The sequence below is a fragment of the Cognaticolwellia aestuarii genome (assembly GCF_002000025.1).
In the GTDB taxonomy this organism is placed as follows: Bacteria; Pseudomonadota; Gammaproteobacteria; order Enterobacterales; family Alteromonadaceae; genus Cognaticolwellia; species Cognaticolwellia aestuarii.
This window is the reverse complement of the sequence record NZ_MUZV01000005.1, coordinates 1-364609: the sequence shown is the minus strand read 5'-3', so window position 1 is coordinate 364609 and position 364609 is coordinate 1. Positions and strand designations below refer to the sequence as shown.

Annotated in this window: 293 protein-coding genes, 7 tRNA genes, 1 other RNA gene and 1 pseudogene; 167 read left to right on the top strand and 135 right to left on the bottom strand. The window is 38.4% G+C overall.

What is annotated here, in order from left to right:
* Positions 1 to 149: 149 nt before the first annotated feature.
* Positions 150 to 797 carry a 5-formyltetrahydrofolate cyclo-ligase gene (locus B0169_RS10180; RefSeq protein ID WP_202971821.1) on the bottom strand — a complete coding sequence of 216 codons (648 nt, stop codon included), beginning with the start codon at positions 795 to 797 and terminating at the stop codon, positions 150 to 152.
* Between the two features lie 547 nt (positions 798 to 1344).
* Positions 1345 to 2781 (bottom strand): peptide MFS transporter, encoded by a 1437-nt coding sequence (locus tag B0169_RS10175; protein ID WP_077285859.1) that lies wholly within the window; start codon positions 2779 to 2781, stop codon positions 1345 to 1347.
* A gap of 619 nt (positions 2782 to 3400) precedes the next feature.
* Here B0169_RS10175 and B0169_RS10170 point away from each other — a divergent pair.
* The 24 genes from B0169_RS10170 to galE all read left to right on the top strand — a co-directional run bounded on the left by B0169_RS10170 (position 3401) and on the right by galE (position 36822).
* Complete coding sequence (locus B0169_RS10170) at positions 3401 to 6118, top strand: SLBB domain-containing protein (protein ID WP_077285858.1); 2718 nt, start codon at positions 3401 to 3403, stop codon at positions 6116 to 6118.
* 173 nt (positions 6119 to 6291) lie between these two features.
* On the top strand, positions 6292 to 7572 hold the full coding sequence (tviB, locus tag B0169_RS10165) for a Vi polysaccharide biosynthesis UDP-N-acetylglucosamine C-6 dehydrogenase TviB (protein WP_077285857.1): 1281 nt from the start codon (positions 6292 to 6294) through the stop codon (positions 7570 to 7572).
* Between the two features lie 74 nt (positions 7573 to 7646).
* The gene (locus B0169_RS10160) at positions 7647 to 8687 is read left to right on the top strand and encodes an NAD-dependent epimerase/dehydratase family protein (protein ID WP_077285856.1); all 1041 of its coding nucleotides are present in this window, start codon (positions 7647 to 7649) and stop codon (positions 8685 to 8687) included.
* Between the two features lie 306 nt (positions 8688 to 8993).
* On the top strand, positions 8994 to 11783 hold the full coding sequence (locus B0169_RS10155) for an SLBB domain-containing protein (protein ID WP_077285855.1): 2790 nt from the start codon (positions 8994 to 8996) through the stop codon (positions 11781 to 11783).
* Positions 11784 to 12106: 323 nt separating this feature from the next.
* Positions 12107 to 13108 (top strand): Wzz/FepE/Etk N-terminal domain-containing protein, encoded by a 1002-nt coding sequence (locus tag B0169_RS10150; RefSeq protein WP_328589018.1) that lies wholly within the window; start codon positions 12107 to 12109, stop codon positions 13106 to 13108.
* Between the two features lie 5 nt (positions 13109 to 13113).
* Positions 13114 to 14142 (top strand): UDP-N-acetylglucosamine--undecaprenyl-phosphate N-acetylglucosaminephosphotransferase, encoded by a 1029-nt coding sequence (gene wecA / locus B0169_RS10145; RefSeq protein ID WP_077285854.1) that lies wholly within the window; start codon positions 13114 to 13116, stop codon positions 14140 to 14142.
* Positions 14143 to 14192: 50 nt separating this feature from the next.
* Entirely contained in the window at positions 14193 to 15332 is a 1140-nt protein-coding gene (gene wecB, locus B0169_RS10140) for a non-hydrolyzing UDP-N-acetylglucosamine 2-epimerase (RefSeq protein WP_077285853.1), read from the top strand.
* 38 nt (positions 15333 to 15370) lie between these two features.
* Complete coding sequence (locus B0169_RS10135; protein WP_143323503.1) at positions 15371 to 16582, top strand: hypothetical protein; 1212 nt, start codon at positions 15371 to 15373, stop codon at positions 16580 to 16582.
* On the top strand, positions 16569 to 17501 hold the full coding sequence (locus tag B0169_RS10130; protein WP_077285851.1) for a nitroreductase family protein: 933 nt from the start codon (positions 16569 to 16571) through the stop codon (positions 17499 to 17501). The genes B0169_RS10135 and B0169_RS10130 overlap by 14 nt, the downstream gene beginning before the upstream one ends.
* Position 17502: 1 nt before the next feature.
* A complete protein-coding gene (locus tag B0169_RS10125) occupies positions 17503 to 18747 on the top strand; it encodes a polysaccharide pyruvyl transferase family protein (RefSeq protein ID WP_077285850.1) in 1245 nt (414 codons plus the stop codon).
* Positions 18737 to 19873 (top strand): hypothetical protein, encoded by a 1137-nt coding sequence (locus tag B0169_RS10120; RefSeq protein ID WP_077285849.1) that lies wholly within the window; start codon positions 18737 to 18739, stop codon positions 19871 to 19873. The genes B0169_RS10125 and B0169_RS10120 overlap by 11 nt, the downstream gene beginning before the upstream one ends.
* The gene (locus B0169_RS19535; RefSeq protein WP_235838540.1) at positions 19873 to 22059 is read left to right on the top strand and encodes a DUF1972 domain-containing protein; all 2187 of its coding nucleotides are present in this window, start codon (positions 19873 to 19875) and stop codon (positions 22057 to 22059) included. Before B0169_RS10120 ends, B0169_RS19535 begins: the two co-directional genes overlap by 1 nt.
* 10 nt (positions 22060 to 22069) lie before the next feature.
* Positions 22070 to 22948, top strand: a complete 879-nt coding sequence (gene rfbA, locus B0169_RS10110) for a glucose-1-phosphate thymidylyltransferase RfbA (RefSeq protein WP_077285848.1) — start codon at positions 22070 to 22072, stop codon at positions 22946 to 22948.
* A complete protein-coding gene (gene rfbC / locus B0169_RS10105) occupies positions 22948 to 23493 on the top strand; it encodes a dTDP-4-dehydrorhamnose 3,5-epimerase (protein ID WP_077285847.1) in 546 nt (181 codons plus the stop codon). Before rfbA ends, rfbC begins: the two co-directional genes overlap by 1 nt.
* Positions 23494 to 23539: 46 nt before the next feature.
* On the top strand, positions 23540 to 24418 hold the full coding sequence (gene rfbD / locus B0169_RS10100) for a dTDP-4-dehydrorhamnose reductase (protein WP_077285846.1): 879 nt from the start codon (positions 23540 to 23542) through the stop codon (positions 24416 to 24418).
* 29 nt (positions 24419 to 24447) lie between these two features.
* The gene (gene rfbB, locus B0169_RS10095) at positions 24448 to 25548 is read left to right on the top strand and encodes a dTDP-glucose 4,6-dehydratase (RefSeq protein ID WP_077285845.1); all 1101 of its coding nucleotides are present in this window, start codon (positions 24448 to 24450) and stop codon (positions 25546 to 25548) included.
* Positions 25549 to 25637: 89 nt separating this feature from the next.
* On the top strand, positions 25638 to 26540 hold the full coding sequence (gene galU / locus B0169_RS10090; RefSeq protein ID WP_077285844.1) for a UTP--glucose-1-phosphate uridylyltransferase GalU: 903 nt from the start codon (positions 25638 to 25640) through the stop codon (positions 26538 to 26540).
* 327 nt (positions 26541 to 26867) lie between these two features.
* Positions 26868 to 28514 carry a glucose-6-phosphate isomerase gene (gene pgi, locus B0169_RS10085; RefSeq protein WP_077285843.1) on the top strand — a complete coding sequence of 549 codons (1647 nt, stop codon included), beginning with the start codon at positions 26868 to 26870 and terminating at the stop codon, positions 28512 to 28514.
* A 144-nt stretch (positions 28515 to 28658) separates the two neighbouring features.
* Positions 28659 to 29558, top strand: a complete 900-nt coding sequence (gene cysD / locus B0169_RS10080) for a sulfate adenylyltransferase subunit CysD (protein WP_077285842.1) — start codon at positions 28659 to 28661, stop codon at positions 29556 to 29558.
* Between the two features lie 69 nt (positions 29559 to 29627).
* On the top strand, positions 29628 to 31031 hold the full coding sequence (gene cysN, locus B0169_RS10075; protein ID WP_077285841.1) for a sulfate adenylyltransferase subunit CysN: 1404 nt from the start codon (positions 29628 to 29630) through the stop codon (positions 31029 to 31031).
* A 228-nt stretch (positions 31032 to 31259) separates the two neighbouring features.
* Positions 31260 to 32987, top strand: coding sequence for an SLC13 family permease (locus tag B0169_RS10070; protein WP_077285840.1), 1728 nt, complete (start codon positions 31260 to 31262; stop codon positions 32985 to 32987).
* Between the two features lie 369 nt (positions 32988 to 33356).
* Positions 33357 to 33980 (top strand): adenylyl-sulfate kinase, encoded by a 624-nt coding sequence (cysC, locus tag B0169_RS10065; protein WP_077285839.1) that lies wholly within the window; start codon positions 33357 to 33359, stop codon positions 33978 to 33980.
* Between the two features lie 794 nt (positions 33981 to 34774).
* Positions 34775 to 35734, top strand: coding sequence for an acetyltransferase (locus tag B0169_RS10060; protein WP_077285838.1), 960 nt, complete (start codon positions 34775 to 34777; stop codon positions 35732 to 35734).
* A gap of 77 nt (positions 35735 to 35811) precedes the next feature.
* On the top strand, positions 35812 to 36822 hold the full coding sequence (gene galE / locus B0169_RS10055) for a UDP-glucose 4-epimerase GalE (protein ID WP_077285837.1): 1011 nt from the start codon (positions 35812 to 35814) through the stop codon (positions 36820 to 36822).
* Positions 36823 to 36927: 105 nt separating this feature from the next.
* Here galE and B0169_RS10050 read toward each other — a convergent pair whose 3' ends face one another.
* Positions 36928 to 38148, bottom strand: a complete 1221-nt coding sequence (locus tag B0169_RS10050) for an EAL and HDOD domain-containing protein (protein WP_077285836.1) — start codon at positions 38146 to 38148, stop codon at positions 36928 to 36930.
* Positions 38149 to 38687: 539 nt separating this feature from the next.
* On the opposite strand from B0169_RS10050, the gene putP reads away from it, so the two are divergent.
* The gene (gene putP, locus B0169_RS10045; RefSeq protein WP_077285835.1) at positions 38688 to 40172 is read left to right on the top strand and encodes a sodium/proline symporter PutP; all 1485 of its coding nucleotides are present in this window, start codon (positions 38688 to 38690) and stop codon (positions 40170 to 40172) included.
* 384 nt (positions 40173 to 40556) lie between these two features.
* Here the strand turns inward: putP and B0169_RS10040 are convergent, their stop codons facing one another.
* The 8 genes from B0169_RS10040 to B0169_RS10005 form a co-directional block, all read right to left on the bottom strand.
* Positions 40557 to 41270, bottom strand: coding sequence for a DUF3379 family protein (locus B0169_RS10040; protein ID WP_077285834.1), 714 nt, complete (start codon positions 41268 to 41270; stop codon positions 40557 to 40559).
* Positions 41263 to 41778 carry a sigma-70 family RNA polymerase sigma factor gene (locus B0169_RS10035; protein ID WP_235838539.1) on the bottom strand — a complete coding sequence of 172 codons (516 nt, stop codon included), beginning with the start codon at positions 41776 to 41778 and terminating at the stop codon, positions 41263 to 41265. Before B0169_RS10035 ends, B0169_RS10040 begins: the two co-directional genes overlap by 8 nt.
* A gap of 284 nt (positions 41779 to 42062) precedes the next feature.
* Positions 42063 to 43736: a BatD family protein gene (locus B0169_RS10030; protein ID WP_235838538.1), complete on the bottom strand. Its 1674-nt coding sequence runs from the start codon at positions 43734 to 43736 to the stop codon at positions 42063 to 42065.
* Positions 43730 to 45655, bottom strand: a complete 1926-nt coding sequence (locus B0169_RS10025; RefSeq protein ID WP_077285832.1) for a vWA domain-containing protein — start codon at positions 45653 to 45655, stop codon at positions 43730 to 43732. The genes B0169_RS10030 and B0169_RS10025 overlap by 7 nt, the downstream gene beginning before the upstream one ends.
* Positions 45606 to 46625 carry a vWA domain-containing protein gene (locus B0169_RS10020; RefSeq protein ID WP_077285831.1) on the bottom strand — a complete coding sequence of 340 codons (1020 nt, stop codon included), beginning with the start codon at positions 46623 to 46625 and terminating at the stop codon, positions 45606 to 45608. Before B0169_RS10020 ends, B0169_RS10025 begins: the two co-directional genes overlap by 50 nt.
* A complete protein-coding gene (locus tag B0169_RS10015) occupies positions 46622 to 47191 on the bottom strand; it encodes a DUF4381 domain-containing protein (RefSeq protein ID WP_077285830.1) in 570 nt (189 codons plus the stop codon). Before B0169_RS10015 ends, B0169_RS10020 begins: the two co-directional genes overlap by 4 nt.
* Positions 47179 to 48198, bottom strand: a complete 1020-nt coding sequence (locus B0169_RS10010; RefSeq protein ID WP_077285829.1) for a DUF58 domain-containing protein — start codon at positions 48196 to 48198, stop codon at positions 47179 to 47181. The genes B0169_RS10015 and B0169_RS10010 overlap by 13 nt, the downstream gene beginning before the upstream one ends.
* Positions 48199 to 48213: 15 nt before the next feature.
* Positions 48214 to 49170: an AAA family ATPase gene (locus tag B0169_RS10005; RefSeq protein ID WP_077285828.1), complete on the bottom strand. Its 957-nt coding sequence runs from the start codon at positions 49168 to 49170 to the stop codon at positions 48214 to 48216.
* A 250-nt stretch (positions 49171 to 49420) separates the two neighbouring features.
* Here B0169_RS10005 and fadI point away from each other — a divergent pair, with 250 nt between their 5' ends.
* The 3 genes from fadI (at position 49421) to B0169_RS09990 (ending at position 53274) form a co-directional block, all read left to right on the top strand.
* The gene (gene fadI, locus B0169_RS10000; RefSeq protein ID WP_077285827.1) at positions 49421 to 50728 is read left to right on the top strand and encodes an acetyl-CoA C-acyltransferase FadI; all 1308 of its coding nucleotides are present in this window, start codon (positions 49421 to 49423) and stop codon (positions 50726 to 50728) included.
* A complete protein-coding gene (gene fadJ, locus B0169_RS09995; protein ID WP_077285826.1) occupies positions 50728 to 52881 on the top strand; it encodes a fatty acid oxidation complex subunit alpha FadJ in 2154 nt (717 codons plus the stop codon). Before fadI ends, fadJ begins: the two co-directional genes overlap by 1 nt.
* A gap of 189 nt (positions 52882 to 53070) precedes the next feature.
* Positions 53071 to 53274 (top strand): hypothetical protein, encoded by a 204-nt coding sequence (locus B0169_RS09990; RefSeq protein WP_077285825.1) that lies wholly within the window; start codon positions 53071 to 53073, stop codon positions 53272 to 53274.
* Between the two features lie 223 nt (positions 53275 to 53497).
* On the opposite strand, the gene B0169_RS09985 is transcribed toward B0169_RS09990, so the two are convergent.
* The 3 genes from B0169_RS09985 to B0169_RS09975 form a co-directional block, all read right to left on the bottom strand.
* A complete protein-coding gene (locus tag B0169_RS09985; RefSeq protein WP_085328655.1) occupies positions 53498 to 53809 on the bottom strand; it encodes a hypothetical protein in 312 nt (103 codons plus the stop codon).
* Positions 53810 to 53954: 145 nt separating this feature from the next.
* Positions 53955 to 58541 carry an EAL domain-containing protein gene (locus tag B0169_RS09980; RefSeq protein WP_077285823.1) on the bottom strand — a complete coding sequence of 1529 codons (4587 nt, stop codon included), beginning with the start codon at positions 58539 to 58541 and terminating at the stop codon, positions 53955 to 53957.
* A gap of 185 nt (positions 58542 to 58726) precedes the next feature.
* The gene (locus B0169_RS09975; protein ID WP_077285822.1) at positions 58727 to 61522 is read right to left on the bottom strand and encodes an insulinase family protein; all 2796 of its coding nucleotides are present in this window, start codon (positions 61520 to 61522) and stop codon (positions 58727 to 58729) included.
* A 294-nt stretch (positions 61523 to 61816) separates the two neighbouring features.
* Between B0169_RS09975 and sixA the strand changes: the two genes are divergently transcribed.
* On the top strand, positions 61817 to 62299 hold the full coding sequence (sixA, locus tag B0169_RS09970) for a phosphohistidine phosphatase SixA (protein ID WP_077285821.1): 483 nt from the start codon (positions 61817 to 61819) through the stop codon (positions 62297 to 62299).
* Here the strand turns inward: sixA and smrB are convergent.
* Positions 62286 to 62828, bottom strand: a complete 543-nt coding sequence (gene smrB / locus B0169_RS09965; RefSeq protein WP_077285820.1) for an endonuclease SmrB — start codon at positions 62826 to 62828, stop codon at positions 62286 to 62288. The two genes, sixA and smrB, sit on opposite strands and share 14 nt — an antisense overlap.
* 62 nt (positions 62829 to 62890) lie before the next feature.
* On the opposite strand from smrB, the gene prmB reads away from it, so the two are divergent.
* From prmB to B0169_RS09950, 3 genes are all read left to right on the top strand, one after another.
* Positions 62891 to 63847, top strand: a complete 957-nt coding sequence (gene prmB, locus B0169_RS09960; RefSeq protein WP_077285819.1) for a 50S ribosomal protein L3 N(5)-glutamine methyltransferase — start codon at positions 62891 to 62893, stop codon at positions 63845 to 63847.
* A gap of 61 nt (positions 63848 to 63908) precedes the next feature.
* On the top strand, positions 63909 to 65000 hold the full coding sequence (gene aroC, locus B0169_RS09955) for a chorismate synthase (protein ID WP_077285818.1): 1092 nt from the start codon (positions 63909 to 63911) through the stop codon (positions 64998 to 65000).
* Between the two features lie 20 nt (positions 65001 to 65020).
* Positions 65021 to 66187 (top strand): MFS transporter, encoded by a 1167-nt coding sequence (locus B0169_RS09950; RefSeq protein WP_077285817.1) that lies wholly within the window; start codon positions 65021 to 65023, stop codon positions 66185 to 66187.
* A gap of 227 nt (positions 66188 to 66414) precedes the next feature.
* On the opposite strand, the gene lipA is transcribed toward B0169_RS09950, so the two are convergent.
* The 13 genes from lipA to leuS all read right to left on the bottom strand — a co-directional run bounded on the left by lipA (position 66415) and on the right by leuS (position 80198).
* Positions 66415 to 67383 carry a lipoyl synthase gene (gene lipA, locus B0169_RS09945; protein ID WP_077285816.1) on the bottom strand — a complete coding sequence of 323 codons (969 nt, stop codon included), beginning with the start codon at positions 67381 to 67383 and terminating at the stop codon, positions 66415 to 66417.
* Entirely contained in the window at positions 67373 to 68035 is a 663-nt protein-coding gene (gene lipB / locus B0169_RS09940; protein ID WP_077285815.1) for a lipoyl(octanoyl) transferase LipB, read from the bottom strand. Before lipB ends, lipA begins: the two co-directional genes overlap by 11 nt.
* A 72-nt stretch (positions 68036 to 68107) precedes the next feature.
* Complete coding sequence (gene ybeD, locus B0169_RS09935; RefSeq protein WP_077285814.1) at positions 68108 to 68371, bottom strand: DUF493 family protein YbeD; 264 nt, start codon at positions 68369 to 68371, stop codon at positions 68108 to 68110.
* A 414-nt stretch (positions 68372 to 68785) separates the two neighbouring features.
* Entirely contained in the window at positions 68786 to 69928 is a 1143-nt protein-coding gene (locus tag B0169_RS09930) for a serine hydrolase (protein ID WP_412842127.1), read from the bottom strand.
* A 258-nt stretch (positions 69929 to 70186) separates the two neighbouring features.
* Positions 70187 to 71152 carry a septal ring lytic transglycosylase RlpA family protein gene (locus tag B0169_RS09925; protein WP_077285812.1) on the bottom strand — a complete coding sequence of 322 codons (966 nt, stop codon included), beginning with the start codon at positions 71150 to 71152 and terminating at the stop codon, positions 70187 to 70189.
* 56 nt (positions 71153 to 71208) lie between these two features.
* Entirely contained in the window at positions 71209 to 72324 is a 1116-nt protein-coding gene (rodA, locus tag B0169_RS09920) for a rod shape-determining protein RodA (protein WP_077285811.1), read from the bottom strand.
* Positions 72324 to 74303, bottom strand: a complete 1980-nt coding sequence (gene mrdA / locus B0169_RS09915) for a penicillin-binding protein 2 (protein WP_077285810.1) — start codon at positions 74301 to 74303, stop codon at positions 72324 to 72326. Before mrdA ends, rodA begins: the two co-directional genes overlap by 1 nt.
* Positions 74304 to 74306: 3 nt before the next feature.
* A complete protein-coding gene (gene rlmH, locus B0169_RS09910) occupies positions 74307 to 74777 on the bottom strand; it encodes a 23S rRNA (pseudouridine(1915)-N(3))-methyltransferase RlmH (RefSeq protein WP_077285809.1) in 471 nt (156 codons plus the stop codon).
* A gap of 11 nt (positions 74778 to 74788) precedes the next feature.
* Positions 74789 to 75148, bottom strand: coding sequence for a ribosome silencing factor (gene rsfS / locus B0169_RS09905; RefSeq protein ID WP_412842123.1), 360 nt, complete (start codon positions 75146 to 75148; stop codon positions 74789 to 74791).
* 146 nt (positions 75149 to 75294) lie between these two features.
* Positions 75295 to 75954, bottom strand: a complete 660-nt coding sequence (nadD, locus tag B0169_RS09900; protein WP_077285808.1) for a nicotinate-nucleotide adenylyltransferase — start codon at positions 75952 to 75954, stop codon at positions 75295 to 75297.
* A complete protein-coding gene (holA, locus tag B0169_RS09895; protein WP_077285807.1) occupies positions 75941 to 76984 on the bottom strand; it encodes a DNA polymerase III subunit delta in 1044 nt (347 codons plus the stop codon). The genes nadD and holA overlap by 14 nt, the downstream gene beginning before the upstream one ends.
* A 10-nt stretch (positions 76985 to 76994) precedes the next feature.
* A complete protein-coding gene (locus B0169_RS09890) occupies positions 76995 to 77501 on the bottom strand; it encodes an LPS-assembly lipoprotein LptE (protein ID WP_077285806.1) in 507 nt (168 codons plus the stop codon).
* Positions 77502 to 77606: 105 nt separating this feature from the next.
* A complete protein-coding gene (gene leuS, locus B0169_RS09885) occupies positions 77607 to 80198 on the bottom strand; it encodes a leucine--tRNA ligase (protein WP_077285805.1) in 2592 nt (863 codons plus the stop codon).
* A gap of 291 nt (positions 80199 to 80489) precedes the next feature.
* Here leuS and B0169_RS09880 point away from each other — a divergent pair, with 291 nt between their 5' ends.
* The 5 genes from B0169_RS09880 to hppD all read left to right on the top strand — a co-directional run bounded on the left by B0169_RS09880 (position 80490) and on the right by hppD (position 88165).
* Positions 80490 to 80975 (top strand): zinc ribbon-containing protein, encoded by a 486-nt coding sequence (locus B0169_RS09880; RefSeq protein ID WP_077285804.1) that lies wholly within the window; start codon positions 80490 to 80492, stop codon positions 80973 to 80975.
* A gap of 126 nt (positions 80976 to 81101) precedes the next feature.
* The gene (locus B0169_RS09875; RefSeq protein ID WP_077285803.1) at positions 81102 to 83492 is read left to right on the top strand and encodes a Lon protease family protein; all 2391 of its coding nucleotides are present in this window, start codon (positions 81102 to 81104) and stop codon (positions 83490 to 83492) included.
* A gap of 285 nt (positions 83493 to 83777) precedes the next feature.
* A complete protein-coding gene (locus B0169_RS09870; protein WP_077285802.1) occupies positions 83778 to 84596 on the top strand; it encodes a DUF4097 family beta strand repeat-containing protein in 819 nt (272 codons plus the stop codon).
* Between the two features lie 390 nt (positions 84597 to 84986).
* Complete coding sequence (locus B0169_RS09865; protein ID WP_077285801.1) at positions 84987 to 86786, top strand: DEAD/DEAH box helicase; 1800 nt, start codon at positions 84987 to 84989, stop codon at positions 86784 to 86786.
* Between the two features lie 335 nt (positions 86787 to 87121).
* Positions 87122 to 88165, top strand: a complete 1044-nt coding sequence (hppD, locus tag B0169_RS09860; RefSeq protein WP_077285874.1) for a 4-hydroxyphenylpyruvate dioxygenase — start codon at positions 87122 to 87124, stop codon at positions 88163 to 88165.
* Between the two features lie 184 nt (positions 88166 to 88349).
* Here hppD and B0169_RS09855 read toward each other — a convergent pair whose 3' ends face one another.
* Complete coding sequence (locus B0169_RS09855) at positions 88350 to 89567, bottom strand: DEAD/DEAH box helicase (protein WP_077285800.1); 1218 nt, start codon at positions 89565 to 89567, stop codon at positions 88350 to 88352.
* A 471-nt stretch (positions 89568 to 90038) separates the two neighbouring features.
* Complete coding sequence (suhB, locus tag B0169_RS09850) at positions 90039 to 90842, bottom strand: inositol-1-monophosphatase (protein ID WP_077285799.1); 804 nt, start codon at positions 90840 to 90842, stop codon at positions 90039 to 90041.
* A 407-nt stretch (positions 90843 to 91249) separates the two neighbouring features.
* On the opposite strand from suhB, the gene trmJ reads away from it, so the two are divergent.
* The 9 genes from trmJ (at position 91250) to fdx (ending at position 98462) form a co-directional block, all read left to right on the top strand.
* Positions 91250 to 92011 (top strand): tRNA (cytosine(32)/uridine(32)-2'-O)-methyltransferase TrmJ, encoded by a 762-nt coding sequence (gene trmJ / locus B0169_RS09845; protein WP_077285798.1) that lies wholly within the window; start codon positions 91250 to 91252, stop codon positions 92009 to 92011.
* 68 nt (positions 92012 to 92079) lie between these two features.
* A complete protein-coding gene (gene cysE, locus B0169_RS09840; RefSeq protein ID WP_077285797.1) occupies positions 92080 to 92889 on the top strand; it encodes a serine O-acetyltransferase in 810 nt (269 codons plus the stop codon).
* Positions 92890 to 93106: 217 nt separating this feature from the next.
* Positions 93107 to 93616, top strand: coding sequence for a Fe-S cluster assembly transcriptional regulator IscR (gene iscR, locus B0169_RS09835; protein ID WP_077285796.1), 510 nt, complete (start codon positions 93107 to 93109; stop codon positions 93614 to 93616).
* 29 nt (positions 93617 to 93645) lie between these two features.
* Complete coding sequence (locus B0169_RS09830) at positions 93646 to 94860, top strand: IscS subfamily cysteine desulfurase (RefSeq protein ID WP_077285795.1); 1215 nt, start codon at positions 93646 to 93648, stop codon at positions 94858 to 94860.
* Between the two features lie 18 nt (positions 94861 to 94878).
* Positions 94879 to 95262, top strand: a complete 384-nt coding sequence (gene iscU, locus B0169_RS09825) for a Fe-S cluster assembly scaffold IscU (protein ID WP_077285794.1) — start codon at positions 94879 to 94881, stop codon at positions 95260 to 95262.
* A gap of 14 nt (positions 95263 to 95276) precedes the next feature.
* Entirely contained in the window at positions 95277 to 95600 is a 324-nt protein-coding gene (gene iscA / locus B0169_RS09820) for an iron-sulfur cluster assembly protein IscA (RefSeq protein WP_077285793.1), read from the top strand.
* Between the two features lie 27 nt (positions 95601 to 95627).
* Positions 95628 to 96155: a co-chaperone HscB gene (hscB, locus tag B0169_RS09815; protein WP_077285792.1), complete on the top strand. Its 528-nt coding sequence runs from the start codon at positions 95628 to 95630 to the stop codon at positions 96153 to 96155.
* 101 nt (positions 96156 to 96256) lie between these two features.
* Positions 96257 to 98119: a Fe-S protein assembly chaperone HscA gene (gene hscA, locus B0169_RS09810; protein WP_077285791.1), complete on the top strand. Its 1863-nt coding sequence runs from the start codon at positions 96257 to 96259 to the stop codon at positions 98117 to 98119.
* A gap of 4 nt (positions 98120 to 98123) precedes the next feature.
* Positions 98124 to 98462 carry an ISC system 2Fe-2S type ferredoxin gene (gene fdx / locus B0169_RS09805; RefSeq protein ID WP_077285790.1) on the top strand — a complete coding sequence of 113 codons (339 nt, stop codon included), beginning with the start codon at positions 98124 to 98126 and terminating at the stop codon, positions 98460 to 98462.
* Between the two features lie 60 nt (positions 98463 to 98522).
* Here the strand turns inward: fdx and B0169_RS09800 are convergent, their stop codons facing one another.
* Positions 98523 to 99968, bottom strand: coding sequence for an ankyrin repeat domain-containing protein (locus B0169_RS09800; protein WP_077285789.1), 1446 nt, complete (start codon positions 99966 to 99968; stop codon positions 98523 to 98525).
* A gap of 244 nt (positions 99969 to 100212) precedes the next feature.
* On the opposite strand from B0169_RS09800, the gene B0169_RS09795 reads away from it, so the two are divergent.
* From B0169_RS09795 to B0169_RS09785, 3 genes are all read left to right on the top strand, one after another.
* A complete protein-coding gene (locus B0169_RS09795) occupies positions 100213 to 102315 on the top strand; it encodes a winged helix-turn-helix domain-containing protein (RefSeq protein WP_143323501.1) in 2103 nt (700 codons plus the stop codon).
* Positions 102316 to 102758: 443 nt separating this feature from the next.
* Entirely contained in the window at positions 102759 to 104894 is a 2136-nt protein-coding gene (locus tag B0169_RS09790) for a methyl-accepting chemotaxis protein (RefSeq protein ID WP_077285787.1), read from the top strand.
* Between the two features lie 373 nt (positions 104895 to 105267).
* Entirely contained in the window at positions 105268 to 107682 is a 2415-nt protein-coding gene (locus B0169_RS09785) for a bifunctional diguanylate cyclase/phosphodiesterase (protein ID WP_077285786.1), read from the top strand.
* Between the two features lie 97 nt (positions 107683 to 107779).
* On the opposite strand, the gene B0169_RS09780 is transcribed toward B0169_RS09785, so the two are convergent.
* From B0169_RS09780 to B0169_RS09765, 4 genes are read right to left on the bottom strand one after another with little or no spacing between them, the layout of a single operon-like run.
* A complete protein-coding gene (locus B0169_RS09780; protein ID WP_077285785.1) occupies positions 107780 to 108805 on the bottom strand; it encodes a zinc-binding dehydrogenase in 1026 nt (341 codons plus the stop codon).
* 10 nt (positions 108806 to 108815) lie between these two features.
* The gene (locus B0169_RS09775) at positions 108816 to 110228 is read right to left on the bottom strand and encodes a TolC family protein (RefSeq protein ID WP_077285784.1); all 1413 of its coding nucleotides are present in this window, start codon (positions 110226 to 110228) and stop codon (positions 108816 to 108818) included.
* On the bottom strand, positions 110221 to 113373 hold the full coding sequence (locus tag B0169_RS09770) for an efflux RND transporter permease subunit (protein WP_077285783.1): 3153 nt from the start codon (positions 113371 to 113373) through the stop codon (positions 110221 to 110223). The genes B0169_RS09775 and B0169_RS09770 overlap by 8 nt, the downstream gene beginning before the upstream one ends.
* Positions 113374 to 113382: 9 nt before the next feature.
* Positions 113383 to 114564 carry an efflux RND transporter periplasmic adaptor subunit gene (locus B0169_RS09765; protein WP_077285873.1) on the bottom strand — a complete coding sequence of 394 codons (1182 nt, stop codon included), beginning with the start codon at positions 114562 to 114564 and terminating at the stop codon, positions 113383 to 113385.
* A 138-nt stretch (positions 114565 to 114702) separates the two neighbouring features.
* On the opposite strand from B0169_RS09765, the gene B0169_RS09760 reads away from it, so the two are divergent.
* Positions 114703 to 115650 (top strand): LysR family transcriptional regulator, encoded by a 948-nt coding sequence (locus tag B0169_RS09760; RefSeq protein WP_077285782.1) that lies wholly within the window; start codon positions 114703 to 114705, stop codon positions 115648 to 115650.
* 47 nt (positions 115651 to 115697) lie between these two features.
* Here the strand turns inward: B0169_RS09760 and B0169_RS09755 are convergent, their stop codons facing one another.
* Positions 115698 to 116669 (bottom strand): sensor domain-containing diguanylate cyclase, encoded by a 972-nt coding sequence (locus tag B0169_RS09755; RefSeq protein WP_077285781.1) that lies wholly within the window; start codon positions 116667 to 116669, stop codon positions 115698 to 115700.
* A gap of 410 nt (positions 116670 to 117079) precedes the next feature.
* On the opposite strand from B0169_RS09755, the gene B0169_RS09750 reads away from it, so the two are divergent.
* Positions 117080 to 119572, top strand: a complete 2493-nt coding sequence (locus B0169_RS09750) for an acylase (protein ID WP_179143622.1) — start codon at positions 117080 to 117082, stop codon at positions 119570 to 119572.
* A gap of 94 nt (positions 119573 to 119666) precedes the next feature.
* On the opposite strand, the gene B0169_RS09745 is transcribed toward B0169_RS09750, so the two are convergent.
* The 6 genes from B0169_RS09745 to B0169_RS09715 all read right to left on the bottom strand — a co-directional run bounded on the left by B0169_RS09745 (position 119667) and on the right by B0169_RS09715 (position 125600).
* Entirely contained in the window at positions 119667 to 120281 is a 615-nt protein-coding gene (locus B0169_RS09745) for an MlaC/ttg2D family ABC transporter substrate-binding protein (protein ID WP_077285779.1), read from the bottom strand.
* Positions 120282 to 120431: 150 nt separating this feature from the next.
* The gene (locus B0169_RS09740) at positions 120432 to 121016 is read right to left on the bottom strand and encodes a TetR/AcrR family transcriptional regulator (RefSeq protein ID WP_077285778.1); all 585 of its coding nucleotides are present in this window, start codon (positions 121014 to 121016) and stop codon (positions 120432 to 120434) included.
* A 664-nt stretch (positions 121017 to 121680) separates the two neighbouring features.
* On the bottom strand, positions 121681 to 122496 hold the full coding sequence (locus B0169_RS09735; protein ID WP_077285777.1) for a TIR domain-containing protein: 816 nt from the start codon (positions 122494 to 122496) through the stop codon (positions 121681 to 121683).
* A 117-nt stretch (positions 122497 to 122613) separates the two neighbouring features.
* On the bottom strand, positions 122614 to 122814 hold the full coding sequence (locus tag B0169_RS09730) for a hypothetical protein (RefSeq protein ID WP_077285776.1): 201 nt from the start codon (positions 122812 to 122814) through the stop codon (positions 122614 to 122616).
* A gap of 129 nt (positions 122815 to 122943) precedes the next feature.
* Positions 122944 to 123561: a hypothetical protein gene (locus B0169_RS09725; RefSeq protein WP_077285775.1), complete on the bottom strand. Its 618-nt coding sequence runs from the start codon at positions 123559 to 123561 to the stop codon at positions 122944 to 122946.
* Between the two features lie 722 nt (positions 123562 to 124283).
* A complete protein-coding gene (locus B0169_RS09715; protein ID WP_412842126.1) occupies positions 124284 to 125600 on the bottom strand; it encodes a M24 family metallopeptidase in 1317 nt (438 codons plus the stop codon).
* Between the two features lie 71 nt (positions 125601 to 125671).
* Here B0169_RS09715 and B0169_RS09710 point away from each other — a divergent pair, with 71 nt between their 5' ends.
* On the top strand, positions 125672 to 125923 hold the full coding sequence (locus B0169_RS09710) for a hypothetical protein (protein WP_077285772.1): 252 nt from the start codon (positions 125672 to 125674) through the stop codon (positions 125921 to 125923).
* Positions 125924 to 125993: 70 nt separating this feature from the next.
* Here the strand turns inward: B0169_RS09710 and B0169_RS09705 are convergent, their stop codons facing one another.
* From B0169_RS09705 to B0169_RS09680, 6 genes are all read right to left on the bottom strand, one after another.
* Complete coding sequence (locus B0169_RS09705; RefSeq protein ID WP_077285771.1) at positions 125994 to 126392, bottom strand: hypothetical protein; 399 nt, start codon at positions 126390 to 126392, stop codon at positions 125994 to 125996.
* A gap of 451 nt (positions 126393 to 126843) precedes the next feature.
* Positions 126844 to 127095: a hypothetical protein gene (locus B0169_RS09700; RefSeq protein ID WP_077285770.1), complete on the bottom strand. Its 252-nt coding sequence runs from the start codon at positions 127093 to 127095 to the stop codon at positions 126844 to 126846.
* Positions 127096 to 127121: 26 nt separating this feature from the next.
* Positions 127122 to 127340: a hypothetical protein gene (locus B0169_RS09695; RefSeq protein ID WP_077285769.1), complete on the bottom strand. Its 219-nt coding sequence runs from the start codon at positions 127338 to 127340 to the stop codon at positions 127122 to 127124.
* Between the two features lie 337 nt (positions 127341 to 127677).
* Entirely contained in the window at positions 127678 to 128289 is a 612-nt protein-coding gene (locus B0169_RS09690; protein ID WP_077285768.1) for a PilZ domain-containing protein, read from the bottom strand.
* Positions 128290 to 128318: 29 nt separating this feature from the next.
* Complete coding sequence (locus B0169_RS09685) at positions 128319 to 128921, bottom strand: TetR/AcrR family transcriptional regulator (RefSeq protein WP_077285767.1); 603 nt, start codon at positions 128919 to 128921, stop codon at positions 128319 to 128321.
* 31 nt (positions 128922 to 128952) lie between these two features.
* Positions 128953 to 130179, bottom strand: coding sequence for a threonine/serine exporter family protein (locus tag B0169_RS09680; RefSeq protein ID WP_077285872.1), 1227 nt, complete (start codon positions 130177 to 130179; stop codon positions 128953 to 128955).
* A gap of 303 nt (positions 130180 to 130482) precedes the next feature.
* On the opposite strand from B0169_RS09680, the gene B0169_RS19230 reads away from it, so the two are divergent.
* The gene (locus tag B0169_RS19230) at positions 130483 to 130656 is read left to right on the top strand and encodes a hypothetical protein (RefSeq protein WP_158077074.1); all 174 of its coding nucleotides are present in this window, start codon (positions 130483 to 130485) and stop codon (positions 130654 to 130656) included.
* A 51-nt stretch (positions 130657 to 130707) separates the two neighbouring features.
* Here B0169_RS19230 and B0169_RS09675 read toward each other — a convergent pair whose 3' ends face one another.
* On the bottom strand, positions 130708 to 131478 hold the full coding sequence (locus B0169_RS09675; RefSeq protein ID WP_077285871.1) for an NRDE family protein: 771 nt from the start codon (positions 131476 to 131478) through the stop codon (positions 130708 to 130710).
* 648 nt (positions 131479 to 132126) lie between these two features.
* Between B0169_RS09675 and B0169_RS09670 the strand changes: the two genes are divergently transcribed.
* Together B0169_RS09670 and B0169_RS09665 are read left to right on the top strand one after the other, a co-directional pair.
* A complete protein-coding gene (locus B0169_RS09670) occupies positions 132127 to 132897 on the top strand; it encodes a class II aldolase/adducin family protein (RefSeq protein ID WP_077285766.1) in 771 nt (256 codons plus the stop codon).
* Between the two features lie 62 nt (positions 132898 to 132959).
* Complete coding sequence (locus tag B0169_RS09665; protein WP_077285765.1) at positions 132960 to 134144, top strand: mandelate racemase/muconate lactonizing enzyme family protein; 1185 nt, start codon at positions 132960 to 132962, stop codon at positions 134142 to 134144.
* A 63-nt stretch (positions 134145 to 134207) separates the two neighbouring features.
* On the opposite strand, the gene B0169_RS09660 is transcribed toward B0169_RS09665, so the two are convergent.
* The 4 genes from B0169_RS09660 to B0169_RS09645 all read right to left on the bottom strand — a co-directional run bounded on the left by B0169_RS09660 (position 134208) and on the right by B0169_RS09645 (position 137438).
* Positions 134208 to 134666, bottom strand: a complete 459-nt coding sequence (locus B0169_RS09660) for an Lrp/AsnC family transcriptional regulator (RefSeq protein ID WP_077285764.1) — start codon at positions 134664 to 134666, stop codon at positions 134208 to 134210.
* A gap of 78 nt (positions 134667 to 134744) precedes the next feature.
* Entirely contained in the window at positions 134745 to 135755 is a 1011-nt protein-coding gene (locus B0169_RS09655; RefSeq protein WP_077285763.1) for a sensor domain-containing diguanylate cyclase, read from the bottom strand.
* A 68-nt stretch (positions 135756 to 135823) separates the two neighbouring features.
* Positions 135824 to 136702 carry an amidohydrolase family protein gene (locus B0169_RS09650; RefSeq protein ID WP_077285762.1) on the bottom strand — a complete coding sequence of 293 codons (879 nt, stop codon included), beginning with the start codon at positions 136700 to 136702 and terminating at the stop codon, positions 135824 to 135826.
* Between the two features lie 10 nt (positions 136703 to 136712).
* A complete protein-coding gene (locus B0169_RS09645) occupies positions 136713 to 137438 on the bottom strand; it encodes an SDR family NAD(P)-dependent oxidoreductase (protein ID WP_077285761.1) in 726 nt (241 codons plus the stop codon).
* 291 nt (positions 137439 to 137729) lie between these two features.
* Here B0169_RS09645 and B0169_RS09640 point away from each other — a divergent pair, with 291 nt between their 5' ends.
* Positions 137730 to 138158 (top strand): hypothetical protein, encoded by a 429-nt coding sequence (locus B0169_RS09640; RefSeq protein WP_077285760.1) that lies wholly within the window; start codon positions 137730 to 137732, stop codon positions 138156 to 138158.
* A 94-nt stretch (positions 138159 to 138252) separates the two neighbouring features.
* On the opposite strand, the gene B0169_RS09635 is transcribed toward B0169_RS09640, so the two are convergent.
* The gene (locus B0169_RS09635; protein WP_158077073.1) at positions 138253 to 138711 is read right to left on the bottom strand and encodes a Fur family transcriptional regulator; all 459 of its coding nucleotides are present in this window, start codon (positions 138709 to 138711) and stop codon (positions 138253 to 138255) included.
* Positions 138712 to 138994: 283 nt separating this feature from the next.
* Here B0169_RS09635 and B0169_RS09630 point away from each other — a divergent pair, with 283 nt between their 5' ends.
* Positions 138995 to 139396 (top strand): MerC domain-containing protein, encoded by a 402-nt coding sequence (locus B0169_RS09630; protein WP_077285758.1) that lies wholly within the window; start codon positions 138995 to 138997, stop codon positions 139394 to 139396.
* 166 nt (positions 139397 to 139562) lie between these two features.
* Here B0169_RS09630 and B0169_RS09625 read toward each other — a convergent pair whose 3' ends face one another.
* The 5 genes from B0169_RS09625 to B0169_RS09605 form a co-directional block, all read right to left on the bottom strand.
* Complete coding sequence (locus tag B0169_RS09625) at positions 139563 to 141056, bottom strand: dipeptidase (RefSeq protein ID WP_412842125.1); 1494 nt, start codon at positions 141054 to 141056, stop codon at positions 139563 to 139565.
* A gap of 416 nt (positions 141057 to 141472) precedes the next feature.
* Entirely contained in the window at positions 141473 to 142279 is an 807-nt protein-coding gene (locus B0169_RS09620) for a DUF4198 domain-containing protein (RefSeq protein ID WP_077285756.1), read from the bottom strand.
* Between the two features lie 8 nt (positions 142280 to 142287).
* Entirely contained in the window at positions 142288 to 142830 is a 543-nt protein-coding gene (locus B0169_RS09615; RefSeq protein ID WP_077285755.1) for a DUF2271 domain-containing protein, read from the bottom strand.
* 19 nt (positions 142831 to 142849) lie between these two features.
* Complete coding sequence (locus tag B0169_RS09610) at positions 142850 to 143449, bottom strand: PepSY-associated TM helix domain-containing protein (RefSeq protein WP_077285754.1); 600 nt, start codon at positions 143447 to 143449, stop codon at positions 142850 to 142852.
* Between the two features lie 119 nt (positions 143450 to 143568).
* Positions 143569 to 145659, bottom strand: coding sequence for a TonB-dependent siderophore receptor (locus tag B0169_RS09605; RefSeq protein WP_077285753.1), 2091 nt, complete (start codon positions 145657 to 145659; stop codon positions 143569 to 143571).
* Positions 145660 to 146032: 373 nt separating this feature from the next.
* Between B0169_RS09605 and B0169_RS09600 the strand changes: the two genes are divergently transcribed.
* From B0169_RS09600 to fumC, 3 genes are all read left to right on the top strand, one after another.
* Entirely contained in the window at positions 146033 to 146413 is a 381-nt protein-coding gene (locus B0169_RS09600) for a VOC family protein (protein ID WP_077285752.1), read from the top strand.
* A 380-nt stretch (positions 146414 to 146793) separates the two neighbouring features.
* Positions 146794 to 148449, top strand: coding sequence for a methyl-accepting chemotaxis protein (locus tag B0169_RS09595; protein ID WP_077285751.1), 1656 nt, complete (start codon positions 146794 to 146796; stop codon positions 148447 to 148449).
* A 37-nt stretch (positions 148450 to 148486) separates the two neighbouring features.
* Positions 148487 to 149881: a class II fumarate hydratase gene (gene fumC / locus B0169_RS09590; protein ID WP_077285750.1), complete on the top strand. Its 1395-nt coding sequence runs from the start codon at positions 148487 to 148489 to the stop codon at positions 149879 to 149881.
* Positions 149882 to 150021: 140 nt separating this feature from the next.
* Here the strand turns inward: fumC and B0169_RS09585 are convergent, their stop codons facing one another.
* Together B0169_RS09585 and B0169_RS09580 are read right to left on the bottom strand one after the other, a co-directional pair.
* Entirely contained in the window at positions 150022 to 150693 is a 672-nt protein-coding gene (locus B0169_RS09585) for a response regulator transcription factor (RefSeq protein WP_235838536.1), read from the bottom strand.
* The gene (locus B0169_RS09580; protein WP_077285748.1) at positions 150683 to 152095 is read right to left on the bottom strand and encodes a cache domain-containing protein; all 1413 of its coding nucleotides are present in this window, start codon (positions 152093 to 152095) and stop codon (positions 150683 to 150685) included. The genes B0169_RS09585 and B0169_RS09580 overlap by 11 nt, the downstream gene beginning before the upstream one ends.
* Before the next feature lie 206 nt (positions 152096 to 152301).
* Between B0169_RS09580 and B0169_RS09575 the strand changes: the two genes are divergently transcribed.
* From B0169_RS09575 to B0169_RS09565, 3 genes are all read left to right on the top strand, one after another.
* On the top strand, positions 152302 to 153375 hold the full coding sequence (locus tag B0169_RS09575; protein WP_077285747.1) for a TRAP transporter substrate-binding protein: 1074 nt from the start codon (positions 152302 to 152304) through the stop codon (positions 153373 to 153375).
* Positions 153376 to 153495: 120 nt separating this feature from the next.
* Positions 153496 to 154017, top strand: coding sequence for a TRAP transporter small permease subunit (locus tag B0169_RS09570; RefSeq protein ID WP_235838535.1), 522 nt, complete (start codon positions 153496 to 153498; stop codon positions 154015 to 154017).
* The gene (locus tag B0169_RS09565) at positions 154017 to 155297 is read left to right on the top strand and encodes a TRAP transporter large permease (RefSeq protein WP_077285746.1); all 1281 of its coding nucleotides are present in this window, start codon (positions 154017 to 154019) and stop codon (positions 155295 to 155297) included. Before B0169_RS09570 ends, B0169_RS09565 begins: the two co-directional genes overlap by 1 nt.
* 136 nt (positions 155298 to 155433) lie before the next feature.
* Here B0169_RS09565 and B0169_RS09560 read toward each other — a convergent pair whose 3' ends face one another.
* The 3 genes from B0169_RS09560 to B0169_RS09550 all read right to left on the bottom strand — a co-directional run bounded on the left by B0169_RS09560 (position 155434) and on the right by B0169_RS09550 (position 159194).
* Positions 155434 to 155838, bottom strand: a complete 405-nt coding sequence (locus tag B0169_RS09560) for a BLUF domain-containing protein (protein WP_077285745.1) — start codon at positions 155836 to 155838, stop codon at positions 155434 to 155436.
* A 305-nt stretch (positions 155839 to 156143) separates the two neighbouring features.
* Complete coding sequence (locus B0169_RS09555; RefSeq protein WP_077285744.1) at positions 156144 to 156896, bottom strand: glucosaminidase domain-containing protein; 753 nt, start codon at positions 156894 to 156896, stop codon at positions 156144 to 156146.
* A gap of 270 nt (positions 156897 to 157166) precedes the next feature.
* Positions 157167 to 159194 (bottom strand): DUF5050 domain-containing protein, encoded by a 2028-nt coding sequence (locus B0169_RS09550; RefSeq protein WP_077285743.1) that lies wholly within the window; start codon positions 159192 to 159194, stop codon positions 157167 to 157169.
* 146 nt (positions 159195 to 159340) lie between these two features.
* On the opposite strand from B0169_RS09550, the gene B0169_RS09545 reads away from it, so the two are divergent.
* The gene (locus tag B0169_RS09545; RefSeq protein ID WP_085328654.1) at positions 159341 to 161146 is read left to right on the top strand and encodes an alpha/beta hydrolase; all 1806 of its coding nucleotides are present in this window, start codon (positions 159341 to 159343) and stop codon (positions 161144 to 161146) included.
* A 59-nt stretch (positions 161147 to 161205) separates the two neighbouring features.
* Here the strand turns inward: B0169_RS09545 and B0169_RS09540 are convergent, their stop codons facing one another.
* The 3 genes from B0169_RS09540 to smpB form a co-directional block, all read right to left on the bottom strand.
* The gene (locus tag B0169_RS09540; RefSeq protein ID WP_077285741.1) at positions 161206 to 161778 is read right to left on the bottom strand and encodes a hypothetical protein; all 573 of its coding nucleotides are present in this window, start codon (positions 161776 to 161778) and stop codon (positions 161206 to 161208) included.
* A 228-nt stretch (positions 161779 to 162006) separates the two neighbouring features.
* Positions 162007 to 162356, bottom strand: a transfer-messenger RNA (tmRNA) gene (gene ssrA / locus B0169_RS09535).
* A 94-nt stretch (positions 162357 to 162450) separates the two neighbouring features.
* Positions 162451 to 162936, bottom strand: a complete 486-nt coding sequence (gene smpB / locus B0169_RS09530) for an SsrA-binding protein SmpB (RefSeq protein ID WP_077285869.1) — start codon at positions 162934 to 162936, stop codon at positions 162451 to 162453.
* 151 nt (positions 162937 to 163087) lie between these two features.
* Here smpB and B0169_RS09525 point away from each other — a divergent pair, with 151 nt between their 5' ends.
* Positions 163088 to 163519, top strand: coding sequence for an SRPBCC family protein (locus B0169_RS09525; RefSeq protein WP_077285740.1), 432 nt, complete (start codon positions 163088 to 163090; stop codon positions 163517 to 163519).
* A 36-nt stretch (positions 163520 to 163555) separates the two neighbouring features.
* Positions 163556 to 163936 carry an RnfH family protein gene (locus tag B0169_RS09520; protein ID WP_077285739.1) on the top strand — a complete coding sequence of 127 codons (381 nt, stop codon included), beginning with the start codon at positions 163556 to 163558 and terminating at the stop codon, positions 163934 to 163936.
* A 153-nt stretch (positions 163937 to 164089) separates the two neighbouring features.
* Here B0169_RS09520 and B0169_RS09515 read toward each other — a convergent pair whose 3' ends face one another.
* Together B0169_RS09515 and recN are read right to left on the bottom strand one after the other, a co-directional pair.
* The gene (locus B0169_RS09515) at positions 164090 to 164437 is read right to left on the bottom strand and encodes an outer membrane protein assembly factor BamE (RefSeq protein WP_077285738.1); all 348 of its coding nucleotides are present in this window, start codon (positions 164435 to 164437) and stop codon (positions 164090 to 164092) included.
* A 104-nt stretch (positions 164438 to 164541) separates the two neighbouring features.
* Positions 164542 to 166206: a DNA repair protein RecN gene (gene recN / locus B0169_RS09510; RefSeq protein ID WP_077285737.1), complete on the bottom strand. Its 1665-nt coding sequence runs from the start codon at positions 166204 to 166206 to the stop codon at positions 164542 to 164544.
* A 551-nt stretch (positions 166207 to 166757) separates the two neighbouring features.
* Here recN and B0169_RS09505 point away from each other — a divergent pair.
* From B0169_RS09505 to B0169_RS09495, 3 genes are all read left to right on the top strand, one after another.
* Positions 166758 to 167504 carry a S1 family peptidase gene (locus tag B0169_RS09505; RefSeq protein WP_077285736.1) on the top strand — a complete coding sequence of 249 codons (747 nt, stop codon included), beginning with the start codon at positions 166758 to 166760 and terminating at the stop codon, positions 167502 to 167504.
* A 129-nt stretch (positions 167505 to 167633) separates the two neighbouring features.
* On the top strand, positions 167634 to 169463 hold the full coding sequence (locus B0169_RS09500) for a serine hydrolase domain-containing protein (protein ID WP_077285735.1): 1830 nt from the start codon (positions 167634 to 167636) through the stop codon (positions 169461 to 169463).
* 146 nt (positions 169464 to 169609) lie between these two features.
* Positions 169610 to 170521, top strand: a complete 912-nt coding sequence (locus tag B0169_RS09495) for an alpha/beta fold hydrolase (protein WP_077285734.1) — start codon at positions 169610 to 169612, stop codon at positions 170519 to 170521.
* A 333-nt stretch (positions 170522 to 170854) separates the two neighbouring features.
* Here B0169_RS09495 and nadK read toward each other — a convergent pair whose 3' ends face one another.
* On the bottom strand, positions 170855 to 171736 hold the full coding sequence (gene nadK / locus B0169_RS09490) for an NAD(+) kinase (RefSeq protein WP_077285733.1): 882 nt from the start codon (positions 171734 to 171736) through the stop codon (positions 170855 to 170857).
* Positions 171737 to 171921: 185 nt separating this feature from the next.
* Between nadK and grpE the strand changes: the two genes are divergently transcribed.
* The 4 genes from grpE to B0169_RS09470 all read left to right on the top strand — a co-directional run bounded on the left by grpE (position 171922) and on the right by B0169_RS09470 (position 177056).
* Positions 171922 to 172557, top strand: a complete 636-nt coding sequence (grpE, locus tag B0169_RS09485; protein ID WP_077285732.1) for a nucleotide exchange factor GrpE — start codon at positions 171922 to 171924, stop codon at positions 172555 to 172557.
* Positions 172558 to 172801: 244 nt separating this feature from the next.
* On the top strand, positions 172802 to 174727 hold the full coding sequence (gene dnaK, locus B0169_RS09480) for a molecular chaperone DnaK (RefSeq protein ID WP_077285731.1): 1926 nt from the start codon (positions 172802 to 172804) through the stop codon (positions 174725 to 174727).
* A gap of 310 nt (positions 174728 to 175037) precedes the next feature.
* Entirely contained in the window at positions 175038 to 176177 is a 1140-nt protein-coding gene (dnaJ, locus tag B0169_RS09475; RefSeq protein WP_077285730.1) for a molecular chaperone DnaJ, read from the top strand.
* Positions 176178 to 176387: 210 nt separating this feature from the next.
* The gene (locus B0169_RS09470) at positions 176388 to 177056 is read left to right on the top strand and encodes a hypothetical protein (protein ID WP_077285729.1); all 669 of its coding nucleotides are present in this window, start codon (positions 176388 to 176390) and stop codon (positions 177054 to 177056) included.
* Between the two features lie 28 nt (positions 177057 to 177084).
* On the opposite strand, the gene B0169_RS09465 is transcribed toward B0169_RS09470, so the two are convergent.
* Complete coding sequence (locus tag B0169_RS09465; protein ID WP_077285728.1) at positions 177085 to 177555, bottom strand: Lrp/AsnC family transcriptional regulator; 471 nt, start codon at positions 177553 to 177555, stop codon at positions 177085 to 177087.
* Positions 177556 to 177787: 232 nt separating this feature from the next.
* On the opposite strand from B0169_RS09465, the gene nhaA reads away from it, so the two are divergent.
* The 3 genes from nhaA (at position 177788) to B0169_RS09450 (ending at position 180727) form a co-directional block, all read left to right on the top strand.
* On the top strand, positions 177788 to 178984 hold the full coding sequence (gene nhaA, locus B0169_RS09460) for a Na+/H+ antiporter NhaA (protein ID WP_077285727.1): 1197 nt from the start codon (positions 177788 to 177790) through the stop codon (positions 178982 to 178984).
* 48 nt (positions 178985 to 179032) lie between these two features.
* Positions 179033 to 179902, top strand: coding sequence for a prohibitin family protein (locus B0169_RS09455; protein WP_077285726.1), 870 nt, complete (start codon positions 179033 to 179035; stop codon positions 179900 to 179902).
* A gap of 429 nt (positions 179903 to 180331) precedes the next feature.
* Positions 180332 to 180727, top strand: a complete 396-nt coding sequence (locus B0169_RS09450; protein ID WP_077285725.1) for an ACT domain-containing protein — start codon at positions 180332 to 180334, stop codon at positions 180725 to 180727.
* Positions 180728 to 180891: 164 nt separating this feature from the next.
* Here B0169_RS09450 and B0169_RS09445 read toward each other — a convergent pair whose 3' ends face one another.
* Positions 180892 to 183390: a S8 family serine peptidase gene (locus B0169_RS09445; RefSeq protein WP_077285868.1), complete on the bottom strand. Its 2499-nt coding sequence runs from the start codon at positions 183388 to 183390 to the stop codon at positions 180892 to 180894.
* 810 nt (positions 183391 to 184200) lie between these two features.
* On the opposite strand from B0169_RS09445, the gene B0169_RS09440 reads away from it, so the two are divergent.
* The 4 genes from B0169_RS09440 to B0169_RS09425 are packed head-to-tail and all read left to right on the top strand — an operon-like array spanning position 184201 to position 187339.
* A complete protein-coding gene (locus B0169_RS09440) occupies positions 184201 to 185655 on the top strand; it encodes an autotransporter outer membrane beta-barrel domain-containing protein (protein ID WP_158077072.1) in 1455 nt (484 codons plus the stop codon).
* A gap of 57 nt (positions 185656 to 185712) precedes the next feature.
* On the top strand, positions 185713 to 186105 hold the full coding sequence (locus tag B0169_RS09435; protein ID WP_077285723.1) for a CsgE family curli-type amyloid fiber assembly protein: 393 nt from the start codon (positions 185713 to 185715) through the stop codon (positions 186103 to 186105).
* Positions 186106 to 186132: 27 nt separating this feature from the next.
* On the top strand, positions 186133 to 186549 hold the full coding sequence (locus B0169_RS09430; RefSeq protein WP_077285722.1) for a curli assembly protein CsgF: 417 nt from the start codon (positions 186133 to 186135) through the stop codon (positions 186547 to 186549).
* A gap of 4 nt (positions 186550 to 186553) precedes the next feature.
* Positions 186554 to 187339, top strand: coding sequence for a CsgG/HfaB family protein (locus B0169_RS09425; protein ID WP_077285721.1), 786 nt, complete (start codon positions 186554 to 186556; stop codon positions 187337 to 187339).
* 105 nt (positions 187340 to 187444) lie between these two features.
* Here the strand turns inward: B0169_RS09425 and B0169_RS19530 are convergent, their stop codons facing one another.
* Positions 187445 to 188131, bottom strand: a complete 687-nt coding sequence (locus B0169_RS19530; RefSeq protein ID WP_235838534.1) for a helix-turn-helix transcriptional regulator — start codon at positions 188129 to 188131, stop codon at positions 187445 to 187447.
* 344 nt (positions 188132 to 188475) lie between these two features.
* On the opposite strand from B0169_RS19530, the gene B0169_RS09415 reads away from it, so the two are divergent.
* From B0169_RS09415 to B0169_RS09405, 3 genes are all read left to right on the top strand, one after another.
* A complete protein-coding gene (locus tag B0169_RS09415; RefSeq protein WP_077285719.1) occupies positions 188476 to 189000 on the top strand; it encodes an elongation factor P hydroxylase in 525 nt (174 codons plus the stop codon).
* Between the two features lie 39 nt (positions 189001 to 189039).
* The gene (locus B0169_RS09410) at positions 189040 to 190173 is read left to right on the top strand and encodes an ATP-NAD kinase family protein (protein WP_077285718.1); all 1134 of its coding nucleotides are present in this window, start codon (positions 189040 to 189042) and stop codon (positions 190171 to 190173) included.
* 86 nt (positions 190174 to 190259) lie between these two features.
* On the top strand, positions 190260 to 190532 hold the full coding sequence (locus B0169_RS09405) for a YfcL family protein (RefSeq protein WP_077285717.1): 273 nt from the start codon (positions 190260 to 190262) through the stop codon (positions 190530 to 190532).
* A gap of 66 nt (positions 190533 to 190598) precedes the next feature.
* Here the strand turns inward: B0169_RS09405 and mnmC are convergent, their stop codons facing one another.
* A complete protein-coding gene (gene mnmC / locus B0169_RS09400) occupies positions 190599 to 192614 on the bottom strand; it encodes a bifunctional tRNA (5-methylaminomethyl-2-thiouridine)(34)-methyltransferase MnmC2/FAD-dependent 5-carboxymethylaminomethyl-2-thiouridine(34) oxidoreductase MnmC1 (RefSeq protein ID WP_235838533.1) in 2016 nt (671 codons plus the stop codon).
* A 178-nt stretch (positions 192615 to 192792) separates the two neighbouring features.
* On the opposite strand from mnmC, the gene fabB reads away from it, so the two are divergent.
* From fabB to purF, 11 genes are all read left to right on the top strand, one after another.
* The gene (gene fabB / locus B0169_RS09395) at positions 192793 to 194007 is read left to right on the top strand and encodes a beta-ketoacyl-ACP synthase I (RefSeq protein ID WP_077285715.1); all 1215 of its coding nucleotides are present in this window, start codon (positions 192793 to 192795) and stop codon (positions 194005 to 194007) included.
* Positions 194008 to 194261: 254 nt separating this feature from the next.
* Positions 194262 to 194612, top strand: coding sequence for a 5-carboxymethyl-2-hydroxymuconate Delta-isomerase (locus B0169_RS09390; RefSeq protein ID WP_143323500.1), 351 nt, complete (start codon positions 194262 to 194264; stop codon positions 194610 to 194612).
* A gap of 34 nt (positions 194613 to 194646) precedes the next feature.
* Complete coding sequence (locus B0169_RS09385; RefSeq protein ID WP_077285713.1) at positions 194647 to 195774, top strand: 4-phosphoerythronate dehydrogenase; 1128 nt, start codon at positions 194647 to 194649, stop codon at positions 195772 to 195774.
* 13 nt (positions 195775 to 195787) lie between these two features.
* Positions 195788 to 196813, top strand: a complete 1026-nt coding sequence (locus B0169_RS09380; protein ID WP_077285712.1) for an aspartate-semialdehyde dehydrogenase — start codon at positions 195788 to 195790, stop codon at positions 196811 to 196813.
* Positions 196814 to 197092: 279 nt separating this feature from the next.
* Positions 197093 to 201211: a FimV/HubP family polar landmark protein gene (locus B0169_RS09375; protein WP_158077071.1), complete on the top strand. Its 4119-nt coding sequence runs from the start codon at positions 197093 to 197095 to the stop codon at positions 201209 to 201211.
* A 134-nt stretch (positions 201212 to 201345) separates the two neighbouring features.
* The gene (truA, locus tag B0169_RS09370; RefSeq protein WP_077285867.1) at positions 201346 to 202128 is read left to right on the top strand and encodes a tRNA pseudouridine(38-40) synthase TruA; all 783 of its coding nucleotides are present in this window, start codon (positions 201346 to 201348) and stop codon (positions 202126 to 202128) included.
* A gap of 157 nt (positions 202129 to 202285) precedes the next feature.
* A complete protein-coding gene (gene accD / locus B0169_RS09365) occupies positions 202286 to 203143 on the top strand; it encodes an acetyl-CoA carboxylase, carboxyltransferase subunit beta (RefSeq protein WP_077285710.1) in 858 nt (285 codons plus the stop codon).
* A gap of 10 nt (positions 203144 to 203153) precedes the next feature.
* Positions 203154 to 204431: a bifunctional tetrahydrofolate synthase/dihydrofolate synthase gene (gene folC, locus B0169_RS09360; protein ID WP_077285709.1), complete on the top strand. Its 1278-nt coding sequence runs from the start codon at positions 203154 to 203156 to the stop codon at positions 204429 to 204431.
* A 246-nt stretch (positions 204432 to 204677) separates the two neighbouring features.
* On the top strand, positions 204678 to 205310 hold the full coding sequence (locus B0169_RS09355; RefSeq protein ID WP_077285708.1) for an SPOR domain-containing protein: 633 nt from the start codon (positions 204678 to 204680) through the stop codon (positions 205308 to 205310).
* Positions 205311 to 205381: 71 nt separating this feature from the next.
* Entirely contained in the window at positions 205382 to 205864 is a 483-nt protein-coding gene (locus B0169_RS09350) for a CvpA family protein (protein WP_077285707.1), read from the top strand.
* Between the two features lie 32 nt (positions 205865 to 205896).
* Positions 205897 to 207414 (top strand): amidophosphoribosyltransferase, encoded by a 1518-nt coding sequence (purF, locus tag B0169_RS09345; protein WP_077285706.1) that lies wholly within the window; start codon positions 205897 to 205899, stop codon positions 207412 to 207414.
* Positions 207415 to 207484: 70 nt separating this feature from the next.
* Here the strand turns inward: purF and B0169_RS09340 are convergent, their stop codons facing one another.
* From B0169_RS09340 to B0169_RS09320, 5 genes are all read right to left on the bottom strand, one after another.
* On the bottom strand, positions 207485 to 208084 hold the full coding sequence (locus B0169_RS09340) for a Yip1 family protein (RefSeq protein ID WP_077285705.1): 600 nt from the start codon (positions 208082 to 208084) through the stop codon (positions 207485 to 207487).
* 213 nt (positions 208085 to 208297) lie between these two features.
* Positions 208298 to 208576 (bottom strand): hypothetical protein, encoded by a 279-nt coding sequence (locus tag B0169_RS09335; protein ID WP_077285704.1) that lies wholly within the window; start codon positions 208574 to 208576, stop codon positions 208298 to 208300.
* 280 nt (positions 208577 to 208856) lie between these two features.
* Positions 208857 to 209393 (bottom strand): hypothetical protein, encoded by a 537-nt coding sequence (locus tag B0169_RS09330; protein ID WP_077285703.1) that lies wholly within the window; start codon positions 209391 to 209393, stop codon positions 208857 to 208859.
* Complete coding sequence (locus tag B0169_RS09325) at positions 209371 to 210399, bottom strand: formylglycine-generating enzyme family protein (RefSeq protein WP_077285702.1); 1029 nt, start codon at positions 210397 to 210399, stop codon at positions 209371 to 209373. Before B0169_RS09325 ends, B0169_RS09330 begins: the two co-directional genes overlap by 23 nt.
* A gap of 159 nt (positions 210400 to 210558) precedes the next feature.
* Positions 210559 to 210900: a ssr3402 family protein gene (locus B0169_RS09320; RefSeq protein ID WP_077285701.1), complete on the bottom strand. Its 342-nt coding sequence runs from the start codon at positions 210898 to 210900 to the stop codon at positions 210559 to 210561.
* Positions 210901 to 211343: 443 nt separating this feature from the next.
* On the opposite strand from B0169_RS09320, the gene miaE reads away from it, so the two are divergent.
* Together miaE and B0169_RS09310 are read left to right on the top strand one after the other, a co-directional pair.
* Positions 211344 to 212126: a tRNA isopentenyl-2-thiomethyl-A-37 hydroxylase MiaE gene (miaE, locus tag B0169_RS09315; RefSeq protein WP_077285700.1), complete on the top strand. Its 783-nt coding sequence runs from the start codon at positions 211344 to 211346 to the stop codon at positions 212124 to 212126.
* Positions 212127 to 212327: 201 nt separating this feature from the next.
* Positions 212328 to 214208: a DUF885 domain-containing protein gene (locus B0169_RS09310; RefSeq protein ID WP_077285699.1), complete on the top strand. Its 1881-nt coding sequence runs from the start codon at positions 212328 to 212330 to the stop codon at positions 214206 to 214208.
* Between the two features lie 177 nt (positions 214209 to 214385).
* Here the strand turns inward: B0169_RS09310 and B0169_RS09305 are convergent, their stop codons facing one another.
* The gene (locus B0169_RS09305) at positions 214386 to 215153 is read right to left on the bottom strand and encodes a UDP-2,3-diacylglucosamine diphosphatase (protein ID WP_077285698.1); all 768 of its coding nucleotides are present in this window, start codon (positions 215151 to 215153) and stop codon (positions 214386 to 214388) included.
* 24 nt (positions 215154 to 215177) lie between these two features.
* Positions 215178 to 215669, bottom strand: coding sequence for a peptidylprolyl isomerase (locus B0169_RS09300; protein WP_077285697.1), 492 nt, complete (start codon positions 215667 to 215669; stop codon positions 215178 to 215180).
* Between the two features lie 201 nt (positions 215670 to 215870).
* Here B0169_RS09300 and cysS point away from each other — a divergent pair, with 201 nt between their 5' ends.
* The 4 genes from cysS (at position 215871) to B0169_RS09280 (ending at position 221368) form a co-directional block, all read left to right on the top strand.
* A complete protein-coding gene (gene cysS / locus B0169_RS09295; protein WP_077285696.1) occupies positions 215871 to 217253 on the top strand; it encodes a cysteine--tRNA ligase in 1383 nt (460 codons plus the stop codon).
* A 353-nt stretch (positions 217254 to 217606) separates the two neighbouring features.
* Entirely contained in the window at positions 217607 to 218308 is a 702-nt protein-coding gene (gene phoB, locus B0169_RS09290; RefSeq protein ID WP_077285695.1) for a phosphate regulon transcriptional regulator PhoB, read from the top strand.
* Positions 218309 to 218577: 269 nt separating this feature from the next.
* Positions 218578 to 219873, top strand: a complete 1296-nt coding sequence (gene phoR, locus B0169_RS09285; RefSeq protein ID WP_077285694.1) for a phosphate regulon sensor histidine kinase PhoR — start codon at positions 218578 to 218580, stop codon at positions 219871 to 219873.
* A gap of 529 nt (positions 219874 to 220402) precedes the next feature.
* Positions 220403 to 221368: a PstS family phosphate ABC transporter substrate-binding protein gene (locus tag B0169_RS09280; RefSeq protein WP_077285693.1), complete on the top strand. Its 966-nt coding sequence runs from the start codon at positions 220403 to 220405 to the stop codon at positions 221366 to 221368.
* 398 nt (positions 221369 to 221766) lie between these two features.
* Here the strand turns inward: B0169_RS09280 and B0169_RS09275 are convergent, their stop codons facing one another.
* From B0169_RS09275 to ettA, 3 genes are all read right to left on the bottom strand, one after another.
* Positions 221767 to 222264, bottom strand: coding sequence for a glycine cleavage system transcriptional repressor (locus B0169_RS09275; protein ID WP_077285692.1), 498 nt, complete (start codon positions 222262 to 222264; stop codon positions 221767 to 221769).
* Between the two features lie 43 nt (positions 222265 to 222307).
* Positions 222308 to 222673: a PilZ domain-containing protein gene (locus B0169_RS09270; protein ID WP_077285691.1), complete on the bottom strand. Its 366-nt coding sequence runs from the start codon at positions 222671 to 222673 to the stop codon at positions 222308 to 222310.
* A gap of 118 nt (positions 222674 to 222791) precedes the next feature.
* Entirely contained in the window at positions 222792 to 224471 is a 1680-nt protein-coding gene (gene ettA, locus B0169_RS09265; RefSeq protein ID WP_077285690.1) for an energy-dependent translational throttle protein EttA, read from the bottom strand.
* Positions 224472 to 224937: 466 nt separating this feature from the next.
* Here ettA and B0169_RS09260 point away from each other — a divergent pair, with 466 nt between their 5' ends.
* Positions 224938 to 225540, top strand: a complete 603-nt coding sequence (locus tag B0169_RS09260; protein WP_077285689.1) for a DNA-J related domain-containing protein — start codon at positions 224938 to 224940, stop codon at positions 225538 to 225540.
* 62 nt (positions 225541 to 225602) lie between these two features.
* Here B0169_RS09260 and B0169_RS09255 read toward each other — a convergent pair whose 3' ends face one another.
* On the bottom strand, positions 225603 to 226895 hold the full coding sequence (locus tag B0169_RS09255; RefSeq protein WP_077285688.1) for a sensor domain-containing diguanylate cyclase: 1293 nt from the start codon (positions 226893 to 226895) through the stop codon (positions 225603 to 225605).
* 730 nt (positions 226896 to 227625) lie between these two features.
* Positions 227626 to 228063 (bottom strand): CBS domain-containing protein, encoded by a 438-nt coding sequence (locus B0169_RS09250; RefSeq protein WP_077285687.1) that lies wholly within the window; start codon positions 228061 to 228063, stop codon positions 227626 to 227628.
* A 303-nt stretch (positions 228064 to 228366) separates the two neighbouring features.
* Here B0169_RS09250 and B0169_RS09245 point away from each other — a divergent pair, with 303 nt between their 5' ends.
* From B0169_RS09245 to B0169_RS09215, 7 genes are all read left to right on the top strand, one after another.
* Positions 228367 to 230544: an ABC transporter permease subunit gene (locus B0169_RS09245; RefSeq protein ID WP_077285866.1), complete on the top strand. Its 2178-nt coding sequence runs from the start codon at positions 228367 to 228369 to the stop codon at positions 230542 to 230544.
* Positions 230545 to 230559: 15 nt separating this feature from the next.
* On the top strand, positions 230560 to 232197 hold the full coding sequence (pstA, locus tag B0169_RS09240; protein ID WP_077285686.1) for a phosphate ABC transporter permease PstA: 1638 nt from the start codon (positions 230560 to 230562) through the stop codon (positions 232195 to 232197).
* Between the two features lie 90 nt (positions 232198 to 232287).
* Complete coding sequence (gene pstB, locus B0169_RS09235; protein WP_077285685.1) at positions 232288 to 233112, top strand: phosphate ABC transporter ATP-binding protein PstB; 825 nt, start codon at positions 232288 to 232290, stop codon at positions 233110 to 233112.
* A gap of 30 nt (positions 233113 to 233142) precedes the next feature.
* Positions 233143 to 233847 (top strand): phosphate signaling complex protein PhoU, encoded by a 705-nt coding sequence (phoU, locus tag B0169_RS09230; RefSeq protein WP_077285684.1) that lies wholly within the window; start codon positions 233143 to 233145, stop codon positions 233845 to 233847.
* A gap of 305 nt (positions 233848 to 234152) precedes the next feature.
* On the top strand, positions 234153 to 234833 hold the full coding sequence (locus tag B0169_RS09225; RefSeq protein ID WP_077285683.1) for a TIGR00153 family protein: 681 nt from the start codon (positions 234153 to 234155) through the stop codon (positions 234831 to 234833).
* Between the two features lie 9 nt (positions 234834 to 234842).
* Positions 234843 to 236138: an inorganic phosphate transporter gene (locus B0169_RS09220; protein ID WP_077285682.1), complete on the top strand. Its 1296-nt coding sequence runs from the start codon at positions 234843 to 234845 to the stop codon at positions 236136 to 236138.
* Positions 236139 to 236345: 207 nt separating this feature from the next.
* A tRNA-Phe gene (locus tag B0169_RS09215) sits at positions 236346 to 236421 on the top strand.
* A 231-nt stretch (positions 236422 to 236652) separates the two neighbouring features.
* On the opposite strand, the gene trhO is transcribed toward B0169_RS09215, so the two are convergent.
* Positions 236653 to 237630, bottom strand: coding sequence for an oxygen-dependent tRNA uridine(34) hydroxylase TrhO (gene trhO / locus B0169_RS09210; protein ID WP_077285681.1), 978 nt, complete (start codon positions 237628 to 237630; stop codon positions 236653 to 236655).
* Between the two features lie 358 nt (positions 237631 to 237988).
* On the opposite strand from trhO, the gene fahA reads away from it, so the two are divergent.
* Both fahA and B0169_RS09200 read left to right on the top strand, forming a co-directional pair.
* The gene (gene fahA / locus B0169_RS09205) at positions 237989 to 239311 is read left to right on the top strand and encodes a fumarylacetoacetase (RefSeq protein ID WP_077285680.1); all 1323 of its coding nucleotides are present in this window, start codon (positions 237989 to 237991) and stop codon (positions 239309 to 239311) included.
* Positions 239312 to 239894: 583 nt separating this feature from the next.
* On the top strand, positions 239895 to 242549 hold the full coding sequence (locus B0169_RS09200; protein ID WP_077285679.1) for a TonB-dependent receptor plug domain-containing protein: 2655 nt from the start codon (positions 239895 to 239897) through the stop codon (positions 242547 to 242549).
* A 335-nt stretch (positions 242550 to 242884) separates the two neighbouring features.
* Here the strand turns inward: B0169_RS09200 and B0169_RS09190 are convergent, their stop codons facing one another.
* Positions 242885 to 244165, bottom strand: a complete 1281-nt coding sequence (locus tag B0169_RS09190) for a multifunctional CCA addition/repair protein (protein ID WP_077285677.1) — start codon at positions 244163 to 244165, stop codon at positions 242885 to 242887.
* Positions 244166 to 244303: 138 nt separating this feature from the next.
* Between B0169_RS09190 and B0169_RS09185 the strand changes: the two genes are divergently transcribed.
* The gene (locus B0169_RS09185) at positions 244304 to 245911 is read left to right on the top strand and encodes an AAA family ATPase (RefSeq protein WP_077285676.1); all 1608 of its coding nucleotides are present in this window, start codon (positions 244304 to 244306) and stop codon (positions 245909 to 245911) included.
* 148 nt (positions 245912 to 246059) lie between these two features.
* On the opposite strand, the gene leuD is transcribed toward B0169_RS09185, so the two are convergent.
* The 8 genes from leuD to B0169_RS09145 form a co-directional block, all read right to left on the bottom strand.
* Entirely contained in the window at positions 246060 to 246656 is a 597-nt protein-coding gene (gene leuD, locus B0169_RS09180; protein WP_077285675.1) for a 3-isopropylmalate dehydratase small subunit, read from the bottom strand.
* Between the two features lies 1 nt (position 246657).
* Positions 246658 to 248076: a 3-isopropylmalate dehydratase large subunit gene (gene leuC, locus B0169_RS09175; RefSeq protein ID WP_077285674.1), complete on the bottom strand. Its 1419-nt coding sequence runs from the start codon at positions 248074 to 248076 to the stop codon at positions 246658 to 246660.
* Position 248077: 1 nt separating this feature from the next.
* Positions 248078 to 249190 (bottom strand): 3-isopropylmalate dehydrogenase, encoded by a 1113-nt coding sequence (gene leuB, locus B0169_RS09170; protein ID WP_077285673.1) that lies wholly within the window; start codon positions 249188 to 249190, stop codon positions 248078 to 248080.
* A gap of 70 nt (positions 249191 to 249260) precedes the next feature.
* Positions 249261 to 250835 (bottom strand): 2-isopropylmalate synthase, encoded by a 1575-nt coding sequence (leuA, locus tag B0169_RS09165; protein ID WP_077285672.1) that lies wholly within the window; start codon positions 250833 to 250835, stop codon positions 249261 to 249263.
* 446 nt (positions 250836 to 251281) lie between these two features.
* On the bottom strand, positions 251282 to 252808 hold the full coding sequence (locus B0169_RS09160; RefSeq protein WP_077285671.1) for a capsule assembly Wzi family protein: 1527 nt from the start codon (positions 252806 to 252808) through the stop codon (positions 251282 to 251284).
* Positions 252809 to 252836: 28 nt separating this feature from the next.
* The gene (locus B0169_RS09155) at positions 252837 to 253250 is read right to left on the bottom strand and encodes an adenylyltransferase/cytidyltransferase family protein (RefSeq protein ID WP_077285670.1); all 414 of its coding nucleotides are present in this window, start codon (positions 253248 to 253250) and stop codon (positions 252837 to 252839) included.
* Positions 253251 to 253348: 98 nt separating this feature from the next.
* Positions 253349 to 254416 (bottom strand): CDP-glycerol glycerophosphotransferase family protein, encoded by a 1068-nt coding sequence (locus tag B0169_RS09150; RefSeq protein WP_077285669.1) that lies wholly within the window; start codon positions 254414 to 254416, stop codon positions 253349 to 253351.
* Between the two features lie 41 nt (positions 254417 to 254457).
* The gene (locus tag B0169_RS09145) at positions 254458 to 255057 is read right to left on the bottom strand and encodes a TIGR04211 family SH3 domain-containing protein (RefSeq protein ID WP_158077070.1); all 600 of its coding nucleotides are present in this window, start codon (positions 255055 to 255057) and stop codon (positions 254458 to 254460) included.
* Positions 255058 to 255265: 208 nt separating this feature from the next.
* Here B0169_RS09145 and B0169_RS09140 point away from each other — a divergent pair, with 208 nt between their 5' ends.
* Positions 255266 to 256783: a CYTH and CHAD domain-containing protein gene (locus B0169_RS09140; RefSeq protein ID WP_077285667.1), complete on the top strand. Its 1518-nt coding sequence runs from the start codon at positions 255266 to 255268 to the stop codon at positions 256781 to 256783.
* A gap of 38 nt (positions 256784 to 256821) precedes the next feature.
* On the top strand, positions 256822 to 257778 hold the full coding sequence (locus B0169_RS09135; protein WP_077285666.1) for a L,D-transpeptidase family protein: 957 nt from the start codon (positions 256822 to 256824) through the stop codon (positions 257776 to 257778).
* A 73-nt stretch (positions 257779 to 257851) separates the two neighbouring features.
* Here the strand turns inward: B0169_RS09135 and B0169_RS09130 are convergent, their stop codons facing one another.
* The 9 genes from B0169_RS09130 to B0169_RS09090 form a co-directional block, all read right to left on the bottom strand.
* A complete protein-coding gene (locus tag B0169_RS09130) occupies positions 257852 to 258133 on the bottom strand; it encodes an Lpp/OprI family alanine-zipper lipoprotein (protein ID WP_077285665.1) in 282 nt (93 codons plus the stop codon).
* A 239-nt stretch (positions 258134 to 258372) separates the two neighbouring features.
* A complete protein-coding gene (locus B0169_RS09125) occupies positions 258373 to 258858 on the bottom strand; it encodes a potassium channel family protein (protein ID WP_235838532.1) in 486 nt (161 codons plus the stop codon).
* A 51-nt stretch (positions 258859 to 258909) separates the two neighbouring features.
* The gene (locus B0169_RS09120) at positions 258910 to 259239 is read right to left on the bottom strand and encodes a hypothetical protein (protein WP_077285664.1); all 330 of its coding nucleotides are present in this window, start codon (positions 259237 to 259239) and stop codon (positions 258910 to 258912) included.
* Between the two features lie 2 nt (positions 259240 to 259241).
* Positions 259242 to 259880 (bottom strand): hypothetical protein, encoded by a 639-nt coding sequence (locus B0169_RS09115; RefSeq protein WP_077285663.1) that lies wholly within the window; start codon positions 259878 to 259880, stop codon positions 259242 to 259244.
* Positions 259881 to 259976: 96 nt separating this feature from the next.
* Positions 259977 to 260666 carry a PspA/IM30 family protein gene (locus tag B0169_RS09110; RefSeq protein ID WP_077285662.1) on the bottom strand — a complete coding sequence of 230 codons (690 nt, stop codon included), beginning with the start codon at positions 260664 to 260666 and terminating at the stop codon, positions 259977 to 259979.
* 23 nt (positions 260667 to 260689) lie between these two features.
* On the bottom strand, positions 260690 to 261103 hold the full coding sequence (locus B0169_RS09105; RefSeq protein ID WP_077285661.1) for a YjfI family protein: 414 nt from the start codon (positions 261101 to 261103) through the stop codon (positions 260690 to 260692).
* A 337-nt stretch (positions 261104 to 261440) separates the two neighbouring features.
* Positions 261441 to 263147, bottom strand: a complete 1707-nt coding sequence (locus tag B0169_RS09100; protein WP_077285660.1) for a polyamine aminopropyltransferase — start codon at positions 263145 to 263147, stop codon at positions 261441 to 261443.
* Positions 263148 to 263240: 93 nt separating this feature from the next.
* The gene (locus tag B0169_RS09095) at positions 263241 to 264143 is read right to left on the bottom strand and encodes a DUF350 domain-containing protein (protein ID WP_077285659.1); all 903 of its coding nucleotides are present in this window, start codon (positions 264141 to 264143) and stop codon (positions 263241 to 263243) included.
* A gap of 8 nt (positions 264144 to 264151) precedes the next feature.
* Positions 264152 to 265162, bottom strand: coding sequence for a hypothetical protein (locus B0169_RS09090; RefSeq protein ID WP_412842122.1), 1011 nt, complete (start codon positions 265160 to 265162; stop codon positions 264152 to 264154).
* Between the two features lie 113 nt (positions 265163 to 265275).
* Between B0169_RS09090 and glnE the strand changes: the two genes are divergently transcribed.
* Positions 265276 to 268173 carry a bifunctional [glutamate--ammonia ligase]-adenylyl-L-tyrosine phosphorylase/[glutamate--ammonia-ligase] adenylyltransferase gene (gene glnE, locus B0169_RS09085; protein ID WP_235838531.1) on the top strand — a complete coding sequence of 966 codons (2898 nt, stop codon included), beginning with the start codon at positions 265276 to 265278 and terminating at the stop codon, positions 268171 to 268173.
* 30 nt (positions 268174 to 268203) lie between these two features.
* Here glnE and B0169_RS09080 read toward each other — a convergent pair whose 3' ends face one another.
* Positions 268204 to 268893: a TcpQ domain-containing protein gene (locus tag B0169_RS09080; protein ID WP_077285657.1), complete on the bottom strand. Its 690-nt coding sequence runs from the start codon at positions 268891 to 268893 to the stop codon at positions 268204 to 268206.
* A gap of 52 nt (positions 268894 to 268945) precedes the next feature.
* Entirely contained in the window at positions 268946 to 269884 is a 939-nt protein-coding gene (gene lpxL / locus B0169_RS09075; protein WP_077285656.1) for an LpxL/LpxP family Kdo(2)-lipid IV(A) lauroyl/palmitoleoyl acyltransferase, read from the bottom strand.
* 69 nt (positions 269885 to 269953) lie between these two features.
* On the opposite strand from lpxL, the gene hldE reads away from it, so the two are divergent.
* Positions 269954 to 271381, top strand: coding sequence for a bifunctional D-glycero-beta-D-manno-heptose-7-phosphate kinase/D-glycero-beta-D-manno-heptose 1-phosphate adenylyltransferase HldE (gene hldE / locus B0169_RS09070; protein ID WP_077285655.1), 1428 nt, complete (start codon positions 269954 to 269956; stop codon positions 271379 to 271381).
* A gap of 91 nt (positions 271382 to 271472) precedes the next feature.
* Here hldE and tolC read toward each other — a convergent pair whose 3' ends face one another.
* Positions 271473 to 272807, bottom strand: coding sequence for an outer membrane channel protein TolC (gene tolC / locus B0169_RS09065; protein WP_077285654.1), 1335 nt, complete (start codon positions 272805 to 272807; stop codon positions 271473 to 271475).
* Positions 272808 to 273106: 299 nt separating this feature from the next.
* Here tolC and B0169_RS09060 point away from each other — a divergent pair, with 299 nt between their 5' ends.
* The 10 genes from B0169_RS09060 to B0169_RS09015 all read left to right on the top strand — a co-directional run bounded on the left by B0169_RS09060 (position 273107) and on the right by B0169_RS09015 (position 284766).
* Positions 273107 to 273736, top strand: a complete 630-nt coding sequence (locus B0169_RS09060) for an NUDIX domain-containing protein (RefSeq protein ID WP_077285653.1) — start codon at positions 273107 to 273109, stop codon at positions 273734 to 273736.
* The gene (locus B0169_RS09055) at positions 273737 to 274195 is read left to right on the top strand and encodes a DUF1249 domain-containing protein (protein ID WP_077285652.1); all 459 of its coding nucleotides are present in this window, start codon (positions 273737 to 273739) and stop codon (positions 274193 to 274195) included.
* 4 nt (positions 274196 to 274199) lie between these two features.
* Positions 274200 to 274955: a metallophosphoesterase gene (locus B0169_RS09050; protein ID WP_077285651.1), complete on the top strand. Its 756-nt coding sequence runs from the start codon at positions 274200 to 274202 to the stop codon at positions 274953 to 274955.
* Between the two features lie 25 nt (positions 274956 to 274980).
* Positions 274981 to 275565, top strand: coding sequence for a YqiA/YcfP family alpha/beta fold hydrolase (locus tag B0169_RS09045; RefSeq protein ID WP_077285650.1), 585 nt, complete (start codon positions 274981 to 274983; stop codon positions 275563 to 275565).
* Positions 275566 to 275583: 18 nt separating this feature from the next.
* The gene (gene parE, locus B0169_RS09040; RefSeq protein WP_077285649.1) at positions 275584 to 277473 is read left to right on the top strand and encodes a DNA topoisomerase IV subunit B; all 1890 of its coding nucleotides are present in this window, start codon (positions 275584 to 275586) and stop codon (positions 277471 to 277473) included.
* Positions 277474 to 277601: 128 nt separating this feature from the next.
* Positions 277602 to 278015, top strand: a complete 414-nt coding sequence (locus tag B0169_RS09035) for a VOC family protein (RefSeq protein WP_077285648.1) — start codon at positions 277602 to 277604, stop codon at positions 278013 to 278015.
* A gap of 125 nt (positions 278016 to 278140) precedes the next feature.
* A complete protein-coding gene (locus tag B0169_RS09030; RefSeq protein WP_077285647.1) occupies positions 278141 to 280057 on the top strand; it encodes a GGDEF domain-containing protein in 1917 nt (638 codons plus the stop codon).
* Positions 280047 to 281312: a GGDEF domain-containing protein gene (locus tag B0169_RS09025; RefSeq protein ID WP_077285646.1), complete on the top strand. Its 1266-nt coding sequence runs from the start codon at positions 280047 to 280049 to the stop codon at positions 281310 to 281312. Before B0169_RS09030 ends, B0169_RS09025 begins: the two co-directional genes overlap by 11 nt.
* A 136-nt stretch (positions 281313 to 281448) precedes the next feature.
* Complete coding sequence (gene parC, locus B0169_RS09020) at positions 281449 to 283737, top strand: DNA topoisomerase IV subunit A (protein ID WP_077285645.1); 2289 nt, start codon at positions 281449 to 281451, stop codon at positions 283735 to 283737.
* 255 nt (positions 283738 to 283992) lie between these two features.
* Positions 283993 to 284766: an EAL domain-containing protein gene (locus tag B0169_RS09015; RefSeq protein WP_077285644.1), complete on the top strand. Its 774-nt coding sequence runs from the start codon at positions 283993 to 283995 to the stop codon at positions 284764 to 284766.
* A gap of 48 nt (positions 284767 to 284814) precedes the next feature.
* On the opposite strand, the gene B0169_RS09010 is transcribed toward B0169_RS09015, so the two are convergent.
* From B0169_RS09010 to tal, 3 genes are all read right to left on the bottom strand, one after another.
* On the bottom strand, positions 284815 to 285387 hold the full coding sequence (locus tag B0169_RS09010) for a DUF6942 family protein (protein WP_077285643.1): 573 nt from the start codon (positions 285385 to 285387) through the stop codon (positions 284815 to 284817).
* A gap of 110 nt (positions 285388 to 285497) precedes the next feature.
* Positions 285498 to 285650, bottom strand: coding sequence for a DUF3545 family protein (locus tag B0169_RS09005; protein WP_077285863.1), 153 nt, complete (start codon positions 285648 to 285650; stop codon positions 285498 to 285500).
* 174 nt (positions 285651 to 285824) lie between these two features.
* Positions 285825 to 286778, bottom strand: a complete 954-nt coding sequence (gene tal, locus B0169_RS09000; RefSeq protein WP_077285642.1) for a transaldolase — start codon at positions 286776 to 286778, stop codon at positions 285825 to 285827.
* 353 nt (positions 286779 to 287131) lie between these two features.
* On the opposite strand from tal, the gene yaaA reads away from it, so the two are divergent.
* Positions 287132 to 287905, top strand: coding sequence for a peroxide stress protein YaaA (gene yaaA / locus B0169_RS08995; protein WP_077285641.1), 774 nt, complete (start codon positions 287132 to 287134; stop codon positions 287903 to 287905).
* Between the two features lie 148 nt (positions 287906 to 288053).
* On the opposite strand, the gene B0169_RS08990 is transcribed toward yaaA, so the two are convergent.
* From B0169_RS08990 to fldB, 4 genes are all read right to left on the bottom strand, one after another.
* Complete coding sequence (locus tag B0169_RS08990; RefSeq protein ID WP_235838530.1) at positions 288054 to 290825, bottom strand: TonB-dependent receptor; 2772 nt, start codon at positions 290823 to 290825, stop codon at positions 288054 to 288056.
* A gap of 194 nt (positions 290826 to 291019) precedes the next feature.
* The gene (locus tag B0169_RS08985) at positions 291020 to 292126 is read right to left on the bottom strand and encodes a FecR family protein (protein ID WP_077285639.1); all 1107 of its coding nucleotides are present in this window, start codon (positions 292124 to 292126) and stop codon (positions 291020 to 291022) included.
* 310 nt (positions 292127 to 292436) lie between these two features.
* Entirely contained in the window at positions 292437 to 293672 is a 1236-nt protein-coding gene (gene srmB, locus B0169_RS08980) for an ATP-dependent RNA helicase SrmB (RefSeq protein ID WP_077285638.1), read from the bottom strand.
* 102 nt (positions 293673 to 293774) lie between these two features.
* Positions 293775 to 294299 (bottom strand): flavodoxin FldB, encoded by a 525-nt coding sequence (fldB, locus tag B0169_RS08975; RefSeq protein ID WP_077285637.1) that lies wholly within the window; start codon positions 294297 to 294299, stop codon positions 293775 to 293777.
* Positions 294300 to 294552: 253 nt separating this feature from the next.
* Between fldB and dsbC the strand changes: the two genes are divergently transcribed.
* The 4 genes from dsbC (at position 294553) to lysS (ending at position 300129) form a co-directional block, all read left to right on the top strand.
* On the top strand, positions 294553 to 295341 hold the full coding sequence (gene dsbC / locus B0169_RS08970) for a bifunctional protein-disulfide isomerase/oxidoreductase DsbC (RefSeq protein ID WP_077285636.1): 789 nt from the start codon (positions 294553 to 294555) through the stop codon (positions 295339 to 295341).
* A 179-nt stretch (positions 295342 to 295520) separates the two neighbouring features.
* Positions 295521 to 297266, top strand: coding sequence for a single-stranded-DNA-specific exonuclease RecJ (gene recJ / locus B0169_RS08965; protein WP_077285635.1), 1746 nt, complete (start codon positions 295521 to 295523; stop codon positions 297264 to 297266).
* A 181-nt stretch (positions 297267 to 297447) separates the two neighbouring features.
* Positions 297448 to 298546, top strand: a protein-coding gene (gene prfB / locus B0169_RS08960) for a peptide chain release factor 2 (RefSeq protein ID WP_162274353.1) whose coding sequence is annotated in 2 segments (ribosomal slippage) — positions 297448 to 297522 and positions 297524 to 298546 — 1098 coding nt in all. Because the reading frame shifts where the segments join, the coding sequence is not laid out codon by codon here.
* 38 nt (positions 298547 to 298584) lie between these two features.
* Positions 298585 to 300129, top strand: a complete 1545-nt coding sequence (lysS, locus tag B0169_RS08955) for a lysine--tRNA ligase (RefSeq protein ID WP_077285634.1) — start codon at positions 298585 to 298587, stop codon at positions 300127 to 300129.
* A 512-nt stretch (positions 300130 to 300641) separates the two neighbouring features.
* On the opposite strand, the gene B0169_RS08950 is transcribed toward lysS, so the two are convergent.
* Positions 300642 to 301901 (bottom strand): DUF3667 domain-containing protein, encoded by a 1260-nt coding sequence (locus B0169_RS08950; RefSeq protein WP_077285633.1) that lies wholly within the window; start codon positions 301899 to 301901, stop codon positions 300642 to 300644.
* Between the two features lie 239 nt (positions 301902 to 302140).
* On the opposite strand from B0169_RS08950, the gene B0169_RS08945 reads away from it, so the two are divergent.
* Positions 302141 to 302686: a YkvA family protein gene (locus B0169_RS08945; RefSeq protein ID WP_077285632.1), complete on the top strand. Its 546-nt coding sequence runs from the start codon at positions 302141 to 302143 to the stop codon at positions 302684 to 302686.
* 143 nt (positions 302687 to 302829) lie between these two features.
* Here B0169_RS08945 and B0169_RS19370 read toward each other — a convergent pair whose 3' ends face one another.
* From B0169_RS19370 to B0169_RS08920, 6 genes are all read right to left on the bottom strand, one after another.
* Entirely contained in the window at positions 302830 to 303000 is a 171-nt protein-coding gene (locus B0169_RS19370) for a hypothetical protein (RefSeq protein ID WP_164474800.1), read from the bottom strand.
* A 2-nt stretch (positions 303001 to 303002) separates the two neighbouring features.
* Positions 303003 to 304262, bottom strand: coding sequence for an AmpG family muropeptide MFS transporter (locus B0169_RS08940; protein WP_077285631.1), 1260 nt, complete (start codon positions 304260 to 304262; stop codon positions 303003 to 303005).
* Positions 304263 to 304409: 147 nt separating this feature from the next.
* Entirely contained in the window at positions 304410 to 304739 is a 330-nt protein-coding gene (locus B0169_RS08935) for a hypothetical protein (protein WP_077285630.1), read from the bottom strand.
* A 384-nt stretch (positions 304740 to 305123) separates the two neighbouring features.
* Positions 305124 to 305705, bottom strand: a complete 582-nt coding sequence (locus B0169_RS08930; protein WP_077285629.1) for a peptidylprolyl isomerase — start codon at positions 305703 to 305705, stop codon at positions 305124 to 305126.
* A gap of 34 nt (positions 305706 to 305739) precedes the next feature.
* Positions 305740 to 306312 (bottom strand): YajG family lipoprotein, encoded by a 573-nt coding sequence (locus tag B0169_RS08925; RefSeq protein ID WP_077285628.1) that lies wholly within the window; start codon positions 306310 to 306312, stop codon positions 305740 to 305742.
* Positions 306313 to 306331: 19 nt separating this feature from the next.
* Positions 306332 to 307471: a methyltransferase gene (locus B0169_RS08920; protein ID WP_077285627.1), complete on the bottom strand. Its 1140-nt coding sequence runs from the start codon at positions 307469 to 307471 to the stop codon at positions 306332 to 306334.
* 134 nt (positions 307472 to 307605) lie between these two features.
* Here B0169_RS08920 and B0169_RS08915 point away from each other — a divergent pair, with 134 nt between their 5' ends.
* From B0169_RS08915 to nqrM, 11 genes are all read left to right on the top strand, one after another.
* On the top strand, positions 307606 to 308187 hold the full coding sequence (locus B0169_RS08915; protein ID WP_077285626.1) for an alpha-ketoglutarate-dependent dioxygenase AlkB family protein: 582 nt from the start codon (positions 307606 to 307608) through the stop codon (positions 308185 to 308187).
* Positions 308188 to 308324: 137 nt separating this feature from the next.
* Positions 308325 to 308648, top strand: a complete 324-nt coding sequence (locus tag B0169_RS08910; RefSeq protein WP_077285625.1) for a BolA family protein — start codon at positions 308325 to 308327, stop codon at positions 308646 to 308648.
* A gap of 455 nt (positions 308649 to 309103) precedes the next feature.
* Positions 309104 to 310294: an enoyl-ACP reductase FabV gene (gene fabV / locus B0169_RS08905; RefSeq protein WP_077285624.1), complete on the top strand. Its 1191-nt coding sequence runs from the start codon at positions 309104 to 309106 to the stop codon at positions 310292 to 310294.
* Positions 310295 to 310814: 520 nt separating this feature from the next.
* Positions 310815 to 312152: a Na(+)-translocating NADH-quinone reductase subunit A gene (locus tag B0169_RS08900; RefSeq protein ID WP_077285623.1), complete on the top strand. Its 1338-nt coding sequence runs from the start codon at positions 310815 to 310817 to the stop codon at positions 312150 to 312152.
* A gap of 2 nt (positions 312153 to 312154) precedes the next feature.
* Complete coding sequence (locus tag B0169_RS08895) at positions 312155 to 313357, top strand: NADH:ubiquinone reductase (Na(+)-transporting) subunit B (RefSeq protein WP_077285622.1); 1203 nt, start codon at positions 312155 to 312157, stop codon at positions 313355 to 313357.
* Positions 313350 to 314120, top strand: coding sequence for a Na(+)-translocating NADH-quinone reductase subunit C (locus B0169_RS08890; protein WP_077285621.1), 771 nt, complete (start codon positions 313350 to 313352; stop codon positions 314118 to 314120). The genes B0169_RS08895 and B0169_RS08890 overlap by 8 nt, the downstream gene beginning before the upstream one ends.
* Entirely contained in the window at positions 314120 to 314743 is a 624-nt protein-coding gene (locus tag B0169_RS08885) for an NADH:ubiquinone reductase (Na(+)-transporting) subunit D (protein WP_077285620.1), read from the top strand. Before B0169_RS08890 ends, B0169_RS08885 begins: the two co-directional genes overlap by 1 nt.
* Before the next feature lie 6 nt (positions 314744 to 314749).
* The gene (gene nqrE / locus B0169_RS08880; protein ID WP_077285619.1) at positions 314750 to 315373 is read left to right on the top strand and encodes an NADH:ubiquinone reductase (Na(+)-transporting) subunit E; all 624 of its coding nucleotides are present in this window, start codon (positions 314750 to 314752) and stop codon (positions 315371 to 315373) included.
* An 81-nt stretch (positions 315374 to 315454) separates the two neighbouring features.
* Positions 315455 to 316681: an NADH:ubiquinone reductase (Na(+)-transporting) subunit F gene (nqrF, locus tag B0169_RS08875; RefSeq protein WP_077285618.1), complete on the top strand. Its 1227-nt coding sequence runs from the start codon at positions 315455 to 315457 to the stop codon at positions 316679 to 316681.
* A gap of 282 nt (positions 316682 to 316963) precedes the next feature.
* On the top strand, positions 316964 to 317980 hold the full coding sequence (locus tag B0169_RS08870) for an FAD:protein FMN transferase (protein WP_235838529.1): 1017 nt from the start codon (positions 316964 to 316966) through the stop codon (positions 317978 to 317980).
* Between the two features lie 96 nt (positions 317981 to 318076).
* Positions 318077 to 318298, top strand: a complete 222-nt coding sequence (gene nqrM / locus B0169_RS08865; protein WP_077285617.1) for a (Na+)-NQR maturation NqrM — start codon at positions 318077 to 318079, stop codon at positions 318296 to 318298.
* Between the two features lie 140 nt (positions 318299 to 318438).
* Here nqrM and B0169_RS08860 read toward each other — a convergent pair whose 3' ends face one another.
* Complete coding sequence (locus B0169_RS08860) at positions 318439 to 319599, bottom strand: HupE/UreJ family protein (RefSeq protein WP_202971820.1); 1161 nt, start codon at positions 319597 to 319599, stop codon at positions 318439 to 318441.
* A gap of 465 nt (positions 319600 to 320064) precedes the next feature.
* Between B0169_RS08860 and nhaD the strand changes: the two genes are divergently transcribed.
* The 4 genes from nhaD (at position 320065) to B0169_RS08840 (ending at position 324827) form a co-directional block, all read left to right on the top strand.
* Positions 320065 to 321486, top strand: a complete 1422-nt coding sequence (nhaD, locus tag B0169_RS08855) for a sodium:proton antiporter NhaD (protein WP_077285616.1) — start codon at positions 320065 to 320067, stop codon at positions 321484 to 321486.
* 434 nt (positions 321487 to 321920) lie between these two features.
* Entirely contained in the window at positions 321921 to 322994 is a 1074-nt protein-coding gene (gene dinB / locus B0169_RS08850; RefSeq protein ID WP_077285615.1) for a DNA polymerase IV, read from the top strand.
* Between the two features lie 261 nt (positions 322995 to 323255).
* Complete coding sequence (locus B0169_RS08845) at positions 323256 to 324116, top strand: MBL fold metallo-hydrolase (protein ID WP_077285614.1); 861 nt, start codon at positions 323256 to 323258, stop codon at positions 324114 to 324116.
* Positions 324117 to 324548: 432 nt separating this feature from the next.
* Complete coding sequence (locus tag B0169_RS08840) at positions 324549 to 324827, top strand: hypothetical protein (RefSeq protein ID WP_077285613.1); 279 nt, start codon at positions 324549 to 324551, stop codon at positions 324825 to 324827.
* A 172-nt stretch (positions 324828 to 324999) separates the two neighbouring features.
* Here B0169_RS08840 and B0169_RS08835 read toward each other — a convergent pair whose 3' ends face one another.
* Positions 325000 to 325437, bottom strand: coding sequence for a GNAT family N-acetyltransferase (locus tag B0169_RS08835; RefSeq protein ID WP_143323498.1), 438 nt, complete (start codon positions 325435 to 325437; stop codon positions 325000 to 325002).
* A 427-nt stretch (positions 325438 to 325864) separates the two neighbouring features.
* On the opposite strand from B0169_RS08835, the gene B0169_RS08830 reads away from it, so the two are divergent.
* Positions 325865 to 327034: a hypothetical protein gene (locus B0169_RS08830; RefSeq protein WP_077285611.1), complete on the top strand. Its 1170-nt coding sequence runs from the start codon at positions 325865 to 325867 to the stop codon at positions 327032 to 327034.
* A gap of 128 nt (positions 327035 to 327162) precedes the next feature.
* On the opposite strand, the gene B0169_RS08825 is transcribed toward B0169_RS08830, so the two are convergent.
* Positions 327163 to 327600: a hypothetical protein gene (locus tag B0169_RS08825; protein WP_164474799.1), complete on the bottom strand. Its 438-nt coding sequence runs from the start codon at positions 327598 to 327600 to the stop codon at positions 327163 to 327165.
* Positions 327601 to 327803: 203 nt separating this feature from the next.
* Complete coding sequence (locus B0169_RS08820) at positions 327804 to 330110, bottom strand: winged helix-turn-helix domain-containing protein (protein WP_077285609.1); 2307 nt, start codon at positions 330108 to 330110, stop codon at positions 327804 to 327806.
* Positions 330111 to 330493: 383 nt separating this feature from the next.
* Between B0169_RS08820 and B0169_RS08815 the strand changes: the two genes are divergently transcribed.
* Positions 330494 to 333379, top strand: a complete 2886-nt coding sequence (locus B0169_RS08815; protein ID WP_077285608.1) for an insulinase family protein — start codon at positions 330494 to 330496, stop codon at positions 333377 to 333379.
* Between the two features lie 42 nt (positions 333380 to 333421).
* Here the strand turns inward: B0169_RS08815 and B0169_RS08810 are convergent.
* Positions 333422 to 333802 (bottom strand): annotated as a pseudogene (locus tag B0169_RS08810) (transposase); the annotation flags it as partial.
* A gap of 360 nt (positions 333803 to 334162) precedes the next feature.
* Here B0169_RS08810 and B0169_RS08805 point away from each other — a divergent pair.
* Positions 334163 to 336004: a winged helix-turn-helix domain-containing protein gene (locus tag B0169_RS08805; protein ID WP_077285607.1), complete on the top strand. Its 1842-nt coding sequence runs from the start codon at positions 334163 to 334165 to the stop codon at positions 336002 to 336004.
* Positions 336005 to 336170: 166 nt separating this feature from the next.
* On the opposite strand, the gene B0169_RS08800 is transcribed toward B0169_RS08805, so the two are convergent.
* Together B0169_RS08800 and B0169_RS08795 are read right to left on the bottom strand one after the other, a co-directional pair.
* Entirely contained in the window at positions 336171 to 337853 is a 1683-nt protein-coding gene (locus tag B0169_RS08800) for an SUMF1/EgtB/PvdO family nonheme iron enzyme (RefSeq protein WP_077285606.1), read from the bottom strand.
* A 404-nt stretch (positions 337854 to 338257) separates the two neighbouring features.
* A complete protein-coding gene (locus tag B0169_RS08795; protein WP_077285605.1) occupies positions 338258 to 341764 on the bottom strand; it encodes a hypothetical protein in 3507 nt (1168 codons plus the stop codon).
* Between the two features lie 817 nt (positions 341765 to 342581).
* Here B0169_RS08795 and alaS point away from each other — a divergent pair.
* The 11 genes from alaS (at position 342582) to B0169_RS08740 (ending at position 351910) form a co-directional block, all read left to right on the top strand.
* Positions 342582 to 345206 carry an alanine--tRNA ligase gene (gene alaS / locus B0169_RS08790; protein WP_077285604.1) on the top strand — a complete coding sequence of 875 codons (2625 nt, stop codon included), beginning with the start codon at positions 342582 to 342584 and terminating at the stop codon, positions 345204 to 345206.
* Positions 345207 to 346139: 933 nt separating this feature from the next.
* Positions 346140 to 346337: a carbon storage regulator CsrA gene (csrA, locus tag B0169_RS08785; protein ID WP_077285603.1), complete on the top strand. Its 198-nt coding sequence runs from the start codon at positions 346140 to 346142 to the stop codon at positions 346335 to 346337.
* Between the two features lie 204 nt (positions 346338 to 346541).
* Positions 346542 to 346633, top strand: a tRNA-Ser gene (locus tag B0169_RS08780).
* Positions 346634 to 346777: 144 nt separating this feature from the next.
* A tRNA-Arg gene (locus B0169_RS08775) sits at positions 346778 to 346854 on the top strand.
* A 109-nt stretch (positions 346855 to 346963) separates the two neighbouring features.
* Positions 346964 to 347040: transfer RNA gene (locus B0169_RS08770), tRNA-Arg, on the top strand.
* Positions 347041 to 347379: 339 nt separating this feature from the next.
* Positions 347380 to 347456: transfer RNA gene (locus B0169_RS08765), tRNA-Arg, on the top strand.
* Between the two features lie 74 nt (positions 347457 to 347530).
* Positions 347531 to 347622 (top strand) — tRNA-Ser (locus tag B0169_RS08760).
* A gap of 437 nt (positions 347623 to 348059) precedes the next feature.
* Positions 348060 to 348136: transfer RNA gene (locus tag B0169_RS08755), tRNA-Arg, on the top strand.
* A gap of 565 nt (positions 348137 to 348701) precedes the next feature.
* On the top strand, positions 348702 to 348977 hold the full coding sequence (locus B0169_RS08750) for an OadG family transporter subunit (protein WP_077285860.1): 276 nt from the start codon (positions 348702 to 348704) through the stop codon (positions 348975 to 348977).
* Between the two features lie 9 nt (positions 348978 to 348986).
* Positions 348987 to 350771 carry a sodium-extruding oxaloacetate decarboxylase subunit alpha gene (gene oadA, locus B0169_RS08745; protein WP_077285602.1) on the top strand — a complete coding sequence of 595 codons (1785 nt, stop codon included), beginning with the start codon at positions 348987 to 348989 and terminating at the stop codon, positions 350769 to 350771.
* Positions 350772 to 350779: 8 nt separating this feature from the next.
* On the top strand, positions 350780 to 351910 hold the full coding sequence (locus B0169_RS08740) for a sodium ion-translocating decarboxylase subunit beta (RefSeq protein WP_077285601.1): 1131 nt from the start codon (positions 350780 to 350782) through the stop codon (positions 351908 to 351910).
* A 67-nt stretch (positions 351911 to 351977) separates the two neighbouring features.
* On the opposite strand, the gene B0169_RS08735 is transcribed toward B0169_RS08740, so the two are convergent.
* The 3 genes from B0169_RS08735 to B0169_RS08725 all read right to left on the bottom strand — a co-directional run bounded on the left by B0169_RS08735 (position 351978) and on the right by B0169_RS08725 (position 353819).
* Positions 351978 to 352451, bottom strand: coding sequence for a hypothetical protein (locus B0169_RS08735; protein WP_077285600.1), 474 nt, complete (start codon positions 352449 to 352451; stop codon positions 351978 to 351980).
* Positions 352452 to 352686: 235 nt separating this feature from the next.
* Positions 352687 to 353340, bottom strand: a complete 654-nt coding sequence (pdxH, locus tag B0169_RS08730; RefSeq protein WP_077285599.1) for a pyridoxamine 5'-phosphate oxidase — start codon at positions 353338 to 353340, stop codon at positions 352687 to 352689.
* 299 nt (positions 353341 to 353639) lie between these two features.
* Entirely contained in the window at positions 353640 to 353819 is a 180-nt protein-coding gene (locus tag B0169_RS08725; RefSeq protein WP_077285598.1) for a PA3496 family putative envelope integrity protein, read from the bottom strand.
* A gap of 380 nt (positions 353820 to 354199) precedes the next feature.
* Between B0169_RS08725 and B0169_RS08720 the strand changes: the two genes are divergently transcribed.
* Positions 354200 to 356425, top strand: coding sequence for a tRNA(Met) cytidine acetyltransferase TmcA (locus tag B0169_RS08720; RefSeq protein WP_077285597.1), 2226 nt, complete (start codon positions 354200 to 354202; stop codon positions 356423 to 356425).
* Between the two features lie 4 nt (positions 356426 to 356429).
* On the opposite strand, the gene B0169_RS08715 is transcribed toward B0169_RS08720, so the two are convergent.
* Together B0169_RS08715 and B0169_RS08710 are read right to left on the bottom strand one after the other, a co-directional pair.
* The gene (locus B0169_RS08715; RefSeq protein ID WP_077285596.1) at positions 356430 to 356651 is read right to left on the bottom strand and encodes a hypothetical protein; all 222 of its coding nucleotides are present in this window, start codon (positions 356649 to 356651) and stop codon (positions 356430 to 356432) included.
* A gap of 1 nt (position 356652) precedes the next feature.
* Positions 356653 to 356847 carry a hypothetical protein gene (locus B0169_RS08710; protein WP_077285595.1) on the bottom strand — a complete coding sequence of 65 codons (195 nt, stop codon included), beginning with the start codon at positions 356845 to 356847 and terminating at the stop codon, positions 356653 to 356655.
* 155 nt (positions 356848 to 357002) lie between these two features.
* On the opposite strand from B0169_RS08710, the gene B0169_RS08705 reads away from it, so the two are divergent.
* The 4 genes from B0169_RS08705 to B0169_RS08690 all read left to right on the top strand — a co-directional run bounded on the left by B0169_RS08705 (position 357003) and on the right by B0169_RS08690 (position 360292).
* Positions 357003 to 357884, top strand: coding sequence for an ABC transporter ATP-binding protein (locus B0169_RS08705; protein ID WP_077285594.1), 882 nt, complete (start codon positions 357003 to 357005; stop codon positions 357882 to 357884).
* Positions 357885 to 357888: 4 nt separating this feature from the next.
* Positions 357889 to 358893 carry an ABC transporter permease gene (locus B0169_RS08700; RefSeq protein ID WP_077285593.1) on the top strand — a complete coding sequence of 335 codons (1005 nt, stop codon included), beginning with the start codon at positions 357889 to 357891 and terminating at the stop codon, positions 358891 to 358893.
* A gap of 66 nt (positions 358894 to 358959) precedes the next feature.
* Positions 358960 to 359784 (top strand): hypothetical protein, encoded by an 825-nt coding sequence (locus B0169_RS08695; RefSeq protein WP_077285592.1) that lies wholly within the window; start codon positions 358960 to 358962, stop codon positions 359782 to 359784.
* 121 nt (positions 359785 to 359905) lie between these two features.
* On the top strand, positions 359906 to 360292 hold the full coding sequence (locus tag B0169_RS08690) for a YbaN family protein (RefSeq protein WP_077285591.1): 387 nt from the start codon (positions 359906 to 359908) through the stop codon (positions 360290 to 360292).
* Between the two features lie 30 nt (positions 360293 to 360322).
* On the opposite strand, the gene B0169_RS08685 is transcribed toward B0169_RS08690, so the two are convergent.
* Positions 360323 to 360901 (bottom strand): DUF4202 domain-containing protein, encoded by a 579-nt coding sequence (locus B0169_RS08685; RefSeq protein WP_235838528.1) that lies wholly within the window; start codon positions 360899 to 360901, stop codon positions 360323 to 360325.
* 248 nt (positions 360902 to 361149) lie between these two features.
* Here B0169_RS08685 and B0169_RS08680 point away from each other — a divergent pair, with 248 nt between their 5' ends.
* Entirely contained in the window at positions 361150 to 362787 is a 1638-nt protein-coding gene (locus B0169_RS08680; protein WP_077285589.1) for a CTP synthase, read from the top strand.
* A gap of 155 nt (positions 362788 to 362942) precedes the next feature.
* Positions 362943 to 364253 (top strand): phosphopyruvate hydratase, encoded by a 1311-nt coding sequence (eno, locus tag B0169_RS08675; RefSeq protein WP_077285588.1) that lies wholly within the window; start codon positions 362943 to 362945, stop codon positions 364251 to 364253.
* Positions 364254 to 364609 lie beyond the last annotated feature (356 nt).

Sequence of the window (364609 nt, the reverse complement as noted above, 5' to 3'; positions counted from 1 at the left end):
AGCTGTCAGTAAAACAAGCACCACACTCATGAGTTGGCTTTTGATTTTTCTGAAAGCTAATAACTGATAGCTTATAGCTAAGATCTTAGTTTACGGCTACTTTCTCTTGGTGCGCATTATAGCAAACAAAAAAGTTTAAAAACCAAGCTTTAATTAAATATATAATGCATGCTTGGAGTGATTATTTCAGGTAATGGAATATCCCAAGACTCAGAAGGTAAGGGAGCAACAAGTTGGCAGTCATGCGCTAAACCAATAGGGTAGGGTTTGACGGTACTTTGCTGTTGATGATGTTGGTGCCAACGGCTTAAGGTGCGATCGTAAAAGCCTCCGCCCATGCCTAAGCGTGCACCTAAGTGGTCAAAAGCGACTAGAGGCGTACAAATAATATCAAGTTGATGTGGCACAATAACTTTACTCACATCAAGTTTAGGCTCAGCAATACCAAAGCGATTGTTCACCAATGGAGTTCGACGCTCATAATGTAAAAAAAGCAAATGTCCTTTAGCAAAAGGGTGCAAAACAGGTAAATAAACCTGCTTACCTTGTTGCCAGCACCATTCAATCAATATTTCAGTGTCAAGTTCGCCATCATTGCTAAGGTACAGGGCAATACTATTGGCTGATAGTATTTTTTTATCAACACTAAAGCGGGCTAATAGCTGTAATGCAGCGTCGGTTTGCTGTGTGGTAGTTAAGTCTTGACGTAATTGCCTTACTTGTTGGCGGATCGTATCTCTTTGATTTTTTGATTTAATATTATCTTTTGCAGAATTTTGAGAAAGTTTAACATTCAAAGCTTTACTCCTCAGACGAAGTGCTGTTTAGGGTTAAAAGTTATGTATAAAAATCAGCTATAAAAAAACGAGTAATAACTGAATATTACTCGTTTTTAACAAAAGCTAAAAGATAGTTCAAAGTTAAAAGCTGTCAGCTATCAGACAAAAACCAGTGCCACACAGAAATGCTTTGTTCTAGTCTTTTACTGACAGCTTAAAACTTACAGCTAATATCTTTAACTGACAGCTGAAAGCTCAATACTGAAAGCTGTCAGCTATCAGCCATCAGCTATCAGACAAAACAAGTGCCACACGGATGTGTTTTGTTCTAGCCTTTTACTGACAGCTTAAAACTTAAAACTTAAAGCTTACAGCTAATATCTTTTACTGACAGCTGAAAGCTCAATACTGAAAGCTGTCAGCTATCAGCCATCAGCTATCAGACAAAAACAAGTGCCACACGGATGTGTTTTGTTCTAGCCTTTTACTGACAGCTTAAAACTTAAAGCTTACAGCTAATATCTTTAACTGACAGCTGAAAGCTCAATACTGAAAGCTGCGCTTTTTATTGCTTTTCAGAAATACCTTCATGTGTTCCTGTAACTGCAATTTCTTCTTCAATTTTATCTTCAAGGCCATGAGAGTCATCACCTTCTGCGCCATGCATCCATTGCACTAATTTACCAGCAGATAAGAAGATAATAATACCCGTCACTAAGGCTGCAGAACCAACGCCCATGAAAATGTTAGCAGCGTTGTCGACCATCTCTTGTCCTTCACCAACAAACGAGCCGATAAATGCAGCTAACCAGTTAGATAAAGCAGTAAAGAAGAACCAAATACCCATCAATAATGAAGTAAATTTAAGTGGTGCTAATTTCGTTACCATAGATAAACCAATTGGCGACAAACATAACTCACCAAGGGTATGGAAAAGGTAAGCAAACACTAAGAACAACATGCTAACTTTAACCGTTACATCGCCACCTTGAACCATAGTTGCCCAAAGCATAACAAAGAAACCTAAGGCTAGAAATACCATCGCAAGCGCAAACTTTTTAGGGGATGTAGGTTCATTCGAGCCCATTTTAACCCAAACAGAAGCCACAACAGGTGCTAGCATAATAATGAACATTGCATTCAACGATTGGAATGATGAAGCAGCCACTTCCATGCCAAAAATAGTACGGTCAGTAAAGTCAGAAGCGTAGATAGTAAATAAGCCACCCGCTTGTTCAAAACCAGCCCAGAAAATCACAGAGAACATACTCATGATTAAGATAACTTTCATACGATCGAAATCTTCAGAAGTTAATGGAGCATGCGCTTCTTGCTTGCCATCTGTACGTTTTGCTGATGGTTCAATACCGATGTCTCCGAGGTATTTCTTAGCAAAAAGTAATTGCAAAGATAAACCGATAAGCATACCACAACCCGCTAAAATAAAGCCGTAATGCCAGTTAACTTGCTCACCTAAAACACCGACAGTAATTGGTGCTAAAAATGCGCCTAAGTTGATACCCATGTAGAAAATAGTGAAAGCACCGTCACGGCGATGATCGCCATCTTCATATAAGTCACCTACTAGGCTTGATACATTAGCTTTAAATAAACCGTTACCAATAACAATTAGCGTTAAACCAATATAAAAAACAGTTTCTTCCATGCCAACTAACATGGATTTAGGAATACCTAAAGTAAAGTAACCTAATGAAAATATAATACCGCCAATGATAATCGCTTTACGTTGACCGATAAAATTATCAGCTAGCCAGCCACCAATTACCGGTGTTAAGTACACCGCCATGGTAAAGGTACCGTATAAACTTAATGCTTCAGCATTAGTCCAACCGAAGCCACCATCTTGAACACTGGCAACCAAATAAAGTACCAAAAGGGCACGCATACCGTAATAACCGAAACGTTCCCACATTTCAGTACCAAATAAAAGAAACAGTCCTTTCGGGTGACCGAAAAAAGTGCCTGTTGTAGGTTTTGTCATTTAAAAATTCCTTTAAAGAGTATGCTCGACATCATAATTATTATTATTCAGCTGGATCTGCATGCTGGTCAATGCGGCAATTTGTCGAGCAAATTTGTGTTAAATAGCTTTAGCCAGCCCGTTTTATACCTTTGCTAGCATTGAAAGGCAAGTCTGTCGGGTTAATCTCTTATTTATGAGCGGAAAGTTATGTGTTTTTTGTTATTTTTTAAACGATAATTATTTCGCCGCCTTAAAAGTTACTTTAATGACAGTAAGCTTACTGTTAAACTGAGCAATGTTTATTTTTAGCTTAAATTAATGTTAAGTGAATTAGGCTTGTTAATCGTTGTTTAATAAGTGGTGATGCTATTTTATCGCTTTATAAATAATACTATTTTTAAGAAGTTTAAATTAATTACTTATTGTTTTTAATTTAGGTGTTGTTATCAAAGCACGCTTTAAATTTACGGTTAAACTCTCTTAGTATTTGATAATAATCAAAAATTGAATGAATAAAAAACGATACGATAATTACTTTTTATGCTCATGCCGACGTAATGTAGTTATAAATACGCTACTTCATTAATTTAATCGATATAAGCTCTATTCACGTATCAACAGGAAGAAATACGTTAAAATGATTAATCTCACTCGTCAATTAACCCGCATTCTCGCTATTTATGTTTTATCTTTTAGCGCATTCTCGGCGCAAATATCGCCACAACAAATAGAACAATTTAAAAACTTGCCTAAATCTCAACAACAAGCTTTAGCACAAAGTATGGGGGTTGATTTAAATGCTGTCATGGGGCAAGTATCTTCTAATAATCAACAAACACAATTGTCTTCAACTGCAATTTCACCGAGACCTAAGGTTGAAGCAAGTACCGAAAATCAGCCACAAAGCACTGCTTTTGAAACTGACGCTGAATTATTTAAACCGCTAGAAAGATTTGGCATGGATGTTTTTGCTAACGCCCCGAATACTTTTACACCTGCTATGGATATCGCTATTCCTGAAAAATATATACTGGGTGTGGGTGATCAACTATCAATCCAAATCTACGGGAAAGAAAATGCCGAATATGTTTTACCGATAACCCGAGAAGGTACAGTCTTAGTTCCTAATATTGGTCCAGTGAAAATTGTGGGTTTAGCTTTTGCTGAAATGAAAACATTTCTTGCTGAAAAAATTAAACAAAGCATTATTGGTGTCAATGTGGTTGTTAGTTTAGCTGAGTTACGTTCTATGCGTATTTTTGTTCTTGGTGAAGCCTACAAACCCGGCCCGTATACACTAAGTTCATTATCCTCGGTTACTCATGCTATTTTTGCTGCCGGAGGCGTCAGTGATATTGGCTCATTGCGAAATATTACCGTTAAACGAGCAGGTAAAGTAGTTCAAACAGTTGACCTGTACGACTTACTTATTCATGGTGACTCATCAAGTGATATTTTATTACATTCTGGTGATGTGGTCTTTATACCGACACAAAGCAAGAGTATTTCAATACGTGGTGAGGTTAGGCGCCCTGCAATATACGAATTAAAAACAGGTGAAAATTTTGATCATGTTTTAGCTATGGCAGGTGGTTTGCTGCCATCAGCTTATCCTCAGTCAACAATTGTAGAGCGCTACAATAGCCAAAGTTTGCGAAGTATTGTTAATATTGATTTAACAGATGAGCAAGCACGTAAACAATTATTACACAGTGGTGACTATATTCGTGTTTTAGAAAGTTCAGGTGTGTACGAACAATCTATAACTGTTATTGGTGCCGTAAGTCGACCAGGTAAATATCAGTGGCAAAAAGGCATAAAAATAGCGGATTTATTACCGACTTTAAACTCTCACGTTTTACCTTACGCTGATCTAAATTATGGTTTAGTTGTTCGCCAAAAAGATAAGGCGAGAAACATTGAGTTATTACAATTTAACCTAGCTAAAGCTCTTGAAAATCCACCTCAAGACAGCGCTGATAATCTGGTTTTATTACCTAATGATAAATTATTAATATTTTCAAATGTTAGTAAACATATCGATGAAAAAATGTCATTAGATGAATTAGCTTTTACACAGGAACAATTATTTGCCAAAGAGCGAGAACAAGCGAAAAGCTACTATCAAGAAAATTCTTTTTGGAAAAAGTATGGAACGAGTGAGTTAAAATCATCAAAAATTAGCGCTGACGCAGAAGCTGAAAGTATAGCAAATCAATCGCTAGTAAAAATGACTAATGGCGTTCTAGATGAAGAGGTGAACCTTCGTGAAATGGCACTGTTTTCTCGTCAGCGTTTGCTAGCGCCAGTATTAAGAAAGTTACGACAACAAGGGGCTTCTGGTCAGCCTATTCAATTAGTTGAAGTTGATGGCCAAGTTAAGTTTCCAGGTGTTTATCCTTTGGTAAAAAATGCCAATGTTAGTGATTTAATTGCTGCAGCAGGCGGCGTCAAAGAGTCAGCATATTTAGCGCGAGCGGAAGTTACCCGAAACGATTTTAATCAAAACGGCGCAACAAAGCTGTCATTAAACGTAGATCTAGGGTTAGCGTTAAATGGCGATAAGCAGTCTAATATAGCGTTACAGAGTAAAGATCGCTTAAATGTTCATAAAATTCCCGCTTGGAGTGAAAACCATGTAGTTGAATTGCGTGGCGAATTTGTTTTCCCTGGCAAATATACCATTCGTCGTGGTGAAACATTAGCTGATTTAATTGTTAAAGCTGGTGGTTTAACGGAGTACGCCCACCCCGATGCCTCGGTATTTACTCGAAAACAATTAAAAGAATTAGAGCAGAAAAACTTAGTCAAACTTGCTGGCGACCTACGCATTGAAATGGCGTCAAAATCGTTAACCGAAAAAGGTACGTCTACATCTTATGATGATGCCCAGAAATTGCTGTCAGATATCACAGAATTAGAGCCTGTAGGGCGTTTAGTGATTAATTTACCAAATATCATGGCAGCTAAAAGTGAAGAAATATTACTAGAAGGCGGTGATGTACTTTATGTGCCGACAAAGAAAAATTCAATCAATGTTATTGGCCAAGTTCAAGTAAGTTCGTCACATTTATACGACGAAACCATGACAGCAGAAGATTACATAATACAAAGTGGCGGAGCTAAAAAACGCGCTGATGAAGAACGAATTTATGTGATATCAGCCAATGGTAGTATCAAAATGGTAGAAGAAAGTAACTGGTTTGCCGGTTCGGCAAATACTGCACTAAAACCAGGAGATACCATAGTAGTACCACTAGACGCTGAATATATGAATGATTTAACGCTATGGTCAACTGCTACGCAGATTATTTATAATGCGGCGGTAGCTGTTGCGGCAATTAATGGTATTTAAATTGAAGTTTTAAGTTTTAAGTTTTAAGCTAACAGCAGAGGAATAACAGCAGAAGTTTTTGATCTGCACTGAGAGCTTGAAACTGACAGTTTAAAGCTTAATTAACCTTTGCTTAAAGCTTGGATAGATAAAATACTAAAAATAACAGTCAAAACAAGGGATAGATTCGCATAATGATACGTGACTTAAATGATATAAAAATAGCTATTATAGGTTTAGGCTATGTTGGTTTGCCGTTGGCTGTTGAGTTTGGTAAAAAATATCAAACATTAGGTTTCGACATTAATAAAGGCCGTATTACTGAATTACAACAAGGCACTGATAGTACACTTGAAGTAAGTGATGAAGAGTTAGCCGAAACCACTAACTTAACTTATTCATGTGAAGTAGCAGACTTAAAAACTGCCAATGTTTATATTGTTACTGTTCCAACGCCAATAGATAAGCACAAACAGCCTGACTTAACACCATTGATAAAAGCCAGCGAAATGCTAGGCAAAGTTGTCAATAAAGACGATATTATCATTTATGAGTCAACCGTTTACCCAGGTGCAACTGAAGAGGCTTGTATCCCAGTAGTTGAGCGTGTTTCTGGTTTAGTCTACAACCAAGATTTTTATGCGGGTTATTCGCCAGAGCGTATTAACCCCGGCGACAAAGAGCATAGAGTCACTAATATTTTAAAAGTAACCTCAGGCTCAACACCTGAAATAGCGACATTAGTTGATGACTTATATCGTTCAATTATTACTGCTGGCACGCATAAAGCGAGTTCTATTAAAGTTGCGGAAGCTGCTAAGGTAATCGAAAATACTCAGCGTGATGTTAATATCGCTTTAATCAATGAGTTATCAATTATTTTTAATAAGCTCAATATTGACACGTTAGAAGTGCTAGAGGCAGCGGGCACCAAATGGAACTTTCTTCCATTTCGCCCCGGTTTAGTTGGCGGACACTGTATTGGTGTTGATCCTTACTATTTAACACACAAAGCACAGTCAGTAGGTTATCACCCTGAAATGATTTTAGCCGGTCGTCGATTAAACGATGGCATGGGCGCTTATGTTGTTTCACAGCTAGTAAAGCATATGCTACATAAACGTATTCAAGTTGAAGGCGCTAACGTACTTATTATGGGCCTTACCTTTAAAGAAAATTGCCCAGATTTACGCAATACTAAAATTGTTGATATTGTTAGCGAGCTTAAAGAATATAATATTAATGTTGATATTACAGACCCGTGGTGCTCATCAGAAGAAGCAGAGCATGAGTATAATTTAAGCCTAACAGAGCAACCTAATACTGATCATTACGATGCTATTATTCTTGCGGTTTCACATAACGAATTTAAAGCGATGGGAGTAGATAATATTCGCGCTTTAGGTAAAGGCAACCACGTACTCTATGATTTAAAATATGTTTTACCGAAAGAGTCGGTTGATATGCGTTTGTAAAGTAAATAAAAGCTGACAGTTTTGAGCAGTCAGCTGTCAGTAAAATAATAAAACACTATAGAACGGAAGTAATAATGTCTAAGTACGATGATGTAAAAAAGCAACTTAAGCAAACCCCTAAAGTTTGGTTAATTACTGGTGTAGCTGGGTTTATTGGCTCTAATTTACTCGAAACCCTGTTGTTATTGAATCAAAAAGTTATCGGTTTAGACAATTTTGCTACAGGCCATCAACATAATTTAGACGAAGTTCAAAGCCAAGTGAGTAATGAGCAATGGCAAAACTTTGCCTTTGTTAAAGGCGATATTCGAAATATCGAAGATTGTCAAAAAGCACTCACCCTTAATAACCAAAATGTTGATTATGTTTTACATCAAGCGGCTTTAGGTTCAGTACCGCGCTCAATTGCCGACCCTATTTTAACCAATTCAGCTAACATAACTGGCTTTGTAAATATGATCACCGCAGCTAAAGACGCTAAAGTCAGTACTTTTGTTTATGCTGCATCAAGCTCAACCTATGGCGACCACCCGGCCTTACCAAAAGTAGAAGAGCATATTGGTAAGCCCTTATCACCCTATGCAGTAACTAAATATGTTAATGAACTATACGCTGATGTATTTCATAAAACCTATGGTTTAAATGCCACAGGTTTACGTTATTTTAATGTATTTGGCAAACGTCAAGATCCCAATGGCGCATATGCAGCGGTTATTCCTAAATGGACGGCGGCAATGATTGAAAATCAAGACTTGTTTATTAATGGTGATGGTGAAACTAGCCGAGACTTTTGCTTTGTTGAAAACGCAGTGCAAGCTAATATACTAGCTGCAACAGCCAGCGAAGAAGGCAAAAACCAAGTTTATAATGTTGCCTTGGGTGATAGAACAACACTGAATGAACTATTTAATAGTTTAGCTTTAGCATTAGGTCAAAATAAAGTTTGTTATGAAAAACCGGCTGTTTACAGAGATTTCAGAGCGGGTGACGTACGTCATTCACAAGCGGATATTTCGAAAGCGAAAGAGTTATTAGGTTACCTGCCAGAATACCGTATCCAACAAGGTATAGATAAAGCCATGCCTTGGTACATAAAATTCTTAACCAATAAATGATTTTGTAGTGTCGGATTTCAATCTGACACTAATGATACAAATAAAACAAATCTATAATTGTTCTGTAGGACTTTGGATTTTGTAGGTCGGGCTTTAGCCCGACAAATAAACAAACAAGATATAAATGAAATAGGCCTTGTAATATTAAATTTTTGACAACACGTGCGAGGTAATTTACATTTTATGTGGAGTTTCAAGATATTAAGCATCACAGATAAGGAAATTTATTTGCACCCCAACTAAGTTAAATCTATATATAAAGTGTCTATATAATAAAACCATAATAATCAATGAAGTAATTTATAAATGAAACCATTCTTCAATAAAATCATTCTAAGTTCTACCCTCGTATTTGTGAGTTATTTCACAACGGCTGCTGAAATAAGCCAAGCTCAAATTGAACAATTTAAAAAAATGTCGCCAACTCAGCAACAAGCGTTAGCAAGTAGTATGGGGATTGATTTATCAACCATAAATGTTTTAGGCAACAAAACTGCAAATAATTCACGGCAAAATTCACCATCGTTAAACGAGCTTGTACCCGTTCGTGATAATGCCACCCATAGTGCTAATGAAGAACAAGCAATAGTTGAAAAACAAACGGTTGAAGCTGACAGCTTACAATTTAGTAGCAGTACCGATAGCTTTAAACTAAAACCTTTTGGTTATGATCTTTTTGCTGGCGAGCCATCAACATTTGCACCAGTATCAGACATACCAATTCCTTCAGAGTATATGGTTGGCCCTGGCGATAGCTTGTCAATTCAACTTTATGGTAAAGAAACCGTTTCATACAACTTAACGGTGAATCGTCAAGGCAATATCGATATTCCGCAACTAGGGCCTATCAATGTAGCAGGGCAAAATTTTAGCGAAGTTAAAAAACTAATAAGTAGTAATATCCAAGAACGAAAAATTGGTGTCAAAAGCAATATTTCGATGGGTGAACTGCGCTCGATCAGAGTATTTGTACTAGGTGAGGCATATCGTGCTGCTTCTTACACATTAAGCTCATTAGCAACTGTAACGCAAGCCATATATGCGGCGGGTGGTATCAATGAAATTGGTTCACTGCGTAATATTCAAGTAAAGCGTCGCGGTAAAGTTGTCGCAACGCTAGATTTATATCAACTATTACTAGCTGGTGACACGTCAGGTGATGTCAGCTTAATGGCTGGCGATGTAGTTTTTATTCCGACGGTAGGTAACACTGTTGGTGTTAAAGGTGAAGTAAGTCGCCCTGCAATTTACGAACTTAAAAATGAGCAAAACATAGGTGATGTTATAAAACTTGCGGGCGGTGTAACTGCAACCGCTTTTGAAAAAGTAGGTAAAATAGGCCGCATAAATAACAGTGGTTTACGCTCAGTTATCAGTGTTGACCTTAATACTGCGCAAAATAGCAAAGTTAGAAACGGCGATGTAATCGAAGTTGGCTCAGTATTATCAGCATTAGAGCAAAGTATAACCGTAAAAGGCCATGTGCAACGTCCCGGTATATATGGCTGGCACAAAAATAGTAAATTAAGCGACATTTTAACCAGTATTAATGATTTTAAAGAGCAACCTGATCTCGAATATATTTTAATCACCCGTAAAAACCCGATTACCGGCAAATTAACCAGTTATAGTGTTAATTATTCAGAGTACATAAAGAGTAAACAAGCAGCCGTAGACTTTGCATTACAGGCTGAAGATACAGTTTATGTCTTTAATAAACAACGCAATCGCAGTGCAAGTTTAACCCCTTTGCTTAATGTACTAAAAACGCAAACCGAACTCGCAGAAGCCGCTAAAGTAGTGACTATTAATGGCGCAATACGTAACCCTGGTGAGTACCCGTTAACGGTAAATGCTAATGTGAAAGATTTATTAAATGCGGGCATGGGCTATACGCAAAAGTCGGAATTAAAATTTGCTTTGCTAGCAAGAAAAAATACGCAGTTAAATACTGAGGTTTTTTATCTAGATCTAACAAATAGGGACGCGTTAGATAAGCGTTTAGTTGCACTAGATCGTTTATATTTATTTGAACATGACCAACCACGCACTGAATTGCTAAAAGATTTAATTGCTGAATTGCGTCAACAGGCAGATAAAACATTAGCGCAAAACGTAGTAACAATTTCTGGCGATGTACATTTTCCTGGTCAATATCCCTACGTTGTTAACATGACGAGTAGCGAGCTAATTAATTTAGCTGGGGGCTTAAAAGAGTCTAGCTATTTAGTTGATGCAGACTTAGTCCGCTTTAACCACGACGGCATAAAAAATGCTGAAATAACCCATCAAAACATTAAGCTAAACAGTGGTTTTTTACTGCAATCGTTAGATACTTTGCATGTTAAACGCATTCCTGAATGGCAAGATAATCGAGAAATAAAGCTGGTTGGCGAAGTCGTTTTTCCGGGAAATTATACACTGAAAAAAGGTGAAAAATTAAGCGACGTAATAGCCCGAGCAGGTGGGCTAACATCTGAGGCGGATGCAAAAGCCGCCATTTTCACGCGTGTGGCATTGAAAAAGCAAGAAGCCGAAAAAATAGCACAACTACAGGCCCAACTTGAAAATGAAACCGCGCAAATTAGTTTAACAAGTGATGAAAAAAATAATACTGAACTTGCAGAATCGACTGACTTATTAAGCAAACTTAATGTAGCTGAAGCTGTTGGGCGTTTGGTTATTGACTTGCCGCATATAATAGCTCATGACAGCCCTGACGATATTCGTTTAGATGATGGTGATGCGCTGTATATTCCAAAAGCTAAAGAGTCAATAAGTGTGATAGGTGAGGTGCAATATGCTACCTCTCATATTTACAAAAATGCTTTTGATTTACATGATTATATCGATAGATCGGGCGGCTTAAAAACACGAGCAGATCAAGATCGTATATACGTTATTAAAGCTGACGGCTCAGTTAGGCTGGCCAGTAACGACAATTGGTTTGCAAGCCAAGGTGAGCTATTAGCAGCAGGAGATACCATTGTTGTACCGCTAGACTTAGAATATAAAGATGGCTTAACATTATGGTCTGCGGTTACGCAAATTATTTATAACTCGGCAGTTGCTGTAGCGGCAATCGGTAGCTTATAAATTAAGTTGAAAATACTTGATGGCTGATTCAAAAAGCTAAAAACTGTATCAAATCTGCAGAAGTTACGGGAAAGAAAGAATAATGCTTTTATATTTTAATAGCTTTTTAGTGTACTTTCTTTTCCCTCTGTGTAGAAATGCCCTGAATCTGAAGTCGGTGAAGAAAGGCTTAATTTAGAGTAATTATTTAAAAAAATTACTAAAGCACTATTAAAAACGCTAAACACCTTGCTATAATGCCCAGCGCACAAATGCATTAGGTTAAAGTATCAAGCTAAATGCTCAAAGGAATAGTACAAAAATGAACTTAAACGCGAGTTATTGTGAAAAATCATAGACTGCAAGGAAGTACTTCAGAAGAAGTCAATGCAATGAATTCAAACGAATTTTATCAGCAACAACAGATCCCCGAAAGTGACGAAATTGACTTAGCAGAGCTTTGGCGTGCTATTTGGTCAGGCAAACTATTAATTATTGCTATCAGCGCTTTATTCGCTATTTCCTCAATTATATATGCGATTAATCAGCCTAACATCTACCGAGCATCAACTTTACTAGCGCCTGCTAGTGAGCAAGGCGGTGCAGGAGGCTTAGCTAAAATGGCTGGCCAGTTTGGTGGCTTAGCTAGCCTTGCTGGTATTAATTTGGGGAGCGGAGGTACTGATAAAACAGGCTTAGCGCTTGAGGTACTTAAGTCACGCCTTTTTCTTGAAAACTTCATAGCCAAACATCAATTGTTAGTGCCATTAATGGCCGCCAATAATTGGGATCCTAATAGTAATACCCTAACCATAGATGATGAAATCTATAATTCAGAGACTAACTCCTGGTTGAGAGAGGTTGAAGCGCCCAAAAAACCTGAACCATCATCATGGGAAGCGTTTAAAGCATTCAAGCAAGTGCTGTCAGTTAGCACAGATAAAGAAAATGGTATGATCACCTTAGCCATTGAACATTATTCTCCTGAAGTGGCGACTCAATGGTTGGTATGGTTAGTCGATGACATCAATTCAACTATTCGCCAACAAGATAAAGTTGAAGCCCAAAATAGCATAGACTATTTGTCAGAAAAATTACAAGAAACTCAGCTAGCAGATATGCAGACTGTCTTCTATCAGCTTATTGAAGAACAAACTAAAATTATCATGTTGGCTGAAGTGTCAAGAGAGTATGTGTTAAAAACCATTGACCCTGCTAATGCGCCTGAAGAAAAAGCAAAACCTAAGCGAGCTTTAATTGTAGTTTTAGGCACTATGCTAGGAGGGATCTTATCTTTACTAATTGTACTTATTCGTTATTTCTCTAATAAAAGTAATCAGGAGTGAATATCATGGTAATAGCTGCTATTACTGCCTTTTGTTTTGCTTTTTTAGCGATCAAATTATTTAAACCAATTGCCATTGATGTCGGGTTAGTAGACAAACCTAATGCCCGTAAACGACATCAAGGGCAAGTACCCTTGATAGGTGGTATTTCGATATTTGTTGCTGTTTTGGCAGCAAGTCTTCTTTGGCTACCAAATACTTTAGAGCTGCGCATGTATTTAATTGCATCAGCGATGATGGTTTTTATTGGGGCGCTTGATGATAAGTTCGACTTGAAGGTACGGATACGAATCGTCGGACAAATAATCATTGCCAGTTTAATGATTTACGGCGTTGGTGGCTATATATCTAACTTAGGCGATTTATTCAGTTTCGGCAATATTGAGCTCGGCCCTGTTGGAATTGTGTTTACTTATTTTGCCATTATTGTGGTGATCAATGCTTATAACATGGTTGATGGTATCGACGGATTAATTGGCAGCTTAAGTTTGAATACTTTTACTGCAATTGCAGTATTGTTCTTAATGAGTGGTAATCAAGGGTATTTATCATACCCACTCATTCTAGCAACTGCGACTTTGCCTTATCTTATGTTCAATCTTGGTTACTTTAAAATGTATAGCAAAAAAATATTCATGGGCGATGCAGGAAGTATGTTCATAGGTTTAAGCGTTATTTGGTTATTAACCATCGGGACTCAGGGCGAAAATGCATCATTTAGACCTGTAACTGCTTTATGGATATGTGCGATACCCTTAATGGATATGTTAGCTATTGTGATGCGTCGTTACCGAAAAGGCAAATCGCCTTTTAAACCTGATAGAGATCATTTACATCACATATTACAACGTGCAGGTTTGTCTTCACGCCAGACGTTAGTCGTAATAACAGTATCTTCAGTATTTATGTCTATATTTGGTGTTTTAGGTGAGTATTTTCAAGTGGCTGAAAGTTTTCAATTAATATTATTTGTGTTGATATTCGCACTATATAACAAATATGCTCGTCATTTTAGTTGGAAATATGACGAGTAGTAAAACTTAAACAATAACTTTAAAATATTAATCACTACAAAGTAACCCCTATGACTATAAAAAAACGTATTCTTACTGTATTTGGGACTAGACCAGAAGCCATAAAAATGGCGCCGTTAGTTGATGCACTATCGACAGATGAACGATTTGAAGCAAAAATCTGTGTAACAGCACAACATCGAGAGATGCTGGATCAGGTACTAGAGTTATTTGAGATAACACCGGATTATGATTTGAACTTAATGAAGCCTGGTCAAGACTTGACCGATATTACTTGCGGAATATTAACGGGGTTAAAACCGATTTTAGCTGACTTTAAACCAGACTATGTATTAGTGCATGGTGATACAGCAACTACATTATCGACAACATTAGCGGCTTATTATCAAAAAATTAAAGTCGGTCATGTAGAAGCTGGGTTAAGGACTGGCAATATCTACTCTCCTTGGCCAGAAGAAGGGAATAGAAGGTTGACGGGAACTATTGCCGATTTACATTTCGCTCCAACGGAAAGCTCAAAGCAAAATTTATTAAAAGAAAATACTGTTCCTGATAAGGTTATAGTCACTGGTAATACAGTGATAGATGCTCTACATAATGTAATAAAAAAACTAGAAACGAACTCTGATTTAAAATCAAGATTGGAAGCTAAATTTAATTACCTTGATGAAAGCAGAAGAATTGTTTTGGTTACTGGCCATAGGCGGGAAAGTTTTGGTGGTGGGTTTGAACGTATTTGTGAAGCTATTGCGCAAATAGCAAAGAAATGTCCTGATGTTGATTTAGTTTATCCAATGCATCTAAACCCTAATGTAAGAGAACCTGTTAATAGGTTGCTTGCGGACTTAAAAAATGTTTACCTCATTGAGCCCCTAGATTATTTACCTTTTGTCTATTTGATGAATAAATCATATGTACTTTTAACAGACTCTGGTGGGATACAAGAAGAAGCACCTTCATTGGGTAAACCTGTACTTGTAATGCGTGATACAACAGAGCGCCCAGAAGCCGTTAATGCTGGGACTGTTAAATTAGTAGGAACAGATGTTGAAAAAATAGTGAGCGAATTAAGCGAGTTGTTGTCAAGCAAAGTTGCGTATAATGCAATGAGTGTTGCCCATAACCCATATGGTGATGGGCAAGCATGTACACGTATAATTGAAAACTTATATACTGCATGCCAACTATGAATCTAAATTAGCTTATAATGGGGTATCTAAGTAATATATTGGTACTTGTTGTATCCAGAGGGATGGCGCTTGCAGGTTTTTTCTTACTTGCTTTTGCTGTAAATGCTTCTGATTTTCAGCAATATGCATTATATTTTGCAGTGTGGCAACTCGGAAGCCAGCTTTTATCTTTGCAGCTTGGGACAACTTTTTTTAGATGTGGTTTACGTAGTGTTTTTACTAAAAATTTGCATTCTGTTTTAAGTAGCTTTTACCCCATAATTTTTTTTGCTTTCCTAATTTTTGTTATTGCCGCAAGCTTTTCGCACATTATGACTTCTGGTTTTTTTATGTCGTTGATTGTCGCTATTTTTATTGTTGTAGCTGATTATGCTAGAGCTTCAATAAATGAAAGAATAGTTTTCATAGCTTATATGCTACCTGGTTTATTGTATTTAACTCTTTTCTTCTTTAGTAAATATCTGTATGGAGAGTTGACTTTACTTGTGCTTTTGTATTCTGAATCAACTATATATGTATTAATAACTATATATTTGTTGATAAAGTGTGATGTGAAATTTAGTGTTACTTTTGTTAAATTAAAGGCTTCGCTTAAAAAAATAAGGCCTTTTTGGTATAAAATTTCGCTCCCTTTAATACCTAATAATTTACTTTGGTATTTTTATTTTAACGCTCCAGTTATTATCGGATATAAGGCTATTTCTGACGTAGAAGAGTATAACGAAATGGCTTTGTTTTTTCGCTTTATAGTGGCAATTTCCACTGCATCATCCACGCTAGCATTGGTGTTTCAGAAAAAAATAATTAGCATTTATGAAAATGATAAAGCACGTTATTTACGTATTAAGTCATGGTTTATATCGCGATTCATTCCATTTTTTTTAATTGTATGTTTAGCTGGTTACTTTTTGATGGATTTTTTATGGACCTTATTTTATCCAGCTTTAGGTTGTGAAATCTGTAATGTTGTTATAAGTAAAAAGGGAATGCTTTTATATCTTTTTTATATTTTTTTAAATATATATTTAATGTCACACTATTTTGTAGCGGAGAAAGACTTATCGGTTATTTCCCCATCCATGGTCGTTGGATTTATTGCATATACAATAACTTTGGTTGCGGGACTGAAGTTAGGAATTAACTTTGGTATAACTTCTGTTTATTCGTTATGTATTTCACTAACAGTAACTTTTATAATTAGGTATCTTTGGTTAACTAAACAAAGAAAATTAAAAAATGAAAATATTTAAAAATATTGTAAAAAAAATATTACCTGCATCTATGTACAATCTTATTAGAATGAAGCCTAGGTTAATGATCGTTAGTGCTTCACTTAAGAGAAAAATCAGTTATATAAATAAGGCTGCATGGCAACAAGATCCTGACTATCGTGGTGACAACTCTGGGGCTTTGAGGAAGTATGGGCATATGGTTGATAAAGGTCTGCAGACCTTTGAAAGAGAACCAGGTCATAGCATAGTTATAGCGTTGCGTTTACATGAGCTTATTAATTTAAATAAAAACAATTGTGAATCAGTAGCTTGGGCAAAAGAAATACTAAGTCTACATAGAGATTTGCAGGAGGGGAGTTTAGATAGTAATTCGTATTCAGAGTTCCCTTTGATAAATAGCAAAGCGATAGGGAGCGAACAATTATTAACCTTTTTAAAGGAAAGGAGGACTCTTAGACATTTTCATCATTCAATGGCCCCAAGTATTGAAGACATATATAAGATTCTTGAGACGACTGTTTGGGCACCATCGAGTTGTAATCGGCAAACTATTGTCAACTTTTTCACTATGAATGATGCATTAGTAGCTGAGTGCACTAAACAAAATAAAGGTGCTACAGCAATATCTGGTAAACATGCATTCATCTCTGTTTGCTACGATACTCGTTCTTATCATCTACCACAAGAGTCACTTACCGGAATGATAGATGCAACACTAGGCTTTCAAAATGCACTTTTAATGGTTCATTCATTAGGCTTGGGCGCTTGCGTTCTTAATTGGTCTCACTCAGATGTTCAGGAAAACCTTCGGTTGAGGAGCCTATTGGATATTCCTGAATATTGTGAAATTGCCTTTAATGTTATTGTTGGTATACCAAACGGTGGAGCACCGACTCCAGGTAAGAAAAATAAAGTTGAATATATAATAGAGAGATAGGATGAAAATTTTTATATTAAATCATTGTTCACATAATAAAGGCGATAATAGCGTACTTTATTATTTAACTAAATGCTTAGACATGGTATCCACAAATAATGAAATTACTGTTTCTTGTAGTGATGGTAAATCGCCTTTTTGGGCAAATGAAAGTGTAAAATCAGTTTACTGGCCAGGTGGTAAAATTTTTAAAACACCTGAAGTTGGTTTTATTAAAAATGCAATTAGACGTATAAAATTTATGATGATGCGTAAAATATTTTACAAGTTGTTCTTATATTGTTATGCAAATAAATATGATAAATTTGCTAAAATTTTAGCTTCTCTTTTTTTTAATTCACAGCTTATATCTGCCTTTAAGAATGTGGATAAAGTCATTTGCACAGGCGGCCATCATATTTCAAATGTCTTAGAAAAAGATTGCATAAACCCGCAATTAGTTTCTTTGGCTCTTGCTGATTTATATGGACATCAAACAGTGATGTGGTCTCAGTCTATAGGTCCAATAGACACTGCAACTAATTACTCTAAAATAGCCATGGGGCGTGTCTTCGATTCATGTAGTCAAATTTTCGTACGTGATGATTTGAGTGAGAAGTGTGTAAAAAATACATCGGGGGCTAAAACTATAAAAGCTCCAGACAGCGTATTCCTTTCCAATAAATTAGTTTCTGATTTTGTCAAAAATATTAATAAGCCTTATGTATGTTGCGCAGTCTATACGGCTGGCATTGCGGATGAGGCATATTTAGGAAGCTATAAAAAATCTTGGATCAGTATAGCTGAAGGTCTAATCGCGAAGGGGTTTGATGTCATTTTTATCCCAATGCAATACAAAGGGTTTGGAGGTGATGAGAGGGGGTTTTTAAATGAAGTGATAAGTGAATTAGCAGGTGACTGTGTTAGTTTTATTGACGAAGACAAAAGCCCGAAAGATACACTCGAACTATTCAAAGGTGCATCATTCATTATAGGGCATAAGACTCATTCTGTTATTTATGGTTTAGCTCTAGAGATCCCAACTATTGCAATAGCCTATCATGAGAAAACTCGCTACTTCATGGGGTTGTTCGGACTTGAAGATTTTGTTTATCAAGATGTAATATCTAATGAGACGTATATTGTTGAGAAAATTTCAGCTGAAACAGCTGATTACCAAAAAAGTGTACACGCAAGCTTGGATAAGAGCGCATTATTTGCAGAGCAGCTTGTAACTAATCTTAAATATTCGATATATGACTTATAAGCTCACTTTAAGAAGGTTAATTTTTTTTGTAACTACATGGGGCTATGTAGTTACAAATGTATCTGTAGCATGGTTTTCAACTCTAAGTTTGCCACTTATGGCTGTAAGAGAGTCTTGGATGATCTTGCTACTGATATTATTGTTTATGATAAAGTCATACATAGCAATAACTTTCCTAGCTATTATAGCTTTTTACGGTGCGGCTCCTTTTACTGAAGGTTTTCAATCTGTAGAAATTTTAGGCTTTGTCTATGGGATGCGAGATATATTTTTATTAGTAATGTTGATAGAATTATGCAGATACAAGGGGAGTTTAGATGTAACAAACCGAGAAGTTTTTTGTTTTATTTACTTCATAGTTTTTATCGCTATATTTGATGCTTTAACTACCAATATCTTAGGTATGAATTTTACACAACAAGTATTCAGGACTCATGAGTACTACTCTAACAAAGGTGTTGATATTAACCTATCTAATGGTTTGCTTGGTGATAGGCTTGGAGCACCTCTATATTCACCCAATTTATTATGTACAATGTTAGCTTGTTGCTTTTTTCTTGATCATAGGATTGTTTCTTCAAAATTTATCGTTAAAATATTATCGTTTATTGTAGTTGTGTTTACAATGTCAAAAGTTATTGTTTTTTCATTAGCTTTTTACATTATTAGGAGTAAATGGAAAATACCGGTAATATTGGGGTTACTTAGTTTATTTCCCTTTTATCTTATTCTTGATTCGTATTATCTTACATTAAACTCAGGTGTTTTAAGGTATCATGTGGCCAGCACTCTAGGTCATTTCCATGCTTTTGCGATCGCTATAAAAAATGATCTTCTATCATTTATACCAGAGCCCATAGGAAGTCATAGTATTGCAATGCAGGTTATTAATGAAGGCACTGATGCTGGAGCTGGTATTGAGTCAGTAATTTTGGCTAGACTCAGTGAGCTCAAGATTTATTATTTATTTGTAATTACATACATGCTTTATTCCCTTTATAAATTAGAAAATAATAAAGAAGAGAAGTTTATCACCTTCTTTATTGTCCTATCTTTACTCACTGCAACTAGTAACCAGCCTGTTGCATTTATCCCCGCTTTATATTTATTAAAGGCAAGAAAATAGTGAAATTATTTGTATTTAGAAGTTTACCTTTACATGCAGACTCCAGAACACAGAGAAATATGGGGTTAGTGGATAACAATTTATCTTATAGTTGTACTTGGGAGAAAGATGCTTCTATTAGTAGTAATAAAAACTCTTTTAGTTTTCCATTTTACAAATCTGGTAATCCATTCCTACGGGGAGTAAAGTACATATTGTTTATTTTTTGGGTCCCTTACATAGTTATAACAAAAATTAAAAAAGATGATGTTATTATTTTTATGGACTTTGAAACAGCTTTATTAGGCTTGTGGGCTGCTAAACTGAAAGGAATCAAAAGCATCTTCGATATTGTTGACCCATTTGCCCAAACAAAACGTGGGTTACGTTTTTTTTCGAAGATCATTGATTATTTAGAATATAGGGTTGCCCTTTGTGCGGATGTTGTAATAGTGCCACACTTAAGTAGATTAAAGTACTATAAAGATACCATAGGAAAAGTACTCAAACCTAAAAAACTGTTTGTCGTAGAAAATGTACCTGACTATTCTTTATCTCCAATAAATAATTTAAAATATAAACAGAAAAAAGGTTGCCGAGTAGGTTACTTTGGTACTCTTGATTATGGCTCAAGGGGGTTAGAATTTCTTATATCCTTAGCTAAGGAAAATCCTAACTCTATTTCTGTTATCTTTGCTGGGCAAGGAGGGATGGAAGCTGAGCTTGTTGAGACCTCCTTGAAACACACTAACATAGATTTTTTTGGTAGCTTTAATGCTGAAACATTACCAGAGCTATACAATGAAGTGGACTTTACTTGGGCATACTATTGTCCATCTATACCACTGCATAAGTATGCTGCGCCGAATAAATATTATGAACACTTATACTTTAATACTCTAATCATTACTTCTAAGGTTATTCCTCAGTTTGAAGTTATAGATCAATTAAACTCAGGTATAGCTATTGATATAGACCTAGAATCGCAAGATGATGCTAAATATCGTATATTAAAATGTTTAGAGGCTAGTTTTAATACAAAAAATACAGCTTGTAATCAATATTGGAAAGAAAATTATGCTGATTATTATACAAAAAAAAGAATGGATTTTGAATGTATTTTGAACAGTATGTCGATTAAGAAAGATCTAGAATATTATAAGGATAATAAGATATCTATTATTGGTACCGTTGGCGTGCCTGCTTGTTATGGTGGTTTTGAAACACTTGTCGAAAATTTGTTGTCGGATGATGAGCAGGATAGAAATATAACGGTTTACTGCTCTTCAAAAAGTTATTTGGAAAGGCCTTCAAAGTATAGAAATGCCAAGCTACACTATATTCCATTAAATGCGAATGGTGCACAAAGTATTCCTTATGATATTTGGTCACTTTGCCATTCTGTATGGAAAGGTTCTGATAATATTTTGCTATTGGGGGTTTCAGGTGCAATTTGCTTACCCGTTATTCGACTTTTCTCTAAAGTTCGTATTATTACTAATATTGACGGTTTAGAGTGGAAAAGGGCAAAGTGGAGTGGTCTAGTCAAAAAATTTCTGAAGTACTCCGAAAAGTTAGCAGTGAAATACTCTGATGTTATAGTTGCAGATAATGCCGCTATTGCTGATTACGTTAGAAACGAGTATCAGGTTAGAGCAGAAGTTATTGCTTATGGTGGTGACCATGCAGTTATAAGTGATCTAAACCTATCTGATGAAAATTATGCTCTTGCATTATGCAGAATAGAACCCGAAAATAATGTTGAACTTATACTCAAAAGCTTCAGCCAAACAAGTAAAAAATTAAAATTTATAGGTAATTGGGATAATAGTGACTTTGGCCTTGCAATGAAAAGCCAATACCAACAATTTGATAACATTGATATAATAGACCCTATTTACGATATTAAAGTACTTTTTGATATGAGGCAAAAATGCAGTTTTTATGTACATGGTCATTCAGCGGGTGGAACTAATCCCTCTTTAGTTGAAATGATGCACTTTAATAAGAGTATTTTTGCATTTGATTGCAACTACAATCGCGCATCAACTGAAGATAAAGCAGAGTTTTTTAGTGATGATGAAGAGCTAACTCAATTAATAAATAAATCGGTAGATATAAGTAATGGTAGTCATATGCAAGACGTTGCAGAACGTCGATATACTTGGAAAATAGTTAAAGATCAGTACTTCAGTTTGTTTAAATAAAGAGAATATTATGAGAAAAGGAATTATTTTAGCCGGTGGAAGCGGAACCCGCCTTTACCCATTAACCAAAGTGGTTAGTAAGCAGCTCATGCCCGTTTATGATAAACCTATGGTTTATTACCCGCTTGCAACATTAATGCAAGCAGGGATTAAAGAAATATTAGTTATATCTACCCCTGAAGAAATTCATCGTTTTGAAAACTTACTTGGTAATGGTGATAATTTTGGTGTTTCAATCTCTTATAAAGAGCAGCCAAGCCCAGATGGTTTAGCCCAAGCTTTTATTGTAGCTGAAGAGTTTCTTGGTGGTGCGCCTGCAGCATTGGTGCTCGGCGATAATATGTTTTATGGCCATGATTTAACTAAGTCACTGCAAAGTGCCAATGCCCAAAAAACTGGTGGTACGGTTTTTGGCTATCATGTGTCAAATCCGAGATCTTATGGTGTTGTAGAGTTTGATGCCAACGGTACGGCTATTTCTATCGAAGAAAAGCCTGCTGAGCCCAAGTCTAACTACGCGGTGCCTGGCTTATACTTTTTCGACGCTCGTGTCGTTGAGTTTGCTAAAAATGTGCAGCCCTCAGCTCGTGGTGAGTTGGAAATAACCGACGTGATTGATCAGTACTTAAAAGCCGGCGAGTTAAAAGTTGAAATTATGGGCCGAGGTACTGCTTGGCTTGATACCGGTACTCATGATGACTTATTGGCTGCAGCTAATTTCATTTCAACCATTGAGAAGCGTCAGGGGCTAAAAGTGAATTGCCCTGAAGAAGTGGCTTATCGTAACGGTTGGTTAAGTGAAGAAAAGCTGCGTGAAATAGCGCAACCACTACGAAAAAGTGGTTATGGTGAATATTTGATAAAGCTGATTGAAGAGCGGGTGTTTTAATGCACTATATAGATACAGCTATTGCGGATGTTAAGATAATTGAACCACAGGTTTTTGGCGATGAACGTGGTTTTTTTATGGAAACTTTTCGCGTTGATGAATTCACAAAACACTGTGCAGAGCTCAGTTTTGTGCAAGATAACCACAGTAAATCAAGTCATGGCATTTTACGTGGCTTGCATTATCAGCTGAAAAATACTCAAGGCAAATTGGTGCGTGTAACTTCCGGCGAGGTTTATGATGTAGCCGTTGATATGCGTGAGTCATCGCCAACTTATGGCCAGCATGTTGGCGTGATACTTTCTGGTGAAAATAAACGTCAGTTGTGGGTACCAGAAGGTTTTGCACATGGCTTTTATGTCATGAGTGATTCGGCAGAGTTTGTATATAAATGTACTGATTATTATGCGCCTGAGCATGAAGTGTCATTGTTATGGAATGATCCTGCGTTAAATATTCAGTGGCCTTTAGTGAGTGGAAAAATGCCTTCACTGTCAGCAAAAGATGAAGTGGGACTGTTATTTAAAGACGCGCCTACGCTCTAATAAGCTGTTTTCTAATATTTTTAAAAATAATGATAGATAATAAAAAATGACAATAATCGTTATTGGTAAATCGGGTCAACTTGCTTGGGAATTAGCCCAGCTTTCAACACCTTCACAAGCTATCGTTTGCCTAGGGCGCGATGATGTTGACTTACAAAATGTCTCTGCATTAGTGAATATACTAAAGCAGTACGATGCTGAGGGAGTTATTAACGCCTCGGCTTATACCGCGGTAGATAAAGCTGAAAGTGATATCGAAAACGCCTACTTACTAAATACGAAAGCGGTGGGACATATAGCACAAGCATGCAAGCACTTAGATGTACCCTTTGTACATATTTCAACAGACTTTGTTTTTCATGGCGATAAGGGGTTGCCCTATTCACCGGGTGATGCGATAAATCCTTTAGGGGTTTATGGTATGAGTAAAGCACAAGGTGAACAGCTGATTGCTGATATTTATCCACAGCGTAGTGCTATTATTCGCACCTCTTGGGTGTATTCAACGCATGGCAATAATTTTGTAAAAACGATGTTGAATTTAATGGCTACTAAACCTGAATTAGGGGTTATTAGTGACCAAATTGGCACACCTACCTACGCGAAAGGCTTAGCAAAAGCTTGTATTGCTAGCATAACTCAGCAGGTTATTGGCGTTCATCATTATACGGATACGGGTGTTGCTAGTTGGTTTGATTTTGCTGTGGCTATTCAAAATATAGCTTTAGAGCTTGGCTTATTGGATAAAAAAATAGCTATTAAGCCGATAACTACTGCGCAGTATCCAACACCCGCTAAACGCCCTCATTATAGTGTGTTAGATAAAGCGAGTTTTATTAACGCTTTGCCTGAACTTTCGTTAATGCACTGGCAAGAACAGTTAACGCATATGATGACAGCGTTAAAAAATGAACGCGAAGCATAGTGAAATTATATTATTAATTCGAGATTCTTATGAAAAAATTATTAGTTACAGGTGGTGCAGGCTTTATTGGCGCTAACTTTGTACATTATTGGATGACTAAATACCCAAATGATCAAGTGTTAGTGCTTGATGCACTGACTTATGCGGGTAACATCGCTAACTTAGATTGTGTGAAAGACCAAGCTAACTTTACCTTTGTTCATGGTAATATTTGTGATCAAGCATTAATTGAAACACTATTGCTTGAACATAGCATTGATACGTTAGTGCATTTTGCAGCTGAGTCTCATGTAGACCGTTCAATTACCGGCCCAGATGCCTTTATTGAAACCAATATTATGGGCACTTACAGCTTACTTAAAGCCGCTAAGAAAGTATGGTTGGATGGTGAAAGTGTACTTGAAGGACATCGCTTTCATCACGTATCAACAGACGAAGTATACGGCACGTTATCAGCTACTGATCCTGCTTTTACTGAAGATACTGCCTATGCGCCTAACTCTCCTTATTCGGCGAGTAAAGCGGCCAGTGATCATTTAGTGCGGGCTTATCACCATACTTATGGCTTAAATGTTACTACCAGTAACTGCTCGAATAACTATGGTCCTTTCCATTTTCCAGAAAAATTGATCCCTTTAGTTATTACCAACATTTTGCATGATAAAGCCTTGCCAATATATGGCGATGGTCAGCAAATACGTGATTGGTTATATGTGGAAGATCACGCTTATGGGATTGATTTAGTGTTACAGAATGGCCGCATTGGCGAAAACTATAACATTGGTGGTGATAATGAATGGGCCAATATTGATATTGTTAACACTATTTCAAAATTGGTTGAGCAAGAGTTCGTTAAAAAACCTGACTTAGCGACTCGTTTTCCTGCGGCTAAGGCAGCGATGGCAAAAAATACAGAGTCACTTATTACTTATGTTAAGGATAGATTGGGCCATGATCGTCGTTATGCTATTGACGCGACGAAAACAAATAATGAGCTAGGCTATCAACCGAAAGAATCATTTGATAGTGGCATTGCTAAAACGGTGGCTTGGTATTTAAATAATGAAGCTTGGTGGCAAAGTGTTATGGATGGCTCTTATCAAAACTGGATTGCTGAGCAATATTCATAAGTCTTAAAACTGTAATTTGAATACAGTAATTAGTTTTTTTTTATGGTATAAAATTTAATTAACTAAAACATATTTTTAAAAGGATTAAAATGCCAAATAAAATCAATAAAGCTGTAATACCAGTAGCTGGTTTAGGTACACGGATGTTGCCAGCGACTAAAGCTATTCCAAAGGAAATGCTTCCGATTGTTGATAAACCTTTAATCCAGTATATTGTTAATGAGTGCATATCGGCGGGTATTACAGAAATTGTTTTAGTGACACACTCTTCGAAAAACGCTATCGAAAACCACTTTGATAAATCGTTTGAGCTTGAAACAACTTTAGAAAAACGTGTAAAACGCCAGTTGCTTGACGAAATTCAAGCAATTTGCCCTAAAGAAGTGACCATTTTGCATGTTCGTCAAGGTGAAGCTAAAGGTTTAGGCCATGCGGTATTAAAAGCGCGCCCTATCATTGGTAATGAGCCTTTTGTTGTGGTGTTACCTGATGTTATTTTGGATGATGCAACAGCTAACTTAAAAACCGAAAATTTAGCGGCTATGTTAAGTCGTTATAATGAGGTAGGTGGCTACAGTCAGATTATGGTTGAGCCTGTGCCTATGGAACAAGTGAGCAGCTATGGCGTTGTTGATTGTGGCGGTGTTGACTTAGCGCCTGGTGAGTCAAAAACCATGACAGCTATTGTTGAAAAACCTCCGGTTGATGAAGCGCCTTCTAATTTAGCGGTTGTTGGCCGTTATGTGTTGTCTGAAAAAATCTGGGACTTGCTAAAATTGACTCCTCCTGGTGCTGGCGATGAAATTCAATTAACCGATGCTATTGCGATGTTAATGGAAAAAGAAACCGTTGAAGCATTCCACATGACAGGTAAATCACACGATTGTGGCTCAAAACTAGGCTATATGAAAGCTAACGTTGAATATGGCTTACGTCACCCTGAAATGGCGGAAGAATTTAGCAGTTATCTAAAAGAGTTGATGAATAGCTAAGAACTTAGCTTTAAGCTTCAGTTTTGAGCTTTCAGAAAAATCAAACACCTAACCATGAGCATGGTGTCTGGTTTTACTTGTTTTAACTGACAGCTTTAAACTTAAAGCTAATAACTCAGCTGTAAGCTTTCAGAAAAGCCAAACACCTAATCATGAGTGTGGTACTTGTTTTACTGACAGCTGATAGCTTTAAACTTAAAGCTAAGAACTCAGCTGTAAGCTATCAGTTTTAAGCTTTCAGAAAAGCCAAACACCTAATCATGAGTGTGGTACTTGTTTTACTGACAGCTGATAGCTTTAAACTTATAACTTTTTTCAGAGATTTATATGGACGTAGCAAATTTATCACAATTTACTGAGCAGGCTTTAGCTCGGAGTATTTTTTCACTGTTCTCAGATAATGAACGAAGTGACAACTATTCAGTTTCTGCAGCGGGTTTATTCCTTGATTATGCCAAGCAAAATATTGTTAACGATGAATTTGAGCTGTTACTAACTCTTGCTGAAAAAGCTAAGCTTGCTGATAAAATATCTGCGCAATTCTCTGGCGTACAATTAAATAACACCGAACAGCGTGCTGTGCTGCATACGGTTTTACGTGCGCCTGATGCGGTTAAAAAATCGGTGCTAGGCACTGTAGCGCAAGAAGTTATCGATACTGAAAGCAAAATGGCGAAGATTGTAGATGATGTACAATCAGGTCATATTCGTTCAGTAACTGGCGAGAAGTTTACTGATATTTTGGCTATTGGTATTGGTGGTTCATATTACGGTGTTAAAGTCGCGCTTTCTGCGTTGGTGCCTTATCATCAGCCGGGTTTAAAAGCCCATGTATTAGCCAATGTTGATGGTGACGCTGCGCAAGAAAAATTTGCAAAACTTAATGCTAATACCACACTGGTTGTTGTAATTTCTAAAACTTTTACTACCCAAGAAACACTGCTAAACGCCACTATTGTAAAAGAATGGATGCTTAAAGCTGGTGCTGAAAATAACCTTTCATCTTGCGATATTATTGCCCAGCATTGGTATGCCGTGAGTACTAATGTTGCTGCTGCTACCGCTTTTGGTATTAAAGCTGAAAACATTTTGCCGATGTGGGATTGGGTTGGTGGTCGCTTTTCGTTATGGTCAGCGGTGGGTTTACCGCTTGCGCTCGTGATTGGTAATCAACACTTTAATGATTTGAAAACAGGTGCTTTTGAAATGGATCAGCATTTTCAACAAGCACCGTTTGCGCAAAATATGCCAGTGATTATGGCATTATTAGGCATTTGGAATCGTAACGGTTTGGGTTACCCAAGTTTAGCCATTTTACCTTACAACCATGCCCTGAGAGCCTTGCCGGGCTACTTACAGCAAACTGATATGGAAAGTAATGGTAAGTCGGTTGATAATAATGGCAACACGCTTAATTACTTAACCGCGCCGGTAGTGTTTGGCCAGGAAGGCACTAACGGGCAACACGCTTTTATGCAATTAATGCATCAAAGTGCTGATATTATTCCCACTGATTTTATTTTGTCATTGGCTCCTACCAGTGAGCATTTAGCGAATCACGATGCGTTGGTGGCTAATTGTTTTGCTCAAAGTGAAGCATTAATGCAAGGTAAAACGTTAGCTCAAGCTGAAGAAGAGCTGCGTTTATCAGGTGCAGATGATATAGAAGTTAACAGGCTCGCCAAGCATAAAACCATGAAAGGTAACACGCCTAGTAATACGTTGTTAATGCAGCAACTTGATCCTAAATCACTAGGAGCGCTATTGGCGCTTTATGAGCATAAAATATTTGTTCAAGGTGTGATATGGCAAGTAAATTCTTATGATCAGTGGGGCGTTGAGTTAGGCAAGCAATTAGGTAAAGAAGTACTAAATGTTATGGCTAAGCCGATGGCCGATATTGATAGTACAACACTCTCTGCTTCCTCATTAGCACTGATCCGTCGCTATAAACATAATTTAGGTAATTGCTAAATTAATCTCAATAGCACTTTAGTTACGCTGTATTTTTAGCTTTATATCATTTTGGTATAAACAAGCTTTTACTTATATGGATAATGCTTGGTCGCTGTGGCATGATATTGCTCATTATTATGTCAACACCTTTAGTGAACAGCGATGCCTTTAACACATTTACAAAAGCTTGAAGCCGAATCTATCCATATTATGCGTGAAGTTGCCGCAGAGTTTGATAATCCTGTAATGCTTTACTCTGTAGGTAAAGATTCTGCAGTGTTATTACACCTGGCGCGTAAAGCTTTTGCGCCTGGAAAAATCCCTTTTCCATTACTTCATGTTGATACCAACTGGAAATTCAAAGAGATGATCGCTTTTCGTGATCAAATGGCAAAAGACCATGGCTTTGATTTACTTGTGCATAAAAATCCTGAAGGTATGGCGATGAATATCAGCCCATTTGAGCATGGTAGTGCCAAACATACCGATATTATGAAAACACAAGGTTTAAAGCAGGCGTTAGACCATTACGGTTTTGACGCAGCTTTTGGTGGCGCACGTCGTGATGAAGAAAAGTCACGTGCAAAAGAGCGTGTGTATTCATTCCGTGATAAAAACCATCGCTGGGATCCTAAAAGCCAACGTCCAGAGCTATGGAACGTATACAATGGTAAAGTGAATAAAGGTGAAAGTATTCGCGTTTTCCCATTATCAAACTGGACCGAGCTTGATATTTGGCAATATATTTATTTAGAGAGTATTCCAATTGTTCCGTTATATTTAGCGGAAAAACGTCCTGTAGTTGAGCGCGATGGCACATTAATTATGGTTGATGATGATCGCATGCCAATTGGTGACGATGAAGAAATACAAATGAAAAGTGTGCGTTTTAGAACTTTAGGTTGTTATCCATTAACCGGCGCTGTTGAGTCAACAGCGACGACTTTACCTGAAATTATTCAAGAAATGCTATTAACCAAAACCTCCGAACGACAAGGGCGTGTGATTGATCACGACTCTGCTGGCTCGATGGAGAAAAAGAAAATGGAAGGTTATTTTTAAAGCCAAAGTTTTCAATTGAAAGTTTACAAATTAATAGCAGTATTAAAGAAATAAATTCTAGGAAAAATTATGACGACAACAGATTTGCTTGAAACTGACATTGAGTCTTACCTAAAGCAGCATGAAAATAAAGAAATGGTGCGTTTTTTTACTTGTGGCAGTGTTGATGACGGTAAAAGTACTTTAATTGGTCGCTTATTGCATGATTCTAAAATGATCTTTGAAGATCAATTAGCGGCGATTGAAAACGATAGTAAAAAATCAGGCACTACTGGTGAAGCGGTTGATTTAGCTTTGTTAGTTGATGGCTTACAGTCTGAGCGTGAACAGGGTATTACCATTGATGTAGCCTATCGTTATTTTGCTACAGATAAACGTAAGTTTATTATTGCCGACACGCCAGGCCATGAGCAATACACTCGCAATATGGCAACAGGTGCATCGAATTGTGATCTTGCTATTATTTTGATTGATGCTCGCCATGGCGTACAAGTGCAAACCCGTCGCCATTCTTTTATTTGTTCTTTACTCGGCATTAAGCATGTATTAGTGGCGGTGAACAAAATGGATTTGGTTGATTACAGCCAAGATCGTTATCAAGAAATTAAAAAAGAATATCGTAAATTTGCTGATGATTTAGCATTTGACGATGTACGTTTTGTGCCTATTTCAGCGCTTAATGGCGATAATGTTGTTGAAGAAAGTGTCAACATGCCTTGGTATCCTGGCGCGACAATGATGAAGCTGCTTAATACCATTAAAGTTGATGATCAAAAAGGTTTCACGCAGTTTAGATTACAAGTGCAATATGTTAATCGCCCTAATTTAGACTTTAGAGGTTTTGCTGGTACGGTTGGCTCTGGTCATATTCGTGTTGGTGATGAAGTGGTTGCCTTGCCATCTGGCAAAGAAAGCGTTGTAAAATCAATTGTTACCTTTGAAGGTGATATTGAACGAGCCGATCAAGGCATGGCGATTACACTGACATTAGAAGATGAGATCGATATCAGTCGCGGTGAAATGATTGTTAAGAAAGGCCATTTACCGTCATCAGCGAAAGAGCTAAGTGCAACCGTAGTTTGGATGCATGAAGACGAGCTTGAACCCGGTCGTGAATATTACATTAAACAAGGCAGTAAACTCACTACTGGTCATGCCTTGAGCATTAGTCATCGTATTGATGTAAATACTTTAGAAGAATCTAAGGTTGACCAATTAGCGTTAAATGAAATTGGTGTGGTGAACTTTGAAGTTGCTGAAACATTGCATTTTGATGCATACAACGACAACAAAGCTACTGGCGCATTTATCATTATTGATAGACTGAGCAATATCACGGTTGGTGCTGGTATGATCAACGGTGCATTAGCAGCACAGCAAGCGCATGAATATTCTGATTTTGAAAAAGAGTTGAATACTTTAGTGCGTAAACACTTCCCGCATTGGGGCGCTCGTGATTTGTTAAAGCTATAACCATAGGAATAGCTGTCGGTTAAGAGCAGTTTAAAGTTATTAGCTATCAGTTAAGAGCTGTCAGCTTTCAGTTAAAATCAAGAGACTAGTTCGGAGCTTGTTTTTGATTTTTCTGACAGCTTAAAACTGAAAGCTTACCGCTATAAGTTTTGTGTTTTACTGACAGCTTAAAACTGAAAGCTTATAGCTATCTGTTAAGAGCTTACAGCTGTTTTTTAGGTTGATATTATGTTGTTTATGCAGTGGTTATTTGTATTGATATTTGTATCAACACTTGTCGCGCTAGTTCGCTTTCCCAGTATTCCTGAGCGGGTATTTGGTAGTGCTACGCTCGCGTGTTTAGCCACATCTTTTGTTTCTTCGGATGACATTTTACATAACGCGGTAAACCCTGGTTTAGTGACCTTATTGTTATTAGTGCTATGTTCATTTGCTTATGAGCGTACCAGTATCTTAAGACGGATATCCGCTTTGCTACTCAGTGGTAATGAGAAGTCTGCCAGCACTAAAACCTTGTTGTTTACTGCATTCAGTTCAGCAGTAATAAGTAATACCGCGGTGGTTGCAACACTTATTTCTACGGTGAAAAAAAATACCCTGGTTAATCCTGCTAAGCTGCTTTTACCATTATCATTTGCGGCAATATTAGGCGGCACATTGACGTTAATTGGTACTTCAACCAATCTTATTGTTAACTCTTTGTGGCTTAAACAAGGGCAAGAGAGCTTTGGCTTTTTTGACTTTAGTTTGGTAGGACTTGTTGCGTTAATCGTGTGTTTAGTGGTTATTCTGGTGAGACAAAATACCCTTAAGGATATGAAAACAGATGACTTACAAGTTAAAGAGTACTTGGTAGAGGCTAGGGTAAGCGAGCAGTCTAAACTTATTGGTAAAAGTATTGAAGACAACGGTTTACGAAATTTAGACACGTTATTCCTTGTGGAACTAGTACGCTCTGGCCGCCTGATTTCTCCTGTTGCACCCGATGAAGTGATTCAGCAGCATGATAGATTAATTTTCAGTGGCGACATCAGTAAAGTGTTAGTTTTACAACAGTTTGATGGTTTAAGTTTATTTGCTGAAAAAAATGGCTTATTACGTGAGAACTTAACTGAAGTTTTAATTAAACCCGACTCTGCTATTGTTGGTAAAACGCTAAAAACTGCTGGTTTTCGCGCCCGTTTTGATGCTGCTGTTGTGGCTATTCGCCGCGAAGGTATGGCATTGTCAGGAAAGTTAGGTGAAATAAAAATTCAACCGGGTGACTTTCTGGTTTTAGCTGTTGGTAATGATTTCTCTGCCCGTACTAACTTAACGAAAAATTTCTATATACTTTCTGGCCATAAACCAGACAGCATGCTTTCAGGCTGGCGTGACTCGCTAGCTATATTTGGCTTTGTGATCGCGATTGCCTTAACGTTATTTAGCTCGATAAGTTTATTAACTAGTTTAATGTTTTACATCGCGGTGTTGATTTTAACGGGATGTTTAACGGTTAATGAGATTAAGCGTCGTTTCCCGATTGAAATTTGGTTGATTGTTCTCGGCGCTTTAACTTTAGCGCAGGCTTTTGAAAACAGTGGCGTTGCTGCTGTTTTTGCCGGTGAAATTGAGCAGGTATTAGCCGGGCAAAGTGCGATTATCGCCTTAGTGGTGATTTTCTTTATTACTTTGTTGCTGACCGAAGTTGTCACAAATAGCGCTGCTGCAGCCTTAATTTTCCCTATTGCTTACAATATAGCAATCGGCTTAGGCGTAGATCCTATGCCATTAGTGATGGCGGTAGCATTTGGTGCTAGCGGTAGCTTTATTAGCCCGTATGGCTACCAAACCAATATTATGGTGTTTAATGCTGGCAATTATAAAATATCAGATTTTGTTAAGTTCGGTTGGCCGATAACTTTCGCATACAGCGTAGTAGTATTAACGATGATACCCTTGGTTTATAAGTTTTAAACCTACTATAAGCTATAAGTTTTAAGCTGTCAGATGTCAGTTAACACAAGTAAGAGATAGTTTTGAGCTGTCAGCTATCAGTAAAAGCAAAGACTAGTTGGGAGTTTGTTTTGTGTTTTAATGAAAGCTTCGAACTGAGAGCTATGTTGTTAGCTATAAGTATTGAGCTGTCAGCTGTCAGTAAAAGATTGAAGGGATAGCTGTCAGTTTTGAGCTATCAGCTTTCAGTTAAAACAAGTGCCATACTGATGGTTTGTCTTTTGTTTTTACTGAAAGCTTAAAACTATTACTTTTGTTTTACTGAAAGCTTAAAACTGACAGCTTACAGCTATGTTTTAGCTATAATGTCTTTTTTATTTTAGGAATTTTATGAAAACTGAAAATACTGTTTGGCATGAGCAGCATATTGATAAACAACAGCGTGCTGAATTAAAGCAGCAAAAGCCATGTTTACTTTGGTATACCGGCCTTAGTGGTTCTGGCAAATCAACGATTGCAAATGCTGTTGATGCGATGTTATTTGAACGTAGCTGTCATAGCTACTTGCTTGATGGCGATAATGTCCGTCATGGCTTAAATGGTGATTTAGGCTTTAGTGATGAAGACCGTGTTGAGAACATTCGTCGAATTAGTGAAGTAGCAAAATTATTTGTAGATGCTGGTTTAATTGTTTCTACCGCGTTTATATCGCCATTTCGCGCTGATAGGGCATTAGCTGCAAGTAAATTAGCATCAACCGAGTTTATCGAAGTATTTATTGATACCCCAATTGAAATCTGCGAGCAACGTGATCCAAAAGGCTTATATAAGCTCGCTAGAGCGGGTGAGATTAAAGACTTTACCGGTATTGATTCTGCTTATGAAGCGCCTAAAAAAGCACAAATTCATATTAATACTGATGGCAAAAGTGTCGAGCAGTGTGCGCAACAGGTTGTTGATTACTTGGCAGAACACGGAATTATAGCTAAGAGCAAAGCTGTAAGCTTTCAGTAAAACCGAAAAAATAGCTGTAAGCTGTCAGTTTTGAGCTATCAGTAAAAGCAAAACCAAGCGCCTCACCAAGAGTGTGGCGCTTGGTGATAACTGACAGCTGACAGCTTTAAACTTAAAACTAAGTACTTAGCTGTAAGCTGTCAGTTTTGAGCTATCAGTAAAAGCAAAACCAAGCGTCTAACCAAGAGTGTGGTGTTTGGTTTTACTTGTTTTAGCTGATAGCTGACAGCTTTCAACTTTAAACTAAGAACTTAGCTGTAAGCTTTCAGTTTTGAGCTATCAGTAAAAGCAAAACCAAGCGCCTAACCAAGAGTGTGGTGTTTGGTTTTACTTGTTTTAACTGATAGCTTCAAACTAAGAACTTAGCTGTAAGCTGTCAGTTTTGAGCTTTCAGTAAAAACAGAACCAAGCGCCTAACCAATAGTGTGGTGTTTGGTTTTACTTGTTTTAACTGATAGCTGACAGCTTTAAACTTAAAACTAAGAACTTAGCTGTAAGCTTTCAGTTTTGAGCTATCAGTAAAAGCAAAACCAAGCGCCTAACCAAGAGTGTGGTGTTTGGTTTTACTTGTTTTAACTGACAGCTGACAGCTTTTAACTTAAAACTAAGAACTTAGCTGTAAGCTGTCAGTTTTGAGCTTTCAGTAAAAGCAAAACCAAGCGCCTAACCAAGAGTGTGGTGTTTGGTTTTACTTGTTTTAACTGACAGCTTCAAACTGATAGCTATCTTTTACTGACAGTTTCAAACTGATAGCTTTCTTTTACTGACAGCTAATAATTTATTTAGGATTTTTCATGCATTTTGATGTTTTTAATGGCGATGCCGACGGTATTATTGCGCTTTTACAGTTACGACTGGCTGATCCAAAACCTTCTACTTTAATCACCGGTGTTAAACGTGATATCGAGTTATTACAGCAAGTTGACATTAATAAAGCGACTTCGGTAACTGTGCTGGATATATCAATGGAGAAAAATCATCAAGCGCTGACAAACATACTCAATAATGACGTTGAGGTTTTTTATGTTGATCACCATCGCGCGGGTACTATCCCAAAGTCAAAACAGCTAAAAGCAATTATTGATACCGATGCTAATACTTGTACAAGTTTACTGGTTAATCAGTATTTAGCAGATCGCTTTGTTTTGTGGGCAATTGTTGCCGCATTTGGTGATAATATGAATCAGGCTGCTGAACAGTTGTCAGCGCAACAAGGCTTAGCGCTCAATGAGCAGGCAAAGCTTAAAGCCTTAGGTACTTATATCAATTACAATGGCTATGGGCGCTCAGTTGATGATTTGCACTTCGCACCAGCGCAGCTGTTTGAAAAGCTACTTAGTTACCCTAATCCATTTACGTTAATCGCTGAGCCTAACTCAATTTTCAGCCAGCTTGAACAAGCCTATAATGCTGATATGCATCAAGCCAGTAACGCCGAGATATTACACGATAGTAATGTACTGCAAATTATTGAGCTCGAAAATGCCCCTTGGTCAAGACGAGTGAGTGGTGTTTTTGGTAATGAATTAGCAAATAGAGCGCCCTACAAAGCGCATGCAGTGTTAACGTTAAATGCTGATAATAGCTATTTAGTTAGCCTGCGAGCACCTTTGAATAATAAGCAAGGTGCTGGCGATCTCTGCGTGCAATTTGAGACCGGTGGTGGCAGGGCTGCAGCGGCAGGTATAAATCAACTTCCGCCAGAAAAACTTGGCAACTTCATCGAGATAGTGTCAAAATATTATCAAGAATAATTTACCTATTTTTTCACTGTGTGCTGCATCTGAGAATAAGGTAAATTAGGTTTTTTAATATTTATAAGGATTTTTAGATGAGTTTGTTGATCACTGGCGGTACCGGGTTTATTGGTAGCCACACTGTTGTAGAATTATTGGCTTTAGATAAAGATATTATTATTGTCGACAACCTCGCAAACTCTTCCACTTTAGTACTCGATCGAATAAAACAAATTACCGGCAAAACAGTTACCTTTATTGAAGCTGATATTTGTGATCGAGTTGCGATGCAACAAGTATTCTCCGAACATGACATTGAGGCTGTAGTGCACTTCGCTGGGCTAAAAGCGGTTGGTGAGTCAAGTACTATGCCGCTAAGTTACTACCATAACAATGTTTCTGGCTCAGTCACTCTGTTACAAGTGATGGCTGAACATGGTGTAAAAAACTTAGTCTTTAGCTCATCGGCTACCGTTTATGGTGAAAACAATCCGTCACCGCTTGACGAAACTATGCCTACTTCTGCGACCAATCCTTATGGTCAAACTAAATTGATGATCGAAAATATACTGTTTGATTTAGCAAAAAGTGATGACGAATGGTCTATCGCTTGTTTGCGTTATTTCAATCCCATTGGTGCGCATGAGTCTGGCTTAATTGGCGAAAATCCTAATGGTATTCCTAATAACTTGCTGCCTTATGTTTCGCAGGTAGCTGTTGGCCGCTTAGCACAGCTACAGGTGTTTGGTGATGATTATCCTACAAGCGATGGTACTGGGGTGAGAGACTATATTCATGTTGTTGATTTAGCCCAAGGCCATGTTAAAGCACTAGAAAAACTCCATGAAATTAAAGGCTGTGTACCGATTAACTTAGGTACTGGTAATGGCACGTCAGTGTTAGAAATTGTTAATACCTTCAAAGAAATTTCAGGCCAAGATATTCCTTTTAAAATAGTGCCACGTCGTGCCGGAGATATTGCAACGGTTTTTGCTGATGCGAAAGTGGCCAATAAGCTATTAAACTGGCATGCAAAGCGTGACTTAGCCACTATGATAGCTGATACATGGCGCTGGCAATCACAAAATCCAAATGGCTTTGAATAACTCTTACGCTAGTACCTGAGCTGGATTAACTGTAAAAAAGCCTAATATAATTAATATTAGGCTTTTTTTACACATTTTTTAGTTAAGTTTTATTTGAAAGTATGATTAGTTTTTAGTGCTTGATTGCTCGTCTGCCCAGGCAATTGCTTCATTGTAGCTTTTAATAACGTCAGATTTCTCTAAGCCAAGTGTTTCTATCACTGCGCTGGTTTTTGACCATTCTGCGCGCTCTATAAACTCTAAAAGCATAATAAGTGCTGCCATGGCGCCTTTACGTGTCAGTAGGGTGTCTTTTATTTCTTGCGCTAAAGGCAGTTTAGAGAGAATACTGGTTAATTCTTCGTCGACAATGGCGTCAATTAACGATAATAAACCCGTTAAAAAGGCAATAGAGTTATCTATTGGTGGCTTAACTTCGCTCGCCATTAATTCACAAAACTTTGCTCGTACCATTGCCGCGTTAATAAGTTCTGAAGGTTTATCAGGGTTAATATTTGATGCAAACATTAAGCCTAAGAAGCGCTTTAATTCTTCTGAGCCCAAGGTTACTAATGCTTGTTTGATTGTCGATATTTCATTGCGTCTTTTAAAAATAGCTGAATTGGCGTAGCGTAATAGCTTATAAGATAAGGTGACGTCACGCTCGAAAACTGAAGTAATACTTGCTAGGTCTAAGTCCTTTTTTGAAGTCTCATAAAGTAACTCTGCCATTGCCATTTGTGATGGCGATAAGCTTTTGGTCTTTACCATTTCTGGTTTGGCGAAAAAGAAACCTTGGAAAAGCTCGAAATCTAGCTCTAATGCTTGGTTGTATTCTTCATATGTTTCGACTTTTTCTGCTAATAATTTGATATGGGGAAAGTCTTGAATAGCAACTTTTACATCTTTGATCGTTGCTATGGAGGTGTCTTGCCAGTCAATTTTAATAATACTAATAAAGGGGTAAAAGTGTTGCCAAACAGGCTGATGAATATAATCATCTAACGCTATGGTATAGCCTTTCTCATGTAAGTCTTTGCAAATAGCTAATAATTTTTTGCCAGGTTTGACGGTTTCTAAAATTTCAACCACGACTTCTTCGGTTGTGAGGGTTTCGGGGTAACCCTGGGCAAGTGTTTCTAAAGTGAAATTGATGAAAGCGGGTTTATTACCGGTAAATTCACTGATACCTAGATTAAAGTTACTGGCCTCGATCATTTTGGTGGTTGCTTCGTCAGCGTCTATATCAGGAAAAATATTATCAATACTGTCACGAAACAAGAGTTCATAGGCAAAGAGTTTTTTTTCTTTATCCAATATAGGTTGCCTAGCAGCGTAGAAGTACATACAAATTCCCGATTAATCTGATTTTATAATACATAAATTTATTATTATTGTTATTATCATCTAGCAAAATTTATTTGCTAGTTACAATCTTATTTATAACACAAATAAATAGGAATACTTATGAAAAAGCATGGTTATTAGCCATTTACTCAACATAATATTCCTGTTCATGTTTAATTGATTAGCAATGTGCTTTTTTTTTTGAACAAATTAATTGCAGACAAATAGTTTATTATTCGCAACTAACGAGAGTAGAATTTTATAGTAGAGGGTGTAAAGCTTCAATTTTAGTTTTAATTTTTCTACGATTTTTGGTTAATAAAATAGCAAAAAATACTGTTTTATATCAAACGCAGCAACACTAGCGATAAAGTTCTCAGCTCTTCTTTTATGCACCCAGTGGTTAACGGGTGGTGACGAAAATTAAATTTAGTATGAAATAACGATGTTTAACAAATTTTACTTGTTCTATGCTCGTCATTAACATGTTAGGTTGCACAATAAATGAGTCTGATTAGTCTAATTTTTTTGGAGGTTAAATGGCCGTAGGAACAATGATTTCATTGGCGCTATATTTTATTGTTATGTTAGGAATAGGTATATATGCCTATAGAAAATCTACCAGTGATGTTTCTGGCTTTATGCTAGGGGGGCGTAGTTTAGGCCCAGGGGTGACAGCGCTTTCTGCTGGTGCTTCAGACATGAGTGGTTGGATGCTTATGGGGGTGCCAGGACTAATGTATACCACAGGGCTTAGTAGCGTTTGGATTTCTCTAGGCTTAGCTTTTGGTGCCTATTTAAATTACCTTATTGTTGCCCCTAGACTAAGAACCTATACAGAAGTCGCTAATGACTCGATAACCCTGCCTGATTATTTTGAAAACCGCTTTGCAGATCACACGCGCAAACTTCGTATTGCCTCTTCAATTGTTATTATCTTATTTTTTACCTTATATACGTCTTCAGGCATAGTGGCTGGTGGTAAGCTATTTGAAAGTTCATTTGGCTTAAGTTATGAAGTTGGTTTGTACATTACCGCTGGTGTGGTGGTGCTTTATACGCTGTTTGGTGGCTTTTTAGCCGTAAGCCTTACTGACTTTGTTCAGGGCTGTATTATGTTCATTGCTTTAGTTTTAGTGCCTGTTGTTGCGATTAGTGAAATTGGCGGTACTGGTGCGATGTTCGATACGATTGAACAGCTTAACCCGCAAATGTTAGATGTATTTAATAACGTTGGTATTGTTGCGATAATTTCAGCAATGGCCTGGGGATTAGGTTATTTTGGCCAGCCACATATTATTGTGAGATTTATGGCTATTCGTTCAGTAGATGATTTACCCAAAGCGCGTAGAATTGGTATGAGCTGGATGATCGTTGCGCTAATTGGTGCTATGGCAACGGGGTTTGCTGGTGCTGCTTATGTTGCTAATACAGGGATGGAATTGGGTGATGCAGAAACAATATTTATTGTGTTATCACAATTACTATTTCACCCATTAATTGCTGGTTTCTTATTAGCAGCCATACTTGCAGCGATCATGAGTACTATTTCTTCGCAGCTGTTAGTAACCTCAAGCTCATTAACAGGCGATTTTTACCAAGCGTTTTTGAATAAAGACGCCACTGAAAAGCAATTAGTTTTTGTTGGCCGCTTATCTGTTGCTTTAGTTGCGCTTGTCGCTGTTTTTCTTGCCTATGATAGAAACAGTTCAATTCTAACTCTTGTCAGTAATGCTTGGGCAGGTTTTGGTGCAGCATTTGGCCCGTTGGTTATCCTAAGTTTATACTGGAAGAAAATGAACAGTAATGGCGCATTAGCAGGTATGTTAACAGGGGCGGTAACCGTATTAATATGGATATATGCACCAATAACCATTAATGGTCAGTCTTTAAGTTCGGTGATGTATGAAATAGTACCTGGCTTTGTTATGGCCACTATTGCTATTGTTTTGGTTAGTCGCTTAACAGCCAAAGAACAACCTGAACTAGAGGTTATTTTTGATCAAGTAGCTGGAAAGCATTAACCAATGAATATGAGTTAATAAGAGGCCAATTGAAAATATAACATTGGTTGGTTTCTTCATAAACTGCACTGCATTTTGTAAAATAAAAAGCCGTTAATGGGTTCATTAACGGCTTTTTTAGTACTTTTGATTTTCTTTTTCCATGGCTTTTTTGATATTTACAGAGAGGAAGGCAGGATAAAAGCAGGAGTTTATTACTACAACAAGGGTTGAATTATTTCTCCTGTAGTTCGCTTAGTTTTCTTCTTGTGAATTTTTGTTTTTACAGGGAGAAAGGCAGGAGTTTATTACAGCAATTCGGGGTGGTAGCCTGTTTTTAAGAATTCTCCCTGTATGAAGGTTACAGGGAGAATAACTAATGCCATTGCTTTGGTATTAATTGCTCTAAATAGACCAGGTAATATTTTGCTTAACGCGGTCCTGCCATTGCTCAATGGGTTCATTTTTATCTCCAACCACAATAACATTAGAGTGATTGAAATTGAGAGAATGACCTTGTAATTCATCATTAGCAAAGTCTTTTACGAAGGTGATGTCTTCGTCATCTGGTAAAATAAAAACATTCACTGGGCTAGATTTGCCTTGAAAAACTAGATGCAAACTTTTACTGCCATCAAAACGACAATAATCAGCGAAAATGAGTGTGCCAAATGTGCTATCAAAGCTGCCTTTAAATGCTGCCATTTTTTCATTCAATGAAGCTAAACTTACCTTTGGTTGAGCACTATTTGAAAAATGAGCGGCTTCATGGTTAACATGAGCAATGGCGTAATCACCTAAATTTTTATAGGTATGAGAAAACATCATAAAGTTAACGGTTAAACCCATAACAAATGCAACAGAAGCGGCCATCGCTAAACGTACACGTGTTTTTCTTTTTTGCTGCTGATGGCTAGCCATTGTTTGGCGTAAGATTAAGTTATCGTATAAACCATCAGGTACGGGAATATTCATTGCTTGCGCAATTTTATCATCTAATGCAGAAACATCGTGTGCAAACTTTTGTTTCGCTGCGTCGTTTTTGATTGCTTCATTTGTTGCATCATCACGACTTTTTGGATCTGCTAATATGCTACGTCTAAATTGCAAATCATCCATTGTGTAGACCTCTTAATTTTGGCTCGTCGTCTACGGCCTCTTTTAATTGATTGCGAGCACGAAATAATCGTGTCATAACGGTATTTTTATTTAATGACAAAATGTTAGCGATTTCTTCACCACTGAAACCTCCAATAACCTGTAAAACTAGCGGCTCTCGGTACTCTTCAGGCATTTGTGCTATTTTTTCGCGTAACCAATAGTTTTCAATCTCTTGTTCATTACTCGTTGCTTTTACATCGGTAATTGTTGCCTCTTCATATTCGCTCATTTCAAAACGCTTACGCTCAAATCGGCGGGCATTTTCTCTGCGAAGAATGGTAATTAACCATGACTTTGCTGCCTTTTCATCTTTCAATGAGTCAAGCGCGCGCCATGCACGTAAAAATGTTTCTTGCACTAAGTCTTCAGCAATATGCTTGTCATGGCATAGCCAGTATCCATACCGATATAAATCGGCATGTAATGCTTTAACGAGTGCTTCGTATCTAACTTGTTTTGTCGCCATGTTGTAAGAGACCTGAGGCTTTGTCATTCTATTTCACACTAATGCAAATTTTTAGATATGTTAACTATAGCGTGAATTACTAATTGATAGTTAACAGAAATTATATGCAGATTTATATTTTATTGATTTGGATTGTCGACAGGGGAGATTTAATGGCTTTGTTTAATGGTTTTGTTTAATGGCTTTTTTAAGGAGATTGCAGACCAATGATGTTCGCTGAAACGGAACATCATTTTGTCTGCTTGGTTTGATTTTATTTTCTCATTGAGTGACGATTTAATTACTTATGGGTTAATGGCCACCTTAGTGCCTGATGATTGATGGTGATGCTTTTTATGCAGTGCCTGTACTGCGTTAAGTAAGCTTTGGCCTACCCATGGGCTTGGTTGTTTACCATAGTAACTTTGTTGTAAGGCAATGATCGCCTCAGAAAGCGCTTTGTCGTTAAAATAACTGTGTAGAGAGTCTAAGGTCGTTAACGAGGCTTTGTCTTTGTTGTCTGATGATTGTGATTGTGCCCAAGGCAGTAAGTTAGCTAATGCTGCTTCACCATTATTTTGTTTACATGCCGCTAATAATGCAAGATAGGCGCTATTAACGTCTGTATTCTTATTATCAAACTTCTGTTTCGCTTTAAAAGGTCGTTTAGCTGAGATAAACCAAGCGAGCGAGGTCAGTAACCACAAAGCCAGAAATAGCCACTGCCAAAAACTGTTTTGCTGAACTATTACCGTTTGTGGTACTGGCGCTGCTGTCAATTGTGTTGCGTTATTGGTTGATGGTTTTGCTGTGATGCTCGGCGCTAAATCAGCATTAGGTAATATGGTGATTTTTTGTCCCGGGATTTTAGCCACTTCAGCTTTATTGGTAATTGTATTCCACCAGTTAATGGTTATTTCTGGTAACTGATAATCGCCAGCTTTGCTAGCGACGATAGCAAAGTTAACCACTTTTTGGCTGACTAAACGCTCATTATTAAGCGCTGTGTGTAGCTCGGCTTGATCTGGATATACTTTTAACCCTTGCGGCATAGTCATGGTGATTTCAGGTAATTGCTCTTCTGATAGACCTGCTGCGGTTAATGTAATAGTACGCGTGATTGGCTCGCCAACTTTAAATTGAGTGGGGTCGGGTTGCCATTCTTGATGCATGGCTAGTAGTTCGCTCGGTAACCATGGTCCACTGACTTGTGCAGGAATTGCTTTAATTGTTAATGGGATATCATCACCAATAACACTGACAGGCTTAGTATCAGCGAAACTTAAAAAGTTTGAACGTCTTGAGGAAGGTACAATGATCTCTCCGGAAAACACCGGTGACTTTAAGGTTACTTCGCCACTTTGTTGCGGGCTAATGGCATAAACTCGCTCGATGATGCGGTAACGTTTGCCATTAATAATGTTCTCTGATTCTTTATCTTGACCGATTTGTAAAATGTTAGCGCCAGCTAAGGTTGGCTCGGTTAAGCTACCTCTTTTTAACTCAGCGGCAAAGTGCAATTTTACTTTCAGGGTTATTTGTTGCTGAACGTAAATGTCGGTCGCTGATGCTTGTGTGGTAATAAATAAATCTTGTTGGCTGGAAGCCGGTAATTGACTGGCTTCGACTGCTTTAATCGCAATAGCTTGGGTTTTTATGCCGTCAATGGTAAATGCCGGTATAAGTAACTCACCAGGTTTTCGCGGTATTAATACGGTTGTCCAGGTTGTGGTGCGCGTGGTATTGAAATTTACCATGCTAGTTTGTGAGCTAACCGATGTTCTGCCCACAATAAAGTCACCGAGTAGGGCAGAAGTATCTAATGCGTTACTGTCAACATCGTCATCTGCGGTCACTGTTAATATGAGCGACTCGTTGACAACGACTGGGTTTTTATCAACGCTAGCACTGATTTTGGTTAACGCGTAGCTATTAAGTGATAATAAAATAGCTAACAGAGAAATTATAACTCTTACCACTTTTTCTTAACTCCTATATTTCGGCGATCTTGATGACGTTTTTGATACTCTAATTGCATTTTATTTCTTAATAACATGTAAGGATCGTCAGTGACCTTGTTAAGTAACTGCTGATGTTTTTGTTCGGTTTCTTTGGCTAATTGTTCTGCCATTGCCTGAGCTTGTGCACTTTGTTCTTCAGGTGGTTGCTCTTGTTCATTTGCTTGCTGAGCCTGTTCAGTTTGCTGCTTAGCTTGGTCTTGCTGATCATTTTGCGCTTGTTGTTGATCATTTTCAGCTTGCTGTTGCTCTTCATTGCTTTGCTCTGAAGTATCACTTTGCTGATTTTGATCTTGTTGTTCTGGGCTTTGGGATTGCTGCTGATCGCTCGGTTGACTTTCACTATCCTGATTGTCTTGCCCTGCCTGGTTTTCACCACTTTGATCATCACCATTTTGCTGCTGGTCTTGTTGTTCTTTATTTTGATCTTGCTGTTGGTCGTCGCCAGATTGTTGCTGTTGGTTTTCTTGTTGCTGCTTTAACTTTTCAAGCACTGCTTTGTTTTCTTGTGCATCGGTTAAGTTTGGATCAAGTTGTAAAGCTTGTTCGTAAGCGGCTATTGCCTCATCAAGTTTTTGTAACTTAGCGAGTGTGTTGCCTTGGTTAAATAATGCATCTGCGTTATCTGCTTGTTGAAATGCAGCTAAAGCTTGCTCGTAGTCGCCTGCCTTATAATGCGCGCTACCTTGCCAAAGCGGATTGCTAAATTTTTCGGCTGCATCTTGGTATTGCTGCTGATCAAAGTGTTCTTGTCCTTGTTGATCTTTGGTTTTCCATAAGTCTTGCCAAATATCCGCTTGGGCTTGTTGATGAGGCATGAGCAGTAAAGCAAAGGGTAAAGTCACCATAAGCGCACCGCGTCTAAAGTAACTGAGTAACATAGGTAAAACGAGTAATAACAAGTAAGGTCCAAATTCTTGCCATTGATCACCAGTATTATCACTTTCTTTAGTTTGCTCTGTGTCTTTAAGTAATGGTTTAGTGGTCAGTTTTTCAATATCGTTATTATTATGGCTTAGCGTGGTGTAGTTACCATTGCCACGTGCAGCAAGCCCTTGGAGTAACTTTTCAGTTAACTTGGGAATAATAATTGCACCGTTGTCGTCTTTCATTAATTCGCCATTACTGAGCTTAATGGGGGCACCTGCTTGGGTACCAACACCGAGGATATTCAGGCGATAAGGATGCTCACGTGACCATTGGGTGATGTCTTGAATATCAATATTATCAACACCGTCAGTAAACCAGTAGATATCACCACTATTATGGCCAGCATTGATTAGCATTTCATTGGCTAAGGCTAACGCAGATATTGGGTTACTGCCTAATGCTGGCATAAGTTCTGGGCTTAATGACGGTAACAGCAACTTAATGTTATTGGTGTCATCGGTCAGAGGACTAATACTAAAAGCATCGCCAGCGTATGCAATAAGGCCAACTTCGCCTTCGTTTATACTGTCGAGTAAGTCTATTGCCTTGTAACGAGCACGTGTTAAACGGTTGGGCGCAACGTCGGTCGCATACATTGAATATGACATATCCATGATGAGCACAGAGCCTTGTGCGACTTGGTAGACCGGTTGTGGTAGTTTCTGCCAAGTAGGCCCCGCCATTGCTATAATTGACAGTAAACCAATTAAAAACGGCAGGGTTAGTGAACTCGATTTAGCCTTACTGTTTCCCTGAACTAATACTTTCGCTAAATGTGCGGGTAAAAGTTGTTGCCAGCCTGAGTACTTAATACGCAGTTTCTTTAGCATATATATCATGATTACTAGAACGATAATCGCGAGTAGCCACAGTGGGCGAATAAAATGAAAGTCAGCCATGTTAGTGCTTTGCTCCTGACGTTTTATTGCTTGATGTGAAAAAATGACCATTGGCAACGCTTTTGCTTAGCAAGGTTACTAAACTTATCAATAGCGCTAGACCCAGAGGCCAGTAATACAGAGCGGTTAATGGTCGCATTTGTTGCTGTTCTTGCTCTACCGGTTCAAGTTCGTCCAATAATTGGTATATTTTGCTCATGTCTTCACTGGCGCGGGCGCGGAAATAATAACCGCCTGTTTCATCAGCAAGGCGCTGTAAAGACTCTTCATCAAGTTCGCTTGAAGGGTTAACACGACGAGCACCAAATAATGAGTTTTGGATCATTACATCCGCACCGATACCGATAGAGTAAATAGTGATGTTTTTTGCTACGGCCAATTCAAGTGCTTGTTCTGGGGTGATCTTTCCCGCCGTATTTTGGCCATCGGTCAATAATAGTAAAACGCGATTGGAGTCTTTCTTTTCATCAAAACGTTTAACGGCAAGCGCAATTGCATCACCAATAGCGGTTTGTTTACCGACTAAACCTAGCACGGTTTCATCTAACATTTGTTGTACGGTTTTGCGGTCAAAGGTCATGGGCGTTTGCATATAAGCATCATCCCCAAATAAGATCAAACCGAGCTTGTCGCCGTTACGTCGTTCAATGAACTCACCCAATAGCACTTTAAGCATATCAAGGCGATTGACACTGCGACCATTAAGCGTCATGTCTTCAACTTGCATACTGCCTGATAGGTCAACCGCAATCATCATTTCGCGACCTTCTGTCGGCACATTTACTGCCTCACCTAGCCATTGCGGTTGAGTGCTAGCGAATACGACTAAAAGCCAGATAATGCTTAAGATGACTAAGGATGTTTTTTTCTTTTCTGGCGCAAAATCTTGTGCTTGCACACCTTTTATCACCGTAGGCATTCTCAATGGCGCAGCTTGTATTTGTTTTTTAGCAGGTAGCCAATACACAAGTAAAGGCAAAGGCAGGGCGATTAATGCCCAAATAAAATCAAAATGAATCATGATTTTACTCCATTACGCTCAGTAAGTTGTGGTGATGAGCTAGCTGATGACGTTGTGTTATTTTTGCTGGTTAAATCGGCTTGTTCAGGCATAGGTGTTAACGTACTGAGCACATTTTTTTGCGGTGGTAAGGCATGGTTAAGCCATAGTTTTGCTGCTTGATGAAACTCTGCTGACGCTTTACTGCCGGCTTGGTGTTGATAAGCCGAGGTAAAATAATCAGCACTGAGTTTAGAAAAATCAGCTTGATACTTAGCAGGCAAGGTGCTGGTTAAAAAGCTTTTAAAGTGCTCGCCGGTTAAATTTGCCACTGTTTGGCGTGGAAAATACTGTAATGCTGCCCATTTTAGTAAGGTAACAATCGTGCCAACATCGGCATTTGTTGAGAGTTGCTTTAGTGCATTTTTTTGACTTTTACGCTTAGCGATGTACTGTCGTAATTTAATAGCAGCATAAATAGTCAAAGTTAATATAAGCGCGGCTAACAGCCACCAGCCAGGTGCAATAGGATAACTGTGTATATTTTCCGGCAGATGTATATCGTTTAACTGTGCTAACGGATCCATGATGCTACTCCGCGATTTAATTGTGTTTCAAGTGCTTCACTGGCGCAAAAATGTAGCAGTCTAGCTCCGGCTTTAGTTAACTTTTCTTCCATGGTGCTATTTAACGCCATGGCTTGTTGATGATATTGCTCAGCTATTGTTTTATCACCTAAAATAAGCTGTTGGCGATCATCACCATCATTATCTGCACCGTTAGTAATAGCAACGCTGATTTTACTTTTACTCTCAGGTAGTTGTTGCTCTAGAGGATCGCTAATCAAACACACCACTAATTCGCAGTGGCGGCTAATATTGGCTAAATGTCGCACGGCTTCATCAGTGAGGTTGTAACCATCGGTGATTAAGTACACTAAACTTCCAGGTTTAGCGAGTTGACGTAAGCGAGCACAGTTTTGTTCAAACGCGATTTTTGCTTGTTGGTGATCTAATGCCTCTGTCGATTTTATGGCAGAGCTGGCATGGCTTTCAACAAGTGCATGCAGGTAATGCAGTACGCCTTGCTGCCTGCTGCGGGGTTTTAATTCAGTGTGGGCATATTGATTGAACACGACGCCACCAATACGATCGCCACGTGACTTAGCATGCCAAGCAACTAGCGCGGCAACATGTGCAGCTTGCACTGATTTAAATAGTAAACGACTGCCGAAAAACATGCTGGTGCTTAAATCACTTGCTATAAGTACCGGACGTTCAATTTCTTCACGAAATAATTTTGTGTGAGTTTGACCGGTACGTGCAGTTACCCGCCAATCAATGGCGCGGATATCATCACCATTTTGGTAGTGACGTACTTCGTCAAATTCCATGCCTCGGCCTTTGCTACGGGCGAGGTAATTACCGGACATTTTACCATGCAAGCTTTTTGCTGCAGCTAAGTTAATCAGCGAGCTTTTAGTCTGATATCGGATCAGCTCATCAATGGTTAAGTCAATGCCATTACTATCAAGTTCATCAAGCAAAACTTGTGGATTGTTTTGCTCGGTTGATTTTTTTTGAGTAAACCACATAACGTTATTTTGCGCTTAGGCAACCGCCACTAGGCTGAGTAAATGATCAAGCAGTTGATTACTACTGATACCCTCAGCTTCTGCTTGATAGGTCATCAAAATACGATGACGTAAGACATTATGAAATACCGCTTGTACATCTTCTGGGCTAACAAAGTCGCGATTATTTAACCAAGCGCGGGCGCGGGCACAGCGATCAAGGGCAATAGTTGCACGAGGACTGGCGCCGTAAGCAAGCCACTGTTTTAACTTATCATCATATTTTTCAGGATTTCGTGTCGCCATGATGAGATCAACAATATAGTTTTCTACTGCTGGCGCCATGTGAATTTGCATTACTTGTTCACGAGCGGCGAAAATATCGGCCTGTGTGATTTCTTTTACTGCTTGTTTTTCTACTTTTAAAGCTTCGCCACGGTTAAGTTTTAAAATCTGTAATTCACTTGCTGCATCAGGGTAATCTATTTCCACGTGCATTAAAAAACGATCGAGTTGTGCTTCTGGTAATGGGTAAGTCCCTTCTTGTTCGATCGGGTTTTGTGTTGCCATCACTAAAAATAGTTCAGGCAAAGGGTAAGTATTACGACCAACGGTGATTTGGCCTTCTGCCATCGCTTCTAATAAAGCCGACTGCACTTTAGCGGGAGCACGGTTAATTTCATCTGCGAGCACTAAGTTACGAAAAAGTGGTCCTGGTTGAAATACAAACGTACCATCTTCAGGACGATAAATATCAGTGCCGGTTAAATCGGCCGGTAGTAGATCAGGCGTAAACTGAACGCGATGAAAGTCAGCTTCTAGCCCTTGAGCTAAGGCATTGACGGCGCGCGTTTTTGCTAAACCTGGAGGACCTTCTACAATAAGATGACCATTCGCTAAAAGTGCGATAAGTAAGTTTTCTACCAGCGCGTGCTGTCCGATAATTTGCGAGGATAAATGTTCTTTTAATGATGAAAAATGTTCAATAGCCATAGTTTATCGTTCTTATTGATTATAAAGTTTTAGTCAGCAGGTCTGACCCATAAATTGATATAAGGTTCATGTTTAACAAAAACAAGCATAATGACAAAATTGTCAGGGTTTTCTTTAGCTTTTTAGTACCTTGGCACTGATATGCTCAAATTTTGTTAGCTAAACATTGAATTATTTCTATATATCGTTAGAATTATCTAAAATCAAAGAGGTCAGACCTCTTGAGTATTGCCACAAAATGGAAACAAAAATGACAAAATCAAAATTAATAACAGGCAGTGGAGAGCGTATTGCGGTTGTTGCAGGATTACGTACACCGTTTGCTAAACAAGCAACAGCTTTTCATGGTGTACCTGCGGTCGATTTAGGAAAAATAGTAGTTAACGAATTACTTAAAAAACATGATGTTGATCCTAAAATTATTGATCAACTTGTTTTTGGTCAAGTTGTACAAATGCCGGAAGCGCCAAATATTGCGCGTGAAATCGTCTTAGGCACAGGTATGAATACGCATACCGACGCTTACAGTGTATCAAGAGCTTGTGCGACTAGCTTCCAATCAACCGTTAATATTGCTGAGTCGATTATGGCTGGTTTTGTTGATGTTGGTGTTGCTGGTGGTGCCGATTCAACTTCAGTTGCTCCTGTTGGCGTATCAAAGAAATTTGCTCGTACCTTGCTTGATTTAAGCAAAGCGCGTTCGTTTGGCGCTAAAATGGCGTTAATACGTCAACTTAAATTTAAAGATATATTGCCTGTTCCTCCTGCGGTTGCTGAATATTCTACAGGCCTTTCAATGGGACAAACTGCCGAGCAAATGGCGAAAACTCACGGTATTACACGTGAAGAACAAGATGCATTAGCCCATCGTTCGCACACGCTTGCAACGAAAAGTTGGCAAGAAGGTAAACTTGATGGTGAAGTCATGACCGCGCATAGCGAACCTTATAAGTCATTTATTTCTAAAGATAATTGTATTCGTGAAAATTCAGAATTAGCTAGCTACGCTAAGCTTCGTCCAGTATTTGACCGTAAACATGGTACTGTCACTGCGGCAACAAGTACGCCGTTAACTGATGGTGCGTCGGCTATCTTGATGATGCGTGAAGGTCGAGCTAAAGAACTCGGTTATAAACCATTAGGTTATATTCGCAGCTATGGTTTTGCTGCCATTGACGTTTGGGAAGATATGTTGATGGGGCCTAGTTTTGCTTCGCCAATTGCCTTAAAGCGTGCTGGCATGAGTTTAGCCGATTTAGATTTAATTGAAATGCATGAAGCATTTGCTGCGCAAGCCCTTGCCAACGTTAAAATGTTTGGTAGTAACAAGTTTGCTCAAACACATCTTGGTCAAGATAAAGCCATTGGTGAAATTGATATGGACAAGTTTAATGTTATGGGCGGCTCACTCGCTTATGGTCATCCTTTTGCTGCAACGGGCACGCGCTTAATTGTACAAACTTTAAATGAATTAAATCGTCGAGGTGGTGGAGTTGGTTTGACAACGGCTTGTGCTGCAGGTGGTTTAGGTGCTGCTATGATCGTGGAGACAGATTAATGACTGATTTAACAGAAGTAGAACAACAAGAAAATAATAGTACTTTTAGTTTAGTGCGCCAAGAAAATGGTATTGCACATTTGATCATGGATGTTAAAGGCGACACCATGAACACGCTAAAAGCTGAATTTTCAGATGAAATTGCTGAAGTATTAAAAGAGATACGTGAAGATAAAGCGATTAAAGGCTTAGTGCTAGTAAGCGGTAAAGCAGACTCGTTTGTTGCTGGCGCTGATGTCAACATGCTAGCAAAGTGCACGTCAGCTGCCGAAGCAACAGCTTTATCCCGTCAAGGGCAAATTATTTTTGACCAGTTAGAGAATTTATCAATTCCAGTGGTTGCTGCGGTGCATGGTGCATGTTTAGGTGGTGGCTTAGAATTGGCGATGGCATGTCATGCTATTGTATGTAGTGATAGCCCTAAAACGGCTTTAGGTCTACCTGAAGTACAGTTAGGTCTATTGCCTGGTGGTGGTGGCACGCAAAGGTTACCAAAGCGTGTTGGTATTCAAAAGTCTTTAGACATGATGCTAACCGGTAAGCAACTTCGTGCTAAACAAGCATTAAAAGCTGGTTTAGTAAGCGATGTAGTTCCTAACAGTGTGTTAATTGCAACGGCTGAAAAATTAGCGCTTTCAGGCAAGGTTAAACCAAAAGCTCGTAAGTTATCACTGATGGATAAAATGCTTGAAGGAAACGGTGTAGGTCGTAGTATTTTATTTAGTCAAGCAACAAAAACCGTACTAAGTAAAACAAAGGGTAACTACCCAGCACCGCTAAAAATTATTGACTGTATTCGAGCGGGTGTTGAACAGGCTCCTTCGAAAGGCTATCAAGTAGAAGCTGATCATTTTGGTCAATTAGTGATGTCTGATGTTTCAGCACAACTTCGTCAGTTATTTTTTGCCACAACTGACATGAAAAAAGAGCAGGGTGTTGAAGGTGTAGCGCCAGCAAAAATTTCAAATGCAGCTGTGCTTGGTGGTGGCCTTATGGGAGGCGGTATTGCTTTTGTTACCGCGACGAAAGCTAAATTACCAGTGAGAATTAAAGACATTTCGCATCAGGGGATTAGTTACGCCTTAAAGTATGGTTATGACTTGTTGAACAAAAAAGTAAAACGACGTTTTATGCGTCACAGTGAAATGCAAAGTCAACTTTCACTGATAACGGGTACGACGGAGTATTCTGGTTTCAATAATGTAGATATTGTTGTTGAAGCGGTTTTTGAAGATCTTACTTTAAAACAAAATATGGTGGCAGATATTGAAAGCCATTGTAAAGAAAGTACTATTTTTGCCAGTAACACCTCTAGCTTACCTATTGGGCAAATAGCAGAAAAAGCTTTACGCCCTGAAAATGTGATAGGTCTACATTACTTTTCGCCTGTAGATAAAATGCCATTAGCAGAAATTATCGCTCACGATAAAACATCGGATCAAACTATTTCAACAACCGTAGCATTTGCTAAAAAGCAAGGCAAAACGCCAATTGTTGTCAAAGATAAAGCGGGTTTCTATGTTAATCGTATCTTAGCACCATATATGAATGAAGCGGCTATTTTGCTACTTGAAGGTTGCTCTATCGAAGCGTTAGATAAATCGATGGTTAAATTTGGTTTTCCTGTTGGTCCAATGCAATTATTAGATGAAGTTGGTATTGATGTTGGCTCTAAAATTGGTCCAATTCTTCAAGCTGAATTAGGTGACCGCTTTGCACCACCTGAAGCGTTTTCAAAATTAATAGATGATGGTCGTTTAGGCAAGAAAGCTAAGAAAGGTTTCTATCAATACAATACTAAGAGCAAAAAGAAGTTAGTTGATGAAAGTGTTTATAGCCTATTAGGTTTGCAGGCGAGTAATACTGCAGTTACTGACGCCCAAGCTGAACGTTGTGTTTATATGATGTTAAACGAAGCTGCTCGCTGTTTAGATGAAGAAATCGTGCGCAATGCCCGTGACGGTGATATTGGTGCTATTTTTGGTATAGGCTTCCCACCATTTCTTGGCGGACCATTTCAATACATGGATAAAATCGGTGCAGCAACAGTTGTCAGTAAATTAACACAATGGCAAGCCGAGTTTGGTGAGCGATTTGCTCCTTGTGATGCATTAGTGAAAATGGCCGAGCAAGGCAGAAAGTATTACGCTTAATGGCACGTTACTCGCCAATTAATGGTGTTCTTAATGGAATAACATTGCCGTAAGTTGGCAAGTATTTGAGTTTAAAAGAGGCAATTCATTGCCTCTTTTTTTTGAATAAATACTCTACACTTGTTAACATACACGCAAATAGCAAGTGCTACTGTTGCATAAATTTTATTTTTCTCACTAGGTAAAGCTGTGTTTTTGTTACTGATAACCGTGTTAGGTATGGTCTTTTCTGTCTTTTTTTATTGTCAGGCGGTAAGTAGTGGCTTAGGTGCTAAGCGATGGGCAATGGCTGGCTTGATGTTTGGCCCGTTTATTTGGCCAATGTTCTGTATGAATAAACGTTTAAAAACATATCAACGGTTTGGTTTTGACTGTTTGTTATTTTCGGCATAACTTCTAGTAACTTGTTCTCCATTCGGACTTAACGATTACTCTGCAAATAAACACGCTAACTTCCTTGTAGCGAAGTGTCTATTTAATGCCTGTTAAGCGCATATTAACGCTTAATTCCACCAGGTACTGGCAGGCATCTCTTTAATTTCAATACCTGCTGCAATAGCGTTTTCTGTCGCTTTACCAGCAAATAGTGATTTGATTAAGTTGATCATAAAGCCTCCTAGATGCGAACTTGTGTACGTTTCGTACCGATGCGAACTTGTGTACGTTTTGTTCCAACTTCTTCTACAGCATTATTTTGATTGTTGATACGAACCTGAGTACGCTTTGTACCTATACGTACTTGCGTGCGTTTTGTACCCACTTCAGCAACACTTAATTCTTGAGTATTGATACGAACCTGAGTACGTTTTGTGCCAATACGAACTTGCGTGCGCTTTGTGCCAACTTCTTCAACGATAAAGGCTTCGTTTGTGATTTCAGTACTAGGTGTTGTAGACATTGCGAAAGAAAGAATGATTGAACTAAGCATGTTATTCCTTATTATTATTAAAGTTAATTGAAATTCAATAAGGTATAAGCTAGAACTGTGCCAGTAATGAGAAGCCTTTGTTTATAAGGGACTCAATGGGGGGAATTTTGAAAAATATTTAGTGCCATAAAATCGACACTAAATATTAAATAGTATTTTTGCCAAAGGATGTAGATTTATTGGTGATTTGAAAGGACAGTAAATACTTTTGAAAATCATTTTCAGGTAAAGGTTTGCTATATAGATAACCTTGCAGTTGTTCACAACGTAAACCCGACAAAAAGCTTAATTGTTGGTTGGTTTCAACTCCTTCTGCGACAACCTCCATGCCTAAGTTGTGTGCGATGGTGACTATGGTAGCTACCATATTTCGACCTTGCTCGGAGGTCTCAATATCATCAACAAAGGCTTTATCAATTTTCAGGGTATTTAAAGGGAATTTTTTTAGATACGCGAGAGAAGAGTAGCCAGTACCAAAATCGTCGAGTGATAAATGGATGCCCATTGCACGAATTTGCAACATAGTATCAATCGCTTTTTGTGGTGAATCCATTACTGTACCTTCTGTTATCTCTAACTCTAGATACTTAGCGGCTAGTTTACTTTCTTTTAAAACATTCGCGATCATGGCGACAAGATTAGGTTGAGTAAACTGAACTGCAGATAAATTTACTGCAATTCGGCCTTCAAAGAGGCCAGCATCAACCCATTTTTTGGTGGCAAAACAAGCTTTACGTAACACCACTTCACCAATGTCAATAATTTGACCTGTTTCTTCTGAGACCGGAATAAACACAATTGGACTAATAATGCCTTTGTTTGGGGTTTCAAAGCGTACCAATGCTTCCATACCGGCTATTTTTCCTGTGGCGATTTCAATTTTAGGTTGGTAGAAAACTGAAAAGAAGTCTTCTTTAAGGCCATGACGAATAAGGCTTTCAACTTGTAATCGCTTAACTGCGGCTTTGTTCATTGAGTCACTGAAAAACTGGTACTTATTACCACCAGCATTTTTCGCGTGATACATAGCGGTATCTGCATTTTTTAGTAACTCTTGCGGGCTTGTACCGTCTTCAGGGTAAAGCACAATACCTATACTGCTATAAAGTACTATTTCTTGGCTCTTTAATCTCAGTGGTAGGGCGATAGATTTTAAGACTTCTTTAGCAATAGTCGTGATGGTATGAATATCGTTAGTGTTTTCGATAATCAAGCTGAACTCATCTCCACCTAAGCGATACACTGAGTCTTGATTTCTGCCTAACCCTCTAATGCGCTCAGCAACTTTACATAAAAGTACGTCACCTGCCTCATGCCCTAAAGAGTCATTAACCTTTTTAAAGTTGTCTAAATCGAAAACTAATAATGCATGGTCGATTTTATTTTTTACTAAACGTTGCTGATTCGCTTGAAAGTAAGAACGATTAGGTAGCCCTGTGAGTGTATCTGAGTTGGCGAGCTTTCTTAATTCTGCTTCTGTTTGTTTACGTTTGGTAATATCGGAAAATACCCCAACAAAATGCGAGATATTACCGTCTTCATCACGAATAATATCAATATTGAGATCAGTTAAATAAAGTGCACCATTATCACGTAAGTTTTCTATTTCACCGTGCCAACTGCCTTTAGTGATCAAGTGCTTTTTGATGTTCTGGCTAAAACTATCAGGATATTGTTCGAATTTAAGCTGAGTACCGCGCATTTGTAGCTTATTTTTGCCGGTAATACGCTGAAAGGCTTTATTGACATCGACTATGGTAAATTTTCGATCATAAATGACAATGGCATCAGAAATGTTTTCGATACACTTAGCGAATAGCTTTAGGCGTTCATCTGCACGCTTGATTTGACTGATATCTTTTAATGTTCCGGTCATACGACTAGGAGCATCTTTTTCATCTCGCTCTACAATTTTGCCGCGATCGAGCACCCAAATCCATTTGTCATCTTTGTCTTTTACGCGATAGGTTGCTTCAAAATGTTTACTGCTATCTTCAAAGTGTTGATTTAGTGCTTCTCTAACTCTTGGAATATCTTGTTGGTGAATATTGGTTTGTTCTGCGCCTACATTACGCTTACCATCTTGCGGAAACTCCAATATACCCCAGATATTCGAGCGGTATATTTTGCCTTTTTTGATATTCCAATCCCACATTTCATCGCCGCTACCCCAAAGCGATAATTTAAGGCGCTCTTCACTTAACTTTATTTGTAGATGATAAAGGCGTTTGTGACGCATTTGTTGAAGAATGTAAGCAAAAATTAATAGTGTCAGCAGGCTATAGAGAAATATTGCAGTACGTGATAACCACCAAGGTGGTAAAATGCTAATGTTCAGCCTTTTGATGGCACTTTCTTGATTGTTTTGTAAATCGTATGCTTGAACTTCAAAAATATAATCACCTGGGCTTAGGTTAGTGTAAGTTGCCCTTTGGTTATTTTTACCTGCATCTATCCAGTTCTCTTCTAGCTCAAGAAGACGATAACGATATTTTAAGTGACCTAATAGTTTTACATTAGGCGTTATAAATTCAATACTGAATGGTGACTGACTATGGGTTAAATTCAACACTTTTAGTGTGTTAGGTGCACTGGGTAAAGTCAGTGGAAATTTAGGTTGATTTACTTTCAAGCTTGAAATGGCTAGCTCTTTATTGGCTACTAATATACTTGTGAGATAGGGTGATGATAGCTCTTGCTTTATGCTTAGTAACTCTTTCGGGATAAATGAATGGAAACCATTTATGCCTCCAAAGTAAATGGTGTCGTTTTTCGTTAAAATAGCACTATCACTGATAAATTCGTTGTTATCTAGCAACAAATCTTTATTGAATGATTTTACTACCTTTGTACTAGGGTTTACTGCATTAACCCCTCTGTTAGTTGATACCCATGCTGTTTGTTGGTTATCAATGACAATGTCAGCAATAAAATTATTACTCAGTTGATTACTTTCATTGATAATAGTCACTGTTTTAATTTTTTTATTAAAAATCGCAATGCCTTGTCCTCTAGAACCAAGCCAAATCCAATCTTTAGATAAGCCAATACTTGATATATTACCGAATTGTAAACTTGCTGGAATGCTTGTAATAATATTTGAGAATTTTTTTGAAGATATACTGTAATACAATATTTTGTTATCTGTTGTCGCTAACCATAATTTATCATTATCATCATACTTAATCGCAGTATAAATTATTTGATTGTCATCGTTAATTTGCTCTAATTTATTTGAGTTTAAATCAAACGAAGAAAATTGTTTTGCTTCATCAATAAACCACAGTTTACCTTCTGCTAATATCAAGTTACTAAAATCGTTATGTGTTGACGTAGCACGCCATGCATCATGTTCAATTAAGTTCCCTGTATTTGTTTGGTAATAATATAAACTTCCAGGTTCTGATGGTTTGCTTTGTTCTGTTTTTAACCAAAAATTATCTTTATCATCAACCAGTAAATGTGAAATGGGTTTGTTATTTTTAATTAAAGCTTGGCTTATTTTGCCATTGAGAGCTATTTTGTTTAGTTGCCCATTATCTGTTGTAAACCAAACTGTTCCGTCTGAAGTTTCAGCGAATGCATAGACTGCTTGTCCTGAGTCATCATAGCTAAATAAGCCGTGGCTAATTTTTAACTGTAGCGAATTGAAGGTATTGATGCCGCCGCCATTCGTTCCAAGCCACATTTTGCCAGAGTTATCTTTAAATAACTTTAATAGTAGGTCAAACGATAATGCATTTTTATGTGGTGAACTCTGATAAGAGGTGATCTGATCGGTAAGTACATCAATACCATTCAAACCGTTAACTGTAGCTAACCAAACTACGGAATCATTTAACTGCTCAATTGAACGTACTTTGTTAGAAAGTATATTTAGATTTTTGTCATTACTATTTGCAGTGTAGTGTTTGGTTATTTGATAATCTTGGGAAATGATAAAAAGACCGTTATCAGTGCCCAACCAGTATTGGTTATCAATAAACTTTAAATCATAAAGTGCGTTGGCATTAAGGTTAAGATCCCACTTGTTTTGCGCATTGAGAGAGACAACAGAGGTCATGGTGGTATTGGTTAAGAATATACCTTTATCATAGGTGCCTAACCAATAATTGCCTTTTTTGTCTTGAAATATGGTTTTAATTTCTTTTAATGCATTATCAAAACCGCGAATTCTTAGTTGTGAGAAGTTTTGGTTTTCAGCATCATATTTATGTAAGCCACTTTTGGTTGATATTAGGATGTTATTTTGTTGATCTTGATAAATATCCCAAATTTCATTGTCTTTTAATGAGTTACTATCGTCTGCTTGATGATAGAAGTTATCAAACCTGTCTAAAGTCTCATCGTAACGGCTTAAACCGGCATTTGTGCCGACCCAAAGTACGTTGTTATTATCAATAAAAAGCTTACGAATAAAATTATCAGCGATTGAGGCTCTGTTGGTACTATCGTGACGATAATAAACAAAGTTTTTACCGTCATAACGATTTAACCCATCTTGTGTGGCGATCCATATAAAACCGTTGTTATCTTGCACTATGTCGTAAACATAGCTCTGAGATAAGCCTTCAGCGATAGAAATGCGTTCAAACTTTAAGGGAGGCTGATTGATGCTATTGTCTGCTGAAATAGCTTTACTTGAAAAAGCGAGTAAAACAGCTATAACGAAAACGGTAAATGTTGAAGAAAATTGATAAATTATCTTATTTTTTAAAAAAAGCAATAGCACTAACTCAGCCTTTTGGTAGTGAAACTCATACCTAAATTTTTAGGTATGCCATATGTTATTATTATTTTTGGATGCTACATCCCATTACAAATGATGTGAGGTGTTAAGTCAATCTTTGGCGTTATTTGGAAGACTATTTGATGGTAATTTTGCCAATGTAACGTTTTTCATCTGTATCGGCAGCGTTAATATTTTCTTTGACATTTTTTTAATAATGCCATGATATTGTTATTACTTTTTAAGTTTTTATCCATTGATTTCAATTGTTCACTGTTCTCATAACTTAACAAAGACAAACGGTCTTTAGTTGTTGACCCATTAAAGTGTTGCTGCAGAAATTTAGCAACATCACTCATTGATGTGCTTTCGATTATCGCAATCAGTTTTTGTTTTTCTGTAAAAGAAGCCTCTTTATTGCAAAGTGCCGCCCAATAGCGTTGGCTTTTTATTCTTAGGTTAGTATCCTTTTCTTGCAATTGACTTGCTAAGCCAAATTGCAGATGTTGCCAATGCTCTTTCGGCAGTTCAGTTATATAGTCGTTTGCCTTGGCAATAAAATTATCCATTGCTGCTATTAAGGTAATAGAGTCGGTATGTGGAGATTGAATATAGAAAGCAATACCCGGATAACGATTAATAGGGATAAAGCCGACACCAACTAAATACCCATATTGTTTTTCTGTGCGCATTTCTTGGAAAAATATAGGTGATAATAGCTGATTGGTCAGCATGGTTAATGCCACTGTGTGCAAATCTTTTTTCGGCATAGGGTAATAGAGCACCGCGGCATGGTCGTGTTTGGGTAGCTCTACAGGTATAGTCAACGTTCCTTGCCCGTGAATATCAATACAAGGAATTCTCACTTGATTCTTTTGTGATAGCCTCCCTTTGAATACCGCTTTAATATTGTCAACAATATTGTCCGCCGATTGCCTTGACCAATTACCATGGATAAGTCCATCTACAGCTGTATGTTGAAATATCTTTGTTATAAAACCTTTAAACTGCTCAAACTCTACTTGTTGCAGAGCATCGATTAAAGTGTGACTGCTCGGACTTTTAGGTTGCATTGTGGCACTGAGGTTAGCAAAAAGTTGTGATATTGATTTGCTGTTTTCTGCATTATGCCAATGGCTAAGTAACTGTTGCTTAAATAATTCAAACTTTTCTGAGCAAAAGTCACACTGCATTAAGCTATTGAGTAATAGGGGTAATAGCTGTTCTTGTTTGGTACTGATACCTGATAATTGTAATGTTAGTCCACTTTGATGAGCATACAAGTGATAGTGAATACCTGCTAATTCAGCATCGTAATGTTCCTCGATAACGGCATCACTGTATAAATCAATAAATAATCGCGTCATGGCAATTGTACTAGCACTTTCTATTACCGCAGGCGAGTCTATCGATAGATAGATATAGCCTTTTGGCGTATTAAAGCTTGTGTCGTGTTTAAACCAGACATTCAAGCCACTTTCTTGACAAAATATTTGGGGTGGTGTTAACGCAGTATTCTCAGGTGAATCATCAGGAACTAATTCAGGCTTAGATACAATATAAGGATTTTTATTGGGTAGAGATAATTCCGTTAATTGTTGGGCTTGCTGCCAATGCTTAATTTGTGTTTGTTTAATATCACTGATGGAATAAGGTACTTGATACCATTTACTGGTATTTTCATGTGTTTGGTGGATTTTATTTTTAGCGATAACAATAATGCGAACATTTGTTGCTACCATATAGCCGAGTAAAGTATTAAAAACAGAATCATCTAGTCCTTGCATTACATAGTCCCCAAATATGTAATCTTGTTGTGGGTAGTGTTGCATATTGATGACAAGTTGGCTGACAGAATCAAGGGGAGACAGTTTTTCTTGGTAAGAAAATGATAACTCGGCTAAGGCGCTTTTTTCTTGATAATATTGCTCATTTAGTGGTTCTTGTTTCAGTAGGTTGAGATATGAAAATACGATATCAATAATGGAGTTTATATTTTTCTCACCAAGCTCAGAGAGTGAGATACTAATATTGAAGTCTTTAAAGTTAGAACCATTTATTCCTGAGCCTGCAGTTAGTGCTAAAGCCCATTGCTTGCTTTTTAATAAAGATAAGATGCTACCGGGCCCTTCATGCCCGATTAAATAAGCGAGGATAGACTCTGGCTTTTGACGATAAAATTTGTCGATGCTTGGCATGGCAAAACTTATGATCAATTGTCGATCATTTTTTACCGGTTGAACAGATATCCACTTTTGTTGATGTTCAGGGTGATAAAGTGGCTGACTAATCGCTGCTTTAGCAACCCCATCAGATTTTATTTTAGAGAAGTGATTGTTTGCTAACCCTTCTAATACTTCGATGGTTTGTGGCCCCTCTAAAACCAAGGTCATAAAATGAGCTTGATAATTATCTTTGAAAAAGCGGCATACTTCATCGCGTAGGTTGTAACCTGTTTTGTCCGCAAGTGTTTCGCTGCTACCAACGGAAAACTTAGCAAAAGGATGAGCTTGGTTAATCGTTTCTTTATGGACATCATATAGACGTCGAATATCATCTTTAAGCTTAAGTTTGAATTCAGCATCAATGTTTTTACGTTCTTTATTGACAAACTCTTCTGAAAGTAACGGTGCGGTAAAAAATTCGCCAAAACGCTCTATGGCTGAGTGAAAGTGCTGATGTCCAATATCAAAGAAAAAACATGTATGTTCAGTTGCTGTCCAAGCATTATTGCTACCGCCATGCTCATTGATAAATTTTTGATACTCGCTACCATCAGGAAAGTTTTTGGTACCAAGAAACAGCATATGCTCTAGAAAATGAGCAAGTCCTTGTCGGTGATTAGGATCATCGAAATGGCCAACGTTGACAGCTAGTGCTGCGGCAGACTTGTTAGATTCTGCATTGTGCACTAATAATACTCTTAAGCCATTGGCTAATGTGATCGTTTTATAAAGCTTGTTGTCATTGGGGCTTTTTTTCACTTTTGCTCCTGCTGAGTCTAGCTATAGCAAGGTCTAGCTAGGGGATAAGTGCTATTTTCATTATATTATTAAATTACCTTAAGGAATAACATGAGTCCATTTTATTCTTAACAGATGTTAAAAAAGATAAACAATTCCTTTACTATAGCCGGAATTTTTTATTTTATAGTCAAATGCGATGAAATCGCTACAAGGTTTTTGGGCTACGCCGTTAAATTGTGTAGTAATAACCCATGAATTAATGCTATTCGCTCAGTGCTGAAAGCTTATTTTTTTAATGTATTTAAGGTGTTTATGCAAATTTTTATTATGCGTCACGGACAAGCTAGTATGGTTGCGCCAACGGATGCGCTCAGACCATTGACGGCTAACGGTGTCACTGAAGCTAGCATGATAGGGCAGTGGTTATTAGCTAACGTTTCTACAATTGATGCTATTTTTATCAGCCCTTATTTACGAGCTCAGCAAACGGCTAATGCAGTGTTTGATGTGCTTGGTGATATTGCTTATAAAGAAACGGTCAATTTTATTACACCTGAAGATAGCCCTAAAGATGTGCATGACTATTTAGATACCGTTTGTAGTGAAAAGCAATTTCAAACAGTATTGCTGGTGTCACATATGCCCCTGGTGAGTTACTTGGTTGCCGAGTTAACCACTGATAACACTATGCCGATTTTTCAAACTGCCTCTGTGGCACAAATAGACTACGATACTGATAGGATGCAAGGTCAGCTCGTTGGGTTAGTATCGCCTAATGATATTAGTCACGAATAAATTTATCTTTTAATTCCACTAAAACCAGTAATGCACCATTACCACCCCATTCTAATGGTGCTTGATGAAATGCCATAACATCAGGATGCTGTACTAGCCAGTGTGGCACTTTATTTTTTAATATTCGCCCGCCTAAACCATGAACAATACAGACACATTGGGCATGCTCTTTTTCACAGGCAGCCAGTAATGCCGCTATTTCGCGTTTTGACTGTTGTTGATCAAGTCCATGCAAGTCTAAAATTAAATCAGGTGCATATTGCCCACGACGTAAATTTTTTGCTTCAAAGCTGTCTACGTCATCACGAACATATTTTACCGGTCCTTGGTTGTTTAGGTCTGGTTCAAATTCGTCGGAAAAATGAAACTCGGCAAGGGCCTTTTTATCTTTTTGTTTCGATAAAGCGGTTTTCTGCTTGCCGGTTCTTTTTACCGGGTGTACCCTGTCTTGCACCATAGGTTTTACCTTACCTATGGCATCTTTGAATAGCTTTTTTTCTTCTGCATTAAGTGCATCTTTAAATTTCATTTGCGAAGTCTAAAAACATCGACGAACAATAACAAGTGAAAGTATAATAAAAAATAATATCTATGACTGAATTTAAGCCAGAGGAAAGCGTGGAAATAATAAACTTTGTAGAGGTAAGCGAACAACTGCATACCGTTAATGATTATGTACGCTTTGGTGCTAGTCAGTTTAATCAGGCTGAATTGTATTTCGGTCACGGAACAAATAATGCGTGGGATGAAGCGCTAACTTTGGTTATGCACCAATTGGCTTTACCGCTAGACATGTCTGTTGAGTTAATGCCATGTCGCTTAGTTTCACAAGAGCGAGTGGCTATTTTGCAGTTGTTTGAACGCCGTATCGTTGAAGGGCTGCCAGCAGCTTATTTAACTAACCAAGCTATGTTTTGTGGTTTGCCGTTTTATGTTGATGAGCGTGTGTTAGTGCCACGTTCACCCATTGGCGAATTAATTGATAATCATTTTGACGGTTTAATTCCGCAGTCACCACAACGAATTCTCGACTTATGCACTGGTAGCGGTTGCATAGCTATTGCATGCGCAGTGGCTTACCCTGAAGCTGAGGTTGATGCTTTAGATCTTTCTATTGATGCACTGAATGTCGCACAAATTAATATCGAAGGTCATGGCTTATCAGCACAAGTTATTCCAATTCAATCTGATGTTTTTTCTGGGGTTGTTGGGCAAAGCTATGATTTAATAGTGACAAATCCACCTTATGTTGATCAAGAAGATGTTGATGCTTTACCACAAGAGTTTTTACATGAACCAGAAATGGGTTTAGGTAGCGGCTTTGATGGTTTAGATATTGTACGTCAAATTTTAGCGCAAGCTGCTAATCATCTAACTGAACATGGGGTATTAATTTGTGAAGTTGGTAATTCACAGGTGCATTTAACTGCTGCTTTTCCTCATGTGCCATTTCAATGGTTGGAATTTGAACGCGGTGGTCATGGCGTGTTCCGTTTAACGAAAGCACAATTAGAGCAACATCAGCAGGACTTCTCCTGCCACCAATAATTTAACTGTTGATGGAACATTTGACGGTTTAGCTAATTAATATTTACAGGTCAATATCACTATGTCAGGCAATACTTTTGGTAAGTTATTTACAGTTACTTCATTTGGTGAAAGCCATGGGTTAGGTTTAGGCGCTATTATTGATGGTTGTCCCCCTGGACTTGAACTTAGTGAAGCTGATCTACAGCATGATCTTGACCGCCGCAGACCGGGTACTTCTCGGTTTACCACCGCGCGAAGAGAAGCTGACGAAGTCAAAATAATGTCGGGCGTTTTTGAAGGTAAAACCACCGGAACACCCATTGGCTTATTGATTGAAAATACCGATCAACGCTCACAAGATTATGGTGATATTGCACAAACATTCCGTCCTGGTCATGCTGATTACACTTACTGGCAAAAATATGGGATTCGTGATTATCGTGGTGGTGGGCGCTCATCTGCTCGTGAAACGGCTATGCGAGTTGCCGCCGGCGCGGTTGCTAAAAAATACTTGCAACAAAAATTTGGTATTACTATTCAAGCTTGTGTTACGCAAATTGGTGAAGTATGTGCCGAAAATATTGATTGGGATATTGTTGAGCAAAACCCTTTCTTCTTTCCTGATGCTAATAAACTTGAACAACTCGATGAATTGCTTCGCGGTATTATGCGAGAGAAAGACTCAATTGGTGCTAAATTAATGGTGGTTGCCAATAATATCCCTGTGGGGTTAGGTGAACCGATTTTTGATCGTCTCGATGCTGATATTGCACATGCTTTAATGGGGATCAATGCCGTTAAAGCTGTGGAAGTCGGCGATGGCTTTGGCGTAGTGAATCAAAAAGGCTCTGAGCATAGAGATGAGTTAACCCCCGAAGGGTTTGCCTCTAATCATGCTGGCGGTGTTTTAGGCGGAATTTCTTCTGGCCAACCTATTGTTGCATCTATTGCCTTAAAGCCAACGTCGAGTATTGGTGTTAGTGGCAAAACTGTTGACCTTGCTGGTCAGTCTGCTGATATTGTCACGAAAGGGCGTCATGATCCGTGTGTAGGCATTCGTGCGGTACCTATTGCTGAGGCAATGTTAGCGCTGACGTTGATGGATCATTATTTACGACATCGAGCGCAAAATGCTGATGTTATTTGTCAAACGCCAGATATCGAGCGCTAACGCCAACGGATTACTAACGCGTGGTTTCAAAGCAATTTTTTCGTTTGTCGACAAATTATTTTTGGTATTTTGGTATCTTAGGTTTAGTTGTGCCTTTTCTATCGGTTTTTCTCGATGGTAGAGGTTTTACTTCACTTGAAATTGGTGAGATTTTAGCTGTCATTACTGCAACAAAAATTGTTGCACCATCATTATGGGCGCAACTTGCTGACCGTACAGGTAAACAACTAAAGATTGTTCAGGTAGGCGCATTACTGTCTTTGCTGAGCTTTAGTTTCATTATTTGGACGATGAGCTATTGGCCGTTAATATTTAGTTTAGCGATGTTTAGTTTATTCTGGACAGCTATTTTACCGCAGATAGAGGTGATGACACTTAACTCTATTCGTCGAAGTGCAAAAATATACGCTCGGATTCGGCTGTGGGGCAGTATCGGTTTTATTGTGGTGGCTATGATCAGTGGCGAGCTAATTGAGCGTTATTCATCAGAAGCATTTAGTTATATTGGCATAGCTATATTGGCAGGGCTCTTTATCTCTACTTTATTAAGTAAGCAGCCCAGAGTGGCTAATAAAGCGCTAATGAATCATATTGCGATTAAAAACCAAGTGCTTAATGGTAACTTTTTACTGTTTTTCTTTGCCGGCTTAATGCTGCAAATGAGCTTTGGCCCATATTATGTGTTTTTTGCTTTGTACTTGAAGGAGTTAGCATACTCGGGCTTTTTGATTGGTATTTTTATTGCTATCGGTGTGGTAGCTGAAGTTGCTATTTTTGTTTTTGCTGCCATTTTCTTCAAAAGCTTTTCGTTAAAAACCTTATTAAGTATTAGCATTTTGTTTACGGCGTTTCGCTGGTTTTTGGTCGGGCATTATGCCGATAATAATATTGCCTTAGCTACTTCACAGTTGATCCATGCGTTAAGCTTTGGTTTATACCATAGTGCCAGCATCGCTTTTATTCAAAAACACTTTAATGCTAACCAACAAAGTCGTGCACAAGCGATTTATATTGGGGGTGTTTATGGTGTTGGTGGTGCCGTGGGAGCTTATGTCGCAGGGATACTGTGGCAAGATGGTCTGGGCGCTGTTGCTACTTTTGACTTTGCTGCTATTACTGCTTTAATTGGCGGGATTTTAGCTTTATGTTTACGTAGCCAGACGGTTGAGCGTAAAGTCACGATTTAACTTGCTTGAACTCGTATAAGCAACGTTTACCAATGCCACGAGTTTCGAAAGATCTAGCTTAAAATCATCACTAATAGCGCATTGTTACTTTAGCTTTGGTAGAGTTTATCTGCTTGGTCTTATTTATTTAAGCTAAGGTTAAGCGAATTTTCGGTAATAAAAAAGCTAGCAGTTTACGCTGCTAGCTTAATATTGTTTACTGACCAAGCGATAATGAAAAAGTAGCGTTATTTAACTTCTTCACCGGCGGCCTGTTTGTCGGCATGGTAGCTTGAACGTACTAATGGACCACAAGCCGCATGTTCAAAACCCATTTTATCTGCTTCACGCTTAAACATATCAAAATCGTCTGGATGTACATAACGCTCAACCGGTAAATGGTGTTTACTTGGTTGTAAATATTGGCCAATAGTTAGCATAGTGACACCGTGTGCACGTAAGTCACGCATCACTTGTAGAATCTCTTCATTGGTTTCACCTAAACCAACCATAATACCTGACTTAGTTGGCACGCTAGGGTTTGCTTCACCGAATTTTTTCAATAAGTCTAACGACCATTGGTAATTAGCGCCAGGGCGAGCCTTAGTGTATAGGCGAGGTGCTGTTTCAAGGTTGTGGTTGAAAACATGTGGAGGATTTTTGTTTAATATTTCTAATGCACGGTCCATACGGCCGCGAAAATCCGGTACTAAAATTTCAACTTTAGTATGTGGAGAGTGCTCAGCAATTTCAGTAATGCAATCAGCAAACTGTTGAGCACCACCGTCACGTAAATCATCACGATCTACTGAGGTGATCACCACGTATTTCAATTTCATGTCTTTTAGCGTTAATGCTAATTTACGAGGTTCGTCTTTGTCTGCTTGTAACGGACGACCATGACCCACATCACAAAATGGGCAGCGACGAGTACAAATATCGCCTAAAATCATAAAGGTGGCTGTACCGTGGTTAAAACATTCCGATAAGTTAGGACATGATGCTTCTTCACACACTGAGTGTAAGTCATGCTTGCGTAATGCTGCTTTAATGCTATCAATACGCTCAGAACTTTTTGGTAGTTTAATGCGTAGCCAATTTGGCTTTCTCAGCATAGTTTCGCGCTCAGAAGTAACCACTTTTATAGGAATATGCGCCATTTTTTCGGCGTCACGTAATTTCGTACCTGGGGTAATGCGTGATGATTTAGTGGTCATGACCTGTTTCCAATCCCGTTTGATAAGATAAATGCTCAGTGTTTAGTAGTTTAGTTAGGTGTTCAACGAGTGACTCACCCGCTTGAACTAAAGTGGCAGGGCCTTGTAAATCTATTGTTTGCACCATTTCTAAGCCTTGATAACCGCAGGGATTAATGCGTAAAAATGGTGATAAATCCATATTGACGTTTAGCGCTAAGCCGTGAAAAGAACAGCCTTTACGTACTCGTAAACCTAAAGAGGCTACCTTTTTGTCGTCAACATAAACACCTGGCGCGTCTGGCTTGGCATTAGCTTTGATACCGAAATCTGCCAATGATGCGACGATGCCATTCTCTATTAATGTGACTAATTCTCTAACGCCCATTTTTCTACGGCGCAGATTGATCATAAAATAGATCACCTGTTGTCCAGGGCCGTGATAGGTGACTTGCCCACCACGATCAACTTTTACCACAGGAATATCACCAGGCATAAGGAGATGCTCGTCTTTGCCTGCTTGTCCTTGGGTAAATACCGGAGGGTGTTCAACCAGCCAAAGCTCGTCAGCAGTATTTTCATCTCGATTATCGGTGAAGTTTTGCATGGCATGCCAAACATCGACATAGTCGATAGTATTAAGTTGCCGAATAATCAATGTGTTTTTCAAAATATATCTCTATAAATTTCGCTTAGCTCATTGTATCCGAATAATAATTGGAATACACCATGCAAAGAGTAAGGATTAAAGTACGTAACGTACCTGCTCAATAGCATTCAGTGTTTTGTATACGGTTTCGATATGATCTTTGCTAGTAACCGTTACTGATACAGAAATTGAATGATAGTTACCCTTAGAGCTGGCTTTTACTTTGGGGGCGTAATCACCAGGCGTATGCTTTTGTAACTCGCCAACAACTAAGTCAGGTAATTCATCGCAAGCAATGCCCATAACTTTGAAATTTAAAACGGTTGGAAATTCCAATAATTCATCAAACTTAGTATTCATTTATTTTCTCTTGATTGGTAAAGCGCGAGTGTTTTGAAGGCGCTTAGTAACAGGTGCATTATTCGATTTAATCGCCAATAGACCAATCCATGTGGTAAAAATTAATGCGCTGAATGTGTAAATCGTCGATATTTTAACACTATTTACAGTAAATGTGATCAGTCGTCGTTAATTTGCTGGCCGATATGAGCTATTAAATGAGGGGAATTTATCTAATATCAATGTTTGGCGCTAACTTTATAATCATTTTATTTACTATTATGTTTGTGAAAGATGCTTGTGAAATGAAAAAACTCAGCCAAGGCTGAGTTTTTAATGAGTGGCTTTATTGGCTTTGGTTAAGAGTTATAGCAATGCCACTGCCACTGTGTTTCTTGCCACTGGGTGAAACTTAAAAGCTATAGAGGCCAAGTATTAATTAGCAAACTGCAGTTTTACGTAATCCAATAGTTTATTGAACATGCCGCCTTCTTGAACTGCTTGTAATGTTACTAGTGGGTACTGAGCAATGTCTTCACCATCAAGTTGTAAAAATAACTTACCTACCACTTCACCTTTTTGCAGTGGTGCGGTGAGTTGCTTGTCTAACTCGAAATTAGCTTGTAAGTTTTTACGTTGCCCGCGTGGGATGGTAATTGGGGTATCTACCATGATACCTAAATCAACTTCTTTAGTGTCACCCATCCAAACACGATCACTGACAAATTTTTCACCGGCTTTATAAGGAGTGTAAGTTTCAAAGAAACGGAAGCCATAATTGAGCAGTTTTTTACTTTCGACTTTACGAGCGCGCTCACTGTCTGCTCCCATAACAACACTGACTAAGCGCATATCGCCTTTAGTGGCAGAGGTTACTAAACTGAAGCCGGCTTGTGATGTATGACCTGTTTTTAAACCATCGACATTCATGCTTTTATCCCACAATAAGCTATTGCGGTTATATTGCTTAATATTGTTATAAGTAAAAGATTTTTGGCTGTAAAGTTTATACTCTTCTGGTACATCGCGGATCAGGGCAATAGCTAATGTTGCCATGTCACGTGCAGTGGTTTTGTGCTCTTGGCTATCTAAGCCATGACTGTTTTCAAAGAAACTGCTGTGCATGCCTAATTGCTCTGCATGGGCATTCATTAGTTGTGCAAAGGCATCTTCGCTACCGGCAATATGTTCTGCCATAGCAACACAAGCATCATTACCTGAGGCAACAATAATCCCTTGATTTAATAAGCGAACAGGCACTTCTGTGCCAACTTCAATATACATTAAAGATGAGCCCGGATAATTTTTCGCCCAAGCTTTTTCACTAATTTTGACTATGTCATCGTTCTTGATATTTCCTGATACTAGCTCTTTGCCTATGATATAACTTGTCATCATTTTAGTTAAGCTGGCCGGCGCAAGTAAGATATCTGCATTGCTTTCGGCAATGACCTTACCTGTTGTGTAATCAATAAGAATGTGACCTTTAGCATTTACCTCTGGCGCGGATGGGATAATTGTTTGTGCATGAGATAGCGAGCAAACACTTAATAAGACAGAGCTTAAAAAAGCGATCAGTTTTGTTGATTTTTTAGGAGATTGAATAAGCTTGATTTGGGGCATAATTGTCCTGCAGCGCATTGATTGGTGGAAATTATAAAAACGATATAAAACTTTATGCAGTATAACATTTTTCATTTTGAATTCTATTGGGCTCGATGATGAATTTGTTACTGTTAATGAATTTTGCTTATTATTGCTATTTTTATCTTGTTGCGTCGATAAAAAACCTGATTGTTCTAAGTGTCATTATGTGAAACATCATCCAATGACGGCCTATTTACGAACAAATGCATTTGGGTAACCTGTGCTTTTAATTGCAAGTAACAGCGTAGATATATCATCACTGCGTTCTATCGGACCAACGAGAACACGAAAAATTCCATTTATTTCTTCTAGTTGAGTTTTTTGTTTATATTGTTTTGATAATACGGTTGCTAGTTTAGTTGCTTGCACGTGATTACTGCTTGCAAATACCTGAATATATTCTGCTTTAGTTGAATGGTCTGATAATTGTGACGCGGTATTTACCGTGCTAGTTTTTGGCGATTTCTGCTCTGTCGGAGTGGCAACTGCAGCTTGATTAATATTAGTCGAAGCAGCAGTGGTGTTAAGCGAAGGTGCCATAGGTTTTATTAAAGGGGTAACTTTTGCTTGGCTTTGTGCTAAGTAACCATGATTTGTTTTAAGTTGCGCTAAAGCTTTTGCGCTAAAGTCGGTAATAGCGGAAATAGTGACATTGGCCGTACCCGTTTTTAACATATCTAGTTTATATGCTGCGCTATAAGATAAATCGATAATACGATTTTGATGAAATGGTCCGCGATCATTAACTCGGACAATAACAGAACGACCATTGCTATTATTGACCACTTTTAAATAAGTCGGTAAAGGCAGATTTTTATGGGCAGCACTCATGGCGTACATATCATATATTTCGCCATTAGAGGTTAAGTGACCATGAAACTTACGCCCATACCATGAGGCTATACCGGTCTGGCTAAAGTTTTCGGCACTCTCCAACACTTGGTAGTGCTTACCACGCACTTGGTAATGCTTATTACCCCCTCGGCTTGGCGTTTCTGCTCTGGGAGTTGCATCGTGCAGCTCGCTTGGACTTGGTAAGCGGCTTGGTGTGCTGTCATGTTTGTGTTGATAGCGGCCATAATTTGTACTACATGCAGAAATTAATACCATCAGTAAAACAAAGCAATGCTTACGCTGTATTTTCAATATCGCCATAAAATATCTATTATCTCTGTTAAAGTGAATTATTTTACTATTGATGCTATTGGTCGTTAAACATGGAATCTTCTATGGGTACTTATTGCCATTAAAATGCCAAATCCAGCCATTAATGTCACCATTGAGGTACCACCATAACTGACTAAAGGCAATGGCACACCAACCACAGGCAATAAGCCGGAAACCATGCCTATATTGACAAAAACATAAACAAAAAATGTTAATGTTAAACTGCCCGCTAGCAGTTTAGTAAACGCATGCTGGGCATTAACTGCAATCCATAATCCACGCATGACAATGGCTAAATATACTGTCAACAATAAGCCGACACCGATTAAGCCAAATTCTTCACTAAATACCGCAAAAATAAAATCAGTGTGGCGCTCTGGGAGAAATTCTAGTTGTGATTGGGTACCTTGTAGCCAACCTTTACCGTGAATACCGCCAGAGCCGATCGCAATTTTAGATTGAATAATATGATAGCCTGAGCCAAGCGGATCTTGCTCAGGATTTAAAAAGGTTAATACTCGTTGCTTTTGATAAGGCTTCATCAAAAACATCCATAATACTGGGGCAAATGCTGAAGCTAAACCAACACAAGTCCCAATCAATTTCCAGCTGGCACCAGCGAGGAAAATCACAAAAATACCTGAGCTAGCAATAAGTAGAGATGTACCCAAATCGGGTTGCTTAGCAATCAACAATGTTGGCATTAGTACTAAAATAAAAGCGATAATAATTTTTGATATTTTTGTTGGTAAGTCATATTGGCTTACATACCATGCGATCATTATTGGTACAACGAGCTTCATAATTTCAGAAGGTTGAAACTTTGTAAAGCCAAGGTCAAGCCAACGTTGGGCACCTTTACCAACATGACCAAAAAGCAATACCGCCGCTAATAGCATTAGCCCTAGGATAAAGACAGGTACTGCCCATTTTCGATAAGATAATGGTGGTATTTGAGCAACTAAAAACATCACAACTAATGCAAAACCAGCTCGTTTAGCATGACGTATTAACACTGCATTTTCTTGTCCACCAGCACTGTAAACCACAAATAGCCCCAGTATTAATAGAGCTAAAATACCACTTAATAAAGGTAAATCAATGTGTAAACGTTGCCATAAAGTACGCTGTTTTTGCTGATCGTGTCCGGTGTTACGCACTAGGGTTCACCTGCTGTATTGGTAATGTTCTGATGATAAATCTCTTCATGGTGAGGGTGCTTGGTTTTATCTGTACTGATAATTTCTCTGTCACCAAAATATTGATCCATGATTTGACGTGCCACGGGACCGGCATTGGTGCCACCACCACCTTTTGCAACATTTTCAATCGCTACCGCAACAACAATTTCTGGATTTTCGTAGGGCGCAAAAGCAATAAACATAGCGTTATCACGTTTATTCTCTTGTACTTTTTTGGCGTCGTATTCTTCATCTTGGGCAATGTTGGCGGTTTGGGCAGAGCCGGTTTTACCTGCAGCATCATACTTACTGCCTTTAAAAGCAGCATAACCAGTAGCGCCAAATTTTTGCACTGTATTGTGTAGGCCGTCTAAAACCATATCCCAATAACGGTCATTTGATAGTGTAATGGGGCGTTTTTCATCAACAACATATTCTGTGATGATTGGTTGCTGTGTATTAATCTTTTTATCGTTGATAACGACTTCACTGGTGGCCTTTAAAAAGTGTGGAACCTTGATCCTGCCTTTATTAACTAAAATAGAGACTGCCTGTGATAATTGTAATGGCGTTACCGACCAATAACTTTGTCCTATGCCGACAGATAAGGTTTCACCGGTATACCAAGCTTTGTTATAACGAGCTCGTTTCCATTCAATGCTTGGCATAATAGCGCGGCTTTCTTCATGGATATCGATGCCGGTATAATCACCAAAGCCAAATTTTTCCATCATTTTACTAATACGGGTTATACCCAATTTATAGGCTAAATCATAATAATAAACATTACATGACTGCTCTAATGATTTAGTTAAATTGACCTTACCGTGGCCCCATTTTTTCCAATCACGTCGTTTGGTTTCTATGCCTGGTAATTGATAAAAGCCGGGATCATAAATCTCAGTTTCTGGAGTAATTAACTCGGCTTCAAGTCCGGTAAGCGCTAATAAAGGCTTGATGGTTGATGCCGGTGGGTAACCTTGTACCGCACGATTAAGTAAGGGTTTGTTACTTGCTGGTGCTAAGAGCTTCTTATATTTTTTACTGCTGATACCATGAACAAAAAGGTTGCCGTCAAAGCTTGGGTTTGAATACATAGCAAGTACACCACCATCTCTTGGATCAATGGCGACTACCGCACCACGCTTACCTGAAAGTGCACGCTTGGCGATCATTTGTAGTTCTATATCTAAAGTTAAGGTGAGGTCTTTACCTGGGATCGGAGGAGTAAAGTCTAAAGTACGAATGACTCTACCTTGGTTGTTAATTTCAACTTCTTGATGGCCAATGGTGCCATGTAAAATGTCTTGGTAGTACTTTTCGAGACCCAACTTACCAATGTTACGTGTTGCGGCGTAGTTTTCGGCTAATCCCTGTTTTTCTAACTCTAGCGAATCTTTGCGATTGATGCGGGCAACATAACCTAAAGAGTGGGTTGTTAAATCCGCAAAAGGGTAATAGCGTTTTAAGCGTGCATCGATAAAAAAGCCGGGAAACTTATGTTGATTGACAGAAAACAATGATACTTGCTGCTCACTTAAACGTGAGTAAAGTTCAATAGGCTTAAAGCGTCGCTTACTTTTTAATTCTTTGAGTAATTTATTTTGTTTTTCCTGACTAATATCTAATAACTCACTTACTTCAGATAAGCGCTTTTTAATATCATCAACTTGTTCAGGGATCACTTCTAAACTATACACTGGCGTGTTGTCAGCTAGTAATACGCCATTTCTATCGTAAATTAAGCCTCTATTTGGTGCTACCGGTAATAGTTTAATACGATTAGAGTTAGAGCGAGTTTGGTATTTTTGGTATGAGTTAACTTCAAGGTTATAAATATTACTAAAAAGCACTAAGGAAAGTATTAGAACAGTAATAAAGGTGATGAAGGTGCGGCGAGCAAATAAATTTGCCTCAGCGCTATGGTTTCGAATGGCAACACGTTTTTTAGGCGCCATTAGTTACTCTCGATGATAAGGGTGATTGTTATTAATTGACCATGCTCGATAAAGGCTTTCGGCAACGACAATGCGCACCATTGGGTGCGGTAGGGTGAGTGGTGATAATGACCATTTTTGCTCAGATGCTTGAATACAAGCAGGTGCTAAACCTTCAGGGCCACCAACAAGCAAGGCGACATCACGGCTGTCAACATGCCAGCGCTCAAGTTGTTTGGCAAGTTCAGGGGTTGTCCAAGGCTTGCCTTCCACCTCTAAAGTCACAATGCGGTTACCTTTAGGGATAGCCGCAAGCATTTGCTCGCCTTCTTTTTCTAAAATACGGGCAATATCGGCATTTTTGCCGCGCTTTCCAGGTGAAATTTCCACTAAATGAAAACTCATATCACGAGGGAATCTACGGCAATATTCGCTAAATCCTTGACTGACCCATGCTGGCATTTTATTACCAACAGCGTATAAGGTAATGCGCATTAGACTTTATACTATTCCCATAGTTGTTCTAGCTGGTAACGATCACGAGTTTCGTCAGTCATCACATGGACAATTACATCACCTAAATCCACTAAAGACCATTCGCCAACATCGTTCCCTTCTACACCTAAGGCTTCAATGCCTGCAGCGCGACATTCAATAGTAAGTGATTGTGCAATTGAAATAACGTGACGTTTTGAGTTACCAGAGCAAACTAGCATGTAGTCAGCGAAACTCGACTTTTTAGATATCTCTAGTGTGACGATATCGCGGCCTTTCATATCTTCGATTTTTTCGGTAACAAAAGTAATTAGGTCTGAACTTTGCAAAGTGGGATCTCTATAATTAACAATAATCGGCGATAATAGCATTATTTTGTTGGTCCGTTAACTGTCTAATGCTATCAATTGCATGTTTTTTGCACAACAAGTGGTTTATTTTACTCGCATTACGGTTAAATTAAAGAAAATAGCCGTTTGAGCGTTTAGTCGTCGAAGAAAAAAGCACAAAAACAAGGTTAACGGTAAAGCTTATTTTGCTTAATATAATGGTAAACTGGCTTAGGTAAATATTCGCTATAGCTTATCGAATTTTTAATATTTGCCCTGATTTTTGTCGAAGATATATCCAGTGGCGTACTTTCATGCAATAAAATTTGCCCAACTTTTTCGCGCTGCAATTTTGTTAGGCGGTAAATAAGACGCTTAGCTAACTCTGGTTCCAGGGTCCTTTCTAGCTCGTGGTGTTGATAACCAGGGCGAATATTGACCACTAGATTACATAACGTGAGAATTTCTTGCCAATGCCGCCATTTTGTAAAGGTGAGCAGTGAATCCATACCCATAATAAAATACAAGGTAGCTTTAGGTTGCGCTTTCGTAATTTCACGTAAGGTATCGATTGTGTATGAGGGGCTATCACGATCAAGTTCTCGGCTATCGAGCAGCACGCCTTTAGCAGGTTCACACGCCAAAGCGACCATTTCGGCGCGTTGTTTTGCACTAGCATGCGTGCCTGTTTTATGAGGCGGAATATGAGCTGGAATTAAATGTAATTGCTCAGCGCCTAACCATAAGGCGGTTTCTTGAGCGGGAAGAATATGACCAAGATGAATTGGGTCGAAAGTGCCGCCGAGTAAGGCGATAGTCTTTGGATTTTCGCGTTTAGTTGTATTCATAATCTAAACTAAAGTTTTCACTTAATTTGTTATGAAATAAACTGATCAGTACGTCACTGAGTAAAATAAAAGCATTAAAGTCGCTACTGCTTTTGCTGAGTAAATCAACTTGCGCTAACCTTGCTAAAGCTTGTTCAACGTTATTTAACGTCAAATTATTCAATGCATATTGATATACGGGCTTTTTCTTATCCCAGATACGATATTGTTTAAAAATGTCGTTGCTGCTAGCTCCTTGCTCTATTTGTTCGAGCATGGCATAAAGTTGGCTGAGTTCTTTGTGAATAAACCAAATTAACTGTCCTAATGCGCTTCCGTCGTGTTGCATCTGGTCTAAAATGGCTAAGCACTTTTTTAGGTCGCCCATGAGCAAGGTATCGATAAGCTGAAAGGGATTAAACTTTGCCTGCTTAATGACAAGTTGTTCTGCTTCTTCGAAGCTAATTGTTTGTTGGCCAAACAAAATGGCTAATTTTTGTAGTTCTTGCGCTAATGCGGGTAGGTTACCTTCAAATAGTACGACCATTAAATCAATAGCATCGGTATGTAAATTCAGTTGCAGTTGCCGTGCTTGATTACTTAACCACTGTTTTAACTGTTTGCCTTCAATATCGTATAAAGGTAGAAAGCAGCCAGCAGCTTCTAACGACTTGAACCACTTGCGCTTTTGTGTGGCAGCGTCTAGTTTAGGGCCATGAAATATCAGTTGTATATCTTGATGCAACAAGGTCAATAATTGCGTTATGGCTTTTGCGCCATTGTCACCAATTTTGCCATTAATAAACTCTATTTCAATAATACGTAATGATGAAAACAAGCTCATAGATTGATATTCTTGGAAAAGTTCATGCCAATCAAATTTATCATCAATACTAAAGCGAATAACTTCGTCGAAACCTTGATTTTTAGCGGTACTTTTAATTTTTTCTAAGGCGTCATTTTTTTGCCAAGGTTCATCGCCAAATACTAACCATATGGGTTTAAAACCTTGCTTGAGTGTATTGTCGAGTTGGTTATGATAAATGCGCATTCGAATTGACTTACAGTTGAATACTAGCCATGTCGCGAAGAATTTTATTCGCTGCTTCTTGACGCATTTCACGTAGCATAAGTGACAGCTCGCGGCTTTTTGCTAGAGCAATATCTGGATCATCTTGATAATCGCGATTAAGTTCAAAACTAAAGTTTTGCACATCTTGGCCCGGAATTAAAATTTGGTAACGTACCGTATAAATCAACTCATATTCTGCAACTTGACCATTAGGAAAAACAGACAATGTTCTTCGATCTAAGTTGTCTTGCAAAATTCGCATCTGCGGTATGGATTGAGTACTTTGCTGCACTAAGGTAACGTCATTAACCGTTAAATGTTGTTTTATTAAGCGTGTAAGTTCGCCAAATTGGTCAACAGAGCTAAATTCCATTGTTTGTAGTTCAGGTGCTAATAAATAATTGCCGCGTAACTGAAAACCACAACCATTTAACATCATTACTACGATGCTAAAGGTTAATATTTTACTGATTTGGCGAATTATTAATGGCTTCATAGCGTGTTCACTTTTGTAGGTATAAATTCAATTAGTGCATCATGAATGGGGTTAAAATGTTAAGCCGCTTAATCATAATCAATGATTAAGCGGCGAATGTAATGACTAATTAGCAACGATATTTAATAGCTTACCGGGTACATAAATGACTTTACGTACGGTTTTACCATCAATAAACTTACTCACATTAACATCATTGAAACCAATTTCTTCAACGGCTTCTTTGCTGGCATCGGCTGATACGGTGATCTTAGCGCGTAATTTACCGTTAACTTGTACGATAATTAGTTTTTCATCTTCAACTAAAGCACTTTCATCAACGACAGGCCAAGCCGTGTTTTCAACTGGCTTACCATCGCCAATTAAGTTCCATAAATGGTGACTTAAATGCGGTACGATCGGCGTTAGCATTAACACTAATGCACGAATGGCTTCATGCATTACTACACGGTCTTCATTACTGTCGATGCTTGCTTTGGTTAAATGGTTCATTAACTCCATAATTGCAGCAATAGCAGTATTGAAAGTATTACGACGGCCAATGTCATCACTGACTTTAGCAATGGTTTTATGCAACTCACGACGCAATGTTTTTTGTGCTGAATTTAGTGTTAATCCTGCAATACTTGGCGCGTCTTTTGATATTTCTGTTACCTGAGTGAAATCATAAACCAGTTTCCAGACACGTTTTAAGAACCTATGTGCGCCTTCAACACCCGAGTCAGACCACTCTAATGTTTGCTCTGGTGGTGAGGTAAACATGATAAATAAACGCACAGTATCTGCGCCATAAAGCTCAATCACTTCTTGTGGGTCGATACCGTTATTTTTTGATTTCGACATTTTGCTCATACCAGCAGAAATCACGGGTTGGCCATCTAACTTGCTGATAGCTTTAGTTACTTGGCCTTTTTCGTTACGTTCAACTTCAACATCGGTTGGTGCAATCCAATCTTGTCCGCCGTTATCGGCTTCACGATAATAAGTATCGGCTAATACCATACCTTGACACAGTAAGCTCTTAAACGGTTCGTTAGATTCTACTAAACCGACATCGCGTAATAATTTATGGAAAAAACGTGCATAGAGTAAATGTAAGATAGCATGCTCAATACCACCAATATACTGATCAACCGGTAGCCAATAATTGGCTTTTTCTGGGTCAAGCATTTGCGTGTCATCATTGGGTGAACAGTAACGAGCGTAATACCATGACGATTCCATGAAGGTATCGAAAGTATCGGTTTCACGAAATGCTTCTTCGCCGTTGTAGGTGGTTTTTGCCCACTCAGGGTTGTCTTTGATTGGCGAAGTAACACCGTCCATTACGACATCTTCAGGCAACTCAACAGGGAGTTGATCTGCCGGTACAGGAACAGACTCACCATTGGCTAGGTGCATCATTGGAATTGGTGTACCCCAATAACGTTGGCGAGAAACACCCCAATCGCGTAAGCGATAATTTACGGTTATTTTCCCTTTATTTTCGCTGACTAATTTATCTGAAATAGCTTTAAAAGCATTATCAAAATTTAAACCATCGAACTCACCTGAGTTTACCAAAACATTTTTTTCAGTAATCGCAGCAAGCGTTATATCGTCATTTTCATTGCCAGCAATCACTTGTTTAATTTCTAAACCGTATTTTGTGGCGAATTCCCAATCGCGTTGGTCATGACCTGGAACTGACATGACAGCACCTGAGCCGTAATCCATTAAAACAAAATTGGCCGCCCATACAGGTACTAATTCACCGCTGATTGGATGAATGGCTTTTAAGCCAGTATCAACACCTTCTTTTTCCATCGTTGCCATATCAGCTTCGGTAGACTTATTGGTTTTACAAGCTTGGATAAATGCAGCTAAGGCTGGGTTATTTTCAGCTGCAGCTAAAGCTAACGGGTGTTGTGCTGCAAGGGCAACATAAGTTACGCCCATTAATGTATCTGGACGGGTAGTATAAATATCAAAGCTTTCAGTAGAGTCGGCTACTTGAAAAGTCATCTCGACACCTTCTGAGCGACCAATCCAGTTACGTTGCATGGTTTTAACTTGCTCAGGCCAACCGGTTAATTCGTCTAAGTCATTAATTAACTCTTCAGCATAATCAGTAATTTTAATAAACCATTGTGGTATTTCTTTACGTTCAACTAGCGCGCCTGAACGCCAACCACGACCGTCAATAACTTGTTCATTAGCTAAAACGGTTTGGTCAACCGGATCCCAGTTAACGGTAGCATTTTTCTTATACACTAAGCCTTTTTCATAAAGCTGAGTAAAGAACCACTGTTCCCAACGGTAATAATCTTTTTTACATGTCGCTAATTCTCGACTCCAGTCGTAACCAAAACCGAGTGATTTTAATTGCGTACGCATGTAGTCAATATTTTCATAAGTCCATTTAGCAGGAGCCGAATTGTTTTTTATTGCGGCATTTTCTGCTGGCAAACCAAAAGCGTCCCAACCCATAGGTTGCATAACGTTTTTACCCTGCATACGTTGGTAACGTGAGATCACATCACCCAAACTGTAATTACGAACGTGACCCATATGGAGACGGCCACTTGGGTATGGAAACATCGCCAAGCAATAAAACTTTTCTTTTCCAGGTTGCTCTTCAGCTTTGAAGGTGTTGTTATCAGTCCAAAACTTCTGAACATCGGCTTCAATTGATTGGGGATTGTAGATGGATTCCATTAAGATTTCTCAAACACGCTAAAATAGGAGCTTAAACTGACTTAAATAACGAATTTTGCATACTGAAACTTGTTATTTAAAGACTAAGTCGAAGCGATAAAAATAATCCCGATAGGATACCTTATCTGTTGCCACTGCGACAAGTTAAAGCAAGTTTATGCCGAATATTTTTATTACGAACGCTATTATCCTCGTTTACGTCAATAAATGTTCTTGTAACAGATGTTAAATGGTGGTTTTTATTACGCGATCAATTATGCTGAAGTTAATGGTATTAATTGAGGAGCTATTATGAAAAAAGAACAATCTGGCGTGCAAGGTGTTTATCAAAAGTTGCAAGATTGGTTAGAAAATACCAAAGATAATGAAGTACGCTCAGTGATAGATGTGGTTGAACAAGCCAAATCATATTTATATGCAGCAGAGCAAATTCCCGAACAACAAGTGAAGCAGTTTATTGCTAACCTCAAATATGATTTGAGTGATTTCTACCAACAATATCAAGCCGATGTTAAGCATTCTATTTACTTGGATGTATTAAATGAGCGTCTTTGGGCAAATTTAGCGCAAATTACCGATAAATCACAAGTCGAGTGGACTGAATTGATGGACGACTTTCAACATCAAGATGGTTACCACACGGGTGACTATGTTGGTTTTGGTCAGTTGCAGTGTCAAACGTGTCATCACTGTGTGACTTATAATCACGCTAATGTGGTCACTGATTGTATTGCCTGTGGAGGCTCTGACTTTCAACGTTTGAGTTTGACGCCATAAAGTATTTTTTTTTATATTGTTTTTGCGGTTCGGGGTAATGTCGCTGTACACTGTGATTAATGAAGCCTTATTTATTCTACTTGCTATTTAATCCTAATATTAAGTGGCATTCCCGAGAGATTGTCTATGACGAATGTGTCAACCGATGTACGCCTTAAGCCTTGCCAACTAACCGCAGATTTAACGGTTAAACAATTTTCCAATGCCACACCGACAGCAGAAATAGCACAAGTATTTATTGGTCATGAAAGAGCCAAAGAAGCTTTGACCTTCGGTTTGTCGATGGAAGCACCAGGTTTCAATGTTTATGCTATGGGTGAGCATGGTACAGGGCGTCAAAGTTTGATCAAACAAATGCTCGCCGAAACCGCGAGCCAAGAGCTAACACCACAAGAGTGGTGTTATATCAATAACTTCGATGATCCCAATACACCACATAATATTCACCTAAGTCCTGGTGATGGTAAGCAGTTACTTACCCGCATGAATACTTTTATTGATGAGCTCATGGACTTATTTCCTGAGATCTTTGATAACCCAGGTTATCAAAGGCAAAAAGCGGCTATCGATCGAGAGTTCAATAAAAAATATGATGAAGCGATCAGCGAAGTTGAGGCAACGGCATTAAAAAATGAAGTTGTGCTCTACGAAGATGACGGTGAAATTGGTTTTTCGCCCTTAGTGGCCGGTAAACCGCTTAATGACAAAGAGTTTGCCGATTTAAATGAGCCAAAACGTGCTGAATTTTATACGCTATTAGCCAAGTTAGAAGAGTTACTTTCTGAGAAGTTAATTGAACTGCCGCTATGGAAGCGCATTTCTTCAGATAAATTACGTAAGTTGAAGCATGAAACTGCTGCTCAAAGCATTCAACCGTTTCTACATGAATTAGAGTATGAATTTGCCAGCAACGTTGGGGTGTTAAAATACTTAGCCAAAGTAAAAGCTCATGTTGTCGACGCCGTGTTAGAGCTTTTGGTTGATGAAAGTAGCGACGCTGGCAATGATAAAGATTTACGTAAATTAATGGTAGAGCGCTTTTTGCCTAACTTATTAGTGACTCGTAAAGTTAATGAAGGCGCGCCGGTTATTTATGAGCAAAATCCGACCTTTCAAAACTTATTTGGTCATGTTGATTTTGGTAGTTTTCAAGGCAGTACTTATACCAGTTATCGTTTGATCAGACCTGGTGCTCTACATAAAGCCAATGGCGGTTACATATTACTTGAAGCTGATAAACTGCTGACTCAACCATTAGTGTGGGCACGTTTAAAGTTGGCGTTAAAATCACAACAAATCACCATCGAAAATCCGCATTCAGAATATGCTCAACCCGGTGTGTTTAGCTTGCAACCAGAAAAAATTCCATTGAAAGTTAAAGTGATTTTGTTGGGTGATCCTGAAATTTACTATACCTTGCAAGACTATGATCAAGAGTTCACAGAGTTATTTCGTGTTTTAGCCGACTTTGATCGTCATTTAGAAAAAAGTCAGAGCAACTTAAATGATTACGCTAATTTAATTCGTCAACGTGCGCATCGCAATCATTATCCTGAAGTTACCGATGAGGCAATATTGGAGTTGGTTAAATACGCACTTAGGCGTGCAGAGCATCAACATAAAATTTCAGCCAATATTGTGCAAGTAAATGACTTACTAGATGAGGCTTACTACCTATGGAAGCAATCTGATGGTAAAAATGGCTTGACGGGTGAGCATGTCACTATGGCTTTAGCGGCAAAACAACGTCGAACTGGCCGTATGAGTGAAGCTTGGTTGGAGGAAATTAAAGAACGCCAACTATTAATAGATACCGAAGGCGGACAAATCGGTAAAATTAATGGCCTGACTGTATTAGAGATTGGTGATAGTGTTTTCGGTACGCCTGCTCGAATATCAGCGACGGTATATGCGGGTAGTTTAGGTGTCACTGATATTGAACGTGAAGTCGACTTAGGTAAATCTATTCACTCAAAAGGGGTGTTGATTTTAACGGGTTATTTGGGTCATAAGTATGGGCAAAACTTTCCATTAACTATTTCTGCTAATATTGCCATTGAACAGTCGTACGGTCATATTGACGGTGACAGCGCATCAATGGCAGAACTTTGTGCGTTAATATCTGCCATTGCTAAGTTACCAATCAATCAAGGTTTTGCCATAACAGGCTCAATGAACCAGCATGGTGAAGTTCAGTCTATCGGCGGTGTTAACGAGAAAATTGAAGGTTTTTATCGTTTATGTAAAGACAAAGGCTTGACGGGGCAACAAGGGGTTATTATTCCTAAGACGAATACCATTAATTTGATGCTGGCGCCTGAGATAATACAAGCGGTAGCAGATGAAAAATTTGCTATTTATGCTGTTGATAATATTGATCAAGCAATAGAGATTTTGATGGGGCAGAGTGCAGGTGAAATTAGCCGAACGGGCCGCTATCCACGAAAATCAATTCATGGCTTAGTCTTAGATAAACTTTCTGCCTTTTCTGAGCTTATTAATGGTGTAGAAGAGTAACCTTCGATAACTTTTTATTGCTAACATGCCTCACAAAAAATAAACACGGCAAGTGTCGTGTTTATTTCTCTTCCTACTGTTATTTTTGTGTTTTAGTGAGTTATTCAACTGCTCGTTATAGTTTCGCTAAATAATTGTTATTTTAACCAAAAACTATTGCCAATAAAAATCCAACAAAAACAGAGCGCTGTAAGTTACTGATTTTGTTTTGTTTGTATTTTGGCGCGATTTTTGATTGTTGTGGAATAACAGCATTAAAATAATTGATTTACAGGGAATAGAATAATGAACTTAGCTCAATCACTAATTTTTATTACGAGTACCGCACTATTGAGTGGCTGCATTGTGGTCGCAAACCCATCACATGCTAATTACCACTCACAACAAGAACTCAGTATCGATGCACAGACACTCAGAGCACTAGATGTAGAGGCAGGTGCTGGATCATTAGTGATATCAGGCTCGGATAATGCTACTGATATCACCGTAGTCGCTGACATCTATACTGATAGAGGTCATGCTGAAAATTATCGACTTGAGCTGACCGACTCTGGTGATAGCGCATTTTTAGTGGCAACAATTAATACCAGTGGTTTTTGGCAAGGAGACTCTCCGCGCATTGATATTAAAGTGACTATGCCCAGTCATTTGATGTTGCAAGTGGACGATGGCTCTGGCCCTATCAATATTAGTCATATATATGGTGCTGTTGATGTAAAAGATGGCTCAGGCGAACTGACTATAAATGACATAAAAAATGATCTTAGCGTAAACGATGGCTCAGGTAGTCTTACCATCAGTGAAGTTATTGGAAATGTCAGCATAACCGATGGCTCGGGTGAAATAGTGATTAATGAGATTGACGGTAATATCGATATTGATGACGGCTCGGGCAGTATTTATGTTAGTGCTATTTCAGGTGAAGCTCGTTTTGAAGATGGCTCAGGTGATTTAACGGTAAGAAAAGTCGATGGTGTCATCACGATTGATGATGGCTCTGGTGATATTGATGTTGAGCAAGCGGGTGGTTTAAAGATATTAGAGAGTGGCTCAGGCGGTTTACGGGTGAAAAAGGTCAAAGGCGGCTTTGAAATAGATCAATAGCAATGATACTTTATGTCATCCGATGAGTTGCGATAAACAGTCTAAAGTGTACTTTTTAAAGGTTTTAGACTGTTTTTGTCGTTAAATTGAGTTAATTCGTTATTTTTACTTGTATAAATTAACCGCATCTGTATAATGCGCGCCTCTGTGATAGACAATCAAAAAGTTACTAAGTAAGACAAAGTAAGACAAAGTCAAACTGAGTAAACAGAAAATTGATATTGACAGAATTTTTAATGAGTGGGGTATATCCGCCCAATAGACTTGCCCAGTTAACTGTTCAACGTTAACGTAATGAATGTGCCTTAAGTCTTCCTGGTGGTTTCCTCGTATATGTACGTAGGAATTTTGGCGTTTTGCCGGTTTCTACCATGAGAAGACAAAAATTATATGACTGATCTTAACAATGCCTCAATAGGCTTTGACGCCCTTGGTTTGCCTGAAAACTTAGTATCTGCTGTAAAAGCATTAGGTTTTGAAAATTCAACGCCAATCCAAGCGCAAACAATTCCCCCTTTATTAGCGGGTAAAGATGTACTTGGTGAAGCCCAAACAGGTACCGGTAAAACGGCTGCATTTGGTTTACCTGCATTAGCAAAAATTGATGTAAATATCCGTAAGCCACAATTAATGGTGTTAGCACCTACACGTGAATTAGCGATTCAAGTTGCTGAAGCAATTGAAACATTTGCTAAAGACATGAAAGGCTTAAAGGTTGCTACTTTATATGGTGGTCAATCTTACCAGCCACAATTTCAACAGTTAGAACGTGGTGCACAGGTTGTCGTTGGTACGCCTGGTCGTTTAATGGACCACTTACGTCGCAAGAGCCTTAAGTTAGCTAACTTATCATTTTGTGTGCTTGATGAAGCTGATGAAATGTTAAACATGGGCTTTTTGGAAGATATCGAGTGGATTCTTGAACACTTACCAAAAGAAACACAAATGGCCTTGTTCTCTGCAACAATGCCAGCGCAAATTCGCAAAGTAGCGAATCGCTTCTTAAAATCACCTGAGCACATTAAAGTTGCTGCCGTGAAAAAAGAAAAAGCAAATATTACACAATACGCATGGAAAGTTAGCGGCATTAACAAAATGACAGCATTAGAACGTATTGCTGAAACAGTTGATTACGATGCAATGATTATTTTCGTTCGTACTCGTAACGATACTATCGAAGTTGCTGAAAAATTAGAGCGTGCAGGTTACGCCTCTGTTGCTTTAAACGGTGATATGAACCAAGCACAGCGTGAACGTACTGTTGATCAACTTAAATCTGGTGTGTCATCGATTCTTGTGGCGACAGATGTTGTTGCTCGTGGTCTAGATATTCCACGTATTTCTATGGTTATTAACTACGATTTACCGGGTGATAACGAAGCTTATGTACATCGTATTGGCCGTACAGGTCGTGCAGGTCGTAGCGGTACGGCAATTTCATTTGTTCGTCCACGCGAAATGTATTCATTACGTCACTATGAGCGTTTGACATCGGGTAAAGTTGAAATGTACGACTTACCAAGCATTCAAGAAATCGGTAAAGCGCGTATTGAGCGCACTCGTACAGAATTATCATCGGTTATTGCTGATAAAGAACTAACAGCAATGCGTGAAATTATTGAAACAATGGCAGCTGAGTCAGAACTTTCAATGACAGATTTGGCCGCAGCGTTACTTTATCAAAAGCAATTAAAGCAGCCTTTACAGCCGAAAGAAGATCCTAAGCCTCGCCGTGATGCGCGCGAGAGAAATGATCGTGACGGCAGAGGCCGCAATGATAGCCGTGGTGGTCGTAATGATCGTGACAGCAGAGGTCGCAATGACAGCCGTGGTGGTCGTAATGAAAACCGTGCTGAACGTGCTCCTCGTAAAGCGAAAGTTGCCCGTAGTGATGTTGATTGGCAGACTTACCGCTTAGAAGTGGGTAAAGAGCATGGTGCTCGTCCTGGTGACATTGTTGGCGCAATTGCTAATGAAATATCATTAGACAGCAGCTATATTGGTGCGATTAACTTGCACGACAAACATAGCTTTGTACAGTTACCTAAAGGTATGCCTGAGAAGTCTTTTACACAATTGAAACGTGTACAAGTTCGTCGTCAAGCACTTGCAATTACGGTTTCAGACGCACAGCCATCTGCAGTGTCAGAGCGTCCAGCTCGTGCACGCAAAGAGCAACGCACTAACTAATCACTTGCTTTATAGCAATTGAATAACGCCAATTCTCATTGAGGGGTGGCGTTTTTTTTTGCTAAATTTTTCACGACTGAATCTTATATAACGCAAGGGTAATAGTATCTTAAGCCGATAAATTAGACGATTATCTTGCTTGAAAAATAACTGTAAATAAAATATTACACCTTTGAGGTAAGCTAGCTATAGGCTTGATCAGCGTCGCTCAAATTTCATCTTGTTTCCATGTAAAAATTGATTTACGCATCGAAAAATATCAGTTTTTTCATTCACTTCCTCTAGCTTCAATTCACGGTAATAATCGCACCATTGCTAGCGTGAGAGAAACAATTATGACAGAAGTTAAAAACCCACTGAATTTACGTGGTATTGAATTTATTGAATATGCATCACCTGATTCTGACTTTATGGAAAAGGCATTTTTTGGTTTTGGTTTTTCAAAACTTAAAAAGTTCAAAGGCCGTGATATTGATTACTTCAATCAAAACGATATCCATTTTTTCTTAAATAATGAACAAGCTGGTTTTTCACGTGAGTTTGCTAAGAGCCACGGTCCTGCCATTTGTTCAATGGGCTGGCGGGTTGAAGATGCTGATTTTGCTTTTGAGCAAGCTATCGCTCGTGGCGCTAAATCAGCACAAGATGCAGAGAAAAAATTACCTTACCCTGCAATTTACGGTATTGGTGACAGTTTAATTTATTTTATTGAGAAATTTGGCGCAAAAGGCTCAATTTATCAAGATGACTGTGAAGACTTAGCTGAACCCGTAATAGTTAAAGACAAGGGCTTTAAAGCTGTTGATCATTTAACCAATAACGTTTATCAAGGCACAATGGAGCATTGGGCTAATTTTTATAAAGACGTATTTGGTTTTACTGACGTGCGTTACTTTGACATTAAAGGTGAAAAAACAGCCCTAATTTCATACGCACTTCAATCACCGTGCGGTAAGTTCAGTATTCCTATCAATGAAGGTAAAGGTAGTAAGAACAACCAAATTGACGAATATTTAGATGAATACAATGGCCCAGGTGTTCAGCATTTAGCTTTTATTTCTGATGATCTATTAGGCTCTTTAGACCAATTAGATAAAGATATTATTGATACCTTGAATATCGTGCCAGAATACTATGATGACGTATTTGACCGTATTCCATGGGTGAAAGAAGACCAACAGCGTATTCGTGATCATCAAGTATTGGTAGATAGCCAAAAAGAAAACTCTTATTTGCTGCAAATATTCACTAAAAACATTTTTGGTCCTATCTTTATTGAAATGATCCAACGTGTTGATGACCAAGGTTTTGGCGAAGGTAACTTTACCGCTTTATTTAAGTCGATTGAACTTAATCAAATGGAGCGTGGTGTGCTATAAGCTTGTAATACTATAAAGCCTTATAAAAGCCAACATTTGCTTAATGCCAGTCAGTTAACAGCTGACTGGCATTTTTGTTGTTAATCACACGAATTTACAACTAATCAACCTAGTATTAAGCATTTAAAGGTAGCAGTGAGTATAGTGAAATAAGCTGGTATTTACTTACCGCATTGAACTGATTTTACTTTCTTCTTTTTTTAACTTTGTTTTTATTCTTAACTGGTGGTTTTTTCTTTTTGTTTGGCATTGGTGCTTTTGAGAGCTCTTTATGAAAAGGTTGCTCGCTAACAACAGGGACGCTTTGCCCGATACTATTTTCGATTATCGTTAACTGCCTGATATCGTTTTCTACAACAAATGAAATTGCTGTGCCATTTTTCCCTGCTCGCGCCGTACGTCCAATGCGGTGTATGTAGTTTCTTGGGTCTTCAGGAAGGTTGTAATTAATGACTAAGGTAATGTTGTCAACATCAATACCACGCGCTGCAACATCAGTGGCAACTAACACTCTTAAAGTTGAGTCTTTAAAGCTTTGTAAAGCAGCTTCTCTTACGGCTTGTGTTTTTCCGCTATGAAGGCTAGCAGCTGTTATTGACGAATCCTCTAGTGCTTTAACAATAATGTCAGCGCCGTATTTTGTTTTACAAAAAATAAGCACTTTTTCAAATTCAGGCTTGGCTAAGATATTTAATAATAAAGGCACTTTATTAGATTTTTCAAGCTGATATATGCTTTGATTCACTAAATCGATAGTCACAGTTTCAGCAGCAATTTGCACTTTTTTAGGCGTGGTTAATATTGCTTGTGCGAGTACTTCTATTTCAGTTGGCATAGTTGCCGAAAATAGTAGTGTTTGACGCTTTTTGGGCAGTTTCGCTATGATGTTTTGCACATCATTAAAAAAGCCCATATCAAGCATGGTATCGGCTTCATCTAATACAAATACTTCTAACGCTGAAAAATTGACGTCGCCTTCTGCAATTAAATCTAACAATCGACCTGGGGTAGCAACTAAAATATCGAGCCCGTGTGCAATGGCATCTACTTGCGGCTGTCTGCCAACGCCACCATAAACAACTTTTGTTTTAAGCGCTAATCCTTCAGCGTAGTCATCAATATTTTGCGTTATTTGTGAGGCAAGTTCACGTGTTGGCGTTAGTATCAGTGAGCGCGTGCTTTTAGCGTTGATCGAAATTTTATTTCGGCCAAAATTATTGATAATAGGTAATGAGAAGGCTGCCGTTTTTCCTGTGCCTGTTTGCGCTATACCCAGCAGGTCGTTACCTTTAATAAGCACAGGAATACACGCTTGTTGAATTGGTGTTGGCTGTTTGTAGCCCTTAAGAGCAACGCGATCAATAATTGACTCTAATAGTGGGAATTCTTTAAATTCGGACATGTTGTCTCGGTATGCTTTAATCAATAGGGCGCTATTCTAACAGAGTGCTTTACTATATTTAAGGCGTATTAATTATCAGTGATAATGCTGAGCTATAGCCACTTATCTGACAAAAATTATGTCACTATTCTCGTTATTGGCCCGTTTTACTGCGTTCATTATTAGCATATTTTTAAAATTGATAAATGAGAACATTAAAACGAAGTAATGACGAAAACCCCCAAATGGATGTAGCGTCATCTTGCGTTATCAAGAATGCAGTAAGCGGTTCTGCATTGCGAGCGTGTCAGCTGTTATAACGGTAAGAAATTTACACGGCCGCTAAACGTTACTTACAGTCAATGTCATAGCTTTTATAGCGTTGAATATAGGTATTTACAGTGTTCTAAGCTTGCAGCTATTTGAGCTTTGCTTGCATTGTAGCAATAAAAAAAGCGCCAAAAGGCGCTTTTAAACGGTAAGCATTAAACTTTACTTACTTAGTGCTTCACCTAAATGAGGGCGAATATCTTTTAAAATTTCTTTTGCTAGACGTGGGCTACTTGCGACAATGTTACCTGAATTGCCATGGTTATGGCCACCAACAAAGTCAGTTACTAAACCACCAGCTTCAATTACCATGAGTTCACCAGCAGCGGTATCCCAAGGCTTTAAACCAATTTCGAAATAACCGTCAACACGACCTGAAGCAACGTAGGCTAAATCAAGTGCAGCAGAGCCAGCACGACGCATATCAGAAGTTTTGCCGAATAAAGTTTTAAACATTTCTAAATAAGCATTAGTGTGTTGCTTATGCTTGAAAGGAAAGCCAGTCGCTAGAATTGCACCTTTAAGTTCTTTAGATTGTTTTACGCGGATACGGAAACCGTTTAGTTGTGCACCTTTACCGCGACTAGCAGTAAATAGTTCACCACGGATAGGATCGTAGATCACTGATTGATCTAGTTTACCTTTAACTTTTAAGGCAATTGAAACCGCAAAATGAGGAATGCCTTTAACAAAGTTAGAGGTACCATCAAGTGGGTCAATAATCCATTGATAATCGTTATCTTTTCCTTCAATTAAGCCACACTCTTCACCAATGATAGTGTGATTAGGATAAGATTTTTGGATTGTTTCAACAATAGCAAGTTCAGCACTTATATCAACATTAGTAACGAGATCGTTAGTACCCTTAGATTCAACTTCAATCTTATCTACTTGTTCAAAAGCGCGCAGAATTACTTTGCCCGCAGCACGCGCAGAGCGCACGGCAATATTTAGCATCGGATGCATGATCGACTACCCTATAATGTTGTAAAATGTCATAAACAGCTATGTAAAAGAACGAGGTTAATGTTAAAGGTCATGCTTAGATGAACCCCTAAAATTAAGCGCGCAAATTATAGCAAACTAATTATCAATTTGCGACTACCTTATTTCCATTTAAGTATTTACTTAAATAAGTTATAGCTGATAACAGTAAAGTTAGCTTATTTTTCATAACTGTAGAAAAATTCGGTGTGTTGATATATGTAAAAGAGCTAACCCATATTGATAAACACTATAAAACTAAATCAAAGTGATGATTTTTTCTCAGTACAGGGGCATGTTCTGTGTTAACATTATCGACAATTTTAGCCATCTAGATAGGTAGCATATGAAGTTCAATTTGTTGCCATCGCATTAAGTAAGTGAAGATAATGTCTGATTCTTTATTAAATAAAGTACGTATAGTGCTCGTTAATACCTCCGATTGTCGTAATATCGGCTCAGCTGCACGTGCCATGAAAACCATGGGTTTAACGGAGCTCGTTTTAGTTGATCCTATTGAAATGCCAAATGGCCAAGCGCAAGCTCTAGCCGCTGGTGCCACGGATGTTTTAAAAAACGCAAAAGTTGTAGCAACTTTGGAAGAAGCCATCATTGATTGCGGTTTAGTTGTTGGTACCAGTGCTCGTTCGCGTACCTTACCTTGGCCAATGTTAGAGCCTCGAGGCTGTGGTGAAAAATTGATTACTGAAGCGCAAGAATATCCTGTGGCTTTAGTTTTTGGTCGTGAGAGTAGTGGTTTAACCAATGAAGAATTGCAATTATGCCACTTTCACGTACAAATTCCTGCGAATCCAGAATATAGCTCATTGAATTTAGCCATGGCAGTACAAACTTTAAGTTACGAAGTTCGCACTAGCTTCTTGGCGCATCAACAACAAGCTTTTACATTAAATGAAGCTGAAGAGTATCCGGTGGTTGATGAAACCGAGCGTTTTTATCAGCACTTTGAAGAGGCTTTAAAAGCAACAGGCTTTATTGTGCCTAGTCACCCAGGTTTGGTTATGACAAAGCTACGTCGTTTATTCAATCGTGCCCGACCTGATGTCAAAGAATTAAAAATGATGCGTGGTATTTTAGCCTCAGTTGAGCGTGTTGCCAAAGCATCGAATGCTGATAAAAATACAGATTAATTATAGTCGTTAGTAATTTATCTTATTGAATAAGCAGAGATTTAACCGCAAGAATTAAGGAACGTGGTATGTTTAGCCGCATGAAAGAAGATATCAATAGTGTATTTGATCGAGATCCAGCAGCACGCAATGTATTTGAAGTACTCACCAACTACCCTGGTTTACATGCGGTTTGGTTCCATCGTTTAAGTCATAAATTGTGGAAAAGTGACTGGAAATGGCTGGCACGCTCATTGTCAACATTTTCGCGTTGGTTGACCGGTATCGAAATTCATCCTGGCGCGACTATTGGTCGTCGATTTTTTATTGATCACGGTATGGGCGTTGTTATTGGCGGCACAGCCGAAATTGGTGACGATGTCACTTTATATCAAGGTGTTACTTTAGGTGGCACGAGCTGGAAAGAGGGCAAGCGCCATCCAACGTTAATGAATAATGTCGTCATTGGCGCCGGTGCTAAAATTTTGGGACCTATTACTATTGGCCATCATGGCAAAGTAGGCTCTAACTCTGTTGTTGTTAAAGACGTACCTGACAATGCCACAGCTGTTGGTATTCCGGGACGTATTGTTAATCCTAATAAAAATAACGATGCGGCTGAAAATCGTGAAAAAGTAGCGAAAAAATACGGCTTTGACGCTTATGCCGTTGCTACAGACAACCCCGATCCAGTCGCAAAAGCTATCGGCCGCTTGCTTGACCATATGCACTTAATGGATAACAAAGTCTCTGATTTATGCCGAGAAGTTAACCAGCTTGGTGGGCAGGTTTGTCAAGAAGCTTTACCTGAATTAAGTGTTGGTGAATTTGATGAAGACGAGAAAGCCGCAGCTAAGCGTCGCGAAAGCGCAACAGAGTCTTTTGACCCCTCAATTTAGTTGTTTTTAGCCATTTTATCTTGTGAATTAACTGGCTTGTGAAGCTGGTTAATTCGCTACAAAATATAAGTGTAAATGAGCAATAACACTTATGTTTTGCCTTTTGATTGACTAATTTATAAACCCGCGTAAAATACTTGAGTAAATCACTCGGGTATTTAGTTGACTATTTTATAAGGATATGTAAAATTGCGCAGCAAATTGATAGGGGTAATAAATGAAACTGACGTCTAAAGGCCGATATGCAGTAACAGCTATGCTTGATGTGGCAATTCATGCCGCAACTGGGCCTGTTCCTTTGGCTGATATTTCTGAACGCCAAGGTATCTCATTATCATATTTAGAGCAGCTTTTCTCACGTCTAAGAAAGTACGGTCTTGTCAATAGTGTTCGTGGACCTGGCGGTGGTTATCGTTTAGGTAAGTGTTCAGCACAAATTGCTGTAGCTGACGTGATTAACGCCGTTGATGAAAGTATCAATGCCACAAAATGTGGTGGTAAAGGTAACTGCCAAGATGGTCAGCAATGCCTAACACATTATTTATGGTCTGATCTAAGCGACAGAATAGAAGATTTTTTAAAGAGTATTTCGCTTGCCGAGCTCGTCGAGCAACGAAATGTAAAAATAGTGTCACAACGACAAGATGAAACGACAGCTAAAGCGCGTAAATCACCTTCGTTAGAGACATTAATTACCACCCGTAACATTATGAATGACTGGCACTAGTTGCCCGTTCAATTGGAGATTATTTACCAATGAAGCTTCCTATTTACTTTGACTATTCAGCGACTACACCCGTAGATAAACGTGTTGCTGAAAAAATGATGCAATATATGACCACTGATGGTATCTACGGTAATCCTGCATCACGTTCACATAAGTTCGGCTGGCAAGCGGAAGAAGCGGTTGATATCGCTCGTAATCAAATTGCAGATTTGATTAATGCCGATCCTCGTGAAATTGTTATCACCTCAGGTGCAACTGAATCTAATAACTTAGCCATTAAAGGCGCAGCTAAATTTTACAGTAAAAAAGGTAAACACATTATTACCTGTAAAACTGAACATAAAGCGGTATTAGATACTTGTCGTGAATTAGAGCGTCAAGGTTTTGAGGTTACTTATTTAGATCCTGAAACTAATGGCTTAATTGACCTTAAGAAATTAGAAGCAGCGATGCGTGATGACACCGTGCTTGTTAGCATTATGCACGTAAATAACGAAATAGGTGTTATTCAAGACATTGCCGAAATTGGTGAAATGTGTCGCGCACGTAAAATAATTTTTCATGTTGATGCTGCGCAAAGTGCCGGCAAAATTAACATCGACCTACAACACTTGAAAGTTGATTTAATGTCATTCTCGGCTCATAAGATTTATGGTCCTAAAGGCATCGGCGCACTTTATGTTAGCCGTAAACCACGTGTACGTCTTGAAGGACAAATGCACGGTGGTGGTCATGAGCGCGGTATGCGCAGTGGTACCCTAGCAACACACCAAATCGTTGGTATGGGTGAAGCTTTTAGAATTGCCAAAGAAGAATTAGCACAAGACGAAGCGCATGTAACTAAAATGCGTGATCGTTTATGGGCTGGTTTGAACGATATGGAACAAGTTTTTGTTAACGGCGATTTTGACAAACGTTACCCTGGTAACTTAAATGTTAGCTTCAACTTTGTTGAAGGCGAATCATTAATTATGGCGTTAAAAGACCTAGCTGTATCTTCAGGTTCAGCCTGTACATCTGCAAGTTTAGAGCCTTCATACGTCTTACGTGCTTTAGGCTTAAATGATGAAATGGCACATAGCTCAATTCGTTTTAGCTTTGGTCGTTTCACAACAGAAGAAGAAATTGACTATGCCATTGACCTTATTAAAAAGGCAATTGGCCATTTACGTGACATGTCACCGCTTTGGGAAATGTTCAAAGACGGTATCGATTTAGACTCAATAGAGTGGGCTGCTCACTAGAGCAACAGGAGAAATAACATGGCTTATAGCGAAAAAGTAATTGATCATTATGAAAATCCACGCAACGTTGGTTCTTTAGATAAAAACGATCCACAAGTTGCTACGGGTATGGTTGGCGCACCAGCATGTGGTGACGTGATGAAGTTGCAACTTAAAATTTCAGCTGACGGTATTATCGAAGATGCGAAATTTAAGACTTATGGTTGTGGTTCTGCAATAGCGTCAAGCTCATTGGTAACAGAGTGGGTTAAAGGTAAATCAATTGATGAAGCGGGTGAAATCAAGAACACTGCCATTGCAGAAGAGCTTGCCTTACCACCAGTGAAAATTCATTGCTCGATTTTAGCAGAAGATGCTATCAAAGCAGCAATTGAAGATTACCGCAGTAAGCACCAAGACTAAGCTGGAGGTCGGCTATGAGTGTAACGATGACGCCTGCAGCATCTGACAGGGTAAAATCGTTTATCGAAAACCGAGGCAAAGGCCTTGGTTTACGATTAGGTATTAAAACAACGGGTTGTTCTGGTTTAGCTTATGTACTTGAATTTGTCGATGAGCTAAATGAAGATGACACCATGTTTTCCATTAATGATTGTAATATTATTATTGATGGCAAGAGCTTGGTTTACCTTGATGGTATCGAACTTGATTTTGTTAAAGAAGGTTTGAACGAAGGCTTTAAATTCACCAATCCAAACGCTAAAGGCGAATGTGGTTGTGGTGAAAGCTTTAATGTTTAATGAGTGATTAGTTTCACTGGAGTGGTTGTGAATTATTTTCAATTATTTGGTTTAGAAGTTCAGTTTACTATTGACTTAACTAGGCTTTCAACACTTTATCAAACATTACAGAAAAAAGTGCATCCTGACCGTTTTGCTCATGCATCAAGCCAAGAGCAAATGTTAGCGGTAAAAAAATCTACGCTGATTAATGACGCCTACCAAACATTAAAAAATCCACTAAAACGTGCGCAATATCTTTTAGAGTTGCGCGGCGTTAATATGCCTAGTGAACAAGCCTCTTTTGGCGATGTCAGTTTTTTAATGCGTCAAATGGAATTGCGAGAAATGCTTGCCGAAGTTAAGCACGCTGATGATATTGATTCAGCAGTGTTTGAAGTTTCTCAAGTATTTGAGTCAGAATTCCAGCAGTTATTTAATCAACTGCAAAGTCAATTGGCTGATAATAGCGCTGAATCTAATCATCTGGCTTGTGATAATTTAAGAAAACTTAAGTTTTATCAGAAACTACATGTTGAGTTGGATAAACTCGAAGAACAGTTGTTAGACGATTAAGCTGAAAATTAACCCGTTTATAGCTGCATTTAATTATTCGATAACACCAATGCAGCTATTAATAAAAAATTCGTAAAACTATTACCTAACGAGCTTTTACAATGGCATTATTACAAATCGCTGAACCCGGACAAAGTACCGTTCCTCACGAACATCGACTTGCTGCTGGCATCGACCTTGGTACCACAAATTCTTTAATTGCCAGTGTCAAAAGTGGCCTAGCTGAAACAATTGCTGACGCTAATGGTATTGACATTTTGCCCTCTGTTGTTAGCTACCAACGTGATGAGATTTTGGTAGGGCATCAAGCAAAAAATTTCGCAGTAAGTGATCCTGAAAATACTATCGTATCGGCTAAGCGTCTTATAGGCCGTTCTAAAACCGATATTAGCACTAAGTATGCTTCACTACCTTATGCGTTTTCTGGTGATGAAAACCATCCTTCAATATCGACTCGTACTGGTGATGTTAACCCAGTACAAGTGTCAGCAGAAGTTCTTAAAACATTGGTTAAGCGTGCAGAGTTATCGCTTGGCGGAGAACTTACTGGCGTGGTGATCACTGTGCCGGCATACTTTGATGATGCTCAGCGTCACAGTACCAAAGATGCAGCTAAGCTAGCCGGTGTTAACGTATTACGCTTATTAAATGAACCTACTGCAGCTGCCGTTGCTTACGGTTTGGATAGTGGTCAAGAAGGGGTTGTTGCCGTTTATGATTTAGGTGGTGGTACTTTTGATATTTCAATACTGCGTTTAAATAAAGGCGTATTTGAAGTGTTAGCAACCGGTGGCGATTCTGCACTCGGTGGTGACGATTTTGACGGCGTACTTGTTGATCATCTTATTGCTAAAGCGGGGCTAGTTCGCCCGTTATCGACATCTTTGGAACGCCAATTAACTCAGCAAGCATGCTTGGCTAAAGAGCAGTTGTCAGCAAACGATAGTGTCGAAGTATCACTGACATTGTCTGAAGGAAAAGTGTGGTCTGAAAACCTCACGCGTGGTGACTTTGAACAACTGATCGCGCCACTAGTGAAGAAAACACTACGTGCTTGTCGACGCGCAGTAAAAGATGCTGAGCTAGTCATTGATGATGTTATTGAAGTTGTGATGGTAGGGGGATCAACTCGTGTTCCTTTAGTACGCCAAGAAGTTGAAGACTTTTTCAAGCAAAAGCCACTAACCTCAATTGACCCTGATAAAGTGGTTGCCATAGGTGCAGCAATTCAAGCCGATATTTTAGCGGGCAACAAGCCTGATAGTGATATGCTGCTACTTGATGTTATTCCTTTATCTTTGGGTTTGGAAACTATGGGAGGCCTAGTTGAAAAGGTGATTACCCGTAACACCACTATTCCTGTCGCAAAAGCACAAGAGTTCACCACTTTTAAAGATGGGCAAACGGCAATGGCTGTGCACGTTTTACAAGGTGAACGTGAGCTAGTTGATGATTGTCGTTCGTTAGCACGGTTTGAGCTTCGTGGTATCCCTGCAATGACTGCCGGTGCAGCCCATATTAGGGTAACCTTTAAAGTTGATGCTGATGGTTTGCTTGAAGTTTCAGCAATGGAAAAATCAACCGGTGTTGAGTCTAGTATTACCGTAAAACCTAGCTTTGGTCTAGAAGAGCAAGAAATCACTAAAATGCTGAAAGACTCGATGGAAAATGCAGAGCAAGACATGCAAGCGCGAATGTTAAAAGAGCAGCAAGTTGAAGCGTCACGCGTGATTGAATCAATTCAAGCAGCGCTTGTTGTTGATAGTGCGTTGCTTAACGAAGCTGAAATTGGCGAAATTAATCATGCCATCACAGCACTTGCACAAATAAGCCAAACAGGTAATGCCGATGAAGTTGAATCGGCAATAGAAACATTAAATAATAGCACCGCCCTATTTGCTGAACGTAGAATGGACTCCTCCATTAAAACAGCACTTTCTGGCCATTCAGTTGACGAGGTTTAGTTAAATGCCACAAATAATATTTTTACCCAATGAAGATCTTTGCCCTGACGGTGCAGTAGTACAAGCTGAAAAAGGCGAAAGCGTTTTAGATGTAGCACTTAAAAATGATATTGGTGTTGAACACGCCTGTGAAAAAGTTTGTGCATGCACGACTTGCCATATGATCATTCGTGAAGGCTTTGACTCTATCGCTGAAAGTGACGAGTTAGAAGACGACATGCTTGATAAAGCTTGGGGCTTAGAGCCCGATTCTCGCCTTGGTTGTCAAGCTTTGGTTGGCGATGAAGACCTAGTGGTAGAAATTCCTAAGTACACGGTTAATATGGTGTCTGAAAATCACTAGTTGATGGTAATGTAGTCAATTATAAAGGGTAATAACAGCGATGTTATTACCCTTTTTTAGTTAGCTTTTAGTTAGTAATGGTATTAAGACCTCTCGATTATGTTCTCTCAAGTGACCTAGCGCACTTTTCCCTGTGCTATCTTTTAAATCAATTTTTGCACCGAACTTTAAAAACAAAGCTGCTAGCTCGGTGTTCCCAACGCTAGCTATGTACATTAAAGGGGTGTAGCTTTCTAAATCACCAATGTTAGGATCCGCATTTTTTTCAAGCAATAACTGCACACGTTCTAAATTATTATCACGATTAGCTAAATAGGTGGCTAAAGCTAAGGCAGTATTTCCTCGTTCATCTCTGGCGTTAATATCTAAGTTATTTTTTAATAATTTATCGAGTAATGGAGATAATGCTAATGCTTGAGGGTATAGCATTAATAATTGCGTTAAATAGGATTCACCATAAATATTCTTCTCATGAATATTGATACCTAGATCAATTAAAGCATCAAATAACAGCCAATTTCCTTGCTCAATAACGTAACTGGGCAAGCTGATATTATTAAGTGTTAAAGTCGCTAACTCAGGTACAGCATTGATGACTTTTCGAGATCTCTCAGGAGGTAATTGATAAATAAGTTGAATAAGCAGTTCTTTGGTTAAATTGGTGTTATTTTTCCACGTGGGATGTTGAGAGAACTGTTTTTTTAGCGTGTCGACTGAGGCCGTTTTAATCGCTACTAATAATGCGTGCTGCATAGCAGGAGTCGTCTTATATTCTTGCAATACATTTTTAATCCACTGCTGTTGGGTTGACACTCTGGCATAATATTCCGTTACGCCATAAATACCCTCTATACCTTGATTCTCTTGCCAAGAGCTAACACCAGCAATATAAAGCTTGTTATCTTGTTCAATAAACGCCGGTCCGCCACTATCGTGAGGACCACTTATACCTTCTAACCTAAGAGCATGCTCTGGCTTGTCAAATGTGAAGGATAATTGGCTTGGGCTAGTCCTTGTTATGATATTTGTCGCGGCTCTGAGTATAGCTTTAGTACTTATGATCCCTTTAATACCGTTGCCAAAATTACCATTACCAACGAAAGTGACTTGCTTACCCTGTTCATCAGACAAAGGATAAAGTAGGGCTGGTCGCGAGTTATTCATTGGCCACTTTAACCGTAATAATGCCATATCATAAGCATTTGTTTCGATGTTGTTTTTTGGATGTACTTTGATCAATTCAACGGGGTATTTTTTTCCTAAGTGTTCGATAAAAAGAGGGCGTTGCTCTTTAGGAGTAACGCAGTGCGCTGCGGTGAGTACCCATGAGGGATCTATAACTGTACCAACGCAGCCATCATTATAAGTTATTGAGTCTTTATATCTTTCTGCTAGCTTTTGATAATCCTTATCGTCAATGTCGTGTCGAATCACAATCGCTTGAGCCATAGTTGCTGTTAAGTACACTATGACGAGCAGTGTTACTTTAATATGATATTTAAGCATCGTTTTTTTATAGCCTTATTGTTGTATTGGTTATCTGTATTTTTAGGTCAAATTCATTGAAAAATTAAATAGTTTTTGTACGAACTTTTACCTGATAAAATGCAAAAAATTATTGCCACTGTTTATACCTCAATAAAAAATACAGGCGATGATGAAGATGATATTTTTTTATGATTAAAACATGATGTCTAATTAAATCAATGAGATAAGTTTTATTTTTTCGCTGTAAAAAGGAAGTAAAGTGTTGGAAAAATTTAAAATTGGTGAATATCATGTTGATGTGAAACGTAATCAACTGGATATTTTGGGTCGCACAATATTATTAGAACCCAAAGTAATGGATGTTCTTCATCATTTAGCTCTACATCAAGGTGACGTCGTGAGCCAACAAGAACTATTTGAAGCTCTTTGGCCAAATAGCTTATTTAGTTCCGGTTCAGTTCTTCGTTGTATTGCGCAGCTAAGAAAAGCATTAGGCGATGATGCAAAAAAACAGTCTATTATTCATACGCACCCAAAGCGTGGTTATAGCTTAAAGCTCGAAGTCGAACAACTTACTGATCTGCCTTTAAAAAAATTGCAATCAACTGGAGCAGAAAATCGCTTAGCGGTTACAAACATCTTTTCAAAAGATAAGCGAGCTGTTAATAAAAGCGCAAAAAGCATGTTTTATCAATGCATCTATTTTATCAGCTTTGTTTTATTAGGCTGTATTTTGTGGAAAGCATACAGCCCCTCAGTTGTTAAAACGCAATTTAGTGAGTTGACTCCCATCACTTCAACACAATCTTTTGAGTATCAACCTAAGCTTTCCCCAGTGAGTGACACTGCTGTATTTATTCGAATAGAAAATGAACATCAAACACACTTGTGGATAAAGCATTTAGCCACAAAAAAGGAATATCGGTTGAGTAAGGATAGCCAAGAATTTTTATCGTTAACTTGGTCAAGCGATGGCAAAGCAATAGCATATATTAGTAAAGTCAACAGTGGTTTTGAACTGGGGTATTTTGATCTTCCGAAATCGATGTCTAAGCCATTAAGTGCAAACGTTATCTATCGTTTTCAAAGTAATAAGCATATAGGGTCAATACAATGGGGGAAGAACAATCACCTGTATTATCTGTCTTATCCAAATGAAGATTTAGTCTCAACAAAAGCTACAATACATTCTGTTGATCTGATGACAAAGACTGCTCATTTGATTTGGCAACAAAATAATAACTTTATGCCCTATGATATGAGCTTATCCCCCGATAACAATACTCTGGCATTATCAGGGTACGGAAAAAACTTTCAAACTGATATTAAGCTACTTACTCTTAAAGATAAGTCACTGATGCCCTTAATAGCTAATTTGCCCGTTTATACACAAATAAGCTGGCACCCATTAGGTGAACACCTCTTGCTTACCGATATAAGAGAGCTAAAACTTCTTAGTTTGAAAGGTGATGTACAAGTCATTGATTGGTTAAATTTTAGAGATATAGAGAGCCCAAGTTTTAATAGTCAAGGAGATAAAATAGCCCTGGTTTTATCGATGACAGATGTAGACTTGTTACTTCAGTCGGCTAATGACAATAACGAGTTAACAACAGTCGCGAACTCAAATGCAATAGACTCAAGTGCAGATATTTCGCCTGGCGGGACTGGCATTGTTTATTTATCTGAGAATGCTGGGTACCAACAAGTTTATTTCTATCACGCGGGAACAACTGAATTACTTTATGCTAATAAAAATCGCCAAAGTATAGATAGCGCACCGCTGTGGTCAAATGACGGCAAAACAGTTTTAATAAATTTAGGCACGAAATTATTGTTTATTGACCCATCAACTAAAAAAATCAGCTCCATAGAAAAATCGAAAAATCTTTCATATGTTTATGCTTGGTATCAAAAGGAAAATGCCTTGTTAACCGATTATAGGAGTGACAAAGGTATTACTGTTACTAAATATAATTTAGACACTAATAAGTTAACTCAAATAACAAGTGGGAATATCAATTATGCTCATTTAGTAGAAGACGAACTTGTTATCATTAAAGAGAATAGCATTATAAAAGTCATAAAAAATAATGAGCTTGTTCTCTATAAAGCAAGTGATGATCACAAGATTGTTGCCTCAGCCTCTACTGGTGATGGAGTGCTATTTCAACTAAATTATGAAGCTGATAACGGAACAACAAGCAAAGAGTTATGGCAGGTTGATATGAAAGGAAAGCAAGCAACATACCTCAGTACATTACCGACCATATTTGATAAAATAATTGATGTTAGTGCTGATGGTAGTCAGCGTTTATTTACGACCCCTAACCAACAAGAAAAAGATATTGTTGTATTAGAATAAATCTTTTGGTCTTAATAGGAAGATACCATTTATAAAGCCTCTAAAAAATCACGAGTTGATTCAATTTACTGATGTTATAAAAGGCTAATAATATCAATGTTATTAGTTTTTTTATGCGACATTAACAATCACTCAGTTGACTCTGAATATTTTTTGCTATTTTGGATAAACAAAGCCTAATTTATATGGCGAGAATGACTTTCTCTAACTATGGTTAGTTATGTTTATGATATATAAATATAATACTTTTTCACAAAGGGCTGATGAAAATGAGATATGAGATGCTATGGAGCTGTGCGAATTCAAATAGCACAGTGCACAGTTGTCCAGAGTAACTATGTTCCTCAATCAATACCTTATCTATATCGTTTTTTAGCTGAAATTCTACATACTGAAGTGTCATGGTGTGTTTACTAATACCTGATCTTATTTGAGGTTGTTAAATGTTATTACAAAAGAAAAGCTTATCTTTGAAGTTATTGCTAGTGGTTGGAGGCTTGTTGATTTTAATGTCATTAAGTTTCATTCTAGTGAGTTCAATATCCTTAAATGATGCAGAAAAAGACATTGTTTCTGAGGTTAGCACAGAAGTTCGAGCTCAAATTGAGCAAACAGTTGCCGCCAAGTCGAGTGCCATTGCTGCTGATATCTCTAGTGTTTTCAATGAAAACTACGTCTACCCTTACAAGTTAGCGAAACAACTCGCTGCGAGTATCGAAGGCAAGCTACCTGAGCCTTATAGTCGTGGGCAAGTTGAAGCTATGGTAAAAAATAGCTTGTCGTATAGTAAAGTTTCATCAATGTATGCACAATTTGATGCTGATCAGTTTGACGGTAAGGATGCAAGTTTCGCCACAGGTTATACACATTCAGTTGCGGGTGCTGGCAGTTTAGAAGTTTATTTTTTTCGTGAGCAAGGTAACCTGATATCGCAGCAAATTGTTGACGATTCAGCAGAAAAATATGATGAAACGTTAGATGAGTTTGGTAATCGTGCTGCACAATGGTATCTGTGCTCTAAAGAAAATTTAAAGCCCTGTATTAGTAACCCTTATAAATATGAAATCAGACCTGGTTATACGGAACTGATGACGAGTTTAGTTGTGCCTGTTATTGCTAATGGCGAGTTTAGAGGGGTGGTTGGTTCTGATCTTAATTTACCCATATTGCAAGAAAAAGCCCAGCAATTAAAAGCGTCACTATATGGCGGAAAAGCAAGTGTATTAATTGTTAGTCAGGACGGCTTTTTGGCTGCGGCAACTGAGCAAGAGGATAACTTGGCAAGGCCCATTAAAGAAGTGTTTAGCAGTAGTGCAGAGCTAATGAGTATTTCGGGGCAAAATAAATCGATTGTTATTGATGATTTATTATATGTGGTTCGGCCAATTAAAATAAATGTTGCTGGTAATGAGTGGCACTTAATTGTTGGTATTGATATTAATGTGGCTATGTCACCCGTAGCTAAAATATCGAATGGTATTACTGAAATTATTCATGAAATATTAATCAGTTTTCTTGTACTAGCTTTAGTTTCTACTATTCTCGCTCTAATTTTGGTGAATTTCTTTACTCGCAGTATTGTTAAGCCAGTAAAAGCTGTAGCAGATAAAATGGCTGAACTTGCTGGCCAAGGTGGTGACCTAACGCAAGAGCTTCAGGTGCATTCACATGCTGAGCTAATTAGCTTGAGTGTTGCCTTTAACCAGTTTAGAGAAACCGTTAGAGATTTATTAGAGCAAGCAAAAAAATCTGGGCAAATGGTACTTGAGCAAAGTGAAGAAAGTAAGCACAACGCGGAACAAACCCATGCACAAATATCACTGCAAGAAATGGAAGTTAATAGCATTGTCACGGCCATTACTGAGATGTCAGCTACGGCATCTGAAGTTGCCACAACTGCATCTAATGCCGCTACCAATGCTGATGCTGCAAGTCATTCTATTAAAGGCACTGAGTCAGATGTTTCTTTGGCAACAACTGAAATTACTACCTTGTCAAACGAGATGGCAACCGCTACAGATGCGGTAAAAGCAGTTTCAATGCGCAGCGAAGATATCAGAAAAATACTCGACGTTATTAGTGCTATTGCTGATCAAACCAACTTACTGGCTTTAAATGCAGCAATTGAAGCCGCCAGAGCCGGCGATCATGGTCGAGGTTTCAGTGTCGTTGCAGATGAAGTACGAGCTCTAGCATCAAAAACGGCAGACTCTGTTGATGAAATATCGCAAGTCATCTCTTCACTACAAGAAGAAGTTACTACGACAGTGAATCTTATTGAGCAAGGTACTGAAAAGGCGCAGGTGGCAGCATCTAAATCTAATGCCGCTTTCGTTAAAATGAAAGAAACGGTTAGTCAAATAGGCGAAGTTACTCAGCATATTATTCAAATTGCCGCTGCTGCAGAAGAACAAAGCCAAGTGTCTGAAGAGCTAAATAGAAATATGGTGATTGTTGGAGATGCCACTAAGGAAGTGTTGGTTTTATCTGAAGCTTCTAAGCAAAGTGCAATGATAATTAATACTGATATTATCGCGTTAGAGAATGTGCTTAGTAAGCTTAAAACCAGTAAAAGCTAAGGTAATTGGTGAATAATTTGCCAGGCCGTTTTTAGTTTGCTTTAGTTTAGTTTAGTTTAGTTTAGTTTAGTTTAGTTTAGTTTAGTTTAGTTTAGTTGGGTCAAGTTAGATTAGGTTAAAGGCATTAACGCTTTATGTTATTGCCTTTTTTTGTTGTATTCCAATAAAAACAGTTAAGAAATTCCCTCGTACTTTTGTTAATAACAAATTCAGAGTACTTATATTTTTACGTTAATCACCTGAAAGCCTTATCAAAATTTTATGTTAAATAGACACTGCGCTAAAAATTTGTTCTACTTAAAGTAAACGCTTCGAGTTGACCCGTTAATGTTCGAAGACCTATATTTTTGCAATAACTTTTAGGCAGTAAAATTTGTCCGAGCTATCTAAATCACAAATTATAAAAAGCTTAACGATTACGAATCAATTTGCTACCGATATTTTATTACTTAATACCCCCAATGAGGTATGGCAATATTTAGCGCAAAATATTGTTGAAAAACTTGGTTTTGATGATGCGGTTATTTACACCTTAGATACTGGAGGGGAAACCCTAAGCCGTAAGTCGGGCTTTGATAAAAAAGCGCCAAACAACACCGGCGATACAAATAACAATTCAATACGCGATACCTCAGAAAACAGCATTGTAATTCCTTTTAATCAAGGTGTTATTGGTAAAGTGGCGGCAACTAAAAAAGCTATTTTAGTAAAAGACATCCGTAAGTTTGATAGTTTTATTGTTGATGATCACCGTACGCTATCTGAATTGGCTGTGCCCATTTTATTTAAAGAGCAATTATTAGGGGTTATCGACTCGGAAAGTTCGCAAGTCAATTTTTACACCGAATTTCATCAGAAAACCTTAACAGCATTAGCTTCGATTGCCGCGATAAAAATATCTCAAATTATTAAAGTTGATGGTTTAGAGGAGATAATTGAGAATTTAGAATATTCCAATAAAATTCAAGATGCATTATTTGAAATTGCTGAACTGACTTTTAAAACTAAAACTATTGGAGAGTTTTATCGACACTTACACCAATGTATTGGTCGTTTAACTTTTGCCAAAAACTTTTTTGTCGCATTGCTTAAAGATAATGGTAAAACTATTGAATTTCCATACGCGGTTGACGAATTAGACCAAGATGCTTTTGATGAGTTTGACCAGGGACAAATATTTGAAAAGGTCGCTATTGATCCAAATAATTTAAGCATTACCGGCTATACACTGTCGAAAGACAAACCTTTTTTGTTATATGAAAAAGACATTCAAAGAATGCTTGATAACAAAGAGCTTTATATTCTTGGTAGTATTCCAAAAGCATGGCTAGGCGTGCCTTTTGGTAAAGGGAATAGCAAAGGTATTGTGGTTGTACAAAGTTACAGCACTGACTTTTTATTCCAAGAAAAAGACAAACAGCTATTATCTTTTGTTGCCAAGCACATCAATAATGCGATTGAAAGAATGGAAGCTCAGCAGAAACTGCAGTTTTTAGCCTTACATGATCCCTTAACCCATTTACCTAACCGTTCACTGTTTCAAGATCGAATCCAACATGCTTTTTTGCATTGCCAGAATAATCGCCTCGACCATATCGCTATATTATTTATTGATGTCGATAGATTTAAACAAATTAATGACAGTTATGGCCACCATGTTGGCGATAAGTTGCTGATTGAAATTGTCAAAGCTATAACCAGCACATTAAGGAACACCGACACTTTGGCGCGACTAGGTGGTGACGAATTTGCCATATTGCTCTATGGAAAAATTGACCATGAAGCTATTTGCCGTATCACTGAAAGTATTATTTCCGCGATGACGATAGCTTTTAATATTGACGGTTTAACCATTTTTAGCAGCGTAAGCATTGGTATTGCAGCTTATAGCGAAACCAGTGAAAGTGCAGAGCAGTTGTTGATTGATGCTGATCATGCAATGTATCAAGCTAAGTTAAAAGGGCGCAACCAGTATGTGTTTTTTGAAGCACTTGAAGAACAAAAAAAATCAAGCAATGTGAAACTTGAATATGACTTTGATCATGCGATCACACATCAAGAATTTATTGGTAGTTATCAACCCTTGATTGACTTTAATACTGATGCTGTTATTGGTGCTGAAGTGTTAGTGCGTTGGCAACACCCCAAATTGGGGCTGTTGTTTCCAGATGTGTTTATCCCCATTTTAGAAAAATCAGGACAAATTATTCAATTAGATTTGTATATGCTCAAGTTAGCGTTGAATAACCTCAACCAATGGGGGGCTTGGTTACCTGAACACTTTAAACTTAATGTTAATGTTTCAACATCAGGTTTTGCATCGCAAGACTTTATTACCTATTTACAAGCAGAACATCAGAAAGCGGGCGCTTTTACACGTCATTTGTGTGTTGAAATTACTGAAGAGAGCTTGATCTTGAATGTTGAGGCGGTGAAGAAGAACTTGGCCATTTTGAAAAGTATTAATATTCCTGTTGCATTAGATGATTTCGGTACAGGTTTTTCGTCGCTTAGCTATTTACATCAATTTTCTTTAGATTATTTGAAAATAGATAAAAGTTTTGTTGATGACCTAAACGAAGTCAATAATAAAGTATTGATACTTGATGCAGTCGTGAATTTAGCAAAATCATTAAAAATAAAAACCACTGCCGAGGGCATTGAAACAGAAGAGCAATATCAGAAGTTAAAAGAAATTGGCTGTAACTTGGGGCAAGGCTACCATATTGCCAGGCCGATGTTTGGTCGAGACTTTAAAGCTTTTCTTTTAAATCGAATGAAGTCATAAAACACCAAGATAAATCAAAGTAAACGCTTGGTTTATTATCAAAATATAGTGATGAATAACGCTTATCTGGCAATAGTCATTTAAAAAACACTATCTTTTAGCTGACTTTAACCACTTGCTTACCGGTAAAACCGCCCGCTAATTGTTTATTCAGTGCGGCAGAAATTTGCTCAGCATTAAAGTCAACTAAGCTAATATCAGGAACAACTAAGTCACCTTTCGCTAAGTTTTCAAGTAACAAATTACTCATAAAGCTCATGCGTTGTTGTGCACATAAGCTGTTAGCAAGCCAAGCGCCAGCAAGCGATACAATACTGATGTTAGGCGCTTTTCTAAAAAGCAGCTCTTGTTCAAAATTCGGTAAAGGTTTTAAACAGGCAATGCGGCCACAAAAGCGCATTAATTCAATATTTCGTTGCGTTGCATCGCCACCAATAGCATCAAGTATTGCGTCAAAACCTTGCGGGCCTAATTCACGGCGAATTTTTTGACAAAGATTACTATCTTGATAATCAAAAACCACGTCAGCTCCTAATGACCTAACTAGTTTATGGTTACGTTTGGCTGCGGTGGTAAAAACATCAGCACCACGTTGTTTGGCAAATTGAATGGCTATTTGACCAACGGCACCAGCGCCACCATCAATCAATAAGGTATCACCTTCAGTAATTTGTAATTTCTCGAGTGAAATGAGTGCTGTCATGCCCGGGCAGGGTAATGCCGCGGCGTGCGCTGAATTAATACTGTCAGGTATAACAGATACCGCATAGTTTGGTACTTTAGCATATTCACTGAGCACGCCTTGATCGCCCATACTAGCGTGCCACATAACTCGAGCACCAATGTTAGGGTAGATGCCTTTGGGAGCGTTAACAACAACACCAACGGCATCTAAGCCAAGTATATGTGGGTACCGCCAATGGCAAAAGCCTGTTTTAGCGTACTGTGCATCTAAAGGATTAAGGCCAACATACTCTATTTTAACCAACAATTCATTATCACAACATTGCGGTACACTCAGCTGAACTTGCTCTAATTGCATCTGTTCATTGGCGCAGGGCAAAACAATCGCTTGCATAGTTTTAGCGATAATATCATTAGGTAAAATATCAGTATCTGGCATTAATATATCTCTATCTGTTTGTTGTGCTTAACGCATAACTCCATTGCCCGTTAAATGATTGGTAAGCATTTACTTTAGCAAGCAAGGATGAAATTGTTGAATCAACAGCATTTTCTTGTGCTATTAAAACATCCTGACGCGCATCTAACAACTCTAAGTAAGGTATTTGCCCCTCTTCGTACATAGCATTTGCTTGTAAGAATGCTTTGTTAGCAAAGTGATAACGTTGCTTAGAAAACTGTTGCTGCTGCGCTTGGCTTAACAGTAGCTGTAATGCAAGTTCACTTTCATTTAATGCACTTAGTACCACTTGTTGGTAGTCGCTATAGGCTGCTTGTGTTAAAAATTGTTGTGCATCACGCTGTGCCAACAAAGCAGGGTAACTCAGCAGTGACCACTGTAATTGTGGTGCTATTTGCCACTGTTGCTGAGTATCACTAAAGCCATTGCTACCAATACTGACGACACCAGCAAAACTCGTTAAACTAATATCAGGTAATAGCGCTTTGCTAGCTGAAACACTTAAGCTGTTTGCTTGGCTAAAGTCATAAAGTGCACGGCTAATATCTGGCCTAAGGGCGATTGCTTTATTGGGCTCATTTAACGAAACACTAAATTCATGCTGTAAAATAGCCTGCTCGTTAGCCAAGGCTAAATCTTGTACTAAACGACCGGTTAATACCGCTAATGTTGATAAATCTCTGAACTTAGCGTATTCAATTACTGGCATTAAGGCTTGTTGTTGCTTTAATTGCGCTATTGTTCGATTTAAGTCGAGATCGTTAGCAACTCCTTCCTCAACACGGGCTTGTAATACCTCGATACTTTGTTTTAAGGCTGCTATTTGCAAAGCAAGAATACGTTGTTTTTCAACATTGCCTTGGTAACTTACATAGCCTTTAACCACGGATGAAACGATTTCAATTTGTAACAAGCGAACTTTTTCAGCTTGGCTCATGGCTGAGGCATTTGCAGCATCAACCAAAGCGGTAATTCGACCGAATAAATCCAGTTGCCAATTGAGCGCTAAATTAGCACTCGATTGACGACTGTTTGTCTCACCTAAACCATTGCGCTGAGCACCAATTTCAATCCCCCCTTGCGGGAGGTATTGTGCTTTTTGTTCTCCTAATCGTGCTAACGCACTTTTCAGCGTTAGTTGACTAGTTTGTAAGTTATGGTTATTAGCTAAAGCATCGTTAACTAACTGATTAAGTTGGTTTGAGTCGAGTTTTTGCCACCAGTTAATTTCACTGGGGCCACTTAACTCGTCTGCAATATTAGCTTGATTGACAAAGTCACTGACCAAGCTTTGCTCATTTGCCGTGTCAATTTTACTGGCACAGCCAGATAACAATACAGTTATCAGCATGGCACGGGCAGTTAGGCTGGTTTTCAGCTTTTTCTGTAGTAAATTAATCATCAGAAAGCTCCTGCACTTTTGCACTTTTACGGGTAACTAGCATGTAAAAAACAGGGGTGAACAATAAACCAAACACCGTGACACCAATCATGCCCGAGAATACAGCGTTACCCATGGCATGACGCATTTCTGCACCGGCACCAGTTGCCAATACTAATGGCACAACACCGGCAGTAAAGGCAATAGAGGTCATCAATATTGGACGTAAACGCATACGACAAGCTTCAAGTATTGCTGCCAAATGTGATAAACCTGAGTCGTGTCTATCTTTGGCAAATTCGACCATCAATATCGCATTTTTCGAGGCCAAGGCAACAAGCACTATTAAAGCAATTTGGGTAAATATATTATTATCTGAACCGACAAACCAAACGCCAAGTAAGGCAGAGAAAATAGTCATAGGAACAATTAAAATGATCGCCAATGGTAAGCGTAAACTCTCATATTGAGCGGCAAGTACCATAAAGACTAATAGCACCACTAGTGGGAAAATATAAACCATAGTGTTACCCGCAAGTACTTGTTGATAGGTAACTTCGGTCCATTCATATTCAATGCCGGCTGGCAGTGTTTTCGCTAATACATTCTCAATAGCTTGTTGTGCTTGGTCTGAACTGTAACCTGGTGCTGGGCTACCATTAAGTTCTGCACTTGGGTAACCGTTATAATGCATAACACGGTCTGGACCAATAGTTGGCGTTACTGTTAATACTGAACCAAGTGGCACCATGTTACCTGCACGATTACGTACTTTTAAGTTCAAAATCTGCGCAGGGTCTTGGCGATAGTCAGCATCGGCTTGGGCATTAACTTGGTATGTACGGCCAAATAAGTTGAAATCATTGACATAAACAGAGCCTAAGTAAATCTGTAAAGCGTCAAATACCTCATTCAATGGGATACCTTGGATCAATGCTTGTTCGCGATCAATATCAATATCCATTTGTGGTACTTGGATACGGAAGCTTGAGTACAGCCCCATTAAAGCAGGATCTTGTTGTGCCTTGCCAATAACCGCTTGTAGGCTATTAAATAAGGCTTCAAACCCCTTGTTTGCTCGGTCTTCAATTTGTAATTTAAAACCACCTGTTGTACCTAAGCCTTGAATCGGCGGTGGTGGAAATACCGCAACAAATGCTTCATCAATAGCGGCAAAACGTTGATTTAACTGCGCGGCAATCGCCATGGCAGATTGACTTGGATCGGTTCTATCGGCAAAAGCATCTAATGGTGTAAAAACAATACCGCTGTTAGGGCTGTTGGTAAAACCATTGACGGATAAGCCGGGAAAGGCAACCGTATGGGCTACACCTGGTACTTCTAAAGCAATTTTTTGCATTTGTGCCAGTACATCTTGCGTACGATCTAGGCTGGCGGCATCAGGTAATTGAGCAATAGCAACTAAATACTGTTTATCTTGTTGTGGAATAAAGCCACCCGGTACAGCATCAAACAACTTAATTGTACCGCCTACTAACGCGATATAAGCCACCATAACCACAACAGTCATACGGATAAGTTTTTGTACGAGTTTCTCATAACCTTTTGCACCGCGATTAAATACTCGGTTAAAAGGTTCAAATAACCAACGACCAAACAGTTTATTCAACAAACGCGTAAAGGCATCTGGTTTTGCGTCATGGGGTTTTAATAACAAAGCTGCCAACGCTGGTGATAGTGTCAGCGAGTTAAAGGCTGAAATAATGGTCGAAATCGTGATAGTTAAAGCAAATTGTTTATAAAATTGTCCTGATAAACCGGTAATAAAAGCGGTTGGAATGAATACCGCACTTAATACTAAGGCAATGGCAATAATAGGGCCGGTTACTTCGCTCATGGCAACACGCGTTGCTTCTAGTGGCGATAAGCCTTTTTCGATATTACGTTCGACATTCTCCACCACCACAATGGCATCATCGACCACGATACCAATCGCTAAAACTAAGCCAAATAGCGATAGGGTATTAATCGACACTCCTAACCATTGCATCACAGCAAAGGTACCGATCAGTGAAATAGGTACGGCAATTAATGGAATGATCGATGCGCGCCAGGTTTGTAAAAATACGATAACAACAATAACAACTAAGGCAATTGCTTCTAATAAAGTGGTAATAACCGCATCAATAGAGCCGCGAACGAAAACTGTTGGGTCGTAAACTATGTCGTATTCCACACCGGCAGGAAAGTCTTTCGCTAAACGCGCCATGGTTTCACGTACTTGATCAGAAAGCTCAATTGCGTTTGACCCCGGACGTTGGAAAATAGGCATAGCGAGTGCTGGTTGGTTATCAAGTTCAGCTCGAAGTGAATATGAGTCTTGACCTAATTCAACACGAGCAATATCAGATAAACGCGTTAATTGGCCTTGCTCTCCTACTTTGATAATGACTTGTTCAAATTCTTCGATACTGTTTAAACGACCTTTAACGTTTAACAATATTTGAAATTGGCTATCGTTAGAGATAGGTTGCGCGCCTAAACTACCTGCAGCAACTTGTTGGTTTTGAGCACGTAATGCTGTTACTACATCTGTTGCTGTTAATTCACGTGATGCCAAGGCATCTGGATTTAGCCATACACGCATAGCGTATTTACCGCCACCAAATAAACGAATATCGCCAACACCCGATAAACGAGCAATTTCATCTTTAATGTTTAGATCGGCATAGTTAGATAAGTAGGCTGTATCATGAGTTTTTTCTGGTGAATATAAATGTACCACCATGGTTAAATCCGGCGATGATTTCTCTGCTACTACACCTAAGCGTTGAACTTCTTCAGGTAAACGCGGCAAGGCACTGTTTACACGGTTTTGTACTTGTACTTGCGCTCGATCTAAATCAGTACCTAGGGCAAAGGTAACTGTTAATGTCATACGACCGTCGCTAGTTGCTTGTGAAAACATATAAAGCATGTTTTCTGTGCCATTAATTTCTTGCTCGAGCGGTGTTGCCACCGTTTGCGCAATAACCGTTGGGTTGGCACCTGGGTAACTGGCAGTAACGACTACCGTTGGTGGTACAACTTCAGGGTACTCGCTAACCGGTAATTGAAATAATGAAATACCACCACCGATCAAGATGATCAGCGACAATACCGCCGCAAAAATAGGGCGTTGAATAAAAAAGTGAGAAAAATTCATGTTCAGCTCTTAGTACTTAGCAACAAGGCTAGCATCATCAGTGGTAGATAAAGTAAATGCGATATCCGTGCTGTCAATGGTCACGGTATTCGGGTTAACAGGCATGCCTGGACCAACACGTGCTGGTCCGTTAACGGCAATAATGTCTCCTTCGCTTAAACCGGCAGTAATGGCACGCAGTTTTCCGTAACGTTCGCCAATTTCTACTAGCTTGTAGGCAAGTACATTGTTGTTATCTAAAGTCAGTACGAAACGGTTTTTTAAGTCTGTACCTATAGCACGCTCTGGCACAATAACTTGTTCAGTAATTGCGTTAGCTGCGAGTTTAATACGGGCAAAAGAACCGGCTCGTAATGGGTCATTTACTTGCTCATGCTTACCTTCAAAAATTGCTCGTACACGCAATGTTCCGGTTGACGCGTTAATGCGGTTATCAATAAAGTTAATATAGCCTTGGTGGGCAAAGTTTTGCTGACCTACTTTTTGCATAACTACTTGTTGCTTGCTAGCAGCAGTAACATCAGAAAATGAACTATTCCAAGTGCGTTCATCAATATCAAAGTAAGCATACATTTCATTATTCGACACAATTGACGTAAGCACGCTTTGGCCGGCAAGAACATTATTACCTCGAGTAATGTTAGCGCGCGAAATCACACCATCGATAGGAGAACGAACCGCAGTAAACTCCAAATCAAGTTGCGCTGAGGTTAATTGAGCTTGTAACGCCGCTAATTGCGCTTCACGTTGGTGTAACGTTGAAGTGCGAGCCTGTGCTTGCTCTGTTGAAATGGCATTACGCTCTGTTAGGCGAATAGCACGTGTTGCCTCGCTTTTAGCTTGATTTAAAGCGGCTTTAGCACTGAGTATTTGTGCTTCTAAACTCGCCACTACGGCGGTGAAAGGGCGATCATCTAATTGAAATAATAAATCACCTTGCTTTACTTCATCGCCTTCTTTAAACGTGATGTGTTCGATAACCCCTGATACGCGTGGCATAAGTGCCACTTCTTCAGGTGACTCTAAACGTGTCGTATAGGTATGCCAGCTTTGCACAGGCTTTACTAATACTTCTGCAACATCAATAGGCTGTAATGTTTTTTGTGCTGATTTTTGCGCAGACTCATCTGCACAGCCAGTGATAACTAAACTGATAGTGAGGATGGCGGCAATAATAAATGTTTTATTCATAATGGTGCTCTTTTGCTCATAAATATTACTTAAGTTCATGGCGTGCATGATACGTAACTAATACGTGCACAAAAAGCATAGATTTTTAAATTCATTAGTGCCAAAATTGCACCAATCAAAAATTTGTCGAGAGCAATTATGGATATGACAAGCCGGTTACTTATGCTGCTAGATGTTGTTGAGCACGGCTCGTTTGCTGGGGCTGCAGCAAGTCGTAATATTGATCGTTCAGTGATCTCAAAACAAATCAGCCGACTTGAAGATGACTTAGGTGTCAGGCTGTTAAATAGAACAACTCGCTCTTTTTCGCTAACGGCTGCAGGTGCGGAAATGATAAAGAAATCTCGAGAACTACGTGAATTGCTAGGACAAACAGTCAGACTGGCAGAAAATTATCACCAAGAGCCACGTGGGGTTTTAAAAGTAACGTCATCGACTATTATCGCTAAACGTTATTTACAGCCTGTGATCAATGATTTTCAAAAACGTTTTCCGCAAGTTGAAGTGGAATTACGCTTAGATGATCGGGTGATGGATATTGTTGCCGAGGGCTTTGATTTAGCGTTTCGGGTTGGTGAACCCAAAGACTCGACACTAATTGCTCGTAAGATTGCTCGTAATCGTATGATTATTCTTGCGTCTCCAGAGTTTATTGATACATATGGTATGCCAAAAACTATCGATGAATTATCATTATTACCCGTCGCAAATTATACCAGCACGTCTTTGCGTGTTACGACGATAAAGTATCTTGATGAGCACGGTGAGCGAATTGAGAAAAATATGAAAAGTGTTTTTCGAGCTAACGATGGCGAAATTTTATTATTAAAAGCACTTTCTGGTACGGCGTTCGTTGTTATGCCAGCATTTATTGTTGGCAGTGAAGTAGCCGATGGTCATTTAGTCCCCATATTACCTAATTTAAAGTTATTAGATTACAGTGCCATGTATGCGGTTTATCCTCACCGTGATTTACCGGTAAGAACACGATTATTTCTTGATGCCGTTCGTGAATACATTGGCAAAGATATCCCTATTTGGGAGTCAAATATTCCTAACTTTGAGCGTTTATATCAGGGCAGTTAGTAGATCTTTTTATCAGTTTGATCTGAAAAATCAAGTTCATGAAATGATCAATAACTATTGGGTTTATTGTGTTTTTTATTTTTAAACATTGCCATGTCAGCGGCATCTAGCAAATGTTCTATATTGATATGTTTATGCTTATCATAGGTTGCCACACCGTGGGCAAAAGATATTTCAGCAGGAAGCCTTAAAGCTTTACTGACTAAAATTAAATTATTAGCAAAACGCGTAATGGCTTGGTTGGCGGTTTCTAACTGCGTATCAGTAAGTAACACGACAAATTCGTCACCACCTATACGGGCACAAATATCTGAAACTCTGAAGGTGTTTTTAAGTTGTTCGGCAAATATTTTTAAAACCTTATCGCCAATAGTATGGCCATAATTGTCGTTAAAAAGCTTAAAGTCATTTAGATCAAAGTACGCCAAGTGACATATATTATTTTGCCTAGATGCCACTTCAAGACTGTGCTGACTTAAACGCTTAAAACCACGTCGATTGGTAATGTTTGTCAGCTCATCAATGTTAGCGAGCTGTAATGAAGAAATTTCGGTGGATACGAGTGAAGCTAGATCTGTTAAAGCGGTAACATCATCTTGGCTTAGTGTACGTTTTTTCGTATCGATAATACACAATGTACCTATGTTTTCACCACTCGGTGATGTGATGGGATGGCCGGCGTAAAAACGAATATTGGGGAAACCTGTGACTAAAGGGTTGTCAAAAAAACGCTGATCTTTAAGGGTATCCTCAATAATAAAAGCTTTATCTTGGTTGATAGCATGGCCACAAAAAGAAATATCTCGAGTGGTTTCTTTGACTGCTAAACCAACTGAAGATTTAAACCATTGACGTTCTTTATCGACTAAACTGATCAGTGCAATAGGCACATTAAAGAGTTTTTTGGCAAGGCGAGTGACTCGATCAAATCGCTCTTCTTTATCGGTATCTAATATTCTGAGGGCATATAACGATGCTAACCGGTTTTCTTCATTTTTTGGCTTAGCTGGAGCAAGCATTAGTTAGTACATAAAATTAAGACCATTGAACCAGTATAGTGCTATTTAAAAATTTAGTAGAAATATCGTTAATTTTATTTTCGGTAATTGAAAAATAGCTTTATATCGTGCTTTTTAGACCATTTTTCTTGTCACTTTATTGCTTTGAAAACGCCTAATTCAAACGCCTCTATAGCGAGTAACGCTGAGCTTTTAAGTCAATTTCTATACCTAACTAACGGATAAGTTGCTTATGAATAAAGAGACAATGTAGTAACGTTTTCCAAAAAATGAGTATTTGTGATTGGTTGATTATTGTGCAACTATTGTTGGTGTATTAGGCCTTAAGGCTATAAAAATTATAATAATAGTTAGATGAGAGGGAGTTTATTGTGAAGAATTCATTTCAATACTTACGTACACCATTAACCATGTTGAGTTTATCTTGCTTGCTTGCCGCTTGTGGTGGCGAACATACTTACATTGGCACACCAACCCCAACGACACCGGAGCCAACAACACCCCCAACTGTAGTCACTCCTGTGCCTTCATTCGATGATGACGGCATATTAACAGCAAATATACGCTGGACAGATTACGGTGTGCCTCATGTTACCGCAGATAACCTTGAAAGCATGTCATACGGTGTTGGTTATGCTTTTGCTAAAGACAATATCTGCGTACTTGCTGATCAAATATTAAAATATAATTCACAGCGAGCTAAGTATTTGGGGCCAGATATGGTGCCTGCATCTGGTGATTCTGAGCACCTGATAAATGACTTTGGTTTTTTGACCTTGGGCATAAGAGAGCATGCTGAAAAAAATATTAAGGCTTTATCTGCCAACAGTCAGGCCTTGTTATCAGGCTATGCCCAAGGTTATAACAAGTACTTAGCGGATACTGGTGTTGCTAACATTGATGTTGCATGTGCCAATATGCCATGGGTTCAACCTATTACTGATATTGATATGCTAACTTACTCCTTAGGTATCGCGTTATTACCTGGGGCTGCAAACTTTCTTGGTCCGATGTTTCTTGCAGCGCCTCCAGGCGAAAATTTTGCACCTTATCCGGCCAATGCAAGTGCTAACAATTATACGGTTAACTCTAAACCGGTCATTACGCTACCAGAGAAGAACCCGAGTGACTTAGGTTCAAATGGTTGGGGTTTAGGTAAAGACAAAACTGAAAACGGTAAAGGTATGGTCTTAGCTAATCCGCATTTTCCACATACCGGTAATTTACGTTTCTGGCAATTTCATATCACTATTCCTGAGCACTTAAATGTTATGGGGGGCTCTTTAACAGGTATGCCAGGTGTTGTTAATATTGGCTTTAATGAGAACGTTGCATGGACCCATACTTTCTCTTCTGCAGAACACTTTGTAGTATATCAACTGACATTGAACTCTAATGACCCAGCACAAATGTCGCAAGTGATTGATGGCACTAATCGCCTGATCACTCAAAAAGAATTTGTTATTGACGTTGCCGTTGCTCCAGGGCAAACCATTAAACTCGCTAAGAAAAGTTATTCAACCCATCATGGCCCTATGATTGTTGTTCCTGGCAATTTTGCGTGGGGGCCTGGTGGTAGTGCTTTTGCTATTAAAGACGCTAACTTAGGTAATGTAGATATTATCGACCATTGGCTTGCGATGAACTTAGCCGGCAATATAGAAGAGTTTAAGCAAGCATTTCAGGACTACGATGGGGTAATTTTTAACAATACCATGTCAGCAGATGCTGAAGGTAACGTATTTTATATTGATGACTCAACGGTGCCTAATTTAACCAGTACGGCCATTAATGCCATGACGACAAATCCGGCATTGATTGCTGCTAAGCAAGCCGCAGGATTTACCCTGTTACCAGGTTATCTATCAGCTTTTGATTTTGAACGGGCAGTACCTTACGCTGATGCTCCTAAATATTCAGGTACTGATTATGTGCAAAATTCAAACGACAGTTTCTGGTTAACGAACTTGAATGCCCCAATATCGGGCGTTTCACCTTTGTATGGCCCTGTTGAAAATCAACAGTCATTACGTTCTCGACTTGCACATAAATTGCTAGCAGACAGTGCGGGTAGCGATGGTTTGTTTAGCCCTGAAGAAGTTGAGCAAGCACTTTTTAGTAATCGTAGTTATCTTGCTGAAAGTATTTTGTCTCAGCTGTTAACTATATGCCAAGCGCAGGGCAGTACACCTGTCGCTCTTGGTGCTGATAACATAGATATTAGTGCGGGTTGCTCTGCATTAGCGCTATGGGATGGCACAATGAATAAAAATAGCAGCTCTGCACATTTATTTAGAGAGTTTGCGTTTTTGTTCGACCAAAACCCACAATGGCAACAAGACTTTGCTGTTGATAACGCAATAACCACACCAAAAGGTTTGGTGAGTAATACAACTACCCTTGAACAGTTTGCCCAAGCTATTGTTAATGTTGAGTCCGCTGGAGTGGCTTTAGATGCCACATTGGGCACTGTGCAATTTGTTGAGCGTAGCTTACCTGATGGTAGTGCTTCAGGCGTTAAAATTCCGTGGGCAGGTGCGCATAATATAGAAGGTGGTTTTAACGTTTTCAGTGCCCGCACCGGAAATGATGGTTCGCTATTACCGCGCCATGTCTATCCAGCGCAAAATAATGACTCAATATTGAGTGCTGAAGGTAAGGGCTATCATATTAGTTACGGTAGTAGTTGGATGACCGTAGTGAACTTTACTGAGGATGGTCCTGTTGCACGTGGTTTATTGAGTTACTCACAATCGAATGAATACGGCAGTGATCATAACTTAGACCAAACCTTGTTATATTCTCAGCAGCCTCAACTGAGACCGTTACGCTTTAGCGAAGAAGATATTGAGGCCAATAAGGTGTCAGAAATGACGATTACCTCAGCTGTTTCGAGTAACTAGCTTGTTTTGAATTATTCTATATCAAGGGCGTAAGCTCTAATACACAAAAAAGCCTGCATTATGCAGGCTTTTTCATTGAGATACTAAACAGAGGTTACTTAGTTATTGACGCAAGCTCTATAGTTACCTGATCTAAACCTAAATCGGATATTTTGCGGTTAAACTCTGATTGCTTAGTACTAATTAATGAAATTCCTTCAACAATCATGTCATAGGCTTTCCATTGGTGAGTTTTACGATCTTTGCGCATTTGAAAGGTTAGTTTGATATCGGGTTTACCGGTATCAACTATTTTTACATCCACAGACGCTGATCTCGCATTGGCTTTTAAATTAGCTTCAGGCTCAAACAAAACTTTTTGATTTTGATATTGAGTTAATGCATTGGCATATGTACGAACTAAATATGCACGCATAGCGGTAATAAACTTTACTCTTTGTTCAGCCGTTGTTTTTTTTAAGTGCTTACCCAAAATTTTAAATGCTGCATATTGGTAATCTACCGACGGCATTAACTCTTCTTCAACAATGTCTCGCATCAGCTCAGGAAACTTATTTAAAGCCTCTTGATTATTGGCAATCCTAGTAAATAGTTTATTGCCTGTTACTTCAATTACTTGGTAAGGAGAAACTGATGCCGTAGCCTCAGTTGCAACACTGTTTTGCATAAAGCCGATGAGTAATACTAAAAGTATTAGGAGCTGTTTCATGACGATCCTTGCGAGATAAAGTTAAAATGTGTTGATATTAATAATGGCGGGCATTATACATACCGACCGCACGGTCTGTAAATGGTTTTTAGGATTAAGGTAGACGATAAAGTGTTAAGAATTGTTAACCTAGAAACAATTAAAGGAAAACTAGCGTTTGAGCTGTTGCAGATAGCGGCAAAGTTCTTTAATCACTTTATCGAAAAGCTCTTTGTTTAATGAACTTTTACTTAAACTTGAAGAACCATGGAACGTTGAAACAATAAAGTAGGCGATTTGGCTAAAGTCCAAATCGGGTTTTAGTTGCTTACTAACGCGTAATAAATTGGTAGCAATTAATAAGTTCAGCTGTTGTTGCATCGCTAATATACGGATACGAAAGCCTTCATCAACTCCCGACATTTCTTGGCAGAGGTTATTAAGTGGGCAGCCACAGACAATTTCATCACAAGTCATCTCTTTCGACATTGCACTGAAAAAGTCACACAAACCTTGGATAGGATCTTCAGATTCTACCGGCGGTTGCCAAAGTGCAATAAAAGCCGGTGCGTACACCTCTTCAAATACCGCATAGCCCAGCTCCATCTTATTAGAAAAATGATAATAAAGAGCGCCTTTAGAAATCCCACAACGCGCTAAAATGCAAGATAAGCTTGTTGCAGTGAAACCCTTTTTATGAATTTCATCAGCGCTTATTTCAAGTATTTTTTTACGGGTTTGTTCAGCGTCTCTCATTAATTTTTTCTTTAAGCTGTGAAGGTGTTAATAGCGTTATTTTAACCGACCGATAGGTCGGTTGTAAAATTTTAATACGCTTGTTTTTAAATTTATTGTGATCATTCCAATATAGAACTAGAACGTTTCTAATGAAACTGGATCGGTTTTAGGTACAGATATGGAGCTGAAAGCCTTGTTTGTCACTCTATACACAGATATTCACTCTATTGTTGCTAAAAATAGCGTCTGTATTTATTCAAAGTATGGGAAGTCCAGATTATTATGCTGAGTAGTCCAAACCACTTCGCTTGATTAGACTCGCCATTGGTGCGCATTAACGTTAAAAGTTGCAATGAGCAAGCGCGTTTACACCTTAACTGAGTCTTAAACTAACTGAACTGTGCCCAAAGGCACTGAGTCATCATGCTTGAATAGTACCAGCGTAAGGTTAACCGATAAATGTCTAGTGCCCCTACTTAACCTATGGATAGACAGAGTAGGCAGTGATGAGATCACAATAAGAGAGCCTCTATATGTGTTTGCCGTAAACCGTTGTTTAATGGCTAATTGACATAGCGAAGTAGATGAACTTGTGAATTGACTGAACAATTAGCTGCCTAACGGCAGCTAAATAAACCCCTATTGCCTATTGACGGGAATAAGGCTCATATGTGTTATGCATTTATACTCGAATATCATAACCTGCACTTTTAAGTTCCTTAATGATGGCATAAGCCTGAGCATCAATAGATTCATCAACTTTTTTATATACTAAACCAGCAAGATCACTTGGAATTTCAACGTCTCCTTTATGGAGACAACACACTTTGGAACGCCCTAATTTACCAACAAAATATCCAAACTCGAAAATAACATTAGGTCTAGCTCTTAATTCTTTTACTCTATCAGCTTCATCGACTTCTAATTGATCTTTAGTCATTGCTATTTCATCAGGCGTTAAAAGTATAAATGCATATCCAACATCACTATTTTCTTCAAACTTCTCTATTACAGTATTACCTTTGTCAGCTTGACGATGTAAAACTATAGGTTCTAAGCCGATTTCGTGAATAAAGCGTTCTACATCTGTTTTTAATTGTGAGTCATGCCCATGAACGATAAATATTTTATTAGATAAAACAGGGGAATTACTTGTACTTTCTTTTTGCTTTAACTCTCCGTAAGCGTCTTCTTTGAGTGCATCCATTGTGTTTTTCAAGGCAGCAATTAATGCTGTTCTCACCTCTTCAAATTTAATAAGTTGATGGCCACTTGTCCTAGTTTTAACGGCTCTATTTGCTAATTTCACAGCTGCTGAATTTTCAGCCATAGAAGAATCAATAATATTTTGTGCTCTGGTTTTCCATTCTAACCATTTGGCTGTGTCATCACCTCCAAATTCACTTGCATCATAATCATTTGGAAAGCAAAAATTTTCTGTTGTAAATTCGTTACCAACTTCAATAAGTTTATTTATTACTTTGACTTTACTATCCATGAGAACCTTAATTTATGAAAATGCATAACGCCAAGCTAAGCGGAAAAATACAGTTAGGCTATACTGCGCGAAGCGCAAGCCAACTGTAATTTTTCCGTTTAAGCGCCTTGTTATATTTTAGAACTCATAAGTTAACGGACAAAGATCTGTCGATTTGACATTTAAAGTATAAGTGCTTCCAAGAACATCATAGATACAAATTTTATTCATCCCACTTGTTCTTTCTCCTTTTAAGAAGCCAGTTGTCGCCATAGCAACACTTGAAACGAAGAGGCCTGTAAGAACTAAAACTCGAATTGTACTTTTTGATTTTTGCATAATGTAACTCCATTTGATTAAAAATATAACGCCACCTTAAGCGGCAAAAAATTGTTTGCTAAAATGTTGAACGGAGTGAAAACAGCAAACTGTTTTTTGTCCGTTTAAAGGTCTTGTTAGGCAAACTTTCTACTTACCAAAAGTTTCTTTCATCAAGCTTTTCCCTGCGCCCTCATATTGAGAGTGAAAATAATCTTTTAGAAACTCAACTAACTCTATAAACGAATCTAGTTTTTCATCGAAAAAATGATTGGTACGAGAGAAAAATGGAACTATTGATGGTTTAAACTCTTTTTCAGGATCTTCTATAGCATAAAGTTCATGAGTAAAGTCTTCACTTACATCAATATGTGCGATTAATTTGTGCCGCAGTTCTTCAACGCTATTATGTATTTCTAATTGACTTTTATCATAGATTTTATTTGCATCGACCTTTACTGACATGCCAAAACCATGAGTAAAAAATTTAAAATATGTGACACAAGCAGAAGTAAAGTAAGCTCTAGTGTCTCTGGCAAATTTTTCAGATTCATCTGTTTTGTCGTTTAGAGAAATAGTATTGTGTGTAACTAACTCTTTTAATTCCTTTAGCCAGTAAATTGAATCATCTAGTTCTGTGCAAATGAGAGCGCACTCTTTAACGCGTCTTGCTGCTTTACTTTCAAGAATTCGACTAGTTAATTGCCTTCCTCCTTTAAGAAAGACAAGTTCATCATTTTCGTTTGTCATGATTTCTAGTTGACTCATACTGTGCCTATAGGTTTGCCTAACGCCGTTTTAAGCGGCAAATTGCAGTTGGCTAAAATAAGTGAGGCACGAACAAAAAGCCAACTGTAATTTGTCCGACTTAAAAACCCTTGTTAGGTATACAATGCCTCTACAGCTATTGCAATGAACTCTATTAAAGCAGCAGAAAGAGCTAAAGTTAAATATGATGCCCAATATGCTCTCTGATAAAATCTAACTTTTCGGGGTTCGACAAACATCTGACTTTCATGGTGCTCTTTAAGCTTACCAAATATAACCACGGGCAATGTCAGAATCCAAAGTAATAAAACCCAAACGATATCAGTCGCCCAATATGCAATTAACGGTATTAAAACTAAAAAGATATTGGATATCATAAAATATTGATACTTACTCTAAACATTAACGCGTATACCTAACAATTTAATAGGAGGCAACTTGCCTCTTTTACAGAAAAAAGTTTCCACCTTATTTATTTTACCTATTAGTAACAAATCTTTGCAGCTAATACCACTCCTTGACTAAAGATAAAAATAACAGTTTCCTATTTAGACAAAATGAGGAAACTTGCCTCATTTTGTGACTTGGGTGGAAATGAAAAGCAACACTATATAAAATATAATTTTCTTAGGGTTTATACATGGATCACGCTGCTTATAATTGCGTTAACCGCAGGTTATTTGGTTGAGCAATTTATAAAAGATCCCATCCCAAATTTTAACTTAAAGCGTTTGTAGTTGCGCCAATTTACCTATTGGATCAGCCAGTGATTCAGGCGGTACGGTAAACCATTGTGGGCCATTTTTGGTCATGTAGATACAGTCTTCTAACCTAACACCAAATTCGCCTTGAATATAAATACCGGGCTCATTCGAAAAACACATGCCGGGTTTTAATGTTGCTGTTTCGCCGTGAACAAAGTTAACGCTTTCATGCCCTTCCATGCCAATGCCATGGCCTGTTCTATGAGAAAGCCCCGGTAATTTATAGCCAGGGCCAAAGCCTTTGCTTTGATAAAATTGTCGAACGGCGTCATCTACTGAGCCTGCTTGCTGACCAATTTGTGCTTGCTCAAAAGCAATTTCTTGTCCTTGCCTAACTGTTTGCCAAATGTTTTGTTGGCGCTTACTTGGCTCACCAAAAACAAAGGTTCGGCTAATGTCTGACTGGTAACCGTGCACATTACAGCCGCAGTCCATTAATACTATTGAGCCTTCAGTGAGTATTTGTTTTTGTTTAGTGCCATGAGGATAAGCACTGGCTTGATTAAACAACGCCATATTCCAGGTGCCTTTACCGCCTAACTGTTGCTGAGCGTTGTTCATGAGTGATTTTACGTCGCTTTGGCTCATACCGGCTTTTAATTTTGACCAAACTTCAGCGTAGGCTAGTAAGGTTACTTCATTAGCTTTGTGCATTAGCTCAAGTTCATGCTGGCTTTTGTACATACGACAGCCGCGAGTAACAGGCTCTGCGCTGGTATGTTGCAGGGTTGGAAGTTCAGCCATAACACCACTGAGTACGAAGTAGCGTACTGAGTTTTCAAAAGCAATTTTACCTTTATTTAGCTTGGAATCTGTTAATATTTGTTTAATTAGGGCGAACGGACTTTCATGCTCTTGCCACACTCGTATATCGTTACCAACGGCTAAACTTTCTCGTACGCTGGGCTCTTCAAAAAATGGACAAATCACTGAAATTTCACCTTCACGAGGAATAATAACGGCAGTTAAACGCTCACTGCGCCACCATTGTATGCCAGAGAAATAATCCATAGCAGCACCGGGCTCAAGGATTAAAGCGGAAATGTCTAACTGCTGCATCAACTTTTGCGCTTGGTGAATGCGCATAAGCCTTTCGGTTGCGCTGATAGCTGATACTGTGGTGGTGATCGGTTTTAATGCTGTTGCTTGATTTTTGCTTCCGTCATGTTGATCATTAGCGGATAATGCTTGAGCAGAAGAGCTTAACGTTTGCCCTGCTATTGTTAAAGTGGCAATACTAGCACCGCTAGCTTTTAAAAAGGCTCTTTTACTGATCTTCATGTGATTTCCTGTTTAAGGTAAATGGCTAATTAAATTAATATTATCTACACAAGTAAGCAAGTTTTATGGCAAAACCCAATAAAAAAGGCCCAACAAAAACTGTTGATATTTTTTGCGTTGCTTGCAATGCATTATTATTTAAGTACCGAAAGGGCGGTAAAGGTGCTTTAGTGAAAAGTTTTAAGGAGCGTATCAGCCAAGACCATACTCATCAGCCCTGTATTTGTCCTAAGTGCGATAAATTGTTTGCGCGAGAAGTGTTGATCAGAGGGCTGCCTGCCTATAAATTTATTGGAGGAAAGGTTTGGTTTAAATAATATCAATCGATGAATGTTATGGAGAGGGAATATATTTATCAGCACAGTTATTTATTAGAAACCCCATAAACTAAGTGCATTTATTTGGGTATACGCCACGCTCTACTAACCATTGGTATGCTTGTTGAATATTTTTACAAAATTTAGTTTCTACATTGGTCAATACTTCATGGCTAGCTTCCATCAAAGCCCTTTGGATAGACATGCTACAAATTACCACTTCGTATCTTTGGTTATTGGCATTAGCCCATATGTTTAACTCGTCAATTTTTTCCCACATGTCAGGTGTCGATAACTCCCAAGCGGATAAGTCAACTAGGCAAGCCCAAGGTTTGTTATTTATTTTACTTACATGTGCTTTATATTCTGTGCAAAGCCTTTCGACTGTTTCAGCGTTCCAAGAGTCAAAACAGTGTATAACCAAGGTTTGCTCTACAACTTCCATACGAAAAGAACCATGCTCGTTCATAAAGCCTCCTGCAAAATATAAGCCTCTTATTTAAGAGAGCTATTATAGTGGACTAAAAATTAACTTAGTAAAAACATACGATTATTTTTATTTGTTGAATGATCCATTAATAATTTTTATACCATGACTCAAAGTGTTAGTGCAAGCTTGTCTAATCATTCTCGGTTGTTACTGCTTTGTTGTAAAAGGTAATTAGTTGGCTTGCTTACATTACAATGGGTGGTAGTAATAGCTGGTTATTTGAGGAGCTGAGCATTATGAGTGAGTAGTCTCACTCATAAGCTTAAACACAGACATTGGCTCGAATATGCTAACTCAGCCAGTTAGAGGTGGGGTTGTAAAAAAAACTGAGTGACTGTACTAGGTTCAAATAAGTGTACTCAAATTGAGCAACTCACTTAGTCAAATGAGCTAAATAATTTGAGTGACTTAACATTAAATAAATGTCTTATTAACCTTCTTTAGGTAAAGCAGTAATCGGCTTGTAGTAACTCACTTCTAATTCGTCATTGATACAGGTTAGTAAGTAATTGTTCATTTCTGCCGTTGTAATTTCATCTTCTGCAGCATCGTTTTTACATTGCGCTAAAAGGCTTAAGACATACTCCGGAGATGCAGCCATTAACTCTGTTTCATCTTCGTTGCAAAATGCGGCGTTTGAAGTCAATGTCAGTGCTGCCAGCATTAAAATCATTTTTTTCATAGTTAATCTCTTAAACGTATATTTAATTACATGTCCCAATAGTCACTTAACGAATTAAGCTGTCTATCAAGGGACCTTTTTTCAGTTAATGAATCTAATCGTTTTCTGACCTGGTATTTTTGTTTTGCTGTTTTTCTCATTGCTGTTTTATTGGTTGAACCATAGGCAATTTCAAAACCAGCAATACCAGTATCAAAATTTAAATCATCATCAATATCGGTGTCTGCATATGTATCAATGTTCATTTCTTTACCTTATAAAAAAATCATACTTGGATTTTCCACTAGATAATGTGCCGATATTTGAAAATAGAAAAGTGAATTATTTTGTGATTATTAATCAAAATTTTTAATTGAATTTTTTTGTCAATAAAAATGAAAAGTAAGCGAGGTTAAATTGAGCTGTAACTGACGTTGCTATAGTTGATGGTTGTTTAATAAGTACTTTATAAACAATGACTTATTTTTGTCACTTTAAGTTGAGCTGTTGAGCGTTAAGGCAACAGCTTATGTTATGATTTAGAACAGTGTGCTGATAGTGCAGGCAGTTTTAGGGTGTTTTTTAACTAAAAAAATATTTTTATTACAATTTTTTTGTTGCTTCGTTGCGTTGCTGAGCTAAGGCTTGAAGTTGTTTTGATTGTTGGTGCAAACTGTTGCGTACTAAGGCTTCTCGGTCTTCTTCACGAATATGATGAAAAATTACTTTGTAATGCGTTTGTTGTTCGCTCAAGTCTGTATTGATTATTTCGCCAATACAATACAAGGCTGTGTTTTCATCAGGAAAGAAAAGCTTTAATTCGAGAAAGTCACCAAGGTTAAATTGCTTGGTGTCATCACTTGTAAATATGATGCCGCCACCACCAAATTTACGTGCTGTAAATCGGGCATTAATGTTATCTTCTTGAGCGAGAATATAGCCTACCAGTAAGTCCATTTTTTGTGCTTGATGATTGAGATACTCCATTAACTGGCTCGCAACACCGGCAACTGTTTGTAATGGTCGTAATGCGCTTTGATCTAAAGTGTTTATTTCTGATGCTATTTTGAACGGCGCAGGCATGTCGGCTAAGAACTTTTGATAATCAGGTAGCTGAGATAGTTCAATCACCTTAGCGTTGATATTAAATGAATAATTTATGGAAAAGAACTCATCAAACTGAGCAAGTTTTGTTTGATTTTCAGCAGTTGGCATAGCTTAGTTTCCTTGTCGTTTTTACCGTTTTAATGAGAGCTAGCAAGAAATACGTTAACTGCACATTCACACATTTCATCGATTTGGCTTTCTTGTGCGTATATACCGTCAATAACTAAGCGAGCAATACCATGCAAAGTTGCCCAAGTTACTTGTGCTAACCGCAAGGTATTTTCTTCTTGAATAATAATACCTTGCTCCTGCCAGAGCTTAGTCATTTCAACTTGATAATTAAAGCTGGCATAGGCTATTTTTTTTAAGGTGTCGGTGCTGTTATTTTCTTTCCAAATAACACGACCAAACATCAATTCATAGAGTGACGGATTTTTTGTTGCAAAGCCTATATAGGCGTGAACAAAGTTACGGTACTTCTCTTCACTAGACAGTTTTTCCTCAGAAAAAATTTCACTTGAGCGCTGATGCCACTGTTCAAAACCTTGCTCGGCAATGGCACATAATAAGTCATTTTTGTCAGTAAAGTGATGATAAGCGGCAGTGCGAGACACCCCTATTTTTTCAGCTAACTTACGTAAAGATAAACCTTCTATTCCGCCTGCGGTCACCATTGCACTTGCGGTGCTAACTAAAGATTTACGCAAGTCGCCATGATGATATTTGGTTTTGTTTGCCATGAATTAATTTACCTGACGTGAGTTGTTTTTATTAAAGGACTTTTTTCGATGGTAAAGCCACATTAGCAAATATGAGTCCTGCCACTAATGACATAAAAATCAAGAACGTTTGCGAGCCAATATCGGTAGCATTGAGCATGATCTGTCCGGATACTGCATTGCTTAAGCCGATATAAACCTTACTTCCAGGTACCAATACAACTAAGCCCATTAATTTAACAATACTTGAGGGAAGGTTCATGATGCGAGAAAAAATACTACTGTATAGGCCTAAGGCAAAAGCGCCAATAAAAGCGCCAAGTGCCACGCCTAAATATTCGGCACCAATGATGCTGGCGCCAAAAGCAATATAGCCTGACAGAATTCCCCATGGAGCATCTTTTTTACGACATTTAAACAAAATAACCAAGCTGATTGATAACGTGGTCACTGCTGCCCAAGATGTCCAGTCAGGTGTACTCGGTGGCTGAATGAATAAAACTTCGCCCCACATCATTTTACCTAAAGCTATACCTAATACGCCGCCAAAGTAGATTTTAAATAAAATCATTAAGGCATCCATTAATCTTGCGGTACCTGATATTAGGTTTCTAGCGGCAAGTTCTGATAAGGCTAAGGTTAACGATAAACCGGGAATAAAAGCGATGATGCTCGATAAAATAACTAATGGAATATTGATACTGGGATCAATTAAGGCAATTGCTGTAGCTAAAATTGCGGTAGTCATGGCGGCAATTGGCTCTAACATGTCGGTAACTCGACGTGAACGTTCAGCCCAAAAAGTAAATAAGCAAACCACCAAACCGAGCAAAGTAGACCAAAAAACGTCATTCCAACTGGTGTGCATTAGCATGGCAAATGCACCGCTAGAGGCACCAAAAGCAAGGAAGGTTAAAAAGCGCCCATAGGGGTTAGGCTTGTTAGCAATTTCGTCTAATCGTTCAATAGATTCTGCTAGCGTTCGCTGACCTGAAGTAAGTTCGTCAACTAATTCATCGGCACGTGCCAATGAGCCTAAGTCTAGATCGCCAGGGGCAACTCGAAGAATGTGATTATAATCTTGATTTTCGTCATCTTCAGATAAGACAAAAGTTAATGAGGTCGGCGTAATTACAAAAGAGCCATAAACACCTAAGCTTTCGGAAACATCGGTTAAATGTGCCTCTAATCGATAAGCGGGAGTACCAAACTTATGTAAGGCTTTGCCTAAACGAATTATAAATCGACGTTTATCAGTAAAGCTATCAGTATTTGCCATAGCAAGATCATTCATATTGAAAATATTTTTATATGGTAAATGATTAATTTTAAAATGAAAGCATAGATGCTAAATCTTAATAAAAAGTTGCTTACTCAGGTGTTTAATTAAGCAGAGCTAGTAAGAATTTTTTATTGCTCTTAACAAATATTGAGTAGCACACAAAGAAAATTGGCAGCTAATAGCAATCTCGGTATGATAAGGCTAGTGCTTGAAAGTTATCAAGGCATGTTACCGCTTTTGCTTGCTTTTTGGTTAATGTAATTTATCCTCATCAGCCTCGTTATTTGGACGGTATATTTTATGACGTTATTGATTATTCTACTTTGTGTATTTGGCGCTGTTGCGTTAATGGTGGTTCTAGGGCAGCGTTTTGGTAAGCCAATGGAAGTTGAGCAACAGCAAAAGTATTCAAAAATTCTATGGGTAGTTGTGTTTATTGCTATTGTTGCCGCCATTATTAAGCAAATGTTCTAAGTTGCCATCTGAATGCGCTAAATCAACTTAGCAATTACATACATATTTTACTCAGCTTTGTTTGGCTTTCTTTATAGTAAAGTGAAATTGATTGTTGTTTATTATTTTACCTTTGTTGTTGTAATTATTCTCGTAAACACTTACCTCGCCGTGATGATTCTGTAAAATTATCGCGCTTGAGCGTGTTCCGTAGTCGGGTGAAACAATAAAAATACTACTCAGTAACATTTCTAGCTCCTGGCTCAAGCCTGTTACGGGTAAGCTTTCTTGCTCGGCGGTTACTTGATTTCTCATTACTGAAAAAAGAGCGTCTATCTCTAGGTTACTGCCTGCCACAACAGTTTTTAAGGCCTTTAATCCTAAAGCCATTTTGGGCCATGTATCATCTAATGCACCATTAGAAACACTGTGAAAGCCGGGGGCGAGTTTAACGAGTTTTTGGTTTACGCTGTCAAATGCTTGTAAATTATCTAACGGACCAAAAACTAAATTAAAGTCATTATACTTAGTGGCTTCGTCAGCCAAATATTGCTTAGTTTTTAATGCGCTATTGCTGAGCGCTTGCACAACTAACTCACCCCGTGAAAGTTTGTTTTTATCAAAGCTTTCGGGACGCCTAAAATTTGTTAAAGCAGCAAAATTACCTTCGGTGTTTAAGCCCAGCCAAGTTCCTCCCGCCTGTAGGTCTTTACCTGCGAGTATGTTGGGCTCGGTCCAGCAATGCATATTTTGTGTTGGACGTTGATGAAATTCATCACGGTTTGCACAAATAATAACGGGATAATCTGGGTGCTGTTTAACAGCAATAAATAAAATACACATAGCAGCTTCTTTCCAAAATAGAGCATTTGATAGCAAAGCGTTTGTCAGCAAAAATATTATTACTTACTTCATAAACCTTTTGCACTTTCTTTGCACTTTCAACGTTAAAGTGAATAACTATAGCGTCATAGAGCTAGTGCTAATATACCCAAACCACTTGAAAATACAGGATTGTGCAAGTCGAAAAAGGGTTAGCACCAAGGCATTAATTGAAGAGCATGGTTGTTCCATTGTCAAAATCAATAACGCCGGAGGTGGCCCTTTATCGCCTTGCCCTGCGGGAGCTAAGCTAGAAAAACAGTGCAACGTTGCATACATGGATGTATGTACTTAGCTTTTGTCTGGAGCAAAAAAGCTGTACAGCGCTTGATAAGCGAATAACCATTATCTGTGTGCTGCGACTTGCTCTGACTTCCTAGCTTAACGCTGAACCTGAATTTTCAAGTGGCTTGGGTATAAAAGCCTGACAGAATACTATAGTGACAATTATTGATAAATAGGTCATTTAGTTGATGCATTAAATCATGATAAATTGTTCTAACTAAGCATAACTTGGTGCTTTAACTCTACGCCATCATAGGATATGGTTTGTAGCATAAAAAAGCGTCATATTATTTTATTGTTTTCAAATAAAGGTCATTAAAGCTGATGTTAACACTCCCCGTTATTGATTTAAAAAATAAAGTATCAGCGCAAGAATGGCAGCTCAGAGTAGATTTAGCTGCCTGTTATCGCCTTATTGCGCTTCATGGTTGGGATGATTTAATTTATACCCATGTTTCGGTGCGCATCCCTGGTACTGAGCATGTGTTAATTAACGCTTTTGGTTTGCGCTTTGATGAAATTACCGCATCCAATTTAGTTAAAATTGATATGGCAGGCAATATTGTTGATGCAGATTGTCCATTCGAGTTTAACCCCGCAGGCTTTACTATTCATAGTGCCGTTCATGAAGTGCGTCACGATGATATATGTGCCTTGCATGTGCATTGTAATGAAACCATTGCCGTTGCTTCTTTAAAAGAAGGCCTGTTACCTCTTAGTCAATATTCAATGTTTGCTTTAGCATCGATGAGTTATCACGACTATGAAGGTTTAGCGGTTAATGAAGATGAAAAACTACGCTTGCAACAAGACTTAGGTAATAGCAATTTTATGTTATTGCGTAATCATGGCGCGTTAACTATGGGGAAAACCATTGGTGACGCTTTTATGCATATGTATGATCTAATACGTGCTTGTCAGATACAAATACAAATAATGTCTACGGGGATGCAGCCTATTTTGCTGGAACAAAGCCTTATTGACGGTATTAAAGCACAAGCAGATATTGTTCATACTGGCTTAACCGGCGGACAAAAGGCTTGGCCGGCGATGTTACGACGCGTATATAAAGTTGATGCTAGCTTTGCCTTATAACCCTTAACCTTATTGATGTCGTTATTTAATCTTGTATTGAAATGGCATGTAAAGAGAACCTAATGAAAGTAACTCACGTAGAAATTTTTGATATTGAATGTCCAAAACGCCCTGGTTGGAACCCTGTTTTTATTCGTGTACATACCGATGAAGGTATTACTGGGGTTGGTGAAGCAGGTCTTGCCTACGACTGGGGACATAGTGCCGCGGCAGCGATGCTAAAAGAGATCAGTGAAGCAATTTTGATCGGCTTTAACCCCTTTAACACTGAATTATTATGGTCACGTATGTTACGGGAAAGCTTTTGGGGCTTAGGTGGCGGGCCGGTACTTTATTCTGCAATGAGCGCCATTGATACCGCGTTATGGGATATCAAAGGTAAAGCGCTCGGGTTGCCTGTATACCAACTTCTTGGTGGTAAAACTAACGACAAACTGCGAACTTATGCCAGTCAGTTACAGTTTGATTGGGATGAAACAATTAGCAAGCTTATTGAGCCCGAGCAATACGCTGAGGCAGCGTTAAAAGCGGTTGCGCAAGGTTACGATGCAGTTAAAGTTGATCCTATTGTTTATAATCAAGACGGCAGTTCTTCATTTGATCGCACTAAACTGTTTACGCCAAAACAAATGCGCTTATTTGGCAATCGTTTACGAGCAATACGTGATGCTGTAGGGGAAGATGTCGATATTATTTTTGAGTCGCACTCATTAATGGGCGCGGCATCCGCTATTCAAATGGGAAAAGTCATTGAAGAAGTTGGTTGCATGTTTTACGAAGAGCCGGTTAATTATCTGAATTCAGCAGTGCATAAGAAAGTGGCTGATAACGTTAACGTGCCAATTGCTGGCGGCGAACGTTTATATCATCGCTGGGATGCTCGGCCTTATTTTGAAGACCAAAGCATTGACGTTTTACAACCTGATATTGGTTTATGTGGTGGCTTTACGGAAGCAAAAAAAGTTTGTGATTATGCTGATGTCTACGATATTCGCATTCAAGCTCATGTTTGTGGCGGACCGGTGGCAACAGCAGCGTCTTTACATCTTGAAACTGCGATCCCTAACTTTTTAATTCATGAGCACCATACCTATGCCATTAAAGACTGGAATCGTGAGTTATGTATACAAGACCCGCAGCCGGTTGATGGTTTCTTTCAAGTATCTGAAACACCAGGTATTGGCATTGAACTAAACGATGAAGTCGTTAAGCGCTCGCCGAATGTTACAGTTAATGCGTTGAAATAAAAAAGGGACAGAATAGTTATCTGTTTCAAGCTGTCAGCTGTCAGTTTGAAGCTGCTGTCCAGGTTAAATATAATCAATCGGCAGGGCGGTTGTGTACTTTATTTCCTCCATGGCAAAGCTTGAACTAATATCTGCAAAGTTGGCTCGAGTGATTAAACGTTGATAGAAACTATCATAGGACTTCATATCCGGCACAACCACGCGTAGTAAATAATCAACTTCACCACTCATTCGATAAAATTCAATAATTTCTGGAAAGTCTTTCGCCACCTCTCTAAATTCACTTAACCATTTAGGGTTGTGCTGGTTAGTTTTTATGGTGACAAATACCGTTAAACCTACGTTTAACTTTACAGGGTCGGCCAGAGCGACACGGCCTTTAATAATACCTGACTTTTCCATTGCTTGAATGCGACGCCAACAAGGTGTGGTTGATAAGCCAACTTGGCTGGCAACATCACTGACAGAAGCCGTGCAGTCATGTTGTAAGATTTTGAGTATTTTTTTATCGAATGAATCCATAAGGGCTGAAATAAAAATTATTTAATGCTAATAGAGGTAAATTATCTTGCAGCAAAGTGCGGATAATGGCGAGAAAAATTAATAACTTTGTAGCTTTTTTGTTTTGTTAATATACATGTCAGCGTCAGCAACCGCTAATAAAGCTTCAATATTTTCGCCATCTCTAGGGTAAGTTGCCACGCCAATGCTTGCAGAAACTGATACGCTAATATCGCCATGTAAAATAGGCTCTTGAATAATTTTTAAGAGCTTTTCTACGAGCTTATTTGAGTTTAATTCGGTATTCAACACGATAACAAACTCATCGCCTCCGATCCTTGCTAAGGTATCTGTTTTTCGAACAATAGATTTAACTTTTTTTGCAATTTCGATGAGAACATTGTCCCCACATTGATGACCATAGTTATCGTTAATTGGTTTAAAACGGTCTAAATCGAAATAAATTAGGCTAAATTGGCTGTTGTTTCTATTGGCGTTGTTTATTTGGTAACTAACACGATCAGCCAGTAAATTTCTATTCGCACATTGGGTGAGTTGATCATATAAAGCGAGTTTTTTTAATTGTTTTTCTTGGCTTATTTTCTGCGCTAATAAGGATTTGATTTTTTTAATGTTTGTGACGTGTATAAGCTCACTTTCAACAATAATTTTTAATTGTCCAAGCATTTTATTTAAAGGCTGAGAATAGTCAGTAGCTTTTGTGTCAATAACACAAAAAGAGCCAAAAATAGTGCCATTTGGCCAGTATAAAGGGTAACCCAAATATGATCTTACAGGGCCGTCACAAACGGGTGCTGCGCATGCCCATTTATCGTCGGCTAATGCATTTTTAACATAAAGTTTATCTTTGCTTTCAACAATGTGCCGACAAAAGCTTTTCATGTCCCAAGGCCAGCAGGAATTAACTTGCAGAAAATTGTTATGATTATCACTTGTCGCAACCACATTAAATGTTTGTTGCCTATATTGCACAATAACACCGCTAGCAGCATCAAAAAGCTCAGCCATCATATTGACAAGGTCTTGCCATTTAGCCATGTCTAAATTTTCTATTGGATGCTCAATGATACAGTTATTGGTATTGACCATGCGTTATCAAGCTCATTTCATGCCAGCGATACTCTAGAGTATAGGTGGCTATATCGACATAACAAAATTCAGTGGTTAAATTTATAAAACAGGTAAGCGTTTTGATAACAGAGCTGGGCAATATTTTTACTGCTTAAACAGGGTTTATAATCTTGCAGCAAGGTATATGTATTTCGCCAAGTATCTTGGTAACTGCTATGCCACAAACTTAATGGAAAATTACTGGCTAACATTACACGGCTTATGCCAAAGTTTGCTAAACATAGTGCGACAATATGGTGTTGCCAGCTAGGTAAATAGTGCCGATCTGTCATTTCATAACCAGAGCACTTGATAAAAACTGTGTTGAATTTAGCTAAACGTTTAAGATTATCTAACCAAGTGGTTTGTTGTTTATTATCTGTTGTTGGCGAGCCTGCATGATTGATACAAAACATTAAATCCGTTGTTGATTGTATTATGGTAATTAAACTATCAACTGCCGCGATGTCCGTGAGTGGCATTTGCAGCTCAAAACTGAGTCGCTTATCGGCGAGTAGGGCTAAATTAGCTTGAGTATGCTGATGATTTAGAATGACTTGTGCATCACCATCTAGAATATGACGAATACCAACGACACTTGGATAGCGCATTAACTTTTCAAGTTGCTCAGTAAATATTGGCTCAGGCAAAGTAATGTCAAGCATGGCTATGCTACGAAATGCCAGTTTACAGGTGTTTTCTAGCCAAGCTATTTCACGCCAAGGGTGTTCATTATCAAACCCTGCTTCAATATGCACAAAGCCTGATAAATATAAAGGTGAGCTTAAGGTTAGATCTTGCTCTGAAAAGTTGTTCGCTATGATGCCTTTATCCGGCCAAAAAGGCGGATTTTCAGGCTTCAACCATTGGTAGTTGCCTTTATTAAGGTCAAACAGGTGAATGTGAGAGTCTATTATTTTTATCATCAGTTATAGGTTACTGTGCTGTATAGCCACCGTCGATCATTTGCAAACTGCCAGTGATGAATTTCGCTTTGTCTGAAGCAAGAAAATAAACTAGCTCAGCCACTTCTTCTGCTTGTCCTAATCGTCCGAGTGGTTGCAAGGCAGCTTCTTCGGCATGTACATCAGCTTTGTTTGCTCCTGATTTTTCGCAGTAATTATTGATAGCTTGATGATAAAGGGGAGTTTCTATTGTACCTGGGCATACCGCATTAGCACGAATATTAAACTGTGCGTAATCGAGCGCGGTAGTTTTTGCCATCGAAGCTAGTGCCGCTTTACTCAGATTATAAGCAAAAGAATTATGTTTAGCGATCAGCGCTTGATCAGATGACATAAGAATAATTGCGCCATCTTTCTGTGTCTTCATTGCTGGCAATACGGCTTTTACTGCAGCATAGGCGCCTTTGACATTAATATTAAATACCCGATCTAGTTCCGCTTCACTGGTGTTTTCAATTGAACCTGAAAAATGTATGCCGGCGTTAGAAACGAGTACATCAATACGATGTTTTTTAGCTATATTTTCAATTACTTCATTAACTTGACGGACATCGGTAATGTCACAGTGATAAAAATTTCCGACAGTAGAAACCGTAATGTCGAGGTTAAATACTTGATAATTTTTCGCTAAAAATAGCTTAACGATACTTAAGCCAATGCCTGAACTTCCGCCGGTAACAATACAAACTTTTTTCATAGTGATAACATATTAATGATTTTATTAAATAATATCGTTTACTTACATTAATAACCAATTGAAATATGAAATTAATCACTTTTAGATAGTCTGAAGCGTTAATGAAAGTGTCACAGTCAATTCCAATTACTAGCTACATTTAGTCAGGTCCTTTTTGAAAGTTTATCGTTGCTTAATATTGATGATAAGCTTGTTGTATGTGCTACAACGGCTGCTGTATCGTATTTTCTACATTGTTTGCCGTCATAAAAATTATATATACATAGTTGTAAAAAGAAAAAGGAAGGTCAATTGAGAAAGCTAAAAGAGAAATTAAAAGTTTATTACATCATGAGTGTGTTCAGTGTGTTATTTGCCTTGTTGGGCTTTAGCTATAACACATGGCGTATGGAAGTTAGCGAAGAGAATAATAATGTTCGCACTGCCGCTTTTGAAGTGCTTTCACATTTAGGTGAATTAGAGCATGTTATTTTATCAGCACACTATGACAATGACCTGGTGGAAGGCAACCCAAGAAAGGGCTGGGTAAAAGTGGGGTTAGTGGTTGATTTAAGTGTTTTAATTACGCCTGAGGTAGCTGATAAAGCGCTAAAATTAAAAGCGCAATGGGCGGATTCATGGCACTTAATGCGTACTGAACAGGCGGTTGTTAACGATCTCGTTACTCGTATTGATGATACCCGCATGGCGATAAAACTGGTTTTAAAACAAATGAGTTAACGCGTTATTACTACTAGCGTGATGTCATGAATTATCGCCATCATAGCAAGTGAAACGCGGATGACGATATTATATTGTGAGTGTTTTAAAACGGCTAATTACTGGCTTTGCTAGCACAAGCATTACAAAGACCTAAAAGTTCAAATTGAGCGTCAATTAATTGAAAACCCACCGAAGAAACTGACTCGTTCAACTCTTTGGTTAATGTTGGGTTCATGGCTATTTCTTGGGCATCACCACAGTTTTTACAGACAACAAAATATTGATCTTTATGATTGTGTTTACAGGCAAGGTGCGAACAAACAACGTATTTATTTAATGTTGGTAATTTGTGTACTAGCTGCATTTCAATGAAAAAATCAAGAATACGATATACCGACATCGCTTGAATTTTTTGCTCGCTGCTTTGGTTATATAATTCAACTAAGTCGTAAGCAGAAAGAGGGTGTTCAGCGCGAATCAAATTTTCGAGAATATCACGGCGTTTGTTAGTGAATCGCCCACCAGCTGCTTGACACTTTTCTTCGGCGTTCTGTAATAATTTATCAATCAAGGTTAACTTCCTCATAACTTTTGGTACCTCGCATCAGATACAATATCGGGCATAGTAGCTGAAGTTGTCGCTATATGCATGCTGATAATAAAATTTCACTGGTAGCTTAGGTAATAAAATGAAAAAAACAGTTACACAATAATTTATAACGAGCTATTAAGGAGGATTATAGATGATTTTACACCTTCAATGTTATGTTGTATCATTTCTTTAATGCTGTAAGATAGCAACATTAAAGAAATGATACTTAGTGTTAACCTATTCTCAAATAAGGACACCCTGAATGATTGAACTACAACAACCTGCTGATAAAATTGCTATAAGTTTGTCAGTGCTATGTGCTATCCACTGTTTTGCTACGCCAATGCTATTAGTGTTCTTACCCTCCATGGCGGGCTTATTGATGGAACCAGAGTTGCTGCATATGTGGATGGTTATTGTGGTTTTACCCGTGAGTGCTCTTGCATTAACACTTGGCTGTAAAAAACATCGAAAATTTGGTGTGTTGGCACTTGGTACTACTGGCTTAGCGTTAATGTTAATTGCTGTTGCAAGTGGTGCATTAGGGCTAGGAGAGAGTGCTGAAAAAGGTTTGACACTTTTTGGCGCGGCTTTGATTTCAATGGCACATTTTTGGAATTACCGTTTATGTCAACAGCATCAAGCATCATGCGGCTGTCATTAGATCTTGGCATTGGCACTATCAATAACTTGAAATAAACTGACATGCATAGCGTTACTAAATATTATTTTAATAACGCTATGAGAAGCTAGAGTTAGCAACTGATGTAATCAAGTAGCTAGATTAGAAGGATGATCAAGTAGATAAGCAACTAACCAAGCTAGAAAAACTACTTCGCCAACTCAACTAAGACCGCAGTATACATTTTCAAATTTAAAACAAACTGTTCCATAGTAATAAATTCATGCTCTGAATGTCCTGTGTATTCTGTATTTGGCATAGAAGGGCCAAAGCTAACGGCGTTAGGAAATAAACGTGAATTAGTGCCGCCGCCAATCGCAATGGGTTTGGCGTCTTTTACGCCCGTGAAATGACTAAATACCGCCAATAGCGTGTCAATATGCGGCGCATCTTTTTGTACAAAAGGGTCACCAATATAATGTTCAAGCTCTGTGACATTGGCATCAAACTTATGATTCCAGCTGGTTACTGCCTGATGGATCTCTTCGGTTAACTGCTGGCCACTTTTTCCTTGTGGGCGACGTAGGTTTATATTGAGCTCAATCGTTTTATCATGTTGTTTGATAACCGTTGGTGCAAAGGTCATTGCGCCCATAAAGTCATCTTGGTAAGCAATATTGCCAAACTTCTTCCCTTCTAATCCTAAGCCGATATTGTCATTTATAAAGTTAACTAAAGTACCTGGGCCATTGTGAGCCCAGCGTGTATCTGACAATAGATCTGCTAGGTAGGGAATAGCATTAATACCATCACTTGGTTTTGATGAATGTGCTGACTTGCCTAAGGCATTAATCGTTAAGGTTGTATCTTTTAATTCAAGATCAAAGTTAACCCCTTGAGAGCTGCGTGCTTTATGCATTAATCGTTGTAGCAAAACAATATTAGCATTTTCTATGGTAACACTGGCATCTTCAGGGATTTGGCTAGCAAAAAAGCCACCCGTGAATGCGCTGATATACGGTGATATGGTTGGCATGATTTGTTTGTTAAAGGCTAACTTTACTGTTCCATAGCCTTTTTCTGCTGTCACTACGGGGTATTCCGCATCAATAGTGATATTAGTTTGAGGTAAATCATGAGTTTTTATATAGGCTTTTAGTGGCTCCCAATCTGACTCCTCAGCCATGTAAATATATAATTCAATACGCTTATTAAGGTGTATGTTTTTATCTTTAATGGCTTTCATTGCATATAAAGCTGTTGAGATTGGACCTTTATCATCTTCTGTGCCACGACCAATTAACCGCCCTGGTTCAGTAGTACTATCAAGTTCAAAAGGTGATTTTTGCCATTTTTCAGGATTAACCGGTTGAACATCTCCGTGGGTAATGATGCCCACACGCTCTTTTTGTTGGCCTAAACCAATAACAACCACATAACCGTCATCGCTATAATCAAAGCCAAGCGTTTTTGCTTGTTTTTTTAATTCGGCCTTAAAAGCAATATGAGCTGGGTTGTCATCCACTAATACGCCATCTTGAGCAACCGTATTGTGCTTAACCAGCGCTCGTAAACTTTCCACCATGTCATTTTTGTAGTGTGCTACGGCATAATCTGCAGTTGTTTGTGCGACATGACTTATTTGCGCAGCTTTTGCTTGTGCAACTTGGCTAAAGCTGAATGATATGATTGAACTGGCCACGATAGCGGCCGATAAACGGGTAATTTTTTTAAGCAAAAGGTACTCCAGTGATTAGCAAGGAAGAAATTTTCAGCGCCATATTAACGTAAGCTAAATTATAGTGATAGCGGCAAATTAGTGATTAATTAATTTATCGTTTTTATTTAAAGCTAGCTTGGTCTGTTAAGGCTTGTACATATGACCGACAGCCACTAGAAAGGTTTATTTTATATTTCAATAACGTTAATACCCACTTAATTTATGGGACTTACGCACACTGTTGTTAACACTTTAGCATTGTGGTGCTCAGTGCTATTGAACCGCTGGCTTTAGAGGCGATAGCTTTAAGGGGGAAGTAGGCAAAATAAGCGTCGTTTGAAATAAAAAAGGCCACGTTTTATCGTGACCTTTTATTTACCGGCTCTGATTAAATCGGTCTATTGTAATTGGGCTTCAAAAGTCAGAAATACGCCGCCTTGTTCTTTATCTGCTAAGGCTTTGTTTTTAGCTTCTTGCTCGTATTCGGCAATTAACAAATAACGACCGGCTTGTGCAGGTGTGAAGGTAATTTCGCCATTTTTGTCAGTAGTTAACTTCATTACGTTAGGTGTATTGCGGTAACGAGCGCCGTCAGGTGCAATTTCAACTTCAACGCCTGCTTGTGCTTTACCATGATAAGTAAAAGTAAACGTTGCTGGCTCATTTTCTACAATTTCAGCTGGATGTGTTTTTGGCAACAACTCTAAAAACTGGCCGTCAGTGCCGTAGTTTTCAGTTGGGTTATTCATAGTAATGTAAGTTTCTACACGCGTTAGGCCGTAAGTTGTTTGTAAATTCGTCGCATTGGCAGGAGCCATGGCTTTTAACTCAGCTTTGTTAACACGTGCTCGTTGTCGTTTATCAGCTACTTTATAGCTAGAGAAATAACTCGCGCTTGCGTTGTTGGTGATTTTATAAGTACCGCTATCTCCAATAAAATAATCAGCCACTGATTTTCTATGTGCTTTGTAGCTTGAAGAGGGACGTGCTTTCTTACCTGATGGCGTTAAAATACTCATACCATCAATACTCAATGCCTTATCAACATTAAACACCTCGTTTGACGCTGAAGCATCAACTGCAATCCACTCGCCTTGCTCTGAAGAAAGCGTAAAATGGCTTGGTAATAACCAACGTGAATGTGCGCTAGCTTGGCCACTAATGGCAACTGCAAGGCAAAATAATAGTGATTTTTTAATATTCATTTGAGCTCCTAAGGTGTAACAGTAAATGTGATTTCGCCAGTTTCGGCGGTTTCATTCAGGGTAAATTTATGTGTATTGTTGTCGATTTTAAATGCTTGTTTTAATAACGCTCGACCGCCTTTCTCTCTAACCACTTCGATATAAAGTGTGTAGTCACCTACGGGTAGGGATTGTTGTTGATCGTCTGTCGCTTTAAATGACAACGGAAAAGTTCCCGCGGCATGTGTTGCTGAGGTTATGGCATCAACTAATGCGGCATCTTTACGACCAACATTACGCCACCAGCGACGAATATCTTTTAGCCATTTAGGCTCTTTACGCCAGAGCAATAGGGTGCGAACTGGCTTTCTATCGCTATTTTCTAACCAAGCGGCAACATAAGGTGGGTGATATTCACCTTGCTGCTGCTTAAGTTCAAGTTTTATGGCTAGCGTAGCTGGACTGTTCTCACTCGCTTGTGCTGTAGCTGAGAGGGTAAATAACAAGCTAGCAACGGCAAATAAAACTATTTTACTGATGTTGCTTGCATAGGTTGATAGTAAATTATTCATAACAGATATAAATGTCCTTTTAAGCAAAGTAAATAATACTAATAATGGCCAATAAAGTTGTGCCAACACTGACCAGTAAAGTACGATGAAAACGTTTTTGTGGCATAGCTAAAATAAAGCCAGTAACGGCAAAAATAATAAATAATACACTTGATAGGTCAATGATCCAGCCCCAAAAGTTACTGGTATTTCGGCCCTTGTGTAAGTCATTAAGTACCGCCCACCAGCCGTAATGCGTTTGTTCATAAAATGCGTCACCGGTTTCAAGATCGAGTGCAATGCTGGCGCTTTTCCCCGCACTTTTGATGCTGTAGAATAATTCGCCAGACATAAGCTCAGGCTCGATGTTATGTAGCGAAATGGCAAAGGCTTGCTCTATTTCATGAGTAATCACTTGCTGTTGCTCAGATGATACTTGGTCAATATCAAGTACAAGGTCGGCAATTGAGTCTATTGTTAGTTCACTTTCTAGCACTTGCGCTTGATGGCTACTAAACCATTCTGGGTGATTTAAGGTGATGCCGGTTACTGAAAAAAACAGTAATAATGTTAGTAGCGCCATAGACACGTAAACGTGAATGAGTCGCGCAAGGTTTAAGGTTTTTTTAGAAGGTTTCATTACTACTGATGTTCATCGTTAATATTAATAAAAAATTCAATGTACTGGCATTTAAAATGCAGAAAGGCGACATAACTTAATAGGTCGCCTTAAGCACTAAAATGCCAATCAAAAGTTAACTAAAATGCCAATTGTGCCGCTAAGCGGAAGCTAATACCGTCAGCCGCTGTTACGCTGGTTGTGCCGCCACCAATTAAGTATTTTTTATCTAATAAGTTATTGATGTTAAAGCGTAAGTTTAACTCATGTTGATTGATGTCCATTTGATATGTCGCACCAACATCAATGCGGGTATAGCTGTCTTTTTTGATGGTGTTTTGGTTATCGGCAAAACGTTCACCTTCATAAAATGCACCGGCATTAAAGGCAAGCTTGTCGTTAAACTCATAGCGAGACCATAACGCGGCAGACCATTCAGGAACGTCTACAGGTGTATTGCCTTGGTACAATGCATCGCGTTCATATTCAGCATCAATATTGATTAACGATGACATTACAAATAGTTTATCGTTAATTGCACCTTGAGCACCCAATTCAAAACCTTTGTGGCGTTGTTCACCCGCTTGTGTGGTGCGGGATTCAAATTCAGAGTCAACCAGATCTTCTTTAATTAATTTACCGGTTTTACTGATATCAAAAATAGCACCACTTAGCATTAATCGGTCGTCAACAAGTTGCCATTTTACGCCAATTTCGCTTTGCTTTGATTCCATTGCGGTTAATTTCATACCATGGTTAATATCGGTATCATTGTCTAACTTGTCGCTACTTTGCGGCTCAAAACCTTCGCTATAACTGTAATAAATAGTGGCTTGCTCAGAAGGGTGATAAAGCACGCCAAACTTAGGTAAGAATGACTCATTATCAGCGCCTTCTTTGTTTTGTTTATCATAACGACCACCGAATGAAACTTGCCAGTTATCGTTAAAAGTTACTAAGTCTTGCAGATAAATTCCGTAATAATCGTATTCACTGCTCGATAGTGTTGGATCATTTTTGTAGTTAACATTTGGCTTTGAAACTTCATTATCACCGGCTGCATAAGTTGGGTAGGGATCTTCAGCAGTGCCTTTAACCGAATCTTTAAGTTGTCCGTAGTAATAATCTAAAGAGTTAGCGCCAATTAACAGCTGATGACTAACACCAGCAAAATCAAACTCGCCGACAAAGTCGATAAATTTAGTGGTGAACTGCCAATCATCGAAACGGTCATATGGTTTTGATGTATATGTATCGCCTTCAACAAAACCTGACGTTTTTTTGGCTGCAGATTCAAAACGTTGACGTTCGAAAGTTTGTTTATTATAGCCAACAGTAACCTGCCAAGTGTCATTGATATTATAATTTATATCCGCGCCATAGTTTTCAACATCAATGTCAGTGAAAGCCCATGACATATCACGAATAGTTTTATCATCGCCAATTAAGTCGCCTTCTTCATTTAACCAACCACCGGTGTCTAATCCTGCTTTGTCATTGGTGTAGTCGTAATGTACACGCAAAAATAAATCATCTGAAACATCATAATCAACAACAAGTGCGCCTAAGAAACGATCACGTTCGCGTTGATCGCCATTTTGGTATTCACGTTGATAAGTCACATCTTGTTTAACTAAAATACCACGATATCTTAATGACTCATCATCGTTTAATGCGCCACCCGCATCTAGAGTAAAGCGTGTAGAGCCTTCCTGATCGGTATCAGCGCCTAAGGTAAATAGGCTTCTTGCTGTAGGTTTTTTAGTGACCATATTTACTAGGCCACCAGGTCCTGATTGACCATATAAAATACTTGAAGGGCCCTTAATAACCTCTACCGCTTCTAGTGTTTCAATCGGTTGTTGGTAATGAGACCAATGTTGATGACCATCGCGTAAGTAACCATTTGAAGAGCTTAATTCAAAACCTCTTAGGTTAAACACTTCACGGTTTCGTTGTTTAGAGCCTGCAGAAAGGCTGGCATCGTTGGTAAGTACTTCACCTAAAGTTGTTGCTAGCTGTTCTTCAACAATGGTATTTGAAATTACGGTAACTGATTGCGCGGTTTCGAGTAATGAAACATCTGTACGCATAGCGCCTTTTGCTTCATCAACTTTATAATCATTAAAATAGCTACCGGTAACTTCGATTACTTCTATCGAATTACTATCAGCATATGCAGTAATTGACGTAGCCATAGATATTGCCAAAAACAGCGGTGAGTACTTCATGTTAATCTCCAAATTATCAACTAGTTTGACCGAGAAAATGCAGCGAGCATTAAATTAATGGCAATGTTAATGAGAGTGATTATTGTTTGCAATATAATTTTTGCATTAATGATAAAAAACCTAGATTAAATCAAATAATTGCTTTAAATGAGGGAATAATGAACAGTTAGGTGAAGCCTTAATACTGGCGAGCTACTTCGCTTTATTTTGGGCTTTTTGAAAAATTTAAGTAAAACAAAATTATTATTAGGCTGCTACCGGTTTATCGTGCAGTATATATTTAAGGTAGTTATTTGAGACTGTTGGTATTGCTGAAGTTATTCAGTAGGTTAGATTGTTATAAACAATTATATTATTAAAAAAAGGATAGCAAATGTTTAGTCATATCATGATCGGCGCGAACGATGTACAAGCATCAAAAGTATTTTATGATGCGATTTTAGGTGAAATGGGCCATAAGCCTGGTGTTATGGATGAGAAGGGACGTTGTTTTTACTTTACCGACAAGGGAATTTTTGCCTTAACTAAACCCATTAATGGTGAAGAATCTACCCACGGTAATGGCACTACCATTGGTTTTGCTGCCGATTCGCCTGAACAAGCTGATGCATGGCACGCTGCGGGTCTTGCAAATGGTGGCGTTGCTTGTGAAGACGCCCCCGGTGTCAGAGAGGGGGCAGTTGGGAAATTGTATCTTGCTTATCTTCGCGATCCGTCAAACAATAAAATTTGTGCGTTATACCGAGTGGCGTAATGTGTTTCTTACTATGTATCGCTATATGAACTGAAAATAAAATGACTTTGTGTGAGTTGCTCAGTCATTTTATTTCGCTGCTTCTTTTAGCTAACGAAGCTTCAACCAATCATTAATTTAAACTCATTACACATTTAGCTGCTTTTTGGTGATAGCTAAGTTGTTAGGTTTACCCAATTAACATGAAATTCAATTGCACTCGGTGGGGTCTTTATACCCTTGCACCTAAAACAGTGGTGCTTAGCGTAAACACAAGCGCTTCACTAGACTAAACGGTATTACCAAGTAATGTTATAAAAATTGGGTTTTCTATACAGAAATCTTATATGCTAATGTTTAGTAATCGTATCTCTTATTCTTTGTTATAGGCTTATTTTTATATGTTAAATTTATTTACTGGTGTAACCGTACAAACCCGCCTGTTAATTGGTTTTGGCGCGGTGATTGTGATGATGATAGCCATTACCATCATTGGCATTAATAATGTCAATGCTATTGATAAAGCCATGACGGTTATCACTGATATGAACTCAGTTAAACAGCGTTATGCCATAAACTTTCGCGGTAGCGTTCATGATAGAGCAATTGCTATACGTGATGTGGTGTTACTGAGCGAGCGCAGCGAGTTACAAAATACTTTAAGAGATATCGCTAACCTAGAAACCTTTTATAACGATTCACGTGTGCCGCTTGACCAACTGATGATGAATGGTTCGACCGCTAAAGAAACAAATATTCTTGACGCAATTAAACAAATTGAACGTAAAACGATGCCATTGGTTAAGCAGGTTATTAATGAAGTGCAGCAAGGTAATAAACAGCAAGCACAAATAATATTGTTGAGCTCTGTGAGACCTGCATTTGTTGAGTGGTTAGCGGCAATTAATCAATTTATTGACTATCAAGAAGTTGGTAATCAACAAGAAACTAAAATGGTACGAGAAACGGCTGCAGGTTTTGAGGGCATCATGTTTGCGTTGACCAGCATTGCGTTTTTGATCAGTGGCTTTATTGTTTACCGTATTGCGCATGGATTAAAAGTATCTTTGGATGGTGAACCTAGCGAAGTAGCACGTTTATTATCTCGAGTTGCTGATGGCGATTTAACGCAAAAAATTGAAGCGCGGTATGAAAATAGTGTGTTGTTTTCTTTAAAGAAAACTCAAAATCAACTTAGCTCCACGGTAACAAATATTGCAGGGGCTTCGAATGAAATTAATAGCCAAATTGATATCGTCTCTACCGGCTCTGCAGATGTACTTAGCTTAGTGCAACAACAACGAGAATACACGGTAGAAGCAACAGAAAACCTTAACGATATGCGTGACAAAACCTATACGGTTTCAGAGCTACTGGTACAAACAGAACAGAATTCGTCGCAAACATTAGAGTCGTGTACTTTAGGTAGTCAGTCGGTTAATGCTACCGCCACTGAAATTCAGAATGTTTTAACTACTGTTAGTAGTGCCCTGGATAAACTGCAAAAGCTTGAGCAACGCACTAAAGATATCAGTGGTATTATTTCTGTTATTAGTGGTATCTCAGACCAAACTAATTTACTCGCTTTAAATGCGGCAATTGAGGCAGCGAGAGCAGGGGAATCAGGTCGAGGTTTTGCGGTGGTTGCTGATGAAGTGAGAACCTTGGCGCAAAGTACAGGCTCAGCCACCTCTGAAATTGAAACAATGTTAACTGAGATCACCAAAGAAACGGCAGACTCGGTGGTTGCTATGGAATCAACGATACCAAAAATTGAGAATGGTTTAGCGCTGAGTGTTGACTCAACAGAGCTGCTCAAGGCGATTGAAAACCAAGCGAATGACTCACTACTAAATGTTCGCCAAGTCGTTGAGGCATCGAAAGCGCAAATTGTTGCTATTGATGCTTTGTATGAAGGTATGAAAAGCGTCGCTGATATGGCTGACTCTTCAACGCAGTCGTTAGAAAAGAATAATGATGTTGCTGGTAAACTTGAGGCATTAGCCAATAACCTGAATGCACAAATTGCTTACTTTCAAGTCAAGGAAAACCGTTAGGTTAAGATTAAAATAATGGCACTTTACGAGGAATGACATGGCAGGGAACGATAGAATAGAAAGCGACTCTTTTGGTGAACTTACAGTACCCAAAAATAAGCTATATGGCGCACAAACGGCTCGTTCGTTAATTAACTTTCCTATTGGTGATGAAACTATGCCTAAGCCGTTAATTCGTGCTTTAGGTATAGTAAAGCGTTCAGCTGCTCAAGTGAATATGGAACTTGGTTTGCTCGATGCTGATATTGCACATGCAATAATTGCTGCGGCAGAGGAAGTTATGGCAGGCCAGCTTGATGAGCACTTTCCACTTTCGGTTTGGCAAACGGGCTCAGGTACGCAAAGTAATATGAATTGCAATGAGGTGATATCGAATCGTGCTATTGCCATATTAGGTGGAGTTATTGGCAGTAAAGTGCCGGTTCACCCCAATGACCATTGTAATATGGGGCAATCATCTAATGATACCTTTCCAACGGCGATGCATATTGCTGCTGTAGAAGAAATAAGCAATAGTTTGTTACCAAGCTTAGTGGCCCTTCAGGCGGCATTAGCAGAGAAATCAACGGCTTTTGAATCTTTAGTTAAAATTGGCCGAACCCACCTACAAGATGCTACGCCTTTAACGCTAGGACAGGAGTTTTCAGGTTATAGTCGGCAAATTGACCATGCTATTCGTCGAGTTAAAGCTGTTTTACCGGCATTATACCCATTAGCACAAGGTGGAACTGCCGTCGGCACAGGCTTAAATACCGCAAAAGGTTTTGACGTTAAGTTTGCTCAACAAGTCGCCAATTTAACATTATTACCATTTAGCTCTGCCGATAATAAATTTGAAGCTATAGCGGCTCATGATGCCTTAGTTGAGGCGAGTGGTGCGCTAAATACAATCGCGGTAAGCGTGATGAAAATAGCAAATGATATTCGCATGTTAGGCTCTGGGCCGCGCTGCGGTATTGGCGAAATTAACTTACCCGAAAATGAACCAGGCTCTTCTATTATGCCGGGTAAAGTGAACCCAACCCAATGTGAGGCGTTAACTATGATTGCAGCACAGGTGATGGGGAATCATGTCACTATTACCGTTGCCGGTGCTAATGGGCATTTTGAGTTAAATGTATTTAAACCTGTGATGATCTATAACTTATTGCAGTCGATACGACTGTTAGCTGATGGTTGTGCCAGCTTTACTCAGCGTTGTGTGGTCGGTATTAGCGCTAATGAAGCACGTATTGCGAAATTACGTGATGAGTCGCTGATGTTAGTTACGGCATTAAATCCACATATTGGTTATGACAACGCGACAAAAATAGCTAAAAAAGCTCATCAAGACGGCTCGACTTTGTTAGCGGCAGCGATGGCTTTAGAGTTAGTAACTCCTGAACAATTTAGTGAGTGGGTGGTAGCGGAAAATATGCTTGGACCTAAATAAGCTTAGACCATAAAAAATATGGATCTAAATAATCTGGGCTGAGCTTAACTCGTCGAATTTTGCTTGATGCTCTCTTATTTTCGGTTTTGATAGCTCAAACGGCTTGCGCACTACCTAGCCTTTATTAAGCTTCTGGCTTGTTATTCTTCAATAAGACCATGGTTTACCGCATAACGTACCATTTCAGCTAAGCTTTCAATGTTAAGCTTAGCTTTGATATTTCTGCGGTGCGCATCAACAGTGCGAAAGCTAATATTTAGCGTTCGGGCGACCTCTTTACTCGATAATCCACGTGCAACATAAGATAATATAACTTGCTCGCGAGTTGTCAGCTTTTCGCTTTCTGGCTTTATTGGGTTTTCAATCAACATTTTTGCGATCGAACTACTAAAGTGTGTGTTGCCTTTGGCGATTGCTTTAATGGCATAGTAAACCTCTTCAGATGAGGTATCTTTTAGAACATACCCAGAAGCACCCGCTTGAATCGCACTGGAAACAAACTCTTGGCTATCGTGCATACTAAAAATTAAAATTTGTACATCTGGGCACTGCTCAGTAATAATTTCGGTCGCATCAATGCCGTTCATGTTTGGCATGCTGACATCCATTAAAATCACATCGGGTTTTAGCGCTTTGGCTTTTGACAATGCGTCAGCACCATCATTGCAAGTGCCAACAATGTTGATATCATCATAAAAGGCTAAGCAAGCCGTTAAACCACCTTGTACCATAGGGTGATCATCAACAAGTAATACTGAAATCTGAGTTTCTTGGTTATCAAGGTTATTATTTTCCATTAGTTTATCGCTCATTATTATTGTCGTTTTTGTCTGAGTGAATAGTAGATTCATTAAAATGATTAACGAAACTTGCCGTGGGTATTTTCACCGTAATTATCGTGCCCATTTTTGATGATTTTATGGTGAACTTTCCTCTATGATGCTCAACTCGTTCGGCTAAGTTTCTTAAACCAATGCCTTTACTCTGTGTTCTAGCAATATCAAAGCCGACCCCGTCATCTTGAATAATTAGCGTTAGCCAGTCACTTTCCACCGAAAGTGCAATTAGCACACTTTTTGCTTTGGCGTGCTTTTGTATGTTGGTGAGCGCTTCTTGTACAATACGAAATAATGTTGTGTTAATAAAGTCTGGTAACAGTTTTCTTAAGGCTGGCTTGTTCACTTGAACAGGAACTTTAGTGCGTTTGGAGAAGTCACTGGCGATAGACTCGATTGCTTCAGACAAACCCAATTCATCAAGTATTTGCGGGTGCATATGATGAGAAATTCTTCTGACTTCTTGTATGGCAACTGCAAGGTTTTCTTGTGCGGATTTAAGTGTTACGGGTTTTTCTTGCTGGTTTTTTGTTAAATACAAACCTGTGGCCTCAAGCGAATATTTAATTGAAATAAGAATTTGAGTTATACCATCATGTAATTCGCGAGAAATGTGCCGACTTTCCTCTTCTTGAACATCAATAACACGTTGACTAAGTTCACTAATTTTTGCATCAGCTTTCTTTTTATGGCTTAGATTTACCATAATGCCGAAGAGAAAAATAAAAAAGATAGACGACATCGCGACAATTAAAATAATATGTTTAGTGTAGTTAATGTGGGTGTCCATTTGAGCTTGCAGATTACTTAATTGCTGATAAACATCATCAAGATAAACGCCAGTGCCTAGCATCCAATCCCATTTATCCATATAGATGGAATAACTTATTTTTTGAACCTTTTGCCCTTCTGACGGTTTTAACCAATTATAACGGTAGAAATCGCCGCCATTTTTCGCATTCTTGATCAGCAATTGAATTATCTTTTCCCCGTTGGAATCTTCTAATTGCCACCAGTTTTTCCCAACACGATAAGGTTCTTTAGGGTGAACAATGCTGTTTCCTAATTCATCGTAGATAAAAAAGTAACCGTCGTCACCGTTATAAACTAAGCCATTAAAGGTATCAGCAACAACCTCTTGTGCGGTTTGGTGACTATTTTTTTTCGGTGAATCGTAGGCTTGGTTGACGGAAGTCAAAGCGATAGACGTGTAGTTTTTTAATGCTTGTTTTTTTTGCTCAATTAAGAAGTTTTCTAAAATAACGACATTTTTCTCTGATAGATCACGGTACTCGTCGGTGATCAAAAAGTAAGTAATGAACGATGTCAATATAACTTGTAAAACGGCTACGTAGAGCAGTCTTAATGGTAATGTCATGCGCATTCCTTCTTTTTTTGGGGGATTAGTTAAGGTGTCATTCTTGATAAAACGTTATTGTACTCTACGTTAACACCTAACTATCTAGGTATAAATACCTAGATAGTTAGGTGTTCATACGAATAGTTTTTAAGCAGTAATTGTGCAAAAGTGTTCGTACATTTATAAGCAGTAAATAAAAACTGCAGAAAATTGGGGAACAAAAGATGTCAAAATCAACATTGTTAAAAGCACTTGTTTTAGTGTCATTGGTGTTTTCAGGGCTGTCATCAGCTGCTGAGGGTAAAAGAGTTATGTGGCGCTTAGCTGAAACTTGGGGACCAAATTTTCCTGTATTTGGTGACTCATCAAAAAATATGGCGCGTTTAGTGAAGGAAATGTCGAACGGCCGCTTTATTATTCGTATTGATTCAGCCAATAAACATAAATCAGCACTAGGAATTTTCGATTTTGTAAAAAGTGGCCAGTATCAAATGGGCCATTCAGCGTCGTATTATTGGAAAGGTAAAGACTTTAATACCATGTTTTTTACTACCGTACCTTTTGGTATGACTACCGCTGAGCAAAATGCTTGGTTTTATCATGGCGGTGGTATGGAGTTGATGAAATCGGTATATGACAAATATGGCATTATGTCATTCCCAGGTGGCAATACAGGTAACCAAATGGGTGGCTGGTTCCGCAAAGAAATTAAAACAGTAGAAGACCTTCAAGGTTTAAAAATGCGCATACCAGGCTTTGCTGGCGAAGTACTAGCTAAGCTAGGTGCGAAACCGACTAATATTGCTTCAGGCGAGCTTTACACAGCACTTGAACGTAATACTATCGATGCTTTAGAGTGGGTTGGTCCATCATTAGATTTACGCATGGGCTTCCATAAAATTGCCCCTTTTTACTATACCGGCTGGCAAGAACCTGCAACTGAATTACAGTTTATGGTTAATCAAAAAGCGTATGACAAGTTACCAAAAGATTTACAAAAAATATTGAAAGCAGCAATGAAGTTAGCTGCATATGATATGTATACACAATCTACACATGAAAGTAGCAAGAACTTAGCAACTATTCAAAAAGACTTTCCTAATGTAAAAATTCGCACTTTCCCTAAGCCTGTTATGGCAGCAATTCGTAAAGCTAATGACGAATTGTTAAATGAGTTTGCAGCGAAAGATCCTAAAACAAAAGAAATTCTTGATTCAATTCACAACTATCAAAAAGATGCCCGTGCATGGACTAACTTTTCAGACAAAGCTTATCTAGACAATTTCGAAGAGAAGTAAGCTAACTCATTATTGGGCGCTGCAAAGCGCCTTTTATTTTCAGCTAGAGTTTTATGTATAAAAAATATAACGGTGAGCCATTCGCCGTTATATCTATTTTGGTTATGAAAAGGCATATTTATGAAGTTTATACTAACGCCACTAAGAAGCATTATTGATACTATTGGTAACCTATGCAGCATTGTTATGATCTTGATGATACTCAATGTTTTTTACGATGTAGTGATGCGTTATTTTTTTAATGACGTTAGCATTGCAATGCAAGAGCTTGAGTGGCACTTATTTGCGGCAATGTTTATGTTTGGTATTGGCTATACGTTAAAAGAGGATGGTCATGTGCGGGTTGACGTAATTTACGATCAACTATCAAAGAAAAAGCAAGCAATTATCAATTTGGTTGGCTCTGTGCTTTTTGCCTTACCGTTTACCTTATTAATTCTTTATTTCAGTTGGGACTATACCCTTGAAGCCTATCAGATGGGTGAGGGCAGCGCAGACCCTGGTGGTTTACCACATCGCTGGATTGTTAGAAGTATTATTCCTGCTTCTGCCATTTTCCTTATGCTTTGTATTCTTTATGTCACTTTAGAGCAAATACAAGTGCTACTCGACTCAACTGATAATCAACAGGGAGCAAAATAATGACAGGCTTAATGTTATTTTTAATTGCTTTACTGTTTCTATTTTTTGGCTACTCTGTTGCATTCACTTTTGCCGGTGTCTCTGTGATTGTTGGGGTACTAGCCTTAGGTATGGATCTGTTTGCTTTTATGCCATATCGCATTATGAGTGTTATGGAAAACACCACCTTAATGGCTATTCCAATGTTTGTATTTATGGGCATTGTGCTACAAAAAACTGGCCTAGCTGAGCGTTTACTTGAATCAGCCGCAAAATTATTTGGCAGCATGGCAGGCGGTGTTGCTATATCAACTATTATTGTTGGGGCATTGCTTGCTGCGTCTACTGGTGTAGTAGGGGCAAGTGTTGTGGCAATGGGCGTTATTTCTTTACCGGTCATGTTAAAAAATAACTATCATCAACCAACGGCAGCAGGTGTTATTTGTGCGTCGGGTACTTTAGGTCAAATAATTCCACCATCGATTATTTTAATTATCTTGGGTGATGTGATGGGGGTGCCCGTTGGAGATTTATTCAAGGCTGCCGTGTTGCCCGGTTTCTTATTAATTGTGGTGTACACGATTTATATTTTAGTGCTTGGTAAATTCAAACCACATTACTGCCCGCCGATGGAAGTTACTGAAAGTAAACGTGAGTTACTCGTGCAAGCGATGAAAGATATTGTGCCTCCGCTGTTGCTTATTGTCACTGTATTAGGTTCTATTTTTACTGGTGTTGCTACACCAACTGAGTCTGCGGCGATTGGTGCTGTTGGCTCGTTAGTGTTGGCACTATTTTATCGGTCACTGTCATTTGCAAAAATAAATGCAGTATCAAAAGAAACCGTAAAAGTGACATCAATGATTTTTGCTGTACTTATTGGTGCAACAGCGTTCTCTATGGTATTTAGCTACTCAGGTAGCGAGTATATTGTTGAAGAGTTCTTTTTAGAGTTACCTGGCGAGAAGTGGACTTTTATCTTATTGGCGATGTTGGCGATATTAATTCTTGGCTTTTTTATCGACTTTATTGAAATTGCGTTTTTGGTGGTACCTATTTTAACACCTGTCGCACTCGCATTAGATATCGACTTGATTTGGTTTGCTATTTTGATCACGATGAATTTACAAACTTCGTTTTTAACACCGCCATTTGGCTTTAGTTTGTTTTACCTCAAAGGGGTAGCACCGCCGTCATTTAAAACCACGACAATTTATAAAGGTGTGATTCCATTTATACTGATGCAGTTGTTAGTACTCGGCTTAGTGCTATTGCTGCCTGAATACCTCATTATCAGCTAATGTTATCAGCTGAAGCGGTAACGGGGGAAAAATAATACTCAGTATTATTGTGAATTAACTTGATGAAACAGGCTGTGTAAACAGCCTGTTGTCAGTGCACTAAATTAAGTTTAACTATTATTGTTTCAGCTATACATTATTTATCTTTAAAACTTAGCAGCACGATTTTTGCATTTCCAGGCTGTAAACCATTGTTTCTTTTCGACGATAAAAAATCAGAGAAACCAGTTGGTGTTGTTGGTGATAGTTTTTTGAATGCCATTGACCAGTCAGGAAATTCACGCCGTGTAATTGCTTGTTTTAAAAGTAAAATAATACCCGAATGCCTATAGTCTTCACTAATATTAGTAAATAACTGCTCTATTTTTTCTGCTTCACCTTCAATAACCTGCATAAAGTTGCCATCTTGGTAGAGTAATAAGCCCGTTATATGGTGTTTTTTATTGGCTTTCCTTGCTTGCGTTAGCATGTCGTTTAACTCTTCTTCGCAGAGCAACTTTTTTGCTGAGCTAACATAGATAAGTTGAGTTAATTGCTCCATTGCATCTCCCTTCTATTACACAGGCTGTTATGCTTGAAATAATTATCGAACAGTGAATGGCTAACGGAGCTTGCTGAGCGCTTAAAGTGTTGCTATTTCACGCTTGCTCCACTGAGCAGTAGTACGTGCTGTTAGTCATAAAGTGTATTTAGTTAACAGACTGTTATTTAGGTTTGGGTATATAAGCTTTAAACAGACTTATATTTTAGTATAGAAGTTAAAATTATTAAACTGTATGATATTCGAGCGATATTTGAGTGTTTTCTTATCGATGGCTGCGTTATGTTACCCAATGTGAAAATAGGTTATTCCATATCACCTTCGACTTCGGTAGTTTCAATATCAGCTTCTGCTTCTTCAGCAGTGATCATATCGTCGTTATCATAATCATCAAAGTGATTGAATTTAATGATAGCGCTAAGTTCTTTACCGTACACACTGCCTTTTTCAGAATAGCGATCTAACTTAGTGACAAGTACGTGGGGATCATCGGTTTTCATGGTAGCTTTTCTAAACTCTTTAAATGCATTGCCACGCGCTAAAGTGCGGTAATAATCATAAACAGACTGCTCGATAGAGTCGTACTCTCTAACCCAAATGGTTTTATCGCCGCGCTTTTTTAAAGCGGCAATACGTGGCTCGTTTTCATCGAAGGACCAAACACCAAAGATATTGTTAGCTTCTAAGAAAAACCGAGAAGTGGCCCACGAACTTTCCATTGCCGCTTGTGCAATGGCAATGCTTTTAGGATGTGGCTTTAGCGCCATTAGTAGTTCTCGATCAGTTGACGCTTTGTATTCGGTTTTTAGTTTTTCAATTTCGCTATTATTTTTGCCGCTATCAATAGTGCTTTTAACATCTTCATATTGCGACATCAGATCTTGGTAAACATGATCAACGGCAGGTACGATTAACGAGATAAATCTGGCTTTTTTCTCTTGTACCGTCATTGTTGGAAGTACTACTTTTCGCTCAGAAATATAGTAGCTAATAGCAGCAATAACAAGCAGTAAGACAATACTAATAGTGGCTTTTTTTTGCTTTGAAGATAATTGCATTATGGTCATTCCTGTTAGATTTTATTGAAAATCGTAAGCTATGTTTTACCGTTATAAGGCGGCTAAAATATTGTAAAAATAATAGATTGATATCAGCAATATTAACACACACACGCAGCCTAATTAGCCATATTTTTTAGGCGTTATCGCGTGATAAGCTATTTTAGTTCGAGGGCGAAAAGCAGCACTTATCGAATTATGCGAAATAGTCAGGTATATCTATCGCTAACATTTTGAAATTTTTGACACGCTATTTAGCCTAACAGCTGCTTAAAAAGTATATTGATAAATATCGCCTTCAACGGGTTTGAAGCGTACCCAAAATATATGTTGCTGATCTGGTGATACCGTATATTGATGAATCCAATTATCAGGTTTTGCCATTAACAGTTGCTCAGTGTCAGTATTGATATCAAATTGCCAGATCCCTGTCGCTTCGCGATAAAAATAAAGTTTGTTATTAATAACATGCCAGTTAAGCCAATTTATTCGGCTAAAATCCTTAATAATTAACTCTTCATTTGGTTCTGTAAGTTTTTTACGCCATAAGCCGTCGACGGTAAACTTAGAGTAATACAGATACTGACCTATTATTCTTCCGCTATAGCCACCACGATAAGTGAGTTGGCTATGTTCTCCCGTGGCGCGTTGATATTGCCATAATTGCCACTGTCCTGAATGATTACTACTATAAATAACATCATTCTTATTGCGTGAGTCATAGTTAGCAACGTAACTTTTATGTGGTTCATTAAAAAGCTTTTTATAGGACAATTTATCAATATCTAACTCAAATACAGCATCATGTTTAGTGAATAATAACCGTTTGCCATCTGCAGAAAGTTCGTAACGAACAAATGCTAGATCAAAAGGAAAATCAACATCAATTAACTTAGCGTTGTCTCCTTCAATTTGCCACCAGTGGTGGCTCTTATAACGTGTTGATAATACTAGCTTCCTGTCAGCCTGCATACGTGGTAACAATTCTGTTCGTGCACTTTCTTGCCAAACAGCGTTGTTATGATCTGCGATATCATATTTTACAATTTCGCTCATCACATTGGAGCTACTGACTAATAATGTATTTCCTGCTTTACTTGGCAAAATTGCTAATGAACTAATTTTTAGTGTTAACTGCTTTAATAATGCAAGTTGTCCATCAGCCGCTAAAGTATACAAGTTGTGATTATCTGCAATAACTAAAGCGTTTTCATTTGGGTGCCAAACTAAGCTTTTAGCGGGTAAGTTTACTGTGTGTTCTGTGCGCTTTTCACCTTGACCAATGACAATGATTTTTGACTTTTTCTCGTTAATATAACGCGCCACCGCTAATTGATTACTCTGTTGATTGTAGGCAAAGTTGAAGTCACCTTTGGTATTGTTACTACTGCTAGGCTTGGTAATTTGCTGCAAACGGCTAGTGTTTACATTATAGCTAAATACCTGATATGGATGTGATTTACTAAAGCGCTTGTTGAAGTAAAAGGTATCATTTTGGCCCCAAATTAATTTAGTTGGTGGCTCATCACATGGAAATAATGTGTGTGTGTTATCTGGTAAAATTCTATACAAGACGATTGAGCATACACCATTTGTATTCGTGCTATAGACAATACTTTCACCATCAGCATTGATCGCTGCTAAGGCATTAGTTAACAGTTTTTGTTTGTTGTGAGTTTTTATATCGTATAAGTAAACTGACTGTTGCTTGCTAGCATCTAAATGATGAAACAATATTTTTTGGCCCGATTGTGTTGCTGAAGGTAAATACTCCCAACCTTTTAAGCCAATTAATGGCCCACTTATTAACGATAATTCATTTTTTTTAGTGGCTGTTGTTGTTTGGCTGAAGTAACTAAAAAGTGAGAGTGAAATTAATATCACCAGCGCTATTATGACAACAATATATGATGTTTTGATGTGCTTTGAGCGTGTACTTACAGGCTGTGTATTAGTGCTAATGACTTCATTTACAAGTGGCGGTTGGGCTAAAATTTCAACAACAGTAGCAATTAATCTATAACCTTGCGTTGGAACAGTTTCAACAATATCTTCATCAGTTAAAGCCGAGAAATGTGAACGCAGCAATGACACCGTTCTATTAATTGCACCTTCACCAACAATACGGTTTTTCCACACACTCACGATCAATTGATCACGAGTTACAATTTGACCATTTGCGTGCAATAACTCGGTTAATAAGCTAAATACTTTTGGCTCAAGGTTACGACTTTGACTGCCTTTTCTTAATATTCGCTTCTTTTCATCAAATGTTACATCGGCGATCTGAACAGTCATAAAAATCTCTATGGTATTGAAATAACTTTATATTTTTAAAGGTTATGTAAACATAACATAAAGATAATGAAAACATAAGCTCGAACTATGGTCGTTGTCAGTAATACATGGTTTGCTGAAGCCCCATGTTAAAAAAGAGCAAAAAAATGCCTAGATATTTATTTTTTTTATTAAACCTAGTGGTTGCAGTATGTTTTTTATCAGGTTGTAACAGTACCAAACAAGACTCAACATCAACCCAAAAAGAAGCCGCTTTAGGAAGAATAGCCGAGCGAAGTTATTTAGTCGCCACACCCAGTAAAAATTTTGATGAAAACAAGTCTTATAAACTTTTAGTTGCCTTTCATGGCTCTGGTCAAATCGCAAAAAACTTTCAAACTATGGTGTCGCTCGAAGCGGCATCAGACAATTATATTGTGGTATACCCACAGTCAGAAGTTGAGGAATGGAATGAAGGCTGTAACTGTAATAAACCTCACCGCTTAGGCATTGATGACCTAGGTTTTGTGGAAAATGTGATTGCAGATGTAAAGAGTAAATATAATATTATTGACAACGAACTTTATGCTGTGGGTTTTTCTCAAGGTGGGTTGTTCGCACAAAACGTTATGTGTAACAGTCAATTACAATTTAAAGCGATTGCCTCGGTGGCTTCGCCGATGTCGGTACACTTATCTCAAGTGTGTAATATTAAAAAAAATACCAATTATATGATGGTACACGGCAGAGCTGATATGGTTTTACCCTACAGAGGACTGGCAGATAAGAATTTTGGCCTTATTCCAAGTGAATCTGCAATTGCAATAATAGCCAAAGAAAATAATATTTTTACTGATGTAAAGTTGGAAACCGTTGGTGACCTTTCTAAACATATCTATAAAAATGAATTACATACCAATCAGTTGATTGGTATAGCAGGTGGTGGACATCGTTGGAGCTTTGACAGTTTTGATACCACAAGTGAAATTCTTGGCTTTTTTGATTCCGTAAGTAAAACTAAAATTGATAGCCAATCAAAAATGTACCGTGTTGATAAAAACAATAAAAAAGATGTGCATGTAAGAAGTATGGGGCTTGAGCATTCAGGACCAGCCATTATTTTATTATCAGGCTTTAATCAAAATTATCATAGTGACAGCGCATGGTTTTCACTATTACAGCCACTAATTGCTAAAACACATCGTGTACATGCCATTGAGCGCTTTGGAAATGGCTTTAGTAGCATGGTAGCAGAGCCTTCCTATGCATCGTTCGCACCCGCACTAGACAAAACCCTTGGCATGCTTAATGAAGAAGAGTTTATTATTGTCAGCTTTTCTAGTGCAAACATTTTGGCGCATTTATGGCAGAGCTTACCTCGTTCTGAAGTAGAAGGTCACCTGAAGGGGATGGTTTGGATTGACCCTGATATCTTGTTACCACACGCTATTAACCTTTATCAAAACTGGCCTGTCTCTTGGTATCGCGAGAAAGGTGATGTATTACTAGAGCATATACAACAGGGCAACTGGACAAAAAAAACACATGATAAAATAGCAAACGAACGTATTGCTGCTAGTGCACTTATCAGCGACAGCAATAAGGACGTTATGGATTGGCAATATTTTGACTTAATTAGTCAAAGCCGCAGTGATATTGACAAACAAGTGAGTAGAGCAAAAGAAATTATTAACTATTATAATGATTTAGCTGTTGTTGAAGGCAATGGTATTTCAACTGACGTACCTATTACTGTCATCGATACTGACTTTGAGTCTTTTGATATTGCTAATGCCGACGCATCAGATGTTGATAGCTTATTGTTATGGCAACAAGAAGGCAGCCAATGGAGCCAATTTATCAGTGAAAATTCGGGAGGGCAATATCTACCGTTGCTAAATAGTCACCATATGGCGGTATTTCAGCATCCAGAAGAAGTCATTAAAGCTATATCATATTTAAGTCATCAATAGTTTAGTCGTAGTAGTTATTGAGTGAACAATTAAACGCCTCTCTCCACCAGTTTAGCACGTTATGATGGAACGTCTTTTGGTGGGGATGAGTTAAAAAAACTCATCATTTCAGCCGCGTTTTCTGGAGATATAAGCTGGCTGCGCTCCTCTTCTTTCAGTTTTTGTGTAAACTCTTTACCTGCCTCGATTAGGGCTAAACTTTTAGCGGTAATTTGTTGCTCTAATGCTGATATATTTTGCTCCATTTCCGTTTTATTGAGTGCCATTGAGCTTTTTATTCTTGATATTTCAGTCTCCAGCGCTTTGATTTCTTCGTTTAATCGGTCCTTTAATACTTTAATTTTTCTGTAATCAACCGGAAGATCGTTGGTTTTTTTCTGGTAATCGTCTTTGGCTGATTTATAGTCAACGTTATTAGCTTGATAAGCTTTAGCGTTTTGATTTTTATCAATAGTATGCCTTGATAGCGCTTCAGGAGACAGTGTGACCGTTGTTTCTTTGCTTTCTATAGCTGGGGAATCTTGAGGCGTTAAAGCATTTTTTATAACGATATTATTATTGTTATCTTTATTATTTAAGCCTGGTTTATTCAGGTTTTTATTGAGGTGAGTTTGAGTTGAATTAACGTCCATTTTAAGACTCAATATCAATTGGTTTTGTAGTATCTACTGAAAATATCTCATAGTTTCGTTAAAGGTCAATAGCCTGGGGTATTATCTACTATGTCCGCAGTTGATAGGCATATTTTTCAGGCATAAAAAAACCGCAATTAAGCGGTTTTTATCATAGATTGTTACCAATCTATGGCCAAATCTAAAAGTTACTAGGTATAACGAGTAGACTAAAAACGGTCTTTATTTTGGTGGAGCGGGGGGGAATCGAACCCCCGTCCAAAAAACCTACATCCTCGGTACTACATGCTTAGTCGATTATTTATTTAACCAATTAGACGCCAACCGACAGGCTTCGTCATGGTGAGCTTAATACTATTTCGCGGTTCAGCCTTAAGCGTGCTTCCCTCGCTATCCTATTTGGGGTGACCATCGATCCTCTAAACAATAGGAGAATTTTTGAGGCGATGGCTAGCCTAAGCGGCTAGTGCGAACGTTTCGTCGTTTGCAATTATAGTTTTGCGGCTTTTTACGAGGCCAACCGCCCCTCGGCATGCACCTTGGGTTTCGTGAATCTTGTCGAATCCTAGATCCGCCCCAAAGTTTTACTCTTTTTCTATAAGCTAATTTCAGCCTATAACACGCATTGTACAGCGCTTAGATTAAATAGACAACGTGGTATTTTTTAACCAGTTATCGCTCTAAGTTTTTATTTTTCATGATACGGCCTTTATCAACAGCCCATTCACGATCTTTTATATCAGCGCGCTTGTCATGATCCTTTTTACCTTTACCTAGATAGAACTCTAGTTTCACCCAACAGGCTTTCCAATACATTGCGGTGGCAATGAGTGAGTAGCCTTCACGGTCAACAGCACCTGCAAGCACATCAAGCTCTCGACGGTTTAGCAGTAGCTTACGCGAACGGTTAGGATCACACACAACGTGACTTGATGCGGCGTTCAGCGGCATAATTTCTGCACCGACTAAATAAGCCTCGCGGTCTTTTACAAAAACATAACAGTCAGAGATATTGACCTTACCACTGCGTATGCTTTTAATTTCCCAACCTTGCAAACTCATACCGGCTTCAAATTTGTCGGTTAAGTTATAGTTGTGACGCGCTTTCTTATTCAGGGCAATAGTATTACTGTTTGTTGATTTTTTTTTCTTTGCCATTATATTTCCATTCTGTTTACTACCAAAAATAGCAATCGCCAACATTATACGGAGTATTGTTGTTATTTAAATGGCTTATTTATCATTTTTGCCAATAATGTGTTTTTTAAAGATATTTGCTATGATAGCGCCCTTGAGAATTGGAGGGTGAATGCCAAAAATAAGCCGTAGTGCATTAGTGATGCACAGTGTAGAAGATATGTATTATTTAATTAATGATGTGCTTGCCTACCCAAAATTTTTACCAGACTGTAGTGACAGTAAAATTATTGCCCAAGATGAGCACTCGATGACCGCTGCGTTGTTGGTATCTAAAGGTGGTTTAAAAAAATGGTTTACCACGGAAAACACTTTGGTTAACAATCAAGAAGTAAAAATGAATTTAGTCGATGGGCCATTTAAACAGTTGGTTGGTGGCTGGCAATTAAAAGCACTATCAGATGATGCTTGCAAAATTGAATTGAATTTAGATTACGAGTTTTCCAATAAAATGTTTGATCTAGCTTTTGGTCGTGTATTTAATCATTTAGCCAATAATATGGTGCAAGCCTTTACGCAGCGCGCTAAAGAAATCTACGGTTAGCAGCTGTTATACAGGTAAATAAAGCTTTAACTGACTATGAGTGAAGAAGTGATGAATGAAGATAATGACGTATTAGAACAGCTATCTATTGAAGTGGTTTATGGTACACCTACGAGACAGGAAATTATCAGCTGCCAGGTAGGGCCTAATACAACCATAGAGCAAGCAATTTTATCGTCAGGTATTATTGAAGAGTTTCCCGAGATAGATCTAACCGTTAATAATGTTGGTATTTGGAATCGCGCTGCTAAATTAACTGATATGGTAAAAGACTTAGACCGTATTGAAGTTTACCGTCCTTTACTTGCGGATCCGAAAGAGGTGCGTAAGCGCAGAGCTGAAAAAGCAAAAGAAGAAGGCCGCGCTGATAAAATTACAGGCGGGCGAGTTGACCCACGTAGAAGTAAGGCAAACTAGGGTTTAAACAAACGTTGTTATACCAAAGCAGTTAATAAAAAAGCATGGCTATAAATAGCCATGCTTTATATTCAATTCGAATTTATTTAACGTTTATGTTGAAGTTAAAACGACAACTTTCATAGACAGTTTTATTTCACTTAGGCTTTAAACCTAGTTAATCATAGGTACATAATAGCTTTCTGGTAATTCAAAATCACCTTCAGCATTAACAACTTTATTGTCATCGAAAATGATAGTAAATTGTTTTTTTGTGTCAAACTCTTCACTTTTACCTGACTTAAAACGATAAACATAGTGCCAAATATCTTTGTTGAAAGTGTCTTCAACAACAGGGCTACCCAAGACAAATTTTACTTGCTCTTTTGTCATGCCAATTTGAAGTTTATCGATGTCTTTCTGTTCTAGGTAGTTACCTTGTGGAATATCGATGCGATAAACCCAACTTGAACAGGCTGAGACAGATAGGGCGATAACAATAGCTAATACTCTAAACAACATGGTAATTATATTTATCCTTTTTAGTTTGAACGGGGATAATAGCGAAGCAGGCTAAGAGATACAAAATAATTTTTAGTTTATTTCACCCGCTTGCAGTAATTTTTTTATCCGGCAAGTAATTCTTGCGCGTTGGCCAAGCTATTTTCGGTAATTTTATCACCGGCGAGCAAACGGGCAATTTCTTGGACGCGACCATCGTTAGAAAGTTCCGTAACTGTAGTTTCGGTGTGCTCTCCATCAGTTAATTTAGCAACAAAAAGTTGTTGGTGACCTTTACTTGCTACCTGCGGTAAGTGAGTAACACAAATAACCTGCGTATTTTTAGCTAGTTGCTGTAGTTTTTTGCCAACCATAGCGGCGGTGGGGCCACTGATGCCTACGTCAACTTCATCGAATATTAAGGTTGGAGTAATGATTTTATCAGCGAGAATAACTTGCATTGCTAGGCTTATTCGAGAAAGCTCTCCGCCTGATGCAACTTTATTCATGGCTTCAAGCGCTTGCCCTGGGTTCAAACTGGCGAGGTAACTAACACTGTCGTTACCATTAACAGATAAACTTTGCTGTTTATCTTGGTAGATATCGATGTGAAATTTACCATGCGGCATATTTAACTCGGCCATACTCTTACTGATCAGTTTACTGAGTTTTACCGCGGCTTTACTTCTTGATTCTGACAATGCTTGTGCTGCTTCTTGATATTTTTGTTTTGCGGCATCGATATCGTCATTAATTTGTACTAAGCGTGTTTCATCAGAGCTAAATAATGCTAATTCTTGCAATAATTGTTGATGGAAGTCAGCCAGGGCATTAGGCGCTACTTGGTGCTTTTTCGCCAATAACACCGCGGTAGAATAACGTTCTTCAATTAACGAATAAGCTTGTGGGTCTAATTCAAGACTTTCGTAATAATGCTTGATTTCTTGGCTGGCGTCTTCAACTTGAATCAGGGCTTCGTTTAGCTGCTCGGCTATAGCTTTTAAAGCGGGGTCGTAGTTACCTAAAGATGCAATTTGTTCACTACTGTGACGTAAACCATCTACCACGTTAAATTGTTCATCCTCTGATAATTGCTGCACAGCGATTAACGTTTGGCTTAATATATGTTGGCCATTGCTTTGGCGTTGATAATCAACTTCTAAGCTTTCAAATTCTTCAGGCTGCAATGAAAACTCATTCAGTTCATCAACTTGATATTGTAGCAATTGTTGTTTGGCTTCACGCTGTAGCTTACTTTCTTGCAATAGTTTCGCTTCTTGGCTGAGTTCACGCCATTGATGATAATAATATTTTACCGCATCAAGTAAATGTTGATGGCTGGCATAAGCATCAAGAATATTTCGTTGTTCGTGTGATTTTACAATTAGTTGATGGTCATGTTGACCATGAATATTAATCAGTAATTGCCCAATTTCTTTCAATTGTGCTAATGGTACTTGGCTACCATTGATATATGCTTTTGAGCGACCTTCAGCAGAAATTATGCGACGAAGAATGCACTCATTATCGAGTAACATGTCGTGCTTTTTTAGCCATTTTTTTGCTAACTTATTGCCGCTGGTATCGAAGGTTGCGGCGAGTTCAGCTTTTTTACAGTTTGGTCTAACAACATTGGTTATGGCGCGATCGCCTAAGCATAAGCCTAAAGCATCAATGGCAATCGATTTACCAGCACCGGTTTCACCGGTAATAGTTGTCATGCCTTGCTGCCAGTCAATGTCGAGTGAACGCACAATAGCAAAATTTTGAATGTTGAGTTGCAGTAACATAGTTGCCTCACAATGTTATCGCAGCCATGTGCGATTAACGTGTAATAACCAAAAAACCAGATACTGGTAATTTATACAGTATCTGGTTTTTTTTCAAGCTATGTTTGCAACTTTATTTGTTTTGTGTGGGTTTTAGTTTAAAAAATTAAAAATTCAGCATAGATAAATTATATTTATTAACACTGAATTTAATCTATCTATCTTAAATTAAATAGCTCAAAACCCAACTTAAATCATTAATTTATGCATCAGGCTTCTTTAGGGATAAATTAGCATATCTGTCGAATTTATTATTAAGGCAAGCACCTTTGTGCTCACATTTAGTCTATTTAAATTGTATTTTGTACCCCCTTACTTTTCATAGCCCCCTAGTCACAAAATCAGGCAAGTTGCCTCATTTTGTCTAAAAACAGAACGTTGTGTTTATCTGTAGCTAAGAGGTGGTATTAGCTGCAAGGGTTTGTTATTAATATGTAAAATAAATAAGGTGGAAACTTTTTCTCTGTAAAAGAGGCAAGTTGCCTCCTATTAAGTTGTTAGAGGAATAATTCATGAAATGGAGTTTCTTAATCCTATTTATTTTATCATTTCCATCAAGTGCAATAATAATGAGGCATGATGTAGATGAGTCTAAATACTTAGAGTTTGCAAAGAATAATAAATCGATAGTTACCTTTTACGGAAATTATCAAGATAAAGAAATTGTCGAAGGAACCGGGACTATAATTGCAGAAGATTGGGTAATTACGGCTGCTCATGTTGCCAATTATTTGTTAATTGATGGAAAAGTCAGATTTAAAGATTCTTACTACAAGATAAAGAAAGTTGTTAAACACCCAGAATGGAATGATAAGCAATTTCCGAATGATATCGCTCTTGTCCAGTTACAATCGATTATCCCTAATAGTGAAACTGTCGTTTTATATGACAAAGAGGATGAACTTCATAAAACTTTAACGTTTATCGGTCGCGGGGACTTTGGCACTGGTGAAGTAGGAGTTGTCGGTGCTGATGATCGTTTAAGGGCAGCGCAAAATGTTGTCACGGAAACTTCTGGGCAGTGGATTCGGTTTAAGTTTGATAGTGAACAAGGCTCTTTGGCATTAGAGGGTATTAGTGGTCCAGGGGACTCTGGTGGACCAGCACTACTTAAAATTAATAATCGACTTTATATTGTGGGCGTTAGTTCATGGCAAAATGCAGAGCCAACAAAATGGCAAGAAGCTAAATATGGGGTAATTGAAAACTATTCTCGCATTTCATATTTCAAAAAATGGATAGAAAAATCTATAGAGTAGTATTCCTCTAACAAGGGTTTTCAAGTCTGATAAATTACAATGGCTTTTGTTCATGCCTCACTTATTTTAGGCAACTGTAATTTGCCGCCTAAAACAGCGTTGAAGCGCTAGTTGTATACTGAGAAGTTGATGTTCCAAAAAATATTATCATTATCATTATCATTATTTTTAGTTTTATTTTTATTAAATATTGCTTATGCCAAAAGCGATATTCATATTGAAAGCCAAATCAACAATACTCTCGAAAATGAAAATATTGTCGGACTATCTTGGTCAACAATTTCAAATGGACATATTGAGGTTGGTAGTGCGGGTTATGCAAATATTTCAACGTTTGAACCTATGACGCCTGCGCAAAAAATGCATGTAGGCTCTGTTACCAAATCAGTACTGGCAATGGGCGTTCTTCATTTAATATTCGAAGAGAGACTCACGTTAGACACTAATGTTGAATCATTACTGTCGGAATTAAATTTTGACAACGCTTGGAGCGATCGCTCACCTATCAAGGTCAAAAACTTACTCGATCATACTTCTGGATTAGACAACATTCGGATGTGGCAATTATTAAGCACTAAACCTTTGCCAAATACACCATTAGAAGAAGCTTTTGAGTCAAGCCAACACAACCTATTAAAGATTAGAACAGAACCAGGCACACAATACTCATATTCCAATATGGGCTATACCTTGCTTGCGATGGTTATAGAAGCTGTCACTAACGAGCGGTACGAATATTTTCTTGATGTTAACCTTTTAACTCCTTTAGAAATGCATGATAGTAGCTTTGCGTTTATCAGCCAACGAGGACAGTTTGCCGATCCATTATTGGCGATGGGCTATTATGAAAATAATGTTGCTCAATCGGCTGTGCCTAGTTATTTAAGGCCAGCTGGACAATTCACAACAACAGCGCCTGATATGGCTAAGTTTATGATGTTTGTGTTGGGTGATGGCAAGGTAAATGGTGAAGGCTTTGTGCGCCCTGAACATATGAATATGCTTACTGAGCCTTTAGGCACTGAAGCACATATAGCAGGCCTGAATATTGGGCATGGATTAGCGTTTGCTAAGAGAGATCGGCATAACGTGCTTGGTATGTGTCACCCCGGCACAACATTTGGATTTAGAGCCTATATTTGCCTTTTTCCTGATGAAAACAAGGGATTTTTTTATGCTACTAACACTGATAACGAAACTACTGACTATGAAAAGTTTAATAAATTATTTATCAATAGATTAAGTTTAACTCCTGCGAAAATTACAGAGCCTATGGGTAAAGGAGTTGAGCTATCAAGGTTGCAAGGCATTTACTTACCATCGCCAAATAATATGGCTGAGTTTGAGTTTATTGATATGCTTTTCAATTTTATTTGGTTAGAACAATCAAACGATCATCTTCTCATTAAGTCTTTGCAAAATGCTGATAGGCAATTGCTTCAAATTAACGAAAGCTTATTTCGAGATGTTCACAGAACACAAGCTTCTCATGTTGTTTACTCTAATGAAGAAAGTCGAGTGTTTATTAGTGATGGGCTTAAAACGTTTCAAAAAGCTTCTGGTATAACGCTAGTGCTTTACTGGGTAAGTTTAATTTTTGGGCTAATTGGGCTGATATATATCTTGTTAATAGGTGTAATTAGGATTTTTAAACGCGATAAAGATGGCTTAAGGCGCATTAAATGGGTGTTTATAAACCTTGCACTATTTAGCTTACCTATTTACCTCTATGCTAATCAATCCTTTCTAAAGTTTGGTGATATTACTGCGGCAAGTATTTGTTTGGCTTTTTTATCGGGGCTTTTGCCAATAACGCTTTTATTTTCTTTATGGATTTCTTTAAGAGGAAAGTTGCAAAGTAAGCTAATAAAATTGGATATTGCATCGTTCATGATGTCTATACAGTTTTGTTTAGTATTGGCTGCTTGGGGGCAGATACCTATTATATTTTGGCAATAAATTGTAGCGCTTTAACAAGAAAATCGACATGGATACGTAAAAGTTGCTATGTTTTACTTCGCTGACAAGTATAGCCAACTACTACTTAGCTCGTTATTGGGGGAGGAGGGCTTCTCACAAGTTTTGAGTCAAAATAAGGTTTATGGATGAAATTATTATTAAGTATTGTTTTTATTATTTTTTTAATTAGCTCTGTGGCTACTGCGAAAGAAAGCACCGCTGAGCTCAGTGGAAAGTTTAATGCTGGGGATTTGAGCCTGCATGTTGAATGCTATGGGAGACCAACGGCGATGTCCATAGTTGTGAGTTCTGGTTATAACGGATATGGATCTCAGGGTAAATGGAACAAGGTGATTAATGATGTCAAAAGTAAACATAGGATTTGCGTTTATGACAGAGCAGGCATGGGGAAAAGTGATCGCATCACAGAGCCGTATAGTTACAAAAAGTCAGCAATTAGACTAAAAGAATTACTCAATAACGCAGGTGTCAAACCACCATATATCATGATAGGTCACTCAAAAGGCTCTTACCCTGTTAGATTCTACAATGATCTATTTCCAGATGATGTAAAGGGAATATTATTAGTTGATCCGTCACAATACGGACAAGATTATAATATGGTCGCGAAATGGAAACCGGATTTAGAGGTGTATGCTGAATCAATTAATGAACAAAGGCTATTGGAGCTGGAAGTATTTAATAACCCTAAAAACACGACTTACAATCCATTTATGATTGACCTCAAAAAAAATGAACTTGAATTAAAAAAAACGAGTACATTTGGTAGCGTACCTTTTGTTTTACTGTGGGCTAAAAATGGTCACAGTATTGGTAGTGTACCATCAAAAAATTGGCATCCTGATGTGTGGTTTAGAATGGCAGCTATGTATAAGTTAGCAATTGAAAATATGCATACTAATATGTCTACGGATACAACTATCGCTTACTCAAAAACGACAGAGCATGATATATTTTTTGTAGAGCCACAAGCGGTAGTAAAACAACTTGAGCTATTATCTAGCAAAGTATACAGCAGCCTTAACAGCACGCCCTGAGGTGGTTCGCAAGCCTTAAAATTGACTTTTTAGCGCATTTTTAAGCGTGCTGAACCTTTGTTTTTAACGTTCCTAGATAGGTAGAATCACCATAAGCAGTAGTTGTTTTCTAACACCGAAATAATATTCGTATCTACTTAAAAGCTAGTGCGCTGATGATGGTGTTATGTGGTTTTTCTTTTCATTTTCATTTTTATTTTTATTTCTGTTTTTCTTCTGTTGCTTGCTGCAGATAATAGGCTTTTGTCCAAAACGAATATGGTAGCGATTGCTCTGCCCATTCAACTCATGTCTGGATTTCCCAGGCTAGCCGCTAATTAACAGGTAACAAGCTTAGTATAATTCATTACCCCAACCGAGCTTATTTCGTAAAACATTAAAGTAGTCGTGATCTAAAGGGTGAATTAAGCGTAAAGTGAATTCGCTTTTTTTAATGATAACTTCATCACCTGGCATTACGGCTAAAATAACATGGCCGTCGCAGCTCACTTGTAAATTTTCATAGTTCTCGTTGGCAAGCTTTAATTTAATTTCGCTGTTGCCGTCGACCACTATGGGTCTACTTGTTAAGGTATGAGGAAACATTGGCACTAATGACAATGCGTTTAAGTTCGGGGTTAAAATAGGTCCGCCTGCTGACATTGAATACGCGGTTGAGCCTGTAGGTGTTGAAACAATGAGGCCGTCAGAGCGTTGGCTGAACATAAAGCAATCATCAATATATACTTCAAACTCGATCATGTTGGCGACTTTACCCGCATGTAATACGGCTTCGTTCACGGCACTGTTTGAACTTTTAAGTTTGCCATGGCGATAAACTTCTGCTTCGATGATAAAGCGTTGCTCTGCACGTGACTTACCTTTTAAGATGGCGTCAAGTGGCGTAATTAAGTCATCGGGTGATAAATCAGTAAGAAAACCTAAGTTGCCTCGGTTGACACCGATTACACCAACGTTATAACAAGATAAAACACGTGCTGCACCAAGCATATAACCGTCACCGCCAATCACAATAGCGAGATCGGCTTGTTCACCTATACCGGTCAGTGATGCGGTAGCAATGTTGTTAATATTTACCGATTGGGCAACTGAGTTTTCGACCAGCACTTGATAGTCTTGGTCAGTTAAATACTGATGTAAAGCTTCTATAGTAGCGGTAGCACCTTCATGATTAGGTTTACCGATTAAGCCAATGGTTTGGTATAAGTTACTCATACAGCGCTTATAATATGGAATGTAATTGGGGACTATCAGCAGTTTCGCGCTATTTGACTCGCTTGTAAAGTTGACTTTTTCCCAAATGATTCACTTTTGTGCTTGAATCATAAAAACAAACCCCCATAATTAGCAGTATTGTGTTTTTCCTATTTTGAAATTTAAGATCTATTTTGGAGTTTTTCATGGCCAACGAGTCAACAGAAAATAAAAGTGCTGAAGAAGTAGCAGCAGATAAATTAGCCGCTGAGATTATTGAGCAAGCTGAAGAACAAGTGGAAGTGCAACACGAGCATGCACACGAGGTTATGAGTGAAGAACAAGAGAAAATCAATGAACTTGAATTAGCGTTAGCTGCTGCTAAAGCCACGGTTGCTGACCAAAAAGATTCAGTTATTCGCGCAAAAGCAGAAGTGGATAATGTTCGTCGTCGTGCTGCACAAGACGTTGAAAAAGCGCGTAAATTCGCGTTAGAAAAGTTTGCTGCTGAGATGTTAACCACCGTAGACAACTTAGAGCGCGCTTTACAAAGTATCGACAGAGATGATGAAAGCAATACGGCTATTATTGAAGGTATTGAGTTAACTTATCAAGGATTGTTAGCTTCACTAGAAAAATTTGCTATTAAAGCCATTGACCCTCAAGACCAACCATTCAACCCTGAATTGCATCAAGCGATGTCAATGCAAGAAGTTGAAGGTGTACCAGCGAATACGGTTATTGCCGTTATGCAAAAAGGTTATGAGTTAAATGGTCGTTTAATTCGCCCTGCAATGGTGATGGTGTCAAAAGCTAAACCAAGTGTTGATGCTACTGCATAATACTGAACTGTAGAAAATAAAAAAAACCAGACAAGTGTCTGGTTTTTTATGACTTTTTTTTGGAAATAATCGCGTCGATAATCTGCTTAATTGGTTTTAATAAAGAGTGGCAGAAATAAAATTTAACATTTTTTAGTTTTTTTCGATAAAAATAGTTGAAAAGACTTTTTCCTGCCCCCACTAACTGTTCATCGAAAGATTTAATCTTTATTTTTAACATTATAAGTATTCGGAGATCCTAAAGATGGGCAAAATTATTGGTATTGACCTAGGGACAACAAACTCTTGTGTTGCTGTACTAGATGGTGGTAAAGCACGTGTAATTGAAAATGCTGAAGGCGATCGTACAACGCCATCAATCATTGCTTACACCGAAGAAGGCGAAACATTAGTTGGTCAACCAGCTAAGCGCCAGTCTGTAACTAACCCTAAAAACACATTATTCGCTATAAAGCGTTTAATTGGTCGTCGTTTTGAAGATGAAGAAGTTCAACGCGATATTGAAATTATGCCATTTGGTATTGTTAAAGCTGACAACGGTGATGCTTGGGTTACGGCACGTGATAAAAATATCGCTCCTCCACAAGTTTCTGCTGAAGTTTTAGCAAAAATGAAAAAAACAGCTGAAGATTACTTAGGTGAAAAAGTTACTGAAGCAGTAATTACTGTTCCGGCTTACTTTAACGATTCACAACGTCAAGCAACTAAAGATGCTGGTCGTATTGCTGGTCTTGATGTTAAACGTATTATCAACGAGCCAACGGCTGCTGCTCTTGCTTACGGCATGGACAAGCAAGAAGGCGATAAAGTTGTTGCTGTATACGATTTAGGTGGTGGTACATTTGATATCTCTATCATCGAAATTGATGAAGTTGAAGGCGAGCACACGTTTGAAGTACTAGCAACAAATGGTGACACTCACTTAGGTGGTGAAGACTTTGATAACCGTTTAATCAACTACCTAGTAGCAGAATTCAAGAAAGATCAAGGCATGGACTTAACGCAAGATCCATTAGCTATGCAACGTTTGAAAGAAGCGGCAGAAAAAGCGAAATGTGAACTTTCTTCAGCACAACAAACAGATGTTAACTTACCGTACATCACTGCTGATGGTTCAGGCCCTAAGCACATGAACATCAAAGTAACACGTGCTAAGTTAGAATCTTTAGTTGAAGATATGGTTAAAGCAACCCTAGAGCCACTTAAACGTGCTCTTAAAGATGCTGACCTTTCAATTAGCGATGTAAATGATGTTATCTTGGTTGGTGGTCAAACACGTATGCCAATGGTACAAAAAGTGGTTACTGAGTTCTTCGGTAAAGAACCTCGTAAAGATGTTAACCCTGATGAAGCTGTAGCTGCAGGTGCTGCAATTCAAGCCGGCGTACTTTCTGGCGATGTAACAGACGTATTATTATTAGACGTTACACCATTATCATTAGGTATCGAGACTATGGGCGGCGTGATGACGAAAGTTATCGATAAAAACACCACTATCCCAACTAAACAGTCTCAAACATTCTCAACGGCTGACGATAACCAAGCTGCTGTGACTGTACATGTTGTACAAGGTGAGCGTAAGCAAGCTTCAGCAAACAAATCTTTAGGTCAGTTTAACCTTGAAGGTATTGACCCAGCACCACGTGGCACACCACAAATTGAAGTAACTTTCGATTTAGATGCTGATGGTATTTTGCACGTAACGGCAAAAGATAAGAACACAGGTAAAGAGCAAAAAATTACCATTAAAGCTTCTTCTGGTTTATCAGATGATGAAGTTGAACAAATGGTACGCGACGCAGAAGCAAATGCTGACGAAGATGCGAAATTTGAAGAGCTTGTACAAGCTCGTAACCAAGCTGATGGCATGGTTCACGCAACGCGTAAGCAAATTGAAGAAGCGGGTGACGATTTACCAAGCGAAGACAAAGAGAAGATTGAAGCAGCACTATCTGAACTTGAAGTTGCCCTTAAAGGCGAAAGCAAAGAAGAAATTGATGCTAAATCTCAAGCTGTTATCGAAGCTTCAGCTAAGTTAATGGAAATTGCTCAAGCGAAAGCTCAAGCACAAGGTGGCGCACCTGAAGGTGAAGCATCTGACGCAGATTCATCAGCTGGTGGTGACGATGTTGTTGACGCTGAGTTTGAAGAAGTTAAAGACGACAAGTAGTTAATTGCCTGATTGTCTCTGTGTTGCTCAAAAGCAGCATGAACATGTACTCATACACAGTATGCTTGTTGTGTTCATCTTACTTTAGAGCGCTACAGTAACAATTTAAAGCTTAACCCTGTTGTTGAGTTCAAACAATTAAAGCGTCGATAGTTATCGGCGCTTTATTATGTCAAACAGCAATTAATGTTAGTTAATACATGATGTTAATTTGCTTAGATTTTTAATGTTTTAAATCGGTTTTTTAAAGCGTCTAAGTAAGAAGTTAAACAAATTAGTATCCACAAATTTGAAGTAAAGAAATAAACCTATGTCAAAACGCGATTATTATGAAGTGCTAGGCGTGTCAAAAGATGCAGCAGAGCGCGATATCAAAAAAGCTTACAAACGTTTAGCAATGAAATTTCACCCTGATAGAACTCAAGGTGATAAATCAAAAGAAGAACAGTTTAAAGAAGTTAAAGAAGCTTATGAAATATTAACTGATGATCAAAAGCGTGCAGCGTATGATCAATATGGCCATGCGGCATTTGAACAAGGTGGCCATGGCGGCGGTGGTTTTGGCGGCGGTCAAGACTTCGGCGATGCCTTTGGTGATATTTTCGGTGATATATTTGGCGGTGGTGGACGTGGTAGAGGCGGTCAATCTCGTCAACGTCGTGGCAGCGATTTACGATACAACCTTGACTTAACGCTAGAAGAAGCTGTTAAAGGTAAAACCTTAGAAATTAAAGTACCAACCTACGTTTCGTGTGAGCCGTGTGACGGCAGTGGTGCTAAAAAAGGTACCAGCGCAAAAACATGTACAACCTGTCATGGTCATGGCCAAGTGCAAATGCGTCAAGGTTTGTTTGCGGTTCAGCAAACATGTCCAACGTGTTCAGGCCAAGGTAAAGTTATTAGCGATCCTTGTACTTCATGTCGTGGTAAAGGCCGCGTTGAGAAGAACAAAACTTTATCAGTTAAGATACCGCCAGGTGTTGATACCGGTGATAGAATTCGCTTATCTGGTGAAGGTGAAGCGGGCGAGCACGGTGCACCAGCGGGTGACTTATATGTACAAGCTAATGTTCGCGAACATAAAATATTTGTTCGTGATGAAAACCATTTATATTGTGAAGTACCAATTAGCTTTACAACTGCTGCGCTAGGCGGCGAAATTGAAGTACCGACACTTGAAGGTAAGGTTAAACTGAAAATACCTAAAGAAACGCAAACCGGCAAAATGTTCCGTTTACGTGGTAAAGGTGTTAAATCAGTACGTAGCCATTCAACGGGTGATTTAATGTGTAAAGTTGTGATTGAAACGCCGGTAAGTTTATCGGGTGATCAAGCTGACTTATTACGTCAGCTAGAAGAAAAAATGGGTAAAAGCACCAGTAAGCATAGCCCGAAAGAAACCGGTTTCTTTGACGGTGTGAAAAAATTCTTCGATGATCTGAAAAGCTAAGTTTAATTAATTGTACTTTACATTAAGTTTAATTGAGTTAATTCGATAGTAACAGCACAATCAAATCCCGCACTATGCGGGATTTTTTATATTTGAAAGCTCGCTATAATATGCAATGGTATTACTTGCTTTAGTTGTATTAATTGTTTTAACTGTAAAAATTGTGGTTTGCTGAAGCTTTCCCTCAGCCTATATATTGAGAATGTATTTATGAAAAAATTGTTTATGGGTATTTTAATTTTATTGAGCCAAATAAGCTTTGCTGAAGAGGAAGCTAAAGAATTACCCCCGTTAGACCCTGCATATATGGGAGTGCATGGCATGGCATTATTTACTCAAGGCTCTAGTATTTATGCCTCGCATATGCCGTTGTACCATAAGCCACATGATGTACAGTTATTGTATAAACTAGATAATAAAAATTTGGCGTTATTGCAAACCATCAGAGATGGCGATCTTATCACTATTAAACCGCAACCATTTAACTTACAGCGTTTAATGCGTGGAGAAAAAATGGTGCTTAATGTTGATTTATACTCAGGGCATTTTGAACGAGATGGTATGTTAGTTTATGAGAATATTCCGATGACATTTGATAAAAAACTCTATGTTCGTAGGTTGGACGATATTGAGCCATCAAGTAATAAGCAAGCGTATGACGTTGTGTCATTAAGGCAAAACTATAAGCTATATATTCACAGAATATCACAAGCCCCTAGTTATGATCATATTATAGGTATTGACATTGAGGCGGGTTGTTTAAACCGTTTTAACACTTCATCACCGGTACCTAAGCGCAGTGAACTACAATACAAATTTCTTAACTGCGGCACAATGAAGCCTTTGTACTTTGAAACAAAAGACTTCGTTAAGCATTAAATTATGGCATTGTTTTTAGGTAGAGAATTTACTCTTCATCAAAATTAGGTAGTACACCACTTCGGCTGTGCTCAAAAATGAGTGATGTCTCTACTGTTGTAACTTCTTCTCGTGACGTTATGGCATTAAAAACGAATTGACGTAAGTGTTCACTATCTCTTACCGACATGTGAATAAAGTAGTCGTAACTGCCACCCATGTGATACAAGCTGATAATTTCAGGTAACTTGAGTAGGTCGTCTCTGAGTTCATTGACAATTAATTCTGAATAAGGCTGTAACTTAATTGCCGCAATCGCTTCAATATTTCCGCCAATACTTTTGAAGTTAATATCAATAAAAGCATTGTTTATAACGCCGTTTTGCTTCATGCGCTTAACACGCTCTAAACAAGTAGATGGGGCTATGCCAATTTGTGCTGCTAGCTCTTTATTGGTGATGTCCGCATCTTTGTAGAGTAAGGTGAGAATACGTAAATCTATATCATCAAGTTTTTTCATTAATACCTTAGCCTGAGGTTAGCCCTCTTGGTTTTTTATCCATTAGATATTACACTTATTAAATCCAATATTACCAGTATACGCGTCATAAATATGAATTATTTTCGATATTTATATACCTTTCCGAATTATTAGCATTTAATGATGAAGCATAAAATTTATATCTTCTAGATTTGTATAATAGCTTAATGTGACATATTATGTCCGCATACTAAAAAGAAAATGAGAAAAAATGATTATTAAAAGTATTAATGACTTCTTAAAATTAGAAGCAGCAAGTGGCATTATTTTGATGTTTGCGGCAGTTGCTGCGATGATTATTGCTAACTCACCGTTGATGAGTTACTACGACATGTTGTTGAACATTCCAGTGCAAGTGTCTGTCGGTACGTTTGAAATTGCTAAACCATTGCTGTTATGGATTAATGATGGTTTGATGGCGCTGTTTTTTTTCCTTGTGGGTTTGGAGCTAAAACGAGAATTTCTTGAAGGTGATCTCTCGCAACCAGGGCAAATTACACTACCTGCAATAGGTGCTTTTGGTGGTATGTTAGTACCAGCCTTGTGTTACGTGGCATTTAATTATAACGATCCTCAAGCCATTAATGGTTGGGCAATTCCAACCGCAACAGATATCGCTTTTGCTTTAGGTATTTTATCTATTATTGGTAGCAAGGTGCCATTACAACTGAAGGTGTTTTTAACGTCGTTAGCTATATTTGATGATTTAGGCGCTATTATTGTTATCGCGTTATTTTATACTGACCAACTATCTATGTTGTCATTAATTTTTGCCACCAGTGTTATCACCATTTTATTTATTATGAATAAACGCGGAGTAACGAATACTGCTCCTTATATTTTCCTTGGTATTATTCTGTGGATAGCGGTATTGAAGTCGGGCGTACATGCGACATTAGCCGGTGTAGTATTAGCGTTTTTTATTCCAATTAAAGGCCAAGAAGGCGAGTCGTCGCCACTTAAGTCTTTGGAGCACAATCTACATTCATTAGTTGCCTTTATCGTTTTACCGGTATTTGCTTTTGCCAATGCAGGAATTAGCTTTGCAGGTATTGGCATTGAGCAAGTGATGGCGCCTGTGCCATTGGGTATTATTGTTGGCTTAGTGGTTGGTAAACAGCTCGGGGTATTTGGCTTTTGTTTTATCGCGATTAAATTAGGCTGGGCTAAATTGCCGACGAATGTGAGTTGGCGTTTACTTTACGGTGTTGCGATTTTATGTGGTGTTGGTTTTACCATGAGTTTATTTATAGGCTCACTGGCATTTGAGCAAGATAATGGCTCAACACTTATTTTTCAAGACAGACTAGGTATTGTTATCGGTTCATTAATTTCCGGCATTTTAGGTTACTTTATCATTAAAGGCGGCTTGGGCAATGTAGAAGAACATGCCGCGATAGAAAAATAAAAAGCGGACAAATAAGAATAATAAAATTTAAAAAATAAAGGAATAGTCATGAATATTGAAAAATTTAATATCCCAGTGAAGTCGATTGCAGTCACCGTTGGTGTGATCATTGCTGCCGTTAACTCTGTTTATACAGTTAATGAAGGGCATATTGGTATTGTAAAGCGCTTTAGTGAAGCAAAAGAGCAAGTAAACCCTGGTTTGCATTTTAAAGTGCCTTTTATTGATAGCGTTGAAGAAATTGAAGTACGAACACGTAAAAATGAAGAAAAAATGGCGTCTAGTACCAAAGAGCAGATGCCGGTAACCATTAGCGTGTCAGTTAACTGGACTGTTGATAAAACCGCGGCATTAGAGCTATTTAGACAGTATGGTGGTTTGTCACAGTTCGAAAATCGTATTTTGGACCCACGCTTTAGAGCGGCAACTAAAGATGTTATACCGCAGTATGACGCAGAAAAGCTTATTCAAGATAGAGCCAGCGCCATTCAAGCGATTGAAGCTAACTTTATTGAAGAGATGAAAGGCTTCCCTGTAACAGTTGACAATATTCAAATAGAGAATATCAGTTTACCTGCGAAATATTTAACGTCTATTGAAACAAAGCAAACAGAAAAAAACCTTGCTGATGCAGAAAAACATAAGTTAGCAAGACAAAACCTTGAAGCTCAGCGTGATGTTAACACCGCTAAAGCTAAGGCGGATGGTATTAAATTGGTGGCTATTGCAGAGGCTGAGTCTATCCGTATTAAAGGTTTAGCTGAAGCGGAAGCTATTACGGCGAAAGCTAAAGCTTTAGGTAATAACCCGCTTATTGTTAAATTAACTGAAGCGCAAAACTGGGATGGTAAACTACCTGCTACAGTTCTTGGTAGCGGTAATATGCCAATTTTGGATATGCGAAATCCGACTAAATAATGCTCATCAATCATTATTAACTGTATTATTAACGGCGATGTATTCATCGCCGTTTTTTGTATCACTCATACAAAGTTTGTTTGTAGCAGCCTCTTAATGCTTTTATGGCTTAATTAGCAATAAAGTTACTGCTAAATAAATTCTGCTGAAATTGGTTTTGGCATTAATTTTTGATGATTAAGGTATGCTTAGCACTTTGTTTTAGATATTAATAAATAATGCTTAAAATATTAAGGATGTTCGTTGAGTATTAATTACCCTATTACCAATTAATTTAATAATAGCTAACACTCATTTAAAACGCTTTTGATTCACAACAGTATTAACGGCTGCTAAATGAGGTTATAAACTTACTTTTGTATCATCATATATAAACCTAAGATGATTGCCTGTAACTGAGGTAATCGTTATACACGAGGAAATGTAAACATGTCAGGAATAACAGAGTTAGATCAATTATTACATGCTATGAGCCCTAAGTTATTGGACTCTGAGTTTGTATTTTGTACTGTAAAAGGCAAGTTAAATGACTATGCTGAGCTTGACCCTGTTGCGACATTTATTGAGTCAGAAGGTTTGACTTTAGTACTTGAAAAGTCAGTAGCAGAAAAAGCCGGTTTAGCCTTTGACGGTTCCTTTAGCCAAATAACATTAACAGTACATTCAAGTTTAGAAGCTGTTGGTTTAACGGCAGCCGTTGCAACAAAACTTGCCTCTAAGGGAATAAGCGCTAATGTCATCGCGGCTTATTATCATGATCATGTATTTGTACAAACCAGTAAAGCAGGTGAGGCCTTGTCTGCGTTACAGGAGTTTAGTGCTTAGCGTTGTTATTTTGCAGACTATTTTGCAGGTAAATGAGCACTAATAAATGACTGAGTTGGATGTAAGTGCTAATAGGTAATTGCGATTAACTGTGAATTTATAAGACCGATCAATTGACCCTTTAGTGTTGTCAATTGATCGGTATAGGCTTAAGTTCTAATTGCTTAGAAGTTAACGGTTACTTCATTTGAACATGCCGTTGATGCATCACAAACTTGGTAAATAAACTGACTAGCCGTTGTGCGACGTTCTTGGTCACGGTAGATACCGATATTTTCAACAGTGTCGATTTTTATTCCATTACGGAAGATATCGACCATATCGGCTGAAGTGCCTTCCCATGCAATATCGACACGTAAGCGACCCAAACGTGACTTGTATGAACGCTTCACTGTTGCTTCAATCATAGTTGATGAAACCGAAACAACAACCGTTTCAGAGCTACTTAAGCCTTCAGCATCTGTTACCGTTAGCATAACGTCATAGTTACCTGTTTCTGCGAACGTATGAACAGGGTTCTGTTCACTTGATACATTGCCATCGCCAAAGTTCCAATTCCAACTAACCATATCGTCATTTCTGTCGGTACTGTTGTCAGTAAAGCTTGCTGTTAAGCCTTCAGCTTCATAAGCAAAGCTAACTTCTGGTGCACTAGGTAGTACTTCACCAATACCTGTAATAGTGATTGCCCAGTTGTTTAGTGAGCCCGTGTCAGCAGCAGCATTATCGGAAACATTTAAGGTCCAATCACCTGTTGCTACTTCGCCGTTGAAAGCCGAAGAGCTGAAGGTTTTATCAAGGTCTTGCTCGCTACCACCCGATGCATTGTGTAATACCGCAGAAGTCCCCGTTGGAGATGTTAATGTTACGATTAAATCGCCAATCCAACTGTGTGTGATATTGACATAAATGTCAGATGCAAAAACGGTAAGGTCGTCTGCAACATTAATAACAGAAGTGATACCTTCAGCATTGTTATCTGGAATACTGATAACTTCATCATTTGTGTAAGTGAACTCGTTCAAACCTTCAGGGTTAACCATTAAGCTAACGCTTGCCGTTTTAACTAATTCGCCGCTTGTTGCTGTGACGGTAAAGTCATATTCACCCCATTGTGTTTCACTTGTTGTTGGCACAGTTAATTCAAATGATGTACCCGGTGTCGCAGTATCTGTTGACAATGTTGCACCAGCAAGTGGGCTAACTAATGTTAGGCTAACTTCGCCATCCCATTCCGCAATTGAGCCAACGTCAAAGCTATAAGTTGCCGTTTCGCCAACTTCAATTGTATTTGAATTTGGTGTCACTTTAAGCGTAAATCCAGGCGAAGGATCTGCATCGAGTAAAGCATTATGAATATTCAAGCGCTTACCCGAAACCGTTTTACCTTCTGTTGCTGGGTTGGCATCACCAGAATTCATCAATAACTCTTTTAGCTCAACTGCAGATAGTTCCGGGTTAACTGACAATACTAATGCCGCAGCACCTGCCACATGAGGCGTTGCCATTGATGTGCCGGTAAATGAAGAGTATCCGCCGCCAGGTACCGTTGACAGAACATTACGTGCTGGAGCAGCAATATCGACAGAAGTTAAACCGTACTGGGATGATGTGTACATAGCATCAGTATGGTTAGTTCCTGCAACAGCAAGAACACTGTCATGATCGTAGCTTGAAGGATAGCTAGGGCTAGCATCATTATCATAGCCACCATTGCCGGCCGCTGCGACAAATAAAATATTAGCATCAGAGGTTGCCGTAATGGCGTCATATAATGTTTGGCTAAACCCGCCACCACCCCAGCTGTTATTTAAAGTACTGACATCAACGTTGTGGTTGTTTTTTAAATCAACAAAGTAATCGATACAAGTTAACGCATCTGAGGTTGAGCCATCACCATTGCCATCCAAAAACTTACAACCAATAATAGAGACATTGTGGTTAACACCTGCAACGCCTACACCGTCATTACCTGTTGCGCCAATGGTGCCCGATACATGCGTACCATGACCGTTGTCGTCCATAGGATCACCACTATTGGTAATAGCATTAATACCATGAACATCATCAATAAAACCGTTGTTGTCATTATCGATACCGTCGCCCGCAATTTCACCTGGGTTTACCCACATGTTCGCAGTTAGGTCAGGGTGGTTGTAATCTACCCCGGTATCAATAACACCAACGACGACATCGCGGCTACCCGTAGAAATATCCCAAGCTTCAGGTGCATCAATATCTGCATCATCAACACCACCCGTTTGTCCTGTGTTATGCATGCCCCAAAGTTCATCAAAGCGTGCGTCATTAGGAACACCAGCTTTACTAACAATGTAGTCTGGCTCAGCATATAAAATTGCTGGGTTTTTACGCAACTTTTCAAGGGCATTTTTTACTGAAATGCCATCGAGTTTAAATTTAGCTAAGCGACCTTTACCTAAATTATTATATTTATCATCAATCTCATCGTTATTTAAATCTGATATTTTAGCGCGAACGGTATTACGTGCTGCTCGGCGATCAAGCTTAGAGGCATCACCCTTGTAAACAACAAGAATAGAATCTGATTTATAAGTAATGCTCTGCTTAGGGTTTAACTCTACAGATGCATTAGCTAACACTGGCAACAAGGCAAGTGTTAAGGCTGATAATTTTGCTTTCATATTTTGCTCCATTTTTATTTGATATTTTGAGTTTTTATTTTCCAGACCCGTAACGTTTATTGGTCTGTATATCGAGCTTTATTATTTTAATTTATAGGTCTATAGGATTACGCAACGCTATTACTTTAATCATAAAAATGTGCATCTGCCTATAAAAATGAGACAAACACGACTTTTTCATTACTAACTGGTGTGTTTTTACTCGTGATTACTACTTTTTTATTAGAATTTTAAAGCTAGTACTTTTTTACTAGTATTGCCTTGATGACTTTTGTTTTTGGTTGGTTTTATAGATTTTTATAATATGATTTCTCTGTAATGTATTGTTTATTATGGGTTTAGTTCAAATAGTAAAATAGGGTTATTTTTATTGTTTATAAAATAACGTAGAGTTTTTATTGCAACGTATTAACGCTGATTGCATTTATATTTAATGGTAGGTAACACGAGGTAGATCTAAGGTTTGGTGTGCGGTTTTGATACTTATTTTGTATAAATAGCCATAAATAACACTACTAAACTTATATCTACTAACAGTGTTATTAAATGTTTAAAACTAGATAAACCATCACATAAGTATGAATCAGTTAAGCGGAGTAACGTTAAATGTTAGCTTTGACCGTTAATGTTTAATAGCTCATTACAATATTATTTTAAGGTACGGTTTGTTTTTCTAATAATACGATTCGTTATTGTTGTTAAACACTATGGGAATACAAAACTCCACGGAAGGTAAGACATAGTCTACTTATCCACTAATAAACTTTGTAAGTTGTTCAAGCTTACATTAAATAAAAAATGGGATATATCGTGAAACTTAATAAATCAATGATCACTTGCGCTGTACTGATGGCATTAGGCTTAAATCAAACGGCTTTTGCAAATGAAGACACCAAACAAGAAAACGAAGCCGTTACTATTCAATCTGACATCATTGCGAATGCACAAGGTAATGTAATCGTTTTATCTCAAGACTCTAGATCGGGTGTTGGTGAAGGTAATGAAACATCCATATTTCAAGAAGGTGATGTAAACGGAACTGACTTCACTGTTATTGGTGATGGCAACATTGTCGAAATTGAACAAGTTGGTGCCGAAAATGTAGCCATTGGTACTTATACTGGCAATAATAACTTATTGTCGGTTTTACAAGATGGTGAGATTAATGAAACATCAAACAATGTTACAGGTAATGAAAATATTGTTGAGGTATCTCAGATCGGTGTTGGCTTTTTAGGTATTGGTAGTCGTGCAGTTAATGACGTTGTTGGTGATGGTAATGAAATTATTGTTGATCAGGGAGACGGCGGCCATTGGGCTATTAATGGTGAGTTAGTTGGTTCAAATAACAATGTTGAATTTGTGCAAGACGGTACCTGGAATGAAACCTATTTCAACAGTGTTACAGGTGATGGTAACGATCTTAAATCAGTACAAGACGGTTACTGGAACGTTGCAACAATTGATGTAATTGCTGGTAACGATAATGAACTTGATATTGAGCAAGAAGGCGATCGTAACAGAGTTACTATTGCTGCGATTGAAGGGGACGATAATGATGTTGCGATTGATCAAGAAGGCGACAGTAACAGCGCGGTATCTAATTTATTTACTGGTAATGATAACTCAGTTGATGTTGCACAAAATGGTGCTGATAACTTAGCAACATTTGAAGTTATTGGTGATGATAATGAGTTTAACTTTACGCAATCAGGTGATGGTAATATTAGTTATATGGGCACTTTAGGTCTTAATAACGAATATACTTCTTTACAAGTTGGTGACTTAAATGAAAGCCACATCGTGAACTTTAACGGTAACGATAATGATATTAATGTTACTCAAACAGGTTCTGAGAACGTTTTAGTATTAGAAGCTTCAGCTGATGATAATTCGTTAACTACAAGTGATAATGATATTGATGTACTTCAAAATGGCGAAGCCAACGATGCTGTAGTCGTATTAAGTACTATTCTTGATAGTAATGCTAACACCATAGATATCGTGCAAACAGGCGATGTTAACTCGTTAGATATTCTTGTGGAAGGCAGTAATCATCAAATAGATATTATGCAAGACGGTGAAGACAACCTAATCACCGGTGCTGATGGTGGTTCTATGTTAATTGGTGGCGCTAATATCGCATTTAACATCAGTCAAGTGGGTAATGGCAATATTGTTGAAGGATCATTTATTAGTGATTCAGGTTCTGTTTCAGTTACGCAAATGGGTGACTGGAATACTGCAGTAATCGTGCAACAGTAATTGTTCATTGAATATAAGTTAACTAGGGGCTTAAAGCCCCTTTTTATCTCTAATACTATGTCTAAAAATATTTCTGCATGGTTAATTACGCTGTGCTTGTTATTCACTTCTATGGGTCATGCGACTAGCGAAGTAGAAATTGGTGGTTTATTGCTTGATAACACCAAAAGTCGTTTGGGCCATGATTTTTACTTCCAATTTAGTCAACTATGGCGTGATATGCCAAAAACACAGGGTATAAACGTTCAGCTTATCGAGCATATTGTTCCTCGGGCAGGCACTAAACTCAGTCTTCTGCTTAATGGCCGAGTTATTTATGTTACATATTTCGGGCGTCGACAATCTCCGGTAAAAGAAAAAGTAGAGCAAGCCATATTTATTTTGATTGATGCCATGGCGAAAACTCAATACAGCCAAGATAGTATTGATATGGCAGAAAGTGGCTGGTAGTTATAGGTAATTATAAGGATAGTAGTAATGAAAAAATTCATTTTAATGGCTGTAGTTTGCATCTGCACTACTCATTATGCACAGGGTACCGAGTTAGTATATACGCCGATAAATCCTAGTTTTGGTGGTAGTGCACTAAATGGCAGCTTCTTATTAAGTAAAGCGCAAGGGCAAAATAAACATAAAGCAGAGTTGAGTGAAAAAAGCTTTGAAGAAAAAGTATCAGAGGCATTAGAGCGTGCAACACTGAGTGATATTGTCAGTAAATATAAAGATACAGTCTTGGGCGAAGATTCCAATGTAGATATTGGTGAGGATGCCTCATTTATTAGCGGTGATTATCAAATTGATATTGTGTCTGCTAACAGTGATACCATCACCATACAAATTACTGATTTATTGAGTAATAAAATTACGATTATTGAAATACCAAAGTTTGGATAAGCTCATGAGAAACATTATAATGTTAAGTCTTGTGAGCCTGTTGTCGGCTTGCAGTGCATTAGATAACGCTAGTAAGTTATTTCCTCCAGAGCAAACACTTGCAACAAAGATGGTGCCTTTAGAGAGCTTTAAAGAACTTAAAGCGCTACCTAAACCTAAAGGAGCTATACCTGTTTCAGTATATGCTTATCGTGATCAAACGGGACAATATAAACCGCAAGCAAATGTCAGCTCATTTTCTACAGCCGTTACGCAGGGAGCTACATCTATTTTAATGCAAGCCTTAAGTGACTCTGACTGGTTTTTACCTGTAGAGCGTGAAGGGCTGCAAAATGTATTAACAGAACGAAAAATTACTCGAGCTGCTCATCAAGCAAACAAAGCCACTGAAAATATCGAGTTACCTCCATTAACGACGGCAAAAATATTATTAGAAGGCGGTATTATTAGTTATGACTCTAACACCAGAACAGGCGGCTTTGGCGCAGAATATTTTGGTATCGGTGCCTCTGAGCTTTATCGTGAAGATCAAATAACTGTTTATATGCGCGCGGTTGATGTGCGAACAGGGCAAGTATTAGTTTCAGTGTCGACCAATAAAAAGGTATTGAGCCAAGAGGTACGTGCCGGCTTTTTCCGGTATGTTAGCTTTAAGCGCCTAGCTGAGGCAGAAGGCGGCTTTAGTGATAATGAGCCGATGCATGTTTGCGTACAACAAGCAATTGAAAAGGCAATTACAGAGTTAGTGATAAAAGGTATTGACCGAAAAGTATGGCGTGCTGATACTTAGTCATGTAAATACTTAAACTAGCAAAACAGAATAAGCTTAGTGTTGTGAACAAAAACTAAAAACTCAGTGATGATCACTGGCTTTTTAGTTTTATCGCTTATGGCGCTAATTGACCGCTGATATGTAATTTTGTGTGCGACTAATCAGCTCTATACGGTTACGTGAACTCGTCTTTCTAAAAATGCTATAAAGGTGAGTTTTTACCGTATTAGTACTTATATGCAACTGGTCGGCAATCTCTTTATTTTGAGCGCCTCTAGCAACGAGGCAAGCAATCATCTTTTCGCGTTTGGTAAGCGTCGTGAAAATAATATCATTATGCTCATCGATGGTTTGTATTTGTTTATTTTTAGTGGCTTGTAATAAATAGATTATGGCACTACTCATTGTTGATCGTTTAAACCAGAACTCTTGCCTGATAATGCAATCAAGCCCTTTGATGATAATATCTGGACGGTCATGTTTATAAAACACACCTTTCACAGAAGACAATAAAGCTGTTTTTTCACAAGTTAGGCCATTTGTTGCGTTAAATAGTATAGTGGTATTACTTGCTGCAAGTGCCGCAATGTTTGCTGGTAGGCCATTTTCTTCTTGGCACTCATCCAAGTCTATAAAGAGGTACTTAAACTCGAGTAGGCGAGATTTTTCGGGTATTTTCGATCCTAGTTCTATGCTAATATCACACGCTTTTATGAGGCAGGTAAATCTATTGTGTATTGCTAAGTGTGATGGCACTGCTGATGTTGGTGTAAGTACAAAGGCACGTAACCTTGTCATTTCCTTTGACATTTTTCTTTCTCCACATGGCAATCTCATAACAACCAACGAAGTGATAAAAGCATAATCAATGTACGCTATAAGTTGACTATATCTTTGCTGGTAGAAACTTGATTGTGAATTGAAATACACGTTAAATTTATCTAATTATTTCTCATAAAAAAATAATAAACACCCGAGTGTTACATTAAATTTACACATTGTTAACATAGCTTGTTAGTTCATATATGTCTAGCTTATAGTTTTTTATTTTATAGCCTTTTAATAGCAAATATTGGCTGTGCGAAGCTATTTTTAGTACGTGTTCATTTGGGCGATAATGTTTGACGTTGCGTATTATAATTTCTGGTTTCATTATGCATAACTTTATAGATTTAATTAATATTTTTGAGCGTAACTTCTTCCGAGAGTACAATACCCGTTTAGTTAAAGGGGCTGATGAACCCATTTACTTACCCGCTAACGAGCATTGTTCTTATCATCAAATAGTATTTGCTCACGGCTATTATGCCAGTGCACTTCATGAGATTTCGCATTGGTGCTTGGCAGGCGAGAAACGCCGATTATTAGAAGACTTTGGTTATTGGTATGTGCCTGACGGCCGAGATCAAAGCCAGCAAGAAGCATTTGAAAAAGTTGAAATCAAACCACAGGCAATTGAGTGGGCGCTTTGTGTTGCTGCAGGTAAGCACTTTGATGTATCTACTGATAATTTACTTGGCGATGGTAAGACTGACCGCTTTGCTTTTAAAGCCAAGGTTTTTCAACAGGTAGTTGATTATTTAGCGTCTGGTTTTCCTCGTGATGCCGAAACATTTATTGCCGCTTTGGCAGCATTTTATAATAAGCCATGGCCTTTAACTGCAGAGCATTTTAAATAGCGCAGAGCTTGTAATGCTGAAAATTAACGAGATATATTTATGAAACAATTCAAATTAGGTTTAGTGATAAACCCTATCGCAGGCATTGGCGGTAGCGTAGCATTAAAAGGCAGTGATGGTGTTGGGGTTGCTGAGCAAGCCATGGCACTTGGCGCTACGGCCAAGTCGAATGCCAGAGCATCATTAGCGTTAGAAATTCTTTTACCTTATAAAGATAATATGACTATTTATACCGTATCTAGTGATATGGGAGAAAGCACGGCAAAAGCATTAGGTTTTACCACACAAGTAGTGCATCAAGTTGAAAATGAAGTTACTACCGAACGCGATACCGAGCTAGCAGTAAAAGCACTTATCGATGAAGGTATTGATTTGTTGCTGTTTGCTGGTGGTGATGGCACCGCACGCAATGTTTGCCATATAGTTGATGATAAGTTCCCTGTGTTGGGTATTCCGGCCGGTTGTAAAATTCACTCGGGTGTATATGCCATTACACCCAAGGCGGCAGGTCGAGTCGTTGAGTTGATGATCACCAATCAATTAGTCAGCTTAACTGACGCTGATGTTATGGATATTGACGAAAGCTTATTTCGTGAAGGTATTGTCAAAGCAAAGCGGTTTGGTGAAATGCGTGTGCCATCAGAATTGCGTTATATTCAAGCGGTAAAGTCAGGTGGTAAAGAGTCTGATGAGCTGGTTTTACAAGATATTGCTGCTGATGTTATCGCAAAAATGGACGATGAGCTTTTTATAATTGGCTCCGGTTCAACTACCGCCTTTGTTATGGAAGAACTTGCGCTTGAAAATACTTTACTCGGCGTTGATGCTATATGCCAGCAAGCATTAATCGCGAGCGATTTAACTGAAGCTGACATATGGCAATTAATGCAGCCTTACAAACTAGGACAAGTTAAGTTAGTGATTACTTTGATTGGTGGTCAAGGTCACATCTTTGGTCGTGGTAATCAACAGTTAAGCCCGCGTATTATTCGTGCAATAAAAAAAGAAAATATTATGATCATTGCTACGAAAGCAAAATTGAATGCGTTGCAAGCACGTCCTTTAATCGCAGATACCGGGGACAGTGAGCTAGATATGGAACTATCGGGTTATTTACCGGTTATTACTGGCTATAATGACCAAGTACTTTACCCCGTAGCTAGCCCGCAATAATACTATCACAAAATTTAGATAAATTTTTGTAAATACATTGAACAGGTCACGAATCGATACGTGGCCACATAACGTTGGAATTGAATATGCAATTTGAAAACCTTACCGCGCTTTATCATTATTTAGATGAGCAAGTAGCGCAAGATGTTAGTGCTGATGAACTTTTTGCCGGCAGTTATTTAAGGGGCTTTATTAGTTTGGCGAGTAGCGAATACGGTGACGAGTCACAAGCCCTTAGCCAGCAATTAGCGGATAATATTAGTGAAAAGCTGCAAGCTGCGCGCACTGAACTGAATCCGCAAGACCGTCAGATAGTGCAAGATTATTGGTTGCATTTACAGCAAGCTTTTTCGGCTTAACTGCCTTTAGGTTGCTTTTATCTACAGCAGTTATTGATTTTACAGTAGCTGCTGCTTTGTTTTAAGTTAATCAAATTTACGACGAATAATATCGCGAATAATAAAGCGATTAGGTGCAAGATTAAATAATTGTTCATTGTTGAGTGGGTAGGGCGTACCACAAATATCTGCCGTTAAAATATCAGCTAACAACGGTGCAGTACAAAGTCCTCGGGCACCTAAACCTGTCATCATATAGAGGTTCTTAATCACAGGAGCTTGCTGGTCATAGCGCCAGCGTTTATCTTTACTTAAATGTTGATATTGTGCCTTGTGGGCTTCGATATCTGGCATAGCACCAACCATTGGCATGTGATCCGGTGTCATACAGCGTAAACGTGCTTTGCTACTAATAACATCACTGTTTTGCCATGTTGTTATGCCAGGTAAGCATTTCTCTATCATATCGAGGTTGTACTGATCTTCTTCTGGCTTGCTGTTGATATCAAAGCTATTTTTTTTGAATGTTGCTCCAATACAATGCAGGTTGTTATTTGCCGGTGTTAAATAGCCTTTATGGCAAATAACGGTTGATAGCTTGGCAATTTTTTCATTACTGGCCATGCTGCTGACCTGACCACGTACTGATGTTAATGGTAACTGCTTAATGATATTCAAAGGAATACCTTGAGCGCCACCACAATATATAAGCACCTCGGTGAGGTAGTTTTTACTCGTACTATGCATTAGCCACTTGCCATCAGTTTGCTGACTAATTTTATTAATTTTACAACCTGTTTCTATGCGCAGACGATTGCTCGATTCTGCGGCCTTAAATATTTGCTTTACTAATTGCGCAGGTGCAACCCAGCCGGCTTCAGGAAAGAATAAACCCCCATTATTTAAGGGGATACTCGCCTGTTTACTTGCCTGAGTTTCATCAATACTGGTAATTAAATTTTTTGGCCAAACGCCAGAGTTTGCGATGTGTTGTTGTCGAAGTGCCAGTGCCGGCTTATATGATATCTCTAGGAGTCCGCACCAGTCGTGATCAAAGTGAAATCCTTGTGTTTGAATATTTTTATAATAGGCTATAGCTTGCTTAAAAGCATGTTGATAAAACAGGCTAATATCATCAGCCTGTTGATGGATTAAAGGGTAAATTGCGCCAATATTATTACTCGATGCACCTTGGGCAACACTAAAGTCTTGGCAATATACTGTTACCTTAACGCCAGCATTTGTTAAGGCGTAAGCTGCACATGCAGAAGCGATGCCACCGCCAATAATACTAACATGTTGGGGCTTAGCAATGACGGCTCGTTGTTGATAGCCTTTGCCTGAGTTTGGATTTTGTTGAAATACTGCGCTTAGCATTTCATTTTTTTTACCTTTTGCTTGACGTTTTTCTACTCGAAAGCCAGTGGCAATTAACAGTCGTCTTACTTTTCCAGATACAGTGAAAGTCGCTAACGTTGCTTGTTCTTTGGATAGTCGAGCGACTTGTTTAAAGAGCCCCTCATGCCACATTTCAGGATTTTTTTCAGGCGAAAAACCATCAAGAAACCAAGCGTCAATCATGGCTTGGTTGTACGGTTTTTCTTTTGCATTTAGCGATGCTAAGCCTTCAGTGGCATCGTTAAATATTAATTCTAAACTTACTAAACCATCAAGAAACGTCAAGTTAACGTTATTGCTTGGCGCTTCTGGGTATTGCGCAATTAGTTGCTGGCTAAAATGTTTTAGCTGTGGCAAAGCATTTAATGACTGTATCAGCTGCTGTTTCGTTAATGGATACTTTTCAACACTAATAAAGTGCAATCTGCTTTTTGTCGAGTTGTCGGTATTTGGTTGGTTTTGCTCCTGTTGTAACCGATGAAATAGCTCAAGGGTAAGTAAAAAATTTAAGCCCGTGCCAAAACCGGTTTCTGCAATGACAAAACGCTCAGGGCATTTTGCTAATCTTGCGCTAATATTATTGCCATCAATAAATACGCACTCACTTTGGCTGGTACCCTGATTCGTATCAAAATAAATATCATTAAATTGCTCAGAATAAGGTGAACCGTCATTTTGAAAGGTAATATTTGTTTGATTAGTCACAATATTTAATGTCTTTTAGTTGTTGTTAGGGTCAAAAAAAGGTTATTTTACCGCGTATTACAGAGCTCTGTCATAAAAATGAAAAAATTCAGTGTACAAGTGTACGCTGGACAGACCAGTATAGGGGGCAAAATTATGTATGATACGCCCAGATTTTTAATTGAATATGGTTATTTAAATGAAACGTGTAGTTATCACCGGATTAGGCATTGTATCAAGTATTGGTAATGATGCAGAAGAAGTATTAGCGTCATTACAAACAGGACGTTCAGGTATCACTCGCTCTGAGAGCTTTGCTGAGAAAGGTTTACGTAGCCAAGTTTGGGGCAAGCCTGAAATTGAAGTCAAAGACCACATTGACCGCAAAGCTTTACGCTTTATGGGCGAAGCTTCAGCTTATGCTTATATAGCCATGGATCAAGCAATTAAAGATTCAAAATTAACCCCTGAGCAAGTATCTAATTTCCGTACCGGAATTGTTGCTGGCTCTGGCGGCGCTTCTTCAGAAAACGTAGTTAATTCAGCAGACACATTACGTGAAAAAGGCGTTAAACGTGTTGGTCCTTATGCCGTTCCAAAAACCATGTCGAGCACAATCTCTGCGTGTTTAGCAACACCATTTAAAATTTTAGGCGTTAACTATTCTATTAGTTCAGCCTGTGCAACTAGTGCACATTGTATCGGTCATGCTGCTGAGCTTATTCAACTTGGTAAGCAAGATGTGGTATTTGCTGGCGGTGGTGAAGAAGTTCATTGGTCACTTGCGATGATGTTTGACGGTATGGGCGCATTATCTTCTAAATACAACGATACACCAGAGCAAGCCTCACGTACTTATGATGCAGACCGAGATGGTTTTGTTATTTCTGGTGGCGGCGGCATGGTTGTTGTTGAAGAGCTGGAACATGCATTAGCACGTGGCGCACATATATATGCTGAAATTGTGGGTTACGGCGCAACGTCAGATGGTTACGATATGGTAGCTCCAAGTGGTGAAGGCGCTATTCGTTGTATGCAACAAGCTATGCAAGGTGTTGATGCAAAAGTAGATTACTTAAATACACATGGAACATCAACGCCAGTTGGCGATGTAAAAGAGCTGGGAGCAATTCAAGCAGTATTTGGTGATGACTCTCCGGCGATCAGTGCAACAAAAGCAATGACAGGTCATGCTTTAGGTGCTGCTGGCGTTCATGAAGCTATATTTTCATTATTGATGATGGAAAATAACTTTGTTGCACCTTCTGTTAATATCAATACCTTAGATGAGAAAGCTGAAGGTTTAGATATTGTTACTGAAAAGCGTGACATGGAACTTAATTTAGTAATGTCAAATAGCTTTGGCTTTGGCGGCACTAATGCAACATTGGTTATGCAAAAATATAAAGCTTAACATTCTGTATGGATAATTTTTCCATCGTTGAATTATTGGGTAATTAAATTTGCTCTATCAAAAAAGCCGCTAATATTAGCGGCTTTTTGTCTTTCTGGTTTTCTTAATCATTTATGGCTTAAGGAACTGTGCCTTAGGAATTATGGCTAAAGTATTATAGAAACAAGTTAAATTAGCCTTTAAGTGATATTCTTTTTATCGTCGAACTTAGCTACAATGCTTACCTTGTCTGTTATTGATTACGTATGCTTATCATGCCTCATTGTATTATTGAATATTCTGCAAAAATTACCGAAACACTACCGGTAGAACAATTAACACACGCTGTTTATAAGGGCGCTAATCAAAGTGAATTATTTAGCGCTACTGATATTAAGGTGCGTGCATGTGCTTATGATGATTTTTATTTACCTGGCGCAGAGCAAGTATTTGTCCACGTGAACTTAAAAATATTATCCGGACGTGATTTGTCACAACGAAAAAGTTTGGCAACAAGTGTTAGCAATCAACTTGAGCGCTTAGGTATCGAAAACGCTGTCATTTCAGTTGAAGTTACGGCTATTGAAAAAGAAAGTTATGTAAAAAAAGTGACTACAAGTGCGTAACAAATTTTCTTAGGCGCAATGCGGAAAACTTCAAATGAATATTTTTTATGACGAAAACATGCCTTTTGCGGCAGAGTTTTTTGCTGACTTGGGTGACTTGACGGCATTTTCTGGCCGCCATTTATCAGCAATCGATGTTAGTTCTGCTGACGTGTTGCTCGTGCGCTCAATTACGCAAGTTAATGAAGCACTACTGCAGAGTAATAAAGGCTTAAAATTTGTTGGCACTGCGACTATTGGTGTTGATCATATTGATCAAAATTACTTAGCTTCACGGGCAATTAACTTTCACTCTGCTCCTGGTTGTAATGCTATATCTGTAGCTGAGTATGTACTAAGTGCCATGGTTGTATTAGCTGAACGACACCTTCTAAGTTTGTCTGAACTGACCGTAGGTATTGTTGGTGCAGGTAATACCGGCTCTCGATTAAGCGAAAAATTAAACGCATTGAATATTAAACACGTACTGTGTGATCCTTTGTTAGCAGAAAAGCCTACGGATAAGCGAGATTTTGTTTCGCTTGAGCAGGCTTTAACATGCGACGTAGTCTCATTACACGTGCCATTAACACGTGAAGGAAAACACCCGACATACCACTTATTAGATGCCCAACGTTTAAGTCAATTTAGTGAGCAACAAATATTGATTAATGCTTGTCGTGGTGAAGTTATTGACAACTCAGCCTTATTAGCGATGAAGCAGCAAGGACATGCATTAAAGCTTGTGCTTGATGTCTGGGAAAATGAACCTAATATTCTCACTGACTTGATAGCTTATTGTGAAATCAGTACGGCACATATTGCTGGTTATAGCTTAGAAGGAAAAGCTCGTGGCACTGAAATACTCTATCGGGCATTATGTCAACAGCTCGATATTACACCAAATAAACAGCTAACAGACTTTTTACCTTTACCAACGATAAGTAAGGTGGAAATTAAACATAAGTTTGATGAAATACTGCTAAACCAGCTGGTAAAAATGGTATACGATGTCAGACGAGACGATGCAATTTTTCGTCAACAAATTAGTATCCAAGGATTTGACCATATTCGTAAAACTTACCCGACTCGCCGGGAGTTTTCTGCGATTACCGTCGACTTGGATCGCGCGTTGAGCTCAGATGTGCCACATCAGCTTGGCTTCAATAATAAAACTGGATAAAAGAGAGAGGATCATGGCACAGAAATTTGATGTTTGCGTACTAGGTGCAACAGGTTTAGTGGGTAAAACAATTATTGAAATATTAGAACAACGTGATTTTCCAATTAACAAGCTCTACCCGCTAGCAAGTGCTCGCTCAGCCGGTGAGTTTATTGAGTTTAATGGTGAAAGCATTGAAGTTTTAGATGCTGATAATTTTGATTGGAGCCAAGCGCAAATTGGCTTCTTTTCAGCTGGCGGTGCAACGTCAGCAAAATACGCCCCAATTGCTGGTGACGCAGGTTGTATTGTTATTGATAATACTTCAGAGTTTCGCTACGACGCAGATATTCCATTAGTGGTACCAGAAGTTAATCCGCATGCCCTTGCTGAATATCGTAATCGTAATATTATTGCTAACCCAAATTGTTCAACAATCCAAATGATGGTGGCACTAAAGCCAATTTATGATGCTGTAGGTATATCAAGAGTAAATGTTAGCACTTACCAATCAGTTTCTGGGGGTGGTAAAGCCGCGATGGATGAATTAGCAAAACAAACCGCTGACTTGTTATGTGGCAAACCAGTTGAGTCAAAAAACTTCTCTCGTCAAATTGCTTTCAATGTTATTCCACAAATTGATGTCTTTCTTGAAAATGGCTACACCAAAGAAGAAATGAAAATGGTGTGGGAAACACAAAAAATACTGGGTGATGATACCGTGTTAGTTAACCCAACGGCTGTGAGAGTCCCTGTATTCTTCGGTCATGGTGAATCTTTGCATATTGAAACTAATTCACCTATTTCTGCTGAAGAAGTTAAAGCATTATTGAGTGATTCACCGGGGTTAGTGGTTTGTCATAATGATGAAGACTTCCCGACTCAAATTAGTGACGCCAGTGGCAAAGATGAAACTTTTGTTGGTCGAATTCGAGAAGATATTAGTCACAATAGTGGTATTAATATGTGGATTGTTGCTGATAACGTTCGAAAGGGTGCTGCAACCAATAGTGTTCAAATTGCAGAGTTATTAATCAAAGATCATCTTTCTGAATACTAATTACTGTTAAACCACAGATTTATTAAAGAAAAATGAAAACCCGTCGTTATAATAAGCGACGGGTTTTTTGTTTTGTTTTATCGCTAATTTAGCTTATATTAAACTAACGTTATGGTAAGTATTGTCACGGCAATTTGATAACATAGTGAAAATCTAGAGAATATTTAACCAAGTTCATCAAAGTAATTATTAATAATTGGAATAATCTTTGCTTTACAATCTCCTGACTTGGCCCCGTCAATGTATTGGCGAATCATTATTATAAATAGGAAGTTTTTAATGCAACAATTCTTACGCCTGTGCCTATGGCAGGTACTTATTATTAGCATTAGCTGTTTTAGTATGCCTATTTCTGCTGAAGATGGCGGTATACGTATCCGTGGCCCTAAATCAACAGATGCCTTTCCTTATGACCGTTATGGCCCGATTACGGGTAATGATACCTTATGGAATATCGCCCTTAAAGTACGCCCTGATCCTCGTTTATCTGTTTATCAAGTCATGCAAGCTTTATTTGAAAACAACCCTGATGCTTTTAAAGATAGTAATTTGAACCACATGATCAACGGGCAATATTTAAAGATCCCATCAATTGAAGCGATGAGAGCAATTAGTACTGAGAATGCTCAGAAAAAATCACGTAGTGATGATAAAGCCTGGCAAAAGAAAGTAGTAAAAGTTGTAAGTAAAAAAGCTAAAACACCAGAAGAAGCGTCGGTAAATAAAAAAGATTTAGATGCGGCTAAATCAGAGATTAATGTTCAACTAAAAGCTATTGATACGACTCAACAACAAAGGTTAGCAACCATCCAAAATGATGTTTTAGACTCTATTGATGGTTTACAAAGTTTATTAAAAGAAAATGAAGCATTGCGTAAGCGTTTAGGCAGTTTTAATGAACAGCTTGATGTTATGCAAAATGAAGTCGCGAAAAGCAAAGAAATCAAACTGCAGATGGATAACATGATAGCGCTGCAGCAGGCCTTATTAGCAAAAGCAGAAGCAAGAGAGCAGGCATTATTACTAGAGCAGCAAAAAGCAGAGCTTGAAGGCAATAGTATTATGTCAAGTTCTTGGTTTATCGCTTTAATGGCGACCTTACCAGCAATTTTGGTGTTGGCGTTAATTGCTATTTTATTACGACGCAGATCAAACAAAGATAATGATGCTAAGCCAGCATCGACGAAAAAAGAAAAACTTACTGAGCAAGAGCCTGAGGCTAGTGTTGAAGCTGCTGAAGAGCCGAAAACGGCCGATAACGAATTATCTTTAGAAGATGATGTATCATTGGATAGCGAGCTATCGCTTGATGATGAGTTATCAATAGACTTGTCTGAATCAGATGATGAACAAGATGACTTGTTTTCAGATGACTTAAGTTCACTTGATGATGAGTTACTCGATGATGATGTGATTCAACTCGACGATGATCTTGCTGACTTAGATGATCTTGAAGATATTTCTTTAGATGATGATTTAGAGACGTTGGCACTAGATGAAGATATTGTTGAGAGTGATGCTCTAGAAGGTGGCCAGTTAGACCAAAGTGATTTAGATTCTTTGTTCGCAGGTTTAGAGGATGAACCGAATGATAGCGACGACACTATTGATATACTTGATAGTGATCTTGTTGAACAAGGCGATCTAGATAGCCTTTTGTCTGAAAATTCTGACGATGACCTTGTCGTGAGTGAAGACGAAGATCTGATGAATAAACCTGAGGATATCGACGCATTGCTAGATGCTTCAGCAGAAGAGAATACTGATGTTTCAGATCCTGATGACATTGACGCATTGCTAGATGCTTCAGTAGAAGAAAATAAGGACGTAACAGATCCCGATGACATCGACGCATTGCTAGATGCTTCAGTGGAAGAAAAGAAGGAAGTAACAGATCCCGATGATATTGACGCATTGCTAGATGCTTCAGTAGAAGAAAATAAGGACGTAACAGATCCCGATGACATTGACGCATTGCTAGATGCTTCAGTAGAAGAAAATAAGGACGTAACAGATCCCGATGACATTGACGCATTGCTAGATGCTTCAGTAGAAGAAAATAAGGACGTAACAGATCCTGATGATATTGACGCGCTGTTAGATGCTTCAATGGAAGAAAAAACTGACGTTTCAGACCCAGATGATATTGACGCATTGTTAGACTCAATAAATGGAGCAGATAATGCACCAGAGCCAAAGCCAGAAGCTACAGCAGGTGAAGACGTCGTTGAAGATGCCAATGACAATGTTGACGTTGCAGACCCAGATGATATTGACGCGCTGTTAGAGTCAATAAATGCTGCAGATGATGCACCAGAGCCAGAAGCTACCGCAGATGAAGACGCCAATGACAATGTTGATGTTGCAGACCCCGATGATATTGACGCACTATTAGATTCAATAAATGGAGCAGATGATGCACCAGATCTAGGGGCAGAAGCAACCACAGATAACGATGCTGTTGAAGATGACAATGTTGACGTTGCAGACCCAGATGATATTGACGCACTGTTAGATTCAATAAATGCTGCAGATGATGCACCAGAGTCAGAGCCAGAAGCTACCGCAGATGAAGACGCAGTTGAATATGCCAATGACAATGTTGACGTTGCAGACCCAGATGATATTGACGCGCTGTTAGATTCAATAAATGCTGCAGATGATGCACCAGAGTCAGAGCCAGAAGCTACCGCAGATGAAGACGCAGTTGAATATGCCAATGACAACGTTGCAGACCCAGATGATATTGACGCGCTGTTAGAGTCAATAAATGGAGCAGATGATGCCCCAGAGCCAGAAGCAACCACAGATAACGATGCTGTTGAAGATGCCAATGACAATGATGACGTTGCAGACCCAGATGATATTGACGCGCTGTTAGATTCAATAAATGCTGCAGATGATGCACCAGAGCCAGAAGCAACCACAGATAACGATGCTGTTGAAGATGCCAATGATGACGTTGCAGACCCAGATGATATTGACGCGCTGTTAGATTCAATAAATGCTGCAGATGATGCACCAGAGCCAGAGTCAGAGCCAGAAGCTACCGCAGATGAAGACGCAGTTGAAGATGCCAATGACAATGTTGACGTTGCAGACCCTGACGATATTGACGCACTATTAGATTCAATAAATGCTGCTGATGATGCACCAGAGCCAGAAGTTACCGCAGATGAAGAAGCTAATGAAGATGCAAATGTTGACGTTGCAGACCCAGATGATATTGACGCACTATTAGATTCAATAAATGGAGCAGATGATGCCCCAGAGTCAGAAACCACAGTAACTAAAAATGCAGAAGCGGAAGATATTACAGAGACAGGTAACGAAAGTTCTGCTGATGAAAGTACTGAGGATGAAAATACTGAGCTTATTAATAACTTTAGTGATGAATATGTAAAATCTTTTATTGATGCAGACTTTAGCGAGCTATTAGATGAATTTGTTGATGAGTCGGAAGTTAGCCAAGACAGTGATACGCCGGATAGCCAGAGTAATGCCGATGACGGTGAAGCCATTTCAGACGACTTTGATATTGATGCATTAATTGACGAAGTCAATGACACTGCTCAAATCAATGAGGAGGAACCTCTAGATATTGGTGATGACCTACTTGATACTGAAATTACAGATGATGAACTGCTAAGTGTAGATACTGAAAATGAATCGATAGAAAATACGACCGATAATATTGATGAGGAAACCTTACAAGCATTATCTGGAGATTTTGATGAGTCAACCTTGTCGCAGCTGTTAAACGATGAAAAAGAAGTCGATTCTATGATCGAGCTGTCGCCTGATTTTACCGACAGTAATGTTTTAGCTGATTTATTAGCAGAAGATGGCTATGTCGATGAGCAAGCCGGTATTGATTCGAGTAAAAAAGAAAACAAAGATGTAGTTGATGGTATTAAAGAGCTTGATAACTTAGATTTTGATGATTTATTAGCGAATATCGAAGAAGAAACGAGTACATCGAGTAACGAAGCATTTGAGTTTAGCGAAAACTTTGATATTGGCGATGATTTCGATAGCGATATTGTCGAAGAAAATGCAGCAGAAGACAGTGAAGCTGATGATAACAATAGCGAAAAAGACTTTATCTCGGTAGATTCACTATTGTCTGACAGCTTATTGGATGGCAAGCCTACTGAACCTTACGAGAAAACGAATATTGATGTAGGACTGGGTGAGTTTCCTGAATTTTCAGGCAACATTACCGAAGATGATATTGACGATGATGATAATGGCATCGCAGCTAAATTGGATCTAGCAAAAGTTTATCTCGAAATTGGTGACAATGAGAATGCTGAAGTGATTCTTCTTGATGTTGTTAAACAAGGTGATGCACAGCAGCAATTTGATGCTCAACAATTATTAGATAATATAAATTAATCTAGCTCAGTCATTAGATAAAAAGGCGGCACGTTGCCGCTTTTTTTAATGCTTTTTTATTATTATTTCATAGTGACTTGGTAAAAAAGCTTAAAATAATGGATAATGCCAACACCTTAGCAGTGGAGGATAAAATGCGTTACGCTTTAGGCATAGAATACGACGGCAGTAATTACTATGGTTGGCAAAGACAAAAGAACGTTATTAGTGTGCAAGAGTCACTAGAGAAGGCGTTATCTAAAATAGCCAATGAGCCGATAGAGGTGGTGTGCGCAGGCAGAACCGATACCGGTGTTAATGCGACGAATCAAGTTGTTCATTTTAACACCGATAAAGTTCGAAAAGATGTGGCATGGACGTTAGGTGTTAATACCAATTTACCAAAAGATATCGCGGTATCTTGGGTGAAAGAGGTCAATGAAGACTTTCATGCACGCTTTAGCGCAACAGCAAGACGTTATCGTTATATTATTAATAATAGCCGTTTACGCTCAGCGATTTTAAGCTCTGGTATTAGCTTTTGTCATTACCCACTTAATGAAAACTTAATGCATCAAGCTGCTCAGTATTTAGTTGGTCGTCATGACTTTACTTCATTCAGAACCGTACACTGTCAATCTCACTCACCGATACGTACGCTATATCATTGTAATGTCTCTCGCCAAGGTGAGTTTGTTATTATTGACGTTAAAGGCAATGCGTTTTTACACCATATGGTGAGAAACATTGCAGGCAGTTTGATGAAAGTTGGCCAAGAACTTAAGCCAGTGAGTTGGATTAATGAAGTGCTAGAGGCAAAGAACCGCTGTGTGGCAGGCATTACAGCTCCCTCAGCTGGATTATACTTTGTTGATGTGGATTACCCTGAAGAGTTTGGTATTCCCAAGCGTAGCCCAGGACCATTGTTTCTACTATAATCAGCCATAACCAAGAAAACAGACCAGTTTTTCCTATAATTGTATAGGTGTTCTATGGTCTAATTCAAAGTTATATATGTGAATAGTAAAATTTTATATTCAGTGATTGTATTTTGAACAATTATTGAATTTCTCGTGCATAGGCAAAAAATATATTATGAGCTGGATTGAAAAAATTCTCCCAAAAGCAAAGTCGACACAAAAAAGAAATATTCCGGAAGGTGTTTGGAGTAAGTGTACTAGCTGTAACGCGGTTCTATATAAAGTTGAGTTAGACCGACAAATGTCGGTTTGTCCAAAGTGTGATCATCATATGCGCATTTCTGCGCGTAAACGTATTGATGGCTTTCTTGACCAAGGTGAACGCGTTGAGTTAGGTGAAGAGTTTGAAGCGCAAGACATTCTTAAGTTTAAAGACTCTAAACGCTATAAAGATCGTATCTCTGCAGCGCAAAAAAGTACCGGTGAAAAAGATGCTTTAGTTGTTATGAGAGGTGAACTTCATGGGCAACCGATCGTTGTTGCTGCATTTGAGTTTGCTTTTTTAGGCGGTTCAATGGCTTCGGTTGTTGGTGCGCGCTTTGTTAAAGGTGTTGAATACTGCTTAGAACATAACTTACCTTTTGTCTGCTTTTCAGCCAGTGGTGGTGCACGTATGCAAGAAGCATTATTTTCATTAATGCAAATGGCAAAAACCAGTGCTGCATTAGCAAAAATGAGTGAAAAAGGCCTACCTTATGTCTCAGTATTAACCGATCCTACCATGGGTGGCGTTTCAGCAAGTCTAGCTATGCTTGGCGATATTAACGTTGCTGAGCCTAAGGCTTTAATTGGTTTTGCTGGACCACGAGTTATCGAACAAACTGTACGTGAAAAGCTACCTGAAGGTTTTCAGCGCAGTGAGTTTTTGAAAGAAAAAGGCGCAATAGATTTAATTGTAGATCGCCGTGAAATGCGTAGCACTTTAGCACGTATGCTTGCAAAATTTATGGGACAAGATAGCCCAACACCATAACGGTAAATTCATGTCAAAAATGATTAAAGGCCATTCATTTAAGAGCAATCTTACTGAGTGGCTTTCTTATTTAGAAAGTATCCATTCGGTTGAAATTGATCTGGGTTTAGCACGTATTAGTGCCGTGGCAGAAAAACTCAATATTCATTTTGCTAACTCAACAGTGATCACCGTTGCCGGTACAAACGGCAAAGGCACAACCTGTGCATTTTTAGAAAATGCATTTTTAGCGCAAAACCTAACTTGTGCGGTTTACTCTTCACCACATATAGAGCGCTTTAATGAACGTTTACGGATTGATCGCTGTGAAGTTGATGACAATGCTATCGTTAATGCGTTTGAAGCCATAGAGCTTATTCGCGGTGATATAACGTTAACATATTATGAATACACAACGTTGGCGGCCTTCATTGTGCTAATGGCTGAACAGCCTGATGTTATTATTTTAGAAGTGGGTTTAGGTGGACGTTTAGATGCGACCAATATTATTGATGCAGATATTGCTGTAATTACCACTATTGACTTAGATCATCAGGCATTTTTAGGTGATACGCGAGAGGCTATTGGCTTTGAGAAAGCGGGCATTATGCGAAGTAATAAGCCTGTGGTTATTGGCGATGTAGTGCCGCCTAAATCATTAGCCGTTCACGCTGATAATATTGCCGCTAAGGCATTTTTTCGTGAACAGAGCTTTACTGTTGCACTAAGCGACAATGGCGTCGATTGGTCTTGGTCTAGTGAGCAAAATTACTTCACGGCACTCAATGCTTGCCATATCCCACAAGATAATGTCTCAACGGCAATTATGGTGTTAGAGATTTTGACAGACAAACTTGCCCTATCGCTCGATAGTCAGTTTTTAAATCAAATTATCGCCGAAACTAAAGTTGCAGGGAGGATGGAGAAGTTCAGCATTGACGGCGATGTTATTTTAGATGTTGGTCATAACCCACAAGCGTCGCGATACCTAGCTGCTAAGTTACATGAACTTAATTATCCTAAGGTCCATGCCGTACTGGGCATGTTAGCTGATAAAGACATTACTAATACCGTGGCTGCTTTACTACCTGAAGTTGGGCATTGGTATTTAGGTAGCCTTGATGTTGCTCGGGGTTGCAAGGCAGAAGAAATTGCTAAGCACTTGCTAATAAACCCAAGTAAGGTGAATTGTTTTGACAATGTCTCTCAGGCATTTAAAATGGCTAAACAAAATGCAAAAGCAACTGATCTTGTTCTGGTTTTCGGATCTTTTCACACGGTTGCTGAAATAAGACGTTTATTAGTTTAATCTCAGCTCGGGTCAACGGGGTTTATAACCCGTTGACTTATAGTGTTATAGGCTAAATTACTCACGGTATTATTAAAGTAAAAGATTAACAAAAGCGCAACTATGACATCGAGGCGCTTAGCAAGGCACTTTTACAAACCAATAGCTATTGGGCATGAAAATAATATTGATAGGCGTTTAAATAGCATTATGGGTAAAGTAGCTTAACCCGAACTGGGGTTAGTTTAGCAAAGTTTGGAGTATATTTTGTCTACACCGTTTCAAAATCGTTTAGTTGGTACCATTATTGTTGCTGCTGTCGCTATTATATTTTTACCTGATGTTCTTGATGGTGACAAAAAAACTTATCAAGATAACTTTGAAACGATCCCAAAAGCCCCTAAGGTAGATTTTCCTCCAGCAAATAAAGCATTTCCACAGCAGAAGCTCAGTAAATTACCTAAGGAAGTAATTTCTGATGATGTTGCTCTGGACTTTGGTGGCGCTCTTGATGCTAGTAAAGCACTCACTGAAAAGGGGATAACGGTTTCAACTTTGGATAAAGAACCATCATTTACCGCCGATTCCACTCAAGCAGAGACAAAAAAAACGCTAGACTTAGTGGCAAAAAAAGTACCGAGTACCGCAGTACCTAAACAGGCTTGGGTTATTCAATTAGGCAGCTTTCGTCATCAAAATAATGTTGACGACTTGGTCAGTAAGTTGAAAAAACAGGGCTATACAGCCTTTACTAAACCAATTAAAACCAAAAACGGTAAGTTGACCAAAGTTTTTGTTGGCCCTGAGTTGATAAAATCATCCTTAGAAGAAAAACTTCCAGCATTGAAAAAGTTGACAAATGTGCAAGGAAAAGTTGCACGTTTTTACCCGACTAAATAATAAAATCATTAGCAAACTCTATCAGGCTTCTGGTAGAATGCGCGCCACTAATCAATGAGAAAATTCGATTTATGGTTTGGATAGATTATGCCATTTTGGCAGTCATTGGCATTTCAGCTTTAATAAGCTTAGTGCGAGGCTTTGTCAAAGAAGCTGTTTCCTTAATTGTCTGGATCAGTGCCTTTTTTGTCGCAAGTAGCTTCTATTTAAACTTGTCGACCCTACTAACTAATATTTCCGATCAACTACTGCGTAATGCGGCCTCGATTGCTATTTTATTTATCTGCACTTTAATCTTAGGCGCACTCGTTAATTATATTATTGGTCAACTTGTTAGCAAAACAGGTTTATCAGGCACCGACAGAATGCTTGGTATCGTATTTGGTGCTTTAAGAGGTATTTTGATCACTGCGGCTATATTATTTTTTATGGATGCATTTACGCCCGCTTCTTCGCGAATATGGTGGCAAAATTCTCAATTGATTCCAGAATTTACATTAATAGTTGAATGGTTTTTTGAGTACCTCAAACAATCATCAAGTTTTTTAACTTAGTATTTAAACTTAGTTCGTCGGAGAGTAAGTTCATGTGTGGTATTGTTGGTATTGTCGGTAAAACACCCGTTGGTCAGGCATTATATGATGGTTTAACGGTGTTACAACATCGCGGTCAAGATGCAGCAGGTATTGTGACTATTCACGATAATACCTTTAGATTACGTAAAGGTAATGGCCTAGTGAAAGATGTTTTTCATACGCGCCATATGTTACGTCTACAAGGGAATATTGGCATTGGTCATATTCGTTATCCTACTGCAGGTACATCAAGTTCATCAGAAGCTCAGCCTTTTTATGCAAACTCGCCGTTTGGTATTTCTTTAGCGCATAATGGTAACTTAACCAATGCAGATGAATTAAAGCTTTGGCTTAATACCGAGGCACGTCGTCATGTTAATACAACTTCTGATTCTGAGTTACTGCTTAATATTTTAGGTCATGAGTTACAAAGCTCAGATCAACAAACACTTGATCCAAGTGATATTTTTACTGCCATAAGTAACGTTCATAAACGTGTTCGTGGGGCTTATGCAACTGTAGCCTTAATCATCGGCTATGGCATGGTAGCATTTCGTGATCCTAATGGCATTCGACCTTTAGTGTTTGGTAAGCGTGAAACCGCTACGGGCATTGAGTACATGGTCGCTTCTGAGTCAGTAGCTCTTGATGCTAACGAGTTTGAATTTGTGCGTGATGTTGCACCTGGTGAAGCTATTTTCTTTACTGAGTCAGGTAAAATTCATAGTCAGCAATGCGCAGAAAATCCAACTTTCCATCCGTGTATTTTTGAGTATGTTTACTTTGCTCGTCCAGATTCATCAATTGATAAGATTTCTGTTTATGGCTCGCGCGTTGATATGGGGAAAAAACTAGGCGACAAAATTGCCAAAGAGTGGGATGACATAGATATTGATGTGGTTATTCCTATTCCTGAAACCTCATGTGATACCGCCCTAGAAATTGCTCGTCACCTTAATATTCCATATCGCCAAGGCTTTGTAAAAAATCGCTATATTGGTCGTACTTTTATTATGCCAGGGCAAGAACAACGTAAAAAATCTGTGCGTCGTAAACTTAATGCTATTACTGCGGAATTTGTTGGAAAAAATGTACTGCTTGTTGATGACTCTATTGTTCGCGGTACAACATCAGGACAAATTATCGAAATGGCACGAGCTGCTGGCGCTAAAAAAGTGTATTTTGCTTCTGCAGCACCAGAAATTCGTTTCCCTAATGTTTATGGTATTGATATGCCAAGCGCTAACGAATTGATTGCTCACGGCAGAGAGCTTGATGATATTTGTCAGTTAATTGGGGCTGATAAATTAATTTTTCAAACATTAGAAGATTTAGTTGCTGCGGTTTCAACAGCAAATCCAGACATTACTGAATTTGAAACATCAGTATTCAATGGCGAATATGTCACTAAAGATATTGATCAAGGTTATTTAGATCGATTAGACGCAATGCGTAATAACGAAACGAAAGAAACCTCAGACAAAAATGCTGATTCAATTATTGATATGCATAACGAAGGTGCTGAATAACTTATTAAAACTCAGTATTTTTAAATAAAAAAACCGCTAATTCAGCGGTTTTTTTTATTATGTTTTTCAGTTAACTTATGTATTCGACACCTAAACCAGAGTTAAAAACAATTGCACTTGCTGCCATCAGCGCCACAATAAGTACTAAGCCACAAGTGACCACTGAACTAGAATAAATAAAGCCTTTTTCTTCAGGAATATTCATCATGATCGGCACCCCTGAATAAAGCAAATATACCGAATAACATAGCGCAGCGAGCCCAGCGAGTACTACAAACCAAAGTACGGGGAATAAGGCTGTTAGTCCCACCATCAATAAAGGTGTCGCAGCATAGGCGGCTAATTCTAAAGATTGAGTAAAGTCAGGTTTTGAATCAAAAGTTTTTGCCATCCATTGAATTAATACAGCCAGTGATAATACGCCAAATATCAAGCCCATATACATAGCTACTGACATAAATAAAGCGTTAGACTCGGTTAATTTGATTGGATCTCCTGCTCCAATTGTCCAGCCGATATGCGCTGCAGCATAATAACTACAAATTGCTGGGATTAGTGCGATGGTGAAAATGTGTACCATAGAATACATTAAACTTTCGTGGCGCTTCTCAATGGTTTGCCACTCTTTTTTAGGTGCAGTATAAAGCCCCCATATATGATTTAAGATCATGTTGTATACCTCTCTGTCCCCAAAAATATCATGCAGGTATTAAGTTAAACTCTGCGGCTTTAGCTTCACATCAACATTGTTTTTTTTATTGTTGATATACTATTTATGTAAGATGGTGAGGGATTCGTCAAGAATTGATTGATATTTCGGCTAAAATAGTTTTTTTTAGCCATCTACCAGTCTGTTACTGGTGGTTTTTATCAATAAATGTGATCAACATACTTTAATGCGAACAATTTTCATAATTTCAATTTCAAAGCCTGCAACCGTTTCATTTGCTGGATAATAGGTAATATTAACTTGTTGGCTTTGTAATGATTTATAGCGCTTTTTTCTGCGGTACTTAAAAGGAACATCAACACCTTTTAACATAATGGTATTAAGATACCAATCATCGACTTCACGTTGAACGTGTGAAACAACCGTTTGTTGTTCGCTATGGGTAAGTGACTCGTGTCTATCTGTTAGTGATTTCGCATCTGTTTTTTTCATCGTGTTTTTCACTATATTTTGGTAAAAAATAAGTAGCTTCCGTTAACGTATGAATGCAATATCATATCAAATAGTGAAGATTTTTTTTAGTTAATTGATTATTTTTCAATTTAGTACTGAAGTTCATTGGCAAAGCGCTTGGGCTTGCGGGGGAGTGTTAAGAGTCATACAGCTACCTTTTAATTCACTACTGCTATGCGTTAAGGGCATATGATGTGTTCTTTTGGGTTTAGGTTAGTGTATACAAATGACGAGTTAGTGGTTAAAAATGTTAATGAAACTAATTACAGCCTTCAATATAGCTAACTTCGGGATCGCGGCCTAACCGGTATTCTGTAACAACATCAAAAGCTGTTTCAAACACTATGCTATTGCCAGAGGGCAGTTTGACTGTTAAATATTGACCTGCTTGCCCTAAGTACGGATGAGTTTTTGCGATAAGTTGCGGGTATGCTTTGATAACTTCGCTTTTAGAAGAACTTATTCCTATACCTTGATTCGTCGTAACTTTTGAGTTTTCGATGATATCTATTCGTACGACTATATTATCAACAATCATAATATCAACCCCAGTATTAGAGGAACTGCTCCTCAAGTAATAGCAATCATTTACTGTCGTGTTGAAGTTACTCTCAACAGCGTAGCTGGGAAATTTACTTAAAACTATACTGATAGGCATACCAATTGGCACACCTGCTAATGAGTCTTCAGTCATTAAGGCTTTGGTTGAAAAAATCCCTAGAAATAAAAAAATTATTAGCGTGTATTTCATTAATATTTTATCGCTTTGTTGATTAAAAAGGGGAGCAAACGCCATTGTGTTTGCCTATTGATATGGCACAAATATAGCCTGTTTCTGTGTTAATAATATAAGAAGTATTTGATTGATGGTAATAGTAGGAACTGAAATACTCACCATCAGGCAAAGCCTGAATTACCTCATCTGGATCGCCTTCGCTTGCCAAGAGAAACTCCAGCGTTTGACCTACTTCAAGTTCTTGGAAACGGTTGATGTCATGAGCCAAACGAAAGCCTATGAATTTGCTTCGCTGTTTGCTTTCTGCCCAATCACCTTGATAACTGATATTTAATGCCTTGGTTATATCTCGCCAGTGGCCACCGCGTAAAATATGTTTATCGCAATCATTTTCTTGTAAGTTTTGATTGTTACTAATGGTATGGTCGGAGGGCCAGCAATCTTGCGTCAATTCTAAAACGTTTCCGTATAAATCATATAAACCCATTGCATTAGGTTGGTATGAAGCTACCCCTAGGGTTTTATCTGCCAACATACAATAGTGCTTATTCTGTACTTGTGGACATTTAAGCTCATGACTTGTTATGTGGTTTGTAGTGCTTCCTGTTTTTGCCGCATATTGCCACTCAGCGTCTGTTGGCAATCGGTAATCAATACCATCGACTTTGCTTAACCAAGGAATAAACTCTTGTGTAATATCATTATAGCTGACGTTAATGACAGGACGGTTATCACGCCCCCAACCTTGGTCATGAGGTCGGTAGCTACAAGCTCCTGACCTAAAACATGCATCCCATTGAGCAAACGTAACTTCTGTTTTACTCAGTGCAAAGGCTGCCACCTCGATAGGATAATTTGAGGCTTTGTTGAGTGGCACCGGTTCATTATTCATCAAAAAACTACCTGAAGGGATAGCAACCATTTCAACGCTGACGTTGGCAAAAGTTGGATGTGAAGTTTGTTGTGGTGCCTGAGCTAGTTCATCACTCTGAGCTTTTAGCGTATAAATATAACTGCTCAGTAATAGCACCGAGCCAATTATTTTACTTAACCTGAATACAAGCACGACTGTCTCCAGTGAATTATGGTGTGCAATTTAGAGCAAGGTTATGACCAGAAAAAGCATAGTTAACTTATTGTTAAAACGCTAAATAAGCGCTTTTCTTTATTATTTTTGTATATAAATTGCTTAGTTTGCTTAGTTTGCTTAGTTTGCTTAGTTTGCTTAGTTGTTAAAGTTGCTGCTTTTACCATTAAGATCATAGGTCAACGAGCAAGTACTGTTTTTGAATTGAATCATCGGCTGAGGGCCTGGTCTCGATAAGGCAAAGATACTGGCACTAGGGCGCTCAAAATAGGCTTTGCAACCTTCATCAAAAGTTATGATGTAATTTACAACATCTATATATTCAAGCGTATCAGCGACTTTTGGGTGTTGCTCTATAAACTCAATTAACGTAGTGAGATCTCTTGATTTCAGCATCGAAGGTGATAATGCACTGTGTGCGAACAATGAACACAAAAACAGTAGTATTGTGAGTAAACAGATTCGAGTAGATAATTTCATCGTTACTTTTTACCTTATTATCGCCTGATAAAATTGTAGCATTGATAAAAAAAAGTCGAAAGTGCATAGCAGCGTGCTGCCCTAACTTATCGATGATCCTGAAAATACAGCCAGCAAACTATCGAGGCACTGATAACGTTAACCTTATTACAGTCTCTAGCGAAATAGCCCTCATTGTTGCCTTTTATTTTTAGGCGGTGTGGCTTATAGTTTGAATAGCTATAATTGCAGCTAAACTCCTTAATCATAGCGGTATTAATAGTAAGTTAGGAGTGACGAATTGATAGTTAATTTCTTCTATTTACTGCCGTTACTGCTTGCTATCGCATTTGGCTGCAGTGCCATGAGATAATTTGAATATTATTATAATTTATCTCATGGCAGGTAATATGATTATGATAAAATTCAATCCTATTTAAAGTTTATTGTGATGAGTTACTTCAATGCTGACTAGAGAACTACTAGCGCCAATTACATCTTTTCTAAAATGTGAAACCCCCGAAGCTTGGCTTGAAGAAGCGGCCAAAAAAGAAAACCTATCAGTTATATTAATTGATCACCTGATTTGTGAGTTAAAAGCCGCGCAATCAGCAATGTTTTTAATTCGAAAATATGCTGTTGATAAAACTGGTGGAGATGCACTGTTAGCTTGGTTACAGCCATTTGAGGCCCTTATTTATAAGCGAGAAGGTGATTGGCGTGACCTTGCTGCTAAAAATAAACTAACTAAAGCCGTTATTCCTAAGTCTGACTCAGCATATGGGCAGGATCTGATCGATAAAATGGTGTTATTGATCAAAGAAGAATTACATCATTTTTATCAAGTACTGGAAATGATGGATTATTACGGTGTTGAATATCGTAGTATAACGCCATGTCGCTACGCAAAAGGGATGTTAAGACATGTAAAAACTTTTGAACCAGACGCTTTGATTGATAAATTAATTGTCGGTGCTTATATTGAAGCAAGGTCTTGTGAACGTTTTGCTAAACTTGCGCCCCATGTAGACAAAAAACTTGGCGACTTTTATTTTTCTTTATTGCGCTCTGAAGCACGTCACTATCAAGATTACCTTACTTTAGCGCATGAGATTGCAGGCCCAGAACAAAGCGAAAAGGTGGCTAGCCGTATTGCTTTTTTTGCTGATGTTGAAGCAAAGCTAATCACTAGTCCAGATACAGACCTTAAGTTCCACAGTGGAATACCTGTAGCGAGAGCTGAATAGAGAGCGAATTTTTCATATTTACCGCTAAGTCATAGCCAGTAAAAATTTACTGTTAAGATTTTTCATTCACTGCATAAATAGCTAGTATGTTGCTTACTTGGATATATCCGCTTTAGCTAAATGGATAGTATATTAACTTGGCAAGTTAACGTTGATTTATAACTTGCTTACTTCACAGCTTATAAATAAGGAAAATAATTGATGCGCACTATGATTGCATTAATCGGCGCGGTAGCGTGCTTATCTGCTTGCCAGCCTAACAGCTCTTCATCGAGTGCTTCTCAAGCGTCAACCTCAGCGATAGCAACTCAGAGCGTTGGAAAAGCAGAGTTGAGCGAAACTGAACGTTTGAACAACTGGTTTGCTGCTAAGTATGAAGAGCAATTACAAAGCAGTCCGATCATGTTGACGTTTTTAGGGCGTAAAGAAAAATACGACCAAATAAACGATATGTCTCAAGCCTTTGAGCAAAAGCAGCTAGCATGGCAGGCCAAAACAGTAGCAGATTTAAAAGCTAATTTTGATTACAACAAGCTTAGTCCTGAAGCTAAAATTTCATACGATATTTGGCTTTATCAAAATGAAAAAGCCCAAGCAGGTCAAAAATTTAATAATAACGGTTATATTTTCACTCAATTTAACGGTATACAAGCGTTTGCCGCACAATTTTTAATTAACTTTCACCGTGTTGATGAGTTAAGTGACATGCAGGCATATATTAAGCGTATTGCTGGCGTTAGTACGGCTATCGATCAATTATTAGTTCGAGCAAAAGAAAATGCGGCAGCGGGCACGCGTCCGCCTAAGTTTGCTTATGAAGGTGTTATTGAACAATCTCGTAATTTGATTGCGGGTATACCCTTCTCAACGGCAGAAGGGGCAACAGACTCGCCGCTTTGGATGGACGTACAAAGAAAAATCACAGCGTTAGTTGATGCTGAAAAAATTACGGCTGAACAAGCAAAAACCTTGAAAGCAAATGCAAAAGCACAACTACTTGAAGCATTTTTGCCAAGCTACCAAGCGTTAATTGCTTGGTTTGAAAGTGACATTGTTAATACGGCAAGTAATCCAACGGGGGTTTCTACGCAAAATAATGGTAAAGCTTTTTATGATTATATGATCAGCGTGTCAACAACTACAGATTTATCAGCAGATGAAATTCATGACATAGGCTTAAAAGAAGTTGCCCGTATCACCAATGAAATGATCGCGATTAAAGATCGCGTGGGTTTTGAAGGTGATTTACCGGCATTTTTTAATTTTATCAAAACCGATGAACAGTTTTTCTATCCCAACACAGATGAGGGCCGTCAAGGGTATATTACCGATACGGAAACTTACTTAGACTTCATAAATAAGCAGTTACCGACATACTTTGGTCTTTTGCCAAAAGCTGATTTAGTCGTTAAACGTGTCGAAGCATTCAGAGAGCAAGACGGTGCTGCACAGCATTATAATCCTGGCACGCCAGATGGCAGCCGTCCAGGGGTTTATTATGCTCACTTATCGGATATGTCATCCATGCCTAAAAATGAAATGGAAGGCGTTGCCTATCATGAAGGCAATCCAGGCCATCATATGCAAATATCGATTGCACAAGAGTTAACTTCAGTGCCGCAATTTAGAACGCAAGCAAACTTTACGGCTTACAGTGAAGGTTGGGGCTTGTATGCAGAACTATTGGCAAAAGAAATGGGCGCGTACAAAAATGATTATTCTGATTTTGGTCGTTTAGTCAATGAAATGTGGCGTGCAGTTCGTTTAGTGGTTGATACTGGCTTACATGCCAAAGGTTGGACAGAAGAACAAGCCATTGCTTACTTTAAAGAAAAAACGCCGATAGCTGAAGAAGCCATTATTTCTGAAGTACGCCGTTACTTAGTTTTACCCGGCCAAGCTACCTCATATAAAATTGGTATGCTGAAAATTATTGAGCTGCGTGAAAATGCTAAAAAAGCACTGGGTGAGCGTTTTGATATTAGAGGTTTCCACGATACTATTTTAGGCGGTGGTGCTATGCCATTAGCTATTTTAGAGCGTCGAGTTAATGACTGGGTTAATAGTGAAATGGCTAAGTAGCTAAAGGCTTGAGATCCTGAGTAGCGTATTGCGTTAATATATTTATTTTATTCGCATTAAATAAAAATGCCTGAACGACAGTTCAGGCATTTTTTTATATGTTATGTTTTGGCAATCATATATCAAAGCAGGCTAAATCTAATAAAGAGATAATCTAGGGAAGAAAATAAGTTTCTATCACTTGTTTAATTCAAATGGACTATCCATTAACTCCATTGAGTCAGGTGTTACTTTTAACCAAGCACCTTGTTCGTACCAATCTCCTAATACAATTCTTTGTGCTTTTTTCCCATTTGCTTTTATGTCGTGCACGGCAGGGCGATGAGTATGGCCATGAATTAATATCTGACTTTTATATTGTTCTAAACAATGAATAACTTCATTATCTGTCACATCCATAATATCTTGTGATTTCATTGCGGTAGCGCTAGCACTTTGATTGCGGTAATTGTTGGCAATTTTTCGACGAACAAATAACGGTAAGCTTTTTATCATTGCTTGCCACCACCAACTACGTGATTTTTTACGAAAGGCTTGATAGCCAACATCACGTGTACACAAGGTATCGCCATGCATAATAACAACAGGTTTGTTGTATAAATCAATTAAGGTAACTTCAGGGAGTATTTGCATACCGGCTTGTTTAGCGAAGCGCTGACCAAGCAGGAAGTCACGGTTGCCGTGAATAAAATAGATTGTACAATCAAGTTCGGACAGGTTTTTTATGGCTTGAGAGATCTCAGCGATAAATGTGCTGTCATCGTCATCGCCAACCCAATACTCAAATAAATCCCCTAGAATATATAAGGCTTGTGCTTTTGGGGCTTCATTTTTTAAAAATGACAAAAAACAGGCCGTGATATCAGGCCTGTTTTGTGCGAGATGTAAGTCAGCAATAAAGTAGGTTAATGCTGACTGTGCGCTCGAATAAGATACTTCGCTCATCGCGTTAACCCAGATAAGGTCAAGTTATGCAACGATTGTCTCTTCAATGATGATTTCTTCTTTTGGCACATCATCATGAAAGCCCATACGACCGGTATCAACTAAGGTCATTTTGTCGACGATATCCATACCTTCAACCACTTTACCAAATACACAATAGCCCCAGCCTTGAACATCTTCACTTTTAAAGTTTAAGAAGTCGTTATCGGCTAAGTTGATAAAAAATTGTGCTGATGCAGAATGAGGGTCTTGTGTACGTGCCATTGCAAGTGTGCCACGGGCATTGCTTAAGCCATTGTTTGCTTCATTTTGAATTGATTCGCGGCTGTCTTTTTCGTCCATACCTGAAGCGAAACCGCCACCTTGCGCCATAAAACCTTTAATAACACGATGAAAAATTGTGCCATTGTAAAAGCCATCTTCAGCATATTGTTGAAAGTTTTTTGCTGTAACTGGTGCGTTATCAAAATCTAACTCAATTTGAATGTCGCCTAAGGTTGTTTTAAATGTGATCATTGTTTTTACTCATAAAGCTAAAGGAAATTTTATTAAGTAAATTGTAACTTAATAAAAAAAACATTTCTTGGCAAAATTTGTCAGCAAATATCTTTAGGTTAATGATTCGCGCTAATACTTGGGGTACAATTGCGATAATTCTCATGTTGAGAATACCGTCATTTAATCAAGTATTGATATTACATAGGAAAAACCGTCGTTATGTTGCAGATTTATAATACCTTAAGCAGGAAAAAAGAAGTTTTTAAACCGATCACTTCCAACAAGGTAGGCTTATACGTTTGCGGTATTACTATTTATGACCGTTGCCATATTGGTCACGCGAGAACCTATGTTGCCTTTGATATTATCGCCCGTTATTTTAAATATTTAGGCTATGACTTAACGCATGTGCGTAATATTACCGACGTTGATGATAAAATTATCCAGCGCGCTAATGAAAATGGCGAAAGCTGCGAAGCTTTAACGTTACGCATGACAGAGCAAATGTATCAAGATTTTGATGATCTTAATATTATGCGTCCTGATATTGCGCCTACCGTAACAGGGCACATGGATGAAATTATTGCATTAGTTGCTCGCCTTGTGGAAAAAGAGCACGCGTATGTCGCCAGTAATGGCGATGTAATGTTTGATGTGAGCAGTTTTAAAGATTACGGCAAGTTGAGTTTACAAAACTTAGACATGTTGCAATCGGGGGCTCGTGTTGATATTGACGAAGCTAAACGTAGCCCACTAGATTTTGTGCTATGGAAAATGGCAAAGCCTGACGAACCTAGCTGGGATTCACCTTGGGGCAAAGGCCGTCCAGGTTGGCACATTGAATGTTCAGCGATGAATCATAAGCATTTAGGCGAGCATTTTGATATACACGGTGGCGGCTCAGATTTACAATTTCCACATCACGAAAATGAAATAGCACAATCATGCTGTGCCTTTGATACCCCATACGTTAATTATTGGATGCATGGTGGTATGGTGCAAATTAATAAAGAAAAGATGTCAAAATCTTTAAATAACTTTTTTACTTTGCGCAGTGTACTCGATGAATATGACGCTGAAAGTGTCCGTTTCTTTTTAACGTCAAGCCATTACCGTAGCCAATTAAATTACTCTCAAGATAATTTAACCCAGGCGCGAGCAAGTTTAGAGCGAATTTACACTGCTTTGCGCGACGTAACCCCGATTAAGGTTGAGTTAAAAGGCAATGAGTACGTTCAGCGTTTCGAAAAAGCCATGGACGATGATTTTAATTGCCCAGAAGCTATGCCGGTTTTATTTGAGCTCGCCAAAGAAATTAATCGCGTTAAGGCAAGTGATAGTGAAGAGGCTGGAAAGTTAGCCTATATCCTTATTTCACTTGGTGAAGTTCTTGGTGTTGCGCAAAGTGCTCCAGAAGACTTTTTACAGGGTAACAGTGACGACAGCGATGATGTTGCTGAAATAGAAGCGTTAATTAAACAACGCAATGACGCACGTGCCAACAAAGATTGGGCGATGGCTGATGATGCGCGTGACAAATTAGCAGCTTTGAACATTATTTTAGAAGATAGTGCTGGCGGTACAACGTGGCGTAAAGGCTAGCGTTTTTTGTTATAGGTTGGTTTACTCAAAACGAACCTATAGCGTTAGTACAATTAGTGAGGGGATAAAATAAGCAAAATACTGTTTATTTAAGCCTTACTATTCGTTTGTGCTCATTAATGGTTAGGTGTACCCCTCAGTTTTTAGTGATTTTAACAGCGTGTATTTTGCGCTGTTTTATTTTTCCAATCTTATCTACTTTTCTGTTAAATAATGATGATTAAATTTATTTTGCTTTTTTAATAGCTTTGCATAGCGAAAGTGTCAATAATTTAAAGACTGTCATGAAAATGTCACAATTGTTTATCACAATGTTTGCTATAGATTTTATATTTAGTCATCAGGATGGATACATGAATAGACAAATTTTGGTTGTCGAAGATGAAGCACCAATTAGAGAAATGATCACCTTTGTTTTAGAGCAAAATGGTTTTAATGCCATTGAAGCTGAGACCATAGAGCAAGCGCAAGCAAAAATTAAAGAGCCGTATCCTGATTTAATTTTACTTGATTGGATGTTGCCTGGAGGTACTGGCGTAAAGTTAGCAAAATCATTAAAGCAGAATGAATATACCCGTACTATTCCTATTATTATGCTAACCGCACGCGCTGATGAAGACGACAAAGTAAAAGGTTTTGATGCCGGTATTGATGATTATGTTACTAAACCGTTTTCACCTAAAGAGCTTATTGCTCGTATCAAAGCGGTAATTCGACGTGTTGCACCAACGGCATTAGAAGAATCAATAGAGTTTCATGGTATCAAGCTCGATCCTGTTGCGCATCGTGTTTCCATTAATGATAAAAGCTTAGATCTTGGTCCAACAGAGTTTCGCCTACTGCATTTTTTCCTTACCCATACAGAGCGTGTTTATAGCCGAGAACAATTACTTGATAATGTTTGGGGCACCAATGTATATGTGGAAGATAGAACCGTAGATGTTCACATCAGACGTTTGCGTAAAGCAATCGCGGGCGATGGACACGAAGACTTTATTCAAACGGTAAGAGGCTCTGGTTATCGTTTTTCTGGAAAAATTAAAGATCGCGTATAAACAGTAAATCTACATAAATACATGGTTTTATAAGGCCATTTTCAGCAAGCATTATTTTTCGTGCTTGCTAAGTATTTATTAGTAGTGTCCAATACTCACCATATAAATAAGCTTGGGTTAAAACACAAAAAGCGTGTGTTATTGTTTTTTTACTTTGCCAGTACAGCGAACAAAATTATTTAATGATTCAGTGTAAATTATTAAAAACAAAGGTGTTAAACTAGATGTTCGAATACTCCTTATCCCGCATTCAGGTTAATGACTAATTTATGTACTTTCGTATCTCTGCTAGAAAACTCATCAGCCGTATCGCTAGCGTAATTATTGTCAGTGGTTTTATTGGTTACCTTTTCGGTCATACTTTTCTTGTTGTTAGTGCGGTATCTATCGGTTTACTTGCATGGCATTACAATCATTTATTTAAGTTAATTAATTGGTTATGGCAAGGGAAGTCAATATCGCCACCACAAGCTAATGGTATTTGGGGGCGAATATACGACGGCTTATATCGACGTATTCGTAAACAACGTTTAAAACAAAAGCAATTAAACGAGCGTATTCGAAAGTTTCGTGATGGTGCTGAAGCGCTGCCTGATGCGGCATTAGTGCTTTCAACCGAGTTGACTATTTTATGGGGTAATAAAAAGGCGTCACAACTTTTAGGTGTTCGTTGGCCTAGTGATGTTGGTCAGCGTATTGATAATTTGATCCGTTTTCCTGAGTTTGCTAAATACGTTAATGGCGGTAATTACGACAGTCCGTGTTTAATTATTTCGCCAATAAATAATGAGCTACAGCTTGAACTGCGTATGATGGCTTACGGTAGTGACCAAATTTTATTACTGGCACGTGATATTAGTAAAATACAGCGGTTAGAAGAAATGCGTCGAGATTTTGTTGCTAATGTTTCGCATGAACTGAAAACCCCTTTAACTGTGGTGCGTGGCTATGTAGAAATGGTGCAAAGTAGTGGTTCAAGCCTTGAGCCCCATTGGCAAAAAGCATTTTCGACGATAGAAACACAAGTTTCTCGCATGGACAGGTTAGTTGAGCAGTTACTGGTATTATCAAGAATTGAAAACAATGTTGAAGATGATAGCCATCAGCAAGTTGATTTATCTCGTTTAATTTTAACCATTGTTGAAGATGTACAATGGTTAAATCAAGAGAAAGGCCATACTATTAATGACTATATTTCACCTGATATTTTTATTAGCGGTAATGAGCATGAATTAAAAAGTGCCTGCATGAACTTAATTTCTAATGCTATTGCCTACACGCCTGCTGGTGGTGTTATTGATGTTACTTTATCTAACGACGGCAATAAAATACGCTTTAGTGTTAAAGATAATGGCCCAGGTATTAAGCCAGAGCATGTTAATCGTTTAACTGAGCGCTTTTTCCGGGTAGATATGTCTCGTTCTCGTAATACCGGCGGCTCAGGATTAGGTTTAGCAATTGTTAAGCATGTTTTGAATCATCATAACGCGGAACTGTCTATTGAAAGCGAGTGGCAAAAAGGTAGTGAGTTTATTATCTATTTCACCGCTATGGTAGATGAATAAATTACTTATGGAGACGGCTGTCTCCATATTATTTTTGACTAACTATTCAATCCAGCTCACTTCCCAAAACACTTTAGTTCACAGCTACCAAATGGCGTTAAACCAGTAAATTACCTACTTTTGAACCTGAAAATTTCATAGTGTTTTTGTGCTTTTTTCAGCACTTTTATTTATGTAACCTGAACTCTGGATAAGCAGCGGGTGCTCAATCCTCCCTTTTAACCCATTATCTGCGTTAAAACGTCGATAAATAGCGCGCTATTGATAAGCGTTTTACCTTGGAAATGGCATAAAATGAAGCATTGATGGTGTCTATTAGTGATGTTTACCTTACTATAGTATTTGTTTTATCATCTAAGTATTTGATTCAATTGAATACCAAACACTCATTGTCCAGAGTTCAGGTTATGTAATAACAATGACATTTTTATGATGTCTGTAATATAAGTGTCACAAACTTTACTTATTATTGTCATATTCACTTTATATAGTGTTGGCAAATTAATTACAGTTCTCATCGGAGAGTAACATGAGTTTAAAACGTGCATTAGGCGTTATCGGTTTATCAAGTCTTATTAGCTTCTCGGCATTTGCCCTAGATAGCGATTTACCAGAGTACAAAAAAGTAAGTGGTGTATCGGGCAATGTTTCATCTGTTGGCTCTGATACTTTAGCTAATATGATGACCTTTTGGGCGGAAGAGTTTAAACGCACTTATCCCAATGTAAATGTACAAATTCAAGCTGCGGGTTCATCTACTGCGCCACCAGCATTAACTGAAGCAACTTCAAATCTTGGGCCAATGAGCCGTAAAATGAAGTCTCGTGAAATAGAGGCTTTTGAGAAGCGCTATGGTTACAAGCCAACAGCAGTGCGTGTTGCTATTGATGCTTTAGCGGTTTTTGTTCATAAAGATAACCCAATTAAAGGCCTGCGTATCGACCAAGTTGACGCGATTTTTTCAAACAACCGCAAATGTGGTGCAGCAAAAGATGTCGATCGTTGGGGCGACTTAGGCTTAACGGGTGATTGGACAGGTAAGGATGTGCAGTTATACGGTCGTAACTCAGTATCAGGAACTTACGGTTACTTTAAAAAGAAAGCACTTTGTAAAGGTGACTTTAAAAACAGTGTTAATGAGCAACCAGGTTCAGCATCGGTTGTACAATCAGTGTCAGCGTCATTAAATGGTATTGGTTATTCAGGTATTGGTTATAAAACCTCGGGTGTCAGAGCTTTACCATTAGCGAAAAAAGGCGATAACTTCGTTGAAGCTAGCATGGAAAATGCTATTTCTAAAAAGTATCCATTATCTCGCTTTTTATATGTTTATGTTAATAAACATCCAAATAAACCTTTAGCGCCTATGGAAGCTGAGTTTTTGAAAATGGTTTTATCTAAATCAGGCCAAAAAATTGTAGAAAAAGATGGTTATATTCCATTGCCAGCATCAGTTGTCGAAAAAGAATTTAAAAAGTTAGGTTTAAGTTTATAAATATTAGCTAATAAGTGTTAGCTAATAAATTTTAGTGACACAACAGCTAAAACCGATAAAAGAAGTCCGCATTCAGTAATGATTGCGGACTTTTATGTTCAGGACGAATGGTATGCTGCGCTCACAAGGATGTGAAGAAGCAGCGATGTTCAGAACTCGATGTTAAGTAACCTAAATTCAGGATAAGCAGCACTTGCTCAATCCTGCGTTTTAACGCAGATAATGCATAAAATGAAGCATTGATGAGATGCCAATTGGTGATGTTCACCTTGCTATAGCATTTACTTTGCCACCTAAGCTTTTGATTCACTTGAATATCAAGCACTCATTATCCAGAGTTCAGGTTAAGTAGGCTTTTTAAATATTCTATGTTACGAATATCCATTGCTATTAATTACTTAGCGAGAAATATCTACCATCAAGTCATCTGCTAAGTTTTCAAGCGCATCAATCATAGTATCAAGTGCTTTTTCGTCGGCCGTAATGGTGACTTTTGCTTTAAATAGCGCATGGCCTGCATGTGGCGCTATTTCTTCTGTACTGACTAGTTTGAGCAAATTACCACCATGTTGATGAATTGTAGATGAAATTTCTTGTACTATCCCAACTCTATCGTTTGCGGTTAACTCTAAAACAAGTAAGGTTCCTGGTGCTGAATCATGCTGCTGAACAAGCTCAACTTGCATTTTAAAGCCATCTAATGCCATAAGTTGATCAGATAACGCTTGTGAGTTATCAGCAGGGACTGAAATCTCAATAACACCTGCAAACACGCCAGACATTTGATGTAAGCTGGATTTTTTCCAGTTCCCTTTATGTTGAGTGATCAAGTCAGATAAGGTTTTTACTATACCGGGACGATCCGCAGTGATAAAAGAAATGATAAGGTGATTCATGATAAGTCCTTTGAAAATAAAAATGAGAAGAGGTTACTGTTGGTTAATCTTCAATACGGGTTAACTGCGATAGTTCTTTATGAAGTTGTTCATCGTCACCTAAATTGAGCTCTATTAAGCGTCGCAATAAACTAACGCTGTCGATATCAATAGCATTACATTGCACTCCAATTTCATTACCTTCTTGATGGACTACCGCAATATCCATAGTAATTGCGCTGTCATTATTATCAAGTTGAAATGATAGTAGGCCGAGTTGACGTGTCAGTGTTAAACCTTGGCAATCAAAATAAAGCAATGCACCGTTTAAGGAAATATCATGTACTTTTACTTCAAACTGTTCTTCGCTTAAAGATAGTTTTGCTTGCATGGAAAAGAGTACGCGAGTAAATTGACGTCGATTTTGCATTGAATTTAATTTTGGCTAAAGTGGTATATTCAGCATAGCTTGCTTTTAAAAAAAAGGCACCTTAATTAATTATTAAGATGCCTTTATCTTGTTAGTTACTAAATAGTTAACTGTTTTGCTAGCCTATTTTTTTATACTTTATGCGGTGTGGTTCCGCTGCTGCCGGGCCATAAGTTTTCTTCAGCCAAGCTTCATAATCAGTGAAATTACCTTCATAGAAGTTAATTTGACCTTCATCACGGTAATCTAAAATATGTGTAGCAATGCGGTCAAGGAACCAACGGTCATGAGAAATAACCATTGCACAACCTGGGAACTCCAGTAAGGCTTCTTCGAGTGCGCGTAGGGTTTCAACATCAAGATCGTTAGTTGGTTCATCCAGTAATAATACGTTACCACCGGTTTGTACAAGTTTAGCTAAATGTACGCGGTTGCGCTCTCCACCTGATAAATCGCCGATGATTTTTTGCTGGTCATTACCTTTAAAGTTAAAGCGACTTGCGTAGGCACGACTTGGAATTTCAAAATTACCAATGTTTAAAATATCATGACCTTGTGATATTTCTTGGTAGACGGTTTTGCTGTCGTCCATATCATCACGGAACTGATCAACACTGGCAAGTTTAACTGTTTCACCAAGTTCTACTGTACCAGAATCTGGCTGTTCAGCGCCTGACATTATTTTAAACAAGGTTGATTTACCGGCACCGTTTGGTCCGATAATACCAACGATAGCACCTTTAGGAACGCTAAAGCTCAAATCATCAATTAGCATTCTATCGCCAAATGATTTGCTCAAATTCAACACATCTAGTACTTTATCGCCAAGGCGAGGGCCAGGTGGAATGTAGAGCTCATTGGTTTCATTACGCTTTTGATGATCTTGGCTATTTAATTCTTCAAAGCGTGCCATACGAGCTTTACTCTTCGACTGGCGTGCTTTTGGATTTGAACGCACCCATTCAAGTTCTTGCTTGATGGTTCTTTGTAGAGCATTTTCACTTTTGCTTTCTTGCTCAAGGCGGGCATCTTTTTGCTCTAACCAAGAGGAGTAATTACCTTCATAAGGAATGCCGTGGCCTCTATCAAGCTCTAATATCCAGCCAGCAACATTATCTAAGAAATATCTATCATGGGTGATGGCCACGACGGTACCGCTATAATCATGTAAAAAGCGCTCTAACCAAGCAACAGATTCAGCATCTAAATGGTTTGTTGGCTCATCAAGCAGAAGCATATCTGGCTTTTGCAGTAATAAACGACACAGTGCAACACGGCGGCGTTCACCACCACTAAGTACTGCAATTTTTTGCTCCCAAGGTGGTAAACGCAAAGCATCTGCTGCGCGCTCTAACACGTTGTCAATGTTGTGTCCGTCTTGGCTGTTAATAATGTCCTCAAGTTGACCTTGTTCTTTTGCTAGAGCATCGAAGTCTGCATCAGGTTCAGCATACTCGGCATAGACCTGATCTAAGCGTGCCATGGCATCTTTTACTTCAGAAACGGCTTCTTCAACAATTTCACGAACAGTTTTTTCTTCATCTAATATCGGCTCTTGAGGTAAATAGCCGATATTAGTGCCGGCTAATGCTTTCGCTTCACCTTCAAATTCAGTATCAACACCAGCCATAATGCGCAGTAAAGTTGATTTACCTGAGCCATTTAAACCTAGAACACCAATTTTTGCACCGGGGAAAAAAGAAAGTGAAATGTCTTTTAAAATTGTACGTTTAGGAGGAACCACTTTCGAAACGCGGTTCATCGACATAATGAATTTATCAGGTAATGGTTGGGCCATGGAAAACCTTATATTTTGGTTAGAAAGACTATAATGGCAATATTTTAGGTTAAAGGGACTAGGCAAGCAAATGTGTTTAAGTGAATTATATTTTTTACACTGAAATACTCATGATGCTAAGGAATAATATCCCCATGATGTTTATTAACTTCAGTATTATTTACGGTTTGTTGAGTTTATTGTGTAGTTTTTATTATAAATTAATTGTTAAGATAACAAAGTAAAAATAATCTAGTGCGTTAACTTTAATTATTTTAAGCTGTTGTTAGATTAAGCATTAACTGCCACTTGCTTTAGGGTATGCAAAGGAGCTTACTTTTCGCCTATAGGCTTAAAGTGTTTAGCCTGTACTTCTAATAACTGAAACCATGCTAACAGCTGCAGCTGCAGCTTCATTCGCTTCGCTGGTAATTATTGAAAGCAATTATGCTATAAACTGAAAATTTAACGGACCTTAATAACGACAATGCAAACGTTAAATCCTTATTTGGCAGTGATACTTGATGAGCTGGATGATTTTCTCAATAGTAGAGCCGTGACCGATGAATACCAAATAATTAAACACTTGCAGGCTAAAAAAGTTCCGCCTTTTGAGCATTTTACATTGGCATCGAGCCAAGGTTTATTTAGTGCTCATTTTCTTTGTATGCATGCGCTTTATCATTTAAAGGCTCAATATAATCGCGAGCAAAAGTTTTCTCTGACTATTCAATCGATACGTGTAGAAAGGGCCGAGATTAATTCCCCGATAGTTATTACCGACAATTCGCAAACCTTGCTTGCGACGCTCGACCCACTTGAAAGTTATTATTTAGATGCCAAACATTATTTTGAAACACAAGCTGATGAAATAAATGATATGTTAAAATCATTTTGGCAAAGATATGTAGCTCAAGACCAAAAACAAGCCGCACTAACTGTTTTAGAACTGGCACCAGATGTTGATGCGAAAAAAATCAAAGCTCAATACTTACGTTTGGCTCAAAAATATCATCCTGATAAAGGTGGCTGTGCTGAGATGTTTGCTAAAATTCGTCAAGCTAAAGTAGTATTAGATAAAATATATTAGCTACGCTTTAAGTCTGGCGAGGCTTGTCGCATGAAATGGGTCGGTATTTATTTGCTTGGGTTTTAATCAATTAAATAAACATTATTTCTTCCCATCGATTTTGCTTTATACAAGGCAATATCAGAGCGAGCGTACAAGTCTTGAAAGCTGGTGTCTGCTGCTTTAAGAACAGAAACCCCTAGGCTAATTTTTATCGGTAAGCTAATATCGTCGGTGATTGATATCGGGTTATTATCTAATAAATGGCGAAGCCGTTCTGCTGTTTGTTGGCTTTCATGTCTTGAAGTATTGGGTAATAAAATTGAGAATTCTTCTCCGCCAATGCGGGCAAATATATCTTCGCTTCTTACCGTTGGCGTAATTAATTGGGCAACTTTAACTAAGACTTGATCTCCGACAGGGTGCCCGTACTTATCGTTAATAGTTTTAAATCGATCAACATCTATTGATATTACGGCAAGTGCTTGTTGATGCCTTTCAGCGCGATTAAACTCGCGGTTAGCGTTGTCAAAAAAGTATCGCCGATTATATAAGCCGGTTAATTCGTCAATATTAGCCAGTTGCTCAAATTTTTCTTTTAATTGGTAGAGTTCGGTTACATCGGTAGAAAAACCGATTAAGGTTTTGTAGTCATCTTTAAAGTGGCAAGGTACTTTTACACTCAGATAATGATGAATTTTATTATCTGCAGCTTTTAAGGTTTCGTTAATAATAACTTTATCATTACTTTCAAATGCTAATTTATCCGTTTGCCAGAAATGGTCGGCGTCTGCCTGTGAAATCACATCAATATCACGTTTACCTATGATGTCCTTTGCTGGCAGGCCAAAAAGCTTGGCAACACGGTCATTAACATACCTGAAATAACGATTGTCGTCTTTCATATAAATATATGCATCGACATTATCTAAAATGACATCGAGTAAATATTTTTGTTCTTGGTTTTCAGCCTCAAGTGCTTTTTTCTCTGTAATATCAACAGATATACCAGAAATACCAATGACATTACCTTTGTTATCTAAAATTGGTTTTTTGATGATTTGATAGGTATTGACTTTACCTGTCGATTTGATGACATTATTTTCTTCTGTAATTAGCGGGGCTTTATTACGAATAACTTTTAGATCATTTTGGTTTATTTCATTTGAAATATCTAAATCAAAAAAGTGGCTATCATCTTTGCCAATAATATCTTGTACACTTGTTTGAAATAATTTAGCGACATCAGCATTAACATAGGTGTACTTCCCTGCAAGGTCTTTGCTGTAAACGTAAGAGCCAATATTATCGAGCACACTCGACATGACTTGCACTTGCAGTAATAAAGCCTCGATATTATTTTCATTATCTGACATTTGCACTTCCAGTCACTATGCTTAAGTTTTAATTTATATGCCTCACGTTGACCTATTAATACTTACTACTTTGCAGTGAAAGCTGCTTTTTTTAAGTGTTCAGATGAGTCACTAATATCTAACTTACCCTATTCAATTGCAAATTTTATCCAAGATACAGCTAAAATTAATAAAATGTTATAGTTATATAATAAGAGTTTAGTGTCGAGCTTGTTGTTTAATAAAATTATAGCAGAGTTTTAGAGTAATACAGCCCGTTGCTGTATTGTGATTAAGCCTAGTTGAAAGCAATTAAAGCTATTGCTACATAAAATAACTTATGTAACCTGAACTCTGGATAATGAGTGCTTGATATTCAAGTGAATCAAAAGCTTAGGTGGCAAAGTAAATACTATAGCAAGGTGAGCATAACTAATAGACATCATTAATGACTTAAAAGAGAGGATTGAGCAAGTGCTGCTTATCCAGAGTTCAGGCTATGTATTAATGCCGCCGAAAAATGAATGCGGTTAACCCAAAATTTGTATGGCGTACCTATTTAGACCAACAGGTTAGCCGAGCAGGCAATCAAATCAGCTGAGCAGCAGAGTCACACTTTACTTCGTCAATTACAGCGGGTGTTAGCTAAGGCCTATGGTGAACAGCTTGAGTTTGAATATTTCGCACAACAAAGACCTGAATGGGCGAGAAATAAAACGGGATGCTCAATGTTTACTTGTAGCTCTTAACGTTACTCAGCAACAGTTGATTTTGTTTTACGGCGATATTGTAGTGCAAGCACCTTAATAATATCGCGCCAAGTAACAATACCGATAGGCTGATTTTTTTCATCGACAATAGGTAAGCAAGATATATTGTGATCATAAAAAAGTAATACCGCTTCATTAATGGCAAGGTCTTCTGTCGCAGTGATCAAATCTCTAGCCATGATCAGATGTACTTTTTTATTCAGTATAAAGCTATCTTGTGAAGTTTCATTGCGGGTACCTACTGTAGGGCTTAAGTTTTGCCATAAGTCACTATCGGTAATAACGCCAGCTAATGTAGCTTCATCTTTGATTAAAATATGATGAATATTATGCAGTTCAAATAAATCTTTAGCACTTTCTAAGGTGTTATCCAGATCTAAGGTAATTAGATTTCGGCGCATAATTTGGCTAATGGCCATATTATTATCCTTTTCCAATAAAGCATTGTTAATTAGTCAATAAATCATAATACAGCTAAGATTCATCAGCAACAATAGCCTAAAGCAATAATGATTAACATTAATGATTTAGTAACAAAAAACAATGAATTCGCACCAGTGAAGATTGTTATTTGAGATAAAAGCAGGTTGTCACAAAACTGTCATACAACTGTCTTATAATCGCCGCAGTTATAAAATCATTATAGTTAAAGGTATCTTTAAGTGGCCATTGCTTCTAAATCAGCAAATTCTAGAAAGGTAAAAAATTCATTAGCAAAATGGATGATAACACTGGGCGGGATCAGTGTTTTATTTACCCTAGTATTAATATTCATGTATTTACTTTACGTGATAAAACCTATTTTTGAATCGGCAAAAGTTGACGCGAAGGCGCAGTTTGTCATCAAAGAAGAATCTAAAGTGTTAGCAACAGGTGTAGACGAGTTAAAAGAAGTTGCTTATAGCATTACCAAGCAAGGCAATATTGATTTTTATCAATTAGTTGACGGCGGTGGCTATAAAGCTGGTGAAAAAATACTGTCACAAAAACTCGTTGCTGACGGTGAGCGTTTAGCGCAATTGATCAATATTGGCCAAGAGCAGAAGTTATTGCTTGATACTGCTGGCAACGTACAATTGATTGTGCCTAACTTCTCCGCGAATTTTGATAGTGGTGAGCGGGTGATTATCCCGAGTGTACGTTATCCGTTAGGTGAAGAGTATTTGCCGATTGATGAGGATAATGCCGGGCTGACTAAACTATCTTTTGCTATGGACGATGAAAAAGCTATTTTTGTAGGGTTTACTCAAGATAAACGTTTGATTAAAACCACACTATTAGCTGAAGACGATTTTAGCTACGACACCGCTTATGAAGTTGAATACCAAGAAATTGACTATGCCGCCAAGCGTATTGATAATATTTTAGTTACACCAGATCTAGCCATGGTGTTTGTTCGTGAAGGTGATCAAGTTGCGGTATTTTCACTTGATGACGATGCTGAACTTAAAGCCACTATTATTCCGCAATTAGCACAAAATAAATCAACACCCAATCATATAACCTCGATGGCGCTATTGTCTGGTGGTAGCTCTATTTTACTAGGGGATGATAGCGGTAAAGTGAGTCAGTGGTTTGAAGTAGCAACTGAGCAAGGGCGAGAATTTAAAAAAATCCGTAGCTTTAATGTCAGTGACAACGAGCCGGTTGTTGCTATTTACACTGAGCAATTCCGTAAAAGTTTTTATACTGAAACACCGTCAGGTGAAATGGGGATGTTTTATACCACCAGTGAAGCAGATTTATGGCGTGGTAAATTACATCAAGGTGATGCTCAAGCATTTGCAATTGCCCCTCGCGCCGATGGTCTGGTGATATTTTCAAAAAATGAGCTTGCTATTTTTACTGTTGAAAATGAACATCCAGAAGTTACTTGGCAAGCGCTTTGGCAAGAGGTTTGGTATGAAGGCTACCCTGAGCCAGAGTTTATTTGGCAGTCAACTTCAGGGTCTGATGATTTTGAAGCGAAATTTTCTTTAGTACCGATTTCTTTTGGCACAATAAAAGCTGCTATGTACGCGATGATGTTCGCGGTACCTATTGCGTTAACCGCTGCAATTTATACAGCTTACTTTATGACGCCGGGTTTACGTAGAAAAGTTAAGCCAACTATAGAGTTGATGGAAGCATTACCAACCGTTATTTTAGGTTTCCTTGCTGGGCTCTGGTTAGCTCCAATCATTGAGATTTATTTACCGGCGATATGCTTGCTATTAGTGTTTATTCCGTCATCGGTATTTATAACGGCTTTTGCTTGGCATAAATTACCGCGAGAGTATAAAACAAAAATCCCTGAAACATGGGCGCCAATTATTTTGATTCCTGCGATTTTAATTGCCGCTTACGCCGCTTTTGCTTTATCCCCTGTGTTGGAGTTGCACTTATTTGGAGGCGACGTACGCCAATATATTACTAATGACTTGGGTATTGATTTCGATCAGCGAAATGCTTTAGTGGTTGGTATTGCTATGGGTTTTGCTGTTATACCTACCATTTTCTCAATGGCCGAAGATGCTATTTTTAGTGTACCTAAACATTTAACGAGTGGTTCATTAGCACTGGGCGCTACGCAGTGGCAAACTTTGATTAAAGTCGTTTTGCTAACGGCAAGTCCAGGAATATTTTCTGCTGTAATGATGGGCTTAGGCCGTGCCGTGGGTGAAACTATGATTGTGTTAATGGCAACAGGTAACACACCAATTCTAGATTGGAGTATTTTCCAAGGCATGAGAACACTAGCAGCCAATATTGCGGTTGAGATGCCAGAGTCAGAAGTGGGTAGTTCGCATTACCGAATATTGTTCTTAGCTGCATTTGTTTTATTTGTATTTACTTTTGTATTCAACACGCTTGCTGAGTTTGTACGTCAGCGTTTGCGTGAAAAATATAGTTCATTGTAAGGAAGGCACAGTAACATGAATAATTGGTTTAAATCTGGCTCTCCTTGGGTTTGGTTGTCAGCAGGTGGTGTTAGTATCAGCCTGATATCAGTAATAGGTTTACTTTGGTTAATCGCTTCTCGTGGATTAAGTTATTTCTGGCCAGCTGATATCTATCAGTTCGAAATGACCGATGAAAAAGGTAAAAACTTGACGGTGATTGGTGAAATTTATGACCGAGAAAGTATACCCGTATCACAATTGGTTCATCTTGACCTTGATATTGATAAGTCGGCTGAAACGCTAGAGCGCTTATTAATTAAAACAGGTAACCGAGAATTGGTCAGCTTAGATTTTCGCTGGATTTTGGTACCGCAAATTAATAAAACCTCATTACCGGAAGAACTTGTCGTTATTGAGCGCCGCACCAATGGTAACTTCTACGGCTACATTGAAGAGATTATTCTCGACGGACAGGTTGTTGAACAAAGCCAAATGGCAGAATTAGTTGCCCGAGTAAGTGATTTTCAAGTAGAAATTGAAGCATTACAAACCTCTGATATTGGGGCAATTAATTATCAAATTGAACGCACACGTTTAAAAGAGCGTAAGCATAAGCTTGATAACACACTTACTCCGGAATTAGCTGGACAGTTTAAAGATAAAGTGGCTGGTTTACGTGCTGAATATGAAGTGCTAGAACAAAAGCTGATGGGCTTACGCGAAAAAGTATCTCGTGACCAGATTGTGATGCGTGCTATGGATGGGCAAAAAGTCACTATTAATTTTGAAGACATCTTACATGTTACTTTTAATAACAAATTAAGCTTTTTTGCTAAATTAAAGTTGTTCTTTAGCCAGATAGCTGCATTTGTGACCGATGATCCGCGTGAAGCAAATACCGAAGGCGGTGTATTCCCAGCCATATTCGGTACAGTATTAATGGTGTTATTGATGACCGTAATAGTATCGCCACTTGGTGTTGTTGCCGCGATATATTTACATGAATATGCCGGTAACAATGCGTTAACTAAGCTATTACGCATTGCGGTGATTAACCTCGCCGGTGTGCCGTCTATTGTTTATGGTGTTTTTGGTTTAGGTTTCTTTGTTTATATGGTTGGGGGGAGTTTAGATCAGTTATTTTATGCTGAAACCCTACCTAGCCCAACATTTGGCACGCCTGGTGTTATGTGGTCAGCGATTACGTTAGCTATTTTAACTTTACCGGTTGTTATTGTCTCAACTGAAGAAGGGCTATCACGTATTCCATCGGCAATGCGACATGGTAGTTTGGCATTAGGGGCAACAAAAGCTGAAACTTTATGGCGAATCATATTACCTATTGCTAGCCCAGCTATTATGACTGGTATTATTTTAGCTATCGCACGTGCTGCTGGTGAAGTTGCACCACTGATGTTAGTTGGTGTAGTTAAAATGGCGCCTAACTTACCGCTGGATGGAAACTTTCCGTTTTTACACTTAGATCGTAAATTTATGCACTTAGGTTTTCATATTTATGATGTTGGTTTCCAAAGCCCAAATGTTGAAGCCGCTAGGCCACTTGTTTATGCCACGGCATTATTACTGGTAACGATTATTGTTGCTTTGAATATGACAGCGGTATCGATTCGTAACCGTTTACGAGAAAAATATCGCATGTTAGAGCATTAAACTCGTCTGATAAAACAAGCTATTTCGCAATAATTTAAAGATGAACGGGGAGAAATCCCCCTCTATTGAAGAAGATTTAAAGAGAATATTATGATTTCTGTTACGCCAAAAAATTTATCAGAACACAATGTTAAGCTCGATCTTAATAACCTTACGCCAGAACAAGTGGCGTTGGAGATTAAGAACTTAGACTTGTATTATGGTGACAAGCAGGCCTTGCAAGATATTTCAATGTCGATTCCTAAAGGCCAAGTAACTGCTTTTATCGGGCCTAGTGGTTGCGGTAAATCAACACTATTACGTTGTATTAACCGGATGAATGATTTAGTTGATATCTGTAAAATTACTGGTCAAATAAACCTGCACGGTGAAAATATCTATGATCGTCATACTGATGTTGCGGCTTTGCGTCGTAAAGTGGGTATGGTATTTCAACGACCAAACCCTTTTCCTAAATCGATTTATGAAAATGTCGTCTACGGTTTGCGTATTACCGGTGAAAACAATCGTCGTGTTTTGGACGAAGCCGTTGAGACATCTTTACGAAGCGCGGCATTATGGAATGAAGTGAAAGATAGATTACATGAAAGTGCTTTAGGGCTTTCTGGCGGTCAGCAACAGCGCTTAGTAATCGCGCGTGCGATTGCTATTCAGCCAGAAGTATTATTATTAGATGAGCCAACTTCAGCATTGGATCCTATTTCAACGTTAACCATTGAAGAGTTAATTAATGATTTAAAGAAACAATTTACCGTGGTTATTGTTACCCATAACATGCAACAAGCGGCACGAGTTTCTGATCAAACTGCTTTCATGTATATGGGAGATCTTATCGAGTATAGTGATACCAACACCCTATTCACAACACCGACAAAAAAGAAAACTGAAGATTATATTACTGGCCGTTACGGTTAAGAAAATTGACGATAAATAGAGGATTTTACTGTGGATAATTTAAACATTGGTCGTCATATTTCTGGCCAATTTAATGAAGATTTAGAGCGTATTATTAATCATGTTATGCACATGGGAGGCTTAGTAGAAAAGCAACTTACTGATGCACTGACATCGGTTTGTGACGCTGATGAGACGCTAGCTAAAAAAGTACTGCATAATGACTACCTGATTAATAATGCAGAAGTCAGTATAGATGATGAATGTACGCGTATTATTGCCAAGCGACAGCCTGCAGCTGGCGACTTACGTTTAGTGATGGCCATTGTCAAAACCATAACAGACTTAGAGCGCATTGGTGATGAGGCCGGCAAAATTGCCAATGTAACATTAGAAAGCTTATCGGGTGAACATAAAGACTTATTGTCTAATTTAGATAACTTAGGACGTCATGTCCTGACTTTCCTACAAGCAACTTTAGATGCCTTTACCCGTATGGACTTTGATGCTGCCGTGAGAGTGCACAAAAGTGATGATAAAATTGACCGCGAATACGAAGCATTGATGCGTCAATTGATGACCTATATGATGGAAGACCCGCGTTCAATTCCACAAGTAATGAGCGTTATTTGGTCGGCACGTGCGCTAGAGCGTATTGGAGATCGTTGTCAAAACATTTGTGAATACATTATCTATTTTGTTAAAGGTAAGGTTGTTCGTCATACAACATCTGAAGATTTTGAGTCATTATCTTAGCATGACAATTGGATGGTTTACTGTAAATTAATAGTGATTAAATAGTGTTAATCAAATAATAAATAAGCTTTTTTCACTATGCTATTTATTCATTTATGACTAAATTTTTATTTGAGCTATAAGTTTATTATTTAGTAAATAGTCCAATGGTCAATAAATAGGGTATATACTTTTAAGTGATCTTATAATAACTAATCATTCTATAAACAGCCGTTATCTTGTTATAAAGCCTTTGAATTAACTTTCAAATGCTTTAATATCCGCGGCGAATAAAAACAAAGAGCAAAGGCTCCTGGAAATTAATTATGGCCAGAAATTCTATACTTGGCATTTTTGCAAAATCGCCAATTAAACCCATAGAACAACATATTCGAATTGTACATAAATGCAGCCGTCAACTTGTGCCTTTTTTCGCAGCCGCGACCGAGGAAGATTGGAGTAAAGCTGGAAAAATTCGTAATAAAATCTCTAAATTAGAACGTGAAGCTGATGACTTGAAGCGTCAAATTCGTTTAGAACTTCCTGGCGGTCTATTTATGCCCGTCGACCGTGCAGATTTATTAGAGTTATTAACGCAACAAGATAAAATTGCTAATCGTGCTAAAGACATCGCTGGACGAATCTTTGGCCGAAAACTCACCATTCCTGCTGTACTGCAAGCCCAGTTTATTGCCTATGTGGCTCGTAGCGTCGATGCTGCTGAAAAAGCTGCAGATGCTATTAATGAATTAGACGATTTATTAGAAACCGGTTTCCGTGGTCGTGAAGTTGATTTAGTGACAAAAATGATCAGTCAACTTGATGAAATTGAAGACGATACCGATGGTATGCAAATAGACTTGCGTAAAGACTTATTAGCAATTGAAAAAGATTTAAATTGTGTTGATGTAATGTTTTTATACCAAATTATTGATTGGGTTGGTGATTTAGCTGATCTTGCTGAGCGTGTAGGTGCACGTTTAGAAATTCTTTTAGCTAGAAAATAAGGCTTACTCATGGATATTTTACTTTCACATGGCTCTACATTAGTCATGCTTGCCGCAATTGTCGGCTTTTTTATGGCTTGGGGCATAGGTGCAAACGATGTTGCTAATGCTATGGGGACATCAGTTGGTTCAAAAGCGCTAACGATAAAGCAAGCCATTATTATTGCAATGGTATTCGAATTTGCTGGCGCTTATTTAGCTGGCGGTGAGGTTACCTCAACGATACGTAAAGGCATTATAGACCCAGCCTTATTTATTGATATTCCCGAACTACTCGTCTTTGGTATGATTTCAGCGTTATTTGCTGCGGCAACTTGGTTGCTAGTTGCTTCTATTTTAGGTTGGCCAGTATCTACAACGCACTCTATTGTTGGTGCTATTATTGGTTTTGCGGCTATTGGCGTTAGCCCAGATACAGTTGCTTGGGGCAAAGTAGGTGGTATTGTTGGCAGTTGGATTGTTACACCGTTAATTTCTGGTGTTATTGCTTTTATTATCTTTAATAGTGCTCAAAAGTTAATTTTTGATACTGATAAGCCGTTAGCGCAAGCTAAGCGTTATGTGCCGTTTTATATGTTTTTAGCGGGTTTTGTTTTATCTTTGGTTACCATTAAAAAAGGTTTAAAACATATAGGTTTAGAAAACGTAAACTTAGGTTTTTATAATTTTGAAATAGGTGGAGCTGGTGGCTATTACTTAGCTATTATCGTTGCTGTTATTGTTGCTTTTATTGGTAAGTATTTTATTAGTCGCCTTCAGTTTGATGAAAAAGCCGATAAAACAACGCATTATGCCAATGTTGAAAAAGTCTTTGCGGTATTAATGATTGTTACAGCTTGTTGTATGGCCTTTGCTCACGGTTCGAATGATGTTGCTAATGCAATTGGTCCATTAGCTGCGGTTGTTAGTATTGTTGATAACGGTGGTGAAATTGCGAAGAAAGCAACATTAGTTTGGTGGATTTTACCATTAGGCGGTTTAGGTATTGTGGCTGGTCTTGCTTTGTTTGGTCATCGTGTTATCGCGACAATAGGCAATGGTATTACCCACTTAACCCCTAGCCGTGGTTTTGCAGCTGAATTAGCAGCAGCTTGTACCGTTGTTATAGCTTCTGGTGCTGGTTTACCTATCTCAACTACACAAACCTTAGTGGGGGCTGTGTTAGGTGTGGGAATGGCACGTGGTATTGCCGCAATTAACTTAGGTGTAGTTCGTAACATTGTTATTTCTTGGGTCATTACTTTACCGGTAGGTGCAGGCCTTTCTATTATCTTCTTCTGGATAATGAAGTCGGCATTTAGTTAACCAACTAAGCATCATGATATTGAGCCAGTCGTTGACTGGCTTTTTTATCTTCAATTTTTATTTTTTATGCTTTTTTTGTTGGTTTTTTATGCTAACAGTCATGGTTATCGAAATAGCTAAAGAAAATGGCTTGCGAGCGAGATTAATTCACTATATTATGTCGCCTCTTTCGCAGCAAATGTAATACCTATTGTAACGAAAGGTTGTGCCTTGATAGCTCAGTCGGTAGAGCAGAGGATTGAAAATCCTCGTGTCCCTGGTTCGATTCCGGGTCAAGGCACCATATTTTATAGACACTTAAAACCTCAGCATAACTGCTGAGGTTTTTTTTTGCTCATAAGCTTATAAAAATACCATATAGTTCGCTGCCGCTAAGATAAAGCGCAGGAGATGGTATCTCAAGCTAGTTTTAGGCTGTTGTATGTTATAGCTGTAATGCTGGTAGGCTTGAAAAGCAGCATCATAAAAAACCCGCTGAGAAAGCGGGCTTTTTTTATGATGCAGTCGTGTAAAACTAGGCCTTGTTCTGTGCTTGCTTTTCAGCGACTTTGCTTGCTCTTCGTTGTTCAATCACTTGTTTTATTTCACCACCAATGTGTTCTTCGCCACGTGCCTTCGCTAAATTTATTTGCTTTTCACGCTCTTGAAAGCGGCTTCGTTGTTCATCTGTATATTTGTCATAACAACGAGGGCAACTTACACCTTGTATATAATGCTCGCTAGTTTTTTCTGCTGCTGTAATTGGGTATCGGCAAGCAAAACATTGGTCATACTGGCCGCGTTCAAGGCTATGATTAACGGCAACTCTACCATCGAAAACAAAACACTCACCTTGCCATAAGGTTTCTTGTTCTGGTACTTCTTCAAGATACTTTAAAACACCGCCTTCTAAGTGGTAAACGTCTTCGAAACCCTGCTCTTTTAAATACGCTGTAGATTTTTCACAGCGTATACCGCCGGTGCAAAACATAGCGACTTTTTTATGTTTCGTTTTATCTAGGTTTTTTGCAACATACTCAGGAAATTCACGAAAGGTTTCTGTGTTCGGGTTGATCGCATTCTTAAAGGTACCAATTTCAACTTCATAGTCATTACGCGTATCGATTAATAACACTTCAGGATCAGAAATAAGCGCATTCCAGTCTTTAGGCTTAACATAAGTGCCGACCGTTAATGTGGGATCGATACCTTCAACTCCCATTGTGACTATTTCTTTTTTTAGCTTAACTTTTGTGCGTTGAAAAGGATTGTCTTGATGGAAGGAGCACTTAGATGAAACGCCGGCAAGGCGACTGTCACTATTAATAAATGCTAATACGGCCTCTATGCCGGCTTGAGAACCTGCAATAGTGCCATTAATGCCCTCAAGTGCTAACAGTAGAGTACCCTTAACGGCATTGTCTTCCATTACTTTTTGTAAAGGTGGCTTAATATCTTCAAAATTCTCTAAACGAACAAATTTATATAATGCACAAACTGTGATGTTATTCATGTAATTATTGACCCATTGAGCGAGCCTGATAGTAAATCAGGAGCTTTAGATTGATTGTGGCTGCCGTTATAGGCAGTGCTTAGTTGTTTTACGATTTTATAAAACGGTCGCATTCTAGCAAATGTACTTAACCGAAAGTAGTATTTTACTGATTTATTGTTATGCGATCAGTCAGCGAAATGCTGATGTTAACTTCTGCAAAATTGTAAAAGTTATACTATTGCGATGTAAACTTAACGCTGCAACATATTGTTGACAGTTGTTTATCAAGTATATTTTATTGACGTAGCCTTTATCGGGTTGCTTGATATAATATTGCGTTATTAGCTATTTATTTTTCTCTGGAGTTGTTTAACCTATGTCTAACACCAATTTACTTAATGAAACACATGATCCGGCTTTAGCTAGCTGGGTTGAATCCGCGAACTTAGAAAATTGTGACTTTCCAATACAAAACTTACCTTTTGCCAGCTTTAAACGTAAGGGCAGTGAAGAAGATTTTCGAGCGGGTGTGGCTATTGGTGATCAGGTTTTAGATTTAAAAGCACTATTTGCTTTGAATGTCTATGATGGTGATGTGCAAATGGCGCTGGCAAAATGTTGTCATACACAATTAAATGCTTTTATGTCGATGGGCAAACACTTTTGGAGTGCCTTACGCCACGCTTTGTCAAACGGCTTATCAAAAGGAGCTGAGTTACAAGCTGAGTTTGCATCATGTTTAATTGCACAAGCTGATGTAGAGTATGCTTTGCCATGTCAAATTGGTGATTACACTGACTTTTATACTTCAATTCATCATGCGACATCTGTTGGCAGTAAGTTCCGTCCTGATAACCCATTATTACCGAACTATAAATGGGTGCCTATTGGTTACCATGGTCGCTCTTCTTCAATTGAAATTTCAGGGAGCAACTTCAAGCGTCCTAAAGGTCAAACGAAAGCGCCAACGGCAACTGAACCATCTTTTGGGCCATGTAAACGCTTAGATTATGAATTAGAAGTAGGCGTATTTATTGGTAATGGCAATGATTTAGGTAACCCTATCAGTATTGATAATGCTGAAGACCATGTTTTTGGTATTTGCTTATTTAATGATTGGTCGGCACGTGATATTCAGGGTTGGGAATATCAACCGTTAGGGCCTTTTTTATCAAAAAGCTTTGCCTCAACAATTTCTCCTTGGATTGTGACTTCAGAAGCCTTAGCGCCATATCGAGTACAATGGACTCGTGATGAAGCAGATCCTCAACCTTTACCTTATTTAGAGTCAAAGCATAACCGTGCTTTGGGTTCTTTAGATTTGAATTTGCAAGTATTAATTGAAACTGAGGCAATGCGTAACTCGTCACAGCCTGCAGTTCAATTGTCGCAATCAAACTTTAAAGATTCATACTGGACTGTTGCACAAATGGTAGCCCATCATACGGTTAATGGTTGTAATTTACGTCCAGGTGATATGTTTGGTAGTGGTACTCAGTCAGGACCTAATCCTGAAGAAGCAGGTTCTATGCTTGAATTATCTAATGCAGGCTCAGAGCCTATCGCATTACCTAATGGTGAGACGCGTACCTTCTTAGAAGATGGCGATTGTGTCATCATGAAAGGTTGGTGTAAAAAAGCAGGTGCTGCCCGCATAGGTTTTGGTGAAGCGAGTGCAACTGTGCTAGCTGCAGATTAAGCAGCTAAGCTTGTTATCTGAAAAGCTCCACATTGTTGGAGCTTTTTTGTTAATTTTAAGTTTTTACTTTTTACTTTTTACTTTTTACTCTCCCCATTAGAGAAGCTCGATTAGCTTTCAACCCCTCCGTTAACAAGCCATTAACCTTTTGAAGCTGTAATTTTTCTTCTACATTTATCTAATTAAGAAAAAGTTCATTTTTTTTATATTTTTTTTTGCTTGTTTTATGTGCAATGGTCACTTTTTTAAATACGAAAAAGTTCGCACACTCACTGTTTGAATCTTTTTCTACAAGCTAGGTGGACTCTCGGTTACAGATTGGTTACATATGTTAATGCAATCCGACATAGTCTTCGTAGAGCTTTGTTAATCATTTCATTTTATTCATTCAATGCTAATTCTTAGACTAAAACACTACTTGTAAAGCAATTCTAGCTGTTTTATAAATAATCAAGCCTTTTGGTTTATCCACGCTAATATTAGTCAAGTGTTAGTGTTCAGATTGGTACAAAAGGTAAAAATAAAATTATAAAAATAAATAGCTATAAATTATATAGAATATAAACCTTAGGAAGGAAATAACATGTCTACAAAATTTCGTACGGGCACACTAGCCCTGGCTGTAGGTCTAGCATTAGGTACAGCACCAAGTTTTGCCGCTGAAACTGACCCTGCAGCAAAGAATAAAAACATTGAACGTATTGCTGTTGTTGGTTCTCGTTCAGCGCCGCGCTCAGTGGCTGACTCACCGGTACCAGTGGATATTGTTGGTAGTGATGAATTAGACAAAAATGCCTCGAGTGACATGTTAGATATGTTACAAGCTGCGGTTCCTTCATTTAATGTTCGCCAACAACCTATTTCAGATGCTGCGTCATTTATCCGCCCGGTTAACTTACGTGGTCTATCTTCAGATTCAACATTGATTTTACTGAACGGTAAACGTCGTCATCGTGCGTCAGTTATTGCTTTCCAAGGTGGCGGTGTTAATGATGGTGCTCAGGGTCCAGATATTTCTGTAATACCTTCTATTGCTTTGAAGCAAGTTGAAGTTTTACGTGATGGTGCTGCGGCCCAATATGGCTCTGATGCTATTGCTGGGGTTATGAACTTTGTGCTTAAGGACGACGCTGACGGTGGCTCAATCTCCGTTAAAAAAGGCGCTTACTATGAAGGCGATGGTGATTCAACTATTGTAGATGGCAACATAGGTCTACCATTCACTAAAGATGGTTTTGTTAACCTTTCTTTTCAATACAAAACCGCAGATGCTACTAGCCGAAGTGTACAACGTCCCGATGCACAAGCTTTAATTGATGCCGGCAATACTAGTGTTGAGACACCAGCAATGACCTGGGGTAACCCTGAAATTGAAGACGACATTACTTTATTTGCTAATGTTGGTCTTGATTTAGGTAATGATAAAGAGTTTTACATGTTTGGTAACTACTCAGATCGTACAGCTTCTGGTGGATATTATTACCGAAACCCTCAAAATCGCGGTGGTGTCTTTTCTAAAGATGTCTTCGACTATGATATTGATTTAGATGGCGATGGTGAGTTTGATCCTACAAGAAAGGTTTGGCTTGTTGGTGACATGGATGGTGAAGGTGTTAATGGTTGTCCAACAGATTTTACTTTAGTTGATAATGTTGCAGGTACTAGTGTTGGTAATATTTTAGATACACCTGAGTATGCTGCGGTTGCTGCCAGCGCAGGATGTTTTGCATTTAACGAATTGCTTCCTGGCGGTTATACCCCGCAGTTTACCGGTAATATCAATGATACTGCATTAACAATGGGAACACGTGGTGAGATCAAAGGCGGCTTTTTAGATGAAGCTTCTTATGATATTAGTGCCTCTGTTGGCCGTAATAAATCTACTTATACTTTAGTTAACACTGTAAACCCATCTATGGGGGCATTAAATGCTGACCAAGCAGGTCTTTCATTTGAAGTTGGCTCATATATCCAACTAGAGAAAGCGGTGAATGCTGATTTAGTACAAAGCTTTGATATGGGCTTAGAAGACCCTGTTAATGTCGCCACTGGTTTAGAATGGCGTCAAGAGAGTTTTGAAATTGTTTCAGGTGAGCAAGCATCATGGCAGCAAGGACCGTTAGCAACCCAAGGCTTTAGTGTTGGCTCTCATGGATTTGCTGGCTTTTCACCAGAAGCTCAAGGTATTAATAAACGTCAAAGTGTTGCAGCTTATGTTGATGTTGAAGCGTACGTGACTGAAGACTTTCTATTAGGTGCAGCTTTACGCTATGAAGACTTCTCTTCATTTGGTAATACCACCAACTATAAATTAACCGCGCAGTACCGAGTCAATGATGAGCTGTCTTTTAGAGCTTCGCATAGCACGGGCTTTCGTGCACCGACAGTTGGTCAAGCAAGTGTCGTTAATACGCAAACCTCACTTGTGAACGGCGAACTTGTGCAATCAGCAACGTTTCCACCAACACACCCAGTATCAGCCCAAAAAGGTGGTGTAGAGTTACAGCCTGAAGAGTCAGTAAGTTACGCCATTGGTCTTGTTTACCAAAGTGGTGACTTCTTTATGACAGTTGACGCTTATAATATTGAAGTGACTGATCGTGTTGCTCAAACGGATAAGCTTGATATTACTCAAGAAGATGTCGATGATTTAGCCGGGTTGTATCCAAGTCCTGAGTTATTGTTAGGCGGTAAAATAACCTTCTTTGCTAATGACTTTGATACAACAACGCAAGGTGTTGATATCGTAGCTAACTACGGTATGGAGCTAATGGGTGGTGATACTAAATTTAGCCTAGCTTACAACTATAATAGTACTGAAGTTGATGACCCAGGTAGCTTTACTACAGGTTATAAAGTTAGACGTTTAGAAGAAGGTATTCCTGAGCACCGTGCAACATTTACCTTAGCGCAAAGCTGGGAAAATGTGAGTATGTTAGTACGTGCCAACTACTTTGGCGAGTGGTTTGCAACGCATGCTGATGAGCCTGATGAATTCAGCTCATATGGTTGGTCAGAAACAGTTGGTTCTTCATACACAGTTGACGCATCTGTAAGTTACTTCTTAAATGACAATTGGACATTATCAGCCGGTGCTAACAACATTTTTGATACCGAAGCACAAAAACTGCAAAAAGATGGCGGTGCATATGGTGTTGTTAGTGGTGTTTACTATGAAAGTGGTCCGTTCGATTACAATGGTGGTTACTACTACGTGAAAGCTGCTTATAAGTTTTAATTAAACTGACAAGCTAAACCTGAAAAGCCATATCCTGTGATATGGCTTTTTTATGTTCAGGACGAACGGTATGCTACGATCACATGGATGTGCAAGAGTAGCGATGTTCAGGACGAACGGTATGCTACGATCACATGGATGTGCAAGAGTAGAGATGTTCAGGACGAACGGTATGCTACGATCACATGGATGTGCAAGAGTAGCGATGTTCAGGACGAACGGTATGCTACGATCACATGGATGTGAAAGAGTAGCGATGTTCAGGACGAACGGTATGCTACGATCACACCGGCATATCAGCATCGTAATGCAGAGTTGTAAACCTTACTGACGAGTTAATTACTGCCATTAGGTGCTAGAGAGTTCTGCTGTAAGTAGCTATGTTTAAATTGCTTTAAGTCGGCAAGTCTTTGTTGTGCTATTGCTTGTTTTATTGCTAAGCCTTTAAACCCCTTTTCTACAAATGGTTTGGCTGTAACTTTACTGAGTAATTTAAAGGCACTGTAGAGAAAATCTTGTTGTTGATAGGCTCTTTTTTCAAAACCAAGACGACCGGTATAATCAGCTTGGCAACAGAGTAAAAAGTCTTGAAATTCTTCAGGCTTGCGCCAAACATCTAGCTGATCAAATAACCTTAATATGGTGCTAGCTTTCAACTCGAAGGCTTTATGTGCATGTAGATGAAATTGGCAAACTTTTAATGCCAGTGACTTATGGTTACTTGGTACGCGTAAGCGAGTGCACAATGCATCTATTAAAGGTAACCCCGCTGTTTCATGACCTGGATGTGAAGGTAAGTTATCTTCTTCAGTTAATGATTTACCTAAATCATGACAAACACTGGCAAACCTGACAGAAGTTTTCTTTGACAATATAACTGCTTGTTTTAGCACCATCATGGTATGCACGCCTGAACACACTTCAGGGTGCCATTTTTCAGGATTGGGAATACCCCATAGGTTATGCAACTCAGGCCAAAGTACTTTGAGTGCTTGGCATTGATAGAGTACTTGAAAAAATACTTCAGGGTTTGAATCGGCCAAACTTCGTTGAATTTCTTGCCAAACACGCTCACCAGATAGGCTGAGTAACTCACCAATTTCACTTAACTGAGTCATTAGTGTAAGTGTTTCTGGAGCTATTTTGAAACCATATTGGTGATATCGAGCAGCAAAACGTGCTACGCGTAATACTCTTAATGGATCTTCAATAAATGCAGCAGAAACATGGCGTAGCACACGATCAGTTAAGTCGTTTTGGCCACCGTAAGGGTCAATTATTGTCCCATTATCTGTCATCGCCATAGCATTGATGGTTAAATCGCGACGTAATAAATCTTCTTCAAGAGTAACGTTAGCTGAAGCGTCACAGTCGAATCCTGTATAGCCTTGACCTGCTTTCTTTTCAGTGCGAGCCAAAGCATATTCTTGTTTACTTTTGGGATGCAGAAAAACGGGAAAATCTTTGCCTACTTGGATAAAACCTAGTGCAAGCATTTCTTTGACACTAGAGCCGACTACAACATAATCTTTGTCAACAACCGGTCGGTTGAGTAGGGCGTCACGAACGGCGCCGCCGACTAAAAAATAATGTAAATGTTGTGCTATTTTTGACATGGGTGGCTATAGGCCTCTTAAAATAAAAACATATAGAATAATCATATTGTTAAAGTTTAACATAACTGTTGACGATTTTTGACATATGAACGTGTTCAGGTTAATTTCATTGGGTCGATTCATCAGTTAAGATTTTCTATGTACACAAGTTACTTTGGTTTAGAAGAAAAACCTTTTTCAATTGCGCCAAATCCCGATTATTTATTTATGGGCGATCGCCATCGTGAAGCGCTAAATCACTTAACGTATGGTTTGGGAGATACCGGTGGGTTTGTTTTATTGACCGGAGAAGTTGGTACAGGGAAAACCACCATTAGTCGGCGATTGATGGAAAATTTACCTGAGAACACCCAAGCCGCTTTTATTCTTAACCCAACACTTTCTAGTCAAGAGCTTTTAGCCACACTGTGTGATGAATTAAAAATTCGCTATCGTAAAACTGGCGCAACGCTAAAAACACTCACAGATAAAATTCAACAAAAATTATTAAAAAACCACGATGATAATATTAATACACTGTTGATCATTGATGAGGCTCAACATTTACAACCAGAGGTTTTGGAGCAGCTAAGACTGTTAACCAATTTAGAAACTAATACTAAAAAACTTTTACAAGTCATTTTAATTGGTCAGCCTGAGTTACAACAACTATTACAGCGTCGAGACTTACGGCAATTAGCACAACGAATAACTGCACGATATCACTTATTACCACTTAATAAACAAGAAGTTGAACAATATCTGAAACATCGACTTTCGGTTGCCAAATGCTTTCGAGATATTTTTGATAAAAGTGCAGTAAATGCTATTCACAAAATTTGTCATGGTATTCCACGCTTAATGAACTTGCTCGCAGAGCGCTCTTTAATGAATGCTTACAACAGCAATAATGCAGTTGTTAATCGTAAAATTGTATTACAAGCAGCGCATGATGCACTAGGAGACGAGTTTGAAGTTATCCCTTGGTGGCAAAATTCTTGGATAAAAGCAGGTGGTTTACTTTGCATATTACTTTTAGTATTAACCGCAGGTATTTGGTGGGGGGCACAAAAGTTTGAGGCTATTGATAATAGCGCTAAATTAGCTAATGTAGCTGAAAGCCAAGATACCGCCTCCGATAAAACAACCATCACGACAGAGCCAGATAATAGTGCTGTTAAACCTAGTACACAGGATAGTGTTATTAATGATGGTGACAAGGAGCTAAACTCTGAAGCTAATGATATTAGTGTCGCTGCTGTGCCAAACTCTAATAATTCTGAGGTTGAAACGTCAAATAAGGTGGTAGCTAATGATAATGAATTTACGGTCAATGAACGTAAGTTAGCTGCTGTGCAAACGACTGTAGCGGCGAGTGAAAAAGTACAGCAAAAACCTGCCAATGATAACTTTGTTGTTGAGGCAGCCGATGGCGTTTCTGATGAGTTACTTGCTAGTTTTCAGGCAGCAATCGAGCAAACCCAACAAGATGATGAACACCAACTCAGTACGAGCGTTGCAAGTGGCGAGCTGTTGCCATTAACGCAAATGCCTGCTTGGGTTCAAGATGGTGTGCCGTCGATAGCATTTGAAATGCATATTTACGCCAGTGACGGCCAAGGGTGGATCCGAGTAAATGGGCGTGATCGTTATGAAGGGGATTATATTGCTCGTGAGTTACTACTAAATGAAATTCGCCCACAGCAAGTGATCCTGAGCTTTCGCGGTGAAAAATTTACTATGGCGGCGCTTTCATCATGGAATTAGCGCGAGCACTTACCATTAATGATTAAGTTTCGGTCAAGCCTACTCTTAAAACTTAAAACTTAAAACTTAAAACTTAAAACTTGAAGACATTTGATTATGTCGTTAATCATCAGCTCTTCAGCTGATGATTAACAGTTAATGCCAGTTGTTATTGCCATGCTGGCATTTGAGCCTCATAGCTTTCAATCTTGCTAAGTTTATTTAATGTCCAACCGACACTATCAACACCATTTTCCAAGCAATATTGATGAAAAGGTGCTAGTTCAAAGTGAAACTTTGAGTGCGCGGTATTAACGGTTTTAGTCGCTAAATCAACGCTAAAGTGTTGAGGGCTAGTTTTAGCTTGCTGAAATAATTCAGTGATGATCTCTTCTGATAAAATAATCGGTAAGATACCAATATTAATACAATTAGCGTAAAAAATATCAGCAAAGCTTGAAGCGATAATCACTTTAAAACCATACTCTTGCAGTGCCCAAGGGGCATGTTCACGGCTTGAGCCACAACCAAAATTTTCGCCAGTAAGTAAAATGCTAGCTCCTTGATATTGTGGCTGGTTAAGGATGAAGTCAGGGTTAGCTTGATGACCAGCGTTATCCAAATAACGCCAATCATGAAACAAATGCTGACCAAAACCAATGCGCGTCGTTTTTTGTAAAAACTGTTTTGGGATAATTTGGTCGGTATCAACATTGGCTGCGTCTAAAGGTACAACTAGACCCGAGTGTTGGTTAAATTTTTCCATGTTATGCTCCTTGGGTCTGTTGGTTTAATTGAGTTAGGTCAACGAAGTGACCGGCAATAGCCGAAGCTGCCGCTAATTCTGGGCTGACTAAATGTGTACGACTGCCTCGACCTTGACGACCTTCAAAGTTACGGTTACTGGTAGATGCACAACGATCGCCTTCAGTTAACACGTCATCGTTCATACCTAAACACATTGAACAACCCGGCAGGCGCCACTCAAATCCAGCATCAATAAAGGTTTGTGCTAAGCCTTCTGCTTCAGCTTGTTCTTTAACACGATAAGAGCCAGGCACAACAATAGCATCAACGGAAGCTGAAACTTTCTTACCTTTCGCAATAGCTGCCGCAGCACGTAAATCTTCAATTCTAGAGTTAGTACAAGATCCTATAAATACTTTGTTGATGGCGATGTCGGTAATTTTTGTTCCGGCAGTTAAGCCCATATATTTTAAGGCCGCAAGACATGACTCTTTTTCAACCGGGTCAGTAAAATCTTCAGGTGATGGCACTACGCTATCAACTTGTGTGACTTGCCCTGGTGTAGTTCCCCAAGTAACTTGGGTTTTGATCTCTTTAGCATCAAGGGTTAAATAGCTATCAAAAGTTGCCTCAGCATCTGATTTTAGCGCTTGCCAATCATTTACGGCTTGTTGCCATACTGCGCCTTTTGGCGCGTATTCTTTATCTTTTAAATAATCAAATGTTGTGGCATCAGGAGCAATTAAGCCGGCTTTAGCGCCAAACTCGATGCTCATGTTACAGACCGTCATCCGTTCTTCCATACTTAGACGCTCTATTGCCTCACCACAATACTCAACGACATAGCCAGTAGCACCAGCACTGCCAGTTTTACCGATAATGGCCAAAATAATATCTTTTGCACTGATGCCGGGGGCAACTTGGCCTTTAACTTCTATTTTCATGGTTTTGGCTTTCGTTTGACGTAGAGTTTGCGTTGCGAAAACGTGTTCTACCTCTGAAGTGCCAATACCAAAAGCTAAAGCTCCAAAAGCACCATGAGTTGCGGTATGAGAGTCACCGCACACTATCACGGTACCAGGAAGGGTTAAACCGAGTTCAGGCCCCATAACGTGGACAATACCTTGGTTTTTATGGCCCATACCGAATAGCTCAATACCAAATTCTTTACAGTTTTTTTCTAAGGTACGTAGTTGATTTGCAGCCCCTTCACCGGCAGCGTTAATTTCGATTGAACGCGTAGATATGTTGTGATCCATGGTTGCGATAGTACGCTCTGGGTGACGCAGCACCCGGTTATGGAACTTCAGGTTAGCGAAGGCTTGAGGTGATGTCACTTCATGGATCAAATGACGATCAACATATATTAATGGCGTTTCGTCAGCTTTTTCTTCAATGACATGTTGTTGCCATAATTTTTCGTATAACGTGCTCGCCATTTTAGTTTGCTCCTGAGTTTTTATGGTTATCAATTAAGTGCTGACAAATTATGTCGCCCATTTCATCGGTTGACTTTGCTTGATGACGTAGCTCTGCACTTAATAAGTCACCAGTAAAATTACCGGCATTAAGGGCATCAGCCACGGCTTGTTCAATCGCGCTAGCGGCAGCTTCTTGGTTTAGGCTATGACGCAACATCAGGGCTGCAGAAAGAATTTGTGCAATTGGGTTGGCAATGCCTTTACCTGCGATATCCGGAGCGGTACCTCCTGCGGGTTCATACATGCCAAAGCCTTGCTCGTTTAAGCTCGCAGAGGGTAATAGCCCCATCGACCCGGTGATCATGGCACAGATATCAGATAAAATATCGCCAAATAAGTTAGAGCATAACATCACGTCAAACTGAGCAGGATCACGAACTAGCTGCATAGCTGCATTATCAACATACATATGTTCAACTGTGACCGTAGGGTAGTCGTTCGCTACTTCATTAACCACTTCTCGCCATAATATAGAAGATGCTAGTACATTGGCCTTATCGATAGAAATAACCTTATTTCTACGCTTTTTAGCCGCTTGAAAAGCTAGATGTGCAATACGGGAAATTTCTTTGCGTGAGTAAATCATGGTATCGAAGGCGGCTTCATCTGCTTGTCCTTGATTTTTTCGGCCTTTAGGCTCACCAAAATAAATACCACCAGTAAGCTCACGTATAACTAAAATATCAAAACCGGCTTGTGAAATGTCAGCGCGAAGCGGCGATAGGTGCGACATTGCACTTTGCAGTTGTGCCGGACGCATATTGCAAAATAATCCAAAATGTCCGCGTAGGCCAAGTAAAGATGCACGCTCTGGTTGTTCAGTAGGCGGTAAATCACTCCATTTAGGGCCGCCGACAGAGCCAAATAAAATGGCATCAGCTTGTTCGCAGCCTTTTATTGTGCTTTGAGGTAAAGCTTGACCATGATTATCTATGGCGCAGCCACCAACATCGTAATGAGCGGTAGTGATTTCAAATTCAAACGCTTTGGCAGCAGTTGCTAACACTTTTTCTGCTTGTGCCATTACTTCAGGGCCAATACCATCACCGGCTAAAATTGCAATTTTTGACATAATTCTTAAAACCTATAAATCTACGTGATAAATGAATAATTTTTTAACTAATTTACTGAAATGTAAGTGGCTACTTACTTTCAATTGTCGTTTCGTTTTTTCGCTCTGTTTTTAGCTCAGCGATGGTCATAGCACGATGAATAGCATTTAGCGCGTTGATCAAGGCATTACCTGATGCTTTAATCACGTCTGTATCCAAGCCATAACCATGAAAGTTTCGTCCTTGCCAAGACACAACAATATCAGCCTTACCTAAACCATCTTCACCTTGACCTTTATTTGATATTTTGTAATCGCTAACTTCAAAATCGATATCGATGGCTTGTTTTATTGCTCGATACACCGCATCAACAGGGCCATTACCTGTCGCAGAAACAATTTTATGCTCATCACCTAAAGCAATTTTTATACTAGAGGTCGCAAATTCACTGCCGCCACTTTGCACATTTAGGGTCTGCAAGTTATAAAAGTCTTGCTGATCTTGTTGTTGAATATTAAAAAGTAACGCTTCTAAATCATCATCAAATACTTGGCCTTTTTTATCGGCTAAAGTTAAAAAATCGGCATAAAGCGTTTCTAGCTCATAGTCGGTCTCTTGGTAACCTAAGCTTTCCATGCGATGTTTGATGACATGTCGACCACTGCGAGATGTTAAATTCAATTTGGTTTTGCTGATACCGACACTTTCCGGTGTCATAATTTCATAAGTATTACTGGCTTTTAACATGCCATCTTGGTGTATGCCTGATGAATGGCTAAAAGCGTTTCCTCCAACGATGGCTTTATTAAGCTGTACTGGCATATTACAAAGTTGACTGACTAATTTGGAAGTACGAGCAATTTCTTGATGATTGATGTTAGAGTGAACACCTAACAATGCTTGTCGAGTTTTCATGATCATGGCGACTTCTTCAAGCGAGCAGTTGCCGGCGCGCTCACCGATACCATTAATAGTGCATTCAATCTGGCGTGCTCCAGCTTGTACTGCAGAAATTGAGTTCGCAACGGCTAAGCCTAAATCATTATGACAATGTACAGAAATAACGGCTTGATCAATATTAGGCACCCGATTAAATAAATTTGTAATAATGCCACCAAATTCATGCGGTAAAGTGTAACCTACCGTATCAGGAATATTAACCGTGGTTGCCCCTGCTTTAATGGCTTGCTCCACCATGCGGCATAAATTATCTATCGGTGTTCTGCCGGCATCTTCACAAGAAAACTCAACATCATCAGTAAACTGACGTGCATATTTGACGGCATGTATTGCCATCGCTTCTACATCAGCAAAGTCTTTTTTTAACTTTTGTTGTACATGGACATCAGAAGTTGAGATAAATGTATGAATACGAAAGTCTTTCGCTGGTTTTAATGCCTCTGCACAGGCTTTTATATCCGCCTCTACCGCACGCGCTAATGCGCAAACACGAGCGTTTTTAACTGTTTTTGCTATGGCTTGTACTGATTGAAAATCACCAGGAGATGAAACTGGAAACCCCACTTCCATAATATCGACACCTAAACGTTCAATAGCGTGCGCTATCTGTAGTTTTTCATGTACTGACAAACTTGCGTTTAAGGCTTGTTCGCCATCACGTAATGTGGTGTCAAAAATAATAACGTTGTCGCTTGATGTGCCCATGTTTTGTCCTGATTAGTCTAAGTGTTAGCGATAAATACCGGGCATAAAAAAACCCGCGGTAGTTAGCGCGGGTTTAGTATTTTATTATGTTTGCCTATTTATTTTTTCAAGCATAAAACCTAACCGCGCATAGTTAATACGAGGAGGAGGTTAATTCGAATAATGCTTGATAAAGTTTTCATTTTTTAAGTTTAGCTCTGTAGCGGTAAATAAATAGTCAGTGGCTTATTAATGGCGTATTTTTTAATTATTGTCAATAAAAAAATAACCTTAATGTTACAGCCTGGCGTTTTATCTGCTAAATAATAGGTAAGTTATTGAGGTAAAATGACGATGCTATGCGAAAAATAGGATTTATTAAGTAAGGGTAGCGATAATGAGAACACGGTAAAAAATAACGTAAATTGCTAGGTTTTGCGGCGCAGGGCGCCGCAACTTAAGCGTTATTAAAGGTTATATTCAATATTAAAATAACCAGCAATGTCATTTTTATTGCTTATATCATTGTCAAATTCTGATTGACTGATATCAGCGCCAACAGTAAAGCGCCAATTTTTGTAATTATGTTGTACCTTACTGGAGAGCATTAGCACATTTTCAGCAATTTCACTGACGGTATTGCCTATTTGGTTATTCCCAGGAGCGCGATCACTATTGTCTTTATTGAGTTGCAACCAACGGAATTTAAACTCGTAATTCGTTTCGCCATCGCCTTGTGATATGAACCCTAATACGTATGTGCTCGCATCATTTTCATAACTACTACCAATGTTGCGAATGTTATAACGCATCCCCGTTTTATATGTTGAATGCTCATAATAACAATCACCAATAGTACTGGTGCCATCACCATTAACACCATCGCTACAGAGTGCATAGGTATCTGTAGCTTCTAGGTAGACACGCCAGTCATTACTTAAAAAGTTTATATGGGTATCAACGCCTAATTGGTAGCGTTCTTCACCAAAAATACTTAAACCACCTTTTCGATCGCCATCTTCGGCAAACATGGTGAAATAAACCGATAAAGGTTGCGCTAAAATGTTGGATGACCAACGAATGTCGTAACCGGCCAATTGGTTGCCGGGTTCTTCACCATTTTGACATTCTTCAATGGTTGGGCCATTACCGCCACAATTATCTTCACCCTTTAGTACGCGCCAAAACGTATCTAAGCCGTGAGGGCGACCATCACCTGCCCATTGTGCTAAACGTGTTATGCCTACTTCCCAGTTAGCCGCAGGTTTAAAGTTAAGTCTAAATCCCCACAGTAAGGCATCATTTATGACTCGGTCATCATCCATGATGCCCATAAAAGATGTAACCGTCCAAGGGATGCTGTGATCAGTAAACGGTATATCTAAACCGATAGCTGATTTACGAGATATAGCCAGTGCAGGCATTGGTCGAGCATTATTGGTTAAACTTAAGCTAGTATCCCACGCCGGACCCCACCATCGATCTTGCTTACCAGCAGAAAACACCCAATTACCAACAAAAGCAGCAATATAGCTACCATCAAGCCTAACTTTATCTCCATCATCAGGAGAATGAGTATAGCTTGAGGTGATGTTAGCGGCTAATGAGTCGGTCATAAAGCTAGAGCTGAGGGTAACTGAGTTATTATCTCGAAACGCGTCACCATAGCCAGCAAACCTTTTTGTATCTGTTGCTAGGTTTGCTTTTAGTGTTTGCCTACTTTGCTTTGCCAAACGAAATTGATGGCTAACATAACTGTAAGCATTTTTTTCTTGGTCGGTTAAATTAGACAGCTGTATTACTTTTAAATCTCGAGCTATATCGTGCCACATTAACGGGAATGTCGTAACGGGAGTATTAATGAGTCCTTGGTCGGCGAGTAGCTGAATGTTTGAACGAAGGAAGATATTGGAGGTATCAACCCATGGTTCAGCAATTAATTGTGGGCAAAAAAACAATGGTGTTATCGCCGCAATGAGTTTATTCATTTTCATATTTGGGTAAAGCCCGAGTGAATTTGAGTTATATTTTACTTAATACGTCACGCAAAATGGTGCTTGATGTGTGAGACGTATATGGAAAGTACATAATTTCTACATTAAACTCTTTAAAGTCCTTTTCTATCTGATTCCATTTTTCAGTACCTTTCCAGTCATCACCAACAAACATCATGTCAAACTTCAAATTATTCCATGCTTCTTCTTTATCGTAGTTAACTTGTGGGACAACTTCATCAACAAACTTAATTGCTTCAACAATTTCCATACGCTCTTGAAAAGGGATCACTGGCTTTTTGTTTTTCGCTGACATAGATAGCTCATCACTTGTGACACCAACGATAAGATAATCACATTCTAGCTTGGCTCGCTTAAGTACATTTAGGTGACCAATGTGGAAAAGATCAAATACACCGGTGGTATAACCAATTTTTTTCATAACAAATCCAATAATATCGTGTTTTCAGTGCAGCAACTGAGGTTATTTTTTAGTTAATAAAATTACTATTTAACATATAAAACAATGGGTTGTTTAGTTTATATGTTTTCGTGTAAGTAACTGATGATTCTAGCGCTCGCTTTGCCATCAATTTTACCACAAAGTTTCTCAGCTAAGGCGAGTCTTATTGCTTCTAAGTCTTTTGGATTGGCAAGTTGCTGTTCAACATGTTGTTGAAGGTTTTTAAAAGATTTTGCATGTACGGCGACTTCGGCATATTCACCGTAATCTTGATCCATTCGCTTTTTGAAACGATAAGATAATAGACCCCGATAGCTCCAACGCAGTTTTAAAAAATCACACCAAATAACTGGCTTGTTCAGTGCAGCAAATTCGAATAATGCTGAAGACGCATCACTGATCAGTACATCTGCGATTGCCATAAAAGGGACTAATGAATAATCTTCGACGTTTGCTAAATAAACGTTATCAAATTTACTCCATTTTTCCAAAAGCTTACGTTGATTCTTATAGCTATCTTTAGCAAGAGAAAAGTAATGTGGCTTAATAATAATATTATATTGGTGGTACAGTTGCGGCCAATTGTCTGCAAAACATTCTATGCTACTAGGGTAAAAGGTTGGGGCATAGAGTAATGTTTTCTTCTTCGGGTCTAAGCCTAAACTTGTTAGTGAGGTATCTTGTAGCTCGTGATTAATGATCGGATCTAACTTACAAAACCCAACATCAACAAAACAATCGTTAGGGTACATTGCTGTTAATCGTTGCGTACGATAATTTCCTTCAACAAATCTAACACTGGTTGGTGTATCAGATTTGGTATAGTAACTAGCTTTAGGGCCAATGCCATGGCCTAATTGTACTGATTTACTGACTTGATGGACTTTCTCCAAATGCGGGAAAGCATTGGCAAAAAATACCCAGTCGGCTTGTTCTTTACAGTAGAAGTTACAAGCTTCAGCATTGTTATCAACCCAAATATGGTTCAATTGTTCTTTCGCAATGATGGTTTCTATGATGTCGTCATGAATTCCATGATAAAAGACAAACGTTGCTTCACCTGCATTCGCCAATATTAATTGACGATAAACAGGTAGATACTGTGGTAAATAGTATAAATGTAATACATCGAAGATAATTTTCATAACGCTAGATTTATTTGCTCAATGAGTAAATGTGACTGAGCCTAACCCCAGTTTTCCATATTTGCTTTACGTTTTGAAAACAAGCGCGGTAATATCAAACCAAACAACAAGCCAATACCCAAAACGATGGCGCCATTAAAGAACCATTGTTTTTTTATGTCGGTATCTTGATTTTTCAACTGTGATTTAGTTTGTGTTAAATCCATATTGAGTGCTGAAATACTATTTTGTAAATCACTACGCTCTGTTTTAAGGGCTTCAATTTCGTTATTCGCTTCAGTTAACTGGCGCGACATTGTATTTCTTTCTGCTTGAATGCTGGCTAACTGTTCATTGAGGTCAGCAATCACGAAGCGCATGCCTGGTTTGTTTGAAACATATTTACTTTCAACCCAACCTGTACGGTTTTTATCGGTTGTTATTTGACTGTAATCGTTATTAGATTCACCGGTGAGTTGTACTTTTTCACCGGCGTTTACTGAACCTTGTATACGATAATTTTTACCTGCACCTGTATGCATATAAACAATTAAATCTTCAGAAATGTAGCCTGTAGTTGTTGTTACATCAGCCTCTTCGGCAAAAGAAAATAAGGATGTACAGCATAATAAAGCAACGAATGTTTGTTTTATGTTCATCATGAAAGAACCAATAGCGCCATTTAAACAAAGAATGGCAAAGATAGTAGGACTTTGCAGGAATGATAGCAAGTGATGTCGCTTAGATTTCTGAGATTTTTGATATAAAATATTAATCATGTAAGATTGTGGTTATTATTTACTGTTTTAGCTCAATGAAATATTGTTGCTATGGTTAATAAGCTTGATTTATAACTAATATTGGAAAAATATGACGACCGAAATAGAGCTTAAATATTTAGTTTTAAGTGATAATGTTGCAGAAAAAATAACTCAAATATTTAATCGCGAAAAAATACAGTTTACCTTTCAGGAAAAACGGCTCGCTAATTGCTATTTTGATACGGCAGATTTAAATCTACGAAAACATGATATGGGTTTAAGGGTTCGCCGTTGCAATGAGCATATTGAACAAACAATTAAAACAGCAGGTCAGGTTGTGGGGGGCTTGCATAGCCGTCCAGAATACAACGTTGATATTGAAAGTAACTTTCCTATTTTAACACTTTTCCCAAATGAAATATGGCAAAAAGATCAGTCTGTAAGTGCCATTCAAAACGAGTTGGTAACATTATTTAGTACAGACTTTATTCGTTGTACCTGGTTGATCACTGACGCAAGAGGCCATGTGATCGAGCTTGCTTATGATCAGGGCGAAATTGCCAGTGGCGAGCAAAAGGAAGCTATTGATGAAATTGAACTAGAGCTTGTTAAGGGTAATAAAACTGCATTATTTAGTTTAGCGTCATTATTGTTTGATGAGCTAGCGTTAAGACCAGGCTTAAAAAGTAAAGCTGCACGCGGCTATGCACTTTGGCGTTCAGAGCTTATTGAAGAAAAGCCTCAGAAAATCGGCTTCATTTGTCAAAATCGCAACCATACTATTGACGCCGCTTTTACTTCAGGTTTAGGTGTTAGTTTAACTAGCCTACAACACAGTATTGAACATTATTTAGCCCATGAAACATTAGTTGAGCTAGCTAAAATAGAGGCAAGCTTGGCCGTTATTCGCCACGGCTTTTGGCTGTTTTCAGAGTATTTATCTCCGCAAGAGTTATTGATACGAGATGAGTTGAGCCATTTTGTACATTTATTCTCTTGGGTTGATAATGCAATACATCTGCAAGAGCTTACGAACAAAACGGGTAATTACAGGAAAAAACTCGACTTCAGTAAGCAGTTAATTGAGCAACTAAAAATTGAAAAACGCCGATTCCCGAGCACCGACGATATTCGTCAACTGCTGCATAGTGCTAGGTTTAATCAATTACAGCTCAATATCCTACAGTTGTTTTTATCGCGCTCACAAGCACCTGTTTCAGCCGCAGATGAAGGTGGCACGACACTGATTAAATTTGCCCAAGATAGAATTCAATTTAGTTTAAGTGAAATAAGTACACAAATGAAAAGTTCGGCGCACTTTTCTTGTGAACAATACATAGCCCAAAGCAAGCTCTTAAACCGGAGTTTATTAACTGGCATCTGGTTGGCAGGGCTATTTGACAATGATCAACGTGATAAATTTCGCCATCCATGGCTTGATTTGCAGCAAGGTATAAGTGAATTGCAGTCATTGTGGATTATACAAATGCAGCTCGAGAAACTATCTGAGCCGTCAAAAAGGTTGGTGCAATGGCAAAACGGTAAAGTAGAAGGCTTGCTGTTAGCGTTGGATAATACCAAAGCGATTGCGACTGAAATGCAACCTTATTGGCTTGAGTCTTTATAAATCTCGGGCTTTATAATTTATGAGTGGATTATTTTGTCATGTTTTATAGGGTAACTGTTATTAAATTATTGGCTTTAGCGGGGGGGCGCAGTTTAGCTTGTTGTTTATTACTGTGTAGTTTAATGATTAGCTCAACTGTTGCTAAAGTTTATTCACTGCCAGAGGGGAATTCGCGGTTAATCGGTGAAATGCAGTATCATAAAGTCGTTAAAGGCGATTACTTTCAACTGATTGCTGAAAAGTATGATGTCGGTTTTTTAGCCCTAATGGCGGCGAACCCAAACGTAGATCCTTTTCTCCCTGAACTAGGACTGCAATTAGTTATCCCAAGTCAGATGTTATTACCCTATGGTAAGCGCGAAGGTATTGTTATTAACTTACCTGAACTACGCTTGTACTATTTCCCCAGCAATAGTAACAAAGTGCATGTTTTTCCTGTCGGTATTGGGCGGCAAGGGCTAGCAACACCCAAAACAGTTAGTTACATAGGGGAAAAACGAAAAGATCCAGTTTGGCGTCCTACGGCTGAAATGAAAACAAGATACTTTCTTGAACATGGTAAAAATTTGCCTGATGAAGTGCCTGCAGGGCCTAATAATCCATTTGGTCAATATGCTCTGCGCTTAGGTACAAGTGTTTATTTATTGCATGGCTCCAATCAACGATTCGGTATTGGCATGAGAGCAAGTTCAGGTTGTATTCGTTTATATGATGATGATATTGAGTGGCTATACCAACATGTTGAAATAAACACCCCTGTTCGCATTGTTGATCAAGCTATAAAGTTATCTTATGAAAGTAATAAAAAACTGTTTGAAGTGCACAGCCCGTTAACAGCGGATGATGGTAGTGTTAGTCAGCCTGAAATTAGTAATGCCGTCTCGCAATTCATTGGCGATAGTGCTGATAATATGCAGATATTACTACAGCAAATAGCGAACCCTAAAGGTTTAGTTACTGAATTGCTTGACGATTCATTAGCGGAAGAAAACTAAAAAGCAGATAAAAAAGCACGTAAACAGAGGTTTAGTGCTTTTATGATATTAGCGTACTTAAACAGTATGAGTGCTATTTTTTATAACTAGCAACCATATTGTCGATACGTTCATTAGCTTTTTCTACAGCCATTTTCGTTGTCTCAGCCATTTGGTTAGTTTCAGCTTGTGTCGAACTTAACTCATTAACTTGTGATGACATTGCTTGAGTCTTTGAAGCCAGGCTATTTACTTGATCTGTTAAGCTGTCGACCTTCTGATTTAGCTGATAAATACTCTCTTCTAATGCCGAATTATTGGCACAGCCACTGATAATAGCAACTAAGGTGATTAGTGTTATTTTTTTTAATAGCATGATGTGTCCCTTATGTTTGACGACTTGTTATTGTTAAAAATAAATGAAATAACTGCATTAAAGAGTATGACATAAAATCATTATAGCGCCTATGCCTGGTTATAATCTCATCGCTATGGTTATGTCGACATTACCTCGTGAGGCATTTATTTAACATGTATAAACAGTATAAGCTGATTGTGGGGATTATCGTTGTTGATGGTAACTATAACGAACCATTGTTTATTACGGAGAAAGTGTTACTGCAGGTTTTTTGATAAGGCCTCAAGTTTCTCTTCTAAAGTTAACAGCTTTTTACTGATTTCATTATTTTGAGCAATGATTTGAGCGTTCTGCATTCTTAACTCTCTATTTTTGATATTGGTATCTGCAAAGCCAAATATTTTGTTGGCAAATACAGCCCCCATACCACCGAGTATGCCAACACCTAAAATAAACATGATGAAAACGGCGGCACGGCCAGTAAAAGTTATTGGGTAAACATCACCAAAACCTATGGTGGTTGAAGACATCACCATTAGCCAGATAGCATCGGTGTAACTTTTAACTGGAGAAGCATCAAGCCCAAGCTCGGCTAGATAAGTGATATAACCTAAAGATAAGTTCAATGTGACAAATAAAACAAAAGAGACGATGGCAATAAAGCCATAATTGTAATTTTTAACCCCAAAGCCATCGACGCTATATAAATTACTTTTCTCCATTGCTTTTTGCACTACTATCATTTTCGTCTCTTACATTATTTATCAGTTATGAATAGTTACAGACTAAGCATTTTAGTCTACTAATTTATTATTAACATAATTGATTAAATCATCCATTAATTTTTTCTTAATTTCAAGTTGTTGCTCTGCTTGCAGGTCATATTTTTCTGCCAATAGCTGATAATCGTCGGCTGATAAACTGACCGTTAACCTTGGTCGTTTAGGTCGTTTATTCGTTGGTAAGCCTAAAATATCACGGATCTGCTCAGAAGGGCTGATACCAGCCTCTAATGCTTGCTTTCTAATAGATAGCTGAATTTTTTCATCCATATCAAAAGCAACTTGTACAGCCTTCACTGCTTTTATTGAAGATTGCCATTTTTCGGGGAGTTTACGTGCCACAATTAACTTCCTGGGTACATATCGACAATATCTGTCGTCGGTTTAAATAAGGTTAAAAATACTTCGGTATCGCCATCTTGCCATACTTCGACATCAATGCCTTTATCTTGATCCTCATTGAACAGAGAGTAAAGCTCAAACTGTTCACCACTGTCTTTGCCTTCATATGCAGATAAAGCATCTTTGCGGTAATCTTTACGATGGAAATAACCGACTTGGGCGAAGCTGCTTTGTTGGTATAGTTCACTACTCCAGCCAGAGGAGTTTTCACTGTCTACTAAGCGAGTGAGTTGTGCTTGACCCGGCTCGTCAAAAATCTCAGAAAACTGGTCTAAATCAAAAAGGCTTTCAACATCTTGATGCAATATTTTAAGCGAGAATTTTAAATAAATTTTATCATCAACATCTAGCGTTAAGTAAAGCTCAACGTCATTACCACCGAGCAAAACCCACTCAATTTGAGTTTTATGTTCAAATTCATAGCTATTTACTGCACTTACTTGAAACTCTTGTGCTCTTAATGCCGTGGGTAAACCAAAACTATCAGACATAACAATGATGTCACCTAGGGTAAGATCTTCAACATTATTGAGCTTGCGTTCTTGTGTTGGTTTTTTGAATATGTTTTTGAAAAAACTCACTATTTACTCCTGATGTTCGTGGCGAACAATACGACTGATGTAAACTAAAAAACCGCTTAACATCAATGATATTAAGCGGTGATTACTTTTAGTACATTACTTTTGCTTAGCCTTTAAACGCTCTAGTACAGAATTAGCATTATTGTCACTCGCGCCAATACCTGCTTCTTTCAGTTTAGCTTCTAACGAGGTATCTGAGTTTTCAGACTCAAGCACTTCTGCAGCTTTCATGCGATCATCAAACTTTTGCTGTTTAGCTTTAATACGCTCTAATGAGTCTTTAGCATTTAATAACTTAGAGTTACTTGATGAAAAGTTATCAGTGATTGCTGATGTTGCCTTTTGTACGCTTTCAGTGGTTTTTACCATAGATAATTGTCGCTTGTACTCAGCAACGTGTCGTTCACTCTTCTTAACAAGTTCTTTTAAACGATCAGCATTGCCTTGGAAGCTATCAAGCGCTTGTTGTTGAGTGCTTAGCTCACTTTCAAGCGTTGAAATTTTTTCCGCTACAGCAAGTGCAAGTGCTTCATCGCCTTTCTCTAATGCTTGAACGGCATAGCCTTCATGTTCAACAATTTCTCGCTTAATGCGATCAACATCACGGCTTGATGACATTTGTTGAGCCATTACACCCGTTAAGTCGCGCTTTGCTTGTGTTAGATGATTTTCAGCGTCACGAATTTCTTGTTCAAAAATTCGGGTGGCGTTTGAGTCAATAATTGATTCACCTACTTCAGTGGCACCGCCACGAATAGCGGTCATAATTTTTTTAAAAATACTCATAATAATACTCCTAAGGTGGCTGCTTAAACTAAGTAATCACTCATGTCGTCAATAATTTCTAGCGCATTGTTACTTAATACGCCGAGTTCGAGTTCGATGTCATTAAATGTTGAGCTAATTGCTAGCGCACCAAAAATAACGTATTTATCACCAATTTTTGAAAATGAAGATAGTGGCATAGGAATGTTCATTTCCAACATACTGACATGCATTTCATTCACTTTGTCGGCTTTAACTTCTTCTTCACCCCAGAGGTAAGTGATGCAAATGATTTGATCATCAGTTACCGAAAGAAATATAGGTAATTCTTCACGGCCAAGTACCGTAATTTGTAATACATCAACTTCACCTGATATGGGCTGACAGTCAAATACCATCCCAGTGTTTGAGTCATCGGCCAATGTGTTTAGGTAATCAGCTATCTTATGAATATTCATGTTATTCCTCATGCTCTAATAAGTAGCGTAAAAAGCAGTGTGACTGTTTTTACTTAACGACATATTATGTCGTGTAGGGTTAATTTAGCACTTTGACATATTATGTCAAGTGCTGATTTTAATTTTTTATCCTAAGTTATACCCAAGCCACTTGAGAGGGCAGAATTCAGCGAGTCGAGAAAGAGTTAGCTCCAAGGCAGTGATTGAAGAGAATGGTTGTTCCATTGTCAAAATCAATAACGCCGGAGATGACCCTTTATCGCCTTGCCCTGATTTCCTAGCTTAGCTCTGAAACTGCATTTTCAAGTGGTTTGGGTATATATTAACTTATTTACGGTTACTGTAAATGAGCATTATTTAAACCTTGCTGATCTTGCCATGCTTGCTGATGCAACTGGTAAATTGCATGGCTGCCAAGATAATTAATTGGCACCTGATCACTATCTTGATAAAAATCTCTCGAAAACTCAAAGGCGTTGGTCACCATAGGCAAAGTCAACCAATGATGCGAAACGGGAAGTTCTGTCAATTGTTTTAGACGCGTTAATGGGGCTGCACCCATTTTGTTGGCAATAGTCCAACCCCACTCGCCAAAGCTTGGCACGTTATCGTGATATTGTTGTACGGTGGAATATTCGGCTGCTTGCACGGTTTTTCCAATGGCAATAAAAGCATTTTTTGCATGATATGGACTGGCGGATTGAATGCCAATTAAGCCATCGCCAGCCAATAATTGTTTTAATCGCGCATAGAAGTTTACCGAATACAGTTTATTCAGATCTGGATGACTCGGGTCGGGTAAATCCACGATAATAGCGTCGAAGGTTTGACGACTTTGCAATAATTTATCGATAGCAATAAAAGCATCGGCAGAAATAATTTCTACCCGCTCATCGCGTAAACTTGTGGCATTTAGTTCTGCAATGGTATCGGCAAGTTTCAATGGTAATTTTTCGTGTGGATTTTTAAATATTTCAATCAGCTCTGTATCTAAATCGACCAAAGTGACCTTTTTAGGTTGCCATTGTAAAACGTCTCTCAGCGCTAAGCCATCACCACCACCAATTATTAAAATATTGTCATGACGTGCTGAGCCCGATAGCACAGGGCTGACTAAATAACTGTGATAAATAAATTCATCTGATGATGAGAACTGCAAACGCCCATTTAAATAAAAATTGATAATATTACCGTCGTTGGCGCCCATATTTCGCTGAGTGAAAGTGAGTTGTTGATAACGGGTTTTATCGCTATAAACAACTTTATCGAGATAGAGTAAGTTGCTCATTTGACTTAGCCAGCCATTGCCAAAGTGATAAATCGCCATGATCATTACCAACAAAACAGCATGGGCGCTAATCAAGGTTTTTCGCCAAGTCAATTTATGCCAATAATAGAGGATAAAAATACTGCCGGCGATAAGGTTTAGAGCGGCCGTTAATGCACTGGCTTTACTAATGTCGATGGCGAGCAAAAACATTACCCAAATAGCAGCGCCTATACCTGCACCAACATAATCAGCCCCATAAATGGTGCCCAGGTTATTTTTTAGGTGCTTTTGATGTATTTCTTCTCGGATGCGGGCAATTAGTGGTATTTCCATACCAATAAAAAAGCCTAGAATTAAACCGAAAAAATAAGGACTATTAAAAGCGATAAAACTTAACTGTTTAAATAGGCCGCCGCGTGGGTATGCATCAGGCGGTAAGTTGAACATTGAGCCTAGTATTTCTGGAAAGGTTTGCGTTAGGGCGATTAGCCCACCAATGATAAGAATTGAACTACTGCCAAGAAAAGCAATAGTAAGCTCTAACCAGACAAAACCATTAAATGCACACTGAATTTTTCTTGCCGCAAATGCCCCCAAGCCCATGGCGACAATCATCAAGCCAATCATCGCATATATGGTGCTTTCCATGATGCCTAAAACACGGCCGGCGTAATGTGATAAAAGGTATTCATATATAAGCCCACAACCAGCTAAAACCGCCATAGTTAAAATCAGGAGCACATCGTCCCACAACCGATTTTTGTTGCTTATCATGAATATTCCTAGTGTACTTTTAAAAATGTGATAAAAAAATTCAAGCTCTAATGAATAGAACTTGAATTTTACGAGGGCAGTTTAACGGGTTAATTAGGACATTAATGCCGTTAAAATAAGTGCAATAGAAATGCTGATTGCCATTTCGACACTCGCTACACCAATGTTATGTTGGTGATCAACTTCTTCTACGAGGTTAATCCCCATAAGCACCAGACGTTTGGCAATTGATGTCAAAATAGCGACCAATAATGTCATGACTATACCAAAGACTAACCAACCGACTAAATTGACGAGTAAAGTGTCAGGGCTGTAAGTGAGGAAGTGACTTGCCGCTGTGACTGCTAAAGCGGTACTAATAACTTGGCCTGCATAACGAATTGCTAATGCCACTTGACCGTCAGCAAAAGCAGTTTGCATGCTGCTGTTTTGATTGTTAGCGGCATATTGGCGTTCTTTAATACGAGTAACTAACACCAACATTGCTTGTGAAACAATAAAACCGGCAGCTATGGCAGTAAAAGTATTGATGTCTAAACCATAAACCCAAAGCAATACTGCACGAATAATAATGGCAGTTGCAATAGCGCCAGAAGCATCAACAATACCTACGGTAATATTTCGTGCTTTAATCTGTGCATTTTTATCGATTTGATTTAAGGCAAAACGATCATGAAAAACGCGACCAATTTTTATTAAAATTAAGCCAAAAATACCGTAACTTGCCATACCAATAGCTTCCATCAAGTAACTATCAGCGTTTTCACCGGTAATGGCGCCGGTTAAGACAATGCCAAGTGCAGCAACACTACCTGCAACACTAATACCAAAAGCAAAGTTATCTTCTTTGGCCAGTTCGTCAGTTGAGTTCACTTTCGCTGATAAACCACTGATAAAACGCATGGCGCCAAGTAATATAATCGCTATTGTAATATCAATCGCTAAGAAAATTAGTAGCTCTTGATTTAGGCCGGTTATTTCAATAAATGTATTCATATTTATCCCTACTTTCCACGTCTAAAGCTACGTGAGGTTGTACTTTTACTGTTTCTGAAACTCGCATTTTTGGCACTTTTACTTGATTTTGCATAAGTACTTTTATTGCTTGCTTTGCTGGTAAACCGATTAGCACTGGTTTGCGCACTTTTACTTTGGCTAGAGATACTTGAAGCGCCAGTTCTATTTTTACTGTAGGCGCTAGTGTATTTTTGGCCACGACGTTCAAAAGACTTCTTAGTGCGAGTGTCAAGGTCGGTTTGCTTACGTAATTGATCTGGCGAGCTATAGCGTTTACGGCCATAGTCATTGTAGTAACTGTAATTACGGCTGCGCCCCCAGTCATTATAATAAGTACGACGAGAGCCAAATAAATCGCCCATCATAGAATACATGCCATACCAAGCCCAAAATGACATACCATTAGAACCAGTAGTCCAATTACCATATGCAGGGTTGCCAATTAATTGCTCGCCTGTACCGAAGTCTTGAGCTTTGTTTGCAGCTAAGCTTTGTGCTTTTGACATCGCATTAACTCGTGGTAATGTGCCTTCAGACATATCGGCTAAAACATTGAGTGGATCACTCAATGCATCGGAATATAAAACCGGATCAGCCGCTTGGTAAAGGTTTAATAATTCATCATATAAAGCTTGAGAATTTTGAAACATTTGTGGTTGATTTTTTACCGTGTTAAGTCGATCAACTAAGGCAAGATACATTGGCCCTTGTGTGCCACTATCTTTTAAAAACTCATCGATTAATGGTTTATAATCAGGTTTATCTTGTAGTAATCTATCTGCGTATTGCTTAATTAAATTAGCATTACGTACTTGTCCGCTATCAAGCGCTTGCGCAAGTAAATCAATACGTTGTTCAGTGAGTGGAATTTGCTGAGCAATTTGTTCTTTTATTGGATCTCCACAAGCGCAGAGCAAGAACATCAGCAAGATTATAATTGATTTTAGTGGCTGCATTTCTGCCATAGTGTCCTCAAAAATGCTATGGTTATCATTCATTAATATCACTTATGACATATTATGTCTATTATTTTAGACAAATCAGTGAAATTAATTTATTACCATTACATATTATTGCTAATTTCGTCATTGTAGCTTTTATCGAGGATAACGTGTCTACTTTTTCACTATTACCATTTTCGCCGTTACTTGAAAGCCAGCAAAATAATAGTTGGTTAAAGTTCTCCCAACAACACCCCAGTTTTAGCGATAAGTTATCCGCTGAGCGTTTAGCTCTGTTTAAGCAAGCTATAGCGTTAAGTGATTTCATATTACGCAGTGCTTTGCAGGCACCTGAGTTAGTTATTGAGCTCTTTAGCAGTGAGCGATTACTGTTAAATGAAACACCCGATTATAAAGCCGCTTTAGCTAAAGAACTGGCTAACTGCTCGACAGAAGAACAATTGCACCGCAGCCTGCGTTTGTTTCGTTTAGTGGAAATGACCTACATTGGCGTTGGTGATTTTTTATTGGCTACATCTCTTGACGAGTCACTTAAGCGCTTATCTTCATTGGCTGATCAATTAATTATTGCCGCGAATAACTGGCTATCTACGTATTGTCACAACAAGTGGGGTGTTCCCGTTAATAGCGCTGGTGAACAACAAGAGCTATTGGTTTACGGTATGGGTAAATTAGGTGGGCAAGAGCTAAATTTTTCATCTGATATTGATTTAATATTTGTTTACCCTGAAGCAGGTGAAACGCAAGGTCTGAGACGTACTATCGACAATCAATTGTTTTTTACTCGTTTGGGGCAAAAATTAATTACTGCGTTAAACCAGCAAACCGTTGATGGTTTTGTCTATCGAGTTGATATGCGTTTACGGCCGTTTGGTGAGAGTGGCCCTGTTGTTTTGTCATTTAACGCCATGGAAAATTACTATCAGGATCAAGGGCGTGACTGGGAACGTTATGCAATGCTAAAAGCACGCTTAATTGGTGAAAGTCAATATCATGGACAACTGTCAAATATGTTACGCCCCTTTGTATATCGTCGATATATTGATTTTAGTGTCATTGATAGCTTGCGACGTATGAAAGCGATGATTGCGCAAGAGGTGAGGCGTAAACAGCTCAATAATAATATTAAGTTAGGTGCTGGCGGTATTCGAGAAGTTGAATTTATTGTCCAGGTATTTCAAATGATCAGGGGAGGCCGCGTTAATGAGTTGCAACATCGCAATTTACTAACCGTGTTGCCTTTATTGGTTAAGCATGAAGAAATTACCGCGCAAAGTGCGCAAGTGTTGACGGACAGTTATCGGTTTTTACGTCGCGTTGAAAATATAATTCAAGCGTTAAACGATCAACAAACACAAACTTTGCCTGATAATGATTTAGATCAGCAACGCCTACTTATTATTCTAGCCGATCTCGACTGTCATGATTGGCCAAGTTTCCTTAGTCAGCTTGCTTTTCATATGCAAGGTGTTCATCAACAGTTTGTTGAATTAATTGGTGAAGAAAGTCCTAATCGCCAAGCGGTTGATCAATATTGGACAACTTTATGGGACAGCCAGTGGAGTGATGAAGAATCAATTGCTTGGATTGAAAACTCACCACAGTTAGGTCATGAAGCAGATGGAGAAAAGATCTGGCAAAGTGATGTTATATGGCAAGCTTTGCGAGATTTTCGCCGAGAAATGATCAAGTGCAGTATGGGCAATCGCGGTCGACAAGTGCTTGATAAACTTATCCCAACAGTATTATGGCATTTGGCTAACTTAAAGCTAACTGACCAGACATTAGTACGTGTACTTGGCGTACTAACAACAGTAGCAACACGGACAGCATATCTTGAGTTATTATTTGAAAATGAAGGAGCGTTGAAGCAGCTTATTCATTTGTGCCGAAATAGTAGCTGGGTTGCAGAATATATTGCTAAGTATCCCATTTTACTCGATGAGTTAATTGACCCTAAATTATTTCATCAACCGCCATTATTATCTTCTTATGTCGCAGAATTACGTGAAACTATGTTACGAGTTCCTGACGACGATCAAGAAGCACAAATGATCGCGTTACGTGAATTTAAGCAAGTTAAGCAATTGCGTATTGCTGCGGCTGATATCACAGGTATATTACCTATTACTGAAGTCAGTGATCATTTAACGGCATTAGCAGAGGCAATAGTTGAGGAAGTGGCTAACTTAGCATGGCAGCAAGTATCGCTACGTTTTGGTGTACCCTCAAGTCGACTCGATAGCGCTAATAAAGGTTTTGCAATCATTGGCTATGGCAAATTAGGCGGTATTGAGCTTGGCTATAGCTCAGATTTGGATTTAGTCTATGTTCATGATGCCAACCTTGAGGAAATGACCACAGGGCCTAGGGAAATTTCGGCCGGGCAGTTTTATTTGAAATTGGCACAACGCATGATGCACTTATTTAATACCCGTATGAGTAATGGTATTTTGTATGAATTAGATATGCGTTTGCGGCCTTCAGGTAATGCTGGGCTACTTATGGTACATATTGATACTTTTGCTCATTATCAGGAGAATGATGCCTGGACATGGGAGCATCAAGCCTTAGTTCGAGCTCGAGTGATATATGGTCATCAAACATTAGCCTCTCAATTTATCGATATTAAACGTCAAGTGTTAATGAAAGCGCGTGATAAGCAGCAATTGCGTGAAGATGTGATAAATATGCGTAATAAAATGCGTCAACATTTAGATAAGTCTTCAACAAGTGAGATTGATATTAAACAAGGACTTGGCGGTTTAGTTGATATCGAATTCATTGTGCAGTATTTAGTGTTAGTTCACAGTGCGCAGCACCCCAACTTAAGTGTTCATTCAGACAATATCAGCTTATTGCAATACTTAGCTAATATCTCAGTGATTAGCACACAAGAGCAGCAAATTTTAACAAACAACTATTGTAAGTTACGAGACTTTGGTCATCACGCCACCCTACAAAATAGTGCTGCGATGATAGCGTCTACAGAGTTCGACGCTGAATACAGCCAAGTGATGACAATAGTAAACAAGCTCTATCAATAGCTATGTTTAGTGTTTGCGCAAGCGATGTTATTAACGTTTAACTTTAGGTAGTAGCATGCATTCATTTGCTAAATAAGGAATGTCGTGCTCTATCAACACAATTGTACGTTGTTGATAACAGAAATAGACTGATAAACCGTTTTGAAAATGCCCTTCAATGGCTTTACCTACTTGGTATGATGTAGTGATGATATTTTTATTGATTCTAAAAGCATCTTTCACCAAAAAATCACGATCAAGCCACCATATTATTTCAAGGCCATTATCTTCGGCATACTCTGATAGCTTTTGAAATAACGTTTCCCCAAGACGAAATGGATGGTTTTCAGTTTTTCCGGTCCAATTTTTACGCAGTGGTCGAGTGACTAAACGTTTCGCTTCTAATATTTCTTTCAAGTCACCTCTTGGTTCAGGTAAATAGACAATATTATTGCGAATTTTGGGGCCTTTCTCGTCCATATCACCATGTAAATTGGCGTAAAAGCGAGAAAGTCCTTCTGCGGCGGCGTTTTTAGTATCTTTCGGGCGAAGCACGTCTCGTGCTGTTTCTGTCGCTAACGGCGTGCTTTTTTCTTCATGGTGTACATCAGCCGTTGAAGCCGCTATATCGTCAGCAGCTTCTTGACTGATTGAAAATAATAATTCTTGGTTCATCAATAAAGCTGCTGCTAAGCCAGAAAGAATCACTGCTAAAATAATGTTTCTTATCCAAAAATTCATAAGTTACTTATAGTTAAATTTACACCTTGAAACATACCATAACTAACAATACTTATTTATACAATGATGGATCATCTTCATTAGGTCGTGTTTTGAAGCGTCGGTGTAACCACATGTATTGTTCGGGCTTGACCATAATCGCTTTTTCTAACTCCTGATTAACTCTCAGTACATCAGCGGTATCATCACCCGTTGGAAAGTTTTCTAACATAGGCTTTATTTCCAAAGTGTAGCCACTACCATCGTCGTTACGTGTTGGGATTAACATATGAGTTTGGCAATTTTTGTGTCGAGCAAACAGTAAGGTACCTGTTGTTGATGCTGCATCAGGTACGGCGAAAAAAGGTACAAAAACACTACGATTTCGACCGTAGTCTTGATCTGGTAAATAAATACAAGCTTCACCTTCTTTTAATGCGGTGAGTAAACCTTTTACGTCGCGCTTTCCAAGCATGTATTTATTTGAACGACCACGGCCCCTAAACTGAAAGTACTCCATTAATGGGTTGTTATGAGGGCGATAAAAAACCACCATAGGATGACCATAGCCAATGCCTCGACAATTTATTTCTACACTAAGGTAGTGCATGGCTAACAATAATATGCCTTTGCCTTGCTTTTGTGCTTCTTCAATATGTTCAAGCCCGATGACCTTAGTTTTACGTTTTACGCGCCAATTTGGCCACCACCAACCCATACCGGTTTCTAGTAGTGCAATACCGGTGTTTTCAAAGTTTCGTTTTAGCATTATTTGTCTTTCAGCATCAGACATATCAGGAAAGCAAAGTTCTAAATTGCGTAAGGCAACTTTTTTTCGGCTTGAACCAATTTTGTATAATAAACGCCCGATCATTTTACCGAGAAAAAGCTGAAACCGATAAGGCAACCATGAAATGGTGTAAAGGATAAATACACCAATCCATGTTGGCCAATATTTGGGTAACAGGAAAGATATTTTAAAATTTGGCTGTAAAACTTTGTTTTTACTCACGGGATGATTTCAACTCATTGAATTGCTTGTGATACAATATTCGTTATTATATCTGTTATAGGGCACAGGATGAAAGTAGATATTCCCGCTTTTGAAAAAGCGCGTGTTTTAGTCGTTGGTGATATCATGCTAGATCGCTATTGGTATGGGCCAACACAACGTATTTCACCTGAGGCACCTGTGCCGATTGTTAAAATACACCAAGATGAAGATCGCCCAGGAGGCGCTGCCAACGTAGCTTTAAACATTGCTTCGTTAAATGGTCAAGTAACTTTACTTGGTATTACTGGCGAAGATGAAGCATCTGAAACATTGCAAACACATTTGTCTGCAATGAATATTGACTGTCAATTTATTCAATCTACAGCGCATCCAACGATCACTAAATTACGTATTTTGAGCCGTAATCAGCAATTATTGCGCTTGGATTTCGAAGAGTCGTTCGCTGAGCTTGATAAAACATCACTGCTTGAGCGCACCGAAGCTTTAGTTGCCCAACATGATCTTTTATTGTTATCAGATTATGACAAAGGCACATTATCAGATGTACAAGCACTGATAAAAGTTGCAAAAGCACACAATATACCGGTATTAGTTGATCCCAAAGGAACGGATTTTTCGCGTTACCGTGGTGCAACATTAATTACCCCTAATTTAGCTGAATTTGAAGCCGTGGTTGGTCATTGTAAAAATGAGGCTGAGATCGTTAGCAAAGGACAAGCGCTACTCAAAGAATTAGACTTAACCGCTATGCTAGTTACTCGCAGTGAGCATGGTATGACCTTGTTACGCCACGACCATGAAGAGTTTCATTTACCGACACAAGCAAAAGAAGTTTATGACGTTACGGGGGCAGGCGATACGGTAATAGCAACGTTAGCGCTTGCAATAGCCGCCAAAGCTGAATTTACTCAAGCCAGTGCTATAGCGAATATTGCTGCTGGTATTGTGGTTGGCAAGTTGGGTACGTCAACAGTAAGTGAAACCGAATTAACGGCCGAGTTATCATCAGGTCAGGAAAGTGGTTTTGGCGTCATGTCTGAGGGGCAGTTAAAAATTGCAGTTGAATTGGCACAAGCACGTGGCGAAACTATCGTTATGACTAATGGCTGTTTTGATATTCTTCATGCCGGACATGTATCATATTTAACTACTGCAAATACCTTAGGTACACGTTTAATTGTTGCCGTTAATGACGATGCTTCAGTAACTCGATTGAAAGGTCCTGGTCGACCGGTGAATCCTGTTGATCGTCGAATGGCTGTATTAGCAGGGCTAGGTGCAGTTGATTGGGTAGTGCCGTTTACGGAAGATACCCCCCAACGACTAATTGCCAATATTTTACCTGATATACTGGTTAAAGGTGGCGATTATAACGTTGAAGACATTGCTGGTGGCACTGAAGTTATTGCTGCTGGTGGTGAAGTTAAAGTGCTAAATTTTGAAGATGGCATTTCAACGACAAAAATTATTAATGCGATAAAACGAGAAGATTAATTCGATAGCGTTGATTGGGATATTTTATTTGAAAAAAAAAGCAGCATTGAAGCTGCTTTTTTATTGCTTTGAACTTTGGGATGATTGGCTATTAGTTAGCGGCAGTCAAACCTTGGTTAATATCTTTTAGATCTTTCTCAGTAATGGTTCCACCTGCACGCTTAAGTGTTAAAACACTCTGAATATAATCATAGCGAGTTGATGATAAGTTACGCTTTGCGTTGTATAAGTTTCGCGTACTATTTAGCACATCAACTATGGTACGAGTACCAACTTCAAAACCGGCTTCTGTAGCTTTTAATGCACTTTGCGCACTAACTACCGCTTGTTCTAATGATTTGATAGCAGATACTGCAGCAATAACCGTGTTGTAAGCATTTCGTGTGTTACGTACTACGTTGCGATGTGATTGCGCTAAGTTTTGGCTAGCAACGACATAATTACTTTGTGCTTGCCTAACACTACTTGAGATTGAACCACCAGAATAAATAGGTACAGTTAATTTTATACCAATAGAATGGCTATCAAGTGCTGTGGTGTTTATATTGCCAGTATCCGTATCTCTTGAAGTAAAATCACCATTTAAATCAAGCGATGGATAATGTCCTGCACGGGCAATGTTAATGTTTTCTTTTGCTATATCAACATTAATTTTTTCGGCAATTAAATCTAAGTTTTTTGCTTCAGCGGTTTGTTGCCATTCATTCGCACTATCTGGAAATGGACGAGAAGTGCCAAAACGTTCCGTATTTAAAATGTGTAAGTCACGTGGATAAACGTTGGTAATAACACGTAGAGCTTCTTCGGCATTAAAGACTTTGTTTTCGGCTCTTATTTCATCCGTTACCGCATTATCATATTGCGCTTGTGCTTCATGTACATCAGTTATGGCGGTTAAACCTACTGAAAAGCGTTGTTTAGTTTGTTCTAATTGACGTTCAATTGCAGTTTTTTCGGCAATTGAAAACTCTAAATCATCTTTTGCACTGAGCACATCAAAATAGGCTTGAGTGACTCTAACAATTAAGTCTTGTTTGGCAACTTGGTAAGCAATGTCGCTTTGGTGAGCGAGCTTTTTCGCATTATCTAAACGTAACCATGTTGAATGACGGTACAACTCCATACTTAAGGTCGCACCGTAAGTGAAATTTTCAACATCAGTATTCACTACTTTGCCCGTTAAGGTATTAATGGCTTCACTTTTGCCATCAGAGTATGAAGCTGAGCCGTTAATTTGAGGTAATAAAACAGCACGGGCTTGCTCAATGCCTTCTTCTGTTGCTAAAAATCTAGCATGTGCACCTAAAACAACCGGATCATTAGCTTGTGCTTGCTGGTATACTGATAATAAGTCTTCGGCATTCGCTAAGTAGCTACTTGCAGCGCATACCAGGCCAATAAATGACGCGGTTAATGTTTTTTTCATGTTAGAGCGGTCCCTATAATAGTTAAATTATATCAATGTGGTTAATGCATTAGTCGACTTATATTGTCGTGTGTTTTATTGATTTTTAAGCATTATCAGCTTGCTAATGAGCTCACTAAGTGAGTAATTAATTAACCAACTTGTTATTACTTTTATTTTTCTAGTTGCTACTATCTTATCGCGAATAAGGAATTAGCTAAATAAAATAAGTGTTTAGGAAAGTATTCTAGTGTAACAAAATGTTAAGTGCTAGTGTATCGAAAAATTACTTAAGAGCTAGCAGGAGTTCGACTGTGAAGATGACTAAAGAGCCTTTATTACGCTTTACTTTAGCAGACGTGGAGGTTGTTGAAAAAACGAGAAAATATCAGGGTTTTTTCGCGCTTGATCAATATAAGTTTCGCCATAAGCGCTACGCTGGTGATTATAGTCCGGTAATCACTCGAGAGGTGTTTGAACGCGGTGATGCCGTTGCATTATTACCTTATGATGCAAAAACTGATTCTGTGGTGTTAATTGAACAGTTTCGACCAGGTGCATTACGCAGTAATACGGGGCCTTGGCAATTGGAATTAATTGCGGGGATGTTTTGCGACAATGAAGCGCCGCTCGATGTCGCAATAAGAGAAGCAAAAGAAGAAGCCAATTTAGATATATTGCCGGAAAAAGTCACTAAGGTAATGGATTATCTGTCAAGCTCAGGCGGTATGAGTGAATGTATACATCTCTATTGTGCTTGTGTTGATAGTGAAAATGTTGCTGGTGTTTATGGCTTAGAAACTGAAGGCGAAGATATTTTAGTGCACGTTATTGCGCGTAAAGATGCTGAAAAATTGCTAGCAGAAGGAAAGATACCTAATGCTGCTACTATTATTGCGTTACAATGGTTAGCTCTAAATCTTGATAAACTTAACGAAAGCTGGAAATAAATGTCTGTTGTTGCGAAAAAATATCGCCCCCATTTACCAACGTTAATGGCCTTGTGCGAGGTTAATTATATGTTACTGCTACGTATTTTAGCTGATAAAGAGCAAGTGGGTGAGCAGCGATGTTTTTTTATCTCCGATTTTTTGAGCTACCGAGTTAGCGTTAATGAGGTCACTAAATACACCACCTTAGTAACAATTTATCAAGAAGCGAATATCAAAGGCTATAACTTAACTGAGTTGTTTCGCCCTAAAATGGTGGTACGACTGTATCATGATGCTCGAATGGCTGAAGTGATCAGTAATCAAGATGTGCAGCAAATTAAGCCTCGTTATGACTATCCTAACGAAAGCATGCATTTGCCAGATGAGAAGCAACAAATTAACTATTTTTTAAAAGAGTGGTTACAGTTATGTTTGCAGTTAGGGCAAGTACACTTTACTGTCACAAAAAAATATTAGTCTTATGTCAAAGAAATTTATCTTAGCGCAAATTAGCGACAGTCATCTATTTGCTGAATGCGACGGCAGGCATCATGGCGTAAATGTTTATCATAATTTGCTTAAAGTGTTGTCGGCAATTAAACAGCAACCAGAAGTTGACGTGATAGTTTTTACCGGTGACTTAACACAAGACCATAGTGCTCAATCTTATCAACTTTTTGTACAAGCCTTTGCTGTAAGCGAAATCACTATACCTGTGTATTATCTTGCGGGTAATCATGATGATAATGTTTTATTAAAGCGTTATTTATCACAAGCACCTTTTTGCCAGGGTAACGTAATAACAAGTGCTCATTGGCAAGTGCTATTACTAGAAAGTAAAAGTGCGACACCTGCAGGTGTTTTTAATACTGCGCATGCTAACAGTCTTAAACCTATGATTGATAATAATAAATATCAACTAGCCTTGATGCATCATCATGCTGTTGATGTTGGGTACTTTATTGATGAGCATGGCTTGATCAATAAAGCCGAGTTTCAACAATTTCTCACGCAAGTTCCCTCAATTAAAGCATTAGGTTGTGGTCATATACATCAAGCATTAACATTGCCGATAAAATTATTCGATAGAGCACTTAATTTGTATACTTGCCCGGCAACATCAATTCAATTTGATACTGCGTCAGCCATGGTGAAATCTAACGGTCAAACGGCAGGTTATAGACTCTATACCATGACAGATAACGAGCAAATTTTTAGTCAAACATTTTTTCTTTAACCGTTTCAAAAGGTAATAATTTATTATGGTAAATGTGTTGTATATTCATGGTTTTAATTCTTCGCCTTTGTCGATGAAGGCTGAATTAACAAGAACATATTTTACCAACCATTATCCAGAAATTAATTTTCATTGTCCGCAAGTTGCTTGTGCGCCCAATGTGGCTATTGCACAGCTCGAAGGCATAATTAAGCAAGCACCAGATAGTAATTGGCTAGTTATCGGATCATCATTAGGAGGCTTTTTTGCCACCTTTTTGGCTGAAAAGTTTCAACTACAAGCGGCCTTGATTAATCCTGCGGTAAAACCGTTTGAATTAATGCAAGATTACCTTGGTGAACAAGTCAATCCATACACACAAGAGCGTTACAATATAGAAGCTGAGCATGTTACTGAGTTAAAAATGCTCGAACAGCACAATATTTCAAAAAATAATTACTTGGTCATGGTACAAACCGGTGATGAAGTGTTAGATTATCAACAAGCCGTTGAAAAATACCGCCATTGCCAATTGGTAATAGAACAAGGAGGCGATCATAGTTTTGTTAACTATGAAAATATCCTGCCTAAGATTGCGTTATTTTTTAATTTACAATCATATACAGCCTAAGATTATCAGAATAATTAAATGAGCGAACAATATAATTCCGACTCCATTGAGGTCCTAAGTGGCCTTGACCCGGTACGCCATCGTCCTGGCATGTACACTGATACAATGCGACCTAACCATTTAGGTCAAGAAGTTATCGATAACTCTGTTGATGAGGCATTAGCAGGGCATGCGCAAAATATTACCGTGATTCTTGATAAAGACCAGTCATTAGAAGTTATTGATGATGGCCGAGGTATGCCAATTGATATTCATCCTGAAGAAGGTGTTTCAGGGGTGGAACTGATTTTTTGTAAGCTGCATGCTGGTGGTAAGTTTTCAAACAAAAACTATCAGTTTTCGGGGGGCTTGCATGGTGTTGGTATTTCAGTGGTCAATGCTTTATCTACACGTGTTGATGTGGCCGTTAGACGCGATAGTAAAGTTTATGAAATGGCCTTTGAAAATGGTCATAAAGTTGAAGAATTAAGAGAAACGGGCGCTGTTGGCCGTCGTAACACAGGTACACGCGTAAAGTTTTGGCCCGACGCTAAGTATTTTGATTCAGCGAAGTTCTCGGCTCGTCGATTAGTACATTTACTGAAAGCTAAAGCTGTACTTTGTCCGGGACTGACCATCAAGTTTCATGACAAAAATGAAGATAATAAATATCAATGGTGCTATGAAGATGGTTTAGTCGATTACCTTAAAGAGTCGGTTAAAGCTTATCAAAGCTTACCCGAAGAGCCTTTTGTTGGTAGTTTTAGTTCTCAACATGAAGCAGCTGATTGGGCGGTAACTTGGTTACCCGAAGGCGGTGAATCAGTCGGTGAAAGCTATGTAAACTTAATTCCGACTGTGCAAGGTGGTACGCATGTTAATGGGTTGCGTCAGGGGTTGCTTGAATCAATGCGAGAGTTTTGTGAGTTTAGAAACCTGTTGCCCCGAGGAGTAAAATTAACACCTGATGATATATGGGATAAATGCTCTTATATTTTATCGGTGAAAATGGAAGACCCACAGTTTGCAGGGCAAACTAAAGAACGCTTATCGTCTCGCCAGTGTGCAGCCTTTGTTACTGGGGTTGTTAAAGACTCTTTTAGTTTATGGCTAAATGAACACACTGATATATCAGAAGCATTGGCGGAATTTTGTATTTCTAATGCACAGCGTCGTTTGCGTGCGAGTAAAAAAATTATTCGTAAGAAGGTAACGCAAGGGCCGGCACTACCCGGAAAGTTAACTGATTGTGGTAGCCAAGACATTTTGCGTACAGAATTATTCTTGGTCGAAGGTGACTCTGCTGGCGGTAGTGCAAAACAAGCGCGCGATCGTGAAATTCAAGCAATAATGCCGTTACGAGGCAAAATTTTAAATACTTGGGAAGTTGATTCCGGACAAATTCTAGCATCGCAAGAAGTCCATGATATTTCTGTTGCTTTAGGAATTGATCCCGATACGGAAGATCTATCAGGTTTACGTTACGGTAAAATTTGTATTCTTGCTGATGCTGACTCCGATGGTTTGCATATAGCAACTTTACTTTGTGCGTTATTTACTCAACACTTTTTACCTTTGGTGCAAGCAGGGCATGTTTATGTTGCTATGCCACCTTTATATCGTATTGATGTTGGTAAAGAAGTGTTTTACGCTTTAGATGAAGCAGAAAAAGACGGCATAATCGATCGCATTGAAGCAGAAAAAAAACGCGGAAAAGTAAATGTTCAACGTTTCAAAGGCTTGGGTGAAATGAACCCGTTACAACTGCGTGAAACTACCATGGATCCTAATACTCGTCGCTTAGTGCAACTAACTGTTGATGAGCACACTGAAACCATGGAACTAATGGATATGTTGCTTTCTAAGAAGCGTGCTGGTGATCGTAAAGACTGGTTGCAATCTAAGGGCGACATGGTTGAATTGCTATAGTTCAAACGCTAATAAACAAGGCTTTATTAATAAGTAGCTTTGTTTTTAGTACTTGTCTTTCGTCAATATTGTTAATAAAAGGTATAGTTTTACAACGCTATACCTTTTTTATTTGTTAAGGGAAATTCATGATTGAACACCGCAGGTTACGTAGTATCTGTCACGCCTCTATTGGCTGCAATAATTTAGTCCAAGCGAAAAACTTTTATACGCCAGTTCTTGCAACCTTAGGTATCGATTTGGTGAGTGAATATGAGCAAGCATTAGCGTATGGAAAGGGCTATCCAGAGTTTTGGCTGCAACAGCCCTATGATAAGTTGCCGGCTAAGGCCGGAAATGGTACGCATTTTGGTTTTGTTGCCTTAAGCAAACAGCAAGTTGATGAGTTTTATCATTGTGCTATGGCATTAGGCGCACGTTGTAATGGTGCTCCAGGCACAAGGCCTGAATACGGTGAACCTTATTACGGTTGTTTTATTATTGATCTGGAAGGTAACAAAATAGAAGCTAGTTATTGGCAAGTCACTGAAAAACAGGGTTAATAATGTGATCTTTTTGAGCTTTTATATTTAAATTTTTAACGATTAAAATAACAGTTTATTGTTGAGTTGAATTCGTTTTATACTGTAACTCATCGTTTTTAGTATGGCCCGTTGGAGCAGAGCGTTTGCTGAAAAGTTTTGTCAAATTAACCTTGCAAAATAGTGGCCCAATTCTCCTTTTTTTATTGTTAATATCTTGTAAATCAAATGCTTTGCAGTCACTCACAGACAATGACTTTAATGCTTTTTTATTGCGAGCTGAACAGCTTAACGATCGAGATCCTAAAGCAGCATTATTGCTGTTAAATGCCCACAAAGATGAGTTAAACTCGCAACCGTTGACCAATCAAGTTAATTACTATCGTATCCAATCTACAGCATATTCTGATCAAGCGCTTTATAGCCTAAGTGCTGAATCAGCAGAGAGAGGCTTAAAGCTAGCTAAGCAAATGAACAATCCGAGTATATTTATTGCTGAACTCGCTTACATTAAAGGTTTTTCATTGGAAAGCTTAGGGGACTTTGATGGTGCTTTTCAGTTTTATCAAAATGGTTTAGATGTTGCTCGTTCGATGAACGATCAAAAATTAACAGCGCGTGGTTTGATCAATATTGGTGCTATATATTATCTAAGAAAAAATTATAAACAGTCATTGATCACACTTAACTATGCTTTAACTTTGGCGAATGAAATCGCGGATGAAGCATTGCTCGGTGACATCAGCAGTGAATTAGGTATTTTGTACGGATACTTAGGCGAACAGCAGCAGGCCAATGATTACTTTCAACAATCGTATCAACACTTTAAAAATTCAGGTAAGCACAATTATGCGCTGAATAGCTTACACAATGTTGCGATTAATCATGCCAATCAAAGTAACTACGAAAAAGCCATCAGCGTTTATCGCATTCTGGAAAGTGAAATACAAGAAAACACCAGTAATGAATTTATTGCTGGTGTTTATCGCAGTTTAGCTTGGGCACTATTAAATAAAGATGATAGCGATACAGAAAATGCTTATCGTTATATTTTATTAGCAGGTGAATACGTTAAGGAAACAGAGCAACATTTAATGAAGTTGCAGTACCTAATTGATAAAGCCTATATTTTAGAAAAAATGAAGCGTTATGATGAAGCGTTGCTTAATTTAGAACAAGCAGAGGTCTTGCTAGAAGGTAAGGCCAGTGATATTGACGACACCAGTGAGCTAAATATTCTCTATCTTCGTGCTGAGCTTTATTACACTTTAGGGCAGTACCAAAAAGCATACCAAATACAAACACAGTATTTTACTAAGTCGATAGCTTATAGTGCTGCACGCGAAACGACTGAAATTGATGAATTAAGGCTGCAATATCAAAGTGAAACTACACAGCGTAAAAAAAATATCTTAGAAAAAAAACAAAATATTCAAGATTTACAGCTGCAACAAATGACACTTGATACCAATAACCGACAGGTGCTTGTTGGCTTATTAGCTGTAAGTTTATTGATCTTAGCATGGTTTTTATATCGAGTAGTTAAAGGTAAGCGCAAATTAGAGCTAGCAACGCGAACCGATAGCTTAACAGGGGTGACGAATCGACGACGGTTACTAGAGTTGGGCGAACGATACTTTCAACAGGCATTAGCGCAACAACAAGCTTTTAGTGTTTGTATGATTGATATCGATTTTTTTAAGAAAGTTAATGATCTTTTTGGTCATAGCATTGGTGACAAGATACTTAAAGAGATTGCCATACATGGTCAAAACGTGATGAGAGCAAGTGACGTTTTTGGGCGTTTGGGCGGAGAAGAGTTTATTGTCTTATTGCCGAATACGAGCCAAAGTGATGCGCTTGAAGTCGCGCAGCGTTTAAGAAAAAATATTGAGCAAGCCAAATGGCAAACACAAGAAATTAACCAGTTAACCATCAGTATTGGCATTGCGACCTTGAGCCAGCGAAACTATAGTGACTTTGCTACTTTGTTAAAAGCTGCTGATGCGCAGTTATCAAACGCCAAGCATTCTGGTCGCAATAAGGTGAGTTATGACAATTAGGTTTTGGCAATTAAAACTCATTACTTTTTATAGTATGTTGATGTTTATCAATACGCTCGCCTACGCCGATGAAATTTCAGGCCAACAACAGGTATTTGATAAAGCTAATCGGCTATATGCCAGCGAACAAGATGCAACAGAAGTTTTGCCAATTAATGTCGAAATATTATCGTTAAAAAACTTAAGTGAGCATGACAGGCTCACCGCACAAGTTAAATTATTGGCATTTCAAGAGTTAGGCTTAGTGCTCAACCATGCCGAGCAGTATATTTTACATCTTATACGTGCCAATATTGCCAATATTCCAGGTCAAGAATATAAAGTGATCAATTGGCTGAATAAGGCGATAAAGCTTGAAGCCTTTATTGCCAAGAAGCAACTTGATGAACCACTATTTGCCAGTGCTTACTTAACCCTAGCAAATGTTTACCATAGTCAAGGTGAAGAAAAAAAAGCCTTTGATAGTAAAGAACAATATATAAGTAAGTATTTTGCGCATTTAGAGCAGCAAAAGAGCCTGCGGATTAAGCGTTTAAATGCTAAATATGATATTGAAAAAAGAGATGAAGAAAATGAGCTACTCAGCCAAAACAACAAAATAAAACAATATGCCCTTGAGCATGCTGAGTCTGAGCGAAATCAACAAAACCGTAATATTGCTATTTTTATTGCTGCAGCGATTGTCTTATTTTTATTACTGTTGCGACAATTTAAAATCCATAAAGCATTAATCGTACTTGCAAAAACCGATAGTTTAACTCAATTGCCGAATCGTCGTTCATTTTTTGGTAATGGGCATATTTATATGGAACAAGCATTACGAGATGACAAAGAGCTAAGCGTGTTAATGCTGGATATTGATCATTTCAAAAGTATAAATGATGAATTTGGTCATGATATTGGTGACCAATTGATTTGTCATATCGCGGCTTTAGCAGGTGAAACTATGCGTTCTCGTGATTTTCTTGCGCGTATTGGTGGTGAAGAGTTTGCTGCCATTTTACCTGACGCTAATATTGAGCAAGCACGTGCAATTGCTGAGCGCATGCGTGAAAAAATTCAAGATGAATGTTATCAAGCCAAATACAAGCATACGCCAATTAGTGTCAGTATCGGTTTAGCAAGTATTAAAGTCGTTAATGATAACTTTGATAGCTTACTTCACGCGGCGGACATGGCTATGTATCAAGCAAAAGCCAACGGTCGTAATCAAGTGTGTAGCTATTGTACAGAAAAAAAAGAAAAAGCAGATTAATCAGCATTTCATGATATTTATCGCCTAAAAGTATTCTTTCCACAGGCATAATCAGCTAAGCTAACCTCATAGCAATAATAGTAAAAGTTACGTTTGATAACTCGCCATTAATCGAACTTTTTTAGGAAATATTTTCATGTCAGATGCAATCGACTTTAGTTTGGACGGTATTGAGCAACGCCCGTTAAAACAGTTCACTGAAGAAGCTTATTTAAATTACTCGATGTATGTCATTATGGATCGAGCCTTACCCCATATTGGTGATGGTTTAAAACCGGTACAACGTCGTATTATCTATGCGATGTCAGAGCTCGGTTTATCTGCATTAGCAAAATATAAAAAATCAGCTCGTACTGTTGGTGATGTTTTAGGTAAATTTCATCCACATGGTGACTCAGCCTGCTATGAAGCTATGGTGCTAATGGCGCAACCATTTTCATATCGTTACCCATTAGTTGACGGACAAGGTAACTGGGGAGCTCCCGATGACCCTAAGTCTTTCGCGGCCATGCGTTATACCGAGGCAAGATTATCACGTTTTAGTGAAGTTTTATTAGCTGAGTTAGGGCAAGGTACGGTGGATTGGACGCCTAATTTCGATGGCACCATGAAAGAGCCCAAAACGTTACCGGCGAGATTACCGCATATCTTACTTAACGGTATTACGGGTATTGCTGTTGGAATGGCAACCGATATTCCACCGCATAATGTCAGAGAAGTTGCCAGTGCGTGTGTGCATCTTATTGAGCAACCTAAAGCAGAGTTAGCTGATTTACTTAATATTATTCAGGGACCTGATTATCCGACTGACGCTGAAATCATAACCCCGAAAGCCGATATAGAGAAAATTTATCAAACGGGGCGTGGCAGCATTAAAATGCGCGCAGTTTATGAAATGTTGCACGGTGAAGTCGTGATAACGGCATTGCCTCATCAAGCTTCAGGCGGGAAAATATTAGAGCAAATCGCCAATCAAATGCAGGCTAAAAAGTTACCTATGGTAGCTGATTTACGTGATGAATCTGATCATGAAAATCCTATCCGTTTAGTGGTTGTTCCACGCTCTAACCGTGTAGATGTAGAGCAGCTCATGCAACACTTATTTGCGACTACAGATTTAGAGAAAAACTTTCGTGTTAATCTCAACATGATTGGTTTAGACAATAAACCTGCGGTTAAAGACATTAAGTCCATTTTAAGTGAATGGCTTGAATATAGGCGTGAAACTGTTCGTCGTCGTTTGCAGTATCGTCTAGATAAAGTCCTAGCTCGTTTGCATATTTTAGACGGTTTATTAGTTGCTTATCTCAATATTGATGAAGTTATTGAAATTATTCGCGGTTACGACAATCCTAAAGCTGAGTTAATGTCGCGTTTTGAGTTGTCTGAACGTCAAGCTGAATCGATATTAGAAATTAAACTTCGTCAACTCGCTAAGCTTGAAGAAATTAAAATTCGTGCTGAGCAGGAAGAACTTAACAAGGAACGAGAATACCTTGAGAAAACACTGAGTTCTAAAGCGCGTATGAACACGTTAATGAAAAAAGAAATATTAGAAGCGGCGGAAAAATATGGTGATGACCGTCGCTCTGTACTTGTTGAGCGCAATGAAGCGAAAGCACTCTCTGAAAAAGACCTAATGCCAAGTGAAGCGGTTACTGTTGTTGTTTCTGAAAAAGGTTGGGCTCGTTGCGCGAAAGGTCACGATATTGACGCAAAAGCGTTAAGTTACAAGTCTGGAGATGAGTATCTCTGCTCGGCTAAAGGCCGAAGTAACCGTCCTGTCGTGTTTATTGACTCTGCGGGGAGAGCCTATGCAACCGATGCTCATAGTTTACCTACCGCCCGTAGCCAGGGTGAGCCACTGACTGGACGTTTTAATTTAGCCAGTGGAGAAAATTTTGAAAAAGTCTTAATGGCTGAAGATGATAGGCGTTATTTACTCAGTAGTGATGCTGGATATGGGTTTGTTGCAAGTTTCGCTGACATGGTCAGTCGTAATAAAAATGGTAAAGCGTTATTAAGTTTATCTGCCGCAGCGAAGGTGATGACTCCGAAACTTATTAGTAGTTTAGATAATGAGTTAGTGCTGTCAATTACCTCTGAGGGGCGTATGTTAGTATTCCCTGTGAAAGATTTACCGGTATTAAGTAAAGGTAAAGGTAACAAGATTATTAATATTCCATCGGCAAGGGCAAAAGCCCGGGAAGAGTACGTAACTTTACTTGAAGTGTTACCGCCAGAAAGTGCAGTAACTTTGCATGCTGGTAAGCGTAAATTAACCTTGAAGGCGAGCGATATTGAGCATTATAAAGGTGAGCGTGGACGACGTGGTAATAAGTTGCCAAGAGGCTTGCAACGTGTTGATCATATTGTTATTGAGCAACAGCCTTTAGAGGTAGTATCAGAAACACCAGAAAACTAATCACAATAGAGCCTTAATATTTGTTTATTAAGGCTCTACCTACCTTAGATTACCCGATTACCCGATTAGCAATTAGTGCGACATGCTACCAACTTATCACTTAAGGTTATCAAAGCTTATCAAAGCTTCTAACGCCATGGTCTAATGCCTTACAGTGGCTTTTTAGTGCTGCTAACCTTAAATAAGACAAAGATACCGCTAGTCACAAAACTGTCACAAAACTCCTTTAGAATCACCACCAATTAGGAGAGCGACGTGACCATAAATATAGATGACATTATCAAAACCAAAGCTGTTAGTACTGTATTTCAAGCAATATTTAATACGCAACAGCAATGTATAGTAGGTTATGAAGCACTGACACGAGGCCCAGAAGGTAGTGAACTGCACTCTCCTGACATGTTGTTTCAGCATGCTATGCAGATGGGCTTGCTTTCTGAGCTAGAAATACTGTGTCGCGATAAAGCAATAAAGCGTTTTGCTGAGCTGAAATTAACTGGCAAGCTATTTCTTAATATTAGTCCTCTTGTGCTGCTTAATAACAATCACCCGCAAGGCGAAACAATTAAGTTTGTTGAGCAGGCGGGGTTAAATTGTCAGAAAATAGTTATTGAATTAAGCGAAAAGTATCCCTTTCCTAATAATCATACCTTGCGTGATGCTTTAGCTCGTTATCGACAATTTGGCTTCAATGTAGCTATTGATGATTTAGGTGCTGGTTATTCAGGGCTTAAATTATGGAGCCAGCTGCTGCCTAATATTGTCAAAGTTGATCGCTATTTTGTCGAAAATTGTTATCGAGATAATTTTAAACAAAAATTTTTAAAAGCAATATTTGACTTAGCAAGTGCAGCTGAAGCAGAGGTTGTGGTAGAAGGTATAGAATGTCAGCAAGAATTCGATTACTTGCAGACCTTAGGTATGGTCTATGCTCAAGGGTTTTATTTGGCGAAACCTGCTTACCAGCCGATCCGACAATACCCTGAGCACTTAATGGCGCCAGTGTTATTGCAAAGACAAGTGCCTTAAAGTAGCGCTCAATATCTCGATTTAGCCATTTAACCTTGAATAACTTCGTTACTTTACAAGTTGACTGATAAGGCCGCTAAGTTGAGTGATTTTTTTATTTGATAATTGTCGATAATCGAAATATGGGCAAATAATAATGCCTAATTCAGCATTAATGGCAAAGTCTTGACTGAGCCAAGTACAGCGATTACTTATACCTAATTGTTCGCTGTAGCCTTTAGCTAATATAATATGCAACTTTCTCTTCTTGTTAGCTACTGAGCTAACCTCTGAGCTTATATCTGAGCTTATATCTGAGCTTGTATCAGAGCTTAGCTGTGGGCTAATGTCGGGGGCTGAAAAAAGTAAGCAATGCTGGCTATCAGCTTGCAGTAGTCTGTTATCCCTCAGTTGCTGCCAGGTAGAAAACTCTTCTGGGGCTAACTCAAATAATAGCTTAGCGTAAACATTAAATATTTTTCGCCAATGGTTACCGGTTTCATGGCAAATATGTGCAATTTCATTACTGACCATAGGCTGAACATTGGTTAAGTTTTGATAGCAGGCAAGTGGTGGGCGGTTTTTGATATAGAAAATGATTTCGGCGTTACTATCACCTAAACCTATTACTACATGATTCATTTTATTCTTTCCACTATAAAGCCAATACAAAGCCAATAAAAAGCCAATAAAAAACCCGGCAATCTCCGGGTTTTTAGTCAGTTTTAATAATTTATTAACTTAACGTTAATTTAAAACTCTTCCAACATGCATTCCAAAGAATAATCAAAAGCTTTTAATTCTTTCTCCAGTTGGAATTTTTCTTTCAGTTGTTCAATTTCACGCCATTTTCTTTTTTTATTATTACTTGAACTTGATTTAGGTTGTGTTCCTAAAGAGTCCATTACTTGTTGAAATTTTGCCATGGTATGCTCCTTTTTTCTACAACTGCAGCTTTTTAATAACACAGTTTCGTGTAGAAAAGAAACACTTTTTGGCACTTTAGTTACAAATTCATGGTTTACACTGTTTTAAATGGCGCGTGCTAAATTGTTAACGTTATATTTGCTAAGCATAACTTAAAGCAAAGCTGTTAATTGTTGCTCAAGTTTTACCTGATCTATAGCGAAGTTTCTAATGCCTTCGGCAAGCTTTTCTGTCGCCATCGCATCTTGATTCATCTGCCATCTAAACTCGGCCTCACTTAGTGGGGTTTCACTAGCAAGTGGCGCTTGTTCACTGAACAGCTTTTGTTCAACGCTGGCGGTTTTGTTTGCTAATTCGTCCATTAAATTAGGGCTGATGGTTAATCGGTCACAACCGGCTAATTCAAGTATTTCGTCGATATTTCGGAAACTGGCACCCATTACGACAGTTTTGTAGCCTTTAGCTTTGTAATAGTTATAGATGCTTGTTACCGAGACTACACCTGGGTCTTCACTTGCTAAGTATTCCGTACGGCCGGTATCTTTTTTGTACCAATCTAGAATACGGCCGACAAAAGGTGAGATCAGGTAAATACTTGCCTCAGCACAGGCTTGAGCTTGGGCAAAGTTAAATAATAAAGTTAAATTACAGTTAATGCCTTCGCGTTCGAGTTGCTCAGCTGCTTTTATACCTTCCCATGTGGAGGCTATCTTGATCAATATGCGATCATTACTAATACCAGCTTCGTTATACATGGCGATTAGTTTATGTGCCTTGGCAATTGAAGCCTGCGTATCAAAGGATAAGCGAGCATCAACTTCAGTTGAAATTCTGCCAGGGACTATTTTTAAAATTTCTAAACCAATTAACACTGAAAGTTTATCTGCGGCATCAATGACTTGTTGTGTCGCATCGTTAGATTGCGTTTTAGCCCATTCAACAGCTGTACTTAATAATGCTTGATAGTTAGGTAAAGCCGCTGCTTTTAATAATAAAGACGGGTTGGTTGTCGCATCTTGTGGTTGAAACTTAGCAATAGCTTCAATGTCACCCGTATCTGCAACAACGGTTGTCATTGCTTTTAATTGAGAAAGTTGATCGGTCATAATATGTCCCTTGATATTAATAATGGAATCAGATGAATGTATTAGTTAATTTTTAGTGAAGTATTACAACGTTTTTCGAGCAACATAGATTGAGATTGCTAGGTATCTGTCTTATTCACCTATATTTGTATCAAATTTTCATAAATTAGCAAGGGCGATAATGAAATAACTTAGATAAAAAGGCTATCGTATCCAACATTGTTCAATGCGTCGGCGAATTTCATCACTTAGGTAATCTTAATAAGTTTTTCATGCTTAGATACCGCAACAGACAAAGTTAATGCAATGGCTATTATATTGGTTTTTTCTTATGTTATAGTGGCAAAAATTTTTAATAATAGAGTAAATAAATCATGTTGCTTGTTGTTTCTCCTGCGAAGAATCTTGACTATGAGTCCGCTGCTGCTACTGAAAAATTCTCTCAACCTGAGTTGTTAGAACACAGTAAAGTTTTAATCAAAAAATGCAAAACCTTGACCCCGGCTGATATTAGCTCATTAATGTCAATCAGTGATAAGTTAGCGGGATTAAATGCGGCGCGTTTTGGCGAATGGGCAACACCTTTTACACCTGAAAATGCTAGACAAGCGATACTGGCTTTTAATGGTGATGTATACGCGGGTTTAGATGCTAACTCTTTTAATGATGATGACTTTGCCTTTGCTCAGCAACATATGCGAATATTATCAGGCTTATATGGTTTATTAAGGCCGCTAGATTTGATGCAAGCTTATCGACTTGAGATGGGCAAAAAACTCGATAATGAACGTGGCAGTAACTTGTATCAATTTTGGGGGGATATTATCACTGAACACCTAAACGATGCACTTGCCGCTCAGGGGGATAATATATTGATTAACTTAGCCTCTAACGAATACTTTAAATCAGTGAACAAAAAAGTACTAAAAGCTGAAATAATAACACCGGCATTTAAAGACTGGAAAAATGGTCAATTTAAAATGATCAGCTTTTATGCGAAAAAAGCGCGAGGTTTAATGGCGCGCTATATTATTGAAAACCAAATCAGTGATGTAGAAAAGTTAAAAGCGTTTGATGTTGCGGGCTATCAATATTCTGCTGAATTAAGTAAAGGTAATGACTGGGTGTTTACCCGTAAAGAAGCCTAAGTAGTTTTCTTCCAAATTAAGGCAAGTTTGTTTCAGTGCTCACCGGCTAACTGTTGCAAACTTGCGGGCTTATTATCTCTGGTACTGACTGAGTATCTTTAGCTTACTTAGCGCTAAAAGCAGATTAATGGTGACTAATCGTTATCAGTTAAAAATCTATGCTAATGCCTGCGTAAAAATAGGCACCATTGTAGCCAAAAGGTGCTGATCTGCGAGAATATTCAAATACGCCATCACTTTCAACAACGGTATTACCCGCACCATCAATGATATGGCCTTGTCTTGAGTTACCAATTGTATTTTTATCAGGATAGACATCAAACAGGTTATTACTCCCTAAATAGATGTGTGTACTGTCATTAATCTGATATTCGGCTCGCACATCGGTTAACAGCTTGGCTGAGTATGTTTGTTCCTCGCCATCAATTACACTATATTGTCCAAAACGATTTAAAATAACATTAAAAAACCAATCTTCATGTTGATAATTTACGGTGAAATTAATACGATTTTTTGGCTGCCAACTTTCAATAATTGCGATGTCATGTTGAGAAAACACCTGCTCTACTGGTAAGTTATTTAGCGCACTGCCTTTTGGGGTAAATAACTGGCTTACCTTAGTATCAGTGAAGTTCGCGGCTAAGGTGAAGTCAAATACACCTTGTGAAATGGGATATTGCCAAGTAGCAATCAGGTCGATGCCTTGTGTTTTGCTATCGACACCATTTAAAAATACCTGTGCTTTATCAACATTTTCAGCCATTAAGGCTTGGTTTAATACCGTATTTTCTCCAGAGCAAAGGCTACTGCTCAAAACTATTCTGTCGGTAATGCTGATGTGGTAATAATCAAAAGTGACAGTAAGACCATTATTAAAGCTTGCAACAGCACCAAAACTGAAATTTTCTGAGCTTTCTTCGGTTAACTCAGGGATACCTATGCTGCTAGCTAAGCTACTGTCATTTCTAAAAGTAGCCACTTTTTGTCCGAGTAATTGACCATCATCATTCACTAAAAATTGGGTGCTAGTGTTGTTAAAGTATAGTTGTTGCATAGATGGTGCTCTAAAGCCGGTATTAAAGGCAGCTCGATAAGTTAACCAGCTATTGCTTTGCCAGTATGCCGCTAGTTTTAGGTTGGTTGAGGCACCAAAGCCATCGTAGTCATCAAATCTCAAGGCACTGTTGAGTGATATATCAGAAGTGAGCTGCTGCTCTAATTCCAGATAAAATGAGCGAACATAGCGTTGTTCATCTACAGCGCCATCAGGTGAAATACCGGGGAAACCTTGAATGCCAGCGATAGCATCGTGGTTGTATTGGGCTTGGTTGTCTAGGGTGTTGTAATCAAAGTAGCTGTATTTTTCACCCGCTTCAACTTGGTAATGATCGCGTCTAAACTCAAGCCCTACAGCTAAGGTTGCCCAGTCAAGATCTTGCATTATGTCTAAATTTAAAGTTTGCAAAGATAATGACAAATCATACGCGTGAGCAGTGCGTGGAATTGTATGACGAATTTCATCGGCGGTTTGTGCTTCGTGGTAACGTAGGAAGTTAGCAAAAGAAGCGTTAATCGAGTTTTCTGTCCAATAGCGAAGTGAGTTTTTGCCGTGAGTATATGATGCATCAATTGACGCGCCATTATCTAGGTCGAAAGCATAGCCTAAATTGATCGACGCATCTTTGATACTAGTGGCTATTTTAGGCAAGTAGCCATTGTTGATTGTTGCTTGGCCATCTTGTAGCTGTGGGTTGGTATTATTGTCTCTAGCGGTACGAAAAAAAGCAGCAGAGGTATTATCTCTTTTAGAGTAACTAGCAAAACCATAAAGTTCACCTAAAGCAAGTGGATAACCGGCATTGAGCACTATAGCTTGTTGTTGATATTTAGGGTTACCAACTTCAAATGTTTGGCGATTGGCGCTAATCTCACTGTTATTTGTGGTTAAATATTTTTCAGGCGTAAGGCTAATGCAGTCTTTATAAATACAGGCACCATCTTGGCCTGCACGATTAGTCGCCTGCATATTACTGATGCTTAACGAAGTGTTAATAAAGCCTTGTTCAAACAAGCTAAAGGTTTTATTAAACTCCAGTTGTTTGCTAGCGCCATCACCCTGGCTGTACTGCCCGTATGATACTTCTACGTAATCTTGTGCCGTGTCATCCTTTAAGACTAAGTTAATGACACCTGCTATGGCATCAGAGCCATATTGTGCTGCAGCGCCGTCACGTAGTATTTCTATGCGCTTAATTGCGGCGAGAGGAATAGCATTTAAATCGGTACCTGCTGTGCCCCGACCAACAGAGTTGTTGATATGAATGAGGCTGGCTTGATGACGACGTTTACCATTGATTAATACTAAGGTTTGATCTGGACCTAATCCTCGCAAGGTCGCGGGTTGTAAAACATCGCTGCCATCACTAATAGCAGATTTTGAAAAATTAAAAGAAGGAGCTACGGCTTGCAACATATTGCCAACATCAGTCTGCCCAGATTGCTTTAATTGTTGTACAGATAAAATATCAACGGGGACGGGTAAGTCGATGATAGAACGACGAGCAGTACGACTACCAACAATCGCTATTTTTTCAATATTAAGCTCTGCTGTTGGCGCGCTGTTATTATGATTTGTTGCGATGGTACTGATTTGCTCAGTTTGTGAGGCATTAGCATTAATTGCAATTATGTTATCTTGGTTTTTGCTAAAAGTAAGCCCAGAGTTTCTTAGCAATTTTCTCAGCGCAAAGTCAGTGCTGTAATAACCTTTGATGGGATTACTTTTGGCTTTAGCTGTTAGCTCAAATGAGAATAGTAATGTTTGTTGGCTTTGCTGAGCAAAGTTGATCAGTGCTTGGTTAGCATTTTGATCTTTTATATCGAAATAAATGAGTTGTTCAGCTTTGCTAAAGCACGACATAAAGTACAGTAGCAATAGGCTCGATATTCTTTGCTTATAAAGTCGTGATAATAGCCGCGCTATGCTATTTAATCCTACAAAGTGAAAAGTATTATCCATCAATAGCCAAATTCCGTTAAAGCATTAACTCGATTACTTGTTAACGACCTATTTTATTTAAAAGCCACTCGGTTCATCACAAGCTTTGTTATTACTTATTGATTTTTATTTGAGTTGCTAGAAAGTGCATAGGTATTCGTTGTTACTTCTTTAGCATCAATGGCAAAGTTGTAATGAAGAGATTGCAAGAGTGCATTGAGATCATTGGTTTTAAAGTAACCCGACACCCGTAATTGTGCTAAATCACTATCTACTGGCATGAATTTTATGGTGTTATAGCGTTGCACTTCCTTTAAAACCTGATTAAGTGGCTCACCATCAAAAATCAGTATACCTTGTTGCCATGCCAACTCTTGTTTAACTTCTTGAGCCGATAATAATTGTGTTGGCGAGGCAATATCATTGGCTATGGCGACTTTTTCACCAGCAGAAATAATATTATTATCATGGTTTTGATTTGCCAGGCTAGCGTTTAATATAGCGGTGGCAGGTGCTGTTGGGGTATTTATCGCTTTAAGGAGTTTATCAACAGGAGCGTTAGCTTTGGCAATTAATACCCGGCCTTCTTTAACCAGTAATTCAGCAGAGCTAATATTATCACGTTGGACGTTGAAAACTGTGCCGAGCGCAGTAAAAGAGTTATGCCCAGATACAACGGTGAAAGGGCGATGCTTATCTTTGGCAACATCAAACTTAGCTTCGCCACGTATCAAGGTGATTTTACGTTGAAGCTTGCTATAAGCCACTTCTATAATGGTATTAGTATTAAGCTCAACGATACTGCCATCGTCTAAAGTTACCTGTTTTTGTTCACCATATTGGCTAGTATATTTTTGGTAAGCATAGGCTGGATTGACATAGTGCTGTGTATTTGACCATATTTTATTAACGTCGCTAAAAAGGCTTGCTGTTAATAATGCAATACACACTAAACCTGAGGCTAGTAAGCCTTTCATTAGGTAATCATTTTGAGATTTTGTTTTTTCTTTATGTGAAAACAAACCACTAAGCTCATGTCTAGTGGCGAGATCACTCCATAAAGAAGAAATTTTTTTTAATGCAGCATAATGAGACTCATCTTGATTTATCCATGCAATTAATTGCTGCTTTTCCGCTCGAGATAGTCCTTTATCAAGGCGTGTTATCCAGAGATTAGCTTGCTCTTGGACCGATTTTTTATCGTTTAACGTCTCGGTTATCATCTACTACTTATCTTAGGATGGTTTTAGATTACATACTGTAACATTTTGAAGATAATACAATGTAAACGAAATTATATGTTGGTGCTATGTAAATTTTGAAAAAAGTGAAAGTTAGCCTTTAACTTGGCAATAAACTTGTACACCGCATTGGCTGTTAGTGGCTTTGATATGGGTAAGGTGTACTTAAAAATAGCGACAGCTTTTAGGTAGGACGTGTGACTAATAAAAAATATTATGAGCATAGCAATAAAAAAACCTAAACCTTGAGTTGTTCGTCAAAGTTTAGGTTAATTTGAAAGCGAAAAGTTGGTTATTTTTTATTACGCTTTGCTTGTTTTTTTGCTTTAGCTTTTTTCTGTGCCACAGTTCTTTTAACTTTGGCTTTTTTAACCGCAACACGAGCTTCTTTGTTTTGTGGTCTTAAGGCTTCAATGACTCGACGTGGCAGGCGCTCTTTTATATAACGTTCAATTTTACCAATAACGGCCATATCATGGGCTTCAACTAATGATATAGCCGTGCCTTTATTGCCAGCTCTACCCGTGCGTCCAATGCGGTGTAAATAAATATCGGCGGTTCGTGGCATATCAAAGTTTATGACATGAGTTATATCATCAATATCAAGTCCACGTGCGGCTACATCGGTAGCAACTAATACATTCACTGTTCCGTTACGTAAACGCTCTACAGAAGTGTTGCGTTTATCTTGCTGCATTTTACCTTCAAGCCAAACACAAGGAACCTCGTCAGCATAAAGCTTACCAGAGAGGTATTGTACAGTTTCTCGCTTATTAGCAAATACAACCACGCGCTCTACATCTTCTTGCTTTAATAAGTTGAGTAATAGGGCAAATTTATGCTCTTTATTATCAGCCAAATGCATCCATTGATGAATTTTTGCTTTTTCTTTTCTAGATGGGTTTGCTTCTAGGAATACCGGTTCATTGAGAAGCTCACGAGAAAAGCGAACCACTGCAGCACCTTCAAGGGTTGCAGAAAACAACATGGTTTGCTTACGCCAGCGGGCTTCTGCAACGATGCGATTTATGGTCTCTGCAAAACCCATATCTAGCATGCGATCAGCTTCGTCCAAAATAAGGATTTCAATTTCACGGCTATCAAACTGCTCGGTTTCAATGTATTCCATTAATCGACCAGGTGTTGCAACTAAAATATCAGTGTTGCTGGTCAGTATTTCTTTATGACTACCGTAATTAACACCACCAGTGATAACTGCTGACTTAATTCTGGTCAAGGCGGTTAACTTTTCACATTGCTCATGCGTTTGTATGGCAAGCTCACGTGTAGGTGACAAAATTAGCACGCGTGGAAAACCAGGACTTTTACGCGGGTAATCTAATAAATGTTGGGCAGCTGGTAAGATAAAAGCCGCTGTTTTTCCCGTTCCTGTTGGGGCTGAAGCTAATACGTCTTTACCTGCCATGGCCACAGGAAGTACTAATTCTTGGATCGACGTTGGCTTTTTAAAGCCTGCATTTTCAACACCGCCCAATAAAGCGGAATCTAGGTCAAACTGTTCAAACATGTAATAATTTTCTTTGGGGATTAATAAAGCCGGATTATAATGGCAAAATCAAATTTATCCTAAAGATCTTGCCAAATTTGTTTATTTATTATGATATTTTCACTAATCGGCTAAGATATCTGTAATTTCATGACTAATTTGTTGGCACCAAAGTTTAATTCGTTCTTCACTGGCATCGTATTGGTTGTCTTCATCAAGGGCTAAGCCTACAAAATGTTGTTCATCTTCTGTTAATGCTTTTGACGTTGCAAAGTCGTAGCCTTCATTTTGCCAGTAACCAATAACATAGCCTCCTTGAGCAAGCACTTGTTCATGTAGCATACCAAGTGCGTCCTGAAACCAGTCGGTATAACCAATTTGATCACCCATACCATAAAGCGCAACAATTTTACCCTCAAGGTCAATGTCAGCTATTTCTGGCCAGTGCGATTCCCAGTCTTCTTGAATTTCACCATAATCCCATGTGGAAATACCTAATATTAATACTTCATGATTTGCCATTTCTGTAAGTGGAGTATCTTTAATATTAAATAAGCTGACGACATCAGTACCAAGCTCTGCTTGAATTTTTTCCGCCGCTATTTCGGTATAACAAGTGGTTGAGCCATAAAATAATGCGATGTTCATTGATAAATTACCGAGGTTTGTACGAACCACTTTATATGGTTAGTGAACTAATGGCGGGATTTTAGCAAAATTTTAATAAATAAGAAGCTCTGCATTACTGTGAGGACAATATTTTTTAAAGTAAACGAGTGTTATTGCAATTATGTGTTTTTCACTGTAATTTTAGCCCGCTAAAAGCGGTCTTTGTATTTGCCTAAAGTTACGAATGTAATTTTCCGCCCACTTTTCTCTTAATCAGGTATGGAATAGATTTATGTCTAAGAAGTTTTTATTGGCTGCTGCACTTGGCATCTTGAGTTTGACCAACAATGTCAACGTGCATGCTGAGCCGAGCACCACAGTAGCAAACAGTGTTATGTTACCTACAGCACAATCTACGGCTTTCAATGCAGTAAAAGCAAAGCTTACTAAAACCTTAGGGCTTTCAATTGCGAGTATTAAACCATCACCGATGGCAGGTTTAATTGAAGTGGTCACTGATCAGGGGTTATTTTATGCGAGTGCTGACGGTGAGTTTTTATTACAAGGAAAAATGTACGGTCTTGGCAGCAGTGTTACCAATTTAACTGAAGCGAGCTTAGCGCTAATTCGTATTGAAGGCATGGCAAAGTTTTCTGATGCCATGATTGTGTTTCCGGCAGAAAACGAAAAGCATGTGGTTACTGTTTTTACTGATATTACCTGCGGTTATTGTCGTAAAATGCATGAACAAATTGAAGATTACAATGATAAAGGTATCACGGTGCGTTATTTGGCGTATCCGCGTGCAGGTGTAAAAGACCGCACAGGAAATTACTCACAAGGTTTTAAAGACCTACGGTCAATTTGGTGTCATGAAGATCCACAACAAGCGCTAACTAAAGCAAAAACTGGTGCCAATGTTGCCGCTCGTATTTGTGACAAACCTATTGAAGATGAGTTTAACTTTGGTCGTCAAGTAGGTGTTACTGGTACGCCAGCTATTATGTTAGCCAATGGTATGATGGTACCTGGCTATCAAGAGCCAAATAAACTATTGATGTTATTGCAAACCGCTTTATAAAGTGAGCGATAGCTATCCCTATATGCTATTTAAATGTGATTTTCGTCGTGCTTGAACAAAGGCGACTGATTAGAGTGTTATAGGGATATATAATGTATCTAAAATGGCAAGTTTATAACTTGCCATTTTTGTCTCTACAATTTCTTATTACTCGTATTATTTATTAACAAGAGTCATTCATGCAAAAACAGATTATTCGTCGCGAACATGTTAGTGATGAGCACTTGCCGAGTACGCTTCATCCTATTATTCGACAAATATATGCCCGCCGGGGAGTTACAGATAAAGCGCAACTTGAGTTAACAGCATCGCATTTATGCCCTGTTGAAACACTGAAAGGTTTGCCGGCAGCATGTGAACTTTTGCACTTGGCGCTACAAGAGCGAAAAAATATCACGGTGATTGGTGATTTTGATGCTGACGGCGCGACTAGCACGGCGTTAATGATGGAAGCATTACAAATGCTTGGCTCAAGTAATCATCACTTTTTAGTGCCTAATCGATTTAAGTACGGCTATGGTTTAACACCTGAAATTGTTGATATTGCCGCATCGCAAGGTGCGCAGGTTTTAGTCACGGTTGATAATGGTATTAGTTGTACTGCAGGGGTTAAAAGAGCAAAAGCATTAGGCTTACAGGTGGTGGTTACTGATCATCATTTACCTGGTGCTACAACACCACCTGCAGATGCCATCGTTAATCCTAATCAAGAGGGCTGTAACTTTGCCAGTAAGTCATTAGCTGGGGTCGGTGTTGCCTTTTATTTTATGTTGGCGTTACGAAAGTATTTACGAGAACAAGGCTGGTTTGCACAAGAAAATATTAAAGAACCAAATATTGCACAGTTACTTGATTTAGTTGCATTAGGGACGGTAGCTGATGTGGTGTCACTAGATGCCAATAATCGTATTTTAGTTGAACAAGGTTTAAAGCGTATTCGTGCTGGAGCAACAAGACCAGGCATTCAAGCATTAATCGAAATAGCAGGTAAAAATCAACAAAAGCTGGTTGCTAGTGATTTTGGCTTCGCGCTAGGACCACGAATTAATGCTGCGGGTCGGCTTGACGACATGGCTTTTGGCATCAATTGTTTATTAGCGAAAGACTTGTCGACGGCGAGAGTGATGGCGGCAGATTTGGATGACTTAAATAAAGCGCGTCGAGAAATCGAACAAGGCATGCAAATTGAAGCCGAGCAAGTACTCGCGGGCTTGCAATTTAGTGAAGATAACTTACCTCATGGCATTAGCTTATTTCATGCGGATTGGCATCAGGGAGTTATTGGTATTGTTGCAGGACGACTGAAAGAAAAATATCATCGTCCGAGTATCGTCTTTGCTAAAGCTAGCGACGAAAGCGCTAATATTATCGATCATCAAAATGACGAAATAAAAGGGTCAGCGCGTTCTATTCCAGGTTTGCATATTCGAGATTTATTGGAATATATTGACAGCCAGCATCCAGGCATCATTACAAAATTTGGTGGTCATGCTATGGCTGCTGGCTTATCGATAGCGGCAGAGCAGTTTGAAAGCTTTTCTAAGCTGTTTGAGAAATATGCGCAGCAATGGTTAAGCCAAGAAGCTTTAACGGGAGTTTTAGCTTCAGATGGTGAATTACTGACTCAAGATATGACATTGACCTTCGCTCAGGTATTACGAGATGCTGGCCCATGGGGACAAAACTTCCCTGAACCATTATTTGATGATGTCTTTACGTTAGTACAGCAGCGTATTGTTGGAGAAAAACATTTGAAATTAGTGGTAGAAAAAGATCAGCAAATATTTGATGCCATTGCCTTTAATGTTGACATTAAACGTTGGCCTGACCATCAAGCTAAGCAAGTTAAGCTTGCTTATCGTCTTGATATCAATGAGTTTCGTGGTAAGCAGTCGGTGCAATTAATGGTCGAACAATTAGAATAGCGTTTAGTGCCAGCATAAATGGCTAGTGCTACTAATAATATTTATGTTTTTTAGCTCAAAAAATATCGTAAAAAGGCGATTTGATCAGTCAAGCAAGCATTTATTTCATTGCATAATTAGGCTACAATGCGCGACTATTTTACCCTTAGGTCTTTAGCTGTGACTTGGTCACCAAAATCATATGTTAGAAGTTAATCCAGTACTTAATAAAATTAAAGAAATCCGCGAACGTACCGATATGCTCCGGGGGTATCTTTGACTACGACCAAAAGTCAGAGCGTTTGGTTGAAGTTGTTCGTGAGTTAGAGTCTGCTGATGTTTGGAATGATCCTGAGCGGGCGCAAGCTTTAGGCCGAGAGCGAGCAGCATTAGAAGCGGTTGTTGAAACCATTGATGAAATGGACTCAGGTTGTGAAGATATTGAAGGTTTAGTTGAATTAGCGGTTGAAGCTGATGATGAAGAAACCTTTAATGATGCTGAAGAAGAGACAAAAGCATTAGAAGCTAGCCTGGAAAAATTAGAGTTTCGTCGGATGTTTTCTGGTGAACAGGATGCGAATAACTGTTACTTAGATATTCAATCTGGCTCAGGTGGTACTGAAGCACAAGATTGGGCCGAAATGTTAATGCGCATGTATTTACGTTGGGGTGAAGCAAACGGCTATAAAACTGAAGCCATTGAAGTCACCGGTGGTGATGTTGCTGGCATCAAAGGCTGTACCATTAAATATACCGGTGAATACGCCTTTGGTTGGTTACGCACTGAAACTGGCGTTCATCGCTTAGTGCGTAAATCTCCATTTGATTCAAGTGGGCGTCGCCATACTTCGTTTGCTTCGGCTTTTATTTACCCTGAAATAGACGACAATATAGAAATTGATATTAATCCTGCTGATCTACGTATAGATACTTTTCGTGCCTCTGGTGCTGGTGGTCAGCATGTTAACAAAACTGACTCTGCTATTCGTATTACCCATGAACCAACCGGCGCTGTAGTGGCATGTCAGGCTGATCGTTCACAGCATAAAAACCGCGCAACCGCGATGAAATTGCTAAAAGCTAAATTGTATGAAATGGAAATGCAAAAGCAAAATGAAGGCAAGCAAGAATTAGAAGATGGCAAGTCAGATATTGGCTGGGGTAGCCAAATTCGCTCTTATGTATTAGATGATAGCCGGATTAAAGATTTACGCACAGGCGTAGAAAACCGCAATACTCAAGCGGTATTAGATGGCGATTTAAATAAATTTTTAGAAGCTAGCTTAAAATCTGGCTTATAAATACCTTAATGATATTACGTTAAAACACGAGAAATAAAATGACTGATCAAGCAAACCAAGACGAAAACAAGTTGATTGCCGAACGTCGTGGCAAATTAGTAAAAATTCGAGAAAACTGTCCGGCTAATGGCCACCCTAACAAGTTTGATCGAAAACACTATGCTGCTGATTTACAAGCTGAACACGGTGAAAAAGATAAAGAAACGCTTGAAGCTGAAACTGCAGAATACAGCATTGCTGGTCGTGTTATGGCAAAACGTGGTCCATTCTTAGTATTACAAGATATGACTGGGCGCATTCAGGCTTATGCACATAAAACTGTGCAAAAAGACATTAAAGAGCGTTGGGGTACATTGGACATTGGCGATATTGTTGGCGTTACCGGTACAATGCACATGTCTGGTAAAGGTGACTTATATGTCAACATGGATAAATATGAGCTATTAACTAAATCGCTGCGTCCATTACCAGAAAAGTTCCATGGTTTATCTGATGTTGAAACAAAATATCGTCAACGCTATGTTGACTTAATTATCAATGAAGATACGCGTAATACCTTTAAAATTCGTTCAAAAATAGTTGATGGTATTCGTAAATTTTTAACTGACCGTGATTTCATGGAAGTTGAAACACCGATGTTACAAACGATTCCAGGCGGTGCCACAGCAAAACCTTTTGAAACTTTTCATAATGCTTTAGACATTCAAATGTATATGCGTATTGCGCCTGAGCTTTATTTAAAGCGTTTAGTTGTTGGTGGTTTTGAGAAAGTATTTGAAATCAACCGTAACTTCCGTAATGAAGGCTTATCAACACGTCATAACCCAGAGTTCACTATGATTGAATTCTACCAAGCTTACGCTGATTATCATGACTTGATGAACCTGACAGAAGACATGTTACGTACGTTAGCTGAAGACGTAATGGGTTCAGCTATTATTCGTAATACCGTGAAAAATGCTGAAGGTGAAGTAACACAAGAAAAGTTTTATGACTTTGGTCAGCCATTTGCACGTTTATCTATGGTTGATGCTATTTTAAAATACGGTAAAGATCTTGACGAGAACGTGTTGCGTAACCCTGAAGAAAATCTTGACGCGTTGAAAGCAATGGCAAAAGCTGTTGGTGTTAAAGAAACAGACGCATCTAAAGTTTGGGGTGCGGGTAAGTATATTTGTGAAATTTTTGAAGAAGTTGCCGAGCATATGCTTGATCAACCAACATTCATCACCGAGTACCCTTGGGAAGTTTCGCCATTAGCACGTCGTAACGACGACAACCCGTTTATTACGGATCGCTTTGAATTTTTCGTTGGTGGCCGTGAATTAGCCAATGGTTTCTCAGAGCTTAATGATGCTGAAGACCAAGCCGCGCGTTTCCAAAATCAAGTAGCAGGTAAAGATGCTGGCGATGATGAAGCCATGCACTATGATGCTGATTACATTCAAGCACTTGAATATGGTTTACCGCCAACGGCAGGTGAAGGTATTGGTATCGATAGATTAGTGATGCTATTCACTGACTCTCCTACCATTAAAGATGTAATTTTATTCCCGCACATGCGTCCATTAGCTGAAGGTTAAGCTAACAAAACCGCAAAAGCGCTAGTGGTAACACTAGCGCTTTTTTTATGGCTGATGCCAAGTTGATTAATTACCTGCTCATTTTTAATAGCTAATTTGAATAATGGGGGGGGATCAAATTTATAAGTAGCGTAACTACTGACCAAACTTTATGCCTTGTAACTATCCATTTTTCCTCATGAAAAACTAAATTACCTGAGCTCTGGATAAGCAGCACTTGCTAATCCTCCCTTTTAAGGCATTATCTGAGTTAAAACGTCGATAAATAGCATGCTATTGATAAACGTTTTGCCTTGGAAATGGCATAAAATGAAGCATTGATGGTGTCTATTAATGATGTTCGCCTTCAGGTTAAATAACTTAATTAATCAAGTTGCTATAATGAATGACATTAATCAGGTTGGTTATGAACTTGCTTAGCAAAGTTATAACGCAAAAAACTTGAATTAAAGATCATATATATTTAGTCAAGTTTTAACTTGTATCATCATTAGAATTGTTATTAATAAGCGCTATAGCTGCGTATCTGTCAAGCCCCAAATAAAGGCAATAAAGGCCGTGAAGCTCAATAATATAATATAAAGAATAGCGATAACATTGTATTTAATGAAGGTTAAAAACTTACCTTGTTTATAAACTCGTTTCTGCATGATTATTAGATAGATAGGTAGCCAAATTAATGCGACATAACTACTGTACTCCATAATAGAGCGCAGTAAGGTACTGCTTTCATCTAGCTTGTCATATAGCCAATCAGTTACCTCTACTAAAAAAATAGTCAAGAAAATAAAGCTATGACTATGCAAGGCAACCGTTAAATGCTCCATATATAATCGATTTGAAAACATATACATAATTTTTAACAATGCCGCAAATATTGGCAATACGATAAACATAAGTTGCGGCAGTTTACTAATCGATTCTTTATACAGTGGTGTTGGATCTGATGAAAATGCCTTTTCAGCCTTTCTCTCTAATTCCTCGGTGAACTCATTCAGTTTGATATTATTGGCTTTTGAAAGAAAATCAAACGTGAATGTACCATCCGCATTATTGGAAAATGTTATTTTTTTATCTTTCTTCTTAGGTTTTTCTGGTAACTCAGTTACATTTAGCAATTTTAATCGCTCAATAGCATTGGCTAATTTTTCAGTATCATCGACAGAGAGTTCACCTTTATTACGTATTTTTTTAAACTCTAGCAAAACAATGGTATCAGTGACATCTGCTGCAGGCATATTACTTTTGTTGTTTAACGCTTCTTGATAAGTCTGATATTTTACGATCTCTTGCTCGATATTTTCTATGACTGACTTTTCATTATCGATAAGTGCAGTGGATTTCTTCTCTTCAAGTTGTTGTAAATACTTAGTGATCTTTTGATTAGATTCAATATTGTCCTTTCCTGTAAAAATGTTATCACTGGCTAAGTAGCTCAGCGCGAGAAAGAAAATAATACTGATAAATAAATACAAACGTAGCGGTGGGACATAATGTACCCGCCTGCCGGCAAAATACTCATTGGTTAAAAAGCCGGGCTTGAACATCAGGGGGAAAATTGTTCTGCTAGCGCGGGAATCAAAACTAAAAATATCATCGAGTAAATGTAGTATTACACTCCAAAAATACCTTAATGTTGATTCAATTGATTGGCCACATTGACTACAGAAAGAGCCCGTTACTTTTGCGTGGCAATTTTCACATATAACACCGTCGGTTTTATCATCGTTTATCAATAAAGCAACGTTGTTGTGATTGTTATTGTCAGACATAATATTTGCAGTAAGTAAAACAGATACTTAGCATAGTAACATTGATTTTTTTGAGCGCAAATGTGATTTTGAAGTCTTGCATGTGATAAGTAGCAGTAATGATGAAATATTTGAATGAAAATAGCTTTTATTTACAATTAATCGTTATTATTTGCTATATCTTTAGTGCTGTATTGATAATGTTCTGTTAAATTTAGGGGGTTACCGATCAAAGCAAGCCAAATAGCAGGAGAATTATAATGGCATTTGAAGTTACCTTCGAGTTGAAAGAGTCAGATTTAGAGCATTTTCGTAATGTGATGAGACAGTCAAAGTCAGGCGCTAAAAACTTAGCTGAAACAGAAATTTTAGCCAATGCAAAAAGTTTGAGTGCAGATGTTAAAGGTGATGTACCGGCATTTGTAAGTGAAAGAATTCATAAATTAGAAACTTTAGTGGCAATGATTGAAGATTCTGAGTGGAAAATACCAGAAGAAGAGCGCGCCGATGTGCTAAGTGCGTTAGCATACTTTAGTGACCCAGAAGATCTCGTTCCTGATCATATACCGGTGTTAGGCTTTTTAGATGATGCGATCATGATTGAGCTAGTTGCTGAAGAACTGAAAGATGATATTGAAGCTTTTATCGAATTTTGTAGCTACCGCACACGTGAAGAAGCCCGTAACGGTGATGCTACTGTGACTCGTGATGATTGGTTAGATGCGAAACGAAGAGAACTGCATAGCCGAATGAGAAATCGTCGTACTAGCCGTCGTAGCCGTTCAGGTTTTCGTTCAATTTTTTAGCGCTGGGTGTTCAGTTCGCCTGAGCGATGTTAAATATTTAAAAAAAGCCGCACAAGCGGCTTTTTTTATTTTTGACACAATATAAACGGACAAAATTTTTCAGAAAAAACACCACAGAAAGGCATACTAGATTACAATATTTGTTAGTTTGTCAGGAAAAGCATAACAACAAAAAACGCGATAATAGTACCATTAAAGGCAAAGATATAACCAAAGCCTTTTAAACCTTGCTTGATGCTATAGTCGTTACTTTTTAAATACCAATACCAAATAATGCACATGATGATAGGTACGAGAAAAAATAGTCGGATCATATTTATGTTGTCTCCTGCGGTATTTGTTTGGCGGGTTCTCGCCAAGGTGCAACCTTAAATAACATTAGCATACCTGGTATCGCTAATACCGTGCATAAAAAATAAAAATTAGTCCAACCTACTTGCTCGACAATCACACCGGTAGTTGCGTTAGCAAAAGTTCGAGGCAATGCAGTTAGTGCGGTAAACAGTGCAAATTGCGTTGCGGCAAAAGCGGGGTTAGTTGTTCTAGCAATAAAAGCGGTGAATGCTGCTGTTCCTAGCCCAACACCTAAGTATTCAAAGCCCATTGCCATGGCTAAAGCATAGGTGTTATGGCCAATTTCCGCTAGGGCAGCAAAGCCTAATATACTGATTATTTGCACAACGCCAAATAGCCATAAAGCGCGATTAATACTTAGCTTAATCATGACTATACCACCAATAGCTAAACCTATAGTCATCGCAATCAGTGAAGCCGTTTTAGCGACCACCCCTATTTCAGTTTTAGTAAACCCAAGGTCAATAAAAAATGGCGTTTGCAAAGCTGTAGCCATGCTATCGCCGAGTTTATAAAGAAATAAAAATGCGAGTATTTGTAGCCCGGCTTTGGTGCCTTTTCTGTTGATAAAGTCCTTAAATGGCGAAACTATTGCGTCTTGCAGCGTTTTTGGCGCTTGTGGTGCATTGTTCAGCTCTTTGATCGACAGGCTTAAGAAAATACCTATTAGCATAAAGCTAGCAACAATAAGAAACACGGATTGCCAGCTAATATGATCAGCTAGAATAAAAGCTAAAGAGCCAGGAACTAAACCTGAAAGTCGATACGCTTGCACATGAATAGAGTTACCCAAGCCCAGTTCATGTTCAGGCAATAACTCACGGCGATAAGCATCAAGAACAATATCTTGGCTGGCACTAAAAAATGCTACTGCAGCGGCTAAGTAAGCAACACTCCAAATATTCATTACTGGGTCAACAAAACCAAATGCCGTGATTGAGAATAGTAATAGTACTTGCGTGAGTAACATCCAGCTCCGCCGACGACCCAGAACAGGTAAAGAGTAGCGGTCCATCAGTGGTGACCAGATAAATTTCCATACATAGGGGATACCGATCAGCGAAAACAAGCCAATTTCAGCCAAACTGACGCCTTCTGAACGCAACCAGCCAGGCACTAATTGATAAAGAATAAATAAAGGCAGCCCAGAACTAAAACCGGTAAAAATACAAATTAGCATGCGGCGATTAAATATCGCTTGCTTAAAGGTTGGAGATGGCATTGCTTAAAGCCTAATGAATACGAGAAGATAATGTTGTTAGGCTATCAAAATGTATTAGTAAACAGAAGTTTAATATTTTCTTAGTGTAAACTAATTAGCCGCTGCCATGTGTATTATGCCAATATTGATCTGATGTGCCTGAACATTTTACGGCAGTGGTCGCCAACCTACACAATCAATAGGGTAGCTACCAATACCAGCGAAAAACTCCAAACAAGTCGATATTTCACTTTTGAAGTACAAATCACTGTCAAATTTCTTTGAACTATGTAAGCTCAACTCATGCATAATATGCCAAAATACCCGCTCTCTGGCACTACTTGGGGTTTCATCACTGACATTAAGTAAGGTCCATTCTGACATGGTATGTTCTACAAATAGATCAAGTTCAGTGTAGTGGAGTGTATGATTAATCACTGCATTAATATAAATTCGAATTTGCGTGATCTTTTCATTAATAAAATGTTCAATCGCCATGATATTCCTCGTTTGCTAATGTCCTGTTTAAAGTGTTTAGCTAAGTCGAAATATCCGTATAAGCCGCCTAGTTATGTTATTTACTTCGTTTAGTTATCGGCGATAAAGGGGCAATTGTCAAAATTAAAATTGTAACTAAAATGTAATACTAAGGTCGATAACAGGGAGTAGTCTAGATTAATTTTTAACTTATTAACCGCTAAAGGAAAAAGTGAGGGCTGTAAGTTTATGATTTTATATTGTTATAATAATTACGCTTTCGAGAAGGGCGGTCACTCTGCGCTAAACACCTAGTTGTTAGCGCGTGATAAGGGTTATGGTCGCGTTTAAGCTGCAAATATAAAAAGGCTGACAATTGACTGTCAGCACAGCCTGGCAATGGTGCTATATTGCAGGTAGTAAGCTGGCTTTAATCAGTATAATAGGTTCGACAGGTACATCTTCCCAGCCCATCTCTGCATTATAATCTGTTTTCACTAAAGCCATGGCATCGATAACGTCTTGACCTTCGATAACACTGCCAAATACAGCGTAACCCCAGCGTCGGCCAGGATCTAAGCTTGAATTGTCAGCGACGTTAAAAAAGAATTGTCTATTCGCTGTATGAGGGCGACTTTCTTTCGCCATTGCGATAGTACCTATTCCATTTTTTAAACCATTGCCTGATTCGTTGATAATATCTTCATTTACTTTTTTTAGTTCAAAATCTTGACTGTAACCGCCTCCTTGCACAATGAACTCAGGAACAATGCGATGGAAAATAGTATTGTTGTATTCGCCAGTGACCACGTAAGTTAGAAAGTTATCAACAGTGAGCGGGGCACGAATTCTATCAAGTTCGATAATGATAACTCCCATCGATGTTTCCAGTTTTACTTGTGGAAATAAGTTGTCAGGGTCAATTGCTAAATTTTTTGCACTACAAGTTATTGAAAGTATTAATAATATAACTGAAAAAAATTTCATTGTGGTATCTCAAAATAAATGCGCTAGTGATTGTTTATTTAATAAACTTTTGTATTTCTTGATTTTGTACTATTTGTGTTAATAGTTTTGCCAGTTGCTGATTAAAATCTCGTTCTAACACGGCAATATCAGCTTTTAATGGGCCGTTACTTTTCCCGGTGATTTTAAATGACTTGGTTAAGGTACCGCTGTCATTATTGATAACCACACGAAAATTCATTTGATTATTGGCACTGTATTTTAAAAGCTCCTGCTGAACATTAACTAAAGCGTTATCAATGATGACTTCAACTTGATTAGCCGCTAATGGCTTTACCTGTAAACCGTTAGCTTTTAGCGCTGAAGTTAGTGATTTCTCGACGATACTAACAATAGGCTCTTGAGCTGAGTATAGCTGTGCGGGTTCATCAAGTCGTAAAACTTGTACAATGTGATTTGAGCTACGTAAGTCTGTAAAACGTAATTGTACCTGTTTGTCTTGGTATACATTACTCTTAACACTACTAAGCTCGGGGCTAACAATGACATGTGTAATTGGGCTGCTACAAGCCAGTAAAAATAGTGTAGTAGAACTTAAAAGTAATAGCTTAATTATGGATGATTTCATCGTAGGCTCTTAAGGTTAATTAACGTTTTATCGCTGAAATGGTGACAAACTTGTCATTACTCGCAATGAGTTTTTCATTGCCAAAAATGCGTTTTAATTTTATATGATAGCCAAGCTGGCGATTACCAATAATGCGCAACTCGCCACCTTTTTTCAAAACTCTATGACTGTCTTTAAACATCTGCCAAGCAATGTGGTCTGTGGTCGCTGTTTGTTGATGAAATGGTGGGTTGCATAAAATAACATCAACACTACCGCCTTCAACACTCGTTAAACAGTCATTTATTTGAAATTGACATTGTGCTAACTCTGAAGGTAAGTTTTTAGCGATATTGAGTTTTGCTGACTCAATAGCCATGTAAGACTCATCAATGAACAGTATATTGGCAGTGGGTTGTTTTGATAATACGTGTAAGCCAATGACACCATTACCACAACCAAGATCAATGACTTGTGCGTCAGCGGCGATGTTAGGTAAGTTCTGCATAAAGTAACGTGCGCCAATATCGAGTTTTTCTCTGGCGTACACATTAGCATGGTTATTTATAGTAAATTCTGTGTTCTCTAAAGGCCAAGCGTTAAGAGAGGTGGCTGTTAGTGCTTTGTTATTATCAAGCTGACTAAATACTAAGCGTGCTTTTTTGACCGCTAATGAGGTTTTGGTCGTACCTAAATAGTTTTCAAATACTTTCAGAGTAGAACTATGAATTTCTTTGGCACGATCAGCGGCAATAAAAGTTACTTGGTCAGAAAGTTGCTGCTTAATTTGACTTAATTGATAACACAATAATGTTTTACTTTTAGGAATTTTGAACAACACAATGCTGATATCTGAAGGTAAATCTTCCAAGCTTGTCAGTAATGTTAGGTTATCAGTTGAGATACCATTTTGTTCAAAATTATACTCAATACCTTGGTGACTTAAAAATGAGTCGTTAACACAATAAAGTTGATGTTGAGCTAAGTTACAGCTTAAAGCACCAAAATTGTCATTAAATATTAAGATTTTCTGTTTAGCGGATGTTAATTGCTCTTGTTCTAAGTAATTCAACAGATACTCATCTGCGGCATCCCAAGCTTGTAAACTACGGTTAACTTGTCCGGTTGGGAAACGATCGAGAAAAAGGTTTTTGTCATTGATTATAAAAGGGCTGATCATAGCGATAAATACTTAGTTAACGTGGCTGATATTGTGACAAAGTTTATCACTGTGGGCTAGTTAATTGCAGGTTTTATCGAGATAATGTCGTTAAAGAAGCGCAAGCGTATGACAAAGGCATGAATAAGGAGTGAATGGGATTGAAAATACTTTTACCTGACGCTGATATTACTTATATCGAAAATTTTTATGCAAAGGATGATGCGGATAAACTTTATCAACAGTTAACACAAACATTAGCTTGGCGACAGGATGATATTCGAATGTTTGGTAAAACAATGAAAATACCTCGGCTGCAAGCTTGGTATGGTGATAATAACTTACGTTATCGTTATTCAAATATGACCTTAGTCGCCATGCCATGGACAGCGAGTTTATTATCCTTAAAAACAAAGGTTAGTGACTATTGTCAGCACGATTTTAATGCGGTGTTAGCGAATATGTATCGTAACCAACATGATAGCGTTGGTTGGCATAGTGATAATGAGCCTGAGTTAGGCGAAATGCCAGTAATTGCCTCATTGTCTTTTGGTGCAAAGCGTGACTTTCAGTTAAAGCATATTAAAACTCAAGAGAAAAAAAACCTTATTCTTGATTCAGGTAGTTTACTGATCATGCAAGGCGAGACACAAAACTACTGGCAACACTGCTTGCCAAAAAGAGCTCGAACAATAATGCCGCGGATTAACTTAACTTTTCGAAAGATAACGCGCTAAAGTCATTTTTTTAGCCGCAATTAGAAAATAAAAATATTAAAAATAACGCTGTCAGCCGTCTAGATAGATGGCATAATTACTTGCAACGACTAAAATTAAAGATGATCTATAACTCGATCAATCTTAGGGAAAATAATATGACAATAGAAGCTGTTATCGAAGAAAAATTACTGTCTGCTTTCTCACCACTTCACCTCGATGTAATAAATGAAAGTCATCAACATAATGTTGCACCGGGCAGTGAATCGCATTTTAAAGTTATTATCGTTTCGAAAGACTTTGAAGGTGAACGTTTAATTAAACGTCACCGTGCCATTAATGCACTGTTAGCGACAGAGCTCGCAGGTAGTATTCATGCGTTAGCTTTACATACTTACACCGAAAAAGAATGGAAAACTTATTATGCTGAGAATACGCCGCTTTCACCTAAGTGTTTAGGTGGCAGTAAAAAAACAAGCTAATTTATTCACATCCCCCTTAATAAATATTTACTATTTCACTTCAGCCGTTAATTTAATGACTGAAGTGATAAATACGTCAACTTTGCATGATACTCCCTTGATAATATATTGAAAAAATTAACTAAATGCTTGATTATTCATTTATAAAAATCGCTGCGCTTCTTTAATAGCATTATTATCGAATAATAGAATTGCTATGACTTATTGCAGGAAAATAGTTTTATTTGGTTATGTTTTAATAAATATTGCCCTTTATTGTCGGATATTTTTACTGGTCACACCTCATAAAGGGGAAAGCAAGAGTAAACTAGTTGGCAATTTTATATAGAAAGCTTAATTAATGTTAATTAAGTGTTTTAAACTCCAATTGTTGCTTTAAATAGTTGCTACTACGATATGGTTGTTCAATGTTGTTAGTTGTTATCACTTTAAAGTGACGTTAAGAAGGTATAATTATGGTTATTAAGCCAAAAATTCGTGGTTTTATTTGCACTAATGCTCATCCTGCTGGTTGTGCTGCACATGTTAATGAGCAAATCGCTTATGTTAAAAGTCAGCCGCAAGCGCATACTAAACCAAAAAATGTTTTGGTTATCGGCGCTTCGACAGGTTATGGGCTGTCATCTCGAATTACTGCTGCTTTTGGTAATGAAGCTAAAACATTAGGGATTTTCTTTGAAAAGCCACCTACTGAAAAGAAAACAGCCTCAGCTGGTTGGTATAACACCGCAGCTTTTCAAGCTGCTGCAGATGAAGCTGGATTGTGGGCTAAAAATATCAATGGTGATGCGTTTTCTCATGAAATAAAAGCTAAAGCGATTGAAACCATTAAAGCTGAGCTAGGTGAAATTGATCTTATTGTATACAGCTTAGCCTCACCACGTCGTACAGATCCAGATACGGGTGAAGTGTATTCTTCAACACTTAAGCCTATCGGTGAAAGTGTGACCACTAAAAATTTAAATACCTCTAAACGTATTATTGACTCTGTATCAGTGGAAGCGGCATCTGAAGAAGAGATCCAGGGCACTATCGATGTTATGGGTGGCGCTGACTGGGAACTTTGGATTAAAGCCTTAGCGGATGCTGGCGTTTTAGCTAAAGGGTTCAAAACTGTAGCCTACACTTACATTGGTAAAGAATTGACGTGGCCTATTTATGGTCATGCAACTATTGGTCGTGCCAAAGAAGACTTAGATCGAGCTTCAACTGCCATCAAGGCTGCAACCGCCGATATTAAAGGTGAGGCTTATGTGACCTCACTTAATGCTGTGGTAACGCAAGCCAGTTCAGCCATTCCAATTATGCCGCTATATATTTCAGCTATGTTTAAAGTGATGAAAGCCGATGGAACTTACGAAGGCTGTATTGAACAAATTCAAGGCTTATTCAGAGATAATATCTACGGTGAAAACCCAATTATTGATGAAGCAGGGCGTTTACGTCAAAACAATAAAGAGCTTGAAGATAGTGTTCAACAACGTGTGACAGATATCTGGAATACGGTCGATAGCGACACAATTGACGAACTCACCGATTACGTTGGCTACCATCAAGAGTTTTTAAAGTTATTTGGCTTTAGTGTTGCAGGTGTTGATTATGACGCGGACATTAGTCCTGAAGTTTCGATCAATAACTTACTTTAAGACGCGGTTCATATAAAGCCAATATTGTGATAATTAAGGCTCATTATTGAGCATTATTTGACAAATGTTTTTAAAAAAGCCGACAAATTGTCGGCTTTTTTTGATAACCCAAGTACGTTAAATATACTGTTAATTGATTTTATCAGCTTAGTGCGCGAAAAAATTATCGTTAAAACGTTATGATTTTATATGCTAATTAGTGGAAATTTTTTGCAATATAAAGAAGATTTTTCGCTATTATTGCGCGAAATAAAGATTATTCGACTAAATTGTTATTTATTGTCGTGCTATAGATAGAATCAAAATATCGTTTTGTGCTAGAATCGCGCCAGAAATTTTAACTAGAGCCAGTGAACCTTAATTTATCAAAAGTAAATTAAGATTTTACTGAAATACACTGAAATCGATGATTTATGTTAGTTAACTACTTCAATGATTGTAATTTTTTGCAAAGATTAAAGTAGTTAAATAGATAAAAAATTGATTTTGATTACTCCCATCAAAAGTAGTGCAAGTGTTTATGATTACAATAAAAAAAGGTCTGGATGTTCCTGTAGTAGGTGCCCCCCAGCAGGTAATCCATGATGGTCCGTCCATCAAAACTGTTGCAACATTAGGTGAAGAGTTTGTGGGTATGCGCCCAACCATGTTTGTTAAGGTTGGAGATAGCGTTAAAAAAGGTCAGGCACTTTTTGAAGATAAAAAGAATCCTGGCGTTAAATTCACAGCTCAAGCTTCAGGTGTTGTTAAAGAAATTAACCGTGGTGAAAAGCGCGTATTGCAATCGGTGGTCATCGAAGTTGATGGCAACGAGCAAGAAACGTTTACCAGCTATGCTGCCAAAGAACTTAACTCAATTGCTCGTGAAGATGTTGTTGCAAACCTAGTCAACTCAGGTTTGTGGACGGCGTTGCGTACACGTCCATTTAGTAAAATTCCAGCAGTAGAATCTACGCCAATGGCGATATTCGTCAGTGCAATGGATACTAATCCATTAGCTGCTGATCCTGCTGTTATTATTGCTGAGCAAAGCGAAGCCTTTGTAAACGGTTTAACCGTACTTGCTCGCTTAACTGATGGCGAAGTTTTCGTCAGTAAAGCACCAGGAACAGACATTGCCGTAAACTCTTCGGTTAAAGTGACCGAGTTTGCTGGTAAACATCCTGCTGGTTTAGTCGGCACGCATATGCATTTTTTGAAGCCTGTTAGTGCTGATAAAGTTGCTTGGCATGCTGGTTACCAAGATGTTATTGCTATTGGTAAGTTATTTACCTCTGGTGAACTAGACAATTCACGTGTTATAGCTTTAGCTGGCCCTGCCGCTAAAAATCCTCGTTTGATCCGTACAACGCTAGGTGCTAACACGACTGATTTGGTTGCTAATGAAAGTCTTGAAGGTGAGTTACGTGTTGTTTCAGGCTCGTTGTTATTGGGTTCTGTTGCATCAGGTGTACACGGTTATTTAGGTCGTTATCATACGCAAATCTCTCTGATCCTCGAAGGCAGAGAAAAAGAATTTATTGGCTATATGTATCCTGGCCCGAATAAATTCTCGGTAACCCGTGCTTACATGTCACATTTCTTCCCTAAGAAGTTGTTCAACATGACAACAACAACTAATGGTAGTTCACGAGCTATGGTACCAATTGGTAACTTTGAGCGTGTAATGCCGTTAGATATTTTGCCAACAATGTTATTACGCGATTTATGTGCCGGTGATACCGACAGTGCGCAACAACTTGGTGCCTTAGAGCTTGATGAAGAAGATTTAGCATTATGTACGTTTGTTTGCCCTGGCAAAACAGACTACGGCGTAATCCTTCGTGATTGCCTAACCACAATTGAGAAGGAAGGTTAGTCATGGGCTTGAAAAAGTTTTTTGAAGATATCGAACCGCAATTTGAAAAAGGCGGTAAATTTGAAACTTGGTATGCGCTTTACGAAGCGGTAGCTACGGGGTTATTTACCCCAGGCCAAGTTAACAAAGGTCGCACTCACGTGCGTGACAGTATTGATCTTAAACGTATCATGATCACAGTATGGCTAGCGGTTTTTCCTGCTATGTTCTGGGGTATGTACAATATAGGTTTTCAAGCGACAGAAGCATTAGCAGCTGGTTACGCTTTACCTGATACATGGCAAGTAGGTCTTTTTGAAATGTTAGGCGGTAGCTTATCTACTGAATCGGGTTGGTTCAGTATGATGCTTTACGGCGCCACATTCTTTTTACCTATCTATGCAACCGTATTTGTTGTTGGTGGTTTTTGGGAAGTGTTGTTCGCTTCAGTGCGCAAGCATGAAGTTAACGAAGGTTTCTTTGTTAGCTCTATTCTTTTTGCTTTAATCTTGCCTGCAACTATTCCGTTATGGCAAGCAGCTATCGGTATTACCTTTGGTATTGTTATCGCCAAAGAAATATTTGGTGGTACGGGTAAAAACTTCTTGAACCCAGCATTAGCCGGTCGTGCGTTTTTATTCTTTGCTTATCCAGCCGAAATATCAGGCGACACCGTTTGGGTTGCTGCTGATGGTTTTTCTGGTGCAACGGCATTAAGTGCTGCAAACCAAGGCCTAAACGATTACACGATCAGTGCTGATTGGTGGAATGCATTCTGGGGTTATATTCCAGGTTCAGTTGGTGAAGTATCCACAGCAATGATTTTACTTGGTGGTGCTTACATTCTTTACAAAGGCATTGCATCATGGCGTATCGTGTTAGGTGTGTTCGCCGGTATGGTTGTTACAGCTATGTTATTCAATGCAATAGGTAGTGACACGAATAATATGTTCGCTATGCCTTGGTATTGGCACTTAGTTACTGGTGGTTTTGCTTTTGGTATGATGTTTATGGCTACAGACCCTGTGTCAGCGTCATTCACTAATACCGGTAAATACTGGTTTGGTGCATTAGTTGGTGTCATGGTTGTATTAGTTCGTGTTGTTAACCCTGCCTTCCCTGAAGGTATGATGTTAGCTATTTTATTCGCTAACTTGTTTGCACCGCTTTTCGACTACTTTGTTGTTCAAGGCAATATCAAACGGAGGCTTGCTCGCAATGTCTAGTAATAAAGAAACGTTTGGCAAAACAATTGGTTTTGTATTTATTATTTGTTTAGTTTGTGCAGCCTTAGTATCTATCTCTGCTGTTGGCTTAAAACCATTACAAACGGCGAACAAATTGCTTGATAAGCAAACTAAAATTCTTGAAACTGCCGGTCTTTTAGAGCTTGCAGGTAATGATATTGTTGCTACTTATAATCAACGTGTTGATGCGAAAATGATTGATTTAGCAACCGGTAAAGTTGTTGAAGGTGATGTTAATACGTTTGAAGAGCGTGCTGATGCGCGTGATAAAGCTAAAAGTTCAAAGCCTGAAAATGATATCGCCGGCTTAAACCGTCGTGCGGATAAAGCCGTTGTTTATTTTGTTAAAGATGAACAAGGTAAAATAGCAACAATAGTTTTACCTATTGTAGGTTCTGGTCTTTGGGATCTGATGTACGGTTTCGTTGGTTTAGAGTCTGATATGAATACGGTGAAAAGCCTTGTTTACTCAGATCTTAAAGAAACTCCGGGCTTAGGTGCTGAAGTACTTAACCCTAAGTGGAAAGCGCTATGGCCAGGCAAGAAAATGTTCGATGAGCAAAATGATATTGCAATTAAACTTGTAAAAGGTGGTGCTAAAGCCGGTGATATTCACGGTGTAGATGCATTATCTGGTGCAACGTTAACTAGTAATGGTGTTGAGCGTACGTTACATTTTTGGTTAGGCAAAGAAGGCTATGGCCCATTTATTACTAACTACCGTGCTGGAGGACTGAACTAATGTCTACAGATACTAAAAAGGTGCTATTTGGACCTGTTGTTGATAATAACCCTATTGCTTTGCAAGTACTTGGTGTTTGTTCTGCGTTAGCGGTAACAAGTTCTCTACAAAATGCTTTGGTAATGACAATAGCGGTAATGCTAGTAACAGGTTTCTCAAACTTGTTTATTTCATTAATCCGTAACCAAATACCTTCAAGTGTACGTATTATCGTGCAAATGGCGATTATTGCTTCGTTGGTAATTGTGGTTGACCAAGTGCTAAAAGCATTTTCATATCAGTTATCAAAAGAATTATCAGTATTTATTGGACTGATCATTACTAACTGTATCGTAATGGGGCGCGCAGAAGCTTTTGCTATGAAAGAAAAGCCAGGTGTAAGCTTTTTAGACGGTATTGGTAATGGTTTAGGCTACGGTGCTGTTTTAATGGTGGTTGCTTTTTTCCGCGAACTATTTGGTTTTGGCACTTTATTTGGTTTCGAGGTTTTCCCTTTGATACAAAATGACGGTTGGTACCAAGGTAACGGCTTATTAGTTTTACCATTTAGCTCATTCTTCATTATCGGTTTAATCATATGGTCAATTCGCCAATGGAAACCAGAACAAGTTGAGAAGGACTAAGCAATCATGGAACATTATTTAAGTTTATTTGTTAAAACCATATTTATTGAAAATATGGCCTTAACCTTTTTCCTTGGTATGTGTACATTCTTAGCGGTTTCTAAGAAAGTTAGCACAGCGATAGGTTTAGGTGTTGCGGTTGTTGTAGTACTAGGTATTGCGGTACCAGTTAACCAAATTATCTATCAAGCAATATTAGCGCCTGGTGCGTTAGATAGCGTGATGGGTGTTACGAATGCTGCTGATTCTATTGATTTAAGCTTCTTGTCTTTCATCACCTTTATTGGTGTGATTGCCGCATTAGTGCAAATTCTTGAAATGGTATTAGACAAATACTTCCCTGCTTTATATCAAGCATTGGGTATTTTCTTACCGTTGATCACAGTTAACTGTGCCATTTTCGGTGGTGTATCATTCATGGTAGCGAAAAACCTAACGTTGGGCGAAAGTGTTGTTTACGGCATTGGCTCAGGTGTTGGTTGGATGTTAGCCATTGTATTGATGGCAGGTATTCGTGAGAAGATGAAATACTCAGATGTACCTGATGGCCTTAAAGGTTTAGGTATTACGTTTATTACTGCAGGATTGATGGCTTTTGGCTTTTTATCTTTCGGTGGTATTTCACTTTAGGTTAATGTCGGTTTTAGCTTATCGTGGCCTAAATGTTCACGACAACGCTAAAACCCATAAAGAAAATTAAAGGAAAAGTCGATGGAAATAATTATTCTCGGCGTATCGATGTTTACCGCGATAGTACTAGCGTTAGTGATGGTGATTTTATTCGCTAAATCTAAATTAGTTTCTTCAGGTGACGTTACGATCAGTATCAATGGCGATCCAGAAAAAGCAGTGACTACTGCGGCAGGTGGAAAGCTTTTAGGCGCATTGGCTGACCAAGGTATTTTCATACCTTCAGCTTGTGGTGGCGGTGGTACTTGTGGCCAATGTCGCGTAGAAGTACATTCAGGTGGTGGTGATATTTTACCAACTGAATTAGGTCACATTAATAAGCGTGAAGCAAAAGAAGGTTGTCGTTTAGCATGTCAAGTGGCTGTTAAACAAGACATGGATATCGAACTTGAAGATGAAATCTTCGGTGTTCAGCAGTGGGAATGTGAAGTTATCTCTAACGATAACAAAGCTACGTTCATTAAAGAACTTAAGTTACAAATTCCTAATGGCGAGTCTGTACCTTTCCGTGCTGGTGGTTATATTCAAATTGAAGCACCGGCTCATCACGTTAAATACAGCGATTTTGATATTGATGAACAATATCGTGGCGACTGGAATCATTTTGGCTTCTTCGACGTAGAATCAAAAGTTGATACAGACACTTTACGTGCTTATTCAATGGCTAACTACCCTGAAGAAGAAGGTATCATTATGCTTAACGTGCGTATTGCTACTCCACCTCCAGGACGTTTACATTTACCAGCTGGTAAAATGTCATCTTATATCTTTAGCTTGAAGCCAGGCGATAAAGTGACTATTTCAGGTCCATTTGGTGAGTTTTTCGCGAAAGAAACTGATAATGAGATGGTATTTATTGGTGGTGGTGCTGGTATGGCGCCAATGCGTTCACATATCTTTGATCAACTTAAACGCCTTAAATCTAAGCGTAAAATGTCGTTCTGGTATGGTGCTCGTTCAAAACGTGAAATGTTCTATGAAGATGATTACAACGGCCTTGCTGCTGAAAATGACAACTTCGAATGGCATGTTGCCTTATCAGATCCTCAACCAGAAGATAACTGGGACGGTTTAACTGGTTTCATTCACAATGTACTGCATGAGCAATACTTGAAAGATCATGAAGCACCAGAAGACTGTGAATACTACATGTGTGGTCCACCAATGATGAATGCTGCGGTTATTCATATGTTGAAAGACTTAGGTGTAGAAGATGAGAACATCATGTTAGATGACTTCGGCGGCTAATATTTCAATTTAAGCTTGTTTGATGATGCTAGTTCATCGCTGGATGTACTCACCTGTAGTTATAGGTTTTGTGCAACCATCGGTTCTAACATCATTATTCAGCGCTTAAGTATAGAAATATGTTGTTGATCTTATCGAATATTTAAAGGCGACTTCGGTCGCCTTTTTAAGTTTTAAACGCGTCACTGAGTAATCAAAATTATTTACGTTAGCTAAAGCTAATTGCCTCTTTAGAGAAGGTCAGTTGTTTTAGCTAAATTAAATTTTATAAAGGATATTGTTATGCAATATAGAATGAAGCTCGTTTTAGTAACACTTGCAGTATTTGTGCTTAGTGGCTGTTTCCCAAGTAATGATCTCACTCGCCAAGAATATCTCATGCAAGGAAAAACCATGGGCACCACTTATAATATTAAAGTGGTCGGAGAGCATATTGACACAGTTAAATTACAACAAGGTATTGATGACAAGCTTAAACAACTGAATCAAGAAATGTCGACATATATTAAAGATTCAGAATTATCGAGATTTAATCAGTCAACATCACTTGAGCCTATCAGTGTATCAACTGGTTTAGCGCGGGTTGTTAAAGAAGCTATTCGTTTAGGAGCGCTAACCCAGGGAGCTTTAGACGTAACCGTTGGACCCTTAGTTAACTTATGGGGCTTTGGTCCCGAATATCGACCAGAAACAGTGCCTAGTGATGAGTTATTAATCGCTACTAAAGCGCGTGTGGGCTTAGATAAATTAACCTTTGCTAATGGCATGCTAGCAAAAAAAATTCCGGACATTTATGTTGATTTATCTACTATCGCTAAAGGGTATGGTGTTGATTTAGTCGCGGAGTATATTGAAGATAATGGTATTAATAACTATCTAGTTGAAATTGGCGGCGAAATGCGTCTAAAAGGTTTTAAACATACTGGTGAGCTTTGGCATGTAGCGATTGAAAAACCGTTAACTAATGAACGTGCTGTGCATCAAATTATTGTGCCTAAGGATAACGCTGTCGCAACCTCTGGTGATTATCGAATTTATTTTGAAGCCGATGGCCAACGATTTTCGCATATCATAGACCCAAAAACTGGAAAGCCAATTAACCATAAACTGGTCTCTGTTACTGTAATACATCCGTCATCAATGACCGCAGATGGTCTATCTACGGCGATGATGGTGATGGGAGAAGAGAAAGCGCTAGCGTTTGCCGAGGAAAATGATCTTGCTGTTTACATTATAGCGAAGTCAGATCATGGCTTTGTTGAGCAAAGCACGGTAAAATTCATGCAGTACCTCAAGTAGGTTTGCACTTTTATATATCAATTATTCAAAGCTGAGTTTTGCTGGCAAGTTTTGGAAGTAACAAATTGGAAGTAACAAAATAGGTTTGTAATTATTATGGCTATGTTTTTAATCACTTTAGGCTTTTTTCTTGTTATTGTTATGGCAATGGCTGTCGGGTATATTTTTCAAAAGAAAACGTTGGCAGGTAGTTGTGGTGGTTTAGCGAATGTAGGTATCGAAAAATCATGCAATTGTGATAACCCATGTGAAAAGCGTCAAGAACGTGAGCGTGTTGCAGCCATGAAAGTTGGCGATATTAGTGTCAAAAACATTTAATTTTTTGGCACAATTAAGCTGAGTTATAGCTTGATATATTTTGGCTAGCTATTGTGACGCGATATAAAAAAAGGTGAGCTAAGCTCACCTTTGTTGTTTCTGACAGATAACAATATCTATCTACTCATGGCTTGACCCGCTTAAGTTATGCGTTCGATAACCCAATAGCTTGCAACAATGGCAATAGCGATGTTAAGCGCTAATACGAGTTTAGTTTGATACCAACCTTTTGCTCTAAAAGGCAATAAACTAATAAAGGCTAGGGCGATAACGCTCAATTGTCCTAGTTCTACACCTATATTGAATGAAATTAAACTAAGTGCGTACTGACTTGGTGGTAAGCCAACATCAGCTAACACTGAAGCAAAGCCCAAACCATGCAATAAACCAAAAGCAAATATTATCGGCATACGGGTATGACTTGTTTTATTGTTTTTTGCTCGATAAATATTTTCTAATCCAACGTAGACAATTGAAAGGGCAATTAGCGGCTCTACGATATCGCCTGGTAGTGATATTATGCCGTAAATACCTAACGCCAAGGTTATGGTATGCGCCAAGGTAAATGCAGATATTTGCCATATTAGCGTACTGCGTCGTTTAGCGAAGAGAAAAAGTGCTAAAACAAAAAGTATATGATCTAAGCCTTTTGGTAAAATATGAACGAAACCTTGATAGATATAATCACCCGCAAGGGCTAATGCTGTTGTGCTTGGTTGGCTGTTACCGGCTAGTTGCTGATTTACTGTCTTGGTTTGGTAGCTATTACTTAATGCTGCAGCGCTCATTACCTCTTGCTCAGGTCGAACGACCTTGAGTATCACGTTGCCTAACAGTGGTGACAAACGAATATTAACGGCGCTAACATTTTCAGGAATGCTGCCCGTTGCCTGCAATTGTGTTTTGTATTCGGTTGCTGATAATTGTTGAGATAAAATTCGTTTTAAATACTGTAACTCTAAGCCTTTAAAAACAGCGATATTAGTCGCCTTGTTATCAAAGTAGATCTTTGATTGCTGGCTAATAAGTTGTTTAAGTTGTTCAAGAAGTGACTTTTGCTCAGATAAACTCTGTTGATTAAGCCATATCATCACTTTTTCATCATCGCCTGAGATATTTAAATACTGTTTTAATAGATGTATCAAGTCAACGGTAACCGTTAGTTGGTAGTGATCACCATTTGTTAATGATAGCGTTGCTTGATTAATATCATCAGTATGAGCAACGCTAGGGTTTGAAAAAAGTACACCAAGAAATAAAGTGAGCAAAAAATAAAAACATGACAATGTGCGGGTATGCAAAATTAAAACCTTTCTAATAGTAAAGTGATGTTAAACAAGCGCATCTTCCCTAAAATTAAGCGAATTGTCTACTTAGAAGCTGTTTTTATCTTCATTGTTAAGATACTCATAACCTAGTTTCGCTACAATTACTGCTTTTGAATATCACAGTGAGGAGTAACTTTTGCTTTATATTATGATTTATTGCAAAAAGATTTAAAAATATAAGCGACAAGCAGATTGAGAGGATTATAATAGCGCCGATAATTTAGCATCGTTGACTGCTTAGTTGTGAGCAATGATGTTAGATTACGGGCTACCTAAAAGCTCTATGCTTTTCAATGCTGTGAATATCACTGTTTTAGCAAGAGTGAAATACAATAGTCTAATTAACATGTTAACTAACCCTGACTGTACCAATGCAAAAGCAATTTTAATTTGGACTAGCAGTAATAATCAGAGCAATTTATTGCTCATTAGGTACTTATGTTTAAAAAGATACTATTAACCCTGTTATTTTCCTGTCTTTCTTCTACTGCGTGGGCATCAGGTCCAGGTAGTATTGATTTAACCAATTCTATCGTTGGTTTTACCGCACTGATTTTATTTTCAATTGCTTATTTACTTGTTATTGGTGAAGACTTAATTCATTTAAGAAAATCTAAACCTGTACTTGTTGCTGCGGGTATTATTTGGCTGATTATTGGCTGGGTTTATACGCAAAATGGTATTCCCCTTGAAGCCGAAGAAGCCTTTAATCATAACTTGCTGGAATACGCACAGCTCTTATTATTTCTTCTGGTTGCCATGACGTATATCAATGCTATGGAAGAAAGAGGTATCTTTGATGGCTTGCGCTTATGGATGGTGTCTAAGGGCTTAAGCCTTAGGTCATTATTCTGGTTAACCGGCATTTTAGCCTTTGCTATTTCCTCTTTTGCGAATAACCTGACTACCGCAATGTTAATGTGCGCTATTATATTAAAAGTTGCCTCTAAAGATAAAAAATTCATTAACATAGCCTGTATTAATATTGTTGTTGCAGCTAATGCTGGCGGCGTCTTTAGTCCATTTGGTGATATTACCACGTTAATGATTTGGCAATCAGGCTTGGTTAAATTTGAACAATTTATTGTTTTATTTATTCCTTCGTTAGTTAATTTTTTAGTGCCTGCCATTATCATGAGCTTTTTCATTTCCAACGAAAAATCAGTGCCTGATCTTAGCGAAACTTTTGAAATTAAAAGGGGAGCCAAACGTATTGTGGCGCTCTTTATCTTGACCATAGCCACAGCCGTTTTATGTCACAGTTTTGTTAATATGCCACCGGTATTAGGCATGATGATGGGGCTTGGGTATTTAAAATTTTTAGGCTTTTATTTGCGTATGAGCCTGCCGCGATCTTTAGATAAAAAGCGAACGTTAGCCGAGGCTAAAAACGATGAGGAAGAGCTGAAGAAGCTAGGCAATATTATTCCTTTTGATATTTTTGATAAAATTGCGCGTGCAGAGTGGGACACTTTGCTGTTTTTCTACGGAGTTGTGATGTGTGTTGGTGGATTAGGCTTTATGGGATACTTAAGCCTAGTATCAGAAGCGCTATATAGTAATTGGAGCCCAACCTACGCTAATATCGCTGTTGGGGTTTTGTCTGCAATTGTCGATAACATTCCGGTGGTGTTTGCCGTGTTAAGTATGAACCCAGTTATGGACCTACAGCAATGGTTACTTGTAACAATGACAGCTGGTGTTGGTGGTAGCTTACTGTCAATTGGCTCTGCTGCAGGTGTGGCTTTGATGGGACAAACTAAAGGCGTTTATTCTTTTATGGGGCACCTTAAATGGAGTTGGGTAATTGTTTTAGGTTACGCAGCGAGTATAGGCGTACACTTTTTAATTAATGGCTAAATAGCGTCTCACTTGCATTGAGGTTCAAAGGCCGTTTTATATTGACTACTGTTAACTGATTTTACGTTAATGGTAGTCAAGGTCATAAGGTGATAACAAAGTAAATTTTATATCCATTGGTGCCTGTTGATGCCCATTGATGCCATACACTTTAATTATTTTATCTTCTTCAGCTTTGCGCTGCTTATGCTTATTTCTTCTTCCAATTAAATGCTTTTTGATTTACTTGCTAATGTCTGAGTTAGATTGAAGCGCCTAAGCTTAGTTAGTCTCAGTTATCTTTCATTGTGAACAATACTTTATGGCTGATAAGGCAACTACCTTAATTGCTTATCATAGCGTATTGACGAATAGTGATTATATGATAAAGTAGCTGTATTTACATACAGTTACTTTTTGTGGTTAAAATTATCACTATTTATGGGGGATGGTGAATGGTGGGCACTGATCATTCACAAAGAAAAATTATTCATATCGATATGGATTGTTTTTATGCTGCGGTTGAAATGCGTGACAACCCCGAATTACGAGATGTGCCTATTGCTGTTGGAGGCAACGGTCCTCGAAGTGTGCTTTGTACTTGTAACTATAAAGCAAGAGCATTTGGCGTACGTGCGGCTATGCCAAATGCTAGGGCGAAAGCACTTTGTCCTGAGTTAATTATTGTTAATGGTCGCATGTCAGTTTATCAGCAAGTATCACAACAAATTCGAACGATATTTCTTCGTTATACTGAGTTAATTGAGCCATTATCGTTAGATGAAGCCTATTTAGATGTTACCGACTCTCCGATGTGTTTTGGCAGTGCAACCTTGATCGCTGAAAAAATTCGTCAAGACATTTTTAATGAACTTAATTTAACCGCCTCTGCGGGAATTGCCCCTAATAAATTTTTGGCTAAAATTGCCAGCGATGAAAATAAACCTAATGGACAGTGTGTGATTACTCCAGAGCAGGTAAGTGTTTTTGTCGCCAATTTACCTTTGAAAAAAATTCCGGGCATTGGCCCTAAAACCAATGAAAAACTAAAAGCTTTTGGTTTTGAGACTTGTGCGGATGTTAGGGCGAGTTCTGTGGCAAAGTTACAGTTGATTGTTGGTAAGTTTGCTGATGCGTTATATCAACGTTGTTTTGGTATAGATCATCGTGCACTTGAAACTAAACGGCTTAGAAAATCTCTGGCCATAGAAACCACTATGGCTGAAGATGTTGACTCAATTGAGCAGTGCCAAGCGATACTCTTAAGCTTGTTTAACAAACTTAAGCTAAGATTAGAAAAACACAATGATCGTGAAATTAATAAGCAAACGGTAAAAATAAAATTCGCTGACTTTCAACAAACCACCGTAGATATTCAATCTCATGCTTGCCATGAAGAGGTTTTTATTGCGTTACTAACTAAAGCTATGACCCGAGCCAATAACCGCAAAGTTCGCTTGATAGGCTTGTCTTTGGGATTTTCTGAGCAAGATAAGGCAGATAAGCAAAGTCAATTAGCTTTATTTTAGTAAGCTAGGTGGGCTTGGTTGTAATCTCGCACAAATATTATTTAGCTGTTAATTGTATTAGCAGGCTAATTGCACCACACTGATCTTAGTACGGCTCAATGACGTAAGTAAAACCTGAAGGCACTCTAGGTTAAAGAAATTTATCTGTCTAGCTTCGGTCTATTGTCTATATCAATAGCGTTTCAAGGTGGCAGTATTAGGACGCCTTGAAGTTAATTTTTATTGCTACATTATAATAATACAAAATATATCGAGGAAATTATGTTTAAAAAATCTTTAATGACGCTGGTGTTATTCTTGGGCGTTTCAGTAACTGCATCAGTAGCGGCACAAGACATGGCTGACGCTAAAATTACCGTACAACGAGCCTCAGGTGACGTGTATATGCTACAAGGTCCCGGCGGTAATATTGGCGTACTTTCAACTGAAAAGGGCTTGTTATTGGTCGACGATAAGTTTGCACCACTAGCTGAAAAAATTGAAAGTGCAATGAAAGGCATTGAAGATAATGAGCTTAAATACGTGATCAATACCCATTACCATGGGGATCATACGGGTAGTAATAAGTTTTTTTCTCATAAAGCACCTATATTTGCCCATGAAAATGTTCGAAGCCGCTTGAGTAGTAAAGGCGATCATAGTGCTGAAAGCTTACCGGTTGTTACTTACAAAGACGGCATTACCATTTATTTAGACAATGAAGAAGTTCAGCTAACCCATTTACCCGCAGGACATACCGATGGCGATACATACGTGTATTTCAAAAGCGCTAATGTTTTACACACCGGAGACTTATTTTTTGAAGTCGGCTTTCCCTACGTAGACCTAAAAAGTGGTGGTAGTGTTAAAGGATATTTAGCCAGTGTTCAACATATGCTTGCTAACACACCAGATGACGTAGTGATTATTCCTGGTCATGGTAAATTAACGAATAAAAAGAGTCTTGCCGCCTTTGCTGAAATGATCGCTTTTAGCATTGATAGGGTTACATTAGCCCTTACTGAAGGAAAAACTGAACAGCAAATACTTAGCGAAGGTATTGGCGAAAAATATCAGCATTTGTCTTGGGCATTTATCACCGAAGAAAAATGGTTGAAAACGTTAATTTCCGATTTAAAGTAAAAAGGGCTGACTAAAAAATATAGTTAGCGCAGTAAGTTACTTATTCAGGAAGGGCTTTAAGCCCTTTTTTTATAACCAACCTTATGTTATTTAATTTTTAAATGGTCATTTAAACTCGTGCATAACGAGCTTTTCTTATGGCCTTTTTTGGTATTACTGTTGAAAACAGTAAAGTGAATAAAACAAGAGCGCTACTAGTTGGAACTAGCTTTGCTGAATATTTTATGTACGATTAGAATTAAGGTTTTATCAAGGTAGTTTTCAAGACTAACAAGACATTCACTTTTCATCATCAAACTTTTTCATAAAAAAATGTAATAAAAATAAATAACTCGAGACTATGTGTTTGTAGTAGGCATTCAGCCAATTGAAATTAGCTATGTCTCCCAAATAGCATCAGCTGGTTATCAGTACAATAAATAGGAGCTTTACATGACAAACTTAGAAATTATTTTACTCATCAGCGTTGTTTTTTCACTATATATTTTTGGACTTTATATTGATAAGCAATTTAACCTAAATATCATTGACTGGCTTAACGGAAACAGTGAAACACCTTTTGCAAAACAAAAAGAAACACAGTTAACAAGCTCAGAGGAAGAGCAGAAAATAGTAGAGATCACAGCATTAAAAGCTCGAATTGAAGTGCTTGAAAAAATAGTAACCGAGCCAGCATTTGAATTAAATCAAAAAATTAACGCGCTAAAATAGTGCTAGTGTTCAAGCTAGGCTATTTATATGGCCCACTCTTCATCATTTGCTGCTGTAGCGATAAATGAATAATTAACGAGAATTAAAAACTAACGAGAATACAGCTTCATGTTCTAGTTGCGATGTATCCCTGTTGACCTAAATATTTAAAATGGGTGTACTCGTCATGAACTTACTCAAAACTTTTAGTAAACTCGATCTTACTGCTAGTGATCGAACCTCTACTTTCGTAACCCGAAACTTGATAGCCGCAACTTATAAGCATCTGTAACATCGCAGGAAACTTATTCATTGACTTAACGCTAATAGATTTATAGCCGTTTTCAATTGCCCATGTTTCTTGAAGTATCCGTAGTTGGGAAGCTACTTTCATTTTACGATGTTCAGGAGTTACACCTCCTAACCAGCTGTAAAACTGATTGTCAGAAACCTGATATCCCACTTTGAATCCGATTGGCTTCCCATCATACCGAGCTACCAGGATCAAATAGTTTTTACCGTGCAATCTGTTTTTGATGCTATCTGCAGTTATTGGTTCATCAAATTCAGGGATAAAACCACCAACTTCAAGAATGTCAGATATTGCACCCGAACTAAATACATACTTCATGATCTCCACCATTGGGTCATAGAGTTACTGAGGACACCCACCATTTTAAATCAAATGTCCTTAAATGAGCAGGAGAAATTTATTTTCGACGAAAGTAACAACGCTGTTAATACTATTTAATAAGATCGCGCTATTAATTTCACCCCATGCACCTAAAAATGCATTTTTAGGTCACGTTTATACCTATTTTAACGAATATTTTAACGAGGACACCCACTCTAAATACTCTAAATATCTCCAACGAGTAAATACTTAGAGTGGGTGTTCTCGTAACTATTGCTAGTGAGGTTATTATGGTGACTAGATAGATATGGCAATAGATAAGTACTCTTGTGCTTTATACCGCTATGTTTTTGCTACAAGTTTATGTATGAATGTTTATAATTAATAATGACGCCAATTAAAGATATAGCAGGAAGGAACCGTAATGAAAGTGATATTTAACTTTGTACTTATAACAATACTGACATTGATATCTGCCTCTTCTTCAGCCAAAGACCAAGAGACAGACCAACTAGCAGAGGTTATGGCATCACTTAAGTCAGCATACAGTAGGTATGTAAATCAACAACGTAAACCTTTACATATTCCCGCCAAAATAACAGATGAATACCAAGCACTAATAAATTCGTCAGCTACAACAGCTGAGGATAAAACAAAGTTCATCAATAAAGCAAAGCAGAACCTTGCAAACTTTAAAGCAGCTGCAAGCATCGCAACCGAAACAAATGATCTTTATGAACGCTATAATATGCAACTAATGAGACTTGGTTTAAAAATAGAAATGCCAGCCAATATCAAAGCAATAGATAGTACTTACATGAGCATGGTTGAAAGCGATGACTTTACTGGTGCTAATATTCTAGATTTTGAAAAACGTTATCAAGCCGCCTTAAAAGATTTTACTGAAGATGGCTTTGAAGTATTTGATGACCTTAGAGAACTCCAAGGAATTATCTATGTTTCAGGGCGCAACATGGGTCAATTAACCGATGAACAAAAAAACGAGTTTAACGCAGAAGTCGACAAACTTTATGCTAAGTACGATGAAATAGACGCTTTAAAAAAACAACAAAAATGGTTAACTGCTGCGGAAAAAATTCGATATGGAATTAGCTTAGGTAATGCACTGAACAGTAAAATAGAAATCATATTAGCTAAGCAAGAACAAAATAAAGAACAGGAAAGAACAGAATTCATTGAACGATATCAAGCTGTAGAGCTCCAAATAGGTGAGATCAATACTCAACTAAAAAAACTTACCCGTAAAATTGAAGCTAACGTAGAAGAATACAACGAACCTTGCACCAGAGACCTAGTAGAGTATTCATGTGCCAGCAGGTGCCCTGACCTAAAAGAGCGAGATCCTATCTTCGGTCATTATAAAAATGTTCCTAATCGCCAATGTCTATCACGTTGCAACTATTTAGAAGAGCAGGAGCAGATAGAAGCTGATCGCGAAACAGAGTATTGCCTAGACGACAAACGACGCATAAAGAGGAGAACCTTAGCTATCAACGATGAAAAAAATGACTTAATTGACAAGTACAACCGACTAGTTAATGAATTACGATCTATTGAAAATAAATTGCGTTAGGAATAAAGCGTTGAAAACTTACGATGAAACAACTTATCTTGAGGCGATAAAAAGTAAGAGCTCACCCTTGCTGAAATATGCGATGGAAAGTAAGTTTTAGGGTTTGCGGTTTACCTCAGGACGTGTTGCTATATGGCTGATTTACCTAGTTTATATTGTTCTATACTACCAGCTAAAAAACAAATACCAACATAAAACCAAACTGTGCTTGCTATAATTTGCCAAATATCTAAACCTGTTGAAGTAGCAAATGCAGGAATAGCAATTAAACCACGCAAAATGCAAAGTGATGCGATAGTAATTAAGGCTGATTTTAGCAGTGGAACTTTGCGAATTATACCTACTGCTGAAAATGAAAATACAGTACAAGCAAACATTAAACTGGCAACGAATACTGTACTTATTGGTGCTAGCATAGTTCCTTGTTGTGCTGACTCAATAACTTGTTGAGGTGCGCGAGCAAATGCAAACCAACTAGGCCCTCCAAAAATACAAAGTAAATGCCAAATTGCAGACGCAGAGGTTATAACACCAGCACTAATTAATAATCTTGATTCAACACGCATACTCGACTCAAACTCCATTTTGCACTGGCACCAACGTTCTGTTAATAGGTAATATAATAGGTTGGCTAAAATCTGAAGCGCAGCTAAGGAGGCAACCAGTATCTGTCCAGTTGATGCACTTGGTATAGCGTCACTCTATAGCCGAACCACATCCATGACAATTGCTCTGTGCAATACAAAGGACATATATGTCCTTTGTATTTTTAGGGCAACGGTGTAGCAGACCAAGAAATGCGTTGTACTTGTGTACTTCTTTCATTAGTGAGTGTGGTTAAAAGTTTGTTAGGTGTAGCTTTCAGTATTATGCCCATTGAGGCTTGAGGTAAAGCTATTTCTTGTACTTCATTAGTGAGTATATGCATTCTTGCTAAAGACAAAGGGTCACCAAGGCTATAGAAATAATCATCGCGCAAAGCAATTGAACACCAACACTGAGCTAGTGTAATAGTTATTTTCTTGGTAAACGCATTCTGCGTATTTTTGTCTTGTTCATACGTTAAGTTAAATAATTTATTATCATTAATATAAAATATCTCACCTCGCTCATTTTTAAGTAATTTTTGACCACCCTCAAATGTTAGCTGTGTATTTTCTCTTGTGAGCAAATTAAATTGCCATATTTGACTTACTTTATCTTTTATTGTGGAATATATAATAGTTTTATCATTATTCGACCATAAGTAACTACTTACTTTAGCTTGATCTAATTCAGGTATGCTATGTAATACACCTGTTTTTAAATCAATAAATTCAAGTTGATTATTACGACTAAATAATAAGTAGTCTTCATTGTCTGATAAGACTAAAACGTAAATAGCTTGTTGTTCTTTAGTTGAAAAATTACTAATTTGCTTTTCTGTACTGTCATCAGCTTGCCAAATTTGATATTGATTTGTTCTACTAGAGATAAAATAATGTGAGTTTTGCTGTTTTCTAGAGTAAGTAGGGTAATAGTCGTTACTATCAGAACGATGGAGCATAGTTACCTTTTTTTCACCTTTTGAAAATATATTATCAATTTGGGCTACTTGTACTTGCGTGCTAGCAGCCTCAGATGAAAATAGTTGATTGCTATCGAGGAAGCTCATTCGACTTAAATATACTTCTATTGGTAGCTCTATTGAATTCAAAGCTCGATTGTGAATATTAATAAAACTTAATCTTTTTCCTTGTAATACCCCAATATGTTCGCCGTCAGGCAGCCAGGCGATTGTTACACTCGATAATTCTTCGGCTTGCTCATATAGTACGCGTTGCTCACGTGTCGCAATATCCAGTAAATAAAGCTTTGCGGGACTATTTCGTTCATACCAACGGTAAAGTAATTTTTTACCGTTAGGTGAAATAAGCATGTTAGTTACACCATATTGAGCATCACCAGAAGGAACCAACACTGTGCTTTTTTGGGTTTTAATATTATATTGGTATATTTCCTGTCCTAGTTTTTTTTCATCTAATTCAATATAAAACATGGTATTACCATCAATACTTAACTGCGCCATGCTAAGTGCTTGCTTATCACACTCTTTGATAAGCCGTGGTTCTGGAATATTGTTAATATTGCTTAAATTAAACGTTGCGTAGTGGCACTGAGATTTTAAATCAGTAGCTTCGACTAGCAAAATACGACTGTTAGGCTGCCACGACATAGCGCTAATATGCAAATCGTTATAAGTGAGCTTTATTTCTTGTTGGTTACTTAGGCTTTTTATATAACTACTGCTTACGCCATTATTTTTATTGGTATATGCAAAAAGATTTTTATCTGGCGAAACTAAAGGATGTGTTTCAGAGCCTATATTCCATGTTGCGGCGGTAATATTTACATTTTTTGCTTTAACTGGCGTTATTTTTTGTAAAGTTTCAATATCACTCTGATTTGTCTGCGTTGTTATTGCCAATGACGTGTTAGGCTCATCGTTAAGCAACTTAAAGTCGGTAAAAATATTAATGATAAGTAATAATACCAGTAATATTAATAACCATTGATAAGAAGAAAATTTAATAGCAGTTTTTAGTGTTTTGGTTTGAGTTGTATTCGCCGTAATAGCGCTTTCAGTGTGTATTGCTTTAGGCGACTTTTCTTTTATGTAATTACTATTATCTAACCCATCATTTGTTGCGATTTGAGTGACATCCAAATCGTTAGCTAAGTCTTTAGTTACCGCGGTATGAGAGGTGATATTTTCAGCGTCATTAATGACTTTTTTTGGTGTTACTGTGAGAGAGTAGCCTTTACGGTAATGCGTTTTAATTAAAGGGGCTTTATGCTCAGGATGAGTTAACTGCTTTCTAAGTTCTGATATCGCACGATTAATTGCATTATCATCAACAAAACTCTGTTGCCATACATTCACTACTAGCTCTTGGCGAGGAATAATGCGATTAGGCTGACTGATAAAGTAGGTTATTAACTTAAAGCTGAGCGGATCTAACTCTCTTTCAATAACCTTTGAATAGATTACACAGCGAGCAGGTAAAAGTAACCAAGGACCAAGTATATATTGCACGTTTTATTATTAAAAAATAACCAGGAATGAAAATTAACATTTCAATAATAATAACGCAATAAAATTAGATTAATTAATAGGTTAACTCGAAATATTATTGAATTATAAGCTTTTGATAAGGTTTGCTTATATTCTGTTTGTGTTGAGAGTTTTTATTTTGTTGGTTTTTTTATTGTTTATTTTCAGTTGGTTATGTTTTTGTTTTGTAATAAATATAATCCTAATGCTTTGGTAAGCGACTTAGCCAATTCCTTTGTTAAAATAGCGGTTGTTAGCATAATTATAATTAATCGAATTATTCAAGCTAACAAAAAATTAGTAAGTAGTAAGATAAATCGCAATATTATAGTTAGCTTGAACTATTCGAATTTAAAGGGAAAAAAATGAAAAAAACATTCACACTAAGTGCTATTGCGCTTGTTATGATGACAGCGTGTTCTCAAACACCTTCTACACAAAATAATGCAGCAACTACAGTGTTAGCTCCATTAACAAGCCTTGCAGTAAGCCCTAATGATCAACGCGATTATCGTACCGTTAAGTTAAGTAATAACATTGAAGTGATTTTGGTTTCAGATCCTACAACTAAAAAATCAGCAGCAGCATTAAATATTGGTGTTGGCTTATTACAAGATCCTATAGAGCAACAAGGTTTAGCGCATTATCTTGAGCACTTATTATTTTTGGGTACTGAAAAATACCCTGGAACCAGCGAGTATTCTGAGTTTCTTAAAGAGAATGGCGGAACTTTAAATGCCTCAACATGGTTAACTTATACCAACTATATGTTTAAAGTGAATAATAACGCTTTTGATGAAACCCTTGATAGGTTTTCTGACTTTTTCAAATCGCCAAAGCTTTATCCTGAATATACAGACAAAGAACGTAATGCGGTTAATGCTGAGTGGTCTATGCGTGGTGAGTTAGACTTTTTTGCACAATTTAAATTGTCACGTAGCATGATGGGCGAGCATGCAGCTAACCGATTTTTAATTGGTAATTTAGAAACGCTATCTGACAAAGAAAATAGTAACTTACATAAAGAAACTGTCGACTTTTACAATAAATACTATTCATCAAATATTATGAAAGTTTCAATGGTCAGTAACTTACCATTAGACGAAATGGAAGCCTTAGCGACTAAGCACTTTAGTAGTATAATTGATAAAAATATTGAAAAACCAGAAATTAAACAAACACTAGACTTTACTAAAGTAGGCAGTAAAAAAGTTTATTTCAAACCGAATCAAGATATTAAGCAACTAAAATTAGACTTTACCATTGCTAATAATATGAGTCAGTTTACCGTTAAACCTAATCATTTTATTTCATATTTGCTTGGTTCAGATATGCCGGGTACACCAGCACAAATTTTAAAAGCTAAAGGTTGGATAAGTTCATTAAATGCCGGCGCTTCTGCCAATCATTACGGTAATTATGGTGAATTAAGTATTACATTAGATTTAACAGATGATGGCATGGCAAATCGTGATGAAATAGTCGCTATGATTATGCAATACATTGACCTAATAAAAGCGCAAGGTGTTGATGAAAAATACTATAAAGAAATAAAAACAGCTTTAGATAACGAATTCCGCTTTTTAGAAAAAGGTGATGAATTTAACTATGTCGCTAGTTTAGTTAATGGTATGCAAAATTATTCAACTAATTATGCCATTAACGCTCCATATTATTATGGGCAATTCGATGCACAAGCTATTGAAAATGTACTCAGTCAATTAACGCCAGAAACATTACGTATTTGGTATGTGAGTAAAAATGAAAAAGTAACTGAAAAACAACACTTTTATAAAGGTGAATATCGTATTGAAGATATTGGCGCTGATGAAATAGCGAGTTGGAAAAACAAGGTAACTACAGAGCTTTCTTTACCGTTAGTGAATCGCTTATTACCTGAAAATTTCGATATAAAACCACAAAATTCAAATCAACAAAAACCTGAATTAAAAGTTGAGCATAATGGTGTGAAAGTTTGGCATTACCCGAGCCAATTATTTGCAGAACAGCCTAAAGGTATTATCAAAGTTGATATTAATAGCGGTGAAGCCATTGCTAATATAAATACGCAAGTAGCATTAGCTATTTGGCAAGACGTTTATAATTTAAAGCAAAGCTTGTTAATGTCTGAAGCGCAAGCTGCAGGTATTAGTACTAAGGCCTCAGCAGGTAAGGGCATGACATTATTTGTTGATGGTTTTACTGACAAACAAAGTACGTTATTAAATAGTTTATTAACAGATTTGGCGCCAAATATTGATGAGCAAAGTTTCTTACAAGCAAAAGATCGTTATATGCGCGCTATTTCTAACATTCAAAAGCAGTTTGCTGTTCGTCAAATTGGTGGTGCTTTCGCTAAAATTATTAAGAAAGATCAATTTGAAAATAGCGCATTAATTGAAGCGGCTAAGGTCATGACGTTAGCTGATTTTAATAAAGTCGTTGCTCAAGTAACTAAAAACAACCAACCAAGAGTTTTTGCTTTTGGTAATTACAGTCAAAAAGATTTAAAGCAAGTAGCAGTACTTGTTAGTAAGGCTTTAGGCGCGGATAAAAAAACCACAAGTTATGCTAAAGACGTGTATTTGAAACCAAAATCAGGGCAAGTATTAAGCTATCAACAAGATATTGCTGCAGCAGATATTGCTTTACTTGATGTGCATTTTCATGCGAAAGCAGGGTACCGCTCACTTGCGACAGCAAAAGTGTTAGCTAATCACTTTACTTTTGAAGCTTCTAATCAATTACGTACTGAAGAGCAACTTGGTTATGCGGTAGGTGCTACTGATATGGCGATGGATAACTACGCAGGTATTGGACTTTATATACAGTCACCAGTTTTAGGTTTAACGGCAGCACAAGCGCGCTTCGATAGATTTAATGTTGAATATAAAGTATTGCTTGATGCTTTAACGCAAGAGAGCTTTGATAAAATTAAAGATGGCGTTTTAGTGAGTCTTACACAAGCGCCTAAAAATTTATATCAAGAAATTTCACCTATGTTTTCGGATTGGGAGAAAGAGAACTGGAACTATGACTCAAAAGCTAAATTAATTGAGCAAGTAAAAAGCGTTAGTTTAACTGATATTAAAAATTTCTATAAAGCTACATTGGCTAACCCTAATGCTGCACGAGTAAATGTGCAGTTACGTGGCACTAAATATCAAGATAAGCCTTTCGCAACGTTAGCCAATCAAATAGTTATTCAAGATGCTTCAACGGTTGCTAAAAAGGTTGATTATCAAAAATAAAGTTATGATGACCCTGTAACACATTTTGTGTAACTGCCAGGTTTAAATAACATCTTTCAAACGGTCTTCGAATTCAATCATAAATCGATTCAAGGCCGTTTTCCAATTTCTTATCGGCATCGTCCATTTTTTCGACGCTTGCTCAATCGCCAAATAGATAACTTTCTTCGCTGAATCATCATGTGGAAATAACTTACGTTTTTTAATCGCCTTACGAATAACGCTGTTCAGTGACTCTATCGCATTCGTGGAATAAATCGCTTTGCGTATATCGTCAGGGTAGTTAAATAACGTGCTGACGTTTTGCCAGTTACTTCGCCATGAGCGAGAGGTGCTCGGGTATTTACTATCCCATCGATGCTCAAATTGGTCGAGCGACAACAGAGCTTCATCTTCAGTGACTGATTGATAAGGACAATTAAGAGGACACTCAGCCTAAATTGAAAAATATGACTTATGCACTTTCGCCGTTATTTTCATTTTAGGGTGAGTGCCATATCTAAATTTTGCCTGTCACCACTCGATGCCATGTATACCCAAACCATTTTAGGCTCTGGCATCCTGCTTCGATTTTCCTTCACCATCCATGGTTTCGGTTGCAATCAATGTTTTGTGCTAATCTTTTCTCGACTTGCCTAATCTTGTATCTTCAAGTGGCCTGGGTATATAGAAGTCATTGTAATTTCTTTTTACTCTACTTTTGACAAACTTCTACTCTTTATCAGCTAATACGTTAAGATATGAGTGCAACAAATAACGAGAAGAGCTATTCTAATAAAAACAATGCGTTATAGATTTAATGAATTTGAATTTGATAGTACAAGTTTAGTACTTAAAAAAAATGGTCAGGCATTGGCTATTCGACACAATGAAGCCAAAGTACTCAAGCTACTTATTGAGCAACCTGATAATGTTTTTAGTAAAGAAGATATTTTATCTCATGTTTGGCAAGATAAAGTGGTATCGGAACAAGCTGTCTTTCAAAATATTAGCCATTTAAGAAGTCTTTTTGGTAATCAGGCCATTAAAACCTTTTCAAAACGAGGTTATCAGTGGCAACTTAATGTTGATGCAATTCACGTTGACACTAGAAATGCTAGAAGTCCTGAAAGTGTTCAAAGCGTTATAAGTGCAAATATTGCCCCTCAACAAGTCAATCTTTCAGTAAAAGCAAAAATTAAAAACTACCGGCTGATCATTGCGTTAGCCAGTTTGATGATCTTTATTATTGCTGTGATTAATTTAATGGCTTTACACCCTCAAAAAGAGAAAAGCGCTGTTATTAGTATCGCCTATGTCCCGATAAGCAATCAACATGAAGCGAAGTTTGTCAGACTTGATGATAATGAACACTTTGATTTTACCGAGTTACCTCAGTTAAATGCAGAAAATTTTCAGGCTTCAGTGGAGTTGCAATACCCTCTATTAGCCGAAGCACACCCCTTAGTTTTATCTGGTTTTATTCGACGCTATAATAAAAAAACGTACCTTGATTTTATATTAAAGGGCCCTTTTTCAGAGTGGCAAGGGCAAATATCAGGCGAAGATCAACAAGCGGTTTTAAACCAACTACAATTGCATTTACAACAGAGTGTTATTTATGATCTGCTAAATAAAGTGCAAGCCCCAGAGCTGAAACAAGCAAACTTGTCGATTGCTCATCAACAAGCACCGAATGATGTTATTATTCTTAGCCAGCTGATCAGTACTTATATAATGCTTGGTGAACTCGATAAAGCCATGGTGATGGCGAATAAACTGGAAAACACCTCAGTTGAACTAAACAACGAACAATATGTTGGCAATGCATTACTCTTTCAAAGTGAGGTTTTAACGCGTAAAGCGCTATTTGAATTAAGCGCCAACAAGCTCGACAGTGCTATCGTGCAATTTAAAAATATCAACGATTTAACTCGGCAAGCAGATGCTTGGTTCGCACAGTCTTGGATAGATCATAATCAGGCTGATTATCAAGCGATTAAAGCTAGTTTACTTAAATCTGCACAGTTGGCTTTTGATGCTCAAGATAAGCAACGCGAGTTAAGTGCTTTGACTTACTTATCTGTATTAGCCTATAAGAATCATCAAGAAGATGATAAATACCTTTATTTAAGACAAGCCGAAAATAAGATGAAAGCTTACCAATTACCGAGTTATCATTTTGCGATAGTGCCATATCATTATGCTATTTTTGCTAAAAGCCCTAAAGACAAAGCACCTCATTATAAACAAGTATTAGCACTTGCCGCGTTAACACCTGATTTTTGGGCGGCACAAAATAGTCGCCAACAACTGATGGAGTACTATATAAGTGAAAACCGGCTTACAGAAGCTCAAGCGCTTATCAGTGGTGTCACTAAAGATAACGCCCAAAACTCATACTTGAAAACCTTGTTAGCGCAAGCACAACAAAATGAGGAAGCATTTGTTAGTTATGCCCAGCGCACCTTTGAACAAGCAGAGCTGGCCGGTAATATTACGCTTAGTTTAGACATGGCTTTACTTATGTGCAGCACAAAAAGCACGCAAGTAAATTATGATTTTTATTTTCAATATATTGATAAAAAATCAACTGCCTATTGGCGGCGTAATAATGCTGAAAAATTGTTGGCACTGAAAATATAACATTGCGCTAAAGTTGATTAATTAAAGCTGTAATTTCGATAGTCAATTATGCGGTAATTCATCTCGGCATTAGCATAATTAATTAGGCAGCATAATCGCTGCCTATACTTTGTATTGTCACTTATATGCTAACTTGCACTCACATTAATTTCACATGCTACTGCTATTATTTCTGTTTAAGGCTCAGCCAGTTTAGCTTCCAGTTATTATCGAGTGATTGCAAAGTAAGTTTATGCTGACCTTTTTCAAGGTAGATTTTTGCACCTGTTTGCGTTTGCCATTCATTATAACCACCAGTATTTGTTATTTTTTCAATGCTTAATTCTTTATTATTGACTAAAACCACAAAGCCTTTGGTGTCTCGTGGAGCTGCCACGCGGTAGCTAAGGTTATAATGGCCTGATTGTGTAACTTCAAGTTGATAGTCTATTATCGCTTTATCACCAATACCTACAGGCCCCGTTAAATTAAACTTACCATCAATATCAGAGGTTCTTCCTACGCTAGAATCAGTAAGTTCAGCTGCGGCTTCTGCTTCCACTCTGCCAGGAGCATACACCCATGAAGCTTGAGTTTTTACTGTATTGCTGTAATCACTTTGCTGGTGATACCTAACCGCCACTACGGTATATTCATATTGATGACTATCGATATTGGCATCTTTAAACGTTGTTTCAACTATGTTTGACGCTAATAATTTAAATGTACTGCCCGTAGCGGCATTTCTATAGATACGATAGCTTTCAATGTCGGTTTGCGGGCTCTTGTCCCAGTTTAAGATAACAAGACCATCTTTTTGATTTAATGTTAAGTTTGTTACCTTGTTGGGATATGGCGGCATAGCATCGCGTCTTAACTTTTCGCTTCGTTGCGCTGTTTTTAGCTGCTTGATAAATTTTTTAGTGTTACTCGATTTAGCAGGGCTTGCGCCATCAAGTGCTATTCGAAAGCCCTCAACTGCACCGACAAAGTCTTCACGCATGACACCTCTTTGGCTAACTGAGAATGTATTCCAATGCCAGCTGCCGCCTCGAGATACTCGAAACTCACAAACGTCATCAATCCATGGCTGACCATTACTATTGGCATTGTTATAATCATCCTTATAACAATCAGCGATAAACTCAACCACATTACTAACCATATCGTGCAGGCCAAAAGGATTAGGCTTATACATGCCAACAATACTTGCATAAGCTGAGTGGTCAATGCAGTTTGATTTACCATTAAAAAAGTTAACATAACTGGTACCGCTATCGCGTTGTAAAATATTTTCACCGGTTAAATCAGCAGTATTTTCATAGTCACAAACTAGGGTTTGCTCAGGATCGTTACCAAAATAATATTTACTGCTTGTGCCTGCTCTAGCGGCATATTCCCACTCAGCCTCACTTGGTAAACGATAAGGGCGTCCGGTTTCTTTTGCTAGCCATTGGGTATAAGCCGTAGCCGCTTGCCAGCCTATACAGTTTACCGGTTGAAAGTCACTGGTATTAAGATTATTGTTTTCCCATGTACCGTCAGTTTTACCGTAATTAAACCAGCCATTGAGTTGATGGATACATTGAGCAGGCATGTTATAACCCGTTTCTTCTATAAAATGACGAAACTCTTTTACGGTGACTTCATATTTGCCTAAGCTAAATTCACTTAAGGTAACGGTATGTATAGGTTGGGCATCTGCTTCATTGATATCGCCCATTTGAAAGCTACCGGCGGGAAGGGTAACCATAATAGGCTCAATTAATTCACTGCTATTCTCGTTTGCATAAAGTACAGTACTACTACTTGCTGATAACAATAGCGGGGTTATTAGTTTGTTTAGTTTACTTAGCTTGTTCAATTTCATTTAGCTTTCCTTTTTAATGAGAGCGTAATAATGAAAGCATCAGTCAGTAAAATCTTATTAAAAATCTAAATATGAGTAAAAATAGAAAAAAACTAGATTATCAACCCCTTATTTAACTTTAAGTGATTGAATTGTAATAGGTTATTTTTTTTGTTGAAATATCTTTCTAAACAAAGAGAGGTGCTATTTGTTTAGAGCAGGAGCTGAAATATGCTGATACGAGGTGCTAGTACAGAGTGGGAAGTATCTTATTAAGTGTTGGGTGAATGGTTTGTTTAAATTAACTGGTTATTCAAATTAGTTGGTTATTTACAGCAAAGACTTGAAATCAAAAATAAAAAAACCGCAATCATGCGGTTTTTTTCATGGCGCCAGTAATACGTGTGATAAATTGTTAGCCGGAATTACTGATGCGAGCGTAGTCTTAATGTTGTTGTGCTAGCATCATAAATAAGCACGCGCTGATAAGCCGGCATTAAGTAACTTTGGGCTGTGGCATTGCTAATAACCTCAGACCATAGTTCGACTTGGGCATTGTTATACTTACTGTAAGTAATACCTAACGTCGGATCAAAGCGATAGAAGTAACTATTATCATCAGTATCAGTGCTGGTGTTAAACGTTTGTACGTTTGCATTACCTTGCAGTAGCGCGTTATCAGTATAAGTGCTGCCATTGAAGCTTGCCCATTCGCTAACATTATTTGCAGTATATATAGTATTACCGTCATGACTAATAGCAAAGTTAGATAAGTTAGTAAAAGCTACGTTGCTATAAGCAGGTTCATTGGTTACTGAGACCATTTCACTAGCATAAGCGTTGTACGCTAGGGTAAAGCGTTCAAGTGATGTTGCTGATTGATTATAAACCATATACATATCGGTACTATTTGCTTGGGCAGCTGTTGATGCAAAAAAAGCATTTTCTTGATCCCAGTATTGGCGAACTAAGTTGAGATCGGCATACTCAAGTGTTTGGGTGATAACAACAGGAGCACCCGCGATCATTTTTATCATCAGTGGGCGAAACTCTATAGTGATATCGTCGCTGTTGATTTGACTAAATTGATAATCAGCTAAATCAAACTGGTAGTGGTTAACGCGAGTTTGCTCCACTTCATCTTCATCAAGGTAAGTTTCACTATTCGATGCTAAAAGCATAGAGCCATCAGGGTGAATAACTAAATTAGTTAAATCTACTCCAGCTACAGGTGAAGCCGTTGTGTTAATTAAGGCACCAGAAACAACATGGTAAGTGCTCAAACTGTCGCCATTAGCTATGTATACGTAAGGGCGCATAGGATCTAAAACAATCCCTGAGGTATTAAAGCTAATATTTTCTATATCAACATCAATAGCATCACTTGAGCCTTTGTTAAATGTAACATTAATGCTGCCTGATAATGCTGAGCCCGCGGTGGTAGGCGATAAGGTGATCACTGCATTATGAACACCGTCTGTCGTTATATTGGCTGGCAATCCAGTGATAGTAAGTGTGTTGTTAATGTTATCAGCAGACAGCGATAACCAGTTTACATTTGTACTTGCTTGCCAAGCTATGTTGGCTTCACTGTTGGTCATAATATCAACCGTATGAACTAACGTTTGTTCTGTCGCTAAGCTGTTAAAGGCAAGGGCAGGGTAGTTGCTACTTAATCTGATAGCATCAACCGCTAGTTCAACTAAAATAACTCTTGTGGTGTCAGTTACGGGATCATAAATTGCAATACTTGCTGTCATTAAGCCCCAACCGGCTATTAAGCTACGGTCGATATCAATTAAAACACTATCGCCATTTTCATCACTTTGTTGGGTTAATATTAACCAAGGCGCAGTTGCTGTTGCTTGCCAACCTGCACCAATATTCATTAGTGTAAGTTCTTGCTGCGCTATAGTGCTGTTGCCAAAACTTGTTGTGAAAGCAAGTTGCTGCGCGGAAGTAGAAAATTGACTTAAGTTGATGACACTGACGGTGTTAGCACTTGTTGATGTGAGTACTGCTCGGCTATCGCCATTAGCAATGAACATATTAGTTGGCTGATTTTGCCCTAATTCAATACTATTCGCTATGCTTTGCTGTTCATTGTATACATCAACTTTAAAGCCAACACCATCTTCAAACCTAACGTAGTGAGGGCGATCATTAGCGCTATGAGCAAGGGCCAAATTTGTTAGTGTATCGTCACTATTTAATACGCCATTATCGGTAAATGTTGTACCGTCAAAGCTAATCCATTCACTGGTTGGGCTGATAGCATAGATATTTTTTTCATCAGCGGTAACATAAAAGTCGTTAATTTGGTCATTGTCACCTAAAAGCTCGGGGCGGTAAGTATGACTAATTTCACTGCTAATTGGATTACGGCCAAAATCGTTTACTTTGAAGTTGATGCGCTTTATCGACATGATGTCATTACTGGTATCTAGTGCGAATAATGCTTGCGTTTGTTGTGCAATATTGAATGCTCGAGCAAAAAAGGCATTCGTGCTATCAAAGCCAACGCGGTTTAGATTCTCATTTGCATATTCTAAAATAGCGGTTGCAACGAAGTAGCGACCGTCAATACGGACAAACTTGACTGGTTCGCTGATGATATCGGTCTCAGCTAACTCAACAAAGCTCATGTCAGCTAAATTAATTTGATATCTGTGTGTGACTGTTTCACTGGTGTCTTCGTCAATTACTGTGGTTTCGACAGCCTTAGCTAACATAATAGTGGCATCAGGATGAATAATGAGTTGCTCTAATAATGTTTCTGCCGGCGCGATAACTGTCGTTGATAGCAGCTCATTGGTATATAAGTGGTAACTGCGAAGCTCGTTGTTAGTGGCAACGTAATATTGAGGTAGTAACGGGTTAATGACTACGCCACTGGTGTTTTCGCTGCTATTACTATTAGCTACAACTTCAACCGTATTGTTTTCAGTATTTGCATCTGACTTGTAAAAACTGACTTGAATGCTCTGTGCTATTGCGCTCGTTGTATCGTCACCGGTTAAGGTGATTTCGGCAATTGTTGTACTGTTATTCGCTAAAGTTGTACTGTCAGCACTGATGGTTAATTGATTGTTTTGTGGATCAGCTGTTAATGTTAACCAACTTGCGTCAGTGCTGGCTTGCCATCCCCAAGGCAAAATACTATTTGAGTTGATGTTAATTGTTGTTTGGCTGTTACTAATATTACCCATTTCAGCTAAGGCAACAGTCGCTTTATCAGCAAATAAATGTATGTTATCTAAACTTAATTCAACGGGATATTGGGTGGTGCCTAACGGAGTTGTTATATCTATAGTGCCAGTATATAAGTTAGCTTCAGTGAGCTCGCTAAGGTTTGGGGTAGCGGTTATGGTTGTTATACCGTCGGCAAAGCTTTTATCAACACTTAACCAAGGCACAGAAGTGGCTAAGGTAAGGTTATCGGCATTTGAACTGAGGTTAATTGTTTTCGTGGCAATGCTTTGTACACCAAAAGTATCATCAAAAGTTAGTGCCTGCCAAATCAGTAGTGAAACATTAATATCAGCATGGGCAAAATTTGTTGTCGCGGGATCACCACTCGATAATCTGAGGGTAGTACCGTAAAGATCTGGGTTAATTCTATCGGCATTGACAATATCAATATGAATGGTAGCGGTGTTACTGGTTAGGTTTTCAATACGGTAATTTAACCAAGCTACGGGACTTGCTGTAGGGGCAAAACCAAGCAATAAACCACTGCCATCAAAGGTAACATCTACGGAAATAGTGTGGCCTTCATCTTGCAAAAATTCATTGGTAAATGCTATCGATGAAAGTGATGCATTAATGTTAAATGTTGGCGTTTTATCACTTGAACCACCACATGCTTGTAAAAATAGTGAACTAAATAAAATTAGCCATACTAAACGCATGTTTTTAATTTGTCCTTTCATACAGATCCCTGTTTTTATTAATAGCTAGAGCTTAGCTTTTATTTATGACTGTAAGTTAATATTAACGATATTGATGAATAGGCTGATTACAACTGCTGTAAGGTCGACTCATTCATGACTTTAATAGTATGCATTTATTTTGCGCGATTATTAACATAATGTAAAACTTATCGTCATTAATCAATCACTGAACATATTATTGCCATGCTACTGCAAAGAGTAAGACTCAACCGAAATAGTAACATTTTTATATAAATTATCGCTTTAAGCAGCACTCCTCTTAAAGTCACACTACCTTAACTAAACATTTCAACGCTAAGAGTTACTTTTAGTCAGTTAGCTACTATTTATCCAGAGTTCAGGTTATTTACTATGGAAAGTCTTTAGCTCATGCAAAGCCGCTAAAAGTAATCATTACAAACGTGTATGTATATCAACTTAAGCACTGAGTAGATTATGAATGTATGCGCCGCTTAGAAATAATTTATCTAAAACGCTTTAAGCAAAAGTACCTTGAAAAAGCGCCTTAAGTTGGACAATTGCATCAGTCAATGTTTACTGCAGAGCCAAAAATGAATTTAAATAAGGGGTAGTTTATGACAATAGAGTATAAAAATTAACAATAAATGCTCAAATACATTGGTATCTTTAAGTCGAGCTTGCGTATAATAAGCGCTTTGGTGCGTCCCTAATAAATGATCAGAAAATAAAGCCAGAAGTGTGCGCTTTATGCAATAACGTGGTTTCTCTATCAACGAAATCATGACACTATTAAACGCTTAAACAGAATTAATTTTTCGAAAAGTTGGAAATTCAAATGATTGAAACTAGTGCCCAATTGCGTCAGGCATTTTTAGATTTTTATGCTTCTAAGCAGCACCAAATTGTTGCAAGTAGCTCTCTTGTTCCTGGCAACGATGCGACATTACTATTTACCAATGCGGGCATGGTACCGTTTAAAGATGTCTTTCTTGGTGGTGATACTCGTAGTTACACACGAGCGACATCAGCACAACGTTGTGTTCGTGCCGGCGGTAAACATAATGATTTAGAAAACGTTGGCTACACAGCACGCCACCATACTTTTTTCGAAATGTTAGGTAACTTCAGTTTTGGTGACTACTTTAAAAAAGAAGCTATTCATTATGCTTGGGAATTTTTAACCACAGTATTAGCCTTACCTAAAGAAAAGCTTTTAGTGACTATTTATGAAACTGATGAAGAAGCCTATAACTATTGGTTGAATGATATTGGCGTACCGGCGGATAAAATTATTCGTATTGGTGATAAGTCAGCAGATAAAAAGTATGAATCTGATAACTTTTGGTCAATGGGTGATACCGGACCATGTGGCCCATGTTCAGAAATCTTTTATGATCATGGTGAAGATATTTTTGGTGGTCCTCCTGGCTCACCTGATGAAGATGGTGATCGTTTCATTGAAATTTGGAACATTGTTTTCATGCAATATAACCGTCATGCCGATGGCACGATGGAACCCTTACCTAAGCCCTCAGTAGATACGGGCATGGGATTAGAGCGCATTGCCGCTATCATGCAAGGTGTTCATAGCAACTATGAAATTGATATTTTCCAAGGCCTAATTCGTGATACCGCTAAATTGCTTGAATGTGATGACTTAGCGCATAAGTCATTACGTGTTATTGCTGATCATATTCGTTCATGTAGTTTCTTGATCACTGATGGTGTTATGCCGTCGAATGAAGGTCGTGGCTATGTTTTACGCCGCATTATTCGTCGTGCTATTCGTCATGGACATAAATTAGAAGCAAAATCATTTTTCTTTCATAAGTTAGTTGCCTCTCTAGCTGAACAAATGGGACAAGCATATCCTGAACTTATTCAGCAACAAGCCATTATTGAAAAAATCTTGCGTATTGAAGAAGAGCAATTTGGTCGTACATTAGATCGCGGCATGGCGTTACTTGAAGATATTTTGGCTGAACTTAAAGGCGATACTATTGCCGGTGATGACGTGTTTAAGCTCTATGATACCTATGGTTTTCCAGCAGATTTAACCGCTGATATTGCCCGCGAACGTCAATTAAGCATTGATCTTGATGGCTTTAATGCTGCCATGGCTCAACAGCGCATTCGTGCCCAGAAAGCGAGTCAATTTGGTACGGATTATAACGACACTATTAAATCTGATCATCGTACTGAATTTAAAGGTTACACGCGTAGTGAAATGTCATCTACCGTTATTGAGCTTTTTAATAACGATGCGTCTGTTGTTGAGCTAAATGCTGGCGAAGCGGGTATTGTTGTACTTGATAAAACGCCATTTTATGCTGAATCTGGTGGACAAGTTGGTGACAGCGGTATGTTACATATCGATGACGGCATGTTTGAAGTAACAGATACTTTTAAACTAGGCCACGCTTTTGCACATAAAGGGATTGCACATCACACGATAGGCTTAAATCGTCGTGTTAAAGCTGAAATTAACACTGAACGTAGAGCGGCTATTGTTAAAAACCATACTGCTACCCACATTCTGCATGCAACACTTCGTAAAGTGCTAGGTGAGCATGTTACACAGAAGGGGTCATTGTGTGATGCTGAAAAGTTACGTTTTGATTTCTCTCATTTTGAAGGCGTTACACGAGAAGAGTTAACGACTATTGAGCGTATCGTTAATGAGCAAATTCGCAGTAATTTAGCGCGCGAAACGCAATTAATGCCAATTGACGAAGCGAAAGAAAAAGGCGCTATGGCATTGTTCGGTGAAAAGTATGACGATGAAGTGCGCGTTGTCACTTTAGGTGAGTTTTCAACTGAGCTTTGTGGTGGTGTACATGTTGATCGAACGGGTGATATCGGATTGTTTAAAATTGTTTCTGAGTCAGGTATTGCTGCTGGTGTGCGTCGCATAGAAGCGGTAACAGGTGAAGCGGCATTAAATTACTTTGCTGCCCAAGAAGAAACGTTAAATACTATTGCTGCATTAGTTAAAACGGATCCGGTAAATGTAACCGGCAAAGTTGAACAAGTTATATTGCGCAATAAAGAGTTAGAGAAAGAACTCGCCCAGTTTAAACAGAAACTGGCGAGCCAAGCAGGATCTGATTTAGTGAGCCAAGCTGTTGAATACCATGGTGTGAAGGCACTTATTGCTAATTTAGACGGTGTTGAAGCTAAATCTCTGCGTGGTATGGTTGATGACCTGAAAAATAAAATGGGCTCAGGCATTATTTTGTTGGCAACAGCGAATGACAACAAAGTGAGCTTAATTGCTGGTGTAACAAAAGATCTTATTGGTCGTGTAAAATCTGGCGAATTAGTCAATGTTGCAGCACAAGAAGTTGGCGGTAAAGGTGGTGGTCGTCCTGACATGGCTCAAGCCGGTGGTAGTGAGCCAGAAAATATTGAAGCAGCTTTAAAAGCAGCACAAAGCTGGTTAACAGATAAGTTGAGCTAAACACTTACCTTATAATGTTATATAAGTTGAAATTGATTAAGGGGCTTTAAGCCCCTTTTTTTATGTACAGGAAGTACGGTATAACGCGGGCGCATGGATGCGCAAGAGTGTATATGTACAGGAAGTACGGTATAACGCGGGCGAATGGATGCGCAAGAGCGTATATGTACAGGAAGTACGGTATAACGCGGGCGCATGGATGCACAAGAGCGTAAATAAAAGTAAACCTTTCTCAACAGCCTTTTCTCAACTAATACTGTCTGTAGTATCACTGCAAATCTAATAGCGCGATGTTTAATATGAAATATTAAGTAGCCTGAACTGCTGGATAAGTAGCACTTGCTCAATGCTCCCTTTTAAGCCATTACCTGCGTTAAAACGTCGATAAATAGCTCGCAATTCATAAACGTTTTGCCTTGGAAGGGCATAAAATGAAGCATTGATGTTATCTATTAGTGATGTTCACCTTGCTATAGCATTTACTTGGCCACCTAAGCTTTTGATTCACTTGAATATCAAGTGCTCATTATCCAGAGTTCAGGTTAAGTACTAAAAAATTTAAACTATAAGAGAATTTTTTTTCTAACTTTAGGGTCTTTTGTTAATGGGCTGTAACGATAATGTTGTTATTTCTGGTGTTTACTAAAAATTTACCTAAATTTACAAAAAAACTACCAATATAGTGTTTATTGTTTCATCAAGGTTGTTAAAATGAGCGCTAATGGTTGCAATTGTGCCCTGCTATAGCTTTTATAAGTTTTCTGTTAAACACTGATAATTCGACATTGTCGATGGACGCTTCAATGTTTGATAAGTATTTTAGATACTTATTATCAACTTTAGTGCACTTTTGCAAAAATTAGACTAAATTTAATTTGTTACTAGCTTATATATATTTAGTGGATATCGTTTTTAAACATAAAGGAAATTAGGATGTTAATATTAACTCGCCGAGTTGGTGAAACGTTGATGATCGGAGACGACGTCACAGTGACAGTGTTAGGGGTGAAAGGCAATCAAGTACGTATTGGTGTTAATGCACCAAAAGAAGTGTCGGTTCATCGAGAAGAAATCTATATGAGAATACAATCAGAAAAAGGTGAGGGGGAATCCTCAGGCAATAAATTTTAATTGCTTCTCATAATTAAAGCCGACATTTGTCGGCTTTTTTGATTTCGCGATAAAACTTATTCTGACAATTATTAGGCTTTTTTGCATATTAATGTTTGAAAAATGAGCGTGTTGTTTGAATTCTCAGCAAACAGTCAAAAAATAGAAAAAAATGCCGAAAAAAGTTTGACTTATTTTTATAATCCCTTATTATTCGCACCCATTGGAGAGGTGGCCGAGTGGCCGAAGGCGCTCCCCTGCTAAGGGAGTATCTGGTTTATCCCGGATCGAGGGTTCGAATCCCTCCCTCTCCGCCATTCTTTTAGATTGGCATCGTAGGAACAACGATAATGAAATAGTTCATGTGAATGGATGTAATATTAACTAGGTTGTCTACCTAAGTGAATATTATTTAGTTCGCTATCTCTTGGACTTAGAGATATAAATAAAAAGTTTGTTAAGGACGCGTAGCTCAGCTGGATAGAGTACCTGGCTACGAACCAGGCGGTCGCAGGTTCGACTCCTGCCGCGTCCGCCACTTTTCTTTAGGTGGCTAAATATTAAAAGAGTAGCTAATATTAAAGCTAATAAAAAATAAATATAAATAACATCTCCTAAACATGAGATGTAAAAAAACAGTTTATTGCGGACGCGTAGCTCAGCTGGATAGAGTACCTGGCTACGAACCAGGCGGTCGCAGGTTCGACTCCTGCCGCGTCCGCCACATTGAGAAAACCAGTCTAACGGCTGGTTTTTTTTCGCTTTAATATTTGCCTTTAAAGGGAAGTTATTAAAGTAATCTGGCTTATACTTTCAAGAGTATAATTCGCTATCTCCTAAACATGAGATATTAAAAAACAGTTTATTGCGAATACGTAGACTAGTTGGATAGATTATCTAACGTTAATGGCTACGAACAATGTTCGCTATCTCCTAAACATGAGATATTAAAAAACAGTTTATTGCGAATACGTAGACTAGTTGGATAGATTATCTAACGTTAATGGCTACGAACCATGTTCGATATCTCCTAAACATGAGATATTAAAAAACAGTTTATTGCGGACGCGTAGCTCAGCTGGATAGAGTACCTGGCTACGAACCAGGCGGTCGCAGGTTCGACTCCTGCCGCGTCCGCCACATTAAGAAAACCAGTCTAACGGCTGGTTTTTTTTCGCTTTAAGATTTGCCTGTAAAGGTAAGTTAGCCATATTGGAGAGGTGGCCGAGTGGCCGAAGGCGCTCCCCTGCTAAGGGAGTATCTGGTTTATCCCGGATCGAGGGTTCGAATCCCTCCCTCTCCGCCATTCTTTTAGATTGGCATCGTAGGAACAACGATAATGAAATAGTTCATGTGAATGGATATAATATTAACTAGGTTGTCTACCTAATTGAATATTGTTTAGTTCACTATCTCTTAAACTTAGAGATATAAATAAACAGTTTATTGCGAGTGTGTAAGCTAGTTGGATAGTTTATCTAACGTTAATGGCTACGAACCATATTCGCTATCTCCTAAACATGGGATATTAAAAAACAGTTTATTGCGAATACGTAGACTAGTTGGATAGTTTATCTAACGTTAATGGCTACGAACCATGTTCGCTATCTCCTAAGCATGAGATATTAAAAAAACAGTTTATTGCGAATACGTAGACTAGTTGGATAGTTTATCTAACGTTAATGGCTACGAACCATGTTCGCTATCTCCTAAGCATGAGATATTAAAAAAACAGTTTATTGCGGACGCGTAGCTCAGCTGGATAGAGTACCTGGCTACGAACCAGGCGGTCGCAGGTTCGACTCCTGCCGCGTCCGCCACATTAAGAAAACCAGTCTAATGACTGGTTTTTTTTCGCCTAAAATATCGGGGTATACTTCTTTTAGAAGCTTTAGCTGATCTCTTAAGTAAAATATCTATCACCGTATAACTATCCAAATTACAAATTATGCCTATTTGCGAAGACGGCTGAAACTTGCCTATGTAGAGAATGCAAATAAGCATGTAAAGGCTTATTTCAGCACTAATAGCAGTGTTAATAATTTGCTTGCCATTTAATGAAGTTTAAAAACGTAACTTTGTTTTTAGCTCACTGCTTAGGTGATTTAAGTTGACTACTTGGATAACTTTTTAAATATAGTATATTGTATATTATGACCTTTTTTTTCTTTCTAATACCCGTTATTCATGAGTTTGATATTGTATACAATCGTTTTGATATATCATTTTGTATAAAAAGATGATGAAATATTATTGCTTTTTGTTGTTTTTTTGAACTATCTTGGCTTGACATCGCTTTATTTTAATCAAATTGTAAAAATGTGTTTGCATTTTACTTATTGGAGTGATTATTCTAATTATATAAAATTGCTTGAGAGTAAAAAAATGGAAAATCTTCAAGAGTTATTTATTGAAGCAGGTACTTTAATGCTAGCCGGAATGGTCTTTGTTTTTGCCTTTTTAGGTTTATTGATTGTTTTTATCAATGTTGTGCTAGTTAGGTTGGCGAAAAAATACCCAGATGCCATTGTCGAAAGTAGAGCTACAAATAAACGAAATAATAAAAAACAAGAGGGTAATGCCGGTGTATCACCGGCAGTCGTCGCAGCAATATCATCTGCTGTCACTCAATATCGCCAACAACACTCTACAAAGAAATAGGATATAACCATGACCAAGCCTTTAGGAATAACTGAAGTCGTTCTACGTGACGGCCATCAATCATTACTCGCCACTCGTTTGCGTTTGGAAGATATGCTTCCCATTGCTGCTAAAATGGATGATATTGGTTATTGGTCCATTGAGTCATGGGGCGGTGCAACATTTGACTCTTGCATTCGCTATTTAGGTGAAGATCCTTGGGAGCGTATTCGAGCACTAAAAAAAGCGATGCCTAAAACTAAGCAACAAATGCTATTTCGTGGTCAAAATATCTTAGGCTACCGCCATTATGCTGATGATGTAGTGGAAAAATTTGTTGAACGTGCCCACATTAATGGTATTGATGTTTTTAGAATTTTTGATGCCATGAATGATGTTCGTAACTTGGAAACATCGATTAAGGCCGCAGTAAAAGTTGGTGCTCATGCACAAGGTACATTGAGCTATACCGAAAGCCCAGTTCATACGCTTGAAGGTTGGCTTACTATGGCGAAGCAACTTGAAGATATGGGCGCACACTCTTTATGTATTAAAGATATGGCCGGTTTGTTGAAGCCATACGATGCAGCTGAACTGATAGGTCGTTTAAAAGAAACGGTTGCCTTACCTATTGCATTGCACTGTCACGCGACAACAGGTTTAAGTGTGGCTACTCATATGAAAGCTATTGATGCAGATATTGATGTTATTGATACCGCTATTTCTTCAATGAGTATGACTTACGGTCATTCACCAACTGAAACCATCGTTTCTATCGTGGAAGGTACACAACGTGATACCGGTTTAGACATGGTTAAGTTAGCCGAAGTTGCGACTTACTTCCGTGATGTGCGTGAAAAATATGCGCAATTTGAGGGCAGTTTACGTGGTATTGATGCGCGTATCTTGTTAGCACAAGTGCCTGGTGGCATGTTGACTAACATGGAAGGACAGTTAAAAGAGCAAGGCGCTGCAGATAAACTTGATGAAGTGTTAACTGAAATACCTAAAGTACGTAAAGATTTGGGGTATATTCCATTAGTTACACCAACGTCTCAAATTGTTGGAACGCAAGCGGTCTTAAATGTACTTACTGGTGAGCGTTATAAATCAATTACCAAAGAAACCGCTGGGGTTTTAAAAGGCGAATACGGCAAAACAGCTGATAAGGTAAATGCAGACCTACAAGCACGTGTGCTAGAGGGTAAAGAAGCAATCACCTGTCGTCCTGCAGACTTACTTGACCCTGAAATGGATAAGTTGTCGGTTGAGTTACAGCAAATTGCTGCAGATAAAAATATCAGTTTAGCTGATGACACTATTGATGATGTCTTAACTTATGCCTTATTCCCGCAAATTGGTTTGAAGTTTTTAGAAAACCGTAATAACCCTGATGCTTTTGAGCCTGCACCAACTAAAGCTTCAGCTGATAGTGCGGCTGCCGCTGCGCCAGTTGCAAGTAATGTCAACGCTGGGCCAGAAAGTTACGCTGTAAGTGTTGATGGCAAAGTTTTTGATGTTGTTGTGGCCCCAGGTGGTTCGATTGAAAATATTCAAGCTGCTACCAGTAGTGCTGCAGCGCCAGCTGCAAGCTCAACAGGTGGTGAACCGTTAAAAGCACCTTTAGCAGGTAATATTTTTAAAGTATTGGTTAATGAAGGTGATGAGGTTGCTGAAGGTGAAGTGGTTATCATTATGGAAGCAATGAAGATGGAAACGGAGATCCGCGCGACTAAAGCAGGAGAAATTTCTGTCATTCACACCCGAGAAGGTGATTCTGTTGCCGTTGGTGATACATTGTTGAGCTTGGTATAGGACACCCCATGGAATCATTAAAATTATTGTGGATGTCGACAGGCTTAGCAAACTTTGAACTAGGCCAAGTTATTATGATGTTGGTTGGTTGTGGTTTGTTATACCTCGCTATTGCCCGTAACTTTGAGCCGTTATTGTTGGTTCCTATGGGCTTTGGTGCCATTTTAACAAACATTCCGGTTGCTGGTTTTTCTGAAGTCGGCGGTTTACTGCATTATATTTATTATGCAGGTATCGATACGGGAATATTTCCACTGCTGATCTTTATGGGCGTTGGGGCTATGACTGATTTTGGTGCCTTGATTGCTAATCCTAAAACCTTATTGCTAGGTGCTGCTGCTCAGTTTGGTATTTTTGCGACCTTATTTGGTGCCATTGCCTTAAATGCTATTCCTGGCTTTGAGTTTTCGCTTAAAGATGCTTCTGCAATCGCGATCATTGGTGGTGCTGACGGTCCAACAGCAATATTTTTAGCGTCGAAGTTAGCGCCTGAATTACTAGGTGCGATAGCGGTAGCGGCTTATTCTTATATGGCATTAGTACCGATTATTCAGCCACCTATTATGCGTGCGTTAACCACTGAAGATGAGCGAAAAATCGAAATGGCTCAACTGCGTCCAGTGACTCGCGTTGAAAAGATTATCTTTCCGCTGGCTGTATTGCTAATGACGATCTTTTTCTTACCGGCAGCAACGCCATTAGTTGGCATGTTCTGTTTAGGTAATTTGATGCGTGAGTGTGGTGTTGTCGATCGTTTAAGTGCTACAGCGCAAAACGAACTCATCAACATAGTGACGATTTTCTTAGGTTTAGGGGTTGGCTCTAAGTTGAGTGCTGATAAGTTTTTGAATGTGGAAACGTTAGGTATTTTAGCTTTGGGTGCTGTTGCTTTCTCTATTGGCACTGCTTCTGGCGTATTGATGGCGAAATTAATGAACCGTCTATCAAAAGAGAAAATTAACCCGCTTATTGGAGCCGCAGGTGTTTCTGCTGTACCTATGGCGGCACGTGTGGCCAATAAGGTAGGTTTAGAGGCGAACCCTCATAACTTCTTATTGATGCATGCTATGGGGCCAAATGTTGCTGGTGTGCTAGGCTCAGCAGTAGCTGCCGGTATTTTATTAGCGCTAGTTGGTTAAATATAACTTTGCATTTTGGCATCAATACCTCGACATAAAGCATCGAGGCATTGATGCCAACAAAGCGTTAACTCTTTTCTTTATCGGGCTGTAGGCCTTCATTTTTAGCATGATCAGCAGTTATTTCAGCTGCTCTTTCAAATAATTTTTGTTTTTCTTTGTTTAATTGTTCAAGCATCTCGGCCTTTTGATCTGCTGGAATAGTTTTATCGTTAATAATATCTTCCATCTTTTGATTTATCTCTTCAATTTCTTCTCGATCAATACCTGCACGTCTGTCTTGTATTGACTGATTAACTTTTTCCATAAAACTCATATTTTCATAAGTATTAAGGTCACCATATTTTAACGTATTCATTGTTTCTGAAGATGAAGTGGTGTGAGTGGGGGATATATTAGCAGCACGCTCTCTCGCTTCTATTGAAATACTAACTGTGTCGCTTGTTGTGGTTGATGGTGTGCTATGCTCTATTTTTTGCCCATTGTTATACTTTATCGTATTTATCGAAGAGTATGGGGAGTAGAGTGAGTTAATTTCCATTGTTGCCTCCCAGTTGATATACATTTGAACGAAGCACAAAGCGAGCCACCTGTGAGCTAGGTTAATATTCAATGGGTTAAGGTATTTTATGCGCAGTGCAATGGCTTTATTAAGGGGCTAACCTTTTTAAGTTGCTGAAGGGTGAATAGGCCGTGCTAAAGGCAATAAAAAACGGCAATATTTTGCCCATAAATTACAAAGAGCATCAATATTAGCCGTTTAAAAGCAATGATAGTTATGGTTGTAGTTTAAAGTTATCCCAACCGGAAGTTGACCTTTCAAAGCACACGCGATCATGTAATCGACTTGCTCGTCCTTGCCAAAACTCAATATAGTTTGGCTTTACTCGCCACCCTCCCCAAAACTCAGGTAAAGGCACTTCTTGGCCGGCAAACTTTTTAGTGTAGTATTCAACGTTATCAGCCAGCTCAGTTGCCGTTTGCACTTTATTGCTTTGCTTTGATGCCCAAGCGCCAATTTGGCTGCCTCTATCTCTACTATGGAAGTATTTCGCTGATTGTTCAGCGCTGACTTGCTCGACAAAACCTTCAATACGAATTTGGCGTTGTAGAACATTCCAATGAAATAACAAAGCAACTTTATCATTGTTACTTAGCTCGCGGCTTTTTCGGCTTGCGTAGTTGGTATAAAAGATAAAACCATCTTGATCAAACTCTTTCAACAGCACCATGCGGCAACTAGGTTGGCCATCATGGCCAACGCTACTAACCGACATTGCTTCAGGTAATAAAATACCTGATTTGTTGGCTTCATCAAACCAAAGTTTAAACAGCGTAAGCGGATCGGCATTTTCATCAATCGGCGGCAATGGTAAGGCAACGCCTTGACCAAAAGTAAATAAGCAGCGTAGTTTTTCAAATAAAGTCATAACGTCGATAATTAAGCAGCGTAAGTGTTACTGCAATGATATCAGTTTTATCTCGGAAACAAATATTTACTCGAAATATTTTCTTGAGGGCTTGCTGGTGCAGAGTACTAGCAAGTTAATTGGCGTCAGTAGAAGCGCTTAATAATTTGAATAGTGTAGGTAGTACGCATTGCGTTTTTATAATAAAAAAGTCAGCGCAGTGATATTATTGTGATAAATAATGTCACTGCGCTGACTTTTTCGATTGCCGTTTTAGATGAGTGCCTCGTTAGAAAACCTTAAGCTTGGCAGTGGATTGATTAAATATCCCAGTCATCGGAGTCGTCTAATAATTCTTTAAGGCGTTTCCTTTCTAATAAGTCATCAATGCGTTTTCTAACTTCACTGTTATGTGTTGCCTTTTCTCCTTTAGGCAAGTCTTTGTCATAACTTTCTTGGTCTGCCGGTGGCGGCAAGTCATCTGTTAAATCGTCGTTCATTTTTTATACCTACGGCTTTTACAATCGGTGTTGCAATTACAATAAATAGTGGTTAATAAAGCTATAATGCTAGCCAAGTGTCAATTCAAACGGTATTTCAGTGCCAATATTGCATGGTTTTTTTAATGCATGAAATCTTAAAAATAACTAACCTATAATTTTAGGGCATATACTGAAGACTAATGAATTGAACATAGGCAACTAACGGCGGATTTTCAACTAATTATTTTTTCATTTCAACAAAAATATGATGTTAAAAGCGCTAGATGTTGATTTTATATGCTGATTTTACCTCAGTGTAGATATTTAGCTTTGATTAGTGCTTTGATACACTGCCCATACTTGGTGGCAGCCAAAATACTTTTTAAGGTTAATAATTAATGTTGAAAGAAATGTTTGTCCAATGGCTTGAGCAACTAGCGCAATATACACAGCGTAAACGTTGGCGCAGTTTAGTTGTTTTAGTAGGAGATGAGCATTGGACAAAACAACATATTGATGCAAGTTTATCGATACTATTGACTCATTCATTCGAAAACCAACAACGCCAAGGTCTAATTTATGGTGATGCTGTTAATGGACATGAGCAGTTAACGCCGGTAAGTCGCAAAAACTATCGCCAACAATTAGGTACAGAACAAAACCTTGTCGTTTTCAATGCCAGACCTAACCTTAATGGTGAGAATAGCGATACGCAATGTGACTTTGATGTTGATGCCTTTGCTGCGCTTTCTGGCACTATAGTTGCCGGCGGTCTGCTGTTGTTGCTACTAACGCCAACACAAATTACCAGGCTTAATGAAAACCAGTCAGTAAACTCTTTTCTTCAGCGCTTTTTAAGACTGTTAACAAATGACCATGGTTATTTGATAAGCCAAAACACATTGTCGCTGCCGACATTACCGACTGTTCTGGCTATGCCAAAAAGCAAGGAATTAAGCGCTGATGAAGCTACCACGGCTTTGTCCTACGGTTGTGTTACCCAAGAGCAAGTATGCGCAGTCGACGCTATGTTAAAAGTGCTGCATGGCCATAGAGATAGACCTTTAGTGTTAACCGCTGACCGTGGTCGGGGTAAATCTTCAGCACTAGCGCTAGCCGCTTGTCAGATGTTAAAAAATGCTAACCAGCCTATTTGCATTATTATTACAGCAGCAAGCAAACAAGCATTAAAGGTGTTTTTTAATCAAGTTGCTGCTCATTTACCTGACGCGAAAATCCAAAGTACAAGCATTGAACATCGAAATGGCCGTATTGTTTTTTATCCTATCGATGCCATTTTAAAAGAGCGACCTGCTGCTAATATCATGATGGTTGATGAGGCGGCAGCATTACCTGTTTATCTTTTACAGCAATTACTTGAGCATTATCATCGATTAATTTTCGCCAGTACTATTCATGGTTACGAAGGTGCTGGGCGTGGCTTTAGCATTAAATTTCGTTTGGTTTTACAACGCTTAATGCCCAATTGGCGCAGTATGCATATTCATCAAGCCATCCGTTGGGCTGATGATGATCCACTCGAGCGGTTCGTTTTCAATAGTTGTTTACTTAATGCTAAGTTACCTAGTTATGACAGTAATTCAACGACTGTCAACGGCCTCACAGAGCGCCATAAACAGCCTTTTTTGAATTTTCAAGAAAACCTAGCCATTGAACCGGTAAGCAAAATACAATTGTTGCAGCATGAAGAACTTTTACAGCAAGTGTTTTCCGTGTTAGTAACAGCTCACTATCAAACCTCTCCAAGTGATGTAAAGCTATTACTTGATAATCCTGCAATATCATTATTTATTCTGAGGCGTGAAAACGATATTTTGGGTGTAGTTATGCTTATGCAAGAAGGGGGAGTAGGTAACCGTTTGGTTAAACTTGTCAGGGAAAACCAACGTCGTTTACGTGATCAATTTTTACCTCAGTCTTTGCTGACGCATTGTGGCATTAAAGAGAGCTTTAGTTATCGATATCAACGTGTCATGCGCATCGCTATACACCCTCAGTTTCAAGGCCAAGGCTTAGGTCAATATTTTTTGCAGGCAATTGAACAAAGTATCAGTAAGCAAGGTATAGACTTTATGGGGGCTAGTTTTGCCGGCAATGCGAGTTTGCTTAAATTTTGGCAAAAAGCAGGGTTTAATGTTGCACGTGTAGGCTTTAGTAAAGATAAAGCCAGTGGTGAGCACTCTTGTGTTGTGACAAAGGCACTCATGTTTGATGCGAAAGCAAAGCAAGCAATAATAAGCGCACGGTTTTATCAGCAATTTGACTATTGGTTAACTGATGAATTTCAGCATTTATCGGCAAAGTTTGTTTGGCAAGTACTGAACGCTAATACTGGCTTAAAAGAATTAGCGTTAAGTCATGAGCTGCAAGAAAGTGTTAACGACTTTGTTGCACAACAGCGACAATTTAGCAGTTGTGTATATGGCCTACACCAATGGCTCATAAGGCATTGCACTGAGCTATTTGATGTGAAGGTATTACCGTTAATTGCACGCATTTTGCAAAAGCATAGTGTTGAGCAAGTTTGCCAACAATATAACTTTAGCGGTAAAAAAGCGCTAAACCAGCACTTAATTGCCTATGTTGGAAAGTATCAAAGATAGCTTTTTACGCCGAGTTATAGCGCCATAACCAATAGTTTTTCATCTTATAATAGCTGCAATGGCTGTCAGCTATTTGCTCGAAATCGTCATGTTGAATAATAGCATTGATGCCAACGCATATTTTTGCCAGTAGTTGCTTGTTGCTTGATTGATTAAAGTTGGTAATAAAGCTCTCTAGCCAAGCCTCTAAGCAGTCAATTTCAATCATTGTTGGTTCAGTTGCCATGCTACATCTCCTTTGTTGCTACACTTGCACTTAAGTTCAACAGAGATTGCCATAGTGTAATACGGGCATTATTATCTAGGCATCGACAGTCATTCCCTGTTAATGCACCTGAAGTAATTAAGTGCGCTAATAAATCTGCAGATATTTCAACTTGGGCTCTGCCATTACATCCCTCATTTACTTGTCTAAATCCCATTATCATTCCTCATAAATGCTATCTCATTAAGACAATAGTTGAAAATACCAATAAATACAAATGATAATTATTATCATTTGTGAAATATCTGAATTCTGATATTAATATTACTCATCTACCGTTAGAATACTGCTCAGGTTTCGTAGAGGTGTGCCATGCAAGAAGTCATTCGTGTTGAAAACTTAACTAAGAGCTATAAAGACATTATCGCTGTTGATAACATCAATTTTGCTATTCAAAAAGGGCATTGTTTCGGTTTGTTAGGGCCTAATGGTGCGGGTAAAACGACCACTATAGAAATAATGGAAGGTATTATCAAAGCGACTAAGGGGGAGGTGTTTTATTACAATAAGCCTATTGATGAGTCGATGTCGCAGCAAATAGGTATTCAATTTCAACATACCGCTTTACAAGATTTTCTTACCGTGAAAGAAACGTTAAACCTATTTACTTCGTTTTATCAGCATACCGTACCACACCATGAACTTATTGAATTATGTGACTTGAGTGAGTTTTTAGATCGTGACAATCGTTTACTTTCAGGCGGACAACGTCAACGCCTATTGTTAGCGCTTGCGCTGATTAATGATCCCGATATTGTTTTTCTTGATGAGCCGACAACGGGCTTAGATCCTCAAGCCAGACGCAATTTTTGGCAACTCATTAAAAATATAAAAGCGCGTGATAAAACGGTTGTGTTAACGACGCATTATATGGATGAAGCACAACAATTGTGTGACGATGTGTTGATTATGGATCATGGGCAAATAATTGCTAGAGGCACGCCAAGACAATTGCTTAACCAACATTTTGATGAAGTATTCATTTATTTACCAGCAGAGCAAGTGCCAGATGAGTTATGTCAGCAAAACAACTGGCAAGTGCATGAGCAGCAAGTTGAAATAACCACAACCGATGTGGAAGCGACAATAACATTGTTACTTTCAGAGAAAATTTCGTTAACAGGTTTACATGTTAAATCACCCAATTTAGATGATTTATTTTTAAAGCTCACCGGCCATTCATTAAGGGACTAATCAGATGAACTTTTCACGTTTTTTTGCCGTAGTTAAAGCGCGTAACATTGAGTTTTTTCGTGATCGCTCATCATTAGGTTGGAACTTAGTGTTTCCTATTTTAATGCTGGTGGGCTTGTCGTTTGTTTTTTCTGGTGATGGTCGGGCGGTATACAAGGTTGGGGTGTTAAATCTAGCACAAAGCCAATCTGATTTTTTAGACACTAAGTATTTGAGTTTTATTGATTATCAAGAATCAGCGCTAGGAGAAGTAAAATTAGAACAGCATAGTATTGATTTACTAGTTGATTTTAATGCTCAGAAATATTGGGTTAATCAAGGTGCACCTAACAGTTATTTGGTCGAGAAAATTTTTCTTAATAGTCATAATAATTATCAGCGTATCGAAACTCAGGGTAGAAAAATCCGCTATGTTGATTGGGTTTTACCTGGCATTTTGGGGATGAATATGATGTTTAGCTGCTTGTTTGGTGTTGGTTATGTCATTGTTCGTTATCGTAAAAATGCAGTGTTGAAACGATTGAAGGCAACGCCATTATCGGCATTAGAATTTGTTTCTGCGCAATTAGTTTCGCGTTTATTTATTGTGATTTTTTTATCTTCAGTCGTTTATACCGGTTGTAATCTGTTTTTTGATTTTTATATGTTAGGTAGTTATTTTGATCTGCTAATTATCGCTGTATTAGGTGCCTTTAGTTTGATTACGTTAGGGCTTTTAGTGGCAAGTCGTAGTAAAAGTGAAGAGCTTATCGGCGGCTTATTAAATTTAAGCTCATGGCCTATGATGCTTTTATCGGGGGTCTGGTTTAGTCTAGAAGGCGCACCTGATATGGTAAAAGTCTTTGCTGACTTTTTACCATTAACTCACTTAGTAGCAGGCGCTCGTAAAATTATTACCGAAGGGGCAACATTGACTGATATCAGTTACCACGTAAGCGTATTGCTGGTGATGAGTGCGGTGTTTCTTACCTTAGGTGCTTATTTGTTTAGTTGGAATACTGAGCGTTAACCTGCGTCCAAATGGGCTAGTACAACTGTATGTTTTGGTCGTTATCAACGGGGGCAGGCTATTCTTTTGAATAAAAATAAAGACTTACTCAATGTTATCTTTGGCTTGAGCTTACTTGTGCTTTTTAGTGCCGATGTTAATGGCTATGTGAATGCTAAAACTGAGCCACTGCGGGTTAGTATTCCCAAAATGCCGGTTCATGCTGAGAATCATCATAAAGGTGTGCTGATTGACTTTGTTAAAGCACTGGCAAAAAAACTCGATCAAGATATTGATGTTCAGGTCGTGCCTTTTTCACGTTCAATTTATTATGTCAGCACTAGTAAGGTGGATTTTCACTTACCTTTTATTAAGCCGAGTGTCGACTTTTCATCGCAAAAACAGCCCAAAGCAGGCGAAGAAATAAAGTCTAATGTAAAGTCTCAGCAACATTTGCATAACTTTATTTACTCAGATGCGACGATTTTTCAGGTTAACTTTGTGCTGTATAGCCATGTCGATGCAAATATTGATCTCAATAATATTGATGATTATAAAATAGAGACAGATTCAGCACATTTACCCTTTTTAAAAAAGGTATCATTAGGTTCAAATTGCATTACTTGCAGCTTAAAGAAGGTTCAACACAAAATGACAGATGGCTATATTTTTGCAGACTCTTCGACAGATCCTTTGTTACAGAAAAATAACGCCTTACTGACATCAGTGAAGCGAGAGTTTTATCAGAAGTTCGCCGTTAAAATATTATTTCCTAATACTGACAAAGGCCGAAAACTTAATAAAAAAGTCAGTGCAGTAATTGAAGGTATGCGTTTAACAGGGGAGTTGAAAGAGTTACTGTCAACAGTCGACTTTCCTTACGGTGATTGGCCGTTACAGCGAAATTATTAACCAAGTGTCAAAGTTATAGCGAAGTAACCACCTTAACTTATCAACTCTCGATTGCGAAGCTCTTGATGAATGGCTTCTCGACAATGTAAGTAAATAACGCTAACACAGCGTAAGGTTTTTTATGTTATTAAAAATATCTGGAATTTTCTTTGTTTTACTCGCCTTTATTGGCGCGTTTTTACCATTGCTGCCTACCACACCTTTTTTATTAGTTGCCGCTGCATGTTTTGCTAAGTCATCACCGCGCATGCATAAAATGCTGTTAGCGAATAAAATGTTTGGCCCGCTTATTTATCATTGGGAGCAGTCTCGCAGTATTCCCAAAAGGGCTAAAATTATTGCCTTAAGTTCAATGTTTATAGCTGTATTGTGGTCATGTTATATTTTACCTGCACTATGGTTAAAGCTATTGGTCGTTGCTTTAGTGGCTTGGCCTGCGATTTTTGTTTGGCGTTTACCATTGAGTAATGGCAATCAAGATATGTCGAAAACCAAAACACCCGAATAATAAACGCAAACACCGTGCTTAATTAATGTTTTAAGCTAACGCTTTAGCTACTAGTCTCGCTAGATGAGGTGGCAAAGTTAGCGTTAAAGCAATTTCTTGACCTTGTGTTGACATTTTTCGCCAGGTTAATTGCACAATACGAATAATCTTATCTTCTTTGTGCTTTGCGGCGAACTCGTCAAAGTAATATTGTAAAAAAACTAAGCAAGCAACGTCTTCTAGTGTTTGGCTGTTATCATTTGACTTAAGTTTTTCTTTACGAATAATGGCGGCTGTGGTCTCAGCTGAGTCTTCACTATAGCCGTGTTCGAGCATGATTGCTTTGGCTGTTGCGGCATGAAAAATACCTAACTCTTTGCGCCAGGTTAAATAACCTTGTTTACCCGCAGGAAAATCAACTCGTTTTAACTGCCAACGTTTAACATGTTGTGCTCGCACGGCAATTTGTAAATGCTCATCAGCTTGTGGCCAATATTTTTCAAGACAGGCTGTCATGTAGCGACCGTACACTAGCTCTTTGGGTTGATTAACTCCGTCAACCAGTGTGGTGTTGAGATCTGCTTCATTGATGGTGTCGATGGCGTTTAAAACATTTTGCAATTGCGTCATAGTGATTGATTTTTATTTAGTAAGAAAAGTAAAAAGCCAGTTTACCCCGTTTTTCATTAGTTACAATAATACTTTACAGTAAAAATTCAGGGTTTTAATGAAAATTTGTGCAACTAGATGCTCGGATCATATTGTCGTTAACATGGCTTTTAAGTATAATACTTTCCCGTCCTACTAAATTCATTTGTTTACCAAAAATAAAATCAATTTAGTGCAAAATTTCTGTTTTTCCTGACTCTGGGTATCGCATGACAACTAGATATATTTTTGTTACTGGCGGCGTTGTATCGTCTCTTGGTAAAGGTATTGCTGCAGCATCGCTAGCGGCAATTCTCGAAGCACGTGGTTTGAAAGTTACCATGTTAAAGCTTGACCCATACATTAATGTTGATCCTGGGACAATGAGCCCAATTCAGCATGGTGAAGTTTTTGTTACTGAAGATGGTGCAGAGACAGATCTAGATTTAGGTCATTATGAACGTTTTATTCGTACCAAAATGACCAAACGTAATAACTTTACAACCGGCCGTATCTACCAAGATATCCTAGCGCGTGAGCGAAAAGGAGAATTCTTAGGTGCGACCATTCAGGTTATTCCTCATATTACAAATGACATTAAGCGTCGTGTGATTGAAGGTGCTGAAGGTTACGATATCGCTATGGTTGAAATTGGCGGTACAGTAGGTGATATTGAATCACAACCGTTCTTAGAAGCTATTCGTCAATTAGGCGTAGAGTTAGGCCGTGAACGTGCAATGTTTATGCACTTAACCTTAGTACCTTATATTGCTGCTGCAGGCGAAATCAAAACTAAACCAACACAACATTCTGTTAAAGAATTGCGCTCTATTGGTATTTTTCCTGATATTTTGGTTTGTCGTAGTGAGCGAGCTATTCCAGCTAATGAACGCGCTAAAATTTCATTATTTACTAATGTTGAAGCAAAAGCTGTTGTTTCAATGCGTGATGTTGACTCTATTTATAAAGTACCTGCACTACTTAAAGCACAAGGTACGGACGAATTAGTCGTAAAGCGTTTTGGCTTAGATGTGCCTGAAGCTGACTTAACTGATTGGGAGCAAGTACTTTATAAAGAAGCTAACCCTTCAGGTGAAGTTGTGATTGGTATGGTGGGTAAATACACAGAATTGCCTGATGCATATAAATCAGTAAATGAAGCGTTAAAGCATGCCGGTATTACTAATCAAGTTAAAGTTAGAATTCAGTATATTGATTCACAAGATGTTGAATCAAAAGGCGTTGAAGTGTTTAAAGAGCTTGATGCTATTTTAGTACCCGGTGGTTTTGGTGAACGTGGTGTTGAAGGTAAAATTTTAACCGCACAATATGCCCGTGAAAATAAGATACCTTATTTAGGTATCTGCCTAGGCATGCAAGTGGCATTAATTGAGTATGCGCGTAATGTTGCTGGTTTAGCTGATGCACACAGCACCGAATTTAACCCAGAAACACCACATCCAGTGGTTGGCCTGATCAATGAATGGCTAGATGAAGAAGGTAAAGTTGAATACCGTAATGCTGAGTCTGACTTAGGTGGCACTATGCGTCTAGGTTCACAATTGTGCCATATAGTGAAAGGTACCAAGGCTTATGACGTATATGGTAGTGAAACAATTTATGAAAGACACCGTCATCGTTTTGAGGTAAACAATAACTACCGCGAACAATTAAGCAAAGCAGGTTTAGTGTTCTCGGGATTATCTACGGATAAAAGCTTAGTTGAGGTGATTGAAAATCCAGATCATCCATGGTTTGTTGCCGGGCAGTTTCATCCTGAGTTTAATTCAACTCCGCGTGATGGCCACCCGCTTTTCACTGGCTTTATTGCTGCCGCTTTTGAACATCAAAAGCAGCAATCAAGTTAATTCGAACTAATCAAAACCGTAGCTTATTGCTGCGGTTTTGTTTTTAAAAGATAAGCAATTTTCATAGCTAAACATTGTAAAATTCATAGAAATTTAATTATTTAATTTATCATTTATAACCTGCCATGCGCAGTTAGTAAGGAATAGGGAACATAATGTCGAATATCAGTAAAATTATCGCTCGTGAAATCATGGATTCTCGTGGTAACCCAACGGTTGAAGCTGACGTATACTTAGCGTCAGGTGCTTGGGGGCGAGCAGCTGCTCCTTCTGGTGCTTCAACAGGCTCTCGCGAAGCACTAGAGCTGCGTGATGGTGATAAAGCACGTTATTTAGGTAAAGGTGTATTAAAAGCGGTTGCAGCTATAAACAATGACATTGCTAATGCGTTAAAAGGTAAAAATGCTTTAGAACAAGCAAACATTGATCAAATCATGATTGATTTGGATGGTACTGAAAATAAAGAAAAATTCGGTGCTAACGCTATTTTAGCGGTATCTTTAGCTAATGCTAAAGCCGCAGCAATGGAGAAGAAAGTACAACTTTTCGAACATATTGCAGACCTAAACGGCACGCCGGGCCAGTACTCTTTACCATTACCAATGATGAATATCATCAATGGTGGTGAGCATGCTGATAACAACGTTGATATTCAAGAATTTATGGTACAACCTGTTGGCGCAAAAAGCTTTAAAGAAGCGTTGCGTATGGGCGCAGAGATTTTCCATGCCTTGAAAAAAGTATTATCTTCAAAAGGCATGAGCACAGCGGTAGGTGATGAAGGTGGCTTTGCGCCAAACTTATCATCAAATGCAGAAGCATTAGCGGTGATCAAAGAAGCAACGGCCGCAGCAGGTTACGAATTAGGTAAAGATGTTACTTTAGCCCTTGATTGTGCTGCATCTGAATTCTACAACGCAGATGCTAATGACGGTAAAGGCATTTATGACCTTACTGGCGAAGGTAAGCAGTTTACGGCAAATGAGTTTTCAGACTTCTTAGCGAGTCTTTGTCAGCAATACCCAATTGTATCAATTGAAGATGGCTTAGATGAGTCAGATTGGGATGGTTTCAAATACCAAACCGATTTACTTGGCGATAAAGTGCAAATTGTTGGCGATGACTTATTCGTGACTAATACTAAAATTTTAGCGCGTGGTATTGAGCAAGGTATTGGTAACTCAATCTTAATTAAGTTCAATCAAATTGGTTCATTAACAGAAACCTTAGCAGCAATTAAAATGGCGAAAGACGCAGGCTTTACCGCTGTTATTTCTCACCGCAGTGGCGAAACTGAAGATTCAACTATTGCTGATTTAGCCGTTGGTACTGCGGCAGGTCAAATTAAAACTGGCTCACTATGTCGTAGCGACCGTGTTTCTAAATACAATCAATTATTACGTATTGAAGAATTTTTAGGTGACAAAGCTATCTTTAATGGCTTATCGGAAGTTAAAGGCCAATAATCACAAGCTTTAACAGTATTAGCGAGCGTTAAATTATTAAAAATCCAATATCAGTTAACTGATATTGGATTTTTTATGCACGCTATAAATGTATCCCCTTTAATTTCGTAGACTAATAAAGCTTTCATAAAATGCTTTAAAAGCTATTTAAACCCCATAATGCCAATGCTTGTCTGAACAGCAGTTGTTAGTGCTAACCTTGTTGATATCTTGTGAACGGTCATTTTTTAGCAGCCATGAGATTACTGATGTTATAAAACTTGGACTTCCCATAGTTTGCTAGACACCTAATGAGTTACATTGTAACTTCTAAAAAGAGGTGTTTTATGAGCAAAGGCAAACGGTATACCCAAGAA

What these genes read in the sequence shown, in the direction of transcription:
- B0169_RS10175 (WP_077285859.1), bottom strand. Translation starts at nt 2,781, where the DNA reads ATGACAAAACCTACAACAGGCACTTTTTTCGGTCACCCGAAAGGACTG.
- B0169_RS10170 (WP_077285858.1), top strand. Translation starts at nt 3,401, where the DNA reads ATGATTAATCTCACTCGTCAATTAACCCGCATTCTCGCTATTTATGTT.
- tviB (WP_077285857.1), top strand. Translation starts at nt 6,292, where the DNA reads ATGATACGTGACTTAAATGATATAAAAATAGCTATTATAGGTTTAGGC.
- B0169_RS10160 (WP_077285856.1), top strand. Translation starts at nt 7,647, where the DNA reads ATGTCTAAGTACGATGATGTAAAAAAGCAACTTAAGCAAACCCCTAAA.
- B0169_RS10155 (WP_077285855.1), top strand. Translation starts at nt 8,994, where the DNA reads ATGAAACCATTCTTCAATAAAATCATTCTAAGTTCTACCCTCGTATTT.
- wecA (WP_077285854.1), top strand. Translation starts at nt 13,114, where the DNA reads ATGGTAATAGCTGCTATTACTGCCTTTTGTTTTGCTTTTTTAGCGATC.
- wecB (WP_077285853.1), top strand. Translation starts at nt 14,193, where the DNA reads ATGACTATAAAAAAACGTATTCTTACTGTATTTGGGACTAGACCAGAA.
- B0169_RS10130 (WP_077285851.1), top strand. Translation starts at nt 16,569, where the DNA reads ATGAAAATATTTAAAAATATTGTAAAAAAAATATTACCTGCATCTATG.
- B0169_RS10125 (WP_077285850.1), top strand. Translation starts at nt 17,503, where the DNA reads ATGAAAATTTTTATATTAAATCATTGTTCACATAATAAAGGCGATAAT.
- B0169_RS10120 (WP_077285849.1), top strand. Translation starts at nt 18,737, where the DNA reads ATGACTTATAAGCTCACTTTAAGAAGGTTAATTTTTTTTGTAACTACA.
- rfbA (WP_077285848.1), top strand. Translation starts at nt 22,070, where the DNA reads ATGAGAAAAGGAATTATTTTAGCCGGTGGAAGCGGAACCCGCCTTTAC.
- rfbC (WP_077285847.1), top strand. Translation starts at nt 22,948, where the DNA reads ATGCACTATATAGATACAGCTATTGCGGATGTTAAGATAATTGAACCA.
- rfbD (WP_077285846.1), top strand. Translation starts at nt 23,540, where the DNA reads ATGACAATAATCGTTATTGGTAAATCGGGTCAACTTGCTTGGGAATTA.
- rfbB (WP_077285845.1), top strand. Translation starts at nt 24,448, where the DNA reads ATGAAAAAATTATTAGTTACAGGTGGTGCAGGCTTTATTGGCGCTAAC.
- galU (WP_077285844.1), top strand. Translation starts at nt 25,638, where the DNA reads ATGCCAAATAAAATCAATAAAGCTGTAATACCAGTAGCTGGTTTAGGT.
- pgi (WP_077285843.1), top strand. Translation starts at nt 26,868, where the DNA reads ATGGACGTAGCAAATTTATCACAATTTACTGAGCAGGCTTTAGCTCGG.
- cysD (WP_077285842.1), top strand. Translation starts at nt 28,659, where the DNA reads ATGCCTTTAACACATTTACAAAAGCTTGAAGCCGAATCTATCCATATT.
- cysN (WP_077285841.1), top strand. Translation starts at nt 29,628, where the DNA reads ATGACGACAACAGATTTGCTTGAAACTGACATTGAGTCTTACCTAAAG.
- B0169_RS10070 (WP_077285840.1), top strand. Translation starts at nt 31,260, where the DNA reads ATGTTGTTTATGCAGTGGTTATTTGTATTGATATTTGTATCAACACTT.
- cysC (WP_077285839.1), top strand. Translation starts at nt 33,357, where the DNA reads ATGAAAACTGAAAATACTGTTTGGCATGAGCAGCATATTGATAAACAA.
- B0169_RS10060 (WP_077285838.1), top strand. Translation starts at nt 34,775, where the DNA reads ATGCATTTTGATGTTTTTAATGGCGATGCCGACGGTATTATTGCGCTT.
- galE (WP_077285837.1), top strand. Translation starts at nt 35,812, where the DNA reads ATGAGTTTGTTGATCACTGGCGGTACCGGGTTTATTGGTAGCCACACT.
- B0169_RS10050 (WP_077285836.1), bottom strand. Translation starts at nt 38,148, where the DNA reads ATGTACTTCTACGCTGCTAGGCAACCTATATTGGATAAAGAAAAAAAA.
- putP (WP_077285835.1), top strand. Translation starts at nt 38,688, where the DNA reads ATGGCCGTAGGAACAATGATTTCATTGGCGCTATATTTTATTGTTATG.
- B0169_RS10040 (WP_077285834.1), bottom strand. Translation starts at nt 41,270, where the DNA reads ATGGATGATTTGCAATTTAGACGTAGCATATTAGCAGATCCAAAAAGT.
- B0169_RS10035 (WP_235838539.1), bottom strand. Translation starts at nt 41,778, where the DNA reads ATGGCGACAAAACAAGTTAGATACGAAGCACTCGTTAAAGCATTACAT.
- B0169_RS10025 (WP_077285832.1), bottom strand. Translation starts at nt 45,655, where the DNA reads ATGGTCATTTTTTCACATCAAGCAATAAAACGTCAGGAGCAAAGCACT.
- B0169_RS10020 (WP_077285831.1), bottom strand. Translation starts at nt 46,625, where the DNA reads ATGATTCATTTTGATTTTATTTGGGCATTAATCGCCCTGCCTTTGCCT.
- B0169_RS10015 (WP_077285830.1), bottom strand. Translation starts at nt 47,191, where the DNA reads ATGGATCCGTTAGCACAGTTAAACGATATACATCTGCCGGAAAATATA.
- B0169_RS10010 (WP_077285829.1), bottom strand. Translation starts at nt 48,198, where the DNA reads ATGTGGTTTACTCAAAAAAAATCAACCGAGCAAAACAATCCACAAGTT.
- B0169_RS10005 (WP_077285828.1), bottom strand. Translation starts at nt 49,170, where the DNA reads ATGGCTATTGAACATTTTTCATCATTAAAAGAACATTTATCCTCGCAA.
- fadI (WP_077285827.1), top strand. Translation starts at nt 49,421, where the DNA reads ATGACAAAATCAAAATTAATAACAGGCAGTGGAGAGCGTATTGCGGTT.
- fadJ (WP_077285826.1), top strand. Translation starts at nt 50,728, where the DNA reads ATGACTGATTTAACAGAAGTAGAACAACAAGAAAATAATAGTACTTTT.
- B0169_RS09985 (WP_085328655.1), bottom strand. Translation starts at nt 53,809, where the DNA reads ATGCTTAGTTCAATCATTCTTTCTTTCGCAATGTCTACAACACCTAGT.
- sixA (WP_077285821.1), top strand. Translation starts at nt 61,817, where the DNA reads ATGCAAATTTTTATTATGCGTCACGGACAAGCTAGTATGGTTGCGCCA.
- smrB (WP_077285820.1), bottom strand. Translation starts at nt 62,828, where the DNA reads ATGAAATTTAAAGATGCACTTAATGCAGAAGAAAAAAAGCTATTCAAA.
- prmB (WP_077285819.1), top strand. Translation starts at nt 62,891, where the DNA reads ATGACTGAATTTAAGCCAGAGGAAAGCGTGGAAATAATAAACTTTGTA.
- aroC (WP_077285818.1), top strand. Translation starts at nt 63,909, where the DNA reads ATGTCAGGCAATACTTTTGGTAAGTTATTTACAGTTACTTCATTTGGT.
- lipA (WP_077285816.1), bottom strand. Translation starts at nt 67,383, where the DNA reads ATGACCACTAAATCATCACGCATTACCCCAGGTACGAAATTACGTGAC.
- ybeD (WP_077285814.1), bottom strand. Translation starts at nt 68,371, where the DNA reads ATGAATACTAAGTTTGATGAATTATTGGAATTTCCAACCGTTTTAAAT.
- B0169_RS09925 (WP_077285812.1), bottom strand. Translation starts at nt 71,152, where the DNA reads ATGGCGATATTGAAAATACAGCGTAAGCATTGCTTTGTTTTACTGATG.
- mrdA (WP_077285810.1), bottom strand. Translation starts at nt 74,303, where the DNA reads ATGGCGCCTAAAAAACGTGTTGCCATTCGAAACCATAGCGCTGAGGCA.
- rlmH (WP_077285809.1), bottom strand. Translation starts at nt 74,777, where the DNA reads ATGCGCATTACCTTATACGCTGTTGGTAATAAAATGCCAGCATGGGTC.
- rsfS (WP_412842123.1), bottom strand. Translation starts at nt 75,148, where the DNA reads ATGCTATTATCGCCGATTATTGTTAATTATAGAGATCCCACTTTGCAA.
- nadD (WP_077285808.1), bottom strand. Translation starts at nt 75,954, where the DNA reads ATGAATACAACTAAACGCGAAAATCCAAAGACTATCGCCTTACTCGGC.
- holA (WP_077285807.1), bottom strand. Translation starts at nt 76,984, where the DNA reads ATGCGCATTTATCATAACCAACTCGACAATACACTCAAGCAAGGTTTT.
- B0169_RS09890 (WP_077285806.1), bottom strand. Translation starts at nt 77,501, where the DNA reads ATGAAGCCATTAATAATTCGCCAAATCAGTAAAATATTAACCTTTAGC.
- leuS (WP_077285805.1), bottom strand. Translation starts at nt 80,198, where the DNA reads ATGGAATCCATCTACAATCCCCAATCAATTGAAGCCGATGTTCAGAAG.
- B0169_RS09880 (WP_077285804.1), top strand. Translation starts at nt 80,490, where the DNA reads ATGAAAAAAGAACAATCTGGCGTGCAAGGTGTTTATCAAAAGTTGCAA.
- B0169_RS09875 (WP_077285803.1), top strand. Translation starts at nt 81,102, where the DNA reads ATGACGAATGTGTCAACCGATGTACGCCTTAAGCCTTGCCAACTAACC.
- B0169_RS09870 (WP_077285802.1), top strand. Translation starts at nt 83,778, where the DNA reads ATGAACTTAGCTCAATCACTAATTTTTATTACGAGTACCGCACTATTG.
- B0169_RS09865 (WP_077285801.1), top strand. Translation starts at nt 84,987, where the DNA reads ATGACTGATCTTAACAATGCCTCAATAGGCTTTGACGCCCTTGGTTTG.
- hppD (WP_077285874.1), top strand. Translation starts at nt 87,122, where the DNA reads ATGACAGAAGTTAAAAACCCACTGAATTTACGTGGTATTGAATTTATT.
- B0169_RS09855 (WP_077285800.1), bottom strand. Translation starts at nt 89,567, where the DNA reads ATGTCCGAATTTAAAGAATTCCCACTATTAGAGTCAATTATTGATCGC.
- suhB (WP_077285799.1), bottom strand. Translation starts at nt 90,842, where the DNA reads ATGCATCCGATGCTAAATATTGCCGTGCGCTCTGCGCGTGCTGCGGGC.
- trmJ (WP_077285798.1), top strand. Translation starts at nt 91,250, where the DNA reads ATGTCTGATTCTTTATTAAATAAAGTACGTATAGTGCTCGTTAATACC.
- cysE (WP_077285797.1), top strand. Translation starts at nt 92,080, where the DNA reads ATGTTTAGCCGCATGAAAGAAGATATCAATAGTGTATTTGATCGAGAT.
- iscR (WP_077285796.1), top strand. Translation starts at nt 93,107, where the DNA reads ATGAAACTGACGTCTAAAGGCCGATATGCAGTAACAGCTATGCTTGAT.
- B0169_RS09830 (WP_077285795.1), top strand. Translation starts at nt 93,646, where the DNA reads ATGAAGCTTCCTATTTACTTTGACTATTCAGCGACTACACCCGTAGAT.
- iscU (WP_077285794.1), top strand. Translation starts at nt 94,879, where the DNA reads ATGGCTTATAGCGAAAAAGTAATTGATCATTATGAAAATCCACGCAAC.
- iscA (WP_077285793.1), top strand. Translation starts at nt 95,277, where the DNA reads ATGAGTGTAACGATGACGCCTGCAGCATCTGACAGGGTAAAATCGTTT.
- hscA (WP_077285791.1), top strand. Translation starts at nt 96,257, where the DNA reads ATGGCATTATTACAAATCGCTGAACCCGGACAAAGTACCGTTCCTCAC.
- fdx (WP_077285790.1), top strand. Translation starts at nt 98,124, where the DNA reads ATGCCACAAATAATATTTTTACCCAATGAAGATCTTTGCCCTGACGGT.
- B0169_RS09800 (WP_077285789.1), bottom strand. Translation starts at nt 99,968, where the DNA reads ATGCTTAAATATCATATTAAAGTAACACTGCTCGTCATAGTGTACTTA.
- B0169_RS09790 (WP_077285787.1), top strand. Translation starts at nt 102,759, where the DNA reads ATGTTATTACAAAAGAAAAGCTTATCTTTGAAGTTATTGCTAGTGGTT.
- B0169_RS09780 (WP_077285785.1), bottom strand. Translation starts at nt 108,805, where the DNA reads ATGCCAGATACTGATATTTTACCTAATGATATTATCGCTAAAACTATG.
- B0169_RS09775 (WP_077285784.1), bottom strand. Translation starts at nt 110,228, where the DNA reads ATGATTAATTTACTACAGAAAAAGCTGAAAACCAGCCTAACTGCCCGT.
- B0169_RS09770 (WP_077285783.1), bottom strand. Translation starts at nt 113,373, where the DNA reads ATGAATTTTTCTCACTTTTTTATTCAACGCCCTATTTTTGCGGCGGTA.
- B0169_RS09765 (WP_077285873.1), bottom strand. Translation starts at nt 114,564, where the DNA reads ATGAATAAAACATTTATTATTGCCGCCATCCTCACTATCAGTTTAGTT.
- B0169_RS09760 (WP_077285782.1), top strand. Translation starts at nt 114,703, where the DNA reads ATGGATATGACAAGCCGGTTACTTATGCTGCTAGATGTTGTTGAGCAC.
- B0169_RS09755 (WP_077285781.1), bottom strand. Translation starts at nt 116,669, where the DNA reads ATGCTTGCTCCAGCTAAGCCAAAAAATGAAGAAAACCGGTTAGCATCG.
- B0169_RS09750 (WP_179143622.1), top strand. Translation starts at nt 117,080, where the DNA reads ATGTTGAGTTTATCTTGCTTGCTTGCCGCTTGTGGTGGCGAACATACT.
- B0169_RS09745 (WP_077285779.1), bottom strand. Translation starts at nt 120,281, where the DNA reads ATGAAACAGCTCCTAATACTTTTAGTATTACTCATCGGCTTTATGCAA.
- B0169_RS09740 (WP_077285778.1), bottom strand. Translation starts at nt 121,016, where the DNA reads ATGAGAGACGCTGAACAAACCCGTAAAAAAATACTTGAAATAAGCGCT.
- B0169_RS09735 (WP_077285777.1), bottom strand. Translation starts at nt 122,496, where the DNA reads ATGGATAGTAAAGTCAAAGTAATAAATAAACTTATTGAAGTTGGTAAC.
- B0169_RS09730 (WP_077285776.1), bottom strand. Translation starts at nt 122,814, where the DNA reads ATGCAAAAATCAAAAAGTACAATTCGAGTTTTAGTTCTTACAGGCCTC.
- B0169_RS09725 (WP_077285775.1), bottom strand. Translation starts at nt 123,561, where the DNA reads ATGAGTCAACTAGAAATCATGACAAACGAAAATGATGAACTTGTCTTT.
- B0169_RS09710 (WP_077285772.1), top strand. Translation starts at nt 125,672, where the DNA reads ATGGCAAAACCCAATAAAAAAGGCCCAACAAAAACTGTTGATATTTTT.
- B0169_RS09705 (WP_077285771.1), bottom strand. Translation starts at nt 126,392, where the DNA reads ATGAACGAGCATGGTTCTTTTCGTATGGAAGTTGTAGAGCAAACCTTG.
- B0169_RS09700 (WP_077285770.1), bottom strand. Translation starts at nt 127,095, where the DNA reads ATGAAAAAAATGATTTTAATGCTGGCAGCACTGACATTGACTTCAAAC.
- B0169_RS09695 (WP_077285769.1), bottom strand. Translation starts at nt 127,340, where the DNA reads ATGAACATTGATACATATGCAGACACCGATATTGATGATGATTTAAAT.
- B0169_RS09690 (WP_077285768.1), bottom strand. Translation starts at nt 128,289, where the DNA reads ATGCCAACTGCTGAAAATCAAACAAAACTTGCTCAGTTTGATGAGTTC.
- B0169_RS09685 (WP_077285767.1), bottom strand. Translation starts at nt 128,921, where the DNA reads ATGGCAAACAAAACCAAATATCATCATGGCGACTTGCGTAAATCTTTA.
- B0169_RS09680 (WP_077285872.1), bottom strand. Translation starts at nt 130,179, where the DNA reads ATGGCAAATACTGATAGCTTTACTGATAAACGTCGATTTATAATTCGT.
- B0169_RS19230 (WP_158077074.1), top strand. Translation starts at nt 130,483, where the DNA reads ATGACGTTATTGATTATTCTACTTTGTGTATTTGGCGCTGTTGCGTTA.
- B0169_RS09675 (WP_077285871.1), bottom strand. Translation starts at nt 131,478, where the DNA reads ATGTGTATTTTATTTATTGCTGTTAAACAGCACCCAGATTATCCCGTT.
- B0169_RS09670 (WP_077285766.1), top strand. Translation starts at nt 132,127, where the DNA reads ATGTTAACACTCCCCGTTATTGATTTAAAAAATAAAGTATCAGCGCAA.
- B0169_RS09665 (WP_077285765.1), top strand. Translation starts at nt 132,960, where the DNA reads ATGAAAGTAACTCACGTAGAAATTTTTGATATTGAATGTCCAAAACGC.
- B0169_RS09660 (WP_077285764.1), bottom strand. Translation starts at nt 134,666, where the DNA reads ATGGATTCATTCGATAAAAAAATACTCAAAATCTTACAACATGACTGC.
- B0169_RS09655 (WP_077285763.1), bottom strand. Translation starts at nt 135,755, where the DNA reads ATGGTCAATACCAATAACTGTATCATTGAGCATCCAATAGAAAATTTA.
- B0169_RS09650 (WP_077285762.1), bottom strand. Translation starts at nt 136,702, where the DNA reads ATGATAAAAATAATAGACTCTCACATTCACCTGTTTGACCTTAATAAA.
- B0169_RS09645 (WP_077285761.1), bottom strand. Translation starts at nt 137,438, where the DNA reads ATGAAAAAAGTTTGTATTGTTACCGGCGGAAGTTCAGGCATTGGCTTA.
- B0169_RS09630 (WP_077285758.1), top strand. Translation starts at nt 138,995, where the DNA reads ATGATTGAACTACAACAACCTGCTGATAAAATTGCTATAAGTTTGTCA.
- B0169_RS09620 (WP_077285756.1), bottom strand. Translation starts at nt 142,279, where the DNA reads ATGAATATTAAAAAATCACTATTATTTTGCCTTGCAGTTGCCATTAGT.
- B0169_RS09615 (WP_077285755.1), bottom strand. Translation starts at nt 142,830, where the DNA reads ATGAATAATTTACTATCAACCTATGCAAGCAACATCAGTAAAATAGTT.
- B0169_RS09610 (WP_077285754.1), bottom strand. Translation starts at nt 143,449, where the DNA reads ATGAAACCTTCTAAAAAAACCTTAAACCTTGCGCGACTCATTCACGTT.
- B0169_RS09605 (WP_077285753.1), bottom strand. Translation starts at nt 145,659, where the DNA reads ATGAAGTACTCACCGCTGTTTTTGGCAATATCTATGGCTACGTCAATT.
- B0169_RS09600 (WP_077285752.1), top strand. Translation starts at nt 146,033, where the DNA reads ATGTTTAGTCATATCATGATCGGCGCGAACGATGTACAAGCATCAAAA.
- B0169_RS09595 (WP_077285751.1), top strand. Translation starts at nt 146,794, where the DNA reads ATGTTAAATTTATTTACTGGTGTAACCGTACAAACCCGCCTGTTAATT.
- fumC (WP_077285750.1), top strand. Translation starts at nt 148,487, where the DNA reads ATGGCAGGGAACGATAGAATAGAAAGCGACTCTTTTGGTGAACTTACA.
- B0169_RS09585 (WP_235838536.1), bottom strand. Translation starts at nt 150,693, where the DNA reads ATGAGCGATAAACTAATGGAAAATAATAACCTTGATAACCAAGAAACT.
- B0169_RS09580 (WP_077285748.1), bottom strand. Translation starts at nt 152,095, where the DNA reads ATGACATTACCATTAAGACTGCTCTACGTAGCCGTTTTACAAGTTATA.
- B0169_RS09575 (WP_077285747.1), top strand. Translation starts at nt 152,302, where the DNA reads ATGTCAAAATCAACATTGTTAAAAGCACTTGTTTTAGTGTCATTGGTG.
- B0169_RS09570 (WP_235838535.1), top strand. Translation starts at nt 153,496, where the DNA reads ATGAAGTTTATACTAACGCCACTAAGAAGCATTATTGATACTATTGGT.
- B0169_RS09565 (WP_077285746.1), top strand. Translation starts at nt 154,017, where the DNA reads ATGACAGGCTTAATGTTATTTTTAATTGCTTTACTGTTTCTATTTTTT.
- B0169_RS09560 (WP_077285745.1), bottom strand. Translation starts at nt 155,838, where the DNA reads ATGGAGCAATTAACTCAACTTATCTATGTTAGCTCAGCAAAAAAGTTG.
- B0169_RS09555 (WP_077285744.1), bottom strand. Translation starts at nt 156,896, where the DNA reads ATGCAATTATCTTCAAAGCAAAAAAAAGCCACTATTAGTATTGTCTTA.
- B0169_RS09550 (WP_077285743.1), bottom strand. Translation starts at nt 159,194, where the DNA reads ATGACTGTTCAGATCGCCGATGTAACATTTGATGAAAAGAAGCGAATA.
- B0169_RS09545 (WP_085328654.1), top strand. Translation starts at nt 159,341, where the DNA reads ATGCCTAGATATTTATTTTTTTTATTAAACCTAGTGGTTGCAGTATGT.
- B0169_RS09540 (WP_077285741.1), bottom strand. Translation starts at nt 161,778, where the DNA reads ATGGACGTTAATTCAACTCAAACTCACCTCAATAAAAACCTGAATAAA.
- smpB (WP_077285869.1), bottom strand. Translation starts at nt 162,936, where the DNA reads ATGGCAAAGAAAAAAAAATCAACAAACAGTAATACTATTGCCCTGAAT.
- B0169_RS09525 (WP_077285740.1), top strand. Translation starts at nt 163,088, where the DNA reads ATGCCAAAAATAAGCCGTAGTGCATTAGTGATGCACAGTGTAGAAGAT.
- B0169_RS09520 (WP_077285739.1), top strand. Translation starts at nt 163,556, where the DNA reads ATGAGTGAAGAAGTGATGAATGAAGATAATGACGTATTAGAACAGCTA.
- B0169_RS09515 (WP_077285738.1), bottom strand. Translation starts at nt 164,437, where the DNA reads ATGTTGTTTAGAGTATTAGCTATTGTTATCGCCCTATCTGTCTCAGCC.
- recN (WP_077285737.1), bottom strand. Translation starts at nt 166,206, where the DNA reads ATGTTACTGCAACTCAACATTCAAAATTTTGCTATTGTGCGTTCACTC.
- B0169_RS09505 (WP_077285736.1), top strand. Translation starts at nt 166,758, where the DNA reads ATGAAATGGAGTTTCTTAATCCTATTTATTTTATCATTTCCATCAAGT.
- B0169_RS09500 (WP_077285735.1), top strand. Translation starts at nt 167,634, where the DNA reads ATGTTCCAAAAAATATTATCATTATCATTATCATTATTTTTAGTTTTA.
- B0169_RS09495 (WP_077285734.1), top strand. Translation starts at nt 169,610, where the DNA reads ATGAAATTATTATTAAGTATTGTTTTTATTATTTTTTTAATTAGCTCT.
- nadK (WP_077285733.1), bottom strand. Translation starts at nt 171,736, where the DNA reads ATGAGTAACTTATACCAAACCATTGGCTTAATCGGTAAACCTAATCAT.
- grpE (WP_077285732.1), top strand. Translation starts at nt 171,922, where the DNA reads ATGGCCAACGAGTCAACAGAAAATAAAAGTGCTGAAGAAGTAGCAGCA.
- dnaK (WP_077285731.1), top strand. Translation starts at nt 172,802, where the DNA reads ATGGGCAAAATTATTGGTATTGACCTAGGGACAACAAACTCTTGTGTT.
- dnaJ (WP_077285730.1), top strand. Translation starts at nt 175,038, where the DNA reads ATGTCAAAACGCGATTATTATGAAGTGCTAGGCGTGTCAAAAGATGCA.
- B0169_RS09470 (WP_077285729.1), top strand. Translation starts at nt 176,388, where the DNA reads ATGAAAAAATTGTTTATGGGTATTTTAATTTTATTGAGCCAAATAAGC.
- B0169_RS09465 (WP_077285728.1), bottom strand. Translation starts at nt 177,555, where the DNA reads ATGAAAAAACTTGATGATATAGATTTACGTATTCTCACCTTACTCTAC.
- nhaA (WP_077285727.1), top strand. Translation starts at nt 177,788, where the DNA reads ATGATTATTAAAAGTATTAATGACTTCTTAAAATTAGAAGCAGCAAGT.
- B0169_RS09455 (WP_077285726.1), top strand. Translation starts at nt 179,033, where the DNA reads ATGAATATTGAAAAATTTAATATCCCAGTGAAGTCGATTGCAGTCACC.
- B0169_RS09450 (WP_077285725.1), top strand. Translation starts at nt 180,332, where the DNA reads ATGTCAGGAATAACAGAGTTAGATCAATTATTACATGCTATGAGCCCT.
- B0169_RS09445 (WP_077285868.1), bottom strand. Translation starts at nt 183,390, where the DNA reads ATGAAAGCAAAATTATCAGCCTTAACACTTGCCTTGTTGCCAGTGTTA.
- B0169_RS09435 (WP_077285723.1), top strand. Translation starts at nt 185,713, where the DNA reads ATGTCTAAAAATATTTCTGCATGGTTAATTACGCTGTGCTTGTTATTC.
- B0169_RS09430 (WP_077285722.1), top strand. Translation starts at nt 186,133, where the DNA reads ATGAAAAAATTCATTTTAATGGCTGTAGTTTGCATCTGCACTACTCAT.
- B0169_RS09425 (WP_077285721.1), top strand. Translation starts at nt 186,554, where the DNA reads ATGAGAAACATTATAATGTTAAGTCTTGTGAGCCTGTTGTCGGCTTGC.
- B0169_RS19530 (WP_235838534.1), bottom strand. Translation starts at nt 188,131, where the DNA reads ATGTCAAAGGAAATGACAAGGTTACGTGCCTTTGTACTTACACCAACA.
- B0169_RS09415 (WP_077285719.1), top strand. Translation starts at nt 188,476, where the DNA reads ATGCATAACTTTATAGATTTAATTAATATTTTTGAGCGTAACTTCTTC.
- B0169_RS09410 (WP_077285718.1), top strand. Translation starts at nt 189,040, where the DNA reads ATGAAACAATTCAAATTAGGTTTAGTGATAAACCCTATCGCAGGCATT.
- B0169_RS09405 (WP_077285717.1), top strand. Translation starts at nt 190,260, where the DNA reads ATGCAATTTGAAAACCTTACCGCGCTTTATCATTATTTAGATGAGCAA.
- fabB (WP_077285715.1), top strand. Translation starts at nt 192,793, where the DNA reads ATGAAACGTGTAGTTATCACCGGATTAGGCATTGTATCAAGTATTGGT.
- B0169_RS09390 (WP_143323500.1), top strand. Translation starts at nt 194,262, where the DNA reads ATGCCTCATTGTATTATTGAATATTCTGCAAAAATTACCGAAACACTA.
- B0169_RS09385 (WP_077285713.1), top strand. Translation starts at nt 194,647, where the DNA reads ATGAATATTTTTTATGACGAAAACATGCCTTTTGCGGCAGAGTTTTTT.
- B0169_RS09380 (WP_077285712.1), top strand. Translation starts at nt 195,788, where the DNA reads ATGGCACAGAAATTTGATGTTTGCGTACTAGGTGCAACAGGTTTAGTG.
- B0169_RS09375 (WP_158077071.1), top strand. Translation starts at nt 197,093, where the DNA reads ATGCAACAATTCTTACGCCTGTGCCTATGGCAGGTACTTATTATTAGC.
- truA (WP_077285867.1), top strand. Translation starts at nt 201,346, where the DNA reads ATGCGTTACGCTTTAGGCATAGAATACGACGGCAGTAATTACTATGGT.
- accD (WP_077285710.1), top strand. Translation starts at nt 202,286, where the DNA reads ATGAGCTGGATTGAAAAAATTCTCCCAAAAGCAAAGTCGACACAAAAA.
- folC (WP_077285709.1), top strand. Translation starts at nt 203,154, where the DNA reads ATGTCAAAAATGATTAAAGGCCATTCATTTAAGAGCAATCTTACTGAG.
- B0169_RS09350 (WP_077285707.1), top strand. Translation starts at nt 205,382, where the DNA reads ATGGTTTGGATAGATTATGCCATTTTGGCAGTCATTGGCATTTCAGCT.
- purF (WP_077285706.1), top strand. Translation starts at nt 205,897, where the DNA reads ATGTGTGGTATTGTTGGTATTGTCGGTAAAACACCCGTTGGTCAGGCA.
- B0169_RS09340 (WP_077285705.1), bottom strand. Translation starts at nt 208,084, where the DNA reads ATGATCTTAAATCATATATGGGGGCTTTATACTGCACCTAAAAAAGAG.
- B0169_RS09335 (WP_077285704.1), bottom strand. Translation starts at nt 208,576, where the DNA reads ATGAAAAAAACAGATGCGAAATCACTAACAGATAGACACGAGTCACTT.
- B0169_RS09330 (WP_077285703.1), bottom strand. Translation starts at nt 209,393, where the DNA reads ATGGCGTTTGCTCCCCTTTTTAATCAACAAAGCGATAAAATATTAATG.
- B0169_RS09320 (WP_077285701.1), bottom strand. Translation starts at nt 210,900, where the DNA reads ATGAAATTATCTACTCGAATCTGTTTACTCACAATACTACTGTTTTTG.
- miaE (WP_077285700.1), top strand. Translation starts at nt 211,344, where the DNA reads ATGCTGACTAGAGAACTACTAGCGCCAATTACATCTTTTCTAAAATGT.
- B0169_RS09310 (WP_077285699.1), top strand. Translation starts at nt 212,328, where the DNA reads ATGCGCACTATGATTGCATTAATCGGCGCGGTAGCGTGCTTATCTGCT.
- B0169_RS09305 (WP_077285698.1), bottom strand. Translation starts at nt 215,153, where the DNA reads ATGAGCGAAGTATCTTATTCGAGCGCACAGTCAGCATTAACCTACTTT.
- B0169_RS09300 (WP_077285697.1), bottom strand. Translation starts at nt 215,669, where the DNA reads ATGATCACATTTAAAACAACCTTAGGCGACATTCAAATTGAGTTAGAT.
- cysS (WP_077285696.1), top strand. Translation starts at nt 215,871, where the DNA reads ATGTTGCAGATTTATAATACCTTAAGCAGGAAAAAAGAAGTTTTTAAA.
- phoB (WP_077285695.1), top strand. Translation starts at nt 217,607, where the DNA reads ATGAATAGACAAATTTTGGTTGTCGAAGATGAAGCACCAATTAGAGAA.
- phoR (WP_077285694.1), top strand. Translation starts at nt 218,578, where the DNA reads ATGTACTTTCGTATCTCTGCTAGAAAACTCATCAGCCGTATCGCTAGC.
- B0169_RS09280 (WP_077285693.1), top strand. Translation starts at nt 220,403, where the DNA reads ATGAGTTTAAAACGTGCATTAGGCGTTATCGGTTTATCAAGTCTTATT.
- B0169_RS09275 (WP_077285692.1), bottom strand. Translation starts at nt 222,264, where the DNA reads ATGAATCACCTTATCATTTCTTTTATCACTGCGGATCGTCCCGGTATA.
- B0169_RS09270 (WP_077285691.1), bottom strand. Translation starts at nt 222,673, where the DNA reads ATGCAAAATCGACGTCAATTTACTCGCGTACTCTTTTCCATGCAAGCA.
- ettA (WP_077285690.1), bottom strand. Translation starts at nt 224,471, where the DNA reads ATGGCCCAACCATTACCTGATAAATTCATTATGTCGATGAACCGCGTT.
- B0169_RS09260 (WP_077285689.1), top strand. Translation starts at nt 224,938, where the DNA reads ATGCAAACGTTAAATCCTTATTTGGCAGTGATACTTGATGAGCTGGAT.
- B0169_RS09255 (WP_077285688.1), bottom strand. Translation starts at nt 226,895, where the DNA reads ATGTCAGATAATGAAAATAATATCGAGGCTTTATTACTGCAAGTGCAA.
- B0169_RS09250 (WP_077285687.1), bottom strand. Translation starts at nt 228,063, where the DNA reads ATGGCCATTAGCCAAATTATGCGCCGAAATCTAATTACCTTAGATCTG.
- B0169_RS09245 (WP_077285866.1), top strand. Translation starts at nt 228,367, where the DNA reads ATGATAACACTGGGCGGGATCAGTGTTTTATTTACCCTAGTATTAATA.
- pstA (WP_077285686.1), top strand. Translation starts at nt 230,560, where the DNA reads ATGAATAATTGGTTTAAATCTGGCTCTCCTTGGGTTTGGTTGTCAGCA.
- pstB (WP_077285685.1), top strand. Translation starts at nt 232,288, where the DNA reads ATGATTTCTGTTACGCCAAAAAATTTATCAGAACACAATGTTAAGCTC.
- B0169_RS09225 (WP_077285683.1), top strand. Translation starts at nt 234,153, where the DNA reads ATGGCCAGAAATTCTATACTTGGCATTTTTGCAAAATCGCCAATTAAA.
- B0169_RS09220 (WP_077285682.1), top strand. Translation starts at nt 234,843, where the DNA reads ATGGATATTTTACTTTCACATGGCTCTACATTAGTCATGCTTGCCGCA.
- trhO (WP_077285681.1), bottom strand. Translation starts at nt 237,630, where the DNA reads ATGAATAACATCACAGTTTGTGCATTATATAAATTTGTTCGTTTAGAG.
- fahA (WP_077285680.1), top strand. Translation starts at nt 237,989, where the DNA reads ATGTCTAACACCAATTTACTTAATGAAACACATGATCCGGCTTTAGCT.
- B0169_RS09200 (WP_077285679.1), top strand. Translation starts at nt 239,895, where the DNA reads ATGTCTACAAAATTTCGTACGGGCACACTAGCCCTGGCTGTAGGTCTA.
- B0169_RS09190 (WP_077285677.1), bottom strand. Translation starts at nt 244,165, where the DNA reads ATGTCAAAAATAGCACAACATTTACATTATTTTTTAGTCGGCGGCGCC.
- B0169_RS09185 (WP_077285676.1), top strand. Translation starts at nt 244,304, where the DNA reads ATGTACACAAGTTACTTTGGTTTAGAAGAAAAACCTTTTTCAATTGCG.
- leuD (WP_077285675.1), bottom strand. Translation starts at nt 246,656, where the DNA reads ATGGAAAAATTTAACCAACACTCGGGTCTAGTTGTACCTTTAGACGCA.
- leuC (WP_077285674.1), bottom strand. Translation starts at nt 248,076, where the DNA reads ATGGCGAGCACGTTATACGAAAAATTATGGCAACAACATGTCATTGAA.
- leuB (WP_077285673.1), bottom strand. Translation starts at nt 249,190, where the DNA reads ATGTCAAAAATTGCAATTTTAGCCGGTGATGGTATTGGCCCTGAAGTA.
- leuA (WP_077285672.1), bottom strand. Translation starts at nt 250,835, where the DNA reads ATGGGCACATCAAGCGACAACGTTATTATTTTTGACACCACATTACGT.
- B0169_RS09160 (WP_077285671.1), bottom strand. Translation starts at nt 252,808, where the DNA reads ATGAAAATGAATAAACTCATTGCGGCGATAACACCATTGTTTTTTTGC.
- B0169_RS09155 (WP_077285670.1), bottom strand. Translation starts at nt 253,250, where the DNA reads ATGAAAAAAATTGGTTATACCACCGGTGTATTTGATCTTTTCCACATT.
- B0169_RS09150 (WP_077285669.1), bottom strand. Translation starts at nt 254,416, where the DNA reads ATGAAAATTATCTTCGATGTATTACATTTATACTATTTACCACAGTAT.
- B0169_RS09145 (WP_158077070.1), bottom strand. Translation starts at nt 255,057, where the DNA reads ATGATGAACATAAAACAAACATTCGTTGCTTTATTATGCTGTACATCC.
- B0169_RS09140 (WP_077285667.1), top strand. Translation starts at nt 255,266, where the DNA reads ATGACGACCGAAATAGAGCTTAAATATTTAGTTTTAAGTGATAATGTT.
- B0169_RS09135 (WP_077285666.1), top strand. Translation starts at nt 256,822, where the DNA reads ATGTTTTATAGGGTAACTGTTATTAAATTATTGGCTTTAGCGGGGGGG.
- B0169_RS09130 (WP_077285665.1), bottom strand. Translation starts at nt 258,133, where the DNA reads ATGCTATTAAAAAAAATAACACTAATCACCTTAGTTGCTATTATCAGT.
- B0169_RS09125 (WP_235838532.1), bottom strand. Translation starts at nt 258,858, where the DNA reads ATGATAGTAGTGCAAAAAGCAATGGAGAAAAGTAATTTATATAGCGTC.
- B0169_RS09110 (WP_077285662.1), bottom strand. Translation starts at nt 260,666, where the DNA reads ATGAGTATTTTTAAAAAAATTATGACCGCTATTCGTGGCGGTGCCACT.
- B0169_RS09105 (WP_077285661.1), bottom strand. Translation starts at nt 261,103, where the DNA reads ATGAATATTCATAAGATAGCTGATTACCTAAACACATTGGCCGATGAC.
- B0169_RS09100 (WP_077285660.1), bottom strand. Translation starts at nt 263,147, where the DNA reads ATGATAAGCAACAAAAATCGGTTGTGGGACGATGTGCTCCTGATTTTA.
- B0169_RS09095 (WP_077285659.1), bottom strand. Translation starts at nt 264,143, where the DNA reads ATGAATACATTTATTGAAATAACCGGCCTAAATCAAGAGCTACTAATT.
- B0169_RS09090 (WP_412842122.1), bottom strand. Translation starts at nt 265,162, where the DNA reads ATGAATGATAACCATAGCATTTTTGAGGACACTATGGCAGAAATGCAG.
- B0169_RS09080 (WP_077285657.1), bottom strand. Translation starts at nt 268,893, where the DNA reads ATGAATTTTTGGATAAGAAACATTATTTTAGCAGTGATTCTTTCTGGC.
- hldE (WP_077285655.1), top strand. Translation starts at nt 269,954, where the DNA reads ATGAAAGTAGATATTCCCGCTTTTGAAAAAGCGCGTGTTTTAGTCGTT.
- tolC (WP_077285654.1), bottom strand. Translation starts at nt 272,807, where the DNA reads ATGAAAAAAACATTAACCGCGTCATTTATTGGCCTGGTATGCGCTGCA.
- B0169_RS09060 (WP_077285653.1), top strand. Translation starts at nt 273,107, where the DNA reads ATGACTAAAGAGCCTTTATTACGCTTTACTTTAGCAGACGTGGAGGTT.
- B0169_RS09055 (WP_077285652.1), top strand. Translation starts at nt 273,737, where the DNA reads ATGTCTGTTGTTGCGAAAAAATATCGCCCCCATTTACCAACGTTAATG.
- B0169_RS09050 (WP_077285651.1), top strand. Translation starts at nt 274,200, where the DNA reads ATGTCAAAGAAATTTATCTTAGCGCAAATTAGCGACAGTCATCTATTT.
- B0169_RS09045 (WP_077285650.1), top strand. Translation starts at nt 274,981, where the DNA reads ATGGTAAATGTGTTGTATATTCATGGTTTTAATTCTTCGCCTTTGTCG.
- parE (WP_077285649.1), top strand. Translation starts at nt 275,584, where the DNA reads ATGAGCGAACAATATAATTCCGACTCCATTGAGGTCCTAAGTGGCCTT.
- B0169_RS09035 (WP_077285648.1), top strand. Translation starts at nt 277,602, where the DNA reads ATGATTGAACACCGCAGGTTACGTAGTATCTGTCACGCCTCTATTGGC.
- B0169_RS09025 (WP_077285646.1), top strand. Translation starts at nt 280,047, where the DNA reads ATGACAATTAGGTTTTGGCAATTAAAACTCATTACTTTTTATAGTATG.
- parC (WP_077285645.1), top strand. Translation starts at nt 281,449, where the DNA reads ATGTCAGATGCAATCGACTTTAGTTTGGACGGTATTGAGCAACGCCCG.
- B0169_RS09010 (WP_077285643.1), bottom strand. Translation starts at nt 285,387, where the DNA reads ATGAATCATGTAGTAATAGGTTTAGGTGATAGTAACGCCGAAATCATT.
- B0169_RS09005 (WP_077285863.1), bottom strand. Translation starts at nt 285,650, where the DNA reads ATGGACTCTTTAGGAACACAACCTAAATCAAGTTCAAGTAATAATAAA.
- tal (WP_077285642.1), bottom strand. Translation starts at nt 286,778, where the DNA reads ATGACCGATCAACTTTCTCAATTAAAAGCAATGACAACCGTTGTTGCA.
- yaaA (WP_077285641.1), top strand. Translation starts at nt 287,132, where the DNA reads ATGTTGCTTGTTGTTTCTCCTGCGAAGAATCTTGACTATGAGTCCGCT.
- B0169_RS08990 (WP_235838530.1), bottom strand. Translation starts at nt 290,825, where the DNA reads ATGTCGTGCTTTAGCAAAGCTGAACAACTCATTTATTTCGATATAAAA.
- B0169_RS08985 (WP_077285639.1), bottom strand. Translation starts at nt 292,126, where the DNA reads ATGATAACCGAGACGTTAAACGATAAAAAATCGGTCCAAGAGCAAGCT.
- srmB (WP_077285638.1), bottom strand. Translation starts at nt 293,672, where the DNA reads ATGTTTGAACAGTTTGACCTAGATTCCGCTTTATTGGGCGGTGTTGAA.
- fldB (WP_077285637.1), bottom strand. Translation starts at nt 294,299, where the DNA reads ATGAACATCGCATTATTTTATGGCTCAACCACTTGTTATACCGAAATA.
- dsbC (WP_077285636.1), top strand. Translation starts at nt 294,553, where the DNA reads ATGTCTAAGAAGTTTTTATTGGCTGCTGCACTTGGCATCTTGAGTTTG.
- recJ (WP_077285635.1), top strand. Translation starts at nt 295,521, where the DNA reads ATGCAAAAACAGATTATTCGTCGCGAACATGTTAGTGATGAGCACTTG.
- lysS (WP_077285634.1), top strand. Translation starts at nt 298,585, where the DNA reads ATGACTGATCAAGCAAACCAAGACGAAAACAAGTTGATTGCCGAACGT.
- B0169_RS08950 (WP_077285633.1), bottom strand. Translation starts at nt 301,901, where the DNA reads ATGTCTGACAATAACAATCACAACAACGTTGCTTTATTGATAAACGAT.
- B0169_RS08945 (WP_077285632.1), top strand. Translation starts at nt 302,141, where the DNA reads ATGGCATTTGAAGTTACCTTCGAGTTGAAAGAGTCAGATTTAGAGCAT.
- B0169_RS19370 (WP_164474800.1), bottom strand. Translation starts at nt 303,000, where the DNA reads ATGATCCGACTATTTTTTCTCGTACCTATCATCATGTGCATTATTTGG.
- B0169_RS08940 (WP_077285631.1), bottom strand. Translation starts at nt 304,262, where the DNA reads ATGCCATCTCCAACCTTTAAGCAAGCGATATTTAATCGCCGCATGCTA.
- B0169_RS08935 (WP_077285630.1), bottom strand. Translation starts at nt 304,739, where the DNA reads ATGGCGATTGAACATTTTATTAATGAAAAGATCACGCAAATTCGAATT.
- B0169_RS08930 (WP_077285629.1), bottom strand. Translation starts at nt 305,705, where the DNA reads ATGAAATTTTTTTCAGTTATATTATTAATACTTTCAATAACTTGTAGT.
- B0169_RS08925 (WP_077285628.1), bottom strand. Translation starts at nt 306,312, where the DNA reads ATGAAATCATCCATAATTAAGCTATTACTTTTAAGTTCTACTACACTA.
- B0169_RS08920 (WP_077285627.1), bottom strand. Translation starts at nt 307,471, where the DNA reads ATGATCAGCCCTTTTATAATCAATGACAAAAACCTTTTTCTCGATCGT.
- B0169_RS08915 (WP_077285626.1), top strand. Translation starts at nt 307,606, where the DNA reads ATGGGATTGAAAATACTTTTACCTGACGCTGATATTACTTATATCGAA.
- B0169_RS08910 (WP_077285625.1), top strand. Translation starts at nt 308,325, where the DNA reads ATGACAATAGAAGCTGTTATCGAAGAAAAATTACTGTCTGCTTTCTCA.
- fabV (WP_077285624.1), top strand. Translation starts at nt 309,104, where the DNA reads ATGGTTATTAAGCCAAAAATTCGTGGTTTTATTTGCACTAATGCTCAT.
- B0169_RS08900 (WP_077285623.1), top strand. Translation starts at nt 310,815, where the DNA reads ATGATTACAATAAAAAAAGGTCTGGATGTTCCTGTAGTAGGTGCCCCC.
- B0169_RS08895 (WP_077285622.1), top strand. Translation starts at nt 312,155, where the DNA reads ATGGGCTTGAAAAAGTTTTTTGAAGATATCGAACCGCAATTTGAAAAA.
- B0169_RS08890 (WP_077285621.1), top strand. Translation starts at nt 313,350, where the DNA reads ATGTCTAGTAATAAAGAAACGTTTGGCAAAACAATTGGTTTTGTATTT.
- B0169_RS08885 (WP_077285620.1), top strand. Translation starts at nt 314,120, where the DNA reads ATGTCTACAGATACTAAAAAGGTGCTATTTGGACCTGTTGTTGATAAT.
- nqrE (WP_077285619.1), top strand. Translation starts at nt 314,750, where the DNA reads ATGGAACATTATTTAAGTTTATTTGTTAAAACCATATTTATTGAAAAT.
- nqrF (WP_077285618.1), top strand. Translation starts at nt 315,455, where the DNA reads ATGGAAATAATTATTCTCGGCGTATCGATGTTTACCGCGATAGTACTA.
- B0169_RS08870 (WP_235838529.1), top strand. Translation starts at nt 316,964, where the DNA reads ATGCAATATAGAATGAAGCTCGTTTTAGTAACACTTGCAGTATTTGTG.
- nqrM (WP_077285617.1), top strand. Translation starts at nt 318,077, where the DNA reads ATGGCTATGTTTTTAATCACTTTAGGCTTTTTTCTTGTTATTGTTATG.
- nhaD (WP_077285616.1), top strand. Translation starts at nt 320,065, where the DNA reads ATGTTTAAAAAGATACTATTAACCCTGTTATTTTCCTGTCTTTCTTCT.
- dinB (WP_077285615.1), top strand. Translation starts at nt 321,921, where the DNA reads ATGGTGGGCACTGATCATTCACAAAGAAAAATTATTCATATCGATATG.
- B0169_RS08845 (WP_077285614.1), top strand. Translation starts at nt 323,256, where the DNA reads ATGTTTAAAAAATCTTTAATGACGCTGGTGTTATTCTTGGGCGTTTCA.
- B0169_RS08840 (WP_077285613.1), top strand. Translation starts at nt 324,549, where the DNA reads ATGACAAACTTAGAAATTATTTTACTCATCAGCGTTGTTTTTTCACTA.
- B0169_RS08835 (WP_143323498.1), bottom strand. Translation starts at nt 325,437, where the DNA reads ATGAAGTATGTATTTAGTTCGGGTGCAATATCTGACATTCTTGAAGTT.
- B0169_RS08830 (WP_077285611.1), top strand. Translation starts at nt 325,865, where the DNA reads ATGAAAGTGATATTTAACTTTGTACTTATAACAATACTGACATTGATA.
- B0169_RS08825 (WP_164474799.1), bottom strand. Translation starts at nt 327,600, where the DNA reads ATGCGTGTTGAATCAAGATTATTAATTAGTGCTGGTGTTATAACCTCT.
- B0169_RS08815 (WP_077285608.1), top strand. Translation starts at nt 330,494, where the DNA reads ATGAAAAAAACATTCACACTAAGTGCTATTGCGCTTGTTATGATGACA.
- B0169_RS08805 (WP_077285607.1), top strand. Translation starts at nt 334,163, where the DNA reads ATGCGTTATAGATTTAATGAATTTGAATTTGATAGTACAAGTTTAGTA.
- B0169_RS08800 (WP_077285606.1), bottom strand. Translation starts at nt 337,853, where the DNA reads ATGAAATTGAACAAGCTAAGTAAACTAAACAAACTAATAACCCCGCTA.
- B0169_RS08795 (WP_077285605.1), bottom strand. Translation starts at nt 341,764, where the DNA reads ATGAAAGGACAAATTAAAAACATGCGTTTAGTATGGCTAATTTTATTT.
- alaS (WP_077285604.1), top strand. Translation starts at nt 342,582, where the DNA reads ATGATTGAAACTAGTGCCCAATTGCGTCAGGCATTTTTAGATTTTTAT.
- csrA (WP_077285603.1), top strand. Translation starts at nt 346,140, where the DNA reads ATGTTAATATTAACTCGCCGAGTTGGTGAAACGTTGATGATCGGAGAC.
- B0169_RS08750 (WP_077285860.1), top strand. Translation starts at nt 348,702, where the DNA reads ATGGAAAATCTTCAAGAGTTATTTATTGAAGCAGGTACTTTAATGCTA.
- oadA (WP_077285602.1), top strand. Translation starts at nt 348,987, where the DNA reads ATGACCAAGCCTTTAGGAATAACTGAAGTCGTTCTACGTGACGGCCAT.
- B0169_RS08740 (WP_077285601.1), top strand. Translation starts at nt 350,780, where the DNA reads ATGGAATCATTAAAATTATTGTGGATGTCGACAGGCTTAGCAAACTTT.
- B0169_RS08735 (WP_077285600.1), bottom strand. Translation starts at nt 352,451, where the DNA reads ATGGAAATTAACTCACTCTACTCCCCATACTCTTCGATAAATACGATA.
- pdxH (WP_077285599.1), bottom strand. Translation starts at nt 353,340, where the DNA reads ATGACTTTATTTGAAAAACTACGCTGCTTATTTACTTTTGGTCAAGGC.
- B0169_RS08725 (WP_077285598.1), bottom strand. Translation starts at nt 353,819, where the DNA reads ATGAACGACGATTTAACAGATGACTTGCCGCCACCGGCAGACCAAGAA.
- B0169_RS08720 (WP_077285597.1), top strand. Translation starts at nt 354,200, where the DNA reads ATGTTGAAAGAAATGTTTGTCCAATGGCTTGAGCAACTAGCGCAATAT.
- B0169_RS08715 (WP_077285596.1), bottom strand. Translation starts at nt 356,651, where the DNA reads ATGGCAACTGAACCAACAATGATTGAAATTGACTGCTTAGAGGCTTGG.
- B0169_RS08710 (WP_077285595.1), bottom strand. Translation starts at nt 356,847, where the DNA reads ATGGGATTTAGACAAGTAAATGAGGGATGTAATGGCAGAGCCCAAGTT.
- B0169_RS08705 (WP_077285594.1), top strand. Translation starts at nt 357,003, where the DNA reads ATGCAAGAAGTCATTCGTGTTGAAAACTTAACTAAGAGCTATAAAGAC.
- B0169_RS08700 (WP_077285593.1), top strand. Translation starts at nt 357,889, where the DNA reads ATGAACTTTTCACGTTTTTTTGCCGTAGTTAAAGCGCGTAACATTGAG.
- B0169_RS08690 (WP_077285591.1), top strand. Translation starts at nt 359,906, where the DNA reads ATGTTATTAAAAATATCTGGAATTTTCTTTGTTTTACTCGCCTTTATT.
- B0169_RS08685 (WP_235838528.1), bottom strand. Translation starts at nt 360,901, where the DNA reads ATGACGCAATTGCAAAATGTTTTAAACGCCATCGACACCATCAATGAA.
- B0169_RS08680 (WP_077285589.1), top strand. Translation starts at nt 361,150, where the DNA reads ATGACAACTAGATATATTTTTGTTACTGGCGGCGTTGTATCGTCTCTT.
- eno (WP_077285588.1), top strand. Translation starts at nt 362,943, where the DNA reads ATGTCGAATATCAGTAAAATTATCGCTCGTGAAATCATGGATTCTCGT.